At 63.5% G+C, this 374,338-nt stretch carries 335 protein-coding genes, 4 tRNA genes and 8 pseudogenes; 211 read left to right on the top strand and 136 right to left on the bottom strand.

Annotated elements, in window-relative coordinates:
* Positions 1-89: 89 nt before the first annotated feature.
* The 12 genes from PTE31013_RS12110 to PTE31013_RS12165 all read right to left on the bottom strand — a co-directional run bounded on the left by PTE31013_RS12110 (position 90) and on the right by PTE31013_RS12165 (position 6,105).
* Complete coding sequence (locus PTE31013_RS12110; protein ID WP_150613061.1) at positions 90-287, bottom strand: hypothetical protein; 198 nt, start codon at positions 285-287, stop codon at positions 90-92.
* Between the two features lies 1 nt (position 288).
* Positions 289-819: a hypothetical protein gene (locus tag PTE31013_RS12115; RefSeq protein ID WP_150613062.1), complete on the bottom strand. Its 531-nt coding sequence runs from the start codon at positions 817-819 to the stop codon at positions 289-291.
* 57 nt (positions 820-876) lie between these two features.
* On the bottom strand, positions 877-1,584 hold the full coding sequence (locus PTE31013_RS12120; RefSeq protein WP_150613063.1) for a 3'-5' exonuclease family protein: 708 nt from the start codon (positions 1,582-1,584) through the stop codon (positions 877-879).
* 15 nt (positions 1,585-1,599) lie between these two features.
* A complete protein-coding gene (locus tag PTE31013_RS12125; RefSeq protein ID WP_150613064.1) occupies positions 1,600-2,238 on the bottom strand; it encodes a hypothetical protein in 639 nt (212 codons plus the stop codon).
* Between the two features lie 11 nt (positions 2,239-2,249).
* Positions 2,250-2,912 carry an AAA family ATPase gene (locus PTE31013_RS12130; protein ID WP_150613065.1) on the bottom strand — a complete coding sequence of 221 codons (663 nt, stop codon included), beginning with the start codon at positions 2,910-2,912 and terminating at the stop codon, positions 2,250-2,252.
* A gap of 69 nt (positions 2,913-2,981) precedes the next feature.
* Entirely contained in the window at positions 2,982-3,224 is a 243-nt protein-coding gene (locus PTE31013_RS12135) for a hypothetical protein (RefSeq protein WP_150613066.1), read from the bottom strand.
* Positions 3,221-3,472: a hypothetical protein gene (locus tag PTE31013_RS12140; RefSeq protein WP_150613067.1), complete on the bottom strand. Its 252-nt coding sequence runs from the start codon at positions 3,470-3,472 to the stop codon at positions 3,221-3,223. Before PTE31013_RS12140 ends, PTE31013_RS12135 begins: the two co-directional genes overlap by 4 nt.
* Complete coding sequence (locus PTE31013_RS12145; RefSeq protein WP_150613068.1) at positions 3,469-3,843, bottom strand: hypothetical protein; 375 nt, start codon at positions 3,841-3,843, stop codon at positions 3,469-3,471. The genes PTE31013_RS12140 and PTE31013_RS12145 overlap by 4 nt, the downstream gene beginning before the upstream one ends.
* 5 nt (positions 3,844-3,848) lie before the next feature.
* Positions 3,849-4,292 carry an HNH endonuclease gene (locus tag PTE31013_RS12150; protein WP_150613069.1) on the bottom strand — a complete coding sequence of 148 codons (444 nt, stop codon included), beginning with the start codon at positions 4,290-4,292 and terminating at the stop codon, positions 3,849-3,851.
* Entirely contained in the window at positions 4,285-4,563 is a 279-nt protein-coding gene (locus PTE31013_RS12155; protein WP_150613070.1) for a hypothetical protein, read from the bottom strand. Before PTE31013_RS12155 ends, PTE31013_RS12150 begins: the two co-directional genes overlap by 8 nt.
* Positions 4,564-4,766: 203 nt before the next feature.
* The gene (locus tag PTE31013_RS12160; RefSeq protein ID WP_150613071.1) at positions 4,767-5,420 is read right to left on the bottom strand and encodes a hypothetical protein; all 654 of its coding nucleotides are present in this window, start codon (positions 5,418-5,420) and stop codon (positions 4,767-4,769) included.
* 22 nt (positions 5,421-5,442) lie between these two features.
* Positions 5,443-6,105, bottom strand: coding sequence for a S24 family peptidase (locus tag PTE31013_RS12165; RefSeq protein ID WP_217426231.1), 663 nt, complete (start codon positions 6,103-6,105; stop codon positions 5,443-5,445).
* A gap of 97 nt (positions 6,106-6,202) precedes the next feature.
* Here PTE31013_RS12165 and PTE31013_RS25255 point away from each other — a divergent pair, with 97 nt between their 5' ends.
* Positions 6,203-6,457 carry a transcriptional regulator gene (locus PTE31013_RS25255; RefSeq protein WP_150613072.1) on the top strand — a complete coding sequence of 85 codons (255 nt, stop codon included), beginning with the start codon at positions 6,203-6,205 and terminating at the stop codon, positions 6,455-6,457.
* A 15-nt stretch (positions 6,458-6,472) separates the two neighbouring features.
* Here the strand turns inward: PTE31013_RS25255 and PTE31013_RS12175 are convergent, their stop codons facing one another.
* Positions 6,473-6,742: a hypothetical protein gene (locus tag PTE31013_RS12175; protein ID WP_150613073.1), complete on the bottom strand. Its 270-nt coding sequence runs from the start codon at positions 6,740-6,742 to the stop codon at positions 6,473-6,475.
* 115 nt (positions 6,743-6,857) lie between these two features.
* Here PTE31013_RS12175 and PTE31013_RS12180 point away from each other — a divergent pair, with 115 nt between their 5' ends.
* From PTE31013_RS12180 to PTE31013_RS12360, 37 genes are all read left to right on the top strand, one after another.
* Positions 6,858-7,175, top strand: a complete 318-nt coding sequence (locus PTE31013_RS12180; RefSeq protein WP_174978538.1) for a CII family transcriptional regulator — start codon at positions 6,858-6,860, stop codon at positions 7,173-7,175.
* Positions 7,176-7,261: 86 nt separating this feature from the next.
* Positions 7,262-8,299 (top strand): hypothetical protein, encoded by a 1,038-nt coding sequence (locus PTE31013_RS12185; RefSeq protein ID WP_150613074.1) that lies wholly within the window; start codon positions 7,262-7,264, stop codon positions 8,297-8,299.
* A gap of 2 nt (positions 8,300-8,301) precedes the next feature.
* Positions 8,302-9,075: a hypothetical protein gene (locus tag PTE31013_RS12190; RefSeq protein ID WP_150613075.1), complete on the top strand. Its 774-nt coding sequence runs from the start codon at positions 8,302-8,304 to the stop codon at positions 9,073-9,075.
* A 53-nt stretch (positions 9,076-9,128) separates the two neighbouring features.
* Entirely contained in the window at positions 9,129-9,269 is a 141-nt protein-coding gene (locus PTE31013_RS24825; protein WP_174978539.1) for a hypothetical protein, read from the top strand.
* A complete protein-coding gene (locus PTE31013_RS12195) occupies positions 9,266-9,835 on the top strand; it encodes a RuvC family protein (protein ID WP_246174346.1) in 570 nt (189 codons plus the stop codon). The genes PTE31013_RS24825 and PTE31013_RS12195 overlap by 4 nt, the downstream gene beginning before the upstream one ends.
* The gene (locus PTE31013_RS12200) at positions 9,832-10,392 is read left to right on the top strand and encodes a hypothetical protein (RefSeq protein ID WP_150613076.1); all 561 of its coding nucleotides are present in this window, start codon (positions 9,832-9,834) and stop codon (positions 10,390-10,392) included. Before PTE31013_RS12195 ends, PTE31013_RS12200 begins: the two co-directional genes overlap by 4 nt.
* Complete coding sequence (locus tag PTE31013_RS12205) at positions 10,385-10,603, top strand: hypothetical protein (protein WP_150613077.1); 219 nt, start codon at positions 10,385-10,387, stop codon at positions 10,601-10,603. The genes PTE31013_RS12200 and PTE31013_RS12205 overlap by 8 nt, the downstream gene beginning before the upstream one ends.
* Positions 10,604-10,627: 24 nt before the next feature.
* The gene (locus PTE31013_RS12210; RefSeq protein ID WP_150613078.1) at positions 10,628-10,855 is read left to right on the top strand and encodes a hypothetical protein; all 228 of its coding nucleotides are present in this window, start codon (positions 10,628-10,630) and stop codon (positions 10,853-10,855) included.
* Positions 10,852-11,118 (top strand): hypothetical protein, encoded by a 267-nt coding sequence (locus PTE31013_RS12215; RefSeq protein ID WP_150613079.1) that lies wholly within the window; start codon positions 10,852-10,854, stop codon positions 11,116-11,118. The genes PTE31013_RS12210 and PTE31013_RS12215 overlap by 4 nt, the downstream gene beginning before the upstream one ends.
* A 9-nt stretch (positions 11,119-11,127) precedes the next feature.
* On the top strand, positions 11,128-11,484 hold the full coding sequence (locus PTE31013_RS12220) for a hypothetical protein (protein WP_150613080.1): 357 nt from the start codon (positions 11,128-11,130) through the stop codon (positions 11,482-11,484).
* Positions 11,485-11,537: 53 nt separating this feature from the next.
* Entirely contained in the window at positions 11,538-11,972 is a 435-nt protein-coding gene (locus PTE31013_RS12225; protein ID WP_150613081.1) for a hypothetical protein, read from the top strand.
* Between the two features lie 20 nt (positions 11,973-11,992).
* Complete coding sequence (locus PTE31013_RS12230) at positions 11,993-13,495, top strand: PBSX family phage terminase large subunit (RefSeq protein WP_246174348.1); 1,503 nt, start codon at positions 11,993-11,995, stop codon at positions 13,493-13,495.
* Positions 13,496-13,515: 20 nt separating this feature from the next.
* Complete coding sequence (locus PTE31013_RS12235; protein ID WP_150613083.1) at positions 13,516-14,004, top strand: hypothetical protein; 489 nt, start codon at positions 13,516-13,518, stop codon at positions 14,002-14,004.
* Positions 14,005-14,018: 14 nt separating this feature from the next.
* Entirely contained in the window at positions 14,019-15,674 is a 1,656-nt protein-coding gene (locus PTE31013_RS12240) for a DUF1073 domain-containing protein (protein ID WP_150613084.1), read from the top strand.
* Complete coding sequence (locus PTE31013_RS12245; RefSeq protein WP_150613085.1) at positions 15,671-16,459, top strand: phage head morphogenesis protein; 789 nt, start codon at positions 15,671-15,673, stop codon at positions 16,457-16,459. The genes PTE31013_RS12240 and PTE31013_RS12245 overlap by 4 nt, the downstream gene beginning before the upstream one ends.
* 73 nt (positions 16,460-16,532) lie before the next feature.
* Positions 16,533-17,909: a DUF2213 domain-containing protein gene (locus tag PTE31013_RS12250; RefSeq protein ID WP_150613086.1), complete on the top strand. Its 1,377-nt coding sequence runs from the start codon at positions 16,533-16,535 to the stop codon at positions 17,907-17,909.
* Positions 17,910-17,919: 10 nt separating this feature from the next.
* Positions 17,920-18,408: a structural cement protein Gp24 gene (locus PTE31013_RS12255; RefSeq protein ID WP_150613087.1), complete on the top strand. Its 489-nt coding sequence runs from the start codon at positions 17,920-17,922 to the stop codon at positions 18,406-18,408.
* Between the two features lie 3 nt (positions 18,409-18,411).
* Positions 18,412-19,446 (top strand): major capsid family protein, encoded by a 1,035-nt coding sequence (locus PTE31013_RS12260; protein ID WP_150613088.1) that lies wholly within the window; start codon positions 18,412-18,414, stop codon positions 19,444-19,446.
* A gap of 3 nt (positions 19,447-19,449) precedes the next feature.
* The gene (locus tag PTE31013_RS12265) at positions 19,450-19,818 is read left to right on the top strand and encodes a hypothetical protein (protein WP_150613089.1); all 369 of its coding nucleotides are present in this window, start codon (positions 19,450-19,452) and stop codon (positions 19,816-19,818) included.
* A 15-nt stretch (positions 19,819-19,833) separates the two neighbouring features.
* On the top strand, positions 19,834-20,250 hold the full coding sequence (locus tag PTE31013_RS12270; protein ID WP_150613090.1) for a DUF4054 domain-containing protein: 417 nt from the start codon (positions 19,834-19,836) through the stop codon (positions 20,248-20,250).
* On the top strand, positions 20,238-20,699 hold the full coding sequence (locus PTE31013_RS12275) for a hypothetical protein (RefSeq protein WP_150613091.1): 462 nt from the start codon (positions 20,238-20,240) through the stop codon (positions 20,697-20,699). The genes PTE31013_RS12270 and PTE31013_RS12275 overlap by 13 nt, the downstream gene beginning before the upstream one ends.
* Positions 20,696-21,100, top strand: coding sequence for a hypothetical protein (locus PTE31013_RS12280; RefSeq protein WP_150613092.1), 405 nt, complete (start codon positions 20,696-20,698; stop codon positions 21,098-21,100). The genes PTE31013_RS12275 and PTE31013_RS12280 overlap by 4 nt, the downstream gene beginning before the upstream one ends.
* Entirely contained in the window at positions 21,097-21,660 is a 564-nt protein-coding gene (locus tag PTE31013_RS12285; RefSeq protein ID WP_150613093.1) for a phage neck terminator protein, read from the top strand. The genes PTE31013_RS12280 and PTE31013_RS12285 overlap by 4 nt, the downstream gene beginning before the upstream one ends.
* Positions 21,661-21,663: 3 nt before the next feature.
* A complete protein-coding gene (locus PTE31013_RS12290; RefSeq protein ID WP_150613094.1) occupies positions 21,664-23,166 on the top strand; it encodes a DUF3383 domain-containing protein in 1,503 nt (500 codons plus the stop codon).
* Between the two features lie 9 nt (positions 23,167-23,175).
* Positions 23,176-23,607: a phage tail fiber protein gene (locus PTE31013_RS12295; RefSeq protein ID WP_150613095.1), complete on the top strand. Its 432-nt coding sequence runs from the start codon at positions 23,176-23,178 to the stop codon at positions 23,605-23,607.
* Between the two features lie 12 nt (positions 23,608-23,619).
* Positions 23,620-24,039 (top strand): hypothetical protein, encoded by a 420-nt coding sequence (locus tag PTE31013_RS12300; RefSeq protein ID WP_150613096.1) that lies wholly within the window; start codon positions 23,620-23,622, stop codon positions 24,037-24,039.
* A 198-nt stretch (positions 24,040-24,237) separates the two neighbouring features.
* Positions 24,238-26,091 (top strand): phage tail tip lysozyme, encoded by a 1,854-nt coding sequence (locus tag PTE31013_RS12310; protein ID WP_150613097.1) that lies wholly within the window; start codon positions 24,238-24,240, stop codon positions 26,089-26,091.
* Complete coding sequence (locus PTE31013_RS12315) at positions 26,091-26,822, top strand: phage baseplate protein (RefSeq protein WP_150613098.1); 732 nt, start codon at positions 26,091-26,093, stop codon at positions 26,820-26,822. Before PTE31013_RS12310 ends, PTE31013_RS12315 begins: the two co-directional genes overlap by 1 nt.
* A 32-nt stretch (positions 26,823-26,854) precedes the next feature.
* The gene (locus PTE31013_RS12320) at positions 26,855-27,121 is read left to right on the top strand and encodes a phage baseplate plug family protein (RefSeq protein ID WP_246174368.1); all 267 of its coding nucleotides are present in this window, start codon (positions 26,855-26,857) and stop codon (positions 27,119-27,121) included.
* Positions 27,118-27,984, top strand: coding sequence for a baseplate hub protein (locus PTE31013_RS12325; RefSeq protein ID WP_150613100.1), 867 nt, complete (start codon positions 27,118-27,120; stop codon positions 27,982-27,984). The genes PTE31013_RS12320 and PTE31013_RS12325 overlap by 4 nt, the downstream gene beginning before the upstream one ends.
* Positions 27,974-28,711, top strand: coding sequence for an oxidoreductase (locus PTE31013_RS12330; protein WP_150613101.1), 738 nt, complete (start codon positions 27,974-27,976; stop codon positions 28,709-28,711). The genes PTE31013_RS12325 and PTE31013_RS12330 overlap by 11 nt, the downstream gene beginning before the upstream one ends.
* Positions 28,711-29,061 (top strand): hypothetical protein, encoded by a 351-nt coding sequence (locus PTE31013_RS12335; protein ID WP_150613102.1) that lies wholly within the window; start codon positions 28,711-28,713, stop codon positions 29,059-29,061. Before PTE31013_RS12330 ends, PTE31013_RS12335 begins: the two co-directional genes overlap by 1 nt.
* A 9-nt stretch (positions 29,062-29,070) precedes the next feature.
* The gene (locus PTE31013_RS12340; RefSeq protein ID WP_150613103.1) at positions 29,071-30,294 is read left to right on the top strand and encodes a baseplate J/gp47 family protein; all 1,224 of its coding nucleotides are present in this window, start codon (positions 29,071-29,073) and stop codon (positions 30,292-30,294) included.
* Entirely contained in the window at positions 30,291-30,947 is a 657-nt protein-coding gene (locus tag PTE31013_RS12345; protein ID WP_150613104.1) for a DUF2612 domain-containing protein, read from the top strand. The genes PTE31013_RS12340 and PTE31013_RS12345 overlap by 4 nt, the downstream gene beginning before the upstream one ends.
* A gap of 3 nt (positions 30,948-30,950) precedes the next feature.
* The gene (locus PTE31013_RS12350) at positions 30,951-32,459 is read left to right on the top strand and encodes a hypothetical protein (RefSeq protein WP_150613105.1); all 1,509 of its coding nucleotides are present in this window, start codon (positions 30,951-30,953) and stop codon (positions 32,457-32,459) included.
* Between the two features lie 5 nt (positions 32,460-32,464).
* Complete coding sequence (locus PTE31013_RS12355) at positions 32,465-33,295, top strand: glycoside hydrolase family protein (protein ID WP_150613106.1); 831 nt, start codon at positions 32,465-32,467, stop codon at positions 33,293-33,295.
* A 9-nt stretch (positions 33,296-33,304) separates the two neighbouring features.
* Positions 33,305-33,802, top strand: coding sequence for a DUF4376 domain-containing protein (locus tag PTE31013_RS12360; RefSeq protein WP_150613107.1), 498 nt, complete (start codon positions 33,305-33,307; stop codon positions 33,800-33,802).
* 10 nt (positions 33,803-33,812) lie between these two features.
* Here PTE31013_RS12360 and PTE31013_RS12365 read toward each other — a convergent pair whose 3' ends face one another.
* Positions 33,813-34,925, bottom strand: coding sequence for an acyltransferase family protein (locus PTE31013_RS12365; RefSeq protein WP_150613108.1), 1,113 nt, complete (start codon positions 34,923-34,925; stop codon positions 33,813-33,815).
* Positions 34,926-35,178: 253 nt separating this feature from the next.
* Between PTE31013_RS12365 and PTE31013_RS12370 the strand changes: the two genes are divergently transcribed.
* The 4 genes from PTE31013_RS12370 to PTE31013_RS12385 are packed head-to-tail and all read left to right on the top strand — an operon-like array spanning position 35,179 to position 36,723.
* Positions 35,179-35,481, top strand: coding sequence for a hypothetical protein (locus PTE31013_RS12370; RefSeq protein WP_150613109.1), 303 nt, complete (start codon positions 35,179-35,181; stop codon positions 35,479-35,481).
* A 3-nt stretch (positions 35,482-35,484) separates the two neighbouring features.
* On the top strand, positions 35,485-35,760 hold the full coding sequence (locus tag PTE31013_RS12375) for a hypothetical protein (RefSeq protein WP_150613110.1): 276 nt from the start codon (positions 35,485-35,487) through the stop codon (positions 35,758-35,760).
* Positions 35,747-36,235 (top strand): hypothetical protein, encoded by a 489-nt coding sequence (locus PTE31013_RS12380; RefSeq protein WP_150613111.1) that lies wholly within the window; start codon positions 35,747-35,749, stop codon positions 36,233-36,235. The genes PTE31013_RS12375 and PTE31013_RS12380 overlap by 14 nt, the downstream gene beginning before the upstream one ends.
* Positions 36,232-36,723, top strand: coding sequence for a DUF2514 family protein (locus PTE31013_RS12385; RefSeq protein ID WP_174978540.1), 492 nt, complete (start codon positions 36,232-36,234; stop codon positions 36,721-36,723). The genes PTE31013_RS12380 and PTE31013_RS12385 overlap by 4 nt, the downstream gene beginning before the upstream one ends.
* Before the next feature lie 79 nt (positions 36,724-36,802).
* Here the strand turns inward: PTE31013_RS12385 and PTE31013_RS12390 are convergent.
* Positions 36,803-36,879, bottom strand: a tRNA-Pro gene (locus PTE31013_RS12390).
* A 236-nt stretch (positions 36,880-37,115) separates the two neighbouring features.
* On the opposite strand from PTE31013_RS12390, the gene PTE31013_RS12395 reads away from it, so the two are divergent.
* Positions 37,116-38,804, top strand: coding sequence for an AMP-binding protein (locus PTE31013_RS12395; RefSeq protein WP_150613113.1), 1,689 nt, complete (start codon positions 37,116-37,118; stop codon positions 38,802-38,804).
* 54 nt (positions 38,805-38,858) lie between these two features.
* On the opposite strand, the gene PTE31013_RS12400 is transcribed toward PTE31013_RS12395, so the two are convergent.
* The gene (locus PTE31013_RS12400) at positions 38,859-39,632 is read right to left on the bottom strand and encodes a sulfite exporter TauE/SafE family protein (protein ID WP_150613114.1); all 774 of its coding nucleotides are present in this window, start codon (positions 39,630-39,632) and stop codon (positions 38,859-38,861) included.
* 288 nt (positions 39,633-39,920) lie between these two features.
* Here PTE31013_RS12400 and gshA point away from each other — a divergent pair, with 288 nt between their 5' ends.
* Entirely contained in the window at positions 39,921-41,609 is a 1,689-nt protein-coding gene (gene gshA, locus PTE31013_RS12405) for a glutamate--cysteine ligase (protein ID WP_281351810.1), read from the top strand.
* A gap of 84 nt (positions 41,610-41,693) precedes the next feature.
* On the opposite strand, the gene PTE31013_RS12410 is transcribed toward gshA, so the two are convergent.
* The 4 genes from PTE31013_RS12410 to PTE31013_RS12425 all read right to left on the bottom strand — a co-directional run bounded on the left by PTE31013_RS12410 (position 41,694) and on the right by PTE31013_RS12425 (position 46,005).
* On the bottom strand, positions 41,694-42,017 hold the full coding sequence (locus PTE31013_RS12410) for an AzlD domain-containing protein (protein WP_150613115.1): 324 nt from the start codon (positions 42,015-42,017) through the stop codon (positions 41,694-41,696).
* Positions 42,014-42,727, bottom strand: a complete 714-nt coding sequence (locus tag PTE31013_RS12415) for an AzlC family ABC transporter permease (RefSeq protein ID WP_150613116.1) — start codon at positions 42,725-42,727, stop codon at positions 42,014-42,016. Before PTE31013_RS12415 ends, PTE31013_RS12410 begins: the two co-directional genes overlap by 4 nt.
* Positions 42,728-42,930: 203 nt before the next feature.
* Positions 42,931-45,435, bottom strand: a complete 2,505-nt coding sequence (locus PTE31013_RS12420; protein WP_425495561.1) for a penicillin-binding protein 1A — start codon at positions 45,433-45,435, stop codon at positions 42,931-42,933.
* A 267-nt stretch (positions 45,436-45,702) separates the two neighbouring features.
* Positions 45,703-46,005 (bottom strand): hypothetical protein, encoded by a 303-nt coding sequence (locus PTE31013_RS12425; protein WP_150613117.1) that lies wholly within the window; start codon positions 46,003-46,005, stop codon positions 45,703-45,705.
* Positions 46,006-46,347: 342 nt separating this feature from the next.
* Here PTE31013_RS12425 and PTE31013_RS25260 point away from each other — a divergent pair, with 342 nt between their 5' ends.
* Both PTE31013_RS25260 and PTE31013_RS12435 read left to right on the top strand, forming a co-directional pair.
* Positions 46,348-47,970 (top strand): methyl-accepting chemotaxis protein, encoded by a 1,623-nt coding sequence (locus PTE31013_RS25260; protein WP_150613118.1) that lies wholly within the window; start codon positions 46,348-46,350, stop codon positions 47,968-47,970.
* A 122-nt stretch (positions 47,971-48,092) separates the two neighbouring features.
* Complete coding sequence (locus PTE31013_RS12435; protein WP_150613119.1) at positions 48,093-48,500, top strand: hypothetical protein; 408 nt, start codon at positions 48,093-48,095, stop codon at positions 48,498-48,500.
* A gap of 131 nt (positions 48,501-48,631) precedes the next feature.
* Here the strand turns inward: PTE31013_RS12435 and PTE31013_RS12440 are convergent, their stop codons facing one another.
* Positions 48,632-50,356, bottom strand: a complete 1,725-nt coding sequence (locus PTE31013_RS12440) for an NADPH-dependent assimilatory sulfite reductase hemoprotein subunit (RefSeq protein WP_150613120.1) — start codon at positions 50,354-50,356, stop codon at positions 48,632-48,634.
* Positions 50,357-50,437: 81 nt separating this feature from the next.
* On the bottom strand, positions 50,438-52,279 hold the full coding sequence (locus tag PTE31013_RS12445) for an assimilatory sulfite reductase (NADPH) flavoprotein subunit (protein ID WP_150613121.1): 1,842 nt from the start codon (positions 52,277-52,279) through the stop codon (positions 50,438-50,440).
* Positions 52,280-52,682: 403 nt separating this feature from the next.
* Here PTE31013_RS12445 and PTE31013_RS12450 point away from each other — a divergent pair, with 403 nt between their 5' ends.
* The 7 genes from PTE31013_RS12450 (at position 52,683) to PTE31013_RS12480 (ending at position 62,047) form a co-directional block, all read left to right on the top strand.
* Positions 52,683-55,544, top strand: coding sequence for a 2-oxoglutarate dehydrogenase E1 component (locus PTE31013_RS12450; protein ID WP_150613122.1), 2,862 nt, complete (start codon positions 52,683-52,685; stop codon positions 55,542-55,544).
* 89 nt (positions 55,545-55,633) lie between these two features.
* Complete coding sequence (gene odhB, locus PTE31013_RS12455; RefSeq protein WP_150613123.1) at positions 55,634-56,893, top strand: 2-oxoglutarate dehydrogenase complex dihydrolipoyllysine-residue succinyltransferase; 1,260 nt, start codon at positions 55,634-55,636, stop codon at positions 56,891-56,893.
* A gap of 98 nt (positions 56,894-56,991) precedes the next feature.
* Positions 56,992-58,419 carry a dihydrolipoyl dehydrogenase gene (gene lpdA, locus PTE31013_RS12460; protein WP_150613124.1) on the top strand — a complete coding sequence of 476 codons (1,428 nt, stop codon included), beginning with the start codon at positions 56,992-56,994 and terminating at the stop codon, positions 58,417-58,419.
* Between the two features lie 95 nt (positions 58,420-58,514).
* Positions 58,515-59,612 (top strand): cell division protein ZapE, encoded by a 1,098-nt coding sequence (zapE, locus tag PTE31013_RS12465; RefSeq protein ID WP_150613125.1) that lies wholly within the window; start codon positions 58,515-58,517, stop codon positions 59,610-59,612.
* 598 nt (positions 59,613-60,210) lie between these two features.
* Positions 60,211-60,864 (top strand): DUF2939 domain-containing protein, encoded by a 654-nt coding sequence (locus PTE31013_RS12470; protein WP_150613126.1) that lies wholly within the window; start codon positions 60,211-60,213, stop codon positions 60,862-60,864.
* A gap of 92 nt (positions 60,865-60,956) precedes the next feature.
* Positions 60,957-61,376: a DUF2147 domain-containing protein gene (locus PTE31013_RS12475; protein ID WP_246174373.1), complete on the top strand. Its 420-nt coding sequence runs from the start codon at positions 60,957-60,959 to the stop codon at positions 61,374-61,376.
* Between the two features lie 188 nt (positions 61,377-61,564).
* The gene (locus PTE31013_RS12480; protein WP_150613128.1) at positions 61,565-62,047 is read left to right on the top strand and encodes a DUF2147 domain-containing protein; all 483 of its coding nucleotides are present in this window, start codon (positions 61,565-61,567) and stop codon (positions 62,045-62,047) included.
* 253 nt (positions 62,048-62,300) lie between these two features.
* On the opposite strand, the gene PTE31013_RS12485 is transcribed toward PTE31013_RS12480, so the two are convergent.
* From PTE31013_RS12485 to PTE31013_RS12505, 5 genes are all read right to left on the bottom strand, one after another.
* A complete protein-coding gene (locus PTE31013_RS12485; protein ID WP_150613129.1) occupies positions 62,301-63,533 on the bottom strand; it encodes a collagen-like triple helix repeat-containing protein in 1,233 nt (410 codons plus the stop codon).
* Positions 63,534-63,567: 34 nt separating this feature from the next.
* Positions 63,568-64,299: a MarR family winged helix-turn-helix transcriptional regulator gene (locus PTE31013_RS12490; protein WP_150613130.1), complete on the bottom strand. Its 732-nt coding sequence runs from the start codon at positions 64,297-64,299 to the stop codon at positions 63,568-63,570.
* Positions 64,300-64,366: 67 nt separating this feature from the next.
* Positions 64,367-65,530 carry a collagen-like triple helix repeat-containing protein gene (locus PTE31013_RS12495; RefSeq protein WP_150613131.1) on the bottom strand — a complete coding sequence of 388 codons (1,164 nt, stop codon included), beginning with the start codon at positions 65,528-65,530 and terminating at the stop codon, positions 64,367-64,369.
* 39 nt (positions 65,531-65,569) lie between these two features.
* On the bottom strand, positions 65,570-67,087 hold the full coding sequence (locus PTE31013_RS12500) for a collagen-like triple helix repeat-containing protein (RefSeq protein ID WP_150613132.1): 1,518 nt from the start codon (positions 67,085-67,087) through the stop codon (positions 65,570-65,572).
* A gap of 28 nt (positions 67,088-67,115) precedes the next feature.
* Entirely contained in the window at positions 67,116-67,436 is a 321-nt protein-coding gene (locus tag PTE31013_RS12505) for a hypothetical protein (protein WP_150613133.1), read from the bottom strand.
* A 975-nt stretch (positions 67,437-68,411) separates the two neighbouring features.
* Between PTE31013_RS12505 and PTE31013_RS12510 the strand changes: the two genes are divergently transcribed.
* From PTE31013_RS12510 to PTE31013_RS12585, 16 genes are all read left to right on the top strand, one after another.
* Positions 68,412-68,597, top strand: coding sequence for a Flp family type IVb pilin (locus PTE31013_RS12510; protein WP_150613134.1), 186 nt, complete (start codon positions 68,412-68,414; stop codon positions 68,595-68,597).
* A gap of 187 nt (positions 68,598-68,784) precedes the next feature.
* Positions 68,785-68,985, top strand: a complete 201-nt coding sequence (locus PTE31013_RS12515; protein WP_246174392.1) for a Flp family type IVb pilin — start codon at positions 68,785-68,787, stop codon at positions 68,983-68,985.
* Positions 68,986-68,998: 13 nt separating this feature from the next.
* A complete protein-coding gene (locus PTE31013_RS12520; protein ID WP_217426232.1) occupies positions 68,999-69,478 on the top strand; it encodes an A24 family peptidase in 480 nt (159 codons plus the stop codon).
* Positions 69,479-69,694: 216 nt separating this feature from the next.
* Entirely contained in the window at positions 69,695-70,171 is a 477-nt protein-coding gene (locus tag PTE31013_RS12525) for a TadE/TadG family type IV pilus assembly protein (RefSeq protein ID WP_150613136.1), read from the top strand.
* 157 nt (positions 70,172-70,328) lie between these two features.
* Complete coding sequence (cpaB, locus tag PTE31013_RS12530) at positions 70,329-71,339, top strand: Flp pilus assembly protein CpaB (protein ID WP_150613137.1); 1,011 nt, start codon at positions 70,329-70,331, stop codon at positions 71,337-71,339.
* Positions 71,340-71,467: 128 nt separating this feature from the next.
* Positions 71,468-72,802, top strand: a complete 1,335-nt coding sequence (locus tag PTE31013_RS12535) for a type II and III secretion system protein family protein (RefSeq protein ID WP_150613138.1) — start codon at positions 71,468-71,470, stop codon at positions 72,800-72,802.
* 75 nt (positions 72,803-72,877) lie between these two features.
* Positions 72,878-74,221: a CpaE/TadZ family protein gene (locus PTE31013_RS12540; protein ID WP_150613139.1), complete on the top strand. Its 1,344-nt coding sequence runs from the start codon at positions 72,878-72,880 to the stop codon at positions 74,219-74,221.
* 1 nt (position 74,222) lies between these two features.
* The gene (locus PTE31013_RS12545; RefSeq protein WP_150613140.1) at positions 74,223-75,596 is read left to right on the top strand and encodes a TadA family conjugal transfer-associated ATPase; all 1,374 of its coding nucleotides are present in this window, start codon (positions 74,223-74,225) and stop codon (positions 75,594-75,596) included.
* Positions 75,593-76,516, top strand: coding sequence for a type II secretion system F family protein (locus tag PTE31013_RS12550; protein ID WP_150613141.1), 924 nt, complete (start codon positions 75,593-75,595; stop codon positions 76,514-76,516). The genes PTE31013_RS12545 and PTE31013_RS12550 overlap by 4 nt, the downstream gene beginning before the upstream one ends.
* Positions 76,517-76,535: 19 nt before the next feature.
* On the top strand, positions 76,536-77,540 hold the full coding sequence (locus PTE31013_RS12555; protein WP_150613142.1) for a type II secretion system F family protein: 1,005 nt from the start codon (positions 76,536-76,538) through the stop codon (positions 77,538-77,540).
* Positions 77,537-78,493, top strand: a complete 957-nt coding sequence (locus tag PTE31013_RS12560) for a tetratricopeptide repeat protein (RefSeq protein WP_150613143.1) — start codon at positions 77,537-77,539, stop codon at positions 78,491-78,493. Before PTE31013_RS12555 ends, PTE31013_RS12560 begins: the two co-directional genes overlap by 4 nt.
* 19 nt (positions 78,494-78,512) lie before the next feature.
* Positions 78,513-79,121 (top strand): DUF3613 domain-containing protein, encoded by a 609-nt coding sequence (locus PTE31013_RS12565; protein WP_246174401.1) that lies wholly within the window; start codon positions 78,513-78,515, stop codon positions 79,119-79,121.
* Positions 79,122-79,139: 18 nt separating this feature from the next.
* Entirely contained in the window at positions 79,140-81,206 is a 2,067-nt protein-coding gene (locus PTE31013_RS12570; protein WP_174978541.1) for a pilus assembly protein TadG-related protein, read from the top strand.
* 109 nt (positions 81,207-81,315) lie between these two features.
* Entirely contained in the window at positions 81,316-82,725 is a 1,410-nt protein-coding gene (locus PTE31013_RS12575; RefSeq protein WP_150613145.1) for a sigma 54-interacting transcriptional regulator, read from the top strand.
* A gap of 444 nt (positions 82,726-83,169) precedes the next feature.
* Positions 83,170-83,898, top strand: coding sequence for a DUF2968 domain-containing protein (locus PTE31013_RS12580; protein ID WP_174978542.1), 729 nt, complete (start codon positions 83,170-83,172; stop codon positions 83,896-83,898).
* 425 nt (positions 83,899-84,323) lie between these two features.
* Entirely contained in the window at positions 84,324-86,216 is a 1,893-nt protein-coding gene (locus tag PTE31013_RS12585; RefSeq protein ID WP_174978543.1) for a potassium transporter Kup, read from the top strand.
* A 232-nt stretch (positions 86,217-86,448) separates the two neighbouring features.
* On the opposite strand, the gene PTE31013_RS12590 is transcribed toward PTE31013_RS12585, so the two are convergent.
* Positions 86,449-88,791 carry a Tex family protein gene (locus PTE31013_RS12590; protein ID WP_150613147.1) on the bottom strand — a complete coding sequence of 781 codons (2,343 nt, stop codon included), beginning with the start codon at positions 88,789-88,791 and terminating at the stop codon, positions 86,449-86,451.
* Positions 88,792-88,971: 180 nt separating this feature from the next.
* Between PTE31013_RS12590 and PTE31013_RS12595 the strand changes: the two genes are divergently transcribed.
* The 3 genes from PTE31013_RS12595 to yoaA all read left to right on the top strand — a co-directional run bounded on the left by PTE31013_RS12595 (position 88,972) and on the right by yoaA (position 92,475).
* Positions 88,972-89,784: a hypothetical protein gene (locus tag PTE31013_RS12595; RefSeq protein WP_150613148.1), complete on the top strand. Its 813-nt coding sequence runs from the start codon at positions 88,972-88,974 to the stop codon at positions 89,782-89,784.
* Between the two features lie 136 nt (positions 89,785-89,920).
* Positions 89,921-90,124 carry a YdcH family protein gene (locus tag PTE31013_RS12600; protein ID WP_150589082.1) on the top strand — a complete coding sequence of 68 codons (204 nt, stop codon included), beginning with the start codon at positions 89,921-89,923 and terminating at the stop codon, positions 90,122-90,124.
* Positions 90,125-90,246: 122 nt separating this feature from the next.
* The gene (gene yoaA, locus PTE31013_RS12605) at positions 90,247-92,475 is read left to right on the top strand and encodes a DNA repair helicase YoaA (protein ID WP_150613149.1); all 2,229 of its coding nucleotides are present in this window, start codon (positions 90,247-90,249) and stop codon (positions 92,473-92,475) included.
* A gap of 148 nt (positions 92,476-92,623) precedes the next feature.
* Here the strand turns inward: yoaA and PTE31013_RS12610 are convergent, their stop codons facing one another.
* A complete protein-coding gene (locus PTE31013_RS12610) occupies positions 92,624-93,448 on the bottom strand; it encodes an outer membrane protein assembly factor BamD (protein WP_150613150.1) in 825 nt (274 codons plus the stop codon).
* Positions 93,449-93,469: 21 nt separating this feature from the next.
* Between PTE31013_RS12610 and PTE31013_RS12615 the strand changes: the two genes are divergently transcribed.
* Together PTE31013_RS12615 and pgeF are read left to right on the top strand one after the other, a co-directional pair.
* Positions 93,470-94,630, top strand: coding sequence for an RluA family pseudouridine synthase (locus PTE31013_RS12615; RefSeq protein ID WP_174978544.1), 1,161 nt, complete (start codon positions 93,470-93,472; stop codon positions 94,628-94,630).
* Positions 94,611-95,432: a peptidoglycan editing factor PgeF gene (gene pgeF, locus PTE31013_RS12620; RefSeq protein WP_425495562.1), complete on the top strand. Its 822-nt coding sequence runs from the start codon at positions 94,611-94,613 to the stop codon at positions 95,430-95,432. Before PTE31013_RS12615 ends, pgeF begins: the two co-directional genes overlap by 20 nt.
* Before the next feature lie 37 nt (positions 95,433-95,469).
* Here pgeF and PTE31013_RS24830 read toward each other — a convergent pair whose 3' ends face one another.
* A complete protein-coding gene (locus tag PTE31013_RS24830; RefSeq protein WP_174978537.1) occupies positions 95,470-95,724 on the bottom strand; it encodes a hypothetical protein in 255 nt (84 codons plus the stop codon).
* Positions 95,725-95,916: 192 nt separating this feature from the next.
* Between PTE31013_RS24830 and phaC the strand changes: the two genes are divergently transcribed.
* The 8 genes from phaC (at position 95,917) to PTE31013_RS12660 (ending at position 105,875) form a co-directional block, all read left to right on the top strand.
* A complete protein-coding gene (phaC, locus tag PTE31013_RS12625; protein WP_246174411.1) occupies positions 95,917-97,767 on the top strand; it encodes a class I poly(R)-hydroxyalkanoic acid synthase in 1,851 nt (616 codons plus the stop codon).
* Between the two features lie 61 nt (positions 97,768-97,828).
* The gene (locus PTE31013_RS12630) at positions 97,829-99,010 is read left to right on the top strand and encodes an acetyl-CoA C-acetyltransferase (protein WP_150613151.1); all 1,182 of its coding nucleotides are present in this window, start codon (positions 97,829-97,831) and stop codon (positions 99,008-99,010) included.
* Between the two features lie 182 nt (positions 99,011-99,192).
* Entirely contained in the window at positions 99,193-99,933 is a 741-nt protein-coding gene (locus tag PTE31013_RS12635; RefSeq protein WP_150613152.1) for a 3-ketoacyl-ACP reductase, read from the top strand.
* Positions 99,934-100,091: 158 nt separating this feature from the next.
* Positions 100,092-100,676: a polyhydroxyalkanoate synthesis repressor PhaR gene (gene phaR / locus PTE31013_RS12640; RefSeq protein WP_150613153.1), complete on the top strand. Its 585-nt coding sequence runs from the start codon at positions 100,092-100,094 to the stop codon at positions 100,674-100,676.
* 251 nt (positions 100,677-100,927) lie between these two features.
* On the top strand, positions 100,928-102,295 hold the full coding sequence (rimO, locus tag PTE31013_RS12645) for a 30S ribosomal protein S12 methylthiotransferase RimO (protein ID WP_150613154.1): 1,368 nt from the start codon (positions 100,928-100,930) through the stop codon (positions 102,293-102,295).
* Positions 102,295-103,230 carry a sugar kinase gene (locus tag PTE31013_RS12650; RefSeq protein ID WP_150613155.1) on the top strand — a complete coding sequence of 312 codons (936 nt, stop codon included), beginning with the start codon at positions 102,295-102,297 and terminating at the stop codon, positions 103,228-103,230. The genes rimO and PTE31013_RS12650 overlap by 1 nt, the downstream gene beginning before the upstream one ends.
* Positions 103,231-103,423: 193 nt before the next feature.
* Complete coding sequence (gene bktB, locus PTE31013_RS12655) at positions 103,424-104,605, top strand: beta-ketothiolase BktB (protein WP_150613156.1); 1,182 nt, start codon at positions 103,424-103,426, stop codon at positions 104,603-104,605.
* A gap of 52 nt (positions 104,606-104,657) precedes the next feature.
* Positions 104,658-105,875, top strand: a complete 1,218-nt coding sequence (locus tag PTE31013_RS12660; protein ID WP_150613157.1) for a cystathionine beta-lyase — start codon at positions 104,658-104,660, stop codon at positions 105,873-105,875.
* Positions 105,876-105,947: 72 nt separating this feature from the next.
* Here the strand turns inward: PTE31013_RS12660 and serB are convergent, their stop codons facing one another.
* The 8 genes from serB to mfd form a co-directional block, all read right to left on the bottom strand.
* Entirely contained in the window at positions 105,948-106,853 is a 906-nt protein-coding gene (serB, locus tag PTE31013_RS12665; protein ID WP_246174414.1) for a phosphoserine phosphatase SerB, read from the bottom strand.
* Between the two features lie 135 nt (positions 106,854-106,988).
* Positions 106,989-108,005 (bottom strand): GlxA family transcriptional regulator, encoded by a 1,017-nt coding sequence (locus PTE31013_RS12670; RefSeq protein ID WP_150613158.1) that lies wholly within the window; start codon positions 108,003-108,005, stop codon positions 106,989-106,991.
* A 67-nt stretch (positions 108,006-108,072) separates the two neighbouring features.
* Positions 108,073-108,639: a cysteine hydrolase family protein gene (locus PTE31013_RS12675; protein WP_150613159.1), complete on the bottom strand. Its 567-nt coding sequence runs from the start codon at positions 108,637-108,639 to the stop codon at positions 108,073-108,075.
* Positions 108,640-108,796: 157 nt separating this feature from the next.
* Entirely contained in the window at positions 108,797-109,822 is a 1,026-nt protein-coding gene (locus PTE31013_RS12680; RefSeq protein ID WP_150613160.1) for an ornithine cyclodeaminase family protein, read from the bottom strand.
* Positions 109,823-109,930: 108 nt separating this feature from the next.
* Positions 109,931-110,959 carry a threonine/serine dehydratase family protein gene (locus tag PTE31013_RS12685; RefSeq protein ID WP_150613161.1) on the bottom strand — a complete coding sequence of 343 codons (1,029 nt, stop codon included), beginning with the start codon at positions 110,957-110,959 and terminating at the stop codon, positions 109,931-109,933.
* A 99-nt stretch (positions 110,960-111,058) separates the two neighbouring features.
* Entirely contained in the window at positions 111,059-112,345 is a 1,287-nt protein-coding gene (locus tag PTE31013_RS12690; RefSeq protein ID WP_150613162.1) for an MFS transporter, read from the bottom strand.
* A gap of 289 nt (positions 112,346-112,634) precedes the next feature.
* Positions 112,635-113,852, bottom strand: a complete 1,218-nt coding sequence (gene argE / locus PTE31013_RS12695; protein WP_150613163.1) for an acetylornithine deacetylase — start codon at positions 113,850-113,852, stop codon at positions 112,635-112,637.
* Between the two features lie 156 nt (positions 113,853-114,008).
* Positions 114,009-117,473: a transcription-repair coupling factor gene (gene mfd, locus PTE31013_RS12700; protein ID WP_150613164.1), complete on the bottom strand. Its 3,465-nt coding sequence runs from the start codon at positions 117,471-117,473 to the stop codon at positions 114,009-114,011.
* 108 nt (positions 117,474-117,581) lie between these two features.
* Here mfd and ispD point away from each other — a divergent pair, with 108 nt between their 5' ends.
* Positions 117,582-118,301, top strand: coding sequence for a 2-C-methyl-D-erythritol 4-phosphate cytidylyltransferase (gene ispD / locus PTE31013_RS12705; RefSeq protein ID WP_150613165.1), 720 nt, complete (start codon positions 117,582-117,584; stop codon positions 118,299-118,301).
* Positions 118,302-118,367: 66 nt separating this feature from the next.
* Positions 118,368-118,889, top strand: coding sequence for a 2-C-methyl-D-erythritol 2,4-cyclodiphosphate synthase (gene ispF / locus PTE31013_RS12710; RefSeq protein ID WP_150613166.1), 522 nt, complete (start codon positions 118,368-118,370; stop codon positions 118,887-118,889).
* Positions 118,890-119,030: 141 nt separating this feature from the next.
* On the opposite strand, the gene PTE31013_RS12715 is transcribed toward ispF, so the two are convergent.
* The 4 genes from PTE31013_RS12715 to ompR form a co-directional block, all read right to left on the bottom strand.
* The gene (locus PTE31013_RS12715) at positions 119,031-119,558 is read right to left on the bottom strand and encodes a carboxymuconolactone decarboxylase family protein (RefSeq protein WP_150613167.1); all 528 of its coding nucleotides are present in this window, start codon (positions 119,556-119,558) and stop codon (positions 119,031-119,033) included.
* A gap of 59 nt (positions 119,559-119,617) precedes the next feature.
* Entirely contained in the window at positions 119,618-120,166 is a 549-nt protein-coding gene (locus tag PTE31013_RS12720; protein ID WP_150613168.1) for a peroxiredoxin, read from the bottom strand.
* A gap of 230 nt (positions 120,167-120,396) precedes the next feature.
* A complete protein-coding gene (locus PTE31013_RS12725) occupies positions 120,397-121,737 on the bottom strand; it encodes an ATP-binding protein (RefSeq protein ID WP_150613169.1) in 1,341 nt (446 codons plus the stop codon).
* A 192-nt stretch (positions 121,738-121,929) separates the two neighbouring features.
* Positions 121,930-122,655 carry an osmolarity response regulator transcription factor OmpR gene (gene ompR / locus PTE31013_RS12730; RefSeq protein ID WP_150613170.1) on the bottom strand — a complete coding sequence of 242 codons (726 nt, stop codon included), beginning with the start codon at positions 122,653-122,655 and terminating at the stop codon, positions 121,930-121,932.
* A 169-nt stretch (positions 122,656-122,824) separates the two neighbouring features.
* Between ompR and PTE31013_RS12735 the strand changes: the two genes are divergently transcribed.
* From PTE31013_RS12735 to PTE31013_RS12745, 3 genes are all read left to right on the top strand, one after another.
* On the top strand, positions 122,825-123,154 hold the full coding sequence (locus tag PTE31013_RS12735) for a hypothetical protein (protein WP_150613171.1): 330 nt from the start codon (positions 122,825-122,827) through the stop codon (positions 123,152-123,154).
* A gap of 390 nt (positions 123,155-123,544) precedes the next feature.
* A complete protein-coding gene (locus tag PTE31013_RS12740; protein ID WP_174978566.1) occupies positions 123,545-125,092 on the top strand; it encodes a DUF1800 domain-containing protein in 1,548 nt (515 codons plus the stop codon).
* A 92-nt stretch (positions 125,093-125,184) separates the two neighbouring features.
* Positions 125,185-126,411, top strand: coding sequence for a DUF1501 domain-containing protein (locus PTE31013_RS12745; protein ID WP_150613173.1), 1,227 nt, complete (start codon positions 125,185-125,187; stop codon positions 126,409-126,411).
* Between the two features lie 250 nt (positions 126,412-126,661).
* On the opposite strand, the gene PTE31013_RS12750 is transcribed toward PTE31013_RS12745, so the two are convergent.
* Positions 126,662-127,555: a squalene/phytoene synthase family protein gene (locus PTE31013_RS12750; RefSeq protein WP_174978545.1), complete on the bottom strand. Its 894-nt coding sequence runs from the start codon at positions 127,553-127,555 to the stop codon at positions 126,662-126,664.
* A gap of 305 nt (positions 127,556-127,860) precedes the next feature.
* Here PTE31013_RS12750 and PTE31013_RS12755 point away from each other — a divergent pair.
* Together PTE31013_RS12755 and PTE31013_RS12760 are read left to right on the top strand one after the other, a co-directional pair.
* Positions 127,861-127,947 (top strand) — tRNA-Leu (locus PTE31013_RS12755).
* A 533-nt stretch (positions 127,948-128,480) separates the two neighbouring features.
* Entirely contained in the window at positions 128,481-129,140 is a 660-nt protein-coding gene (locus PTE31013_RS12760) for a site-specific integrase (RefSeq protein WP_246174417.1), read from the top strand.
* A gap of 305 nt (positions 129,141-129,445) precedes the next feature.
* On the opposite strand, the pseudogene PTE31013_RS12765 reads toward PTE31013_RS12760, so the two are convergent.
* Positions 129,446-129,616: pseudogene (locus tag PTE31013_RS12765) on the bottom strand (helix-turn-helix domain-containing protein); the annotation flags it as partial.
* 1 nt (position 129,617) lies between these two features.
* Here PTE31013_RS12765 and PTE31013_RS25120 point away from each other — a divergent pair.
* A pseudogene (locus tag PTE31013_RS25120) lies at positions 129,618-129,902 on the top strand (sigma 54-interacting transcriptional regulator); the annotation flags it as partial.
* 402 nt (positions 129,903-130,304) lie between these two features.
* Here the strand turns inward: PTE31013_RS25120 and PTE31013_RS12775 are convergent.
* Together PTE31013_RS12775 and PTE31013_RS12780 are read right to left on the bottom strand one after the other, a co-directional pair.
* Complete coding sequence (locus tag PTE31013_RS12775) at positions 130,305-130,784, bottom strand: nuclear transport factor 2 family protein (RefSeq protein WP_018437280.1); 480 nt, start codon at positions 130,782-130,784, stop codon at positions 130,305-130,307.
* 126 nt (positions 130,785-130,910) lie between these two features.
* Positions 130,911-131,159 carry a hypothetical protein gene (locus tag PTE31013_RS12780; protein ID WP_150613176.1) on the bottom strand — a complete coding sequence of 83 codons (249 nt, stop codon included), beginning with the start codon at positions 131,157-131,159 and terminating at the stop codon, positions 130,911-130,913.
* A 163-nt stretch (positions 131,160-131,322) separates the two neighbouring features.
* On the opposite strand from PTE31013_RS12780, the gene PTE31013_RS12785 reads away from it, so the two are divergent.
* Positions 131,323-131,910 (top strand): TetR/AcrR family transcriptional regulator, encoded by a 588-nt coding sequence (locus tag PTE31013_RS12785; RefSeq protein ID WP_150613177.1) that lies wholly within the window; start codon positions 131,323-131,325, stop codon positions 131,908-131,910.
* A 993-nt stretch (positions 131,911-132,903) separates the two neighbouring features.
* Here PTE31013_RS12785 and PTE31013_RS25305 read toward each other — a convergent pair.
* Positions 132,904-133,013 (bottom strand): annotated as a pseudogene (locus PTE31013_RS25305) (helix-turn-helix domain-containing protein); the annotation flags it as partial.
* A 6-nt stretch (positions 133,014-133,019) separates the two neighbouring features.
* Between PTE31013_RS25305 and PTE31013_RS12795 the strand changes: the two are divergent.
* A pseudogene (locus tag PTE31013_RS12795) lies at positions 133,020-133,292 on the top strand (sigma 54-interacting transcriptional regulator); the annotation flags it as partial.
* A gap of 58 nt (positions 133,293-133,350) precedes the next feature.
* Here PTE31013_RS12795 and cynR read toward each other — a convergent pair.
* Positions 133,351-134,241 (bottom strand): transcriptional regulator CynR, encoded by an 891-nt coding sequence (cynR, locus tag PTE31013_RS12800; RefSeq protein ID WP_150613178.1) that lies wholly within the window; start codon positions 134,239-134,241, stop codon positions 133,351-133,353.
* Positions 134,242-134,393: 152 nt separating this feature from the next.
* Between cynR and PTE31013_RS12805 the strand changes: the two genes are divergently transcribed.
* The 3 genes from PTE31013_RS12805 (at position 134,394) to PTE31013_RS12815 (ending at position 136,212) form a co-directional block, all read left to right on the top strand.
* Positions 134,394-135,053 carry a carbonic anhydrase gene (locus PTE31013_RS12805; RefSeq protein ID WP_150613179.1) on the top strand — a complete coding sequence of 220 codons (660 nt, stop codon included), beginning with the start codon at positions 134,394-134,396 and terminating at the stop codon, positions 135,051-135,053.
* Between the two features lie 63 nt (positions 135,054-135,116).
* Positions 135,117-135,587: a cyanase gene (cynS, locus tag PTE31013_RS12810; protein WP_150613180.1), complete on the top strand. Its 471-nt coding sequence runs from the start codon at positions 135,117-135,119 to the stop codon at positions 135,585-135,587.
* Positions 135,588-135,732: 145 nt separating this feature from the next.
* Positions 135,733-136,212, top strand: a complete 480-nt coding sequence (locus tag PTE31013_RS12815; RefSeq protein WP_010808884.1) for a nuclear transport factor 2 family protein — start codon at positions 135,733-135,735, stop codon at positions 136,210-136,212.
* A 527-nt stretch (positions 136,213-136,739) separates the two neighbouring features.
* Here the strand turns inward: PTE31013_RS12815 and PTE31013_RS12820 are convergent.
* Positions 136,740-137,645 carry an NAD(P)/FAD-dependent oxidoreductase gene (locus tag PTE31013_RS12820; protein WP_150613371.1) on the bottom strand — a complete coding sequence of 302 codons (906 nt, stop codon included), beginning with the start codon at positions 137,643-137,645 and terminating at the stop codon, positions 136,740-136,742.
* Between the two features lie 102 nt (positions 137,646-137,747).
* Between PTE31013_RS12820 and PTE31013_RS12825 the strand changes: the two genes are divergently transcribed.
* Positions 137,748-138,218, top strand: coding sequence for an Rrf2 family transcriptional regulator (locus tag PTE31013_RS12825; protein WP_150613181.1), 471 nt, complete (start codon positions 137,748-137,750; stop codon positions 138,216-138,218).
* 211 nt (positions 138,219-138,429) lie between these two features.
* Here PTE31013_RS12825 and PTE31013_RS12830 read toward each other — a convergent pair whose 3' ends face one another.
* The 4 genes from PTE31013_RS12830 to PTE31013_RS12845 form a co-directional block, all read right to left on the bottom strand.
* Complete coding sequence (locus PTE31013_RS12830; protein WP_246174504.1) at positions 138,430-138,966, bottom strand: tyrosine-type recombinase/integrase; 537 nt, start codon at positions 138,964-138,966, stop codon at positions 138,430-138,432.
* Between the two features lie 107 nt (positions 138,967-139,073).
* Complete coding sequence (locus tag PTE31013_RS12835) at positions 139,074-140,093, bottom strand: aldo/keto reductase (protein ID WP_150613182.1); 1,020 nt, start codon at positions 140,091-140,093, stop codon at positions 139,074-139,076.
* 81 nt (positions 140,094-140,174) lie between these two features.
* Positions 140,175-141,041 (bottom strand): NmrA family NAD(P)-binding protein, encoded by an 867-nt coding sequence (locus tag PTE31013_RS12840; protein WP_150613183.1) that lies wholly within the window; start codon positions 141,039-141,041, stop codon positions 140,175-140,177.
* Positions 141,042-141,104: 63 nt separating this feature from the next.
* Positions 141,105-142,418, bottom strand: a complete 1,314-nt coding sequence (locus PTE31013_RS12845; protein ID WP_150613372.1) for a serine hydrolase domain-containing protein — start codon at positions 142,416-142,418, stop codon at positions 141,105-141,107.
* A gap of 283 nt (positions 142,419-142,701) precedes the next feature.
* Between PTE31013_RS12845 and PTE31013_RS12850 the strand changes: the two genes are divergently transcribed.
* A complete protein-coding gene (locus tag PTE31013_RS12850) occupies positions 142,702-143,616 on the top strand; it encodes a LysR family transcriptional regulator (protein ID WP_150613184.1) in 915 nt (304 codons plus the stop codon).
* Positions 143,617-143,769: 153 nt separating this feature from the next.
* On the opposite strand, the pseudogene PTE31013_RS12855 reads toward PTE31013_RS12850, so the two are convergent.
* Positions 143,770-143,928, bottom strand: a pseudogene (locus tag PTE31013_RS12855) (IS30 family transposase); the annotation flags it as partial.
* On the opposite strand from PTE31013_RS12855, the gene PTE31013_RS12860 reads away from it, so the two are divergent.
* On the top strand, positions 143,917-144,225 hold the full coding sequence (locus PTE31013_RS12860) for a hypothetical protein (protein ID WP_150613185.1): 309 nt from the start codon (positions 143,917-143,919) through the stop codon (positions 144,223-144,225). The pseudogene PTE31013_RS12855 and the gene PTE31013_RS12860 overlap by 12 nt on opposite strands.
* Here PTE31013_RS12860 and PTE31013_RS12865 read toward each other — a convergent pair.
* The 3 genes from PTE31013_RS12865 to PTE31013_RS12875 all read right to left on the bottom strand — a co-directional run bounded on the left by PTE31013_RS12865 (position 144,212) and on the right by PTE31013_RS12875 (position 146,208).
* Positions 144,212-144,514: an addiction module antidote protein gene (locus tag PTE31013_RS12865; RefSeq protein ID WP_150613186.1), complete on the bottom strand. Its 303-nt coding sequence runs from the start codon at positions 144,512-144,514 to the stop codon at positions 144,212-144,214. The genes PTE31013_RS12860 and PTE31013_RS12865 overlap by 14 nt on opposite strands.
* Positions 144,511-144,819, bottom strand: coding sequence for a type II toxin-antitoxin system RelE/ParE family toxin (locus tag PTE31013_RS12870; RefSeq protein WP_150613187.1), 309 nt, complete (start codon positions 144,817-144,819; stop codon positions 144,511-144,513). Before PTE31013_RS12870 ends, PTE31013_RS12865 begins: the two co-directional genes overlap by 4 nt.
* Before the next feature lie 414 nt (positions 144,820-145,233).
* Positions 145,234-146,208 carry an alpha/beta fold hydrolase gene (locus tag PTE31013_RS12875; RefSeq protein WP_150613188.1) on the bottom strand — a complete coding sequence of 325 codons (975 nt, stop codon included), beginning with the start codon at positions 146,206-146,208 and terminating at the stop codon, positions 145,234-145,236.
* A gap of 82 nt (positions 146,209-146,290) precedes the next feature.
* Here PTE31013_RS12875 and PTE31013_RS12880 point away from each other — a divergent pair, with 82 nt between their 5' ends.
* Positions 146,291-146,725, top strand: coding sequence for an Rrf2 family transcriptional regulator (locus PTE31013_RS12880; RefSeq protein ID WP_150613189.1), 435 nt, complete (start codon positions 146,291-146,293; stop codon positions 146,723-146,725).
* Positions 146,726-146,731: 6 nt separating this feature from the next.
* On the opposite strand, the gene PTE31013_RS12885 is transcribed toward PTE31013_RS12880, so the two are convergent.
* The gene (locus tag PTE31013_RS12885; protein ID WP_425495563.1) at positions 146,732-147,376 is read right to left on the bottom strand and encodes a LysR family transcriptional regulator; all 645 of its coding nucleotides are present in this window, start codon (positions 147,374-147,376) and stop codon (positions 146,732-146,734) included.
* A 33-nt stretch (positions 147,377-147,409) separates the two neighbouring features.
* On the opposite strand from PTE31013_RS12885, the pseudogene PTE31013_RS25355 reads away from it, so the two are divergent.
* The 3 genes and pseudogenes from PTE31013_RS25355 to PTE31013_RS25360 form a co-directional block, all read left to right on the top strand.
* Positions 147,410-147,469, top strand: a pseudogene (locus tag PTE31013_RS25355) (integrase core domain-containing protein); the annotation flags it as partial.
* A gap of 117 nt (positions 147,470-147,586) precedes the next feature.
* Positions 147,587-148,294 (top strand): succinate dehydrogenase/fumarate reductase iron-sulfur subunit, encoded by a 708-nt coding sequence (locus PTE31013_RS12895; RefSeq protein WP_150613190.1) that lies wholly within the window; start codon positions 147,587-147,589, stop codon positions 148,292-148,294.
* 29 nt (positions 148,295-148,323) lie between these two features.
* Positions 148,324-148,516: pseudogene (locus tag PTE31013_RS25360) on the top strand (cupin domain-containing protein); the annotation flags it as partial.
* 403 nt (positions 148,517-148,919) lie between these two features.
* Here the strand turns inward: PTE31013_RS25360 and PTE31013_RS25365 are convergent.
* The 8 genes and pseudogenes from PTE31013_RS25365 to PTE31013_RS25370 form a co-directional block, all read right to left on the bottom strand.
* Positions 148,920-149,126, bottom strand: a pseudogene (locus PTE31013_RS25365) (efflux transporter outer membrane subunit); the annotation flags it as partial.
* A gap of 333 nt (positions 149,127-149,459) precedes the next feature.
* Positions 149,460-151,031 (bottom strand): DHA2 family efflux MFS transporter permease subunit, encoded by a 1,572-nt coding sequence (locus tag PTE31013_RS12910; protein ID WP_150613192.1) that lies wholly within the window; start codon positions 151,029-151,031, stop codon positions 149,460-149,462.
* A 17-nt stretch (positions 151,032-151,048) separates the two neighbouring features.
* A complete protein-coding gene (locus PTE31013_RS12915) occupies positions 151,049-152,083 on the bottom strand; it encodes an HlyD family secretion protein (RefSeq protein WP_246174433.1) in 1,035 nt (344 codons plus the stop codon).
* 128 nt (positions 152,084-152,211) lie between these two features.
* Positions 152,212-152,646 carry a MarR family winged helix-turn-helix transcriptional regulator gene (locus tag PTE31013_RS12920; protein WP_150613373.1) on the bottom strand — a complete coding sequence of 145 codons (435 nt, stop codon included), beginning with the start codon at positions 152,644-152,646 and terminating at the stop codon, positions 152,212-152,214.
* 128 nt (positions 152,647-152,774) lie between these two features.
* On the bottom strand, positions 152,775-153,689 hold the full coding sequence (locus PTE31013_RS12925) for a LysR family transcriptional regulator (RefSeq protein ID WP_150613194.1): 915 nt from the start codon (positions 153,687-153,689) through the stop codon (positions 152,775-152,777).
* Positions 153,690-153,788: 99 nt separating this feature from the next.
* On the bottom strand, positions 153,789-154,364 hold the full coding sequence (locus tag PTE31013_RS12930) for a Rossmann-fold NAD(P)-binding domain-containing protein (protein ID WP_343039552.1): 576 nt from the start codon (positions 154,362-154,364) through the stop codon (positions 153,789-153,791).
* Between the two features lie 14 nt (positions 154,365-154,378).
* Positions 154,379-154,585: a Rossmann-fold NAD(P)-binding domain-containing protein gene (locus PTE31013_RS25310; protein WP_343039551.1), complete on the bottom strand. Its 207-nt coding sequence runs from the start codon at positions 154,583-154,585 to the stop codon at positions 154,379-154,381.
* A 25-nt stretch (positions 154,586-154,610) separates the two neighbouring features.
* A complete protein-coding gene (locus PTE31013_RS25370) occupies positions 154,611-154,721 on the bottom strand; it encodes a GNAT family N-acetyltransferase (protein ID WP_174978547.1) in 111 nt (36 codons plus the stop codon).
* Between the two features lie 38 nt (positions 154,722-154,759).
* Between PTE31013_RS25370 and PTE31013_RS12940 the strand changes: the two genes are divergently transcribed.
* The gene (locus PTE31013_RS12940; protein WP_150613195.1) at positions 154,760-155,158 is read left to right on the top strand and encodes a MarR family winged helix-turn-helix transcriptional regulator; all 399 of its coding nucleotides are present in this window, start codon (positions 154,760-154,762) and stop codon (positions 155,156-155,158) included.
* Between the two features lie 198 nt (positions 155,159-155,356).
* Here the strand turns inward: PTE31013_RS12940 and PTE31013_RS12945 are convergent, their stop codons facing one another.
* Together PTE31013_RS12945 and PTE31013_RS12950 are read right to left on the bottom strand one after the other, a co-directional pair.
* Positions 155,357-156,031 carry an RraA family protein gene (locus PTE31013_RS12945; protein ID WP_150613196.1) on the bottom strand — a complete coding sequence of 225 codons (675 nt, stop codon included), beginning with the start codon at positions 156,029-156,031 and terminating at the stop codon, positions 155,357-155,359.
* Positions 156,032-156,047: 16 nt separating this feature from the next.
* The gene (locus tag PTE31013_RS12950) at positions 156,048-156,830 is read right to left on the bottom strand and encodes an SDR family oxidoreductase (protein ID WP_150613197.1); all 783 of its coding nucleotides are present in this window, start codon (positions 156,828-156,830) and stop codon (positions 156,048-156,050) included.
* A 685-nt stretch (positions 156,831-157,515) separates the two neighbouring features.
* Here PTE31013_RS12950 and PTE31013_RS12955 point away from each other — a divergent pair.
* Both PTE31013_RS12955 and PTE31013_RS12960 read left to right on the top strand, forming a co-directional pair.
* Positions 157,516-158,232, top strand: a complete 717-nt coding sequence (locus PTE31013_RS12955; protein WP_150613198.1) for a GntR family transcriptional regulator — start codon at positions 157,516-157,518, stop codon at positions 158,230-158,232.
* Between the two features lie 203 nt (positions 158,233-158,435).
* Positions 158,436-159,662 (top strand): NAD(P)/FAD-dependent oxidoreductase, encoded by a 1,227-nt coding sequence (locus tag PTE31013_RS12960; protein ID WP_150613199.1) that lies wholly within the window; start codon positions 158,436-158,438, stop codon positions 159,660-159,662.
* A 548-nt stretch (positions 159,663-160,210) separates the two neighbouring features.
* Here PTE31013_RS12960 and PTE31013_RS12965 read toward each other — a convergent pair.
* The gene (locus PTE31013_RS12965; protein ID WP_150613200.1) at positions 160,211-161,230 is read right to left on the bottom strand and encodes a LysR substrate-binding domain-containing protein; all 1,020 of its coding nucleotides are present in this window, start codon (positions 161,228-161,230) and stop codon (positions 160,211-160,213) included.
* A 265-nt stretch (positions 161,231-161,495) separates the two neighbouring features.
* Between PTE31013_RS12965 and PTE31013_RS12970 the strand changes: the two genes are divergently transcribed.
* From PTE31013_RS12970 to PTE31013_RS12985, 4 genes are read left to right on the top strand one after another with little or no spacing between them, the layout of a single operon-like run.
* Complete coding sequence (locus PTE31013_RS12970; protein ID WP_150613201.1) at positions 161,496-162,308, top strand: aspartate dehydrogenase; 813 nt, start codon at positions 161,496-161,498, stop codon at positions 162,306-162,308.
* A 13-nt stretch (positions 162,309-162,321) separates the two neighbouring features.
* Positions 162,322-162,597 carry a hypothetical protein gene (locus PTE31013_RS12975; RefSeq protein ID WP_150613202.1) on the top strand — a complete coding sequence of 92 codons (276 nt, stop codon included), beginning with the start codon at positions 162,322-162,324 and terminating at the stop codon, positions 162,595-162,597.
* 9 nt (positions 162,598-162,606) lie between these two features.
* Positions 162,607-163,431 carry a DODA-type extradiol aromatic ring-opening family dioxygenase gene (locus PTE31013_RS12980; protein WP_150613203.1) on the top strand — a complete coding sequence of 275 codons (825 nt, stop codon included), beginning with the start codon at positions 162,607-162,609 and terminating at the stop codon, positions 163,429-163,431.
* A 43-nt stretch (positions 163,432-163,474) separates the two neighbouring features.
* Positions 163,475-164,317: an alpha/beta fold hydrolase gene (locus PTE31013_RS12985; protein WP_150613204.1), complete on the top strand. Its 843-nt coding sequence runs from the start codon at positions 163,475-163,477 to the stop codon at positions 164,315-164,317.
* Between the two features lie 76 nt (positions 164,318-164,393).
* Here PTE31013_RS12985 and PTE31013_RS12990 read toward each other — a convergent pair whose 3' ends face one another.
* Positions 164,394-165,350 carry a VOC family protein gene (locus PTE31013_RS12990; RefSeq protein WP_174978549.1) on the bottom strand — a complete coding sequence of 319 codons (957 nt, stop codon included), beginning with the start codon at positions 165,348-165,350 and terminating at the stop codon, positions 164,394-164,396.
* A gap of 299 nt (positions 165,351-165,649) precedes the next feature.
* Between PTE31013_RS12990 and PTE31013_RS12995 the strand changes: the two genes are divergently transcribed.
* The 14 genes from PTE31013_RS12995 to map all read left to right on the top strand — a co-directional run bounded on the left by PTE31013_RS12995 (position 165,650) and on the right by map (position 179,501).
* Positions 165,650-167,065: an NAD(P)/FAD-dependent oxidoreductase gene (locus PTE31013_RS12995; protein ID WP_150613206.1), complete on the top strand. Its 1,416-nt coding sequence runs from the start codon at positions 165,650-165,652 to the stop codon at positions 167,063-167,065.
* Positions 167,066-167,155: 90 nt separating this feature from the next.
* A complete protein-coding gene (locus tag PTE31013_RS13000; protein ID WP_246174436.1) occupies positions 167,156-168,295 on the top strand; it encodes a porin in 1,140 nt (379 codons plus the stop codon).
* 46 nt (positions 168,296-168,341) lie between these two features.
* The gene (locus tag PTE31013_RS13005; RefSeq protein ID WP_174978550.1) at positions 168,342-169,817 is read left to right on the top strand and encodes an APC family permease; all 1,476 of its coding nucleotides are present in this window, start codon (positions 168,342-168,344) and stop codon (positions 169,815-169,817) included.
* Between the two features lie 60 nt (positions 169,818-169,877).
* On the top strand, positions 169,878-170,972 hold the full coding sequence (locus PTE31013_RS13010; protein ID WP_150613209.1) for a quinone oxidoreductase family protein: 1,095 nt from the start codon (positions 169,878-169,880) through the stop codon (positions 170,970-170,972).
* A complete protein-coding gene (locus PTE31013_RS13015) occupies positions 170,969-172,099 on the top strand; it encodes an NAD(P)/FAD-dependent oxidoreductase (RefSeq protein WP_150613210.1) in 1,131 nt (376 codons plus the stop codon). Before PTE31013_RS13010 ends, PTE31013_RS13015 begins: the two co-directional genes overlap by 4 nt.
* A gap of 67 nt (positions 172,100-172,166) precedes the next feature.
* The gene (locus PTE31013_RS13020) at positions 172,167-172,958 is read left to right on the top strand and encodes an alpha/beta fold hydrolase (protein WP_174978551.1); all 792 of its coding nucleotides are present in this window, start codon (positions 172,167-172,169) and stop codon (positions 172,956-172,958) included.
* 160 nt (positions 172,959-173,118) lie between these two features.
* Positions 173,119-174,198, top strand: a complete 1,080-nt coding sequence (locus PTE31013_RS13025; protein ID WP_150613212.1) for a porin — start codon at positions 173,119-173,121, stop codon at positions 174,196-174,198.
* A 245-nt stretch (positions 174,199-174,443) separates the two neighbouring features.
* Entirely contained in the window at positions 174,444-175,604 is a 1,161-nt protein-coding gene (locus tag PTE31013_RS13030) for a Rieske 2Fe-2S domain-containing protein (RefSeq protein ID WP_150613213.1), read from the top strand.
* A 19-nt stretch (positions 175,605-175,623) separates the two neighbouring features.
* Entirely contained in the window at positions 175,624-175,944 is a 321-nt protein-coding gene (locus PTE31013_RS13035) for a non-heme iron oxygenase ferredoxin subunit (RefSeq protein ID WP_217426233.1), read from the top strand.
* Positions 175,945-175,970: 26 nt separating this feature from the next.
* Positions 175,971-177,245 (top strand): Rieske 2Fe-2S domain-containing protein, encoded by a 1,275-nt coding sequence (locus tag PTE31013_RS13040; protein ID WP_246174439.1) that lies wholly within the window; start codon positions 175,971-175,973, stop codon positions 177,243-177,245.
* Positions 177,246-177,357: 112 nt separating this feature from the next.
* Positions 177,358-178,137, top strand: a complete 780-nt coding sequence (mhpD, locus tag PTE31013_RS13045; RefSeq protein WP_150613214.1) for a 2-keto-4-pentenoate hydratase — start codon at positions 177,358-177,360, stop codon at positions 178,135-178,137.
* 18 nt (positions 178,138-178,155) lie between these two features.
* Complete coding sequence (locus PTE31013_RS13050; protein WP_150613215.1) at positions 178,156-178,389, top strand: hypothetical protein; 234 nt, start codon at positions 178,156-178,158, stop codon at positions 178,387-178,389.
* 27 nt (positions 178,390-178,416) lie between these two features.
* A complete protein-coding gene (locus PTE31013_RS13055) occupies positions 178,417-178,671 on the top strand; it encodes a ParD-like family protein (RefSeq protein ID WP_150613216.1) in 255 nt (84 codons plus the stop codon).
* Positions 178,671-179,501, top strand: coding sequence for a type I methionyl aminopeptidase (gene map, locus PTE31013_RS13060; protein ID WP_174978552.1), 831 nt, complete (start codon positions 178,671-178,673; stop codon positions 179,499-179,501). The genes PTE31013_RS13055 and map overlap by 1 nt, the downstream gene beginning before the upstream one ends.
* 38 nt (positions 179,502-179,539) lie before the next feature.
* On the opposite strand, the gene PTE31013_RS13065 is transcribed toward map, so the two are convergent.
* From PTE31013_RS13065 to PTE31013_RS13095, 7 genes are all read right to left on the bottom strand, one after another.
* Positions 179,540-180,367: a hypothetical protein gene (locus PTE31013_RS13065; protein ID WP_150613217.1), complete on the bottom strand. Its 828-nt coding sequence runs from the start codon at positions 180,365-180,367 to the stop codon at positions 179,540-179,542.
* Between the two features lie 275 nt (positions 180,368-180,642).
* Positions 180,643-181,758 carry an HPP family protein gene (locus PTE31013_RS13070; RefSeq protein ID WP_174978553.1) on the bottom strand — a complete coding sequence of 372 codons (1,116 nt, stop codon included), beginning with the start codon at positions 181,756-181,758 and terminating at the stop codon, positions 180,643-180,645.
* A gap of 374 nt (positions 181,759-182,132) precedes the next feature.
* A complete protein-coding gene (locus PTE31013_RS13075) occupies positions 182,133-182,591 on the bottom strand; it encodes an RcnB family protein (RefSeq protein ID WP_150613219.1) in 459 nt (152 codons plus the stop codon).
* Between the two features lie 412 nt (positions 182,592-183,003).
* The gene (locus PTE31013_RS13080; protein ID WP_150613220.1) at positions 183,004-184,578 is read right to left on the bottom strand and encodes an efflux transporter outer membrane subunit; all 1,575 of its coding nucleotides are present in this window, start codon (positions 184,576-184,578) and stop codon (positions 183,004-183,006) included.
* Positions 184,579-184,590: 12 nt separating this feature from the next.
* Positions 184,591-187,776, bottom strand: coding sequence for an efflux RND transporter permease subunit (locus PTE31013_RS13085; RefSeq protein ID WP_150613221.1), 3,186 nt, complete (start codon positions 187,774-187,776; stop codon positions 184,591-184,593).
* Between the two features lie 64 nt (positions 187,777-187,840).
* A complete protein-coding gene (locus tag PTE31013_RS13090; protein WP_150613222.1) occupies positions 187,841-189,160 on the bottom strand; it encodes an efflux RND transporter periplasmic adaptor subunit in 1,320 nt (439 codons plus the stop codon).
* Between the two features lie 29 nt (positions 189,161-189,189).
* Positions 189,190-190,101, bottom strand: coding sequence for an alpha/beta hydrolase (locus tag PTE31013_RS13095; protein WP_150613223.1), 912 nt, complete (start codon positions 190,099-190,101; stop codon positions 189,190-189,192).
* Positions 190,102-190,340: 239 nt separating this feature from the next.
* Between PTE31013_RS13095 and PTE31013_RS13100 the strand changes: the two genes are divergently transcribed.
* From PTE31013_RS13100 to PTE31013_RS13125, 6 genes are all read left to right on the top strand, one after another.
* Entirely contained in the window at positions 190,341-191,354 is a 1,014-nt protein-coding gene (locus PTE31013_RS13100; protein ID WP_150613224.1) for a LysR family transcriptional regulator, read from the top strand.
* A 501-nt stretch (positions 191,355-191,855) separates the two neighbouring features.
* Entirely contained in the window at positions 191,856-192,773 is a 918-nt protein-coding gene (locus PTE31013_RS13105; RefSeq protein ID WP_217426234.1) for a collagen-like domain-containing protein, read from the top strand.
* A gap of 151 nt (positions 192,774-192,924) precedes the next feature.
* A complete protein-coding gene (locus PTE31013_RS13110; RefSeq protein WP_246174441.1) occupies positions 192,925-194,037 on the top strand; it encodes an adenine nucleotide alpha hydrolase family protein in 1,113 nt (370 codons plus the stop codon).
* 5 nt (positions 194,038-194,042) lie between these two features.
* Positions 194,043-194,600: a DUF6445 family protein gene (locus tag PTE31013_RS13115; RefSeq protein WP_150613226.1), complete on the top strand. Its 558-nt coding sequence runs from the start codon at positions 194,043-194,045 to the stop codon at positions 194,598-194,600.
* Between the two features lie 33 nt (positions 194,601-194,633).
* A complete protein-coding gene (locus PTE31013_RS13120; protein ID WP_150613227.1) occupies positions 194,634-194,996 on the top strand; it encodes a hypothetical protein in 363 nt (120 codons plus the stop codon).
* A gap of 25 nt (positions 194,997-195,021) precedes the next feature.
* Positions 195,022-196,188 (top strand): radical SAM protein, encoded by a 1,167-nt coding sequence (locus PTE31013_RS13125; RefSeq protein ID WP_150613228.1) that lies wholly within the window; start codon positions 195,022-195,024, stop codon positions 196,186-196,188.
* Positions 196,189-196,274: 86 nt separating this feature from the next.
* Here the strand turns inward: PTE31013_RS13125 and cphA (PTE31013_RS13130) are convergent, their stop codons facing one another.
* Entirely contained in the window at positions 196,275-198,851 is a 2,577-nt protein-coding gene (gene cphA, locus PTE31013_RS13130) for a cyanophycin synthetase (protein ID WP_150613229.1), read from the bottom strand.
* A 156-nt stretch (positions 198,852-199,007) separates the two neighbouring features.
* Positions 199,008-201,638, bottom strand: a complete 2,631-nt coding sequence (gene cphA, locus PTE31013_RS13135; RefSeq protein ID WP_150613230.1) for a cyanophycin synthetase — start codon at positions 201,636-201,638, stop codon at positions 199,008-199,010.
* 297 nt (positions 201,639-201,935) lie between these two features.
* Here cphA (PTE31013_RS13135) and PTE31013_RS13140 point away from each other — a divergent pair, with 297 nt between their 5' ends.
* The 3 genes from PTE31013_RS13140 to PTE31013_RS13150 all read left to right on the top strand — a co-directional run bounded on the left by PTE31013_RS13140 (position 201,936) and on the right by PTE31013_RS13150 (position 205,850).
* On the top strand, positions 201,936-204,377 hold the full coding sequence (locus PTE31013_RS13140; protein ID WP_150613231.1) for a cyanophycin metabolism-associated ABC transporter: 2,442 nt from the start codon (positions 201,936-201,938) through the stop codon (positions 204,375-204,377).
* Positions 204,378-204,395: 18 nt separating this feature from the next.
* Positions 204,396-204,863, top strand: coding sequence for a cyanophycin metabolism-associated DUF1854 family protein (locus tag PTE31013_RS13145; RefSeq protein WP_150613232.1), 468 nt, complete (start codon positions 204,396-204,398; stop codon positions 204,861-204,863).
* A gap of 78 nt (positions 204,864-204,941) precedes the next feature.
* The gene (locus PTE31013_RS13150; RefSeq protein ID WP_150613233.1) at positions 204,942-205,850 is read left to right on the top strand and encodes a recombination-associated protein RdgC; all 909 of its coding nucleotides are present in this window, start codon (positions 204,942-204,944) and stop codon (positions 205,848-205,850) included.
* A gap of 88 nt (positions 205,851-205,938) precedes the next feature.
* Here PTE31013_RS13150 and PTE31013_RS13155 read toward each other — a convergent pair whose 3' ends face one another.
* Positions 205,939-206,655, bottom strand: a complete 717-nt coding sequence (locus tag PTE31013_RS13155) for an SDR family oxidoreductase (protein WP_150613234.1) — start codon at positions 206,653-206,655, stop codon at positions 205,939-205,941.
* Positions 206,656-206,861: 206 nt separating this feature from the next.
* Between PTE31013_RS13155 and PTE31013_RS13160 the strand changes: the two genes are divergently transcribed.
* Complete coding sequence (locus tag PTE31013_RS13160) at positions 206,862-207,422, top strand: TetR/AcrR family transcriptional regulator (protein WP_150613235.1); 561 nt, start codon at positions 206,862-206,864, stop codon at positions 207,420-207,422.
* Positions 207,423-207,473: 51 nt separating this feature from the next.
* On the opposite strand, the gene PTE31013_RS13165 is transcribed toward PTE31013_RS13160, so the two are convergent.
* A complete protein-coding gene (locus PTE31013_RS13165; RefSeq protein ID WP_150613236.1) occupies positions 207,474-208,373 on the bottom strand; it encodes a LysR family transcriptional regulator in 900 nt (299 codons plus the stop codon).
* Positions 208,374-208,558: 185 nt separating this feature from the next.
* On the opposite strand from PTE31013_RS13165, the gene PTE31013_RS13170 reads away from it, so the two are divergent.
* Positions 208,559-209,272: an SDR family oxidoreductase gene (locus PTE31013_RS13170; RefSeq protein ID WP_150613237.1), complete on the top strand. Its 714-nt coding sequence runs from the start codon at positions 208,559-208,561 to the stop codon at positions 209,270-209,272.
* Between the two features lie 475 nt (positions 209,273-209,747).
* Here PTE31013_RS13170 and PTE31013_RS13175 read toward each other — a convergent pair whose 3' ends face one another.
* On the bottom strand, positions 209,748-209,936 hold the full coding sequence (locus tag PTE31013_RS13175) for a hypothetical protein (RefSeq protein ID WP_010808105.1): 189 nt from the start codon (positions 209,934-209,936) through the stop codon (positions 209,748-209,750).
* A gap of 352 nt (positions 209,937-210,288) precedes the next feature.
* Between PTE31013_RS13175 and minC the strand changes: the two genes are divergently transcribed.
* From minC to minE, 3 genes are read left to right on the top strand one after another with little or no spacing between them, the layout of a single operon-like run.
* On the top strand, positions 210,289-211,056 hold the full coding sequence (gene minC / locus PTE31013_RS13180; RefSeq protein WP_150613238.1) for a septum site-determining protein MinC: 768 nt from the start codon (positions 210,289-210,291) through the stop codon (positions 211,054-211,056).
* 43 nt (positions 211,057-211,099) lie between these two features.
* Positions 211,100-211,915 carry a septum site-determining protein MinD gene (minD, locus tag PTE31013_RS13185; RefSeq protein WP_150613239.1) on the top strand — a complete coding sequence of 272 codons (816 nt, stop codon included), beginning with the start codon at positions 211,100-211,102 and terminating at the stop codon, positions 211,913-211,915.
* Between the two features lie 13 nt (positions 211,916-211,928).
* Positions 211,929-212,183 carry a cell division topological specificity factor MinE gene (gene minE, locus PTE31013_RS13190; protein ID WP_010808102.1) on the top strand — a complete coding sequence of 85 codons (255 nt, stop codon included), beginning with the start codon at positions 211,929-211,931 and terminating at the stop codon, positions 212,181-212,183.
* Between the two features lie 177 nt (positions 212,184-212,360).
* Here minE and PTE31013_RS13195 read toward each other — a convergent pair whose 3' ends face one another.
* The 7 genes from PTE31013_RS13195 to PTE31013_RS13225 form a co-directional block, all read right to left on the bottom strand.
* On the bottom strand, positions 212,361-213,368 hold the full coding sequence (locus PTE31013_RS13195; RefSeq protein ID WP_150613240.1) for a DUF1571 domain-containing protein: 1,008 nt from the start codon (positions 213,366-213,368) through the stop codon (positions 212,361-212,363).
* Between the two features lie 14 nt (positions 213,369-213,382).
* Positions 213,383-215,098, bottom strand: coding sequence for an AMP-binding protein (locus tag PTE31013_RS13200; RefSeq protein ID WP_150613241.1), 1,716 nt, complete (start codon positions 215,096-215,098; stop codon positions 213,383-213,385).
* Between the two features lie 119 nt (positions 215,099-215,217).
* The gene (locus PTE31013_RS13205) at positions 215,218-216,537 is read right to left on the bottom strand and encodes an acetyl-CoA C-acetyltransferase (protein ID WP_150613242.1); all 1,320 of its coding nucleotides are present in this window, start codon (positions 216,535-216,537) and stop codon (positions 215,218-215,220) included.
* Positions 216,534-217,481 carry a MaoC/PaaZ C-terminal domain-containing protein gene (locus PTE31013_RS13210; protein ID WP_150613243.1) on the bottom strand — a complete coding sequence of 316 codons (948 nt, stop codon included), beginning with the start codon at positions 217,479-217,481 and terminating at the stop codon, positions 216,534-216,536. Before PTE31013_RS13210 ends, PTE31013_RS13205 begins: the two co-directional genes overlap by 4 nt.
* Before the next feature lie 2 nt (positions 217,482-217,483).
* Positions 217,484-218,917, bottom strand: a complete 1,434-nt coding sequence (locus PTE31013_RS13215; RefSeq protein WP_150613244.1) for a 3-oxoacyl-ACP reductase — start codon at positions 218,915-218,917, stop codon at positions 217,484-217,486.
* A 45-nt stretch (positions 218,918-218,962) separates the two neighbouring features.
* Positions 218,963-221,464 carry an acyl-CoA dehydrogenase gene (locus PTE31013_RS13220; RefSeq protein ID WP_150613245.1) on the bottom strand — a complete coding sequence of 834 codons (2,502 nt, stop codon included), beginning with the start codon at positions 221,462-221,464 and terminating at the stop codon, positions 218,963-218,965.
* 179 nt (positions 221,465-221,643) lie between these two features.
* Complete coding sequence (locus PTE31013_RS13225; RefSeq protein WP_150613246.1) at positions 221,644-222,474, bottom strand: TetR/AcrR family transcriptional regulator; 831 nt, start codon at positions 222,472-222,474, stop codon at positions 221,644-221,646.
* A gap of 442 nt (positions 222,475-222,916) precedes the next feature.
* On the opposite strand from PTE31013_RS13225, the gene tig reads away from it, so the two are divergent.
* The 8 genes from tig to PTE31013_RS13265 all read left to right on the top strand — a co-directional run bounded on the left by tig (position 222,917) and on the right by PTE31013_RS13265 (position 231,972).
* A complete protein-coding gene (gene tig, locus PTE31013_RS13230) occupies positions 222,917-224,257 on the top strand; it encodes a trigger factor (RefSeq protein ID WP_150613247.1) in 1,341 nt (446 codons plus the stop codon).
* 124 nt (positions 224,258-224,381) lie between these two features.
* On the top strand, positions 224,382-225,035 hold the full coding sequence (gene clpP, locus PTE31013_RS13235; protein WP_150613378.1) for an ATP-dependent Clp endopeptidase proteolytic subunit ClpP: 654 nt from the start codon (positions 224,382-224,384) through the stop codon (positions 225,033-225,035).
* Between the two features lie 235 nt (positions 225,036-225,270).
* A complete protein-coding gene (gene clpX / locus PTE31013_RS13240) occupies positions 225,271-226,551 on the top strand; it encodes an ATP-dependent Clp protease ATP-binding subunit ClpX (RefSeq protein WP_150613248.1) in 1,281 nt (426 codons plus the stop codon).
* A gap of 196 nt (positions 226,552-226,747) precedes the next feature.
* Positions 226,748-229,168 carry an endopeptidase La gene (gene lon / locus PTE31013_RS13245; protein ID WP_150613249.1) on the top strand — a complete coding sequence of 807 codons (2,421 nt, stop codon included), beginning with the start codon at positions 226,748-226,750 and terminating at the stop codon, positions 229,166-229,168.
* A gap of 303 nt (positions 229,169-229,471) precedes the next feature.
* The gene (locus PTE31013_RS13250) at positions 229,472-229,744 is read left to right on the top strand and encodes an HU family DNA-binding protein (RefSeq protein ID WP_150588956.1); all 273 of its coding nucleotides are present in this window, start codon (positions 229,472-229,474) and stop codon (positions 229,742-229,744) included.
* A 56-nt stretch (positions 229,745-229,800) separates the two neighbouring features.
* Positions 229,801-229,876 (top strand) — tRNA-Val (locus PTE31013_RS13255).
* A gap of 14 nt (positions 229,877-229,890) precedes the next feature.
* A tRNA-Asp gene (locus PTE31013_RS13260) sits at positions 229,891-229,967 on the top strand.
* Between the two features lie 82 nt (positions 229,968-230,049).
* Entirely contained in the window at positions 230,050-231,972 is a 1,923-nt protein-coding gene (locus PTE31013_RS13265; RefSeq protein ID WP_150613250.1) for a SurA N-terminal domain-containing protein, read from the top strand.
* Positions 231,973-232,031: 59 nt separating this feature from the next.
* On the opposite strand, the gene PTE31013_RS13270 is transcribed toward PTE31013_RS13265, so the two are convergent.
* Positions 232,032-232,676, bottom strand: coding sequence for an arylesterase (locus PTE31013_RS13270; RefSeq protein ID WP_174978554.1), 645 nt, complete (start codon positions 232,674-232,676; stop codon positions 232,032-232,034).
* A gap of 52 nt (positions 232,677-232,728) precedes the next feature.
* On the opposite strand from PTE31013_RS13270, the gene PTE31013_RS13275 reads away from it, so the two are divergent.
* Positions 232,729-233,469, top strand: coding sequence for an ABC transporter ATP-binding protein (locus PTE31013_RS13275; RefSeq protein ID WP_150613252.1), 741 nt, complete (start codon positions 232,729-232,731; stop codon positions 233,467-233,469).
* A gap of 23 nt (positions 233,470-233,492) precedes the next feature.
* Here PTE31013_RS13275 and pgi read toward each other — a convergent pair whose 3' ends face one another.
* The 3 genes from pgi to PTE31013_RS13290 form a co-directional block, all read right to left on the bottom strand.
* On the bottom strand, positions 233,493-235,160 hold the full coding sequence (gene pgi, locus PTE31013_RS13280) for a glucose-6-phosphate isomerase (RefSeq protein WP_150613253.1): 1,668 nt from the start codon (positions 235,158-235,160) through the stop codon (positions 233,493-233,495).
* Between the two features lie 125 nt (positions 235,161-235,285).
* Positions 235,286-237,013: an NAD(P)H-hydrate dehydratase gene (locus PTE31013_RS13285; RefSeq protein WP_150613254.1), complete on the bottom strand. Its 1,728-nt coding sequence runs from the start codon at positions 237,011-237,013 to the stop codon at positions 235,286-235,288.
* Positions 237,014-237,156: 143 nt separating this feature from the next.
* Positions 237,157-238,431, bottom strand: a complete 1,275-nt coding sequence (locus tag PTE31013_RS13290) for a D-amino acid dehydrogenase (RefSeq protein ID WP_150613255.1) — start codon at positions 238,429-238,431, stop codon at positions 237,157-237,159.
* A 253-nt stretch (positions 238,432-238,684) separates the two neighbouring features.
* Between PTE31013_RS13290 and purL the strand changes: the two genes are divergently transcribed.
* A complete protein-coding gene (gene purL, locus PTE31013_RS13295; protein WP_150613256.1) occupies positions 238,685-242,716 on the top strand; it encodes a phosphoribosylformylglycinamidine synthase in 4,032 nt (1,343 codons plus the stop codon).
* 130 nt (positions 242,717-242,846) lie between these two features.
* Here the strand turns inward: purL and PTE31013_RS13300 are convergent, their stop codons facing one another.
* From PTE31013_RS13300 to PTE31013_RS13325, 6 genes are all read right to left on the bottom strand, one after another.
* Positions 242,847-243,641: a peptidylprolyl isomerase gene (locus PTE31013_RS13300; RefSeq protein WP_150613257.1), complete on the bottom strand. Its 795-nt coding sequence runs from the start codon at positions 243,639-243,641 to the stop codon at positions 242,847-242,849.
* Positions 243,642-243,703: 62 nt separating this feature from the next.
* Entirely contained in the window at positions 243,704-243,967 is a 264-nt protein-coding gene (locus PTE31013_RS13305; protein WP_150613258.1) for a BolA family protein, read from the bottom strand.
* Positions 243,968-243,989: 22 nt separating this feature from the next.
* The gene (locus tag PTE31013_RS13310) at positions 243,990-244,523 is read right to left on the bottom strand and encodes a septation protein A (protein WP_150613259.1); all 534 of its coding nucleotides are present in this window, start codon (positions 244,521-244,523) and stop codon (positions 243,990-243,992) included.
* A 175-nt stretch (positions 244,524-244,698) separates the two neighbouring features.
* A complete protein-coding gene (locus PTE31013_RS13315) occupies positions 244,699-245,118 on the bottom strand; it encodes a YgiW/YdeI family stress tolerance OB fold protein (RefSeq protein WP_150613260.1) in 420 nt (139 codons plus the stop codon).
* Positions 245,119-245,271: 153 nt separating this feature from the next.
* On the bottom strand, positions 245,272-245,694 hold the full coding sequence (gene msrB, locus PTE31013_RS13320) for a peptide-methionine (R)-S-oxide reductase MsrB (RefSeq protein WP_150613261.1): 423 nt from the start codon (positions 245,692-245,694) through the stop codon (positions 245,272-245,274).
* A 146-nt stretch (positions 245,695-245,840) separates the two neighbouring features.
* Complete coding sequence (locus PTE31013_RS13325; RefSeq protein WP_150613262.1) at positions 245,841-247,358, bottom strand: protein adenylyltransferase SelO; 1,518 nt, start codon at positions 247,356-247,358, stop codon at positions 245,841-245,843.
* A 296-nt stretch (positions 247,359-247,654) separates the two neighbouring features.
* Between PTE31013_RS13325 and PTE31013_RS13330 the strand changes: the two genes are divergently transcribed.
* The 9 genes from PTE31013_RS13330 (at position 247,655) to PTE31013_RS13370 (ending at position 257,898) form a co-directional block, all read left to right on the top strand.
* Positions 247,655-249,283, top strand: coding sequence for a 3-(methylthio)propionyl-CoA ligase (locus tag PTE31013_RS13330; protein WP_150613263.1), 1,629 nt, complete (start codon positions 247,655-247,657; stop codon positions 249,281-249,283).
* A gap of 247 nt (positions 249,284-249,530) precedes the next feature.
* Positions 249,531-250,514, top strand: a complete 984-nt coding sequence (locus PTE31013_RS13335) for a branched-chain amino acid ABC transporter permease (protein WP_150613264.1) — start codon at positions 249,531-249,533, stop codon at positions 250,512-250,514.
* On the top strand, positions 250,514-251,794 hold the full coding sequence (locus tag PTE31013_RS13340) for a branched-chain amino acid ABC transporter permease (RefSeq protein ID WP_150613265.1): 1,281 nt from the start codon (positions 250,514-250,516) through the stop codon (positions 251,792-251,794). Before PTE31013_RS13335 ends, PTE31013_RS13340 begins: the two co-directional genes overlap by 1 nt.
* Positions 251,791-252,609, top strand: a complete 819-nt coding sequence (locus tag PTE31013_RS13345) for an ABC transporter ATP-binding protein (RefSeq protein WP_150613266.1) — start codon at positions 251,791-251,793, stop codon at positions 252,607-252,609. Before PTE31013_RS13340 ends, PTE31013_RS13345 begins: the two co-directional genes overlap by 4 nt.
* The gene (locus PTE31013_RS13350; protein WP_150613267.1) at positions 252,602-253,324 is read left to right on the top strand and encodes an ABC transporter ATP-binding protein; all 723 of its coding nucleotides are present in this window, start codon (positions 252,602-252,604) and stop codon (positions 253,322-253,324) included. The genes PTE31013_RS13345 and PTE31013_RS13350 overlap by 8 nt, the downstream gene beginning before the upstream one ends.
* 113 nt (positions 253,325-253,437) lie before the next feature.
* Positions 253,438-255,534: a 3-hydroxyacyl-CoA dehydrogenase NAD-binding domain-containing protein gene (locus tag PTE31013_RS13355; protein ID WP_150613268.1), complete on the top strand. Its 2,097-nt coding sequence runs from the start codon at positions 253,438-253,440 to the stop codon at positions 255,532-255,534.
* A 61-nt stretch (positions 255,535-255,595) separates the two neighbouring features.
* Positions 255,596-256,201 (top strand): bifunctional nicotinamidase/pyrazinamidase, encoded by a 606-nt coding sequence (gene pncA, locus PTE31013_RS13360; RefSeq protein ID WP_150613269.1) that lies wholly within the window; start codon positions 255,596-255,598, stop codon positions 256,199-256,201.
* Positions 256,202-256,314: 113 nt separating this feature from the next.
* Positions 256,315-256,755 (top strand): PaaI family thioesterase, encoded by a 441-nt coding sequence (locus tag PTE31013_RS13365; protein WP_150613270.1) that lies wholly within the window; start codon positions 256,315-256,317, stop codon positions 256,753-256,755.
* A gap of 147 nt (positions 256,756-256,902) precedes the next feature.
* A complete protein-coding gene (locus PTE31013_RS13370) occupies positions 256,903-257,898 on the top strand; it encodes an NADP-dependent oxidoreductase (protein ID WP_150613271.1) in 996 nt (331 codons plus the stop codon).
* 26 nt (positions 257,899-257,924) lie between these two features.
* Here the strand turns inward: PTE31013_RS13370 and PTE31013_RS13375 are convergent, their stop codons facing one another.
* Genes PTE31013_RS13375 through ygfZ form a run of 3 tightly spaced genes read right to left on the bottom strand, consistent with a single transcriptional unit; the run spans position 257,925 to position 260,202 of the window.
* Complete coding sequence (locus PTE31013_RS13375; RefSeq protein WP_150613272.1) at positions 257,925-258,758, bottom strand: NRDE family protein; 834 nt, start codon at positions 258,756-258,758, stop codon at positions 257,925-257,927.
* Positions 258,749-259,063 carry a DUF4936 family protein gene (locus PTE31013_RS13380; protein ID WP_150613273.1) on the bottom strand — a complete coding sequence of 105 codons (315 nt, stop codon included), beginning with the start codon at positions 259,061-259,063 and terminating at the stop codon, positions 258,749-258,751. The genes PTE31013_RS13375 and PTE31013_RS13380 overlap by 10 nt, the downstream gene beginning before the upstream one ends.
* 23 nt (positions 259,064-259,086) lie before the next feature.
* On the bottom strand, positions 259,087-260,202 hold the full coding sequence (ygfZ, locus tag PTE31013_RS13385) for a CAF17-like 4Fe-4S cluster assembly/insertion protein YgfZ (protein WP_150613274.1): 1,116 nt from the start codon (positions 260,200-260,202) through the stop codon (positions 259,087-259,089).
* A 186-nt stretch (positions 260,203-260,388) separates the two neighbouring features.
* Here ygfZ and mltG point away from each other — a divergent pair, with 186 nt between their 5' ends.
* The 5 genes from mltG (at position 260,389) to PTE31013_RS13410 (ending at position 264,727) form a co-directional block, all read left to right on the top strand.
* Positions 260,389-261,384, top strand: coding sequence for an endolytic transglycosylase MltG (gene mltG, locus PTE31013_RS13390; protein WP_150613275.1), 996 nt, complete (start codon positions 260,389-260,391; stop codon positions 261,382-261,384).
* Positions 261,381-262,052 carry a dTMP kinase gene (gene tmk, locus PTE31013_RS13395; protein WP_150613276.1) on the top strand — a complete coding sequence of 224 codons (672 nt, stop codon included), beginning with the start codon at positions 261,381-261,383 and terminating at the stop codon, positions 262,050-262,052. The genes mltG and tmk overlap by 4 nt, the downstream gene beginning before the upstream one ends.
* Positions 262,053-262,115: 63 nt before the next feature.
* Entirely contained in the window at positions 262,116-263,156 is a 1,041-nt protein-coding gene (gene holB, locus PTE31013_RS13400) for a DNA polymerase III subunit delta' (RefSeq protein WP_150613277.1), read from the top strand.
* 29 nt (positions 263,157-263,185) lie between these two features.
* Entirely contained in the window at positions 263,186-263,968 is a 783-nt protein-coding gene (locus tag PTE31013_RS13405) for a TatD family hydrolase (RefSeq protein ID WP_150613278.1), read from the top strand.
* Positions 263,969-264,052: 84 nt separating this feature from the next.
* Positions 264,053-264,727 (top strand): ankyrin repeat domain-containing protein, encoded by a 675-nt coding sequence (locus PTE31013_RS13410; RefSeq protein WP_150613279.1) that lies wholly within the window; start codon positions 264,053-264,055, stop codon positions 264,725-264,727.
* Positions 264,728-264,816: 89 nt separating this feature from the next.
* Here PTE31013_RS13410 and otsA read toward each other — a convergent pair whose 3' ends face one another.
* Positions 264,817-266,238: an alpha,alpha-trehalose-phosphate synthase (UDP-forming) gene (gene otsA / locus PTE31013_RS13415; RefSeq protein ID WP_150613280.1), complete on the bottom strand. Its 1,422-nt coding sequence runs from the start codon at positions 266,236-266,238 to the stop codon at positions 264,817-264,819.
* The gene (gene otsB / locus PTE31013_RS13420; protein WP_150613281.1) at positions 266,235-267,056 is read right to left on the bottom strand and encodes a trehalose-phosphatase; all 822 of its coding nucleotides are present in this window, start codon (positions 267,054-267,056) and stop codon (positions 266,235-266,237) included. Before otsB ends, otsA begins: the two co-directional genes overlap by 4 nt.
* 356 nt (positions 267,057-267,412) lie before the next feature.
* On the opposite strand from otsB, the gene PTE31013_RS13425 reads away from it, so the two are divergent.
* Both PTE31013_RS13425 and PTE31013_RS13430 read left to right on the top strand, forming a co-directional pair.
* Positions 267,413-270,001, top strand: coding sequence for a PepSY domain-containing protein (locus PTE31013_RS13425; protein WP_174978555.1), 2,589 nt, complete (start codon positions 267,413-267,415; stop codon positions 269,999-270,001).
* Between the two features lie 98 nt (positions 270,002-270,099).
* On the top strand, positions 270,100-270,384 hold the full coding sequence (locus PTE31013_RS13430) for an acylphosphatase (protein WP_150613283.1): 285 nt from the start codon (positions 270,100-270,102) through the stop codon (positions 270,382-270,384).
* 29 nt (positions 270,385-270,413) lie between these two features.
* Here the strand turns inward: PTE31013_RS13430 and PTE31013_RS13435 are convergent, their stop codons facing one another.
* Positions 270,414-272,057 carry a methyl-accepting chemotaxis protein gene (locus tag PTE31013_RS13435; protein WP_150613379.1) on the bottom strand — a complete coding sequence of 548 codons (1,644 nt, stop codon included), beginning with the start codon at positions 272,055-272,057 and terminating at the stop codon, positions 270,414-270,416.
* A 274-nt stretch (positions 272,058-272,331) separates the two neighbouring features.
* Between PTE31013_RS13435 and PTE31013_RS13440 the strand changes: the two genes are divergently transcribed.
* The gene (locus PTE31013_RS13440) at positions 272,332-274,032 is read left to right on the top strand and encodes an ATP-binding response regulator (protein WP_150613284.1); all 1,701 of its coding nucleotides are present in this window, start codon (positions 272,332-272,334) and stop codon (positions 274,030-274,032) included.
* Here the strand turns inward: PTE31013_RS13440 and trhA are convergent.
* From trhA to PTE31013_RS13455, 3 genes are all read right to left on the bottom strand, one after another.
* Positions 274,023-274,664 carry a PAQR family membrane homeostasis protein TrhA gene (gene trhA / locus PTE31013_RS13445; protein ID WP_150613285.1) on the bottom strand — a complete coding sequence of 214 codons (642 nt, stop codon included), beginning with the start codon at positions 274,662-274,664 and terminating at the stop codon, positions 274,023-274,025. The two genes, PTE31013_RS13440 and trhA, sit on opposite strands and share 10 nt — an antisense overlap.
* A gap of 28 nt (positions 274,665-274,692) precedes the next feature.
* The gene (locus PTE31013_RS13450; protein WP_150613286.1) at positions 274,693-275,250 is read right to left on the bottom strand and encodes a peroxiredoxin; all 558 of its coding nucleotides are present in this window, start codon (positions 275,248-275,250) and stop codon (positions 274,693-274,695) included.
* A gap of 229 nt (positions 275,251-275,479) precedes the next feature.
* Positions 275,480-275,986, bottom strand: coding sequence for an Lrp/AsnC family transcriptional regulator (locus tag PTE31013_RS13455; RefSeq protein WP_150613287.1), 507 nt, complete (start codon positions 275,984-275,986; stop codon positions 275,480-275,482).
* A 172-nt stretch (positions 275,987-276,158) separates the two neighbouring features.
* Here PTE31013_RS13455 and ilvB point away from each other — a divergent pair, with 172 nt between their 5' ends.
* The 6 genes from ilvB to astA all read left to right on the top strand — a co-directional run bounded on the left by ilvB (position 276,159) and on the right by astA (position 283,304).
* Positions 276,159-278,003 (top strand): biosynthetic-type acetolactate synthase large subunit, encoded by a 1,845-nt coding sequence (gene ilvB, locus PTE31013_RS13460; protein ID WP_150613288.1) that lies wholly within the window; start codon positions 276,159-276,161, stop codon positions 278,001-278,003.
* Positions 278,004-278,207: 204 nt separating this feature from the next.
* The gene (locus PTE31013_RS13465; RefSeq protein ID WP_150613289.1) at positions 278,208-278,987 is read left to right on the top strand and encodes a basic amino acid ABC transporter substrate-binding protein; all 780 of its coding nucleotides are present in this window, start codon (positions 278,208-278,210) and stop codon (positions 278,985-278,987) included.
* A gap of 150 nt (positions 278,988-279,137) precedes the next feature.
* Positions 279,138-279,890: an amino acid ABC transporter permease gene (locus PTE31013_RS13470; RefSeq protein WP_150613290.1), complete on the top strand. Its 753-nt coding sequence runs from the start codon at positions 279,138-279,140 to the stop codon at positions 279,888-279,890.
* Positions 279,874-280,596, top strand: a complete 723-nt coding sequence (locus PTE31013_RS13475; protein ID WP_150613291.1) for an amino acid ABC transporter ATP-binding protein — start codon at positions 279,874-279,876, stop codon at positions 280,594-280,596. Before PTE31013_RS13470 ends, PTE31013_RS13475 begins: the two co-directional genes overlap by 17 nt.
* 207 nt (positions 280,597-280,803) lie before the next feature.
* Entirely contained in the window at positions 280,804-282,045 is a 1,242-nt protein-coding gene (locus PTE31013_RS13480) for an aspartate aminotransferase family protein (protein ID WP_150613292.1), read from the top strand.
* 176 nt (positions 282,046-282,221) lie between these two features.
* Positions 282,222-283,304: an arginine N-succinyltransferase gene (gene astA, locus PTE31013_RS13485; protein ID WP_425495565.1), complete on the top strand. Its 1,083-nt coding sequence runs from the start codon at positions 282,222-282,224 to the stop codon at positions 283,302-283,304.
* A 32-nt stretch (positions 283,305-283,336) separates the two neighbouring features.
* Here the strand turns inward: astA and PTE31013_RS13490 are convergent, their stop codons facing one another.
* From PTE31013_RS13490 to PTE31013_RS13505, 4 genes are read right to left on the bottom strand one after another with little or no spacing between them, the layout of a single operon-like run.
* A complete protein-coding gene (locus PTE31013_RS13490) occupies positions 283,337-284,314 on the bottom strand; it encodes a Csu type fimbrial protein (RefSeq protein ID WP_150613294.1) in 978 nt (325 codons plus the stop codon).
* On the bottom strand, positions 284,311-286,926 hold the full coding sequence (locus tag PTE31013_RS13495) for a fimbria/pilus outer membrane usher protein (RefSeq protein ID WP_174978556.1): 2,616 nt from the start codon (positions 286,924-286,926) through the stop codon (positions 284,311-284,313). The genes PTE31013_RS13490 and PTE31013_RS13495 overlap by 4 nt, the downstream gene beginning before the upstream one ends.
* Entirely contained in the window at positions 286,913-287,662 is a 750-nt protein-coding gene (locus PTE31013_RS13500; RefSeq protein ID WP_174978557.1) for a fimbrial biogenesis chaperone, read from the bottom strand. Before PTE31013_RS13500 ends, PTE31013_RS13495 begins: the two co-directional genes overlap by 14 nt.
* 33 nt (positions 287,663-287,695) lie before the next feature.
* Positions 287,696-288,223 (bottom strand): Csu type fimbrial protein, encoded by a 528-nt coding sequence (locus tag PTE31013_RS13505; RefSeq protein WP_150613297.1) that lies wholly within the window; start codon positions 288,221-288,223, stop codon positions 287,696-287,698.
* A gap of 725 nt (positions 288,224-288,948) precedes the next feature.
* Between PTE31013_RS13505 and dps the strand changes: the two genes are divergently transcribed.
* The 8 genes from dps (at position 288,949) to PTE31013_RS13545 (ending at position 301,296) form a co-directional block, all read left to right on the top strand.
* Positions 288,949-289,434, top strand: a complete 486-nt coding sequence (dps, locus tag PTE31013_RS13510) for a DNA starvation/stationary phase protection protein Dps (RefSeq protein WP_150613298.1) — start codon at positions 288,949-288,951, stop codon at positions 289,432-289,434.
* Positions 289,435-289,577: 143 nt separating this feature from the next.
* The gene (locus PTE31013_RS13515; protein WP_150613299.1) at positions 289,578-292,283 is read left to right on the top strand and encodes a bifunctional acetate--CoA ligase family protein/GNAT family N-acetyltransferase; all 2,706 of its coding nucleotides are present in this window, start codon (positions 289,578-289,580) and stop codon (positions 292,281-292,283) included.
* Between the two features lie 80 nt (positions 292,284-292,363).
* Positions 292,364-293,341: a magnesium/cobalt transporter CorA gene (gene corA / locus PTE31013_RS13520; protein WP_150613300.1), complete on the top strand. Its 978-nt coding sequence runs from the start codon at positions 292,364-292,366 to the stop codon at positions 293,339-293,341.
* A gap of 248 nt (positions 293,342-293,589) precedes the next feature.
* On the top strand, positions 293,590-294,924 hold the full coding sequence (locus tag PTE31013_RS13525; RefSeq protein ID WP_174978558.1) for a CaiB/BaiF CoA transferase family protein: 1,335 nt from the start codon (positions 293,590-293,592) through the stop codon (positions 294,922-294,924).
* 267 nt (positions 294,925-295,191) lie between these two features.
* Positions 295,192-296,043 (top strand): sulfite exporter TauE/SafE family protein, encoded by an 852-nt coding sequence (locus tag PTE31013_RS13530; protein ID WP_246174445.1) that lies wholly within the window; start codon positions 295,192-295,194, stop codon positions 296,041-296,043.
* A 481-nt stretch (positions 296,044-296,524) separates the two neighbouring features.
* The gene (locus tag PTE31013_RS13535) at positions 296,525-296,998 is read left to right on the top strand and encodes a hypothetical protein (protein WP_150613302.1); all 474 of its coding nucleotides are present in this window, start codon (positions 296,525-296,527) and stop codon (positions 296,996-296,998) included.
* A gap of 210 nt (positions 296,999-297,208) precedes the next feature.
* On the top strand, positions 297,209-297,883 hold the full coding sequence (locus tag PTE31013_RS13540; protein WP_150588904.1) for a response regulator: 675 nt from the start codon (positions 297,209-297,211) through the stop codon (positions 297,881-297,883).
* A gap of 2 nt (positions 297,884-297,885) precedes the next feature.
* Positions 297,886-301,296, top strand: coding sequence for a hybrid sensor histidine kinase/response regulator (locus tag PTE31013_RS13545; protein ID WP_150613303.1), 3,411 nt, complete (start codon positions 297,886-297,888; stop codon positions 301,294-301,296).
* Between the two features lie 22 nt (positions 301,297-301,318).
* Here the strand turns inward: PTE31013_RS13545 and PTE31013_RS13550 are convergent, their stop codons facing one another.
* Complete coding sequence (locus tag PTE31013_RS13550; protein WP_150613304.1) at positions 301,319-302,227, bottom strand: LysR family transcriptional regulator; 909 nt, start codon at positions 302,225-302,227, stop codon at positions 301,319-301,321.
* Positions 302,228-302,340: 113 nt separating this feature from the next.
* Between PTE31013_RS13550 and hmgA the strand changes: the two genes are divergently transcribed.
* Together hmgA and fahA are read left to right on the top strand one after the other, a co-directional pair.
* Positions 302,341-303,660, top strand: a complete 1,320-nt coding sequence (gene hmgA / locus PTE31013_RS13555; protein ID WP_150613305.1) for a homogentisate 1,2-dioxygenase — start codon at positions 302,341-302,343, stop codon at positions 303,658-303,660.
* Positions 303,661-303,761: 101 nt separating this feature from the next.
* Positions 303,762-305,045: a fumarylacetoacetase gene (fahA, locus tag PTE31013_RS13560; RefSeq protein WP_150613306.1), complete on the top strand. Its 1,284-nt coding sequence runs from the start codon at positions 303,762-303,764 to the stop codon at positions 305,043-305,045.
* Between the two features lie 473 nt (positions 305,046-305,518).
* Here the strand turns inward: fahA and ydiK are convergent, their stop codons facing one another.
* The 3 genes from ydiK to astE all read right to left on the bottom strand — a co-directional run bounded on the left by ydiK (position 305,519) and on the right by astE (position 310,004).
* Positions 305,519-306,697, bottom strand: coding sequence for an AI-2E family transporter YdiK (gene ydiK, locus PTE31013_RS13565; RefSeq protein ID WP_150613307.1), 1,179 nt, complete (start codon positions 306,695-306,697; stop codon positions 305,519-305,521).
* A 132-nt stretch (positions 306,698-306,829) separates the two neighbouring features.
* Positions 306,830-308,713 (bottom strand): hypothetical protein, encoded by a 1,884-nt coding sequence (locus PTE31013_RS13570; RefSeq protein ID WP_150613308.1) that lies wholly within the window; start codon positions 308,711-308,713, stop codon positions 306,830-306,832.
* Between the two features lie 238 nt (positions 308,714-308,951).
* Positions 308,952-310,004: a succinylglutamate desuccinylase gene (gene astE / locus PTE31013_RS13575; protein ID WP_150613309.1), complete on the bottom strand. Its 1,053-nt coding sequence runs from the start codon at positions 310,002-310,004 to the stop codon at positions 308,952-308,954.
* 209 nt (positions 310,005-310,213) lie between these two features.
* Between astE and astD the strand changes: the two genes are divergently transcribed.
* The 6 genes from astD to PTE31013_RS13605 all read left to right on the top strand — a co-directional run bounded on the left by astD (position 310,214) and on the right by PTE31013_RS13605 (position 315,011).
* Positions 310,214-311,695 (top strand): succinylglutamate-semialdehyde dehydrogenase, encoded by a 1,482-nt coding sequence (astD, locus tag PTE31013_RS13580; RefSeq protein WP_150613310.1) that lies wholly within the window; start codon positions 310,214-310,216, stop codon positions 311,693-311,695.
* A 42-nt stretch (positions 311,696-311,737) separates the two neighbouring features.
* Positions 311,738-313,099, top strand: coding sequence for an N-succinylarginine dihydrolase (astB, locus tag PTE31013_RS13585; protein ID WP_150613311.1), 1,362 nt, complete (start codon positions 311,738-311,740; stop codon positions 313,097-313,099).
* An 87-nt stretch (positions 313,100-313,186) separates the two neighbouring features.
* Entirely contained in the window at positions 313,187-313,753 is a 567-nt protein-coding gene (locus tag PTE31013_RS13590; protein WP_150613312.1) for an NADPH-dependent FMN reductase, read from the top strand.
* A 200-nt stretch (positions 313,754-313,953) separates the two neighbouring features.
* Complete coding sequence (locus PTE31013_RS13595) at positions 313,954-314,256, top strand: DUF1488 family protein (RefSeq protein WP_150613313.1); 303 nt, start codon at positions 313,954-313,956, stop codon at positions 314,254-314,256.
* A gap of 172 nt (positions 314,257-314,428) precedes the next feature.
* Complete coding sequence (locus tag PTE31013_RS13600) at positions 314,429-314,647, top strand: DUF2964 family protein (RefSeq protein WP_150613314.1); 219 nt, start codon at positions 314,429-314,431, stop codon at positions 314,645-314,647.
* Between the two features lie 172 nt (positions 314,648-314,819).
* Positions 314,820-315,011, top strand: a complete 192-nt coding sequence (locus tag PTE31013_RS13605; protein WP_150613315.1) for a DUF2964 family protein — start codon at positions 314,820-314,822, stop codon at positions 315,009-315,011.
* A 29-nt stretch (positions 315,012-315,040) separates the two neighbouring features.
* Here PTE31013_RS13605 and PTE31013_RS13610 read toward each other — a convergent pair whose 3' ends face one another.
* Positions 315,041-315,793: a class I SAM-dependent methyltransferase gene (locus PTE31013_RS13610; RefSeq protein WP_150613316.1), complete on the bottom strand. Its 753-nt coding sequence runs from the start codon at positions 315,791-315,793 to the stop codon at positions 315,041-315,043.
* Between the two features lie 168 nt (positions 315,794-315,961).
* Here PTE31013_RS13610 and PTE31013_RS13615 point away from each other — a divergent pair, with 168 nt between their 5' ends.
* Positions 315,962-317,251 (top strand): TIGR03862 family flavoprotein, encoded by a 1,290-nt coding sequence (locus tag PTE31013_RS13615; protein WP_425495564.1) that lies wholly within the window; start codon positions 315,962-315,964, stop codon positions 317,249-317,251.
* A gap of 66 nt (positions 317,252-317,317) precedes the next feature.
* On the opposite strand, the gene PTE31013_RS13620 is transcribed toward PTE31013_RS13615, so the two are convergent.
* The 4 genes from PTE31013_RS13620 to PTE31013_RS13635 form a co-directional block, all read right to left on the bottom strand.
* On the bottom strand, positions 317,318-318,481 hold the full coding sequence (locus PTE31013_RS13620; RefSeq protein ID WP_150613318.1) for a methyltransferase: 1,164 nt from the start codon (positions 318,479-318,481) through the stop codon (positions 317,318-317,320).
* A gap of 276 nt (positions 318,482-318,757) precedes the next feature.
* Positions 318,758-320,683 carry an FUSC family protein gene (locus PTE31013_RS13625; RefSeq protein WP_150613319.1) on the bottom strand — a complete coding sequence of 642 codons (1,926 nt, stop codon included), beginning with the start codon at positions 320,681-320,683 and terminating at the stop codon, positions 318,758-318,760.
* Positions 320,684-320,703: 20 nt separating this feature from the next.
* Entirely contained in the window at positions 320,704-321,354 is a 651-nt protein-coding gene (locus tag PTE31013_RS13630) for an HAD-IB family hydrolase (RefSeq protein ID WP_150613320.1), read from the bottom strand.
* A gap of 6 nt (positions 321,355-321,360) precedes the next feature.
* The gene (locus PTE31013_RS13635; protein WP_150613321.1) at positions 321,361-321,645 is read right to left on the bottom strand and encodes a hypothetical protein; all 285 of its coding nucleotides are present in this window, start codon (positions 321,643-321,645) and stop codon (positions 321,361-321,363) included.
* A gap of 355 nt (positions 321,646-322,000) precedes the next feature.
* Between PTE31013_RS13635 and bcsB the strand changes: the two genes are divergently transcribed.
* The 8 genes from bcsB to PTE31013_RS13675 all read left to right on the top strand — a co-directional run bounded on the left by bcsB (position 322,001) and on the right by PTE31013_RS13675 (position 336,940).
* On the top strand, positions 322,001-324,295 hold the full coding sequence (gene bcsB, locus PTE31013_RS13640) for a cellulose biosynthesis cyclic di-GMP-binding regulatory protein BcsB (protein ID WP_174978559.1): 2,295 nt from the start codon (positions 322,001-322,003) through the stop codon (positions 324,293-324,295).
* Positions 324,296-325,519, top strand: a complete 1,224-nt coding sequence (gene bcsZ / locus PTE31013_RS13645; protein WP_150613323.1) for a cellulose synthase complex periplasmic endoglucanase BcsZ — start codon at positions 324,296-324,298, stop codon at positions 325,517-325,519.
* Entirely contained in the window at positions 325,504-329,358 is a 3,855-nt protein-coding gene (locus PTE31013_RS13650) for a cellulose synthase subunit BcsC-related outer membrane protein (RefSeq protein ID WP_174978560.1), read from the top strand. The genes bcsZ and PTE31013_RS13650 overlap by 16 nt, the downstream gene beginning before the upstream one ends.
* 77 nt (positions 329,359-329,435) lie before the next feature.
* Positions 329,436-330,209, top strand: coding sequence for a cellulose synthase operon protein YhjQ/BcsQ (locus tag PTE31013_RS13655; protein WP_150613325.1), 774 nt, complete (start codon positions 329,436-329,438; stop codon positions 330,207-330,209).
* Positions 330,206-332,863, top strand: coding sequence for a UDP-forming cellulose synthase catalytic subunit (bcsA, locus tag PTE31013_RS13660; protein ID WP_150613326.1), 2,658 nt, complete (start codon positions 330,206-330,208; stop codon positions 332,861-332,863). Before PTE31013_RS13655 ends, bcsA begins: the two co-directional genes overlap by 4 nt.
* A 94-nt stretch (positions 332,864-332,957) precedes the next feature.
* Entirely contained in the window at positions 332,958-334,601 is a 1,644-nt protein-coding gene (gene bcsG, locus PTE31013_RS13665) for a cellulose biosynthesis protein BcsG (protein ID WP_150613327.1), read from the top strand.
* 138 nt (positions 334,602-334,739) lie between these two features.
* Positions 334,740-335,738 (top strand): aldo/keto reductase, encoded by a 999-nt coding sequence (locus PTE31013_RS13670; RefSeq protein WP_150613328.1) that lies wholly within the window; start codon positions 334,740-334,742, stop codon positions 335,736-335,738.
* 266 nt (positions 335,739-336,004) lie between these two features.
* Positions 336,005-336,940, top strand: a complete 936-nt coding sequence (locus tag PTE31013_RS13675) for a universal stress protein (RefSeq protein WP_174978561.1) — start codon at positions 336,005-336,007, stop codon at positions 336,938-336,940.
* A 96-nt stretch (positions 336,941-337,036) separates the two neighbouring features.
* Here the strand turns inward: PTE31013_RS13675 and PTE31013_RS13680 are convergent, their stop codons facing one another.
* From PTE31013_RS13680 to PTE31013_RS13700, 5 genes are all read right to left on the bottom strand, one after another.
* Positions 337,037-338,299, bottom strand: coding sequence for an NAD(P)/FAD-dependent oxidoreductase (locus PTE31013_RS13680; protein ID WP_150613330.1), 1,263 nt, complete (start codon positions 338,297-338,299; stop codon positions 337,037-337,039).
* Positions 338,300-338,416: 117 nt separating this feature from the next.
* The gene (locus PTE31013_RS13685; protein ID WP_150613331.1) at positions 338,417-339,070 is read right to left on the bottom strand and encodes a TetR/AcrR family transcriptional regulator; all 654 of its coding nucleotides are present in this window, start codon (positions 339,068-339,070) and stop codon (positions 338,417-338,419) included.
* Positions 339,067-340,557, bottom strand: coding sequence for an efflux transporter outer membrane subunit (locus tag PTE31013_RS13690; RefSeq protein ID WP_425495566.1), 1,491 nt, complete (start codon positions 340,555-340,557; stop codon positions 339,067-339,069). Before PTE31013_RS13690 ends, PTE31013_RS13685 begins: the two co-directional genes overlap by 4 nt.
* Positions 340,557-343,742, bottom strand: a complete 3,186-nt coding sequence (locus tag PTE31013_RS13695) for an efflux RND transporter permease subunit (RefSeq protein WP_246174457.1) — start codon at positions 343,740-343,742, stop codon at positions 340,557-340,559. Before PTE31013_RS13695 ends, PTE31013_RS13690 begins: the two co-directional genes overlap by 1 nt.
* Positions 343,739-344,941, bottom strand: coding sequence for an efflux RND transporter periplasmic adaptor subunit (locus tag PTE31013_RS13700; RefSeq protein WP_150613333.1), 1,203 nt, complete (start codon positions 344,939-344,941; stop codon positions 343,739-343,741). Before PTE31013_RS13700 ends, PTE31013_RS13695 begins: the two co-directional genes overlap by 4 nt.
* 473 nt (positions 344,942-345,414) lie before the next feature.
* Between PTE31013_RS13700 and phbB the strand changes: the two genes are divergently transcribed.
* Positions 345,415-346,158 (top strand): acetoacetyl-CoA reductase, encoded by a 744-nt coding sequence (gene phbB / locus PTE31013_RS13705; RefSeq protein ID WP_150613334.1) that lies wholly within the window; start codon positions 345,415-345,417, stop codon positions 346,156-346,158.
* Between the two features lie 38 nt (positions 346,159-346,196).
* Entirely contained in the window at positions 346,197-346,790 is a 594-nt protein-coding gene (locus PTE31013_RS13710; protein ID WP_150613335.1) for a phasin family protein, read from the top strand.
* Here PTE31013_RS13710 and PTE31013_RS13715 read toward each other — a convergent pair.
* Together PTE31013_RS13715 and PTE31013_RS13720 are read right to left on the bottom strand one after the other, a co-directional pair.
* The gene (locus PTE31013_RS13715) at positions 346,772-348,754 is read right to left on the bottom strand and encodes a PHA/PHB synthase family protein (RefSeq protein ID WP_246174470.1); all 1,983 of its coding nucleotides are present in this window, start codon (positions 348,752-348,754) and stop codon (positions 346,772-346,774) included. The genes PTE31013_RS13710 and PTE31013_RS13715 overlap by 19 nt on opposite strands.
* Before the next feature lie 215 nt (positions 348,755-348,969).
* A complete protein-coding gene (locus PTE31013_RS13720; protein WP_150613336.1) occupies positions 348,970-349,650 on the bottom strand; it encodes a phosphatase PAP2 family protein in 681 nt (226 codons plus the stop codon).
* A 250-nt stretch (positions 349,651-349,900) separates the two neighbouring features.
* Here PTE31013_RS13720 and PTE31013_RS13725 point away from each other — a divergent pair, with 250 nt between their 5' ends.
* The 3 genes from PTE31013_RS13725 (at position 349,901) to PTE31013_RS13735 (ending at position 352,767) form a co-directional block, all read left to right on the top strand.
* Positions 349,901-350,761, top strand: a complete 861-nt coding sequence (locus PTE31013_RS13725; protein WP_150613337.1) for a M23 family metallopeptidase — start codon at positions 349,901-349,903, stop codon at positions 350,759-350,761.
* A gap of 209 nt (positions 350,762-350,970) precedes the next feature.
* Positions 350,971-351,777 (top strand): trans-aconitate 2-methyltransferase, encoded by an 807-nt coding sequence (gene tam / locus PTE31013_RS13730; protein WP_174978562.1) that lies wholly within the window; start codon positions 350,971-350,973, stop codon positions 351,775-351,777.
* A 117-nt stretch (positions 351,778-351,894) separates the two neighbouring features.
* Complete coding sequence (locus PTE31013_RS13735) at positions 351,895-352,767, top strand: helix-turn-helix domain-containing protein (protein ID WP_150613339.1); 873 nt, start codon at positions 351,895-351,897, stop codon at positions 352,765-352,767.
* Between the two features lie 10 nt (positions 352,768-352,777).
* Here the strand turns inward: PTE31013_RS13735 and PTE31013_RS13740 are convergent, their stop codons facing one another.
* Together PTE31013_RS13740 and PTE31013_RS13745 are read right to left on the bottom strand one after the other, a co-directional pair.
* Positions 352,778-354,046 (bottom strand): YbfB/YjiJ family MFS transporter, encoded by a 1,269-nt coding sequence (locus PTE31013_RS13740; RefSeq protein WP_150613340.1) that lies wholly within the window; start codon positions 354,044-354,046, stop codon positions 352,778-352,780.
* 262 nt (positions 354,047-354,308) lie between these two features.
* Positions 354,309-355,235 carry a LysR family transcriptional regulator gene (locus tag PTE31013_RS13745; RefSeq protein ID WP_150613341.1) on the bottom strand — a complete coding sequence of 309 codons (927 nt, stop codon included), beginning with the start codon at positions 355,233-355,235 and terminating at the stop codon, positions 354,309-354,311.
* A gap of 411 nt (positions 355,236-355,646) precedes the next feature.
* On the opposite strand from PTE31013_RS13745, the gene PTE31013_RS13750 reads away from it, so the two are divergent.
* The 3 genes from PTE31013_RS13750 to PTE31013_RS13760 all read left to right on the top strand — a co-directional run bounded on the left by PTE31013_RS13750 (position 355,647) and on the right by PTE31013_RS13760 (position 359,471).
* Positions 355,647-357,308: a methyl-accepting chemotaxis protein gene (locus PTE31013_RS13750; protein WP_150613342.1), complete on the top strand. Its 1,662-nt coding sequence runs from the start codon at positions 355,647-355,649 to the stop codon at positions 357,306-357,308.
* A 385-nt stretch (positions 357,309-357,693) separates the two neighbouring features.
* A complete protein-coding gene (locus PTE31013_RS13755) occupies positions 357,694-357,942 on the top strand; it encodes a hypothetical protein (RefSeq protein WP_150613343.1) in 249 nt (82 codons plus the stop codon).
* 152 nt (positions 357,943-358,094) lie between these two features.
* On the top strand, positions 358,095-359,471 hold the full coding sequence (locus tag PTE31013_RS13760; RefSeq protein ID WP_174978563.1) for a bifunctional diguanylate cyclase/phosphodiesterase: 1,377 nt from the start codon (positions 358,095-358,097) through the stop codon (positions 359,469-359,471).
* A gap of 25 nt (positions 359,472-359,496) precedes the next feature.
* Here the strand turns inward: PTE31013_RS13760 and PTE31013_RS13765 are convergent, their stop codons facing one another.
* The gene (locus tag PTE31013_RS13765) at positions 359,497-360,282 is read right to left on the bottom strand and encodes an FRG domain-containing protein (protein WP_150613345.1); all 786 of its coding nucleotides are present in this window, start codon (positions 360,280-360,282) and stop codon (positions 359,497-359,499) included.
* A gap of 186 nt (positions 360,283-360,468) precedes the next feature.
* The gene (locus PTE31013_RS13770) at positions 360,469-361,386 is read right to left on the bottom strand and encodes a helix-turn-helix transcriptional regulator (protein ID WP_246174472.1); all 918 of its coding nucleotides are present in this window, start codon (positions 361,384-361,386) and stop codon (positions 360,469-360,471) included.
* Positions 361,387-361,609: 223 nt separating this feature from the next.
* On the opposite strand from PTE31013_RS13770, the gene PTE31013_RS13775 reads away from it, so the two are divergent.
* From PTE31013_RS13775 to PTE31013_RS13790, 4 genes are all read left to right on the top strand, one after another.
* On the top strand, positions 361,610-362,368 hold the full coding sequence (locus PTE31013_RS13775; RefSeq protein WP_150613346.1) for a crotonase/enoyl-CoA hydratase family protein: 759 nt from the start codon (positions 361,610-361,612) through the stop codon (positions 362,366-362,368).
* 19 nt (positions 362,369-362,387) lie between these two features.
* Positions 362,388-363,326 (top strand): 3-hydroxyacyl-CoA dehydrogenase NAD-binding domain-containing protein, encoded by a 939-nt coding sequence (locus PTE31013_RS13780; protein ID WP_150613347.1) that lies wholly within the window; start codon positions 362,388-362,390, stop codon positions 363,324-363,326.
* Between the two features lie 101 nt (positions 363,327-363,427).
* A complete protein-coding gene (locus PTE31013_RS13785) occupies positions 363,428-364,348 on the top strand; it encodes a beta-keto acid cleavage family enzyme (protein ID WP_150613348.1) in 921 nt (306 codons plus the stop codon).
* Positions 364,349-364,410: 62 nt separating this feature from the next.
* On the top strand, positions 364,411-366,375 hold the full coding sequence (locus tag PTE31013_RS13790) for a feruloyl-CoA synthase (protein WP_150613349.1): 1,965 nt from the start codon (positions 364,411-364,413) through the stop codon (positions 366,373-366,375).
* Here the strand turns inward: PTE31013_RS13790 and PTE31013_RS13795 are convergent.
* On the bottom strand, positions 366,320-367,378 hold the full coding sequence (locus tag PTE31013_RS13795; protein WP_150613350.1) for an NAD-dependent epimerase/dehydratase family protein: 1,059 nt from the start codon (positions 367,376-367,378) through the stop codon (positions 366,320-366,322). The genes PTE31013_RS13790 and PTE31013_RS13795 overlap by 56 nt on opposite strands.
* Positions 367,379-367,474: 96 nt before the next feature.
* On the opposite strand from PTE31013_RS13795, the gene PTE31013_RS13800 reads away from it, so the two are divergent.
* From PTE31013_RS13800 to PTE31013_RS13815, 4 genes are all read left to right on the top strand, one after another.
* A complete protein-coding gene (locus tag PTE31013_RS13800) occupies positions 367,475-368,365 on the top strand; it encodes a LysR family transcriptional regulator (protein ID WP_150613351.1) in 891 nt (296 codons plus the stop codon).
* 93 nt (positions 368,366-368,458) lie between these two features.
* Positions 368,459-369,169 (top strand): alpha/beta hydrolase, encoded by a 711-nt coding sequence (locus PTE31013_RS13805; protein WP_150613352.1) that lies wholly within the window; start codon positions 368,459-368,461, stop codon positions 369,167-369,169.
* A gap of 61 nt (positions 369,170-369,230) precedes the next feature.
* The gene (locus tag PTE31013_RS13810) at positions 369,231-370,856 is read left to right on the top strand and encodes an AAA family ATPase (protein ID WP_150613353.1); all 1,626 of its coding nucleotides are present in this window, start codon (positions 369,231-369,233) and stop codon (positions 370,854-370,856) included.
* An 86-nt stretch (positions 370,857-370,942) separates the two neighbouring features.
* Positions 370,943-371,833 (top strand): LysR substrate-binding domain-containing protein, encoded by an 891-nt coding sequence (locus PTE31013_RS13815; protein ID WP_150613354.1) that lies wholly within the window; start codon positions 370,943-370,945, stop codon positions 371,831-371,833.
* Between the two features lie 58 nt (positions 371,834-371,891).
* Here the strand turns inward: PTE31013_RS13815 and PTE31013_RS13820 are convergent, their stop codons facing one another.
* The 3 genes from PTE31013_RS13820 to PTE31013_RS13830 form a co-directional block, all read right to left on the bottom strand.
* Positions 371,892-372,731, bottom strand: a complete 840-nt coding sequence (locus PTE31013_RS13820) for a bifunctional allantoicase/(S)-ureidoglycine aminohydrolase (protein WP_150613355.1) — start codon at positions 372,729-372,731, stop codon at positions 371,892-371,894.
* 147 nt (positions 372,732-372,878) lie between these two features.
* The gene (locus PTE31013_RS13825) at positions 372,879-373,397 is read right to left on the bottom strand and encodes an AidA/PixA family protein (RefSeq protein WP_150613356.1); all 519 of its coding nucleotides are present in this window, start codon (positions 373,395-373,397) and stop codon (positions 372,879-372,881) included.
* 79 nt (positions 373,398-373,476) lie between these two features.
* Positions 373,477-373,980, bottom strand: a complete 504-nt coding sequence (locus PTE31013_RS13830; protein ID WP_150613357.1) for an inclusion body family protein — start codon at positions 373,978-373,980, stop codon at positions 373,477-373,479.
* Positions 373,981-374,338: the final 358 nt, after the last annotated feature.

Raw genomic sequence — 374,338 nt, forward strand, 5'->3', positions numbered from 1 at the left:
AGCTGGTCGAGATCGTGAATCCGCTCTCCATTGCCGGAACCTGCTTTGCCAATGCGTAACTGATCGCATCAAACGTCACGGTCTTGAGGTCAGGCATTTGCAGTGCTCCCGAAGTAGGCCGAGTACATCGCATCAAGCGCTTCGACCTGCTCGCTGTCGAGGCGAGTGACTTGGCCGCTGTGCATGACGGCGCTGATCGGTGCGAGCGCCGCACGTTCTTGGTCGGTGAGGTCGCCGGAGATTTCCTCCAGCGATTGCACCATTTGGGTTGTGGTCGGCAGGCGCATGTCAGGCGGCGTCCTCTTCTTCCTGCTCTTCCGTGTCTTCGCCGAACAGTTCACGTACGGTGTTCGGCGGGGGTGCGATCAGCTTGATTACGATATCTTCCTGAATGCGATGGTCGAGAATGCCGCTCTCGCGCTCGTCCGGCGTGCAGTTGATGTTGAAGTCGTAGATGACGATGTCGTTTTCTTCCGGCGTCACCTTGAGCGACTTGACGGCGCACTCGGTCAGTTCGATATCGCTGTCGCCGCCGAGGCCATAGTCGATGGTCGCGGTATATCCCTTACCCTCGAACGCCCATGCGAACGGTGCCATCTTCGAGAAACGGCGCGTGGTAGTCGCGAGCATGTCATCCGGGTTTTCGATCTGCTTGTAAAGCGAGTCGTACAGCCCATGCTCCAGCATGTCGAGCGAGCGTGCCTGCATGACGACTTGCACGCGCATCGTGGCGGCGGGGCGCTTCACTTTCCCGTGCTTCTCGGCACGCGGGTTGTAGTTGACGAGCTTCGCGGTCTGGGCGGCAATGATTTCGAACATGATGGTGAGTCTCCTGATGGGCGGAAAAGAGGGCGCCGTGCTGGCCGCCCAACGGGGTTAGGCTGCTTGCTGGAAAGTCATGCGCTTGTGGATGCCGCGAACGCGCCGAACATCGTCTTCGCAATACGCGACCACCTCATCGAGCCGTCCGGCCCGCACGAAGTCCCACACTTTCGAACCGTCGATGTCGCCCTTCTCGGGCAGGCCAAACGCGCGGCACAGCTTGTCAAGACCGATCGTTCCGCGAGTGCCGGCCCAGCGCGTCATCGTGTCGAACACGCTGTCGTCCCACGGCTTGGCGCTAAACGGGATGATCGATGGCGGCCGGATACCGAGCATTACCGCGCGCTGGAAGATGAAGCGCAGGTCGAACTCGGTGACGTAATGACCGATGAATACTGGGCGGCGATCCGTACTCGGCGTGTACGCGTCTGATAGGCAGTCGAACATGTCTCGCATCACTGCCGCTTCGTTCGCGTGCCACTCGGGTCGCCAGAACGACATGGGCTCAGCGTCATCAAGAGCGATCGATGCACACACGATGTGACCGAGCCCACCGTCGAATGAAGTCTTGCGCCACTTCATCTCGATTTCGAGGTCGATCTCAGCTCGCTTGGCCGCGATGTACTCGGCGATTTTTGTCTCATCCTTATAGTTGGACGGCGCACACACAGTAGCCTTAGCTTGCTCCGCATCATCCTCAAATGCGGCAATCACCGCCGGGTCTTGGCTCGGCACGGTTTCGATGTCGATATAGATATTCATGTCAGGGTCTCCGAATCAGAAGGGGATGTCGTCGTCTTGCTCGAAGCCATTGCCGTTCGTGGCATCGGAATACGAGCGTGAGGTTTGCGATCCGGCAGGGCGCTTACGCATCGGGCGGTCAGCTAGTTGTGCGACGCGGTGGGTAAGCGCTTCGGGAGATTTCTTGCCATCGAGAATTTCCGAAGCCATCAGTTCGGTGTTTGCCTCAAACACGGCGACCAGCTTTGCCGACCATGCCGTATCGTTCGGATCTTTCCGGCTGACTTCTTCCGTTTTCTGAAGCAGGAAGCCAATGCGCTTGTTTGCAAGTTCGGGAAACACCTGGCCATCAGCAACATATTCCTGCTTCGCATCGTTGTCCCATCGCTTCACCTTGGCCGATACCGGCTTGATGTCGCGGAGCTTCAAACAGGTCATGAGGGCCATGACTAGGTCGAAGCCAGTCAGGCGATCGCCGTTGGATTTCTCGGTGTAGATGAATTGCCGAGTCTCGCGGCCATCGTCTGCGCGCAGCGTGAGCACAATGCCGCGCGTGCCGGTGTTGGCAACGATGTCCTCGGCGGTCACGATCGTGCCGATGTACTTGCCGGTTTCCGTGAGCCACTTGCCTACTTGGTCGGCCTTCTTTGCTGAGTTCTTGTCGAGGGTGTACATGCTGGGATCCTTTAGGCTGCTTGCTTGAGGTCGTAATAGGCGGCGATCGCCTCATCCACCATGGCGAGGTCGTTCTCGATCAGGTCGGATTCAAAGAGGCCAAGCGGTGACTTCACCGTGTCTTGCCCGTTGTTCTTGGTGCTGAACATGTATTCGCCGTTACTCACGGCGGTGCGCAGCACGATTGTCACCAGACCCTCCATGACGATCTTCTCGTCGAGAAGCTTCCCGATCGTCTTGATCTTCGTGCGCCCGAAATCGTCGGTGCTGGTATGGCTTAGGATGTAGACGCGCTTGGAGTCGGCGAGCGACGTGGCAGCCATGAGAACGTCCCAGGCGTGACGCGCGATCTCGTTGTATTTGGCGAAAGCGCTGTTCCCGACCTCGTTGTCGGTGACACGGCGCATGAACTCGTTCGCCAGCACGTATTGAAAATCGTCGATGACGATGATTTCCTTGTCAGTACGCTGCATGGCGGTGACGATCCTGGCGCTGTCGTCGGTCACGTAGACCGAACCGCCGTTACCTTTCGCGACCGGCTTCCAGCCCCCCGAGCGGAAAGGCAGCGGCTTCTTGACTGCCTGAATCAGCAGTGTGTTTTCCGGGTTGAGGTTGCGCAGACTGGTGCTCTTGCCCGTTCCGCTTTCCCCGATGATCATGGTTGCAATGCTCATTTGATTGCTCCGTTTCAGATTGAAGTTGTTCCCATTGGCCGACGGTTTGCCACCACTGCGGGTCCATGGTCAGACGCTCCGGAAAACGACAGGCTGCGCGGCGCGCATGGCGTCGTCGAGATCGATGGCGCCGACGATGCTTGCGCCCAGCGAGAGCGCCAGGAGAAAGATCAGCGCGGCGACGCCGGGAAAACGCGTAACGAATCGGTCGATGCGCTGGGTCAGCGTGGGCGCGTGCTGGCGATGCTTGAGCGAGCACTCATCGGAGGTGTGGCCTTGGCGGCCGCAGCGGATGCAGTAGTCGCGGTTCATTTCGCCCCCCGTGCGCGGAGCATGGCGTCGGCCAACGCATAGGCATCAAGTGCTATACCGAAACGCCAATCGTCATGCTGGAATAGCCCAGATCCTTCTCGTGCTTCTTGCAATGCATTTTCGTAAACCGAAGGCAAAACTTTCGCGGCGAAGTAGTCGCGAAAGTCCATGCCGAGATTGATGGTCGGGCAATCGTTCAGATCGCCGCACCACGGAAACGCCGGACCGCCGTTTTTGATCTCGCTCATGCTTCACCTCGTGCTTTAGCGATGACATCTTGAATATCGAAATCAGCGCAGTCGTTTCCGAGAATGCGCATGTCTTCGCTCATCTGCTCAGCAGCGTTATGTGCACCTTCCGGGTACCAATCGGCAACCCGGCGGCTGTGCAGTTCTTGCCGAATGCTGTCAATAAATTCGTGGGCGCGTTCCAGCGTCTCCACCAACTTCTCGTAACTCGGGCGGTCCGGCACGAGGTCAGCCGCAGCAGTCAGGAGCGTGTCAGAAAGTTCGCGCGATTCCCTAACATCGAGAAACTCGAGTTCATGCTTGGCCTGACCGATCTCGATGGTGACAACCTTGTACCCGTTGTACCGGCGGACATCGATAGATGCATTCATGCTTGCTATCCTCGTGCTTTGGCGAGGGCGGCGCGCCGACGCGTGTGATGATGGTTCTCACCGCGAATGACGCGTTCTTTGTGATTGCTGGCCTTTATGGCAGCGGAGTGCTTTTCTCCGCGGGATGTGTGTCCGTGAAGTTCTCGGTCAGCAGCATTCTCTTTGCGAGTACCCCAAGCCAGATTCGTGTAGTGCGCGTTGAGCTTGTTTCCGTCGAGGTGGCGAATCTCATAGCCTGGGGCGGGCTGTGGCCCGATATGTGTACGAGCTACGAGTGAATGAACCGTAACGCGCCGGCGCTTTCCACCGATGACGATGCGAACGCACGGATAGCCACTCTTGTTGAGATCCTGCGCAAGTTCATGCATTTCCTTGCCGCGCCATGTCCCGTTCACAGAGAAAATCCGGCCGTCAGCCATGACTTCGTAGGTCGGCGTGTGCTTATCCATGACGCACCTCGCCCTCAGCAAACACGTTCACCTCGACCTCGAATGCGACTTGCAGGATCTCGCCCGCGCGCTTCGTGTCCTGCTTGATCAGCGCGTCGTTCAGCGCGCAGTAGCCGTCGTAGTCGTGGTCCTGCAGGCGTTGGAGTGCGTTGATGACGTCCGCGCACTCGGCAGCGCGCTCACGGGCGCGGTCCAGCGCTTCTGCCGCGTCCTGCTGGCGCATGTACGCGCCAAGGTCGCGCGTGACGATGCAGGGGATTCGTGCGTTCATGGTGGCCTCGATGTCTGGGTGACGTTGAGGCAAGTTTATTAAATGCTAAACGCATAGTCAAGCAAAAACTAAACATGCGGCGAAGCGAGTGCTTCTATGCTTCTATGACATGGCGCGTTATTCAGATGCCTATGTGCGGCGGTGGAGGGAGAAATTGAAAAAGGCCCCGGTTAGGGGCCTTGGAATGTGTGGGGAAGTTTGGGTTACGCGTCGCCTGGCGCGCAGGGCACCCAAGTTCGATCTGCACTGATATCGCTCCTGTGCCCCCAGCACCACCCTTTGGCGCGAATTTCGGAATAAGTGGCGTCGCGATCAGCGCATGCAGCTTGGGTCGAGGGTTCGTCACCATGGCCGCTGCGGCATTGCCGGTTTAGGTCACCATATTTTTCGGTTAGCACGAGAACATCACTTGGCATATCCAATGCCACTTCGGCGCGGGCAACCGCTGCGGAAGCATCTGCTGCCGCGCGCTCCATGTCCGCCGAGGCCCGTTGCATTGCTTGCTGTATTGTCTGCTGAATGCTCTCTTGCGCAGCAAAAAGGAACGCCCCTTGCTCTGCCTGCCACGCGACGCTTTTCCCGTCGGCGATGATCGAAAGCGGCACTTGATGTTGTTTTCCCCTCAGATCAACGGTGGCGATTCCGGCATATTTGTTGCCGGTTTCGTGAAGCACTTCTACTTTGAGTACCTTCATTTGGTACTCGGCGAGATCGCTAGTTTCTAGCTTCTGCTGAAGCGCGGCCGAAACGGTTTTGGCGATCTGATCCTTACTCAGATGATTGTCGAAGTACCAATACACACCGCTTGCGAGAAACAAGATCGCGAGTGTGATAAGCCATTTGCGTGCGCTTTTCATGGACTACTCGTTGTGCCAGAGATCAGAAATCTTCGCTTCGCCAGACTTTCAGGATTCTTCCGAAGACTTCGAAGTCCATTTTGGGGGTGATGTCCCACGTATCGTAGCTGACGTTTTCAGACTTTGCTCGGATCAGGAGCCCTTGCTCTGTTGGGATGCGCTGCAAACGCTTAATGAATCCTTCGGTGCCCACACGGAAAAAATAAATAGCATCGAACTCTACCGCCTTCACCCCGATGTCAGCGATTAGCGGGTCGCCAGGGTTGAACATCGGCCGCATGGAGTCACCAAAACCGGTAACAACCACGAGATTCTTAACAGCAGTGTAATTCTTCAGGTTTTTCGAAAGCCATTCATTGCTGACTCTAAGCGTCTCAATTACGCCGGGCTGATCGCGCAGCTCAATCCCATGTCCCATCGCCCCACCCGTATCGAAGCGTTGAATTTGAATGACGGGCGGCTGTTCTGGCAGTGACATAGCGAGCGACTCCTCACCTGACTCGACCGGAGAGTCAAGGTATCCGAGATCCATACCATAGTCCCGTTCAAGTCGTCGCGCAGCTCTTTCACCAAAGGATGCGCGTCCGGTCATCAGTTGTGACAGGTAACTTTTCTCAGTTGCCGGAAGGGTGCGGCTCGTGAACCACAAGCGCAGGCGTGCCCGGCGGGTATCTGCAATATCCATGGTTCGAGTCTGATTAGTATCTGCTAAACAAGCAAATGCTTGACCTTAAGTTTAGTATTTATTAAACTTCGTCCAAGTAACCAACCTTGGACTCGGTATGGACCTCAAGACATATCTAGCGTCGCTCGAACGTGGCGGCGTCTCAAAGCTTGCGGAGGAAATCGGGGTATCGGCCTCGTTTCTCTCTCAAATGGCCGCAGGTTCATCTGCGATTAGCCCGGCGCGATGCGTTCTGATTGAAATCGCCACGAAGCAAGCCGTAACGCGTCGCGACCTCCGCCCCGATGATTGGCGCTCTATCTGGCCCGAGCTAGACATCCCCGGCACCCCCACAGAGCAGGTGGCGGCATGACCTCTAAAGCGCGCGTCAGCCTCGTGATTCGTCGCGGCCCATTTGCCCAAGGGCTTCAAGAAACGCATTCGTCTCTAGCAGCAGGACATCGCGCCCGTTGCCAGGTATCGGCACGTCGTCGTGCTCGGCAAGAAACGCGTCGACGCTCAATCGAAATGACTCTGCGACCGCTTTGGGATTTGGATGGGTTGATGCGAGGGCTTCGAGTGCGAACGAATGAACTTGCAGCTTCATGCCGAACTGATTGATCAGGTTTGCAATGACTTCCAGATGTTCGTCTTCCATGGGGTCCTCTCGTGATGAGTTTTGAAGTTGATGGCTTGGCAGCCGATTTCGATTCTCGCATGGTCGAGGACTCCGCCTTTTTTTCAATGAAAACAGTGAGTAACGAGGTGGTTCGATGACCACGGAAACAGTTTCACCCGACGAGACTGAAAGCACACGCATGCAGGCTGCACGCGTCGAGGCAGAGGTATTGCGTGCCGTTGCGCGCGTCACGCAGGCCCGTGCTGCCGCATGCATGGGTGTGTCGGCCAGCACGATCAGCCGCCGGCTCGACGAACTTCCGGACTGGGCGCGAATGTTGGCGACATTCGGACTACAGGTCGTTCCTGTTGACTGCCTAGTCATCGATCAGGAAGAACTCTCCGCGCTCGAGAGCATGGCGTTCAAGTATCTCGAAGCACGCCAGCAGGAACGCCGGGTGCGTGGGAGCTAACCATGACCGCCGAACTCATATCCGCCGTGCCCATCGTCTGCCTCATCGGCGCCACGTGGTTCGCGCTGCGGCGCAGGGGGTGAGCTATGCGCGAAGAACAGAACAAGCCAGCCCGCAACCGATTCCGCAAGATCGAAGTGCGCATGTGGGGCGACGAGAAATTCCGTCGCCTCTCACCATTGCCTGCCTGCGGTCAGGGACTTTGGGTTTTCCTGCTGACCGGCCCTCATACCGGCCCGATCCCCGGCGTCTTTCGTAGCGGTCGTGCCGCGATGGCCGAGGAACTGGATTGGGAAATCGAAGCCTTCGACAAAGCCTTCGGGGAAGCCTTTCGGGAAGGTCTCGTAAAGGCTGACTGGAAAGCCAAAGTTGTGTGGATTCCAAACGCCATTAAGTGCAACAGACCTGAATCGCCAAACGTGGTCAGGTCGTGGGGGGGAGAGTGGGATTTGATCCCAGAATGCGCCCTGAAGTCGGAAGTGTACGAATCCCTGAAAGCCAATATCTGCGGGCTTGGAGAGGCTTTTGAAAGGGCTTTCTTTGAGGCTTTCGGAAAGCCTTCGGGAAAGGCTTCCGTAAAGCCTAGCGGGAAGACATGCCCGAATCAGGAGCAGGAGCAGGAGCAGGAGCAGGAGCAGGAGCAGGAGCAGGAGCAGGAGCAGGAGCATGGAAAGACTCCGTCGACCTACCGGCCGACTGCCGAAGACATCCGCAAAATTTTCGCCTACTGGCAGGATCGGATGAAATCGCCCCGCTCGAAGCTTGACGACAAGCGCAAGGCGTCGATCCGCAAAGGCTTCGATCTTGGCTTCGAGCCGCGGGACCTCTGCTTGGCGATCAAGGGGTGCAGCCTGACACCGCACAACATGGGTCAGAACGACCGACACACGAAGTTCAACGACGTGTCGCTGATCTTCCGCGATGCCGCCCACATCGAGCGCTTCATGGCTGCCGCCACCGACCCGCCGCCACCCACCGCCGGCGCTCCGATGAGCAAGCAGGCGCAAATCCTCGCCGAGTCCGAAGCAAATCTCGCAGCGTTTACGGCCATGGTCAACGGCCACGCGACCACTGCTGATGGCTTTGTAATCGATGACGGCCTTACCGTCGAAATGGAGAGCTGACGATGCAAGCCGCTGATGCTGTCGAATTCGCCCGCGCTCTTGGCGCCGCTCATGTGCTGGTGCGTGTCGCCTTGCCGACGCCTGAGATCACGATGGCATGGTTCGGGAAGCTATCCCGCTGGCCGCTCGTCGACGTGGTTAGAGCACTCGACAAGCACGGCGATATTTCGCGCTATGCGCCGGTACCGGCCGACATCATCGCGCTACTTCCGTCGCTTGAGGCTAAGCGCCTCGCCGCCGATGAGGCATGGCCCATCGCGCTCGCGTCGAACGACGAAGCCGCGACGGTATGGCTCACGGACGAGATTCTGTCGGCCTTCGATGCCGCGCGAGATCTCGTCGCCGACGGTGACGAAATCGCCGGTCGAATGGCGTTCAAAGCCGCGTACACGCGGATCACGGAGGCGAATCGAGCCGCAGGCGCGGCACCGAACGTCATCCGTTCGCCTGGGACTGACCGCACTACGGACGCCGCTGCCGATCAGCGTGCCATCGCACTCGGCTTCATCACGGCCGCGCAGGTGGAGCGCCAATACCCGGCACTCTCCGGGCCGGTGGCCCAAAACGTTGGACTTCTCGCCGCGCCCTCCAAGACCGACAGCGATGGCGCCCGTGCAGCGAAGGAGCAGTTTCGACTCATGGTCGAGCGCATGCGTAGTGTTCCCACCGGTGAGTCAGCCTTCTCGCGTGAGGCCCGCGAGCGACACGAAGCGACCGAGCGTGCGAAGCGTGATCTCGCGCAGCGTGTCGCTGCCTACGAGCGAGGCCAGCAATGAACACGCCAATCGACCGACGCTGCCCAGCGTCCGGCTGCCAGTGGGAAGGAACCTTGAGTCTGAGCGCAATGGGCGGTGGGCCGTGGTTTTGTCGCGCCCATTTCCAGCGGTCCGAAGAGCCGGCACAAGGCTCGATTCTCGGCCCGACCAGCTTCGACGGCAATCTGCCGTACACCGACAAGGATGACCAATGACCATTCTCTTCGACGAAATGCCCGCAGTTTGCGCAAAAACGCAAACCGGAGACGCGCCCGACGAATTCCCGAGCCTCGCGCGCGCGCCCGCGTTTGAGACGCGCCGCTGCATTCTCGCGCTCGACCTCGGCACGAAACTTGGCTGGGCCACGGTCGACCGCAACGGCGTGGTGCGCAGCGGCAGCCTCAAGTGCCATCCTCGTGCGAACGAAGCGATCGGCCAGCGCTGGAGCAAGTTTCGCGTGCTGCTGTGCGACCTCTCGAATGAAGTAGGAGAGTTCGATGCCGTGTACTTCGAGCAGGTGCAACGGCACGCCGGCACGATTGCCGCGCATGTCTACGGAGGGTTCCTCGCACACCTTGAACACTGGTGCGCTGCGCGTAACGCTGAACCGATCGGTGTCGGCGTCGGCGAGGTCAAAAAGGCATGGACTGGCAGCGGCGCGGCGAAGAAGCACCTGATGATCGCAATGGCCGAGCAGCGCGGATTCCGCCCGGCCGATGACAACGAGGCCGATGCCTTGGCCATCCTGTCTCTGGCCATCGCTCGGGAGAACGCCAAATGAAACGCGCCTATCACGTCTGGCCGCCGGCCGAGGACAAAATCCTGTGCGCGATATACGCCTCGCACGAAACGATTGCCTCGCAACTTCACTTGCTTCCCGGCCACGATTTGCAGTCCTGCAAGAACCGCGCTCGAGTGCTCGAGTTGAAAAAGGCAGTGCGCGTCGTCGAAACGTCGAAGCCGGTCATCGTCGCCGCAATGGCCTACTACGGTGTTCGCAGTGCCCCAGACCTCGCCAAGCTGACCAAGACCCATATCGTTACCGTGCGCAGGATCATCAACGACATGGTGAAGGCTGACGAGGCGCACATCGACGGCTACGCGCCGGCGACGCTGAACGGCATGCCTACGCGCCTGTTCAAGCTCGGGCCAGGCAGGAACGCGCCGAAGCCCCGCACCAAAACGCCATCTGAGCGTGTCAAGGCTTGGGAGAAGCGCCAAGACCCCGAGGAACTGCGCGTGCGTCGCACCCGGTACGCCACCCGCCGAAAAGCCAAGTTGGGACGTCTCATCCCGCCGCGTGACCCGCTGACGGCGGCTTTGTTCGGAGGTGCGTGATGACAAGCCGAACGACTGTCACGGCGGGTATCGCGGTTGGCTACGTGCTGCTCGCTGTGGGTATTTGTGGGCGCTTTGCGGGGTGGTGGTGATGAAAGATGATTTCGACGCCATCGGCGCAATCCTGCTTTTCGTCGGCCTCGCGTGCGTCTTCATCGCGGCATGCTCGGCGCTCGGGATTGTGCTCATCGAAACCAGTTTCCGCGCTTAAACCGGCGCCAACGGAGCATGACTTATGGAAAACAAGCACGCCAGGATCATCGGGTATCGCCCCGCTAACCGTGGTGCTAAGGAGAGTGAAATGAAAACTTTCGTTGTCTTCACTGTGGATGACAAGTCTGTGGAGATCGAGGCATCCGAATGGTCAGCGGTTCACGGAGTGTTGATTCTTCACGATGTAGAGAGAAGCCTCGTGGCGCTGTTTGCTGCTGACCGCTGGATTTCGTGCATCGTCAAACAGTGAAGCAGAGCCTCACACGCCTCGCAGGCATCCTCCCGCGCCAGTCAGAGTTCCGGGCGTGGCTCGCCGAGGCCGCCCACCAGCCGATCAGCGCAGACGACGCTGCCGAATTCATCCGCATCGCATGCGGCGTCGACAGCCGCCGGCAGATCGATCAGGACGCCGGCGCGGCAGAACGCTTTCACACCATCGTGCGCCGGCCGTATCTGGCGTGGCGCGATGGAAGAAGCGTGGCGACACAGGAGCGCCAGGACAGATCGAAATAGGGGAATGCGATGGGACGACCACGGCTTGATCACACCTTATCGCCGGAGAACGTGTTTTCCCGGATGGTGCCCGGTAGGGCTTACAAGTCCTACAAGATCGCGGACAAGATGCGAGTTCGCAATGCCGCCATTCTCCCCATCCTGAAGGTTCTGGTCGCAAAGGGATTGATCGAAGAGCGCCAGACCAACACGACGCCGCGATATGTCCGCCCCGACTTCACCGTGAAGCGTCCCGCGGTAGTGACCGGGCCCGGCGCACCCAGCGTCGCTTCCTATCGAATCCCCATCAGTCCGCCTCGTGTCATTACCGACTACGAACGTGAGATACAGCGCCGTCAGGAGCTTTGCATGATGGTGCGGCGATAGCGCAAACACCGAAAGAACGGGATTTTTACGGAAACCATAGGGAACGCACAACCGTGACAGCCAAGAACATCACCACCCGGTTCAGTTCTGACAACCAACCCGCAAAGCGACGCGGCAAGACACCTCGAATGCTTCTGATCGACGCGCTGAAACGTGAAGCCGGGCTCAGCGAGGCGGAGTTTTACCGCTTGGTGGTGAGCCGTGCGGTGAATGAAAAAGACGGAACGCTTACCCGGGAACTGCTCGCTCGATTGCAACCGGTTCCTAAGCCCACATTGCCCGACGTGCGTTTCTCGATCCCGGCATCCGCATCACCCGTGGATAAAGTGGTGGCTATCATCGACGCGGTTGCAGACGGGAAGTGTCCCCCCGATGTTGGCGACATGATGATCGGGATGATCAAGAACATGCTCGATATCTACAACGTGACCGAGTTGGCCGACAAAGTGAAGGCCATCGAAGAACGTCTCGGGGCACTGGGGCAATAACGATGGGGGCGCGCCGTGGCGTGACATTCGCCCAGATTGAGCGGATCGAACGCATCTTCGAGGGCATGGGCTCTGTGGACGAGCCGCCGACGTTCGGCATCTGCGACATGGAGCGCAAGGTGCTGCGCTGCCGGGACGTTCATGGCGAGCTTACCGACGCGCAGCCCACTGTCCTGATCGGCGAGCGTCTGGAACCGTTGTTGTACAAGCGTCGGTTGAAGATCGTGCTCGGCGGCCGTGGTTCCATGAAAACCCGCACCATCGTGTCAGTCCTGATCGGGAAAGCCCAGGCGCAGCGAGAACGCGTGCTATGTCTTCGTGAGATCCAGAACTCGATCGAGGATTCGAGTAAGGCCGAGCTTGACGGCGAGATCGAGCGCCGGGACATCGGAGGCTCGTTCCTGACCCGAAAAAATTCGATCATCGTGCCGGCTTCGCGCAGCCGCTTCACCTTTCGCGGCCTGTATCGCAACGTCCAGTCGATCAAAGGATTCTCGGGCGTCACAACGGCGTGGATCGATGAGGCCGAGAACATTTCCCGCACGTCGCTCGACTATCTGATGCCGACGATTCGCGAACCCGGTTCGGAAGTGATCATTTCGTTCAACCCGAACAAGGAATCCGATCCGGTGTATGCCGACCTCGTGGCGCCATACGCCGAACAACTTGCGGCGAACGATGGCGTGTACGACTCGGGCGATCCTGACGGCGTTCTGATCATCGTCTGCAATCACGAACATAACCCGTGGCTGCCGAAGGAGCTGGCCATCCAGCGCGACCAGATGCGGGCCCGCGACCTCGACCGATACAACTGGATCTGGGAAGGCAAGTTCAACCGCAAGAGCGACGAGTTGATCTTCGCTGGCAAGTTCCGCATCGACACCTTCGAGACGCCCGCCAGTGCCCGGTTCTTCTTCGGTATTGACTGGGGCTTTGCACAAGATCCGACGACGCTCAACCGAATGTACGTCGTGGGCAACACGCTCTACATCGACTATGAAGCCAACAGCCATGCCCAGAACAATGGGAAGGGTGTTGACCTTGACGAACTATGGAAACTATTTGCCGGAAAAGATCGGATGCGCGGCACACAGTCGCTGCAATGGCGCCCCGAAGACGATCTCAAGTTCCCCGGCGTGCCCGGTGCCCGAGTCTGGCCGATCAAGGCAGACAACGCTCGGCCTGAAACGATCAGCCTGGTCAAAAAGCAGGGCTTCAACATCTCGGCCGCCGAGAAATGGGGCGGATCTGTTGAAGACGGCATCACTTTCCTACGCGGCTTCGACGAGATCGTCATTCACAAGCGCTGCGTGAACACGATCAAGGAATTCGAGAACTACTCGTACAAGGTGGACAAGGTGACTGGCGAAGTGCTGCCGATCATCGTCGACAAGTGGAACCACCACATTGACGGCACCCGATACGCCATGGACGGGTACATCCGGGGCCGGAACGGTCTCAACATCAATCCCGATGCCGCCATGGCCGCCGCCCGTGCGTCTATGGCAATTGGGGCGCATTGAATCTCAACAGGAGAAACACCATGGGAAAGTCCAACGATCAGCTTCAGCAAGACGGCGCCGAGGTGGCGCAATCGGGGGAGCCGTCGGACGCACTTGCCGGTGCGACGGAACAGGCATCGTCCGTGACAACCGATACGGCGTCGAGCGGTGCGGGTGCGACATTGGCCGACGTTGGGCTGGCGACTGCATCGAACGCATCCGACGGCGAATCGTCGATGGTGAGCGGCGCGGCCTCTGGTGCTGAAAATGCAAGCATTCAGCCGGGAACACCCGCCAGTCAAGGCGATGCCGTGCTGGCGGCGGCCAGTCTCGCCGTGACCCACTCGGAAGCGACCGAGCGATTCGCTGGTCTGCATGCGCTGGTATCGAAGATCGAAGGCATCGAGGCCGCAACGCTCGAACGTCTACGCGCCGACCTCAACGAACTTGGGACGCTGCTCGGCCTGCATACGACTGCATCTCAGCGTGCGCAGATTTCCGGCGACTACAAGGCATCTGACCTCTCGTGAAAAGGAACGGCGACATGGCCACCACCCAATCCAAGAAAGTAGCGGCCGTGCCGCCTTCGGCGACCCCGGAAAAGAAGACTGGGCTGAACATTCGACCGGATACTGCCCAGAACCTGCTCGCCATCGCGAAAATGCAGATGTCCGCAGATGGAAGCATCGTGAAGCCAGAAGATGCACTCCGATCAAAGTTCACACCATACTTGCCGCCGCCTGGCGTCATCCCTGACGGCGTCATGGCAAGCCATCCGAACCGAAAGGACGGCCCCGCACAGATCGCTATGGATGGCGTATGCAATGGCATGTCATCGGTGATCGGCGCATTCCGCACTTCTCAGGCGGTCAATGGATCAGAGTTCGTCGGATATGGTGTGCTGGCATTGCTTGAGCAACACCCGCTGATTCGTGCCCCGATTGAAGCGCGCGCTGACGAAATGTCGCGGGAGTTCGTTGAACTGTTCTCGACGGAACAGGAGGGGGTTGAGGATGACCCCGACCGCAAGAAGCAGATCACCGACCGGATTAAGCAACTGCAAGAAGAAATGGAGCGTTTGCACGTCAAGAAGCGCTTCCGCGATGCCGAGGCCAAGACGGGTTATGCCGGCGGGTGCGTGCTTTACATCGATCTCGGTGACGATCCAGACGATACCGCCGAGCTTAAAACGCCGCTGGTGATGGAAAAGCAAAAGCTTCAGAAGAACGGCAAGCCCCGTATCAAAGCGCTGAAGCTGATCGAGCCGATCAACGTCTATCCGGCGCCGTACAACGCTGACAATCCGCTCGCCGACAACTTCTATCGCCCAGAAGCGTGGTATGTGATGGGCAAGGAAACTCACGCGACTCGCTTGCTGCACTTCGCCGACAACGTGCCACCGGTGCTTCTCAAGCCCGCGTACAACTTCTTCGGCATTCCCCTCGCACAGATGATGATCGACTACGTTGACAAGTTCGACACCGCTCGGGTTGCCGCTGCCGATCTGGTCGACAAGTTCTCGCAGAACATCATCAAGACGGACATGTCTCAGATCCTGAGTGGGGGGGGAGTCGAATGCGGACAACAGCTTGCAATTCGGGCACTGATGTTCGGCCAGCAGAAGCACAACCGGTCGCTGCTCACGATCGACAACGAGAAGGAAGACTTCGTCCAGGTCAACACGCCGCTATCTGGTGTGGCAGACATCGTGTTTCAAGCGATGCAGTTCCTCGCCGGCGTGGCGCAGACGCCAGTGACGAAGTACTTCGGCTTGTCGCCGACGGGCTTCAATGCCACCGGTGAGTTCGACATGCGGAGTTGGTATGACTTTTGCGGGGGCAAGCAAGAGACGAACTGGCGCGACAACCTGGCCAAGGTAATCGACATCTGCATGATCGGCCTTTGGGGTGAAATCGATCCGGCTATCAAGTTGCGATTCCTGTCCCTGTACAAGCCTGATCCTGAGCAGACTGCCCGCGTCAATAAGCTGAACGCTGAGACTGGTGACATTTTGCTCGCGAACGGAACGATCTCCCGGGAAGAAGAGCGCCAGCGCGTCGCAAGTGATCCGGGGGCCGGATATGACGCCATCGACACTGACGTACTTCCGGATATTCCGACCGAAAGCGAGGATCCGAATACGTCTGGCAATACTGGCACTGGCGAAGCCGAGCAAGATGACAACGCGAGCGCGGAATGAGGAGTCGCAAGCCGAAACTTCGCGGTGTGCGGCCAAACCTAGGTGTCGAGCAGTCGTATCGGGCCAAACTCGATGATCTTGTCCGTGAGATGCAGCGCTCGTATCTCTATTGGCTGCGCGCTCGGTACCGCGAGAACGAGGACCGCATTGCCATGGATGATAGCCCGACGTCCAGCCTCATAGCGGAGCTTGCCGGCCTCTCACGACAGTGGAAGCGCATGTTCGCGAAGCGCGCATCCCAGTTCGCTAAAGAGTTCGTTTCGAGCGTCGACCGACATTCCACCTATGCGCTCAAGAAGGAAGCCGCTCGAGCGACGGGCTTGTCAGTTTCAGTCAAGGACACGTTGTCATCGAACAACGTCATGCAGGCGCTGATCAAGGACAACGTGTCGCTGATCAAATCCATTCAGAGTGAATATCACGCCCAGGTCGAGGGCATTGTGCTCCGGAGCGTGTCAAGTGGGCGCGATCTGAAATCCCTCACTGATTCGTTGCAGGAGCGCTACGGAATCACGCGGCGCCGCGCCAAGCTCATCGCCAACGACCAGAACAACAAGGCGACATCGAATCTGATGCGGGTGCGGCAAGCTGATCTTGGCATCACGCAGGGGCGTTGGATGCATACCGGAGGTGGCAAGGAACCCCGGCCTTCGCATGTCCACGCCGACGGCAAGCTATTCGATCTGAGCAAAGGCATGTACCTCGACGGGAAATGGACAATGCCCGGCGAGGAAATCAACTGCGGCTGCACTTGGGAGCCGATCATCGAGGGAGTGAACGACTGAATTCTGTGTAATAGGGCGTTTTCTGGTGTCTATGATGCTGCTCAACTGCATCAGGCACAGAAGGTAATAGGAGATGCCCATCAAGCCCGAATTGATCGCAATGGATCGGGAGTCGGTACGCACCGTCGACAAAGACGGGCGCCTGCACGTCTCCGAGACGAACATTTCGAAGGCCGGCGTCAATCCCTATTGGGGGCGCGAGATCCCCGGCTATGAAGGACTGGGGCTCGATCCCGACACCATCTATCAAGTATTCCGGCCGCCCGAAGAACTCGAGAAGGCGGCTGCGACATTTAACAACATCCCGCTGCTGGCCAAGCATATCCATGTCTCCTCGGAAAAGCCCGAGAAAGACAAAGTGATCGGCACGGTCGGCAGCAATGCGCGCTTCGACGGCGAATACCTGAAAAACAGCCTAGCCGTTTGGGATCAGGCGTATATCGACCGCATTGACGATGATTCGCAGCGCGAATTGTCGAGCGCATATCACTACACCGCCGTCAAGAAAAAAGGTGTCTACCATGGCCAGCCATACGATCTGGTGATGACGGATCTCCACGGAAATCACGTCTCCACCGTCGTTGAAGGGCGGGCCGGGCCTGACGTGCTGGTTGCCGATTCCCAACTCATCAACCCCGAAAAGGTGGCTAGCGTGAAACTCAACCATGCTCAAAAGAAGGCGCTTTCGGCTCGTCTTACCCAGGCACTTACGGCCCGGAACAAGACGAAAGCCCTGATCGCCAAGGACGGCATGATCGACGCCGAGGCGGTCGAAGATTTGCTCATCAATGCCCTTGCGGAGACGCAGGGCGGTGAAACGGCGCAGGACGATGCTGATCCGGGCAAGAAGGATCCGGACGACACCGACGGTAAGCGCAGCGATCGCGGCACCGCCGCCGACGAGGACGACAAGTTTGCCAAGCTGCTTGCCGGCCTGAAGAAGGTGATCGCCGATTGCGAAGGCGGTGGCGAAGACGAGGACATCGACAACGGCGAAGGCGAAGACGAAGGCGAAGAAAACGGCGAAAAGCCGGACGGCGACAAGCCGGCAAAGGATAACGCATCGACAGCCACACCGGCCGAGATGACCCGCAAAACCGAACCTGCGAAGGGTGCCATGGACGCCAAAACCATCCGCAAGAACGTGACGAAGGAAGTCACTGAAGCGATTCAGGGCCGCTTCCGTGCAGCCTCCGAAGTCAAGCCGCTCACGGGCGACATTGATGCCATGGCGTTCGACTCGGCCGAAGACGTATACGCCTATGCCATCAAGGCGGCCGGCAAGGATCCGGCTCAGTACGACCGAGCTGCCTACAAGGGCATGGCGCATGTGCTGGTCGATGCCGCCAAGACGCCGACGCGCACGCCGATCATTGCCGCTGATGCGGCCAATGCCGAAAAGTCCTTGACCGAGCAATTCCCCGGTCTGGCCAGCATCAAGCAACGATAAGGAGCGCACCATGAGCGGCTTTCAGACTTCCGTCAACCTGCTTCCGCAGATCGGCATTTCGGGTGATCGTTCCACCGACAACCCGGAATCGGTTCTTTCTCGCATCGCCAACACGGTTCTGACTGTTGGCACTTTCGTGTGGCCGCTGGCCGCAGATCCGGTGAACCAAGTCACCCAGAGCGGTACTGGCTCACCGCTGGGCTTCGTCAAGCGTGATCAGCAGGGCCTCATCACGGCGTTCCTCGGTCAGGCTTCGATGCAGATTCCGGCGGGCCAAACGGCTCAAATCTCGGAGGGCGGCGAGTACTTTGTGCTCGCTCCTGCTGCCGCGACGGCCGGCCAGAAGGTGTTTGCCACCCTCGCCGACGGCACGCTGCAATTCGGCGCGAAGGGAGCAACGATCTCCGGCGCCATTGAAACCAAGTTCGTTGTGTCGCGTGGTGGCGCATCGGGCGCGGTCATCGAAATTTCCACTCACAGCCAGTTGGCGGGGGCCTAAGAAATGAGCCAAGCACAAATCAACCTGCTCCGCAGCCAGTACGGCATCAGTTTCGCGCTCGGCGCCGAGTTGCTGACGGATGTGAAGCGCACCGAATTGGCGATCGCCATGGATGCGGTCACACCCGGCCCACTGGTCACGGTGCAGAACAACGGCGTGCCGCAGTGGATGACGAACTACGTCGATCCGCGTGTAGTGCAAATTCTCACATCGCCGATGCGCGCGGAAGAAGTGGCCGGCGGCGCGGTTCAAAAGGGCGATTTTGCGATCGATACATCGACCTTCCTGTCGGTGGAATCGACCGGCGAGACTGCACCCTATGGCGACATGGCCGGCAACGGTCGTTCGGGCCACAACGAGGACTTCCCGCAACGTCAAGTCTATCGCTCGCAGACGATTACGGAGTGGGGCGACAAGCAGATGGAAGTGGCGGCAAAGGCCCGCATCGATTATGCCGCGCAGCAGCAATCCTCCTCGGCGCTGACGTTGCGCAAGAAGGAAAACCTCATCTATTTGTTCGGCGTGGCCGGCCTGCAAAACTACGGTCTGACGAACGACCCGGATCTGCCGACGCCGGTCGCTCCTGGTACCGGTGCCGGTGGCAACACCTGGAAGCTGAAGACGAGCGACGAAATCTTCGCGGACTTCGAGACGGTGTTTAACAACCTCGTCACGGCTGCCAATGGCCTCGTTGATTCGGATTCGAAGATGGTGGCCGTGCTTCCGCCGGGCGTTGAGGCGAACCTGACCAAGCAGAACAGTTTCGGTCAAGTGCTGAAGGATCGACTGAAGTTGTCGTTCCCGAACCTGCGTTTTGTGAAGGTGCCGGAATACGCGACGCTTGCGGGCGGCAACCTGTTCCAACTCATCGCGGAAGACGTCGAAGGTCAGCCGACCGTCGAAGTGGCGTTCAACGAACGTTTGCGCTCGCATGGCGTCGTTCGTCGCCTGTCGAGCTTCGCCGAGAAGAAGTCCAACGGTGCATGGGGTGCGATCTGGTATCGCCCGGTGTATTGCCAATCGATGCTGGGGGTTTAAGACATGGCCGGTGAAACGAAATCCACGACCAAGCTGGTCGTTTTCTGCAAGCTGCCGTCTGGCATTGCTTTCCCACTGTCGAACGGTGAGCAGCTTGTCCTTAAGGGTTGGCATCACCCGGGCGCGATCGGCGCCGCTGACGGTTCTGGTCATGGTGTGACGTATGGCATCGACCCGGATGCATGGGCCGACGTGAAGAAGCGTTATGCATCGCATCCGGTGATCGCCAATGAAGTTGCCTTTGCACAGGATCAAGCAAAGGCAGACGAAGGCGCGGAGAAGGCCCAGGAGCATACCGACAGGGTTGGCCTCGAGCCGATCAACCCGGCGGCCGACGCGTCCAAGGATGACGGTAAGGGCATCGAGGCTTAACAGGGGAACCCGGCGATGACAAACGGTGTTGTGGTGTTCGACTATGCGGAATGGACGGCGATGTATCCGGTTTTCCAATCGGTACCGGAGGCACTCGCCACGTCCTATTTCGGCATGGCCGAACTCTTCCTGAACAACACCGAGTCATCGCCAGTTTGCGACGTTGGTATTCGCAAGACCATGCTCTATCTCATCACCGCGCACATCGCTTTCCTGATGAGCCGAGCGATGGCCGGCGACGGGAGCGGTGCTGCCATCACTGGCCAGATGACCAACGCCACCGAAGGCACCGTCACGGCAGGATTTGCAGCCTCGCAGAGCCAAAACGCCGAATACTGGAATCAGAGCCAGTACGGAAAGATGTACTGGCAAATGATTCTCCAGTGGCGCAGCTTCCGCATGTTTCCCTATGTGCCCGTATGTCGACACTGAAAGTCGTAGGCGGCGCCAAGCTGGATGAAGCGCTCGCCCAGATCCTAGCCAAGCACAAGAAGGGGCTTGCCGTCGGCATCCTCGAAGGATCGACTTACCCCGGTGGTGAGTCGACGGCTACTGTTGCGTTCCTCGACGAGTACGGTTCCGAATCGAGCCCGCCGCGCCCTTTCATGCGCATCACCGCCGACACGAAATCCGACATGTGGACCAAGGCACTGGCCGTCCGCCTGAAGGCCGGCGACGACATGGACAGTGCCCTGCGTAACGTTGGTGAACTCGCTGTGGCGACCATGAAGGGCGTAATAGCCTCGGGTGTTGGGCCGGCGAACGCTGAAAGCACCATCAAACGCAAGGGGCACGGCCAGACGTTGCGTGACACCAAGCACATGATGAATTCGATTGCCTACGAGGTTGTCGATACCGATGAGAAGGGGGCAAAAGCATGAACCTTCATGGCACCGTCTCCGGCGGGATCGGCGCCGTCAATCCATTCGTCGCCGCGACGATTCAGCAATCGACTGGATACGTCACTGCGGGCGATGGCACGCGCACGCCGACTTACGTTGCAGTGCCGGTATCGGTGCAGGTCCAAGCGCTCGACGCTGGCGCATTGCAGCACCTAGCTGAGCAGAATATCTCTGGTGTGCTGCGCCGCGCATATCTGAATGGCGACTTTCGAAGCGTGTTTCGCCCGGGCGCCGGTGGTGGCGACATGTTCGACTTCAAACCGGGCGGCGGCATGCGCGCGGACTTGGCTGATACGCGTTGGCTCGTAGTGCAGGTGTATGAGACGTGGCCGGACTGGTGCTCGCTCGCCATCCAGCTACAAATGGACAAGCCAACATGAGCGCGACCATCTCGCTCACGCAATCCGACGTCATGACCGCAGTGCGGTCGTTTTTGCTTGGCGTCCTGCCTTCCGGCGTCGAGGTGGTGCGGGGCTTCGACAACCGCGTTCCGGCGCCAACCGGCCCGAACTTCGTCCAGTTCTGGATGATTGGAACAGCGCGCCTCTCTACGAACTGGAACGAGTACGTCGGCAATACGCAGCCAGCGCCCGCGCCGCAGGACGGAAAGATGCAAGCGCGCAAAGGTGTCGAGGCGCGTGTGCAGATCGACTTCTACGGGCCCGCTGCCGAGGAGTACGCCGATATGGTGTCGACGCTCTGGCGCGACCCGTACGGATGTGATGCCTTCGCCGCCATCAATCCCGAAATTCAACCGCTGCATGCCGACGATGCGAAGAACATGCCGATCGTCAACGGCGAATCGCAATATGAGCAGCGCTTCATGGTCGAGGCGCTTCTACAGATAAACCCTGTAACAACTGTTCCGCAAGACTTTGCCGAAGAACTCGCCATCGAGGAATTCATCAACGTCGACGCGGCTTACCCTCCCGGAGCCTAAACTATGTCGATCCCGGCAAGCCAAGTAGTCAACATCATTCCCCAAGTGGTGAGCGGGGGCGGTTCCGCGCTGGTCATGAACGGGGTATTCCTCACGAAAAGTTCCGAGATTCCGTTCGGTGTTCTCAACTGGTACGCAGGCCCGACGTCGGTTGGTGCGGCCTGCGGTCTGACGTCGCCCGAATATAACGACGCAGCGACCGTCTATTTCGCCGGGTTCACGAATTCAGACGCACTGCCCGGACAAATGGGCCTCTTCCGCTATGCCGATGTAGCGCTTGCGGCACAACTGCGTGGGGCTTCGCTCGCGGCGATGACGCTCTCGCAGTTGCAGGCGCTGTCCGGCACACTGACGATCACGATCGACGGAACTGCGGTTACGTCGGGCAGCATCAACCTCGCGACGGCTACGAGTTTCTCGAACGCGGCCACGATCATTGCCGCAGCATTTACCGGCGCCAAGATCCCGGCTGTGGCCTTCGATTCGATTCAATCGTGTTTCGTATTTTCGTCGCCGACCACCGGCGCCAGCACGTCGAGCATGAGCTATGCCAGCGGCACACTCGCAGCCGGCCTGCTTCTTGGGCAAACGAACGGCGCGATTCTGAGCGCTGGCGCAGATGCTGATACGCCTGCTACGGCAATGCAGCGCCTCATCAAGCTCTCCATGAACTGGGTAACGTTCACGACGATGTGGGAGCCCGACACGGCGACGAAGCTGGCATTTGCTGCGTGGACGGTTTCACAGAACAAGCAATTCGCCTATATCGCGTGGGATACCGACGCGAGCCCGACGACTTCCAGCGCTGCGACCGCTTCGTTCGGGTATCAGGTTGATGCCGCCAATGATGATGGCGTGTGCCCAATCTGGGTGCCGCCATCTGTGGGCGTGCGCCGCGCCGCTTTCATCATGGGGACAACGGCTTCGATTGGCTTCAATGCCACGAATGGCCGCATTACTTACGCCTTCAAGTCGCAAGCGGGCTTGACGGCCGATGTGACTGATGTGGACATCGCCAACAACCTGAAGGCCAATGGCTACAACTTCATCGGTCAATACGCGACCCGAAACGATGGGTTCATTTGGCTGATGCCCGGATCGGTTGCCGGCCAGTATGACTGGCTTGACGCGTACATCAACCAGATTTGGTTGAACAATCAGTTCCAATTGGCGCTGATGACGCTCCTCGACCAAGTTAAGTCGATCCCGTACAACGCCGACGGCTACAACCTGATCCGCCAATCGTGCATGGATCCGATCACCGCCGCCCTAAACTTCGGCGCGATCCGCAATGACGTGCCGCTGTCGGCGCAGCAGGCCGCGCTCGTGAACAACGCGGCAGGCATGGCCATCGACAAGACGCTCAGCACGCAGGGCTGGTATCTGCAAATCCTGCCGGCATCCGCACAGGTGCGCACAGCACGCGGTACGCCGCCGATGAAATTCTGGTACATGGACGGCGGCAGCGTGCAGCAGATCACCATGAACAGCATCCTTGTCCAATAAGGGGGAACCATGCCTTCGATTACCTCGGCAAACGCGAAGTTTGCTCTATCAGTCAAAAACTTCCTGCCGGTTCCTCAGACGCTGAAGGGCTACGCCACCGACACCGCTTTCACCGGTGATGACGTCACTACGAAGGAAGTGCAGAAGGGCGTGGACGGCATCATTTCCGCTGGCTGGCTGCCTCAACTGCATGTCCAGACAATCGAGTTGCAGGCTGACTCGCCGTCGCTCCTGTTGTTCGAGCAATGGTGGCAGGCAGAGAACTCGCAACAGGAATCGTATTGGGCATCAGGCTCGATTCTCGTTCCGTCGATCGGTCGGCTCTACACGTTGAGCAATGGCGTGCTTTCGCGCATCAAATCGCTGGCCGGAGCGCAAAAGGTGTTGCAACCGTTCGCATACCAGATCACTTGGGGCGATGTCATCGTCGCGCCGGTTTAAAGGGAGCCGAGCATGGCACGCAAAGAAGTTGTGATCACGATCGAGGAAGATGGTCGGGACAAGGGCAAGTCATTCAAGCTGGTCGAGATGGACGCCGTGAGCGCGGAGCGATGGGCCTTGCGCGCGATCTTCGCATTGATGGGCGCGGGCGTTGAGGTGCCTGACGACATCGGCAAGGCGGGCATGTCTGGGCTGTTCGCCATCGGTCTTCAGGCATTAGGCAAACTCCCGTTTCACGTTGCCGAGCCCTTGCTTGAAGAGATGTGGGAATGCGTTCGCATCATTCGCGATCCTCGTCATCCCGAGATGTCGTTTCAGCCTAGCGAAGATGATGTCGAGGAAGTGACGACGCGCCTGAAATTACGCGCGGCGGTTATGAAGCTGCACCTCGATTTTTTTACAGCCGCCGCCCGCTCAGCCTCCCAAGGGTGATTGGGGGTGGCGATCTTGTAGAGACTCTTGCGTGTCCCAATGTCTCTGACGCGATCGATCTGGTTACGCGCTCAAGGTATGCAACATTCGGCGAATTGGCTACGGTCTTGGGCACACAAGACCTATACGATCTGGTAGAAATCATCGTAGTCAACGGCCATAACGATCGCATTATCCAGGCGCGAAGGGAAGCATCGAATGGCCACAACAATCGTTGACGCTCTGGTTGTCACTCTCGGGCTTGATCTGTCCGGCTTCAAGAAGGGGAAACAGGAAGCCGCGAAGGTCACGTCCGAGATGACAAAGGAGCAGATCAAAGCGCTCAAGGCATCCGAGACGGCAGCGAAGAAAGCGGCCAAGGAACAGGAAGAGGCCAACAAGCGCGCCAAAGAATCCTTCACCAAACTTCGCAACGAAGTACTGGCGTTGGCCGCCATTTTCACCGGCGGCATGGGGATCAAAAATTTCATCGAAGAGACGATTGGCAGCGCTGCGAATCTCGGATTCATGTCCAAGAATTTGCAGATGTCGACTACCGATTTGGCCGCCTGGCAGAACGCCGCACGGCGCGCAGGTTCTTCGGCTGAAGGAATCACGGCCGCTCTGTCTGCCTCGCAGCAGGAGGTCGCAAAGTTCAAGATCGGCCAGGTCACGGAGGGGGTGCAGCAGTTCTTCCGATGGGGTGGAAGTGTCAACGATCTGAAGGACGGCAATACCTATCTGTTGGCGCGCGCGCGCATCGTACAGAACATGTACCGCACGGATCCGGGCCGTGCGCGTCTGGTGGCCCAGCAGATGGGGGTCTCCGAAAGCGAGTTCAATTTCATTCGGCAAGGCCCCGCAGCAATTCTTTCGTTGGTCGACGCTCAGAAGAAAAATGCTGCGGTCACGGACGCCATGGCGCAGAAGGCGCAAGAACTCCGCAATAAATGGTTCGACCTCACAGATCGCTTCAAGTACACCGGCACCGTTGTGCTTCTCGATCTGATGCCGGTTCTTGAGCAACTGGCCGACAAACTGATGAAAGCCGCCGAGTACGCGGCAGACCACAAAGAAGACATCGTTGAGTGGGCAAAAGCTGCTGTCACGGCAATTGAAGACCTCGTTCGCTGGGCAGATAAAGCGTCGGAGTCCGTCGGCGGCTGGAAGAACGTTCTCATCGGCCTGGCTGCGCTGAAAGTGCTATCAATGGCCAGTGACCTCATGAAGTTGGCCGCAGGGTTCAAAGCTATCGCCGAAGGTATCGGTCTTGCGAAAACCGCATCGGCTGGTGGTGGGCTCCTGTGGAATCTTCTCTCGAAGATTGGGGTAAAGGGTGCTGGGCTCGGCGCGGCACTGATGCTTTACTCGCCCGATCTCAACGAAGGAGAGGATGAGTACATCGCAAATCGCCGAGAGCCCATCGGTGCGACGGCCTCCGATCGCGGCAAGTACCTCATGCAGGTTCTGCAAAATGAGGGATTTACGCGTGCACAGGCTGCCGGAAGTGTCGGGTCGCTGCTACAGGAAAATGGTCAATTAGACCCAAATGCCAAGAATCCAAATTCGAGCGCTTATGGGATCGGTCAATGGACCAAATCTCGGCAAGGTGATTTCGCGAAATTGTTCAAGAAGCAGATTCAGGATTCTACCTTTGAGGAGCAAGTCAGATTCATGGTGTGGGAGCTGCGAAATAGCGAAAAGGCGGCTGCTGATGCAATTAAGGCAACCAAAACCGTTGATGAGGCGGCCGTAGCCCACAGGAAACGTTATGAGCGCCCCGCAGAAGATGAGGCACATGACGAAAAGCGCATTGCCTATGCGCGGCAACTTTATGAAAGCAGTGCACGGGCAGATGCCGGTTCAATAGGGGCTAATGCCTCGCAAGCCGCCGCTGGCACGGTCAACAACAGCACCCAGACCAGCACGCAGACCAATTCCACACATTTCCACGGGCCGATCAACATCCACACGCAGGCGACGGATGCGGCTGGCATTGCCGGTGCCTTCGGCGGCGAAGTGCGGAAGTATGCGTTCACGATGCCGCAGGCGAACACAGGAGTGACCCCCTAATGGCGCTCGATTTCATCTCCGTCCCGAAATTTCCAAGCGTCCCGGCACTACCTGGCGTTCCTCCTTTGGCGCGCGGTGCAGCCGTCAGCCTGGTGTCCGCGATCAACGACGGGCCGCTGAACATCGTTTCCGGGCTCGGTCTTTCGGCACTCTCTTCGGTGCTGTCTGCGTTCCTTGGGCCGGGGGCTTCGTCACTCGTTTATGGGGTGTTCTCGTCCGACGGCACCTTTCGTCTCGAGCCGGATTCGATTCTCGCGTTCGACTATTCGAACGAGTCCCGTTTGCCCGACTATCCGATCGAGCAGGGCTCCTTCGAGACTTACAACAAAGTCGACACGCCCTATGCGACGCACCTGCGTATGGTCAAGGGCGGTACCAGCTACGAGCGCGCGCAATTTCTGTTGCAACTGGAATACCTGCGCAAATCGACTGAACTTGTGACAGTGCTCACGCCTGAGCGTCCGTATGTGAATGCGAACGTGCTGGCATATCGCTACGGCAGAGACAGCCGACAAGGCGTTGCGTTGGTCATTGCGGACGTGGCCATTCAGGAGGTTCGGCAGGCGCCGGCGGCCAAGTTCACATCGACGGCACAGCCCGCTTCAGAAGATACGTTCAGCTTGGGGCAAGTGCAGTCACAGGCCATCTCTGCGGCGAAATCCGCCTTATTCGGGCCGGTCTCTACGGTTCTTGGCTCCAATGGCCTGCCCAGTGTGAAGGGGCTGCTATGAGAACTGTTCCGCTTCAGGCATTGGCCTCCCAATTGATCACGATCGTGTTGGGTGGCCAGAATTGCCGAATCAAGGTCGACCAGAAACGTACTGGCGTGTTCCTCACGCTGTGGGTGAACAATGTTGCGATCGTGACAGGCGTGCAGGCGCGTGATCGAACATTGCTCGTGCGACAGCCCTATTTGGGATTTATTGGTGATCTGGCATTTTTCGATACGCAGGGAACCGATGATCCAAGTTACGCAGGTCTGGGCTCGCGGTGGTTCCTGAATTACATCGAATCGACGGATCTGCAATGAGCCTGACAAAGAAAAAGATTGATGTGACCATCACGCTCGCCGAAGGGCAGTTCGGGGAGACGGCCAGCAATCAGGTCAAGCTATCCGGGCTGCGCGTTTCGGCCGAGATTCAGGCATACGGTGGGGAGTCGCAGCCACAGGCGCAGTTGCGCGTCTACGGCGTGCCGCTCTCCATCGTGAACCAGCTCACGGCGATCGGCCCCATCAATTCGGCCATCCTCTTCAAAAATTCGGTGCTCGTCGAGGCCGGAGACGATGAAACTGGTGTACGCACCGTGTATCAAGGATCCGTCTGGCAAGCATGGGGGGAATTCGATCAGCAGCCCTTTACTCCGTTGAACATCATCGGCTTGGGCGGCCTCGATTACTCGCTGGCACCGGCGCAACCGACAAGCATCCAAGGGGCTGCCGACGTGGCGGATCTGATGCAAGGTTTCGCCAAGACCATGGGGCTGGCGTTCGAGAATAACGGCGTATCGGTGTTGCTCTCCCATCCTTATCTGCAAGGTTCGGTCATGAATCAGGTCAAGGACTGCGCAGAGGCGGCAGGTATCAACTATGTGATCGACCGAGGCACCTTGGCTATCTGGCCGGCTGAAGGTAATCGCGCAGAGCCATCACCCCCGATCATTTCGGCTGCCACGGGCATGGTCGGATATCCGAAGTTTGCATCGAATGGTCTATATGTCACATCTGCATTCAATCCGAACTTGCAAATCGGCGGCGTCATGACGGTGCAAAGCCAGATTCCTGTGGCTTGCGGTGATTGGCGGATTCTTCAGTTGGGCCATTCACTGGCATCTGAGACGCCCGGCGGCCCTTGGTTTTCGAATGTGATGGGGGTGCCGAACTATGCCGAGTGAAGACATCGGATATCGCGGCATTGGCCGCGCAGAGGATCAAACGCCCGGGTACAACGAAATTCGCTTCGTCGTCATGTCGCTGATGGCGCGCATGTCATTTTGTGCGCCGGTAGAGGTGATGGCAGTGACAAACGCAGGCGGCGTCTCGCCGGTGGGCTTCGTCGATGTAAAGCCGCTCATCAATCAAACGGATGGCCAGGGTAACGCGATCGAGCATGGGACGATTTACAACATCCCGTATATCCGCGTTCAGGGCGGCGACAACGCTGTAATCATCGATCCGCAGGTGGGAGATATTGGGATGTGCTCATTCGCCGATCGGGACATCTCGATTCTGAAGAGTACGAAAACGCGTGCAAACCCTGGATCGAAGCGGAAACTCTCGAAGGCAGACGGTATTTATACCGGGGGCATTCTCAACGGCACGCCATCGCAATACGTGCGCTTCGCAGATGGCATTGTCGAACTCGTCGGTACGAACCAATTGAACGTGAAGGCACCAAATGTCGCCATCGAAGCATCCACGCAGGCAAGCATCACGGCGCCGACGATTGCCCTCAATGGCAATCTGACAATGGCAGGAGAGACCGGAGGTTCTTCGGAGGCTACGCTTACGGGGAATTTCAACATCACCGGAACGATCAAGAACAACGGCAAAAACATCGGGGATACCCACACGCACAACAACGTGCAACCGGGCTCGGGGAACTCTGGGAGCGTGAACTGATGAACACGATGCTTCTCGACCAAGAAATATGGGACGTCTGTCTGGATGCAAACGGCAACTGGGCCATGGCATCGGATCCATATTCGCTCGCACAGGACGTGGCCTGTGAGCTGAAAACATTCTTTGCCGAGTGTTACTACGACACGTCGGTCGGCATTCGCTACAAAGAGGACATTCTCGGCAAGCTTCCCCCGATATCGCTGGTTCGATCACAAATGGAGACGGCAGCCCTGCGAGTCGTCGGCATTCTGACTGCTCAATGCGTGTTCGACGCGTTCAGCAACCGCCAATTGTCAGGGTACGTGCTCTGCTCGACGACGGCGAACCAGACATTCAAAGTCACGTTTTAAGGGAAAATCATGGCGGGCACCTCAAGCGTACCGGGGATAGATTGGCAGCCGACTGGCCCGGTGCTTCCGGCTGAGAGCGACATTCTCTCGGGCGTTCAGCAAGACATGAACGCGGCGTTTGGCGGCAACATGAGTTCGAATCTCAGCGCGCCACAAGGCCAGATTGCGCAGTCCACCACTGCAATTGTCGGAAGCAAGAACGATGACATTATGGCGATGGTCAATGGCATGGATCCTGACCTTGCTGACGGGCGAATGCAGGATGCCATCGGCCGGATTTACTTCATCGATCGAAACCCGGCCGAACCAACGACTGTGGTTGCGACATGCATCGGACTTGCCGGGACACAGATTCCTGTCAATGCGCGGGCCATCGCAACCGACAACAACGTCTATCTCTGTACTCAAGCCGGCGAGATTCCGGCCTCTGGATCGATCGATCTCACATTCCAATGCCAGACAACCGGGCCGATAGCCTGTCCTTCGGGATCGCTCAATCGCATCTATAAGCAGATCCCCGGATGGGACACCATCAACAACGCGTTAGATGGTGCGATCGGGTCAAATGTCGAATCGCGTGCTGACTTCGAATATCGCCGTCGCCAATCCGTCGCGAAGAATTCCGCGGGCATGGTTCCGTCGGTGCGCGGCGCGGTATTGAGCGTATTGAACGTGCTTGATGCCTACGTCACCGACAATGGGAAAGGGACTAGTGTCACAGTTGGCGGGGTAACGCTCATCCCGCATTCGCTTTATGTGTGCGTGGCCGGCGGCGCGGCGCAGGACATTGGCGACGCGATTTGGTCGAAGAAGGCGCCAGGCTGCGATTACAACGGCGCGACGACCGTGGTCGTGTACGACACCGATGGCTATATCGCACCATTCCCGCAGTACACGGTCAGCTATCAAATCGCGGCAAGCCTCCCGATCTTCTTCTCTGTGAACCTCATCGACAACGGGGCACTTCCATCTGACGTCGTTACCCAAGTCAAGACGGCCATCAAGAATGCATTCGCCGGTTCCGATGGTGGTCAACGAGCCAGAATCGGAAGAGATGTGCTGGCCAGCAGGTATTACGGCCCTGTCGAAGCAATCGATAGCAATCTCGAACTCGACTCCATCTACGCTGCCACCTCGGCCAATCCGGTCAGTGGAAACCGTGTCACGGTGGACATCAACCAGATCCCGACAATTTCCGACGCGAACATTGCCGTCAACATCATCACGCCATGAAAGACGTACAGAGCACGATTCTTTCGCAGTACTCAAACGCCCCCACGCTCAATCAGTTGATTCAGAGCATGAACGGTTACATCGATCCTGCGGCGGATCTGGACAAGTTCTATTCGATGATGTGGGACGTGTCTACGGCGGTCGGCAAGGGGCTCGATAACTGGGGAAAAATCGTCGGACTTGAAAATGGCCGGCTGCTGAAAATCCCCGACGGTGAGATCTACTTCGGGTTCGATGAGGCAGGAACGGCGAGCGCTCAACCATTCGATCAGGGCACGTTTTTTAATGGAACCGTCCAGACACAGAATTTCTATCTGTCGGATGATGCGTTCCGCACGCTGATCATGGTCAAGGCGATCGTGAACATCACCGATTGCTCGATTCCAAGCATCAACGCACTTCTGCAAAGTCTCTTCAAGGGACGCGGCCGCTGCTACGTCATCGACGGCAGAAACATGACGATGCGTTTCACATTCGAGTTCTATTTGCAGCCTTTTGAGGTGGCTATCCTTACGCAATCAGGGATTCTGCCGCGTCCGACAGGGGTCGATTTCAGCTATATCCAGGTGCCTATCCCCAACGTCTTCGGCTTTGCGGAAGCTGGAATCGAAAGCGCGGCGCCGTTCGATCAAGGGACGTTCTACGAGGCGTAAGACATGAAAGCAACCGACATTCCGGTAAGCAAACTTCCGCTGGCGTTTGCCGCCAACGGAGCAAAGCAAGTCATCCCGGAGGCAAGTCAGATCGGGATCGTCGATGGCCGCGCCTCCCTTAATGATGGGTTTCCCCCGCTCACGCGAATGCCCATTCCCGCTGGCGGTGTTCCCCCCTTTGGTACCGATGCGAACGGGATCTTGTTCATGATCTCGGCTTGGACGCGGTGGATGAATGCCGGAGGGCAGGTCGCATTTGACGCGGCATTCGCGGCGGACGCCAACGTAAATGGATATCCGCAGGGTGCTGTTCTTGCTCGCGCTGATGGGATGGGCTTCTGGCTGTGTCTCTCCGATAACAACACGTCGAACCCCGATAGTTCTGGGGCGACAGGGTGGGCTCCGCTGGAATCTTACGGTATTGCACAGGTCGGTGGGCTGGCGACTGGCATTGTGACGCTAACCCCGGCCCAGTATGGGCTACCGATCATTACCTTGGCGGGAACATTGACGGGGAATGTTCAGTTGGTTTTCCCCGCGACGAAGAATCAATGGCAGGTCATCAACAACACCACCGGCAACTTCTCGGTCACGGCCAAAACGGCAGGTGGAAGCGGAGTAATCGTTCAACAGGGCGGCGCGGCCAACGTGTACGGCGATGGCGTGAATATCTCGTTGCCGCCTGCACTGCAAGTCGGCACCGCTACACAGCCGCAGCATGCGGCGCAATTGTCGCAGCTTGTGGGCGTGCAGGGAGGTTTCAAGAACCTCAAAATCATTGCCCAAGGCGTTAATAATGCCTCGGCAGTCGTCACCGTCGATGAACTGATGCTGGAAACATCCGCAAACGCCTTCACGACGGTGCGCAGCGTCAACGTGACAATAAACTCGTCGGGCACGGTCGGGCAGCCCAATAGCTTGAGCGCAGGCGCGCTTGCCGCTAGTACGTGGTATTACGTTTGGGTCTGGTATAACGGCACGACGGTCTGCGGTACGGTCGATCCCAGCGCTACTGCACCAACGGCGCCCGCTGGATTCACAGGCGGTTATCGCGCACGCGTCGGCGCCGTGCGCACAGATAGTACGGGTAACAAGTACCTGTTACAGACGTTGCAGTATGGCCGCAAAGCGCAATATATCGCCAACACTACCGCAGGTTCGAATGTACCCTATCTGCCTGCAATGGCGTCATTGGTCACGGGCAACCCGGATGCGCCTACCTACACCCCACTTGCAGTAGGTTCCTTTGTACCACCTACAGCGAGCGAAATCGACCTCGTAATGAAAGCGGGGTCGACGAGCGGGCACTCTATCTGCGCACCCAACGGCTCTTATGGCAGTGCGACGTCGACACTTGGTACGCCGCCAATGGTCATCTGCGTTTCGGGATATGGACCGGCCCCGATTGTGGTGCGAGCACTGATGACGCTTGAGAGCATGAACATATACTACGCGAACAACGATACAACCTATGGCCTGCTGTGCTGTGCCGGATGGGTCGATAATCTTTAAGGCCCATGATGCTCACTAAAACTGCTGCCATCTTCAAGCCGTTCGCCGTCGAAAGTTCGGTAGTGTTCTTCAACAACCGACTCTTGGTTCTGTACATCTCGCGCGTACCACGCCTGTCGTCTACGCTCATCGCTGCGGATTACTTCACCGGCGAAATTTTCGCGTCAATGTCTTCCAACGATTTGACGCTGGGATGCGCGTTGGTCGTTGGTACGCGCCTACACTATTGGGGCACAAAGAACGTCGGCGCAGCAGGGAATAGTGTCTGGCATATGTACACGGATGACCTTGTGACATGGAGCACGCCGGATCAGGCATGGTGTGCTGGCGATCCTCGCCAGAAGATTTTCAACACCTCTGTATGCTTCGACCCCGATAACAATCGCTACATCATGGCCTATGAGACTTCGGAGCCATATTACGGATATGCCGACTTCAATATCCGTTGGCTTGTCTCGACCGATCTCGTCGAATGGGCACCTATCGGCAATGTATTCGGGGCAGATCGATACGTCGCATGCCCGCGCATCGATTACTCGAACGGCTACTACTACATGCATTACCTCGTAGTTGAGTCAGGTGTCTATAAGACCCGTGTAGCCCGTTCAAATGGGCCTAACGGGGCTTGGACAGAATCCACCCAATATGCATTGACGCCCACGCTCCCCGATGAAATGACGAACACGTCCGACATCGATTTTTGCGAATTGGGCGACAACATGTATTTCACATACTCTGCTGGCGATCAGGGGATGGGCGTGGCGAATGCAATGGACTTGAAACAGGCATTCGGCTACGGGACGAAGGCTGGATATCTAGCATCGTTCTTTTCATAAAGGACAACAATGGGCTACGCAATTAACCAATCGAATGGGTTCCGTGCCGTCGACGCTGCATCCGACTGTAATTCGGACGAAGCCTATTATGTCGCGCTGCCAAGTCCTTGGCCTCCGGCACCAACACTGAGCGAAGCGCAGAAGTCGCAAAACGCATTGATCGACTCGACCTACTTGACCGCGACACAGTTGGACGTCACCTACACGACGGGCGCTGGCGTGACCAAAACGTATCAGGCCGACTGTGGTGGAGCGACTGGGTTGGACAGCCAAAGCGTGCTGCTCAAAGCTGTGACAGGATACGGCCTAGCCGGCGCGGTACCGCCAGACTTCATCTGGAAGTCCGCTGATAACACGTTGGTCGCGTTCACGCTCGATGATCTGAAGGGGCTTTATTCGGTCATGCTCGCGCAAGGAAGCGCGGCGTTCGCTAAGAGGGCAACGCTGAAGGCATCCATCGCTGCCGCCAAGACGATCGATGCCGTCGAGAGGATTATCTGGGAATGACGCGCTAAGCCTACTTTCCCAACTCGACTGTGAGTTCGGATGGCTTTCTGGTGCGGCGGGAGAAATAAGGGCGCTCTAGGATGAAATAAGACACGCTCGCGATAGCGACTGCTGCTACAAGTATCTGAATATAACGCATAAGAATGTCGCTAAACGATGTTGCAGGCGGAAGCTCATTGAAAAGGGTGCCGATCACGACTGAGTGAACGAGGTATAGCGAATAGCTGATCTTACCCAACGCACGAATTGGGCCCAAACAAAGAATTTTTCTCGTCATGCTACCCGAGACAAACGACTCCCGAATCAGAACGGAAAAAAGTAGCGACACTGCAATGTAATAGCCCCCGTCCAGCGCGAGAGTGGATATTCTCTGCCATGCATGCAACCAAAGCGACATCATCGTTAGTAAAGCTAGGAAGGCAGCTACAGCGATAGCATTTGACTTTCCGATGCTATGCGTCGGACGGGAAAATTCCGGACGAATCGCTAGGCCGACGCCAATCAGGAACGCTGCGAATCTTCCGAGGTCAATCGGATTTATGCCCGAGATATGGTGGGACACCAGACTGGTTGCTACTGCAAGCAGCGTGGTCACTATAAGAAGTTGGATGCCCTTTGTGTTAAACACTTGGGCGCCGAGAAAAATAAGCACGTAGAAAATCCACTCCCACGCAAGTGACCAAGTTACGTCATTGAGTGTGTGGATACTCTGGATTAGGGGGGCGACAAACGTTATGTTCGATATTAATGTAAGCAAGTCCCATGAATGCGTAACGTAGGCGATATACAGGCACGCCGCCAAGTGCGCCGGCAGCAGGCGTAATATCCGACGTTTTATGAATGTTGTGCGTTGTTGCTTTCCGGATATCGAACGAAAAATCAGATATCCGCTTAGGATGAAAAAGAGATCGACGCCAACGTGCCCGGCGCGAAAGAGTGACACGATGTTGTGTGCCACACCATTCGGTGACAGGAAGTAGTTCGTGCTCGCGTAAATGCCGGTAAAGTGGAACGTGAAAACCACGAGAATTGCCAATCCCCGCAAGCCGTCGAACGCATCGATGTGAGTCGATGATGTGGTTAGCTCTTTCCCCGTAGGCGATCCATCTCGGTTTTTTTTCATGAATTCACTATTTCCGAAGCCGCTAAAACTGTGAATCTTACATCGAATTCCTACATACCCTCCATTGTCCAAGTTCGGCCCATTCGGCCAGAAGAGTTGAGAGGGTAATAATCGCCACAGTCATCTGTGCGTGAATTCGACGAAACGTCCAAGCCACCTTCGGGTGGCTTTTTTGTGTCCGCATCGTGTCTCCGCGCGCGCGTTTTGAGGTGTCTACGATTGCAATGAAATCGGGATACAGCAAGGAATAACGATGGACGATCAGACGACGTTGTTGGTGAAGATTGGGGGGGCCGCAGCGTTCGGAGCCGCCGTCTCACTCAAGTTCATTCCGGGGAATTGGTGGCAGCGCGGGCTCTCCTTTGCGGCGAGCCTAGGTATTGGCTGCCTTGCGGGAGGTGCCGCCGCTGAGTATTACTCGATTCCGCCGGGGAGTGTTACACACATGGCGGCAATCGCGGCAGCGGCAGTCTTCGGATTGTCTGGCGTGAGCGCTGTGATTCAGAAAATCCCTGGGTGGATTGATGCGGCTCGCCAGAAGTTTTTGGGGAGCTAAGCCATGCTTGCCACCGTCAATTTCATGGCCAACGCAGTAATCTGCGCCATTTCATTGTGGACTGTCTTAACACACCGTGTTCCGACTGGTGGCGCTGGCGCCATCGTGCTCATGTTTGTATGCCTCGCGGCAATCGGCAATATGGGATCGCCTGTCGCGTGCCATAGCGCCCCCGAGGTAACGCTCAATGTATCTGTGGCCATCGCCGCACTGTGGGGGTTCTGGCAACTCCAAATTCGACGCAAGTTTTTTCAGGGGCTAGGCCATGACGCCCGCTGATGCTCTGGCCGGCGCAGTCAACCCGGCGTTGGCGCTGCTGCCGCAAGTTATGACCAGCGATAGGGCCAAGGTAGAACTCTTGTCTATTGCACTTCAGGAGTCGAGCCTGACCTACCGGCGGCAGATGCCTACGGGCCCGGCGCGCGGCCTATGGCAGTGTGAGCAGGGCACGCAGGCGTCGCGCGGAGGCATCTGGGGGCTGTATCTGTTCAAAGGAACGAGCGGCTATCTGAGCAACCTGTGCGCCGCGCGCAAGGTCGCACATGATCCAGCGGCTATCTACAGCGCGCTCGAGACAGACGACATCCTGGCCGCCGGCTGCGCTCGCCTGTTGCTTTATACCGATCCGCAACCATTGCCAGATGTGGACGACGTGGTGGGCTCTTGGGCGCTATATCAGCGCGTATGGCGCCCCGGCAAACCCAGACCGGCAGAGTGGGGTGTGAACCACGGCAAAGCAAGGAGTGCGGTATGACGCTGCTCGATCCGCGCCTATGGGGCGCGTTTCTCTTGGCCGTAGTGCTTGCTGCCGGTGGTGGCTACTGGAAGGGGCATCACGATGCCGACCAATCGGCCACAGTCGCGCAACTGAAGTCCGAAAAGGAATCGCTCGGGGGAGCGCTTGAGCTATACCGCAAAACCAATCTGACTCTCAATGGGATCGCCGCCAATGGACGCACCGAACTGGATCAAGCCCAAGCGGCTGCTCGTGCTTCTGACGCTACCTCTATTCGCTTGCAACAGCGCGTCACCTCTCTTGCCGCCGAACTACGCGCCGCCACCGCTGCCGGTAGAAGCGCGCCAACCGTCGGCGGAACAGACGCCCTTGATCTGCTCACAGGGCTGCTCAGTCGGACTGACCAAGCTGCGGGAGAACTCGCTAAATTCGCTGACGCCGCCCACATCGCAGGGCTTGCCTGCGAGCGCAGTTACGACGCGTTGACTGTGATCGAGAAGAACTGATTGGCGCCCCAAGTTAGACACTTGGAATCAAGTTAGACAAAAGGCCCGGCAGGTATAACCCGTCGGGCCTTCTATTTCTTGGTCGGGGCGAGAGGATTTGAACCTCCGACCACCTGCACCCCATGCAGGTACGCTACCAGGCTGCGCTACGCCCCGAGAGAAATGCGTCGTCTAGATGCATTGCTCGAAAGAAGGCGAGTATAGCAGAGCTTTCCACGGGAAAGAAAGAGGGCGCGCGCTTCGTACGCATATTTTTATTTACCGCCGCAGCGCACGGCGCGACGTCTACCGCTGGCAAAACCCCATGATGGTTATCCCGAATGTTGCATTCGGAGGGCCTCACGATAATGGAATTCTGCCTAATCCTGCCCTTTGGGGCTCGGAGACAAGCGATGTCGCAAATCCAGGGATTCGAGGCCGCGCGCGACCTTCTGCTCGCCCAACGCGCCCACTACGACGTGGCGTACCGTGATTTCCGGTGGCCCGTTCTCTCGCGTTTCAACTGGGCGCTGGATTTCTTCGATCCGCAAGCCCAAGGCAACGATCGCTCGGCCCTCTGGGTCGTCGAAGAAGACGGACGTGAGGCGCGTCTGTCATTCGCCGAGTTGTCCCTGCGCTCCAATCGCGTCGCCAATTTCCTGCGCGAGCAGGGCGTGTCGCGCGGTGACCGCGTCCTGCTTATGCTGCCCAACCAGGTCGAACTCTGGGATCTCATGCTCGCCTGCATGAAGCTCGGCGCCGTCATGATTCCCGCGACGACCCTGCTCGCCGCTGGCGACCTCGCCGACCGGCTCGAACGCGGTCGCGTGCGCCATGTGGTCACCACCGCACGCGATGCCGTCAAATTCGCTTCGTTGCCCGGCGACTATCAGCGCATCGTCGTCGGTGACAACCCGCCCGATGGATGGACACCCCTCGCGCCCGCTTACGCCGCGCCGGACGAGTTCACCCCCGACGGCGTCACGCTCGCCACCGATCCGCTGCTGCTCTACTTCACGTCCGGCACCACGTCGCGCCCGAAGCTCGTGCTGCACACGCACCAGAGCTACCCGGTCGGCCATCTCGCCACGATGTACTGGCTCGGCTTGCAACCCGGCGACATCCACTGGAACATCAGTTCGCCAGGATGGGCGAAACACGCGTGGAGCTGCTTCTTCGCGCCGTGGAACGCGGGAGCTACCATCTTCATCTACAACTTCTCGCGCTTCGACGCGCTTGCCGCCCTGGCGACGGCCACGCGTTGCGGTGTCACGACGCTGTGCGCACCGCCGACCGTCTGGCGCATGATGATCCAGGAAGATCTCACGCGCCACGCGGTGAAGTTCCGTGAGCTCATCGGGGCGGGCGAACCGCTCAATCCCGAAGTGATCGACCAGGTCAGACGTGCCTGGCGCATCACGATTCGCGACGGCTACGGCCAGACCGAAACCTGCTGCCAGATCGGCAACTCGCCGGGGCAGCCCGTCAAGGCCGGCTCGATGGGGCGTCCGATGCCGGGTTATCGTGTCGTGCTGCTCGATCACGACGGCGTCGAAGCCGACGAAGGGGAAGTCGCGCTCGTGTTGTCGTCGCGCCCGACCGGTTTGATGCAGGGCTACGAGGACGACAGCGAAAAGACCGCTGACGTCATGCGCGAGGGTTACTACCACACGGGTGACGTGGCGATGCGTGACGAGCACGGCTACTTCACGTACATCGGTCGCGCGGACGATGTCTTCAAGGCGTCGGACTACCGCATCAGCCCGTTCGAGCTGGAAAGCGAACTCATCAAGCATCCGGCCGTGGCCGAGGCCGGCGTGGTGCCAAGTCCCGATCCACTGCGGCTCGCCGTGCCAAAGGCCTTCATCACCTTGCGCGCCGGTTTTCACGCCGACGACAAACTCGCCCTCGACATCCTGCGCTTCTGCCGCGATCACCTCGCGCCCTATAAACGTATCCGGCGCATCGAATTCTGCGATCTGCCGAAGACGATCTCCGGCAAGATTCGCCGCGTCGAACTGCGGCGCATGGAAGTGGAGCGCGGCCTGGAGAGCCGTCGCGAAATGGAGTTCTGGGACGTTGACTTCGCCGATCTCAAGTGACGCACCGGGGCGCCGCCCAGCGTGACGCGGGGTGGGTCGCGCCCGCTGCCGCACTCAACGCAGGTGCTGAATGACCAGTTCGGCGCCGAGCATGGCGAGCCCCACGAAGAAGCAGCGGCGGAAGGCCGTTGCACTGACGCGGCCGCGCACCCACTGCCCGAAGTACATCCCGCCCAGTGCGGGCGCCAATGCCAGTAGCGAGACGCCCATCGCATGGCCGTGGAAGATGCCGTCGCGCGCCAGCCCGGCCGCGAGGGCCACGGTCGACACAGTGAACGACAGACCGAGCGCCTGTACAAGGTCGTCGCGCTCGAGATCGAGCGCCTGGAGAAACGGCACGGCAGGAATGACGAACACCCCGGTCGCCGCCGTGACCAGCCCGGTCGCCACGCCAATGCCGCCGCCAAGCGCGCTCACGTGCGCAGCAGACCAGTGCTTCGGCACATGCAGGCGCACCGCCGCGAGTCCCAGGGCCGCATAGGCGAGAAGGGCGATGCCCAGCGCCATGCCGGCGAGATGGCCGCCGTTGGCCAGCCAGCCGCCGCCCGCCCACGTGCCGACGCAGATGCCCGCGAGCATCGGCCACAGACGTCTCGCCAACGCAGCAAAGCGCGGGCCCGCCAGCAATTGCCAGACATTGGTCACGAGCGACGGCACGATGAGCAGGGCGGCGGCCTGCGCCGTCGGCATCGCCAATCCCAGCAGCCCTACGGCCACCGTCGGCAGGCCCAGCCCGACCACGCCTTTGACGAACCCCGCAAGCATAAAGGTCACGAGTCCCAGGCAGAGCAAGGGGAGAAGGTCGGTCAGGTATTGAGTATTCATCATGGCGCCAGTATCGGCGTGCGGTGCGCGCGCGCCAATGCGGCATTCGCACAGGCGGGCTCAGGCAGGCGCTGAGGCTGCGATGTCGGGACGATGTGGCGTCCGACGCGCTTTGGCGTTTTCAGTTATGCTCAGGCCAAATTCGCGCCGTGCCGCGCATCGAGCGCGTCCCCCGGAGTCTCGGCTCCGGCGGTCGTGCCGCCGTCGTCGGCACCCCGTAGACCCCCGTACGCCGCCGCGCCCACACGGATCATGGCCGTCGTCATGATATGGGCCCCGGCGACGAAAGCCATGCCAAAGCATTGCGCCTGTCCAGAGGGATGGAAGTTGGAAAACCAGAATCGTCAACACGAACATACCGCACGCCCCGCATCGCATGTCGCTCACGAGGCGCTTGACCGGCGCCTGGCGCTCATCATGCAACCCAAACACCGGGCGCTGCTCGGCGAAGGCTTGTCGGGCATCGAACGGGAAACCCTGCGCGTCGAAGGCAGCGGCGCGCTCGCCCTGACGCCGCATCCGCACGCGCTCGGCTCGGCACTGACCAACGAAGAGATCACGACCGATTACTCGGAATCGCTGCTCGAGTTCATCACGCCGCCGCAGCGCGATGCGGCCGACGTCATCGCGCGTCTGGACGAAATCCATCAGTTCGCCTACCGCAAGCTAGGCGCCGAGTTGCTGTGGAGCGACTCGATGCCGCCCGCTCTGCCGCCCGAAGCGGTGATTCCGATTGCCGAGTACGGTACGTCGCACATCGGCAAGCTCAAGCATGTCTATCGCCGCGGCCTTGCGCTGCGCTATGGCAAGCCGATGCAGTGCATCGCAGGCATTCACTACAATTTTTCGTTGGCCGAACCGTTGTGGGCATTGCTGCGCGAGCACGAGGGGGCGACGCAATCCGCACGCGATTACCAGTCGACGCGTTACGTCGCCCTCATTCGCAATTTCCGCCGCTATAGCTGGCTGCTGATGTATCTGTTCGGCGCGTCGCCGGTGCTGCACGCCGAGTTCCTGCGCGGACGCGAGCACGGCCTCGATGCATTCGATGACGGCACGCTCGGCCTGCCGTACGCGACCAGCTTGCGCATGAGCGACCTGGGCTACCAGAACAGCGCGCAGTCCGAAGTCTCGCCATGCTACGACTGCCTGCCCAGCTATATCGACGCGCTCACGCAAGCCGTGAGCCAGCCGCATCCGGCCTACGAGGCGCTCGGCACGCAGCGCGATGGCGAATGGATTCAGCTTTCGACCAACCTGCTGCAGATCGAGAACGAGTTCTACGCGACGATTCGCCCCAAGCGGGTGGCGTATAGCGGCGAGCGCCCGGTGCAGGCGCTCGCGCGTCGCGGGGTGCAGTATGTGGAAGTGCGTTGCATCGACATCGATCCCTTCCAGCCGGTGGGTATCGACGTCGACACGGCGCGCTTCATCGACGCCTTCCTGCTGTTTTGCGCGCTCGAAGACAGCCCGTCGTGTTCGGCGGCGGAGAACCGCGAGAATCGCGACAACTTCGCCCACGTCGTCAAGGAAGGCCGCAAGCCGGGCCGGGTGCTGCATCGCGGTGGTGAAGCGATCACGCTGGCTGATTGGGCGGAGGTGTTGCTCGATCGCATCGATCGTGCGGCGGCGGCATTCGACGCACAGCGTGGTGGAGCACATTACGCGCATACGATGTCGTTGCAACGCGCCAAGGTGCGGGATGTGTCGCTGACGCCGTCCGCTCGTGTGATGGCCGCACTCGAGCCGTTGCGCGGCACGAAGGGCGGCGCGTTCCAGGCATTTGCGCTGGCGCAGAGCCAGCGTCATGCGCAGACGCTGCGCGAGATGCCGCTCGATGCCAGCGTGGTCGAGCACTTCGAGGCGCTGGCACGCAAGTCGCTCGACGCCCAAGCCGAACTCGAACGCACGCAGGCCGGCGATTTCGATGCGTTCGTCGCCGATTACCTGGCGGGCACGCTGGGTGCAGCCACCGCCTGACAGACGGCACGTCGTGATACGAGAAAGCGCCTCATGTGAGGCGCTTTTTTTGATGGCCGAGGCGAGTGACGAGAGCGGCGTTCGTCAGCCCAATACCCCCAACTGCCATGTGAAGAAGACGGCCAGCCCGGCGCCGATGGTGAGCAACTGGTGACGCGTCGCGGCGCACACCGCGATGGCCACGAGGGCCGCGATCAATTGCGGATTACGCCACGTCAGCTCGAGACCGTCGCCGTGGGGTGCCAGCGTCATCGGCACGATGATGGCCGTAAGCACCGTCACCGGGACGAACGACAGCGCCTCGCGCAGCCACTCGGGAAAGCGCACGCGGTCGCCAAGCACGAAGATGCCCGCCTTGACGGCGAACGTCACCGCCGCCATGCCGAAAATCGCCAATACGTAATTCATTTCGCATCTCCTCGACGCTTCGCATGCAGCGACGCCATGCCCGCCGCGATGCCGAGCGCCACGGCCACGAGCAAGCCGAGCTTGTACGGCAGGCCGCGACACAGATAGGCCGCCGTGCCGGCGACGATCGTCGCGACGGCCCACGGCAGGCGCGCCATCTGCGGCACGATGATCGCGATGAACGTGGCGACCATCGCGAAGTCGAGGCCCAGCGTCTGCAAACGCGGGAACGCGGCGCCGAACAGCAGGCCGGCAAGCGTCCACACTTGCCAGTTCATGTACATCGACAGGCCCGAGCCCAGGAAATACCAGTGGCCCATCGGGTCGCCGGGGTGACGATGAAAATGGCTGCTGGTCACCGCGAACGTCTCGTCCGTCAGCAGGAACCCCAGCAAGGCACGCCACCGCACGTTCAGATGTCCCACATGCGGTAGCAAGTTGGCGGCGTACAGCATATGACGCAGATTGACGATCAGCGTCGTTGCCCACAGCACGAGATAGCCCACGCCGGTGGCGAACAGGCCGGCGGCGATGAACTGACTGGAGCCGGCGAAGACGGTGAGCGACATGAGCTGGCCATGCCACGTTGCCAGCGGCGTGGTTGCCACCAACGCACCAAAGATCAGGCCGAATGGGGCCGCGCCGATGATCATCGGCAGGGTGTCACGGGCACCTGCGGCAAAACTTGCCGCACGAGTCGGAGCCAGCATGGAGGCACTTTCCTGAAGGTAAGGGGAGACGAAAGGGGGACGGCGTGAGCATAGCCGTTACGCCGGGCCGTACGCTTGTACGTTCTTGCGCTCGCGACCGGAAAGCCGTTCGGCGGTAAAAAACGGCCACCCGCTGGGTGGCCGTACCTTGTCACAGGGCTGACGCGCGTCGCCGCTTGCGCGGGCTGACGTTGCGCCGAGCGCTACGGATGCTTGAACATATCGAGGATGCGCGCTTTCTCGCTGGCGTCGACCCCCGGCGACGGGGGCTGACCCGCCGAGGGCGGCGGAGCGGCGGGCGATGGCGAATTGCTGCCGAAGAACGGCAGCGAGAAACCGCCGCTGTTGTCGTCGATCCCGATGCTCGCGACAAACCCGTTGCCCGGCAATTTATCGGCCTCGTAAAGCTCGCCGTTCACGACACTGACCCCCGCGGGCATCGCCATCTGCTGCTCCGGCACGCCATTGAGCGCCACGCCCATGTACTTGGTCCACACCGGCAGCGCCAACTGCGCGCCGAATTCGCGGCTGCCGAGCGTCTTGGGCTGGTCGAAGCCGAGCCACGCCACGGCAACGAGCGAGTGCTGGTAGCCAGCGAACCAGCCATCGAGTGCGTCGTTGGTCGTGCCGGTCTTGCCGGCCAGATCGGTGCGCTTGAGGACATTCGTGCCCGCGCCGGTGCCGCGTTGTGCCACCGATTGCAGCAGGCTGTTCATGATGTACGCGTTCGGCGCGGAAATCGCGCGGGCGGCGTTCACCCCGGCGACCACCGGCGTAGCCTTGTTGAGCACGTTGCCGCGCGCGTCGCGAATCTCGCTGATCAGGTATGGGGCCACGCGATAACCGCCGTTGGCGAACACCGCGTAAGCACCGGCCAGTTGCAGCGGCGTGGTCTGCCCGGCACCAAGGGCCATCGGCAGATAGGGCGGCACCTTGTCGGCGTCGAAGCCGAAGCGCGTGGCGTAATCCTGCGTGTATTGCGTGCCGGCAAATTGCAGCAGACGGATCGCCACGAGGTTCTTCGAGCGCTGCAGTCCTTCGCGCACAGTCATCGGGCCGCTGAAGGCGTCGTCGTCATGCGGGTCCCACGCCTGGCCGCCGGTCTGGGCGGGGGGGAGGTTGAGCGGGCCGTCCATGACCATCGTCGCCGGGCTCACGCCTTTCTCGATGGCCGCCGAGTACACCACCGGCTTGAAGGTCGAGCCCGGCTGCCGCCATGCCTGCGTCGCCCGGTTGAACTTGCTCTGATTGAAGTCGAAGCCACCGACCAGTGCGCGGATGGCGCCGTCGTCCGGCGAGAGCGAGACGAGCGAGCCCTGCACTTCCGGCAACTGCGTGATGCGCCACTTGCCGCGAGCGTCTTTCATCACGCGGATGATCGCGCCCGGACGAATACGGACCTTTGCGCTGGCCTTCGCCGAGAGCGCTGACGCGGCAAAGCCAATGCCGTCGCCGCTCACGACCACGGCGTCGCCCGAGAGCGGCACGGCCGTGACCTGCGACGTGCTTGCGGCCACCACGACAGCCGCGACAAGATCGCCGTTGTCGGGATGCTCGAGCAGCGTGTCTTCGATGACCTGCTGACGATCGGGCATCGCGGCGGGCAGTTCCACAAAACCCTCGGGGCCGCGATAGGCATGGCGGCGCTCGTAGTCGAGCACGCCCATGCGGACCGCTTCGTATGCGGCCTGCTGCTTCTTCGAGTCGAGCGTCGTGATGACGGTCAGGCCGCGCGTGTAGGTGTCGTCCTTGTATTCGTCGTACACCGCCTGGCGCACCATTTCGGCCACGTACTCGGCATGCACGTTGTACTCATTGCCCGACGTGCGCGTGCGGATCGGCTCGCGCAGGGCGTCCTCGTATTGATTGCGCGAAATGTAGCCCAGGTCGAGCATGCGCTTGAGGATGTATTCCTGGCGAATCTTCGCGCGCTTCGGGTTGACGATGGGGTTATAGGCCGACGGTGCCTTGGGCAGGCCGGCCAGCATCGCCGCCTCGCCGAGCGTGATGTCCTTCAGGTCCTTGCCGAAATAGATGCGCGCGGCACTCGCGAAGCCGTAGGCGCGCTGCCCCAGATAGATCTGGTTCATGTACAGCTCGAGGATCTTGTCCTTGGACAGGGCCGACTCGATCTTGTACGCCAGCAGCATTTCGTAGATCTTGCGCGTGGCCGTCTTCTCGCGCGAGAGGAAGAAGTTGCGCGCAACCTGCATCGTGATCGTACTGGCGCCCTGTGTGGCACCGCCATGCAGTACGTCTGTCACGCCGGCGCGCAGAATGCCGATGAAGTCGACGCCGCCGTGATCGTAGAAGCGATAGTCCTCGATCGCGAGCACGGCCTTCTTCATGACGTCCGGAATCTGGTCAATGGTGACCAGGCTGCGGCGCTCCTCGCCGAATTCGCCAATCAGCACGTTATCGGACGTGTAGACCCGCAGCGGTACCTTGGGCCGGTAATCGGTGATGACGTCCAGCGGCGGCAGGTTCGGGCGCATGACGATCAACGCATAGCCGACGAGCAGCGCGCCCACGATCGCCAGACCTACCAACGTGGCAAAGATGGCGGCAAGGGTGCCGAAACCGCGTTGACGACCGGGGGCGAGCTGCGAGGCGGAGTGTGCAGACGACGCCTGGCGCGTAACGACGGGGGACTTGGGAGGCGCCGGATGAGACGGCGCACGAGGCGGCAAACAATGCTTCAAGGACATACCCAACGAAAATTGCAGGATGGGAACAGGCCAGCCGGCCTAGCGCTGCGTGGATCCCCGCCGCGCGGCGAAATCGGAGCAGTATGCCACGCTCGGCGCGAACACGCGCGTTTCGGGGCGCTTTCGCGCTTGCCAACGCCGCCGCGGCACGCCTTGGTGACTCTGCGCGGGGCCTGCACACCCAGCATGCCGCTCACCCGCCAGGCGCACCATACCACGCTAACCCGTGACTCGCCCGATGCGTGACATCGGGGCGGCCATGTAACGTCAACCCAGGCGTTTGAGGAAGACAGTCATTTCCTTTTCGGCCTGACGGTCGCCGTGCGCCTGTGCGGCGGCGATCCCTCGGGTCCACGCGTCGCGGGCGCCGTCGCGGTCGCCCGCGCCGTTCCGCGCTTTGCCCAACAACTTCCACGCGGCCGTGTAGGCCGGGTCGAACGCGACGCAATGGGTCAGGTGATCGGCCGCGACCAGGAAGTTCTGTGCATCCAGATAGGCCTTGCCGAGCCCGAATCGCAAGAGTGCGTTGTCTTTGCCGGCCGCCAAAAGCTTTTCGAGTCCATCGATCATAATTCGAATATATCGTATGAATATATAAAAAATGTCATAAGATCATGTCCGCTTCCCCTGGCATCGGCGGTGCGTTGCCGGACCCTGTTTCGGTCGGCTGTTTCGTTCAGCAAGACAAGCGGCGCGTCGAATATCGCGCATCGGTCGCTCGCGGGGCATCTGCCCGACGTCGCCGATATCGCGCTCCGAAGGCGCCCGATAGACGCGCAACACATACCTAACGGGCACGTATACCCGCAGCACGCTCAAGTCTGGTGTGCGCCACGCCGATGACACAAATAATACCGGCCCAACAGAGGCCGTACAGGGATCCGACCCACCAAGTAAGACGGAGACAACAGCATGTTGCGTAGCTTTTCCATCAAGGCGCGCCTCGGCATCACGATGGCGCTGCTGGCGGCACTATTGATTCTGTTGGGCGCGCTCGGCATTGCCGGCATGACACGCACTGGCAACGCGCTTCGCGAGACGTATGCCAATCACCTCGCCGCCACGGTGGCGCTCGGCAAGGACAACGCCACCCTCGCGCGCACCCGTGCCATTCTCGATCGCGTGGTGCTCCATCCCGAATCGCCCGATGGCGACAAGATTGCCAAACGTGCACGCGGCATGATCAAGGATGCGAATGCGGCCTGGGCGGCCTATCAGGCGTTGCCGCGCGGCGCCGAGGAACAGCGGATGGCCGACGAGGTCGCCGCCCGGCGCGCCACCTTCTTCGAGCAGGGCATGAATCCGATGCTCGCGGCCATCGATGCGCGCGATCGCACGGCCATGGACGAGATCACAATGAACGTGCTGCCCAAGCGCTACGCCGCGCTCACGGCCGCCAGCGACGCGCTGGCCGCGTACAAGCTGAAGCTCGGGCATGACACGTACGAAGCGTCGATGACCGAGCTGGTGGCTTTCCGCTGGCTGAGCATCGGCGCAACGGCGCTGGGCGTGCTCATGGCGATCGCCTGCTACTTCTCGCTGCGCAGTGCGATCATGCGGCCGCTCGGCGAAGCGCTGGCGCACTTCGAGCACATTTCGGCGGGCCAGCTCGATAACCCGGTGCACGCGCGGGGCAAGGACGAGATGTCGATGCTCATGCGCGGACTCGAAGCGATGCAGTCGCGTCTCGCGGACACGATTCGCGGCGTGCGCCGCAGTTGCGAGACGATGGCGACGGCCACGGCCGAAATCTCGGCGGGAAATACCGACCTGTCGGCGCGCACCGAGGAGCAGGCCGCTTCGCTGGAGGAGACGGCGTCGTCGATGGAGCAGCTGACCGCCACGGTCAAGCAGAACGCCGACAACGCGCGTCAGGCGAGCCAACTGGCCGTCAACGCGTCGGATATCGCCTCGCGCGGCGGTCAGGTCGTTGCCCGTGTGGTTGACACGATGCAGGGCATCTCGACCAGTTCGTCGCAGGTGGTGGACATCATCGGCGTGATTGACGGGATTGCCTTCCAGACCAATATCCTCGCGCTCAACGCCGCCGTGGAAGCGGCACGCGCAGGCGAGCAGGGACGTGGATTTGCCGTGGTGGCGGGCGAAGTGCGTACGCTGGCGCAGCGCAGTGCGACCGCCGCACGCGAGATCAAGGGGCTCATCGAGACCTCGGCGCAGAAGGTGGCGGACGGCTCGACGCTGGTGGCGGAAGCCGGGCGCACGATGAACGACATCCTGCAAGCCGTGCAGCGCGTGACCGACATCATGGGCGAGATCTCGGCGGCGTCCGACGAGCAGAGCGGTGGCATCGAGCAGGTAAATCGGGCCGTCACGCAGATGGACGCCGTCACGCAACAGAACGCGGCGCTTGTGGAGCAAGCCGCCGCGGCTGCCGCGTCGCTGGAGGACCAGACGCATGCGCTTCGCGAGGAAATGGCGCGATTCCGACTGGGCGACGAAAGTCAGGCGAGCGGCTCGGCAAGACGTCCGGCTTTGCACGCCGTGGCGACGCCCCCCCTTTCCGTGGCGGCTTGAGCCGCGCGTCGCAATGCACCGCAAGGCGGCGTGGTAGGGGCGTGGAATGGGCGTGTTCATGGCGGCAGCGCGCCGAACCGGGTAACATTGCCCATCTTTTGCTCAGTTGAGGGTGGCGAAGTATGAAGCGAGTGGCGCTGATGGCGGCGGTGGCCGTTCTGGCTGGCGTAGTGGCAGGGTGTGGCCCGGTGAACCAGATGAGCCGGCCCGATCCGGCGGCGGGGCGACTGCTCGACCAGGGGACCGGAGCCGATCGCTTCATGGTGCTCAACTGCATCTATCACGGCTGGAGCGAACTGACGCCGAACGTCGAATCGACGTCGTACGCGCGTCCGGGAGCCGACCGCGTGCGGGTCTATCGCGGTCAGGGCGCCGACGGCAAAGCCATGTACAACCCCTATGTGGACGTCATGCAAGGCGGCTTCGGCGCGCGATTGCAATATTTCGAAATTCCCGGCAGCCACCTGCCGCGTGACTACGAACAGACGGTCAAGCGCTGCATGGTGCCGTACTCGGGCAGCAACGACTGAGGTCCGGCAGCCGTACGTCGAGCGCCCAGCCGCGCTCGACAATGAAACGCCACGGGAGACCGTGGCGTTTTTCGTTGGCGCGCCCGCAAGGCGCCTGTCCCGTACCTGCTATGCCTCGGCGACGCCGCCGCTCAGCCGTGAAAATCCTCGCGGGCTTCGACCACCGCCTTGACCACGCCTTGGCGCACGAGGAAATCGCCGAATTTCTCACCGACATCGCGTGTCTTGGCATAGTGCGCGAAGAGCGGCGTGAGTTCGGCGACGATCTGGTCTTCGCTGAGCGATTCCTTGTACAGCTTGTTCAGGCGCTGGCCGTGGAAGCCCGCGCCGAGGTACAGGTTGTACTTGCCGGCTGACTTGCCGACCAGGCCGATCTCGGCGATGTACGGACGGGCGCAGCCGTTTGGGCAGCCAGTGGCGCGCAGGGTGATCGGCACGCCCGCGAGCCCCGCGTCGTCGAGTACTTTCTCCAGTCGCGTGACCAGGCCGGGCAGGGCGCGCTCGCTCTCGGCCAGCGCCAGGCCGCACGTCGGGAAACCGACGCAGGCCATCGCGTTGATGCGCAGCGCGCCTTGATGTTTGCCGTCGAGCAGGCCGAACTGCTTGACGAGGGCGTCGATCTGCGGCCGCTTCGCGTCGCTTACGCGAGCGACGATGAGGTTCTGATTGCCCGTGATGCGGATGTCGCCATCATGCACTTTCGCGATCTCGCGCAATCCGGTCATCAGGCGGTAGTCGTCCCAATCCTTCACGCGCCCGTTCTGGATGAAGAGCGTGAGATGCCAGAGATCGTCCGCGCCCTTGAGCCAGCCGTACTGATCGCCGTTGGTCGTGAAGGCGAACGCGCGCTCGGGCGCCAGATCCCAGCCGAGATACTGGTTGAGGGTTTCCTTGAACCACGCCACGCCATGGTCGTCGATGGTGTATTTCAGGCGTGCGTGTTTGCGGTTGCCTCGGTCGCCGAAGTCGCGCTGCACGAGCAGCACTTTCTCGGCAACGTCGACAATGCGATCGGCCGGGGTATAGCCGATGACGGTCGCCGTGCGCGGGTACGTCGCGGCGTCGCCGTGCGTCATGCCCATGCCGCCGCCGACCGTGACATTGAAGCCCTCGAGCTTGCCGTCGTTGCCCACGATGGCGATAAAGCCCAGGTCGTTGGCGTAGAGGTCGACGTCGTTGTTCGGCGGAATGGCGATGGCGATCTTGAACTTGCGCGGCAGGTAGTGCTTGCCGTAGATCGGCTCGTGATCCTCCTTGCCCGCGCCCAGGCGCTTGTCGCCCAGCCAGATTTCGCGATACGCCGTGGTATGCGGCAACAGGTGCCGATCGATCTTCAGGCACCAGTCGAGCGCCTCGGCGTGGGCGGGCGATTGATGCGGATTGTTCGAGACGAGCGTGTTGCGATTGACGTCGCCGCAGGCGGCAATGCTTGTCATCGCAACCTCGTCGATCCCTCTGATGAGCGGACGCAGTTGGTGCTTGAGCACGTTATGGTACTGCACCGTCTGGCGCGTGGTCAGGCGAATCGTGTTGCCGCCGTACTTCTGCGCGAGCTCATCGAGCTTGAGCCATTGCCCGGGTGTGCACACGCCGCCCGGCATGCGTAGCCGGATCATGAACTGGTACGCCGGTTCGAGTTTCTGCTTCTGCCGTTCGCTGCGCAGGTCGCGGTCGTCCTGCATGTAGGAGCCGTGGAACTTGAGCAGTTGGGCGTCCTTCTCGAAGATCGCGCCCGTGAGCGGGTCGGCCAGCCCTTCGGCAATGGTGCCGCGCAGGTAGTGGCTGGCGTCCTTGATCTTCTCGACTTCGGAGCGCGGCGCCGTCGAGGCGTCGCCGGCTTGCGTGGGTTGCGTCATGTGAGCGGCTCTATCGGTCAGCGCGGGGGGCCGCGCGGGGTCTTGTCGGGGTGGACGTTGAAACGTGTGGCGGATCCGCGATCAATACACGTCGCGCTGATAACGTTTTTCGCGTTGCAACGTCTTCACATACTCGGCGGCGGCGTCCGGCGCCAGCCCCCCGTGTTCCGTCACGATGTCGATGAGCGCGGTGTTCACGTCGCGCGCCATCTGGTCGGCATCGCCACACACGTACAGGTGGGCACCTTCCTGCAGCCACGCGTACAGTGCCTTGCCTTGCTCGCGCATGCGGTGTTGCACGTAGACCTTGTCGTCAGTGTCACGCGAGAACGCGAGGTCGATCTTCGTGAGCGCACCGTCCTTGACGTAGCGTTGCCATTCTCGCTGATAAAGGAAGTCGGTGCGGAAGTTCCGGTCGCCAAAGAAGAGCCAGTTCTTGCCCGGCGCGTCGAGCGCCTGGCGTTCCTCGACAAACGCCCGGAACGGCGCGATGCCGGTGCCCGGGCCAATCATGATGACCGGGACGTGGCTATCCTGTGGCAGCTTGAAGTTCCGGTTCGCTTCGATATAGACGGGCACCACCTGGCCTTCGCGGGCGATGTCGGCGAGGTAGGTCGACGCCACGCCGCGGCGGGCGCGGCCGTGGCTGTCGTAGCGTACTGCGCCCACGGTGATGTGCACGGCGCCCGGATTGGCGGCCAGACTCGAAGCAATCGAGTACAGGCGCGGCTGGAGCGTGCGCAGCGTGCCGACGAACTCGGCCGCCTTGACCTTGCGGGCGGGGAACTGGCGCACGACGTCGATCACGTCGCGGCCATGGAGATAGTCGCGCAAGGCCGTTTCATTGCCGGCGCCGAGCAACGCCTTCAGCTCGCTGGATTGCGCCAGCGCGGCATATTTTTCGAGGAACGCGCGTGAGAGTGTCGTGATGTCGTACGCGCGCAGGAAAGCATCGCGCAGCGACAGCGTACTGTCCTGCGTTGTCGTCGTGGCTTGCGGGTCGAGGGCCAGCGTGTCGATCAACGTGTCGACGAGCGCCGCGTCGTTCTGCACGACGACGCCCAGCGCATCGCCTGGCTCGTATGTGAGGCCCGAGCCCTCGAGCGAGAGTTCGATGTGATGGACTTCCTTGGACGAGCCACGGCCCGAGAGCTTGACGGTTTCGATCACGGTGGCGTCGAACGGCTGCTTGCGGCTGTATTGACTCGATGCCGCCGCCGGTGCGATGCCACTCGCGAGCGCAGCGAGGCTGAAACCGTCGCTCACACCAGTGCTCTTGCCGGGGGCGGCCGGCGCCGCCACGCGCGCCAGCGCCTCGACCGTATCGTCGATCCAGCGCTCAGCCGGTGCATCGTAGTCGACGTCGCTGTCGACGCGGGGGACGAGCCGCTGTGCGCCCAGCGCGGCCAGCCGTGCGTCGAAGTCCTTGCCGGCCTGGCAAAACTTCTCATAGCTGGAATCGCCCAGGCCGAGCACAGCGAAGCGGGTGCCGTCGAGCTGGGGCGCCTTCGCGCCGTGCAGGAAATCATAGAAGTCGCGCGCATCGTCGGGCGGCTCGCCTTCGCCTTGCGTCGACACGGCAACGAGCAGCAGCTTGTCGTTCTTCAGGCGCGAGGCCTTGTAATCCCCCATCGCGAAGAGGTCGACCTTGAAGCCCGCGGCGACGGCGCGCGCCTTGGCGTGCTCGGCCACTTCCTGTGCGTGCCCCGTCTGCGAGCCATACAGGATCGTCAACTGCGGCGCGGCGGGCGCGGCGCTTGCCGCAACGCTTGCCGGCGCACCGGCTTGTCGCACCGAGTGATTGATGCCGGCAAGAAAACCTCGCACCCAGGCGAGCTGCTCGCCGGAAAGGCCGTCGACCAGTTGGCTGAGCATCTGGGCTTGCTGGGCGGAAAGTGGTGTCGTCTCTTGCATGTCGTTCATGACTCCAGGGGCCGGACCCGGACGGAAGCCCGGCGGGGCATCCCCGTCAAGCCACCCCCAGAGGCACCGGCAAGGGGATACGCAACACGATATCGGCTGGCTCTTAGAAATTAAAATAATAAAATTTAATTTTTATATATCCAATTTACATATAGAGATAAGACGCAGGCGGGGCGGCGTCGCGTGAGCCCGCGACGCATGCGGCGGGTACGCCGGAAGTCCCCGTGTGACGGCTTTCCGGGGCGGTGGGTGCTGGGAAAACGTGCTATGCTCCTCGCCGTGATTGATCAGGTCCTTCCAAGCACCACTTGATTCACGCAATCCGCTAATCGGTCAGGCCGTGTCGCGGAAGGTTTCGTAACCCGCTATTTCTCGAGACACTCGTAGAAAAGGTGAGCGCAAAATGAGTTTGATGGAACAGTTCCAAGCGAACTCGTACCTCTTCGGCGGCAATGCCCCCTATGTCGAAGAACTGTACGAGTCGTATCTAGATAATCCGGCTTCCGTGCCGGACAACTGGCGCCAGTATTTCGACGCGCTGCAGAACGTTCCCGCTGTTGATGGTTCCAACGCCAACGACGTGGCTCACGCCCCGATCGTGGAGTCGTTCGCCCAGCGCGCCAAGGCCAATGCCTTCGTGCCGCGTGCCGGTGCTTCCGACCTGGCCGTGGCCCGCAAGCAGGTGCACGTGCAGTCGCTGGTCGCCGCCTACCGTTTCCTGGGGGCTCGCTGGGCCAACCTGGACCCGCTCAAGCGTCAGGAACGTCCGGCCATTCCGGAACTGGAACCCGCGTTCTACGACCTGACCGAAGCCGACATGGACAGCGTGTACTCGGCCGAGAACACGTACTTCGGTTTCGAGCAGGCCAGCCTGCGCGACCTGCTCAAGTCGCTGCGCGACACATACTGCGGCTCGATCGGTGCCGAGTACATGTACATCAGCGACCCGGTGCAAAAGCGCTGGTGGCAAGAGCGCCTGGAGAAGGTGCGTGCCACGCCCAACTTCAGCGCCGAGAAGAAAAAGCACATCCTCGAACGCCTGACTGCTGCTGAAGGCCTCGAGCGTTACCTGCACACGAAGTTCGTCGGCCAGAAGCGCTTCTCGCTCGAAGGCGGCGAATCGTTCATCGTGGCGATGGACGAGCTCGTCCACCACGCCGGTGGCAAGGGCGTGCAGGAAATCGTGATCGGCATGGCCCACCGCGGCCGTCTGAACGTGCTGGTCAATACGCTCGGCAAGATGCCGTCGGATCTGTTCGCTGAATTTGAAGGCAAGCACGTCGACGACCTGCCGGCCGGTGACGTGAAATACCACAAGGGCTTCTCGAGCGACGTCTCGACGAGCGGTGGTCCGGTCCACCTGTCGCTCGCGTTCAACCCGTCGCACCTGGAAATCGTGAACCCGGTGGTCGAAGGTTCGGCCAAGGCCCGTATGGACCGTCGCGGCGAAGCCGACGCGGCCAGCGTGCTGCCGGTGCAAGTGCACGGTGATGCTGCGTTCGCAGGCCAGGGCGTCGTGATGGAAACGCTGAACCTCGCCCAGACGCGTGGTTACGGTACGCATGGCACGGTGCACATTGTCATCAACAACCAGATCGGTTTCACCACGTCGGATCCGCGTGACGCCCGTTCGACGACGTACTGCTCGGACGTGGTCAAGATGATCGAAGCGCCGGTGCTGCACGTGAACGGCGATGATCCCGAAGCGGTCGTGCTGGCCATGCAACTGGCCCTGGACTTCCGTCAGGAGTTCAAGAAAGACGCCGTCGTGGACATCGTTTGCTACCGCAAGCTGGGCCACAACGAGCAGGACACGCCGGCGGTCACGCAGCCGCTGATGTACAAGAAGATTGCCCAACATCCGGGCACGCGCGCGCTGTACGTCGAGAAACTGGCCACGCAAGGCGTGATCACGGCCGAAGAAGGCAATGGCTTCGTCGCCGCCTACCGCAAGGCCATGGACGACGGTCACCACACGGTCGACCCGGTGCTCTCGAACTACAAGAGCAAGTACGCGGTCGACTGGGTGCCGTTCCTGAACAAGAAGTGGACCGATGCCGGCGACACGGCCGTGCCGCTGAACGAACTCAAGCGTTTGGCCGAGCGCATCACGACGATTCCGGCGAACTTCAAGGTGCACTCGCTCGTCGAGAAGGTCATCAACGACCGTCGCAAGATGGGCGCGGGCGAGCAACCGCTCGACTGGGGCATGGGTGAGCATCTGGCCTTCGCGTCGCTGGTCTCGTCGGGCTTTGCTGTGCGCCTGACCGGCCAGGATTCGGGGCGTGGCACGTTCACGCACCGCCACTCGGTGCTGCATGACCAGAACCGCGAGCGTTGGAACGACGGCACCTATGTGCCGCTGCAACACGTCGCCGACGGTCAGGCCAGCTTCACGGTGATTGACTCGGTGCTGTCCGAAGAAGCCGTGCTGGGCTTCGAATACGGTTACTCGACCGCCGAGCCGAACACGATGGTGCTGTGGGAAGGCCAGTTCGGCGACTTCGCCAACGGTGCGCAGGTCGTGATCGACCAGTTCATCTCGAGCGGTGAAGTGAAGTGGGGCCGTGTGTCGGGCCTGACCATGCTGCTGCCGCACGGCTATGAAGGCCAGGGTCCGGAGCACTCGTCGGCACGTATCGAGCGCTACCTGCAATTGTGCGCCGACACGAACATGCAAGTGGTCCAGCCGACCACGCCGGCACAGATCTTCCACCTGCTGCGTCGTCAGATGATCCGTCAGCTGCGCAAGCCGCTGATCGTGTTCACGCCGAAGTCGCTGCTGCGCCACAAGGAAGCCGTGAGCGATCTGTCGGAACTCGCCAAGGGCGGCTTCCAGACGGTCATCGGCGAAACCGATGCATCGATCGACGCCAAGAAGGTCAAGCGCGTTGTCGCCTGCTCGGGCCGCCTGTACTACGACCTGATGGCGCGTCGTCGCGAAGACAAGTCGACCGACGTCGCGATCGTCCGTGTGGAACAGCTCTACCCGTTCCCGCACAAGGCGTTCGAGAGCGAGCTGAAGAAATACGAAAACCTCACCGAAGTGGTGTGGGCCCAGGACGAGCCGCAAAACCAAGGTCCGTGGTTCTACATCGAACACCACCTGATCGAAAGCATGAGCGCCGGTCAGAAGCTGGCTTACGCGGGACGCGCGGCGTCTGCCTCGCCTGCCGTGGGCTACTACGCCAAGCATTACGAACAGCTCAAGCAGTTGCTCGATACGGCTTTCGGCCGCCTCAAGGGCGCGACCGTGGTGCAGTAACCGGTTAGGTCTTACAGCGGTCGTCCTCCCCCAGGGACGGCCGCTGCCGTATTTCCGAATTGAACGTTTATCGAATCCAGGATCCAGAAATGGCCATTGTTGAAGTCAAAGTCCCCCAGTTCTCCGAGTCGGTTTCCGAAGGCACGCTGCTCGACTGGAAGAAGAAAGTCGGCGAAGCCATCGCCCAAGATGAAACCGTGATCGAAGTCGAAACCGACAAGGTCGTGCTGGAAGTGCCGGCGCCCGCCGCGGGCGTGATCGTCGAAGTCACCGCCGCCGCTGGCGACACCGTGACGTCCGAGCAAATCATCGCCAAGATCGACACGGAAGCCAAGGCAGGCGCCGCCGCGCCGGTCGCCGCCAAGCCGGCGGAAGCCGCTGCACCGGCCGCCGCCTCGGCCGCTGCGCCGGCCGCCGGTGGGGCGTCGGGTGGCATCGCCAGCCCGGCCGCTGCCAAGGTGCTGGCCGAGAAGAACCTGTCGGCTGCGGACGTGTCCGGCTCGGGCCGCGACGGTCGCGTGACCAAGGGCGACGCCCTGGCCGCTGGCGCCAAGCCGGCTGCCGCCGCGTCCTCGATCCCGGCACCGGCCCAACGCGCCACGCTGCCGTCGGTGTCCGCTTCGGTGGGCCGCGACACGTCGCTCGAAGGCCGTCCGGAGCAGCGCGTGCCGATGTCGCGTCTGCGTGCCCGTATCGCCGAGCGCCTGCTGCAATCGCAACAGACCAACGCCATTCTGACCACGTTCAACGAGGTCAACATGAAGCCGGTGATGGATCTGCGCAACAAGTACAAGGACAAGTTCGAGAAGGAACACGGCGTGAAGCTGGGCTTCATGTCGTTCTTCGTCAAGGCCGCGGTCCACGCGCTCAAGAAGTACCCGGCCGTGAATGCTTCGATCGACGGTAACGACATCGTCTACCACGGCTACTTCGACATCGGTATCGCGGTCGGTTCGCCGCGTGGCCTGGTGGTGCCGATCCTGCGCAATGCCGACCAGATGAGCCTGGCCGACATCGAGAAGAAGATCGCCGAGTACGGCAAGAAGGCAGCCGACGGCAAGCTGTCGATCGAAGAAATGACCGGCGGTACGTTCTCGATCTCGAACGGCGGTGTGTTCGGCTCGATGCTGTCGACCCCGATCATCAACCCGCCGCAGTCGGCCATTCTGGGCGTGCACGCCACGAAGGACCGCGCTGTCGTGGAGAACGGCGAGATCGTCATCCGCCCGATGAACTATCTGGCCATGAGCTACGACCACCGTATCATCGACGGTCGCGAAGCCGTGCTGAGCCTCGTCGCCATGAAGGAAGCGCTGGAAGATCCGGCCCGCCTGCTGCTCGACCTGTAAGCGTTAGCGCGCGCCGCGCGGTGGCGCCTGGCCATGAGTTGCATGGTCGGCGCGCCGCGCCTCCCCCTGCCGTCTACCTTCAGTGAGTCACAATCAAAATGGCAAAAGAATTTGATGTAGTCATTATCGGCGCCGGCCCCGGCGGTTATATTGCCGCCATCCGCGCCGCCCAACTCGGTTTCTCGGTCGCCTGCATCGAGAAGTGGACCAACCCGGCCGGCAAGATGGTGCTTGGCGGGACCTGCCTGAACGTCGGTTGCATTCCGTCGAAGGCGCTGCTCGCCTCGTCGGAAGAGTTCGAAAAGATCGGCCATCACCTGGCCGATCACGGTATCACCACGTCGGATGTCAAGATCGACATCGCGAAGATGCTCGCGCGCAAGCAGGGTATTGTCGACAAGATGACGGGCGGTATCGAATACCTGTTCAAGAAGAACAAGATCACGTGGCTCAAGGGTCACGGCACGATCATTGCCAAGAACGACGGCGGCTATCAGATCGATGTGAAGGGTGCCGAGGCCGAGTCGGTCACGGCCAGGAACATCATCATCGCCACGGGTTCGAAGGCTCGCCATCTGCCGGGCATGCCGGTCGACAACAAGCTCATCTCGGATAACGAAGGTGCGCTCTCGTTCGACACCGTGCCGAAGACGCTTGGTGTGATCGGCGCCGGCGTGATCGGTCTGGAACTGGGTTCGGTGTGGCGCCGTCTGGGTGCCGACGTCACCGTGCTCGAAGCCATGCCGGAATTCCTGGCCGCCGCCGATGTGGGCGTTGCCAAGGAAGCGGCCAAGCAGTTCAAGAAGCAGGGTCTGGACATCAACGTCGGCGTGAAGGTCGGCGAAGTCAAGACCGGCAAGGATAGCGTCACGATCAGCTACACGGACAAGGACGGCAATGGCAAGACGCTCGAGGTCGACCGTCTGATCGTGTCGGTCGGCCGCGTGCCGAACACTGACGACCTGGGCCTGGGCAACATCGGTCTGGCGACCGACGAGCGCGGCTTCATTCCGGTGGACGACCACTGCCGGACCAAGCTGCCGAACGTGTACGCGATCGGTGACGTGGTGCGTGGCCCGATGCTCGCGCACAAGGCCGAAGACGAAGGCGTGCTGGTGGCGGAAGTCATCGCGGGCCAGAAGCCGCACATCGACTACAACTGCATTCCGTGGGTGATCTACACCTCGCCGGAAATCGCCTGGGTCGGCAAGACCGAGCAGCAGCTGAAGGCCGAAGGCCGTGAGTTCAAGCCGGGTCAGTTCCCGTTCGCGGCCAACGGCCGTGCGCTGGGCATGGGCGCGTCGGACGGTTTCGTGAAGGTGCTGGCCGATGCCAAGACCGACGAAATCCTCGGCGTGCACGTGATCGGCCTGAACGCGTCGGATCTGATCGCCGAAGCCGTGGTGGCGATGGAGTTCAAGGCGGCGTCGGAAGACATCGGCCGTATCTGTCATCCGCACCCGTCGCTGTCGGAAGTGATGCGTGAAGCCGCCCTCGATGTCGAGAAGCGCGCGCTGAACAAGTAAGTCGCTTTACGCTGACGAGTACGAGCAAAGGCGAGGCAACTCGCCTTTGCTTTTTCCCCGATTTCCTTCGCCCCCCCGGCCGGTCGCCGCACCGCATGAACGTTCGCGAATACTATCAACAGGAACTGGCCGCGCGCGGCTACGAGCCCGATGAGGCGCAGGAGCGCGCCGTCGAGCGTCTGCAACAGTGCTACGACGAATGGGCGGCATACAAGGCCAGGCGTTCGAACACCGTCAAGAAGTGGCTCGTACGTCCCGATCTGCCCAAGGGCGTGTACCTCTGGGGCGGGGTAGGCCGTGGCAAAAGCTTCCTCATGGACAGCTTTTACTCCGTGGTGCCGCTGCAGCGCAAAACGCGTCTGCACTTCCATGAGTTCATGCGCGAGGTGCATCACCAGTTGCAGGCGCTCAAGGGACAGCCCGATCCGCTCGATGAACTGGCCAAGCGCATTGCCAAGCGTTATCGGCTGATCTGCTTCGACGAATTTCACGTATCCGACGTGGCCGACGCCATGATCCTGCACCGCTTGCTTGCCGAGCTGTTCAAGAACGGCGTGCAGTTCGTGATGACGTCGAACTACCGTCCCGACATGCTGTACCCGGATGGCCTGCATCGCGACCGTGTGCTGCCTGCGATCCGGCTGCTCGAAGAGAAGCTCGACGTGCTCAACGTGGACGCGGGTGTCGACTATCGGCGCCGCACGCTGGCCCAGGTGAAGGTGTATCACTATCCCCTCGGCAATGAGGCAAATCGCGCGCTGCGCGCGGCGTTCGCCGAGATCGCCGGGGTGCCGGATGAAAGCCCGCTGCTGCACATCGAACAGCGTGAGTTGAAGGCGCTGCGTCGCGCAGGCGGCGTGGTGTGGTTCGATTTCCATATGCTGTGCGGTGGCCCGCGTTCGCAGAACGACTATCTCGAACTGGCCAATCGATTCCATACTGTCGTGCTGTCTGACGTGCCACAGATGACGCCGCGCATGGCCTCGGAAGCACGCCGCTTCACGTGGCTCGTCGACGTCTTCTACGACCACAAGGTCAAGCTGCTGATCTCGGCGGAAGTGCCGCCCGAGGCGTTGTACCAGGAGGGCACGCTGGCCAACGAATTTACGCGCACGGTATCGCGACTCGTGGAGATGCAGTCGCTGGAGTATCTCGAAGCGCCCCGTCGCGTGGTGGATACGTCGCTCACGTGAGCGTTGCGCGCGCGGCGCGTGGACCTCGTCAACGCATGCATGCTGCGTGAGGCTCAGCGCGAGCGAGCGCCCCGATCTCCGCGGTTGCGTTGACGCGGATCGGCCGCGGGCGAAGTCGGGGGCGGTTGCCGCTGTTCGCGCAGATGGTTGTAGATATCGCCGCGCAAGTCGCCCTGCGGCCGGACGGTGGGCGGGGGCGGCCGTGAGGGGCCGGGCCGCGCGCCGCCGCGCTTGTCGCCACGCCCGTCTGGGCGCTCCGCACCTTGTGCGAACCAACTTTGAAAAAAGCGGCGGTACGACGGCGGCTGGGCCGTTGCGCTCAGGGTGGCGAGGGCCAGCATGACGCCACACGTCATCCGGACAAGTCGGGCGTGACGCATGATGCCACCTCCTTGTCGGTTGAACTGCCGCGAACCTTGCACGTGCGTTGCCCGTCGAATGAACGGGCGCCGGGACATATCGCGCAATTGCGGCTACGCTTCCAGAGTAAAAGGGCACGGGGCCGCGTGTTGTAAAGATTTGTAAAGCAATGTAAGCCGGCAGGCGAGGGCGGCGATACGTCGCCTACCATGCGCAGTTTGATCGATGGAGTTTTGCAATGCGTAAGCTGTCAACGATCCCGATTTCCCTCGGGGCCTTGGTTGTCGTGCTGGGCCTGCTCTTTGGCTCGCCGTACTACACGTTGTGGCGCGCGCGCGACGCGGCCGATGCCCGCGATGCCGCTGCGCTCTCCTCGTACGTCGACTATCCGGCCGTGCGCGAGAGCCTGAAAACGAGTTTCCACGATGAACTCTCGCGCCAGATGGACAAGCAGCGCGGCAACGCCTTCGGCACGCTTGCCCTCGCGCTGGGTGGCTGGGTGTCGGATCGCGTGGTCGAAGCCTTGTTGACGCCCGAAGCCGTGGCGGCCATGCTGCGTGGCGACAGTACTGGATTGCCGCCGGCACCTGGAGCGCCAGCGCCGCGCGATGCGGTACCCCGCGCGCCGCAAGCACAGGCTGCCCCGCCGGCGTCAGCCGACCCCTACGCCCCCGTTGCCCCGAACGCCCCTGATGCTCACTCGGGTAACGCGTCGCCCGCTGCGGGCGATACGCCACCGCGCACGATCACGCGGACCGAATTTCAGGACTTCAATCACTTCCTCATACGTGTCTCGCGCAGCGACCGTCCGACGCGCGTCGTGACGTTCACACTGACGCGGCGCAATCTCGTGCAATGGCGCCTGACCGCCATTGCCTTGCCGCCGCTGTAATCGTCGGCATCATGCGCAGACCGGGGGCGAAAGCCAATGGGAAAGCGATGCCGAACGCCGCGTCGTGGGGGCGTTGGTGTGCCGCTGCGCTTTTGTCGGGCAGCGCCATCGTCGCGCTGGCGGCCAACGACGTGCCGACGCCCGTTGGCGTATGGCAAATCGTCGACGACACTGGTGATCCCAAGGCACTCATCACCGTCACCGAAAAAGCCGGCGAATATGTCGGATCGCTAACGAAAAGCCTCGGCAGGCACGACGCACTCGAGCGTCGCTGCACCGAATGCACCGATTGGCGCAAAGACATGAAGCTCCAGGGGCTGCAAATCATTCGCGGCCTGCGTCGCGACGCGCAGCGCGACGAATACATCGGCGGGAAGATTCTTGATCCCGACAGCGGCCACGAATACGACTGCAAAATGAAAGTCGTGGATGACGGCAGGAAGCTCGAAGTGCGAGGTTACTTCGGCATCTCGTGGCTCGGGCGCACTCAGACCTGGATACGGGAACCGTAACGCGATCCGCAGGTGTTCGGATCGACGCCAGCGACCGTCCGCGTGCGGATGCCGGCTAGAGGACTTCCTCAGCACGGCGTCACGCCTTTGGCGTAATCTGCAAAGCGACTCGCGCGCATGGCCGTGCGGTAATCGCGGCTATCGCGAGTCCTACGACAATCAATTCCGTATCTGGGAGGATGACAATCATGAAACCGATTTTGAACGCGCCATCGTGGCGACGTCTGGGTGCGCACGCGCTCGTCGCAGTGGCCTTGCTGGGCGGTGTTGCCAAGGCGGCAATGGCGGCCAACGACATGTCGCCGGTTGGGGTATGGAAGACCATCGACGACAATACCGGCAAGCCCAAGGCGCTCGTCACGATCACGGAGAAGGACGGCGAGTTTGTCGGGGTCGTCACCAAGGGGCTTGGCGAGAACGACGATCCGGAGCGCATCTGCACGGCCTGCACGGACGCGCGAAAGGGGCAGAAGATGCTGGGCATGCAGATCATTAGCGGCATTCGCAAGGACGGCGACGTATATGACGGCGGCAAGATCCTCGATCCGGAAAACGGCATGGAGTACAGTTGCAAGATCACGGTGGTCGACGGCGGCAAGAAGCTCGACGTTCGCGGCTTCCTCGGGATTTCTCTGCTAGGCCGCACGCAGACCTGGATCCGCGACCAGTAACGCCGCTTCGGCGCCGCTGCGTCACCTCGGGGGCGCGTCTGCGAGAGACGCATCAGCGGGCGGCCGGCCACGGAAAAAAGACTCGGATGAATGCTCGTCCGAGTCTTTTTTTGTTCGCGTGACCGATGACGCGATGGCAGACACGACAAAGCCCGGCCAGTGTCGCTTCACTGCCCGGGTTTGCCGTCGTCATCGGGCCTGCACCCCGCTGGCGTTCCCCTCTCGCGATCCTGCGACGTCTGGCGATGTCGCTTTATTTGCCCAGTCCGCCCAGCAGTCCGGTCACCGGCGCGAGCAGACTGCTGGTGCCGCCTGAGCTGCCGGTGGTGGTACCCGACCCGACGCTGGCGAGCGTCGTGAGAGGCGCCGTGACGGCGCTCAGCAGCGTCGTGAGGGGGGCAAGCGCGCTGCCTGCACCGCCGGTACCGGCGGAACTTGTCGCGCCGCCCAACAGGCCAGTCACGGGGCCCAGCGGATTGCTGCCAGACGACGCCGTCGCACCCGTGAGCCCACCGAGCAGTCCGGTGAGGGCACCCAGCGGATTGCTGCCGCTCGCCGTGGTGGTCGCCACTGTGGTGTTCCCCAGGCTGGCGAGCACGTTGCCGAGCGCGTTCGGCTGCGTTGGGCTGGTGGAGCCCGAGAGCAGGCCGCCCGCACTCGCGACGGTGTTGCCTAGCGCCATCGGCGCATTGCCAAGACTTCCCACGACGACGTTCGGCGCAGCCGCCTTGACCTGCCCGCCGGTCGAATTCAACACGCCGCCCAGGGTGCCCAGCAGACCGGCCAGCGGCGCGCCCAGACCGGTGGCGTTGCCGACCGTTTGCGTTGTCGTCACGACCGTATTCGTGATCGGTGTAATGGCCGACGAGAGGGCCGTCGTCGCCTGGACGACGGGGGCGCTCGTCAATGCCTGTGTGAGTGCCGAGCCGCCTTGCACGCCGCCTTGGCCGACGCTCGCGACGACGGTGCCCAGCACGCCGGTGAGCGTGTCGACCGGCGTGTTTGCCAGCGGGCCGCTCTTGCCGATGCCGGCAATGCGGCTCCCGAGCGATACCCCGGCATTACCGAGATCCGACACCACACCACCCGTGCTCGCGAGCGTGGTGCCGACCGGGTTGGTGCCGGACGTGCCGAGCTGTCCCAGTCCGGTGCTCACGCCCGTGCCCAGATCCGTGACGGCATTGCCTGTTTGCGTGAGCGCGCCGCCGAAGCCTTGCGTGGCTTGCGTCGACACGCCCGGCACCGTCGTGCTGGCGACCTGGCTGCCCAGCGCGCTCACCACCGAGCCGACCGCACTGACAACACCGGTGCTGCTCGTGGTCGGATTCGTCGGGTTGGTTGGCGTGACGGGATTCGTCGGATCCGACGGGTTCGTCGGCGTATTCGCCGTGGCGCCGCTGCCGCCCCCCGAACTGGAACAACCGGTGACGCTGACAATGCCCGCCATCAGCACGGCGAGCATCGTAGGACGCAGAGTCGTCGACATGACGTTTCTCCTTGTTGGGGCCGTCGAGCGTCGCTCAGACCTTGGTCGACGCATTTCGGCTGTGGGAGACCAGGCCGGCGATGTCTTGATCGGCCTCGAAGCGAAGACGGAACGTTTCGCTCTTCAGAGTGCGGATGCTCTGCACCAGGAAATCGTGGATCGCAGCGAGTTCGCTTTGGTCGTACGCAGCACTGACCGCCGTGAGTTCGCGCGAGACTGACGACAGGCACTGTTCGATCTGCGCGCAACGGGCTTCGATGGGGTGGATCATGACCATGCGCCGGTCGTGCGGATTTTTCTCCCGCTCGACGAAGCCCGCTCGCTCGAGCCGGTCGATGACCGTGGTAATGCCACCTGAGCTGACTCCCATGAGTTCCGCAAGCTGGCCGGCGGTGATCGATTCGAGTTCGAGAATGAGATCAAGGGCGTTCAGGTCGGTGACGTTCAGGCCGAGCTGTTCGGCGAGTGCCGCGTGATAGAGCGCGGTGTACACGGCGAGCCGGCGTCCGAGCGAGCGGACGATGCCGGCGACGAGATCGTTACGGTTCGTGTGTCGGTCGCTCATGGTGCCGTGCGATGCGTTGAGCGGGGAGGTAGGCGGCGTCGCCCCGGAGGCGGCACCGGACTCGGCGCCGTGCGTGTTGTGGCGGTGGTCGGCAGCGAAACCGTTGCCGGTGTCGCGCATTGCCATGGGCTCAGAAAGTCGCAGGGCGCTATCGCCATGACCGCGCATCAGAACGCTGGTGTCGGGAATGAAGCGGGCCATGGCATCTCCTTATCGGTGAATCACGTGGTGCGCGCGCCATGGGCGCGACGCACCGCTGGACTGGCGATTACTTGCCGACGCTCGCGACACTGCCGAGCAGGCCGGTGACCGGCGCGAGCAATCCCGTAAGACCGCCCGTCGCGCCGCCGGAGCTGCCGCCGGCCGTACTCGTCACACCGGAGAGCAGGCTCGTGACCGGGGCGAGCGGGCTGCTGCTACCCGATGTGGTCCCGCTCACCCCGCTGAGCAATCCCGTCACGGGGGCGAGCGGGCTGCTGCTGCTCGATCCCCCAAGTCCGCCCAGCAAGCCGGTGACCGAGCCGAGCGGGTTCGATGATCCGCCGGCCGTCGTCGTGCCCAGATTGCCCAGCAGCGAACCGAACGGGTTCGACGAGCCCGTGGAGGTGCTGCCGTTCAGGAACGTGCCCAAGCCGCCGACAGTGTTGCCGGTGGCGATCACCGTGTTGCCGAGTGCGGTCACGACCGGGTTCGACGACGTCCCCTGCATCGTTGTGCCGACCGTGGAGACGGCGCCGCCCACCGTCTGCAGCAGCCCCTGTACCGGGCTGCCCGCGCCCGTGGTCGTCCCCACCGTGCGAGTCGTATCGGACACGACGTTGGTGATCGGCGTGATGGCCGATGAGAGCGCCGTCGTGGCCTGCACGACCGGGCCGCCCGTGAAGGCCTGCTTCAGGATCGCGCCGCCCGCAATGCCGCCCTGGCCGACGGTAGCGACCACGTTGCCAAGCGCTCCAGTCAGCGTATCGACCGGGGTGCCCGCCAGCGGGCCGCTCTTGCCGACGCCTGCGACGCCGCTGCCCAGCGACACGCCCGCCTGACCAAGGTCGGTCACGACATTGCCGGTGCTCGCGAGGGTGGTGCCGACTGGATCCGACGAGGCGCCCACTTGGCCCAAACCGCTGCTTACCCCGTTACCAAGGTCGGTGACGGCGTTACCGGTCTGCACGAGCGCGCCGCCGAAGCCCTGCGACGCTTGCGTGGACACGAGTGGCAGTTGGGTGCTGGCCACCTGCTCGCCCAGCGCGCTGACGACGTTGCCGGCAGAACTCACGATACCGCCAGCGCCGGAGGCCGTCGTGCCGACGGCATTCGGGGAGGTCGAGTCGCCAGCCGAAGCGCCGCTGCCGCCGCCGCCGCTGGAGCAGCCGGTCAGGGCGATGAGGCCAATGGCGGCCGAAGCCAGGAGGGTACGTTGAAGTGCGAGGTTCATGATGTCTATCTCCCTTGAGCGTTCTGAATGGTTGTCGGGTTACTTTTTGGCGCCGAGCAAGCCGCCGAGCAAACTGGTGACCGGCGCGAGCGGGCCGCTGCTGCTGCTACCCGTGCCGGTTGCGCCACCGACCGCACCCGTCACGGAACTGAGCAGCGTCGTCACCGGTGACAGGGCACTGCCCGCTGCTGTGCCGCCCGTCCCCGTCGAAGCCCCGCCAGTGGCGCTGCCGAGTGCGCCGGTCAGACCGGAGACAAGGCTCGTGACCGGCGCGAGCGGGTTGCTGCCCGAGGCGCCGCCAGTGGCGCCGCCGAGTGCGCCGGTCAGGCCGGAGACAAGGCTCGTAACAGGCGCGAGCGGGTTGCCGCCCGAGGCGCCGCCAGTGGCACCGCCGAGCGTGCCGGTCAGACCGGAGACAAGGTTCGTAACAGGCGCGAGCGGGTTGCTGCCCGAGGCGCCGCCAGTGGCACCGCCGAGCGTGCCAGTCAGGCCGGAGACGAGGTTCGTGAGCGGGGCGAGCGGACCCGTGCCCGCGCCACCACCGAGGCCACCTGTCAGCCCGCCAAGGGCCGAGGTGAGCGGGTTGGCGCTCGTCGGTGTGCCTTGGGTCACGCCGCCAAGGCTGGCTACGGTATTGCCGACACCCGCGACGATGCCGCCGACGTCGGTGGCCAACGGATTGTTGATCTGACCGGCGATTTGGGTGCCGACACCGGCCAGGCCGCCGCCGATTTGCGCGAGCAATCCGGAAACCGGCGTGCCGAGGCCCGTCGTGTTGCCCACCGTTTGCGTCGTATTGGTCACGACGCTCGTGATCGGCGTGATGGCTGACGAAAGTGACGTCGTCAGTTGTTGCACGGGGCCGCTCGTGATGGTTTGGGTCAGGCCGTTGCCGAGGCTCTGGCCTGCCATGCCCACCGATGTCACGACGCCGCCGAGCAGCGACGTCACCCCATTGACCGGCGTGTTGGCGAGCGGGCCGGTCTGCCCGAGGCCGGCAACGGCGCTACCCAACTGGGTACCGGCCGTGCCGAGGTCGGTGACCGCGCCGCCCACGCTGGCAAGGGTCGGATTGAGCGGATCGCTCACCGAGCCCAGCTTGCCGAGTCCGTTCGTGAGGCCAGTGCCGAGCGTCTGCACGGCGTCGCCAGTCGAGACGACCGCACCGGCCAGGCCGCTTTGCGTTTGTGCGCTGACCAGCGGCAGTTGCGTGCCGGCAAGCGTGGTGCCCAGATCGCTGACGGTCTTGCCGACTTGCGTGACGACACCCGTGCTGGCGGTGGCGGTCACGGTGCCGATCGGGTTGGTCGCGGCGCCGGTGCCGGTGCCGCCGTCCCCGCTGCCATTTCCATTGCTGCCGCTCCCGTTGCCGCCGATGCCGGAACCGTCGGTCACCGTGCCGGCGCCCGTGCCGCCCCCGCTGCCGGCGCCCGCGCTGGTGCCGCTGTCGCCAAGCGAGCCGCTGGTGCCACCCGAGCCCGAACTCGCGCACCCGGTCATCGTGACGATAGCGAGCAGGCAAGCGGAAGCGAGAAGATGGCGTTGAATGTTTTTCATGATGTTGTCCTCTGGTCTGTATTGGTGGTTAGGCGAGCGTCTCTTGCGCCGCCATTCGGCTGTTCATGCGTTGTGCGATGAGTGCGAACAGGAGCGCATTGACGACTGCGCTATCGGGGCCCGTCATCGCTTGGGCCGAATGCGTGTGGCTCGCGCGAGTGGCGCAGGCCGAATCGGTCGGTGTGGCGGTGGCGCGTACGCCACCGCCTTCTGCACCGCCCCTCCCTGGGCTTGCGCCTCTACGATCGTTGTCGGCAGCAGCACTGCGCTGCGTTGCCGCGATGCGTTGCTGCCCGGCCGAGAGGGCGACGGGGCGCGACATCGTTTGTTTTGTATTGCCAATGATCATGGTGTCTCCCGGTGATCTTCAGCGTTGCGATGCAGGGGTATGTGCAAGAGCTGTGCCAGTCGCCAAAGCCGGGTTCGAATAATTTTTCTAATTTTTCCGGGAATGGGCTGAAAAGCCTGTATTTGCTTGCGTTTCGGAACACAAGAATCTTTGAAATCGAGAGATCGCCTGTCGTCAAAGAATGGATGAGTCAGGGTTAACGCCATCGAAAAATGACGAATCTCAACCGAAATTCCGTTCCTGTTACGAGGGTGTTACGGGGAATGTTACGTAACGCCCACGGCGAGACAGGCGACGTGTCGTGTAGAAATACGAAGTAAATGAGCGGGCCATGGACGGTGCGACCCTGGGGCGGAGGGGGCGGAGGGGGCGGGGAAGGGGAAGGGGAAGGGGAAGGGGAAGGGGAAGCGGGGACGTCGGGGTGGCGTTGTCTCGCGGCGCTGGCGAGCTGAAGCGGATCGTTGAGTGAGGCGTGAGGGGCGAAGCTCGGGAAATGGACCCGGATAGTGAAGCGCGCCTTCCGTCGATGACGAGGGCGTCGGACGCCATCGTTGAATTCGTTGAAGTGCTATTAAAACTCGGGCCGCAGCGATTGCGCGGGTGTGCATGGCAAGACACCCGTCATGGTTTTCCCTCGCGGGCGTTGTATTGCCTGGTTTTAGAGTATTGTTTGATCCAACGATGTAACGCTTTCTTACATTCTCCAGGGCGATTGGTAGTAAGACTCTAGTTTTTGTTGGTGCGTTTAAATTAGCATCGGGAAAAATCGTACGCCGCTAGAATCGATGGATCAACAAGCTTGAAAGTATTGGCGTACAAGGTAAAAGAGGTTCGCAAGCCTGACGGCGCAACGAACCCGGGGCCGAATCCAAGAATTGATAAGCGATATGGCGCACGTGCGTCGGCGCCCGAATGGCCGCTGATGTTCCGTTGTGTCCGAATGGGCGCGTGGCGCCTTTTTTGAGGGAGCGTGATATGAAACTCGGCAATCGCATTCGACTGTTTGCTCGCGACGAGCGTGGCGTCACGGCACTGGAGTACGGCATTCTCGCTGCGATCGTGGCGGTGCTGATCGGCGGCGCTGTCTACACGAACCTGTCCGGCGTGTTCACTTCCGTCTTTGCGAAGATCACGTCGGTCATCACGTCTGTCGGTACCTGAGGCACCTGCAACGCGGAGCGCTTTAACGCCAGCCGGCGATCCGTCGCCCTGGCGTCAAGGCGACAAACCCCTGCGTGAGACTTGAGCGGTCGAAGTCGGGGTTAGGGCTGGCAGTATTGGGAAGGACACCGTAATATCGTGGCGTCCTTCGGGTGCGCGGGTGGCGGTATTCGCGAGGATGCGAATCATGCGGGCAATGCGAGCAGCAGGGAGTGGGCGGCAGCACCGGCTGTCTCGCCAGAAAGGTGTGACAGCGCTCGAGTACGGCATCCTGGCTGCCGTCGTCGTCATCTTGATCGGCGCGATCGTCTTCACCAATTTGACGACGGTGCTCACCAATGTGTTCAGCAATGTCACGTCGGCCGCAACGACTGCCATTAGCCACTGAGGCGAGACACACCGTGCTCATTTTGCTGTGGCTGTTGTGCGTGCCGATCGTGATTACCGACTTGGTCGCGCGTCGCATCCCGAATGCCTGGCTGCTGTGTGTGGGCGGCACGGCCACGATCTGGGTTGGGTGGCAGGCCTGGCATGGTGAGCCTCGAGTGTTGTGGGTTCACGGACTTGGCGCGCTGCTCGGATTGATCGCATTGCTACCTTTCTGGTGGCGAAATGTGATGGCGGCGGGCGACGTCAAGCTCTTCGCGCTGATCGGGCTGGTGGCAGGTTACTCGGCGCTATTGCCGGTCTGGTGCCTGGCGAGTGTGGCGGCAGGCGTGCATGCGCTTGTGCTGTTGACGGCGCGGCTCAAGTGGCTCTCACGATGGTGCGAGGACCTGAGCGCTTCCACAGCCTGGCAAAGCATCTTGCAGTGGCGCGCCGGTCGCGTCGGACTGCCTTACGGGGCGTATCTGGCAGCGGCGGCACTCGTAGTGCGGTAATCGGCGCAGGGGTTGCTGGGATCGCGGAGGTTGCAGTGCGTGCGGTAGCGGCACGTCGTGTGAGTGTCCACGACGTACGCGAAGACAGGCGGTGACGAGTGCTGCGGCAAGCAGCACCGAAATAACGAGAGGCGCGGGCGACGCCGCGCAAGTGCGTAGGAACAATGCGTCGCCAAACACGGCCACACAGTGCCGTGCGCGACGGGGAGCATCGTCATGAAGGCGTTTGGGGCACAGGCGGGATCAGGGTTGCGATGCGCGCGTTCGCGCGGCGTCGCGGCGCTGGAATTCATGTTGATCCTGATGATCCTGCTGCCCGCGTTTTATGTCGCCGTCGCTTTCTCCATCACCATTCTTGCCCGTCAGATGCTGACGCAGGCCGCTTCCGAGGCCGGCCGTGCCATGTTGCGCGCCGGCACCATGGCACAACGCCAAGGGTATGCCACACAGGCGATCAATACCACGCTGACCTGGCCATCGGCGTCGGCGGTGAGCGCCGGCTTCACGCCCGATGCGACCTATCCTTGCCCGGCGTCGGGCACCAGTGCCAGTTCGCAATGCATCGTTCACGTGACGTTGACGCTGACGCAGCCCATGACTGTCAATTGGCCGGGCCTGGGCGCGCTCGTGCCCCAGAACGTGGTCGGAACCGCTGCCATCACGCTGGACACGTCCACGCTGGGTGGCAGTTAAATGAAGGGGGCGTGGTCGGATCGGTGGGCATCGGGCCGATGCCGAGGACATCCGCCCCGGGAGCAAAGAAAGAGATGTGCGGTTATGCCAAGTTGTCATGCCGCCGGTTCGCCGGCGTCCCGCAAGTTGTGACTGAACGGCCGACAGGCCCCAAGCCATGAACAAAGCCACCAAGATTCTTGCCGCTGTGCTGGTCGTCGCCGGTGTGTTGCTCGCGCTCGTCGCGTTGCGTCTCGGCACGTCCAACGCGCCGGCGCCGGCCGCCACGCCTTCGCCGGTGACCCAGACGCTCACGCAGCGATACCCGGCCGTGGTGGCGGCCAAGACCCTCGCGCCGGGCCAACCCATCGATGCAGACGGCGTGAAGCTCGTGACCTTCGATAGTCAGTCCGTCGGGGGCTTTACCAATCCGGCCGACGTCGTGGGTCGCGTGCCGCTCATCGCCCTCGCGGCCGGCGTGCCGGTCACGAAGGACTCGCTTGCGCGCGGCCTCGCCATGCAACTCGCGCCGGGCGAGCGCGCCGTCGCCATTCCTGTGTCAGAGACCGTCGGCGTGAGCAACCGCATTCGTCCGGGGGATTACGTCGATGTCTTCTTCACGATGAAAACCAATCGTCCGGCAGGACCGGCCGTCGGCTTGGTCGATGACACGCAGGCGCGTCTGCTGGCGTCGCGCGTGCGGGTGCTGAGCTACGGTAACGCCTCGCTCGACGACGTGTCGCCGCCGCCAGCGACGCCGAGCGTGGCCTCGAGCGTGCACGCCGCCACGACGACGGCCCCGGCGCCCGCGCAACCGGCCGTCAATGTCCAACCGCCCATGCCGGCAACGGCCGCCGTCGTGGCCGTGCCGGTGGCCGATGTCAACCGTGTGGTGCTGGGCACGCAACAGGGAAAAATCACGCTGGCGTTACGCAACCCGGCCGACGACGCCAAACCCGACACGACGTTGTTCCCGTCGCCGCCGCCGGTGCTCGCGGGCAAGGCCGGACTCAAGGGCGAAGAGAAGGCGGCGCTCGACTCGCCCGAGAATCAGGCCTATGCCGGGATTGCCGCGACGGGGCTTGCCGGGGCGCCGGTGCGCGCGCCGCGTCAGCCGGGCGCCAGGGGGAGCGGCGGCGCCACGATCGAGGTCGTGCGCGGTGCGCAGCGAAGCTCCGCCGCGTACTGACATCGCCGATACCTCGACGTTCGACCCGAAACGCGATAACACTTAACCGACATAGTGACCGATACAGCCACGCCATGATCAGAAGCCAGGTTCGCACTGCCAGACGACAGACCCGACGCGCGACGGGCATGCTGTTGTGCCTTGCCGCGCTGCTCGCGTGCGCTGCCACGGTATCGGTGCGTTTGGCCGATGCCGCCGACGCTGCCACGCGTGCCGGATCGCGATCGCTGACGTTGGGCGTTCACGAGCAACGCGAGCTGCAAGTGCCGGGCTCGCTCGAGCGTGTCGCGGTGGCGGATCCGGCGATCGCGGACGTCGTCGTGCTCAAGGGCTCGGGCAGACGACGTGGCGCGGTGCTGGTCGTCGGCAAGACGGCGGGCACCACGCAGATCGCCGCGTGGCCGCGCGGTGGCGAGCCGGTGCGCTGGGAAGTGCATGTGAAGGGCAGTCTGCAAAGCGCCCTGGGCGACACCGGGACGGCCAGTGTCGACGCGCGCGGTAACGCGGCCCTGATCAAGGGCCACGCGAATACCGTCATCGAACATAGTGCACTGCAATCGGCCGCACTCGACGCGGCGGGCAAGGGCGGCGTTGTCGTCGATCGCTCGACGGTCGGGGATACCGGTGTCGTGCAGGTCGACGTGAAAATCGTCGAGATCAATCGCAATATTCTCAATCAGTTGGGCGCGAGTTTCGGTGCGTCGAAGAAGACCGGTTCGGGCACCTTCGGCGTAAGTTCGGCGCTCAACTCAGCCTTTGGCGGTGGCAGCGGAACGAGCACCGTGCCTAACTTTGGCTCGTTCTTCGGCTCGGTTACCCGTGGCGCATTCAGCATGGCGGCGGAGATCGACCTGCTGCAATCGAACGGCCTCGGCCGGGTGCTGGCGGCACCGACGCTGGTGGCGCTCTCGGGCCAGAGCGCGAGTTTCCTCGCGGGCGGCGAGATTCCGGTGCCGCAGTCAGGGGGCCTCGGCACGACCACCATCGTCTACAAACCGTTTGGGGTGGGGCTCACGGTCACGCCGACGATTCTTGCGCGAAACCGCATTGCGCTGAAAGTGGCGCCCGAGGCGTCGGACATCGACTATACGAACGCCATTGTGACCGAATCGACGCAGATTCCCGCGATTACGACGCGCCGCGCGGATACGACCGTCGAGTTGGGCGACGGCGAGAGCTTCGTCATCGGCGGCCTGATCTCGCGCACGACGACCGCCGCCGTTGACAAGGTGCCGCTACTCGGCGATCTGCCGCTCATCGGCGCCTTTTTCCGCAATTTGAAGTACAACAGCGCCGAGAAGGAACTGGTGATCATCGTCACGCCGCATCTGGTCAAGCCGGTGGCGAAGGGCGTGGCGATGCCATTGCCGGGAGATACGCGAGAGCGTCGCCCGGGGCCGGTGTGGGGCGACTACTTGATGGGTGTGGCAAGCGACAGCGAACTGCCCGGTTTTTCGAAGTAACGCCGAGCCGTGCACGACGGCGGTATCGATGGGCACCAAGGCGAAAGCCGGGGTAGGGAAGTCAGGAGTGCAAAAATGAACGCACCGACGCGAATACTGGACACCATGACGGAGTTGCATCGCTTCCTCTTTTGCAGCGCGAACGCGGGCCACGCCCAGTGGCTCTCGGCGGCGTTGTGCGACGAGGGTGTGGTGCTGCAGGAGGCCGGTCGTCCGGCGCAATTGCAGCAGCGCATCGGCGATCTCGATCCGCAGGTCGTCCTGCTCGATTTTTCCGGCGACCCGGGCGGCCGTATCGACGACGACAGCGCCGACGGCGGCTTCGTCGGTGCCATCGAGCTCGCGCAGATGCTCAAGCGCGTGGCGCCCAAGCTGCCGTTGGTGGCGGTGGGTTCGATGGTGCGCGCCGATGGCATGAAGGCGGCCATCCGCGCGGGGGTCCACGACTTCATCGACATGCATTCGACGCACGAGGAGGCACTCGATGTCATCCGCCGGGTGATCGATCAAACGCCGCCGCCCAGCGCCGTTTCGCCGCAGCGCCATGGACGCTTCGTGGTGCTGCTGGGCGCCCGAATCGGTGTCGGATGCAGCACGCTCGCCGCCCATCTGTCGCAGCTCGGGCAAGAGATGGTCTTGGGGGTGCATCCCGACAAGGCGGCCCGGGCCGCGAAGGCGCCGGCGAACAAGGACGACAAGTTCGATGCCTCGCGGGTCGGCCACGTGGCGCTGCTCGATCTCGGCCTGCCGTCCGGCGACGGCCTGCTGTATCTCAACACGCAAAGTCAATTCAGCTTTGCCGAAGCGGTCCAGAACCTGCGGCGTTTCGACGAGACGCTCGTGCACACGGCGGTCTCGCATACGCCAAGCGGCTTGGCAGTGCTGCCGCTGCCGCTCGATCTCGGCGACATGCGCAGCGTTGCGGCGGCCGATGCGCTGGCACTCACGGACCGTCTGCGGACATTCTTCGATCTGGTCGTGGCCGATCTCGGTGGGTTCTCGAATCCCGCGTTCGTCGCGAGCCTCGTGCGTGCGGCCGACGAGGTCTGGCTCGTGGTCGACCAAAGCGTCGGCGCGATCGTCTCGCTCGCGTCGATGCTGCGCGATCTCGAAGCCAAGGGGGTGGAGCGCCATCACCTCCAGCTCGTGCTCAACCGTTACGATCCGCGTTACGGCATGGCGGCCGACCAGATCGCCAAGCGTTTCGAGATTTCGCTGCTCGCTACACTGCCCGACCGCCCATTGGCGATGCTCTCGGCGACCAATCAGGGCAAGCTGATTCTCGATACCGCGCGCAGCGATCCGTACGTGCGCGCTTTGCAACCACTCGTCGAACGACTGCTCAGTGCACAACACGCGGGGGCCGCGGCACAACGTCATTCGTCGGGCTGGCTGGGCCGATTCATGGGAAAGCACTGATATGACCGACTCCATCGAATTCGCCGACGACAAGCGTGCGTTTGCCAATTCACAGCAGTTTCAGGACATCAAGACCGCGGCGCACGAACATCTGCTCGCACGAATCGAGGAACTCGGTGCAGAGTTCGGGCGCTGGAGCCGCAGCGCGATCCAGCAGTTCGTCGATCTCGAGATGGACGGCTTCGTGCGTCTGCGCCGCATCCCGATCAACGAAGCTGAGCTGCGCCAGATTTCCGATGCCCTTACGAAAGAGCTCGCCGGCTTCGGCCCCATCGAGGATCTGCTCGCGGATCCGGCGGTGGAAGACATCCTGATCAACGGATACAACGACGTGTATGTCTCGCGTCAGGGGGTGCTCGCGCGCGAAGCGTTACGCTTCTCGGATAATCAGCATCTGCTGCGCATCGTGCGACGCATTCTCGCCCCCATCGGCCGTCGTCTCGACGAGTCGAATCCGATGGTCGACGCGCGCCTGCCCGACGGCGGGCGCCTGAACGTCGTGATCGAGCCGCTGGCCGTCGACGGGCCGGTGGTCTCGATTCGCAAGTTTCGCAAGGACCCGCTCAAACCGTCGGACCTGCTCGCGCTCGGCAGCTTCAACGAAGAGATTTATGCGTTGCTCGACGCGGCGGTGCGCTCGCGCTGCAACATCCTTGTCTCCGGCGGAACCAGCTCGGGCAAGACGTCGCTGCTCAATGCGCTGGCCAGTTTCATCCCGGCGACGGAGCGCGTGGTGACGGTCGAGGATACGGCTGAACTCTCGCTGAACCACCCTCACGTGGTGCGGCTCGAATCGCGTCAGGGCGGCTTCGACGGAGCGGGCGAGGTGTCGATTCGCGACCTGATTCGCAACAGCCTGCGCATGCGTCCCGATCGCATCATCGTGGGCGAAGTGCGAGGCTCCGAAGTGCTGGAAATGATGCAGGCGATGAACACCGGTCACGAAGGCTCGATGGCGACGATCCACGCCAACTCGCCGCGCGAGTGTCTCTACCGCCTGGAGATGCTCGCGGGCTTTGCCGGGTTTCAGGGCAGCGAGAGCAGCCTGCGCCGGCAGATCACGAGCGCGCTCGATTTCATCGTGCAGATCGGTCGTCTGTCGAGCGGGCGCCGGCGTATCCTGTCGATCACTGAAGTGACCGGGGTGTCGGATACGGTGATCTCGACGCAGGAGCTGTTCCGTCACGAATCAGTCGTGGGGCCCGACGGCGAAGAGAAGGATCGCTGGATTTCGCTCGGCCTTCAGCCGCACTCGCCGAAGTTGCAGCGGTTCAAGGAACTGACGCGCCATGCGGCCGCGGCGGCCGCACAAGCGCAGAGCAACACGCCGCCGGATTCTGGCGGTGGTGGCGGCTTCTTCGGGCGCCGTCGATGAATGCCATCGTGCTGTGGGTCATTGGCATCGCCCTGCTGCTCATCGCCGCAGGGCTGGAGCTATGGCGCCGCACACACCTGCGCGCAAGGGCGCAGGCGACGAGCGCGTTTCTCGAGCGGCAGCTTGCCCAGAATGCGCCGCGGTTCGCGGCGAGCGAGGCGGCCACCGCAGGCACGCCGCGCCGCAAGTCATTGCCGTGGGAGTTTTTCTTCGAGCGCGCGGGCGTGCAAACCGATCCGATGTTCTACACGATGCTGATCGCGCCCGGCCTGCTGCTGGTGTTCCTGTTCTGGGCGTGGCACGGGCCGCTCTCGGCCATTGTCGTGCTGTTGCTGTATGCGGTCGGCACGGTGCTGCGCTACTGGTTCAAGGCGGCGCGCCGGCACCGCAAGATCGTGCGTCAATTGCCAATCTTTCTCGACGGCATGGTGCGGATGCTGACCGTCGGCAATAGTCTGCCGGCGGCGTTCCAGAGCGCCGCAGGCAATGCCGACATGCCGCTGCGCGAGTTGTTGGACCGCGCCGTGCGACAGGTGCAGGCGGGCGTGGATCTCGACGTTGCGCTCAAACAGATCGCGCGCGTGTATCACGTGGAAGAGATCTATCTGTTCGCGTCGGTGGTCGACCTGTCCACCCGATTCGGGGGGCGTGCCGACCAGATTCTGGCGCGCATGGCTGGCTTCATGCGGGATCGCGAGCAGGCGCAGGCGGAGCTTTACGCGCTGTCTTCCGAGACACGAATGTCGGCATGGGTGTTGGCCGCGCTGCCAATCATCGTCAGTGCAGTCTTGATGTTGCTGAATCCGAAATTCTTCGAACCGATGTTTCAGGAGGCGTCCGGTCAACGGCTGCTCGCGATCGGCCTGGGTCTGGAAGTCTTCGGCGGCTTCCTGTTGTACCGGCTTGCCAAGTCGCTGTGAGCGAGAGGGACCGACCAACATGAACCTCGCCAACTCGCACCTGTGGATGATGCTGGGCCTGTTGATGGTCGCGGCCGGGCTGCTGCTCGCAGCGTCGGCCCTGCTGTTGCGTGCGGTGCGTCAGGGGCGCAGCGAACGGATGATTGATCAGGTGCTGGCCAGCCGTCAGCAGCAGGCACTGGCGGCACTGCGTGCGGCGAGTTCGCCGCACGGGGCACAGGCAACGCTTGATGACGGCATGCGGGAAACCCACGGCTGGCGCGCGCTGTTCGACCGCGCGGCGGCGCTGGGCAAGCAGTGGTCGGAGACGCGCCTTGGGCAGCATCTGATTGCCGCAGAAGATCGGCTGCTTCTCGCGCAATGCGGCTACGACAGCGTGCGGGCCAAGTCGCTGTTCCTGTTCACGCGGGTGGCGCTTGCGGCGGTGCTGCCGTTGCTGATTTGGTTGTGGTTCCCGGGCGGTGGGGGCGTCGGCACGATGCTGCGCCTGATCGGCGCGGCCGGGGCGGGGCTGCTCTTGCCGAAGTTCTACGTCCAGCGCAAGGCGACCCAGCGCCGTCGCGAGCTGGTCGAGGAGTTGCCGTTGCTCATCGACTTGCTGCGGCTTCTGCAAGGCGTGGGCCTGTCGATGGACCAGAGCCTGTATGTGCTGGTGTCCGATTTTCGCGAAGTGCTGCCGATCCTGTCCAGGGAGTTCGAGAGCGCCAATCGTCAGTACGCTTCCGGGCGCGGACGCGAGGCGTCGATGGGCCGCCTGCGCGAGGTGTACGACAACGACGACCTGCGCGCGCTGGTGCGGCTCATCGTGCAGGTCGAGCAGCATGGCGGCGCGGTGCAGGAGCCGTTGCAACAGTTCAGCGATCGCTTGCGCGAGCAACGTCGGCAGACGATGAAAGAGCGTATCGGCAAGCTCACGGTGAAGATGACGCTGGCGATGATGCTGACGCTCCTGCCTGCGCTGATGCTGGTCGTTGCAGGGCCGGCCATCCTGTCGCTGACGAAATCGATGGAGGCTATGCAGTGACCCGACACTTTCAGACACGACGCCTCGCGGCAACGTGCGTTGCACGGCAACCGCGCGCCGGCCGCGTGATGGCGGGCCCGCTGATGGCCGTGCTGTGCGCGGCCGCGCTGGCCGGATGCGGCGGGCCGCGCATCGGCGGTTACGGTGCGCCGTCGGCCGCGGCGCTCATGCAGGCCGAGCAGAACGACGAAGCGATGGCCAAGCAGGCCAAGCCCGATACGCGCGAACTGTATCTGTCGACGATTCGACAGATACAGGAGCAGGGCGCTTACTTCGCGTCGCTCGCCCATATCGATCAGTTCCGGATGCAGTACGGCGCGGCGCCGGATATCGACATTCTCCGGGCCGACGCCTTGCGCGAGACGGGGCAGCCCGACGCCGCCGAGCACGCGTATCGCGCGTTGCTGAGCGGAAGTGAAGCGGCGGCGGCCTGGCACGGCATGGGGCTGGTGGCGGCGCAACGCAAGGATTACGCGGGCGCGGCGCAGGCGCTGCGCGAGGCGGTGAAGCGCGCGCCCACGCAAGCGTTCTATCTGAGCGATCTCGGCTTCGCGCTGTTGCGCAACGGCGATATGGGCGCTGCCCGTGTGCCGCTCGCCCAGGCCGCGGAGCTGCGGCCCGACAGCCGTAAGGTGTTGAGCAATCTGGCGGTGTATCTCGTGGTGACGGGCGAGCGCTCGCGGGCCGACGAGGTGATGACGCGCGCGGACATGCCGCAGGCCACGCGCGAGGCCATCGATAAACTCGCCGCCGATATCACCGCCCAGGGGCAAGCACGCCGGGCGGCAGCCGACGCGGCAGCCGCCCGCGCCGCCGCGCAGGCGGCGACATCGATTCCGGCGCCGCTGACGCAGGCGAGGCTAGCGCGTGTCGCGGTGGCGGCCGATGCCACCAATGCCACCCGCAGCGATATGCCCACGTCGTTGCTCGACCGTTTCAGCCACTCGCAGTGATGCGGCGGCTTTCCCCTTCATGTACGACGCAGCACGCAAGACAAGAATCACGCAACATCAGGGAGACGTGATGATGGCAGGCCAGAAACTCGACGGAACATCGGACTCCCGGCCGCGGCTGGCGGCACGGCTCATTGCAGCGGCACTCGCGTGTTGGGCTGGCGCGGCTGCGGCGCAAATCAGCGCGCCGATCACCGGATCGATGGGCGGTGCCAACGCACGCGGCGTCGCCGCACCGGCACAGGTGGCGCCGGCGGTCACGCCAACGCCCACGGCCGCAGACGCCGCGCAAACGGCAGCAGCGCCCGCGGCACACGCTGGGCGCGTGCCGCGCAACGTGGTTCGGCGCAATACGGCGCTGCGTGTCGGTGAGCACGCCCGCGACGGCATGCTCGGCGACGAAACCGAAGCACTGCTTGCGCTCCAGGCGAGTGGCCTGGCCGCCGGGCCGGGGCTGCCGATGCTCGGCTCGACCGCGTCGCGCGCCTACAAGCGCTATCTGGATAGCTTCACGTACCCGATTCCCCAGTTCTATCCGGCAATCGTCCAAGGCGATACGGGCACCGGCAACAATGGTGGCGGTGCGGGCGCTCCACCTGCCGTAGCGGGGGCTGGCGCGAGCCAGTAACCTGTGATGACTGTGCGCGTGCGCCAACAGCATCGTGTCGCCTCGCTTCGCGGGCGCCAGCGGGGATCGATTCCGATCCTCGCCTTCGCCTTTGTGATCGTGGCGCTGATTCTCGCGTTCGCCATCGATGCGGGCTATGCGTTCATGCAACGGCGCGACCTGCAGCGCGCGGCCGACATGGCCGCGCTCGCCGGCGCGCAGACGCTGCCGGGATGCGCCAATGCCACGTCATATGCCGCCGTTGTGCAGGCGAACGTCACATCGAACATGGGCAGCAACGTCACCGGCTTGCAGGTGACCTCGTCGTGCGGCATCTGGACGTCCCCGTCGGCATCGGCAACCGGCCCCGGCACGTTCGTCGCGACCAACGCGGGCAACGCGGCGAGTGGCAATGCAGTGTCGGTGAAGCTGTCGCTGGCCGTGCCGTCCTTCTTCCAGCTCGCCGGTACGCGCACGATCAACGCCATCGCCATCGCCCGCAAGGCGCCTGCGGTCGTGACGTTCACGGTCGATTCGGGACTGCTGACGCTTAACGCGAGCAACTCGGTCCTCGCGCCGGTGCTTCAGTCGATCGGCATCTCGCCGACGCTCTATGTCGCCGCGGCGCAGCAACTCGTCGGCGTCAACATCACCCCACACGGGTTGTTGCAGGCGCTCGGGGTTCCGGTGACAGGCGACGTCAGCGTGGCCTCGCTGTCGGGCGTGGCCGCGGTGAAGAACCTGACCGTCGGGCAGTTGCTGAGTGCAACGAACACCGCACTGGCGACGCAGAATGGCGCGCTCTCGGTATCGGTCACCGCGATGAACAATCTCATCAATGTGTTTGCCGGCAGCCCGGTGCTGAATCTGCCCATCAACTTGCTGGGCACGGCAACGACGCCCGGCATCATCGCCAATATCGACGCAGCGGGCGTGAGCGCCGCGAATGCGCTCACCGCCAATATCGGCGTGGCCGACCTGATCTCGGCGGCCGTCGTTGGCGCTAACGGCAGCAACGCCGTGGCGATTCCGTCGCTTGCGATTCTTGGCGGCACGGTGTCGGTCGTGGCGCGGATCATTTCACCGCCTCAGGTTGGCGTGGGTGGTGTTGGGGCGACAGCGACGACCGCGCAGTTGCGGCTGTTCCTCACCGTGAACTCGTCAGCCGGTACGTTGGGCGGGCTGCTCAGCGGGCTGGGCACGCAGTTGAATTTGCCGCTCGTACTTGAGGCGGCGCAGTCGACGGCGACCGTGACGGCCCTGCAATGCGGTGCGACCCCTTCGGCGACACTGCAAGTCAATTCGGGACTGGTGAATGCCTGTGTGGGGGGCACGGCCAGCGGCGTCAACGTCGCGACCGACACGGCAAGCTGTACCACGCTCATGACGCAACGCACGAACATCGCGACCTTGCTGGGGTTGATTAACGTGGGCGGAAACGTCAACCTTTCGCTCGTGACGAATTCGCCGGCACCGATCACGTTTACCGGGCCGTTCCCGCAAACAGTCGGGCCGGTCGGCTCGAGCGTGAATCTGAGCCAGATCGTCAGTGCGTTGCTCACGGGTCTGTCGCTCGATGTGAGTGCGTCGGGGACGTCGACGTCGGGCACGATTGGTACCGGACTCGTTGGCAGTGTGCCAACGGCGGCCGCGGGCGTCACGATCTCGACGGTCAACACGTTTCTCAGCGCTGCCGCCGCAGGACTCACGACGACGACCAACGCACTCGGCACGACGTTGGGTGGGGTTGCCACCCTCAACCTGCCCCAGGTGGTGGGGGGCCTGGGCGGCCTCGTCTCCGGGCTGGTCGATACGCTTGGCGGTGTCGTGAACGGTCTGCTGGGCGGTGTCTCGGATCTGGTGTGCGATCTGTCGGGCAGCGGGGCGAATCAATGCCGCATCAACGCCGTGTCGGGGCCGATCAGTACCAGCGTTATCTCGCCCGTGCTCGGCAGCGTGCTCTATACCTTGCTCAATCCGCTGCTTACGCCCCTGAGCACGTTGATCAACACGTTGCTCGCGTCGCTGGGGATATCACTGGGCACCACCACCGTGACCGTCGACAACATCAACTGCCAGAACGGACTCGTGCAACTGGTGTATTAGCGCAGCGGAACGGGAGTGGGCCCGCGAGACCGCCAATGCGGGAGACGGACACCAGCACTGAAATTCACCATGACGGACGCCCGGCGCATCCGTCAACGAGCGGACCAGCATGAAAAGCAAGCCAGTACGTGATGATCTCGACGTGTACGTGTGGGAAGGCAAGTCGGACATTGCCGATCGCGTCGCGCAATGCCTCGCGAGCTTCGACATGGAAGTCATTCGTGCCGATGGCATCGATCTTTCGCGCGAGCGCACCAAGGCGCGCCCGTCCATCGCCGTCGTCAGCGTGTCGGTAATCGAAGGCGCATCGACCAATGCCCAGGAGTGGCAGTTGGGCCACGGCATGCCGGTCATCTGGGTGGCGACGACGCCGCGCGAGAACGATCCGCGTGTCTACCCGCCCGAGTACAGCAACATCCTCACGCTTGACTTCTCCGGCGCTGAATTGCGCACGCTCATCTTCAAGCTCTCGGGCGCCATCGCGGAAGCCGATCGCGCCCCGGCACCGGTCGACCCGCTCGTCGCGCAGTCGAGCGCGATGCTGGGCCTGCTCGCCGAGGTCGACGCTTTCGCCGATTGCGATTCGAACGTGCTCATCCACGGCGAGACCGGAGTGGGCAAAGAGCGCATCGCGCGTCTGCTGCACGACAAGCAGAGTCATTACGGGCAAGGGCCGTTCGTGGCCGTGAACTGCGGCGCGATTCCCGACGGGCTGTTCGAATCGCATTTCTTCGGCCATGCCAAAGGGGCATTTACCGGTGCGCTCTATTCGCATAAGGGCTATTTCGAGCAGGCCAACGATGGCACGCTCTTCCTCGACGAGATCGGCGATCTGCCGCTGTACCAGCAGGTCAAGCTGCTTCGTGTGCTGGAGGACAGCGCGGTGACGCGTCTGGGCTCGGCGCAGTCGGTGAAGCTCGACTTCCGGCTTGTGGCGGCGACCAACAAGCACCTCAAGACGATGGTGCGCGATGAGCTGTTCCGTGCCGACCTGTTCTACCGTCTCGCTGTCATCGAGCTGCATATCCCGAGTCTCGAGGAGCGCGGCGCGGTCGACAAACTGGCTGTCTTCAGGACCTATCTGGGCAAGGTCGTCGGCGACAGTGAGGTGGGCGCGCAAGTGCCCCCGTGGCTGCGCGAGCTGGTCGAAGGCGGGGTGTTTCCCGGCAACGTGCGCGAGATGCGCAACATCGCCGAGCGCGTCGGCATCATCTATCGGCAACTGGGAGGCTGGGACGAGCGGCGCATCCGCCCCATCTTCGACGCGCTGTCCGTGGGCACCGCCGCCCGTGGCGAGGATGGAGCGCGCGGTGCCGCGCTGAGCGATCGGGCCCGTTGGGATGCCACCGAGCGTGCGCGCATCGTCGCGGCGCTCGACGCCAACGGCTGGCGACGTCAGGACACCGCCAACGCCCTGGGCATCAGCCGCAAGGTGTTGTGGGAAAAAATGCGCAAGTACCAGATCGTCGGCAACGATTCGGAACTGGCCAGCGAGTTCGACGGGGGCACCGGTAACTAGCGATCACGATTCTGCGACCCCGCCGCATACGTCTCGCCTGGTTGGCAAACCGAAGGAAACGGCGCAAAAGCCCATGGCGGCCCAAGCGAGGGCCACTGGCGGTTGCCATGGGATCGCGGCCCGATTACGCCGCTTGCTGCGTGGGCAATGCCTTGATTTTCGCCTGAATGACGGGATTTGTCTGACATCCAGGTTCCGCTCATGCGAACTCGCCTGGCCCCCGTAGTTGCGCGGTATCAACAGATGAATCGAGGCGGGCACAATAACGCATTCGACGCTTGGAAGCGGGCGCGTCAATGGATAGAATTGTCGGCTATTGCAGGCATGCGGTTATCATTCCACAGATACGCGGGTATCCGAACCCCGGAGCGGCGTCCGGGGGCGAACGAATGCGGCGAACAAGGATCGGGAAACGGTCCGGTCGATAACAGGAAAACAGATCAGATGAAAATCAGTGATTGCCGGGGGCGGTTTTGGTTGGGCGTGGGGGTGGCATGCCTGGCAGCCTGGGGAACGTCGGCGGGGGCGGCGGACGCAGTGAAGGACGTGACGGGCGCAACGCCTGCGCAACTCGTGGCGCCGGCAGTGGTTGCGCCGACGGCCAATGCGCCGACGGCTGCGTCGGGCGCGATCCAGGAGCTGCGCGATCGCATTCAGAGCAAGGAAGTCTCCGAACTTCGCACGACCTACAACGGCCGCTATGGCGCGAGCCTGTTGTTCTATCCGCAGACGATGGGGTACTACGTCGCGCTGTTCCATGAGGGCCAGTTCTGGCGCGTCGTGAAGCTCAGCAACGACAAGAAGGCGGAGGCGCTCTACGCCGACTTCGTGCGCCAGACGCAGGTGCTGGCTGACGTCGAAATCCGTCGCATCAAGCTCGAAGCGCAAAAGGCGCTGATGGAGCGCCAGCTCGCCGACAGCGAAGCGCGCCTGAACGCGGTCCAGAACGATCTGGCGATCCAGCGTCAGCAGGAACAGGCGCTGGCCGAGAACCAGCAGGCGGTGCGTGAGCAGGCCTCGGCGCTGGAAACCGAACGTACCGCGGCGCGAATTCGCCTGAACGATCTGCAAGGCCAGATCCGCTCGCTCGAAGCCGAGCAGAGCAGTGCTGATTCGAGCCTCGTGCGCTCGGCCAAGAGCACTGGCCATCGCAAGGCGCCGCGTCGTCGTTGAGCCGAGGCGTCGATGGCGCGTCGGCCGCGGTCCGGTCGGCGTTGCCTCAAGCGTTGAAGGAAGCCGCCTGTATTCAGGCGGCTTTTTTATGCGCGCTCGCGCTAGAACTGCCGTGGGCGGTCTGTGATATGCACCGCCGCTACACGCAATTGGCAGGGATGTCGACACGTGAATGCGCATGACAGGCATATGTCGCGCATTTGCAACTCGAAAAGCGGTGCCGCACCCGCCATCCCGTGCCGATCCGGGTCGGCAAATCCCTTGTCGCGCCGCACTGGTCACGGCGCACGGCTCGAACTATCCTAGCGTAGCCTGCCATGTCAGACGTCCGGCACTCGGCATCTCTCCGGACTGGCGAGGGAACCGGCACCCAGTTAGAATAATGCCCATTTTGTGCAGCGCAATAAAGCGATTACCCAAACCATATGACCCAAAACATACGACACGGGCAACGCCCTCAGGCTTTGCCCGCGCTCATGGTGGCGGCCATCGGCGTGGTCTTCGGCGATATCGGCACCAGTCCGCTCTATGCGCTCAAGGAATGTTTCGATCCGCAACATGGCATTCCGTTTAACCAGCAAGCTGTGTTCGGTATCATCTCGCTGCTGTTCTGGGCCCTGGTGATTGTCGTCTCCCTGAAGTACGTGTCGTTCGTGATGCGCGCGGATAACCGCGGCGAGGGGGGCGTACTCGCGCTCATGGCGCTGAGCCTGCGCAGCGTGCGAGCCGGCAGCCGATGGGCGTCGGTGCTGATGATGCTCGGCATGTTCGGCGCCTGCATGTTTTATGGCGATGCGGTCATTACACCGGCCATCTCGGTGATGTCGGCGGTCGAGGGGCTGGAGATTGCCGCGCCGTCGCTCTCAGGCTACGTGTTGCCGATTACGATCGTCATCCTGATCATCCTGTTCTCGATGCAGAAGTCGGGCACGGCGAAGGTCGGGCGCCTTTTCGGGCCGGTCATGGTGACGTGGTTCGTGATTCTCGGCGTACTTGGGGTGTACCACATTGTCGCGGCACCCGAGATCATCAAGGCGATCAACCCGTATTACGGCATCCACTTCATCCATACGCACGCCCTGCAGGCCTATATCGTGCTCGGCTCGGTATTCCTGGTGCTGACCGGTGCCGAGGCGCTGTACGCCGATATGGGGCATTTTGGCATTCGGCCAATCCGATTTGCGTGGTCGTTCCTCGTGTTCCCCGCGTTGACGCTGAACTACTTTGGCCAGGGCGCGTTGCTGCTGAAGACGCCAAAGGCCATCGAGAATCCGTTCTTCCTGATGGCCCCTGAATGGGCGCTGGTGCCGTTGGTGCTGGTGGCGACCGCGGCCACCGTGATCGCCTCGCAGGCGGTGATCTCCGGCGCGTTCTCGCTGACCAGTCAGGCCATTCAGCTCGGCTATGTCCCGCGTATGAAGATCCTGCATACGTCGGATCGTGAAATCGGCCAGATCTACATGCCGATGATCAACTGGGCGCTGCTGCTGGTGATTGTCTGGCTCGTGCTGGCGTTCAAGTCGTCGAGCAATCTCGCGGCCGCATACGGCATTGCCGTGACGACGACGATGGTCATCACCACGATTCTGGCGTGCGTGGTCATGGTCAAGGTCTGGAACTGGAACAAGTTCCTGGTCGCGCTGATCATCACCGGCTTCCTGGTGGTCGACTTCGCCTTCTTTGGCGCCAACCTGATCAAGGTGGAAGAGGGCGGCTGGTTGCCGTTGGCGCTGGGTGCGTTCCTGTTCTTCATGCTGATGACCTGGCACAAGGGTCGCCAATTGTTGCGCGAGCGCACGGCCGCCGACGGGATTCCGCTCGCACCGTTCTTGCAGGGGCTGCTCGCGCATCCACCCCATCGCGTGGCGGGCACCGCCATCTACCTGACCGGCGGCAATACGCAGGTGCCCGTGAGCTTGCTGCACAATCTCAAGCACAACCGCATCCTGCACGAGCGCACGATTTTCCTCACCTTTCGCACGGTCGACGTGCCCTATGTCGAGGACCTGAGCCGCATCGAAGTCAAGGATCATTCCGGCGGGCTGTACAGCGTGGTTGCCACGTTCGGTTTCAACGAGACGCCTGACGTCAAGGAAACGCTGAATCTGCTCGAGGCGAAGACGGACATGCACTTCGAGTTGATGGATACGTCGTTCTTCCTGGCGCGCGAGACCGTGGTGCCGACCAAGCTGCCGGGAATGTCGATCTGGCGCGAACGTCTGTTCGCATGGATGCACCAGAACGCGGCCAAGCCGACAGACTTCTTCAGCATTCCCGCGAACCGCGTCGTCGAGCTGGGGACCAAGATCGAGATCTGACGGATATGCCGCGCGTCGGCTGGATGAGGATAGGGCGCGCCGTCTGAAAATAGCGGCGCGTGAACCCGATGCAACGAACCCCCAAGGGTTGGCGATTCCGCCAGCCCTTGGGGGTTTGGTGTTTTGGCGAACTGAAAAAAGGCCCGCGCTCCGAAGAAGGCGGGCCTGTCTCAACGGGACTGGACGCGGCGCGACGTGACGCCTGCGCGTCGCGCGTCAGTCTCGCAAGGGCTTAGCGCTTAAGCTTGGCGAAAGCGGCCGCCATGGCGTTCACCGTCTCCGGTTCGCGCTGACGTTGAGCGCCACCGCCACGGTGGCCGCCGCCATTGCCGCTGCGTGCACCGCCACCGCCGCTGCTCGGACGATCGCTGGCGCCCGCCACCGGCAAGTCGTCGTTCAGGCGCATGGTGAGCGAGATACGCTGGCGGCGCGCATCGACTTCGAGCACCTTCACCTTCACGATGTCACCGGCCTTCACGACTTCGTGCGGATCCTTGATGAACTTTGTCGACATGGCCGAGACGTGCACCAGACCATCCTGATGCACCCCGATGTCGATGAACGCGCCGAAGGCGGCCACGTTCGTCACCACGCCTTCGAGCTGCATGCCCGGCTTGAGGTCGGTGAGCTTTTCGACCCCCTCCTGGAAGGTCGCCGTCTTGAACTCCGGACGCGGATCGCGGCCCGGTTTCTCGAGTTCGGTCAGGATGTCCTTGACGGTCGGCAGCCCGAAACGCTCGTCGACGAATTCGTTTGCCGAGACGCCGCGCACGACCGAGCCGTTGCCCATTACCTCGCCAATGCTCTTCTTGATCTTCGCCAGAATGCGCTCGACGACCGGATAGGCTTCCGGGTGGACCGACGACCGGTCGAGCGGATTGTCGCCACCGGTCACGCGAAGGAAGCCGGCGGCCTGCTCGAAGGTCTTGTCGCCCAGGCGCGGCACCTTCTTGAGCGCGTCTCGATTCGGGAACGGGCCGTTGCTGTCGCGGAAGTCCACGATGTTCTTCGCCAGCGTGCTGTTCAGACCCGATACGCGCGCAAGCAGCGGTGCCGAGGCGGTATTGACGTCGACACCCACGGCATTCACGCAGTCCTCGATCACGGCGTCGAGCATGCGTGCCAGCTCACGCTGGTTCACGTCGTGCTGGTACTGGCCCACGCCAATGGCCTTCGGCTCGATCTTGACGAGTTCGGCCAGCGGATCCTGCAAGCGGCGCGCGATCGACACCGCGCCGCGCAGCGACACGTCGAGTTCGGGGAATTCCTTCGCGGCGAATTCGGACGCCGAGTACACCGAGGCCCCCGCTTCCGAGACCACGATCTTCTGGAGCTTGAGTTCGGGATGGCGCTTGATCAGCTCCAGCGCGAGCTTGTCCGTCTCGCGGGACGCGGTGCCGTTGCCGATACTCACGAGTTCCGCGCCGGTGGCGGCGGCGATCTTGGAGAGTCGCGAGAGCGAGCCGTCCCAATCGCGGCGCGGTTCGTGCGGGTAGATCGTGTCGGTGCCGAGCAGCTTGCCGGTGCGATCGACCACGGCCACCTTCACGCCGGTACGCAGGCCCGGGTCCAGACCGATCACGCCCTTCTGGCCGGCCGGGGCGGCGAGCAGCAGTGCCTTGAGGTTGCGCGCGAACACGCGAATGGCCTCACTCTCGGCACTTTCACGAATTTGCGTGAGCAGTTCCGACTCGAGGTGCGGCTGAACCTTCACGCGCCAGCACCAGCGGCAGACGTCTCCGAGCCACTTGTCGGCGGCACGGCTCTGTTGGCGAATGCCGAAGTGCCCGGCGATCACGCCTTCGCACGGGTGCGGTATCTGTGTGTCGAGTTCTTCGCCCAGGCCCAGCTTGACCATCAGGATGCCGAGGTTACGGCCGCGGAAGAGGGCGAGCGCGCGATGCGACGGCACGGCGGCGATCGGTTCGGCGTAGTCGTAGTAGTCGCGGAATTTCTCGCCTTCGTCGCCTTCCTTGCCTTCAACGACTTTCGACGACACGACGCCCTGATGCCACAGGTAGTCGCGCAGTTTGCCAAGCAACTCGGCCGTCTCGCCGAATTGTTCCGACAGGATGTCGCGGGCGCCATCGAGCGCGGCCTTGACGTCGGCCACGCCTTTGTCGGCGTCGACGAACTTGGCGGCCTCGGTTTGCGGATCGAGCGTCGGGTCGGCGAGCAAGGCCTGCGCGAGCGGCTCGAGACCGGCTTCGCGGGCGATTTGCGCGCGAGTGCGACGCTTCTGCTTGTACGGGAGATAAAGGTCTTCGAGCGTCTGCTTCGTGTCGGCCGCCTCGATGGCGGTGCGCAACGCGTCGGTCAGCTTGCCTTGCTCGTCAATGTTCGCGAGGATCGACGCACGGCGTTCTTCGAGCTCGCGAAGATACAGCAGGCGTTCTTCGAGCGTGCGCAACTGCGTGTCATCGAGGTTGTCGGTGACTTCCTTGCGGTAGCGGGCGATGAAGGGCACGGTGGCGCCTTCGTCGAGCAGTTGCACGGCGGCGGCCACCTGACGCGGCTGCACGTTGAGTTCGTCGGCGATGCGTTGAACGATCTGAAGGGCTACGTTTTGCGTCATGAGTGTTGCGAGTTACCCAAGTGCCAGGAGCGGGGCATTTTGCCATAAACCGCGGGCGCGTCTGGGCAGGCAATGCTAAAATTTGGCATCACTCTGCTCAACTTCATGATTTCCTTCGAAAAATTGTTTTCGCGCCCGTCTTTGTGCCGTCATGCCGCTGTGGGCGCGTTCGGCATCGCGATGGCGGTTGCCATCGTGCCCGACGCGACGTTCGCGCAGGGGCTCTCGGCGATCGAGGCCGCCGGGCGCACGACCGAACAGCTTCGCGTGCCGCACGTTCCGTTCGATGCCACGGCTGATCGCACGCCGTCGCCGGCCAGTGCCGCCAGTGCCGCCAGCGCCACCATCGCCGAGGACGACAAGCCGATCGCCTACGACGACTCCCTCGATTTGCACCCTGCCGACGACGATTTCGCCGGCCGTCGCGCTGTGCTCGATCGTCAGCGTGCCTGGATCGACTATCGCTTCGAGCAGGCGAAGTACGAGTGTGCATCGAAGTTCTTCGTGAATTACTGTATCGACAATGCGCGTGATGACCAGCGTGCTGACCTCAAGGCCGTTCGCAGCCAGCGGCTGGTACTTGAGGACCAGGAGCGCAAGGCGCGCGCGCAGGAACGTGACGAGCGGCTGGCGGAAAAGCGTGCACAAACGGCGGCCGAAGCGTCGCAGCGGGCTGCGGAACGTGCGCAGAACGTATCGGACTATCAAGCCAAGCAGGCGGAGTATCAGCAGCGCGTGACCGAGCGTACGGGTCAGGCGCCGCAGCGGGCGGCCAACGCCGAGCAGTACAGTGCCAAGCAGGCTGGGCAGCAGCAGAAGCTCGACGACGCGAAGGCGACTGCGGCGCGCAAGGCGGCGGAGCGCGAAGACAACGTGCGCAAGTTCAACCAGAAGCAGCAGGACGCCGTCGAGCGCCAGAAGAAGTCGGATGCGCGCCGCAAGGAGTCTGAGTCGGGCAACGCACCGGCGCACAAGCCGTTGCCGGGGCCGTGAGCGATGTCCCGACCCGACCCGTGCCGTGGCGTTGCGAGGCGATCCGTCATGACGCGTCGTTGTCTGGTACGCCGTCGGGGAAGGACTACGCGCGCCGGCCCTGGAATCTTTCGAGTGTCGCAGGAGAGTGACCACGATGCAGCATGATCTTCACTCCGTCGGGCGCCGCATCATCGAGTTGCAGATCGAACACCGCGATCTCGACTTCCTGATCGACAAATTGCTGATGGAACCGGCGTACGACGAACTTCAGGTCACGCGACTCAAGAAGCGCCGTCTGAAAATCAAGGACACGATCACCCTGCTGCAAGTGCAGCAAATGCCGGACCAGCCCGCGTGAGCGCGGGCACCGTGCAACGTTTGCGACGCGCGTCCGATAGTCGGCGCGATTGCTTTTCTTCATTGACGGTGTTGCGAATCCTGTAGGTGTGATTCGCGACACCTTTGAGTTTTCTTGCCGTTTTGACCGATTCCGCCGCCGCATCCAGCGATTTTCCCGACATCTCCCAAAACCCTGCCGAGACGCCCACTTTCCATGGACTCAAGCCGCTTGCCACCAAGCGCGAGCGTGAGTTGCAGGAGATCTTCGGCGACGGCGGGATGCTGGCGCGCGCGATCGACGGCTATCGCTCTCGCGAGCCGCAGACCGAGATGGCGCGCGCCGTCGCCGCCGCGATGGACACGCACGACACGCTGATCGCCGAGGCCGGAACTGGCACGGGCAAGACCTACGCGTATCTCGTGCCCGCCATGCTGTGGGGCGGCAAGACGATCATCTCGACCGGCACCAAGCACTTGCAGGATCAGATTTTCGCGCGCGACATCCCAACGGTACGCAAAGCACTCGCGGTGCCGGTGACGGTGGCCATGCTCAAGGGGCGCGCGAATTACCTCTGTCACTACTATCTGGAACGTGCCCAGCAGGAAGGGCGTTTCGCGTCGCGGCATGAAGCGGCCCAGTTGCGCGAGATCGTGACGTTTGCGCAAATCACACACAGCGGCGACAAGGCGGAACTGGCGTCGGTGCCGGAGAATGCACCGATCTGGGCGCAAGTCACGTCCACTCGTGACAACTGCCTCGGTCAGGATTGCCCGCGCTACAAGGATTGCTTCGTGATGCAGGCGCGCAAGGAAGCGCAGCAGGCGGATCTCGTGGTCGTCAATCATCACCTCTTCTTTGCAGACGTAATGTTGCGCGACACGGGCATGGCCGAGTTGCTGCCGAGCGCGAACACGGTGATCTTCGACGAGGCGCATCAGTTGCCCGAGACCGCCACGCTGTTCTTTGGCGAGACCGTCTCGACGGGGCAGATGCTCGAACTGGCACGCGATTGCGTGGCCGAAGGACTGATTCATGCCCGCGATGCGGCCGACTGGGTCAAGCTCGGGGCGAACCTCGAACGGGCGACGCGCGATGTGCGTCTGACCTTCGGGCAGGACAATACGCGGATGTCGGTCGCACAGTTGGCCGACGATCACGAATTGTTCGGCGCACTCGACAGCGTCGATGTCGCGTTGCAGGACATGATCGAGACGCTCCAACACCAGGCCGAGCGGGCCGAGGCGCTGGGCACTTGCCTGCGTCGCGCACTGGAACTGCATCAGCAACTCGAACGTTGGCGGACGGGGGCGACGCCGCCCGCGCCCGGCGAGTCGCCGTTGCCGTTGCTCGATCCGGACGCGCCGCGTGTCACTGACGGCAAGCGCGAAAAAGCCGCCAAGGCGCGCGAGGCGGAAGCCGCGCGGTTGGCCGCTGAAGCGAAGCCGGCGTCGGGGACTTCGACGGGCGACGGGGCGACGGAAAAAACCTACACGCCGCCGGAGACGGTGCGATGGATCGAGGTGTTCTCGCAGGCGGTGCAGTTGCATCAGACGCCGCTCTCGATTGCGCCGATCTTCTCGAAGCAGCGCGCCGGTGCGCCAAGGGCTTGGATCTTCACGTCGGCCACGTTGTCGGTGAAGGGTAATTTCATGCACTACGCGGCGCAGTTGGGCCTCGACGCTGGCAAGTCGCTCACACTCGCCAGCCCGTTCGATTATCCGAATCAGAGTCTGCTATACGTGCCGCGCGGATTGCCGCAGCCGTCGGCGCCGGGCTTCACCGACGCCGTGCTCGACGCCGCCTTGCCGGTGCTCGAGGTGAGCGGTGGTCGCGCCTTCGTCCTGTGCACAACGTTGCGTGCGGTGAACCGGGCGGCGGAGCGCCTGCGTGAGGAGTTCGACCGCCGTGGCTGGCCGTATCCGCTGCTCGTGCAGGGCGAGGCGAGCCGGACCGAATTGCTCGATCGCTTTCGCGCCCTCGGCAACGCCGTGCTCGTTGGCAGCCAGAGTTTCTGGGAAGGGGTGGATGTGCGTGGCGAGGCGCTCTCGCTCGTCATCATCGACAAACTGCCGTTTGCACCGCCGGACGACCCTGTGCTGGCCGCACGGCTCGATGCGCTCACGAAGAAGGGACTCAGCCCGTTTGCTGTGCACCAGTTGCCGCAGGCGGTTATCACGCTCAAACAAGGGGCGGGGCGGTTGATTCGTTCCGAGCTAGATCGTGGCGTGCTGATGATTTGCGATCCGCGGCTGGTCGACAAGCCCTACGGGCGCCGGATCTGGCAGAGCCTGCCGCCGTTCAAGCGCACGCGTGAGCTGCCGATCGTGCGCGGCTTCTTCGACGAGATCGCCGCCGAGGCCGGCGACTGACGTGCTGGCGCGTAGTTGACAAGGCGGGGCAGGTGAACGTTGATCCACCGATCCGTCGATCGAATTCAGTGCCGATGCCATCGCCTGCAGCAACAAAAAAGCCCTCGTGCGAACGAGGGCTTTTCAATGGGGCGGGCCGCGGCGACGTTTAACGCCAGAGTTGCCACCAGGACTTCTTGTCGCCGTCGGTGTTGATGCGATGGCCGACGGTCAGATAGCCACTTTTCGGATAGGTCTTTTCCATCACGCGTCGGGCATCGTCACGCAGCTCGGTCATGCCGAGTTTGTCGTACGACTTGATCATGATGCCCAGTGCGTCTTCCAGCGCCGGTGCCTGATCGTAGTCCTTCAGCGCGGTTTGTGCGCGGTTCACCGCAGCGAGGTATGCGCCGCGACGATAGTAGTATTCGGCGGCATGCACGTCGTGGGCGGCCATGGCGTTGACGGCGTAGCGCATGCGCAGCGCGGCGTCATTCGCGTACTTGCTGCTCGGATAGTGCTCGACCAGATACTTGAAGCTGTCGTAAGCCGCGCGCAGCGCCTTCGGGTCGCGCTCGCTGAGGTCCTGACCCGAGAAGCGGCCGAACAGGCCCAGGTCGTCATTGAAGTTGATCAGGCCCTTGAGGTAATAGGCGTAATCGATCGACGGGCTGTCCGGGTGCAGGCGAATGAAGCGGTCGATGGCGGTGAGCGCCTGCGCCGGCTCGTTGTCCTTGTAGTAGGAATAGGCCGTGTTGATTTGCGCTTGCTGCGCGTGCGGGCCGAACGGGTCGCGCCCTTCGAGCAACTCGTAGTACTTGGCGGCCTTCGTATAGTCGCCGCTATCGAAGCTGTCCTTGGCTTCCGAGTATAATTTGTTCGTCGACCAGCCGGCCGTTTCGTCGACCTTCTCCGGCAGAATGCCGCAGGCGGCAAGGCTGCCGACCACGACTGCGGCCAGCGTCAGATGTTTGACAAGTTTCAGGGCTTGCATGCTCGTTAGCTTCACTTCTCGATGACCCATTCAATTCTGCCGGATTATAGCGTAACCGCCTCATTTGCCACGGAAAATGCGGAGGATTCGTCTGATGACGACCTCAATTCGCTTCCTGAGGCTTTCCCAAGCGCGGCCGATGGCCCCCGTCCCGGGGCTTCCGTGTCCGGTGACGCCCTGTCGGGTGGGCCTGGCACCCACGCGCCGCTCAGCGCCACCCTGCCCGAGTCTCTGGCCGGGGAACGACTCGACAAGGCGCTCGCACAATGTTTTCCCGAATACTCCCGTAGCCGTTTGCAGGCGTGGGTCGAAGACGGTCGCGTCACACTCGACGGCGAGGCCGCCAAGGTTCGCCAGAAGGTGGCCGGCGGCGAGGCAGTGCTTATCACGCCGGCGGCGCTGCCCGAGCAGCTCGCGTTCGCCCCCGAGCCTGTGCCGCTCGATGTCGTCTACGAGGACGCGACACTGGCCGTCCTCAACAAACCGGCGGGTCTCGTCGTGCATCCGGCGGCGGGGAACTGGTCGGGGACATTGCTCAACGGCCTGTTGTATCGCTACGGACAAGCAGCTGCCGATTTGCCGCGCGCTGGCATCGTTCACCGGCTCGACAAGGACACGTCCGGCCTGATGGTCGTGGCGCGCACGCTCGTGGCGCAAACCGATCTGGTGCGCCAGTTGCAGGCCCGTACCGTCAAGCGTCATTATGCGGCGCTGGTGTGGGGGCGCCCGCCGCAACGCACCGTCGTGGACGCCCCCATCGGTCGGGACCCGCGCGAGCGCACTCGCATGGCGGTCGTGCCGGGACAGGGGGGCAAACCGGCGCGCACGCGTGTCGTGACCGTGGCCAGCGCAGAATGGGAAGGCGCCCCGGTGTCGCTCGTGCTCTGCTCGCTGGATACGGGCCGTACGCACCAGATTCGCGTGCATCTGACGCACCTCGGCCATTCGCTGCTGGGCGATCCGCTCTACAAGCCGCGTCATCAACGTCCGGCGCTGCCGGGCGGTTTCGTGCGCCAGGCGCTGCATGCCTGGCGACTGGGGCTGATTCACCCCGATGATGGCCATCTAGCGCACTGGCAGGCGCCGTTGCCCGACGACTTGCGCCAGCTCATGAGCGCGCTTGGACTCGAATTCGATTTTTCAACGCTTCCCGATTCGCTCGATGACTTCTTCCCTGCCTGAGCAAGACCTGATGCCTGCGGACTGGATCGTCCCCGACTGGCCCGCCCCGGCGAATGTTCGCGCCGTCTTCACGACGCGCGCGGGCGGCGTGAGTCAAGGTCCGCAAGCCACGTTCAATCTGGGATACAAGGCGGACGACGATCCCGCTGCCGTGCGCATCAATCGTGCATTGCTCGCGGCGCGCACCGGTGTGCCGTCGGCATGGGTGGCGCAGATCCACGGACCGCGTGTGGTCGATGCGCAAGCGGCGCTCGAGGCGGTGGATGCTGGCGCCCCCTTGCAGGCGGATGCGAGCGCCACGAATGCAACCGGCGTGGCAAGTACTGTCATGGTGGCAGACTGCCTGCCGGTGCTGCTGTGCGATGGGCAAGGGCGCGCGGTGGCCGCCGCGCATGCCGGCTGGCGCGGACTTTGCGCCGGCGTGATCGAGCAGACGGTACAGGCGTTGCGAGCGCGCTTGCCGAAGGGCGATGCCGATGCGCCAGTTCTCGCGTGGCTCGGCCCCTGCATTGGCCCGCAAGCGTTCGAGGTTGGCCGCGAGGTGGGGGAGGCGTTTCTCGCTGCGGCGACACCGGACGAGCGTGAAGCGACGCAGTCCGCGTTCGTCCCGCACGGTGATCCCGACGCGGGAAAATCGTTGGCGGATTTGTGTGCGCTCGCGCGGTTGCGACTGGCCCGCGAAGGCGTGACGCAGGTCTCGGGGGGGCAGTGGTGTACGGTCAGCGATTCGGCACGCTTCTATTCCTACCGGCGCGACCGGACGACGGGGCGCATGGCGGCACTCGTGTGGCGCACCGCCTGACGCGGCGCACGGCATAGCGTGTCCGTCCAGGGACAGGTCAATGTGACGCCGTAGGTGGCTTAGGTGGCGAGGGCTGTCTGGCGTCGCTATCCGGCGACAAGGCGGCTTGCGCGACTACGTCATCGGGTCGCAGCCGGCGGGCACGCCGTATGCGGCTGCCGGCGATGTACAGCCAGAGCACTGCCGGGGCGAGGCCGCCGCCAAGAAAGATGACGATACCCAGCGCGACGGTCGGCGCCGTGATGGCCACCATCGCAATGACATAGAGCCAGCCGAGAATGACGATCAGCATGGGGACAAACGCGCATTCAAAATAGGTGAGGCGACAAAAAATGCATGCAGGACGTATGTTGCAAGCATTGACACGCTTGCCTGCGCACGCAAGAATGCTTCGCAGGTGGGGCGTATCGCTGAGTCAGCGCTGCGTGCCCCCGCGTTTCGGGCGCCGGCCCGTGAGCGCAACGAACGTGACACTCAGGCTACCATGAATCGCGCCAGTGCCAACTTCGATCCGGCCTCGTTTGCCGCCTCGTTTGCCAAGCAGTTTCCCTCCGCTTCGCTCTCCGCTCAGGACATGTCGCAGTGGTTCAAGGCCGCTCAACAATTGTTCGGGGCGTTGCCGGGCGCTGCCGGCCCGTCATTGTCGGCTGCCCCTGGGGCGCCATCTGCCGCGAATCCGTTCGCGGGGCTTTTTGATTTCCTGGGCAAGGCGGGCAGCCTGCCGCCGCCGGCATCGCTGCACGTCGATCCGGCCCGCCTGAATGCGCTTCAGACGGAATATGCCCGCGAATTTTCCGAACTTGTGGCCAGCTTCTCGCAACCTGGACTGGACACGGCGCCCGCCTTGGGCGACCGGCGCTTCGCGGGGGACGGCTGGCGCAATCCGTTCTACGCGTTGCCTGCGGCGCTGTATCTGCTCAATGGGCGCTTCCTGCTGCGCATGGCCGAGTGGGTCGATGCCGACGCCAAGACGCGCGAACGGATTCGTTTTGCCATCGAGCAATGGGTGGCGGCGAGTTCGCCGGCCAACTTCATCGCGACCAATCCCGATGCTCAGCAACGCCTCGTGCAGACGAACGGCGACAGTCTGCTCAACGGCATGCAGCACCTGCTTGCCGACTTGGGCAAGGGCAAGGTATCGCAAACGGATGAGACGGCTTTCGAAGTCGGCCGCAACGTAGCGACGACCGAAGGCGCCGTAGTCTTCGAGAACGACCTGATCCAACTCATCCAGTACAAGCCGCTCACGCCGACGGTGCATCAGCGAGCGCTGCTCGTCGTGCCGCCGTGCATCAACAAGTACTACATCCTCGATCTGCAACCCGAGAACTCGTTGATCCGCTACGCAGTGGAGCAGGGCAACACGGTGTTCGTCGTGTCGTGGCGCAATCCCGACGTGTCGCTTGCGCACAAGACGTGGGACGACTATGTGGGCGAAGGGCCGATCGCGGCAATTGACGTCGTGCGCGAGATCAGCGGGCAGCCGCAGATCAATGCGCTTGGCTTCTGCGTCGGCGGGACGTTGCTCGCCGCCGCGTTGGCGGTGCTGGCCGCGAAGGGCCAGAAAGGGGCCAAGTCGCCGGTCGCGAGCGTGACCCTGCTGACGACGTTGCTGGACTTCTCCGATACCGGCGTGCTCGATGTCTTCATCGACGAGCCGCATGTGCAATTCCGCGAGCAGACGATCGGTGGTGTTGCCGGGCGAGCGCCTGGCCTCATGCGCGGCGTGGAGCTGGCGAATACGTTCTCGTTCCTGCGTCCGAACGATCTCGTCTGGAATTATGTGGTCGACAGCTATCTGAAGGGCAATGCGCCCCAGCCGTTCGACCTGCTGTACTGGAACGGTGACGGTACCAATCTGCCGGGGCCGATGTTCTGTTGGTATCTGCGTCACCTTTACTTGCAGAACGAATTGAAGCAGCCGGGTGCCGTGCAGACTTGCGGTGTGCCGCTGGACCTGCGCAGCATCGATGCTCCGGCGTACGTATTTGGTTCCCGTGAGGATCACATCGTGCCGTGGACGTCGGCGTTCCGCTCGCTGCCGTTGCTCGGCGGCGAGCGACGTTTCGTGCTTGGCGCGTCCGGTCACATCGCGGGCGTGGTCAATCCGCCGGCCAAGAAAAAGCGCAGCTACTGGCGCAACGACAACGTGGGTACCGATGCCGGCGATTGGCTGGCCGGCGCGACGGAGCACCCTGGCAGTTGGTGGAGCGACTGGAGCGATTGGCTGGCCGGCTACGCGGGAAGACGCGTCAAGGCGCCAAAGGCGTATGGTAATGTTGTTTATGCCCCCATTGAACCGGCGCCCGGCCGCTACGTGAAGGCCAAGGCCTGAACGGGTGGCCCCTATGGGCATCCCCCGCAGGTTCGACTCATTTGAAAACGAGGAAAGAGACATGACGGATATCGTGATTGTGTCGGCTGCGCGCACCGCAGTCGGTAAATTTGGCGGCTCGCTCGCCAAGGTGGCGGCGCCGGATCTGGGCGCCATCGTGATCGACGAAGTGCTCAAGCGCGCGAAGCTCAAGGGCGAGGACGTGAGCGAGGTCATCCTGGGCCAGGTGCTCACCGCTGGCTCGGGCCAGAATGTGGCGCGACAGGCTTCGATCAAGGCGGGACTGCCCGCCATGGTGCCGGCCATGACCATCAACAAGGTGTGCGGCTCTGGCCTGAAGGCTGTGATGCTCGCCGCCAACGCGATCACTGCGGGCGACGCCGACATCGTCGTGGCCGGCGGTCAGGAGAACATGAGCGCCTCGCCGCATGTGTTGCCGGGCTCGCGCGACGGCTTCCGCATGGGTGACGCCAAGCTGATCGACACGATGATCGTCGATGGCCTGTGGGACGTGTACAACCAGTTCCACATGGGCGTTACCGCGGAGAACGTCGCCAAGGAATACGGCATCACCCGCGAAATGCAGGACGCGTTCGCCGCCGCCTCGCAGAACAAGGCCGAGGCCGCGCAAAAGGCGGGACGTTTCGACGCCGAAATCGTGCCGGTCTCGATCCCGCAGCGCAAGGGCGATCCGCTGGTGTTCAATACCGACGAATTCGTGCGCCATGGCGTGACGGCCGAGTCGCTCGCGGGCCTGAAGCCTGCGTTTGCGAAAGACGGCACGGTGACGGCGGCCAATGCCTCGGGGATCAACGACGGCGCGGCGGCGGTGGTCGTGATGTCGGCCAAGCGCGCCGAGCAATTGGGCCTTACGCCGCTCGCGCGCATCGTGGCGTACGCGAATGCGGGCGTCGATCCGAAGGTGATGGGCATCGGCCCGGTGCCGGCATCGCAGCGCTGCCTCGCGCGCGCAGGCTGGAAGGCCAGCGATCTCGACCTGATGGAAATCAACGAAGCCTTTGCGGCGCAGGCACTGGCCGTGAACCAGCAGATGGGCTGGGACACCTCGAAGATCAACGTGAACGGCGGCGCCATCGCCATCGGGCATCCGATCGGGGCATCGGGCTGCCGTATCCTGGTGACGTTGCTGCACGAAATGGTCCGCCGCGATGCCCGTCGCGGTCTGGCGTCGCTGTGTATCGGCGGCGGCATGGGCGTCGCGTTGGCGGTCGAGCGCGTCTGACGCGTATCGGCACATCGTCCGACAAAAATCGAATCGGTATCGCCCGTGGGTTCATCGCGCACGGGCGCACGCTGAAGTAGTCAGGAGACGAAAGGCGCGCGTGGGAACGCGTGGCTTGTGCGTCGGTCAATTGGCAGTCGCAACAGGCGGCAGAAATGCCGTCATTTTGGGGGAAGCTTTCCATGACTCAACGCATTGCATATGTGACAGGCGGGATGGGCGGTATCGGTACATCCATCTGCCAGCGGCTGTACAAGGATGGCTTCAAGGTCGTGGCGGGCTGCGGGCCGAATTCGCCGCGCCGCGTGAAGTGGCTGGAAGACCAGAAGGCGTTGGGGTTCGACTTCATTGCGTCCGAAGGTAACGTCGGCGACTGGGAATCGACCCGGGCCGCGTTCGAAAAGGTCAAGGCCGAGGTCGGCGCCGTCGACGTGCTGGTGAACAATGCGGGCATCACGCGCGATGTCGTCTTCCGCAAGATGACCCGCGAAGACTGGGATGCCGTCATCGATACCAACCTCACGAGCCTGTTCAACGTGACCAAGCAGGTCATCGAGGGCATGTGCGAGCGTGGCTGGGGCCGCATCATCAACATCTCGTCGGTCAATGGGCAAAAGGGGCAGTTCGGTCAGACGAACTATTCGACGGCCAAGGCCGGCATCCACGGGTTCACGATGTCGCTCGCGCAGGAAGTGGCGACCAAGGGCGTGACGGTCAACACCGTCTCGCCGGGGTATATCGGCACGGACATGGTGCGCTCCATTCGTCAGGACGTGCTCGACAAGATCGTGGCGACGATTCCCGTCAAGCGCCTGGGCGAGCCGGGTGAGATTGGGTCCATCGTGGCATGGCTGGCGTCGGAAGACTCCGGCTTCTCGACGGGGGCGGACTTCTCGCTCAACGGCGGCCTGCATATGGGCTGAGCGGGCACGGGGCGTGGGTGCGGGCCAGCCGTGCCCGACGTGCCCCGTTGCGGGTTAGGGCTTTGCCGCATAGCAGCAAACGTCCTAGAATCGATAATATGTGACTAACCCCGACCGCCGGTCGGGGAAGTCCTTCATAAATGCAGGAAACCCACCGCATGGCCGCGAGCAAGAAGACTGACGAACGCCTGATCAAAAAGTATCCGAACCGGCGTCTGTACGATACGCAGACCAGCACGTACATCACCCTTGCCGATGTGAAGCAATTGGTGCTCGAGACCGAGGAATTCAAGGTCGTGGACGCCAAGTCGGGCGAGGATCTGACACGCAGTATTCTTCTGCAGATCATCCTGGAAGAAGAGACCGGTGGCGTCCCGATGTTCTCGAGCGCCATGCTGTCCCAGATCATCCGCTTCTACGGGCATGCGCTGCAGGGCATGATGGGGACGTATCTCGAGAAGAATATCCAGACGTTCATCGAAATTCAGAACAAGCTGGCCGATCAGTCGAAGGGCATCTACGAAGGCGCGACGTTCAACCCCGATGTCTGGGCGCAATTCATGAACATGCAGGCGCCGATGATGCAGGGCATGATGACCAACTACATCGAGCAATCGAAGAATCTGTTCGTGCAGATGCAGGAGCAGATGCAGAGCCAGGCGAAGAGCATGTTCAGCACGTTCCCGTTCCCGGGAACGCCGGGCGCTCCCGGGGCACCGGGCGACCCGAACAAGAAGCCATGAGCGGGTTGCCGGCGTTGCGATGCGGCTCGGGGCGCCCAGGATAACGATCGGCAACATAGTTGGAACGCCCCGCGGGCGAACAGGGTAAAATACGCGGTTGTTCGCCGCGGGATGTTTCTTGCGGCGTTTTCGGTGACTGGCAGGCGCTGCGTGCGATACCGTGCCATTGCCGGTGCCGTGCGAGGCATGGCTCAGGCCACGGCTTCGCCGGTCAGACGTTACCCGTATTTACTCGATCAGGATTTCGCCCCATGTCCCGCCCATCGCCCGCTGGCACCCCCAAGGTCGGCTTCGTTTCGCTCGGCTGCCCCAAGGCGCTGGTCGACTCAGAGCAGATCCTGACACAACTTCGCGCCGAAGGTTACGACATCGCCGGTACCTATGACGGTGCCGATCTCGTGGTGGTCAACACTTGCGGCTTCATCGACGACGCCGTTCAGGAAAGTCTCGACGCCATCGGCGAAGCGCTTGCCGAGAATGGCAAAGTGATCGTCACCGGTTGCCTGGGCGCCAAGAAGGACGCCGCCGGTCAGGACATCGTCAGCGCCGTGCACCCGAAAGTGCTGGCTGTCACCGGCCCCCACGCCCTGGGTGAAGTGATGAGCGCGGTGCACACGCATCTGCCGAAGCCACACGATCCCTTCTCCGATCTGGTGCCGCCCGCCGGCATCAAGCTCACGCCGCGTCATTACGCGTATCTGAAGATCTCCGAAGGCTGCAATCACCGCTGCACGTTCTGCATCATCCCGTCGATGCGCGGCGATCTCGATTCGCGCCCGGTGGCCGAAGTGATGCTCGAGGCCGAGAACCTGTTCAAGGCCGGCGTGAAGGAGTTGCTGGTGATCTCGCAGGACACCAGCGCATACGGTGTCGATGTGAAGTACCGCACCGGCTTCTGGGCAGGGCGTCCGCTCAAGACCCGCATGACCGAACTGGTCACGGCGCTGGGCGAACTGGCCAAGGCATATGGTGCATGGGTACGTTTGCACTACGTCTACCCGTACCCACACGTTGACGAGATCATTCCGCTGATGGCCGAGGGCCACATCCTCCCGTACCTCGATGTGCCGCTGCAACACGCCCATCCGGACGTGCTCAAGCGCATGAAGCGCCCGGCCTCGGGTGAGAAGAATCTCGAGCGCATTCAGACGTGGCGCAAGCTGTGCCCGGATCTGACGATTCGCAGCACGTTCATCGCGGGTTTCCCGGGGGAGACCGAAGCCGAGTTCGCCTATCTGCTGGACTTCCTGCGCGAGGCCGAACTGGACCGCGTGGGGTGCTTCGCCTATTCGCCGGTCGAAGGGGCCAAGGCCAACGAATTGCCGGGCGCATTGCCCGATGAGGTGCGCGAGGAGCGCCGCGCGCGCTTCATGGAAGTGGCCGAAGAGATCTCGGCGCAGCGCCAGCAGCGCAAGGTCGGCACGACGATCCAGGTCATTGTCGACGAGATCAACCAGGATGGCGGCGTGGCCCGCTCGGCAGCGGACGCGCCGGAAATCGACGGCCTCGTGTATATCGAGCCTACACCCAAGGCGGCCAAGCGCCTGAAGGTCGGCGAGTTCGTGAACGTGAGCGTGACGGGTGCCGACGGCCACGATCTGTGGGGCGAGGTGGTCTGATGGCGCTCACGCAGACGTCGATTCCGCAAGTGCTGGCGATGGGCGAAGCCATGGTCGAGTTCAACCAGTCGCCCGGCGACCCCCGCCAGTATTTGCAGGGCTTCGGCGGGGACACGTCCAACTTCGTCATCGCGGCGCGTCGCCAGGGCGTAAGCACGGGCTTCGTGAGCGCGGTCGGCGATGACCGCTTCGGCCGTATGTTGCTCGATCTGTGGCGTGAGGAAGCCGTGGATACGCGCTGGGTTCGCGTCGATGCACAGGCCCCGACCGGCGTTTATTTTGTGTCGCACGACGAGAGCGGACACCATTTCGACTACCTGCGCACCGGGTCCGCTGCGAGCCGTTATTGTCAGCAGGATCTGCCGCACGACGCGTTGGCCGGGGCAGCGTTCCTGCATCTGTCGGGGATCAGCCTGGCGATCAGCGCGAGCGCCTGCGATGCCGCATTCGAGGCGATGTCGACGATCCGCGCCGCTGGCGGCAAGGTGTCGTTCGATACAAATCTGCGCCTGAAGCTGTGGCCGCTGGCGCGTGCCCGCGCCACGATGCGCGAAGCATTCCGCCTGACCGACGTCTGCCTGCCGAGCTGGGACGACGTGACGGCGCTCACCGGGCTGGACGATCGCGATGCCATCCTCGACGCACTGCTGTCCTGCGGCGTGAAGGTCGTGGCGCTCAAGCTGGGTCGCGAGGGCTGTTACGTCGCCACTCCGGACGAGCGTCGGATTGTCGCGCCGTATGCGGTGAATGCCGTTGACGCCACCGGGGCCGGCGATTGTTTTGGTGGCGCGTTCGTGGCCCGTCTGGCCTTGGGTGACGATCCGTTTGCGGCCGCGCGCTATGCCAACGTTTGTGCCGCGTTGTCGACGACCGGTTACGGCGCGGTCGCGCCGGTGCCGCGCGCCGAGCGGGTGCTCCACACACTCGCGGGCTGACCCGCAGCCACGCATGACCCCACGGGGCGCGTCGGCGCCCCGGCTTCCCCACTGCATTGCAACAGGTGGCACCCGACATGGCGGCCGCCCCGGCAAGCTCGCTCCTTGAAGTTTCCCTCCACTGCGCCTGCCATCGCGGGAACCCCTGCGGCGCTATACTCGTTGCAAATTGATATTCACCCGGAGAAGAGACATGCAACGAGAGGTCGTGATCGTCAGCGGTGTGCGCACCGCGATTGGAGATTTTGGCGGAAGCCTGAAGGATTTCGCACCGACGCAGCTCGGTGCCATCGTTGCCCGCGAGGCCATGGCGCGCGCCAATGTTGGCGGCGACGACATCGGACACGTGGCGTTCGGCAACGTCATTCATACCGAACCCAAGGACATGTACCTGGCCCGCGTGGCGTCCATCGAGGCCGGCGTGAGCCAGCATGCGCCCGCGATGACCGTCAATCGCCTGTGCGGCTCCGGCCTGCAGGCGGTCGTCAGCGTCGCGCAATCGATCCTGTTGGGCGACACCGATGTCGCGATGGCGGGCGGTGCGGAGAGCATGAGCCGCGCGCCGTACGTGATGCCGGGCGCCCGCTGGGGCACGCGCATGGGGGAGTCGCGTCTGGTCGACATGATGCTCGGCGCGCTGCATGACCCCTTCGCCAACATTCACATGGGCGTGACGGCAGAGAACATCGCGAAGAAGTGGGGCATTACGCGAGACGATCAGGACCGTCTCGCGGTCGACTCGCATCAACGCGCCGCGCGCGCCATGGCGGCAGGCTATTTCAACGACCAGATCGTCCCCATCGCGATCAAGACGAAGAAGGGCGAGGTCTCGTTCACGACCGATGAACACGTGCGCGCGGACGTGACCCTGGCCGACATGGCGAAGCTGCGCCCCGTGTTCGAGAAGGATGGCACTGTCACCGCCGGGAACGCGTCGGGGCTGAACGACGCGGCCGCCGCCCTGATCCTGATGGAGCGTGCCGAGGCCGAGCGTCGCGGCGCCAAGCCACTCGCGCGCCTGGTCAGCTACGCCCATGCCGGTGTCGATCCGAACTACATGGGCATCGGTCCGGTACCGGCGTCGCGCAAGGCGTTGGAGCGCGCCGGTCTCAAGGTCGGCGACATCGATGTCGTTGAAGCCAATGAAGCATTCGCGGCCCAGGCGTGCGCGGTCACGCGCGATCTCGGCTTCGATCCGGCCAAGGTGAATCCGAACGGTTCCGGCATTTCGCTGGGACACCCGATCGGTGCAACCGGCGCGCTGATCACGGTCAAGGCCTTGCATGAGTTGCAGCGCATCGGCGGACGCTATGCGCTGGTGACGATGTGCATTGGCGGTGGCCAGGGCATTGCCGCCGTGTTCGAGCGCGTGTAAGTTACTCCCGGGGGCCGGTGTCGTTGCCGGCCCGAGTTTTTCCGGAGCCGCAATGACGCAAGACAACCGTAAGCCCCTCGACACACCGGAAGCCAACGGCTGGCACTGGCAAACCAATATCCTGCATCCCGACGCGCAAGTGCCGGCCGGTTTTGCCGCGATGCCGGTGCCCGTCGCCCGCGCGTCGACGGTGATTTTCCCCGATCTGGCCGCCATGCGCTCACTCGACTGGAGGAACGACAGTCAGTGGCGCTACGGTTTGCACGCGACGCCCACATCGATGGAGTTGATGCGGCGTCTGGCTGCGCTCGAAGGCGGCAAGCACTGTCTGCTGTTCCCCTCGGGGCTGGCTGCGATCTCCAATGTGTACTTCGGCCTCGTCAAGAGCGGTGACGACGTCCTCATTCCGGACAATGCCTACGGCCCGAACCGAGAGCATGGTGACTGGCTCGCCGAGTCGTTCGGTATCACGGTGCGCTATTACGATCCGATGATCGGTGACGGGATCGGTGCGCTGATTCAGCCCAACACCCGGGTGATCTGGATCGAGGCGCCCGGCTCGGTGACGATGGAGGTGCCCGACGTGCCGGCCATCGCGCGGGTTGCGCGCGAGCGCGGGGTGCTTACCGCTATCGACAACACGTATTCCGCTGGCCTGGCGTTCCGCCCGTTCGATCACGGCGTGGACATCTCGGTCCAGGCCCTGACCAAGTATCAATCGGGCGGCAGCGACGTGTTGATGGGTGCGGCCGTGACCGTCGACGACGATGTGCACCACCGTCTGAAGCAGGCGCGCATGCGCATGGGCGTGGGGGTGTCGGTCGACGATTGCAGCCTGGTGCTACGCAGCCTGCCAAACATGCAACTGCGTTTCGAGGCACACGATCGTGCCGCGATGACGCTGGCAACGTGGCTGGGCACGCGCCACGAAATCGCGGCGGTGCTGCATCCGGCATTCGAGGATTGCCCGGGGCATGCGCATTTCCGTCGCGATTTCACGGGCGCGGGGGGCCTGTTCTCCGTGGTGTTCGACGAGCGCTACACGCCCGCGCAGATCGACGCGTTCATCGAAGGGCTGCGCTTGTTCAAGATCGGTTTCAGTTGGGGCGGCGCGCACAGTCTGGTCGTGCCGTATCGCGTGCCGTCCATGCGCACTGCAACGCCGTGGCCACATCAGGGCGCGCTGGTGCGCTTCTACGTCGGTCTCGAAGACGTGCGCGATTTGCAGGCCGATATCGAAGCCAGTCTGACGGCGCACCTTGGCGCCTGAAGGGATGGGGCGGGTGCCTGCCCCGGAAGCTAGGGACGGAGGACCATTGCCGGCGCATCGCGCCGGCAATGGTCAGTCCTGGCGGAACAGTGACAGTAGCGCGTCCAGTCCGGCGTAGTTGAACGCGACGGAGGCCTTCTCCCGCACCACCGGTTTCGCGCGGAACGCGACCGACAGCCCGGCGATGGCCATCATCTGCAGATCGTTCGAGCCATCGCCCATGACGATCGCCTGATCGAGGCTGGCGCCGAGCTGCGCCGCCACTTCGGTCACGGTGCGTGCCTTGACCTCGGCGTTGACGATCTCGCCGAGCACACGGCCCGTGAGCTTGCCGTCGACAATCTCCAGCGTATTCGCGCGGGTGACGTCCAGGTTCAGACGCGTCTTCAATCGTTCCGTGAAGAACGTGAAGCCACCGGACACCAGCAGCGTGCGAATGCCAAGTGCCTGAACCCCGCGCAGCATGGTTTCGGCGCCGGGCGAGAGTTGCAGACGCTCGTTGAAGACCTTCTCCAACGCACTTGCGTCGAGCCCCTTGAGCAGCGCCACACGCCGCGTGAGGCTCTCGTTGAAGTCCTTGATCTCGCCGCGCATGGCGGCTTCGGTGATGGCGGAGACTTCTGCCTTCAGCCCACAGAAATCGGCAATTTCGTCGACACACTCGATGGTGATCAGCGTCGAGTCCATGTCCATGGCCACCAACTTGAAGTCCGTGAGGCGGCGGTGGCTGTCGACAAGCACCGCGTCGACCTCGTGCTGTTGGGCAAACGCATCCATCGCCGCGCGCAGGGCGGGCGTGTCGACGACATCGGCAATGCGCGCCGCGCCCGGGGTGAACGTGACGCTCGCGCCAGGCGCGAAGGCACCAACAGCCGCTTGCAGGTGGGGCGGGAATGCCGTAGCAGGCGCGGTGGAAGCGGTGGGCGTGGTGGGCGAAGCGGACGGGGTGCCGCCCAGAATGACGAGGTCGTGGGCCATCTTGAAGTCGAGAGTCGTGCGTTTTGCGTGCGATCGCCATTCTACCGGGTTGCGGCGAGTCGGCGCTGGTTTCGCGAGGTATCCCTCGGGAGGGGCTCGCGGCCGTCAAACGTTCCCCGGACGCCTCAACCGGCCTCAACCGTCGTGCGCGATGCGGCGTGCGCGGCTTGGCGGGAGCGCATCGAACTTATGCCAGACGCGTCGGAGATGCCGGCTCGACCCGAAGCCGGTGCGCTCCGCAATGCGTTCCAGGTCGAGCTGGCTGTTGCCGAGCATCTCGCGCGCGAGCGCGATGCGCAGCCGATGCAGGTAATCGATGGGCGCGATGCCGGCATGCTCGCGAAAGAGTCGCGTCACGTGCCGTTCGCTCGCGCACGCGATGTCCGCCATCGAGGCGAGCGTCCAGTCGTGCGCGGGATCGGCGGCGATGGCGTCCTGCACGCGATGCAGTGCCGGGTGTAGATGGTTGCGGCCATCGAGCCACGGGGACAACTGCGGGTCGGCGCCCGCGCGCCGGGCGTAGACGACCATCTGTCGAGCGATGGCCGCCGCGCACAGCGGTCCGGTGGCATTGGCGATGAGCGTGAGCATCAGGTCGAGGCCCGTCGTCACGCCCGCACTCGTCCACACATTTCCGTCATGCACGTAAAGCCGGTTGTCGGCGACCCGGGCGCTCGGCGCCAACGTGCGCAGGGCGTCGCAACTGCCGTGATGCGTGGTACAGGCGCGGGCGTCGAGCAGTCCCGCGCGCGCGGCCAGCAGTGCACCCGTGCAGATGCAGGCCAGTTGATGCGTGGGGCGCACAACCCGCCGAAGCCAGTCGATGGCAAGGGCTTCGGCATCTTCCGTGGACGCCGCCGAATGGCGCGGTGTGACGCCGCTGTCCGCCGCCTGAACCGGCAGCGGCTTCTCGACGGTTCCGGTAACGACCAGCCAGGCGTCGTCGGGTATATCGCCGGGCAATACCGCGAGCGGCGAGACGGACAGACCGATGGAGGTTGCCACCGAGCGCTGCGTGCCGACGTAATGCAACACGAAACGCACCGCGTCCTGCTGATGATTGGCGATGCGCAAGGCTTCGGCGGGCGCTGCCACGTCGAGTAGCAACGCATCGGGCATGACCAGCAGGTAGACGGGTTGCAGTCGCGGCATCTCAGCGGGCGTTCAGGTCAGATTCGGACAGCGTGGCCGGTGCGGCCAGGGCAGGTTGCATCCGACATTACACCGCGGCGAGCGCTTCCTCAACCGTGACGATGCGCGCGAAGCGATCGACGAGCACGGTTTCCGTACGCTCCTTCAACTCCGCGACCGACAGCTCGCGCCCGGTACGCGGGTGCTGCATCGGGAACGTGAGGGTGGCTTCGGTGACGAAATCGACCGCGTAACCGGCGTCGGACGCAGCGCGCGTGGTCGTCTCGCAGCACTGCTCGGTGCGGATGCCGGAGACGATCAGGCGCGTGATGCCGTGCTCGACGAGCCACGCGCCGAGCGTGGAACCGGCCAGGGCGCTGTGCTTGACCTTGTCCACGGTGAATGCGGGCGTGATGCGCAGCGCTTCGAGCGTGCGAACGAAGCCGGAATCACGTGAGAACGCGCCCGAGCCAATGTGGAAGACCTGCACGACGGGTACGCCACGCGCCACGGCGCCGTCGACGAGGGCCTGCTGGCGGTCGAAATACGTGGCGAGATCGTCTTCGCGCCAGTACGGGCGTTGGCGAAACGATTCCTGGGCGTCGATGACGAGCAGGGCGGTACGGGAGGGTTGGGCGGATAGGTTCTGCGACATGAGCGACTCCATGAGGTTGGGGGACGGTGACGCCATCTTAAGGCGTGCCCTCATGCCCCGACAGGCCGCCCGCAGACCGGAACCGGACGGATTCAGACATCGCAATGGATGCCCCGTCGAACCCGCAGGCCGCGCGCGCTACCGGCACGTCGGACGTTCAGATCGCGACGCTTGTGCCAATGCCGGCGGCTTGCGCGCGCTGATACAGCGCGGCGGCAAGGGCAACGTCCTGTGCGCCCATGCCGAGCGATTTGAAGAGCGTGACGGCTTGGGCATCGGTGCGCCCGGGATGCTTGCCAATGACCAGCTCCCCCAGTTCCGCGAGCAGGTCGTCCGGTCCGATGCCGCCCTCGGCGGCGGCGGCGAGATAGTCGCCGGATTCGTTGATCGTTGACTCGCGCCGGTCGACGAACAATTGCGCGCGCGCCATGAGCGCCGTGTCGGCTTCGCGGTGACGCGGCGTGCTGCTGCCCACCAGGTTGACGTGCGTGCCGGGCGCGATCCAGCCAGCTTGCAGCACTGGGTCCGTGGCGTTGGTCACCGTGACCACGATGTCGGCGTCGCGCACGGCCGCTTCGACGCTCTGCGCGGCTTCGAGGCGAAAGCCGTAGTTCGGTTGCTCCGTGTCGACGAACGCCTGTGCGCTCGCGAGCGAGCGGCTCGCGACCTGCACCTGATGCAGCTCGCGCGTCGCGGCGAGCGCGGCGAGGTGCCAGTGCGCCTGATGACCGGCGCCGATCAGTGCGAGACGGGTGGCGTCGTGGCGGGCGAGTCGCCGTGTCGCGAGACCTGTCACGGCGGCGGTGCGAATACCGGTGATCTCGGCCGCGTTCATGACCGCGAGCAATTCCCCCGTCAGTCCACTCATCAACAGGACACAGCCTTGATGGGGGTCTTTGCCCTGGGCGCTGTTGCCGGGAAAGAACGTGCCGACCTTCGCGCCATAGACCGGCATGCCGGACGACATGCCGCCCAGGAAGGCGGGCATCATACCGAGCATACCCTTCGCGCCTAACGCTTCCGGCGGACGGACGATCTGACGCAAGGGCAGGTGAATCTGTTCGCGGGCCAGCGCGCCGAACATTTCGGACATGACGGGAATCGCGTCGGCCACGGGCATGAGAGCGGCGATTTGCGAGGCATCGAGCAGCAGTACGGGCGGCGTGGGCGAGGTAGCGGACATGCGGGATCCTGGTGAAGGTGCGGAATGTACCGGATGCGGCTGGCGGTCAAGCGACGACGCGACCCTTGGGTCGCGTCGGGGAACGGCATCACGGCAGTATGAAGCCGTTCAGTCGTTCGCTTCGGCCGCGAGGGCGGCTTCGATGTGCCGGTTGAACGTTGCCGTATCGGTGTTGGTGCCGCACAGGAGGACCCCCACGCGCTGACCCATGAGTTTCTCGCGCAGCGGGCCCATCAACGCGGCCGTGGCCGCCGCACATGCCGGTTCCACGGCCAGCTTCAACTGACGGAACAGCGTGAGCATGCCCGCGCGCATCTGGTCGTCGGTGATGGTGACGAGTTCGTCGACATGACGGCGACACAGCGTATAGCTGTAAAGCTCGGTGTGCGGCGCCATCAGGCTGTCGGCGATGCCGCTCATCGGCCCCATCTTGACGGGCCCACCCGTGGCGAAGCTTTGCGCCATGGCATCGGCGCCGGCCGGCTCCACACCGTACACCTTCACATGCGGGGCGAACAGCTTGAACGCTGTCGCCACACCGGCAATCAGCCCGCCGCCGCCGATGGGCACGATGACGGCGTCGAGATCGGGCGCTTGCTGCGCCCACTCGTAGCCGAGCGTCGCGGTGCCCAGCACGGTGCGGTAACCGTTGAATGGATGCACGAAATAGCGGCCTTCCTCCTGTTCGACGCGCTTGACCACGTCGAACGCCTCATGGACGTTGTCCGCCAAAACCAGTTCCGCGCCGTATTCGCGGCACAGCGAGGAGCGTGCCGGGCTGGCGGTCTTGAGCATGACCGTCTTGGCCGCGACGCCCATCGCTTGCGCGGCGTAGGCGACTGCCACGGCATGGTTGCCGGCGGACACACACGTCACGCCCGCCTTGCGCTGCGCGTCATCGAGCGAGAGCAGGTTCGAGAACGCACCGCGCGCCTTGAACGTGCCCGAGGCCTGCAACAACTCGTACTTGAACGTCACCTGGGTGTCGCCCAACGTCGGAAAGTCGTTGCGTGTGAACACCGGTGTCGTTCGCACATACGGGCGCAGCTTTTCGTGCAATGCAGCGATGGCGTCTCGCGTCGGAACGGGTTGCGCGTCGATCGTCTCGGCGTGCGGGGCAGGGGTCGGTTGCGTCACTTGGACAGGGTCTCCGTCGTGTTGGAAAACCGGGACGGGGCGCACACCGGTCAACGGGTGGGCGCCCCGGCGCCCGGGGCCTCCTGGCCTTCGCCGGGATCAGCGCAGCCCGAGCTTACGGGTGCGCAGCAGCGCGGTAATGCTGATGAGGGCGGCGAAAATCAGGTAGAAGCTCGGCGCGAGCTTGTTGCCCGTTGCGCCGATGAGCCAGGTGATGATAAACGGGGCGAAGCCGCCGAATACCGTTGCTGCGATGTTATACCCGAGCGAGAGGCCGGTGGTGCGCACCTGTACCGGGAACAGTTCCGTGAGCAGGGCCGGCAGAGCACCGAAGTAGGTCGTCATCAGCAGGCCGAGCACGATCTGGAACGCCATTAGCGCACCGAACGTCGGGTTCGCGTCGAGCCAGTGGAACATCGGGTAGACGAGCACCAGCAGCGCCACGGCGGCCGTCAGCATCGGCTTGATCCGGCCGTGGGTATCCGACCAGTGACCGATGATGGGGGCGACGATCAGTTGCACGACCCCCGTGAGCAGCACCGCGGAGAACGCGGCCGACGACGGCAGCCCCAATTGCTTGACGGCGTACGTCGGCATGTAGAGCACCAGGTAGGTCGCCACGGTGGCCATCACGACCACGCCGATGGCGAGCAGCAGACGCTCCTTCTGGCTTGTGAACGTGTCGCGCAGTGGGCTCTGCGTGGGCTCGATGTCGAGGAATTCAGGCGTTTCGTCCAGACGGCGGCGAATGTAATACGCGATCGGGCCGATCAGCAGGCCAAAGAAAAACGGCACGCGCCAGCCCCACGACATCATGGCTTCCGGTGACAGATTGCCGGTCAGCAGTGCGCCGAAGCCTGCGGCGAGCAGCGTGGTGAGGCCCTGCGAGGCGACTTGCCAGCTCGAGAAGAACCCGCGGCGTTGCGGCGCGTGCTCGGCGAGAAACGCGGTGGCGCTGCCGAACTCGCCGCCCGCCGAGAAGCCCTGCACCATGCGCGCGGCGACGATCCCGACCGGTGCCAGCACGCCGATAGTCGCATACGTTGGCATGAGCGCGATGAGCAGCGTGCCGACCATCATCATCAGAATCGACAGGGTAAGGGCTGCCTTGCGGCCAGCGCGGTCGGCATAGGCGCCGATCACGATGGCACCCAGCGGGCGCATGAAGAACGACACGCCGAACGTGCCGAGGGTGAGCAGCAGCGACACGGTGTCGTTGCCCGTCGGGAAGAACAATTTGGCGATGGTCACGGCGAAAAAGCCGTACACCACGAGATCGAACCACTCTAGGGCGTTACCGATCGAGGCCGATACGATCACACGCCACGCGTGCGGGGAAGTGCGGCCGGCGGAAGCCGTCGCGTTGGGGGCTGCGCTTGCGCTCATGGGCGAGATCTCCAATACCTGTCGTGCGTACGTGATTGTTATCTTGCAGAGGGATGTCCTGTGCGCCTTTGCGATAGGCGTCTGGTACTGCGTACTGCGTACTGCGTACTACGTGCTACGTACTGCTAATGGCAAGTTACGGACGTGCAAACGGTGTGCGTACTATGTAAGGCATGCGAATTGGCGACCTTGGCGAACGCCGGGCCGCCTCCGGCAGTCGGAATACTGTCGGAAGCCGGCCCGGTGAAATGGTCGTCGATCGGTCGGGCTGAGCGAGTCAGGCGTCGCGTCAGGCACCGACGGTGTTGCTGCGAATCAGCTTGCGCAGGAACGACTCGCACTGCGCGATCTGTTCAAGCGACACGAACTCGTTGGGCTTGTGCGCTTGTTCGATGTTGCCCGGACCGCACACGATCGACGGCACGCCTGCCCGCTGGAATTGACCGGCTTCGGTGCCGTAGGCGACCTTGCGCTTGTCGGTATCCTTGGTCAGCGCGCGCACGAGTTGCGTGATGGCATCCTGCTCCGAGGCGTCAAGTGCCGGGGCCGCGGCAATCCGCTTGAACTCGATGCCGGCATTCGGGTGCTCTTTCTGCATCTTCGGAATCAGTTCGTCCGTGGCGTATTGCTGAATGCGCTGGAAGATGCCTTCGGCGTCCACGCCTGGCAGGTTGCGGTATTCGAAGACGAACTCGCACAGCGCAGGAATCGTGTTGAGGGCGATACCGCCCGAGATCGTGCCGGTCTGCGCCGTGGTGAACGGCACGTCGAACAACTCGTCGAACGGGCCGTTCTGCTTGAAGTGATCGGCCAGATCGCGGATGTAGCAGATCAGGCGTGCGGCGTATTCGATCGCGTTCGAGCCCTTCGGTGTGAGCGACGAGTGCGCCGCGTGACCGCGTACACAGCACTGGTAGGCGTTGATGCCCTTGTGGGCGACGATCACGCGCATACTCGTCGGCTCGCCGACGATGCAGCCGTCGGGGCGGATGCCGCGCTCACGCAATTCGGCGAGCATGACCGGTGCGCCGACGCAACCGATTTCCTCGTCGTAGGAGAACGCGAAATGGAACGGCGTCTTGAGCTTGGCGTCGCGCATTTCAGGCAGCAGCGTCATGACCGAGCCGATGAAGCCTTTCATGTCGCACGTGCCGCGACCGTACAGATTGCCGTCGCGCACGACCGGTTTGAACGGGTCGGTGTCCCACGGCTGGCCGTCGACCGGCACCACGTCGGTGTGGCCCGAGAGCACGATGCCGCCCTGGGTGTTGCCGTCGGCAGCGGGCAGCGTCACGAACAGATTCGCCTTGCGCTGCGTGGCGTCGTAAGAGAGCCACGGCTCGACGCCGGCGTGCTTTAGGCTGTCGCGCACCGTCTCGATCAGGCCGAGGTTCGATTCGCGGCTGGTGGTGTCGATGCTGACCAGCTTCGTGATCCAGTCGAGCGATGCCGGCTGGGCCTCGCTGGCGGCCTGCGGGGCAATGGCCTGGGGGGAAGCGCTTGTCATTCGAATCTCCGGGAATCTCCAGTCATACGTCACTACGTACCGATACTGGGGAAATATTACTCAATAATAATTTAGACGTAAAAGGTTGAGTGAACAACCATTCTCGCCCCACGGGAAAGCACGCGCCGGGCTCGGGTTGGCCCGGGCGTGCGAGTCTCAGGCGGCCTTGGCGCTGGGCGAGCCGAGCGCGCGCAGTGTCTCCTTGATCGCGCGCACGCGGTCGGTCAGTTGCGCATGCTTCACTTCGATGCGCAGCTTGTCCTGTCCGGCGAGCTTGATATGGCGATGCGTCTGCACCAGGGCGATGATGCGCATCGGGTCGACCGGTGGCGTCGGCTCGAATTGCAGCGCAACGGCCTCCTCGCTCGCGTCGATCTTGACGATGCCCAGCGGCTTGGCCAGCAGTCGCAGGCGGTGGGTCTCGATCAGCGCCTGCGCCTGTTGCGGCAGCTTGCCGAAGCGATCGACGAGTTCTTCCTGGATCGTGTCGATGGCATCCGCCTGCGTGCCGTTGGCGAGGCGCTTGTAGAGCGACAGACGCTCCTGCACGTCGCCACAGTAATCGCTCGGCAGGATGGCCGGGACATGCAGATTGATCTCGGTGGTTGCCGAGAGCGGCGCGGTGAGATCCGGTTCCCGCCCGGCTTTCAATGCGCTCACGGCGTCGGCCAGCATGTCGGTATAGAGCTGGAAGCCGATCTCGTGGATTTCACCCGATTGCTTGTCGCCCAGCACTTCGCCGGCGCCGCGAATTTCCAGATCGTGCATCGCGAGATAGAAGCCTGAGCCGAGTTCTTCCATCTGCTGGATCGCTTCGAGACGCCGTTGCGCCTGCTTAGTCAACGCCTTCGGATCGTGCACGAGCAGATAGGCGTAGGCCTGGTGGTGCGAGCGTCCCACGCGGCCGCGTAACTGATGCAGCTGGGCCAGCCCGAACTTGTCGGCCCGATGCATCAGGATCGTGTTGGCGGTCGGCACGTCGATGCCGGTCTCGATGATGGTGGTGCACAGCAGCACATTGGCGCGTTGCGAGACGAAGTCACGCATCACGCGCTCCAGATCGCGTTCGTGCATTTGTCCGTGGGCCACGACGATGCGCGCTTCGGGCACCAGCACTTCCAACTGTGCCTTGCGGTTCTCGATGGTCTCGACTTCGTTGTGCAGGAAGTAGACCTGCCCGCCGCGCTTGAGCTCGCGCAGCATGGCTTCGCGGATGACGCTGTCCTCCTCGCGGCGCACGAAGGTCTTGATCGCCAGACGCTTCTGCGGTGCGGTCGCGATGACCGAGAAGTCGCGCAGGCCTTCCAGGGACATGCCCAGCGTGCGGGGGATCGGGGTCGCGGTCAGCGTGAGCACGTCGACCTCGGCGCGCAGCGCCTTGAGGGCTTCCTTCTGCCGCACGCCGAAGCGATGTTCCTCGTCGATGATGACAAGGCCCAGGCGCTGGAACTGAATGTCGTTCGAGAGCAGCTTGTGTGTGCCGATCACAATATCGACCCGCCCCTCGTTGATGGCCTTCACGCTTGCGTTCACTTCCTTGGCCGTCTTGAAGCGCGAGAGTTCGGCGATGCGCACCGGCCAATCGGCAAAGCGATCGGAGAAGGTTTGCGCGTGCTGCTCGGCGAGCAGCGTGGTCGGAGCCAGCAGCGCGACCTGCTTGCCGTCGAGCACGGCAATGAAGGCGGCGCGCAAGGCCACTTCAGTCTTGCCGAAGCCGACGTCGCCGCACACCAGGCGGTCCATGGGGCGTCCGCTCGTCATGTCGCTCATCACCGCGGCAATGGCGGCCGCCTGGTCCGGTGTTTCCTCGAAGCCGAAGCTGTCGGCAAACTTCTCGTAGTCGCGCGGCGACAGTTCGAAGGCGTAGCCGGAACGCGCCGCGCGGCGGGCGTACAGGTTGAGCAGTTCGGCCGCGGTATCACGAATCTGCTGCGCCGCCTTGCGCTTCGCCTTCTCCCATTGGCCCGAGCCGAGCGAGTGCAGCGGTGCGGTATCGGGATCGGCGCCGCTGTAGCGCGAGATCAGGTGCAACTGCGAGACCGGCACGTACAGCTTGCTGTCGCCCGAGTATTCGAGATGCAGGAATTCGGTCTCGCCTTCACCGAGATCCATGCTGACCAGGCCCTGGTAGCGGCCGATGCCGTGCTGGCTGTGAACGACTGGGTCGCCGACCTTGAGTTCCGCCAGGTCGCGCACCATCGAGTCGACCGACGTCGCCTGTTCCTGGCGGCGCTTGCCGGCGCGGCGTGCGAGACCTTCGTACAGCTCGTTCTCGGTGATGAAAGCGAGATCTTCCGTCGGCAGCAGGAAGCCTGCGGCCAGTGGGGCAATGCCGATGGCAAAGCGGACGTCGGACGTCAGGAAGTCTTCGAACGACTCGACGGACGACGGCCGCAGGTCGTGGTCATGCAGCAACTGCAGCAGCGTTTCGCGACGACCGGCCGAGTCGGCGCACAGCAGCACGCGGGCCGGCGTTCGGGCGAGGTAGGCGCGCAGGGCGGCGAGCGGGTCGTCGGCGCGGCGGTTGATGGCCAGCGGCGGTAACGGGATCGCCCAACTGCCGTCGCCCGGCGTGGGCAGCGTCAGGCGGGCGAACGGCTTGGCGAGTGTGAAGAAGTCCTGATCGAGCAGGAACAGTTGCTCGGGCGGCAGCACCGGGCGCTCGCGATCGTGCGACAGGAAGTTGTAGCGCTGGCGCGTGTCGTTCCAGAAACGGTGGATGGCCGCGTCGAGATCGCCCACGAACACCAGTTGGGCGTCGGCGGGCAGATAGTGGAACAGGGTGGCCGTCTCGTCGAAGAACAGCGGCAGGTAGTACTCGATACCCGCCGACGGCACACCGCTGCCAATGTCCTTGTAGATCGGGCTGCGGCTCGGATCGCCTTCGAACACTTCGCGCCAGCGGCCGCGAAAGGCGGTGCGGGCGGCATCGTCGAACGGGAATTCGCGCCCAGGCAGCAGGCGAACTTCCTTGACGGGATAGAGGCTGCGCTGCGTATCGGGGTCGAACGCGCGAATGCTGTCGATAGTGTCGTCAAACAGATCGAGACGATAGGGCAGGGCCGAGCCCATCGGATACAGATCGATCAGGCCACCGCGCACACAATATTCGCCGGGGCGCATCACCTGGCTCACGTGCTCGTAGCCTGCGAGCGTGAATTGCGACTTCAGGCGGGCTTCGTCGAGACGCTCGCCCTGCGTGAAGAAGAACGTATAGGCCGCCATGAAGCTCGCCGGGGCCATGCGGTAGAGCGCGGTGGTGGCGGGCACCAGGACGATGTCACAGCGCTTCTCGCCGAGATCGTGCAGCGTGGCGAGTCGTTCGGAGACCAGGTCCTGGTGCGGCGAGAACGTATCGTAGGGCAACGTTTCCCAGTCGGGCAGCAGCCGAACACGCGCTTCGGGCGCGCACCACTTGAGTTCCTGCTGCAGGCGCAGGGCATCGGCGGCCTGCGCGCACACGACGGCAAGCAATGGCAGGTGCTCGCGATTGTCGTTGAAGTAGCGGGCAATGAGCAACGCGTCGCTCGAGGCGTGCGAGCCGGAAAAGGCGTAACGCTGCCCCGCTTTCACGAGCGGCACAGGCGCGGTATTACGGGATAGGGCGTTGGCGGCGGACATATAGGAACGTTGCAGAAATGGCAAAGCACGGGGCTCCGTTCGCATGGGGCCCCGTGACAGTCAGCGTCTATTATAAAATCCCTGCTTTCCCCTTACCTGCGTTTTATTGTGAGCGACCGACTTTTTGCCGTCATCCCGTGCGCCGGGGCCGGTGTGCGCGCCGGGGCCGACGTGCCCAAGCAATACCGAAGCGTGGGCGGACGCGCCATGCTGCACTATGCACTCGCCGCATTCGACGCCTGTTCCGAGTTCGCGCAGACCGTGCTGGTGCTGGCCCCGGACGATAATCATTTCGACGGCAGGCGCTTCGGCACGCTGCGCTTTGCGGTGCGCCGCTGCGGCGGGCCGTCGCGGCATGCGTCGGTGCTCGGCGGGCTGCAGGCGCTCACCGAGTTCGGGGCGCAGGACAGCGACTGGGTGCTCGTGCACGATGCGGCGCGTCCCGGTATCACGCCGGCGCTGATTCGCGCGCTGGTCGAGGCGCTGCGCGACGACCCGGTCGGCGGCATCCTTGCGTTGCCTGTGGCCGACACGCTCAAGCGCGAGCAGGCGCCGGCGGCGGGCGGATTGGCCGCCGTGCAGGCGACCGAGTCGCGCGAAGGCCTGTGGCAGGCACAGACACCGCAGATGTTCCGCCTTGGCATGCTGCGTCAGGCGCTGGAAGATGCGCTCGCCTCCGGTGCCGAGGTCACCGATGAAGCCAGTGCCATCGAACGCATTGGCCATGCGCCGAAGCTCGTGCGCGGCAGCCTGCGCAACTTCAAGGTGACATATCCCGAGGATTTCGCGCTTGCCGAGGCCTTTCTCGGCGCGGCCAAGCCCGTTTGACGGCTTGGCGAGCGCTGGCTGCACCGAACCGACGCACCGCATTCTTTTTGCATTTGGCGACTTCCCATGACTGAACAAGCTGCTTCTCATTCCCCGCTCGCGACGTTGCCCAAGCTGCGTATCGGACAGGGCTACGACGTGCATGCCCTCGTGCCGGGCCGTCCGCTCGTGATGGGTGGCGTGACCATCCCGTTCGATCGCGGCCTGCTCGGCCATTCCGACGCCGATGTGCTCCTGCACGCCATCACCGACGCCGTGCTCGGTGCTGCGGCGCTCGGTGACATTGGGCGTCATTTCCCCGACACCGATCCCACGTTCAAGGGCGCGAACAGCGTGGTCTTGCTGAAGGAAGCCATGCGGCGCGTGCGTGAGCATGGCTATGAGATCGTCAACGTCGACTGCACGGTGATTGCGCAGGCCCCGAAGCTTGCACCGCATGTCACGGCCATGACGCAGTCGATCGCCGAGGCGCTGGGCGTCACCGTCGGCCAGGTGAACGTGAAGGCGAAGACGAACGAGAAGCTGGGCTACCTCGGTCGTCAGGAAGGGATTGAAGCGCAGGCGGCGGCACTCCTCGTCGCGCGTTGAGGCGATGACGGTGCGACGCGTGGCTTCGTGACGCGCGAGCGGGTCAATCCATAAGGCACAACGGCGCTACCGGACGAACCCGGTAGCGCCGTTGTGGTTTTTGCGGCGTACGCCAGCGGCGGGGCTTGAGCGCCTGGTCGCTCAGGCCGTCTCGGCGGCGATGACCTGCGCGGCGGCGTTGATGACGGCCGCGATGCGTCCGACGTCGCGCAGTTGCGCGGTGCTCATGCCGTGCTCGGCGGCGAGCAGGTGAGCGTGCGACTTCACGCAGAAGTGGCACTTGCCGATGATGGACGCGGCGAGGGCATACATCTCGAAACGGCGCTGATCGACGCCCCCTCGCGTGGCATAGCCGTTCATGCGAAGCTGGGCCTTCTCGTTCTTCAGATCGGCGTTGTCAGCCATCTCGAGATACGGATACCACGTGTTGTTCATGCCCATGAGCGCGGCAGCGGTCAACGCGCCTTCAAGCTCTTCCGGGGCGAGTACGCCGGCTTCGCGGATTGCCTTGACGATCGGTTGGCTCTTGGCCGCAAAGGCGGCGGCGAGGGCCACGCCCACGGCGTCGTTGCCTTCCAGCGAGGAGCGGGCGATGGTGCCGTCGAGGTTCAGGCGGATGTCCTTGGCATAGTCAGGGATATACGCCTTAATCGCGGTGATGAATTCCATAAATTTCTCCTATTGCTTTGGGCTGAAAAAGCCCGCTTGCGCGGGCTTCGAGACGACGCTTACAGCGTTGCGCCGCCAACGGCGCGGTTGCACGGGCAGAGTTCGTCCGTTTGCAGGCCGTCGAGAATACGCAGCACTTCTTCCGGGTTACGGCCGACGTTCAGGTTGTTGACCGAAACGTGCTGGATGACGTTGTCCGGGTCGACGATGAACGTCGCACGCAGGGCCACGCCGGCAGCCTTGTCACGCACGCCGAGTTGGTCGATCAGGGCACCGGTCGTGTCGCCGAACGAGTAGTGGTTCAGCTTGCTCAGGTCCTTGTGTTCGCGACGCCATGCCAGCTTCACGAATTCGTTGTCGCCCGAACCGCCGAGCAGGACAGCGTCACGTTCTGCGAAGTCGTTGGCCAGCTTGCCGAACTCAACGATTTCGGTCGGGCACACGAAGGTGAAGTCCTTCGGGTAGAAGTAAATGATCTTCCACTTGCCCGGGAACGAGGCTTCGGTGATCGTTTCGAAAGCCGAGACGCCGTTTTCTTCGTGGTTGTTGAAGCCAGGCTTGGCAGCTTCTACCGAGAATGCTTCGAGTTTGTCGCCGACAGTCTTCATCGATTGACTCCTAAATTAGTGCGGTTTATGTCGAGATGTCGCTGAGACATCGCAACCAGCAACTGACCGGGATCGTACGATCCCGGTCAACCCATACATCATACGCTATCAAGTAATTGATAGCAATAGTTAATATTTATTCAGAGGATAGTTAAAACAAATCCCATCGATAGGCGCTTGCTCGACGCCGGGAGGGCAAGCCTTGAGCATAGCCAAGATTTCGCAAGACGTTATTTAGCAAGCGGAAATGACACGATGATTTCAAGGCCGGGGCCCGGACGCACATTGTGCAACGAAGCGTGCCCCTTGTAGCGTGTGGCGATACGCTGCACGATCGCCATGCCGAGGCCGGTGCCGTCTGCCTTCGTGCGGGCCGTGTCCACCCGATAGAATGGACGGAAAACCAGGCCGAGTTGTTCCTCGGGAATGCCTGCGCCGGTGTCGCGCACGCGTAGCTCGACGCGTTCACCGAGCACTCGTGTCGTGACGTGGACGTTGGCGACATCGGTCTTGGCGTCGCGGCCATACTTGCGTGCGTTCTCGATCAGGTTCGTGAGCAGACGCTTGAGGTCGGTACGCTCGGCGAGTACGGGGGCGGCGTCGGCGAGTTCGGTGCTGAGGTTCAGGTCTTCGCGGCCCTCGAAGGCGGCCGTCGAGTCGCGAACAATGTCCGACAGGTCGAGCGACTGCATCGTACGCGATGCCGGACGGGCGTAATCGAGGAAGCGGCCGATGATCTCATCCATCTGCTCGATGTCGCTGATCATGTCGCGTTTGACCGATTCGTCGGACGGACTCATCTCAGTCTCGAGCCGCAGCCGGGCCAGCGGGGTGCGCAGGTCATGAGAGATGCCTGCGAGCATCAGCGCCCGGTCGGCTTCGAGGCGATCGAGTTCTTCCACCATCTGGTTGAAGCTGCGGTTGGCTTCGGCGGCCTCGCCCATGCCGCGCTCGGGCAGCGGGTCGGGGTGTTGTCCTTCGCCAATGGCCCGAGCTGCGTGGGCGAGCCGGGCGAACGGACGGTTCACGAGCGCGGTGATAAAGGCGGCGCCGATGAGCGAGAGTGCCAGGGCGAACGTTCCCCAACTAAAGAGTTGAAGGCCGGTTGCCGTGTCGATCCGGTCCTGCTCGATGGCGACCCAATAGTCGTCTTCATCGATCTTGAAGCTGATCCACATCGCAGGAATCGCGTTGACCGAGACGGCAATGACCGTGTCGGTGCCCAGGCGCCGCTGCACGTCGCGCACAATCAGATCCTGCACCGCGCCACCCGGTTGTTTCTCGATCTTGTCGGCGGGCTCGCGCGGGTACACGCGAATCCCTTCGTTGCTCTCGAGATCCTGCAGCAGGGCGCGCCGCAGATCGGGCTCGGAGTAGAGCAGGGCGGTGCGCGTGAGCTTGACGATCGACACGAGTTGTTGCGCGACGCGCTGTGCGCGCGGCTCGCGCTCGATCACGCGAAAGCTCTGGTACCAGGCGGCCAGGCTGACGCCGATCAGCAGTGCGATAAGGAAAAAGGTACGCCAGAACAGACCGCCGAACAGCCCGCGTACCATCCGGATCGGACGCATGGGGTTGCTCCGTCTAAAGCGTGATTGGCGCGTGTCGACAGGCCCGACGTGCTGGGTGGCAGGTGCAGGGACGCGAAGCGCGGTGCGCCGTCGGACGCGACGTCGGATGCGACGTGAAACACGGCGCAACGCCGGTGTGCGAGCGTGTCGCAACCGGCGTCGTTTTGCTGCGTGAAGCGCGAAGGTGGACGATCACGCGCCGCCGTCCGGGATGAACACGTAGCCGAGGCCCCACACGGTCTGGATGAAACGCGGGCTGCCCGGATCCGGCTCGATCAGCTTGCGCAGCCGCGAGATCTGTACGTCGAGGCTGCGATCGAACACTTCGTATTCGCGCCCGCGTGCCAGTTCCATCAGCTTTTCACGCGACAGCGGCTGACGCGGATGACGCGCGAATACCTTGAGCACCGAGAACTCGCCCGTCGTGAGCGCGATCTCCTGGCCGTTCTTCGTGAGCGTGCGTGTGGCGAGGTTCAGGGAGAAGTCGCCGAACTCGAACGATTCCATGGTTTCGCTGGGCGCACCGGGGAGTTCGGGCGGGGCCTGACGGCGCAGCACGGCGTGAATGCGCGCGACGAGTTCGCGCGGATTGAAGGGCTTGGGCAGGTAATCGTCCGCGCCCATCTCGAGGCCGACGATACGGTCGACATCCTCGCCTTTGGCCGTTAACATGATGATCGGCGTACGGTCGTTGGCGCCACGCAGACGGCGACAAATCGAGAGACCGTCTTCACCGGGGAGCATCAGATCCAGCACGAGCAGATCGAAACGCTCGCGCACCCAAAGCTTGTTCATGGCGGTTGCATTTTCCGCCACGAAGACATTGAAACCCTGTTCCCCGAGGTAACGACGAAGCAGGTCGCGCAGTCGCGGATCGTCGTCGACAACCAGAACTTTGGGAGAGTTTTTGTTTTCCATGCCACGTATCTTAGCCCGAAATGTTACGAACTGAAGGGGCCGCCAAAGCGGGTTACAAAGGGTTACACAATTTACCCTACAGCTTGCGCGCTGACCATAGGCTGTGGGTACACTTGCACCCCTGCCGGGGCGAAAACCTGCTGCACGGCATGAAGGACATACGCACAAGATGAGATGGGCTGCTGAGTGGACGCTATTGTTCGGGGGGATCATGCTCTGGGGACACCTGGGCATGACGTACGCCCGTCCCGTCGCGCATTTCAGTGCGCAGTCGCATGGGGCGAGTGCGCCGCGCTTCCAGCACGCCGGGCCTGCACCGTCTCCGCGCAATTCGCCGAAGCGAGAGCCATCGCAGAACGATCCCGGTGCCGCGCGCCACAATGAAGAACTTCCGCCGCCGCCGCCGGGCCGTCGCCCCAATGGTCATATGTCGCCGGAAGACCGGCGGCTGCTGCGGCAACATATCCAGGATGCCGTGCGCGAGTTGTACACTCACTAACGATTAAGACGCGCGCCTTCATGGCTCATGGTTCATGAATCGAGAGGGCACCACAGTGTCGCCAAACGCTTCCCCAAAACGCCAGTGATGTCACGATGACGCGAGCGTCGCATGAAGCCCAACCCAAACCTGCCAGCCTGCGCCGACGCCGGCTTTTTTTGCGCCCGTCGAAAGTGCATTGATGTGGCGTACGTCGTCAGGGCGACGGCGGCCGCGCTGCGTCGCCTGCCGGCTTCGATGTCGTGGGTGCCTCGGCGGCTGACGGCTGGCCCGCTTGCCTACACACTGCGTCGCCTGCCACCCTCAGTGCCGCGGATGCCTCGGCGGCTGAGTTCCGGCCTGCTTGCCGTCGTGTGGTTCGCGTCGCCGCTCGCCGGTCACGCGTCGCCGATGCGGCATGCAGGCGCGGCGCATGCGGCGAGTTCTACGACGCCCCGCGCACCCGGGGTACCCGGTGCTGCCGATGCCGTCGTCGATCGCGCGACGCAGCCCCTCACCGCCGACGACGCGCGCTATTTGCTCACGCGCACCGGTTACTCGCCGGACGCGCGCGAACTCACCCCGTTCGTTGGACGCACGCATGCACAGGCTGTCGACCTTCTGTTGTCGCGGGCGCGTCGCCTGGCCGTGACGCCGCCGCCCACCTGGGTCGAGGACCCGCCGCTGTATGGTGCGCCGGTCAAGTCGATGACAGTCGAGCAGCGTCGCGCGCTTAACGAGCGGCGCAACCGTATGGCGGCGTCGCTGACAGCATGGTGGGCGCAGGAGATGGCAACGACGCCGTCACCGCTCACGGAGCGCATGACGATGTTCTGGCACAACCACTTCGTGTCGAGCGACGACAAGGTGCGCGAGCCCGTCATGCTGTACCGGCAGAACGTCTTGCTGCGCGCGAACGCGCTCGGCAACTTCGGGACGCTGCTGCACGCCGTGTCGAAGGATCCGGCCATGCTGGTTTATCTCGATGGCGCGGGTAGCCGGAAGGGACGTCCCAATGAAAACTTCGCGCGTGAAGTCATGGAGCTGTTCACGCTGGGCGAAGGGCATTACACCGAGCAGGACGTGCGCGAGGCGGCGCGCGCCTACACGGGATGGGGCATCGATCGGACGACGATGACATACGTCTGGCGTCCCAATCTTCATGATGCGGGCACAAAGACGGTGCTGAACCAGACCGGCGACTTCGACGGCGACCAGATGCTCGACATTCTGCTGGCGCGTCCGGAAACCGCGACGTTCATCACCGGCAAGTTGTGGCGCGAATTCGTGTCGCCGACCCCGGATCCGGTGCAGGTCGAGCGCGTCGCGAGTCGTTTTCGTGCCAGTGGTTACGACATCCGGGTGGCGATGCGTGCCTTGCTGTTGACCCCCGCGTTCTGGGATGTCCGAACGCGTGGGACGTTGGTCAAGTCGCCAGCGGAGTTCGTGACCGATACGGTGCGCGCGTTCGACATTGGCTACGACGATCCACGACTGCTTGCCCGGCAAATGCGCGTCCTCGGGCAGGACCTCTTCCGTCCACCCAATGTGAAGGGATGGCCGGGGGGCGATGCGTGGATCGACAGCACGACGCTGCTCGCACGCAAACAGTTTGTCGAGCGCATGTTCCGTGCGACGGAGAGTGCGAATGCGGGTGGGGCGTCGATGATGACGCCGCCCTTGTCGATGTCGACACGCCCCGGCGTGCGGCGTACGGCACTGGGGGCGGGGCCGTTGATGCCATCGATGCCAAGAACGGTGGCGGGCGTGCGCTTCGATTTGTCGCGCTGGCTGCAACGCTACTCGCTGGGGCCGGTCGACGTTCCGGATGCGGCGTCGCGCGAGGCGTTGCAGCGGGCCGTGCTGCCGCTCAAGCCTGCGGCGCCGCAAACCGCTGGCGTGAACAGCGCGGCCTACTTGCAGGGCTTGTTGATGGACCCCGTATATCAGTTGAAGTGATGAGGGAGCGCCGGGCAGCACGGCGCGGATGACATTGGGCGATGGCTTCGCAGGCTTGCGAAGCTGGCCGAGCGAGGTGAGAGATGCGTGAGATGCGTAGACGTGATTTTCTGACGTTCGCGGGTGGGCTTGGCGCAGCGTGGCTGGTGCCGATGCCGGTGTTCGGGGCGGCACGCGATCTTGCGGGGATGCGGCTGGGCGCGGGCGGCAACTACGGCAATCTTCTGATCCTCATCGAACTCAAGGGCGGGAATGATGGATTGAACACGGTCATTCCTTATGCCGATCCGCTGTATGCGAGTCTGCGCCCCGGCATTGGCATTGCGCGGGATCAGGTGGTGCAACTCGATGAGCGCAGCGGCCTGCATCCGGCGATGGGGGCGGTGTTGCCGATGTGGCAGGCGAACGAGTTGGCGATCGTGCAGGGGGTGGGGTATCCGCAGCCGAACCTGTCGCACTTCCGGTCGATCGAGATATGGAATACGGCGTCGCGTTCGGACGAATACTTGCGCGACGGTTGGTTGTCGCGGGCGTTTGCGCAGCGGGCCGTGCCACCCGGGTTCGACGCCGATGGCGTGATCGTGGGCAGTGCGGAGCTGGGGCCGTTGGGCGGCGGCGCTCGCGCTGTGACGCTGACCAATCCGGCGCAATTCCTGCGCGAAGCCGGCCTTGCATCCGCGCATGCGGCGCAGGTGAGCAATCCGGCGCTGGCGCATGTGTTGCGTGTGGAGAACGACATCGTGAAGGCGGCGGACGGATTGCGTCCACGCCAGGGGCAATATGTGTTGCGCACGCCGATGCCGGCGGGGGCGTTCGGCAACGGCGTGAAGACGGCGCTGCAGGTGGTGGCCGCGGCCGATTCGCCGGCGGGCGTGCCGCAGCCGGGGCGCGGGGTTGCGGTATTGCGTCTGACGCTCAACGGGTTCGATACGCACCAGAATCAGCCGGGGCAGCAGGCCAATTTGCTGCGTCAACTGGCACAGGGGATGATGGCATTGCGGGCGGGGCTGACGGAATTGAACCGCTGGAAGTCGACGATGATCGTCACGTATGCGGAGTTTGGCCGGCGGGCGCGCGAGAACCAGAGCCATGGGACGGATCATGGCACGGTGGCGCCGCATTTCATTGCCGGCGGTCGCGTTCGGGGTGGGCTTTATGGCGACGTGCCACGTCTGGACCGGCTCGACGGCAACGGCAATCTGCCGTTCGCCGTCGATTTTCGCGATGTTTACGCGACAGTGTTGCAGCGCTGGTGGAGGCTTGATCCACAACGGGTGTTGGGCGGCGCGTTCAAGCCGTTGGACGTGTTGCGGGCATGATGGGCTGAGGTTCGGGGAACGTATCGGTCATGACTCGCCGAGCAATGGGCTGATGGTGTTGGCGTGTCGAGCGCCCGCCCCCATGGCTGTGATGGACGTGAGTGCTGGCGATCCGTGTGGCGACGTGGCGGCGTGGCGACGTAGTGAGGTGGCGACCTGAAGGTGTGGCGAGGTGACAACGTGACGCTGTGACAACGTCGCGACGTGGCAATGTCGGGAAGTCGCCCCGCGAATCCGGGGCGGGGGCGCGTCAGCGTGCGCGCCAGGCGCGCCAGAATTTCCGCAGTGGTGTGAGATCGATGCGTTGATGAAGGACTTGATAGTCGCTGTCGGCGACCTCATCCATCAGCGCCAATTGCAGGGCGGCGAGGGCGAGCAGAGGCTTTTGCTTGCGACGGTCTGGCCTGGGGATGGCGGCGGCTGCGTCGGTGATGGCCTGGCGAGCGCGCGCGTGCTGGAACGTCATGAGCGCGACGAATGCGGGCGAGTACTTGCCGTTTTGCAGATCGGCGGCGGTGACGCCGAAGCGTTGCAGCTCGTCGATGGGGAAATAGACGTAACCGGCGCGCGCATCGACACCTGCGTCGGTCACGCGTCGACCGAGTGTGATGGCGTGACCGAGGGTGTGCGCGAGGGCGGGGGTGTTTGCGTCATCGAAACCATAGACGTGAGCGGCGAGTTCGGCGGGCGCACCGCCTGCGGCGTCGCAATAATGCGAGAGGCCGGCGAAGTCGAGATAGCGCATCTGGGCGAGATCCATCTCTGCGCCATGCAGGACGGCGTCGAACGTGGCGCGGGCGAGTCCGCGCTGTTGGACGACGGGGGCAAGGGCGCGGGAGACGGGGTGGGCCGGGGCGCCGGAGAAGAGTCGCGTGAGTTCCTGGCGCCACCAGTCGAGCTTTGCGTGGGCGACGCCGGGGTCATGGACGGCGGCATGGATATCGGCGATTTCCTGGCAGAAGGCGTGGGCGGCGTAAGCGGCGTCGCGCCGGGACGGTGGCAACTGGAGGAGTGCGTAGTAGAGCGCGGAGCCGGGAGGGCCGGCTTTCTGGCGGCAGTAGTCGTTGGCCTGCGTGGGGCTGGCGGGGGTGCCGGGGTTGTCGACGTTGCCGGAAGTATTGTCGGCGGATTCGTGGGGTTGCATGCGAAAGGGGGTATCGGTTGGGTCAGGTGCCCGGACGCCGGTGTGCGGGCGCGCCCTTGGGCAAATGCCATGAATTGGGGCGAATTCTAGCACTGAGGGCTTGGCGGCGGCGCGGGAGGGGTAGGGGGCGGCGTTGGGAGTGATGAGATTGCCGGTGAATATCACTTCGTGTAGAATTCTCGCCTGCTTTGACGCATGCGAGCGGGGCGGCAACGAGTCGCCCCTTTTCATGTCCGACAGGACGCATGCCGTCGACCCGATGCTGGGGTGTCGTGCCTGACCAAGGTGACCGACGCCCACGGGCTGCGAGGATGGCGAAATTGGTAGACGCACCAGGTTTAGGTCCTGACGCCCGCAAGGGTGTAGGGGTTCGAGTCCCCTTCCTCGCACCAACTCCCCGTTTTGGCATCGGTTACGTAGGTCTCACTTCTTCCCGGAAAATCTCGCAAACGCTCGCTGAATAAGGCGGGGCGGGGTTTTTGCGTGAATTCTGATTGTTTCCCACTTGCTCAAAATCTCACCTCTTCGCGCCTAAAATCGTGGCGGGCCCCCCATTTTTTACCCGAGGTTTCCCCACGAAATGGCATCGATTCAGAAGGTGGCAAAGGGTTGGCGCGTGCAAGTGATGGTTGATGGGCAGCGCGATAGCCGGACGTTCGACACGAGAGCGGCGGCGTAGGCATGGAGTGCGCAGCGGGAGACTGAGTTGCGGTCGATTGCTAGCGGGGCAGGGAGTAAGACGCTGACGGTTGGCGATGTGCTCAAGGAGTATGAACTGAAGGTGAGTCCCACGAAGCGCGGGGCCAGATGGGAGAAGCTGAGGCTTCCGCTGATTGGGAGTCGCATGATCAATGGGCGGAAGTTTGCCGAGATCCGGCTGGCGGATCTCCGGCCTAGTCATATTGCCGCTTGGCGAGACGCTCGGATGCGTGAAGTTTCGGGGGCGTCGACGTCGCGGGAAATGTCGCTGATGTCGCATGCGTTTCTGGTGGCTCGGAAGGAGTGGGGCTGGCTGGTGACCAATCCAATGGCAGAGATGCGACGGCCGCCAGAGCCGCCTGGTCGCGAACGGCTGATTTCGCAAGAGGAAATCGAGTCGCTACTTGCGAGCATGGGCTACGAAGACGGGCTGCCTGTAGAAACGCCGATGCAACGTGTGGCCGTCGCATTCCTCTTGGCGATAGAGACGGCGATGCGTTCAAGTGAAATCCTGACACTCACTGCATCGTCAGTGAACTACAACGGCAAGTTCGCCCGCTTGCCGATGACCAAAAATGGGACTGCGCGAAATGTGCCGCTGTCGTCACGCGCGATCGAGCTATTGAAGATGCTTCCGGCGGTAACGAAAGGGAAACCGCTGTTCGCGCTGTCGACGTCAAGCCGCGACACCCTCTTCCGAAAGGCACGAGACAGGTCACAGATTCCTGACGTGACGTTTCACGACACCCGCCACGAAGCCATCACCCGTTTGGCGAAGAAGTTGCAGCCGTTGGACCTGGCCAGGATGACGGGACACAGAAACATCTCGGAACTAACGACCTACTACAACGCTACTGCGACAGATATCGCGGGGAGACTTGGCTAATCGAGAAGGGGGCGTTCCAGTGAGGATATTGAAGTGGCAGGTGGAGCATCAATCGAACTCGCGATCAGAAAAAATACCCGTCGATCAAAAGATTGGTGGGCATTTTATTCCTCAGAGCTTCGGCCTTGATGGGCCGGATTCGACCCAACTGAGACGTTCGCAACGACTGTGATGCGGTGACCGGTCTTGGGCGATCACCGGTCATTCGGATTCCAGACGACGCGACAAAGTTGCTGGACCGATATAAACGTTATCAGGATTGAGCCCCATAAATCACGATGATTTGTTTGCGGCTGCTGCTAAGTTTATCTAAATGAGTTCGTGTTGACTCCGAGTAGCGACTGAAAAAGCCGGGCACGATGTGAATGCCCAGACAGCGGATTCTGACGCAGCTTGTGATACAGCGTCTTTTTCGAGATGCCGAGCGCATGGCTCGCCTCGGCGACGTTACCGTTGTGGCGCCGCAGCATGTCTTGGGAACGCACGCTGGAACAGCTCGGCGCGAACGAGTCGATTCCCGTCGATTGCCGCATGATCGCGGCATCGAAGGCCGATCTCGTGGCGCTGGCCGCCGAAGGCGGTTTTCGCGCGGATCTGCTGTATCGGCTGTACGTTGCACAGATCGGGCTGCCGCCGTTGAGCGAGCGCCGCGAAGACGTGCCGCTGCTGCTCGAGCACTTCGTGTGGCGGCGGCACGTCGCTTCGCAACAACCCACGCCGGTGGTGTCGGCATCGCAGGTGTCGGAGTTAACGGAGCGCGCGTTGCGTGTTGATCTCTTCGCTTTGCGCGTAACGCGTCCTTGCGTTGCAGCAGCACAGCCGTGCGTGCCTGCAGCGGTGGGTCGAGCAGCACAACCTTCCCACCAAGGTTCTCCGATGCCATTGCAAACAGGATGCCGTTCAGTCCGTGCGTTAGCCACACGAGGACACCAAGTGGATTCCAGAAGCAAGGGCTGCAAGGCTTGCTGCCCACATAGGAGTGGGCAGCCTTCGCTTGAGGGCGGACTAGGTGAGAAAGGACAGCGTGGCGCCCTGGAACTCCCAAGCTGGGTGGGGTTGCTTCTTCATACCAAGCGTCGGGAGCCCGTCGTCGCAGAGACTGCCTCACCTTGGCCTTTGTTTCCCCGCGTGCTTCCAATCGAAGCGCTACGATCAACCTAGCTATTAGAGGCCGAGATCCGACAAGCCGGGATGATCATCCGGACGACGGCCGAGCGGCCAATGGAATTTCCGCTCTTCTTCCTTGATTGGCAAATCGTTGATGCAAGCGTAGCGATTCACCATCAGACCGTCCTCGCGGAACTCCCAGTTCTCGTTGCCATAGGACCGGAACCAGTTACCAGAGTCGTCACGCCATTCGTAGGCGTAACGCACGGCGATCCTGTTACCAGTGAACGCCCACAGCTCCTTGATGAGACGATACTCGTGCTCCTTCGACCATTTGCGCTCAAGGAACCCTCGGGCTTCATTGCGGCCGTTTGCGAATTCAGCACGGTTGCGCCAGCGAGTATCCAGGCTATATGCGAGGGACACTTTGGCAGCGTCGCGGGTGTTCCAGCCATCCTCGGCCAGGCGCACTTTCTCGACGGCGGATTCGCGTGTGAAAGGAGGGAGCGGCGGACGGATTTCAGTATTAGTCGACATGGTATTACCTCAGTGGTTGGTGGATGAAGACCCGATACCGGGCCGAAGAGTGGATAAGAGCAGTGCTGCGTGTTCTTGATCGCTTAGTCTGGCGATTAGCGCGTGTGCATGGCGGACTTCGCTCGCTTACGCCGCGAACGTGATGTAACCGCCGGAGTGCGTCATGATGTGCGCCCAACGCACGGCCGCGTACAGGCCCTCGGCGCAAGCAAAGTCGCTGCCGTCAATCGCGACGACCCACTGGTCTTCGTTGAGGCGAAGCGCGAGTCGTTGGCTGTTGACCAGATCGCTGTACCAGCGCCATGTGGCCGGATTCGACTTATCCGCCTGCAGAGCTTGATGAAGGGCAGTGACTTCGAAATCTGAGGGGCACATGACAGTCTCCTTGACGTACCGACCTTGATTGATTCAGACAGGTCTGTATCAATATTCGTATAGACAGGTCTGTCTGTCAAGAAATTTCCGCGCGTCCTTGTACCTTTGCAGAGACAGGTCTGTCTGCGATAATGGAGGTTCGATTTGGTAAAAAGGGGCCGAAATGTCACAACCGTCCGCACGCGACCGGATATTGGAAACTGCGGCGCGCCTGTTCTATCAGGACGGGTTCCGTGCCACAGGCATCGACAAGATCATTGCCGAGTCAGGCGTCGCAAAAATGTCGCTTTACCGCCATTTCGCCTCCAAGAACGAACTTATTGCGGCGTTTCTGGACCGTCGTCATGAGTTCTGGATGCGCTGGTTTGTCGAAGAGGTGGAGGCTCGTTTTGCTCAGCGTGCCCAGTTGTCCGTCATCGCAGAAGCCTTGGGCGAATGGTTCGCGCAGGAAGACTTCCGTGGTTGCGCGTTTATCAATGTGGTCGCCGAAGCAGGATCGACGGGAGACCCTGGGCACCTTCAGCAGGCCGTATCCCATAAGCACTCGTTGGAGCAGTACATCTCTGAACTCGCTGGTCGCCTCGGGCTGCAGTCACCTGCTACCGTCGCCGCAGATGCGATGATCTGCGTAGAAGGCATGATTGTGCGCTACCAGATGACACATGATTCCACGGTGATTGATTCGGGCAAGCGCGTACTGGCGAGAATCGAGGACGGCGCCTCAACAAGGCGCAGGTCCAAAGCTGCCTGACGGGGTCATTTTTGCGTGGACATCAACACACTGGAACAGTAGCGCGAACTTTCGCTCCACCTCATCGGTTAGCGCACACCAGTCATAGCTGGACTGCTGCCAGTGATGCGGCAACAACGCGGCAATGTCGGTGGCGCGGCTTTGTAGGAGGGCTGCGTCTGGACGATTCAAGAACTCTGGGCGCAATCTACGGCTGCTTAACACGCGCACGTGGATGCGATTCTCGCTGCGGTCCGATGGGAGACGCGATTGCCCGGATTCGATTCGTTCGCCAGGCAAACTAGCGAGCGAATCGTTACGACTGAAATGTGGAGAGAATGAAGCACGCGGACGCGCCAGGACCTGCGCGACGCTTCAAATCGCGTGGTGTCTAGTATCCGCAGTGCCGTTGGACCATTATTGGCCGAAATAGATTGGCTGCATGCCGTCGTTGTCGAGGTGACGGGCGGTCTTGGGAACACCCGCTGACGACGCGCCTGCCGTGGCGACACCGCCATAGCTCGCATCTCCGCGTTGCGCTGCCAGGCGTGCTTCGGCCGCCTGTATCTCGGCGAGGTAGTTGGCGTCTTCTCCACGAGACTGGTCGTAGCCCGCAGCGCGCAGTTGCGCGAGTCAATCCGGACGTGTCAGTGCCTGCGAAAACGGGGCTGGTGACAGATGTAGCGATAACGAGTGCGGCAAGGAAGCGGGATTTCATGATTCTCTCCAAAGAAACAGTGACTATGGAGCAAGAATGCATCAATTCGGCTATAGGGGATAAGGCAGATATCCTATGTTTTCTATAGGCTGAAATGATAGTGATGGTGATGGTTGAAACGCGCGCTTTCTGACGAGACTTCAGACTTCTCGGAATGCGCCGTTGCAAGCTTCCCTCCCGCGATTGCCGCATCTAGGCCCGGGTGCTCGAGTTGCTTAGCGTCGACCCTGGCCGTCTTCAACGCCGCGTCAATCTTATTCAGTTCCTGGCCGAAGTCGCGCCCACTCCTCACCGTCTCACCGTACGGTCATGCTCTTCAGCTGACGCAGCTTGTGATACAGCGTTTTTTCGACATGCCGAGCGCATCGCTCGCCTCGGCGACGTTACCGTTGTGACGCCTCAGCATGACTTGGAACGCACGCTGGAACGGCTCGGCGCGAACGAGTCGATTACCGCCGATTGTCGCGTGATCGCGGCATCGAAGGCCGATCTCGCGGCGCTGGCCGCCGAAGGCGGTTTTCGCGCGGATCTGCTGTATCGGCTGTACGTTGCACAGATCGGGCTGCCGCCGTTGCGCGAGCGCCGCGAAGACGTGCCGCTGCTGCTCGAGCACTTCGTGTGGCGGCGGCACGTCACTTCGCAACAACCCACGCCGGTGGTGTCGGCATCGCAGGTGTCGAAGTTAACGGAGTGCGCGTTGCGTGTTGATCTCTTCGCTTTGCGCGTCACGTACGCGATCTCGATCAGCGTCGGAACTTCTTCGCCAATTCCGTCAACACCTGGACGAAGGCCTTGCTCGCCGCCGTCCGATACGCGCCCTTGCGTTGCAGCAGCACAGCCGTGCGCGCCTGCAGCGGTGGGTCGAGCAACACGGGGTGCAGCTCGGTATGCGCGCGCGCGATGCCATCGGGCAGTACGGTTGCGAGCTGCCCACGCCGCACGATCTCGACGATCGCACTGATCGAACTTACCTCGATGGCAACCTGCGGGCGGATCCGGTTCTGCGCGCAATATTCGTCGATGTAACGCCGCGTCGCGAACGCTTTGTTCAGCAGCACCAGCCGTTCGTTGGCGAAGTCCTGCGCGGACAGTGGCTTGCGGCGCGTCGCGCGCGCATGGCCTCCGCCGACGACGAGGCTCAGCGTCTCGCGAAACAACGGCTCGCTTTCGATTTCCGCAGTGTGGACGGGCTCGAACGCGATGCCCGCGTCGAGCCTGTCATCGGCGAGCTGCGCTTCGATTTGATCCTGCGTGATTTCCTGAATGTCGATCGCGATGCCGGGATGCAGGCCATAAAAACGATCGATCACGGGCCCCACGAGATAAGCCGTGAAGGTCGGCGTCAAGGCAAGGCGCAAACTGCCGCGGCTCAGTTCGCCGACGTCATGTATCGCCCGCACGCCCGCATCCAGATCCTGTAGCGCGAGCTTCGCATAACGCATCCACGCCGCGCCGGCATCCGTGAGTTGCACGTTCCGCCCCGAACGGTCTAGGAGCTGCGTGCGCAGCGTGTCTTCCAGTTGCCGTATCTGCTGTGACAGCGTGGGCTGTGAAACGTGCAGCGCCTCGGCGGCGCGTGTGAAATTGCGGTGTTCCGCGACGGCCAGGAAGTAACGGATATGACGCAACAGCATGGCGAATCTCCTCGTCCTCGATAACTATTGGTGTTTTCTATGGTTATCATCATAAACCCGTCTTGGACGCTATGATGGAAAAGATCCATTCTCTGTCCAACGCACCGCACTGACCGACACGGCAACGAACGCCAGATTGAATGGAGCTGACCATGCAAGAGATCATCGACGGTTTTCTGAAGTTTCAGCGGGACATCATGCCCGCGCGCAAGGATTTGTTCCGCAAGCTGGCCACCAGTCAGACGCCGCGCACACTGTTTATTTCCTGTTCCGATAGTCGCATGGTCCCCGAACTGGTTACGCAGCGCGAACCGGGCGATCTGTTCGTGATCCGCAACGCCGGCAACATCGTGCCTTCGTTCGGCCCTGAGCCCGGCGGTGTGTCGGCAACGGTCGAATATGCGGTGGCCGCGCTCGGCGTGACGGATGTGGTGATATGCGGCCACTCGGACTGCGGCGCGATGACGGCCGTCGCGACGTGCAAGTGCCTCGACCATATGCCCGCTGTCGCGAACTGGCTGCGCTACGCCGACTCGGCGAGGCTCGTCAACCAGGCGCGTGAACATGCGGGCGAGCGCGAGCGCGTCGACTCGATGGTGCGCGAGAACGTCATCGCCCAGCTCGACAACCTCAAGACCCACCCCTCAGTTGCACTGGGACTCGCGCAAGGCCGCCTAAATTTGCACGGATGGGTCTACGACATCGAATCCGGCTCGATCGACGCGCTCGACGCCGCGACCCGCCAGTTCGTGCCGCTCGCTGCGCATCCCGATGTCACCGCGACGCCCGCAGAGTGCGTGGCTGCGCTCTGATTCCCGGCTTGTCACACCGACTGTCGATCTCACCAGGTTGATTTTTACCCAAGGAGCAACATCATGACACAATCGCAAGTCACACCGAACGCACGCGAAGCATTGACGGAAGCGATCGTCGACGCGAAGGTGCGCAAGAACCTCACCTTCGAAGCCATCAACGAAGGCACGGGCTTGAGCCTCGCATACACGACAGCCGCGCTACTCGGTCAGCATGCGCTGCCGGAGAATGCGGCGAAGCTCGTCGCCGAACGCCTCGGGCTCGACGCCGCCGCCGTTCGCCTGCTGCAAACCATTCCCGTGCGCGGCAGCATTCCGGGTGGTGTGCCGACCGATCCCACCGTCTACCGCTTCTACGAAATGGTGCAGGTGTACGGCTCTACGTTGAAGGCGCTGGTTCACGAGAAATTCGGCGACGGCATCATCAGCGCGATCAACTTCAAACTCGATATCCAGAAGGTGCCGGACCCGGAAGGCGGCGAGCGTGCCGTCATCACGCTCAACGGCAAGTATCTGCCGACCAAGCCGTTCTGAACCCATGATGCAAAGACGAAAATTCTTACTGAGCACCGGAGCCGCGCTTGCTTCGGGCGGCCTTGCCCTCTCGGGTTGCACGATGACGAGGCCTCGCTCCACGTAGAGCACCAGCAACGCGCTGTACCCCACAAGGAGATCCGAAATGACTTCACCCGCAGCAATTCGCCCGCCGCTTCCCCCGTTCACGCTGGAGACGGCCATCGAGAAAGTCCGTCTCGCGGAAGACGGTTGGAATTCGCGCGACGCCGCCAAGGTCGCGCTCGCCTATTCGCTCGACACGAAATGGCGCAATCGCGCAGAGTTCGCGAACAATCGTGCGGAAGCGCAGGCGTTCCTCGAGCGCAAATGGAAGAAGGAACACGAGTATCGTCTGATCAAGGAACTGTGGGCGTTCGGCGGCAATCGCATTGCCGTGCGCTACGCCTACGAATGGCACGACGACTCGGGCAACTGGTTCCGCTCCTATGGCAACGAGAACTGGGAGTTCGGTGAGGATGGTCTCATGCAACGTCGCTATGCGTGCATCAACGACATGCCGATCAAGGAGTCGGAGCGCAAGTATCACTGGCCCTTGGGCCGTCGGCCAGACGATCATCCGGGACTGAGCGAGTTGGGACTTTGAAGCCCGGATCGTTACAGCCGCGATGAGCGATTAGCGCCCAACAATCCAGTGGCGACGAATGACCGATTGTTGGGCGTGCGCCGGCGCGCCGTCGGGATGTAGCGACTTAAATGTCGTTGAATTATTCGCGACTTTTCGTTTGCTCCTCTTGGGTGAAAGTATGATCGGTGTCCGGTGTCCGGTGTCCGGTGTCAGGTCTGAGCTACAAAGCAGTCTGTCAAATCGCCAGTCTGCGGAATCGACGGTCGGCCGAAGTTGGCCGTTTGCAGCCGTTTTTGGATGGCTGCCTTCGACCCTTCTGAGTCGCTCGACACATACGTGGTTATATGGCTATTTCCGACGTGAAGCAGCCGTTCGGCTTCTCGCCTCAATGGCCTTTGCCTGGTCGTAAGAAGAACCAGCGGCGCCGCAGTGATCGATCGGGCCGCCCCGTGACTACGCCGAACGAATGCGAGCCGCACGGTTGCCGTTTGGTGCACTCGACACGTTTAGGCCCACCGTCGGGGCACGACCACTTCCACCATCGCTTACAAACCAAAAATGAGCGAGCGATGCGCTGCAACGCCCGCTGCGACACCGGCCGCCGCGGCGAACGTCGCGTTGGACCATACGCTGGCGGCATCACCAGCGGCGAACACGCCAGGAACGCTAGTCTGCTTCCAGTCGTCGACGCGGATGACGGCGCCCATCGGACCTTCGTCGAACTCGCATCCGAGTTGGTTCGCCAGCGGACTTGCCATCTCGGCGCGCGGCCCCACGAACAGTGCATCGATTTCGATAATGCGGCCATCGGCGAGACGCAAACCCGTCATGTTGGGTGCGTCGCCAAGCACGTCCACGACTGGCACCCGTTCGATCTGCACATTGCGAGCTTTGAGCCGCTCAGTGTCTTCGGGCGATGGCTCAATGATGCCTTGGGTAAACCACGTCGTCGGTCCCCAGTCAGGAACCAACATCGCCTGATGAATCGACAGTGAGTGCGTTGCCAGGACGCCGAGCCGTTTGCCTGCGACTTCGTAACCGTGACAATACGGACAATGTAGCGCGCTTATACCCCAGCGCTTATCCAGGCCGGGGAGAGCGGGCAGTTCGTCTCGAACACCCGTCGCGAGGATCAATCGATCTGCGCTTGAGGCACTCCCACTGCTTTGCGTAACAATGAAGCGATCATCGACGCGCGCCGCGCTGTGTGCTTCGCCTGCCGCGACGTGCGCGGACGGATACGCCAAGAGTTGCGCCGTCGCCTCATCGATGATTTCGCCGGGCGTCTTGCCATCCTGTCCGAGAAAACCATGAACGTGTGATGCGAATCGATTGCGTGGCGTTCTACTGTCGAGAACGAGCACATGCCGTCTCGCCCGCGCCAACTGCATTGCGGCTGAAAGTCCGGCGAAGCTTCCGCCGATCACAATGACATCGTAGTGCTGGCCCATATGTTCTCTCCCAAAACTATCACGTAACATCGATTGTTGCATGATAACGGTATGTTAAACTTTTATGCAACTTGAAAAGTTTCTTGATATGGGGCGCCCACGATGAAGACCGATAGCCGCATGTCACGCGTCTTGCACGCGTTGATTCATATGAAGCATGCGGATGGCCCGCTCACCTCCGAAGCACTCGGTGAAATGCTGTGTACGAACGCGGTCGTCGTGAGGCGTTTGTTCAGCGGCCTACGCGATATTGGATACGTCACCTCGGAGAAAGGACACGGAGGTGGTTGGGTGCTGGCCGAGTCCCTCGAAAACATCACGCTACTGGACGTCTACCGCGCGGTCGGCGAGCCTTCGCTTTTCTCGCATCTTGTTTCAGCGGATCATCCGGAATGTCTCGTCGAACAAGCTGTGAATGCCCACCTTGCGGCGACACTTCTGGAAGCCGAAAGCGTTCTGCTGAAAGAATTCGAGAAAGTCACCATTGCGATGCTTGCAGGGGAAGTCGGAACTTCGGCGTTACGGTCGAAATCGGCTCGCGTAGCGAATAGATCGCGGTCAAGTGCCAACTGAGATTGATGCTGGCGTAGCGAGGCACCGAGCGGCCGTCCGGCTTCGAAGATCGTTTTCTCCAGCGCCGAATACCCGGCCCGTTTGACCCGATGCAGTCGCCAGGACGATTGGCCGCTGCGAGAGCCTAAGCGGCCATTTCTGGAACCTTCGCTTGAATCACTCGGATGACTGCCGATGGCCGGCAAGCGACCGCTCGCTGGCCGCCATGCGATCAAACCTCGGTCTGCTCCGCCATCTCGAGGGCATCGTCGACCTCGATTCCCAGGTAGCGAACCGTGCTTTCCAACTTTGTGTGTCCGAGCAGCAACTGCACCGCTCGAAGGTTCTTCGTCCACCGGTAGATCAGCGAAGCTTTCGTGCGGCGACTCTTGTGGGTACCGTATGCGACGTCGTCGAGGCCAATCGATGCGACCCAGCGGTGTTCCAGGCGAGCATATTGCCGCGTCGACAGGTGCGGGGACGTATGAATCCGGCTCGGGAACAGAAAATCCGCCGCCTTCGGTCCCCGGGCTTCGATCCACGCTTCAAGGCTCTCCCGGGTCTGTTCCGTGATCTCAAATTGCACTGGCCGCTGTGTCTTCTGCTGCATGATTGTTGCCCTCGACGCCACTTGGCTTCCGCGACGGACATCCCGGACCCACAACCGCGTGCGGTCGCACGCCCGCAGCTTGCTATCAATCGCGAGATTGAACATCGCGAGCTCACGAACGTTCGACGCCATCTGAAGTCTCGTCCGAATCGCCCAGATCTCCCGAAGCTTTAACGGCGGCTATTCGAGGATGAGCTGCTGCACATGGCCGCAGACTTTCCCCATTCAACCGCCTCGCGCAGGCAAGACTCTGGACGCCCCGCCACTCACCCCAAGACGCGATCCCGGTCATGGAAGCGTTGCATCCAGTAGGGGAACGGCGCTAATGGTTCAGATACTTTATCGAGCCGCGCGCACTGTTCGGAGGTTAATGCGAAATTCTGTGCATCGAGATTAGCTGCGAGTTGCTCACACGTGCGGGCTCCGATGATGACAGAAGTGATCTGCTCGCGCGCAAGCAACCAGGCGAATGCGACTTGAGCCGGCGTAGCCCCTAGTTCGTCGGCGACTTCACGCAATACTGCAAGGATCGGCTCTGCCCTGACGGTATCAATCGGCGGAAAGTCGAGCTTCGCACGCCGCCCTGCGGCTTCGCCATTCTGCGAGTACTTGCCGCTCAGGTAGCCACCTGCGAGCGGACTCCAGACCAAAAGGCCGATTCTATTTGTCGCTGCAACCGGCATGAGTTCGTGCTCGATATCGCGGCTCGTCAGCGAATAGTGCACCTGATTGCTGACGACATGAGCTCGATCGCTATGGGACGTTATGCCGACGGCCCGCTCGATATCGCCTGCACTGAAATTGCACACACCAATATGGCGGACCTTGCCTTGGGTGACGAGATCGTCGAGCACACGAAGCGTCTCGTCGAGCGGAACGAGCGCGTCACGGTCATGCAACTGGAAAAGGTCGATGTGATCGCGACCGAGTCTCTTCAGGCTTGTCTCGACCGAGCGCATAATGTGTGAACGTCCCAATCCAACTTCGTTCTCGCCACGGCCGGTGCGTAGCCGAACCTTGGTCGCGACGAGAATACGATCTTCGTCCAGCCCCAACGCTTTCACGACATGGCCCACGACCTCTTCTGAGCGACCCTGCGAGTAGGCGTCCGCCGTGTCGATCAGGTTGACGCCTCGTTCCACGGCCATTGCGACGAGCCGGGCGGCCTGATCGTTGTTCAAGCCGGCAATACTGCCCCAGATGCCCGAGCCAGCTCCGAAAGTCATTGCGCCCAGGCTCAGCCGTGAAACCCGTAGACCAGTTCTGCCAAGCGTGCTGTATTCCATCGTGTATTCCTGGTTTGAACGAAATCCTGATGTATCGGTAAAGTAAGACCCTGAGTCCACGCATCGCGATATCGGCTCTCGTCAGGCGCGACGCGACATAAGCTCGCCCAGAAGGGTCTCCAGTTCGACGTGGCCGCGCAAGACTTCGTCAGAACTGCTTTCGAAATCGATCCAGCCTTCGTTGAAGCCGTCCAGCATGCGCATGCGGGGCATAGGATGTTTCATGCCCTGCGTGCGAAACAGCGCTTCCCACGTCTGCCTCTCGATGACTTCCGCACGTACCGGACGATTCAGCACACGGGCGAAAGCCGCTGCGAGATCGTTAGGACTCGTCCGGCGTGGCCCCTCAAGCTCGACGACGCGCACACCGCGCCACGTCTGCTGAAGCAGTTCGGCAGCAACGCGGCCCACGTCCGCGGTGGCGACCATCGGCACCGGCTTGTCGAGCGGCTGCAGGTAACTGTCAATGACGCCATCGGCGCTTGCAGACTCAACATCCCACGCGGCGTTCTCCATGAACCAGCCAGGCCGCAGGAACGTCACGGACATCGGCATCTCGCGCAGCGCCTGCTCCATCAGCGTGCGTTGAGTGAGCAGGTTGACCTCGTCGGCCTGTGCGCCGATCGTCGAGAGGCAAACGACTTTGTCGGGCCGCGCCTTCAGAAGTGCTGCGGACACAGCCTCTATCACTGTGCGTGCTTCAGGAAACCCGGGCTCCGGATCGAACTCCGAAGGCGGGAGGATGAAAACGCCCGTCGCGCCTTCGAACGCGGCAGCGAGCGACGAAGGGTCTTCCATGAAAGCCGTCGCGATCTCGCAACCTCGCTCTGCCCATGCCTCTGCCCGCGTCGTATCGCGCACGACTGCGCGCACCGGCTGACCAGCAGCCAGCAGTTCGCGGGCCACTGCGCCGCCCACCTTGCCGGTGATTCCTGTGATTGCATACATTGCGCGTTCTCCATGTGTGGATATATCGGTTGACGCAGGGTGAATGTGCCGATGGTCAATCGCTCAGGCGCGACGCAAACCGTCGTAAAACGCCTTCTCGAACTGTCCGTAGAGGTTCACCACGCGCGCATCGTAGAAGGGCAGCATCTGCGTAAAGAGCGATCCGGCGACCCGCTTGACCGGATCCACCCAGAAGTAGGTGTTCAACAACCCAGCCCAGCTCACACTGCCTGCGCTTCGTCCGTGGGGTCCTTGCTCTGTATTGATGTCAAACGACAGCCCCCACTTGTGCGCGGTGCCCGGAAACTGATCGAAGCTGTTCGACCACGACGGCTGCGCCGTCCTCATTTCCGCGACCTGCAGATCGCCAATGTGATTTCGGAACATTGTCGCGACGGTTTCGGCGCGTAGCACGCGTTCGCCGCGATACGTGCCGCCGGTCAACAGCATCTGCAGGAACGCCATGTAGTCGCGCGGCGTGCTGAAGAGTCCGCCCCCGCCCATGAAGAATTCGGGGCGCTGGTTGGTTTCGAACGGCTCAGGCGCGAGTGAGCCGTCCGCCTGGCGCCTGTGCATGGTGGCGACGCGCTGCTTCTGCTTGCTACCGATGAGAAATCCCGTGTTGTGCATGCTCAGCGGATCGAAGATGTGCTCACGGAAGTAGACTTCCAGCGACTGATCGGTGACGGCCTCGACCAGTTTGCCGACCCAGTCCATGCTGATGCCGCACTCCCAGCGCTCGCCCGGCTCAAACTCGAGTGGCGCCGCGAATGCACCGTTCATCGAATAGCCGATGTCCGGCATGCCCGTCACCGTCTCGTACCGGCTGAGCTTGTCACTCCAGATGCTGTATGTAAATCCGGAGGTATGCGTGAGGAGATGGCGCACCGTGATCGCATTGCGCGCAGGGCGCAGCTTGGGGTGCCCCGAGACGTCGAATCCGTCGAGGATTTGAGGCGATTTCAATTGCGGCAGGATTTCGCCCGCAGGTTGATCCAGCCGCAGCCTGCCCTGCTCGATGCGTTGCATGCACGCGGTTGCGGTAATCGCCTTTGTCATCGACAGGAGCCAGAAGACTGTGTCGGAACTGATGGCCTCGCCAGTGCGGGCGTTCGCCCGGCCACATGCTCCCTCGTAAACCAGTCCGCGCTCGGTTGCGCCCATAGCGACAACACCGGCAACCGTGCCGTCGTCCACTGCCCTCTGCAGGCATTGATTGATTGAACTGTAGGACGGGTGATCGGCCAGCGCGGCGTCGCCACTCGCGCGTGGCGATACTGCCCGCGCGTCGCGGCTTGCGACGCCACCAAGTGTCGCAAGAGCCAGCAGGCTCGACGCACCCTTCAGAAGACGACGACGATCTGTTTGAACTGCCATTTTCCGTTTCTTCCCGAATGAATGAATCGCGGCATTACAGTGCTTCAGTGATGGGCGAAAAACGCGCGCCGCGAGCGGTTTCCCGTTGAAGCGTCCAGCGGATGCTTCGATGAGACGTATTCTGGCCAGGCACTGGACGAAACAAAATGACATGGATGTCATCAGATAAGTGACAAAGCGTCATCTATTTGGCATGATCAACGGACACGTCCACTGCTTCGCGGCGCAGCGTTCGCTTTCACGCGATCGATCGCGCTCCGCCACCGTATTAACGCGAGCAACCATGAGATCCAGTAGCGAGAAGCTTTCCGGCAGCATTAGCGTGTTCGCCGCCGTAGTGGATGCGGGAACGTTTGTGGCCGCGTCGGAGGTGATAGGAATGACGCCGCCGGGCGTCAGTCGGGCAATTGCGCGGCTGGAAAAAAAGTTGAACATCCGGCTCTTCAGCCGGACAACGCGCTCCGTCTCCCTGACTGAAGAGGGCCGCCGCTTTTACGAGCAGGTCATGCCCCATCTCGCCGGACTTGAGGAAGCGGCGGCCGCTGCGGCAGGCGGCGCGTCCGCTGTGCGTGGAAAGCTGAGAATCAATCTGGATCCTGTCGTCTACCGGACCATTCTCGGGCAACAACTCGATGCGTTCATGGACGCACACCCCGAACTCGAAATTGAGTTCATCGCTCGCGACAGTCTTGGCGACCTCGTCATGGACGGTTTCGACCTCGCCGTGCGATTCGGCGAACCCAAAGCGTCTACCCTGATCGCGAGAAAGCTGCTCGACACCCGCATCGTGACGGTCGCAGCGCCCTCGTACGTTGCTCGCTGGGGACGGCCGGCAAAACCCGAGGACCTGCAAGCTCGAAGCCACAGATGCCTTGAATTTCGCAACCCGGAGACAGGCAAGCCGTTCCAGTGGGAATTTCATCGCAAGCGAAAACGCATTGTGGTCGACACTCAGGGACGACTCACGGTCAACGATCCGGGTGCCTTGCTCAACGCATGTCTCGCCGGTTCCGGGATTGCGCAGATGTTGCTGTTCGGTGCCGAGCCCCTGATTGCCGACGGCCGGTTGATCACTCTCTTTCCCGAATGGGTAGACGAACGGTATCCGTTATACGTCTACTACGCATCCCGGCACCACGTGCCGGCAAAGACCCGTGCTTTTCTTGACTTCGTGGTGGAACTGACAGGCAATCACTAGCACGCCGGCACGCGCCAGTGCTGTTTCGGCGGACCGGTGAGGCAATATCGAATGGCCGGTTAAGTATGGGGTGCGGTCTGCGATGATCCGATTCCGAACGTCCAGTTCTGGCCGTTTGCTGTCGCTCGCCAACGGCCGATGACGACTGCGGATTCAACCGGTCAATGCAACAGAGTGAAGAAATCGTTGTGCCGGTGTCTCGTAGTCTAGTGTCTTCCTAGGGCGCTCGTTCAAACGTCGGGCCACGGCATTGAGTTTGGCTTGTGAGTACACGGACAGATCAATGCCCTTCGGCAAATATTGGCGCAGCAGTTCGAGGTGCATCCGAACCAGATCACGGAATGGAAGCGGCAGTTGCAGGAGCGCGCGGCCGACGTGTTCGGATCGGCTGGCACCGTGTCGAACGAGCCGCTGGTAGGCGACGTGCTCAAAGAGTATGAACTGAAGTTGAGTTCGACCAAGCGCGGGGCAAGATGGGAAAAATCGCGTCTGCCCTTGATAGGTAGCAAAGAAATCGACGGTCGGAAGTTTGCCGATCTTTCGTTGTGGCGAACGGGAGTCGGCAAGATGTCGCGAGAGATTTTCGGCGCTTGCGTCAAGCGTGAATAGCTCGATCCGGGGTTGTCGACAGCTTGATGCCCAAGGCATGCATGACGCGCAGTATCGTGGAGAAACGAGGCTGTGCGTTTGGAGCTAGCGCCTTGTAAAGACTCTCTCTGCCAAGCCCTGCGGCGGTTGCGACTTGCGTCATGCCTTTCGCTTTGGCAACGTCCGCAATCGCGGACAGAAAGATCGCAGGGTCATTCTCTTCGAGCGCGGCGTTGAGGTACTCGGCGATCATTTCGTCGCTGTCCAAATACTCGGAGGCATCAAAGCGTGTGATGTCGGTTTTACTCATTTCGATCGCTCCTTCGTGATGGATTCCCACAGTGCCCTGGCTCGCGTGATATCGCCTTGCTGCGTCGACTTATTCCCTCCGCACAAAAGCAGGTAAGTGATCTCACCAGCTTGTCCGTAATACACGCGGTAACCCGGACCAAAGTCGATTCGCATTTCCCAAAGTCCAGCCCCGAGCGATTTCGAATCACCAAAGTTGCCGCGCTCGGCGCGCTTGACGCGCATAAGAATCTTTGCCCTGGCTGCTGTATCTCTGAGCTTGCTGAGCCAAGACCGGAACTGTTCACTCTGGTTGATGATGTACATTTTCATTGTATCCGATTGGATACGGAAAATCAATGATTGCCCCGATTTGCATTCTTATGTGCTGACCTAGTGGTTTCCAGTCGGCGAGGCGCAAATCCGATGGGATGAGCGATATGGAGCCGGAGTCCGTAGCCGTTTGAAGTTGCTCCGCCTCCTGGACACGTGAGAATCGGTCCCTTGGCGCTCAAGTCAGCGCCAAGAATGTAGTGTTAACACGCCGCTTGGTCGAGGGCGTCCGCTATGTCCGTACTGAGTCAGTCGGGGAGACAGGTGCACTAACGCTGAACCGAAGGTGTCCCCGTATCGAAAAATCGGTGGTTCGCGACGCTCCGTGCTGCTCGGTTAAACGGGGGGAGGTCACGGTATTTGGACACTCGCACGTGTTCCGGTTCGAGTCCGGGGGAGGTCACTACGTTAAAGATTGCGGAGAAACTCAATCAATGCGGAGTTGACGAAATCCGGCGCCTCCTGTTGCAGCCAATGCCCTGCTCGCGGAACGACTCGAGAAGCCGACAGTTTTGGCACAATTCGGGGCATGGCGCCGATAATTTCGCGCATGCCCGGCATTGCCAGACCTGTGTCTCGCTCGCCCACAAGGTACAGGGCGGGAACCTCGACGAGCAGGCCCTCCAAAGCCGCTTGCACATCCCAATTGCGATCGAGGTTGCGGTAGTAATTCAATCCGCCGCGAAAGCCAGAAATGCTGAATGCTTGCACAAACGCGTCGAGGTCGGTGGGCGCTAGCCATGCGGGCAACAAAGGAGGATCAATCAGAGAATCAAGGAGTCCACCACTGCGCGGCACAAGTCCGAATGGATTGGGCGTATTCGCGTCGCGGGCTCCGACGTCGCCCGATGCGGAAAAATAGATCTTGCGCAACGTTGTGGCAACGTCACGCTCAAGTTCGATTTCGGCCACCCCAGGGTCGGAGAAGTAATGCGTATAGAACCTCGCCTGGTCGGTCTGCGCAAAAAGCCGGCTCGGTGCCATCGGCGCGCGGCCCATCATGGGCACCCCGAGCGCAGCGACAGCGCGAAAACGGTCAGGCCGAAGCAACGCCGCCTGCCAGGCAATGGTCGCGCCCCAATCGTTTCCCACAACAACTGCGTCGTGCTCTCCAAGAATGTCGACGAGCGCAACCAGGTCACCGACAACGTCTAATGTTGTGTACTGTCCGATTGCCGCTGGACATTCGCTTGATCCGTAGCCACGCAGATCCGGTGCTATTGCGTGGAAGCCGGCGTGCGCAAGCGCCGCCAGTTGATGGCGCCAGGCATGCGAGGTCTCGGGAAAACCGTGACAAAGCAGCACCAGTGGGCCGTCGCCCTGTTCAGCGACATGCAGGCGAATGCCGTTTGCTTCAATAAAGGTTTGACGGTATGCGTTCATGATGGCTCTGCCAGGGCTGGTTGCACACAAGAATTCCCAGATAGCGTAACATCAAAGGTTGCGCATTACCAAGTTTCCGATTATGCAACGCGATACCCGACTGGCTCGACTTCTGCACATCCTCATCCACATGCAGCTGCGCGGAGGCGCGACCACTTCAAAGACGATTGCGCTGATGCTGCACACGAACCCCGTCGTTGTTCGCCGAACGATGGCTGCGTTACGTGAATCGGGGTATGTAAAGTCGACCGGTGGTCCTGGCGGAGGCTGGGCGCTCGCCTGTGACCTTAACGATCTTACGGTGAGAGATGTCTACCAGGCGATCGGACATACCGCGCCGTTTGCTATCGGCCCAGCCACCGACAATCGCGCTTGTCCGGTGGAGGCGGCGGTAAATCGTCACATCAACGAAGCGTTGAGTTCAGCAGAAAATACGTTGCTTCAATTGATTGGCGAAAAGCGACTCTCCGAGATCGCGCGCGACGTGACGTCGTCAAAAGTCGTGCAGAATGACTAAGTAATCTCATGGAGCACTGGAGTGGGTAGCATCGCCCGCAGTGCTCTCAAGACGCCATTCGTCTGGCGCGTAATCGACTGTCCCGAGCAGAACGCATTGGTGGCCGATGAGGTCTTCCGGACACATCGGCGCGGGCTGGGCCGCCAGATACACGGGTGACGCTGCGAGGATGCAATGGCTGGTGCCGATGTTCTGGCTCACGTACGCGGAGTCGGGCAGCGTTCGCGTAATAACGATACCGACGTCGAGTTGTTCTTCGAGCAGATTTGGCATGCGCTGGGACAGCAGGAGATCGACTGAGACATCAGGATACGATTTTCGGTACGCGATAACGGCGCGTGTTACCAGATTGCGCCCGAGTCCGGGAACTGAGTGAACGCGCAACGTGCCACGTGGCTCAAGCAGAGCGTCACGGGCCTCGGCCTCCGCATGCTCCACGTCGGTCAGGATGGCCACGCACGGGTCGTAGAATCGCCGTCCCGCATCAGTGATGACGAGGCGGTGCGTCGAGCGCTGCAGGAGCCTCGTGTCCAGCGACTCCTCAAGCACCGAAACCGCTCGAGAGATGTTTCCAACGGTCGTGTCGAGGTGGTTCGCTACGGCGGTGAAACTGCCCATCTCGACGACTCGTGAAAAAACTTGAACGTGCACTGGTTCTTGTCATTGGACGATGCGTGAGAGAAGATCGAACACTGGCGACGGGATTACGACGATTTCAGACCGCATAGCTCGCTAGGCGCTCTGACCCCGTGCGAGTTTCGACGCGCACACCTTAACGCCGGAAATCTCCACCCCAAGGTGTTCGGTGCATCGGGGGAGGGCACGCCGGATACGCGAGTCGTTCCACAAAGGAGGAACATCGTGAGCGAAACAAGAACGTTTGAAGTATTCCGCTACGATCCAGACCGGGATGCCAGGCCGTACATGCAAACGTACGAGATCGAGGTGCGCTCGAGTGACAGGATGTTGCTGGATGTCCTTGGCCGGCTCAAGGCACAAGACGAGACGCTGAGCTTCCGGCGTTCATGTCGCGAGGGCGTGTGCGGCTCGGATGCGATGAACATCAACCGCAAAAACGGTCTCGCCTGCATCACCAACCTCAACGACCTTCCCCGCCATACGGTCCTGCGTCCGCTGCCCGGGTTGCCGGTCGTTCGCGACCTGATCGTGGACATGACCGCGTTCTTCAAGCAGTACCACTCGATCAAGCCCTACCTGATTAACGACACGCCCCCGCCGGAGCGGGAAAGGTACCAGACGCCCGAGGAACGCGATCAGCTGGACGGTCTGTACGAGTGCATCTTGTGCGCGTGCTGTTCCAGCGCATGTCCCTCGTACTGGTGGAATCCCGATAAGTATGTCGGTCCGGCCGGGCTCCTGCAGGCCTATCGCTTTCTGGTCGATTCCCGCGACGAGGGTACGGGTGAGCGGCTGGACAATCTTGACGATCCGTATCGTCTCTTCCGGTGTCGGACGATACTGAATTGCACGGACGTCTGCCCCAAAGGCCTGAATCCGGCCAAGGCGATCGGGGAGATCCGCACCATGCTCGCGTGCCGGGCGAGCTGAGTGACGCAACCTGACACTGGGAGGCTGGTATGGCAATGCCACGGGCGACACCGGGGGGAATTGATCGACGTTCGAACACTCGGTAATGCGTTGCAGGATGCGAAATCGACCACCCTCATGCGGTCGGACCACCTGGAGGCTATGCGGCTCGTGCTTCCAGCGGGCAGACACATCCCCGAGCACTGGGCCCCCGGAGAAATAACCGTGCAATGTCTGGAAGGGGGGGCGTAGTCATGCGGGGTTCCTCGTGCTGACCGTTTGAATCCCGCCACCCGCTGCACATAGCAGGGGTGGGCGGGCATTGGACTGGGTTAGCAGACCGCAGTGAACATGGCTTCACGGCACACCCGAAGGCGTCCCAATCCAAGCCCACCCGTAGTGGATGTACGTTGGATGCTGCACACGAAGGCCGCAGTACTGCGCGGCCGTGTGCCCATGGATATCGCTGTCGGGCTGCTAAACCCGGTTACGTTTGGGGCGTGACGAGGGAAAGCTTATGAGAACTTGGCGAGTGCGTTTGACCATACCCGTCAACGATCGCCTGTCAGCACCCCAATGATATAAACCCAGGCCTCCACTTTCTTCTCCCCCGAGATAACCAAGGTGCGAAGTGCCGGCTTGCATGTTACTGAGATGCAAGGCCAGGAATCTTGTGGACGGCGACTGTGTCGTTCTCGCTCCAACCCCCGCCCAGCGACCGGTAGAGAGCAATCGCCGCTAACGCCTTGTCCCGACTGGCAAGATTGAGCGCATCCGAATCACGCAAAAATACTTCCTGCGCGGACAGCACGTCGAGGAAGTCCGTTGCGCCACCTTTGTATAGCTCATTGGCAACCTGTGCGGTCGCGTCGAGTTCGGGCAGCAACACCGAGTGCTTTTGTATCGTGAGCGACTGAGCCTGCTTGACCCGTTCAGCCGCGGCCTTGAGGTCCAGGTTGTCGCTCAGGACCGTGTCTATCAAGTTGTCGAGCGTTGCGTCGTTGAACTGATGCCACCACACCTTCGCATCGGTGCCGCTAGAGGGCACGTTCACCGACCACGTAGCCGGAGCAACCGCGGAAACTGAGTCCTTCAGTTCCGGATGCGTTGCCGGCTGCACCGCACATCCCGCCATCACCAGGCTTGCCGCAGATGCCATTAAAAGAGTATTCATGTCCAACCTCAATTAGTGTGCATCCGGCGGAGGCGCGGAAGTCGAAAACGGATTCGAGAAGAGAACGCTCACCACGGCAACGACGAAACACAGGGACAACACGTAGAAGGTGTCCGAGAACGTCAAGGTGAGTGCTTCACGAAGAATCAGGTGGTGCAACGACGCAAGGCCGGATTGCGCTGCATTAACCGTATCGCCCGCAGTCATCGTCCAGCGTTGAACTTGTTGATTCAAGGCGCCCACGACTTCCGGTTGACCTGCGGTCACGCTCTCGTTCAGACGAAGATAGTGGAAGTTCAGGCGGTCATTGAGCATCGTTGCGCTGACGGCGATTCCGATCGCACCGCCGAGGTTACGCATAAGGTTAAACAGACCACTCGCCGATTTGAGACGCGACGCAGGCAGCGACCCCAAAGCCATGGTTACAATCGGAGCGATCGAAAATTGTTGACCGATACCACGAAGCGCCTGCGGGAGGAGCAATTGCTGCCAGCCCCAATCGTGGTTCAACGGCACGTACAAGTAACAGCCGATCCCGAAGAGAACAAGTCCAAACGTCATCAAGATGCGAAGGCTGATATACCGGGTGGCCAATGAGTAGGCGACGAGGCCCACAAGCTGGAAGCCGCCAACCGAAAGCAGTGCGATACCGATTTGCAAGGAGTTGAAGCCTCGAACTTGCGCCAGGAATAGCGGCGTAAGGAAAACGGATACAAAGATGCCGATGCCGATGATGAATGACAGCAGGCTTCCGATACCGAAGTTGCGAACAAGAAGCGCACGGATGTCGACAATGGCGTCCTTGGCGGTGAGCGCGTGGACAAGAAACAAGAACCCGCAGATGGCTGATATCCAGGTACACGTGATAATCAGGTTGTCGCCGAACCAGTTTTTCCGCGGCCCCTCTTCAAGCACATACTGAAGGCAACCGAGGAAACCTGACATCAGGAGAATGCCAAGGTAGTCACCGGACTTCAGCAGTTTCAGGTCGGGTTTGTCGATATTGACGTACTTCGGAACCATGACCGCTACGAGAACGCCCGGGATGAGATTCAGATAGAAGAGCCAGTGCCATGACCACTGGTCCGTAATCCAGCCGCCGATGACTGGGCCAATCGCCGGAGCGAGCGACGCCAATGCCCCAATGGTGGTCGATGCCACGATGCGTTGCTTACCAGGAAACAGGACGAAGGCAGTCGTGAAGACGGTCGGAATCATCGCGGCGCCCAACGCGCCTTGCAGGCCGCGGAAGATAATCATCGAGTCGATGTCCCACGCAATGCCACACAGCATGCTCGTGACAGTGAACCCAACCGCAGATGCAACAAAAAGCCACCGCGTTGAAAATACTTTCGACAACCAGCCAGACATTGGAATCACCAGGATTTCAGCGATGAGGTAAGCCGTCTGAACCCAGGACAATTGGTCCTGGCTTGCCGACAGACCGCCGCCAATGTCTCGCAGGGATGAGGCAACAATCTGGATGTCCAGCGTCGCCATGAAGAATCCCAAACACATCAGAGCGAAAGCAAAAACGCGTTGCTTTAACGGCTGTAGTGCAGGATCACCGATTTGCGTGGTCATAATGGGCTCCGGACGACTCAACTGCCGCGCTTCTTGTCACCGGCAGCCGTGTGAACCGTCACGACCGACGAGAGACCGGGACGCAGCATTGCTGCCATACCCGCCGGGGTGTCCAAATGTATGCGCACGGGCACACGTTGGACAATCTTCGTGAAGTTGCCGGTTGCGTTCTCCGCGGGAAGCAGGCTGAACGTCGCGCCAGTTGCCGGGGCGAGGCTTTGCACCCGCCCATGAATCACGATGCTCGATGCATCGAGTTGCACATCCGCGGTGTCCCCGACCTGCATTTTCCTGAGTTGGTCTTCCTTGAAGTTGGCATCAACCCAAAGTCCTTCCGCCGGCACGACAGACAAAATTGAAACGCCAACATTGGCAAGCGCTCCGACTCGGGCAGTGCGATTACCGATATAACCGTCGACGGGGGCCCGAATTACGGTGTATTCGACATTGAGCTGTGCGACTTGCTGGGCGGCGAGCGCTGTATTGACGCGAGCGCTTGCATCGTTGAGTTGTGCCGCCAGGACGTCCAGTTCGCCCGTTGCGGCAACGACCGCAGCATTGCTCTTTTGAACTGCTGCCTGCGCTTTCGAGAAGTCGGCGTTGGCACGCTCCACAATCTGGTTCGACACAGCATCGTCTTTCACCAGTTCGCGGTAGCGAAGCTGGTCCGAGTGCGAACGCGTGAGTTCGGCCTTTGACGCCGCCATCTCGGCTACGTGCTGCTTGATAATGGCTTGCTGAAGTACCTGCTTCGCCTTCAGCTCGTCAACAGCCGACCGAGCGCTCTGGACTTCCGCGCTCGCTTGCGCAAGCTTCGCATCGTAATCACGTGAGTCAAGGCGCACTAACACCTGGCCGGCTTTTACGTGTTGGTTGTCGTCAACACGAATCTGGTCAATGAACCCGCTCACCTTAGGGGCCATCACGGTAACGTTGCCCCCCACATACGCATCATCTGTTGTTTGCTGGAAACGCAGCACGAAGTACCAATAGCCCGTGGCTGCGGCGAGAACGACGATGACCATCAGGACAGCGAGCTTCATCCACGGCAAAGGCCGGGCTGTCGCAACTGCGACAGGGGGCGCGGCCGAGTTTGATACATGAGTTTCTGGGGAATTAATTAGTACACCTATTTAAACGATGTGGAATTTCAGGAAATTTATAACCAAGAGCCCTCGGCTTACGCTTGCGACGACAACATTGTGCCGATGCGAAACAACTCTTCTCGCAGTCGAACCGCCGCCAGCGCGCCAAACCTATGCTCAAACTCCAGTTTTGCCGACTGCCAAAACTGCGCTGCTTCTTCTTGCTTCGTCTTCCCTTTTTCAGTCAGGGCTAGCAGCAGGCGCCTTCCACCGTCTTCCGCAATGCTGCTAACGTAGCCGTTTCTAAGCAAAGGCTTCAAGGCGCGGATGACCGTCGTACGTTCCATCACCAACGTCGCGGACAGGCATTGCATGCTCTGCCCCCGTTTCAATCCAAGCGCCGTCAAAACGATGAATTGCGTTGGGGTGACCCTGGCTGCCGATAAGTGACGTTCATACAGGTGGGACACCTGCCTTGCCGCTTGCCTGACAGCGAAACAGTCATCGTTCTGGAGAGTTGGGGTGTGCATGTGCACAATGTACGGCGCCAGCGGGGCGACATCAACGCGACCCACTGCATTTGATTCATACAGTTTTGACAAGAATCGGTCGCCACGTGCGCGGCGCGCATCCGTTGTTCCGAAGCGGGACGAGACACTCAGTCTTTCGCAGAGGCCGCAAACGGCTCGTAGAAAGCAGCGGCATGCTCGATGAACACGCGCACTTTCGCCGGCATCAAGGACCGGGTGTTGTAGGCGAGACGAATTTCGATGGCACCGTCGACGAGGGGAAAGTCCTGCAGGACCGGCAACAATTTCCCTGTATCCAGTTCGAGCTGTACCACTGCCTGTGGGATCACGCCAAGCCCAAAGCCCTCAAGCACCATCGTTCGGTTGAACATCGGGCTGTTTGACGACACTTCTCCTTTCAGCGGCACAGTGACTTCTTCAGTGCCGGCTTGAAAGGTCAGTTCCTGTCGTCGGATACTGGGCGACATGGTGACAAAGGTATGGCCGGCGAGGTCCGCCGGTTGCCGGGGCAAAGGGTGTTGTTCCAGATAACGAGGTGAGGCAACGAGAATTTGAGGAATCCGTTCTAGGAGTCGCGTGACGGTCAACTCACTGGACAGCATATGGGGGACGACTATCCCCAGGTCGTAGCCATCGGCGACCAAGTCAACTGGCCGTTCGGAAAGTGTGACATCCAGAATCACTTTAGGATGTGCGCGCTTGAAGCTGGCAATGAGTGGCACGAGGCGATTGACAGTCGCTGTCGTATGGGCGACGAGTCTCAGTATCCCGGTCGCCTCAACCGTGTGATTGACGGCGTCGGCCTCCATTGCGTCAATTTCCTCGAGGACGCGAATCGCACGCTCGTAGAGCCTTTCGGCGGCCTCGGTCGCTGACATCTGGCGCGTCGTTCTATGGAACAGACGATTCCCCAACTTTCCTTCAAGGCCGGCGATGGCCCGAGACACGACTGGGGTTGTGACAGTCAGCATATCCGCAGCCTTGGTGAAGCTGCCGGCTTCCATGACGGCTCGGAAGTGTCGCAGGCTTTCAATGTAGTCCATGGCAGTGAATTCCAGTTGTTGAAGGCTGCGGTGGACAATCGCGCACCGCCGAACGCGTATCGTTGGAACGTGTGGCTGCGCTCGTAGGTAACTTGCAGCCTAGTCGGCGAACGCCGCCGCATGTTTTCGGATGAACGTTTCGACGGTCATCGGTGGCTCGCCGGTGATATCGGCGACGACGTTGTTCGTCCCCGCGAAAACACCATTCTGGTAGTCCAGAGCGACGGATAAAAGATGCTGCGCGAACGTATCGCTGAACTTGCTATCGCTATCGAGACGCTTTTTGAAAAGCTCAAGGTCGATTGGCTCATATCTCACATCGCGGCCTAGCGCGCGTGCCATCTCCGCAGCGATTTCGTGGTGGTTCATTTCGACCGGTCCATATAACGGGTAAATTTTTCCCGCATGGGGTTCGGGTTCACGGAGAATCGCCGCGATGACCCGCCCCTGATCTTCAGCCGCAATAGGCGCATGACGGCCCTCGCCAAACGGGAGTCGAATCACGCCATCTTTCTTTATGTTGGCAACTTGTCCTGGATATGTCAGCCATTGCGCAAAGAAGGTTGGGCGGATATGCGTCACCGGAGTCTTGAAGCCGTCAAGCACGCGCTCCGAAATCCAATGGTCGCGCGCGGCACGGCTTTTTGCAGTTCGCCGCGCGGAGATTTGCGACATGTTCACGATGGCGCTCAGGCCGGCCTCTTCGGCAGCCTGCGCAAATAGGCGCTGGCCTGTATACCGCCCGCCTCGATGGGAAATACAAAGTATGCAGAGAAGATTCCCTGTAGCGCTCTCGCCACATCGTCGAGGTCGGCGAGGTTACCGACGATGACATCGACGCCTCGCGACTCGAGCCGCTCGCTTCTTTCGCTCTCTTTGCGCACCAGGGTTCGCACTTTTTCTCCGGCGCGTAAGAGTGCGTCAGTCGTTAGATGAGGGTGCACGCGTCATGACGGTCACATGGAAGTTGCGGGCACGCCGGAAGCCTAGCTGCCGATAAACGCGAATCGCCGGTTCGTTTGTGGAGAACACATGAAGGAACGGAATCTGTCGGCGCGCTACGCAAGGCTATGCGCCGGCTATCTCAGTTGTACGACGCGACGCTCGCACCGTGCGGCCTGAGTTCGGCACAAAGGTCCCTCCTCGTGCACATTGAAAGAGCCGGGAGCCCTTCAATGACCGAACTGGCGCATGCCATGGTGCTGGACCGGTCGGCCCTGGCCCGCAACATCAAGCCGCTCGAGAGAGATGGGTTTCTGGTGCAGCGGCCCGATTGCGATGACGGACGAAGCCGTCGGGTAGAACTCACAAGCGCCGGTCGAGCAAAGCTCACGGAAGCCAATCGTTTGTGGCGGAAAGCGCAGAGTCAGTTCGAACAAGTGTATGGCGAGGAACGCGCCGCGGCCCTGCGCGTTGCGCTCTCCGAAATCTATTCCGACGAATTCATCGAAGCATTCGGTCAACCCTGAGTTCAAGCGAAATGCTGCAACCCTGGTCCTCGATCAGGGCTACATCCATATGGACGCGTGTCGCTCTGTCCGCGTAGCTGAGTCTGTTTTGCGCCAGTGAGTCGAGCAGCTTCAACGCGAACGCCGGGGCGTTCCCCCTCAGAGCAAAGCCATCACCCCGGAGCTACAGCGTATCCAGGCGGCATCCCGCCGGCGGGATTAGACGTGCCCGTATTTGTCCAGTGCGGCTTGAAGGCTGAGCCCTGTCTCCAGATCGGAGCGGATAGCTTTCTCTTTCTCCGTCAAACGCTCGGCCTCAACGAGAACTCTCTCTACAACCTTTGCTGGAATGACGATCGCACCGTCTTCGTCGGCCAGTACAAAATCCCCGGGATTCACCCGGACCAGTTTCGTTGTCGCTCCGCGCAGGAATACCGGAACCTGCGCTGCATTCACTTTCCATCGAGCAATTGACTGCACCGGTGTGCGATACCGGGCGTAGACGGGAAAGTCCTGCTTCCCTATCCAGCTTACGTCCCGGATTCCGCCATCCACGAGAGCGCCTGCGCAACCGCGCTCCTTCATTCCTATCGCTATGAGCTCGCCAAAATAGCAGATGCCTTCGCCATCACCGCTCCATACGCTGATGTCACCCGGCTGCAGTTGTTGGCACGCCCGCATTTTTTCTGCGTCTCCCCCCAGCTCGTAGGGAGACATCTGCCCGCGGATGGTATAGGCCCAGCCCGCGAGGCGTCCAGCCGTCGCCGGATAAGGCGAAAACTCCGGGGCAAGTCCTTGATCAAGGTAACCCAGTTCGTCCAGCGCATCGCCCACGTTGGATGTATCGACTTCCAGATAGCGTCGGCGCACGTCTGCCTTGTCTTCAATATTCATTTTCTCTCCATGGTTATCAGATATTCGGGATGTACCCACCATCGACGCGCACGATCGATCCGGTGATGTACGACGCACGCTCGCTTGCCAGGAATGTTGCGACCGCACCGTATTCATCCGGCTTTCCGTATCGTCCCACTGGAATTGTTGAGACGCTGTCGGCAATGACCGCTTCCACCGGCCGTCCTTCTCGTTTGGCCCGTGCTTGGTCCAGTTGCCTGATCCGTGCGGTGGCTATGCGACCTGGAACTATGATGTTCGACGTAATGCCAAATTGACCTAGTTCGGATGCAAGTGTCTTGGACCAGCCTACCAGCGCCGATCGCAGCGTATTCGATATACCAAGATTCGGTATGGGCGCAATCACACCGGAAGACGCGCTGGTGATAATGCGTCCCCACCCGCGCTCTTTCATTCCGGGGATGACGGCATCTGCCATCGAAATCAGCGAGAGCACCATGGAGTCAAAGTGCGAGGCCCAGAGGACTCGGTCGACAGCATGAGCTTTGCTCGGGGGAGGACCACCGGAATTGTTGACGAGAATGTCGACCGTACCGAGCTTTGCGACAACGTCGTCAAGCTTGCGAAGGCTATTCCTGTCGGCTAGATCCCACACCAATGTCATGTGTTCGCTCCCGGTTTGCGCGAGGAGTCGATCCGCGTGCTCGAGAGCCTCCTCGCTGATATCACACACGACAACCTTCACCCCCTCTTCGGCCAAAGCTAGCGCAATTGCGGAGCCCAGCCCTCCACCTGCGCCATGAACGATGGCAACGCGTCCTTCAATTCCAAGTTTCATTTAGTAATCCTAAAATTTCATGTGGACCACTCCGCACTGGATCGCATGGTACGGGCGGCAGTCGAATTCAACGACGAGACCAATCATTCTGGATGGCCCAGCACATTTTCCGACTGTCCCGCTGAGACTTTCAGGGATAACGTACATTCACCAACCCGCACAGGAATTTCGCATCCTTGAATGGAGTCATCCGCGCGACAATTCACGTACTGGCAAGAAGGAAACTACGTTGCCATCAGGCATCCCAACGATGGCCAATGACAGAACTCAAACGGAGTGTTATACGCGTAGCTATTGCGATGGAACGTCAACGTCTAATGGCAGGTCGTTGACGGACGATCCAATTTTGCGACCGGTTCGCGCGACGTACAACACAAAAGAACTGATGTATGCGCCCTCATGCGCTCATGCATGCGGGCGCAGCCACTCGAAGAGCTCCTTCAGGGTGAGGCGCGTCAGGTATTTGACAGGGATGCTTCGACGTGTAGGCTTCGCGATGGACAAAAGGATCAGACGAACCTCTACCTGCAAACCGGTAGCAGCGACGGGCACGCATGAGTACAAATGATGCATGCCCGCTGACTTTAGCGATCGCTGCTGAAAAATTGCGCGGTATACTGGCTGAGAAGCTACGCTCATCGATGACAAAGCCCGTCCGTCTCTTCTCTCCCTGGTAATTTCTGGTATGAATAGCCCTCGACGCGTTGTGCAAAGCGATCGTCTTCGTGATCAAGTCTATCGAATGCTTCGAGAAGATCTGCGCAACGGCAGCTTCTATACTGGCCAGCGGCTGGTGGAACTCGAACTCGCTGCACACTACGGCGTTTCGCGCACGCCGGTACGTGAGGCGCTCTTCCAGCTTGCACGGGAAGGGCTCATCACGGATTCAGACCGCGGCTACAGTTTGCCGATAGACACACACGACGATTTCCTCGACCGGCTCGCCGTTCGCCGAGGCCTTGATCCACTTCTTGCCGCACATGCAGCGCAGCGCGCAACGCCTGCCCAGGTGCGCGAACTGGAACTTCTCCTTGAGAGGATGCGGGCGGCACATGAAGCCGGCGATTTTAAGGAGTTTTCCAATCACGCCCATCTCTTCCGCCTCACGCTGATCGAGGCGGCACACAATGTGGCACTGGATCGCGTATGCCGGGTGCTGGAGGATCAGTTCCTGATCATGCGAAACAAGCAATACCATGACGTGAGCAATCGGGCACTGGCCGTACAGTTTGAGGCGAAGCTGTGCCAAGCCATCAAGCAATCCGACCCCGATAAAGCTGCGCAGGTTGCCCGCGAGTACATGGAGGCCGTGATCCGTATCTTTGGGGAGTCCGTCGAAGACACTTCACGGCCCTGGATCGCTCCTCGGCAGCGGCATAGTGATGGCACAGTTGTCGGCTGAGACGGATCGCACACATCCGCGTTTGACCGCCGACCGAAAAGGCGCTCGGTTAAGCGAGGGAGGTCAATCTGCATCGGTGGGTGCCAAACTGGATGCATGACTGATGCTCATGGACATGCGCTCCAAAAATGATTTGAAGGGGCCGACAGTTACCCGGTACGCTGCTATCAATCTGAATTTGATACGGTAGAGGATACGGAATAATGGATCGCCCGATTGTCATCATAGGTGGAGGCGTGGCCGGTGTTTCAGCGGCGGAATCGCTCCGGGACGGGAAATACGCAGGGCGGATCATGCTGCTTAGCAACGAAGCCGCACGCCCTTATGATCGCCCACCCCTCTCCAAGGAGGTGCTGCGCGCCGACGAACTTCCCGCGAACATCTGGTTGCGCGATGAAGACTTCTATCGCGGGAGGGGGATCGAACTGATGCTCGGAGTCCAGGCGGTTTCGATCGACGCGGAGGGCCATTCCGTTGCGTTGTCCGACGGCCGTTGCCTTGACTACGAGAAGTTGCTACTGGCGACGGGCTCGCGAGCCCGGGTATTTGATGCATTACCACCTGGCGCTCCTCACGTGCATTATCTGCGCACGCTGGAAGATGCAAGGGCGCTCAGGCAGGAGATGACTGAGTTTGACGGTCGGCGCCACCTACTGGTGATTGGTGCGGGCATCATCGGTCTGGAGGTTTCCGCGGTAGCGCGGACGTTCGGGCTTGAGGTCACGGTGATCGAACCCGGCACACGGCCGCTTGGGCGCTCTGCAAGTCCCATTCTCTCCGCTTTTCTGGCGAAAGCACATGCGGGCAAGGGCGTCGATATTCGCTGCGGAATCGGGTTGTCGACGGTTGAGCCTCTTGGCGAGGGGTATCGTGTGACTCTGTCAGATGGTTCTACGCTGGACGTGGCCCTCGTGCTGGTCGGCATTGGCGCTGTGCCGAACCTGGAGCTTGCCCGGGACGCGGGCATCGAAACACAGCCAGAGGGGATTGTTGTCGATGGCCTGGGGCACACCAGCGCGCCGGATGTCTACGCAGCAGGCGAGGTGGCCTTCCATTTCAATCAGCGGTTCGGCGGGCATCGCCGCGAAGAGACCTGGCAGCATGCCGCGGATCATGGTGTGCACGTCGCCCAATGCATGATTGGCGCGTGCGAACACGCGTACACCGCCACGATGTCGTACTGGACTGACCAGTACGACTGCAGCGTGCAGGTCTTTGGCAATCCGCATGGTACGAGCGAAGTTATCCGCGGGGATTGTGCCTCAGGTTCATTCTCGATTTTTCATCTCGACCAGTCGTCAATCTGTGGTGTCACCACGGTCAATGCGTCGCGCGAAATGAGAAAAAGCAGGCCGCTGGTGTTGAGGGGAGCCGTGATACCAGGCGAGGTGATTGCGGATCCGGCGGGGGATCCCTGGCAATACAGCTGACGCCCGCCGGTCGTTTCCAGGTGAGCTTGTGTCGTCTCTGTCATTCAGGCATCAGGAGATTGTTCCGATGCGCCCGGTCACCGTAATGGGGCCAGAATTTTGACGCGCAGAGCGTATAAGCAACTGAATGACGCGCTCTGAACGCATGCGACATCTGACAATGGGCTCCTCGATGACCGAATCGGCGTACTGAGCAAATAAGGCATGGAATCTTGTGCCCGATTCTGCCCACTCGTCCCGCGTGCTTGCATGCAACGGAGAATGCCCATTCATCGGATGGAGCGCTCGCTTGAGCATTGCGATCTGTGTGGGAGGGCTACGTTCAGAATCTCCTGCCGAAGCGATTCGTGGACCTTGCGTAAAAGCGCTGGTGCTGGTTGTGTCTCGATGGTCTTTCTGAGGCGGCCGTTAACACTTCCAGCCAGTGCATTGCACCTTGAGCCCAACCTTTTTCCGACTCCACAGCGCCATACAACCTATTCGAATGCGGCGAAACCCCGGACCATCCAACGACAGCCGAGGTATCGCCTGCGCTGAACGATGCGGACCTAGACGGCCTGCACAATGCGCATGACTTGGGGTAACCGGGTAAGCGGCGCAGGCTCGATGGCCTTTTCATCCTCATGCAGATGCTGCCCCGCCTCTTCAAGCAGCCAGTCGCGCATCGCGATGACGGCGGGATCGTGCTGGCTTGTTTCGCGCATCAGCAGACAGTACTCGCCGGCGCTTGGAACGCGGGTCTGGATCGGGCAACACAGATCACCTTTGTCCTCCAGGCCTGCGCAGATGACACTGGGCAGCAGTGCAATGCCTTTGCCCTCCTTGGCCGCTTCCAGGGCCATGAAGAAATGGCCGTAGTCGACCATCTCAAGCGGGGGAAGTGGACCGATGCCGTGACAGGCAAACCAATCGTGCCAGGCGTTCTTGCGCGTGGCATTGTTGATCAGTCTGAATTTAAGCAGGTCTCGAGGCTCGACCACCGGGCCTATCTGGGCCGCGAGGCGGCGCGACATGACTGGGACCAGCGTGTCGTCGAATAGCGGCCAAATGTCCAGGCCCCGCCAATGATCCGTCATGACCAGATCGATTCGCGGGCGGGAAGGACTGTACCGTTTTCCGGGTAACCGGCCCACGCGGATGGCGATGTCGATTTCCTTATTCTGCAGGTTGGCCGGTTCGATCGATGAGACAAGCCGGACCTCGATGTCCGGATGCTGTTCAGTGAAACGGGCAAGCCTTGGCATGAGCCAGTATGAGGCCAGTGTGGGCAGCACATCGATTGTCAGGACCCGGTGTTTGTCACGCAGACATCGTCGTGTCGCGTCCTCGATCACGTTGAGCGCGAGCTGCACTGACTCCAGATAGTCGCGACCAGCGTCGGTTAGTTCAATGCGCCGTGTGAGCCGGACGAACAGTTTCTGGCGCAGAAAATCCTCTAGCTGATGCACCTGTCGGGAGATGGCACCCTGGGTCAGGTGCAGCTCTTCTGCTGCCAGAGTGAACGACAGCAGGCGACCGGCGGCTTCAAAAGCGCGTAGCGCCAGCAGTGGTGGAAGACGTTGGGCCATCGTGAACCTCTTTCAACGTATGGTGTAGGTATGCATGCGCAATCGTGCTGCCATGAACTTCAATGTATACAGCACACAAGGAAAGGAAAAGCAGAAAAGTATTCGTGGCATCGGTTTAGGGGAAAGTCCTGATGCGATCCATGAGTGAAAGGAATGCGTACCGGCCAAAAAATGGTTTGTGGTCCAGCTTTCACACTCCTAACATCACCTCACGACTTCTCTGGCGACATAAGGGAATGGAAATTCTTTTGAATGCGGGAAAAATATGCAAAAGCAGGTGGTGAAGGTCGGGATTGCGGTGTTGGGTACGGTGGGCAAGAAGGTTGCCGCTGCGATCGATCAGGGCGTGTCCGGCGTGAGGCTCGCGGGCGTGGCCGCACGCGACAAGGACGCGGCCACGGAGTGGCTTGGTCAGTTGAGCAGCAAGCCAGGCATCCTATCGTTCGAGGAGATGGCGCAGGAGTGCGACGTGATTGTGGAATGTGCGCCGTCCGCCTTGCTGCCGGATATTGTCGAACCTGCGTTGCGAGCGGGGAAGACTGTCGTAGTCCTGAGTTGCGGCGCCCTGCTGGCTCGCCCGGACTTGGTCGAGCTGGCTCGGGAGACGGGGGGGCGTATCCACGTGCCGACCGGTGCGCTACTTGGTCTCGACGCCGTGGCGGCGGCGGCCGAGGGCAAGATTTCTTCGGTGCGGATGATTACGCGCAAGCCCGTAAAGGGCCTGGTCGGAGCGCCGTTCCTGGAAGAAAACAGGATCGACATCAGCGCAATCCAAGCGCCGATGCAGGTTTTCTCCGGCACGGCACGCGAGGCGGCGGTGGGCTTTCCGGCCAACCTGAATGTCGCGGTGGCATTGTCGCTGGCTGGCATTGGACCAGATGCCACCCAGCTCGAGATATGGGCCGATCCGGCCTTGACCCGCAACACTCATACGATCGTGGTCGATTCCGATTCGGCGCGATTCGAAATGACGATCGAGAACATTCCTACGGAGAACCCGAAGACTGGCCGAATCACGGCACAGAGCGTGGTGGCGGCACTTCGCAAGATGGGCGCACCGCTTCAGGTTGGCACGTGAGGGGACCACTTCCATGCGACCACCTGTCGAACTTCACCGCCTGATCTCTGCGGCGATGCGCAGCAGTGACCTGGCGGCGCAGCTCCGTTCGAATCCGGATGAAGTGTATGTGACCTGGCAGGTGCCCGAGTGGCAGCGGGAGCTGCTTAGCGGGGATCTGTGGTCAGCCATGGAGCAGATCGGGGTTCATCCGAACCTGCGCTTCAAGTTTCTCGCGCTACGAGGACAGCTTCAACTGAAGTCCGTCTCGGTCGCGCCTTTTCTCGATTCGCTGAAAGCGCGTCACTGAAGGAAAACCATGGGACGAATCGTCAGTGCAGCAGCTACCTCCCATACGTTCGGCGCATCGGAGGGAGCCGAAAAGGCGGTGGAGCGTGTGCGCGCCGGTATGGCCGAGATCGGCAGGGCGATAGCCGACAGCCGTCCGGATGTCCTCGTGATTGCGTCAAGTGATCACCTGAACAATTTCACGCTCGATGCCCAGATTGCGCTTGCCGTTGGAATTGCGGACGAATACGTGCCGCTCGGCGACATGGGGGTACCGCGCAGACCTTTCCGAGGCAATCGTGAATTCGGTGCGGGTTTTGCAGCGTTTTGCGCAGAGGTCGGCTTCGATCTGACACCTCTGGAGATTATCCAGCCCGACCACGGCATCGGATTCCCGAATGCGTTCAGCAACCCGGACGGGCAGGCTGCGTTGGTGCCGCTTTACCTGAACACCGTGATGTCACCGACGCCCTCCTGCGCGCGGGGATTTGCGTTGGGCCAGGCACTGAGGAGCTTCGTGAAAACGTGCCGTCCGGAGGGTGAGCGGGTGGCGATCATCGGTAGCGGTGGGCTGTCGCACTGGGTCTGCCATCCCCGTTCCGGTGAAGTGAATGAGAAGTGGGATCTGCGCGTGATCGACTGTCTGGTCTCAGGTCAGGGCGCTGAGCTTACAAAACTCACGCGGTCCGAAATCCTGGATGAGGGCGGGAACGGCGGCCTGGAAATAGCGGCCTGGGCGTTCGTGGCCGGCGTGGCTGGTGCGGCGACCGGCCGCAGAATCTATTATGAGCCGCTCACCTCGTGGTGGACCGGCATGGGCGGTGTATTGATGAGCATCGCCGACGAAGCCGCCTGACGGGCGGATACCGGCGAAAGACTTTCTGGGGAACACGAGTACGATGGACGAACTGAAATTGCCCGTTTGGGCCGCGAACGCTTCGCGGACTGTCACCGTGGACGGCATCGAGACGCATTACTTCGAACTTGGCAATGGGCCGGCGCTAATCCTCGTCCACGGCGGAGGGCCGGGTGCGGACAGTTGGGGCAACTGGCACACCTGCCTGCAGGAGTACGCGAAGAACTTCCGGGTCATTGCGTACGACATGCCCGGCTTTGGTCGGTCGTCCAAACCATCGCCGGAGACCTATCCCTACGACCAGGCAAGCCGGAATCGGCATCTGATCGGTCTCATCGAAGCACTGAAGCTCGCACCGGTCAGCCTGATCGGCAATTCGATGGGCGGGGCCACTTCGCTGGGGGGGTGCCTTGAGCGTCCCGATCTCGTTGACAAGCTGGTTCTGATGGGCAGTGCGGGACTCGCGGTCAACAACCCGGACCCCGGTGCCAAGGAGACGCTGAAGCGCTACGACTATACGCTGGGCTCGATGCGTGCCGTCATGGAAACGTTGACGGGGCCTGGCTTCAAGGTTGAGGAGCAGATCCTGCAATATCGCCATGCACTGATGCAGGACCCGGCCGCCCAGGCTGCGATCGTCAGGATCGTGCGCTCCGACCTGACCTATCCGGAAGGGCGCATCGCGAGCGTCAAGACGCCCACACTCGTGGTAGGCGGGAAAAGAGACAAGATCGCGGTGCCAGCACGCAACTTCCGTTATCTCGAGTTAATCGAAAACTCGTGGGGCTTCTTTATCCCGCACGCGGGGCACTGGGTGATGCTCGAAGCGCCAAAGGTGTTCGTCGACGTGACGACGAAGTTCCTGCTTGGCGACTTGGACGAATAAACGGTTCAGTCAGCAGGTGACGCTGTTACTCGGCGCCGTCACCCCGTGATGGGATGACGGCGCTTTTGCGTGTGCGTCAGAGCAGGAACGGTAAATCCTCGCTGCTCGCGGTAGCGATGGTCTTGGGTGTCCAGTCCCTGTTGACGTACAACTGCATCACAAGCCCGTCGGTATCCTGGACGCAGACGGCGTGACGGGACGCGTGATCGACTTCGCGGACGATTTTGCCGCCGAAATCGCCAACACCCTTCGCGGCTGCGCGGAGATCGTCTTCCGACCAGACTTCTACGCCCACGTGGTGCATTCCGGGCGTGAACCGTTCGTCTCGAGTCAGCGCGATGTCACCAGTACTCGCTGTACCCGCCAGCAGTACCGAGGTGCCATCCTGGCTGCTGAAAAATGGGCGCAGGCCTGCCACTTCTGTATAGAACCGGTACATGGACGAGAAGTCTCGAGTGACCAGTGCCATATGGGTGACGCGCTTGCCGCGAACCAGCGTATCTGGCAGCTGTTTCAGATTCGGGTTCGGGTTGTACAGATGCCGGGTGTCGGGCACGTTTGTCTCGCCGGGGATCCACCTCGGCTTCTGCTTGACGATGATGCCTCTGCGGGTCGCCTCCCAGTCCTCCACCACATCCGCATAGAACTCAATTTCGTTACCGTCCGGGTCCTTCAAGTAGATCGAGCGGGCCACGTCGTGGTCGGCAGGGCCAATGAACTGGATGCCGGCTGTGAGTGCAGCCTTGTATGCATTGACCAGATCCGCCTCCGAGTCAACCTCGAAAGCTAGATGGTTCAGGCCGGGCCGCTGGCCCGCCTTCGCATACTTGCTTCTGATGTCAACGAGTGCAAAGTCATGATACGTATTGCCGTTGCTCAGGAAGCTGGCGAGGTTATCAGGCTGCCGATAAGCCTCGGCAAATCCGAATACGTTGCGATAAAAGTCGCTCGCCTTGACATAGTCGGAGACGAACATATTCGCGTGTGCGAGACGGCGCGACAAAAACAGTTTCTGTGAGACGTTGCTATCCATAGAGAATACCCGTAGATGAGTGGGAAAGCAGACGGCCGGATCGGCATCTGCCTGCTCTCCCAACCCTAATCGTTCTGACTCTGGGCGCACAAACGATTTATACGCGCAATGTGCATGAGCGAAGCTCAAGTATCGATTTAAAAAATGGATTCTCGCTCGGCGCAGAGTTGAACGACGCATCGATTTTGATGCATGACTCAACGTCATCCATGGTGACACTTTAATTCCGTTGTCCATCAATTTCGGCGAGTCTAGATTGCGTCCATCCCCACGACATAAATTCACTAAATTTCATCCCAATGCCGGAATACTCCAACTCCTTCTCTGACTCGAGTGACTTTCGCGTAATCGTCGTGGGTGCCGGCGTGACCGGTCTGTCTGCCGCGATTGAGCTTGCGGAAGCAGGCGTACCAGTCCTGCTGTTGGAAAAGGGCGATGTCGGCGGCGAACAGAGTAACTATGCGCTGGGATGGGTGCGCACAACCGGTCGACAGCCAGCGGAAATTCCCGTCAGCTTGCTTAACCGTGCCCGCTTTGATGCCCTGATGCCGGACGCCGCGCGGCTTGCTTACGGTGTGTTGTTCTGCGCCAAGGACGAGGCCCAACGTACACGGCTCGAGCAATGGGCGGACGTTGCGGCTCAGTACGGCGTGAAGACGCGCCTGCTGGACGCTGCTGGGACTGCCGCACGCCTTCCTGGTTGTACCGTCGGAACGGCGGGTGCTCTTCTCACCGAGGTGGACACATCGATTGATCCGCGACGCCTCGTGCAGGCGCTCGTCGCACGTGCGACCGCTCTGGGCGTGGAAATTCTCACCCGCCGCGCGGTACGCGCGCTCGACATGACAGCCGGGGCGGTGCGCGGCGTTGTGACAGAAACGGGAATCGAGCGGGGCGCCGCTGTCGTTCTTGCCACCGGAGCATGGACGCGTTTGGTGCTGCAGGGCGCAGGGTACACATTGCCATCAGTGAAGGTACGTTCGTCTCTCGTGCGCATTCGCACTGCTGCACGCTTGCCGCCTGGATTCATCGGTTGCGCCGGTGTGGCGGGTGTTGGCTATCGCGCTGATCCGGATGGCACCGTGGTCGTCGGACTTGAGAGCGGAAATCGACTGGAGGTGACGCCGGACGCATTGCGTTTCGCGCCGCGATATTTGCCGATGTGGTGGGCGCACCGTGGCGAGATCAGCCCCTCGCTTGGGCGAACGTTCTTTGATGAATTGTGTGTTGGCCGCGGGTCCTATCAGGGGCGGACTTCTGCCTACGAGCAAAAACGTACCTTGCGCCCCGAGCCTCGGCGGGCGTTGACCCAACTGACGATAAGCCGTTTTGCGGAACTGTTCCCATTGCTAGGCGATATCGAGCCGGTTGAAAGCTGGGCAGGCTATCTCGACATGACGCCGGACGGCTTGCCGGTGATTTCGGCAGTAGAGCGGACGCCGGGGCTGTTCGTGGCCACCGGACTGAACGGTAGCGGGCTCGGCACGGGGCTCGCCGTGGGCAGTCTCGTAGCCTCGCTCGTGATGGGGCGCACACCGGAGACAGACGTCTCCCCGTTTCGACTCGATCGCTGGTCCCGTCTTGCTCAGCCGGCGGGAGGCAACCCGGAGAAGCACGCAGCGCAATCAACGCAAGCAACGACCGGATTACCGGGTGTCGCGGGACCATCCGCCCCGACACAGGCGAGCTCATGCACTGAAAACGCACCACAGTAGACAGCAGCAGATGACTTCGTTTCCTTACCCCTAACCATTGAAACCATGCAAATAAAACATATACGGCGACACACGCGCATCAAATGTGCGATGGCGAGAACTGGCGTTGCGGCGGCTGCGGTCCTGGGATGCTTGCCAGCCGCACATGCACAGAGCAGTGTCGATCTCTATGGCATTGTCATGAGCGGCGTGATCTGGACGAACAACGTAGCCGGTGGCAAGAGCACGGGCATGGCAGAGGGGCCAAGTCGCTGGGGCCTGCGGGGTCAGGAAGACCTGGGGGGGGGGATGAAGACCGTGTTTCGCCTGGAAAGCGGCTTCGCGCCCAGTACGGGCCAGTCGTTTCAGGGCGGGCGCCTGTTCGGGCGCCAGGCTTATGTCGGATTGAGCGACGGCTCGTGGGGCACGATAACCTTGGGCCGGCAATACGACTTCGCCGCCGACTGGCTCGCGCAGACGAGCGCGCCGTATCGCTGGAACGGCTACTTCGCGCACCCCGGCGACAATGACAACTTCAACTACCAGTTCCGCGTGAACAATTCGGCAAAATACGTGAGCTCGAACCTGCAGGGACTGCAGCTCGGAGCGATGTATAGCCTTGGTGGTGTGGCGGGCAGCTTCGGTAACCAGAGCGCAATGAGCTTCGGCGCGAAGTATGAGAACGGGCCCGTGAAGGTCCAGGCGGCGTACTTTCACATGAATCATCCGGCGCTTGCTGCCGCTGAGGGCAACTGGAGCACGATACTGTTCCCGCAGGTATCAGCGACCTCGCCGCTCCACAACAATGGACTGAACCCGTCGAGCATGGACGTCTACGGCATCGGGGGGACATATCAGTTCGACAAGACGACTCTCGGCCTTCTCTGGAGTCACAGCGACTACAGGAAACTTGGCGATGCCGCGGACAGGCTCTCCGAGGCAAACGTGCGCTTCGACAACATCGAAGCCAACGTCGCGTACAGCGTCACGCCTCAGATACAGCTCGTCGGCGCTTACACGTACACCGTCGGCAAGGTAAGCCAGACGGGCTTCGCACCCCAATATCACCAGATTAATGCGGGGGTGAACTACTTCCTCTCGAAGCGCACGATTTTATATCTCGCCGGCATTTATCAACGCGCCGCTGGTGACGCTACCAACGCCAACATCGAATGTGCGGGCTCATCATGCGAGGCGAGCAGCTCAAAGAACCAAGTTTCAGTGCTCAGCGGAATCTTCCATGCTTTCTGAGTCCGGTCGGCGCACGCGCCACATTCAATCTGTCAAAGGAAACGATATGTCTTCCACTGCGTTTGAGCATGTCGAAGCGACGGGCTCGTTGAAGAAAACATTCAGCTCGATGTCGCTCTTCACATTGTCGTTCGGGGTGATGGTCGGTTCCGCCTGGATCGTCATCATCGGTGACTGGTTTGCGAAGGCCGGTCCACTCGGTGCGATTATTGGACTTTCTGCCGCGGCGCTGATGATGTGCATCGTGTGTCTCGTCTACGCGGAACTCGCTGCGCGCATCCCGGCCTCGGGTGGAGAGATCGTCTACACATTCGAGGCGTTCGGCCCATCGAGCGCGTTCTGGGTCTCGTGGATCTACACGATGCCGATTCTTACGGTCACCGCGTTCGAGGGCATTGCGCTCACTTGGATGGTCAACACGCTCATGCCGCAGTTTGGCAGCGCCGCGCTCTATCATGTGCTCGGCCATGATGTGTCTGTGATGCAGGTGGGCCTGGGCGCAGCCATTACCATCTTCATGATGGTGCAGAACTACTTTGGTGCGAGATTTGCTGCGGGTTCACAGAAGCTGCTCACCGTCTCGTTCCTGCTGATCGCGCTTGGTGCCGTCTTCGTTGCCCTCTCGAAGGGCAGCACTGCGAATCTAGCCCCCCTCTTTTACTCGGCTAACCCGGATGCGCATTGGTGGACAGGGGCGCTTGCGATTTTCTCGTCGGGTCTCATCTGGTTCTCGGGGTTTCAGTCGATCCCGCCTGTGATCGAAGAGCGTAACGAAAATGTGTCGTTCGCTCAGGTCGCACGGGTAATGGTGATCTCGATCCTGTTCGCTGCGGTGTTCTATGCACTTGTGATCGTGGCGGTCGGCAGGGCGCATCCGTGGACCGGCATGCTCAAGACTGACATGCTTACGGCGGCCGCCTTCGGCAGCCTGACGCCGGGCGGCTGGTTGGCGAAGGCTGTGCTGGTGGCGGGAACGATCTCGATTCTCAAGGTATGGAACGGTGCGTTCGTGTGGGCGACGCGTGTGATTCTCGTGCAATCGCGCGCGCGATTCCTTCCTTCCCCGCTGAGCAGGGTACATCCGAAGTACGGAACGCCGACGCGCGCTGTGTGGCTCGTCGGCATCGTGAACTTCGCGGGCATCTCGCTCGGACCGGGCGCAATCCTGCCGATCCTCGATGCGGCCGCCGTGTGTGTGGGCATCGTTATCGCGAGCGCACCAATCGCACTGCTGGTGCTGCGCATGCGCGAAAAGCGCGCCTTGGGCACCAATGTTCCCGCCTGGACTGTGCCAGGTGGTACGCCAACCATCGTGATCGCACTCGTGAGTACGCTTTCGCTTTCGCTTGTGGCTTGCGTGCAGCCATTTCTGCTTTCGAATGGCGGTATCCCGCTATCGTGGCAGATTCTTGCAGTGTGGGGCGTGATCGGAGTGGTGCGCTGGGTTGCGATACATCGCTCGTTTAGCGACAGCGGCGTTGCGCGGCGCGCTCTGCTAGGTGCCGTCGAAGCGACACACTGAGAGGGCGAGGAGTGCTCCCCGTGTCTTCCGTACGCTGTCGCGTCGTGGTCGAGCTCGTATATGACCATGACGCGTACGGCCTTCACTGAACTGCGATATCTGGATTTGGTTAACATGAAATACAACGAAGCTCTGCCCGCAATGATGCGCGCCGTGCGTCTCGATGAAGTCGGTCCGCCCGAGAATTTGCGCGTCGTCGAATGTCCTGTTCCTGCTGTCGGGCCGCATGACGTGCTGATTCGCACCACGCTTGCCGGCATGATTTACGCGGATGCCGAAGCCAGGAGGGGTACCTATTTTAACAGTACGCCCCTACCTTGGTTTCCAGGCCGCGAGGTTGCCGGTATCGTCGTGGCGTGCGGTGAGGAGGTCGAAGGGTACGCGCCGGGTGACCGCGTGATGGCACTGGTGCTCGCTGGTGGTTGCTATGCGGAATATGTGCTCGCATCGCCACATGAGCACGTGTCCGACAATGGCGTGAGCGCGCCTGGCGCGGATATCGTGAAGCTGCCGGACAATGTCGCGTTTGAACAGGGGCTCGTTTATCTCGTCAACTTCCGTCTTGCCCATCTTGTCGTGCACGCGCTCGCAAAAGTACCGTCGGGTGCCAGCATTGCAATTCACGGCGCGGCAGGTGGCATGGGCGCGATGGTCACGCAGATTGCGGCATCCCTCGGTTGCAGGGTCGTTGCGCTGTGCCGTGGCGCCGAGGAGGTCGCGTTCTGTCTTGGGAACGGCGCGACGTTTGCTATCGACACACTGCGCTGCGACTATGTCGAAGCGGTGCACGAGGCAACCGATGGCGAGGGTGTCGATTTTTCCTTCAATGGTGTGGGAGGGGCAACAATCAACCGCGATCCACTGATCATCAAGCCGTTCGGCGAAATGATCCTTTACGGGTACGTGGCGGGCAAAACTCCCCTCGAACCGTTTGACGTCGACAAAACATGGGTGCTGAAGCTCTTTTCCGCAACAGACTATCTGACCACGCCTCATTTCTCGGCCGCGACCGACGCGATGCTCGAATGGCTAGCTACGCACCCACTACTGGCGGTGGGTGAAGTATTTCCGATGTCGCGCGTTGCAGATGCACATCGGGCACTTGAGGCGGGAAGGCTGCTGTGCAAGCTCGGCCTGCGTCCAGACGCGCTATGAGTGCGACAGCGTCATTCAATCATGTCGACGACGCAAAGACGGTCACGGTGGTCGGCGCGGGTGTCATCGGCATATCGATCGCGCTACACCTCGCTCAACGCGGTGCGCGTGTCACGGTGCTTGACCGGAGAGATGGTATTCCGCCGTGTACGGACGGTGCCTTTGCGATGCTGATTGCCACGCAGCCGGACGGCCCTTCCGAATTCAATGCGCTGTACGGCCACGCGATCGATGCCTGGCACCACTTCGATGCCGAATTCGATGGCGCACTTGGCGTACGTTGGGAAGGTGCGCTCATGTGGGCCGCGGGCGGGGATCTCGCCGCGCATTTGGACGAACAGTATGCGCGGCTTTCGGAATGGGGCAGTGCGGTCGAGCGCATCGATGCTCGCAATTTCGTGTCGTTTTGCGATGGTGTGGAAACCGGACCGATTGCCGCGGGCTACCGTTCAACACGCCACGGCGTAGTGGACCCGGCGTACGTATGGAAGACGATGCGTGCGCGTTGCGTCGCGCTCGGTGTAACGTTCCTGACCCGCGCGCCGTTAGCGCGTATCAACACGCTCGCGACGCTCAACGGTTTGCCACATGCTTACGTGGAGGGTTTGCCGCCTCCGGACGTCGTCGTGCTCGCGGCCGGGGAAGGTACGGCGGCGCTTGCTGCAAGTCTGGGGAGCGACGTCGCCTACACGATCGCCTCAGGCAGTTTGGCTCACAGCAAGCCTGTGCCGTGGCGCGCGCTGCCCGCGCTTGTCGGTCCCAAACTGTCGGTGAAGCAGAACGCAGACGGTCGCATCGTTGCCGGCCTGGATTATGCGCCGGGGGCAGCTTGCGACGACACGAGCGATGCCTACGGTGAGACTCTGCTTGCCGAGGCGCGCGAATTGTTGCCCGGCTTGCCGAGACTCGAGCTCGAGCGCGTTACGCATGGTCGTGTGCCGATTCCTCGGGACAAACAGCCGATTGCAGGCTTTCTGGACGGCGTCGCCAATTGCTATGTGGCTGTCATGATGAGTGGCATTACGATGGCGCCTCTGATGGGGCGACTGATCGCTGATGAAATCGTCCATGGACGCCGCGATGCGCTTCTCATTCCCTATACGCCGTCACGTTTCAAACCGGAATGATTCACCATCTGCGCGGGGCGCCCATAAGCGGACCGCGCGTACCAGCATCACGCGCGAAGGAGCCGCCATGCCATATTTTCAGACAGGTGCCAGTCACATTTATTACGAAACCCACGGCAGAGGCCTGCCGGTTGTCATGCTGCACGGCGTCGGTGGTAACCATGCCAGTTGGTTCTACCAGTTGACGGGATGGGCACAGCGTTTCCAGTTGATTACCTTTGATGCTCGTGGTTTTGGCAAGTCGACGGACGCGGAGTCGCTCGGCCGTAGTGCGTTTACTGAGGATCTGACGCGACTGCTTGACCATCTCGGAATCCAGCGTGCAGCGCTCGTTGCCCAATCAATGGGAGGTGGAACTGCCGTCGACTTCACATGCCGGTTCCCGGAGCGTGTATGTGCGTTGGTGCTGGCCGACACGCTCGTGTGGCTTGACCCGCCACCGGAGATGGCGGCGGATTTCTTGGCTGTGCAGGTGCAAACGCAGAATCTGAACCAACTGGAGCGTGTGCTTGGCGAGACTTTCAGGGGGGCACAGCCAGAGCTCAGCGAACTGTACCTTCAGATAGCAAGCTTCAACCACTATACGGTCAAGACGCTGACTGGCACACAGACGCGTTATCGTCCACAGGCGTTGGCGCTAACGGGGGTGCCGGCACTGTTCGTCGTCGGTGAGGAAGACGTGCTTTTCCCCCCGAGTCTGATTCGCAAGGCTTGGCGTGAAGTGCCCGGGGCGGATTGGATAACCCTTGAAAAGGCCGGTCATTCTGCCTATTTCGAGGCCGCGGAGTCCTTCAATCGGCTTGTTGGTCACTGGCTGGAAGCGTGCGTGGGCAAGTTCGACCCGGTCACGCATACATAAATTTCCCGCTGGGTGCCGTTACGAATCTCTCGCTTTTACACGGGATTTCGGGCACTTGCCGCGGCGGCACTCAGCGCGTGATAAAGCGTAAACCGATGTTAAGAGCGTTAGTTTTCTATTTAAATAATTAGTTTAACTAAATATAAAATTGAGAAGGGTTATGAAGAATAGGATAATTTTGGCAATTTTTATGCTCTGTGCGTCGGTTTCTGCTGCGGCGCAGTCCAGTGTCACACTGTATGGCGTACTGGACGAGGCCCTCGTCTACTCCAACAATGCCGGCGGCGCGTCCGTCGTTCAAATGCTCGATTCCTACCACTGGAACACGATGTGGGGTCTCAAAGGAACCGAGGATCTGGGCGGTGGCCTAAAGGCCAACTTCGAGTTGACCAACTACTTCAACATCTCGAACGGATCCCTTTATCTCAATAACAGCACACTTTTCTATGGCGCGGCATGGGCGGGTCTCTCAGACGAAAAGTGGGGCGCAGTAACGCTCGGCCGTCATTACGACTATTCAATCCTGCTGCTGAGCAAAATGCCCGGTGTCAATGCGACGTTCGCGCAAACGCCGGGTAATCTGGATCATACCGGCGGCGGGTATCTGGATAATGCGATTTCGTATACTTCGCCAAGCTATGACGGCTTCTCGGTCGCTGGTATGTATGCGCTACCGGGCGGCACCTCTGACGCTCTCTACTCAGGTAGAGCATTCAGTCTCTCAGCGACTTACTACGGCGCGCGTCTGAGTGTGGCGGCGGTCGTCACCAAAATCAATGGCGCGCTGATCACGCCGACCCTCGCGGGGATGAATACGTTGTTGGGTCAGGGGGTGACACCTTTCGCGCGCTACCGGGTGGACTCACAAAACATCTACGGCATCAGCGCGCAGTATCGTTTCACGGACAAGATTGTGGGGCAGGCGAGTTTTACCGATGTGGCGCTCGTCGGCTTTGGCGAGTCCGAATCGGTGCGTACCGCGAGCGTCAGTGGTGTCTACACGATCGCACCGGACTTGAAGCTCACCGCAGGCTACCAGCATTCCGGCCTCGGCAGCGGCGGCCTGAACCTCTACAGCCTGTTTCTCGACAAGTTCCTGTCCAAGCGTACTGATATCTATGTCGCAGCCCACTTTGCTCAGGCGGGCGGGGCATCGCAATCCGCGGTGCTATTCACACTGGCCCCTTCCAGTACCAACCGGCAGTTGGCAGTTGCCACAGGCGTCCGGCACTCCTTCTGAGCATCTTGGGGGGGGCGGAATGCACAAAGCGGACGGAGGCTCCGATCTGCCTTGTTTGAGCGTTTGAAATGGGGCGGGCGCAATGCATGAGTTTCATGCATTCATAACCCTAAAAAAAATCGGTTGTGGCGTCTTTTTCGGCTGCTTAATTTTGAGGCTGATGTCTGTAGGCGAGCTTCGCGAGATTTTATTGCATACAGTACACAATAGATTGAAAGTCAGACCTTAATCCCCCAGGAATGGACATGGAAACTCAAAATAGTTTCGTTGATGAGGCCTTGCTGAAGCGTGTGCCGAGGTGGAGTAAGTACCTGGAAGCCAAGCTGGGTTTTCGCAATCATTGGTATCCCGCACTGTTGTCGCATGACATTGCGGAGGCGCAGATCGTGCCGGCGACCGTCTGCGGTGAGGAAATCCTCCTTAAGCGCGTGAACGGGGAGGTCAAGGCCATCCGTGATCGCTGTCTGCACCGAGGAGTGAAATTTTCGGAAAAGGTTGAGTGCTACACCGAGAACACCATCACCTGTTGGTATCACGGCTTCACCTACAAGTGGGACGACGGAAAGCTATGCGACATCCTCGCCGCTCCGGACAGCAAGGCAATCGGGCGTCGCGGGGTCAAGTCGTATCCGGTGCAGGAGGCGAAGGGGCTGGTCTTCGTCTTCGTGGGTGATGACGAGACGACGGTTCCGCCCTTGTCCGAAGATGTGCCACCGACTTTCCTCGACGAGGACATGAGCATTCACGGTGCAATCTACGATGTCGCCTCCAACTGGCGCGTCGGCGCCGAGAATGGGTTCGATGGCCTGCACGTCTACATCCATCGCACGGCGGAGCTGGTATCCAACACGCAGCGTTCATTGCCCATTGGCCACCTGTCGGACTCGGCCAAAGTGGAGATCATCGACGGCGACGGTGGCCCTAAGGGTGTGTACGACCTGTTCGCCAATCACGTGAGCGTGTGGGAAGGCAAGGTGGAGGGTAAAACCGTGATCACGGGTACCAAACGCGTGTCCGACAAGCCGACGCGTACCACTGCGGCATCTATCTGGCTGCCGTGTGTGCTGCGCGTGGACAACTTCCCCGATCAGGAAATCACACAATACGAGTGGTATGTGCCCGTATCTGCGGACAAGCATCTCTATGTGATGACCATCGGTAAGCGCGTGTCGACGGAGGAGGAGCGCGCAGCCTTCGAGCATGAATTTCAGTCCCGGTGGAAACCTATTGGTTTTGAGGGCTTTAACGCCCAGGACATTACGGCTCGGATCGCGCTCCAGAAGTATTACAAGAACGACAGCTCGTGGCTGGACGAGATGCTGATCGAGGGCGATGCACCGATCATCAAATGGCGCGAGCTGTGTCAGCAGCATGCGCGCGGCGTGCAGAAGCCCGATAACCTCTGATGCCTGAGGAGCATGCGTTATGGCTGAGAAGATTTTTCTGTGTCGCAGTGCAGACATGAGCAACGGAACAATGCGCCAGGTGTGCCCGCGTGGCGTGGATGTCGAACTTGCTCTCTACAAGGTCGACGGGAAGTTCTACGTTACGGACGACCTGTGCACGCACGGGATGGTTGCCCTGACAGGCGGTGATATCGAGGGGACCACCGTGTATTGCCCGCTACACGGCGGTGCATTTGACGTCTGCACGGGCAAGGCCATCGAAAAGCCCTGTACGACGCCGCTGAAGACATACGAAGTCGTGGTGGAGAGCGACGACGTCTACTGTCTGTATGACGAATAAGAGAACCGGGGTCCCTGGAGTACACCATGTTTACGAGAGAAGAGAATGAACGTTTGTGCCGAGTCGGTCCCGGCACGCAGATGGGAGATGCCTTTCGTCGCTTCTGGATACCGTTCCTGCTGCCCGAGGAACTTGCTTCGGACGGTGCGCCGCTACGCGTTCGTCTGCTCGGCGAGGACCTGATCGCATTCCGTGACACGCAGGGCAAGCTCGGCCTGCTCGACCGGTACTGTCCTCATCGGCGCGTCGACCTGTTCTTCGGTCGCAACGAGCAATGCGGACTACGCTGTCCTTATCACGGCTGGAAATTCGATACCGAAGGCAAGGTCGTCGAAATGCCGGCCGAGCCCGCGAACTCCCCGATGTTGCAGGATGCACGGATCAAAAGCTATCCCGTCATTGAGTGGGGTGGTGCGATCTGGGCGTACATGGGGGATCCTGCACATCAACCGGAGACGCCCCCACTGATGGAATGGGCGACTGTGCCGTCGGCGCACCGCTACGTGACCAAACGCCTGCAGCGCACAAGCTATGCGCAGGGTGTGGAGGGTGGGGTTGACTCGAGTCACGTCGGTATCTTGCACAGTCTGCTCGACCCGGAAAAGGCACATCTTCCGTTCCGGCAGAAGCAGGTCTCGCCGCTGTCGACGGTCCCCTATCTCGCAATGGACACGGCGCCGAAATTCTTCGTGCGCCCGACCAATCACGGCATGACCATCGGTGCGCGGCGCAATGCGTCGGAGAGCGAGTATTACTGGCGCATTACACAGTTCCTGCTGCCGTTTTACACCATGATCGCGCCGAACAGGAGCGACGGTACGACCATGGGGCACTCATGGACGCCGATCGACGACCATAACTGCTGGGTATTCACCATGACGTGGAACGGTCAGCGCCCGCTGTTGCCGGAAGAGCTGGACTACGGCGCGGTGCATTCGGATACCAAAGACGATGGCAGCTACGAGCCGCTTGTGAACGCGGCCAACGACTATGGCATTGATCGCGAGGTTCAGCGTCTGCGCAGCACGACCGGCATCGAGGGGATCGGGATGCAGGACACCGCGGTGCAGGAAAGCATGGGATCAATCGTCGATCGCTCGCTCGAGAACCTCGGATCGGGGGATGCGGCGATCGTGCGCTTCCGGCGCCTGCTGCTCGGCATCGCAGATGAACTGAAAACGACCGGGGAAGTCGCGGCTGCGAAACACGCAGAGTGGTACAAGGTGCGGTCTGCCGGTGTCGTGCTGCCTCACGGCGTGGATTTCCTGGAGGGCTCGGCGCAGTACACCGAGGTGAAATAAGGATGTGGACGGGTCTTCGGGCCTGACGGTGTTTCATGTTTGACAATCGGGTGTGCCAGCCGGCTCGCACCGCGGCCATCCACCCGATGCTTCCTCATGAGGAAACCCATTGATGCAAGACGTCATCCAGCAACTTGCCGCGCGGCTTCTGCTGGCGCAGCAAACGCGCGAGCCGGTCGACCCGGTGCGCGGCGATATCGCACCCGAAGATGTGGCGATGGCCTATGCTGTGCAGCAGGCCAATGTCGACAGGCGGGTGGCCGCTGGTGAGCGCATCGTCGGGCGCAAGATTGGCCTGACTTCGCTTGCCGTACAACAGCAGCTCGGTGTAGACCAGCCCGATTTCGGTACGCTGTTCGCCAGCATGGCATATGGAGACGACCAGCCAATGGCGCTCGCGAACCTGATCCAGCCGAAGGTCGAGGCCGAGATCGCGCTCGTGCTCGAACGCGATCTGACGCATGAAAAGCATACCTTTGCCGACCTAATCAATGCGACGGCGTATGCTCTGGCCGCCATCGAAGTGGTGGACTGCCGGGTGCACAAGTGGGATATCCGGTTCGTCGATACGGTGGCCGACAACGCCTCAAGCGCTCTGTTCGTGCTCGGCAGTCGTCCTGTTCCGCTTTCTGAGGTGGATCTCCCGAATGTGGTCATGACGCTTGAGCGCGAGGGCGAAGTGTTGTCACGTGGCAGCGGTGCCGCGTGTCTTGGCAATCCGCTCAACGCGGCCGTCTGGCTCGCCGATCGCATGGCCCACCTGGGTACGCCCTTGCGCGCGGGCGACGTGGTGCTCACAGGCGCACTCGGTCCGATGGTCACCGTAACCCAACCCTCCGCTTACACGGCGCAGATCGAGGGTCTTGGCAGTGTGCGTGCGAGTTTCGCGTGAGAGCCGCCGCTGCACAAAATGGTTACCCTTCAAGGAAATGAAACGTCTTCCGCAAAACTGACGGCCGCAATTGTTGGTTCGCGCAATATCGGAGCCGACCTGATGATCAAGGTGATGCGCAACGGCAGGTATCCGGAAATGGGCGCGATGGCCGGGCAGGTCAGTTGCCGCCAACGTTCAGCGGTGCCGTCTGCAAATGACTTGGATTGGACGCGGCAACATGGCATGGATCTGGTAATATACGTTTCGTAGCTATTTCGTATATAAGAGGTCCGCAACATGGGTATCGTCAAGATTTCGGAGCAGATGCACGCGGCGTTGCGCAACACCAGCGGCGCGCTCAGCCGTTCGATCAATGCACAAGCCGAGCATTGGCTGCGCGTCGGCATGCTTGCCGAACTCAATCCCACGCTGAGCTACGGTGACATCTGCCGCAGGCTCATCGAATCCGAAGGCATCCAGGCCGGCGAGGCCCAGGTCGTCACTTCTCCAGCAACCGGTGCACCCGTCACCGCATTCAATAAGGTGGCGTAATGGTGCGCGAACGCGTTGTCATCCGATCCAAAGAAGAAATCACCCTGTCGCGTCGCGCAGGGGAATTGGCCGCGCAGGTGCTCGCGATGATTGGCGAACACGTCAAGCCCGGCGTCACGACCGATGCGCTCGACCGCCTGTGCCATGACTTCATCGTCGACGAACTGAAGGCGATCCCCGCCAATATCGGCTATCACGGCTATCCGAAGACCGTATGTGCATCGGTGAATCACGTCGTCTGTCACGGCATTCCCGGCGAGAAGGTGCTGCACGACGGCGACATCGTGAACATCGACGTCGCCCTCATCAAGGACGGCTGGTTTGGCGACACGAGCCGCATGTATTACGCGGGCAAGCCAAGCATTCTTGCCAAGCGCCTCGTCGATACGACCTACGAGGCGACGCTCGCAGGCATTCGTGCGGTGCGCCCGGGCGCGACGCTGGGCGATGTCGGCTACGCCATCCAGACCGTGGCGCATCGTGAAGGCTTCAGCATCGTGCGCGACTACTGTGGGCACGGCATCGGTACGACCTATCACGATGATCCCCAGGTGCTGCATTACGGGCGTCCGGGCACGGGCCTCACGCTGCGTCCCGGGATGATCTTCACCATCGAGCCGATGGTCAATGCAGGCAAGCCTGACACGAAGCAACTGGCGGATGGCTGGACAGTCGTGACGCGCGACCGTTCGTTATCCGCCCAGTGGGAGCACATGGTCGCCGTGACGGAGACGGGCTTCGAGGTTCTCACGCAATGGCCGGACGGCCTCGGCGAGTATGTCCGCTTCGGCACGTTCGAAGGCAGCGCGGCAACCGCCAACGCTGCCTGACCGAGCAGTGACAATGTCTGGGGCGCGCGGTGCGCGCCTCAGACGTCATCCGGTGCGCCGTCGAGCGTCAGCAGTTGGTTGGCGAAACGGCGGTAAAGCCACGCGGAAGCGCCCGTCGAGACGGCGATCCCTATCACGGACAGCACCGTTTGAAGCGCAAGCATGCCGAGCGCTACCGTCTTGGCGGCAGGCATGGCGCGCAGCAACGCCACGAACATCGACGTCACGACAACGCCCACGACAATCAACGGCAGCACGGTCCCGACGGTGGTGCCCAGCATCGTCCAGAAGTGACCGCGCGAGTCCTGCCAGGCGGCGCGCCAGCGCTTGCTGCGTCCCGCGCCAATCTGCGCAAAGATCAGCGATACGCGTATCAGCACGTAGAGCAACGCACATAGCAATAGCACGCAAAACGTGGCGAGGCCGGCATACGAATTGCTGTGTCCGGTCGCCCGCATTGCCAGCGCCGCACCCAGGGCGATGACCAGCCACGCCGCAGCGATGCCGACGAAGACCTGGGTCGACGTCCAGAGATAGCGCCAGAGATCGCGTCCGTACCAACGGCCCTGCCGGGTGGCGTCCGGGCCGAGAATCGTGTAGCGAAAGACATGAATGACGAGCACGGCGTACGCCACGATGTTCGCGAAAAAGACGCCGAACGACATGAGCGCGATACGCAGCCGGTACATGGCCGGTTCGCCGGTTTGCGAGGCGGTGCGCGCGAGCTGATCGAGCGAAACGCTAAGCCCAGACGTCGCGAGGAAGACGACGGCAATCGCCAGGCATAGCCATGGCCGTTGGCGCAATGCGTTGAAGCCGTCGCGCCAGGCGCCCTTGAAACACTGTTTGAACGTGATCGGTTCCATGCTCTCCCTTGCGCGAAATTCGCTTCGCTAAACGAAGCGTTACGGCGCCAGTGCGCCGCGCCGCCATTCTTGCAGATCGGCTTGGGACTGACAATTGCACGCAGGGACAGGAGGCGTCAGATGTTGACTGCAACACGACGAGCGCTAAGGGCGTCGGATGAGGTGGCGGCGGGGACATGAGCCTGCGATGCTGGGCGTACATCGCAGGCGCCGGGGACTCGGCGTTAAGCGTTTGGCGCTTAACGCGAAACGCTTAACGCGTGGCGTTTAGCATTTCACGCGGCCATGACCTTGCGAAGCACTTCGGCGTGCGTGACAACGCCCACCAGCCGGGCGGCTTCGTCGAGAACGGGGAGGGTGCCGTGACGCTGCGTCATGAGCAGTGGTACCAATTCCGAGAGGGGCATGCCGGCCGTGGCCGATTTCGGCTGCGCCTGCATGACGTCGCGGACCGCCGGGCGCTGCCCCGTGCCGATCGACATGCCGAAGCGCGGCCACCGCTGACGACGCGCCCGGCGCGTGTGAAGGTCGTGACGCGTCACCAGACCGATGACGCGCGCGTCGCCATCGACGACCGGCAGGGCGTCCAGGCCGTGGCGCTGCAACAAACGCCACGCCGCGGGCGCTTCGTCGTGTGCCTGAACCTTCGCCACCGGCGGCGTCATGACGTCGGCACAGGTCAATTCGCGGGCGCGTCGCGCATAGGCTTCACGCTGGGTGTCGCGGAGCAGACTGGCCAAATCGTCAGCGGAAATGTCAAGCAGTTCGCTGCGGCGGGCGAGGGCCTTCTCGGCGTCAGCCGTCGTGACGGGGATGGCCGAGGCGTTGACCGGACGCACCGCTGCCTGCGCACGCATGGCATGCGGATAGCGATGGCCGGTGAGCGCGTGATAACCGATGGCCGCCCCGAGCAGCGCCACCGACTGCACGGCAATCGGCTCGAGGACGAAGCCGTACCCGAGGGCATGGACGGCCGGTCCGCCGAGCACGGCCGTCAGTGCAACGGCACCTGACGGTGGGTGGACGCAGCGCAGCGTGAACATCAACGCAATGGAGACGCCGACCGCCGTGGCCGCTGCCGCGATTGGCGACGGAATGTACATGGCACAGGTCACCCCAACGATCGCGGCGACCAGATTGCCGCCGAGTATCGACCATGGCTGGGCGAGAGGGCTGGCCGGCACCCCGAAGAGCAGCACGGCGGACGCCCCCATCGGCGCAACCAGCCAGGGAATGTAGGTCGCGGGGCCGAGCATCCAGAGCATCAGGCCGCCGGTCAGTGCAATCCCGCACAGCGCGCCAAAGCCGGCGCGAAGTCGCTCGCGCCAGTGCACGGCCACCACGGCAGGCAGAAAACCTGCCAGCCAATCCCTCACGTCGCGTCGTGTCATTACCATGTCGTCCCGATCCACCATCTGCACCCGTTTAGGGCGCCGTGTTGATATTTTGTGCATGATATATCGTATATCGATGGATTGGGAGGGGATGAGGGCGTGATTTTAATGCTGCGCCGCAGCGAAATTACGGATATCGTCGACCTGACGTCGAAGCGGTGCACCAAAATAAGGAAAACGAGACGTATAAGGCGCGAACCTTGCCCGAGGGACAGCGGGAAATCTGATTGGGCAGGAAGGTCAGGAACGGTGGCGGAATCGGGCGGACTGAGGCAGGGTGACGTGGGGGGGCAAGCGGCAGTGCATTTTGCACTGCCGCAAGGTTGGCGGCGTCAGCGGTAACTGGCGGTGCTCATGGGCAGAGGCGGGCGTCAGTGTCCGCCGCCGAGCACGATCTGCGCGATCACGCCGGTGCCGGTGACGACCAGCAGGAAGTCTCCGCCGACGCCAACCCAATGATGGCCACGCGGCGGTGGACTCAGGTGGTACTCGCGATAGTCGTCGACCACGTACTGGCGGTCACGATACTGTTGCGGCACGCGATCGCCCTTTCGCCAGTTTGGGTGCTGCCAGGCGTCTTCACTCGGCCCGGGGCCGGGTTGACCCCTTAGCGGGGGGCCGCCGCGGTGGGCTTTCGGCGCGCTATGCCGAGGCCCATACCCTTGGGGGCCGCCATGCGGGCCCGCCGGCCGTTGACCTTGATGCCAGCCCGGACCACCGGGAGTACCGCCAGGGCCACCCGGCGGCGGGCCGCCTTGGGCGAGGGCAAGGCTGGAGGACACCGCCAGACCGGCGGCGAAGCAAAGCGACAGCGTCTTGCGCATCTTCATGATTTGCACTCCTTATCGTAGGGTCCAGGAACCGAACGCGGGGAAGCTTTCCAGATGATCTGCCAGCGACGGCCATCGTATTCGCTCGAATCGCATCGTGTGCGAGGACCGGCGGACGCGAAAACCGTGCGTTCATCCTACCATCGCAGCAAAAAAAAGCCCGGACATGCCGAACGTCGTTTGACTTCGGGCATGCACCGGGCAAGCAGGGACGCAGGGAAGAAACTTTTCCGAAACTGACGGATTGTGCGCGGGCGCATCGAAACCGGCGGCACGCCTGGCGCGCGTCGGGGGCGGGTCGGCACGCCACTCGTCTTGGGGGGGCGAGCGCGGCCGCCGGTTCGATGCGTCAGATCCCGGCGTGGCGGCCCATCGCTTCGGGCCGCCACGCCGACGTTATGTGCAATTCACGCTACCGTGCCGCAACGGTGGCGTTGGATGCTTGATCCACCGCCGGCGCGCTCGGCGTGGAATGCGTCGGGGATGTCGACGCCGATTCGGTTGGCTTGGCCACCGCAACGTCGCCCCAGCCGCCGCCGAGGGCGCGGATCAGGTTGACGGTCGATACGGCCTGCGCCCCGGCGAGCTGAACCGCACCACGCTGCGTTTGCAGCACCGTGCGTTCGGCATCGATGACGTCGAGATACGCAATCGAGCCTTCCTGATACTGCATGCGCGAGAGCTGTGCGGCCCGATTCGACGCCGTCACCGCGTCGTTCTGCGCCCGCGTTTGCGCGCCGAGCAGGCGCAGGTTGGACAGGTTGTCCTCCACTTCCTGGAACGCCACGAGCACTTGCTGGCGGTAGTTCGCGACGTCTTCCTCGTAGCGCGCTCGCGCACGCGAGAGATTGCCGCTGCGCGCGCCGCCATCGAAGATCGGCATCGAGAGCAGCCCGCCAACCACGGGGCCGAGCAGGAAGGTACGGCTCGACCAGTTGAACAGGTCGCCCAGCGTGGCCGCTTCGAAGCCACCCGCGCCGGTCAGCGACAGCGACGGGAAGAACGCGGCTTTCGCGACCCCGATGCGTGCATTGGCGGCCGCCATGGAGCGCTCGGCCGCCGCAATGTCCGGACGCCGTTCGAGCAGCGCCGACGGCAGGCCTGCCGGGATGTGCACGGCGACCGGCACCAGCGGAGACGGTGCAAACGTGAATTCCGCAGGCGTCTTGCCAAGCAGAATCGCCAGGCTGTGTTCGGACGCCGCACGCAGGCGGGCAACCGCCAGCGCGTCGGATTGTGCCGTGGCCAGTTCGGCCTTGGCGCGCGCCACGTCCAGCTCGCCGATATCGCCTTCGGCGAAGCGTCGTTGCACCAGCTTGAGCGCCGCGTCGCGCAGCGTCACCGTTTGCGTGTACAGCGCTTGTTCGGCATCGAGTTCGCGCAGGCTGAAGTAGTTCTGCGCGACATCGGCTTGCAGCGCGAGCTGCACCGACCGATACAGCGCTTCGCTCTGCTCGGCGTCCGCCCGGGCCGCGGCAACGCTGTCCGACACACGCCCGAACAAATCGACTTCATAGCCCACGCTCGCCTGCGCACGCCACAGCGTGTACGGCGCGATGTTCGTGCCGTCGGGCTGCATTTGCGACGCCGGCGAGAGCTTCTGCCGTGTTGGGCCGAACCCGGCGTCGAGCGTCGGGAACAGCGCCGCACGGGCCTGACGCTGCACCCCTCGCGCTTCCTGCACGCGGGCGGCGGCGGCCTTCAGGTTCTGGTTGGCGGATAGCGCATCGTCCTCGAACTTGTCGAGCGTGGTGTCGCCGAATACCTTCCACCATTGACCGCGCGCCATTGCCTCGGCGGGCTCGGCCGGCTTCCACGTCCCGGCTTCACCGGCCGGAAGTGACGCTTCCTTGAATGCCGTCGGCATCCCCTTGCCGGTCACCGTCGGCACTTCATACGTGGGGGCCATCGAGCAGCCCGCCACCACCAGCAGAGCGCCGAGCAAGCTCGAGACACCCAGACTGCGTTTGATCCATTGCGATTGCATGATTGGCATCCTTCAGACTTCAGCCTTGACGTTGGCGGGCAGGGTCGACGCGTGCGCACTGTGCAGCGGCTTCTTGCCGGCCAGCGTGCGCAGCAGCACGTAGAACACCGGGGTCATCATCAGACCGAAGCCGGTCACGCCGATCATGCCGAAGAACACTGCCACCCCCATCGCGTGACGCATTTCCGAACCGGCGCCGGTCGATGTCACCAGCGGCACCACGCCCATGATGAACGCGATGGACGTCATCAGAATCGGCCGCAGACGCAGGCGACTTGCCTCGATCGCGGCGGCCACGGGACTGCGACCCTGCATTTCCAGCTCTCGGGCGAACTCCACGATCAGGATCGCGTTTTTCGCGGACAGCCCCACCAGCACCATCAGGCCGATCTGCGTGAAGATGTTGTTGTCGCCCCCAGTCAGCCACACGCCGAACAGCGCGGACAGAATGCTCATCGGCACGATCATGATGACGGCGAGCGGCAGCGTCAGGCTTTCGTACTGCGCCGCAAGCACCAGGAACACCAGCAGCACCGAGATCGGGAACACCCACAACGCCGAGTTGCCCGCGAGAATCTGTTGATACGTCAGGTCCGTCCATTCGAACTTCACCCCACGCGGCAGCGTCTCGGCGGCAATGCGCTCCACGGCGGCCTGCGCCTGACCCGACGAATACCCCGGGGCCGGGCCGCCGTTCACATCGGCGGCGGTGTAGCCGTTGTAGCGCACCACCATTTCCGGACCGAACGTCGGCGACACTTTGACCAGCGACGAGAGCGGCACCATCTCGCCATTGCTGTTGCGCGTCTTGAGCAGCCCGATGTCGTCGGCATGGGCACGGAACGGCGCATCGGCCTGTACACGCACCTGGTACACGCGCCCGAACTTGTTGAAGTCGTTCACGTACAGCGAGCCGAGGTAGATCTGCATGGTGTCGAACACGTCGGTGATCGGCACGCCAAGCTGCTTCGCCTTCACGCGGTCGAGATCCACGTTCAGTTGCGGCACGTTGATCTGGTACGACGAGAACGTCGGACCCAGTTCCTTCGTCTGCGACGCCTTCTTGATAAACGCTTGCGTGGCGTCGTTCAAGGCGGCATAGCCGAGCGCACCGCGATCCTCGATTTGCAGCTTGAAGCCGCCGAGCGTTCCCAGGCCCAGCACCGGCGGCGGCGGGAATACGGCGATGAACGAGTCCTTCATCTTCGAATACGCGCCGTTGAGCCGTCCGGCGATGGCCGCCGCCGAGAGCGTCTTGTCGTGACGCTCGGCGAACGGCTTGAGCGTGACGAACACGATGCCGGCCGACGACGAGTTGGTGAACCCGTTGACCGACAACCCCGGGAAGGCCACGGCGCTCTGCACGCCGGGCGTCTTCAGGGCGACGTCGGTCATGTCGCGGATCACCTTCTCGGTGCGGTCGAGCGACGCGCCGTTCGGCAACTGGGCGAACGCCACCAGATACTCCTTGTCCTGCGCGGGCACGAAGCCGCCGGGCACGACCTTGCCCAGCAAGACGGTGGCGCCAAGCAGCACCGCGAAGATCGCCATCATGAGCGCCTTGCGGCCGATCACACGGGTAACGCCCTGACTGTATTTTTCCGACCCGCGATGGAACACACGGTTGAACGCGTTGAAGAAGCCGCCCAGGTATCGGTTCATCTGCCGCGTGAGCCAGTCGGGCTTGGCGCGATGGTCCTTGAGCAGCAGCGCGGCCATGGCCGGCGACAGCGTGAGCGAGTTGACGGCCGAGATCACCGTCGAGATGGCGATGGTCATCGCGAACTGCTTGTAGAACTGCCCCGTGAGGCCCGACATGAAGGCGAGCGGCACGAACACGGCGACCAGCGTGAGGGCAATCGCGATGATCGGGCCGCTCACTTCGCGCATGGCCTGATAGGTCGCTTCCTTCGGCGAGAGACCGGCCGCGATGTTGCGCTCCACGTTCTCGACCACCACGATGGCGTCGTCGACCACGATACCGATGGCGAGCACCATCCCGAACAGCGACAACGCGTTGATCGAGTAGCCGAAGCCCAGCAGCAGGGCAAACGTCCCCACGATTGATACCGGCACGGCAAGCAGCGGAATGATCGACGCGCGCCACGTTTGCAGGAACACGATCACCACCAGCACCACGAGGGCGATGGCTTCGAGCAGGGTGTGCACCACGGCCTTGATCGACGAACGCACGAACTGCGTCGGGTCATAGACGATGCGGTACTCGACGCCCGGAGGCATGTCCTTTTGCAGCTCCGCCATCGCTTCGCGAACCTGATCGGAGATCTGCAGCGAGTTCGCGCCCGGCGCCTGGTTGATGGCCAGCGCCACGGCGGGCTGGTTGTCGAGCAACGAGCGCAGGCTGTACTGCGAGGCGTCGAGCTGCACGCGGGCCACGTCGCCCAGGTGCGTGACAGCACCGTCCGGGGACGTCTTCAGGATGATGTCGCGGAACTCGTCTTCCGTGTTCAGCCGGCCACGCGCGTTGACGTTGAGTTGCAGCGGCGTGTTCGGGCCGGCCGGCGACGCGCCGATGACCCCGGCGGCGACCTGCACGTTCTGTTCGCGAATGGCCTTCACCACATCCGAGGCGGTCAGGCCACGCTGCGCAACCTTCGCCGGATCGAGCCAGACACGCATCGAGTAGTCACCCGCGCCCCACAACTGCACCTCACCCACGCCCTGGATGCGCGAGAGGCGATCCTTGACGTTGATGAGCGCGTAGTTGCGCAGGTAAGTCATGTCGTAGCGCTGGTTCGGCGAGAGCAGGTGGACCACCATGGTGAGCGTGGGCGACGACTTGATCGTCGTCACCCCCAGACGCTGCACATCGTCCGGCAGGCGCGGCAGCGCTTGCGAGACACGGTTCTGCACGAGCTGTTGCGCCTTGTCCGGGTCGGTACCCAGGCGGAACGTCACGGTCGTGGTGAGGTTGCCGTCGCTGTTGGCCTGCGACTGCATGTACAGCATGTTCTCCACGCCGTTGATTTGCTCTTCGAGCGGCGCGGCAACGGTCTCGGCGATCACCTTGGGGTTGGCGCCGGGGTATTGGGCGTGCACGACGACCGACGGCGGGACCACTTCCGGGTACTCCGAAATCGGCAACTGGAACACGGCGATCAGGCCCGCCAGCAGCGTGATGACCGACAGCACCCCTGCGAAGATGGGCCGGTCGATAAAGAATTTTGAGATGTTCATGACGAGACTCTTTGGGGTCGTTCAGGGCGCGGTTCGTGTGTGCGCAGGTGTGCCGTGGCGCATTTCACGAACGCGTCGCCGAGGTGGCCGCCGCGACCGACCGGGCCGTGGCCGGCTTGGCGCTCGCGCCGTCCTGGCGGACGTTCCGAGGCGGCTGGCTTGCGGTGCTGGCGTCGGTGTCGACGGCGTGCTTGGCCATGGCCGGCGCGACGATGTCGTGCGCGTCGCCCGTGTCACCGGCCATCTTCACGGCCTTCGGCGTGACCGGGTCACCCGGACGCACGCGCTGCAGACCGTTGACGACGATGCGCTCGCCCTCCTTCAGGCCGCCGGCAATCTCGATGAGGCCGCCGTGGCGCTCACCCAGTTGCACTTCGCGGTACTGCACCTTGTTCTGCGCGTCGACCACGAGCACGAACTTCTTGCTCTGGTCGGTGCCGATGGCCGCTTCATCGACGAGCAGCGCCGGGTGCGGTTCGCCGCCGCCCACACGAATGCGGGCATACAGCCCCGGCAAGAGGGCGCCGTTGGCGTTATCGAAGCGCGCGCGCACACGGATCGTGCCCGACGTCGTATCGAAGCGGTTGTCGACCGAATACACGGTGCCCTTGCGTGAGTAACCGGACTCGTTGGCCAGGCCGAGGTCGACAGGAACGCCATTCGTGTTCCCGGTATCGCGTGCGAGATAGCGCAGATAGGTCTGCTCGTCGACGTCGAACGCGGCGTAGATCGGCGAGACCGATACGACCGTCGTCAGCGCCGGCGATTGCGCGCCGGCCGATACCGTATTGCCGACGGTGATTTCCGCGCGCGAGACGCGTCCCGCAATCGGCGCCACGATCCGTGTGTAGCCGAGGTTGATACGTGCGGTTTCCAATGCGGCACGCGCGGCCTTCACGTTGGCGGCCGCTTCGCGCGCAGCGTTTTCCTTCTGGTCGAAGTCCTTCTTCGCGATGGCGTTATCCGCGATCAGGCGTTGCGCGCGTGCGAGGTCGGTGCTGGTGAAGACGTCGCGCGCCTGCGCGGACGCCAGTTGGGCCGCCGCGCGATCGACTTCGGCGGCATACGGCCGCGGGTCGATCGTGAAGAGCGCATCGCCCTTCTTCACGAGCTGTCCGTCCTTGAAATGCACGGCGGTGATGGTGCCCGACACGAGCGGCTTGATGTCGACGCGATCCACGGCGTCGAGCCGGCCGGAGTAACTTTGCCAGTCGGTCACGGTGCGCGAGATCACGTTGGCCACATCGACTTCCACGGTCGGCATGACCTGGGCGGCGGGGGGCGTGCTGGCATCGACGCGCACGACCGTGAGCGTGCCTAGGGCCACGAGCGCTATCGTAGCGGCGGCGGCAATGAGGACGGGTTTGCGAGCGAGGGTGGTCATTTTTTTGAAATCTCCGGAATCGGATGGACTCACTGGGGGGCACCGGTGGCGGGTGGCGCCAGCCGGCGTGTCAGGAACGCGGCCACTTCCCGCAGTGCGGCGGGCAGGGCGGCCAGGCCGTGATGGGATGCGCTGCGATGGCGTGTGACCTGCGTCGGCACGCCGGCCGCAATGAGCTCGGCCGCGTATTTTTCGGCTTCGACGTGCAGCAGGTCGTGTTCGGCAGACGCGATCAACGTGGGCGGCAGGCCCGCGAGACGCCTCGATTCGAGCGGCGCAGCATATGGATGCAGACGCTGTGTTGCATGCGGCAGGTAGGCGCGATAGCAGCGCGCGCACTCGCTGGCTTCGATATCGCTCGGTGTGCGGCCATCGGCCAGGCGCGTCATGCTGGGGTCGAGCAGCGGGGCCAGCAGAACCTGTGCCGAGATGGCGACTTCACTGCGATCGCGCGCCATCATCGTCAGCGCTGCGGCAATGTTGCCGCCGGCGTCGTGACCGGCCACGGCGAGACGTCGCGCACTGGCGCCGTAGCGGCGGGCGTGGCGTTGCAGCCAGCGCGCGGCGCACCACGCATCTTCCGGCGCGGCAGGGAACGGATGTGCCGGGGCGAGCGAATACCCGACCGAGACCACCAGCGCCGGCACATGCGAGGCGAGATAGCGGGCCGCAGCGTCGCCGTCGTCGAGCGAGCCGTGGCAAAAGCCGCCGCCGTGAAAGTACAACACGGTGGGCAAATGCGCTTCGAGCGGCACCACCACGCCAGGCGCCCCGGCATGCGCAAGGGCCGGACCCGAGACGTCGGGCCCGGCCGGCCGATACAGGCGCAACGTGACCGGACCGGCATGACCGGCGATGCTCACTTCGTCGATGCGTAGTCCGTCGTCGGAGCGGCGCGGGCGGCCCGGGCGTCCCGAAGGCGACTTGGCGTTGGCTGACATATGAAGTTAGGCTCGCGGGCGCGATACCCCTCGGGTGATATTCGATGGAACGAAGTTTAGAGGCGACGCACATCGGGATAAACGCCTATAATTTGGCAACACTGTTCGGTCAATTCGACTAATCGACGTCACCCTTGCCGATGTTGGCGTATGCCACCGACCAATCGGCTTGGGCGTGCGCGAGGGGCGGAAAAGGGGGGATCGACGGGTGCAACCACGTTTTCGAATGGGGAAATGTCATGGATCGCTTGCAAGCGATGCAGGTATTCACGCGAGTCGTCGAGGCCAACAGCTTTTCTCGCGCGGCCGACAACCTCGGTTTGCCGCGTACCTCGGTGACCACGATTATTCAAAACCTTGAGTCGCATCTGGGCACGCGGCTATTGCAGCGTACGACCCGGCGACTCAATCTGACGCCCGACGGGGCCGCGTACTACGAGCGATGCCTGCGCATCCTCGCGGATATCGAGGAGACCGAATCGTCATTCCGGGAGAGCAGCCAGCGCGTGCGCGGAAAGTTGCGCATCGATATGCCCGGCTCGCTCGGCAAGTTGGTGGTGCTGCCGGCGCTATGCGAATTCCACGACCGGTATCCGGAAGTCGAACTCATGGTCGGCATGGGCGATAAGCCGGTCGATCTGATTCAGGAAGGCGTCGATTGCGTGTTGCGCGTCGGCACGCTTCAGGATTCGAGCCTCGTCGCACGGCGCGTGGGGCTGTTTCAAAGCGTGACGTGCGCGTCGCCGGCTTACCTGGAGCGCATGGGCATGCCGCATTCGCTCGACGATCTGCAACGGCACACGGCGGTGCATTACTTTTCGAGCCGCACGGGACGCGTCGTCGACGAGCAGTTCCTCGTGGACGGCAAGGAGGTCGAGATTCATATGCCGGGGGCAGTCGCCGTCAATGATGCCGAGGCGTATCTGCAACTGGGACTCGCGGGGTTCGGGACGGTGCAGCTCGCGCGCTTCATGGCGCTGCCGTATCTGCAATCGGGCCAATTGGTCGAGATACTGCACCAATGGAAGCCACCGCCCATGCCGATTTCGGCCGTGTATCCGCATAACCGGCACTTGTCACCCAAGGTGCGTGTGTTTGTCGACTTCGTCGCCGAACTCTTTGAACGTTGCCCGTTGCTGCAAGGACTGGATGAGACCGCCGGCGCGTGCAAGCCGACGGTGGCGGCCGATGACGCGGACGGTCGCTGGGCCTCGTACGGCACGGAAATGGCGCCGCAGGACGTCGTGGTTTGACCGCTCGGCCGGCCGTGCCGGACCACCACGCAACGCCGGAAGTCGCGCCCGCACTGCCGCTCATCGAGCGCCGCGCGGGCGCTTTTTTTATCCTTGCCGACGCGAGGGGGGGGCCGCCGATGGTGACAGGATGCCGCTGTCTGCACGTTTCACAAAGCGGGTTTCGCTGGCTTGACGTTCTGCTCTGTCGCCACATTCGTGGCGACGCAAAGCGCACCGCGCTTGGGAATACTCTTAATAAATAAAGCCCAAACGTGACGCGGCCGGAAGGATGGTCTGCTGAGTTTGCGGTGCGCCGTCGCGCGTCGGGAGGCGATATGACGCCAGCACTGACGCGGCCGTACGCCGGGATCTCGTGCTTCTCGTGGGTTGCTTTCTTGAACTGAATCGATGGTGCTCGCGGCGCGTTTGCGCAACGACATGCCAATTGGGCTTGCCGGACTTTATCAAAATTGTTTTCGCAGGCGTCCGAAGTTTAATTCATTCAAGGAGCGAAGCACCATGAACGAGAACGATCTGGAACTGCAACTCAACGAAGACCAAATCCGACACATTCAAGCGATCACCGGGCAGCGCATTGGCGCTATCCGTGTCGTGTCGAGCTTCCCCGAACTTCGCGGCGTCTATGGCGGGCAAGGGGCGGGGGTGCAAGGGCATCTGAACGGTCAGGGTTTTCAAGGCGTACAGGGCGTGCAAGGGCCTCAAGGGTATCTGCACGCGCAAGGCTTGCAGGGTGTGCAAGGCGTCCAGGGTATGCAAGGTCCGCAGGGGGTACAAGGCGCCCACGGCATGCAGGGCCCGCAGGGTGTGCAAGGTATTCAGGGCATGCAGGGCCCGCAAGGTATGCAAGGCGTCCACGGCATGCAGGGCCCGCAGGGTATGCAAGGCGTCCAGGGCATGCAGGGCCCGCAGGGTGTGCAAGGTGTCCAGGGCATGCAGGGCCCGCAGGGTGTGCAAGGTGTCCAGGGCATGCAGGGCCCGCAGGGTATGCAAGGCGTCCAGGGCATGCAAGGCCCACAAGGTATGCAAGGCGTTCAGGGCATGCAGGGGCCGCAGGGTATGCAAGGCGTCCAGGGCATGCAGGGGCCGCAGGGTATGCAAGGCGTCCAGGGCATGCAGGATCTGCAAGGTGTGCAAGGCGTGCAGGGCCCGCAGGGTATGCAAGGCGCCCAGGGCATGCAAGGTCCGCAAGGTATGCAGGGTCCGCAGGGATATCAGTACGGCCAAGGCCTGCAGGGTGTTCAGGGACCGCAAGGCGTACAAGGCATGCAGGGTCCGCAAGGCATGCACGGTGCTCACGGAGTGCAAGGTCCGCAGGGTTACCAGCACGCGCAAGGCATGCAGGGCGCCCAGGGCGTTCAAGGACCTCAAGGCATGCAAGGCGCCCAAGGGGTTCAAGGTCCGCAAGGACTGCACTGATTCGGCGTGACACCTTCGTCGGACACGGGCGCGAAACGGTAGTCGTTACCGCTGGCTTGTGTCTATGTGGTCTGATGCGGCTCGAACCAGCCCTTCATCGAGCCGCGAATTCCGGGTGCCCTGAACGGCACCCGGCATGGGAGCCGCGGTCATGACGTCAACTCTCTTACCTCTGTCGGCGGAACAGCGCGCGCAGTTGTTCAACGCGACCGGCGCGCCGTTGCGCAGGCTCCGTGTGGAGTCTTCCACGGGCATCGGCGTTGCCGTCGATCGTTACTGTGCCCGATGCCTGCTCACCGAAGACTTGCCTGGCGTGCACATCGAAGCCGACGGCATTTGCCAGGCGTGTCACGCGTTCGCCGCGCAAGCTGCGCGTGGCGACTACACGCAGCGCCGACTGCTGGACGTTGTGCAGTCCTGTCGCGGTGAAGGCACGCCGGATGCCGTAGTCGCGTATTCCGGTGGCAAGGACAGTGCGCTCACGCTGCTTCTCGCCGTGAAGGAATTGAATTTGCGCCCCATTGCCGTGCTCGTCGACAACGGCTTCATTCCCGATGAGGTCAAGGACAACGCGAAGGCCTTCTGCGCGCGCTTTGACGTCGAACTGGTGATCGAGACGATCGATATTCGTCAGGTCGCTCGGGAATCGCTCGCGTCCGACGCCGGCAAGATTCCGTGCACCTCTTGCATCGGCGGGGTGTTTGCGGCAATGGCGAAGACGTGCAGAACCTATGGTGTGCGACTCATTCTCAGCGGGCACCGATTTCCGCCGTTGGCGTATCCGGTGAGCGGATTCACCCGGCGTGAAGCCGACAACGGCTTCTTCTGTGCCTCGCCCCTGCTCGCGCGCGGACTGAGCGAGGCCGAGCAAATGCAGTGGATCCGCGACGCCGGCTGGCAACCCACCGCCATCGCCGGCAACACGTCGAACTGCAAGCTGATCGGTGTGGTTGAGCAGCATCTCTATGACGTGCAAGGATTCAATCCCCACATCTACGAGGTGTCGAAGGAGATCCGGGCCGGTTTCTACGATCGCCGCATGGGATTCGGCAAGGTCGATCGCCCGGAGATTTCCCCCGAGCACCTGCAATGGGTGCGCGAGCGACTGTCGCCGGATGTGCCGGATATGCCGGATGTGCCGGATGTGTCGGATGTGTCGGATGTGTCGGATGTGCCCGAGGTGTCGTCGCCCCACGACGACAGTGGGGCGGGCGACGCTGTCGCGCGTGAGCGGCAGCGTAACGAATCGGTCAACGCAAAGTGAGCGCCATGCATGACTCCATTATCGTGACCGACAATTTCTATCATGATCCGGCCGACGTGCGCGACTTCGCATTGAAGCAGACCTTCGCGGTGAAAGGAAACTATCCCGGCGCGCGTACCCAGGCGTTTCTTCATGACGGTGTCACGTCGGCGATCCAGGACATCGTGAAGGCCCCGATCACCTATTGGCCGACCGACACCTATAACGGCGCGTTTCAATACAGCGTGCAGCACGATATCACGTGGGTGCATGCCGACCATACGACAGTGTGGTCGGGCGTCGTCTATCTCACGCCCGACGCACCTGCCACGGCCGGAACCGCCTTCTTCCAGCATCGCGAAACCGGCTTCGATCTCTATCCGGAAGACGACGGCCAGCGGCAACGTTGCGATGCCGACGCGGCCACATGGGAGCGCTGGGAGATGACCGACCGCATCGCGAACCGGTTCAATCGCCTCATCCTGTTCCGCGGCAGACGGTTCCACGCGAGCCAGGGGCATTTCGGCAACTGCAAGGAAAACGGGCGCCTGTTCCAGACGTTTTTTTTCAACACCCAATATTGACGTTCAACCTTCCTTTCGGACGGAGGTACTTTCATGGCGGCTTCTGAACTCTTTTTCCCGGTGGGCTCGCTCGACCTGAGCGACGCACAATCGGCAGAGATCAAATCGGCATTTGGGCATGACATGGCGGCCGTGCCGCTCTATCGGGTGGTGCCGGTGTCGTCCGGCGACCGGTACGTCCCGTTGCAGGGGGTGCCGGGTTTGCCGGGGATCCTGGTGCATTACCAGGACGAAGACCCCGTGCAAGGCGGGAAGATCATTGCGTCGGTCATGGCGGAAATGGCGCGCGGACCCGACGACTCGTCTGTCTTTGCGGCACACACGAAACTGATGGCGCCGCGTGCCGGGAGCGACGCCGGCAAAAATGGTCCTCCGGCGTCGGGAAAGCGCAAGTGAGCGGCGCCGCGCGTCGTCCCGCCCCATGCTGACGTCGCCCGGCGCGATGGCGCGCGGCAACGCCGGCGGCGACCTGCTCGTGATGGTCAAGGTCGCCGAGCGATGCAACATCGACTGCAGCTATTGCTACATGTACCACGGCGTCGATCAGGGGTGGCGAGAGCGCCCGAAACGGCTGCACGCGTCCCACCTCGAGGCGCTGGCAACGCGTCTGGCGGAACATCGCAGCGCCTATCCGTCGGCGCGCATGACGCTGGAGATCCACGGCGGCGAGCCGTTGCTGCTTGGCAAAGCCCGTACCGAGCGCTTCTTCTCGGACTTGCGAAGGCGCTTGCCGGCGTCCGACCTTAGCATCATCACGCAGAGCAACGGCGTGTTGATCGATGACGACTGGCTGGATCTTTACGTACGGTACGACGCGAGCCTGGGCATCAGCTGCGATGGGCCGCCCGATATGCATGACCGGCATCGGTACGACTTCGCGCGACAGGGGACGGGCAAGCGCGTCGAGCAGGCGATTCGGCGCTGTCTATCGCATCCGGCATCGCAACGGGTATTCAACGGTGTACTGGCCGTGATCGACCCGAATCATGACCCGGTGCGCATGCTCGATTACTTTCGGTCGCTCGGGCTGACGGCCATCGACTTCCTGCTCCCGGATGCCAATTTCGCCGCGCCGCCCCGGCACGTCCAGGCCTACACGCACGCCAGGCTGCTCAGTTTCCTGTGCCGAGGCTTCGATGCCTGGCTGGCCATCGACGATCCGGACTTCAGCGTACGGATCTTCGAGACGTTCATTCGCGGTGTGCTTGGCCGTCGCTCGGAACTCGATGCCTTTGGCGGAGCGCTCGCGCCAATCGTCGTCGTGGAGAGCGATGGCAGTTATCGCTTGCTCGACGTGCTCGCCATCTGCGAGGCGGGCGCAACCCACACCGGGTTCGACCTCGCGTCGGCCCCGCTGCAGGCGTGCAGTGATTACGCGCGCACTCGCTACCCCGAGCCCCATGAGGCTTGCCTGCGGTGCGAGGCATTTGCGGCGTGCGGCGGGGGATATGTCGCGCATCGATTCGACGGACACAGTTACGACAATCCCAGCTTCTATTGCGACGCACTACTGGGCTTTTATCGCCACGTCAGGGCGCGGGTGCAGGGGGGGATGCCCCGAATGCCAGCGATGCCTGCGCGCCAATGACGGGGGGCGGCAGCGCCAGCAAAAAGGGCTGAGTCTCGTGCACTACCGGACTCAGCCCTGACGCGTTCAACGGTCCGAAAGCGCGTTCAGGAACTCGCCTTCGCCACGCGTTGTGAGAGATGCGCGAGGGCGTCGTCGACCTGATCGATGAGAATCAGGCACAGATCGCCCGGCTGCAGACGCGCTAGCGCCGTGTCGATGGCCATGAACTCGCCGTGAATCTCGTCGATATGGCTGACGCGTCGCGCGCCGACCAGGCCTTCACGCAACAGGCCGAGCACTTCGCCGTCTTCGCGGCCGCGCTGGCACTGGTCCTGATAGAGCAGTACGTCGTCGAACGCGTCGCCGAGGATCTGCGTCTGACGGCGGATATCGTCGTCACGACGGTCGCCCGCGCCCGAAATGACGACCGAACGGCGGCGCGCGGGCATCGTCTCGATGGCTTGTGCGAGGGCGGCAATGGCGTCCGGATTGTGACCATAGTCGGCAATCACGGTCGCCCCCCGGTAGTCGAACACGTTGAAGCGCCCCGGCGCGGTGCCCGCGTCGTTCACGAAGGTGGCCAGCCCGGCCCGGATCGTGGCCGGATCGAGGTTCAGTGCCCAGGCCGCGCCGATGGCCGCCATCGCGTTCTCGACCTGGAAGCCGATGGCGCCGCCACGGGTGAGCGGAATTGCCGCCATCGCGTAGCGGGTCTCGATGCCGCCCTGACACGTTACGATACTGCCGCCGTCGACATACACCACACGCTTGCCCTTGGCACGATGCGTGGCGAGGGCCGGATGCGTGGCGTCCATGGCGAAGTAGGTGACCTCTCCCGGGCAGGCGTCGGCCATGCGTGCGACCATCGGATCGGCGGCATTGAGCACGGCCATGCCATGCGGCGCCACGTTGCGCACGATCACGCTCTTGAGCACGGCAAGATCTTCCACCGTGTTGATGTACGACAGGCCCAAGTGGTCGCCCATGCCGATGTTGGTCACCACGGCCACATCGCAGCGGTCGTAGGCCAGCCCTTCACGCAGCAAGCCACCGCGCGCGGTTTCGAACACGGCGGCGTCCACGTCGGGGTGCATCAGCACGTTGCGCGCGCTGCGCGGGCCGCTGCAATCGCCGGTGTCGATACGCTGACCGCTGATATAGATGCCGTCGGTGCCGGTCATGCCCACGCGCAGCCCTTGCTGGGCGATGAGGTGGGCAATCAGGCGCACCGTGGTCGTCTTGCCGTTCGTGCCGGAGACAGCCACGAGCGGAATGCGGCCATCGTCACCGTCCGCGAACATCGTCGAGACGATGGCTTCGCCGACCGCACGGCCTTTGCCGTACGACGGCTGCAAGTGCATGCGCAGGCCCGGCGCCGCGTTGACTTCCACGATGCCGCCGGCCTGATCTTCGAACGGCTTGATGACGGTCTCGCACACGGCATCGACGCCGGCGATGTCCAGCCCCACCTGCTGCGCGGCGGCGATGGCGCGCGCGGCGATTTCCGGGTGGACGTCGTCGGTCACATCGGTGGCCGTGCCGCCGGTCGACAGGTTGGCGTTGTTGCGCAGCACGACGCGCGCGCCAGCGGCCGGCACGGAGTCGGCGTTCAACCCCTGCTTGGCGAGCGTGGCGAGTGCGATGTCGTCGAAACGAATTTTGGTGAGCGAGGTCGCGTGACCTTCGCCCCGGCGGGGGTCGGCATTGACCGTCTCGACCAACTGGCGCACGGTGTGCACGCCGTCGCCGGTCACTTGCGGCGGATCGCGGCGCGCGGCCGCAACCAGCTTGTTGCCGATCACGAGCAGACGGAAATCGTGACCCGGAATGTAGCGCTCGATGATGACGTCGCGGCTGATGTCCTGTGCGGCCTCGAACGCTTTTTCGATCTCCTCGCGCGTACGCAGGCGTACGGCCACACCTTTGCCCTGATTGCCGTCGCGCGGTTTGACGACGACCGGCGCGTCGATGTCCTGCACCAGCTTCCATGCGGCTTCGATATCGCGCACGGTGCCCCCCAGTGGCACCGGCACGCCGGCGGCATGCAGCAATGTCTTGGTCAGGTCCTTGTCCTGCGCGATCGACTCGGCCACGGCCGACGTGCGGTCGGTCTCCGCTGCCTGAATCCGGCGTTGCTTGCTGCCCCAGCCGAACTGCACCATCGAGCCTTCCGTCAGGCGGCGATACGGAATGCCGCGTACGACGGCGGCATCCACGATCGAGCCGGTCGATGGACCGAGACGCACATCTTCATCGAGATCGCGCAAGCGATACAGCGCATCGGCCAGATCGAACGGGCCGTCGTCGAGCGCGGCGTGGATCAGTTGCTGCGCCAACTCGAAGGCGAGACGCCCGACCGGCTCTTCGCTGTACTGCACCACGACCTGGAACGTGCCCGGCTCGATGGTCTGTATCGTTTGGCTGAACGTTACCGGGCAGCCTGCGGCGGCTTGCAGATGCAGCGCCGTGGTCGCGAGGGCGTCGGCCAGCGACACCGGACGCTCTTCGGCGTCGGGCGTGAGCGCGGGCAGCCCGGAAAAGCGCGCACGCAGGCGAGACTCGAATCCGGCCAGATTGCCGATCGAGTATTCCAGATCGGTGCATGTCACGATCGCCTCGATGGCGGTGTGACGGCTCCAGAGGTTGGGACCGCGCAACGCGCGGATACGGGAGACTTCCATAAATTGCAATCCCTGTCTGTCCACTTCGCGCCTCTGTATGGCGGTTGGTTGGCGAGAAAAACGACGGTGGCTTGGGTATCTGTTATCGGCCGGACAAGCGAGGGCGGCGGCTCAGGAGCTGCGCGCCGCCACTCGCGGCTGCCTTGCGCTCAGGCATCAGGCCGCCAGTGCGCGCATCGGCTGACCCATCCACTGATGCACCAGGTCGAGCATCGCGGCAGCCCCGCCTTCGTCAGCCTGCAACACGAGCAGATCGCCGCTCGCGAGCTGGGCCAGCGCCGCTTCGGCGGCCGAGCGTCGCTCACCGGCGTCGATCACCTGTACGCTGCGCTCGGCATCAATGCCCATGCGCAGTTGGGCGCGCGACTCGGCCAGCGGGCGCTTGCGCGCGACGCTCAGGTCATCGCACAGCACCACGCGCTCGAACGCCTGCGCCAGCAGCTTGCCCTCGGCTTGCAGGTCGTCGTCCATCCGGTCGACGCCGGGACCGTACACCACGATGCGCCGCTCGGCGGGCAGGGTGGCCAGTGCCGCGGCCAGCGCGGTGAGCGCCGGCGCGTTATGGGCGTCGTCGACGATGACCGTCGCACCTTGCTTTTCGAACAGCGTGAAGCGGCCCGGGGCATCCACTTGGCCGACGTCGAAGGTGCTCACGCCCGCGCGCAGGACGTCGAGTGTCACGCCCATCGACCAGGCGGCCGCAACGGCGGCGAGCACGTTCTCGATCTGGAAGCCGACGCGACCGGCATACGTCAGCGGCATATTGGCCGTCGCACCGAGCGTGATTTCCTCCGCGCCGGTGGCCAGCAGCACGTCGCCATTGCGCACGAACACCGTACGCTTGCCCGCCGCGCGATGCGCAACGATGGCGGGCAATTGCTCATCCAGCCCGAAGAAGATCACGTCGCCGTCGCACAGCTCGGCCATTTCCACGACGAGCGGATCGCGTGCGTTGAGCACGGCCACGCCGTCGGGCAGAACGACGTCGATTTGCGTGCGCAATACGCTGAACATGCGGTCGACGTCTTCGACGAAATACTGGCCCAGATGATCCGGATGATCGATGTTGGTCACGATGCCGACCTGGCAGCGGTCGTACGCGAGGCCCTCGGAGAGGATGGCGGTGTTGTCGTTCTCGAAGACGGCTGCCGTCACGCTGGCGTTCATCAGCACACGGTGCGCGGCGTCCCAGTTGGCCTGGTCGCCCGCTTGCACCCGGCGCTTGTCGAGGAACAGGCCGTCGCTGCAGGCGAGGCCGGTGCGCTCGCCCGCGAGTTGCAGCAGGTGCGTGAGCAGGCGCGCGGTCACGGTCTTGCCGTTCGTGCCGGTAATGCCGACGATCGGAATGCGCCCGGCATCGCTGTCGGGGAACAGATGGTCGACGATGGCGCGGCCGACCGGGCGCGGTGCGCCATCGGCCGGCTTCAGATGCATGAGCAGGCCCGGGCCGGCGTTGACTTCGACAATGGCGCCACGCTGTTCGACCAGCGGGCGCGAAATATCTTCCGCCACCAGATCGACACCGGCGATGTCCAGGCCCACGATGCGGGCGGCCAGCGACGCATGCGCCGCCACGCTTGGATGAATGCGGTCGGTGACATCGAACGCGACGTTGCCGTTGCGCTGGATCAGCACGCGCTTGCCCTCGGGCGGCACCGCATCGGCGTCGAAGCCCTGGCGCTTGAGTTCAAGGCGGGCCGACGAGTCAATGCGCACGCGGTTGAGCGGTTGATCTTCGGCGCTGCCCCGACGCGGGTCGCTGTTGATCTGCCGCTCGATGAGTTCCGAGACAGTGTGTTTGCCGTCGCCGACGATCGAGGCCGTCTCGCCCATCGCGGCGGCCACGACACGTCCGCCCACGACCAGCAGTCGGTGCTCCAGACCCGGCACGAAGCGCTCGACGATCACGCCGTTGCCTTCTTCGAGGGCGACCTCGAATGCCGTGGTGACTTCGTCGCGCGTGGTGAGATTGATGAACACGCCACGGCCGTGGTTGCCGTCGTAAGGCTTCACGACGACTGGCAGACCGATGTCTTCGGCGGCTTCCCACGCGTCGTCGGCGCTCTCGACCAGGCGGCCTTCCGGCACGGGCACTCCGCACGATTCGAGCAGTTGCTTGGTCAGGTCCTTGTCGCGCGAGATGCTCTCGGCGATAGCGGGGGTGCGGTCCGTCTCGGCGGTCCAGATACGGCGCGCGGCGGCGCCGTAACCCAGTTGCACCAGGTTGCCGTCGGACAGTCGGATGTGCGGGATGTCGCGGTCGTCGGCGGCATCGACGATGCACGCGGTGCTTGGGCCAAGGCAGTGCTTGTCGATCAGGCCGCGCAGGGTTTCCACGGCGGCGTCGACGTCGTACGGGCGGTCTTCGATGGCGGCCATGACCAGATCGCGGGCGGCGAACAGCGCGGCGCGGGTCACGTCTTCGTGCCAGGCCCGCACGATCACTTTATAGACGCCGGAGATCGGCGTTTCACGCGCCTTGCCGAAGCCGCCGGGCATGCCGGCGAGGTTCTGCAGTTCCAGCGTGACGTGCTCAAGGATATGGCCGGGCCAGGTGCCTTCGTGCAGGCGCTGAAGAAAGCCGCCGCGCTCGCCGATGCTGCAACGGTGCTCGACGAGGCTGGGCAGCCATGCCGACAGCCGCTCCGGGAATCCGGGGATCTTGTTGGACGGGAACTCCTCGAGTTCGCCGATATCGACCCATGCCTCAAGCACCGGCCGATATGTCCACATATTCGGGCCGCGCAGCGACAGGACATCGAAGATCTCAATGTCTTTCTTTTTCATACTCAAGGCAAATTCACGCGTCAAGGCTGGGTTCGGTGGCGCGGGCGGGGCCGCTTTCAGGCGGCGCGACCGCTCGCGCTCGTACAGTTAACTGGTTACTTAACGTAAGAATCCGTAAACGGTTGACCGTCGCAACAATATTTCCATGCTGCACTGTGTCATCGCGGAACTCCGCGCCGCAAAAAGCGTCGCTGTGGTTATACTTGCGGCAATTTCGCGGACTGACAGGGAAAGTCCGCCTCGATTTTTCCTCGTTTGCCTCGATGTCCGCCCCTTGAGGACACGTCTGCCGCAGCAATGACTGACACCCCCACTCCGACGGCACCGTCCGCCGCCCCGGCCGCCTCTTCCGAGAGCGGCTCCTGCGGCGCGTCCGGCGCTGCGTCTGCGTTATCCGCGGCCGGCCGACAGGCGGCCGCCGAGCCCTGGTACCCCGATGTCGCCGCGCAACTGGCGGACGGCGAGACCGTACTGGCCTGGCTGACGGTCGATCTCGACGCACAACTGCACTTCGCACGCGGCGTGGTCGTTGCGACCGAACACCGGATCCTCTCGCGCGAGGCGCAGCGCGATGCGCATGGGCAAACAGGCGCCGGGTCGCACTGGCGGTCGTGGCCGTATCGCGCCGACCTGTCGCTCACGCATACCGATCATGCGGGCGTGGGGGCGCTGGAGTTGTGCGACGCCCACGCGAAGCTGGCGAACTGGCGCTATACGCTGGGCCACAATCCGGCGGCGCTGACGCTGTTGGACACCGTCGTGCGCCAGCGCGACGCACGCGTGGCAGGCGACGCCGCGAGCCAGGTACCGGACGAGGTGGGCACCTGCCCGATCTGTCAGGCGGAACTGCCGCCCGGCGCCGACGAGTGTCCGCAATGCAACCCGGAAGTCGAAGCCCCACCGTCGACATGGGCATTGCTGCGCCTGTGGCGATTCGCGCGGCCGTATCGCTTCGAGTTGCTGGCTGGCTTCCTGCTCACGCTTTGTGGCACGGGCGCCACGTTGATCCCGCCGTATCTGACGATGCCGCTCATGGACAACGTGCTGATCCCGTTCCAGAACGGCAAGCCGATCGATTACCACCTGGTGGGAATTTACTTGTCGGGCCTGCTGGGCGCCGGCGTGGTGGCCTGGATTCTGGGTTGGGCGCGTACGTATCTGCTGGCCAAGGTGTCGGAGCGCATCGGTGCCGACCTGCGCACCGCAACATACTCGCATCTGCTGCGCCTCTCGCTGGAGTATTTCGGTGGCAAGCGCACGGGCGACCTGATGGCGCGCATCGGCTCGGAGAGCGACCGCATCTGCGTGTTCCTCTCGCTGCACCTGCTCGACTTCGCCACGGATGTGCTGATGATCGTCATGACGTCGGTGATCCTGGTGTCGATCAATCCGTGGCTGGCCGCGGTGACGCTGTTGCCTCTGCCGTTCATTGCCTGGCTGATCCATCTCGTGCGCGACCGGTTGCGCCATGGCTTCGAGAAGGTCGACCGGATCTGGTCGGAAATCACCAACGTGCTGGCCGATACCATTCCGGGCATTCGCGTGGTCAAGGCGTTTGCGCAGGAGAACCGCGAGGTCGCGCGCTTCAAGGAAGCCAACCGTCACAACCTCGTGGTCAACGACCGCGTGAACAAGGTCTGGTCGCTGTTCTCGCCGACGGTCACGTTCCTCACCGAGGTGGGGCTGCTGGTCGTGTGGATCTTCGGGATCTGGCAGGTCTCGAAGCATGAAATCACCGTCGGTGTGCTCACCGCGTTCCTCACCTACATCAGCCGCTTCTACACACGCCTCGATTCGATGAGCCGTATCGTGTCGGTCACGCAGAAGGCGGCGGCGGGCGCGAAGCGCATCTTCGACATCCTCGATCACGTCTCGAACGTTCCCGAGCCGGTCAACCCGGTGCATCTGAAGGAAGTGAAGGGCGCCATCGACTTGCGCGCCATCGGCTTTCGTTATGGCAACCGAGCGGTGATCCGAGGCATGGATCTGCGCATCGCGCCGGGCGAGATGATCGGTCTGGTGGGTCACAGCGGTTCCGGCAAGAGCACGCTGGTCAACCTGATCTGCCGCTTCTATGACGTGGCCGAAGGCTCGATCCAGATCGACGGGGTGGACATTCGTGCGTTGCCGGTCTCGGACTTCCGCCGCAACGTCGGTCTGGTGTTGCAGGAGCCGTTCCTGTTCTTCGGCACGATCGCCGAGAACATCGCCTACGGCAAGCCGAATGCGACGCGCGCCGAGATCGTGGCTGCGGCACGCGCGGCGCATGCACACGAGTTCATCCTGCGTCTGCCGCACGGCTACGATTCGCTCGTCGGCGAACGCGGGCAGGCGCTCTCGGGCGGCGAGCGCCAACGTATCTCTATCGCGCGCGCGCTGTTGATCGACCCGCGCATTCTGATTCTCGACGAGGCGACGTCGTCGGTCGACACCGCAACCGAGAAGGAAATCCAGAAGGCGCTCGACAACCTCGTCAAGGGCCGCACGACGATCGCCATTGCGCACCGCCTGTCGACGCTGCGCAAGGCTGACCGGTTGGTGGTGCTCGATCGCGGCAAGATCGTCGAAGTGGGCAACCACGACGCGCTGATGGCCCGCGAAGGCGCCTACTACAAGCTGTACCAGGCCCAGCAGCGCAATGTCGATACGGATCTCGACGCGGCGCTCGAGACGGCCGAGGCCGCCGCCGCAGTGGCGGCCGTGAGCGCGGCACCGGCGCAGCCGCTATCCGTCAACTGAACGTTCGCGAAGACACTCATGCAGATTGATTTCACCTTGTCGCGTAACGCGTTCGGTCGTCTGGTGCTGACCGACGCGGCGGGCATCGCCCATGAAGGCGTGGTGCCCGTGCGCGCGTTTCCGATTGCGGCGCCAGATGAGGGCCTTGCGCTCGTGAGCACCGAGGGGCGCGAGCTGGTCTGGCTCGACTCGCTCGACGTGCTGCCCGTCGCAATGCGTGCAGTATTACAGGAGGAACTCGCCACGCGTGAGTTCATGCCTGAGGTGCGGCGCATCAAGCGCGTTTCGACATATGCGACGCCCAGCACCTGGACCGTCGAGACGAACCGCGGCGAGGCCGCGTTCGTGCTGCGTGGCGAAGAGGACATTCGGCGACTGGGCGGCTCGACGTTGCTCATCACCGACAGTCACGGCATTCACTTCCTGATCCGCGACACAGGTGCGCTCGACAAGCCGAGCCGGAAGATTCTCGATCGCTTCCTCTGACACGATTCCCATGGCCAAATTTCGCCGTGCCGTCCGGCACTGGTAACATTGCGGCTTTTGCTTTTTGCGGTGATGCCAATGTGGTTCAAGAATCTTCAGTTGCACCGAATTCCTGCCGGTTGGTCCATGAGCGTCGCGCAGATGGAAGCGGCGTTGGAAAAGCACGCCTTCCGCGAAGGCGGCAGTCTCGAGATGCAAGTGCAAGGCTGGGCGCCGCCGCGTGAGGGTGGCGAACTGGTGCACAGCATCAACCGCCAGTTCCTGCTCGCCTATCGTGCCGAGAAGAAGCTGCTGCCGTCCACCGTCGTGAATCAGGTCACGCGCGCCAAAGCAGCCGAGCTGGAGGAGCAGCAAGGCTTCAAGCCGGGTCGCAAGCAGATGCGCGAACTCAAGGAGCAGGTCACCGACGAACTGCTGCCGCGTGCGTTTGGGATTCGTCGCGACACGCGCGTGTGGATCGACCCGGCCAATCGCTGGCTCGTGATCGACGCCGCATCGCCCGCGAAGGCCGACGAAGTGCGCAGCCTGGTGCTCAAGACGCTCGATATCACGCTCGAGAACGTGGAACTCAACGAGGCGCCCGTCGCGGTGATGACGTCGTGGCTCGCGGGCAACGAGGCGCCGGGCGGCTTCAGCGTCGATCAGGACGTGGAACTGCGCTCGAATACCGACGAGAAGGCGGCGGTGCGCTATGTGCGTCACCCGCTCGACGGGGCCGATGTCCGTCAGCACATCGAGGCCGGCAAGCGCTGCACCAAGCTGGCGATGACGTGGAACGACCGTATCTCCTTCGTGCTGACCGATGCGTTCGTCATCAAGCGTGTCACGCCGCTCGACATCATCAAGGATGCCGCCGACCCGACCGCTGAAGGTGAAGCCGAGAAGTTCGACGCCGACGTCGCGCTCATGACCGGCGAACTCGCCCGCATGCTCGACGATCTTATCGAGGCGGTAGGCGGGGAGCGTCAGATGGACAAGGCGGCCTGACGCACATTTGTCTGTCGTCGCGGCAACGCGAACGCCGCGATGGCCCGAAAGGGCGTCGCGGCGTTTTTTCGTTGAGCGCGCTAACCGGTTACGGCAGCGTCGGTGCCGCCGGCTCCTGCAGGTAGACACCCAGCGACAGCGCTTGCTTGACCTGGCGCGTGCCTTCGTCAACGCAGACCTCTTGTTCGCCTGCCTCGATGGCGTCGTACGCCTGACGCACCACATCGGACGGGGCGATCTTGTCGGTGTCGAATCCGCGCGTGAGGTCGGTATCGATATAGCCCGCGTGCAAACCGACGACTTGGGTATTCTGGGCCTGCAGTGCCTTGCGCAAGCCGTTGGTCAGGGACCAGGCCGCGGACTTCGTGATCGAGTATTCGGGGAGCACGTCCGAGCTGATCCAGCTCACGATCGACAGAACGTTGAGCAGCGCGCCGCCGCCATTGCGCCCCAAGGCAGGGGCGAACGCCTGCGTCATGCCGAGCACGCCGAACAGGTTCGTCTCAAGCGTCTCGCGCAGCATTCCGACAGCGCCGGGCGCGGTCAGCCCTTCGGTGAGGCGTGCAATCCCGGCATTGTTGATGAGCAGCGTGACGTCGCCCGCCAGGTTCGCCGCAGCCGCCACGTCGTCCGGGTTGTTGACGTCGAGCTTGACCGGGATGACGCCCGGCAGCGTAACTTTCGACGGATCGCGTGAACCGGCGTAGACCTTCTTCGCGCCGCGTTCAAGCGCGTGTTGCGCAAACGCCAGTCCCAGGCCACGGTTGGCACCCGTTACGAATACGACAGCATCTTTGAGCTTCATTTCAGTACTCCAGTCAGGAAATCGGACCACGCCAGTCATGTGAACGGCGCGAAGGTTGGGCTATACTGCATGACAATGGTGATTGCAATCGTCATGATGAGGCATTGTGCCGGCGGTGGCGTCGATATGTCAATGGTGATCGTAATTGTCTTTTTCGATCGCTGCGATAGGGCGATGTGACGAACAAGCGTTGGAGGGAGCACGGAATGGGCATTTCAAGAGAGCAGGCTGCGGAAAACCGCGAGGCGATTATCGGGGCCGCCGAGCGGCTATTTCGTGAGCACGGTGTGGATGCCGTGGGACTGACGGCGCTGATGAAGGAGGCGGGATTCACTCAGGGGGGGTTCTACAACCACTTCAAGTCGAAAGACGCCCTGGTGGCGGCCGTGATGTCGCGTGCGGTGGCGGCCGGTGAGGGCATGCTGACGGATGCCGAAGCGTATCTGTCGGCGGCACACCGGGACGACGTCGCATGCGGCTGTCCGATGGCCGGATTTGCGGGAGATGCGCCGCGCATCGGCGACCAGGCGCAGGCGTGCTACGCGAAGGGGCTGGCAGCGATGATCGGCCGGATGACGACAGCCGGCATCGAGCGGGGGTTGAGTCCGGCCCAGGCGAGCCGGACCGCGATGGCACGTTTTGCCCAGATGGTGGGCACGCTCGTGCTGTCGCGTGCGGTGGTGACGGCGGATCCGGTGCTCTCCGAGGCGTTGCTGGCCGCTGGACGCGAAGCGCTCGGCGCGCGCAATACTGACAGCGACGGCTGAACGCGGCGCGCGGAGCGTCCTGTCAGACGGGAGGCGCGATACGCCTCAGCGCTACGACCAGCGCCATGTGGCGCGCAACCGATCGCGCAGGAAGTCGACGAAGGCTCGCGTGCGCGGTGCGAGATGCCGGCTGTGCGGATAGACGGCATGCAGCGGCGACGCAGGAATTTGCAGCCAGGGCAATACACGCTCGAGACGCCCCGCCTTGATATCGTCACCCACGTCCCAGATGGATTTCTGTGTGATGCCCGCGCCATGCAGCGCCAATTCATGGGCGGTATCCCCGTCGTCGACGACATAGGTATCACGGACCTGGATACGCAACATTTCGGATTGCCACACGAATCGCCAGTCGCCGTGCGGGGCATTGCCGAACAGGATGCAGTCGTGCTGTTGCAAGTCGCCGGCATCCTGCGGCGTGCCGCGCCGCGCCAGATAGTCCGGCGACGCGACCAGCACGCGGTAATTCGGGGCCAGTTCCTGCGCGACGAGACTGGAGTCGGGCAGGGTGCCGACGCGGATGGCCACGTCGATGCCATGCGCGACCAGATCGACCCATAGGTCGCTCAGCTCGAGATGCACCCTCAGGTCCGGATGCCGTTCGCGAAACGCCACGAGCAGCGGAGCAAGGTGACGACGGCCGAAGGCGCGTGGCGCGGTGATGCGAAGCACGCCACCGACGGTGCCCGCCTGTCGCGTCATCAGCCGCTCGGTCTCGGCAATCTCCGCGAGGATTCGCTGGCAGCACACGTGAAAGATTTGTCCTTCGTCCGTGAGCGCCTGTTTGCGGGTGGTGCGGTTGAGCAGGCGAACACCAAGGCGCTGCTCGAGCAGCCCGAGTCGCTTGCTCACGACGGCAAGCGACAACCCCATCTCGCGAGCGGCGGCCGACATGCTGCCCGTGGCAACGACCCGGTCGAATAAGGTGAGATCCAGCGTCTGGTCGATCATCCCAGGGATATTCTCAATAAATTGGAGAGAGTCATTCAGTTTTTCATGGGATTATCGTTTCGTGCGATGAGTATCACAATAGCCTCGTGACGTTGAGTGCCCGGTGTTGGATGTGCCGTCAGCGGCCGGCCATCGGCGGGTCTCACGTTTGCTCCCTCGTTCCGATCGCTTTCAGGAGTCTCATCATGTTCAATTTCGAAGGTCAGCGTGTATTGGTCATCGGCGGCAGCTCAGGCATCGGCCGTGCCGCAGCCCAGGCGTTTGCCAAGGCCGGCGCGGCCGTAACCATTGCTTCGCGCAATCAGGCGAAGCTCGACGACGCGCTCGCCTCGCTCGGCACGACCGCCCGCGCCCTGGTGCTCGACACCGGTGACGCTGCCGCCGTCGAACGGTGCTTCGCCAATCACGCCCCGTGGCAGCACGTGGTTGTCTCGGCTGCGCAAACCCCGACCGGGCAAGTGCGCAAACTCTCGCTGGAAGACGCGCATGCCGCCGTTGACAGTAAGTTCTGGGGCACCTACCACGTGGCGCGGTATGCGCGCATTGAAGACGGGGGCTCGCTCACGCTGACATCGGGCTATTTGAGCGTGCGGCCGAATACGGCGTCGGTGGTGCAGGGGGCAATCAACGCGGCCATCGAGGCGCTGGGGCGCGGGCTGGCGCTGGAGCTGTCGCCGGTGCGTGTGAATACGGTGTCGCCGGGGCTGACGGTCACGCCGCTGTGGGACAAGCTGGCCGAGGCCGATCGCGAGGCGATGTATCGCAACGCGGCGGAGCGTTTGCCGGCGCGCCGCGTGGTCGCTGCCGAGGACGTGGCCAACACGATTCTTTATCTGGCAGGCACACCAAGTGCAACGGGCTCGACCGTGTTGATCGACGCGGGCGGTGCGATCGCCTGACGCCGCGCATCCTTGCGACACATCTCCTATCTCTGCCTTTAGAGATATTGGGGTCGAGTCGTGGGTGGGATGCTGCATCGCAGCAACCTCCCGGTCCAACGACGTCGAAGTCTTTGATGTAACGCAAACGCGGTATACCCGGATCACTTTCGGGTACCTATTTCGATAGGGATTGCCTAGAATGAAGGCGTGCCATCCCGCCATGTCGAAGTTAGGAGGCCGCTATGTTGACAGGGAGTTTGATTGCAATGTTGGTGATCGTGCTGGTCGTCGGCGCGGCTGTCGCCTGGCTTGTCGATCGCAACTGGTGTCGTGAGCATCCGGGGGCGCGGCCTACTGGGCGGCGCCACACGCGGGACGTCCGACACGGCTGATTCGTGCTGGTATCGCGGGGGGACACCTCCCCGCACAATGAAAAGCCCGCCTTCCGGCGGGCTTTTGCGTACTACGGACACCTCAACAGCAGGCTGGGCGCTCAGGCAACGGCCTGAAGGACATACTTGCCCTGGACGGTCAGTCGCGGGGACTTCTCACCCGACGCCAACTCTTCCCATTCGATCAATTTGCTTTCAAGCAACGATTCGAGGTCCGGGCGATTATGCTCCACTTGCTCAGGAGCGTCCTTGACCAGCATCAGGGTGGCAAATTCATGATGACTCAGCATCGTCGTCTCCCGGTTTGCGGTTCCACAGGGGGGGTCCCTCGTCAGGGACTTTAAGGATAGGTCACGAATATGGCACTTGCGCGACAAAATTCGCACTTTCGATGCTGCTTCGCAGCACGTCCCTGACGGGACTTTTCCACTGGCACTATAGGCTTTCTCCATGACATTGGAATGTCAGTCGCGACGCGTGCGGCGCAGTCGAAAAGGTCTGTCAACGAGGTGAGTTGCTGCGATGCAATAATGATGCGAATCCGGTAAATCATGGGCATCATCCATTCTTTTGCGGTTTGCGGGGCACCAAGGGACGGTAGAATGGCCCAATTTGCCAGCAATTCGCGCTCAAGAACCTGACATGCCGCAAAAGAAAACGCCGTACTTCGAGTTACGCAGCGGTGCTGTTGACACCCTGCATTTCGTTGTCAAGACACCGCAACTGGACACGCTGCGCACCGAACTGGCGCAGCGTTTCGAAGCGACCCCGGAGTTTTTTGCCGGCGATACGGTCGCCATCGACGTAAGGCGTCTGGCCGGTGACGAGCGAGTTGCCGTGCCCGCCTTGGCCGAAATGCTGTCCGAATTTCGCATGAAGCCAATCGGTGTGGTCGCCAACACGGAGCAAACCGACTGGGCGGTGGTGGACGGTCTGCCGCGGTTGGACAGCCATGAGCGGCGCATGTCGCGCGCGCCCCGGGACAGCGAGGCGCCGGCCGAGGGCGCCGAGGCGGTTGCCGCGCCGGGTCAGGCCGCAACGGTATCGGCGCCGGTGGTGCCTGAGGCCGCTGCCGTCCCCTCGACCATCATCGACAAGCCCTTGCGTTCGGGCCAGCAGGTCTACGCGAAGGGCGATCTGATCATCCTCGATCTGGTCAGTTACGGGGCCGAGGTGATCGCGGAAGGTAATATCCACATTTATGCACCGCTGCGGGGGCGGGCGCTGGCAGGCGTGAAGGGCAAGCTCGATGCGCGCATCTTCTGTACCTGCCTGGAGCCCGAGCTGATTTCCATCGCCGGTATTTATCGGACCGGCGAATATGCACTGCCGCCTGATGTGCAGGGGCGTTCGGTGCAGGTGCGGCTGGTAGACGACAAACTGATTTTCGAGCCCCTCGGGCTCAAATGATTCGTAGCTAAATTCATCCTCAAGTTTGGGAAGGCATCGACAGATGGCAAAAGTGATTGTGGTGACCTCTGGCAAGGGTGGCGTCGGCAAGACGACGACCAGCGCCAGCTTTTCCGCCGGCCTCGCCTTGCAGGGGCACAAGACGGCAGTCATCGATTTCGACGTCGGCCTGCGCAATCTCGACCTCATCATGGGTTGCGAGCGCCGCGTCGTGTACGACCTGATCAACGTGATCCAGGGCGAAGCGAACCTCAATCAGGCGCTCATCAAGGACAAGTCCTGCGAGAACCTGTTCATCCTTCCGGCGTCGCAGACGCGCGACAAGGATGCCCTCACGCAAGCCGGCGTCGAGAAGGTCATCAAGGACCTGGCCGGTATGGGTTTCGAATACATCGTGTGCGATTCGCCGGCGGGTATCGAATCGGGCGCGCTGCTCGCCATGCACTTCGCCGACGAGGCGCTGGTGGTGACGAACCCCGAGGTGTCGTCGGTGCGCGATTCGGACCGCATTCTGGGCATTCTCTCGTCGAAGACGAAACGCGCCATCGAAGGCAGCGAACCGATCAAGGAGCACCTGCTCATCACGCGTTACAACCCGAAGCGCGTCAACGACGGCCAGATGCTGTCGCTCGAGGACATTCAGGAAATCCTGCGAATCAAGCTCATCGGCGTGATTCCGGAATCGGAGTCGGTGTTGCACGCCTCGAACCAGGGCACGCCGGCGATTCATCTCGACGGCACCGACGTGGCTAGCGCGTATCGCGACGTGGTGAGCCGTTTCAAGGGCGAAGACAAGCCAATGCGCTTTACCGACTATCAAAAGCCGGGGCTGTTGCAGCGCATTTTCGGCTCGAAGTAAGGAGCGCCCGCCCATGTCCTTCCTGTCTTTCCTCCTGGGGGAGAAGAAAAAGACCGCCGCCGTTGCCAAAGAGCGCCTGCAGATCATTCTGGCGCACGAACGCGCGGGCTCGTCGCCGCCGGCGGATTACCTGCCGGCATTGCAACGCGAGTTGGTCGCCGTCATCTCCAAGTACGTCAAGATCGCACAAGACGACATCAAGGTCAGTGTCGAGCATCAGGACAACCTGGAAGTGCTCGAAGTGAAGATCGAACTGCCGCAGACCTGAACGGTCCTGGCAGGCCGGCGTCATCGCGCCATTGTGGATGCCGGCACATGATGTGCCCATGGGCGCAAGCCCGCCGCCTCACTTACGGGGTGGCGGGCTTGCGCCGTTCAATTGTCGTGCCACCGTCAGCAGCGGGCGACTCGCCGGTGCCGGTCGTCGCCGACGTCGGTAGCGCCATCAAAACTTGTAATCGGGATTCTTCGGGTCGAACGTCATGTCGGTCCACGATGCCTTGCGCACCTTCTCAAAGCGCATTTCCTCGACTTTTTCTCCCGCCGCGTCCCACGCTTCGATGCCGCGCGGCCGTCCGGTCGTCAAGTCGAGCAGCACGCGCGACTTGTACGCGTAATGCTGCGGCGGGCCGGCGGGGGCATCCCACTCCAGTGCGAGCACGCGCACGCCATTCCATTCGGATACCGAAATTCTTGCGGGTGTCTCGGGAAGTCCGGCTGCTCGGAAGCTGCGCCCGTCGTGCGCGATCTGCTCCGCAATGAACGCGAAGCCGAGATCGCGCACGGTGTGGTTGGATTGTGAACGCGCGAGCGTGCCGTCGATGCGGCTCCAGATCGATGCGAAGCCGAAAATGCCGCCGAGATGGCCATACATCTCCTTGGGCCTTTTCGTCTCGTCGTAGAGGATTTCCTGCCCCGCGTGGGCGCCGTCGGGCAGCCATTTCGCATAGATCTGGAGTGGCGTCTCGCGAATCTTCACGAGCATGCGGTCGGGCGTGGTCTGCCACTGGTCGTTGATGCGCTCGTGGCGCGTCAACTGGTACTGGTATTCGGGCAACGCGGCCGACTCGGCTTTCAGGAACCGGACGAGCGCGTCGGCCTGAATCACCCGCATGCGGGCGACGATGCGCTCGTCGCTCAGCTTCGCCAACTCGCCGCTCTTGATCGTGCGCGACAACCACTGGGCTTGTGCGGCGGCCGGCATCGCCGCCAGGTTTACGACCTCGGCATCCGTTGAAGTGGCGTCTCCCGTCGCATGGCCCGCGGCCGGCACGACAGGGGCGGCGGATGTGGCCGACGCGGCTTGCGCGCTCGCCGCAGGGCGGGGTTGGGCGAGCGCATTCGATGCACGCTGCGCGTTGGCAACGTGCGTCATGGGCAGCAGGGCGAGCGCGAGGGCAACGGCGCTGACGCGACTGGCCGGGGTGGCACGAAAGGCGTGGTGCTTGGACATGTGATTCGTCTCCCTCACTCGTTACCCTGGGGTTCGCGCAGCTCACGCCGCAGGATCTTGCCGACGGTGGTCTTGGGCAGTTCACCCTGACGGAACTCGACGATGCGCGGCACCTTGTAGGCGGTCAGGTGTTCGCGGCAATGCGCGAGCAGGGTGTCCGTGTTCAACTGCGAATCCTTTGCGACGACCACGAGCTTCACGCGCTCGCCGGCAACCGGGTCCGGCACGCCGACCACGGCCGCCTCCCGAACGCCCGGGTGGAGCATCACGACGTCCTCGATCTCGTTCGGGTAGACGTTGAAGCCCGACACGAGAATCATGTCCTTCTTGCGGTCGATGAGCCGCACGTAACCGCGCGCGTCCATCACCCCGACGTCGCCGGTCATCAACCAGCCGTCGGCGTCGAACGTCTTGGCGGTGTCGTCCGGGCGCTGCCAATAGCCGCGCATGACCTGTGGCCCACGCACGCACAGCTCTCCCGGCTCGCCGAGGTCAGCCCACGTGCCGTCCTCGCGCTTGAAGCGCACGTCCGTCGATGGGGCGGGCAGGCCGATGGAGCCGGTGAAATCGACGTCGTCCATGTGCGCGAGATCGACCGGGTTCATCGTGACGATCGGCGAGCATTCGGTGAGGCCGTAGCCCTCGATGATCGGCTTGCCGGTGACCTGCTTCCACCGCTCGGCAATGGCGCGTTGTGTGGCCATCCCGCCGGCAAGCGAGAGTTTCAGCCGGGAAAAGTCGCGGGCACGGAAGTCCTCGTTCTCAAGCAGGCCGTTGAACAACGTGTTCACCCCCGTGACGCCGGTGAATGTCTCGTTGCGGATGATGTAGACGACCTTCTTCACATCACGCGGGTTGGCGATCAGGATGTTGCGCCCGCCCAGGCTCATGAACACCAGGCAGTTCACCGTGAGCGAAAGAACGTGATACATCGGCAGCAGCGACAGGTTCACCTCGATGTCGCCGTCGAGTTGTCCCGCGGCCCAGGCCTCGGTCTGCAACAGGTTGGCCAGCACGTTCCCGTGCGAGAGCATGGCCCCCTTGGCCACGCCGGTCGTCCCGCCCGTGTACTGAAGGAAGGCGAGGTCGTCGCGCGTGAGCGGCACGGGTGCGCGCGTGCGCCTTGCGCCTTCGGCGAGCGCCCGGCGCAGCGGGATCGCCTGCGGCAGATCGTAGGGCGGCACCTGCTTCGCGATCCGTCGCATGAGGAGGTTGACGAGGCGTCCCTTGACGTTCGCGCCACTGCCGAGCAAGTCGCCGATCTGGGTAACGAGCACATCGCGCACATCGGTGCCCGGGATCGCGTCCTGCACGGTTTTCGCAAAGTTCTCGAACGCGACGATCGTGCGCGCGCCGCTGTCCTGCAATTGATGTTTCAACTCCCGAACGGTATAGAGCGGATTGACGTTGACGACCACGGCCCCGGTAATGAGCGTGCCGAACAGGCAGATCGGGTACTGGAAGCAATTGGGCATCATGAGCGCGACGCGGTCGCCTTTGCGCACGCCGTGCGCCTGCAGCCACGCGGCGAAGGCCTGCGCGTGACGGGCGACCTCGGCATACGTGATTTCGCTTCCCAGGCTCACGAACGCGATGCGTTCCCGGTACTTGCCGATCCATTCGTCGAACGCCTGCACGAGCGATGTGTAGCGTGTGACGTCGATGTCGGCGGGAACGCCGGGGGGATAGGCGTCGAGCCACACGCGTTCGTGCTGAACCGCTGGGTCCATGGTTGTCTCCCTTGATATCGTTGTGCACGGACACCCGAGGTCGAGCGGTTCCTCTTTGGAAACAACTCGCCTTCTGCGGTGGGGCCGTGCGTGTGACTGCCCCTGTAACGTCTGCTGCGTTATCGTTCCAGCATGGCGACCACGCCTTGTCCGCCGGCCGCGCAAATCGAGATGAGGCCGCGTCCGCCGCCACGCTCGGCGAGCTGTTTGGCGAGGGTGGCAAGAAGGCGGGCGCCAGTCGCCGCGAATGGGTGCCCGCAAGCCAGCGAACTGCCGTTCATGTTCAACCGCTGCCGGTCGATGCTGCCCAGCGGCGTGGCGCGTCCCAGCCTGTCGCGGCAGTACTGCGAGTCTTCCCACGCCTTCAATGTGCAAAGCACCTGCGCGGCGAACGCCTCGTGGATTTCGTAGAAATCGAAGTCCTGCAGCGAGAGGCCAGCCTGGGCGAGCAGGCGCGGCACGGCATAGGCGGGCGCCATGAGCAGGCCTTCGCGCCGGGTCTCGTCGGGATGGAAGAAGTCGACCGCCGCCGTTTGCGAGTACGTCAGATAGGCGAGTACCGGGATGTCGTGTGCGCGTGCCCAGTCCTCGCTCGCAAGCAGTACGCACGAGGCGCCGTCCGTCAGTGGGGTGGAATTGCCCGCCGTTAGCGTGCCGGTTGCGGTGCGGTCGAACACTGGCTTCAGGCCGCTCAATGCCTCCAGCGTGACGTCGGGGCGCAGGTTGTTGTCGCGGTGCAGCCCACGAAACGGCGTCATCAGATCGAGAAAGAAACCGCGGTCGTACGCTGCAGCCAGGTGTCGATGGCTCGCGAGCGTGAGTTCATCCTGTGCGGCGCGCTCGATTTGCCAGCGCTTGGCCATCTGCTCGCAATGTTCCCCCATCGACAGGCCGGTGCGCGGTTCGCCGATACGCGGCAACGCCGGTTTGAACAACATGCCGGGACGCGCTTTCGCGAGCGCACCGAGCTTGCCGCCCGGGCTGCGCTGGCGGTTGGCCTCCAGCAGAATCTTGCGCAGTGTCTCGTTCACGGCGATGGGGGCGTCCGACGCCGTGTCGACCCCGCCGGCGATCGCCACATCGATCTGGCCGAGTGCGATCTTGTTGCCGGTCAGGATCGCCGCCTCCAGGCCCGTGCCGCACGCTTGCTGGACATCGTAGGCCGGCGTTTGCGGGGCAAGCGTTGTCGACAGGACGGATTCGCGCGTCAGATTGAAGTCGCGCGCGTGTTTGAGAACGGCCCCGGCGGCGACTTCCCCCAGGCACTGGTCGTGCAGCGCGAACCGGTCGACGAGGCCTTGGATCGCTGCGGTGAGCATGTCCTGATTCGACGCCGTGGCATACGCCGTGTTCGAGCGCGCAAACGGGATGCGGTTGCCACCAAGGATCGCAACGCGGCGCAGGGCGGGGGCGGGTGCGGTAGGTTTGAAGGCGCTCATGACAGGTCCGGATCCAGGCAAGAAGGCGGCGCCGTCGGGGCGCACTGCCAGCGCCCGCGCAGATGCGGTACCGTCCCCGCTGCGTCGCGCAGTTCGAAGGCGCCGCTGCGAGGCTCGCGCCAGAGAGTGACCTCGCCCGGCAGCGGCAGGGGCCTTTTGAACTCGACGCGCAGATCGAGCGACGGCACGTCGGCGGGCAATACCGCGGCAAGGCTCCGGGCGAAGCTCCACATGCCGTGGATGATGGGGCGAGGGAAGCCGAACAGCCTGGCCGTGATCGGCCAGAGATGGATCGGGTTGTAATCGCCGGATACGCGCGCGTACTGACGGCCGAGGTCGCCCGGCACGTGCCATGCCGCGCTCTTGGCCAGCGACGGATCGGCGCTCAGCGCGGCCCGATACGGCGCGCCGAGCGGGGCACGCACACCGGTGCGCAGGTAACCACTCTCCCCCGTCCACACAACCACCCCGTTGCGTCGCGCCGTGGTGAGCACCGTGAACACTTGCCCCTTGTCGTGCGCGAACAGCGGGCCGCAGCGGACGTCGAGGTCGAGCCGCTCGCCGGGCGCGAGCGCCGCGTGCTGGCGAATGCGATTGTCCAGATGCACCATGCCGAGCATGGCGAACGGGAAGGTCCGGTCGGTCATGAGCAGCATGTGCAGCGGGAAGGCGAGCAGATGCGGCCACGTCGGCGGCACACCCTGTGACGCAGTGAAGCCGCACAGGCGCGCATAGCGGGCGATGTCACCCGCATCGAGCAAGACGTTGCGTCGCGCGAATGCCAGCGATGGGAGCGGCTCTGCCCGCGCCGGTTTGCGCGACGACAGCAGTGCCCGCACAAAGAGCGGGAGCGGGGAGGGCAGGCGTGTAACGTCGCGCGGGGCGGGCTCGGCGGCCGGCGGCGACGCCTTGCCGGACGGATTGCGAGGGCGGTCGTTGGGCATGGTCATGCGCCGAGCAGGCTCTGGCCGCACACGCGCACGACCTGTCCGGTCAATGCGCCGGACGCCGGGTGCGCCAGCCACGCAATGGCCTGCGCCACGTCGACCGGTTGGCCGCCCTGGCCGAGCGAGTTCATCCGGCGGCCCGCTTCGCGAATGGCGAACGGCACGGTGGCGGTCATCTGCGTTTCGATGAATCCCGGCGCGACGGCGTTGATACTGATGTGGCGCTCGGCAAGCACCGGCGACCAGGCGTCAACCATGCCGATCACCGCAGCCTTCGATGTGGCGTAGTTCGTCTGCCCCCGATTGCCCGCGATGCCGCTGATCGACGCCACACCGACGATCCGGCTGTTGGCGCGCAGCACTCTGGCGTCGAGCAGTGCCTGGTTGAGACGTTGTGGCGCACCGACGTTGATGTCGAGCACGCTCTGCCATTGGGCTTCACTCATGCGCATGAGTGTCTTGTCGCGCGTGATGCCGGCGTTGTGGACGAGGATGTCAAGGCCGCGCGGGGCCTGCGTGGCCAGATGGGCGAGCAGCGTCGCCCCGGCCTCGGGGGCGGCAATGTCGCACGTGAGCGCGCTGCCGCCGAGACGGGTTGCCACGGCGTCGAGCGGGCCCTGCGCGCCCGCGATGTCGACGCACACGACGTGCGCACCGTCGTGTGCCAGCGCCGTGGCAATGGCTTCGCCGATGCCGCGTGCCGCGCCCGTCACGACCGCAACCTGTCCGGTCAGTGGACGCCGGTCCTGTATCGGCGGTGTTTCGAACACTGGCGCGCGCAGGGTGATGGCCTGGCCGCTCACGTAGGCGGCGCGCGGTGAGAGAAAGAAGCGCAGCGTGGAATGCAGGGAATCCCGGGCGCGTGGCGAGACATACAGTAACTGCGCCGTGGCGCCGCGCTTGAGTTCCTTGGCGAGCGAGCGCACGAAGCCCTCCAGCGCGCGCTGCGCGACGCTCGCCTGTGGCGTCGAGGCCATCGCGGGCGGCAAGCCCAGCACGAGCACGCGTGCGCATTGGTCGAGGCACGCGAGCGTGTCGTGGAAGAACGTGTAGAGCGCGCCCAGGTCATCGGTGCTGGCGATGGCGCTCGCGTCGAACAGCAACGCCTTGAGGCGTATGCCTTCGTTCCGATCGAATCGTCCGCTCATCGTCCCGGCCTGGTTGGCGTGCGAGATCCAGTCGAGCCGCGCGGCATGGGCAAGGCTTGATATGCCGAGCCGATGCAGTTCATGCGCGAGGTTCGGCAACAGCGGGGCGTCGCCCGCTCCGCCCACGACCGCGAGCGGGGCGGACGTTGCGCGTGCGTCTGCCTTGGTGTCGTCGACGGACGGCATCCGCTCGAGCGGCACGGGGCGCGGCAGCCCCAGCGCATTGGCCAGGCGGCCGCCCACGGCGGAGTTGGCGAAAGCCAGATATCGGTCGGACGTCGTCACGGCGCGGAATTCCTCAGAATGATGGGCGTTGGCAGGCAGGCGGGCTCATGGCGTGAGCGCTTCATCGACCACTTCGGCTTGCTGGGCGCGCTGCATGTCGGCCAGGCGACCGAAATCGGGCGGGAAGTCGTCGACGGCCACGGCCCGCGCTGCATAGTCGGCGTACTGCACCAGCACCTGGCGCTCGCCGTCGCTCACGAGATGCAGGGTCGCGGCGTGCGCCACCCACTCGGCGAACTCGGGCAGGCTTTGCGGCATCGTCGGCAACCGGCCTTCCTTGACCGACAAGCGCAGACGCTGCTCGATGGCGGTGACCTGTGGTGTCATCTGGAAAGCCATTTCCCCGTAGGCAAGCCCATCGATCTCGGGGCGCGGCGAGTAGCTGCCGGCGATCAGGCGCTCGCGGGCGCCCCCTGGGGTCTGCATCAACTCGGCGACCTGGGTCGCCAACGCGTCGGACGGTTTGGCGTAAGGCAGGCCCAGTGGCGTGAGTTTCCAGCGCATCCACCACGCGGCCACGCGCGACGGATAATTCGCGAGCACGCCTTCGAACGCTTCGCGCGCCTGCCAGAGCGCGTCTTGCGCGGCCCAGTGGACCAGCGGCAGATCTGCGGCGGGACGGCCTTCGTCCTCGTAACGCTTGAGGGTGGCCGTCAGCAGAAACAGTTGCGAGAGCATGTCGCCCAGCCGGCCCGTGAGGCGCTCGCGGCGCTTGAGCGAGCCGCCGAGCACCGCCATCGAGACGTCGGCCGCAATGGCGAGGAGCGTCGACAGCCGATTTGCTGCGCGGTAGTACGCGTGCAGTTCGGGGGCGGCGTTCGGCGGCACCGCCGAGAAGCGGGCATGCGTGACGCCGTGCAACGCGCCGCGCACGATGTTGCTCGTCACGAAGCTCAGGTGGCCGAAAAGGGCATCGTCGAACGCGCGCACGGCGGTCGCTCGATCCGCCGATTGCGCGGCGGCGAGCTCCTTGAGCACGTAGGGATGACAGCGGATCGCGCCCTGGCCGAAGATCATCAGACAGCGTGTCATGATGTTGGCGCCCTCCACCGTGATCGATACCGGGATCTGCTGATAGGCACGCGCAAGGAAGTTGTTCGGGCCCATGCAGATGCCCTTGCCCGCCACGACATCCATGCCGTCGTTCACCACTTTGCGGGCGCGTTCGGTCACGTGGTATTTCGCGATGGCAGAGATCACCGAGGGCTTCTCGCCGAGATCGACGGCAAGGGCTGCCATGCGGCGTGCGGCGTCCATTGCGTACAGATTGCCCGCCATTCGCGCCAGCGCCTCCTGCACCCCTTCGAACTTCCCGATGGGCGTGCGGAATTGACGCCGCACCGCTGCGTAAGCGCCCGTGGCACGCACGGCGATCTTTGAGTAGCCGACGTTTGACGACGGCAGCGAGATCGCGCGGCCAGCCGCGAGACATTCCATCAACATGCGCCAGCCTTTGCCCACCTGGACCCGCCCGCCGATCACCCAGTCGAGCGGAATGAAGACGTTCGTGCCGGCGTTCGGGCCATTCTGGAAGACGGCGTTCAGCGGCCAGTGGCGACGCCCGATCACCACGCCCGGATGATTCGTCGGGATCAACGCGCAGGTAATGCCGGGCGCGTCGTCGTCACCGAGCAGGTGGTCGGGGTCGAGGGCGCGAAAGGCGAGGCCGAGCACGGTCGCGATAGGGCCGAGGGTGATGTAGCGCTTGCGCCATGTGACACGGAAGCCCAGCGTTTCGCGGCCGTCGTGGACGCCACGGCAGACGATGCCGATGTCGGGAATGGCCGCGGCGTCAGACCCTGCGTATGGGCTCGTGAGCGCGAAGCAGGGGATCTCGTCCCCCTTCGCGAGACGCGGCAGATAGTAGTTCTTCTGCGCTTCGGTGCCATAGTGAAGCAGCAGTTCGGCCGGGCCGAGCGAGTTCGGCACCATGACCGACACGGCGGCCGCCGAGCAACGCGAGGCCAGCTTCATCACGACTTGGGAGTGCGCATACGCGGAGAATTCGCGGCCACCATAGCGCTTGGGGATGATCATCCCCAGGAAGCCGGCATCCTTCGCGTATTGCCATGCGGTTGGCGGCAGGTCCTGCCAGACCTGAGTGCTTTCCCAGTCGTTGGACAGGTCGCACAGATGTTCGACCTCGGTGTCCAGGAAGGCCTGTTCTTCCGAGGACAAGACGGGCGCGGGCAGCGCCATGAATTTCCGCCAGTCGGGACGGCCTGAAAACAGGTCGGCCTCCCACCAGACGGTGCCGGCTTCGATGGCGTCCTTTTCCGTCTCGGACATCTCCGGCATGATCGTGCGGAATTTGGCGAGCATCGGCGCCGTAATCCACGCGCGACGCAGCGGGCCGAGGCTCAGGACCAGTGCGGGCAAGACGAAGACGATGGCGAGTACGATCGTCGCGACGGGACCCGTCAGCCCGCTCGCCACGCCCGCGCCCACCCACACCACGGTCGCCGTTAGCCACTGCCAGGCGTGCGCGCGATAAAAGAGCAGGGCGCTCACGCCTGCGACCCAGGCAAGAATCCATAGAGCCGTCATTTTGTCCTCCCTTACGGTGCGTCTTCCCGGCCAGGGCTGTCGTAGCAGCGGTCGGAGACGCCTCAGCGCTGAACTGGCCTCTCCTCCCGGCGGGCTTGCTGCCGCCCTGTCGGGGCTGGGCCTCGTGTTGGATCGTCCTGGCGCAGCGTGGGCCGTCTCAGTCCCTCCGTGATCTTTGCTCAGGCATTCGCGAGCGAGCGGTCGTCGGCACCGGGCATTCGGCTCGCGCCGTCCGCTTCTGGCGTTGCGATGAGCGGTTCGCCGGCCGGCCCGGCTTCGCGCGGGGGCGTAATGTCCGCGTCCTTCGCCAGCGCGAAGACGGCCGCGAAGCTCGCCAGTTGTTCCTCTCCCGGCATCGGCGCCCGGAGCGCGGCGACCATGAGCGCCGTGAGCCTTGCCACGACCTGCAGGTCGCCCATCGCCTGGCCTTGCGCGAACGTGTCGATCAGGCGAGACGTGTCGCTGCTTGCGAGCACACCGGACAGCGCCTGCAGCGCGAAGTGCAGGCGCCAGCCGAGTTCCTGGCGGGGTAGCGCGGGCAGCGCGCGGGCGAACGCGTCGAAGAAGCGCTCGAAAACGGGGGCGTAATGCTGCTGCAAATAGTCGCGGATGAATGGTGATGGATCGGCGTATACGCGGCCGAGCAGACGCAGGAACGCAGGGCCGCCGATATCGCGATGATGCGAAATGGCCAGGGCGGGGATGAACATTGCCCCCAGCACGTGTTCGCACGTGAGGTGCGGCGCAGGCCACGCGGCTTCGGCGCGCGTGAGCAGCGCCAGCCGCTCGTCGTTGAGCCGGTCGAGCCGACGCGAAAGCATGGCCTGGAGCAACGTCTCCTTGCTGCCGAAGTGATAGTTGACGGCGGCCAGGTTGACCTCGGCTCGCGACGTGATCTGACGCAAGGACATGGCTTCGTACCCGTACTCGATGAACAGGTCCTCGGCGGCATCGAGGATGCGCAGCTTGGTATCGCCGGCTTGCCGGCCGACGGAAAGGCGTGAGCTCACGAAGCACCTCCGGTGGGATGCGGCGCAACGCTGCGCCAACGTAATGAACCGATGTTTCATTCGAACGTTTGATTGAATCCTATGATGGATGGCGGGGGTGTCCAAGCTCTTTTTCTGGGTGCGGCGCTCTAAATCGGTATTCCGGTCGGGGTTGGCCCATCGGGGTGTGCTTGACGGGGCGGTGTCGCCAGGAAGGCGCGTGAAGGCAAAATGGTCCGATTTCCCTGATTTCCGGCCGGAAAGTCTGGAGGCGGGACAATAGTTTGCTAAAATGTCCCGCTTTGTGTTCAAAACCGTTTTGGCGCTACCCCGAATGTCGGGGGCGGAGGGAAGCCGGCGTCGCAACGTCGGTTCCGGCCCAAGGTTGATTAACTGACAGGGTCCGCTTGTGGCATTCCCTCGCCGCAACACAGAACGACCCTCTGGAAGGACGAATATCCTCATGACTATCGCTGTTGAAAACCTCGGCAAGCTCGAGCGTCGCTTTACCATCGCCCTGCCCAAGCAGGAAGTCGAAAAAGAAGTTGCGGCACGCATTCAGAAGCTGTCGAAGACGGTGCGTATGCCGGGCTTCCGCCCGGGCAAGGTGCCGCTGAAGATGGTCACCCAGCAGTACGGTGGCCAGGTCGAAGCCGAAGTCGTGAGCGACAAGGTCGGCCAGCAATTCTTCGATATCAGCAAGGAACAGGATCTGCGCGTGGCCGGTCAGCCGCGCTTCGCGCCCAAGGTCGACGCTGGCGAGGCCGAGTATGCCTTCGACGCCACGTTCGAGATCTACCCGGAAGTCAAGATCGGCGACCTGGCCACGGCCGAGGTGAGCCGCACCACGACGGACGTCTCGGAAGCCGAGATTGACCGCACCATCGATATTCTGCGCAAGCAGCGCGTGCACTACCACGTGCGCGGCGAAGCCGGTGCTCACGGTGATGGCGGCCCGGTCGAAGCCAAGGACGGCGACCGCGTGACGGTCGACTTCGTCGGCAAGATCGACGGTGAAGCATTTGCCGGCGGCAGCGCCGAAGACTTTGTGTTCGTGCTGGGCGAAGGCCGCATGCTGCCCGAGTTCGAGACGGCTACGACGGGCCTGAAGGTGGGCGAGTCGAAGGATTTCGAACTCAAGTTCCCGGACGAGTACCACGGCAAGGAAGTGGCCGGCAAGACCGCCACGTTCACCGTGACGCTCAAGAAGGTTGAGTGGGCGCATCTGCCGGAAGTCGACGCTGAATTCGCCAAGTCGCTCGGTATCGCCGACGGCAGCATGGAAAAGATGCGCGCCGACATCAAGGAAAACCTGTCGCGCGAAGTGAAGCGTCGCACGCAGGCCTTGCTCAAGGATCAGGTGATGAATGCGCTGATCTCGGTGTCGGAACTCGACGTGCCGAACGCATTGGTCGCACAGGACCAGGAGCGCCTGGTGGCGATGGCTCGTCAGGACCTGACGCAACGCGGCGTGCCGAACGCCGGCAACGTGCCGATCCCGGCGGAAATGTTCAAGGAACAAGCCGAGCGTCGCGTGAAGCTGGGGCTGATCCTGGCCGAGCTGGTCAAGCAAAATGACCTGCAAGCCAAGCCGGAGCAGATCAAGGCCGAAGTCGAAGAGTTCGCGAAGAGCTACGAAGACCCGCAAGAAGTCGTCCGCTGGTACTATGGCGATCAGCAGCGCATGGCGGAAATGGAAGGTTTCGTCGTCGAGAACAACGTGGTCGAATTCGTCCTGGGTAAGGCCAAGGTGACCGACAAGCAGGTCAGCTTCGAAGAACTGGCCGGCAACTCGCAAGCCTGATCGAGCGACACGACTGATTGAACCGCCGCGGCCGCAAGACCGTGGCGGTTCTTTTCCAAATGGCCCTCGGGCCTCCTCCCTGCGGCGCGCAAAACCATCTCGATAGAAGGGTCGAACCGATATGATTACCCGTTCCGAATTGCTCGCCCAACTCGCCTCCCCGACGCACAACTCCGCTCTCGAGACGCAAGGCCTCGGCCTCGTGCCGATGGTCGTCGAGCAAAGTGGTCGTGGCGAGCGCGCTTACGATATCTACTCGCGACTCCTCAAGGAGCGCATCATTTTCCTGGTGGGCGAGGTCAACGACCAGAGCGCCAACCTCGTCGTCGCCCAGTTGCTGTTCCTCGAGAGCGAAAATCCAGACAAGGAAATTTCGATGTACATCAACTCGCCGGGCGGTTCCGTGTCGGCGGGCCTGGCGATTTACGACACGATGAAGTTCGTGAAGCCGGCGGTCTCGACGCTGTGCCTGGGCATGGCGGCGAGCATGGGCGCATTTCTGCTGGCAGCCGGTGAGAGGGGTAAGCGTTTCGCGCTGCCGAACGCACGCATCATGATTCACCAACCGCTGGGCGGCGCCCGCGGCCAGGCATCGGACATCGAGATCCACGCCAGGGAAATCCTGCTGCTCAAGGATCGATTGAATCGACTGCTGGCGGATAACACCGGCCAGTCGCTCGAAGTCATCGCGCGCGACACCGATCGGGACAACTTCAAGTCGGCGGCCGATGCCGTCGAGTACGGGTTGATCGATCGCGTGCTCGAAAAGCGTCCCTGATTCGGTCTCGAATTCAGGGTGCCCGACGACAGACGGTTGGCGCGACACTGGGCGATGTCGTCATCGAAGGCCCGGATGTTCGCGCCAAGTCTTTGTCGTAAAAGGGAATTCGTTGCCGTTGCGGGTGGGTTACACGCTCGCGCGGCATGGCGTTACAATGCCATCACGTATGCCGCGTTTGCCGCCCCCGGCGGGGGACGACCGGGGCGCAAATTGCTAGCAGGCTGACACAGATATGGTGGATAAAAAAAGCACTTCCAACGGCGAAAAGCTGCTCTACTGCTCGTTCTGCGGAAAGAGTCAGCACGAGGTCAAGAAGCTCATTGCAGGGCCGTCGGTCTTCATCTGCGACGAGTGCATCGATCTGTGCAATGAGATTATCCGTGACGAGGCCGCTGCGGCCGAGGACGAGAGCGGCAGCGGTGGCAAGTCCGATCTGCCGTCGCCGCAGGAAATCCGCGAGAGTCTCGATCAATACGTGATCGGTCAGGACCGTGCCAAGAAGATCCTGGCCGTTGCGGTCTACAACCACTACAAGCGATTGAAGCACCTCGGCGACAAGCGCGACGAGGTCGAACTCTCCAAGAGCAACATCCTGCTCATCGGGCCGACCGGCTCGGGCAAGACGCTGCTCGCGCAGACGCTTGCCCGCCTGCTAAACGTGCCCTTCGTGATCGCCGACGCCACCACGCTGACCGAAGCCGGTTACGTGGGGGAAGACGTTGAGAACATCATCCAGAAGCTGCTGCAGAACTGCAACTACGAGATCGAGCAGGCGCAGAAGGGCATCGTCTATATTGATGAAATCGACAAGATCAGCCGCAAGTCGGACAATCCGTCGATTACTCGCGACGTGTCGGGCGAGGGCGTGCAGCAGGCGCTGCTCAAGCTGGTCGAAGGCACGATGGCGTCGGTGCCACCGCAAGGTGGCCGCAAGCACCCGAACCAGGACTTCATCCAGGTCGACACGACGAACATCCTGTTCATCTGCGGTGGCGCGTTCGATGGTCTCGAGAAGATCATCATGAACCGTACCGAGAAGACCGGGATCGGCTTTGGCGCTACCGTGAAGACGGGCGAAGAGCGTGACGCGGGCGAGTTGCTGCTTGAGGTCGAGCCGGAAGACCTGATCAAGTTCGGTCTGATTCCCGAGCTGATCGGCCGTCTGCCCGTGGTTGCCACGCTGGGTAAGCTTGATGAAGACGCGCTGGTAACGATCCTCGTCGAGCCGAAAAATGCGCTGGTCAAGCAATATCAGCGCCTGTTCGCGATGGAGGGCGTGGAGCTGGAGATCCGTCCGGCCGCGATGCACGCCGTCGCGCGCAAGGCCATCAAGCGCAAGACCGGCGCGCGCGGCTTGCGCTCGATCATCGAGCAGGCCTTGCTCGAAGTGATGTATGAACTACCGTCGCTCAAGGGGGTCGCCAAGGTGATCCTGGACGAAAACGCGATCAGCGGCGACGGGAAGCCGCTTTTGATTTACCAGGAGTCGCCCAAGGTTGCCGGCTCCAATTGAACGGTCAACTCAGCGCTACCCGAAGCCGTTCATGGAAACATGGACGGCTTTTTTTCCTTCATACTAGTGCCACGGGCAATGAAACCCCGAGTGGTGCAACTTTCCGGCGGAAGGGCTGTTCTACCGCCCCTTGTAATTCCCGTCGGCGGCCTCAATTAGCTGGAACACAACAGTATCGTTACATATGGGGAACGAGATGTCAGGCACCCAAATCCTCCCGCCCGAAGCGATTCAACTGCCCCTGTTGCCTTTGCGCGACGTGGTCGTGTTTCCGCACATGGTGATTCCCCTTTTCGTGGGGCGTCCAAAATCGATTAAAGCGCTTGAAACCGCCATGGAAGGCGGCAAGCACATCATGCTCGTCGCCCAGAAAGCGGCGGCCAAGGATGAGCCCACGTCCAAGGATCTCTATGAGATCGGCTGCGTGGCGAACATCCTGCAAATGCTCAAATTGCCCGATGGCACCGTCAAGGTGCTGGTCGAAGGGATCCAGCGCGCCCGCACCCTGAGTGTGGACGAAGAGGAAACCCAGTTCACGTCGGAAGTGATGCCGCTCGAACCGGACGACGGCAACTCTCCGGAATCGGAGGCGCTGCGTCGCGCGATCGTCGCCCAGTTCGATCAGTACGTGAAGCTCAACAAGAAGATTCCGCCGGAGATCCTGACGTCGTTGTCGGGTATCGACGAGGCGGGTCGTCTGGCGGATACCATCGCCGCGCATCTGCCGCTCAAGCTGGAACAGAAGCAGAAGATCCTGGAGATGTTCCCGGTCATCGAGCGCCTGGAGCACCTGCTCGCGCAGCTCGAGAGCGAGATCGACATTCTTCAGGTCGAAAAGCGTATCCGTGGCCGCGTGAAGCGCCAGATGGAGAAGAGCCAGCGCGAGTATTACCTGAACGAACAGGTCAAGGCGATCCAGAAGGAACTGGGCGAAGGCGAAGAAGGCGCGGATCTCGAAGAACTCGAGAAGCGAATCAAGGCCGCGCATCTGCCGAAGGAAGCCAAGAAGAAGGCTGACGCCGAGCTCAAGAAGCTCAAGCTGATGTCGCCGATGTCGGCCGAAGCGACTGTCGTGCGCAACTACATCGACACGCTGGTCGGTCTGCCGTGGCGCAAGAAGAGCAAAGTCAACAACGACCTGTCGAACGCCGAGAAGGTGCTCGACGAGGATCACTTTGGCCTTGAGAAGGTCAAGGAACGCATCCTTGAGTATCTTGCCGTGCAACAGCGCGTCGAGAAGGTCAAGGCGCCGATCCTGTGCCTGGTGGGGCCCCCCGGTGTGGGCAAGACCTCGCTCGGTCAGTCGATCGCGCGTGCGACGAACCGCAAGTTCGTGCGCATGGCGTTGGGCGGCGTGCGTGACGAGGCTGAGATTCGCGGTCACCGTCGCACGTACATCGGGTCGATGCCGGGCAAGATCCTGCAGAGTCTGTCGAAGGTCGCCGTGCGCAATCCGCTGTTCCTGCTCGACGAAGTGGACAAGATGGGCATGGACTTCCGTGGCGATCCGAGTTCGGCGCTGCTCGAAGTGCTCGATCCCGAGCAGAACCATACGTTCTCGGATCACTACGTCGAAGTCGACTTCGATCTGTCGGACGTGATGTTCGTGGCCACCTCGAACTCGCTGAACATTCCGGCGCCGCTGCTCGACCGTATGGAAGTGATTCGCCTGTCGGGCTATACGGAAGACGAGAAGGTCAACATTGCCCAGCGTTATCTGCTGCCGAAGCAGAAGAAGAACAATGGGTTGAAGGAAGGCGAGATCGATCTGGCCGAAACCGCGATTCGCGACATCATCCGCTATTACACGCGCGAAGCCGGTGTGCGTTCGCTCGAGCGCGAGATCTCGAAGATCTGCCGCAAGGTCGTGAAGATGCTGTTGCTCAAGAAGGTCGATGGCACATCGATCAAGGTCGATGCGGGCAATCTCGACAACTTCCTGGGGGTGCGCAAGTTCGACTTCGGTCTGGCCATGAAGGAAAACCAGATCGGTCAGGTCACGGGTCTGGCGTGGACGGAAGTGGGCGGCGATCTGCTGACCATTGAAGCAGCGCTGATGCCGGGCAAGGGCAACATCATTCGCACGGGTTCGCTCGGCGATGTGATGAAGGAGTCGGTCGAGGCCGCGCGCTCGGTGGTGCGTTCGCGTGCGCGTCGCCTCGGGGTGACCGATGAGCAATTCGAGAAGAAGGACATCCACATCCACGTGCCGGAAGGCGCGACGCCGAAGGATGGTCCGTCTGCCGGCATCGCCATGACGACGGCGCTGGTCTCGGTGCTCACGGGTATTCCGGTGCGGGCGGATGTGGCGATGACCGGCGAGATCACGCTGCGCGGCGAAGTGTTGCCGATCGGTGGCCTCAAGGAGAAGTTGCTGGCGGCGCACCGTGGCGGTATCAAGCTCGTGTTGATTCCGGAAGAGAACGTGAAGGACCTTGCGGAGATTCCCGACACGGTCAAGAACGCGCTGGAGATCATGCCGGTGCGCTGGATCGACAAGGTGCTCGAGTTGGCGCTGGAACATGCACCCACGCCGCTGCCTGAAGAGGAAGCCAAGGCCGCGCCTGTCACGCCGAATGCGGACGCAAGCGGCAAGCAGGAAGTGATCAAGCACTGACGGTCATTTTTCGTGGGGTAGTCAACGGGCGGCTTTGCCGCTGCCTGCCTCACGGGAAAGGGCGTAAAAAGCTCGGGGTTTTCCCCGGGCTTTTTTTTGTTCACGCAAAGTGCTCGAAAATGACGCTGGGGAAGTGCGGATTCAGGAGTACTTCCTATGCCGCCGAAAGGGCGCAAAACGGCTTGACATCAGGGTTTGCGGCTTGTCTAATGGCAAAGCCGACGGACCTAGCGGATCAAAGTCAAGGCGCGTGAAGAGCGCCTCCGCGGCTCAATCGCCTACTATCCTTGCAAGGGGGTTACAGTGAACAAGACGGAACTGATCGATCATATCGCGGGTGAAGCAGACATCTCGAAAGCGGCTGCCGGTCGGGCACTTGATGCATTGGTGGGTGCGGTAAAGAAAGCGCTGAAGAAGGGGGACGACGTGACGCTGGTCGGCTTCGGCACGTTCCACGTGGCCAAGCGCGCAGCGCGCACGGGGCGGAATCCGCGCACGGGTGACTCGATCAAGATCAAGGCAGCGAAGGTTCCGAAATTTCGCCCTGGCAAAGGTCTGAAAGATACGTTAAACTAACCAGCTTCCCTGTTTCGGCAGGGAGCAGCAGCAAGAACAACACTTGAATCGGGAACGGGTGCTTAGCTCAGCTGGTAGAGCGGCGCCCTTACAAGGCGTAGGTCGGGGGTTCGAACCCCTCAGCACCCACCAGTTCCAGATCTTGGGGAGCGGTAGTTCAGTTGGTTAGAATACCGGCCTGTCACGCCGGGGGTCGCGGGTTCGAGCCCCGTCCGCTCCGCCAAATTGTGAAAAGGCGAACTTCGGTTCGCCTTTTTTGCCATATGGCGTCTTAAGACGCATCCAGACGACTTTTCCGATTTCGTATGTTCGACTTCATCCGCCGTCATCAACGATTGGTTCTCATCTTCCTGACGGTGTTGATCGTGCCGTCGTTTGTGGTGTTCGGCGTTCATGGCTGGCAAGAATATGCCGCGGACGCGGGCACGATCGCCAAGGTTGGCGACCAGACCGTGACACGCCAGGAATACGACAGTGTGCTTCGTGCGCAGACCGAGCGTATGCAGCAGATGTTCGGCGGCGCCGTCGATGCCAGCCAGATCAACACGCCCGAGATGCGCAGCGCGGTGCTGGATAACCTGATTCAGCAAAAGCTCCTGACGCAGGAAACGCTCAAGAAGCAACTGTCGGCGCCCGACGCCCAGGTGCGGGAGGCGCTGCTCGCCATTCCGGCGATTGCGCAGTTGCGCCGCCCCGATGGCTCCATCGACGAAGCGAAGTATGCGCAACTGCTGTCCGCGCAGAACCTGACGCCGCAGCGACTCGAAGCGCAAATCCGTTTCGAGCTGGCATCGAACCAATTGCCGTCGAGCGTGCAGGCGAGTGCCATGCTGCCGAAGACGGTGCTTGAGCGCTTCGCGCAACTGCGTGCCCAGCAGCGCGACGTCTCGGTGCTGAGCTTCCCGGTCACGGACTACGCTGGCAAGATCGTGCCGACGCAGCCGCAGATCCAGGCGTACTACGACGCACACAAGGTGGCCTTCCAAACGCCCGAATCGGCCGAGATCCAGTATGTCGTTCTCGATCCGAAGGCGATGCCGGCTTCGGCGCAGACGCCCCCGAGCGACGACGTGCTGCGCAAGATGTACCAGGACAACCTGAAGCAATACACGACGCAGGAACAGCGCCGCGCGTCGCACATCCTGATCGCGTCGCCGGCCGACGCGTCGCCTGCCGATCACGCCAAGGCGAAGGCCAAGGCCGACGCGTTGCTCGCGCAGATCAGGCAGCACCCGGACGACTTTGCCAAGCTCGCCAGTGCGAACTCGGAAGACCCGGGCTCGAAGGGCAACGGCGGCGATCTGGGTTTCTTCACGCGTGACGCGATGGTCAAGCCGTTTGCCGATGCTACGTTTGCGCTCAAGCACGAGGGTGACGTGAGCGATGTCGTGAAGAGCGATTTCGGCTATCACATCATCAAGCTGACCGGTATCAAGCCGGAGCAGACCAAGTCGTTCGATGAAGTGAAGGCCCAGCTTGCCGATCAGTATCGTCAGCAGGAGTCCGCGAAGGCATATGCGAAGCTCGCCGACCAGTTCACCAACGCGGTGTACGAGCAACCGGACAGCGTGCAGCCGGCAGCCGACAGGCTCAACCTGAAGGTGCAGACGGCCACGGTCACGCGTACGCCCGATCCGGCACAGGCGAAGCGCCCGATCGGCAACGAGAAGCTGCTCAAGGCCGTGTTTGGCGATGAGGCGCTCAAGAACAAACGTAATACCGAGGCGGTGGACGTCGGTCAGGGTGTGCTGGTGTCGGCGCACGTGGTGAATTACCACCCGGCCGCGACGCCGCCGCTGGCCCAGATCGAGGCGCAAGTCAAAGAGAAGGTGGTGGCGGATCTGGCCGAGCAGCAAGCGGTGAAGGCCGGCGAGGCCAAGCTCGAAGCGCTCAAGAAGGGGGGCGACGCCGCATTCGGTGCCGCGCAAACCGTTTCGCGAGACAACCCGGGCAAGCTGCCACCATCGGCATTGAGCGCGATCTTCAGCGCCGATACGACCCATTTGCCGGCGTATGTCGGCGTGGCCTTGGGCGAAGGTCAGGGCTATGCGGTGTATCGCATCGGCAAGGTCACGCAGCCGGCGCAGCAGGACGCGCAGCGTCTCGCCGCCGAGGCACAGCAACTCAATCAACTGGCAGCTCAGGCCGAGTGGAACGCCTGGTTGGGCGACCTGCGCGCGCGCTCGAAGGTGAAGATCGTCAACGATGTCACCAAGTCGGGGGCCTGATCCGGTAACCGATGCCATCGGTGGATGAGCTAAAGAACGCGGCCAACCGGCCGCGTTTTTTATGTGCCGGACTTCGGCGCTCGTGCGTGCGCCGGACTCGCGGGGGATTTGCCGGCGGGCTTGAGCAGCGGTTTCACCGTCGGCCAGACGTTCTGCAGGATGTGCGGATGCGCCTTGGCAAGCGGATGAATCTGATCGTGCTGGAACCAGTCGGGGTGTTCGATCACGCCGGCCAGCAGAAACGGCACATAGCCGGTCTTTTCCTGCTTGGCCAAGACGGAAAACATCGTGAAGAACTGCTCGCTGTAGTCGAGTCCGTAATTCGGTGGAATGCGCATGCCGACAACGACCACGCGGCTGCCCGCCTTGCGCGCCGCGGCGATCATCTCGCGCAGATTGCTGCGCGTGAGGTCGAGGGAAATGCCGCGCAAGGCATCGTTACCGCCGAGTTCCAGGATCGTGACGGCGGGGTGGTACCGGTCGAGCAGCGGTGCGAGACGCGCGCGTCCACCGCTCGTCGTGTCGCCACTGATACTCGCGTTCACGACGTTATAATCGAAGCCGCTTTGCGTGATCGTCTGCTGCATGAGATTGACCCACCCGGCGCCGCGCGCGATGCCATATTCCGCCGAAAGGCTGTCGCCGACGACCAAAATCGTTGGTGCCCCCGAACTTGCCGCGTTCGCTGGGGTCCCTGACAGCATGCACCCGCCTACGAGGGCTGAGGCGGCCAATTTCAAGAACTCTCTTCTTGCCATGTCGTTTTCCGAAAACGTGATCGAGGTGCGGGGGCTGGGCAAACGGTTGCATGACGCGACCGGCGATCTGGTCATTTTGCAGGATATCGATGTCAGCGTCGCCAAAGGCGAGAGCGTCGCCATCGTCGGGGCATCGGGGTCCGGGAAGTCTACGCTGCTGGGCCTGATGGCCGGGCTCGACACAGCGACCGATGGCAGCATCACGCTGCTGGGCAAGTCGCTCGGCGATCTGGACGAGGAAGGCCGGGCCGCGCTGCGGCGCGGTGCCGTCGGTTTCGTCTTCCAGTCATTTCAGCTGATGCCGCATCTGACCGCGCTCGAGAACGTGATGCTGCCGCTCGAGCTGCTGGGTGAGACACGCCACGTGGCCGATCGTGCCATCAAATTGCTTGAACAAGTGGGGCTGGGGTCGCGCCTGGCGCATTACCCCAAGCAGCTCTCCGGTGGAGAGCAGCAGCGCGTGGCGTTGGCGCGCGCCTTCGTCACCGAGCCCGCCGTGCTGTTTGCCGACGAACCGACGGGCAGTCTGGACACGGCGACGGGAGAACGGATCATCGACCTGATGTTCTCGCTCAACAAAGCGAGTGGTGCGACGCTGGTGCTCGTCACGCATGATCTGGCGATTGCGCAACGTTGCGACACGACGGTGCAGCTCGCCGGTGGACGACGGGTCGACGGCGTGTCAGCGGTGTCAGACGCGTCAGAGGCGCGAGGCGAAGGGACGAAAACGCCGCACTGACTCCGCTGCGGCGGTCGTGCGCGTCAGGGTTTCCCTTTCAGGGCGTTACCCGCCAGTCGAATCAACGAGGTGGTCGAGGCATCGTGTGCACCGGGCTTGAGTGAATCCGGATCGGCCAGTTCGGGCTCGATTGCGCGGCTCAATGTCTTGCCCAATTCAACGCCCCATTGGTCGAATGGATTGATGTTCCAGATGGCGGCCTGCACGAACACCTTGTGCTCATAGAGCGCGATCAGTGCCCCCAGGCGCTCAGGCGACAACTGGTCGATCACGAGCGTGTTGCTGGGACGATTGCCGTCAAAGCGACGTTGCGCGCCGAGCGGTCCACCGGCCTGTTCCGCCGTGGCCATCGAGCCGCCTTGCAGCAACGCTTCGCTTTGCGCGAAGCAGTTGGCGAGCAGCTTGCGGTGGTGATCGAGATAGATCGGTGCATCGTATTGCGGATTCAGGACTGCGATGAAATCCACCGGTACCAGCGTGGTGCCCTGGTGCAGCATCTGGAAGTAGGCATGCTGGCCATTGGTGCCCGGCTCGCCCCAGAGAATCGGTGCTGTTTGCCACGCGACGGGCGTCCCGTCGAGCTGCACCGACTTGCCGTTGCTTTCCATGTCCAGTTGCTGCAGATACGGTGGCAGCTTTTGCAGCGCATCGGTGTATGGCGCGATGGAAAGCGTCTGCGCGTCGAAGAAATTCCGGTACCAGATGCCGATCAGGCCAAGCAGCACGGGCATGTTGGATTCTAGCGGCGCGCAGTGGAAGTGCTCATCCATCGCGTGCGCACCGGCGAGCAGCGCGTCGAAATGCCGTGCGCCGAGATAGAGCATGATAATGAGCCCGATCGACGACCATAGCGAATACCGTCCACCCACCCATTCGCCAAACTCGAACACGTTCTCGCGGCGAATGCCGAAGCGCATCGCTTCCTCGGCGTTCGTCGATACCGCCACGAAGTGCTTGCCGAGATCGCCTTCCGGAATGCCACGCGAGACGAACCAGGCGCGAATCGTTCGCGCGTTGGTCATGGTCTCGAGCGTCGTGAAGGTCTTCGAGCACACCACCACCAGTGTGGTTTCCGGGTCGAGCGAGGGGAGCGTGCGTGCCAGTTCGGTGGGATCGATGTTGGCGATGAAGTGCGCGCTCAGCTCGCGCCGTCCATAGGCGGCAAGTGCGTCGCACACCATGCGTGGGCCGAGATCCGATCCACCGATACCGACGTTGATGAGATGGCGAATCGGCTTGCCGGTGGCGCCGACCCAACGCCCGTCGCGCACGCGTTCACTGAACGCGCGCATGCGTGCGAGGGTCTCGCGCACCCCGCGGCTGATGTCGCCGGCCGCGTCATGAAAGGTCATGTCGTGCGGCGCGCGCAGCGCAACGTGCAACGCTGCGCGGTTTTCCGTGACGTTCACCGCTTCGCCGGCCCACATCGCTTCGCGCTTGGCCGGCAGGTCGCACTCGCGGGCGAGTTGCGTCAGCAGCGCGCGTGTTTTGTCGGTAATGCGGTTCTTCGAGTAATCGAGGTACAGGCCGGCCGCACGTAGTGAGAATTGTTCGACGCGTGCATGGGCACTGGCGCCCGAGAACCAGTCGCGCATGTGCTGAGCGGCGATGTCGTCGCGGTGCGCGAGCAGGGTACGCCAGGCAGGCAGTTGATCCAGGCGGGTGGATGGCGCGGAAGGCTTGTACGGCATGTGCGATAAAGACATTTCGATAAAGCGGACTTAAAGCGGAGTATAACGGGTGTGGCCGTGAAATCGCGTTGAAATGCGCGGATGGACGGCGTTGAAGCCAGCGAATATCCCAGTCTCGCGCGATGTCAGGGCGCACCGGCCGGCGTCGTGCGAGGCGCTCGAATGCCTCGCGCCGCGCGCGCGGCTTCGTTGAGCCAGTCAGCCAGTTCGACGCGCATGGCGGGCAACAGTTCGGAAGCGGTCAGTCCAGCAGGGCCGGCGCCTGCGTCGACGCAGCGTTCGGCGGCCCGGCCGTGCAGCCAGACGGCGGCCAGCGCGGCTTGCGTTGCAGGCATGCCCTGCGCCAGCAGCGCACCCACCGCGCCGGTGAGCACGTCGCCCGTGCCCGCAGTGGCCAGCCCGGCATTGCCAGTAGTATTGATCCAGGCGCGCGTTCCATCGTCGATGATGCTGCCTGAGCCCTTGAGCACGACCGTTGCGCCGAAATGTTGCGCGAGCGCCCGTGCGCTTGCCAGCCGATCCGACTGAATGCCTGCGACGTCGCAACCGGCCAGGCGTGCCGCTTCGAGCGGATGCGGTGTCAGGACCGTGGGTCCGGCACGACGACGCACGCGCTCCGCAAGCGCGGGCTCGGCGGCCAGCAGATTGAGCGCGTCGGCATCGATGACCAGGGGCGTCTCGTCCAGCGCGAGCGCGCGCGACAGGCACGCGCTTGAGGCGGCAGAGGTTCCGAGCCCGGGGCCGACGGACACGGCCTGCATCGTCGAGAGGTCGAGGTTCTCCGCATGACGCAGCATCAGTTCGGGGTGCTGGGGATCCCAGGCGGGCGCATCGTGCGCGACAAAGCCGACATAGACGCGTCCCGCGCCGGTCATCAGTCCGGCACGCGCGCAGAGCAGCGGCGCACCGATCATGCCTTCATGGCCGCCGAGCACCGCCAGCGACCCATAGCTTCCCTTGTGAGTCGCGTGACGTCGCTGCGGCAAATGCGCGAGGAACGCCGCAGGCGCGCTTGTCGCGATGGCCTTGCCTTCCGGCAAACCAGCTCGCGTAGCGGCCAGCACCTCGTCCGTCCCTAACGTGGCAACCAGCACTTCGCCCGCAACGTCGCGCCCCATCGCGGTGAACAGCCCGGGACTGGCGCCCAGCATTGCCATCGTGACGTCGGCGTGAATGACGGGGCCTTCGACGACACCGGTGGCTGCCGCCAGCCCGCTGGGAATATCGATGGCGAGCACCGGCGTGCCTTGTGCATGGGCGTCGACGATGGTGTCGACGAGCGCTGCGGCGGCGCCTTCGAGCGGACGCGTCAGGCCGATGCCGAAGAGGCCGTCGACGACCCACGCGTAAGCGAAGGGCTGCGGCCAGAGGGCGGCGACAGGCCGAACGGATACGCCGGAGGCGAGGGCCTCGGCGTGCGCCCAGCGCGCGTCATCGGTCGATGGCGGCCCGAGTTGCCAGACGTCGACGAGCACCCCGCGACGATGCAATTCGCGTGCCGCGACGTAAGCGTCGCCTCCATTGTTGCCTGGCCCGGCGAGCAGCAATACCGCCTGACGGCCCGCGCTCGCGAGGGCTGGCAGGCGAGCGAAGAGCCACTCGGCCACGGCGGCCCCGGCGTGTGCCATGAGCGCATGTGCAGGGAGTTTGGCGGCGGCCGCCCGTTCGACCTCGCGCAGCGTGTCGGGACGCCACAAGTCGAGCGTGTCGCGCGCGCAGGTGGTGCTCGATGACGTCGCGCAAACGCTTGGCGACCCTGTGGCGTGCGTCAGGGGATCCACGCTGACAGGCGCAATGGAACCCGCTGGAAGGGCAGGGGCGGCAGGGACGTCGACACGCAATGAATCGGACATGACAGGCAAAGCTCCCGGTATCGAGGCGCGGAGAACGTTGCACATTGCCGCACGCCGGCATCGACGGCTGGGGCATGGCGTGTTCTGCGTGCCGATCCCGAGATTATGCCCTCAACGTACCGTCCTGGTTCAGTCTTCGCCGCTCAGTGCGCGTACCGTTCGAGTGTCAGGCCGTTCAGATCGATTTCCGGCGTTTGTCCGGAGAGGACGTCGGCGAGCACGCGGCCGGAGCCGCAGGCCATCGCCCAGCCGGTCGAGCCGTGGCCGACGTTCAGGAAGATGCCGGGCAGTGGCGTCGCGCCGAGCAGGGGCGGGCCGTCGGGGAGCATCGGACGTGCGCCGACCCAGGCGCGCGCCTCGCGGTACTTGCCCGCGCCCGGGAACCAGTCCGTCGCCACTTTGTAGAGCGTGGCGATGGCGCGTTCGCGCAGCACGAGTTCGGTATCGCCCAACTCGGCCGTCCCGGCAATGCGCAGACGGTTGCCTTGCGGGGTGATGGCGGTCTTGTACGACTCGTCCATGACGGCGATACGAGGGCTGAACAGTTCGGTCTTGACCGGCACTGTGATCGAGTACCCCTTGATCGGCCAGAGCGGCAGGTCGATGCCCAGCGGGCGCAGCAGCGCCGTACTCGCCACGCCCGCCGCGATCACGACTGCGTCAGCCTCGAGTGTCGTGCGCTGGGCAAGCTGCGCGGTGCTGGCGGTCTCGACGGTGACCCCCGAGCGCCCCACGTTCGGGCGCACCGACAGCACAGTCGTCTCGGTGGCGAGCGTCACACCCATTTCGCGGGCGATCTGGGCGAGTCGCTTGGTAAAGAGCGGGCAGTTGCCGGTTTCGTCGCGTGGCAGATGCAGGCCGCCCGCCAGTTGGGCATCGGTCGAGATCGCCGGTTCGAGCTTGCGGCACTCCTCGGCCGTGAGCAAACGGTGCGGCACTTCGTTCTCGGCGAGCATGGCGCGCGCCGGTTCGTTCATCTTGATTTCGCGATCGGTGCGAAACAGTTGCAGATAGCCTTGCGTATGTTCGTATTCGAAGACATGGGTCTCGCGCAGCGCATGCAGGCAGCGCTGGCTGTAGAAGGCAAGGCGCTGCATCCGCTCGCGATTGGCGCGGTAGCGTTCGAGTTTGCATTCACGCAGCCAGCGGGCCGCCCAGCGCCAGGTGCCAATCGACAGGCCAGGCCGGAAAATGAGCGGGCTGGCCGAACTGAACAGGTAGCCGAACAGCTTGCGCGGCATGCCGGGCGCCGCCCATGGCGTGACGTAGCCGGGCGCAATGACCCCCGCATTGCCGAAGCTGCTCTCCTGGGCCACCGTGCTGTTGCGCTCGACCAGCGTGACCGTGTGCCCCGCGGCGGCCAGATAGTAGGCGGTACAAGTGCCGATGACCCCGCCGCCGATAACGATGACCTTCATTCCCAACCGTCTGGTGTGTGGCGAACGCCCGTACGTTCGCTTGTTAGTGTAGTTGTGTACCGTGCCGCACCCGGATGCCGGTTTCGCGGCCCGTGTTCATGACGGGGCGCATAGGTTACCAGAGAGACGCCCTCACAGGGCAGGAGGCTCCCCATTATGCGTGTGGCGCACTCGGGTATAACCCGGGGTAAGCAGGGTATAATCTCGCTTTGCCGTTCCCCCGCGTTTTGAACGCCTCGCCTTCCGTCCTTCCATGACTCACATTGCCTGCTTCGCCGGCGCCTTGGCGCTCTCCGAATTCCGCCAGCAACGTCTTCTGCAGACCCTGCAAGCCATCGACAGTTCGATTGTGCGTGTCGACGCCCGCTACGTGCATCTCGTGGCCAGCGCCGAACCGCTTTCGAGCGACGACATGGCCCGCGTCGCCGGTCTGCTCACCTATGGTGAGCCGGTGCGTGAAGAGCCGGTGGGCGACCAGTTGCTGGTGATCCCGCGTCTGGGCACGATTTCCCCCTGGGCGAGCAAGGCGACGGACATCGCCCGCAACTGCGGCATCGATCACGTGCGCCGTATCGAGCGCGCCGTCGAGTACACGATTGGCGTGAAGTCCGGTTTGCTGGGCGGCAAGAAGGCGCTGCCGGCCGATGCGCTCGCGCGCATCGCCGCAGTGCTGCACGACCGCATGACCGAGACGGTCGTGGCCACGCGCCATGACGCCGAGGCGCTTTTCGTCGAGCTGCCGGCCAAGCCGCTGCAGACGATCGACATCATCGGTGTCGGTCGCAGCGCCCTCGAAGCCGCCAACCGGGAGCTGGGTCTCGCACTGGCCGACGATGAAATCGACTATCTGGTCGACGCCTTCACGCGCCTGAAGCGCAACCCGACCGACGTCGAACTGATGATGTTCGCGCAGGCCAACAGTGAGCATTGCCGCCACAAGATCTTCAATGCGCAATGGACCATCGACGGTCAGGCGCAGGACAAGTCGCTGTTCCAGATGATCAAGAACACGCACCAACTGCACCCGCAGGGGACGGTAGTGGCGTATTCGGACAACGCTTCGGTGATGGAAGGCGCTGAAGTCGAGCGGTGGTATCCGCGCGGCGCCGACGGGCAGTACGGCCGCAGTGTCGAACTGACGCACACGCTGATGAAGGTCGAGACGCACAACCATCCGACGGCGATTTCGCCGTTCCCGGGGGCGTCGACGGGCGCGGGCGGCGAGATCCGCGACGAGGGCGCGACCGGCCGCGGCTCCACGCCGAAGTCGGGCCTGACCGGCTTCACCGTGTCGAATCTGGCCCTGCCGGACGCGCGGGAGTCGTGGGAGAACGACCGTGACGTCGCCGTGCCGCCGTCGCTGCGCAAGCCCGACGACACCGGCGCCGACTACGGCCGGCCGGACCGCATTGCATCGCCGCTGCAGATCATGGTGGACGGCCCGTTGGGCGGCGCGGCGTTCAACAACGAATTCGGCCGTCCGATCCTCGGCGGCTATTTCCGTACGTACGAGCAGAACGTGGCCGGCCGCGTGCGCGGCTATCACAAGCCGATCATGATCGCGGGCGGGCTGGGCAACATCGCCGCACAACACACGCACAAGCACAATCTGCCGGCTGGCACGCTGCTCATTCAGATCGGCGGCCCGGGCATGCGCATCGGCATGGGCGGCGGTGCCGCCAGCTCGATGGCCACCGGCACGAATACGGCCGAACTCGACTTCGACTCGGTGCAGCGCGGCAACCCGGAAATCGAGCGTCGTGCGCAGGAAGTCATCAACGCGTGCTGGCGTCAGGGCGAGGCCAACCCGATCCTGTCGATTCACGACGTGGGCGCAGGCGGTCTGTCGAATGCGTTTCCGGAACTGGTCGACGGCGCCGACAAGGGCGCGCGCTTCGACCTGCGTCAGGTCCAGCTCGAAGAGTCGGGCATGTCCCCGGCCGAAATCTGGAGTAACGAAGCACAGGAGCGTTACGTACTGGCCATCGCGCCGGACAGCTTCCCGGCCTTCCAGGCCATTTGCCAACGCGAGCGTTGCCCGGTCGCCGTGGTCGGTATCGCCACTGACGAGCGTCAACTGAAGCTGGTCGATGCGATGCATCCGGAGTCGCCGGACCCGGTCGACATGCCGATGAATGTGCTGCTCGGCAAGCCGCCGCGCATGCACCGCGACGTGAAGCGCGTGCACGCGGAGCTGCCGCCGGTGGACGTGACGGGCCTGTCGCTCGACGACGTGGCACGCGCCGTGTTGCGCCACCCGACGGTCGCCAGCAAGTCGTTCCTCATCACGATCGGCGACCGTACCGTGGGCGGCCTGACGGCACGCGACCAGATGGTCGGTCCGTGGCAGGTGCCGGTGGCTGACTGCGCCATTTCGCTGATGGATTACACGGACTATCGTGGCGAAGCCATGACGATGGGCGAGCGCACCCCGCTGGCCGTGATCGACGCCCCGGCATCGGGCCGCATGGCGGTCGGCGAAGCCATCACCAACATTGCGGCGGCGCCGATTGCGTCGCTCGACCAGATCAAGCTGTCGGCCAACTGGATGGCCGCGTGCGGCACCGAGGGCGAAGACGCCGCGCTGTTCGACACGGTCAGGGCAGTCGGCATGGAACTGTGCCCGGCGCTGGGCCTGTCGATTCCCGTCGGCAAGGATTCATTGTCGATGCGCACCAAGTGGGAAGATGCCGGTCGCAGCAAGGACGTGGTCGCGCCGGTTTCGCTGATCGTGTCGGCCTTCGCGCCAGTCGAGGATGTTCGCGGTCATCTTACGCCGCAACTGCGCTCGGTCGCGCAAGCGGGCGAGACGGTGCTGATCGCCATCGATCTGGGACGCAACAAGCATCGACTGGGTGGCAGTATCCTTGCGCAGGTCACGCAGCAGATTGGTGACGTGGCTCCGGACCTGGACGATCCGGCCGATCTCCAGCGCTTCTTCGATGCGATCCAGACATTGAACCGCGACGGCAAGCTCCTCGCCTATCACGATCGTTCGGACGGCGGCCTGTTCGCCACCGTGGCGGAAATGGCATTTGCCGGCCACGTCGGCGTGTCGCTCAACGTCGACATGCTCACGCTTGACGACGGCTTCGAATCGGATTACGGCGACGCCAAGGATTGGGCCAAGCAGACAGTGGGCCGTCGCGAGGACAAGACGCTGCGTGCGCTCTTCTCGGAAGAACTTGGCGGTGTGATCCAGGTGCGCGCCTCGGAGCGCGACGCCGTGTTGCAGACGCTGCGTGAAGCCGGCCTGTCCGCCTGCGCGCACGTGATTGGCAAGCCGAACGCGAACGATGTCATCGAGATCTATCGCGATGCCAAGAAGGTCTTCGGCGCGCCGCGCGCGGCGCTCCAACGCGAGTGGTCGGAAGTGAGCTGGCGTATTGCGCGTCTGCGCGACAACCCGGCGGCGGCCGATGCCGAATACGACGCGCTGAACGACACGAGCGATCCGGGTCTCTCGCCGAAGTTGACGTTCGATGCCAATGAAGACGTCGCTGCGCCGTTCATTGCGACGGGCGTGCGTCCGAAAATGGCCATCCTGCGTGAGCAGGGCGTGAACTCGCACCTGGAAATGGCCTACGTGCTGGACAAGGCCGGCTTCGACACCTACGACGTGCACATGAGCGACCTGCTCGCAGGGCGTCACTCGCTGGAGGCGTTCAAGGGCTTTATCGCCTGCGGCGGCTTCTCGTACGGCGACACCCTCGGTGCGGGGGAGGGCTGGGCCAAGACGATTCTGTTCCATCCGGCGCTGGCCGAACAGTTCGCGGGCTTCTTCAACCGTGCCGATACGTTCGCCCTGGGCGTGTGCAATGGTTGCCAGATGATGAGCAACCTGTCGAACCTGATTCCGGGGGCGGCCGCCTGGCCAAAGTTCACGTACAACCAATCGAAGTACGAGGCGCGCCTCACGCAGGTGGAAGTGCTCGATTCGCCGTCGCTGTTTTTCAAGGACATGGCCGGCTCGCAACTGCCGATCGTGATCGCGCACGGCGAGGGCTATGCCAACTTCGGTCAGCAAGGCAATATCGATCAGGCGCTGGCCGCCATGCGTTTCGTTGACCATCGAGGGCAGCCGACCGAGCAGTATCCGTTCAACCCGAACGGTTCGCCGCGTGGCCTGACCGCGGTGACCACCGGCGACGGCCGCTTCACGGTGATGATGCCGCACCCAGAGCGCGTGTTCCGCACGGTGCAGATGAGCTGGGCGCCCGAGCAGTGGGGCGAAGACAGCCCGTGGATGCGCATGTTCCGCAACGCGCGCCGCTGGGTGGCTTAAGCGACGCAGGCGACGATGGCGCGAGGTTCCGCACGTTGGCGCGTGCCGAACCTTGCACCGGAAACAAAAAATCCCGCCTTCATTCAGGCGGGATTTTTTGTTTCAAAGCCGAACCGGTAGACGGTAACGCTTACTGGATCTTGGCCTTCTTCTCAAGGCCGTCGATGAAGCCTTGCAGCTTCTCTTCATGCATTTGCTGCACGAGCTGCGGCTTGACGTCGTTCAGCGCGGGGATCTGCGCATCGCGCACGTCGTCGAGTTCGATCACGTGGTAGCCGAACTGCGTCTTGACCGGCGTTTGCGAGTACTGGCCCTTTTGCAGCTTTTGCAGGGCGTCGGAGAACTCGGGCACATACGCATTGGCTGGCGACCAGTCGAGATCACCGCCGTTCTGCGCCGAGCCCGGATCCTTCGAATACTGCTTGGCGAGGTCGGCGAACTTCGCGCCGCCGTTGAGCTTCGCGATGATGTCCTTGGCCGTGTCTTCGCTCGGCACCAGAATGTGACGGGCGTGATATTCCTTGTCGCCGAACTGCTTCTTGAGCTGGTCGTAACGTGCCTGGACTTCGGCGTCGGTGACCGGCGAAGTCTTCTGGAAGTCGGCGATCAGGGCGCGGATGAGCACGCCTTGTTCGGCCAGCTTGAGCTGCGCCTTGACGTCCGGCTGAGTGGCCAGTCCCTTGCTGACGGCCGCCTGGGCGAGAATTTCGCGCTTGACCAGCTCTTCGCGCACCTGCTGTTGCAGTTGCGGCGAATTCGGCTGACCCTGGCGGACCATTTCGCGCACCATCGCGTCGGCGCGGGCCACGGGCACCGGCGTGCCGTTCACGACGGCGACGTTCTGAGCGAGAGCGGGGAGGGAGACGGCGGTCAGCGACACGGCGGCGCCGAGCGCCAGTGCCGTGCGGGCGAGTTTCAATGCCATGCTGTTTTTCCTAACGAATGACGAAGGCAAGGTTAATCGACGGGGGATGCGTCGCATGCGAGTTACGCTTCGCCGGGGGCGAGCGCAACGATGGCGAGGGCGTGAATGCCGTTTTGCATCAAATCGGCTAGCGCATCATACACCAGGCGGTGACGCGCCACGCGGTTACGTCCGGCAAACGCGGCGGAGACGATTCGGACATTGTAATGACCGCCTGACGCGGCACCCGCATGGCCGGCATGACGGGCGCTGTCGTTTTCGAGGGTGAATTCGAGCGGAGCGAGCGCAGCCGTGAGGCGCGCTTCGATTTGCTGTTCCATGGTCATGGCAGTGACTTCCTGACGGACGTTATTCGTCCTGTTTGATGTACTTTGCGAGCCACAGGCTCTGCACGACGATGAACACGACCATCAGGCCCATGCCGCCGAAGAGCTTGAAGTCGACCCACGTGTCGGTCGAGAAATGGTAGGCGATGACCAGGTTCAGCGCGCCCATCGCGAGAAAGAACAGCGCCCAACTGAAATTCACCGCCCGCCACAGGGGATCGGGCAACGCCATCTGCTTTTCCATCATGGCGCGAATGAGGTTCTTGTCGAAGATGAGTTCGGCGACGAACAGCGTGATCGAGAAGAGCCAGTACAGCGCCGTGGGCTTCCATTTGATGAAAGTCTCGTCGTGCAGCAGCATGGTCGCGCCGCCGAACACCACGATGATCGCCAGGCTCACCCACTGCATGGGCTCGACCTTGCGGTGACGCAGCCACATCCAGATGACTTGCGCAATCGTCGTCGCGATGGCGATGCCGGTCGCGACATAGATGCCGGCAAACTTGAAGGCAACGAAAAACAAGATGACCGGTAACAGGTCGAAAAAGAATTTCATGAAGTCTCGACTTGGGGGCTTCGGGGGGAATCGCCGCCGAGCGTCAGGTGCCAGGCGGCAAACCCGCATTATATTTCAAAGCCCCGTTGCGGGAGGCGGCGAATATCCGCAAGCGCGTCGCGTCGGCGTAGCACCACACTGCATGCCGTCCTCACGCGGGTGCCGGTTGGGCGCCTTATTGCAGGATTTCGATACGCTTGACGTCAATATCGTTGGCACGAAGGTGATGGCGGTCGACTTCGCCGGTGATGCGCACCCGCGTCTTGTCGTTGATCTGGTGGCCGGGCGGCAGGTATTTGTCGTCGAGTTCAATGACGATGGTTCTGCCCGTGTCGTCGCGGAACGTGTAGTGCTCGTGCCTGAGCCGGTTGACGATATAACCCTCGATGACGGCCATGGCGTCGTCAGGGGCGTTCAGTGCCTGTCCGATCGTCGCGATATGCGGCATGGCCGACGGTACGACCACGCTGCCGGTCATCGCGGTACCTGCCGACGGCCCGACGTACTGCGCGATAGCCGGTGACGCACCCAAGGCGCCGACCAATGCCATCGCCGAGAAGATCAGGGGTGCGAAGCGAATATTTCGACGAGTCATGAGCGGCGTTTCCTGTGTTCCGTTGAGGGAGCGCCAGCTTACCAGACGGGCGAACCGCCTCGGGACGCCCACCGGTGAGGGATGTCCCAAAGCGCTCGCTCTCCGCTGCGAATGGATCGAATTCACCGGCGAGGCGCCGGCGTGCTCACGCGCTCAGTCGTCGACCGGCTTGTCGGACTGGCCGCCCTTGCCCTCGAAGTCGAGTGATGCCGAATTGATGCAATAGCGCAGTCCGGTCGGCTGCGGGCCGTCTTCGAACACGTGTCCGAGGTGGGCGTCGCAGTTGTGGCAACGCACCTCCACGCGAACCATGCCATGGCTGTAATCCATCACCTCGTCGATGCCGGACTTCTCGATGGGCTTCGCATAGCTCGGCCAGCCACAACCCGCGTCGAACTTCTCCGTCGATTCGAACAGCGGCGCGCCGCAACAGACACAGCGGTAGGTACCGTCTTGCCAATGATCCCAGTAACGGCCGGTGAAGGCGCGTTCGGTGGCGGCATGACGCGTGACCTCGTACTCGACGTCGTCGAGTTGGGCCCGCCAGTCGGCGTCGCTTTTTTCCACTTTGCTCATGAATGAAGTCTCCTGATGGGCGGCGGCCCCGAGGGTGCCGCCGCACGTCGTCTATCGTCAGACCTGGCCCAGATGGGGGCGCCGAGCCGTTTTTTCAATGCGTGACGGCCCGCTGCCGCCCCGTCGCTGCCGGTCCGTGCGGTCGATCAAGACGAGCAACTGACCTCGATCTGCCCGGCCCAGTCGGGCGGCAACTCGGCGTAACGCGCATATTCGGGCTGTTCATCGTAGGGGTGCGAGAGCACCTTGAGCAACGTGTCGACTTCCGAAAAGTCCTTTTCGCGTGCACGCCGGATCGCGACTTCGGCCAGATGATTGCGCAGGATGTACTTCGGATTGACAAGCCGCATCGCGACCGCACGTTTGGTATCGGTGCTCGCCTCGTGGCGCAGTCGCGCACGATAATCCACGGCCCAGGCGTCGAAGCCGGCGCGATCGATGAACATGTCGCGCAGCGGCGCGTCGCCGGCGGGGCGCTCCAGTTCAAGCGTGGCCAACGTGCGGAAAAGGTGCGTGAAGTCGACGCGTCCCTCGTGCATCAATTTGAACAGCCGGTTGATAAGCGCTTCGTCGTCGGCATGCGATTCGCGCAATCCAAGCTTCGCGCGCATGCGCAAATCGATTTCCTCGGCAAATCGGGTCTTGAACACGGGCAGCACCGACTGCGCCTGCTCGATCGCCGCCTCGCCCTCGCCGAACAGCGGCAGCAGGGCCTGGGCGAGACAGAAGAGGTTCCAGTACGCCACGTTCGGCTGTGCCTGATAGGCGTAGCGTCCCTGCGAATCGGAGTGGTTGCAGATGTGATGCGCGTTGAAGCTGTCGAGAAAGCCGAACGGGCCGTAATCGATGGTCAGGCCGAGAATCGACATGTTGTCGGTGTTCATCACGCCGTGACAGAAGCCCACCGCCTGCCAGTGCGCAACCAGCTCGGCCGTCGCATCGCAAACGGCGCCGAGCAGGGCGAGGTAGGGGTTGGCCTCGTCGCGACAGTGCGGGTAGTGATGATCGATCGTGAAGTCTGCGAGCTGGCGCAGCGCGCCGTGCCGATCACCTGCCCAGAAATGCTCGAAATGTCCGAAGCGAATGAAGCTCGGGGAAAGGCGCGTGACCACGGCCGCCGTCTCGACGGTTTCGCGGCGCACGGGGGCATCGGAGCCGATCACGCACAGGGCGCGCGTGGTCGGCACGCCCAGATGGAACATCGCTTCCGAGCCAAGGAACTCCCGAATCGACGAGCGCAGCACGGCGCGTCCGTCGCCCATGCGCGAATAGGGCGTGAGTCCGCCGCCTTTGATCTGGATTTCCCAGCGCCCGCCGGGGCCGTCCGACTCACCGAGCAGCAGCGCCCGGCCGTCCCCCAGTTGGCCGGCCCACACGCCGAACTGGTGGCCCGAATAGACGCTGGCGAGCGGATCGCCGCCGGGCAACGGGATATTACCGGCGAACGTGGCCACGAATTCCGGGTCGTGTGCTGCCTCGGGCGACCAGCCAAGCAGGCGCGCCGCGTCGGTGGAAAAGCCAACAAGGTACGGTGCGGGTAACGCTTGCGGCGCGAGGCGCGTGTAGAAGTCGGGGCCGAGCGCCGCAAAACGGTTTGCCAACGGCAGCGGTCCGAAGGGCTTGAGTGACGCGGAAACAGCGGCGGAGCGGTCGGATGCCGGCATTGGGGATGTTCCTGAAGGTGAATAAACATTCTACTTGAGGTGCCCGTCGCGTGCTGCCGGCGTGCGGGCGCGGGCGTTCTTGCCCATCTGCTGCGCCGCACAAGCGATGGGCGTTGACCCGGCGCGCGCGCGCGTCAAGAATGATTCAGCGCGATTCGGTGACGTGGCGACGTGCACGAGCCGGCACGCGGCTGCCACCTCAATCGACGAAGCACGACAGCCCGACGGCGAGTCACCCGTAACGTCCCGTCATTCCGGCTTTCCCGATTTCCCCGACTTTCCTGGAGATTCGACGCATGGCAACACCGCTCCTCGGCCAGATGATGGCTGCGCCGCTCCTGATTCCCTCGTTGCTCACCCATGCCGCCCGTCACCACGGCGACACCGAGATCGTGTCACGTCGCGTCGAGGGCGACATCCACCGCTATACCTGGCGTGACGCCGAGCACCGTTCCCGCCAACTCGCGCAGGCCTTGCGCCGCCTGGGCGTGGGCGACGGCGAGCGCGTGGCCACGCTGGCGTGGAATGGCTACCGTCACCTCGAGCTGTACTACGCCATCTCCGGCATGGGCAGCGTGGTGCATACAGTGAACCCTCGCCTGTTTCCGGAGCAGATCGCCTACATCGTCAATCACGCCGAAGACCGCTATGTGGCCTTCGATATCAACTTCCTTGGGCTGATCGAGACCATCGCACCGCAGTGCCCGTCGGTGCAGGGCTGGATTGCGATGACCGATCGTGCGCATCTGCCGGCCTCGCGCCTGCCGCTGCTGTGCTACGAGGATCTCATCGGCGTTGAAGACGGCAACTTCCCGTGGCCGTCGATGGACGAGAACACGGCCTCCGGCCTTTGCTATACGTCGGGCACGACGGGCCACCCGAAAGGGGTGCTCTACAGTCATCGCTCGACGGTGCTGCATGCGTTTGGTGCGGCGCTTCCCGACGCCATGGACATGTCGGCGCGCGACGCCGTGTTGCCTGTGGTGCCGATGTTTCATGTCAACGCGTGGGGCCTGCCGTATTCGAGCGCGCTGGTGGGCGCGAAGCTGGTCTTCCCCGGCAAGGACCTGGACGGCAAGTCGCTGTACGAACTTTTCGAAGCGGAGGGCGTGACGTTCTCCGCCGGGGTGCCGACTGTCTGGCTTGGGCTGCTCACCTATGTGAAATCGATCGGCGCGCGCTTCTCGACGCTGGAGCGCACGGTGATCGGCGGCTCGGCCTGTCCGCCGGCCATGCTGCGAACGTTCGAGGTGGACTACGGGGTGCGCGTCATCCACGCGTGGGGCATGAGCGAGATGTCGCCGCTGGGTACGCTGTGCCATCTGCGCAAGCATCATCGCGACCTGCCGGCCGAGGCGCAGCAGCATATTCTCGAGAAGCAGGGGACGGCGATCTACGGCGTCGACCTGAAAATCGTAGGCCCCGACGGCGAGGAACTGCCGTGGGACGGCAAGGCGTTTGGTGATCTGTACGCGCGCGGACCATGGGTGCTGGATCGCTACTTCCGCGCCGATACCTCGCCGCTGGTCGACGGCTGGTTCCCGACGGGCGACGTGGCGACGATCGACCCCGAGGGCTACGTGCAGATCACGGATCGCAGCAAGGACGTCATCAAGTCGGGGGGCGAATGGATCAGCTCCATCGATGTCGAGAACGTCGCGATGGCGCATCCTGAGATCCACGAGGCGGCGTGCATCGCCATTCGCCACCCGAAATGGGAGGAGCGGCCGCTGCTGGTGGTCGTTCGCAAGCCTGGCTCCACGCTCACGCGCGAGGCCGTGCTGGCGTTCTACCAAGGGCGCGTCGTGAAATGGTGGATCCCCGACGACGTGGTCTTCGTCGACGAGATTCCGCATACGGCGACGGGCAAGATGCTCAAGCTCAAACTGCGAGAAGCGTTCCGCGATTATCAGGCGGCGCCGTAGGATCTCGGCCATCGCATCCGGGGCGACGGCGTTGACGGCGTCCGGGATGCGATGGCATTCGCCGCGAAGGCGCTCGGAACCGTCTGATCCAAAATGCGGAGGGTGCCCGAAATCCAGCAGTGACGCCATTTTTCGGGCCATCCCGTACGGCCCGGGGCGCCCATCCCCTCTATAATGTCAGCCTGAATTTTCCCTGGATGCGGCAGTCTCTGCCGCGCCGTTCGTTGGTCTTGCCGAAGGAGACGCCGTGCATCTGCTGAGTGCCACCACCGGCCTCGTGCTTGTGAACGGTGTGAGCTATGGCTTGTTGCTGTTCATGCTGTCGAGCGGGCTCACGCTGATTTTCAGCATGCTGGGCGTGCTGAATTTCGCGCATGCGAGTTTCTACATGCTCGGCGCGTACTTTGCCTACACGTTCTCGGCCACCGTCGGGTTCTGGCCGGCGCTGGTCGCTGCACCGCTGATCGTGGGGGCGATCGGGGCCGCGTTCGAGCGCGGCGTGTTGCGGCGCTTGCGTGCGCGCGGTGCGCTGGCGGAACTGCTGGCGACGTTCGGGCTCGCCTACATCGTGGTGGAGTTGGTCCAGCTCGCCTGGGGACGCGGCCCGGTCGATTATGGCGTGCCGCCGGCCTTCGAAGGCGTGCTCGTCCATGTGGGGGGCATCGCCGTGCCCGCGTACCGGCTGTTTCTGATGGGGCTGTCGTGCTCGATTGCCTTGATCGTGTGGGGGGTGTTTCGCGCGACGCGGGCCGGGTGGATATTGCAGGCCGCACTCTCGCAGCCTGCGATGACGCAGGCCCTTGGTTACGACGTGCCTGCGCTCTACACGGGCGTGTTCGCCGGTGGCGCGGCGCTGGCGGCGCTGGCTGGGGCGGCGGGAGGCAATGTGCTGGTGACGGAACCGGGCATGGCGGCAACGGTCGGCAGCGTGGTATTCGTCGTGGTCGTCGTCGGCGGGCTGGGCTCGCTGGGTGGGGCGTTCGCGGCATCGCTGCTGATTGGCCTGCTCCAGACATGGGCCGTGACTAGCGATGCCAGTCTCGCGCAGTGGTGGCCGCAGCGCCTGGGGGGAACTGACGGCGGTGCGGGCGCTGTGGAAGCGATCCGAGCGGCGGTCGCGCCGATGTTGCACCTGAGCGTAGCGCAACTCGCGCCGGCGGTGCCCTATCTGCTGATGGTGGCGGTGCTGCTATGGCGTTCGCGCGGGCTGTTCGGCGTGCGGGAGGGGTGATGGACAACGTGATCGCCGGGGCGCCAGCGACTGCGCCCATGTCGTGGCGACGCCGGGTGGGCGTGTGGTTGGCCTTTGCGGCCGTCCTTGGTCTGGCACCGTGGTGTTTTCCTTCCGATGCCGCACTGACCTTGATGACGCAGATGGGGACCGCCGCCATTCTCGCGCTGTCTTTCAATCTGCTGCTCGGTTCAACGGGCCTGTTGAGCTTCTGTCACGCGACGTATGCGGGCATTGGGGCGTACGCGGGCGTGTGGTGCATGAATCGTATCGGCGCACAGGGGCTGCCGCTGTCGATGGCCGTCGTGCCGCTCGCCGGCGCGCTGGCGGCCGGGGTGGCGGGCGCGACGCTCGGTTTCGTCACGACACGTCGTGCCGGAATGACCTTCGCGATGATCACGCTGGGCATGGCGGAGCTTGTCTGGGTCCTGGCCGCGATGTTGCCCGAATGGTTTGGCGGCGAGCGAGGCATTCCGACCGACCGTACGCTTGGCGCTGCGTGGTTCGGGGTGACGTTCGCGACGCAGCGCGACATCTACGGGCTTGTCGCCGTGTGGTTGTTCGTCTGCATGGCCTTGATGTACGGCATTACGCGGACGCCGCTGGGGTTCCTGGCGCGCGCCGTGCGCGACAACGCGGTGCGGGTTGCCTTTCTTGGTCCGTCGCCGTCGGCGGTGCGCTACCGCATGCAGATACTGGCGGCCGCGTTCGCGGGGGTGGCGGGTGCGCTGGGGGCATTGAATTTCGAACTGGTCAGTGCCGATGCCTTCAGTCTGGAGCGCTCCGGTGTCGTGCTCGTGTTCACGGTGCTGGGCGGCACAACATACTTTGCGGGGCCGATCGTGGGCGCTGTCGTCGGCGTGTTTGCGACGGTGATGCTGGCGACACTGACGCGCGCCTGGCAGCTCTATCTCGGGTTGGGCTTCCTTGCCGTTGTGCTGTTCGCGCCGGGCGGTATCGCCGGATTGATCGCGGGGCATGGGCGCGCCTGGCGCACTGGCATGGTGCGAACGCTGTGGAGGCCCTATGCGGCGGTGTGCGCTGGCCTGGCGACGTGCGTCGGCGGCTTGATTGCCATTATCGAAATGACTTACGGTGCACGTCTCGCGAGCGACGTCGGGCTGACGGCGGCGGGCGGCTTGAGTGCGCACGCGGGACCCGGTACGTGGGGGATGGCGACAGTGGCGGTCATGGCGGGGTGGGTCATCGTCAGGCACGCCGGGCGTGAGTTGCGACGCAGGGTGGCGGACGCGCTACGCTCGACGGAGGACGGGCGATGAGGCCCGCAGCCATCCCTACCGATTCGTCGGGTCCGGCACTGAGCGTGCGAGGCGTGCGCCAATCGTTCGGGCCAACGCGGGTGCTGTGCGGCGTCGATCTGACGCTCATGCGCGGCGAGCGGCTTGCCATCATTGGTCCCAACGGCGCAGGCAAGAGCACGCTGTTCGACGTCATCACGGGCAGGACCCGACCCGACGGCGGACGTGTCCTGATGAATGCGCGGGATGTCACCGGCCGGGCGCCGCACGTCATCAGCCGGCTCGGTCTGTCGCGCAGTTTCCAGACGTCGCAGTTGTTCGGGCACATGAGCGTGATCGACCATCTGCGGTGCGCCGGACTCTGGCCGGGCGGCCATCGCTACACATTCTGGCGGCGAATGCGCGGGCTGGATGACGTGACGCAGCGTAGCGAGCAGTGGTTGACGCGTCTTGGCCTGTCGGCGCGGCGCGACGTGCCGGCGGGGGCCCTGAGCTACGCGGAGCAACGCGTGCTGGAAATCGGGCTGTGCGCGGCGTCGGCGGGCAGCGTCATGTTGCTCGACGAGCCGACGGCGGGGATGAGCCAGTCCGAGTCCGCGCGGATGGTGGCGCTGATCGCCGACCTCAGTCGGGGTCGCTCGCTGTTGATGATCGAGCACGACATGCAGGTGGTCTTTTCGCTGGCAGACCGAATCGCGGTGCTGGCGCGTGGCGCGATCATCGCGTGCGACACGCCCGCGCGCATTCGTGCGCATCCCGATGTGCGTACGGCGTATCTCGGGGAATATGCGGATGACATCGACGAGGCCCCTGCCGGGGAGGTACGCGATGCTTGAGTTGATCGGCGTGAGCGCCGGATATGGTGGCAGCCGGGTGTTGCACGGGGTGACGATGCACGTTGCACCGGGCGAGATCGTGGCCGTGCTTGGGCGCAATGGGGCAGGGCGCTCCACGCTCGCCCGCGCGATCATGGGGCAGTTGCCGCGCGAGGGGGACATTCGCTGGCAGGGGCAATCGCTCACGTCGCTGGCGCCGCATCAGATCGCCCGGCTGGGCATTGGCTATGTGCCGGAGACGCGTGACGTCTTCGGGCCGCTGAGCGTCATGCAGAATCTCTGGCTCGGGCAGCGGGCGGGCAAGGCGCGTGCGGTGCGGCGACCGTCCGCCGCAGATCGCGCGCTCACGCTTGCCCAGGCATTCGAGCGCTTCGAGGAACTGGCGCCGCGTCGCGATGCGCCGGCGGCATCGCTGTCCGGTGGCGAGCAGCAACTGCTTTCCCTGTGCCGGGCGATGATGACCGGCCCCGATCTGCTGATCGTCGACGAGCCGACCGAGGGCCTCGCACCGCGTGTGGTCGCGCGCATTGGCCGGATCCTGACCGATTTGCGTGCGAGCGGCGTCGCCATCCTGCTCATCGAACAGAAGCTGTCGCTCACGCTTAGTTGCGCGCAGCGCGTCGCGGTGATGGGACGGGGCACCCTCGTCTTCGAGGGCACGCCCGATGCGCTGGCCGGCGCGTCTGGGATTCGCCGTGAATGGCTCGAGGTGTAGCGCTGCGCTAGAATCGAGCGATCGTCTTGCCGCTGCCAGCGGGCCTGCAGCGCCCCGAATGACGCACGGCATCAATGCACACAGCCCCCAAGACTATAAGGAACGAGACAAGCATGAGCACGGTTTATGAGGTTCGTGACGGCGTGGCCGTCATCACGCTGGAAAATCCGCCGGTGAACGGCTTGGGACACGCCACGCGCGCAGGCATCGCCGAGGGGCTTGCGAAAGCCCAGGCCGATGACCAGGTGCGCGCCGTGGTGCTGATCGGCGGTGGCAAGGCGTTCTCCGGCGGGGCCGACATCCGCGAATTCAATACGCCAAAGGCAACGCAAAGCCCGCTGCTGGTCGATGTGATCGCCGCGCTCGACGCCTGCGCCAAACCCGTCGTCGCGGCCGTCCACGCAGTCGCCATGGGGGGCGGGCTCGAATTGGCGCTCGCCTGTCACTATCGAGTGGGGTTGCCCGGCGCGCAGATCGCGTTGCCTGAGGTCAAGCTGGGCCTGTTGCCGGGCGCGGGAGGTACGCAGCGTCTGCCGCGTGCCATCGGTGTCGCGCGTGCGCTCGACATGGTGGTCACGGGCCGTGTCGTGAAGTCGGAGACGCTCGTGGGCACACTCTTCTCGACGCTGTTCGAAGGCAGCCATGACGACCTCCTTGCGGGGGCCATCGCCTTTGCCGGCGACGTCGCCTCGCAGGGCGGCATACTGCCGCGGTTGCGCGACGCGGCCATCGACGACGCCGACGGGGCGGCACAGGCCGCGATCGATGCCGCGCGTGAGAAGGTGCAGCGCGAACAACCCCATTTCCCCGCGCCGCAAAAATGCGTGGCTGCCGTCGAGGCCGCACTGCAACGCCCGTTCGACGACGGCGTGAAGTTCGAACGCGAGTGCTTCGTGACGTTGGTCAGTTCGCCGGAGTCGAAGGCGCTGCGTCATGCCTTTCTCGGCGAGCGCGCGGCTGCCAAGATCGCGGACGTGCCGGACGATACGCCGGTGCGCACCATTGAGCGCGTCGCTGTCATCGGGGCCGGGACGATGGGCAGCGGTATTGCCATGACCTTTGCCAACGCCGGGATGCCGGTGACGTTGGTGGACACGACCGAGGCGGCGCTTGCCCGTGGCATCGAAGGGATGCGGGGCAACTACGCTCGCGCGGTGACGCGCGGAAAACTCTCGGCGGATGAGGCGCAGAAGCGGTTGGCGCGCATTCACGGCAGTACCGATTTTGCGTCGGTGGCCGACGCCGACCTGATCGTCGAAGCCGTGTTCGAGGAAATGGCCATCAAGCAGGTCGTGTTCCGAGAGCTCGACAAGGTGGCCAAGCCAGGGGCGATCCTGGCGTCGAACACATCGACGCTCGATCTCGATGCCCTGGCCGCGACCACGTCGCGGACGCAGGACGTCATCGGCATGCATTTCTTCAGCCCGGCCAACGTCATGCGCCTGCTTGAGGTGGTGCGCGGCGCACAGACGGGCAAGGACGTGCTGGCAACGGTCATGAAGCTGGCCAAGCGCATCGGCAAGCTCGCCGTGGTGGCGCGCGTCTGTGACGGGTTTATTGGTAACCGCATGCTGGAGCCGTATTTCAAGCAGTCCCAATGGATGGTTGAGCAGGGCGCGACGCCCGCGCAGGTCGACGGCGCCATCGAACGCTTCGGCTTCGCGATGGGCCCGTTCCGCACGAGCGATCTGGCCGGGAACGACGTCAGTTGGGCGATTCGCAAGCGCCGGCACGCCGAACATCCCGGCATCGTCTATCCCAAGATTGCCGACGTTCTGTGCGAAGCCGGGCGCTACGGCCAGAAGACGCACGCCGGTTGGTACGACTACGCCGAGGGGGATCGCGCGCCGCATGCGTCGGCCAAGGTCGGGCAGATGATCGACGACTATCGCAAGGCGAACGCTATCGTGCCGCGCACCTTCTCGGACGACGAGATCGTCGATCGGCTCGTCTACGCGCTGGTCAACGAAGGCGCCAAGGTGCTGGCCGACGGCACGGCGGCCCGCGCGTCGGACATCGACATGGTGTATCTGAACGGCTACGGCTTTCCGTTGTGGCGCGGCGGGCCCATGCACTATGCCGACACGGTGGGGCTCGACAAGGTACTCGCGCGAGTGCGCGAGTTTGCGCAAGACGCGCACGGCGAGGACTGGACGCCGGCCGCGCGGCTCGTCGAGCTGGCCGACGCCGGCAAGCGTTTCAACGCATAGGCGAGGCAAGCGCGACCGGGACGCGATGTGCCGGTCGCTGCGCTGAATGAGGGGCAAGTGAATGAAACCGATGGACGAAGTGCTGCTCGTGATCGACGTGCAGAACGATTTCATGCCCGGCGGCGCGTTGGCCGTTCCCCTCGGCGACGAGGTGGTCCCCGCGATCAACGCCTTGGCGGGCAAGTTTGCCCAGGTGGTGTTGACGCAGGACTGGCATCCCGCGGGGCACGTGTCGTTTGCCAATAATCACGCGGGACGCCAGCCGTTCGAGACGGTTGCCCTGCCATACGGCGAACAGGTGCTGTGGCCGACACACTGCGTGCAGGAGACGCCTGGTGCCGCATTGCATGCCGGACTGCATATTCCGCATGCGCAGGCGGTGGTGCGCAAGGGGTATCACGGGGATGTCGATAGTTATTCGGCGTTTCTTGAGGCGGATCGCAAGACGCCGACCGGCCTGGCGGGGTATTTGCGCGATAAAGGGGTGAGACGTGTGCATTGCGTAGGGTTGGCGACGGATTTTTGCGTGGCATGGAGCGCGCTCGACGCCAAGGCGGCGGGCTTCGATGTCTGCGTGATCGAGCATGCCTGTCGTGCCATCGATCTCAACGGCTCGCTCGCCAATGCGTGGGCGTCGCTGAGTGCGGCCGGTGTGTCGCGCGAGTGAGTCGCGGACGACGGATTGAATACCAGACGCGGCACGTGATGCGCTGCGTCGCAAGTTGATGGAATGGCGATGGACAAGCTTTACCGTATTGGCCAGTGCGGCCGGGGTACCCGATGAGTGCGCTATCGATTCGATCCGGGTTTATCGATCATCTCGGCATTGAACTGCTGCGTGCCGAGGGGGGCGAGTCGGAACTGCGGCTCCCGCTGGCGCCAGAGCATCTCAACAGTTGGGAGGTCATGCATGGCGGTGTGACGATGGCGCTGCTCGATGTCGCGTTGAGCACCGCCTGCCGGAGCGTGGCGCCGGAAGGCACGGGCGTGGTGACGATCGAGATGAAGACGAGCTTCATGCAGCCCGGTGCTGGCGAGATGCGGGCGTTCGGCCGCCTGCTGCACCGCTCGACGACAATGGCCTACTGCGAGGGCGAGGTGCGTGACGCCGACGACAAGCTCGTGGCCAAGGCGATGGGCACCTTCAAGTATTTGCGCCGGCTTGCGGTCGGACGCGACGTTCGCCAGCAGCGACGCCCGGGCGAAGCGCGCGGCGACTGACGGATAGCAATGCCTTCGGCCACCGTGTGTCGCTATCCATCACTGTCCCTCACGGCCCATGACGGTCAGTCGACCCATCAATGATGTTACCGCGGGGCAATGCGACGTCGAGAAGTCGCAGCGTCTCGCCAATGCGGAGAGAATGCCATGACGATCAACCGTCAGATTCTGCTGGTGTCGCGCCCCAAGGGCGAAGCCACGCTCGAGAACTTTCACCTGGCCGCGCCGGAATTGCCGGAAATCGGCGACGGGCAGGTGCTGGTCCGCAATTTCTATCTTTCCCTCGATCCGTACATGCGCGGGCGGATGAACGACACCAAGTCGTACGCGCCGCCGCAACCGCTCGACACGGTGATGATCGGGGCGACCGTGGGCGAAGTGATCGAATCGCGCCATCCGGACTGGCACCCGGGTGACCACGTTGCCGCCATGTTCGGCTGGCAGGAATACGGCGTTTCGGACGGCAGCAACCTGCGCCGTATCGACGACGCGCGCATTCCGATGAGCGCCTACCTGGGCGCGGCGGGAATGCCGGGCGTGACAGCCTGGTACGGCCTGAACCGGATCATCGCCCCGAAGGCGGGGGAGACGGTCGCCGTCAGCGCGGCGTCGGGGGCCGTGGGCAGTGTGGTCGGTCAATTGGCCAAGGGCGCCGGTTGTCGCGTGATCGGGATCGCGGGAGGCGCGCAGAAGTGTGCCTATGTCGTGGAGACACTGGGATTCGATGCGTGCATCGATTACAAGGCTGGGAACCTTGACGAGGCGCTGCGTGCCGCGGCACCGGACGGTATCGATGGTTATTTCGAGAACGTTGGTGGCCAGGTGTTCGATGCGGTCATGCGCAATCTCAATGCCCATGCGCGCATCGCGCTGTGCGGCATGATCTCCGGCTATAACGGCGAGCCCATTCCGCTGAAGTATCCGGCGCTGCTGTTGACAAACCGGGTGCGGCTCGAGGGCTTCATCGTGACCGAGCACATGGACGTCTGGCCGCAGGCACTGAAGGAACTGGCCGACGCCATCGCCGCGGGCGAGCTGCGTTATCGCGAGACGATGGCGCAAGGTATTGAGAATGCGCCTGCCGCGTTTCTCGGCCTGCTCAAGGGCGAGAACTTCGGCAAGCAGATCGTGAGACTGGTTTGACGGGGGACCAGCGCCGACGGCGGGCGCTATCGAGCGAGTGCGCGATGGGTGGCGAAGGTGAAATTGCGGCGGCCGGACAAGATCTCAGGCGCCTGGCCTGGTGTCACGGTGACTTCGGTCATGTCGACCGTGCCGTCACGATGGTAGCGAAGCAAGGTCGTGCATCGGGTTCCATAGGCGGCCGACGCGATGAACGCCGCCGATAGCGAGCGTTCCCAGGTGCGTGAGACGCCCGTCTCGGGCAAGGCGCTGTCGGGGGCTTCGGCGGCGTCGCGCATGATCCGCAGCAGGCTGGCGTCGTCGGCATCATGAGTGAGCGCGTGGATGAATGCCTCGCGACGGCTGACCAGCTTCGGCCACGGCGTGTCGAGCACGGCGTTGGACAGGCCGTGGACGCCGGGCGCGATGGCCTGGGCGAGCGGCATGGCGAACGGGGCGGGCGCGGTGCCACCGACATGATGGGCGCGATTGCCGAGCCAGAACAACTTGCCCGCCGGCAGGTCGCCCGCGAGAAGATTGAACCCGGCGTACTCGTGCGCATGCCGTTCGATGCGGATCAGATCGTCGTCGAACGATGTCGCGTCCAGCATGGCCGAGACCAGCAGGCCGCGTGACGGCGCGTCTTTCGGTGCCATCGGTGCGCGGCCGTCGCGGAAGTTTGTGAGTGCACTGAAGCGTCCTGCGCGATTGATGCCCATCCACGTACCGCCGCCGCGTAAATCGCGGCCGGCGAGGACGTCCGGGCGGTCTCGCCACCAGTGCAGCGGCTCGGCAGGACGCTCGAAGAATTCATCGCGATTGGCCAGCAGGACCAGCGGCGTGGCGGCGTCAGGCTGCCAGGAGAAGACGATCAGGCACATGCCGGCGGGGCGTCGACAACGTCCACAAAGCACTCGGCGTGCCGCTCGCCATCAATGAGCGCCGTCAAGCCGGACTCGACGGCCAACGGGGTCAGCGCCGCGACGAACGCATGGCCAACACCATCGTAGCGCTCCATCCAGGTCGTGGTGCCGGCGGCGGTGTCGCGGGCGGAAGCGTTGTCGCGCCATTGCAGACGCCCGCTGACGCCGAAGCGCGTCGCCGTCAACGCGAAGAGCCGTGCGACGGCGAGGCGGGCGGCGCCAGCGTTGTGCGACGAGACGCGATAGTAGACGTAACAGTCCATCGTCCGTTGCGGGGGCGGCCGAATCAGGACGCCACCGCAGACGACGCGGGCGGTTCCGTCGGGTCGACGATCTCGTACGGCAGTTCAGCGAAGACCAGTGCGGGGCCATCGGCGGTGCCCAGCCGCACGTCGTCGGCTTCGCGCGCGGCGAGCTTCACTTCGATGAGTACGTCGTAGCCGCCATTCGGTGCCGGCGCGGCTTGCACGACCATGCCGCACGGCTGCCCAGGGTCGCTCGCCTCGATGAGTTCCTGACCCGGTGCGGGTTGCGCGCCGTTCACATGGGCCAGATGCAGGCGCCGTTTGATGGTGCCGCGATATTGACTGCGCGCGACGACTTCCTGTCCTGGATAGCATCCTTTGCGGAAATTCACGCCGCCAACGACTTCCCAGTTCACCATCTGCGGAACGAACTGTTCCTGCGTCGCGGTCGTAACACGCGCCACGCCGCTGTGCACATCCAGCCACGCCGCCAGGGCCGGGTCGACGGCCACCAGCCCGGGGGCTTGCGTCAGCAAGGCCCAGATCTCGGCGGCGTTCGCCGCAGGTACGCTCCACAGGAAGCGCGAGAGCGAGCGCGCCGTGCCGGCGGCGGGCAGACGGATCACGCTGGTCGAGGCGTCGCCGAGCGTGGCGTGGGCAACGGCGAGCGGCGCGACGGGCAGCACGCCGAACGTGTTCGCGAGAACGGCCTCCGCCGCCGGGCCACCAGCCTGCAGCAGCACGTGCGTGGCCGCCGCGTCCGTCAGCTTGGCCTTGGCCCGCAGGACGAACATTGACAGACGTTTCTGCACGGCAGCCTGAACAGCGGCATCGCACGCTAGATAGATCGTGGCGTCGGCAGACGCGTCGCGCCACATCAGGAAGGTGGCGAGCAGGCGCCCCTTGGCCGAGCAGTAGCCTGCCAGGCGAGCCTGTGCGGGAGCGAGACGCTCGACGTCGTTGGTCAGTTGGCCGTGCAGGAAGGCGGCCGCGTCGGCGCCGCTCACGGCGATCAGGCCCGTGTCGCTCGCGAGCGAGACGAAGCTGCCGGTTTGCAGGGCGTGGAACTGCGCGGCGCGTGCGCTCGCGTCGGACGAAACATCGGGGGAAGCCACGGCTGCCGCTTGCGGCAGGAGATCACGCCATTGGGAGGTCATAAATAGGGGTGCCTGTCAATCTGTGAGGGTTCGGCAAGTCAAAGTATTATATTGGGTCTTCCGCCAGAACGTGCGAGCCGGGTTCGACGCGCAAAACGCGCCTCTCGACGCCGTCGTCGCCACGCCAGTCCGGCTGACCGAGTCCCCCGAACCCGCTGCCGTGATCCGACGGCTTACCTGCAATTCATGTCTGTCATCAAACGCCTGTTCGTACTGTTGCTTGTCGCTGCGCTCGTGGCGGGCGGCGCCTTCTATTACTGGGCGCAAGCCCCCTTGCAGTTGAGCAAGCCAACGCTCGACGTCACGATCAAGCCCTACAGCTCGGTGCGCAGCGTGGCCGCGCAATTACGCACGGGCGGGGTGCCGGTGCACCCGCTGCTGTTCAATCTGCTTGCCCGCGTCATGGACGTGGGGACCAAGCTCAAATCGGGCAACTACGAGTTTGCGACTGGCATCACGGCGTTCGAGGTGATGGAAAAGCTCGCGCGCGGTGACGTCAACCAGTATGTGGTGACCATCATCGAAGGCTGGACCTTCAAGAAGATGCGTGCCGAACTGGACGCGAACCCAGCGTTGCGGCATGACACCGCCGGGCTTCCCGATGCGGACCTGATGCAGCTCGTGGGCGCCGATCGTGCGCAGGCCGAGGGGATGTTCTTCCCCGACACCTACCTGTTTCCGAAAGGCACCAGCGACATCGACATTTACAAGCGGGCCTATCGGCTGATGCAGAAGCGCCTGGATGAAGCGTGGGCCGCGCGTGCCCCAGGATTGCCTTACACGACGCCGTACGAGGCGCTTATCATGGCATCGCTCGTCGAGAAGGAAACGGGGCAGGCGGTCGAGCGTGGCCAGGTCGCGGCCGTGTTCGTCAATCGGTTGCGCAAGCGCATGCTGCTGCAGACCGATCCCACGGTGATCTACGGCATGGGGGACCTGTATGCGGGGCGCTTGCGCAAGCGCGACTTGCAAACGGATACGCCCTACAACACCTATACCCGCGCCGGACTGCCGCCGACGCCGATCGCCCTGCCGGGCGTGGCGTCGCTTGCCGCGGCGCTGAATCCCGCGCCGACGGACGCACTGTACTTCGTGGCGCGTGGCGACGGCACAAGCCATTTCTCGACGAACCTCCAGGAGCACAATCGCGCCGTGGACAAATATCAGCGAGGTGAGCAATGACGCATTCCCCCGAGGCGCCGGCCGCGGTGCCGGGTAAGTTCGTGACGTTCGAGGGCATCGACGGCGCTGGCAAGAGCACGCACGTCAACGCTTTTGTCGACACGCTGCGTCAAGGCCTTGCCACCGTGGGGCGCAGTGTCGTCGCCACACGCGAGCCGGGCGGTACGCCGTTGGGCGAGGCGCTGCGCAAGCTTGTGCTCGATGCGCCGATGGACCTCGAGACCGAGGCGCTGCTGATGTTTGCCGGGCGCCGGGAGCATCTGGCGAAGGTGATCGAACCTGCGCTCGCGCGCGGCGACTGGGTCGTCTCCGATCGCTTCACCGATGCGACGTTTGCCTATCAGGGCGGCGGCCGGGGGCTGTCGCGCGAGAAGTTGACGATTCTGGAGCAGTGGGTACAGGGCACGCGTCAACCCGACCTCACGATTCTGTTCGATCTTGATCCGGCGATTGCCGCTGCGCGGCTGGCGGGCGCCCGGGCGCCGGACAAGTTCGAGCGCGAATCGACGGCGTTTTTCACGCGCGTGCGAGACGAGTACCTGCGTCGCGCCAAGGCTGCGGCCGGGCGATTCGTCGTGATCGACGCCGCGCAAAGCATCGACGCCATTGCCGGAGAACTCGCGGGCGTGTTCGCCCGTCTGGGTGTGCCCGGGCACGGACCGCGCTGACGCGCGATAATCCCTCGATAATCCGCTGGTTCGACCGACGCATCTACCGGCCAAGGAGCCCACATGCTGTATCCCTGGCAGTCACAGGACTGGAAACGCCTTAACGACCTGCGCGCCCAGATGCCGCACGCGCTGCTGTTGCAGGCCGTGCCCGGCATCGGCGAGCTGGCGCTTGCCCGCACGTTCGCGCAGGGGCTGCTATGCGAATCGCTGCGCGACGATTATCTGCCATGCGGCACGTGCGGTGCGTGCCAGTGGTTCGCCAGCGGCAACCACCCCGATTTCCGCGCAATCTGCCCGGAGGCATTGGCCGACAGTCTGCCCGGCGCCGAGGCGCGTGCGGAAGCCGATGGCGACAAGAAGACCAAGACGCCGAGCAAGGAAATCAAGATCGAGCAGGTGCGCGAGGTGATCGACTTCGCGAGCCTGGGGTCGCACCGTCAGGGGCGACGCGTGGTGCTGCTCTATCCGGCCGAGACACTCAACGTGCATGCGGCGAACGCTCTGCTCAAGACGCTCGAAGAGCCGCCCGAGGGCGTGATTTTCCTGCTGGTGACGACACAGCCGGATCGTCTGCTGCCGACGATTCTGTCGCGTTGCCGTCGTGTGGTGCTGACCCGGCCGGACCACGCGCAGGCGACGCAGTGGTTGATGAGCGATGCGGGACTCGACGCTGCCACCGCCGCTGCGGTACTGGCCGAAACGGGCGGGGCGCCGCTGGCCGCCCGCGCGCTGGCCGAGCCGGGCGAGCGTACTTGGCGCGACTGGCTGCTCGGACAGTTGGCGCAGGGGGCGGTCATTGATGCCTTCGCCTGTGCCGAGCAACTGCACAAGGGCAATCTGCCCGGCATTCTTGAAACGCTGCAACGCTGGTGCTTCGATGTGCTCGCCGAGCGCATGGCCGGCACCGTGCGTTTTTTCCCGGCGCACGAGCAGGCGCTTCGCCGTTGCGGTGACGCGACGGACGACGTGCGCCTGCTCGGCTTCCTGCGTGAGCTGGCGCAGCAGCGCCAGGTGCAGAATCACCCGCTCAATACCCGCGTGCTGCTCGAGGCGCTTTTCCTGCAATACCAACAGTTGTTCGGTGGGCCGGCGTCGCTTTGATGCAGGGCACCGGCTACCGATCGCACATCATGTTCATCGATTCGCACTGTCATATCAATTTCCCGGAGTTGGCCGAGCAGATGCCCGACTTGCTCGCCCGCATGCGTGAGAACCAGGTGAGTCACGCGCTGTGTGTCTCGGTCGACCTGCCCACGCTGCCGCAAGTGCTGGACATCGCGGCAAAGTACGATAACGTGTACGCCTCGGTGGGGGTCCATCCCGATTACGAGGACACACCGGAGCCGAGCGTCGACGATCTCGTGCATCTGGCCGCTCACCCGAAAGTGGTGGCGATCGGCGAAACCGGCCTCGACTACTATCGGCTCGAAGGCCGCAGCATCGAGGACATGGCGTGGCAGCGCGAGCGCTTTCGCACGCATATTCGTGCCGCGCGCGCCACGGGCAAGCCGCTCATCATTCACACGCGCGCGGCCGCCGAGGATACGCTGCGCCTCATGCGCGAAGAGCACGCGGGCGAGCCCGCCGGCGTGATGCACTGCTTCACCGAAAGCTGGGACGTCGCACAGGGGGCGCTCGATCAGAACTTCTATATCTCGTTTTCCGGCATCGTCACGTTCAAGAGCGCCCGGGATTTGCAGGACGTGGCGCGGCGCGTGCCGCTCGAGCGCATGCTGATCGAGACGGATTCGCCGTACCTCGCCCCCGTGCCGTATCGCGGCAAGCTCAATCAGCCAGGCTATGTGCGCCATGTGGCCGAATTTATCGCAGACCTGCGCGGCGAGCCGCTGCAGAAGATTGCCGAGGCGACGACGGAAAACTTCTTCCGCCTGTTTGCCACGGCAAAGCCCTGATCCGTGCGCCTCGTTCGACGCCGAACGCCCCGATTGACCCAACTGCCTTTTCGTTATTCACCGGACTACCGACAGGAGCCCCCGATGCGCAAATTTTCGATGATCCGAGCCTGGATGCTGCTTAGCGTGCTTTGTCTGACGGCGTGCGCCACGGCGGCCACGTCCAACAGCGCCCTGGTCAAGGCGGTCGTCTTCAACGACACGAAGGCCATTGCCCAAGCGCTCAAGGCGGGCGTCGACCCGAATTCGACGGACGAGAAGGGCAATCCGCTGCTGGTGATCGCCATGCGCGAAAAGTCGGTGGACGTTGCGCGCCTGCTCATCGACGACAAGCGTACGGATCTGGATGCGACCAACGCGGCGGGAGAGAACGCGATGATGATCGCGTCGCTGCAAGGTCTCACGCCGATGGTCAAGCTGCTGATCGACAAGGAGGCCGAAGTCAACAAGAAGGGCTGGGCGCCGCTGCATTACGCCGCGACCAACGGGCATGACGACATCGTGCAGATCCTGCTGGACGCGTCGGCCTACGTCGACGCCGAGTCGCCCAACGGGACCACGCCGCTCATGATGGCCGCGCGCGGCGGTCACATCACCACGTGCAAGGTGCTGCTCGATGGCGGCGCGGATGTCCGGCTGAAGAACCAGATCGGCATGACGGCCATCGACTTCGCCAGGCAGGCCAACCAGAAGGAAATCGCGGACGGTCTGCAAAAGCGTCTGGCGCAGGTGCAGCAATCGCGTCCGGCCGGCAAGTAACCCGGCCTGCTGCGCGTCGCGGCAGGCGCCCGGCCGGTCGCGCCGGCGCGTCGTGCGGCGCGCCGACGCCTTCCGGCCCGCTCATCCACTCAGGCGGCTGCCGGTTGCGTACACAGCAACGCATCGGGTTCGACAGCGCTCGCTGGGGCGCACAGGTCGGCGATGAAGCGGTTGCGCCACGTCGACAGATTGTGCTCGCGCAGCGTTGCCATCATGCTGGCATGGCGCGCCTGGCGCTCGGACGGTGACATGTTCAGCGCCGTGCGCAGCGCGTCGGCCATGCTGTCGATGTCGTAGGGGTTTACGATCAGCGCGCCGTCCAGTTCCTGAGCGGCGCCCGCAAAGCACGACAGCACCAACACGCCCGGATCCTCCGGGTCCTGCGACGCCACATACTCCTTCGCCACGAGATTCATGCCGTCGCGCAGCGGCGTGACATAGCCTACCTGCGATGCCCGGAAGAACGACATCAACACTTCGTGATCATAGCGCTTGTTGATATAGCGAAGCGGCGTCCAGGCCAGATCCGAGAAGCGGCCGTTGATATGACCCGCCTCGGCTTCCAACTGGCGGCGAATTTCCCCGTAGCCCGCGACGTCCGAGCGGCTGGGCGGCGCCACCTGGACGAAACTCACGGTCCCTTGCTGATTCGGCCATAGTTCGAGCAAACGCTCGAAGCCGCGAAAGCGTTCGAGCATCCCCTTCGAATAGTCCAGACGATCGACGCTCATGATGAGCTTGCGCTCCTGCAGCCCCTGCTTCAGGTCGAGGATGTGCTTGACCGTCGCACGCGCGGTAGCCTGCTGCGCAATCTCGTCGGGATAGACGCCAATCGGGTAGACGCCGGTGCGCAGGGTGCGGCCGAAGGCCGTGACGGTGCCGTCGTCGTGCAGCGTGGCCCCGGCGTGCCGCACGAGGTAGTCGGTGAAGGCCGTGCGGTCGGTCTCCGTCTGAAAGCCGACGAGATCGTACTCGCACATCGCGCGTACCAGGGCTTCGTGCGGTGGCACAGTCATGAGCACCTGCGGCGAGGGGAACGGAATATGCAGGAAGAAGCCGAGTCGCTGCTGCACGCCGATCTGCCGGCAGGCCTGCGCGAACGGCAGCAGATGGTAGTCGTGCACCCAGACGAGGTCGTCGTGCTCGAGCAACGGCGCGAGCAGCGCGGCAAAGCGCGCATTGACGTGGCGGTAGCCATTGTAATCGTCGCGCTGGTACCGCGTGAGGTCGTCGCGATAGTGGAACGTCGGCCACAGGGTCGCGTTCGAAAAGCCACGGTAGTAGGTGTTGTAGTCGCGGCGCGTAAGCGGCACGGTCGCGAACGTGACGTTGTTGCGATGAGCGATCTCGGGCGAAGTGGCCGGCGTGGCATCGATTTCACCGTTCCAGCCGAACCACAGGCCCCCGGTGTCCTTGAGCGCTTCGTACACGCCGATCGCCAGTCCGCCAGCGGTCGGCTTGCCCTCGGTAATGGGAGCGACCCGATTCGATACGATGACCAAGCGACTCATGCGCCATTCTCCTTTGAGGACTGCGGCGGGCGGGCGTCGTGCAACGTCAGCAGCCACGCCGTGAGGGCCTCCGGCGAGGGCAGCCGGTGGCGGGCACACGTCTGGCCGTCGCCGATCTTGATCGTGATGCCGCCCAGTGCGTTGACGTCGGCAAACCCGGCCTCATCGGTGAGGTCATCGCCCGCAAAGAGTGGCGTTCGTCCGGCGAACGGGGCCTCACTGAGCAGGGTGGTGATGGCGCGGCCTTTGCTGACGTGGCGAGGGCGTAGCTCGAAGACCAGCTTGCCGGGTTGCAGCACGAAGCGCTCGGCATGCAATTCGGCCAGGGTGCACATGGTGTCGCGGGCAACGCTCGCCAGTTCGGGCGCGCCACGGTAGTGCAGGGCGAGCGCGCTGCCCTTGTTCTCCAATAATAGGCCAGGGTGCTGGGCAACGAGCGCGTGCAGCGGCGCGATCATCGCCGCAATGCGTTCCGTGTCGGCGGCGTGGCCCTCGGTGCGCACGAGTTCGCCGTCGGCGTGCCGGATCTCGGCGCCGTGCAGGCCGGCGGCGGGAACGCGCAATGGGGCGAGCAGGCCGTCGATATCGTCGATGGCGCGTCCGGAGACGACCGCGATCGCGCCACATGTTCGCTGGAACAGGCTGGCGAGCACGCTGGCCGTGTCGCCCGGCAGCCTGACGGCATCGGGACGCGCCGCGATCGGCGCCAGCGTGCCATCGAGGTCGAAAAAGAAGGCGACCGTGGCGACATCAACGTCGCAAGTGTCGGCCGGTGTCGTGTTCCGTGGGGCGGGCGGGGAAGGCGCTAGGGGTTGCATGACACTCCGTCGCTATCGTGCCGCAGGTCGATAAGTCATAACCGGGGCCGAGCGGCGGGCGCTGGGGGGAGGGTAGACGAGAGGTGACTTGCGGCGGTTCAGTGGGCGGGAACGCGGACATCTGCGCGGATACCTACATCGTAACCGCTCAAAAAGCGACAGGGAGTCGTCCTTTCTATGAAATGTCTGTCGGACGACGCCTACAAGGCTTCGAAAGTAAAGTTGATTTTGAATATGAGAATCGTTTGCAATAACATTCAACAATTGCCGTAAAGTGCGCCATCGGCGATGGCGGCACGGCATCCCTGCCGCGCACGCGCCAGTCCCGGCGAACCGATGTGCGCCGGATGATAACGATGATGAAAAGACTCTGGTTTCAGTTGCATTGGGCCTTCGGCATTAGCGCCGGGCTGGTGCTGGCGGTCGTCGGCCTGACCGGCGCGATGCTTTCCTATGATGACGCGCTCACACGGGCCTTCAGCCGGGGCGTGATGACCGTGGCTGTGCGCGACACGCCGCCGCTGCCCATTCCCGAGTTGCTCGCGCGGGTCCATGAGGCGGCACCCGACCGGCGCGTCCTGCTCATGACGGTGACACACACGCCGCAAGACGCCGTCGGTGTGCGCCTGTCCGTGGGCGACGGGCCGCGCGGCGAGACCTATTTCGTCGATCCCTACAGCGGGCGGATGCTTGGCCGCTCGCAGGCTGACGCCGTCTTCCGGTTCATCATGGACGTTCACCGTTTCCTGACGGTCGACGGCGTCGGCAAGCAGATCACGGCGGCGGCCACGTTGCTGCTGTTCGTGCTGGCACTCAGCGGCCTGTACCTGCGTTGGCCGCGCCGGATCGGCAACTGGCGCGCGTGGTTTCATATCGATCTCAAGAAGCGGGGGCGGCCGTTCCTGTGGAACCTGCACGCGGTGATCGGCACGGTAGTGCTGGTGCCGTATCTGCTTTCGGCGACCACGGGCCTTTACTGGTCGTACGACTGGTGGCGCGGCATGCTGTTTTCGATCGCGGGCGTAGCGCAGCCAGTGCGCAATAAGCCGGCCACGTTGCCGACGCGGGGTATGCAGGGGGCGGGCAAGCGAGCCGCGCTGCCGGATCTGGCCGCGACGACGGCAAACGAGATGGCCACCGCCTGGCGCAGCTTCACCGAGCAAGTGCCGGACTACACGAAGGTGTATTGGCGTCCGGCGCAGAAGCCCGGTGGGCCGCTGCAGGTGACGTGGCTCGATACATCGGCGCCGCACGAGCGGGCATTCAGCCGCATGGAGGTCGATGCGGCATCCGGCGCGATTCGCAACGAAGACCGGTATGCCCGCAAGACGACGGGGGGGCAACTGATGACGAGCATCTACGCGTTGCATCGCGGCAGCTTCTTCGGGCAGGCCGGCGTCGTCGTCATGATGCTCTCGAGCCTGATGATGCCGGTGTTCTTCGTCACGGGCTGGATGCTTTATCTCGACCGTCGCAAGAAGAAACGTTCGCTGGCGGCGTCGCGCCCGATCGGCGCTAGGCATGGCCCGCCGGCGGATGCGCGGGATGCGTGCGCGCAGGACGGGGTGCTGATCGGCTACGCGAGCCAAAGTGGCGTGGCCGAAGGCCTCGCATGGCAGACGGCCGGCATGCTCGAGGGCGCGGGCGTCCCGGCGCAGATCCAGCCGCTGGCGTGCATCGGCCAGGGGCAACTCGGCGCGGCCAGGCGAGCGCTGTTCATTGTCAGCACGTTCGGTGATGGCGAGCCCCCCGACAGCGCACGCCGTTTTGCGCAGCAATTGATGAATCAGGCGATGGCCTTGCCAGCATTGCGTTTCGCCATGCTCTCGTTGGGGGACAGTCATTACGACCGATTCTGCGGATTCGGCCGCAAGCTCGATGGATGGCTGCGCGCGCAGGGGGGCGTGGCCGCGTTCGATCCCATCGAAGTCGACCGCGGCGATCCGGGCGCTTGGGCATGCTGGCAAGAACGGCTGGGGGAATGGCTCGGCCATCCGCTGACGGTGACGAAGCCCCAGGATGGCCCCCATTTCCAATCATGGACGCTCGTGGAACGCGACCTGCTCAATCCCGGCAGCATCGGTTTGCCTGCCTATCACCTGGCATTCAGGCCGCCGCCGGGTGCCCGATGGGTGGCGGGCGATCTGGTCGAGGTACGGCCACGCCACACGGCCGCGCGCGTTGGGACTTTCCTTTCGGGAAGCGTCTGGGCGTGCAATGTGGCGGTGCGCGTTGGCGAGCGCGAGACGACGCTGGGCGACGCGTTGCGCGATCGCGTCTTACCCAGTGCCGCGCCGCGGGCGGGGGTCGATCTGCGGGATTGGCTGGCGCGTCTGGCGCCGTTGCCTGTGCGTGAGTATTCGATCGCCTCGGCCGGCGACGAGGGGCAACTGATGTTGTTGGTGCGCCAGATCCGCCATCACGATGGCACGCTGGGCCTGGGGTCCGGCTGGCTTACCGAGGGCGCGGCGTTGGGCGAACGCGTGGTGATGCGTGTGCGTGCGAATCCCGGTTTCCACGGTCCGGCAACGGCGCGCGGCATGATCCTGATCGGCAACGGTACGGGGTTGGCCGGACTGCGCGCGCACCTTGCCGAGCGCGTGGCACAGGGGCAGCAGCGCAACTGGCTGATCTTCGGTGAGCGCCAGGCGGCGCACGACAGCTTTTACGACGCGACGTTGCGCGCGTGGCAAGCGCAGGGCGGCATGGTGCGCCTCGACCGTGTGTATTCGCGCGACCAGACGCCGGGCCGCTATGTGCAGGATCGGGTGCGCGAAGCGGCGCGGGACATCGCGGCCTGGGTGGCGCGGGGGGCGTCGATCTATGTGTGCGGCAGCCTCTCCGGCATGGCGCCTGCGGTGGATGCCGCGCTGGCCGAGGCGATCGGGACGGACGCCCTGCTTGACCTGTCGGCGCAGGGTCGTTACCGGCGCGACGTCTATTAGCGGTGCCCCGGTGGTGTGCTAACGTAGTGACAGGGCTCGATCTCGATCGGGCCCGCTCTCCGCTGGCTTGCAAATCGTCCACCACCGTAGGAGGGGTCATGACGGCAACCTGGCAGATCGTAGTGCATGGGCTGGTGCAGGGCGTCGGCTATCGCGCCGCGTGCGTGGACGAGGCGCGCCGCATCGGGCTCCGCGGTTGGGTGCGCAACCGGCGCGACGGCACGGTCGAGGCCATCGCACAGGGGGAAGCCGATCAGTTGCTCGCGTTGTGCGAATGGATGCGCGAGGGGCCGCCGGACGCGCAGGTCTTGTCTTGCGACGTCGACAAGGCCTGGGTTGCAGATTCGCCGATCAAAGGCTTCGAGCAGCGCGCGAGCATTTGATCCGCCGGCTTGATTGTCCGTCCCCGGCCTCAGGCGGCGAGCGCCAGCCTGCCGGAAGGGGTGTCGAGCGGCGTGTCGTCCTCGCGCATCGCGGTCGAGCGATTGGCTTCGCGGGCCGACAGGTGGAACAGCGCGACCGCTTCGCGCAGGCGCACGGCCTGCGCTTCGAGCGCCGCAGCGGCGGCGGAGGCTTCTTCCACGAGCGCGGCGTTCTGCTGCGTCATTTCGTCCATTTGCGTGACCGCCCGGTTGACCTGCTCGATACCGTTCGACTGCTCGACGCTGGCCGCCGAGATTTCCCCCATGATGTCGGTCACGCGTTTGACTGACTGCACGACATCCACCATCGTCTCGCCCGCGCGCTCGACCAGACGGGTGCCGGTCTCGACCCGGTTGCCCGAGACCTCGATCAATCCCTTGATTTCCTTGGCCGCCGCTGCGCTGCGCTGCGCCAGCGTGCGGACTTCGCCTGCCACCACGGCAAAGCCGCGCCCCTGCTCGCCGGCGCGGGCCGCTTCGACGGCGGCGTTCAGCGCCAGGATGTTCGTTTGGAAGGCGATGCCGTCGATGACCGTCAGGATATCGGTGACCTTTTGCGACGCTTCGGCGATGTCGCGCATGGTCGTCACGACCTCCTGCACGACGTCGCCACCGCGCGATGCGGTCTCCGAGGCCGTGACGGCAAGTTGGCTGGCCGCCCGGGCGTTCTCGGCATTTTGCTTGACGACGGCCGTCAGCTCTTCCATGCTCGCCGCCGTTTGCTCCAGCGACGACGCCTGGGCTTCGGTGCGCTGAGACAGATTGGCGTTGCCCTCGGCAATCTCGTGGGCGTTCGCGTGAATCGCTTCCGTGCTCTCGCGCACGGTGCCGACCGTGCTGGCGAGGCCGTCGCGCATCCGGCCGAGGGCGCCGAACAGTTGGCCCATCTCGTTACGCGTGCGTTGCTCGACGCGCTGGCTCAGATCGCCGGCGGCCATCCGCTCGAAATGCGAGATGACGTCGCGGATCGGACGCAGTACGGCGCGCGCGAGCATGGCGCGGCCCCACAGCGCGAGGAGCAGCGCGACGGCCAGGGTTGCCCCCAGGGCGATGCGCATGACGTTGTAGCGGTGCTGCGCCGCGTCGAAGCGGGCTGTTTGCCGCGCGATTTGAATCTCCTGCAACTCGCGCATGGCCGCATCGAGCGCGGCATAGGCCGGTGGCGCAACGCGTGCCTGAATCTGGTGGAAGCCTGCCACGTCGCCTTGCTTCAGGGCGTTGAGCGCAGGCGTGACGACCTGATCGAAAAAGGCGCGGCGCTTGGTGTCGGCCGACTTGGCCAACTCCGCTTCGTGCGCATCTTCCTTGGGACGTTTCAGATAATCGCTCCACAGCGCGTCGGACGCAGCGATGTATTGGATGCCTCGCTTGAGGACTTTTTCCGATTCGTCCGGGGCGACGCCCAGCATCCCATACGACGCATAAGTCGCCATGGACAGGCGGGTCCGCAGAATCTGTTCCCCGGTTCCCTTGAGTTCGGCCAGGGCGGGGGTGTCTTGCGTGGCCATCAGGCTTAGGGAGGTATTGCTGGACCCGAGCGCCTGGAGGCCCAGAACGCTGACGAGGACGAGCAGTGCGCCAAGCAAACCGAGGACCAGCGTCAGGCTGGCCCGAATCGTCATGTTCTTGTACATAGGGATCGAGAGTTTGAATGCCCGGGCCGCAGCGTCAACGCGCGCGCGGCCTTGCTGCCCGTCGGGGTCTCCAGAACGTGGCATTGAGATTATCGGCAAATGAGAGGCAGAACTTGAGCCGTTTGGCTCTGGCGATTCCGAAAGTGCGGCGTCCGCACAATAAGATCGGAATTTGCGCAGTCGCAAACGCCTTGCAAACGGCCAGACTTGAAGACTCCTACGGCTTCTTCAGTACGCCAAACCGCGCGAATCGTGATGCGGCGTCAACGACGCGATGAATCTCGACAAATTCAATTTCCCGCGCGGCGGCCGCGATGTCGGAGGGTACGCCTCTGACGGGTCGCACGCGGCAACGCCAAGCGGGCCGGAGGGATGGGGCCGCGACGGCCCATGGGCCGCCAGTACCTTTCGATTGGCATTGGTGCACGAGTTGCGGGCCCCTTTGCAGGTGCTGCAAGGGCATCTCGATGCACTGTGGGGCGTGCAGGGCAGCCTCGGCGATGTGGGCGACATGGGGAGGGACGCAGGCGACCTGGGTGGCGAGTCGGGGGCGATGGCGCCACGGGAACGACTCGGCGCCATGCGCAACATGCTGGGCGTGGTCGCCAGTGCCGTGGACGACGTGCTGCAACTGGGGCAGAACGACGTCACGGAACTCCCGCTTCGAGAGACCGTCTTCGAGGTGCGCGCCTGCCTGGATGCGGAGGTTGACGCGTTCGCCGGGGCGGCACAGGTCAAAGGGCTGGTGCTGGAATGCCAGGTCCCGGCGGATGTGCCCGTCATGATCTGGGGGGACGCCGCTCGCTTGCGCCAGATCCTGCGAACGCTGCTGGACAACGCGCTGAAATATACCGTCTGCGGCGGTGTGGCGGTCAAGGCGTCGTGGAGCGCCACCTCGGCGTGTGCCGCAGCGAAGGGCGGGCCGTCTGTGCCGGGGCCGCGGCGCGAAGTCGTTGCGGGGCAACTGACGCTTCACGTCAGCGACACCGGGCCGGGCATCCCGGCGGGCATGGAAAACGCGGTGTTCGCGGCGTTTGCCCGCGCAGACCGCTCGGTACCCGGCACAGGACTGGGGCTGTGGATCGCCCAGCAATGGGCGCGGCGCATGGGCGGGTCGCTCGCCGTGGAGCCAGCGACGACGGGGGCGCGCTTTCGGTTATCGGTGCCTTTCGCGAGGCCCGGCGCCGCACCGTCGTCCGGCGTGGCCGGCGCTGCGTCGCCGGGGGCGCCCGGGGCGCTTGCCTCGGCGGCGTCTTCGCCGCCCGCATCGCTGCCGGCGGTGCCGGTCGTACACGTCGACGTGCGTCCCGGGTTGCATGCGCTGGTGGTGGACGACCATGTCATGAATCGCGCGATCCTCGCCGATCAGTTGACCGCGCTCGGGTGCATCGTCGAGCATGCGGGCGATCTGACCGGCGCGTTACTGCGATGGGCGTCGCACGAAGTCGATGTCGTGCTCACGGATGTGCAGCTTGGCGGGGCATGCGGCCTGACGCTGGCGAAGACGCTTCGCGCGCTGGCACCGGTGCTCGGCCGCCCGGCGCCCGTGGTGTTCGCGGTGACAGGGTCGGTGGTCGGCGCGCGGGCCGCTAGCGAGGCCGGTATTGATGGCGTGCTGACGAAGCCGGTGTCGCGCCAGCGCCTGGCCCAGACGCTGGCCGTGCGGTGGCCTTGCGCAGGGAGCGAACGCGATGCGCCGTCCGTTGCGGGGAAGCCGCCGAAGGCGGCACGGCCGCCGCTGCAGGACGATCCTTACGCGCGGCGTGTCATGCGCGAGGAAATGGCCAAGGATCTTGCGCGCTTTCGGCGCCTGATGGCCTCACGTCGCGCGGAGGATATCGAAGCGGCACAGGCCTTGCTGCATCGCATGCGCGGCGCGTGCCGGATGTTCGGCGATCCGGCGTTGACGTCGCGATGCGACCGGCTCGCCGAGACGCTGGCGGCCAGCCGGATCGCGCCGGACGATCAGACGTAGCAGACGGCGAGAAAGTGACAGGCCGTGCCGCCAATGGCGAACAGATGCCAGACCAGATGACCGAACTTGATATGGCCGTCGAGCGAGTAGAAGAGGGCCCCGACCGTGTAGGCGACGCCGCCCGCATACAGCCAGTCTGCGCCAGGGCCCGGGATGGCGGCGAGCACCGGGCCGGCGACCAGTACGGCAACCCAGCCGAGTCCAACGTAGAGCAGGGTAGAGACGATCGGCCGGTCGAGCAGGCCGAGTCCCTTCGCGATCAGCCCCGCAATGGCCATCGCCCACACACCGGTGAGCAGCGGCCAGCCCCACGGGTCATGAAGGATCCTGACGGTAAAGGGCGTGTATGTCCCGGCAATGAAGAGAAAGATAGCGCAATGATCGACGCGCATGAACAGCCGTTTCGCGCGGCCGTCGGGCAAGCCGTGATACAGCGCGGATGCCAGGTAGACGACCACCATCGTGATGGCGAATACGCCAATGCCGATCTCCTGCACCGTGGTGGCCAATGGTGGGCGAGCCACCGTGAACAGGGCCGGCGTCGCGGCGAGAGCCGCCATGCAGGCAATGCCATGGCTGGCGCTATTGGCAAGTTCTTCGCCGCGCGTCTGGGCACGTCCGGTCGCTTTCATGGCGCCTCCTGTTGTGATGACGCCTCGATCACGACGGATGCGCGTCACGCCACTTGCGAACGGCTTCCATCGTGTTGGTAACGTGCTTGTCCGGATCGAGGCTCACGTAGCTGTAGATCACCTTGCCGTCGGGCGCAATGACGTAGGAGACGCGATTGGCATAGTCGGGTTTGAGCGTGAGCACGGCGTCGTAGGCGCGCATGATGCGCTGGTCGGTATCGGCCGCCACGGCAAATTTGCTGCGGCACTCGGACACGGAGAACTTGTTGAGCGTGTCGATGTTGTCGTGCGAGACGCCGATGACCGTCGCGCCCATCGCCTTGAACTTGTCGGTGGCTTCCGCGAAGTCGTGCGCTTCGATCGTGCAACCCTCGGTGAACGCCGCCGGGTAGAAGTACAGCACGACGGGGCCCTTGCGGAGCGCGTCGGCCAGCGAGAACGTGAAGACCTTGCCGCCAAGCGAGGCTTGGGCAGAAAAATTGGGGGCAGGGGTGCCGTTCTTCAGTGCGGCGTGTGCGGGGATGAAGCACCAGGCCGTCACGCCGACAATAGCGGCAGTAGCAGCGATTCCGAACCAACGTTTCATGCAGGACTCCTGGAGTGAATGCTTAAGCATAGAGGCTCGCGAAGGCAGTGTCCAACGTGGCGGATATCCTTCGCCTGTGCCGTCAAGGCCGCAGCCCCATGGGCAAGGCAGACGGCCGTCTACCGCGGAATTCGTGACACGATTCGGTCACCATAGTGTCATGAAGCGTTCGAGGCCGAGCAGGCGGGCTCGCGCGGACGACCGCTGCCTTGCCGTTCCCTACAGGGCATTACCGCTCCTGAGCGCTCCTTGCCGTTACTGATCGTTCCTGATCGTTCCCGATAGGCAGGACGGTCGTCGACTTGATCTGCGAGAGGGCAATCATCGAGTTGACCTCCTGCACCATCGGCAATTGCGAGAGTCGCTCGAAGAAGAAACGCTCATAGGCCTCGACATCGCGGGTGACGATGCGCAGCAGAAAGTCGACATTGCCCATGAGCACGTGGCATTCGAGCACTTCCGGAAATTCCTGAATCGCCTTTGAGAACTCGGGCAGCGCGTTGCGGTTGTGTCCGGCCAGTTTCACGTGGGCGAACAGCATCACGTTCAGTCCGACCTTCTTGCGATCGACGAGCGCAACGCGTCGCTCGATCACCCCGTCGGCGTCGAGCCGGTCGATGCGGCGCCAGCACTGCGACTGTGACAGGCCGATGCGCTCACCGATTTGGGCGGCCGAGAGCGAGGCGTCCTCCTGGAGTAGTGCGAGGATTCTCTCGTCGAATTCGTCAAGTTGCATGATTTATTCTCTTGTATGTCTGAATATGAATGAATCATGTGAAATCGATGGGGTTTTGTCAACGATACGCGAAGCATTTACCGGCCGATCCCCGTAAGCTTGGTTCTCATTAGGCCAATTGGCCGCCACAACCCGTCCTGATTCACTGGACCCGGCAGGAATCTACGTAACCATGAAACTCGACCTGACTCTCTCCGCCGCCGAAACCGCGACCGGTGCCGTCGCCCAGCCTGTTGCTCCGTTGTCGGCCAAGGGCGCAGACCTCATTGCGCGCACCTTGGTCGAGATTGGCGTGGACACGGTGTTCTGCTATCCAGGCGGCGCGAACCTCGAAATGCTCGACGCGCTTTCGCGCGTGGCGATCACACTGGTACGGACCGAGCACGAGCAGGGGGCGGTCTTCGGGGCGCAGGGCTATGCCCGCGCCACCGGCAAGCTGGGCGTTTGCCTGGCGACGTCAGGCCCCGGCGCGACGAATCTCGTCACGGGCATTGCCGATGCCGCAAGCGATTCCGTGCCGGTGCTCGCCATCACCGGCAACGTCGCCACGCATTGGCTTGGCAAGAACGCCTTCCAGGAAGTGGATATCGTCGCCATCACCAAGCCGGTCACGAAGCTCGCCCGACAGGTTCGCGAGGCGAGAGACATTCCCGCCGCGTTGCGCGAAGCGGCTGCATGCGCACTGGCGGGGCGACCGGGTCCCGTCTTGCTCGATTTCCCGAAGGACATTCAGCAGGCGCGACCCGATCAGCCGACCGACAAGCGCTTCACGGCGCCGGCGCCGGCCGGCATGAGCGACGAAACGGCCCAGCGAATCGCCGCCTTGTTGGCCCGAAGCGAGCGTCCGGTGATCTACGCCGGGGGTGGCGTCATCGCTTCGGGGACCGGCGCGCAACTCGTGGCACTCGCCGAAGCGCTCGATTGCCCGGTGGCGCTTACGATGATGGGCCTGGGCGCCATGCCGGACGAGCATCCGTTGTTGCTCGGCCCGCTCGGGATGCATGGCGCTTACGCGGCCAACGTCGCGGTCAACGAGGCCGACCTCGTGCTGGCGCTCGGCGTGCGATTCGACGACCGGGTGATCGGCGATCCGGCCTCGTTCGCGCGGCATGCCACGATCGTCCATATCGATGTTGACGCCGCCGAAATCGGCAAGAACAAACCCGTCGCGCTCGGCGTGCATGCGGACCTGCGAGACGCCTTCGCCGGTTTGCTGGCGCACGCGTCGCGTCGCGACGTGCCGGATTGGCACGCTTACCTGTGCGAGCGGCGTGAGGAACATCCGCTGCGTGCGCCTCGGCAGGCCGACGCGCACGCCGATGGTGCCACCGATGCCGGCGGCGCGCACGCGCTCACGGGTGTCGATGTCATCACGGCGCTCGCCGCGCTGCTGCCGCCACGAGCGGTGGTGACCACGGGCGTTGGGCAGCATCAGATGTGGGCGATGCAGCACCTGCGACTTCGCGAGCCGCGCACGTTCCTGTCCAGCGCGGGGTTCGGCACGATGGGCTTCGGCCTGCCCGCGGCCATCGGCGCCAAAGTGGCGTTGCCGGACGTCCCGGTCGTCGACATCGACGGCGACGGCAGTCTGAACATGTCGGTGAATGAACTGTCGACGTGCCGCCGCTACGGGCTGGGCGTGAAGGTACTGGTTATCAACAACCAGTGGCTGGGCATGGTCCGGCAATGGCAAGACATGATCTATGCGCGTAATCGCGTCGCGTCATCGCTGGTCGACCCGAACGCGCCGAATGGCGGCAACGACGGGCGTCCGTATCCCGACTTCGTCACGATTGCGGCGGGGTATGGCGTGGCCGGCGCACGCGTGACCCGGGCGGACGAATTACCCGCCGCGCTTGCGCGCATGCTCGAAGACCCGAGCGAGCCGTATCTGCTGGACGTCCTCGTCGCCCGCGAGGACGACGTGTATCCGATGATTCCCGCAGGCAAGTCGTATCGCGACATGGTCTTTGGTCCTGGCCAGACGGCCAGCCCCATCGCGGCGGGCGCGTTCTGACGCGCGAGACAAGTAAGCGAGACCCGTCAGAGGGGGCGGCAACGGGCACCCCCTCGCGTTGCGCTGTCATTCTCATGGAGTGGGAATGACGCTGCGCGTCGCGAGATCGCAACGACCCGGGCGGAGGCGGCGGCTTTTTTTCGTTTCGGAGACAGCGAGGAGTATCATTGCGCTCTTTCAAGAATTCTCGCCAAGGAAATCAACATGTTGACGAAGCGCCTCGTGCTGGCCGCCGCCTGTTTTCTGACGACCTTCGCCGCGTTGCCGGCCGCACAGGCCGCCGACCCCACCTACACCGTGGGCGCGGGCGGTACGTACCGTCCGTTCGAGTTCGAAACGCCGCAGAAGGAACTGGTCGGCTTCGACGTCGACATCATCAAGGCGATTGGCAAGGCAAGCGGATTCAACGTGAAGCTGGTCAGCACGCCGTGGGAAGGCATCTTCGCCACGCTCGACCAAGGCGATCGCGACATCATCATTTCCGGCATCACCATTACCGACAAACGACGTGAAATGGTCGACTTCTCGGCCCCGTACTTCCCTGCCGACCAGGTCATCATCACCGCGCCGGGCGCCAAGATCGCCGGGTTGGCCGATCTGAAGAAGCTTCAGGTCGGTGTGGTCAACGCCAGCACCGGTGACATCTCCGTGTCCGAAGAACTGGGCCGCGCGAGCACCGCGATCCGCCGCTTCGACAACACGCCGCTGATGCTCGAAGAGCTGTATCGCGGGGGCGTGGACGCCGCCGTCGGCGATGTGGGCGTCATCAAGTTCTACATCAAGAGCCATCCGGAAAAGCCGTTCAAGCTGGTCTACGACAACAAGTTCAAGCGCCAGTACTTCGGCATCGCCGTGAAGAAGGGCAACAAGGTCGCGCTCGACAAGATCAACACCGGCCTGAAGAAGATCGTGGCCGACGGCACCTACGCCAAGATCTACAAGCAGTGGTTCGACACCGACGTGCCGTCGCTGCCGCAACAGTAAGCAACGCGTGTAAGATTCGCGCCACGCGCGCCAGATATCTGGCCACTCGCGGCCCGTGAGCTGATCGTCGAGTCTCGACGTCAACCCCCGGGCCGCGAGCGTTTTTCCGCCGGCCCGCCGGTTCGTTTCATTTTGTGAGAAAGGTGCTTCATGGGTGGGTTCCAGTGGAACATCATCAGCGAATACATGCCCCTGTTCGTCGAGGGCACGCTGATGACGCTCAAGTGCACGGTGATCTGCGTGATCGCCGGCACGTTACTTGGGCTCGTGCTCGGCGTCGGCCGTCTGGCCGAAGCGCGTCACGGCTTCTACAAGTATTTCCTGCGCTACGGGGTGCAATACCCGGTGCGCTTCTACGTCAGCTTTTTCCGCGGCACGCCGCTGTTCGTCCAGATCCTGCTGATTCACTTCGCGCTGATGCCGGTGTTGATCAACCCGTCGGATGGGTGGATCGTGAGTGGCGAGCTCGCGCGGGAGATCCGCTCGCAATACGGCGCCTTCATGTCGGCCGTGCTGGCCATTTCGCTGAACGCGGGGGCCTACGTGTCCGAAATTTTCCGCGCGGGAATCCAGTCGATCGATCGCGGCCAGGCCGAGGCGGCGCGCTCGCTGGGCATGACCTACATGCAGACGCTGCGCAAGGTCGTGCTGCCGCAGGCATTCCGGCGTATGCTGCCGCCGCTGGGCAACAACGCCATTGCGATCGTGAAGGATTCGTCGCTGGCGTCGGCGATCGGTTTGGCGGAACTGGCGTATGCCGCGCGCACCGTGTCGGGGGCGTACGCTCGCTACTGGGAGCCGTATCTGACGATTTCGCTTATCTATTGGGCGATCACGCTGGTGCTGTCGGCATTTGTTCAACATCTGGAATCGAGGTACGGCAAAGGTGATCGTCGTCAATAACCTGCAGAAGCAGTACGGCGAGGCGCACGTACTGCGCGGCATTTCGTGCCGCATCGAAGAGAGCGAAGTGGTATGCGTGATCGGGCCGTCGGGCTCGGGCAAGAGCACCTTTCTGCGCTGTCTGAATGGCCTGGAAGACGTGAGTGGCGGGCAAGTGCTCGTCAACGGCTTCCATGTAGAGGACCCGAAGACGGACATGAATGCCATGCGCGCGAGCGTGGGCATGGTGTTCCAGCGCTTTAACCTGTTTCCCCACATGACGGTGCTCGAGAACCTGGTTCTCGCGCCGATGCAGGTCAACGGCATCAAGCGTGGCGCGGCCGTGACCATTGCCGAGCAACTGCTGCGCAAGGTGGGCCTGATCGACAAGATCGACGCCTTTCCGAACCAGCTCTCGGGCGGACAGCAGCAGCGCGTGGCGATTGCCCGCGCGCTCGCGATGCAGCCAAAGGTCATGCTGTTCGACGAGCCGACCTCGGCGCTCGATCCGGAACTGGTGGGCGAAGTGCTCGAGGTCATGAAGTCGCTCGCGGACGAAGGCATGACGATGGTCGTCGTGACCCACGAGATGGGGTTTGCCCGTGAAGTCTCCGACCGCGTCCTGTTCATCGATCAGGGCGTGATCATGGAAGAGGGCAAGCCGGAACAGATCTTCTCGGCCCCGAAGCACGAACGCACGCGCGAATTCTTGCGCAAAGTCCTGTAATTCTCTGCATGGCGATGCTCGCGGAGGTGTATCCGCGGGCCGCATCTGATTACAATGCGAGGGTACGCGTGCCAAGAGCCAGTGTCGTCCGGCTTCGGTGCGCCGCCGGCCCCCTGAGCCCCCAGCCAGGTTTTTTTCACAGGGCAGTGACCTTTGTCCAGGCCTGCCCCGCAATCGACGATTGCACTCCGATTTCACGAGGTAGTCATGAGCCAGCCAATCGCTGTGACCCGCCAGACGTTCGACGACGTGATGGTGCCCAATTACGCTCCCGCCCAGATGGTGCCCGTGCGCGGCGAAGGCTCGCGCATGTGGGACCAGCAGGGCCGTGAGTATGTTGACTTTACCGGCGGTATCGCGGTCAACGCGCTCGGTCACGCCAACCCGGAATTGGTGAAGGTCATCGAGGCGCAGGCCCGCAAGGTCTGGCACATCGGCAACGGCTACACCAACGAACCGGTGCTGCGTCTGGCCAAGGCGCTGACCGATGCCACGTTTGCCGACAAGGCGTTCTTCTGCAATTCGGGCCTCGAAGCCAACGAAGCGGCGCTCAAGCTCGCACGCCGCTACGCCTACGATCATGCGGCCGAGCGCGGCGGCAAGGAAAAGAGCGAGATCATTTCGTTCTACAACTCGTTCCACGGCCGTTCGCTCTTCACCGTGAGCGTTGGCGGTCAGGCGAAATACACCGAAGGGTTCGGCCCGATTCCGGCCGGCATCATGCACCTGCCGTACAACGACCTGGCGACCGTCGAGGCGACCATTTCGGACGCCACGGCGGCGGTCATCGTCGAACCGGTGCAGGGCGAGGGCGGTGTGCTGCCCGCCGATCCGGAATTCCTGAAGGGTCTGCGCGCCCTGTGCGACAAGCATGACACCTTGCTGATTTTCGACGAAGTGCAGACCGGGGTCGGACGCACCGGCACGCTATACGCGTATGAGCAATATGGCGTGACGCCGGACATCCTGACCACCGCCAAGGCGCTGGGCAACGGGTATCCGATTGGCGGCATGCTCACCACGAGCAAGATCGCCGCGAGTTTCTCGCCGGGCACGCATGGTTGCACGTACGGCGGTAATCCGCTTGCCACGGCCATTGCCGGGCGCGTGCTGGAACTGATCAACACGGCCGAGACGCTCAACGGTGTGAAGGCGCGTCACGATCATTTCATCAAGGGCATCGACGCGATCAATGCGCGTCATGGCGTGTTCGACCAGGTGCGCGGCATGGGGCTGCTGATCGGTGCGGTGCTCAAGCCGGGATTCACCGGCCGTGCGAAGGACATCGTGGCGGAATCCGAAAAGCACGGTCTGATGGTGCTCGTGGCGGGTGGCGACGTGGTGCGCTTCGCGCCGTCGCTGAACATTCCGTTCGCCGATATCGATGCCGGTCTCGCCTCGCTCGAGAAGGCGGTCGCGGCGGTGGCGGCAACGGCGAAGGCGGCCTGATCGCGCCGGCCGACATCAGGACCTGACCGTGTGCAGGACTTCGGGCCGGACCGACGGATGACGTCGCTCCGGCCCTTGTTTCACCCACTTCGCCGGATGTGCCCATGACCCGTCAATCGAAAATGGCGACGCCCGCGCGCGCGGCTGCAGACACAGATGTGGCGGACTTGCCCGACATGGCGCCGTCGACGTCGCTGCGCGTCGTGCGGCTGGCGCGTCGCAGCGATCTGCCCGCGCTGTTGAAGTTGGCGGGGCTGGCTGGCCCCGGCATGACGTCGTTCAAACCCGATCGGGCGGCGCTCGATGCGCGTCTGGCCCGGGTGGCAGCCACGGTGGAGGGGCACGCCCCCACGGCAGAACAAGGGTACCTGTTCGTGATGGAAGATGTTGCCACCGGCGAGATTGCGGGCGTGTGCGGGCTGGAAGCCGCGGTCGGGCTGGAGCAACCGTTTTATACGTATCGCAAGGATACGATCGTGCATGCGAGCCGCGAGTTGAACGTCTGGTCGCGGATGTTGACGCTTTCGCTCTCGAACGACCTCACCGGCTATAGCGAACTATGCTCGCTGCTGCTGGATCCGGCGTGGCGCGGGCATGGCAACGGCGCATTGCTCTCGAAGGCACGTTTCCTGTTCATGGCGCAGTTCCCGGAGCGTTTCGGTCCGCACGTGTGCGCCGAGTTGCGCGGCTTTTTCGACGACAGCGGGCAGAGCCCGTTCTGGCAGTCGCTCGGACAGCACTTCTTCAAGATCGATTTCGACCAGGCGGATTACCTGACCTCCATAGGCAAGAAGTCATTCGTGGCCGAACTGATGCCGAAGTACCCCATCTATGTCGACTTTCTCTCCGCGCAAGCGCAGGCCGCCATCGGCGTGACGCATCGCGATACGCTTCCGGCCCGCCGTTTGCTGGAACAGGAGGGCATGCGCTCCGGCGCGCATGTCGACATCTTCGATAGCGGACCGGTGCTCGAGGCGCGCGTCGCTGACTTGCGTGCTGCGCGCGACAGTCGTTATCTCAGCGTGAACATCGCTGCAACGCCGGACGAGGACGGCAGCCCGGCGCCCGCCGTCGCCAACGCGGAGCCCTATCTCGTGGCGTGTCTTGGGCTGGAAGGCTTTCGCGCCACGCTCGTCACGGGCCGTCCAGAGCGACGTGCGTTCGCCGTCAGTCAGGGCGTGGCGCAGGCGCTTGGCGTCAAACAGGGCGACCGCATCCAGGTGCTGCCGCTCAAGCCGCCGCGTGCCGAAGCGATCTGAGCGTTGGCCGAACGCGCTACGACGCGACAGCATTAGAACTGGATCGTCGCCGTCACCGTGTCCGTGTACACGCCGGGGGGCGGTGTCGACTGCGATGGCACGCGCGCATAGATCGGAATGAACTGGACAAGCCCAGTGCCGATACCGGTCAGCGGCGACGTGCCCGATGATCCATCTCCCCAGATTGTGGCGTAGCCACTGTCCAGATACAGTTGATAGCCGATGTTGGACGCGCTCTGGCTGGTCATGTAGCGGGAGGTGACCGTGCCCAGTTGTCCACCGGACAAGCTGATGCGATATGCGTCGTTCTGCGTGCATTGCACGGTAAGCTGGCCCGCACCGGTCACCGGACGGTCCAGCGCCGATTGCGTGGCGAACGTGATGTTCGTGGCGGCGATCGTGCAGTTGTTGATGACGCTCACATTCGTGGAGAACGGGATGCCCGGCACGGCGGTCATCGCACTGCCGCAGTCTGGGGCGGGCGACAGGGCGGCGTACGGGGCGTATTGCAGACGCGTGTCCGCCGATGTAAACGCGCGTGTGTACACGGTGTTGCTGCTGCCGGATGTCGGCACCGTCGTCTGCCCTGCGGCGATTCTTCCGTAGAAATTGACGTTCTGCGTGACCGTCCCGCCCACGATGTTGCGGGTCATCGAGACAGCGATCACCTGACTCGGGCCGCTTCCCCACGCGTTGGCGAACGACGGGTCGATGAAGAGTCCGAAATTGATGGCGTTTCCGGCATGCGTGAGTGTGAGCGGCTGGCTCGCGTTCAGCGCGAGGCACACCTTGACGTTGGGACTGCCGCCGAGCAGGGGCCATGTGCATGAGACCGGGATTGTGCCCGTCGCCGACAGGGCGGCGCCGGAGATCGGGCTGAAGGCGGTGAACGCGAGCGTCGGTGCGCCGACGGAACATGTCTGCGCCTGCGCGCTCCCACACAATAGCGCGAGTGCAGCGGCGCCCGCAGGGTGCCATCCCGTCGACGGCGCCCGCCGGACGCGTGTCATGACGGATCCTCCTGTGCCCAAGGGGCGGGGGACGGCGATGGCAAGGGCGCGACGGCATCGGGGCGCTCGCCGGCGAGGGTGCCGAATGCGACGCACGTCAACGGACCGACGCGGGCAATGCGGCCTTCGACGGACGCGGCCCAGTCGAACGAGACGCGGCAGCGCTGGCCGGCGTCGCGTGACTCGAGCGTATTGCTCGGCCCAAGGGCATCGACAAAGACCTCCCCGTCATAGCCGACCAGGGTCATGACGCCGCTCTGCACATGCCGCACCGTCGTCCCTGCGCGAAGCGGCTTCCCAGCGGCGTCCACAAGGGTGACGAGTGCCGCACGGTAGCGCCGCACGGGGAAATGCACCAATACGCCACTGCCCGCCTGGGGCGCAATGCGGCGCTCGGTCCACAGAATTTCCATGTCGACCGGAAGCTGCATGGGATCGATGCCGATGCGCGAGGCTTCGAAGCCATTCAGATCCGGCACGAGATAGTAGCCGCGCGCATCGGTGCGGCCGATCGGCACCGACTCGCGCAGCACCGGCACGTCAGCCTGCCGGTCGGCGCTCACGAGGGCGAAGGCGTCGTACGCGCGCCGAGTGGCATGCACGCTGTTGTCCATGAAGATCAGTGCGCCGGTCATACCGAGGGCTGTTCCTGTCCGACGCCCCACCTGTTGCACCAGGGCCGAGATCTGCCCATGTCGCCCGAGATACTGCAGTTCGCCTTGCACGGTGCGTTGTGAGAAGGCACGTCCGCCAAGGACTTGCCAGCCCCAACCGCCGCTGTAGTCCGGGGCGCGGCTGGCGCCGACCCATGCCTGCGTCTGCCCGTCCTGCTGGTTGAACGACGCACTGCCCAGCGCGCCGCCGCCCAGCAATACGCTCAGCATGGCGAACACCCCATGAGCGCGCTGACGTGCGAAGTCGCGAAAGCCGCCGACGGACAGCATGCCGCGCGCGCCCGCCGGCAGTGAGACGCTGGCCGACAATACGCGCGTGGCCGGCTGGCGCGGCACGCGCTGCGAAAACCAGGCCAGCGAGGCCGTGCGACTGCGTCCGAGCGGTACGGAGACACTCGCGCGGTCACTCGCCCGCGGCGCGGGCACGCCGTCGAGCGAGGCGATGTCGCGATACCGTCCCGTCGTCCGAATCATCTGCACATCGATACCCATCCGTCGCGACAGGTATTGGTATCCCGCGCTCCACTGCGTGCCGGTGCCCCGGCCGCCCGAGATGGCGGCTGACGCGCTGACGACACCGGTCTGGCCGAGTGCCATCAGGGCGCCCGCGCCACCGAGTGCGAGTCGGCGTCCCGCTTGCGCCTGCGCTTCCACCGTGACAGCGTCGGTCGCACCGTAGCGCGCGGTCACCGACGCCACGGGGTGGCGTTGATACGAGAATGAGCGAACCCCGTAATCGTCGCGCGGCAGGCCGGCTTCCACCGAGAAACTCGACAGGCCGCGCGCCAGCCGTCGAGGGTCGATATAAAGCGGGACGGTGGAGACCTGCTCGCGCCCGAGTGCGTCGCGCGTCACGACACTCGCCTGCAGATCGCCGGTGAGACCGGGGGCCTCCTGAATGACGAACGGCCCGGGCGGCACACGCGCGCTCATGCGATGCACGCCGTCAAGGTACACATCGACCGACGAAGGCACCACGGCGCTGCCGCGCAACGTCGGTATCGGGAACGTCACCAGGTCCGGGCGCAAGCTGAAGTTGCGGCGCCATTGCAAGCCGGCAATGCGCAGCGAGCGCGTCCACGCGAGGGAGCCGGTAATGAGATCGCCTGCCACCCACGTCGTCAGTCGAGCCGGGTCGTCGTGTTGCCACCACGTGTCGTAGCGACGATACCCGCGCCGCCAGGCGGAGTGCTCCACGAGCCCCGTCTGGCGCAACGTGCCGCCCGGCCAGAAGCCGCGGATTTCGCTCCAGACGGACGCCCGCGTGAACGGGTCGCGTTGCACGTAGCCGTCGTAGTTGATCAGCACGCCGGTGCCTGACGTCGCGGCCACGACGGCGGGCGGCGGACTGCCGAGCGCGTAAGGTGTCAGCCACGCATCGCCGACCTGCAAGGCGAGTGTCTGGTGCGCGGCGTCGTACGTCGCACGCACAGCGTCGAGCGCGTCGAGGGCGACCTCGGTCGCGTCGCGCTGCGGCAGTTGGCGCGAGGTCAGGCCGAGCGAGCGCAGATCGCCGGCACGCACGAACCATCGGCCTTTCCTGCGCACGAAAGGCGCGATCTGGCCGGTCGACTTGCCGTTGACGACGACTTCCAGCACATAAGGACCGTCAAGCCGGGAAACGCCACCCGTGCGTGGCGGGGAGGGCGCGGCCGAGCCGGGCAGTGCGGTGTTGTCGAACCGAGGGGCGCCTGGCGCGTCCCGCGTTGGCGCTGCGATGTGTCCATCCTCCGTCACCGTCGCGACAGAGGACGCGTAGGCGTCGTTTGCCTTGCCGAACGCGGCCGCACCAAGCGCCATCGACGTGGCGAGCGCGGTCGCCACCGCCCCGGACGTGGCGCCTACCCAACCCTGCGTTGCGGACGTTGGTGCGTGGCGAGGCCGAGCAGCGGCCAAGACGGCGGCGCGGCGCAGGCGGGCACGGCTAGCGTTCGCCATCCGACGCTGCATCGGCGACAAAGCGCATCGGTACCGCGTCGACGCGTGACTCGACAGTGAACGGCGTGACGGGCGGGACGCCGGCGGGCCAGCGTACGGCAAACTTGCGCGTCTGCCCGGCGAGGACGTAGCCGAGCAGTCCGCGCGTCAACTGGACGCTGCGCCCGGAGGCGTCCAGCACGCGCGTGGCACCAAGTTGCGCATGCCGCTCGCCGTCGTTGCGCACTTCCAGGATCCCCTTCGCGATTTGCACGTCGAAATGCAGCGACGGTGCGCGCGCGTGGCTCGCCTGCACGAACACCGGCAGGGAGTACCGCAGGCGGATCGAGATGCCCTCGGCCGGCGCGGCACCGTCCGAGGGCAGTTCGTCGACGAGCAGCCGATAGCTTTGCTCGTGCGGCGCCGGTGCCTGTGCCACACGCACTAGCCGCACAATCTGCCGCTCACCCGGTTCGATGCGCAGGATCGGCGGGCTGGCGACGAGTGCCTCGGTCGGCGTGAGCACGTTGTCACCGTCGCGTTGCGTCCAGGCGAACAGGCGCAACTGGCCGTGAATCGGCACGTCACCGGAGTTGCCCAGCGTGAGCGTGGTAGCGGGCTGCGTGGGCAGGAGGTTGACGATGACCGGCGAGACTTGCAGCGTGGCACCGTTGCCGTCGGTCACACAAAGCGTCAACAGCGCAACGAACGCACCGCCGCAGGCGTAGGCCGTGGGACGATGAACGACGGTGCACATGGGGCTTCTTGGGCGCATGATCGATCCCGAGACTCAGAAGTACACGGTGGCGGTGACCGTCGACGAATAGACGTCCGGTGCCGGCATGGTGGCCGAGAGCATGGCTTGTCCGTAGACGGTATGCACCTTGACCGCACCGGTGCCCGAGTCGCTCAGGGTGTTGGCGCCCTGCGTGTTGCCCCACGGCGTGGCGTAGCCGGCGTCCTGGTAGAGCCCAAACGGAATCGTGGCGGTATTGCCGGAGAGGGCCCCGGCGAGCAGACGATCCGTCTCTGTCGAGTTCGGCACGGTGCCGGCGTTCAGGCCAATGTTGTACCCCGTCGTCGCCGTGCAGGACACGGTCAGCGACGACGTACTCGCCATCGGACCGGTCGCCGATCCCTGCACCGCGTTGAACGTCATTGGCGTGGCGGCAATGGTGCACCCGGGAAGTATCGTCAACTGCACCCGCATTTGCGCCGTCGCCGACCCGTTGGTATAGACGGCGGCGCGTGCCGGTGCGCCATGCGCCAGCAGGTAGACGATCCCGGTAAAGGCCAGAGACACTAGCGATCGATTCATCGTTCTTCTCCTTTGGAGTCCTACGTGAGGTTGCGGGAGTGAGACTCTGGGACTACGTAAGTCGCGCAGGCGCTAACGTCTTTCGTAGCCGCTTTTTACGTAGTCTATGAAAGCATTTGCCTGAAATGGACCTGGGCTAGGTGCTTTCAGAATCATCCCATCGTCGATGGCGGGGTGCCGCCCGTTGGGTTTCGTTCGAGTACGCGCAAAGCGCATGTCTTGATGTGACGCAGTGCGCATGGCGGCATCGTCAGGGGAACCCCATCGCGGAAGTCTCCTCCCATGAATGACCGGATGCTGCAAGGTTGACGAGGCCAAATTCCCTCGGGGCGCGTGAGAAAGCGACGCGAAAATTGCGGCGCAATGATGTCAATCAAAGCGTGTGTGGATGGCGCGCGTAGACGCGCATATTTCACTTGATCTCGAAACGAAGCAGTCTCTAGAATGACTTGGTGCCAGGCATCGCCCCCCGCCACGCAGACGGTGTGATATATGCCATCGGGTCGTGGGTCATCCTCCGGGTGTGCGGGCGGGTGATGGCGGGTTTCCCGCTGCGCGGCGTCATGCCGGCGCGTCGCAATCCCTCTCGGGACCTCAGTGGTGGTGCTTTCGCTGCGGTTCCGGGTCTTGCGCGGTTCTCTTCGTCCGCATGGGGTGGTCTGCGACACCCCGATGCCGACGCTTTTCCCGGCAGCCCCCGGGCTGCCAGACGTCAGGAGTGTGAAATGGCTCTGAATCATACGCGTAACACCCTCGGTGAGAAGATTCGTATCGAGTCGGTCAACCAGCTAAGTCGCGGACTGGTCAACGGCATCGACATGCAGCGTCAGGCCAAGCAGGCGCACTGGAACGTGCATGGCCCGGGCTTCATCGAGCTGCATTTGCTGTTCGACGATGTGTACAACGCTTCCATCGAATGGGCCGACCTTTGCGCGGAGCGCCTGGTGGCCCTCGGCGGTGTGGCCGACGGCCGTGCGCAGACCGTCGCCGAGAAGACCGAACTGCCCGTCTACAAGAACGAGTTCAAACGTGGTCTCGATCACGCGGCCGCACTGGCCGAAGCGCTGGCTGCCTACGGCGAGATCATTCGCGACCTGATCAACGCTTCCGCCGAGATCGGAGATCCCACGACGTCGGATGTCTTCACGGAAATCTCGCGTGGCGTTGACGACCACCTCTGGAAGGTCGAAGCGCACTTGCGCGGCGATTGAGGTTGATGCTGGCGGGCGCCCGTCCCGGGGGCTCGCTGGCGGTGCCGCGAGTCCGACTGCCTGCGAAATGACGACGAGCGCTCGCCCCGGCGATGCCCGGGGTGCGTGTTCGCGTGCCTGCCTTCCGATCCCCTGGAGTCTCCATGACCACCCGTAATCTGAGTCAGATGTTTGCGCCGACGTCGGTCGCCGTGATCGGCGCGTCCCTGCGTGAGCGGCGCGTGGGCACGACGGTCCTGCAAAACCTTATCGAGGGCGGCTTCAAGGGCGACATCTACCCGGTCAATCCGAAGTACTCGACGCTCGCGCATCTGAAATGCTATCGCGCGGTCGGCGATTTGCCGCAGACCCCCGATCTGGCCGTGATCTGCACGCCGCCAGCGACGGTGCCCGATCTGATCCGCGAACTCGGCGATCGTGGCACGCGTGCCGTCGTGGTGCTCACGTCGGGGCTCGCCCACGAACGCGATCGCCACGGCGTGACGCTGCAGGAGCGCATGCTCAAGAACGCAAAGCCGCACGTGCTGCGCATCCTTGGGCCGAATTGCATCGGACTGCTCAGTCCGGGGATCGGACTCAACGCCAGCTTCGCCCACATGGGCGCGCGCGCCGGCAAGCTTGCCTTCGTGTCGCAATCGGGCGCGCTCACCACGGCCGTGCTCGACTGGGCCGATGCGCGCGAGATTGGTTTCTCGCACTTCGTCTCGCTGGGTGACAGTGCGGACGTGGATTTCGGCGACATGCTCGACTACCTCGCGAGCGATCCCGGCACGGACGCCATCCTGATGTACATGGAATCGGTTCAGCACGCGCGCAAGTTCATGTCCGCCGCGCGTGCTGCGGCCCGTAACAAGCCGGTGGTCGTCATCAAGTCGGGGCGCGTGCCGGAGGGGGCGCAGGCGGCGGCCTCGCACACGGGCGCCCTGGCGGGCTCCGACGATGTGTACGACGCGGCGATCCGTCGTGCGGGCATGTTGCGCGTGGACACGACCGACGATCTGTTTGCCGCAGTGGAGACGCTGGCACGCCTGCGTCCGTTCTACGGCGACAAGCTGTCGATCATGACCAACGGTGGTGGCGCCGGCGTGATGGCGACGGATTCACTCGTGCTCAATGGCGGCAAGCTCGCGCACCTGACCGACAAGACGCGTGCCGCCCTCGACGCCGTGCTGCCGGCAACGCTTGGCCGCGTCAATCCGGTGGACATCGGCGGCGACGCCGATCTGGCACGCTATACGGCCACCCTCGAAGCCTTGTGCGAAGACCCCGACACGGCGGCCGTGCTGTTTATCCAGGCGCCCACGGCGGTCATGCCGAGCCTGGAGGTGGCGAACGGCCTTGCCGCGCTGCCGAAGCCGTCGAAGAATGTGTTTACGTGCTGGCTGGGCGGCGATACCGCCGAGCGGGCGCGTCGTATTTGCCGTGAGGCCGGATGGCCGACCTACGATACACCGGAGAATGCCGCCCGCGCGTTTCTCGAAGCCGTCAACTATCGCCGCAACCAATCGCTGCTGATGGAAACGCCGCCATCGATCCCGCCTGGCTTTGCACCCGACGTGGCCCGCGTGCGCGCGATTGTCGAGCGCGCCATGGGCGAGGGCCGGGTGTTGCTCTCCGAGCCCGAATCGAAGGGCGTGTTGGCGGCGTACGGCATTCCGGTGGTGGAGACGCTTGTTGCCGAGACCCCGGAGCAGGCGGGCGAAATCGCGCAGGGGATCGGCTTCCCGGTCGCCGTCAAACTGATTTCACCGGATATCACGCACAAGTCGGACGTTGGCGGCGTGGTGCTCAATATCGAGACGGCCGAGCAGGCACGCGAGGCGGCGTGCCAGATTCGCAGGCGCGCGCTCGCCGCCCAGCCGCAGGCGCGCGTGACGGGCTATTCCGTGCAACGCATGGTCAATGGGGCCGAAGCGTTCGAGTTGATCGTCGGCGTGGCGACGGACAACGTGTTCGGACCCGTGCTGCTGTTCGGGCAGGGCGGTACGGCGGTCGAAGTGATCGCCGATCGCACGATAGGCCTGCCGCCGCTGAATCTCAATCTCGCGCGCGACATGGTGGCGCGCGCGCGCGTGTCGAAGCTGCTTGCCGGCTATCGCAACCGGCCTCCCGCCGATCACGAAGCCATCTATCTCACGCTCGTGAAACTCTCGCAACTCGTGTGCGACGTGCCCGAGATCGCCGAGCTCGACATCAATCCGTTGTTCGCCGATGCGCACGGCGTGCTCGCGCTCGACGCCCGTATCGTGGCGCGCCCGCCCGCGTTGCCGGGGCAAGGGCGTCTGGCGATCCGCCCGTATCCGCAAGAACTGGAGAGCACCGTCGATGCAGGGGGCAAGCCGGTGCGGGTGCGTCCGATCCGGCCGGAGGACGAGCCTGCCTACAAGGCCTTCTTCCACACGCTCACGCCACAGGACGTGCAGTTCCGCTACTTCGGCCTGATCAAGGAACTGTCGCACTCCCAGATGGCGCGTGTCACCCAGATCGACTACGACCGTGCGATGACGTTCGTCGTCACGGAAAAGGACGAAGCGGGCAACACGCGCCTGCTCGGCGTGGTGCAGGCGCTGGCCGATCCGGACAACACGGTCGCCGAGTTCTCCGTGACGGTAAGCCCGCAGGCCCAAGGGCGCGGACTCGGGCGCGCGCTCATGGAGCACATCGTCGAGTACAGCCGCAAGCGCGGCACCGGAGAGCTGATTGGCTATGTGCTCACGGCAAATGCGCGTATGCTGACTCTCGCCCGTCATCTCGGCTTTGTCGAGGACAAGGAGATGGAGGCGGGCGTCCTTCATATCCGGCTGCCGCTGCAACACACGGCGCAGGCGCAGGACACCCGCGGGGCGTGACGCTCGAGGCCCGCCCGCCCGCAGTGTCCGAGGCGCGCGCCCTGGAGGGGGCAGGGCAGTCGCCTTGACCAGGAAGACGAATGCTAGTGAATTGCGTGGCCTACGAGGATGGCCGCAAGATTGCCGATCTGCATCCTGATGAAATATCGGACTACCTCCAGCGCCCGCGCTGCTTTGTCTGGGTCGCCCTCAAGGACCCCGGTCCCGGCGAACTGGCGCATATGCAGCACGAGTTCGGATTGCACGACCTCGCCGTCGAAGACGCGCAGCACGGTCACCAGCGTCCGAAGATCGAGCAGTACGGTGACTCGCTGTTCGCCGTGCTGCACGCGCTGAACAAAGACGCCGACGGCGATTATTCGATTGGCGAAGTGGCGATCTTCGCCGGGCACAACTACGTGCTTTCGGTGCGCTCGAACGCCACGCAGGGGCTCGGCGCCGTGCGGGCCCGCGCGGAGAAGGAGCCGAATCTGTTGCGTCAGGGTTCCATCTTTGTGCTCTACGCGCTCATGGACGCCATCGTCGATAGCTACTTCCCGATGCTCAACGATCTCGAGGCGCAACTCGAAGCGATCGAGGAGCAGATATTCACGCCGAATGCCCCCGCGAAGGGTCGCGCAATTATCGAAGACCTGTATCAGCTCAAGCGCCGGCTCATTACGCTGCAACACGCATGCGTGCCGCTGATGGAGGCCGTCAGCAAGTTGTTCGGGGCGATGGCGCCCAAGCTATGCGGTGGCATGCAGGAGTATTTCCGCGACGTTTTCGACCATCTTCAGCGCATCACGAAGAACATCGATCTGTTGCGCGAAATGGTCACGACCGCGCTGTCGGTCAATCTCGGCATGATCTCGCTCTCCGAGAATGAGACGACCAAGCGTCTGGGCTCATTCGCGGCGCTCTTTGCCGTGCCGACGATGATCGCCGGAATCTACGGCATGAACTTCTCCGATATCCCCGAGCTGAAGTTCCAGTACGGCTATCCGTTGTGCATCGCCGTGATGATCGGCATCGATGTGCTGCTGTTCGTCAGATTCCGGAAGGCCGGCTGGCTGTGAATGACGGGGCGGCGAGCGGTCGGTGAGAAGGCGGTTCCGGCCCGCCACGCCACACGGCGTCCATGTCAGGCGCGTGTCGCGATGCGCCCTTCGGCAGCCCTGTTGCCGGGCGACAACGGGGCTTACCCGAGGCCGCTTATCTGCCGTGCCGGGTATCGAGTAATTGCTCTAGAATGCGTGAACACCGCACCAGACGGTTGCCAAGGGTTGAGAACTACAAGAAACACCAGGCAAATAGGGGTCAGATATTGAATGCACCACTCTCGGGGATCCGCGTCATCGAATTCAGTCGAGGCGCGGCGGCTGCCTACTGCGGCTTGTTGTTGGCCGACATGGGCGCGGACGTCATCTTGATCGACGATCCGGTCGACGACATTTCCAACGATAGCCCGCGTCCGCTCAGTGCGATGGCGCACGCGGGCCTGCGGCGCAACAAGCGCTCCGTCACGCTCGACTTGCTCACGCTGGAAGGTCGCAGCCTCGCCCATACGCTGGTGCGTGGGGCGGACGTTGTCATCGAATGTTTGCCGTCGGGTGCGCTAGCGCGTGCCGGGCTCGGATACGACGCGTTGTCGGCCGTACAACCGCACTTGGTCTATGCGTCGATTTCGGCATTCGGCCAGGACGGCCCGCGGGCGGCGTCACAGCCCGGCGTGCCGGCGCTCGACGCGTTGCGGGGCATGCTTGGGGCGTCGCCCGGCGGGCTGGAGCCGCCACGCGACTTGCCGGTGGCCGATCTGGCCGCAGGGCTCTATGCGGCATTCTCCGTCTCGTCGGCGTTGGTCGCCGCCAAACAGCAAGGGCGCGGTGTTCATATCGACGTGCCGATGCTCGGGGCGACGCTTGCCATCGCTGCGTTGCACGCTGGCGATGCAGGCGCGCAAGCCGCGCATCGCGCCGGGCTGGTGCCTGGCGCGATGTCTCACGAAGTGACGGGCAGCGTGTCGGCGGCCACCTTGGACGCTGCCGGTGCGGGACCGTACCGGCACGGCGCAATGGCGTCCACGGCGCACAGCAAATCGTTGTCGTTATCAGAGGCCCAGAGCAACGCGAATGATGGCGACGATGCGGCGCGCTTTGGCGGGCCGTCGGCGCCATGGCCGACGTTTCGGGCCAGAGACGGTTATTTCGGCATGGATCTCGATGGACAAGCGCATTGGCGAGCGATCTGCGCGCTGATGCATCGCGTTGACCTGCTCGACGACTCTCGATTCGCCAGTGCGCGTGAGCGAGCGCGTCATCAAGCCGCGCTGCGCGACGTGCTGGAGGCGGTTTTCGTGCTCGAGGATCGCAGCGTCTGGCTTGCCCGGCTAGTGGCCGTGGGGGTGCCATGCACGGCGATCAGCACCTATTCGCGTGTCCTGGCGGACCCACAAGTGGCGCATATGGGGTGGGTGCGTTCGATGGTGTTGCCCAGTGGCGAGACGACACACACCATCGTTTCGCCTGTCCGAATCAATGGACAACGCCCGGTCACGCACCAGGATCCGCCTGCGCCCGGCGCGCATACGGGCGATATCCTTGCCGAACTCGAGGCCGCGGATGGGCCGGTTGCCCAGCGTGCTACACCACGGCAAGGTTGATACCCTTCCTACCGTGCCTGCGACTTGCTACCACATGGTGCGGCGACGTCTGAAGGGCGTCGCCCGCCTTGTCCGGCAAGGCTGACGCCAAAGACTGGGGCGCTCAGCGCCCGTGTCTTCGCAACGCCTTCTTGCGTGCCTGGGCCCCTCGGTTCCCCACCGGTTGGGACTATTCTGTTGCTGGCGGAATCTATATAATCCACAGTCATAAGCATATGACTAATAGTGATTTGCGCTGCCAAGTCGCTTCTTGCCGGATTTCCGTCCATGTTCCCAGAACTCTCGAGTGTTTCGCCGATGGCTGCTTTGCTGGGGGCTGCGGTCGGCCTCGTGCTGGGTTTGACCGGTGCGGGCGGTGGGATCTTTGCGGTGCCCGCGCTGGTGTTCGGGCTTGGATGGGGCGTGCCGCAAGCGGGGCCGGTGGCGCTGCTCGCCGTCGGGGCGAGCGCTGCGGTCGGCAGTGTGCATGGCTTGCGCGCCGGCCTGGTGCGCTACCGCGCGGCGATGTTGATGGCCGGGATCGGGGTCGCCGTGGCACCGCTCGGCACGTGGATGGCGCACCGTCTGCCGGAGCGCTGGCTGGTCGGACTCTTCGCCATCGCCATGATGGTCGTGGCGGCACGCATGTATCGCGCATCGCGTGGTGGCGCTGTCAACACTGGCAAAGCTGCCGGTGACACGACATTGACCGGCGACGCGCCGAGTCCACCATGTCGTCTGGATCCGGCGACGGGGCGGTTGCACTGGACGCGGCGCGTCGCAGGCACGCTCGGCGTCATCGGCGCGGTGTCGGGGTTTGCGTCGGGACTGCTGGGGGTCGGCGGCGGGTTCGTGATCGTCCCTGCGTTGCGGCGCTTCACCGATATCACGGTGCACGGTGTCGTGGCCACGTCGCTCTTCGTTATCGCGCTGATCTCCGCCGGCACGGTCGCCAACGCATGGTGGAACGGCATGCATCCGGGAGCCCAGGGGTGGATGTTTGTGGCGGGCGGCATCGTCGGCATGTTGCTCGGACGCATACTCACGCCGCACATCGAGGCGTCAAGGCTGCAGCAAATCTTCTCCGCGTTGATGGCTGCCGTCGCGCTGGGCATGTTCGCCAAGGCCTTCGGGGCCTGACATACGCCAATCGTGCGCGGGCCCTCTGGCCGCCCGCGCAGATCTCTCAAAATTCGCTACGCTTTGCGAGTGACTCGCGACGTCACTTGCGTCCTCGTACCACGCCGCGAACCGACTGTGGTTGGCGTGTCGGTCGTGCGCCGAATGAATTTTTCCGGCACCGGGTTGTCCATTGGGACGTGGCATCTGCGTGAGGGGTACGTAATCCGAGCCATCCCCGCATCGAAGTTCCGCAAATCGCGTGTGCCGCGTGCACCGCAGTCAGTCATCCACCTAATTTGGACTAGGATATTTCCTATAAGCAGCGCCAAAGCGGTCGGATTTTGTAGATTTATCCTATATTTCTGCTGGTCGCCAAACGACGCGTGACGTTGAAGTGTCACGCGGCGGGTCGATTGGCTTTGCATCGATGACCACGACACACGTTAACGCTCCGGCATCCCCCTCACTTCGCTGTTGGTTTGGGTTTGCCAGGCACGCCATGGGGCACCTGAACATCGCCACGCTGGCACGACTGGGCGGCACGCTTGTGATGGTGTGGCTCGCGGGATGCAGTGAATACCCGGCATCGACAGCGAGCGCGTTGGGTGCGGTGCAGGCGCAACCGGTTGCGGTGTCGCGTGAGGTCGAAGCGCGTATGCGGCCGGTGGCCGCCGCCGTGGCGATGAGTGGCACGCCACAAGTGGGCCGGGTTGTGAGCGGGACGTATCGGTGGATGGCGGATTGGCCTGAAACCCAGAGCGTCCATCAGTGGGAAGCGGCGTCCGGGCCGACGCGCATTCGCGTTGTCGCTCGGGCGCGCGAGATGATGCCGTCGACGGGCTTGCGTGGCGTGCGCCTTCGGTACTGTGTCAAGCCCGTCATCGGCGCCGGCACGGCGCGCCTGGCGGGCCACAAGACGTGCTCTGCCTGGACGACGGTCGAGGGCGCGGGCGCGGCTGGCGTGGCCGGATAGCGATGACGTTGGCGGCACGCCGAACCAAAGAGGGCGACGCGCCGTCCGGTTGGGGCCTGCCAATGTCGCCAGTAGTAAAGCGGTCACGCCTTCGTGACCAACGAGTGTGTCGGCTCGACCCACATTCCTCTTTTGGGAAGCCATGACGCGTAGACACGGCGAAGGATCGCGTGCGCCCACGGCTGACTTCTTTTAAAAGGATTTTGCAAGATGATGGTAAAAATTCTGATCGCCGATGATCATCCGATCATCGCCTCGACGCTGCGTGAAATGCTGTCCCCGGATCCCGGGTTTCACGTGCTGCCGCCCGTGACTAACTCGACAGAGCTCTTCAAGGCACTTGAGACGAATTCGGTCGACGTGCTGATCACCGACTATTGCATGCCCGGCGGCACCTTTGGTGACGGGCTTGTCATGATCAACCGCGTGCGTCGCAAGTATCCGGACGTCAAGATCATCGTGTTCACCTCGATCGAACAACCGGCCATCATCCACGCGCTTGATAGCTGCGGGGTGCTGGGCGTGATGACCAAGTCCGACGATCTGCGCGAAATCACGGTATGCGTGGAGCGCTGCCGGCGTGGCATGAGCTATCGCGGCGGGCGCGCCGAACAGATTCTCGAGGAGCAGATGCGCCGCAAGCCGACCGCGCGCCGTCCGCTCTCGCCGAAGGAAATGGAAGTGCTTCGCATGTACCTGGACGGGCTGAACGTGTCGCAGATTGCCGATGCCCTCAAGCGCTCGGCCAAGACGATCAACAACCAGAAGCGCATGGCGATGAGCAAGCTGGGCTGCCGCACCGACATGGAACTGTTCAAGCTCCACGTCTCGAGTCCGGTGCAGTTCTCGCGTGACGGCGAAGTCGAAACGCCGAGCGCCGTCTGAGTTTGTCCCGACCTACGACATTGGCGTCCAAGCCCGACGCAACGATAACGCGTGACATCGCGATTGCGGGCCGCCTGCTTCGTGTCGGTGGCCTGCTGGCCCTGCTGTTTGGGTTGTCGGTGTGGGGCGCGGCGGTGTCCTATGCGTTATTCGGCATGGTTTGGCAGGGGGGGCAGAAAACGGCCGCGTTTTTCGCGACCGTCGGCCATGAGATTCGCGACGTCGAGATCTTCGACGAGCAGGCCAATGCGATGGCGCAAGCGACGCTGGCGAGCGATGTTCGCTCGGGCGGCGTCACGCAGTTGCTGACCGATCGGATCCTCACGCCGCTGCTCACCATGCCGGTCGGCACGGCGAGGCGTATTGCCGGCGTCGGATGGGAGGGCGACTTCCAGATTATCAAGCTGGCGGACATACCGCCCGAGCGCGCACGGGTTTTGGCGCGACTCACCCTGCGCTTGATGATTCTCGACGCCAACTTCTGGAGTGCGCTGGGCGGACAGGACGAGACCTTCATCATCTCGGCCGACGGGGCGTTTGCCGCTCGCCGGACGAGCGTCGACATGGCGTCGGCCAGTGCCACCGATCTGACGCGCGACGCGCATGCGATGCTCGCGGAAATCAACAAGGTCGAGCGGTACAGCGCGCGTCGTTCGGCCAATAACGAGGGTCCGTTCTGGACCTACCCCTACAGCAATTCCCTCACCGGTTTGACGGCGGTCTCGAGCTTCGTGCCGATCCGCGATCTCAACGGTCACCTGATGGTCTACGTCGGCACCAGCATGGCACCCGACCTGATTGTGCCGCCGCGCCTGCGAACGTTGGAGCACACGGGCGAAGCGCTCCAATTGGTGTCGGCGGACGGGTTCGTCGTGGCGAGCGCCGGCGCGCCGCTCGGGTTGTTGGGGCATCTGCGTACGCTTGCCACGTTGCCGCTCTTTGGAGACGCGCAAATGGTGGTGCGTTACGATGGCGAACATCTGGTCTTCGAGCGTCATATGGCGTCGTCGCCGTGGTTCGTCCGGTACGCCGTTCGGCCAGTCGATATGCTGCAGCAAAGCGCCACGACGTTGATCAGCGCCACGTTGCTGCTATGTCTTTATGCTGCCGCCGTGTACGCCGGGATGCGCTACATGCGTCAGCGCATGATCGAACCGGCACGTCGGCGCACGACAGCGCTTCTCGAACGAGACGCCTTCACGCAAACGCTGATCGAAACAGCCCCCGTCGGCATGGCGATCATCGATCCCTTCGAACCGAGTGTGGTGATGAGCAATCCGGCGTACGCGGGCACCGTCGACTTGCTGCGACATCTCGGCGACGGCGAGTTGACGCGTATGTATCGCCAGGTGCATAGCGGTGTGGTGGCGCGTCCGGTGCGCCGCTTGCTCAGCGCGCTCGACGATGCCGGCGAGCGCCACTACGCCGTGAGCTTCGTCGATACCGTCTTTCGTGAGCAGTCGGTGCTTATCGCCACGCTGTCCGACGTCACGGAGCAGCGCCGCTTCGAGCTCGAGCAGCGCAAGGCGCGGCTTGCCGCCGAGAGTGCCAATCGCGCCAAGGACGTTTTCCTGACGACCGTCAGCCACGAAATGCGCACACCGCTGTATGGCACGCTCGCGTCGCTCGAACTACTGAGCGCACAACATCTCGGTAACGATCATCGCTATTACGTCGACGTCATGGAGAGTTCGACGCGCAATCTCCTCGATCTCATCAACGATCTGCTCGATTACTCACGGATCCAGGTCGGTCGCTTCGAGCTGAATCTCCGCGATGGGTCACTGCTCAAGGAACTCGAAGCCATCGGGTTGTCGTTTACGGGGCGTGCGCGGTTGCAGGGGCTTACGCTCGACTGGATGATCGATCCGCAGCTCTCGCGGGCGGTACACACCGATGCCCTGCGACTTGGACAGGTCGTGACGAATCTCGTCGGCAACGCCATCAAGTTCACCGAGAAAGGGCACGTCGCCTTCAGCGCGAGGGTGACGCACGCCGACCCGCAAGGCTGCGACGTGACCTTCACGGTGAGTGACAGCGGCGTTGGCATCGCGGCTGGCGATCTGGCGGACTTGTTCCGGCCGTTCGGCAAGAGCACGTCGGAGCCTGGCATGCAGCACGGCACCGGACTCGGGCTGGCGATTTCACATCAGTTCGTCGGTATGCTCGGCGGCGAGTTGCAGGTCGACAGTCAGGAGAGGGCGGGCACCACGATGCGCTTCACGCTTCGTCTGCCCTGGGCGTCGGACAGCGAGGGGCTGCCCGTCATCGGCACGGGCGAGACGTTCGCGTACGTGAGCGGGCTCGTTCGTCGCCATGCCTATCTCGACGCGTTGATTCGCCGGGCGGGTTTCACGCCGGTTCGGTATGACGACGCGGTAACGTGGTCTTCGGGCAATGGGCGTGTCCAGGATGCGGGCCTGCTCATGTTTGCCGACGAATGGCCGGTCCGCGGCATGGCAGGCGCTGAGGTCTATCTGCTGCGCTCGGCGCCTGTCGATCGCCCGGCTGGCAGCGCCCCCGCGTGGCCACGTGACGTCTCGCTGTTCCAGCAGGCGGAGCTTTGGGATGCGCTTGACCTGACGTCGCCGCCGCGACTTGCCGCAAGCGGTGACATGCCGGGCTCGGCCGGCCCGCAGGCGCGCGTCAAGCCGTTGGGGGGATGGTACGTGCTTGTCGCAGACGATCATCCGATCAGTGGCATGTTGCTGTCTCGGCAGTTGGAAGGGCTGGGCGCGATGGTCGATTGCTATCACGACCCGCGCGAGGCGCTCGATGCGTTCGACGCGGAATCGCACATGCTGGTGATCACCGACGCGAACATGCCGCACCTCTCCGGACACGCGTTGGCCACGCAGATCAAGGCGCGTGCGCCCCATGTGCCGGTGATCGTGGCAACGGCAGACGTCACGATGCGCAGCGACGACGAGGAGACATCGCCGTACGACGCCATCGTCTACAAGCCCGTGGATGCCCGGTCGTTGTTGCGCGTCATTGAACTTGTCCGGTCGCGGTATCCGTCGCTTTGCGTGGACATTGCGCCGCTGCCGACGTCGCCCGAACTGATCGACAGCGCGCCGAAGCCGACGCCCGACACGACTTCGGCGAAGGACTGGCGGCTGCCGCTATCGGACATGCTCGACACGTTCGTCAAGATTGCGGACCAGGACATCGCGAACTGCCGGGCGGCGCTGGCCGACCCGTCGCGCGACACGCTTCGTCACTCCGCGCATCGTCTGCGGGGCGGATTCATGGCGTTCGGGCTCAGTTCGCTGGCGTCGCTCGCGGCGCAGGTGGAACATCTGGCGCCCCAGGCGTCCGTGGGGCAGATGCAAGCCGCGTTCGACGTGCTCGACATGGCGTGGAACGACTGGCTGCGTGCCCAAGGACATGCCATCACCAGCGACGCCTGACACACGCGTCAGGCGCTCGCCGTCAGGACTCGGCGAAGTGCTCCGAGATCAACTGGCGTAGCCACTGATTTCCGCCGTCCTGGTGGTAGCGGCGATGCCAGAACACATTCGTTTGCAGCGCGGGAAGCCGCAGCGGCGGCTTGACGAACCGCAGGCCGAACGGCGCGGCGGCACGTTCGGCAAATTTCTGCGGCACGGTGACCACGAGATCGTTGACGCTCACCACATAGGGCACGGCGATGAAGTGAGGGACCCACACGTTGGCGTCGGCACCGAAGCCGGCTTGTGTCAGAAGTTGATTGACGCGCGCATAGGGATTGTCGCCGGTGGCGACGAACAGGTGGCGTGCCGCCTGGAATTCCGCCAGGCCGGCACGGGGGGTGTCGAGCGCGTGGCCGATGCGAAACAGGCTCACATACTGTTGGCGAAACAACCGGCGCTGGAAGAACGGTCCGGTCAGGTCGTCGAACGCCCCCACCGCGAGATCGATGCGCCCCGACGCCATGGCTTCCTTCAGATCGGGCAGCGTCGCCCGGACGGTGCGCAGGTGCACACCGGGAGCGAGCCGCGTGCACAGGTCGACGAGCGCCGGCATGAAGTACACCTCCCCCACATCCGTCATCGCCAACGTAAATTCCCGCTGACTGGTCGCCGGATCGAACGCCTCACGGTGATTGATGGCACGCGCGAGGCCGTCCAGGGCCGCCGAGACCGGCTCCGCGAGCGCCTGCGCGAACGGCGTGGGTTGCATGCCCGTGCCGGTGCGCGTGAAGAGTTCGTCTTCAAACGTCTGCCGCAGGCGGGCCAAGCCGTTGCTGACTGCGGGTTGAGACAAGCCCAACTCGCGTGCCGCCTGAGAGATGCTCCGATGCGTGAGGACCGCATGGAAGACGACCAACAGGTTCAAGTCGACGTCACGTAAGGAAATCATGGGGCGGCGATATTATTCGCGTTATGAATAGAGCAGATTCGTCTATTTATATCGCAAAATTGAATCGCTTGTCGGACAATGTTTCCATTCGATATCAGGAGACGAGGCCACTCATGCGTCAAGCAGACCAAATTCAGGGGGACCTGGGCTATCTGTCCGGGTTTGCCAACGAGTTCGCGACCGAAGCGTTGCCCGGTGCGCTGCCTATCTGGCAGAACTCGCCGCAGCGTGCGCCGTACGGTCTCTATGCGGAGCAACTCTCGGGCACGGCGTTCACGGCGCCGCGCGGACATAACCGTCGCTCGTGGGTGTATCGCATTCGTCCTGCCGCGATGCACAAGCCGTTCACCGCCATCGCATCGTCGCGCTGGCTGAGCCGATTTGACGACGTGCCGACGCCCCCCGACCAGATGCGCTGGGATCCGCTGCCGATGCCTGACGTGCCGACCGATTTCATTGACGGCATGGTGACGATGGCCGGCAACGGCGGCCCGGACGCCGGGCGCGGCTGTGGCATTCACCTGTATGCGGCGAGCAAGTCGATGGACGGCCGATTCTTCTACAACGCCGACGGTGAGCTGCTCGTCGTGCCGCAGGAAGGGCGTTTGCGGATCGCGACAGAATTCGGTGTGCTCGACGTGGCGCCCTATGAAATCGCCGTACTGCCACGTGGCGTGCGTTTCCGTGTGACGCTGCCCGATGGCCGTGCACGCGGCTATGTGTGCGAGAACTACGGTGCGTTGTTCCGTCTGCCGGATCTCGGTCCGATCGGCTCGAACGGCCTGGCAAATCCGCGGGACTTTCTCACGCCTGTTGCCGCCTATGAGGATATCGAAGGCGACTTCGAGCTCGTGGCGAAGTTTGGCGGCGCGTTGTGGCGTGCCGACATCGGGCATTCCCCGCTCGATGTGGTGGCCTGGCATGGCAACTACGCGCCTTACAAGTACGATCTGCGCCGCTTCAACACGATCGGTTCGATCAGCTTCGACCATCCGGACCCGTCGATCTTCCTGGTGCTGCAATCGCAAAGCAACGCCCCGGGGGTGGACGACATCGACTTCGTGATTTTCCCGCCGCGCTGGCTGGCGATGGAAAATTCGTTCCGTCCGCCATGGTTCCATCGCAATATCGCCAGTGAGTTCATGGGACTCATCCAGGGTGTCTACGACGCCAAGGCCGAGGGCTTCGTCCCGGGTGGCGCCAGCCTGCACAACTGCATGTCGGGCCACGGCCCCGATGCGGACACGTTCGAGAAGGCCTCGGCGGCCGATACGAGCCAGCCGCACAAGGTCGACGCGACGATGGCCTTCATGTTCGAGACGCCGACGGTCATTCGTCCCACGCGCTTCGCGCTGGAGACCAAGCAGCGGCAAGACAACTACTACACCTGCTGGCAAGGCCTGAAGAAACATTTCACTCCGAACCAGAAATAAGTGGCGTCGCGCCCGCAACGGCGCGAACCACTGAAGCGGCCGTCCGCGCATACGAATGGCGCAGGGGCGGCCGACGTGCTACCTCGAACAAGGAACTCCACATGTCCGCACTCCCGCAAAGCTGGGTCGCGTCCGCCAACACTGGCGTGACGGACTTCCCACTGCAAAACCTGCCGTATGGCGTGTTCAGCACCGCATCACAACCGACACCGCGTGTTGGCGTTGCCATTGGCGATCAGGTACTGGATCTGGCGGCGCTCGAAGCCGCCGGCGTGCTCAAGGTCCTCGAGGCCGGTGGCACGACGGTTTTCTCGCAGCCCGTCATCAACGCGTTCGTGTCACTGGGCAGCGCTGCCTGGCGGGCCACGCGTGCCCGCCTGACGTCGCTGCTCGCCGTGGACGGCGATGCTGCCCTGCGTGAAAACGCCTCGCTGCGGGCGCAGGCGCTCGTACCACTTGCACAGGTCACGCTGCATCTGCCGGTGCAAGTACCCGGCTACACCGACTTCTACTCGTCGAGAGAGCACGCGACCAACGTGGGCAGCATGTTCCGCGATCCGGCCAATGCGCTGATGCCGAACTGGCTGGAAATTCCGATCGGCTACAATGGTCGCGCCAGTTCCGTGGTGGTGAGTGGCACGCCGATTCATCGCCCGAACGGGCAGATCAAGCTGCCCGATGCGCCGCGTCCGATTTTCGATGCCTGCCGCAAGCTCGACTTCGAACTCGAAACCGGCTTCATCGTCGGACGCGACACGTCGCTGGGCGACAGCCTGAGCGTGGAAGCGGCCGAAGCGGCCATCTTCGGGATGGTGTTGCTCAATGACTGGTCGGCACGTGACCTGCAGCAATGGGAATACGTGCCGCTCGGACCGTTCAACGCAAAGTCGTTCGGCACGTCAATCTCGCCGTGGGTGGTGACGATGGAAGCGCTCGAACCGTTCCGCGTGGCCGGCCCCGAGCAGGATCCGCAGCCGGTCTCGTACCTGCAGCAGCAGGGCAAGCATGCCTTCGACATCGCGCTGGAAGTGCATCTGCACGCCGACGGCGACGCACAGGCGACGTCCATCTGCCGCACCAACTTCCGTCACATGTACTGGAGCATGGCACAACAGTTCGCCCACCATACGGTCTCGGGCTGCAACGTGCGCGTCGGCGACCTGATGGGCTCGGGCACGATCAGTGGCCCGACGCCAGACGCATTCGGCAGCCTGCTCGAACTGACATGGAACGGCAAGAACCCGATCACGCTTGCCAGCGGTGCGAAACGCACGTTCATTGAAGACGGCGATACGGTTGTGATGGCAGGCTGGTGCCAGGGGGACGGTTACCGCGTCGGCTTCGGCGAGGTCTCGGGCAAGATCCTGCCTGCGAAGGCGAGATAGGCGAGATAGGCGCGATCGGCGTGACGTGCCGACGTATGCCCGCAGGCTTGCCGGGCATGCGGACGGATGCGCCCTCAACGCGCCGCGCCGCGTCTGTCGTTTATGGCCCCGGTGATACCGCGTACACGTGAGTGCGACTGAGACGTGCCGGCGACAGGCGCTGCCACCATGGATTGACACGGCTAACGATCATGCCCGCGCTCACGCGGCATCGCGTGGGCGTATAGGCGAGTTCGTTGCCGACCCGACGTAACAGCGGCGGATCGCCGAGACGGGCGCGGCGGGGCACGCGCAGCGAGCGCCGCGCACGCGGAACCGGTGGTGGGGAAGCGGTAGCGTGTGACATTGGATATTTCCCTGAATCAAGCGAATACGGGAAGTATTTAGCCACGTCGCGGCGAGCGGCGACAGGTGAAGCAATCCGAAAAATGTGTTCGATGGGCATGACAGCCCACCGTCGCAAGTCACCAGGCTCATTGGTGTTTGTCGTCAGGCGTGGCCGGAGGATTGGCCACCGCCGCGGCAGGTGACGACGCCTCCGACGTGGGCGCGGCTGGCGATGACGCCGTCGGCGTCCCATTCGGCGACATCGGCGCACGGTTCAGTCCGTCATTGATCCACGCGTTGAGCAGCGTATAGGTCACCGCGAGAATCACCGGCCCCACGAACAGGCCCACGATCCCGAACGTCAGCATTCCCCCGAGCACGCCCGCGAGAATCAACGTCATCGGCAGATCAGCCCCCCGGCGGATCAACATCGGACGCATGATGTTGTCGAGCATGCCGATGAAGACCGAGAGCACCAACAGCAGTGTGGCGAGCGTCGGGCTGTCCTGCCAGTAGAGCCACGCCACGCTCGAGAGCAGCACGGGGAACGGGCCGATCTGGGCGACGCACAGCACCAGCATGAGCGCCGTCAGGAAGCCCGACAGCGGCACCCCCGTCAACCACAGGCCAAGACCGCCGAGCAGCGACTGCGTCACGGCGGTGACCACGATCCCGAGTGCCACCGCGCGAATCGACATGCCGGCGAGCCGGACCGATTCCTCGCCGCGATCGCCGCCGAGGCGCCGCGCCATGCGAATCAGCGCTCGCGCCGCACGCTCTCCCCGCATGAAGAGAATGCCGGAGATGATCAGCGTGAGGCCAAGGTGAACCACGAGCAGGCCGATCGACCCCAGCTTGGAGAATCCCCACGTCGCTGCCTTGACGGCATAGGGCTGAATCCTCGCGACGAGACCGCCGGGGCCGGCGGCCGCAAGCGCCTGCCACTCTTCGCTGGCGCGTTGGCCCACCACGGGAATGCGGATCAGCCAGTCGGGCGGCATCGGCAGGCCGCGCTGCCCGATGGTGTGCACTTGTGCGCTGATGTCGGAGGCGTGCCCGATCAGCGTGCCGATCGCGGCGGACAGCGGTGCGACAACGATCACGAGCATGCCGATGATCATGACGGTGGTGGCGAGCCATCGTTTGCCCCACAGGCGGCGTTGCAGGCCGACGAGTACAGGCCAGGTGGACGCGACGATGGTCACCGCCCAGATGAATGCCGGTAGAAACGGGAGCAGGATCCATAACGTGCCGATCATCAGCAGGCTGAGCACGAGAATGACCAGCAGGTTACGGGCGAGCTCGCTCGGGGGGGTGGAAAGCATGAAGGCTCCGGCTGGCAGGGGGGGGCGAACGCGTATCAGCACGCGTCTGGACGCACAGGTCGCACACGGTGCGCACATGAGGCGCACGATGCCATGCCCGCGCGGGCGCGGCAAGTGCGCCGTGCCTGTGCTTCACAAGGCGGTCGTTTCCGGGGACTCGCCGTCGGAGTCGTCCGACGCGTTGGATGCGGCGCTGGGCCACCGCGGGTGGCGATGTGGCGGGCTCAAGGCGCCTGGCAACGTCGTCGTGCCGTGTCGCCGTGCCCCCGCCGGTCGACGGCTCGCGCCCCCGTCATCGACATGACGACCGCCTGCGGCGGGCGATGCGGCGATGGCGAGCGTCGGACTGGCGAGCCAGTTGTTGTTCAATTCACCGGTGCCGACGCCATTCGGGCTGATTGGGCGCATTGACATGGAGCTTGCCGACGATACCCCCGAGTCGGCCATCGTGATCACCGTAATGGTGCTGATCTTCGGCCGCGGCGCGCGACGTTCGTGCGCAGTGCGAATGTCCTCGCGCTGTGCGGCGCTATGGCCGATCGAGAAGACGAGACCGATAAGACCGTAGAGCACGTCGAGTACCGCGAAGACATGCGCATCTTCCACCAGGCTTGGGGCGTCGCTGCCGGGCGCGGACTGCGTTGCATTGAGGGCAGTAGTGCTGTCGTTCGACAGCAAGGCGTTCTCGCGGCCGTGGCCGTGCGCCGACCCGTCGCCCATCCACGCAAGGTAGTAGAAGGTGGCCGTGAGCGCGAACCAGATGAGACGGGGCGGCGCAGAGCGAAGCATGGCGCCGACATCGTGGACGAACTCGTGCAGGCAGTCGTGCCACTCACGCGGCACGGACTCACGTCGTGCGGTATCGATCAGTAACTCGGCGAGGTTGTCTTGCGCGAGGATTTGCAGGCTGGCGTTGTGCCGGGTCGTTCCCAACTGGTGGATGATCGGCAGCAGCGTCATGCCTGGGATGGGCGCCAGCGGAATTTCCAGCGCTGCGTGCAGGGTATCGCCGAAGCGCCGCGTGAAGATTCCAGGAAACCAGTGGGATACGCCGCGTTCGATGCCGTATCGGGCGCCGTTGCGCAGTACGCCGTAGCAAAACACGAAACCGAGCACTTGCGCAAATGCCGCCCGATAAGGCGTGGAAAGGATCGCGCTCAATCCCTCCAGGCCGGGCGCCGGGGTTGTGCGCGCGATCCGGTTACGGTACTGCCGTTGGGTCACGTTGAAACTGGCCATGCCGAGCAGGTTGATCAGCACGATCGCGAGCGCGGCCAACGGTGGCCAAAGCGGGGCTTGGGATCGGGTGGGATCGGTCGCCTCGGCCAGCAGCGAGGCGAACGTGGAACCGGTGGCGAACGGCAACGCATCGCGAAGTGTGCCGATGCAGAACGCGCGCCACGAAAACACAGGTCTCTGCTCGCACAACAGGGCTTCGAGACGTTCGCTCACGTCCGCGACGTCGAAGCCGTGCAGAGCAAGTGTTCGGGCCTGCCGATGCAGATGCGTTTGCAAGGTCTCGTGCCACGGTTGCGTCGTCATGCCGCCGGGCACCTGCGGGGTGTTGAATCCAGGGCGCGCAAGCGGCGTCAGCGGGGTGCGCCATCCGTTTTCTGCGTTGGGTGGTCCCAACGCATCCAGCGCCGGCAGGGCGATCTCCTGCCACAGGGCATCGAAGATGCGGAGTGCGCGGCTTGCGCCCGGACCTGCATATGTGTCGATCGTGAAGGTGGGCGCGTCGACTGTCGACGGCCGGGACGGAGCGGCGGGTGCGGACGACGCGCGCGTGACGGGCAGTGGCGCAAGCGCCGCGAGTCCCCTGGGCGACCCCGCGCCTGGGCTTGGACACGCATGCGTCATCATCATCAGAACGGGCGGCGACTCGGCCGTGAGGCCGGTGTGTGCTGCGGCTTGCTGGGCGCGGGCGAAATCCTCCGCCAGTGGCGTGACGGGCTCGCGTCGTTCGGCGTCGTTCAACCCCGAGGTGGCGAGAGTGGTATCGGACGCGTGAAGCATTGGCGGAAGACAGGAGAAGCAATTGCGGAGCATGGCGTCAATGGCAGGACTCGGCCAGCGGCGAGGTGCCGGGCCTCAGGCATGAAGAGTCGAAATGAAGCGGGCGATGCTACGCCCGTCCGCCCCTGGCGGCCACGCCTGGACAGTCGTTTGAAGTCGTTCATTCGCGATGTTGCGTAGCGGCGTCAGGTCGACTGGCGACGCGTGATCCGGGATTGACCGTCTTGTGCGTCACGCGTCATGCATCGGGCACGACCATGACCCCGGCGCGCAAACCGTTTGCGACATCGGGGTTGGGAAAGACGATCCGCTCCTCAGGATGCGACACGGTGTAGGTGTTTTCGCCGTCGCGCGCCAGCACGGTGCCAGCGGTGTAGGGCGTGAAGTTCGGCGTGTCGGCCGGGACGTCGAGGACGAAGGCGTCCGTGCGGCGCACGATTTCGGCGGCGACGCGAAAGCGCCTGGCGCACAGGACCTTGCCGTCGTCGCGCGTCCCCATCTCGCCGCCCGACAACCAGCGGCGCAGGGCGGCGTCGATGCCGGCAAAGTCCTCGAGACGGTTTTGCCCGAACGGCGCGACCTTTCCCAGCTCCAGCGTGCAGCTCTCGGCTTTGAAGCGCGCACACGTGTAATACGAAAACGTCACGGACGGTTGTTCGGTGAGCATCACCGCCTCGATATCCGCTGCGGCAAGCGTGTCGAGCCAGTCATCGCCCGGCGGGCACTGCGGCGGACTCGGCACGACCGCGAAGCGGGGGAAGAGCGACGCCCGGATTGCCGTGTGCATATCGACGTGCCGGCGCAGGCGACGCACACCGCGCGGCTGGGCAAAGAACTGCCCCACGATCACTTCGAGTTCTCGTGCGCGCTGCACGGCGGGTGACTCCGCGCGCTTGGCGTGAGCGCCCTGGAACAGGCGGTTCAGGTCGTACTCGAGATAACGCTTGCCGGCACGCACGGCGTCCGGGTTGCCGAGCACGACGAGCACGCGTTCACGCAATGTCAGATGGCCGTCGGCAATGTCACGCAGAATGCCGTCGACGATTTCGATCGGGGCGGTTTCGTCGCCGTGAATGCCGCAAGAGAGGATCGCGTCGAAGCGCGGACGACTGGGCTTGAGGCGTGTGCCGGACATTTGGCCGGTGTCGTCGGGGGCCAGTTCCAGCACCCCTTCCGCATGCCGTTGCCAGTGTACGCCACAGGGATCGATGCCCTCGCTGCGCTCACTGTTGTGCGATTCGCGCACGTCGCTTAGCCAGTGACGCAGGGCCGAACGATTGGCGTGGGTCATGATGAGGGATCTCCAGACATGCAGGCCCCTATTCTAGGCGCGTCGTCGGCATGTCTGGCATGCGACCTCGCGTATGCCGGGAGACGGCCTGTCCACGCGGTGCTACCGGTACGTTCGGCGCGCGCGCATTGTTGCGGCGGTCGAATCCGTGTCATCATGATCCGCATCGCACGCCGTTCCATCGGGCGTAGCCTCAGGGATTGCCGTTCATGACCGAACTGTACGTCGAAGGTGTCTGGCGCACTGCCAACGGAGCAGCATTTTGCACGTGCGATCCCATGTCGGGCGATGTCGTGTGGCAGGGCCACGCAGCCGATGCGGGCGATGTCGACGCCGCCGTTCAGGCCGCGCGTCGTGCGCAGCGCGATTGGGCGCGACGCAGTGTCGACGAGCGACTGGCCGTGTTGCATCGCTTCGCGGCCATTGTGAGCGCACAAGCTGAAACGCTCGCGGACGCGATGGGTCGAGAGACCGGCAAGCCGCTGTGGGAAGCACGCACCGAAGTGGCGACGATGGCCGCAAAGGTCACGCATTCGGCGAAAGCGTACGAGGCGCGTACGGGCGAACGGCGCAGCACGGTGGCGGACGCTCAGAGTGTCGTGCGGCACCGGGCGCATGGTGTGATGGCGGTGTTTGGACCATACAATTTTCCCGGGCATCTGCCCAACGGACATATCGTCCCGGCGCTGCTCGCGGGCAACACCGTCGTGTTCAAGCCCAGCGAACTGGCCCCCGGCGTGGCTGAGCAAACCTTGCGATGCTGGATCGAAGCGGGCCTGCCGCCGGGGGTACTGAATCTGGTGCAGGGCGGGCGCGATACCGGGGCGGCCCTCGCCGCGCATGATGGTATCGACGGCCTGTGCTTCACCGGTAGCTCGGCCACGGGCCGCGCGCTGCATCAGCAGTTCGCCGGACGGCCCGGCACGATCCTCGCGCTGGAGATGGGCGGCAACAATCCGCTGGTCGTCGATGCGCCTGCCGATATCGACGCGGCCGTCCATGTGAGCATTCAGTCCGCGTTCCTCTCCGCGGGGCAGCGCTGCACCTGTGCCCGGCGCCTGCTCGTGCCACGGGGGCCGCAGGGCGACGCGTTCATCGACCGGTTGACGTGCGTGACACAACGCATCGTCGTCGGGCGTTACGACGCCGAGCCGCAGCCGTTCATGGGGGCCGTGGTGTCGTTGCCGGCGGCGCGTCGCATGATCGTGGCCCAGGCCAACCTGATGGCGCTCGGCGCCCGCGCGATCCTGCCGCTTGCCCAGCCGGACGGTCGTTCGGCATTGCTCACGCCGGGACTGATCGATGTGACGCCGGTGGCCGCGCGCGATGCGTTGCCCGACGAAGAGTATTTCGGCCCGTTGCTGCAAGTGCTGCGCTATGACACGTTCGACGAAGCCATCGCGCTGGCGAATCGCACGCGCTACGGGTTGGCGGCGAGTCTGCTGTCCGACGATCCCGCGCGTTACGAACACTTTCTCGCCGAGATCCGCGCGGGCATCGTCAACTGGAATCGACCGACGACGGGCGCGGCAGGCGCGGCGCCGTTCGGGGGCATTGGCGAGTCCGGCAACCACCGTCCCAGCGCGTGGTACGCGGCCGATTATTGCGCATATCCGATGGCGTCGATGGAGGCCGAGCACGTGTCCCTGCCCGAGCACCTCAGTCCCGGTCTGGACTTTGCCTCGTGCTGATTGTCGTTTATCGACTTGTTTTCCGCTTTCTCAGGAATGGATATGACGCGTTTTGCCCGCGAAGCCAACTTCGACGGATTGGTCGGTCCCACCCACAACTACGCGGGGTTGTCGTTCGGCAACGTCGCCTCGGCAAACAATGCCAATCGCGTATCGAATCCGCGTGAGGCTGCGTTGCAGGGGCTTGCCAAGATGAAGGCGTTGGCGGATCTGGGCTACGCCCAGGGCATATTGCCGCCGCAAGAGCGTCCGTCGGTTGCCTTGCTGCGTACGCTCGGCTTCACCGGCGACGACCGGACGGTCATTCGCGAGGCGGCGCGCACCGCCCCCGAACTGCTCGGCGCGGCGTGTTCGGCCGCGAGCATGTGGACGGCCAATGCCGCAACCGTCAGCCCTTCGGCGGACACGGCAGACGGCCGGGTGCATTTCACGGCGGCCAACCTGTGCAGCAAACTGCACCGCGCCTTCGAGCACGACACGACGTCACGCGTGCTGCGTACCGCATTCCCGGATGAAGCGCGTTTCGCCCACCACGATGCCTTGCCGGGCTGGCCGTCCTTGGGGGATGAGGGGGCGGCGAACCATACGCGGCTGTGCGGAGCCTACGGCGAGCGCGGGGTCGAGTTCTTCGTGTACGGTCGGGACGATCTGGCGAGCGCGCCGGCACCGCACCGATTTCCGGCGCGTCAGACGCTGCAGGCGAGTCAGGCGATTGCACGTCTGCATGGTCTGGCGCACGACGACGTGGTGTTTGCGCAGCAGCATCCCGACGCCATCGATGCCGGCGTCTTCCATAACGACGTGATCGCGGTAGGCAATGGCAACGTGCTGTTCTGTCACGCGCAGGCGTTTGTCGATCAGGCGGCGGTGCTGGCGACGCTTCGCGAGCGGATGGCGGCGCGAGGCACGGCGCTGGCGGTGGTGGAGGTCGGGGCCGACGACGTCTCGATCGAGGACGCTGTCGGCAGTTACCTCTTCAACAGTCAGTTGCTCGCGCGAGCCCCTGCGTCGGGCGGAGGGATGTCGTTGGTGGTGCCGCAGGAGTGCCAGGAGCGTCCGGCCGTGTGGCGCTATCTCGAATCGCTGGTGGCCAGTGGTGGACCGATTCGCGCGTTGCATGTGTTCGATTTGCGCGAGAGCATGCGCAACGGCGGTGGGCCGGCGTGCCTACGTCTGCGCGTGGTATTGACCGATGACGAGCGCAAGGCCACCCATCCGCAGCTTTGGATCGACGATGTGCGGTACGCGGCGCTCACTGAATGGGTGCAGCGCCACTATCGTGACCAACTTGCGGTGGGAGACCTTGCCGACCCGGCGTTGCTCGACGAATGCCGTAGCGCGCTCGACGAACTCACGCAGTTGCTCGATCTGGGCAGCCTGTATGCATTTCAGCGTGCCGCGTGAGCGCGGTTGTCGCGGTTGTGTGACGGGCGGCTGGCAAGGGGGCCGCGCCGCCGTCACTTCTCATTTTTCAGGAAAGGAGTCGATGCGATGACGACGATCATTGGTTTGTCAGGCAGCCTGCGCAAGGGTTCGTACAACACGGCATTGCTGGCAGCGGCGAAGGCAGTCGCCCCCGCCGGCGTCACGTTCGACATCCGCACGTTGCACGGCATCCCGCTGTACGACGGGGACCTCGAATCCAGCGAGGGGATTCCGTCCGCCGTCGCCACGTTGAAGGACGCCATTGCACAAGCCGACGGCTTGTTGCTCGCCACGCCGGAGTACAACAACGGCATGCCGGGCGTGTTCAAGAACGCGCTCGACTGGCTATCGCGACCACCCGCCGATAGTGCGCGGGTGTTCCGCGACAAGCCGGTGGCGATCATGGGTGCGTCGCCGGGCGGCTTCGGCACGATCCTTAGCCAGAACGCGTGGATGCCGGTGTTGCGTACATTGCAGACCACGCCCTGGTGGCAGGGCCGATTGATGGTGTCGCACGCGAACAAGGTCATCGATGCGGACGGGAATCTCCAGGACGACGCCGTTCGCCAGCAACTCGCGGCGTTCGTCGCGGGGTTCGTCGAATTTCTCGAACGACGCGGTAGTAATGGTTGATTTATAGTCAATATAAATCAATGAGTTGAGAATATTTATTAATGTAATTTATGCGATAACGAGGCGGCCAGAGTCCCTCAATCGATGAAGACGAACCGATCAGTGAAGCGGCCCACGGATTGTCCGGCGATGCACTATGCTGGAGGCAGCGTATCGGCCGATACGTCGAACGCGTCCTTTCGTCAACCGGGGGTGCTGCCATGCAAATCGAGTTTCCGGATCACCGTCCCGTGTTTAACTATGAAGATCTGACGATCGAATTCGCGGTTGTCGTCAATGGCCGGTCGATTGATTGCGCGGTCTCGGCCGAAGCCCTGGAGGATCACTTCGGCGCCTACTCGGCCGGCGCAGACGATCTATTGCACGCCTTCGAACACGGGCGAACGGATATTCATGCGCTCACGCGCGAATACCTGACGATGGGGCTTTCGGGCCCCGTGTTGTTGCGCAGCGGGCACTTCCGCTGGGTGCGTGAAGCCAGACGGCAAGCCGCGCGGCGCTGATCGACAACCTCTCGCCGGGAACGGCTGTTCCTGGCGACCTTGATTCGCATCAATACCAGGAATGATTCGTCATACGACGCAATAGGCGAGCCGCAAGGATCGGCGTAGACTGGTGTTGCCGCTCGTAAGGTTACGTCAGTGGCCCCCTTGTCGATCACGATCAGGAGTCACTATGGGTTCGGAATTCCGCGTGGTCATCGCCTCGATTGCGGCCTTCATGACGTTGGCCGGGGCGTTCGCCACCATCCACGGCTTGCTGTACGACCAGACGCACGTCATGAAAGGCGGAGTGGTGACGGTACTGTTCGGCATTCTGTTCATCGTGGCGATGCTCACGCCTTGGCCGAGCGACGACGAGGGCGATCGCCAGGACACCCACACCAAGCCCTGAGTCCGCCGAGTCGGGGTAACCGTTTGGTTTGCTGCGTTCTACACTACTAAGTGAGGGACGCCGTCGAAGTGACCCGAAAGTCGAGCAGCGCCAACCGGGCAAGCCCGGGATCTGGTCGATTTCCCCGCATGAACCGCTTCGCAACGAGCGTGGTCTCATTGCGAGGTGACGTATGTGTTCCGATACCCGCGTCGTCATTGCCTCCATTGCCGCCTTCGTGACGCTGGGAGGCATTTTCGCCACCATTCATGGCCTGCTGTTCAACCTGCCGGAGGTGTCGCGCTATGGCGTGGCGACCGTCCTGGCCGGGGCGACGTGCACGGCGACGATGCTCATCCCGTGGGGTTCGCACGACGAGTCGTGACCCGACACCGGACGCCTCGCACCCGCGTTTCAGCCCTGCGGTCGGGCCAAGCGTGCCCGCAGGCACAGGAAGGCGGGCGCCTGTGATAGTTCACGGTAAAGCCGGGGATCGACGCAGGCCATCTCCGGCAACGGCAGCGGCTCGACCATGCGTTCGAGCTGCCAGCCCGCGTCTGCGGCGGCATTCAGAATGTCCGCGAGCGGTCGCCGGTAGGATTCCACATAGGGTTTCGGTTCGCCGAAACCGCTCCAGTACATGCCAAAGCGTGTGACGTCGAAGTAGGTGCGGTTGCGCCGGGTGCGCGCGTCGAGCCAGTCGCGCATCGGATGTCCCATCGACCAGACGAGCGTTGCGCCGGGCTTGGCGACCCGCGCGAACTCGCGAAACGTCGGTTCGAGGTTTTCCACGTAATCGAGCGCGAGCGCGCTGACGATGGCGTCGAAGCGGTGCTCGGCCAGCGTGGCGAACGGCGGCGCGCTCAGGTCTTGCACGTCGAACGTCGCTGCCAGCCCGTCGCAGCGCTGGCGGGCCAGTGCGATCATCTCGGGCGTGACGTCGATGCCGTGCACGGTCGCTCCTTGTTCGGCGAGCCACGCACTGTTGATGCCCGGGCCGCAACCGGCATCAAGGACTTGCCGGCCGTTGACGTTGCCGAGCAGGTGACGCGTGGCAGGGCGCTCGTACAGGGCGTTATGCGGTTTGGTGACGGCAATCTCGGCGTAGCGCTCGGCGAAACCTGCGTAAGCGGTGCGTCCGATCGACGTGGGATCGGCTGACGACATGCGCAACTCCAGGGGGAAAGCAACGATGGGGCAGCGATTGTAACGCCAAAGAAAGGACGCTCTGACGGTGCTGTGGGACAATAGCAGCCTTCGCCGCCGCGTCTGTCCGCATTCCGCGACCGTCCGGCGTTGTGCGACAGCCATTATTCCGCGACATCATTCCCAGGCATGCTCCCATCCAGCGCTTCTCACCCGCCGTCTGACGATTCGACTCTTGCGCCTGTCGACGCAGTCGATGTGGCCGTGATCGGCGCGGGTCCCGCGGGTTTGATGGTGGCCGAAGTCCTGTCGGTGGCCGGGTGGCGCGTCGATGTGTACGACGCCATGCCATCGGTCGGACGCAAATTTCTCATGGCCGGCAAGGGCGGGATGAACCTGACGCACAGTGAGCCTGCGGCGCCGTTCGTGGCCCGTTACGGCAAACGTGCGGTCGCGGTGGCGCAGTGGCTGCGCCGTTTCAGCGCGGACGATGTGCGTTCATGGGCGCATCGGCTGGGTATCGATACGTTTGTCGGCACCTCCGGACGGGTTTTTCCCGTCGACATGAAGGCGGCACCGCTACTGCGCGCATGGCTTACCCGGTTGCGCGCGGCGGGGGTTCGGCTGCATGTGCGGCATCGTTGGCTGGGTTGGGAGGCTCGGGCGGCGGCCGGGCCGGACGATTTGCGTTTTGCCACCCCCGGCGGCGAGCGCCGGGTGCGGGCGAGGGCGGTGGTCCTGGCGCTCGGCGGCGCGAGCTGGCCTCAGCTCGGATCGGACGCCGCCTGGGTGCCGTGGCTACGCGATCACGGCGTGGACGTCGCACCGTTGTTGCCGGCCAACGCAGGCTTTGAGACGGACTGGACGCCCCACATGCGCGAGCGGTTTGCGGGTCATCCGGTGAAGTCGGTCACGATGACGCTGCCGGACGGCACGACGCGGCAAGGGGAGTTCGTGATTTCAACCCATGGCATCGAAGGCAGTCTCGTGTATGCGTTGTGCGCCCCGATTCGCGACGCCATTCGCACACGCGGCAGCGCGCAGGTCTATCTGGATCTGTTGCCGGACTGGCGCGCCGAGCGCGTCACCGAAGCGGTGGGCCGGCCGCGTGGCTCTCGCTCGATGGCGAGTCATCTGCAAAGCCGCTTGGGCATTGCGGGCGTGAAGGGCGCGCTGCTGCGCGAGTGCCTGCCGCGTGAGACGTTCAACGATCCGGTGGCGCTGGCCGCCGGCATCAAGCGTTTGCCGTTGACGCTGTTGCGCACGCGTCCGATGGCCGAGGTTATCAGCAGCGCCGGCGGTGTCGCACTCGAAGCGCTGGATGCGCAGTTGATGGTAAAGGCACTGCCCGGTGTGTTCTGCGCCGGGGAGATGCTCGATTGGGAAGCCCCCACCGGTGGCTATCTGCTCACCGCGTGCTTTGCGAGCGCGTGCGTGGCGGGCGATGGCGCCGCCGCCTATCTTCAGGCGCGGCGCTGATATCGCCCGTCCGCGGTGACCGAGTGGCCGCCGGGCAGGGTCTGCGTCAACCGAACGCGCTGCCCCTCAAGCTGGACGAACGCCGAGACGCCACAGCGAGGTGACTTCGGCGTTTCGCGCCGCATGCAGCGGATCGTTGGTGTCGCCTGCCTTCGGATGATGCGGGCGTACGTCATGACGCGCGAGCACCACCAGACCGGCGCCGTGAATCCATGAGAGCAAGGTCTCGCGCGTGCGCAAGCCCAGATGCTCCGCGAGATCGGACAGAATGAGCCAGCCTTCGCCGCCGGGACTCAGATGGGCGGCGAGGCCGTTCAGGAAGCCCTTGAGCATCTGGCTGTCCGGATCGTAGATCGCGTGTTCGATGGGCGCGTTTGCCTTGGCCGGCACCCACGGCGGGTTGCAGACGATCAGGGGTGCCTTGCCCTCGGGAAACAGGTCGGCATCGACGATCTTCACGGCGCGATCGTAACCAAGCCGCGACATGTTTTCGCGCGAACATGCCAGGGCGCGTGCATCGCGATCGGTACCGACCACTTGCTGTACGCCGCGGCGGGCAAGCAACGCGGCAATCACGCCCGTGCCTGTCCCAATGTCGAACGCCAGCGTCTTGGCCGGCAGCGGCGCCTGGTCGATCAATTGGAGATACTCGCCGCGCACCGGGGAATACACGCCGTACCACGGATGAATCGACGCGCCCAAGGCGGCGACCTGCACACCTTTCTTGCGCCATTCGTGCGCGCCGATCAAGCCGAGAATCTCTCGCAGCGATGCCGCCGATGGCATGTCGTCGGGCGCGCCCCACGCTTCGGTACACGCGTCGCGTACCTCCGGCGCACGGCGCAACGGAATGCCATAGTCGGCATCGATCGGAATCAGCACCATGCCAAGAATGCGCGCGCGCTGCGCTTGCGCCATCCGATGCTTGTGGAAGGCGTCGGCCGCGCTCGCCACCGCTGCCGCCTCCTTGGTGGCCGGCTTGCGACGCGGACGATGCGGCGGACGATCCACCCGCCTCGCCATCGCTTGCATCAATTGACGCGCGTTCTGATAGTCGCCGCGGTACAGCAGCGCCGTCCCGCCACAGGCGAGATGATAGGCCTCGTCAGCCGTCACGGTGTCGTCGACGACTTCCACACGGCGCGGGGGCATTACGCCAGCTTCGGAACGCCAGCGAGCAGTGACGGGGCGACCGTCTTCGGTCCAGGCTAGCGTCGGGGTCATGTTCATGCGATGTCTTCTGAATAGCGTAGCGGCACGTGGAAGTTTCCGTGGGGAAGCCGCTTTTGGCAGGGGGCCTGCGCTTTGCGGGCAGCCTGCCCCAGACGGAGTGGAGCCCCGTTCCGCCGCTCAGGCATCAACCCAACTCGCTGCGGAACGGGGCTCCGGTCTGTCTTCTTCGCTTCCCTCAGGATGCGCCGGAAGCCCGCATTATGCCTGCGTTGTTCCCCCTCCGGCCGGAATTGGTGCTGCCCCGTTACCACGACGCTGCCGCACAAGCGCCGCTCAGGTCGGTCTTTCTGCGCTGCCGAACAACGCACCGATGACGCCACGTAACGCTTCCGCCAACCGGGGATCGATGCCCGGTGTCGATGCCGCCGGCATCGCCGGCACCGGACCACCGTGCCGCAGTGCCGCCGCCATGCGCGTGAGCACCGCCGCGCCCGGATGCATCCCGGCGTCGTGAGCCTCCGCCTGAGGGACTGTGTCGGTGATCGCATTGGCCACCCGCTCCAATCCCGCCAGCGCCGGCCACCACCGCGCCGCACAGCGACTGACCAACGGCGGCTCCGACAACGCCCGCTGCAACGCAATGCGCGCATCGTCAAGCGCCTTGTAGGCCGCCCGTCGCGCGCCGAACGCCGCATCGCCGTCACGAGTGTCGGCCAGCGCCGCATAGCGACCCAGCGCCTCGAGCGCCGTGGCAACGCGTTCGTTCAGTTGACGCCGCTCCCACTTGGCCCACGGCAAATAGCCCACGAGCAACACGATCGCGCACGCGGCCACGGCGTCAACGAATCGCGCAAGGGCAATGCCCTGACTGCCAGGCTGCAAGGCGCCCATCACCAACATCAGAATCGGCAACAGCAAGGCGCTGAACAACCCGTAGTTGCGACGCAATGCCCACGGCAGGGACGCTGCAAGCGGGACAAGCACCGCAAGACTCACCCAGCCGTTACGATCGATGGCGACGACGGCCGCCGAGACAGCGACGCCAATAATGCTGCCTATGCCACTCTGCAACGCGCGGGCGAACACGGAGCCATAGTTCGGCTTGAAGATGATCACGACGATGAGCGGTACCCAATACGACCGCGGCAGTGCCGTGAGGGCAATGAAGATTTGCGCGACCAGCACGCACACGCCAATACGCAGCAGGTACCGCCATACGTCAGGCCAAGGCCACTTCGGGATCCATTGCGGCACGGCGGTGACGCGTGCCCGATGACGCGCCAAGGCAACCAGGGGCGCTTCGGCCGCATGCACGATCCCGGTCAGCAACGGCTCGGCGCGGTGCAACGCCGCGGCGAGCGCGGGCGCCCGGTGGTCTTTCGCCACTAACACGGCCGCCTCGACGTCGACAGGCCGGTCTCGTGCAATATGCCGGGCGATACCGTACAGCGCGCGCCCGAGTGGCGCGGGAAGCGGCTGGCCGCCTTGTATGAGGGCGATGACGGCCGAGGTGATCGGCTCCGCCGCGAGGACCTGGGCTGCGCGGCGTTCGAGGACTTCCCACCCGCCAGCCGTGCTCGCACGCGCCGTCAAGAGGGTATCGTAGGCGGCGGCAATGGCGTTCTCGAGCGAGCGGCGCGCGAGCCTTACGCGCGGCGTGCCGCTCGCATCGAGCACGTTGGCGAGCTGTTGGTAGATCGCGGCGACGGCGTCGCGCTCGGCCGCGCCCGGGTGCCGCAACCAGTGAACCGCCATGAGCAGCACGCCGAAGACGCCGCCCGCCGCGAGCAGCAGCGGCGCTCGCCATTCGGGCGGTGGAAGGGCAAGGCCCCAGCCGACGATGAGGTAGACGGCGCCCTGCAGGGTCGCGGCAGACGCGACGTTGCCGAATGTGCCGATGAAACTGAGCAGCAGTATGGCCACTTGCAGAAGCCCATGCGCGGCCCACGGGTGCGACACGCCGATGTCGTGGATGAGCATGCCGGCGTAAAAGCCTGCGACGCCGGTGGCGACGGTGAGCAGGATGGAGCGTGCCCGCGCGCGATACGGGCCGGTTCGGTCGCCGGTGATGGCGGGCAGTGCACCGAGTGCAATGAGCGATGCGTCGGCACCCTGTCCAATGGCCGCACCGATGGCGGTGGGCACGGCAACACAGAGCGCCGCGTGTACGGCGTCCCAGCGCGAGAACGCCACGGGTTCGAGTCGCACCAGCCGCGACATCCACGCGACGCGGCGACCAGGATCTGGCGGGGAGGGCATGCGCGGACGATCGGCTGCGGTCAGGACGCGCGCTGCGATGCAGCGGCATCCGGCAGTGGCATCAGCTTGCCCTGACCGCGAATCCAGGCGTAATCGGCGCGCTCGGCCATCTCCTTGTCGCCCCGGCTGTCGCCGTACACGAACAGCACGCGCGGCGGCGACGCCGCCCACCAGGCTTCGAGACGCCGCATTTTCTCCGGTCCCCAGCAATTGGGCTCGGCGAACTGGCCAACGAACCGGCCGACTTCGTCATAGGCCAACTCGGTGCTGAGCACGGCATCGAATCCGACCGAGGCGGCCCATAGGCGCAGGTACAAGCCGGGCGAGGCGCTGACCAGCACGACGCGGTGACCCATCGCACGGTGCTGCCGCAATCGCGCAAGCATCTCGGGACGAAGCAGGCTGGGCAGACGCTGCGCGATGAACCGTTGTGCGTCGTACTCGAGCTGCGCGCGTGTGCGTGCGCCCAGCGACGCGCGCAGGAACGCGGCCTTGGCGGTGCCCCGGTCAACGACGCGCAACGCCGCGCCGATCAGCCACGGCGAAGCGAGCAGAGCGCCGGCCAGGAAGCGCGGTGTGCCGACCGTGGCGCGCACGAAGACGCGCAGCGTGTCGGTGGTGGAAATCGTGCCGTCGAAATCGAAGGCGGCGACGATGGAGGTGTCTCGCATGCGCGTTCAGTTCGCGTTCGATGGCGGCGCGGCATCGAGCACCGCCGACGCCGCACAGCGTGAGTCAGCGAAGGCGACCAGGTGCGGCCAGCGCTCGCAGGCCTGTCGATTGGCAACGATCGCTTGTTCGTCGAGATATCCGGGCAGCGCATCGGCCCCGACGACTTCGCGCAACCGATCGATATCCGACGGATAACGACGCTCGATCATTGCGTCGGCCGCTTGCAGATTGGGCGTGACGGGTGTCATGGGTAATGTGGCCGTGGCAGATGCGGGTTCGGTCTGTCTCATGCGAGGCATTGTATAGGGGCCTTGGGGCCAGGGCAATTTCGCTGTCGGCCGGTCAGCCGGTGCACCAGGTGAGTGGTGGCGCATGACCAACGTTCGCTTGATCACGCAGGCGGGGCAGGCTAGCATGGGGCATGCACCGCTTTCAGACGGATGCGCAGCGCTGTCCCGCCGGACCTGGGCAATCTTAGGATTGCCCGACAACGACGTGGTGAGACGTCGGGCCTTTCGGGCAAGCCTTGTGTGAGAGCGGCAACAATGCAGCACAAGAACAGATGAGGCATTGCATATGCAGCTTCGAGCGTCTTGGTCGCGTTACAAGAAAATTTCCGCCATCTGTCTGATAGCCGCCGCAGCGATGGACCTCGCAGGTCCCCGGCTTGCGGCGGCGGCGCCCGCGCCAGGCCGGGCAAGTCGAGCGCCGGCGTCCCAGGGCACGGCTGTCGCGGCGGGCGCCGCGCCAGGCGCAAGCGCATCGCAGGACCCGTCGGGCAACCCCGCAGCGCTCGTGCCGACACCGCCCGGTTCCCGTCAGCGCACGGTCACGTTTGCCCAGTTGGGACAGACTGAAGGATTACGATTGCGCGGCACTGAAGGGTCGGGCGACGTCAACTTCGGAATCCGACTCGATCGGACCGTCGCCTCGGCGTTGTTGCGGCTGCGCTACACCTATTCGCCGGCACTGATCCCCGATCTCTCGCAGCTCAAGATATTCCTGAATGAAGAGTTGATCGCCACGTTGCCGTTCAACAAGCAGGACGGCGGCAAGCCGCTCGTGCGCGACATCGCGCTGGACCCGCGCTTGCTCTCGGGCTTCAACCGCGTGCGGCTGGTGCTGATCGGGCACTACACGATGGAGTGCGAGGATCCGATGCATTCCAGCCTGTGGGCGGACATCAGTCCGCAGAGCGAGATCGTCACTAGCACGCAGCCGCTTACGCTGCGCAACGATCTGGCCACGCTGCCCGCTCCGTTCTTCGACCGCCACGATAACCGCGACCAGTCGATTCCGTTCGTCTTCGGTGCACCACCATCGCTCGCCGTGGTGCATGCCGCCGGTGTCGTGGCCACGTGGGCAGGCGCGATCGGCGACTATCGCCGTACACGCTTCCCGGTTAGCGTGAAGACACTGCCGTCGAAGCACGCCATCGTGTTCGTCACGAACGACACGATGTTGCCCGGGCTTGATTTGCCGAAGGTCGACGCCCCGACGCTGCGGATGATGTCCAACCCGGACGATCCGTCGCTCAAGTTGCTCGTCGTTCAGGGGCGCGACGCGAAGGACCTGGAGACGGCCGCGCTTGCGCTCGTCTCGGGACGCGCCGCGCTGTCGGGCGATGCCATGCGTATCGATGCACTCACTCCGATGCCGCCGCGCGCAGCCTACGACGCACCCCGATGGGTTCGCACGGACCGGCCCGTGAAGTTCGGCGAACTGGTCGACAATCCGGGCGACCTGCAAGCGAGCGGTTATACGCCGTGGCCGATCCGCCTTCGGCTCAACCTGCCCGCCGATCTGCTCACGTGGCAGAACACGGGCGTGCCGATGGACCTGAAGTATCGCTACACGCCGCCGGTCAAGCCTGACGATTCGTCGATGAGCGTGTCGATCAACGATCAGTTCGTGCGTGCCTATCGTCTGCGTGCGTCGGGCACAAGTACCGACACGAGCCACATGCTGGTGGAGTTGCTCTCCGACGGCACCATGGCCGATCGCAAGGAGGTGCGTATCCCCGCCTTCCAGGTGGCGTCGCGCAACGCGCTGTCGTTCCAGTTCGCGATGGAGCCGCACAAGGAAGGGATGTGCAGCCAGACGATCACTCACGCGGCACGCTCTGCGATCGACGCCGATTCGACCATCGATTTCAGCGGCCTGCCGCACTATGCCGAGATGCCGAACCTGAGCTTCTTCGTCGGCAGCGGATTCCCATTCACGAAGTACGCCGATCTTGCGCAGACGGCCGTCGTGATGTCGAAGACGCCGGACACGTCGGAACTCGAAACCGTCTTCGCGACGCTCGGCCAGTTTGGCCGTTCGACCGGCGTCTATGCCGATCGCTTCGACGTGCTCGACACGACGCAGACCGATCGTTTCAAAGATCGTGACCTGCTGATGGTCGGCGGCAAGGACGTGGCGGACCTGCTGGTCAAGTGGGGCAAGAATCTGCCGCTGATCATCGACCAGACGCGCCGCGTGATGACCGCCCAGCCGCAGGCCTCGCGGGAGGATGGTGCGATCGGTTCGGCGCTTGCGGCAAGTCCCGTTGGCCCGGCCCGCATGGAGGCATTGTCCAAGGGACCGCTCGCGGCACTCGTCGGATTCGAGTCGCCGGTGAGCCGCTCGCGGTCGGTGGTGGCGATCAATGCGTCGAGCGACGACGCGTTGCTCAGCGTGGTCGATGCCATCGACGACAACGCCCGACGGGCGGAGATCCATGGCGATCTGGCCGTGTTCAGCGGCGATCGCGCCGAATCGTTCCGGCTTGGTCAACGCTACTTCGTGGGCGATGTGAGCTGGTGGACCCGCATTCGGTACCATCTTTCGAGTCATCCGATTCTGGTGGGGCTGGTCGCGTTGCTGGCGGCATTCGCGATTGCGCTCAAGGGCTTCGGCTGGTTGCAGCGCCGTGCCGCGCGACGTCTGGAGCAGTGAATGACACGTGCGGATGGTACGGGCCGGCGCCGTCGTGACGTGTTGCGTGCGCTCGCCGCATGCAGTGCGTTGCCGATGCTCGGTGGTCTGGCGCGCGATGCGCACGGCGCGCCGGCGATGGCTGCGTCCGCGCCCACGACGGCCGGGGGGACGTGCGCCCCAGTCAACTGGCCGGACTGGGCACGTTTCAAGGCAAGTTTCCTGAGCGACGACGGGCGTGTGATCGATCGCAGCATGGGCGATCAGCGCACGGTGTCGGAGGGCCAGGCCTATGCTTTGACCTTCGCGCTGATCGCCAACGATCGCGCCACATTCGACACGGTGCTCGACTGGACCGCCAACAACCTCGCGCAGGGCGATCTGACCGCCCAGTTGCCCGCGTGGCTCTGGGGCAAGCAGGACGATGGGCAGTGGGGCGTGCTCGACCGTAACCCGGCGAGCGACGCCGACATGTGGATCGCCTACGCGCTGGGCGAGGCGGGACGGTTGTGGAACGTGCGGCGCTATACGGCGCTGGGTGCTCTCGTCGCGCGTCGTATCGCGGCGCAGGCGACCGACTTTATCCCGGGCCTTGGGCGCACGCTGCTACCGGCGCCGGTCGGCTTTCATCCTGCAATAGACCTGTGGCGGCTCAATCCCAGCTATGTGCCGATGCAGGTGGTGCGATATCTGGCGGGGCGTTTTCCCGAGAGTGGCTGGGCGCAACTGATCTCGTCGTCACGTAAGCAAATCTCGTTGACGGCGCCGCCGCTGGGGTTCGTCCCGGAATGGGCAATGTACCGCGCGGGCCGCGGATTCGAGATCGATCCGGACACGAAGGGTGAGGGCAGCTACAACGCGATTCGCGTGTATCTGTGGGCCGGCATGCTCGCGCCGGACAGCGATGACCTTCACGCGTTGATGCACACGTTCGGCGGCATGCTGCGGTATGTCGCGGCCCACGGCGCCCCGCCCGAGCGGGTCAATACGCGCGATGGCACCGCCAATCAGGTCGGTGGCGCCGGCTTTTCCGCGGCCCTGGTGCCGTTGCTTCATGCGGTGGGCGATACTGCGCACGCGCAGGTGCAAGTCGCGCGCGCGCGGGGGCTCGAAGCGCAATCGGCGCCGGGCTACTACAGTTCGGTGCTCTCGTTGTTCGGTCTCGGCTGGTACGACGGACGCTTCCGTTTTGCCGCCGACGGCACGTTGCGGGTGCCATGGGAGGCGACTTGCGCAACACGCTGATTCGCTCCGCGTGTCTGACCTGTGTGCTGATGGCAGCGGGCGGCGCTCCCGCGCGTGCCGCGTCGGGCCCGGGCGTGAGCCGCCAAGCGGATGCCGTGGCCATGAATCGTGATGTGAGCCGCCTGCTCGCAAGCGCTTCGCTCTGGCATGCCCGCCATCGCAACGATCTTGCTCGCGCTGCGCTGGAAAAGGCATTGCTCGTGCAACCGGAGCAGCCTGACGTGTTGTCGCTGCTAGGTCAGATTGAGATTGAAGAGAACCATCCGCAGCAGGCGAACAAGGCGTTGCAGACGTTGCGCGCACGGTATCCGAACGCCCCCGCCACGAGCGCGCTGGCCGATGTGATCCGAGTGAACACCGTCGACAAGTCCCGCATGGCGCGCGCGCGTTTGCTGCAGCGCAGTGGACAGGCCGATGCGGCCTTCGCGCAATACCAGGCGCTGTTTCCCGACGGCCCGCCCAGTGGCGATCTCGGCGTCGAGTACTTCCGCGCTCAGGCCAACGCCACCCACGGTTGGCCGGCGGCGCAACGAGGACTGGCGGCGCTTGCGAAGGACTCGCCCAGCGATTCGCGTGCGTCGCAGTCGTTGGCCGAGTTGATGATCGACCGCCCGGCGAGCCGCCTGGCGGGCACGCGCATGGTGGCGGAACTGGCCGCGCGGCCGGATGCTGATCTGAACACCTTGCTGCCGCTCTGGCAGAAGGGCCTGTCCCGGGCTGACGGCGATCTGGCCTGGCTGCCGCTCTATCAGCGCTATCTTGCGCTCTCGCCCAACGACACCGACATTCGCGCCGCGTACGACAAACTCAACGCGCAGGAGGCGGCGCGCATGCGGATGCGCAACGACCCGGCATATCAAGCGCGGCAGGCGGGCATCAAAGCGCTCGACCAGGGGCGGCTGAGCGATGCCCAGAGGTCACTCGATGCCGCCCGCGCCAAACGTCCCGACGACGGCGAACTGCTCGGATCGCTGGGGCTGGTCAAGATGCGTCAAGGCGATCACAAAGCGGCGCAGGCACTGTTTTCACAGGCGCTGCACAAGGATCCGGCGAACGCGCACAAGTGGCGCTCGCTGCTCCAGACGTCGCGATTCTGGGGGGCGCTGGCCGACGCGCGCAGCGCCCGCGACGCCGGTCACCTCGCCGAGGCCGATCGGCTTGTGCGCAGCGCCCTGGCCAGCGATCCGCGCAATCCCGATGGCCTGGCGTTGCTGGGCGACATTGCGCTCGACGACAAGCGCGACGATGACGCCGAGCGGCTCTTCCAGCAGGCGCTCGAGATCGAGCCGGATAACGACGTGGCATTGCGCGGTCTGATCACGTTGTATTCGCGTCAGCAGCGCCGCGCCGAGTTGGCCCGCTTGCTCGGCGATTTGCGGCACCGGTTCCCGCACGACAAGGCGCGCTTCGACAAGGCCGAGGCCGCGGCCCTGTCCGATGACGCCGAGCGCGAGACGGCCCAAGGCCACAACGGCCCGGCGCTCGCGGCGTTGGAGCGCGCCGTCACGCTCGACCCGGGCAATGCCTGGACACGCTACTCGCTCGCCAGCCTCTACCGGAAGCTGCGTTTGCCGCAGATCGGTCGCGACGTGATGGCCGAAGGCTTGCGCCAGCCGCTCCCGCCCGACGACCGTGCGCAGATGTTGTATGCGCAGGCCCTCTATCTGAATGTCATCGACGACGAGGCCGGGGCCCGCGCCGCGCTCGCGCAAATTCCGGCCGCGAACGTCACACCGTCGATCCGGCGCCTGCGGACGACACTCGCCATTCGCGACACGGCGCGTCTGGCCCGAGAAGCGCATGCTGCGGGCGACGATGCCCAGAGCGAGCGCCGCTATGCCGAGGCCTTGGCGATGGCCGGCGATGACCCGGAGCTGATCGGTGAAGTCGCGCGCGCACATGTGGCGGCGGGGCAGCCCGAGACGGGGCTGGCGCTCATGCGCGACTGGCTCGCGGCGCACGCCGACAAGCCACCGCCAGAGGCGCAATTGCGCTACGCCGAATTGCTCGATACGGCGGAACGCGATACGGCACTCGGCACGTTCCTGGCGGGCATCGATCCTGCCACGCTCGGCGCGGATCAACGCGCCGAATGGCAGGATTTGCAGGATCGTCTCGCCCTGCGCGAGGCTGATCGCGCACGGGCGTTGGGCGACTTCACGAAGGCGCGCGACAAGCTCGATCCGTTGCTCTCGCGGCAACCGCCCGATAAACGTGCGCAGTCGATGCTGGGCGACCTCTATTTCGACGAGCGCCGCTTCGACGACGCGCGCAAGATCGCGCAAGCGCAACTCCGGCAGGACCCGAACGATCAGGACGCGCGCCTCTCGCTTGTCCGCGTGCTCTACGAGATGCAGGACGACGCGGCAGCCAACCGAGAACTCGATCGCGCACTGGCCGAGGCCTCGCCCGACGACGTCTGGACGCAACTCGCCGCGGTGCGGCGGCTCACGGCGATGCAACGGTTCGACGAAGCCATTGCGCTCACCGACAAGCTGCGCGCGCAATTCCCGGATACGCCGGCCGTGACCGTGCAGCGCGGACGCATCGCGCAGTCGCAGCGTCATTACCCGGCGGCGAAGGGATGGTACGACCAGGCGCGCAAGGAGGAAATCGTGCAGGGCGCGCTGCCGGGCTATGACGGCATGACGTCGGCCGAGTCGGCCATCGACTCGCTCGAAGCGCGCCGTAACAGCTATGTCGCGGCGGGTTACGAAATCGACGAGAAGAAGGGCGACGGCGGCATCTCGATGTTCAACGCCCGCGCCGTGCCGGTGTACGGCCAGTACGCGGTCGGTTACGACGGCCATGTGTTTGCCCAGACCGACTACGTCAGCGCGGACGCCGGCGACTTGCCGCTCAACGGCACGTCGGAGTTCGGCACGTTGCCACTGCTTGATGTGCCCGCATTCCGGGCCGCCAATCCCGGTGTGCAGAGCGACTACGGCACGAAGCGCCAGAAGGCTCACGGGCAGGCACTCATGCTCGGCTATGAGAACGACTGGATCCGGGCTGACATCGGTCATACGCCAGTGGGCTTTCCCATTTCCTACGTGACCGGCGGTGTACGTCTGTTCGGCAACGTCGACCGCTATCAATATTGGGTCGACGTGTCGCGTCGGCCGATGACAGGCAGCATGGTGTCGTACGCCGGGTCGTCCCTGCCGCTGCCGGAGATCTTCGGCGACGGCAAATGGGGCGGTGTACGGCGGGATGCACTCACGTTCCACGCGTCGCGCGACTTCCTGAAGTGGGGCATTTTCGGCGAAGCGAGCGTGGCACGGCTGACCGGCGAGAATGTGCTCAACAACTCGGAGGTGTCGGCGCGCGCGGGTGTCGACCTGCCACTCATCTACAAGCGCGACATGCGCATGAACACAGGCGTCACGGTGTTCTTCGACAGCTTTGCGCAGAACGAGCGGTTTTACACCTACGGCCACGGCGGGTATTACAGCCCCCAAACCTATGTGTCACTGACGCTGCCGCTGGAATGGTACGGCCGCATGCAACGCTGGTCGTACTATCTGCGCGGGTCGGTGTCGGTCTCGCAGAGTCAGGAGAAGGCGATGCCGTACTTTCCGACCAACGGGGCCCTTCAAGCGGCCAGTGGCGATTTGACGTACGGCTCGGGAGGCGGCTTCGGTGTGGGCTTTTCGCTACTCGGGCGCGCCGAGTATTGGGTCAACCGCCATTGGGTGATCGGCGCGCAGGCGCAGTTCGAGCGCTCGGACTATTACGCGCCGAATCGCTTCCTCGTCTACCTGCGTTATCACTTTGACGCGCGTCGCGGTGAGGTACCGATGCCGCCTTCGCCGGTACGCCCGATCTGGAGTTATTGACCCATGAGCGCTCGCCTCGATTCCGTTCTGATCATCGCCGTTTCACGCGCGTCCGAGGACGCGGCCGGGGAGGGCACATGCTGACGCTCATCGCCGTTGTTTCCAGTGCCGGTGGCGCTGGCCGCAGCACCGTCACGGCCCATTTAGCCGCGCAACTTGCGTACGCCTCGCATCCGGTTGTGGTGCTTGAACTCGACGCCCAGAACAGCATCGGCTCGGTGCTCGGGCTGCGCGAGGCGTGTGGCAAAGGCGTGCTGTCGCCGGGCGTTGCACCGGACTGTTGGCACAGCGTGTTGTGCGATACACCCGCCGGCGTGCCGTTGCTGCCCGCGGGGCGTACCGACCCGACCACGCTCGCCGCGCTCGTCCAGTGGCTGCAACAAGATACCGGAGGTTTGCGACGCCAGCTTGATGCGCTCGGGTTGGCGCCGGGCACGCGGGTGCTCATCGACACGCAACGCTTGCCCGACATGGCGGCGCAAGCGGCGGTGGCGGCCGCCGATCTGATACTGGGTATCGTGCCCGTGACAACCACGGGCTATGTCACACAACCGGATCTGATGGCGGCTTGTGCGGGCCGCGTGCAGATGGTACCGAATCTGGCCGCGGCCAATTCCTCGTTCAACAACGATCTTCTGCACCTGATGCAGGCGCGCGCGGGGGAGGCCGTCGTGCCGCTGCGCATTCATCGCGACGAGGCGATCAGCACGATGGCGGCGAACGGTAAGACACTGGCGAACGCCGGGTTCGGCTCGCAGGCGGCTCTCGATTTCGCGCGTTTGGCTGCGTGGCTGATGCGCGCCACCACCCCGGACGAGGTGCTGGACCGGTCGGGAAGGGGCGAGAAATGATCCGCGACGCGTTGCGCTCACTTCACCGATTGGGTCGCGAGATGCTGGTCGTGCGTTTCGGCGTGTCGCCTAGACCGGGCAGGCGCTCCCCAAGCGCGCTGCAGTGGGTACTCGCCGCAACGTTGCGTTCGCCGCAGCATCGACTGTGGATCTCGCGAACTGGCGACCATGCCGTGGCGTTGTTGGCAGCGCGGCTCGACGTCCGTCAACTCGACCAATGGCGCGACTGGTGGCTACGCCTTGTGTTTCAACCTGCGCGCCCAGGACGGCCCGACTATCCGGGACGTGTGCTGGCGTGGATCAACGAACGCGTTACGTATCGGATCGACGCCCCGTCAGATGCGAGTTTCGGGCAGATCGTGAGTGCGCTGGCATGGCGTCGGGCCGAGCGTCGCCCGGCGTTCCCGCCTTACACGGCATGGCTGGCGTTTCGGAAGTACTACGACCTTGTGCGGTCGCGGGTGGTGCTGACAATCTTTGGTATCCCGCCCGGCACATCCGGACAGCTCGCCCACCGATTCGATACGTACCTTGAACACGCGGTGCAGTGGCGTGTGACATCGGCGATCGTCGCGCTGCTCGGGCTGATCGGCGTGTTCTGGATCGCGACGACACCGTTTGATCCCTTCGAGCAATTGCTGTTCTCGATTTGCACGCTCACGTTGGCGCTGGTGTTCCGGCGCCTCGAGAGTCAATATTCCGTGCTCGTGCTGATCGGCTTGTCGCTCATTTCAACGATTCGTTATGTGTGGTGGCGTCTCACTCAGTCGCTGGGATTTGACAGCGTGGCCGAAGCGACGGCCGGTTATACGCTTGTCGCGGCCGAAGTCTACACATGGCTGATTCTGCTGCTCGGGTATGTTCAGACGGTTTGGCCGTTGCGTCGTCCCATCACGCCGCTGCCGCCGGATACGAGCCAATGGCCGACCGTCGATATCTATATTCCGACATTCAATGAGGCGCTTGACGTGGTGCGGCCATCCGTCTACGCCGCTAGCGGAATCGACTGGCCATCCGAGAAACTCAACATTTACTTGCTCGACGACGGGCGTCGCGACTTCATGCGCGACTTTGCCGAGCAAGCGGGGGTGCACTACATGACCCGCCCCGACAACCGGCATGCCAAGGCGGGCAACATCAACCATGCGTTGAGCAAGACTCAGGGCGAGTTCATTGCCATTTTCGACTGCGATCACATCCCTGTGCGCTCGTTTCTGCAAACGACAATGGGAGCATTCCTCAAGGACGAGCGCTGCTCGCTCGTGCAAACGCCGCATCACTTCTTTTCCGACGATCCGTTCGAACGCAACCTTGCCACGCGTGGGGCAGTACCGAATGAAGGGCGCCTGTTCTACGGAATCGTGCAGGACGGCAATGACCTGTGGAACGCCGCATTTTTTTGCGGATCGTGTGCGGTGCTGCGTCGCACGGCGCTAGAGGAAGTCGGCGGCGTCGCAATCGAAACGGTGACGGAAGACGCGCACACTGCGCTGAAGATGCACCGCCGAGGTTGGAACAGCGTGTACCTGAAAGTGGTGCAGGCGGCCGGCCTGGCCACTGAATCGCTCTCCGGGCACGTGGGGCAACGCATTCGCTGGGCACGCGGTATGACCCAGATATTCCGTGTCGACAATCCGATCTTTGGCCCCGGTCTGCGCCTCGGTCAGCGCCTCTGCTACGTCAGCGCCATGCTTCACTTTCTCTACGGTATTCCGCGCATTATTTTCCTGCTCGCGCCGATGTGCTATCTCTTCTTCGGGTTGCACATCGTGCATGCGGCCGCACTCAGTATTTGCGCTTACGTGTTGCCGCATATCGCGCATGCGAACATCGCCAACTCACGTATCCAGGGAAAATACCGGCATTCGTTCTGGTCGGATGTGTATGAGGCCGTGCTCGCGTGGTATGTGGCGCTACCTACGACGCTGGCGTTCATCAACCCGCGTTACGGCAAGTTCAATGTGACGACCAAGGGGGGCCTGATTGAGCAAAGCTTTTTCGACTGGAGCATCTCGAAGCCTTATCTCGTATTGCTCAGCGTCAATTTGCTGGGGTTCGTGGCGGGCATATTGCGCTATTTTTATGGCCCGGCCCACGTGACGGGCGCGTTGATCTTCAATTTGGGATGGACGACGTTCAACCTTGCGGTTCTGGGGGCTGCCGTGGCCGTGGCGACCGAAGTGAAGCAGGTACGCCGCACTCACCGGGTGTTGATGCGCGTGCCCGCCACGCTATACCTGCCGGACGGACGCACGATGGCGTGCCACACGCGCGACTTCTCGGGCGGCGGCCTGGCGCTGCGAATGCCCGTGCCGATCGATCTGACCGTGGGTACCGAGGCGCAAGTGGCACTGGCGCGTGGCGTGAATGAATACGGCTTTCCGGTGAGCGTGGTCGGCGGGCGAGGACAGGACCTGTTTCTCTCGTTCCTGCCGCTCACCGAAGAGCAGGACAAACATCTTGTGCAATTCACGTTCGGTCGCGCCGACGCGTGGCGCGACTGGGATGCCGAGCGCACACGGGACGAGCCGATCAAGGCGCTCTTCGAAATGCTGGCGATGGGCCTGCGTGGCTATCAGGTGCTGGCGAACTACCTGCTCAATAAGCTCGTGACGCGTTGGCAGAATCGTCTGCGGGGTGTGCGTCAGACGTAAGGCGGCTCGGACGACATGCAGCAACGCAGGAAAACAGTTACTCGGAAGCGGACGAAACGTGAGCCGGACGAAACCGGCGCCAAGGAACCATACGATGGGTATCTGGAACCTCTATTTCATCCTGAAGCTGTTGCTGCTGTGGGCGGGCATCATCGGCTTTCACGTGCTGCCGAACTTCGTCTTCGCGCTGTTGCTCACGATTCGGCTGCGTCCACTCTGGGCGCGCATCGCGCGGCAGTTGATCGCCGTCCCGGCGGGGGCGGCATTGCTCTACTACGATTCGAACCTGCCGCCCTTCGCCCGCTTCATCGAGCAGTTGCCCGAACTGCTGCAATTCCGTCTCTCATACATCGCCGAACTGCTGGGACGCTTTGTCCCGGCGAGCGACTGGTTGCTGCTGGCGATCATGATGCTCGCGTACTGGATCGTGAACCGTTGGGTGCGCGTGACGACTTTCGTGCTGCTCGCGCTCCTGATCGTGCCGGGCGTATTGCGTGTCGGGACATTGGTGTCGGTTTCCCCGGTGGTAGCCGCACAGGGCGATAAGACGGCCGTCATGGCGGGTGCAGCATCTGGCGCCGCCGGTGGCGGAAGTGCGGCAGCGGGTGCTGGAGCATTCGTGGCGGGTAACGCAGAGGTGCCGCTGGGCGCAAATCCGGATGCGGCACTCAACAGCTTCTACGCGCGCGAACTGACGCGCGCCGTCTCGCTACCGGCACAAGCCGGGGCCGGCCCGGACTTCGACATCATCTTTCTGCACATCTGCTCGCTCTCGCAGGATGACCTCGATGTCGACGATCTCGCCAACCAGCCGTTGCTCGCCCGCTTCGATTTCGTCTTCAAGAATTTCAACTCGGCGGCGAGCTACAGCGGCCCGGCGGCCATTCGCGTGCTGCGCGCCGACTGCGGTCAGCCGACGCACAAGGCGCTGTACGATCCTGCCGATCCGCAGTGCTATGTCATGAGCAACCTGAAGACGCTTGGCTTCACGCCGACGCTCGCGATGAACCACGACGGGCACTTCGACAACTTCATGCGGGAAGTGCAGCAGAACTTCAACGTTCAGGGCATTACGCCGTTTGACAATACACACGCGCGTGTCGTCATGCGCTCATTCGACGAAACCCCGATCCGCTCGGACGGCGACGTGCTGCAATCGTGGTGGAAGCAGCGCACCACCTTGCCGGACAAACGCGTGGCGCTCTACTACAACACGATCTCGCTGCACGATGGCAACCGTCTCGAAGGCTCGACGCTCACCAGCGAGCAAAGCTATCCGATACGAGCCAAAGCGATGTTCGACGACTTCAGCCAGTTCATCGACACCATTGCGAAGTCGGGCCGCAAGGCCGTCGTAGTGTTCGTGCCGGAACATGGGGCCGCGCTGCGTGGCAGCAAGCTGCAAGTCTCCGGTATGCGCGAGATTCCGCTGCCTGGGATCACGAACGTGCCGGTCGCGGTCAAGCTCGTGGGCTTCGGCAACGGTGCGACGGCGGGTCACGGCACGCCCGTCACCATTTCCACGCCCACGAGCTATCTGGCGCTGATGACGCTCGTCTCGCATCTGATCGCGAACAACCCCTTCGCGGGAGCGCCCGATCTGGCGCGGTATGCGACCGATCTGCCGCAGACGGCCTTCGTGTCGGCCAACGAGCAGACCACCGTCATGAAGTATGGCGGCAAGACGCTCATTCGCGGTACCGACGGCGTCTGGGTGGATCTGAAATCGATGGAGTAGCGCGCCGACGCCGCCCGCAGGCCCGCGCACGCGTTTTCGCCGAATCGCGCATACTGTGCGCTCTTGCCTGCGATCGCCGGCAGCGCAGCCCGCGATCGTCGTCCGAGATCGCCTGAACCGAAACTTCCGGGAGTTACCGTGCAATACACGAAATTCGGCCGCACCGGCCTGAGCGTTTCCCGCTTGTGCCTGGGTACCATGACGTTCGGCCTGCAAACCGACGAGGCCGCCAGCCATGCGATTCTTGAGCGCACCGCCGACGCGGGCGTCAACTTCATCGATATTGCCGATGTCTACCCGCTCGGCGCCGACACCTCGCTGTCCGGGCGCACCGAGGAGATTGTCGGCCGCTGGCTCAAGGGGCGTCGTGACCAGTTCATCGTTGCGACCAAGGCGTGCGGCCAGATGGGCCCGTCACCGTGGGACAAGGGGGCGTCGCGCAAGCATTTGCTGGATGCCATCGATGCGTCGCTGCGCCGTCTGGGGACCGATTACGTCGACCTGTATCAATTGCACTCCGACGACACCGACACACCGATCGACGAAACGCTCGAGGCGCTCGACACCATTGTGAAGTCGGGCAAGGCGCGCTACATCGGCGTGTCGAACTACCTCGCCTATCGTCTCGCACGGGCACTGGGCCGCGCCGACGTGCTGCGCGTGGCGCGCTTCGTGTCGGTGCAGCCGCGCTACAACCTGCTGTTCCGCCAGATCGAGCGCGAACTGTTGCCGCTGGCCAGCGAAGAAGGTCTGGCCGTCATCCCTTACAACCCGCTTGCCGGCGGTTTGCTGACCGGCAAGTACCGTCACGACGCCGCGCCCAGCGAAGGACGCTTCACCACGGCGACGGTCGGCAAGGCGGGCGCCATGTACCAGCAGCGCTACTGGCACGAGCGCGAGTTCGAGACCATCGAGACGCTCAAAGGCATCGCCAAGGACGCCGGGGAGTCGCTGACGCGTCTGTCGCTCGCGTGGGTGCTGGCGAATCCGGTCGTCACGTCGGCGATCATCGGCGCGAGCCGCGTTGAACAATTGACCGAGACGCTCGGCACCGTCGACTACACGCTCGACGCCGACCTCAAGGCGAAACTCGACGAAGCGTCGCACGCCTATCGCTGGGGCGACGCCGCCCGATAAGCGCGACGTTTTTCGCCGCTTGCCGATGGGATCAACGTAAACAGGCCCGATGCGTCGGGCCTGTGGCGTTTTTGCGTTGCGTCAAGCGATGGCGTATTGAGGCGAACGGTCGCCCTGGCGAGGCTAGTCGTCGGCCCTGATCGAGCGGTATAGTAAGCGCGTCGCGTCATGGTTCGACAGTCAAAACGGTTTGGGCGATGGCACGATGCCGGACGCGCCGCGTGTGCGCGCGCGGCCTTCCTGTGACGCTTCCTGCGAGGCTGCTCATGACAAAACGTATTCTGCTGGCGACCGACGGTAGCGAATCGTCGCGCCGGGCCCTGCGCGAGGCGGCCGCCTTTGCGCGCAACGGCGATATGATCCGGGTCATTCACACAGTGGAAGATCCTGTCACGCTCGTGACGTCGACCTTCGGCAAGCTCATCGATTTGGAACAAGTGCGCCGCGAGATGCAGCGTGAAGGCGAGGAACACCTGGCGCGTGCGGTGCTGTATCTGCGGGAAGAAGGATTGGATCCGCAGGCGCACCTGCTCGATCTGCGCACGACTGGCGAGACCGTGCCCGAGGCCACGACCCGCGAGGCTAGCGAGTGGGGCGCCGACATCATCATTGTTGGCACGCATGGCCGCAGCGGTGTTCGGCGCGCCATGCTGGGCAGCGTCGCCGAACAGATCCTGCGAAGTGCGGAGGTGCCAGTGATGCTGGTGGCGGGCGAGGCTCGGCCGCATTTGCCGTTGCGCTCCGGCGGGCATTACGAACGCATACTCGTCGCGCTGGATGACAGCGAGACGTCGCACCGCGCCTTCGAATATGCGCTTTCACTCGCCCGCACGCATGGGGCGACGTTGCGCGTCGTCCATGTGCTGGATATGCCGGGGCCGTTCCTCGAAGGCTTCGATCCGGCCCCGTTGCTTGGCGCGGTGCGCGCCGTGGGCGAGCAGGCGTTGAAGTGGGCAACGCAGCGTCTGCATGATGCGGAGGTGCCCGGAGACGTCGAGATGCGGGAGATTGCGCCGATCGGCGAGGGTGTGGCCGATCAGATCATCGCCGCGGGCAAAGCGGCCGACGCCGATGTCATTGTGCTCGGCACACACGGGCGGCGGGGTTTCCGGCGCTTCACGCTGGGCAGCGTCGCCGAGGACACAGCCCGTCATGCGGGCCGACCGGTGTTGCTGCTGCCGGCGCAAGCGCCGGCGGAGTGATACGCGCGCCAGCCAGCGGCGTGTCGATCGTCGAGACGCCTGGCGTACCGGGCTTGCGCGCCCGGGATTCGTCGCGTCGGCCAAATGCCGCAGGCCTCAGGCAGCGGCCGGGCCGAGTTCCGCGAGCAGCGTCTTGAGGGGCGTGGCGGCATCGGCCAGGCGCACCGGGTCGACCACCGCACGGCGGCCGACCAGCTCACGTGCCGCCAGGAACTCCTGCGCGCGGTTGACGCTCGCGGCAGCCACGACGGCGCCCTCGCGCAGATAGAAACGCATGAACACAGCGGCGCCCTGCACATCCGGCAAGCGGCGCTCGACCACGGCATCATGGCCGTCGGTCAGACCGACCATTTGCAACTTCGCGTTGAACTGGTCCGACCAGAACCACGGCGCGGTCGCGACGGCCTTGGGTGCATCGCCATGCACGACACTCGCCGCCACCTTGGCCATTTCACTGGCACTCGGCACCGATTCCAGCCGGATGCGACGCCCAAGCGCAGGATGTTCATGGTGCGCGCAGTCACCCACCGCCAAGATCGCCGGATCATTCGTGCGGGCAAACTCGTCGACGACAATGCCGTTCTCGACCGTGAGTCCTGCGGCCTGCGCCAGTTCCGTGTTGGGCACGAGGCCGATGCCCACGACCACGACGTCGGCCGGCAGACGCTTGTCACCGGCCACGACCGCCACGACCTGACCGGCCGCATCCTGCTCCAGCGCCGTCACGCCGACGCCCACCTGGACATCGACGCCGTTCGCGCGATGCAGGGCCGCGAAGAATTCAGCCAGATCGGCTTCCGCCACGCGGGCCAGCAGGCGCGGGGCCGCTTCGAGCACCGTCACGGCGGTGCCGGCCTTGACGGCGCTTGCCGCCACTTCCAGTCCGATGTAGCCGCCGCCAACCACGACGACACGCTTGCCGGGCGTGAGTGCTTCGCGCAGACGCGTCGCGTCCGCGATGTTGCGCAGGTAGTAGACGTTAGGGGCGTCGCCGCCCGGGATCGGCAGATGGCGCACGCGGCCGCCGAGTGCCAGCACCAGATGGTCGTAGCCCAGCGACTGGCCGTCGTTGAACGTGACAGTGCGTGCTGCGCGGTCGATGGCGGTGGCGGTCACCCCCAGACGCACGTCGATCTCGGCCTTCTCCCAAGCGTCGGCGGGGCGAATGAGCAGGCTGGCTTCATCGGCCTGGCCGGCCAGGAAGGCCTTCGAGAGTGGCGGACGGCGATACGGCAGGTGGGTTTCGCTGCCGGCGAGCACGATGCGCCCGGGGTAACCGAGTTGACGCAGCGCGAGGGCGGTTTCGCCGCCGGCTTGACCGGCGCCGAGAATGACGGTGGTGGAGGTAGCTTCGGACATGGGGATGAGAGGAAAAGAAGGCGGTCGCCAGTGTAATGCATCGTCGTGGCTATCGCGTCCCGGATACCGCCAAGATGGCGTTCGTCACATTGCCACGCCACCTGCCGCCGATACCCCTCAACCCTTTGGGGCGTTCGGGTCGGCGAAGAACAGCCATTCGACCTGCTTGACGAGGGCCGGCCCGAACGCGTCGCCACCGACCTGCGGCGCGATCAACTGCATCAGCACCGGCGAGCCGGGCGGCGGGTGCAGCGCGTGGACGAGCACGCAGAAGTACATGGCCGGATGCTCGGCACGCACGACACCCGCTTGCATGCCCTGCACGATGAGGGGCGCCATGGCCTCGTAGACGGGCATCACCAGTTGGCGGTGCAGAATCGCGCCGCGATCGCCGGTCTCCGACGCTTGTTGCGCGATGAACCGTTTGTGCTCGGGATGGTTGACGGCGTGGGCCGCGATGATGGCGATGGCTTCCTTGAGGCGTTCGGTCACCGGGCGCGCGGTGTCGAGCGAGAGCGAACGCAGGTGCTCGCCCGGCGCCGCGAGCGCGGCTTCGAGCGCATCCACGCACGCGCGCCACAACTGCTCCTTCGAGCCAAAGTGCACGCGCACGAGGCTGGCATCGACCTTTGCCCCCCGAGCGATGCCGCGCAGGTTGGCGCCGTCGTAGCCCAGTTGCGAAAAGGCATCGATGGCGGCGGCAAGCAGCGCGGCGCGGCCATCGGGCAGGTGTTTGGGGCGTCGGCCTCGTGGGGTTGGTGTGGCGGTCATCGTTGGACAGCGTCGTGCATGGGGCGTGCGGGCTCGGCGGCATCGGTCGCCGGCGGTACCCCCATCGCGTAGAAGAGGAGCGCAGTATCTGACAAACGCGCGCCGGTTGCACGCACTGTCGTCAGGTAGGTGTTCCAGTACTGTTGCTCGCGCCCACGGGCGGCCGACATCGGCAGGGCGCCCAGGCGCACGCGGGCGGCTGTGTCGCGGTAGATCTGCTCGGCCGCCGCGCCGGCAAGGTCGGCGTGCCGCAGCGACGTATTGTCCGCCTCGAGCGACGCCAACGTATCGGCCACGTTCTTGAACGCGGCGAGCACTGTCTGCCTGTATTGGTCGACGGCCGCCTCATACGTGGCGATCGCCGCGCGACGCTGCGCCAGCAACGCGCCGCCGTGGAATATCGGCTGCGTGATCGACGCGGCTACGCTCCACAACGATCCGGCGCCGGATAGCACGGTTGGCCAATGGAAACCGCCTTTGCCCATTGACGCGCTGAGCGTCAGGCTCGGGAACAGCTGCGCCGTGGCCACGCCGACTTCGGCCGAGGCGGCCTTGAGCGCCATCTCGGCCGCCTGGATGTCGGGTCGCGATTGCAGCAACGTCGACGGCACGACGACCGGTACTCGCTGCGGGACGCGCAGCTCCCCCAGTGCCAGGTCGTCGGGGGCACGATCGGGCGTGCGGCCCAGCAACACGGCCAAGGCGTGACGCGTGGACTGCCACTGCGCGCGTAAGCCTGGCAGCGACGCCGCGAGCGTCTCGGCGCTCTGCGCGGACGCCAGCGCGTCGGCGCGGGAGACGGCGCCGAGCGCCTCGCGTCGCGCCATCTCCGTAGCGTCGGTCTGCGCCAGCGCCACGAGCCGGTCGGTCGCCTTGACCTGGGCACCAAGCACCGACGCCCCGATGGCGCCGGAGACGATGTTTGCCGCAAGCGCCTGCCGCGCCGCTTCGAGCTGGAACGCCTGCTGATCGACTTGGGCCGCCAGCGACGCATTGGCAAAGCGCGAGGCGCCAAAGAAGTCGAACGTATAGCGCGCCTGCACCTGTCCCACGAACATGTTGTACAGGGCGGTCGGCGGCCCGAGCGTCGGGATGCCGAGCGCGCGCTCGCGCGCCACGTCGCCGCCAAGATCGATCGACGGGAAGAGCGACCCACCGACCTGCGCCTTCAACTGCTCGCGTGCGCCCTGCAAGGCATGTTCCGCAGAGGACAGGGTAGGGCTGTTGCGCAGCCCTTCGTCGACGAGGGCGTCGAGCGTGGGCGAGCGGTAGCGATGCCACCACGCGCTCACGGGCGCCGCGCCCACGTCGAACTGTTGCGCTGTCCCTTGCGCCACGTCGGTGCGTGCCGGTAGCGTGCCGACGCCATATTGCGCGGGCGATGGCATGGCGGGCGGCGCGTCACCCGGGGTGAACGAGCAGGCACCCAGCCACAACGCAAGGACGGGGACGAGCGGGGCGCATCCGCGCCGGGTGAGACGCGGCATCATGAGCGGTCTCCTTGCGAGTCGGCGGCGTGTGTGGGGTGGGCGGGGGAGGCACGTTCGCTGTGACGTACGCGGAATGCCGTGGCGTACAGCGCTGGCAGGAAGAACACGGTAAGGACCGTGGCGCTGGTAATGCCGCCCATCAACGCCGTCGCCATCGGTCCGAAGAAGTTGCTGCGCAGTAGCGGAATCAGCGCAAGCACGGCGGCCGCGGCCGTCAGCGTGATCGGCCGAAAGCGCCGGACGGTGGCGCTCACGATGGCGTCGAAGCGCGGGTGTCCGGCGGCGATGTCCTGCTCGATCTGGTCGACCAGGATCACCGAGTTGCGCATGATGATGCCGAACATCGCGATCACGCCGAGCATTGCCACGAAACCGAACGGCTTGCCGAACAGCAGCAGCGTGGCAACCACGCCGATCATGCCGAGTGGGGCCGTGAGCACGACGAGCAGGGTGCGCGCGAAGCTCTGGAGCTGGATCATCAGGAGCGTGAGCACCGCGATGATCATGATCGGCATTTGCGCCATGATCGACGACTGCCCCTTGGCGGATTCTTCGACCGACCCGCCGATTGCGATGCGATACCCCACGGGAAGGGCCTTGCGAATGTCGCCGAGCGAGCGGTAGACGGCTTCGGTCACATCGATGCCTTGCTTGCCCGCGCGCACATCCGAGCGCACGGTGAGGGTCGGCTGCCGGTCGCGCTCCCAGATCACACCGTATTCCAGATCATTGACCATGTGGCCGAGCGTGGCCAGCGGCACCGGGCCGTTCGGCGTGGGCATGGCGAGCGTGGCGAGTTTCGCGGGATCCACTCGCTCAGCCTTGGGGGCGCGCAGCGTGATCGAGATCAGCTTGTCGCGCTCGCGGTATTGGCTGATGTCGTAGCCTGTGAGCGTCATGGCGATGAAGTTCGAGATATCCGTCGAGCTCACTCCCAGCGCGCGAGCCTTCTGCTGATCGACCTCAAAGCGCACCGAACGTTGCGACGGCTCGTCCCAGTCGAACTGGACGTCGGTCGTATCGCCGTTCTTGCGCATGACCTCGGCCACCTGTTCGGCGATCGTGCGCACCTTGCCGATGTCGTCGCCGCTCACGCGAAACTGCACCGGAAAGCCGACCGGGGGGCCGTTTTCCAGCCGCGACAAGCGAGTGCGCACCCCGGGCATGGCCTCGCGCAGCGTCGGCTCGAGCCATTGGGCGAGCGCCTCACGGTCTTCGACGGACTTGGCGGTAATCACCAGTTGCGCGAAATTCGGCGTGGGCAATTGCTGGTCGAGCGGCAGATAGAAGCGCGGCGCGCCGGTGCCGACAAAGCTGACCGTGTGATCGATCTCCTTGCGGCCTTTGAGCAACGCCTCCAGACGTTGCGTCTCGCGCAGCGTCGCTGGATACGACGCGCCTTCCGGCAACCGGAGATCGACCATCAGTTCGGGCCGGTCGGAACTCGGGAAGAACTGCTGGGGGATGAGCGAGAAGCCAGCCATCGAGATCAGGAACAGCACGACGGTGATGGCAAGCACGACGAACCGGCGCTCGATGCACCAGGTCAGCCAGCCGCGCAGGCGGTTGTAGAACCGGGTGTCATAGACCTCGTGTTCGTGATCGTCGCCGTGATGCGCCTCGCGCGCCCGCTCGGGCAACAGTTTGTAGCCCAGCAGCGGAATGAGCACGACGGCGGCCAGCCACGACGCGAGCAGTGCAATGGCCGAGACCTCGAAGATCGAGCGCGTGTATTCGCCGGTGCTCGACTTCGCCAAGGCGATCGGGAGAAAGCCGGACACCGTCACGAGCGTGCCGGTCAGCATGGGAAATGCCGTGCTGGTGTAGGCGAAGGCGGCCGCGCGCTTGCGATTCCAGCCTTGGGAAAGCTTCACGGCCATCATCTCGACCGCGATGATGGCGTCGTCCACCAGCAGGCCGAGCGCGAGGATCAACGTGCCGAGCGACACCTTGTGCAACCCGATGTCGAAGAGGTACATGAACAACGACGTCACCGCGAGGACGACCGGAATCGAAATCGCCACCACCATGCCGGTACGGAATCCGAGCGAGACGAGGCTCACCACCAGCACAATGGCGACGGCTTCGGCCACCGCTTCGAGGAAGTCGTCTACCGAATGCGACACCGACTGCGACATGCTCGCGACTTCGGTGAGCTTGAGACCGGCGGGCAACTGGGCGCGCAGTTCGCCCATCGTGCCGGCCAGCGCCTTGCCCAGGTGAATGACGTCCTGCCCCTTTTGCATGGTGATGCCGATGCCGAGCACGGGCTTGCCACCGAAGCGCATCTCCGAGACAGGCGGGTCGACATAACCACGCTTGATCGTGGCGATGTCACCCAGGCGGAAGGTACGGTTGTTCACGCGGATCAGCGTGTCGGCGAGCGCATCCGCGTTGCGGAACTGGCCGCTCGGACGCACGACCAGCCGGTCGTTGGGTGTGTCGATGGTGCCGGCCGGCGAGACCGCGTTCTGCGCGCCCACGGCCTGTGCGATCTGGTTCGGCGAGATGCCAAGGCGCGTCAACTGCGTATTGTTGATCTCGACGTAGACGCGCTGTTCCTGGTCGCCGAAGTAGTCGACCTTCGCCACGCCCGGCACCCGTAACAGCACGGTGCGCAGCGAGTCGGCATAGTCGCGCAACTGGGCGGGGCCGAAGCCGTCGCCTTCGAGCGTGAAGATATGTGTATAGACGTCACCGAATTCGTCATTGAAGAACGGCCCTTGCACGCCCTGCGGCAACGTGTACGCGATGTCGCCGACCTTCTTGCGGACCTGGTACCACTCTTCCTGCACGTCGCTCGCGGGCGCCGAATCTTTCATCGAGAAGAACAGCAGCGACTCGCCGGGGCGCGAGTAGCTGCGCTGGAAGTCGATGGCCGGCATCTCCTGAAGCTTGCGCGCGATCCGGTCGGTGACCTGCTCCTGCACCTGTTTGGCGCTCGCCCCCGGCCAGTACGTGCGGATGACCATCACGCGGAACGTGAACGGCGGATCTTCCGATTGCGCGAGGCGTGAGTAAGCCAGAATGCCGAAGATCGTGGACATCGCGATCAGGAAGACGACGAGTGAGCGATGCCGCAGTGCCCATGCGGAGAGGTTGAAGCGGCCCTCTTCGTGACGATCGTCGTTCCGTGGGGATGACGGCGCGGGCACGGGCGGCTTCCCGTCCGGTGCGCTCATGACGCGAAGTCCTCGGGGTGCAGCGGCGCGATCACACGGACCTTCTCGCCAGCCGTGACGGTGTGCGCGCCTTGCCAGACGACGCGCTCACCGGGTTGAATGCCACCCGCGACCGTGACGGTGCGCTCGCCGTAGCGCGCGATCTTCACGCGTCGCAGCACCAGTGTGTCGTCGGACTTGACGACCCACACGGCGGGTTGATTGCCTTTGTGAAAAAGGGCGGTCGACGGCAGCGTGATCGGCGGGCCATCCACGAGCGTGACGCTGGCGCCGGACGCCGCGGTGGCCGGCGTGGCCGACAGGGAGGATGGCGTCACGGGCGCGGTAAAGGGCTGCGCGAACGCGACGTTGGCCGTCATGCCGAGGCGGACGTCGGGGCCGGGCGAGAGCAGCGAGAGCTTGGCCCGGTACGTGCGGCTCAAGGGGTCGGCGGCGGGCGCGATTTCACGCACGCGCGCTTGCCACGTCCTGCCCGGCACGGCGGGCAGCGAGACCGTCGTCGTCTGTCCGACGCGCAGTGCGCCGAGTGCGGCCTCGGGCACGTCGGTAATCACGTCGACGTCGCCCGTCCATGCCAACTGGTACACCGGCTGGCCGGCGCTGACGTTCTGTCCCGTGTCGGCCTGCTCGGCGGTAATCACACCCTCGCGATCAGCCTTGAGACTGCCATAGTTCAACTGATCGCCAGCCAGCGCGGCCTGCTGGCTCGCCTGATTGCGCTGCGCGAGCGCGCTGGCATAGGCGTTCTCGGATTGCTCCAGTTGTGCCGGTGCGATGAGGTTTTCGCGGGCTTGCGCGCGGTCGCGAGTCACGGTTTGCGTCGCGTATTCCAGTTGGTGCTGCGCGGCGTCGAATTGGGCACGCGCACTCGCGGCGTTCTTCGAGAGGTCCGCCGGGTCCAGCCGGGCGACGATCTGGCCCGCCTTGACGGCGTCGCCGAGTCGTACGTCGCGCTCGACGATCTTGCCCGCGACACGGAACGACAGCGGCGTGGTGTAGCGCGCCTCGATCTGCGCGGGCAGCGAGACGACTGGCGTGTGCTCGGCGACCTTGGCGGCCATCGCCACGACCGGGCGCGGAGGTATCTCTCGCGGGGCCTCGCGCGAACACGCACTCAATGTGGCGGCAGCGATGGCCGTGGTGGCGACGGCCAGGGAAAGCCGGCGGCGGCGTAGTACGGTGTCAGGTAGAAGGGGCATCGTGCGCTCGCAACTCACAAAGTGAGATATCCGGAATAAATCTACGGGCGATGATATATGGATTGCCGGCGTGCCGCAACGGGGGGCGGGCCACGTTTCATCTCCCTATGACTATCGATAGCGGCCGTGTCATTGGATTGTTGTCGACGTTCCGGGAAACGCTAACCGCCGAATTAATTTGGAGTACGATGCCTATTTGGTGGTCCCGGAACATGACCGAAGTCTGCGTCATTTGTGTTGCGTCATGGCTGGCTCCCGATGCTCAGACGCAGTCGATGCGGTGCGCGCCGCGACAACAGCGCACGGTGGCGAGCCTTCCATTCGCGCGAGCGATGCGACATCGGCGTCCAAGTTTGACCCATGTCAACCCAAGGGCGTGCTCGGCGGCCGGGCGCGACGGCAAGACGGGGGTTCGCGGCTATGCTGTAGAGATCTGACGTTTCGCGATCGACGTTCACCGGAGACGGATAACCATGACAACACGCATTGCTTTGGTCACAGGCGGCATGGGCGGTTTGGGTGAGGCAATCAGCCTGCGCCTGGCCGATGCCGGATATCGGGTTGCGGTGACCTGCTCGCCGCATAACCATGACTGCGAAGGCTGGGTCGAACGCATGCGCGACACCGGCCGGGCGTTTGCGGCGTATCGTGTCGACGTTGCCGACTTCACGTCATGCGAGGCCTGTGCGAAAGCCGTCGAATCCGACACCGGCCCAGTGGACATCCTGATCAATAACGCGGGCATTACGCGAGACGCCACCCTGCGCAAGATGACGTCCGAAGATTGGCAGTTGGTATTGCGCACGAACCTCGATAGCGTATTCAACATGACCCGGCCGATCTTTGGCGGCATGGTCGCGCGCGGCTGGGGCCGCATTATCAACATCTCGTCGGTCAATGGCAGTCGTGGTGCGTTTGGACAAGCGAACTACGCCGCGGCGAAGGCCGGCATGCACGGGTTCACCAAGTCGCTGGCGCTGGAAGTCGCCAAGGCGGGGGTCACCGTCAACACGATCTCGCCAGGCTATCTTGCCACGAAGATGGTCACGGCCGTCCCCCAGGACGTGCTCGAATCGCGCATCCTTCCGCAGATTCCGGTCGGCCGGTTGGGGCGCCCCGAAGAGGTGGCCGCCCTCGTGGCCTTTCTCGTATCGGACGACGCCGGTTTCGTCACCGGCAGCAACCTTGCCATCAACGGTGGCATGCACATGGAGTGACTCGCAGCGATGCTGCCAACCACTTACTCAGGAGAGTCATGATGTCAAAGGAAACGAATCCGGCACTGACGCTGGTCAAACTCGGCACCGCAAGCGCGTTGGGCGCCTACGGCATTCTGCTGGAATCCGCGCAACACATGCACCAGTTGCAGGCAGCGCGCGATACCGAGTTGCTCAAGGCGCACGCGGACGCGGCCAAGTCGCTCGGCGGCGCGAAGGACTTCAATGCGTTGCTGACGGCGCACCTGCAGTTGCTCAATGGCCAACTCGCGCAACAGAACGAGTTCTGGCGCGAGTGGCTTGCGCTTTGCGCGAACAACCAACTGCTCTGGACCGAGCATTTGCGCAAGACGGGCGAAGAACTGCAGCACGGGATGGCCGGTGCGATGACGATGCCCGATCTGATCGGTGCGGGAACGATGTCCGGCGATACCGCCAAGGTGGCCGAAGCGCCGTTGCAGAAGTGGTTCCAGGCATTCAACGATGCCACGCTGGGCACGATGGATGCCTGGCGGCGCATGTCGACGCAGGCCGCACAGGCGACCGAGGCAGCCGTCGCGCATCAGTCGCCGCTCAACGGCCGCGTACCGCCCAAGCGCGGCAACGCGCCGGCTCAGCGCTCAAGCACGTAAGCGCCGGGCGCATCGCACAGCGAGTTCGCTGGCGGCCAGTCAGTGGCGATCGATCTGCCGCTGCCCTGTGCCAGCAGCCACGCCTGCCATGCCGGCCACCAGGAGCTTGGTCTGGCCGGCGTGGCGGTGAACCATTCGTCAGCATCGCGATACGCCGCGCCTGCCGCGCGCGTGGCGACCCGATGGTGACTGGTCGGATGCCCTGGCTCACAGACGACCCCCACGTTGTGCCCGCCTGAGACGAGCGCAAACGTCAGATCGCCGTTGTAGAGCAGATGCATCTTGTAGACGGAGCGCCACGGGGAGATGTGGTCGCGTTCGGTCGCCACCACGAACATCGGTACGCGAATATCCGCCAGCGCGACCGGTAGCCCGCCGACCTTGAGCGTGCCCGTCGCCAACGCATTGTTCAGATACAACTCGCGCAGACACTCGCTGTGCAGCCGCGCGGGTATCCGCGTGGTGTCGGCATTCCACACCGTGAAGTCGGTGGTCTGCGCCGGTTTGCCGAGCAGGTAGTCGTGCATGAGCCGCGACCAGATCAGATCGCGCGAATTGAGCAACTGGAAGGTGCCCGCGAGCTGCTCGCCACTGATGAAGCCCTGGCGCCACATCATCGCTTCAAGATAGGCCACCTGACTGGCGTCGATAAACAGTCCCAATTCGCCCGGCTCGCTGAAGTCGGATTGGGCGGCCAGCAGGGTCACGCTGGCGAGCATGTCGCGCTCGGCCCGACGTCCGTTCCCGCCCCCGCTGGCGTCCCCGCTCCCGGGCGCACTGCCTTCCGGGGTCTCGCGTGCAAGCGCCGCCGCCGCGATGGCGAGCAGTGTGCCACCGAGGCAATAACCGCAGGCGTGCACGGGTGCGTTGTCCGTCAGGCGACGCACCTCCCGCAGGGCGGTCAGCAGGCCGGCGTTCAGGTAGTCGTCCAGCCCTCGGCCTCGGGCCGTCGGCCCGGCGTTGTGCCACGACATCATGAAGACGTTATGGCCCTGCGCCACCAGATAGCGCACGAGCGAATGCTGCGCTTCCAGGTCGAGGATGTAGTACTTCAGCAGCCACGACGGCACGATGAGAATCGGCTCGCGCCACGTCTGCGTCTGCGTCTGCGTCTGCGGCGGGGCATATTGCAGCAATTCGAAGTACGCGTTGCGATAGACGACCTTGCCGGGCGTGGCGGCGATGTCGTGGCCGACGCAAAATGCCTTGCACGCCTCCGGCCCCGCCCCCGGCGCGTTGCCAGCCGCCATGTCGTGCAGATCAGACCACCAGCGTTGCGCACCGTTGACGAGATTTTGTCCCTGGGTGTCACGAACGGCGCTGATGACTTCCGGATTCAGGTACCAGAAGTTGCTTGGCGAGAACATGTCGAGCCATTGCCTCGCCATGAATCGCACCACGTCTCGGTGATGCCGATCGACGCCTGGGATCTCGCCGGTCATCGTGTCGACGAAATCCTCCGTTCGCAGGAAACGTTCGCGCCACCACGCGAACGGGAGTTGATCCCACAGTGGATCGCGAAAACGCCGGTCGGCGACGGGCGGGCCGCCGGCCTTTGCCCGATGGCTGGACGTCGGCTTGTCGATGGCCGCGAAGGCTTTGAAGACGTTGAGCTGATGCCCAGGCGCCGTCGCGGCGTGCATGGCCCAGTCGGCCCACGCGAGCGCTACCGCAGCGGGCGAGACATTGCCGGTAAAGCGTGCGGTCGCGGCCATCGCGACCCGATCCAGGCTGTCGGTAAACGAGGTCGCGGACGACGGGAGTGCAACCTCGGGTGTCTTGGCGGACGCAGGTGTGCTGCTGACCGTGGGAGGCGCATGGCGCGCGATGGCGGCCGGCATCGGACCGGGCGGCGTGGCACGGCGCGTCGGCGGATCGGCAGTCTTGGGCGCGCCGCGCGAGCGCGAAGCCGATGCAGATGGGGACGATTGCGATGCGGACGTCTTGGCGCTGCGAGCCGGCATGGTGGACTCCGTTCTGGCTTGCCACGGTCGTGCGAGCGTGCGCCGTGGACAAAAAAATGAGCAGCAAAACGGGACGGTGGCCATGGGCAACGCCCCCGCGTGCCGTGACATCGATACGTCATCGGGCCTTTCGGCAAATATAACGCAGACGTCATACCCGGACCGTGATCTGCGACAAATTGCGCGCGGACGTTACGACGGCCCGCGCATGCGGATCATCGTGCCGGGACTGGCGTCGAAGCGCCGGGCAGGGGAGCGGGAGTCACCGACACGGGAGCCGGCTTTCGCGCATGCCAGCTGATGCGACGGAACGGGTGCTCGCGTCCGGATAGCGTGAGCGCGATGTGGGTGATCCAGCGTTGCGTCGGTACGCGCTCACCATGCAGCCACATCACGAGGACGAACAGACTCGCCGCCATCGGCAGGGTCTTGAGGTTGGGCGTGGCGTCGCGACGCGTACGCCAGGCAAAGGCGGCGCAGACGGCGAAGCCCACGACACAGCCGGCCACCGTCTCAGAAACCGAGTGCGCCGAGAGGGCGACGCGCGACGCTCCCACCGCCACGCTACCCGCGGCGGCGGCGATCATGCCGAGCACGCGCCACGGCCACGCAAGGTGGCGCAGAAGCAACCACGCGATGACCGGGTACACGGTGGCGGCGAGCATGGTATGGCCGCTCACGCCGGTGAAATCGAGTTCGCGCACCCCGAGGCCCCAGCCAAGGAACATGACCTTGGAGGCCGCCACGACAAGCGCACCGACTGTAAACAGGGCGACCCAGGTGAACGCCATGCGCCACGCACGGGCCGAGAGTAACCAGAGGGTGAGGGCGGCAGCGGCGGGCACCGTCACGGCGGCACCGCCGAAATTGGTAATCGTAATCCAGAGGCTAGACATGACGGGTGAAGTACGGCCCGCGGGCAGAGGGCTTCGGGCGAAAGCGCTATCTTACGCGCGCCTCGATGGGGTGAACACAGGGCGGCGTCGTTTGGCTCAGGCACACGACGTCGGATGAAGGTGCCGCGCCGGGCAAACGCCCAAATGACGTCGTTTTGCGTGGGGTTGGTGGGATTTTTGCGAGGTTTCCCGTCAATTATTGCAATGATGCCCCGTAGACTGCGTCGTTTTCGAACAGATTTCTCGAGCGATGTCTTTCTCTTCTCCCTCCTCCAAGCGCAAGTGCGCCGCGTTGGGCGGCGGCGCGCAAGACCTGCGGGGGCAGGGCGAAGGTCGCCGATCCCGCTGGCTCGCGGCGTGGGTCTGGCTGTGCGTGGCTGCGCCGCTGACTGCGATGGCCGACGCCGGCGGCATGGCCGACACGCTGCGTCTGCACCCGCGTCTGACACCGTCATTTACCTTCTCGTCCGCGCCGCCGCGCCCGTTGGCCGACGCGTCATCCCCTCAGGCCGTCGTGGCGTTGCGCCACGCCGTCTGTGGCAAGGCAACGTCGCTTGATGCCATGCCCATGACGGTGCGCTCGGCAAAGCCCCTCGTCATGCCAGTGAGCTATTCACGGATTTCATCGGATTTCGGCACGCGCTACCACCCGGTGCGACGCGTCAAGCATCGGCACACCGGCATCGATCTCGTCGCGCCGACCGGCACACCGGTGCGCGCGGTGGCAAAAGGGGTTGTGAAGACCATCGGCTACGAGCGCCGGGGCTTCGGGCGTTATATCGTGATCGCGCACCGACACGATAGCGAGACGATCTACGCTCATTTGTCCGCCACGGCGCGCGGGCTACGCGTTGGCGAGACGGTGACGGCGGGCCATGTCATCGGTGCGGTCGGCAAAACGGGAATGGTTACGGGCCCGCATCTGCATTTTGAACTGCGCCGGCAGGGTATCCCGGCCGATCCGCGCCCATTGCTGCGCCGCACGGCCAGGATGAGCGAATCGTCCGTTGCCACCGCCAACGCGTGCCTGGGTGTGCTCAATGGCGTGAAGTCGTGGCATCTGCACGGCGGGGTCGGGGCGGCGGCTCGATGGCAATACTCGCCGCTCTGAGGCACACGTCGACGCGAATCTTCCGGGAATAAAATGACATCGGCACGCATATGACGGACAACGGCGTTCCCGAAGCTCGTCGTGTTCACTCATATCGGACTGGACGATCACCGGCGCCGAGCCGTCGCATCTGCGCGTGTTCGTGCAGGCATGGCTGGCGGCGACCTGATATCGTATTGCGTTAGGCCGGTCCCCTTATGGAGAGCTCCATGCCGCAAGCGCCCTCGTTGCATGCCCCGGTGAATCCTGCGTGGCAGGCCGAACAATACGTCAAGTTCGAAGACGAGCGCACGCGTCCCGTGCGCGATCTCGTGGCCGCCATTCCGCCCCTGGCCGATCGCGGTGTCGCGCGCGTGGTCGACATCGGCTGCGGCCCCGGCAATTCGACGGGAGTGCTTGCCACTCGTTTTGCGCAGGCCGAGGTGCTCGGGCTGGACAGTTCGCAGGACATGGTCGACGCGGCGCGCGCGCGACTACCGCAATGCCGGTTTGTCCTGGCCGACATCGCGACGTGGACGGATGGCCCGTTCGACGTGATTCTCGCCAATGCCGCCTTGCAATGGTTGCCGGATCACGAGACGCTCTACCCGCGTCTGGTGAGTTGTCTCGCGCCCGGCGGTTCGCTGGCTGTGCAGACCCCCGACAATCTTGACGAACCGGCGCACCGGCTGATGCGCGAAGTCGCGGCCGATGCGCGTTGGGCCGCGGCGCTCAAAGGCGTGGAGCGTACGGCGCGTCATGGGGCGACGTTCTACTATCCGCTGCTGCGAGCGCTATGCTCGCGCGTCGATATCTGGCGTACCACGTACTATCACCCGCTCGCGGGCGGAGCGCAGGCGGTCGTAGAGTGGTTCAAGGGCAGCGCGTTGCGGCCGTTCCTCGCGAAGCTCGACCCCGCGTCGCAAGCGGCTTTCCTCTCGCGTTACACGGACGAGATCGCCCAGGCATATCCGGCGCTGGCCGACGGCACGGTATTGTTGCCGTTCCCTCGACTCTTCGTCGTTGCGACTCGCTGAAGCGGTCGATCGGCCGCCGGGATCACGTTCGCAGGGGATTCCGCGCTGACGAAGGGCGCGCGTGAGCGGTGTCCAGTGGGCGGCGAACCGTCCGACGCCCGGTGTAAAGTAGCGGGCATGACCGTCCCGCCCTCGCCGATTCAGCCGTTTCGCAACGCTCCCCAGTACTGGCGCTCGTCGCTCGTCCCCGGTGGTGACATGCTCACGGCCGAATACAACGACCACGCCTTCGCGCCGCATTGGCACGACGCGTACACGTTCGCGTGCATTGTGGAGGGGGCCGAACGCTACGCCTACCGGGGCGGCGAGCACGTGGCGGATGCCGGTTCCGTGGCCGTCATCCACCCGGGCGAAGTGCATACCGGGGCGCGCGAAACGGATTTCGGGTGGCGCTATCGCGTGTTCTACTTGCCTGTCGGCTTTGTTCAGGGTGTGCAGCATCAGGTGACGCACGCGTCGGGTGGGCTGACGATGCCAGGCGGTGCCCAGCCATGGTTCGGCGAGCACGTCATTCGCGACACCGAGGCGGCGCAGCGGTTGACGGCGGCGCATCGTCTGCTACAGACCGGCGCCGACCCGTTGCTGGCCGAAAGCGTACTGATCGAGGCGGTGTCGATCATGCTGGTGCGTTACGCGCAGGCGCGGGCGCCAGCGATGCCGCCGCTTCGCGATACGGTGCGCGTCGAGACCATGAAGGCGCGGCTCTCGGACGATCTCACCGAGTCGTTGTCGTTGACGGCCCTGGCCGAGGCCGTCGATCTGTCGCCATTTCACGCGGCACGGTTATTCTCGCGCGAGACTGGCCTCGCCCCGCATGCCTGGCGCAATCAGTTGCGTCTGGTGCGCGCCTTGCCCGCGTTGCGCGCGGGGGCATCGGCGACTGACGTTGCGGTGGCGCAAGGCTTTAACGATCTGTCTCACTTCACCCGCTACTTCCGGCGCGCGTTCGGCGTGTCGCCCGGGAAGTGGCGCGCGGGGCCGAGGTCATGACCGCGCCGGCCTATCGACGCGACGCATGTGGCGCCACCGTAGCGTTCGACGCAGCATGGCATTGAGTGCGACGCGCACGCGCGAGGCGAGCGCTGCTCACGTTGACCAGCAACCCGATCGCCATTGCCGCGCCGCCCACGAGGAACAGCAGCGAATAGTTGCCCGACGTGGCCGCGAACAGGAATGACAGTCCATAGGCGGCACCGGCCTGCAACGTGGCAAAGCTGGTCGTCGCAGTGCTCCAGGCCGCCTTCTGCGAGGCAGGATGGTGGGCGAGCAGCTCGTTCGCGCGCCCGAGCACGAGCGGCACGATTCCCGGTGTGAACGCCCCCATGACGATGCTCGAGACGATCAGGGCGGGCAGGCCGAGGCCAAGTGCTGGAAGCACGACGGCGCACATCTGTGCGACATATGCGACGCGCAGGGCCCGTGCAAAACCGATCCTGTCGGCGAGATGCCCGGTGAAAACCGGCCCGACGATCGCCCCCAGTCCGTACAGCACCCAATAGTTGGCGCCCGCGTCGAGGCCCTTGCCCAGGCCACGTGCAACGTAGTCGACGAGGAAAATCATGTGCGGCACCAACGCAACGGCATTCAGTGCGTACTCGACATAGAGCGAGCGCAGCGCGAGTGGGCTGTCCGGCCGGTGTTCCGGGTGAACCGTGGTTCCCGGACTCGCGGCAACTGCGGGGTTGGCGGGCCAGCCGCGCCACGCGATCGCCGTCAGCACGAGCGAAAGCATGCCTAGACCGATCCACGTCTGCGCGAGGCCTTGCCGCAGCAACAGTGGCACGAGCGTACCCGACGCGGCGATGCCCAGGCCGACGCCCGCGAAGATCGCGCCGCTGACGATACCGCGTCGCGAGGCGCTCACGTGCGCGAGGACCGACGGCGCAGCCGTGACCATCAGCACGCCGCCGGCAAAGCCGGACGCAAAGCGCCAGCCGAAGAACCAGGCGAACGAGATGGGCCACGCACACGCGAAGAAGGCAGCGACCGCGAGCAGCATCATGGCGCGCAGGATCGTGACGTTCGCGGCACGGCGGGCGAGTACCCGCGCGCCCAATGCGCCGGCCAGATATCCGCCGAGGTTGGCCGCGCCGAGGTAAGCCGCTGTGGCAGGCGCGAACCAATGCGCACCGATGATCGCGGGCAGCAGCGCGGTATAGGCGAAACGGGCAAAGCCGATGCCGATGAGGCTGGCGCAGGCGGCCGAAAGCGTGGCCCGCCACGCGTTGAAGGCGGCCACTGTCAGGCCGCCGGGAACTGCATTGGACATGATGACTCCGGGAGCGCTGCGCTGACCCCGGCTTAAGCCGGCGCGTTTCAGACGAGCGATGGCGGTAGTGTAGGTCGCTGCGGCCTGCCGGAGAACGCCCATGTCCCGGAGATCATTCTTCCGCGCGGCGTAACAATGACTGTGGGAATCGCGGGGCGATCGATGCGTCGATCGCGCTGGCAATAGGGCTGGCAATAAGGCTGGCAATCGCCGCAGGGCGCGCTTCGCGGCGAGGTGGCAAGCGCTCCGCGTGGTGTCGGCGTCAAGCCTGGCTCGCCAGCTTGTGCACGCGCGCGAAATGTTTGCGCAGACGCGGCACCGCGAAATCGACAAAGGCGCGCACTTTGGGCACCGCCAGCCGTCCTTGCGGCGTGATGACGTGAACCGGCATGGGCGGGTGTTCATAGTCCTGCAAAACGATGCGCAGCGTGCCGCGCTCCATGTCGTCGACGACGTGATACGTCAACATGCGCGCCACGCCGTGTCCCGCGACGACCGAGGCAATGGCGGCCCGAATCGAATTGACGATCAACCGCGGTGTGAATTGTACGACCTGAGGCACGGAACTGCGTCCCGTGGCCGGGAATCGCCACGAATCGATGCCGAAGTACGTCATGGAGACGATCTGGTGTTTCGCGAGATCGGCGGGCGTCTCGATGGGACCATGGGCCGCCAGATAGGCCGGAGAGGCAGCAACAATGCGCCGAACCTGGCCGACGTGTGTGGCCACAAGCGAAGAGTCGGGTAGATGGGCGACGCGCATCGCGATGTCGACGCCCTCGTCGATCAGGCTCACGGGCAGGTCGCTCAAGTGCACGCGTACGACGACGTCGGGATAGCGTTCGATAAAGGCGTCCACGATCTCGCGCAGGAACGTCTCTCCGGCGGCAAACGGTGCGGAGACGGTAAGCAGCCCACGCGGGGCGGAGCGTTCTCCGGCGGCGATCACGTCGGCTTCATCCAGATCGAGCAGGATGCGACGGCACGCAGCAGCGTAGCGCTCGCCTGCAACGCTCAGCTTGACAGCACGCGTCGTTCGGTGAAGCAGCGCCGTGCCGGTATGCGCTTCGAGATAGCCGATGGCGCGGCTTACGGCGGCGGCCGAGCGCCCGAGGCGTCGGGCCGCACCGGCAAGGCTTCCTTCGTCGACGATGGCGACGAAGACTTTCATGGCGTCGATTCGGTCCATGACAGAGGAGGGAAAGGGCAGAGGGCGCAGTGCGGCCCCCGGGATGCGCCGGTGCACAAGATTACCCTTAAACACAGCAGCGTGGCGACCATGGCGGGCGGATTTCCCGCTGGCTTCAGACATCATCGCGTGATGCCTGTCAACGCACCCTGGGGGGCGGTGAGCCATGAACATTGCCGGGCTGACGTGCGTTAGCTGCGCCGTTTTGGTGCATGCATGCGCCGGTGGGCGCTTGTCTGAACGGCGCAAGCTGACGATTATGCAATTTCGTCGCGTGGCGGCTCAAGTTTTGTCGAAAAGACTCGTTAAATCTCCTCAGAGGTACTGAGAGAGACACTGGCCTGCCAGGCTTGCCGGCAGCGGGCTGGGACGACGACACCGCAGGACGAATCGCTTAATGCGCGCAAGGCAATGTTCAAGAACCTGAGTATCAGCAAACGGCTCGCCGCCGCCTTTTCCGTCAATGTGATCATGCTGTTGGTCGTGGCCGTGGTGGCCGTGACGAAGATGGCGACGATGGATACCAATACCCAACTCATCGTTTCCGACCTGAACAGCAAGATTCTTGAATTTCACGGCTTGAAGGACCGGGCGGCGCACGTTGCCGTGCTCCTGCGCGATATCGTGATGTCCGAAGACAACTCGCAGCTCGATGCCCGTCTGGCCAAGATCGACGAACTGCGCCAAGCCAACAACAAGAGCATCGCCGGTATGGCGACGATCTTCTACACCGAAAAGGGCAAGGCGCTTTACCGCACGTTGGCCGACACGAACGCAGACTATGGAAAGCGGCTCGATGCCGTCGTGGCACTCGTTCGCGCCGGTGACTACGCGCAAGCCAAGACGGAACTGGTTGGGCCGCTGCAAAAGGCCCAGGTAGCGTACTTCACCCCGCTCGACAGCCTGATGGAGGTCGGCAAGGTGGTTAGCGCGAAGGAGGCCGATGATGCGAACGCCGCGTACGCGTCGGCGCGACTCTGGTTGCTGGCGACGATGCTGGCGTCGGTCGGGCTTTCCGTAGTGTCGGCAGTGACGATTACGCGCTCGGTCACGCGTCCCGTGCGCGCCGCCGTGGAGGGCGCGTCGGCGCTCGCACGCGGCGATCTGACGCATCGCGTGAATGCCGAGCGCGCCGACGAGATGGGCCAGATGGCGAGTGCGCTCGACATGGCCGTCGAACAACTCGGCCATCTCGTGCGCAACATTCAGGGTGCGTCGGGCGCCATCGACAACGCCGCACGCGAAATTGCGCAGGGCAATACCGACCTGTCGCAACGCACCGAAGAGCAGGCCGCATCGCTCGAAGAAACCGCGGCATCGATGGAAGAGCTGACCTCGACCGTGCGTCAGAACGTCGAACATGCGATGGAGGCGCGACGCCTCTCGCATGAGGCGACCGATGTGGCGGATGCGGGGGCGCAGAGCGTGCGGGCCGTCGTCGAGACGATGCAGGCGATGGCCAGCGCGTCGGCGCGCATGAGCGACATGATCAAGGCCATCGAAGGCATTGCGTTCCAGACCAATATTCTCGCGCTCAACGCGGCTGTGGAAGCGGCGCGCGCGGGCGAGCAGGGCCGCGGCTTCGCGGTGGTGGCCGGGGAAGTGCGCACGCTCGCCCAGCGCTCGGCGGGTACCGCCAAGGACATTCGCGAACTGATCGCGGCGTCGGTGCAGCAGGTCGAGGACGGTACCTCGCGCGTGGAAGTCGCCGGTCGCACCATGGATCAGATCGTCGTATCGGTGCGGCGTGTGAGCGAGCTGATCGCCGAGATCGCCGCGGCGAGCGACGACCAGGCGCGCGGCATCGAGCAGGTGGGGCAGGCCGTCACGCAAATGGATCAGGTGACGCAGCAAAACGCCGCGCTCGTTGAGCAGGCCGCAGCCGCGGCGGACCACCTGCGTCAGCAGGCGGCTGAACTGGTCAACGAAACCGCGAAGTTCCGCGTGGAACGCGACGGCAGCGCGCACCCCGGCATGACGCCGAGTGCGCCGAGGGTTGTGTTGGCGGGGCGTGTGCTGTCCCGCGGCGATAGCGACATGACGATGCCACGCGGACATCGCGCGGCCGCCTGAGCCCGGGCAGCGCATCAGGCGCCTCCCGGCGCTTGATGGCCGCCGCGCGCATTGCGGCGTCACCAGCGTTAGCGTTGGGCCCGTGCGGCACGGAATGTCGCGCGGCACGAGCGGCACGCGCGAACGATCCGCCAGCGCCTGGGTTCGGTATCCGCGCGCAGCGATTTAAAAGAATTCATTAATTCGATATCCAATACATTCAATCGTGAATTAACGTTTTTCGCTCGTCGGATCGCCTTGAATGCTACGTGGTGTGAGCGCCACGAGGCATACTGTCGAGGTTGCCAATTTGAATCCATCAAGTGACAATCGCTCTCATACCCCGGAAATACAAAATACATTACGGGCACACTGGGGCGGGGAACACTGAACATACTGGAGCAAGATGGCGGCCAAAGTCGTGAAATATGCGCGTGACGGGGTGACGTATTACGAAATCCGGGGTGCCCTGCCCGACGGCACGAGATATGAGGACCGGGTGGGATTCAGCGAACGCGAGTTGACATTCCGGCGTCTCGTCGTGGCGAGAATCAAGCTGCTTCGCAGTGAATACGACATGGCGTGCCAGAAGGTTCGGGCGGAATGTGCGGCGAACATCGCGACACCTGGGTGGGTTAGGCAACTGATTTTTTGAGTGATGCAGGGCCGTAGTTGATTGTGCGGCGGGAAGCGATCGCAAGTGTTGCGTCGTCAAGGTGATGAAATATTCACATATTGAGATTGCCTTATACTGCGCGGAGGCTTCGTGTCCGTCCGAAATACATGGAATTCGTAACAAAAGATGTCTTGGCAAGTTGTATGGCGTTGCTGCTCGACGCCGTGTTTCTCGTCGACAAGGCCGGCGCTCTCGTCTATGTGAGTCCGGCCTGTGAGTCCATTCTCGGCTACTCGCCACAGGAATTGCTGGGGCGCTCGATGATCGACTTCGTGGCGAAAGAAGACCGCGAGCGTACGATAGAAGAGTCGAAGTTCGTGATGGCGGGACTGCCGCGGATCGGTTTCGAGAATCGTTATATTCACAAGGACGGCCATTACGTCCACATCATGTGGTCTGCCCGTTGGTCGGAGGACCATGGACTGCGCATTGGCGTGGCACGCGATGTGTCGGCCAAGAAGCAGGCCGAAGCGTTGCAGCGCGCCACATACTCGATTTCCGAAGCGGCCCACGATGCCGCCGATGTTCGCTCCCTCTGCAAGGCGGTCCACGACACGCTGTCCACGCTGTTCCCGATCGATGCCATTGTTGTGGCCACCTGCGATGCCGAGTTGGCGGCGTGGGAGAAGGCATACCAGTACCGCGACAGCGGCGACGTCCCCGTGCTCGACTGGCGGCAGGCCCAGCACCTCTCGACGCAGGCCACGCAAGCGAAAAGACCCTTTTGGCACCGGATCGAAGCCGTCCCCGTCGATGGGGCGGGCCAATCGGTCCCGCACGTGCGCGCCGAGCCGTTGGTGCCAGGTGCTCCTGTGGAGACCGGCACGCAGGTGTTGGCGGTTCTGCCGATGCATACGGCGCGGCGTGCGGTGGGCACGCTCATGCTCTATGGCCCGGCCAGCGCGTTGCGGGCCGAGGCCGCACAACGGCTGCTGGCGTTCGTCTGCGACCAGACTGCGTTGGCCATCGAGCGAAAGCAACTGATCGACGATCTCTACCAGGCGGCGCGATTCGATGAATTAACCGGACTGCCGAACCGCCGCACGTTTGGCGAGTTCGCGAGGGAGGCCGTGCGCCGCGCACAGCGCACCAATGGGAAACTGGCGTTCCTATTCGCCGATATCGACGGCTTCAAGGGGGTGAACGACAGCCTGGGGCATGCGGTCGGCGACTTGCTGCTCAAGGAGATCGGCCAGCGCATGAAGACCGGGGTCACGGGATGCGGCTTCGTGGCCCGTCACTCGGGCGACGAGTTCGTCGCGATTGTTCAGGATGCGGAGGTCGTGGAGCGGATCGACGTTGCGGTCACGCGCCTGCGCGCCGAGATCGAGCAGGTCATCTCCGTCAACGATGCGAGCCTGAGCGTACGCGTGAGTGTTGGCGTGGCGGTGTTCCCCGACGATGGCGAATCGATGAGCGAACTCATCCGCGTGGCCGACCGGCGCATGTACGCGAACAAGTCCGAGCGTAAATCCGGCGGGGCGAGCTTCTTGCAGCGTCTGATCTGACGCGCGCGTGGCGAACCCGCGCCACTCATCCCAGCGTCTGCGTCGGCCAGACCATTTCGATTTCGACGGCAATCGAGCGGGCGAGCCCGTCCAGATCGGGGAACAGTGATGCGTTCGTGATGTTCATCCGATACAGCCATTTCATCGCGTCCGCGCGCAGCGCCAGTGGCAGGACGATCTTGCGCAGCAGCGGTTCGTCGCTCTCATAGCCATCGAGGATGCGATGCATCGGACGGTCGATCACGCCCGGCACCACGAATGTGCCGGACTGGGCGATCAGGCGGCCGTCCATTTCTTCCGGCTCGCCGAACCAGACCACCTCGTTGTCGTTGCCGAGAAAGTACTTCGCCATGTTCCCCTTGACGCGTGGATCGATCGTGTCACGGGTGAGCCAGGGCGCGTGGCGAGGACGCGCGCGGTCGTCGTACAGCGCGGGGGTGTTGAGCGCGAAAATGGCCGAATCGGTCGTCGCGCGCTCCAGTGCGAAGAACGCGGCGACGAACGGTGATTTCGTGAAATCCAGCAGCCGGGTGGGGGCACCATGGTGCTGCATCAGTCCGAGGCAGCGCAGGTCATCGTGCAGCAGGTCGGGCCAGGGCACATGGTTGTGCGCCTTGCGCCGGAAGATGCGGATCGCGCGTGCCTCACGGCTGCGCCACTGATCCTTGTCCGCCACATAGGCGTGCAGATACCGCGAGAGCGAACTCTGCAGATGCCAGCGCGCGTCCGGCTGCCCGCGAAAGGCCCAGCCTTCGAAGCGGGAGGACAATTCCATGAAATCCTTCCAGCTCTCGACGACGGTGGTGTCCATGGTGGGCGAAATCCTTGATTGGGCGGGCAACGCCACAATGCCGTTGGGTGAGGGGGCCATGGCACCGCGAGCGATGCCATGGCGTCGGCCACTATAGTACGTCGTGTGTGACAGCTCAAGCGCGCGTGCGGGGAATGCGTCTACCGCCCGTCAACGCGCGCTCCGCAATGCGACCTGCCGGGGCATTCACGCGGCGCGCGCGGGAGACAGATCGTGCGTGAGTGCCGCGAGCGCGGCGTCGGGCGTGATGTCGGAGGTATCGAGCGTGATGTCGGCCAGTCGGTAGAGCGACTCGCGTGCATCGAGCATGCGATGGATGTGGTCAAGCGCCTCATTGCGCAGCGCCTCGGTGGCGATGCGCGCGTCGTTTTGCTGCATCACGCGCTGGAAGTGAACCTCGGGGCGAGCGCGCAGCCACACCGTGCGAAACGCGCGGAGCACGCGCTCGTACGTGGGCGCTTCCGAGACGATCCCGCCGCCGGTGGCGAGCACGACATGATCGTGCGTCGCGATGATCCGCTCGATGCACTTGCGCTCGATTCGGCGCATGGCGGCTTGTCCGTAGAGCGTGATGACTTCGCCGATGGCGATGCCCGCCTCGCGCTCGACTTCCTTGTCCAGCTCGATGAAGGGTGCACCGATGGCCTGTGCCAGCGCCGGGCCGAGGGTCGACTTGCCCGCGCCGCGCAAACCGATGAGGGCAATGCGCTGCCCGGTGCGGCGCACGTCGGCCGCACCCGGCGCGACGAGTTGACGGCGCAGGCGAGCGAGGACGTCTGGCGGTTGTTGACGAAGGTATTCGACAAGGATGAGTAGATCGCCTTCGCAAGCATTGCGCTCGGTCACGAGCGCCTCCACGCCGACGTTCAGTGCGCCGGCAAGCTTGTGCAGGACGGCCAGCGAGACGTTGCCGGCGCCGGCTTCTACCCGGGCAAGATAGGGCAGCGACACACTTGATTGCACGGCGAGCTGCTTGCGCGTCATGCCGCGCTGCGCGCGCAGCGTGCGCACCTGCCGCGCCAACGACGCGAGGTGCGACGAGGCACCGGCCTCGGCGTCCTCGGCCGGATCGCGGGCGTGGATGTCGGCAGGCGGTTTCGTCATCTTTCGAATAAGGAATGTAGGGGGCGTTTCTCGTAAATATACTATGAGATATCTCGGGCGTGAATCAGGTTCTGCGCCGCTTCGGCGATATTCCACGAGTATATGCACTAAACTGCGCGATAAAGGAATGTATCCCTGTTAACCCTGAACTGCATTGCACAATGTGCGCAAGTTGAAAAATATCTTATAAGATACTTTCTACCTTTTGGAGCCAATGCAGACGATGACTTATCCCCACTTGTGTGTGCGCGTCGAAGACGGCATCGCTTTCGTGACCCTGGACCGCGCTGACAAGCGTAACGCACTCTGCGATGCCGCCATCGACTCGCTCGAGGCCGCATTTCGCGATTTCGACGACAGCGTACGCGCCGTCGTCCTGAGCGGCGCGGGCGAGCACTTCTGCGCCGGGCTGGATCTGTCCGAGAACAGCACGCGCGATCCCATCGACGTGCTGCGTGTCTCCCAGCGCTGGCACAAGGCGTTCCACGAGATCCAGTTCAGCGGCCGCCCCGTGGTTGCCGTGCTCCACGGCGCCGTGATTGGCGGTGGGTTGGAACTGGCGCTCGCCGCCCATGTGCGTGTCATCGAGCGCAGCGCATTCTTTCAGTTGCCAGAAGGCAAGCGTGGCATCTTCGTGGGTGGCGGGGCGTCGGTGCGTGTCGCGCGCATTCTCGGGCCGGATCGCATGACGGAGATGATGCTCACGGGCCGTCGCTATGACGCGCTCGACGGTGAGCGTCTTGGCCTTGGGCACTATTTGACGGAAGCGGGCGAGGGGCTGGCGCTCGCCACGCGGCTGGCCCGCGAGACGGCGGCCAATAGCCCGCTGTCGAACTGGGCGACGATTCACGCGCTTTCGCGCATTCATGATATGTCGATGGCCGACGGACTGTTTACCGAGTCGGTCACGAGCGCGTTGATGCTTGCGACACCCGAAGCGCGCGAGCGCATGGAACGCTTTTTGGGGCGGGCGGCACGTTAGCCCCTCCGCCCCCATCCCTATGGAGACGAATGTGAAATACGACAACATCGAGCAGATCGCCGTCATCGGCACGGGCGTCATCGGCGCCAGTTGGGCGGCTTACTTCCTGGCGCGTGGTCTGCGCGTGAGCGCCTGGGATCCGGCGCCGGGCGCGCGCGAGCGCTTGCACGAGGCGATCGAAGCGCACTGGCCGACGCTGATCCGGATCGGTCTGACGGCGGGTGCCTCGCGCGACGCGCTGACGTTTCACGACACGCTCGACGCCGCGTTGGCCGGCGCGGACTTCGTGCAGGAGAGCGGTCCCGAGCGCGAGGACCTCAAGCAGGACCTCTTTCGCAAGATGGACGCCGCCTTGCCAGCGTCCGTCGTGATCGCATCGAGCTCGTCGGGACTGCTGATGAGTCGCGTGCAGTCGGTGTGCACCCATCCGGAGCGTGTGGTGCTTGGACATCCGTTCAATCCGCCGCATTTGATCCCGCTCGTCGAGGTCATCGGCGGCGAGCGATCGTCGCAGGCCGCCATCGACACGGCGATGCAGTTCTACCGAGACATTGGCAAACGGGCGATCCATGTGAAGAAGGAGGTCAAGGGGCACATCGCGAACCGGCTGCAGGCGGCGCTTTGGCGTGAGGCGATTCATCTGGTCGACACCGGCGTGGCCTCGGTAGCCGACGTCGACGACGCGATCGCCTACGGTCCGGGCTTGCGCTGGGCGGCACTCGGGCCGTTCCTGAACCTGCATCTGTCGGGCGGCGCAGGCGGTATCGCCCATCTGCTGGAGCATCTCGGCCCGCCCATTGAATCGTGGTGGGCCGATCTCGGCGAACCGGTGTTGACGGACGATCTCAAGGCGCGCATCACCGCCGGTGTCGACGCCGAACTGGCCGGACGAGGCAACGCGCAGCTTGAAGCCCAGCGCGACGCCGTCATCCTCGCGATTCTCGCGGACAAGGCTTAGTCCTCGCGGGCGCGGGCGTCGTTGCAAGCGCGCCCGCGCCTGGCATCCAACCATCCATTGACTCGACGCCCCGCATGCCGGGACGCCGGGAGGAGATCGGCATGAACAAACCGAAAGTCATCGTGACCATCGCGCCGACGGGCGGTATGGCGCACAAATCGCAGAACCCTCATCTGCCCACCCAGCCCGACGAGATCGCGCGCGACGTCTACGACTGCTACAACGCGGGCGCGAGCGTCGTGGCGGTTCATGCGCGTCGCCCCGGCGACGACGGTGCCACCTGCGACCCGGCGATCTATCGCGACATCAACCGCCGCATTCGCGACAAATGCGACATCGTGATCAACAACTCGACGGGCGGCGGCGTGCACGGCGACATGATCGGCCAGGCCGACAACGGCTACTGGGAAATCCTCTGGGAAGAGCGGCTCAAGGGCATGGATGCCGGTGCCGAGATGTGCACGCTCGATGCCACCACGATCATCGCGAGCTTCGGGGGCCGCGAACTGCTCATGCATACGTCGCCGGAGCGCTCGAAACATCTCGCCATCGAGATGAAAAAGCGCGGCATCAAGCCAGAGTGGGAGGTTTTCAGCCCGACCCACATCGTACAGGACCTCGCCACGCTCACCGCCGCGGGCTTCGACGACGAGCCGTTCTTCGTCAACCTCGTGCTCGGCGTGCATCGGGGCTTTCAGAACGCCATGCCATACACGCCGCGAGTGTTGCAGTCGATGGTCGATCTCCTGCCCAAGGGAAGCATTTTCTGCGTGAGCGGTATCGGCCCAGCACAACTGCCGTCGGCCATGAATTCGTTGCTGCTGGGCGGGCACGTCCGCGTCGGCCTCGAAGACAACCTGTATTACGCGCAGGGCGTGCCGGCAACGAACCAGCAACTGACGGAGCGCGTGGTGCGGCTCGTGCGCGAGATGGGCTACGAGCCGGCGACGCCGGCCGAGGCCCGCGACATCATGGGCTTGCCCCGCAATCGCGAAGTGTTGCCGGAGTTCGCGGTGCGTTGATCCTGGCGTGTGTATTGCAAGCGATATCGCCCCAACAACGAAAAGACAAGGAGACACGTCACATGGCGGCAAAGCGTTTGGCTCACCGTTCCGCGTTCCCGTGTGCTGCGGCCGGTGCGCGCCGGCTGGCCAAACCGGACATCTCGCGCGAGATCCGTGCCGACGGCAGTTTCGTGATTCGCTCGCGTGCCCCGCTGGGCGCGTTCGCGCGCAGTCCGGCCGATTGGCTCGTGCAATGGGCCGAGCGCACGCCCGATGCGGTGTTCGTCGCGCAACGGCATCCCCCCGGGGCGGGCGCGTTCGCGGGCGATCTCTGGCGTCGGGTGACATATCGGGACGCCCTGAGCGCGACGCGTGGCATCGGTCAGGCACTGCTCGACCTCGACGTGCCCCGGGATCGGCCGGTGGTGATCCTGTCGGACAACAGCGTCAACCACGCGCTGCTGGTGCTCGGCGCGATGATGGCGGGGCGTCAGACTGCCACGGTGTCGTCGGCCTATTCGCGCGTGGCGAAGGACATGGGAAAACTGCACGGCATTCTGGCGCGTCTCGACCCGGCGCTCGTGTACGTGGAAGATGGCGAGGCGTATGAACGCGCGCTGGCGGGGGCGCCCATCCGGTGTCCGATTGTCGCGACGCACAACGTCGGGCCCGGCCAGTTGCCGTTCGAAGCGCTCACCGCCACGGCGGCATCGCCTGCGCTGGACGCGGCGTTTGCCAGCGTGCGTCCGGAAGACACGGCGAAGCTGCTGCTGACGTCCGGGTCGACGGGAAAGCCGAAGATTGTCGTCAACACGCACGGGATGCTCGCCGCGAACCAGCAGATGATTGCACAATGCTGGCATTTCATCGACGAGGCGGCCCCGGTGATCGTCGATTGGCTGCCGTGGAGCCACACGTTCGGCGCCAATCACAACTTCCATATGGCACTGCGCAACGGCGGTGCGTTCTACGTCGACGATGGCCGACCGGTGCCCGAGTTGATCGGGCGCTCGGTCGAGAATCTTCGCGACGTGTCACCCACGCTGCACTTCAACGTGCCCAAGGGATTCGAGGCGCTCGCGCCGTTCCTTGAAGCGGACGACGCGTTTGCTGCGCGCTTCTTCGACCGTCTTCAAGTGTTGTTCTATGCGGCGGCGAGTCTGCCGCCCGCCGTGTGGCAGCGATTCGAACGACTGGCGTCGCGGCATGGCGACACGATGCCGTTTTTCACGTCAGCCTGGGGGACAACGGAGACGTCGCCCCTGATCACCAGTGTGCATTTTCCGATTCCTGGCGCTGGCAATGTTGGCGTGCCGGCGCCGGGCAACGAACTGAAGTTCGTGCCCAGTGGCGACAAGCTGGAGATGCGCGTGCGTGGCCCGTCGGTGTTTCGGCGCTACGCCGGCGACCCGGAGGCGACGGCTGCCGCGTTCGACGAGGAGGGGTTCTACCGCACCGGCGATGCGGGCCGATTGTGCGATCCGGACAATCCGGGCGCGGGCGTGATGTTCGACGGTCGCGTCTCGGAAGATTTCAAGCTGACGAGCGGGACATGGGTGTCGGTTGGGGCGTTGCGTTTGCGGGCCGTGAGCGCGCTGGCCCCGTACGCGTCGGATGTCGTGATCGCGGGGCACGACCGCGGCGAGATCGGGTTGTTGATCTTCCCGAGCCCGGCGATGTGTGCCAAGGCGGCACCGGTCGACGCGGCGCACATGGGAACGGCGATGGCGCTGCACGACGAAATTCGCGCGTTCGTAACCCAGGCGCTCGTGCAAATGGCGCAGGACGCGGGCACGTCGCAACGGGCCGGGCGCGCCGTGATCCTGGCGTCGCCGCCGTCGCTCGAGCAAGGGGAGATCACCGACAAGGGGTACATCAATCAGCGCGCCGTGCTGACCTTGCGCGCCGACGACGTGGCTCGCCTCTATTCGGACTGCGCGTCGGTCATCCATTTGCCAGCGCATCCGAATTCGCAAACGGCGGCGGCGCTCACTGACGCTGCCCGGCGCATCTCACGCCTGCTCGGTCGCGGTCGCGCTGACTGATCTGTCCCGCGGGTGGCCCACCCGGCAAGCAACCGAGCCCATCGAGCGTGGCACCTATTGCGACATCCAGCGGCGTGTGAGGCTCCAGCCCCAGGGTCGCGACGAGTGCCGTGTTATCCATGCGCACCGGTTGCTTCCACAGGTAACGCATTTCACGCAGCTCGCGCAGCGTCGTGACGAAGGGCGATGCCGCCCACACGAGCCACCACGGGAATCGCCGCGTCTTGACGTCGACGCCGTGTCGCGCCATGACGCGCGTGATCGCGGCGGCCATTCCGGTGCCGTCGGCGTCCCAATGGCCGGCCATGTGGAAGTTGGCGAACGCGTCGAGGGAGCGACGGCGCTCGATAAGCATGACCATCGCGCGGCCGACGTCGGGCAGATAGGACCATTGATGGCCCACGCCGCGCGCGTTGGGCACCCGGACGACACGCGTCGTCCTACCCGGCTTCACCAACCCCTGCGCGAACCAGCTATTGCGCGTCTGCGGGCCGAAGAAGTCGCCCGCGCGCACGATGATCGTGCGCACGCCATTGCGGCTAGCGTCGTGCAGACGGGCTTCCATCGTCGCGCGGATGCGTCCCTTGCGTGTGCGCGGCCGTTGCGGTGCGTCATCCCGCAGGACGGGGAAGGTCTCGGGACCGTAGTTGTACACCGTGCCAGGCAGGACAATGGTGGCACCATACATCGTGGCGGCCGTCAGGGTGTTCTCGAGCATCGGTAGCACTTGCGTATCCCAGTGGCGATATCCGGGCGGATTGACGGCGTGCACGATCACCTCGCAGTCGCGCGCCGCCGCGAGCACGTCGCTCGTCTGCATGGCGTCGCCGTCGAGCCATTCGATGTCGACGTGCGACGCGACGGCATGCGGGGCACCGCCGCGACGCATGGCGCGCACGTGCCAGCCGGCGGCGAGCAGTTGACGTGCGACTTCGCCGCCGATGCCGCCGGTCGCGCCGAGTACCAGCGCGCGAGACACGTTGTGTGGGGACCCGTGGGCCATGATGCTGCTCCTTGAATGTTGTCGGTCAGGTCATTCTCCACGCGAAGTACTTCAAATAAAATTACCTGAAACCTTCTATCGGCTATACATATTTGTATGATGACAACGCTGAACTGGGATCTCTGCCGGACGTTTCTTGCCGTGCTCACCGAGGGGTCGCTCTCGGGCGCCGCGCGTGCGCTGGGCATCACGCAACCGACGGTGGGCCGCCATATCGCGGCGCTGGAAGCGGTGCTGGGGCAAACACTCTTTACCCGTTCGCAGACCGGCTTGCTGCCCACCGACGCGGCAGCATCGTTGCGTGCCCACGCGCAGGCGATGCTGCACACGGCGCAGGCATTCGAGCGAGCAGCGGCTAGCCAGGGGGAGGGGGTAAGCGGGGTCGTGCGCCTCTCGGCGAGCGAGGTCGTCGGCGTGGAGGTACTGCCACCGATCCTGAGTGCGCTGCGCCGCGCGCACCCGCAACTGACCATCGAACTGGTTCCCACGAACCGCATTCAGGATCTGCTGCATCGCGAAGTCGACATTGCCGTGCGAATGGCGCCTCCGCAACAGGGCGCGCTGATAGCGCGTCGCGTGGGAAACATCGACGTCGGCCTGCATGCGCGCGCCGATTATCTGGCGCGCCACGGCGCGCCGTCGTCGCTGGCCGACCTTGTGCATCATACGATGATTGGCTTCGATCAAATGACGCCGTTCATCCGCGAAGCCATCCGTGGCGTACCCGACTGGTCACGCGAGCGTTTTGCGTTTCGCGCCGATAGCGACCTGGCGCAACTGGCCATGATCCGGGCGGGCTACGGCATCGGCGCGTGTCAGGTGCCACTGGCGCGGCAAGATGCCCGGCTCTTGCGCGTGCTGCCGAACGCCTTTCGCTTCAAACTGCAGACGTGGGTCACAATGCACGAAGACCTGCGCCAGAGTCCACGCTGCAAAGTCACGTTCGACGCACTCGTGGCTGGATTGGCTGCCTATATGGCAGGATAAGGCGGCGGAACGCCGAGGCCGGATCTGGGGCGCGATCCTTATTGATATACAATATATCAATAATATCAACGATCACGAGACAATCCTCGCGCCATGTTCGATCTTTCGTTGTTCGGACGGATGTCACCGGACGTCCTAGCCGCCACCTCTGGTACGCCGGCATCGCCGTCGGCGGTCCTACCCTCTGCCTTGCCGTCTGGACGTCACTCGCTTGGGTTGAGCGAGCAGCGCGACGCCGTGCTTTACGTGCCGCCGGATCTGCCTGCGGACACTGCGGTCCCGCTATTGGTGATGTTTCATGGCGCGGGCGGCTTTCCGGAAAAGGTGCTCCCGTTCATCGAGCCGCATGCGCAGCGCCACCGGTTTCTCGTGCTTGCACCGCATTCGACCTTCGCGACGTGGGACATCGTGATCGGCGGCAACGGCCCCGATCTGGCGCGTCTGCAACAGGCGTTGCGCGAGGTTGCCGGCCGGTACCGCATCGATACGGGACGTGTGGCATTCGCGGGCTTTTCCGACGGGGCGAGTTATGCCTTGTCCATTGGCGTGACGAACGGTGACATCGCTAGCCACGTCATCGCATTCTCTGGCGGTTTCATGTCCATCTTCGTTCAGGAAGGGCAGCCACGCATCTTCATCGCCCACGGACAGCGCGACGAACAACTACCCATCGCGACAAGCGGTCGTCAGAACGCCGGCAAGCTCACTGCGGCGGGCTACGACGTGCAGTACGTCGAGTTCGACGGGCTGCACATCATCGATCCGGGCGTCGTGGCGCGTGCCATCGACTTCTTCCTCGCCTGACGAGCGTCCTGCCAACGGGCAACGCACGTATGGGTCACACGCCTTAAGGGGAGTGTCGTTCATGGATTTTGAAATTCCAGAGTCACTGATTCATCCGCTGCTGCAACTCATCGGCTCCGACTCAACATTGGGCAAGCAGTTGACGGCTTATGGGGTATGCCGGGGCAACCTGCGGGTATCGAGCGAATGGTTCGACGCGAAGTCGCTCAACACCCTCTATGTGTTGAGCAAGACACAGAACGAACGTGCGCTGATGTTCCAGATGCTGGCGCTCGACAACGTCTACCATGCGCCGCAGGCGCGGGTCATCCCGAGTCTGGACAAGCTGGTGCCGGGTCTTGTCGCCTATCTCGCCCGCGACGTCATCGACGGTTGGGTATATCAACGTCACCGCGACGGTGCGCTGTTGCCGTGGCTTGTGCGTCGCTTGCGTTACGTGGAGCCGGAGCAGGGATCGCCCTATGTCGTCATGGACATGCTGGCGAACACCATGCAGTCGGCCAATTCGAACCTGACCGAGCATCGTCTGCGCCGCTCGGGCATGACCACGTCGCTGGTGTTCACGCGCGACGACATCGCCAACCGCACCATTCCCGAGTTGCTTGCCGAATTTGGCTTCTACAAGGAGTGCGCCGAGTTCAAGCGCGAATATGAACAGCATGCGCAGCGGTTCCTGCACGTGCAGCGTGCCTTCGGGGCGCAATTCGTGCTGTGTCGCGCGGCGTTCTCGGTTGATGCGAAGGGAACCACCGAGTTGATTCGCGTGGTGGACGGCTCGGCGGCGAAGTGCGTGAACGACGAAGAACGTCTCGAGCGCAATTTCGAGATGGCGTGCGATGCGGACTTCTGGCGCAACGCCGACATCACGCAGGGGTTCGAGACGATTCCGCTGCATTGCTATGTGCACGTGTTTCACCTGGATTGGCACCGCAATCTCTGGGTGCACGTGCAGAACATGACCGAATACGCGTATCAGCCAGGGTTGCGCGACAAGCTCGTGCTGCCAGGGCATCATCACGACCTGATCGACATCCTGACATCGCACATGGACGTGATGATGCCGGACTTTGTCCCGGGCAAATCGGGCGGTTCGACGATTCTCTGCCAAGGCGCGCCGGGACTGGGCAAGACACTCACGGCAGAGGTCTACGCCGAAGTCGTTGGCAAGCCGCTCTACCGTGTGCATTCCGGCCAATTAGGGACGACGGCGGCGTCGGTGGGCGCCACGCTCATGAGCATTCTGCGACGGGCCATGCGCTGGAATGCCATCTTGCTGCTCGATGAGGCTGACGTGTACATCCGGCGGCGCGATAACGACCTGGAGCACAACGCCATCGTCGCGGAATTCCTGCGCTCGCTCGAGTACTTCCACGGCCTGCTGTTCATGACGACCAACCGCAGCGGCGACGTCGACGATGCGATCCTGTCGCGCTGCATCGCCACCATTCACTATGAGACACCGTCGCCATCGGACGCACGCCGGCTCTGGCGCATGCAGGCCGAACAGGTGGGCGCGCCACTCGACGACACCCTGATCGACACGCTCGCGCGCCGATACCCGAACGCGAGCGGGCGCGACATCAAGGAATTGATGAAGCTCGCCAGCCGCTATTGCAAGGTCAAGGGCATGCCGTTCACCGAAGACGTGTTCCGGCTCTGCGGTCTGTTCCGTGGTTATGAAGGGTGAGGCGACGGCCGGGCACTGGGGCTTTGACGGTCGTTCGTCGTGCGTGATACAAGTGCTGCCATCCATCGACTATTTGAATAGCTAACATGGCTGGCAGTGCGAAATCGAATCGCCCGCTCTTCGATCTGGATCTGCTGCGCTCGATCCTCATGGTGGCCGATTGCGGCAGCTTCACGACGGCGGCAACGCGTCTGCATTCGACGCAATCCACCGTGAGCCAGAAGGTGCGGCGTCTCGAGGACCTGGTTGGGCACAAGTTGCTCGAGCGCGGCCATCGTGACATCCATGCGACCGACGCGGGCGAGCGGTTGCTCGGCCACGCGCGTCAGATGCTCGCACTCAACGACCAGATGTTCGAGGCGCTCTCTGGGGCCGTGGTGGTCGTGACGGTGCGCCTGGGTGTGCCGGAGGATTTCGCGACGGGCGCCACGACGCAGGTGCTCGCGCGTTTCAATCGGCAGTATCCGCAGGTCAAGCTTGAAGTCACGAGTGGCCTGAGCCGCGATCTGCTTGCCAGCTATGATCGCGGCGAACTCGATCTGGTACTGGTCAAGCAGCGTCGCCATAGTCGCGAGTCGGTGGCGAGCCGCCCCGAGAGACTGGCGTGGATCGACAGCGCGGAGCATCCGTCGTTCGGCTGCGATCCGGTGCCGCTGGTGACGTTTCCTGCGCGCGGGCTGTATCGCGACGACATGGTTCAAGCCCTCGAGACGATGGGACGCGACTGGCGCATCGCCTTCACCAGTTCCAGCTTGAGCGGCATTCAGGGCGCGGTGGCCGATGGGATGGGAATCAGTCTGGTGCCGCCGCGCGCCGTGCTGCCGCGGCATGTGGTGCTTGGCCGGGCGCAGGGCCTGCCGGTCGTCGACGCCTTCGAGCTGGCGATCTTTCACCGGCCGACGGCAGACGCCATGGTGAGTGCGCTCGCCAAAGTGCTCGTGGGAATGCTGGCGACGAAGCCGCGCGCGCCGAAATGAGCGACGCGCGCCGGGATGCGCGCCAACGGGCGCGCAACAGTGATGCTGGCTGCGGCGCTTACTTGGGCTGTGCGCCGAGCGTCAGGTTCATGTGACGGTTGACGTCTTTGTACAGCAGGTAGCGGAACGGACCGGGACCACCGGCGTAGCAGGCCTGCGGGCAGAAGGCGCGCAGCCACATGAAGTCACCGGCTTCGACTTCCACCCAATCCTGATTCAGGCGATAGACAGCCTTGCCTTCGAGTACATACAAGCCGTGCTCCATCACGTGGGTTTCCGCGAATGGAATCACGCCGCCGGGCTGGAACGTCACAATGTTCACATGCATGTCGTGGCGCATGTCCTGGATGTCGACAAAGCGCGTCGTGACCCAGCGGCCGTCGGTGCCCGGCATCGGAATCGGTTCGACGTCCTGCTCGTTCTTCACGAACGGCTCGGGGGCCGGCAACCCCGCCACGGCTTGGTAGTGCTTGCGAATCCAGTGGAAGCGCGCGGGGCGCTGGCCGGCGTTGCGCACTTGCCAGTCGGTCGCGGGCGGCAGGAACGCATAGCCGCCCGGCGTCAACCGGTTCGCCTTGCCCTGGATCGTCACCGTGATTTCCCCTTCGACGACGAACAGCACGCCCTCGGCCGTCTCGTCCTGCTCGGGCTTATCGCTGCCACCTCCCGCGCCGACTTCCATGATGTATTGCGCGAACGTCTCGGCGAAGCCCGAGAGCGGACGGGCCAGCACCCACAGACGCGTGTTGTCCCAGAACGGCAAATGGCTCGTGACGATGTCGCGCATCACCCCCTTGGGAATGACGGCGTACGCCTCGGTGAACATGGCACGGTCGGTGAGCAGTTCGGTTTGGCCTGGATGCCCGCCTTGTGGCGCGTAATACGTGGTGTTCGACATGATTGATGGCTCCTGTGTCGTTCTGGTCGGGGAGTTTCGTGGGGGCGAAACCATCGGGAAAGATGCACAAGATAGCGAACCGGCCATCCATCGACAAATTAAATATAAAAATGCACATCATTCGTTTTCTGAATGCAATGCAGGCGCTCAGGGTACGACGATGCGCATGGGCCAGCGGAAGCGTCCGAGCACGTTGGCATCGCGGTCCGTGACAATGGCCTCGATTGTCAGCGCGGCCGTGCCGCTGCCCACGACATCGGCTTGCCAGAAGGCATCCGGGGCTTCTCGCGCCACCGGCGTCTCGAATGAACCCGACTGGGGCGCATAGCGCGTCGCGTGCTCATGCACGTGCAACTGCAAACCGCTCAGCGTTCTCTCGTCATCGAGAGAAAGTTCAAGGAGCACGGCGTGTTCGCCACGTATGGCGAGCGGCGTCCAGCGCAGCCGCAAACGGTCGCCGGCGTGGGCGTCGACACGCCATTGCGCCGCGTTGACGCCATCGAGTGCAGCGCTATCCGGGGCGAGCCCATAGCAGCGGTCGGCGTCGACGCTCACGGGCGCGTCGGTTGCCTGGGGGTGCCGGTCGAGCAGCGTTGCGGAATCGATGACCAGCAGGACGTCGGCGATCGCACGGCGTTCGCCGTCGGAGGAGTGTGCGTCGGACATGGGGGTTCCTTGCCGTGGGCCGGGGTGGCCGCGATCGGGCGCCCGTGCTGGCGCGTCACGTGTCGCGGCCCGGCGTTCGTCAATGATTGCGAATGGTGATGAACGGATCCCACTGGTAGCAGCCGCACAGGTTGCCGCTGCGATCGAGGATCATGAATTGGAAGTGATAGGTGACGCGTCCGGTCTTGAGCGTCTCGCATGACCAGAAGTAGTTCGCGCACGTTTGCTTCTTAGGATGGGTCGGATCGGGCGGATTCGGCACGGGAATCGTGACCTCGGCTTCCCGTGGCGAGGGTGGGGTGATCAGGTCGTTGCCCTGGTTGCCGATGAATTTGTAGAAGATGCACGATTGCTCGAAGCCGAGCGAGAGGGAGGATTCGCGCCAGCGGATGACGTCGCCGACCGTCGCCGCGACGTCCAGCTCGCCGCCGGCCTGTCCACTTACCACATTGCCCTGCGCCACGATCATGAAGACGTGCTTGAAGTCGATGATCGGCGGATTCGCCATGCTGGAGTTCTTGCCATACCGGTCGACGATCGTCTTGGTATCGATGCTGACCAGCACATCGGTGATTTGGGACATGTGTTTCTCCACGAAAGGCTGAGTTGAATGCCGTCCATCGGGCGATGGCGGTCTCGGAGCCAGCGGCCTGCGGGCCGCGCGTGAAACGCGGGAGCGCGCTTCACCGATGGAGCCTAGAAACGGCGAGGGCAATGGTCAACCTCGCGCGGCCTGCACTTTATGAGTGACGTTTGTGCGCCAGGCGTCGCTGCGACGGGCGTCGTTCGGGCGGGCACGGGGGCACCAATCAGGGAATTGGAGCGAAACAACCAGAAAAGCCCATGCGTATTGACAGCATCGGGGCTTCGTTGATGGAGTGTCGAGCCGCGCCGAGGCGGGGCGCGGGGGGGGTGCCCCTATGTGTTTCGTCAAGCGCTAG

It is taken from the genome of Pandoraea terrigena, from assembly GCF_902459705.1.
Taxonomy (GTDB): Bacteria; Pseudomonadota; Gammaproteobacteria; order Burkholderiales; family Burkholderiaceae; genus Pandoraea; species Pandoraea terrigena.

Coding starts and splice junctions, on each gene's coding strand:
- PTE31013_RS12110 (WP_150613061.1), bottom strand. CDS start 287: ATGCGCCTGCCGACCACAACCCAAATGGTGCAATCGCTGGAGGAAATC.
- PTE31013_RS12115 (WP_150613062.1), bottom strand. CDS start 819: ATGTTCGAAATCATTGCCGCCCAGACCGCGAAGCTCGTCAACTACAAC.
- PTE31013_RS12120 (WP_150613063.1), bottom strand. CDS start 1,584: ATGAATATCTATATCGACATCGAAACCGTGCCGAGCCAAGACCCGGCG.
- PTE31013_RS12125 (WP_150613064.1), bottom strand. CDS start 2,238: ATGTACACCCTCGACAAGAACTCAGCAAAGAAGGCCGACCAAGTAGGC.
- PTE31013_RS12130 (WP_150613065.1), bottom strand. CDS start 2,912: ATGAGCATTGCAACCATGATCATCGGGGAAAGCGGAACGGGCAAGAGC.
- PTE31013_RS12135 (WP_150613066.1), bottom strand. CDS start 3,224: ATGAACCGCGACTACTGCATCCGCTGCGGCCGCCAAGGCCACACCTCC.
- PTE31013_RS12140 (WP_150613067.1), bottom strand. CDS start 3,472: ATGAGCGAGATCAAAAACGGCGGTCCGGCGTTTCCGTGGTGCGGCGAT.
- PTE31013_RS12145 (WP_150613068.1), bottom strand. CDS start 3,843: ATGAATGCATCTATCGATGTCCGCCGGTACAACGGGTACAAGGTTGTC.
- PTE31013_RS12150 (WP_150613069.1), bottom strand. CDS start 4,292: ATGGATAAGCACACGCCGACCTACGAAGTCATGGCTGACGGCCGGATT.
- PTE31013_RS12155 (WP_150613070.1), bottom strand. CDS start 4,563: ATGAACGCACGAATCCCCTGCATCGTCACGCGCGACCTTGGCGCGTAC.
- PTE31013_RS12160 (WP_150613071.1), bottom strand. CDS start 5,420: ATGAAAAGCGCACGCAAATGGCTTATCACACTCGCGATCTTGTTTCTC.
- PTE31013_RS12165 (WP_217426231.1), bottom strand. CDS start 6,105: ATGGATATTGCAGATACCCGCCGGGCACGCCTGCGCTTGTGGTTCACG.
- PTE31013_RS25255 (WP_150613072.1), top strand. CDS start 6,203: ATGGACCTCAAGACATATCTAGCGTCGCTCGAACGTGGCGGCGTCTCA.
- PTE31013_RS12175 (WP_150613073.1), bottom strand. CDS start 6,742: ATGGAAGACGAACATCTGGAAGTCATTGCAAACCTGATCAATCAGTTC.
- PTE31013_RS12180 (WP_174978538.1), top strand. CDS start 6,858: ATGACCACGGAAACAGTTTCACCCGACGAGACTGAAAGCACACGCATG.
- PTE31013_RS12185 (WP_150613074.1), top strand. CDS start 7,262: ATGCGCGAAGAACAGAACAAGCCAGCCCGCAACCGATTCCGCAAGATC.
- PTE31013_RS12190 (WP_150613075.1), top strand. CDS start 8,302: ATGCAAGCCGCTGATGCTGTCGAATTCGCCCGCGCTCTTGGCGCCGCT.
- PTE31013_RS12195 (WP_246174346.1), top strand. CDS start 9,266: ATGACCATTCTCTTCGACGAAATGCCCGCAGTTTGCGCAAAAACGCAA.
- PTE31013_RS12200 (WP_150613076.1), top strand. CDS start 9,832: ATGAAACGCGCCTATCACGTCTGGCCGCCGGCCGAGGACAAAATCCTG.
- PTE31013_RS12210 (WP_150613078.1), top strand. CDS start 10,628: ATGGAAAACAAGCACGCCAGGATCATCGGGTATCGCCCCGCTAACCGT.
- PTE31013_RS12220 (WP_150613080.1), top strand. CDS start 11,128: ATGGGACGACCACGGCTTGATCACACCTTATCGCCGGAGAACGTGTTT.
- PTE31013_RS12235 (WP_150613083.1), top strand. CDS start 13,516: ATGGGAAAGTCCAACGATCAGCTTCAGCAAGACGGCGCCGAGGTGGCG.
- PTE31013_RS12240 (WP_150613084.1), top strand. CDS start 14,019: ATGGCCACCACCCAATCCAAGAAAGTAGCGGCCGTGCCGCCTTCGGCG.
- PTE31013_RS12245 (WP_150613085.1), top strand. CDS start 15,671: ATGAGGAGTCGCAAGCCGAAACTTCGCGGTGTGCGGCCAAACCTAGGT.
- PTE31013_RS12250 (WP_150613086.1), top strand. CDS start 16,533: ATGCCCATCAAGCCCGAATTGATCGCAATGGATCGGGAGTCGGTACGC.
- PTE31013_RS12255 (WP_150613087.1), top strand. CDS start 17,920: ATGAGCGGCTTTCAGACTTCCGTCAACCTGCTTCCGCAGATCGGCATT.
- PTE31013_RS12260 (WP_150613088.1), top strand. CDS start 18,412: ATGAGCCAAGCACAAATCAACCTGCTCCGCAGCCAGTACGGCATCAGT.
- PTE31013_RS12265 (WP_150613089.1), top strand. CDS start 19,450: ATGGCCGGTGAAACGAAATCCACGACCAAGCTGGTCGTTTTCTGCAAG.
- PTE31013_RS12270 (WP_150613090.1), top strand. CDS start 19,834: ATGACAAACGGTGTTGTGGTGTTCGACTATGCGGAATGGACGGCGATG.
- PTE31013_RS12275 (WP_150613091.1), top strand. CDS start 20,238: ATGTCGACACTGAAAGTCGTAGGCGGCGCCAAGCTGGATGAAGCGCTC.
- PTE31013_RS12280 (WP_150613092.1), top strand. CDS start 20,696: ATGAACCTTCATGGCACCGTCTCCGGCGGGATCGGCGCCGTCAATCCA.
- PTE31013_RS12285 (WP_150613093.1), top strand. CDS start 21,097: ATGAGCGCGACCATCTCGCTCACGCAATCCGACGTCATGACCGCAGTG.
- PTE31013_RS12290 (WP_150613094.1), top strand. CDS start 21,664: ATGTCGATCCCGGCAAGCCAAGTAGTCAACATCATTCCCCAAGTGGTG.
- PTE31013_RS12295 (WP_150613095.1), top strand. CDS start 23,176: ATGCCTTCGATTACCTCGGCAAACGCGAAGTTTGCTCTATCAGTCAAA.
- PTE31013_RS12300 (WP_150613096.1), top strand. CDS start 23,620: ATGGCACGCAAAGAAGTTGTGATCACGATCGAGGAAGATGGTCGGGAC.
- PTE31013_RS12310 (WP_150613097.1), top strand. CDS start 24,238: ATGGCCACAACAATCGTTGACGCTCTGGTTGTCACTCTCGGGCTTGAT.
- PTE31013_RS12315 (WP_150613098.1), top strand. CDS start 26,091: ATGGCGCTCGATTTCATCTCCGTCCCGAAATTTCCAAGCGTCCCGGCA.
- PTE31013_RS12325 (WP_150613100.1), top strand. CDS start 27,118: ATGAGCCTGACAAAGAAAAAGATTGATGTGACCATCACGCTCGCCGAA.
- PTE31013_RS12330 (WP_150613101.1), top strand. CDS start 27,974: ATGCCGAGTGAAGACATCGGATATCGCGGCATTGGCCGCGCAGAGGAT.
- PTE31013_RS12335 (WP_150613102.1), top strand. CDS start 28,711: ATGAACACGATGCTTCTCGACCAAGAAATATGGGACGTCTGTCTGGAT.
- PTE31013_RS12340 (WP_150613103.1), top strand. CDS start 29,071: ATGGCGGGCACCTCAAGCGTACCGGGGATAGATTGGCAGCCGACTGGC.
- PTE31013_RS12345 (WP_150613104.1), top strand. CDS start 30,291: ATGAAAGACGTACAGAGCACGATTCTTTCGCAGTACTCAAACGCCCCC.
- PTE31013_RS12350 (WP_150613105.1), top strand. CDS start 30,951: ATGAAAGCAACCGACATTCCGGTAAGCAAACTTCCGCTGGCGTTTGCC.
- PTE31013_RS12355 (WP_150613106.1), top strand. CDS start 32,465: ATGATGCTCACTAAAACTGCTGCCATCTTCAAGCCGTTCGCCGTCGAA.
- PTE31013_RS12360 (WP_150613107.1), top strand. CDS start 33,305: ATGGGCTACGCAATTAACCAATCGAATGGGTTCCGTGCCGTCGACGCT.
- PTE31013_RS12365 (WP_150613108.1), bottom strand. CDS start 34,925: ATGAAAAAAAACCGAGATGGATCGCCTACGGGGAAAGAGCTAACCACA.
- PTE31013_RS12370 (WP_150613109.1), top strand. CDS start 35,179: ATGGACGATCAGACGACGTTGTTGGTGAAGATTGGGGGGGCCGCAGCG.
- PTE31013_RS12375 (WP_150613110.1), top strand. CDS start 35,485: ATGCTTGCCACCGTCAATTTCATGGCCAACGCAGTAATCTGCGCCATT.
- PTE31013_RS12380 (WP_150613111.1), top strand. CDS start 35,747: ATGACGCCCGCTGATGCTCTGGCCGGCGCAGTCAACCCGGCGTTGGCG.
- PTE31013_RS12385 (WP_174978540.1), top strand. CDS start 36,232: ATGACGCTGCTCGATCCGCGCCTATGGGGCGCGTTTCTCTTGGCCGTA.
- PTE31013_RS12395 (WP_150613113.1), top strand. CDS start 37,116: ATGTCGCAAATCCAGGGATTCGAGGCCGCGCGCGACCTTCTGCTCGCC.
- PTE31013_RS12400 (WP_150613114.1), bottom strand. CDS start 39,632: ATGATGAATACTCAATACCTGACCGACCTTCTCCCCTTGCTCTGCCTG.
- gshA (WP_281351810.1), top strand. CDS start 39,921: ATGCCAAAGCATTGCGCCTGTCCAGAGGGATGGAAGTTGGAAAACCAG.
- PTE31013_RS12410 (WP_150613115.1), bottom strand. CDS start 42,017: ATGAATTACGTATTGGCGATTTTCGGCATGGCGGCGGTGACGTTCGCC.
- PTE31013_RS12415 (WP_150613116.1), bottom strand. CDS start 42,727: ATGCTGGCTCCGACTCGTGCGGCAAGTTTTGCCGCAGGTGCCCGTGAC.
- PTE31013_RS12420 (WP_425495561.1), bottom strand. CDS start 45,435: ATGTCCTTGAAGCATTGTTTGCCGCCTCGTGCGCCGTCTCATCCGGCG.
- PTE31013_RS12425 (WP_150613117.1), bottom strand. CDS start 46,005: ATGATCGATGGACTCGAAAAGCTTTTGGCGGCCGGCAAAGACAACGCA.
- PTE31013_RS25260 (WP_150613118.1), top strand. CDS start 46,348: ATGTTGCGTAGCTTTTCCATCAAGGCGCGCCTCGGCATCACGATGGCG.
- PTE31013_RS12435 (WP_150613119.1), top strand. CDS start 48,093: ATGAAGCGAGTGGCGCTGATGGCGGCGGTGGCCGTTCTGGCTGGCGTA.
- PTE31013_RS12440 (WP_150613120.1), bottom strand. CDS start 50,356: ATGACGCAACCCACGCAAGCCGGCGACGCCTCGACGGCGCCGCGCTCC.
- PTE31013_RS12445 (WP_150613121.1), bottom strand. CDS start 52,279: ATGAACGACATGCAAGAGACGACACCACTTTCCGCCCAGCAAGCCCAG.
- PTE31013_RS12450 (WP_150613122.1), top strand. CDS start 52,683: ATGAGTTTGATGGAACAGTTCCAAGCGAACTCGTACCTCTTCGGCGGC.
- odhB (WP_150613123.1), top strand. CDS start 55,634: ATGGCCATTGTTGAAGTCAAAGTCCCCCAGTTCTCCGAGTCGGTTTCC.
- lpdA (WP_150613124.1), top strand. CDS start 56,992: ATGGCAAAAGAATTTGATGTAGTCATTATCGGCGCCGGCCCCGGCGGT.
- zapE (WP_150613125.1), top strand. CDS start 58,515: ATGAACGTTCGCGAATACTATCAACAGGAACTGGCCGCGCGCGGCTAC.
- PTE31013_RS12470 (WP_150613126.1), top strand. CDS start 60,211: ATGCGTAAGCTGTCAACGATCCCGATTTCCCTCGGGGCCTTGGTTGTC.
- PTE31013_RS12480 (WP_150613128.1), top strand. CDS start 61,565: ATGAAACCGATTTTGAACGCGCCATCGTGGCGACGTCTGGGTGCGCAC.
- PTE31013_RS12485 (WP_150613129.1), bottom strand. CDS start 63,533: ATGTCGACGACTCTGCGTCCTACGATGCTCGCCGTGCTGATGGCGGGC.
- PTE31013_RS12490 (WP_150613130.1), bottom strand. CDS start 64,299: ATGGCCCGCTTCATTCCCGACACCAGCGTTCTGATGCGCGGTCATGGC.
- PTE31013_RS12495 (WP_150613131.1), bottom strand. CDS start 65,530: ATGAACCTCGCACTTCAACGTACCCTCCTGGCTTCGGCCGCCATTGGC.
- PTE31013_RS12500 (WP_150613132.1), bottom strand. CDS start 67,087: ATGAAAAACATTCAACGCCATCTTCTCGCTTCCGCTTGCCTGCTCGCT.
- PTE31013_RS12505 (WP_150613133.1), bottom strand. CDS start 67,436: ATGATCATTGGCAATACAAAACAAACGATGTCGCGCCCCGTCGCCCTC.
- PTE31013_RS12510 (WP_150613134.1), top strand. CDS start 68,412: ATGAAACTCGGCAATCGCATTCGACTGTTTGCTCGCGACGAGCGTGGC.
- PTE31013_RS12515 (WP_246174392.1), top strand. CDS start 68,785: ATGCGGGCAATGCGAGCAGCAGGGAGTGGGCGGCAGCACCGGCTGTCT.
- PTE31013_RS12525 (WP_150613136.1), top strand. CDS start 69,695: ATGAAGGCGTTTGGGGCACAGGCGGGATCAGGGTTGCGATGCGCGCGT.
- cpaB (WP_150613137.1), top strand. CDS start 70,329: ATGAACAAAGCCACCAAGATTCTTGCCGCTGTGCTGGTCGTCGCCGGT.
- PTE31013_RS12535 (WP_150613138.1), top strand. CDS start 71,468: ATGCTGTTGTGCCTTGCCGCGCTGCTCGCGTGCGCTGCCACGGTATCG.
- PTE31013_RS12540 (WP_150613139.1), top strand. CDS start 72,878: ATGAACGCACCGACGCGAATACTGGACACCATGACGGAGTTGCATCGC.
- PTE31013_RS12545 (WP_150613140.1), top strand. CDS start 74,223: ATGACCGACTCCATCGAATTCGCCGACGACAAGCGTGCGTTTGCCAAT.
- PTE31013_RS12550 (WP_150613141.1), top strand. CDS start 75,593: ATGAATGCCATCGTGCTGTGGGTCATTGGCATCGCCCTGCTGCTCATC.
- PTE31013_RS12555 (WP_150613142.1), top strand. CDS start 76,536: ATGAACCTCGCCAACTCGCACCTGTGGATGATGCTGGGCCTGTTGATG.
- PTE31013_RS12565 (WP_246174401.1), top strand. CDS start 78,513: ATGTACGACGCAGCACGCAAGACAAGAATCACGCAACATCAGGGAGAC.
- PTE31013_RS12575 (WP_150613145.1), top strand. CDS start 81,316: ATGAAAAGCAAGCCAGTACGTGATGATCTCGACGTGTACGTGTGGGAA.
- PTE31013_RS12580 (WP_174978542.1), top strand. CDS start 83,170: ATGAAAATCAGTGATTGCCGGGGGCGGTTTTGGTTGGGCGTGGGGGTG.
- PTE31013_RS12585 (WP_174978543.1), top strand. CDS start 84,324: ATGACCCAAAACATACGACACGGGCAACGCCCTCAGGCTTTGCCCGCG.
- PTE31013_RS12590 (WP_150613147.1), bottom strand. CDS start 88,791: ATGACGCAAAACGTAGCCCTTCAGATCGTTCAACGCATCGCCGACGAA.
- PTE31013_RS12595 (WP_150613148.1), top strand. CDS start 88,972: ATGGCGGTTGCCATCGTGCCCGACGCGACGTTCGCGCAGGGGCTCTCG.
- PTE31013_RS12600 (WP_150589082.1), top strand. CDS start 89,921: ATGCAGCATGATCTTCACTCCGTCGGGCGCCGCATCATCGAGTTGCAG.
- PTE31013_RS12610 (WP_150613150.1), bottom strand. CDS start 93,448: ATGCAAGCCCTGAAACTTGTCAAACATCTGACGCTGGCCGCAGTCGTG.
- PTE31013_RS12615 (WP_174978544.1), top strand. CDS start 93,470: ATGACCCATTCAATTCTGCCGGATTATAGCGTAACCGCCTCATTTGCC.
- pgeF (WP_425495562.1), top strand. CDS start 94,611: ATGACTTCTTCCCTGCCTGAGCAAGACCTGATGCCTGCGGACTGGATC.
- PTE31013_RS24830 (WP_174978537.1), bottom strand. CDS start 95,724: ATGCTGATCGTCATTCTCGGCTGGCTCTATGTCATTGCGATGGTGGCC.
- phaC (WP_246174411.1), top strand. CDS start 95,917: ATGAATCGCGCCAGTGCCAACTTCGATCCGGCCTCGTTTGCCGCCTCG.
- PTE31013_RS12630 (WP_150613151.1), top strand. CDS start 97,829: ATGACGGATATCGTGATTGTGTCGGCTGCGCGCACCGCAGTCGGTAAA.
- PTE31013_RS12635 (WP_150613152.1), top strand. CDS start 99,193: ATGACTCAACGCATTGCATATGTGACAGGCGGGATGGGCGGTATCGGT.
- phaR (WP_150613153.1), top strand. CDS start 100,092: ATGGCCGCGAGCAAGAAGACTGACGAACGCCTGATCAAAAAGTATCCG.
- rimO (WP_150613154.1), top strand. CDS start 100,928: ATGTCCCGCCCATCGCCCGCTGGCACCCCCAAGGTCGGCTTCGTTTCG.
- PTE31013_RS12650 (WP_150613155.1), top strand. CDS start 102,295: ATGGCGCTCACGCAGACGTCGATTCCGCAAGTGCTGGCGATGGGCGAA.
- bktB (WP_150613156.1), top strand. CDS start 103,424: ATGCAACGAGAGGTCGTGATCGTCAGCGGTGTGCGCACCGCGATTGGA.
- PTE31013_RS12660 (WP_150613157.1), top strand. CDS start 104,658: ATGACGCAAGACAACCGTAAGCCCCTCGACACACCGGAAGCCAACGGC.
- serB (WP_246174414.1), bottom strand. CDS start 106,853: ATGGCCCACGACCTCGTCATTCTGGGCGGCACCCCGTCCGCTTCGCCC.
- PTE31013_RS12670 (WP_150613158.1), bottom strand. CDS start 108,005: ATGCCGCGACTGCAACCCGTCTACCTGCTGGTCATGCCCGATGCGTTG.
- PTE31013_RS12675 (WP_150613159.1), bottom strand. CDS start 108,639: ATGTCGCAGAACCTATCCGCCCAACCCTCCCGTACCGCCCTGCTCGTC.
- PTE31013_RS12680 (WP_150613160.1), bottom strand. CDS start 109,822: ATGTCCGCTACCTCGCCCACGCCGCCCGTACTGCTGCTCGATGCCTCG.
- PTE31013_RS12690 (WP_150613162.1), bottom strand. CDS start 112,345: ATGAGCGCAAGCGCAGCCCCCAACGCGACGGCTTCCGCCGGCCGCACT.
- argE (WP_150613163.1), bottom strand. CDS start 113,852: ATGACAAGCGCTTCCCCCCAGGCCATTGCCCCGCAGGCCGCCAGCGAG.
- mfd (WP_150613164.1), bottom strand. CDS start 117,473: ATGTCCGCCGCCAACGCCCTATCCCGTAATACCGCGCCTGTGCCGCTC.
- ispF (WP_150613166.1), top strand. CDS start 118,368: ATGACTGAACAAGCTGCTTCTCATTCCCCGCTCGCGACGTTGCCCAAG.
- PTE31013_RS12715 (WP_150613167.1), bottom strand. CDS start 119,558: ATGGAATTCATCACCGCGATTAAGGCGTATATCCCTGACTATGCCAAG.
- PTE31013_RS12720 (WP_150613168.1), bottom strand. CDS start 120,166: ATGAAGACTGTCGGCGACAAACTCGAAGCATTCTCGGTAGAAGCTGCC.
- PTE31013_RS12725 (WP_150613169.1), bottom strand. CDS start 121,737: ATGCGTCCGATCCGGATGGTACGCGGGCTGTTCGGCGGTCTGTTCTGG.
- ompR (WP_150613170.1), bottom strand. CDS start 122,655: ATGGAAAACAAAAACTCTCCCAAAGTTCTGGTTGTCGACGACGATCCG.
- PTE31013_RS12735 (WP_150613171.1), top strand. CDS start 122,825: ATGAGATGGGCTGCTGAGTGGACGCTATTGTTCGGGGGGATCATGCTC.
- PTE31013_RS12740 (WP_174978566.1), top strand. CDS start 123,545: ATGCGGCATGCAGGCGCGGCGCATGCGGCGAGTTCTACGACGCCCCGC.
- PTE31013_RS12745 (WP_150613173.1), top strand. CDS start 125,185: ATGCGTAGACGTGATTTTCTGACGTTCGCGGGTGGGCTTGGCGCAGCG.
- PTE31013_RS12750 (WP_174978545.1), bottom strand. CDS start 127,555: ATGCAACCCCACGAATCCGCCGACAATACTTCCGGCAACGTCGACAAC.
- PTE31013_RS12760 (WP_246174417.1), top strand. CDS start 128,481: ATGCGTGAAGTTTCGGGGGCGTCGACGTCGCGGGAAATGTCGCTGATG.
- PTE31013_RS12775 (WP_018437280.1), bottom strand. CDS start 130,784: ATGTCGACTAATACTGAAATCCGTCCGCCGCTCCCTCCTTTCACACGC.
- PTE31013_RS12780 (WP_150613176.1), bottom strand. CDS start 131,159: ATGTGCCCCTCAGATTTCGAAGTCACTGCCCTTCATCAAGCTCTGCAG.
- PTE31013_RS12785 (WP_150613177.1), top strand. CDS start 131,323: ATGTCACAACCGTCCGCACGCGACCGGATATTGGAAACTGCGGCGCGC.
- cynR (WP_150613178.1), bottom strand. CDS start 134,241: ATGCTGTTGCGTCATATCCGTTACTTCCTGGCCGTCGCGGAACACCGC.
- PTE31013_RS12805 (WP_150613179.1), top strand. CDS start 134,394: ATGCAAGAGATCATCGACGGTTTTCTGAAGTTTCAGCGGGACATCATG.
- cynS (WP_150613180.1), top strand. CDS start 135,117: ATGACACAATCGCAAGTCACACCGAACGCACGCGAAGCATTGACGGAA.
- PTE31013_RS12815 (WP_010808884.1), top strand. CDS start 135,733: ATGACTTCACCCGCAGCAATTCGCCCGCCGCTTCCCCCGTTCACGCTG.
- PTE31013_RS12820 (WP_150613371.1), bottom strand. CDS start 137,645: ATGGGCCAGCACTACGATGTCATTGTGATCGGCGGAAGCTTCGCCGGA.
- PTE31013_RS12825 (WP_150613181.1), top strand. CDS start 137,748: ATGAAGACCGATAGCCGCATGTCACGCGTCTTGCACGCGTTGATTCAT.
- PTE31013_RS12835 (WP_150613182.1), bottom strand. CDS start 140,093: ATGGAATACAGCACGCTTGGCAGAACTGGTCTACGGGTTTCACGGCTG.
- PTE31013_RS12840 (WP_150613183.1), bottom strand. CDS start 141,041: ATGTATGCAATCACAGGAATCACCGGCAAGGTGGGCGGCGCAGTGGCC.
- PTE31013_RS12845 (WP_150613372.1), bottom strand. CDS start 142,418: ATGGCAGTTCAAACAGATCGTCGTCGTCTTCTGAAGGGTGCGTCGAGC.
- PTE31013_RS12850 (WP_150613184.1), top strand. CDS start 142,702: ATGAGATCCAGTAGCGAGAAGCTTTCCGGCAGCATTAGCGTGTTCGCC.
- PTE31013_RS12865 (WP_150613186.1), bottom strand. CDS start 144,514: ATGAGTAAAACCGACATCACACGCTTTGATGCCTCCGAGTATTTGGAC.
- PTE31013_RS12870 (WP_150613187.1), bottom strand. CDS start 144,819: ATGTACATCATCAACCAGAGTGAACAGTTCCGGTCTTGGCTCAGCAAG.
- PTE31013_RS12875 (WP_150613188.1), bottom strand. CDS start 146,208: ATGAACGCATACCGTCAAACCTTTATTGAAGCAAACGGCATTCGCCTG.
- PTE31013_RS12880 (WP_150613189.1), top strand. CDS start 146,291: ATGCAACGCGATACCCGACTGGCTCGACTTCTGCACATCCTCATCCAC.
- PTE31013_RS12910 (WP_150613192.1), bottom strand. CDS start 151,031: ATGACCACGCAAATCGGTGATCCTGCACTACAGCCGTTAAAGCAACGC.
- PTE31013_RS12920 (WP_150613373.1), bottom strand. CDS start 152,646: ATGCACACCCCAACTCTCCAGAACGATGACTGTTTCGCTGTCAGGCAA.
- PTE31013_RS12925 (WP_150613194.1), bottom strand. CDS start 153,689: ATGGACTACATTGAAAGCCTGCGACACTTCCGAGCCGTCATGGAAGCC.
- PTE31013_RS12930 (WP_343039552.1), bottom strand. CDS start 154,364: ATGTCGCAAATCTCCGCGCGGCGAACTGCAAAAAGCCGTGCCGCGCGC.
- PTE31013_RS12940 (WP_150613195.1), top strand. CDS start 154,760: ATGCGCCGGCTATCTCAGTTGTACGACGCGACGCTCGCACCGTGCGGC.
- PTE31013_RS12945 (WP_150613196.1), bottom strand. CDS start 156,031: ATGAATATTGAAGACAAGGCAGACGTGCGCCGACGCTATCTGGAAGTC.
- PTE31013_RS12950 (WP_150613197.1), bottom strand. CDS start 156,830: ATGAAACTTGGAATTGAAGGACGCGTTGCCATCGTTCATGGCGCAGGT.
- PTE31013_RS12955 (WP_150613198.1), top strand. CDS start 157,516: ATGAATAGCCCTCGACGCGTTGTGCAAAGCGATCGTCTTCGTGATCAA.
- PTE31013_RS12960 (WP_150613199.1), top strand. CDS start 158,436: ATGGATCGCCCGATTGTCATCATAGGTGGAGGCGTGGCCGGTGTTTCA.
- PTE31013_RS12965 (WP_150613200.1), bottom strand. CDS start 161,230: ATGGCCCAACGTCTTCCACCACTGCTGGCGCTACGCGCTTTTGAAGCC.
- PTE31013_RS12970 (WP_150613201.1), top strand. CDS start 161,496: ATGCAAAAGCAGGTGGTGAAGGTCGGGATTGCGGTGTTGGGTACGGTG.
- PTE31013_RS12975 (WP_150613202.1), top strand. CDS start 162,322: ATGCGACCACCTGTCGAACTTCACCGCCTGATCTCTGCGGCGATGCGC.
- PTE31013_RS12980 (WP_150613203.1), top strand. CDS start 162,607: ATGGGACGAATCGTCAGTGCAGCAGCTACCTCCCATACGTTCGGCGCA.
- PTE31013_RS12985 (WP_150613204.1), top strand. CDS start 163,475: ATGGACGAACTGAAATTGCCCGTTTGGGCCGCGAACGCTTCGCGGACT.
- PTE31013_RS12990 (WP_174978549.1), bottom strand. CDS start 165,350: ATGGATAGCAACGTCTCACAGAAACTGTTTTTGTCGCGCCGTCTCGCA.
- PTE31013_RS12995 (WP_150613206.1), top strand. CDS start 165,650: ATGCCGGAATACTCCAACTCCTTCTCTGACTCGAGTGACTTTCGCGTA.
- PTE31013_RS13000 (WP_246174436.1), top strand. CDS start 167,156: ATGGCGAGAACTGGCGTTGCGGCGGCTGCGGTCCTGGGATGCTTGCCA.
- PTE31013_RS13005 (WP_174978550.1), top strand. CDS start 168,342: ATGTCTTCCACTGCGTTTGAGCATGTCGAAGCGACGGGCTCGTTGAAG.
- PTE31013_RS13010 (WP_150613209.1), top strand. CDS start 169,878: ATGACCATGACGCGTACGGCCTTCACTGAACTGCGATATCTGGATTTG.
- PTE31013_RS13015 (WP_150613210.1), top strand. CDS start 170,969: ATGAGTGCGACAGCGTCATTCAATCATGTCGACGACGCAAAGACGGTC.
- PTE31013_RS13020 (WP_174978551.1), top strand. CDS start 172,167: ATGCCATATTTTCAGACAGGTGCCAGTCACATTTATTACGAAACCCAC.
- PTE31013_RS13025 (WP_150613212.1), top strand. CDS start 173,119: ATGAAGAATAGGATAATTTTGGCAATTTTTATGCTCTGTGCGTCGGTT.
- PTE31013_RS13030 (WP_150613213.1), top strand. CDS start 174,444: ATGGAAACTCAAAATAGTTTCGTTGATGAGGCCTTGCTGAAGCGTGTG.
- PTE31013_RS13035 (WP_217426233.1), top strand. CDS start 175,624: ATGGCTGAGAAGATTTTTCTGTGTCGCAGTGCAGACATGAGCAACGGA.
- PTE31013_RS13040 (WP_246174439.1), top strand. CDS start 175,971: ATGTTTACGAGAGAAGAGAATGAACGTTTGTGCCGAGTCGGTCCCGGC.
- mhpD (WP_150613214.1), top strand. CDS start 177,358: ATGCAAGACGTCATCCAGCAACTTGCCGCGCGGCTTCTGCTGGCGCAG.
- PTE31013_RS13050 (WP_150613215.1), top strand. CDS start 178,156: ATGGTTACCCTTCAAGGAAATGAAACGTCTTCCGCAAAACTGACGGCC.
- PTE31013_RS13055 (WP_150613216.1), top strand. CDS start 178,417: ATGGGTATCGTCAAGATTTCGGAGCAGATGCACGCGGCGTTGCGCAAC.
- map (WP_174978552.1), top strand. CDS start 178,671: ATGGTGCGCGAACGCGTTGTCATCCGATCCAAAGAAGAAATCACCCTG.
- PTE31013_RS13065 (WP_150613217.1), bottom strand. CDS start 180,367: ATGGAACCGATCACGTTCAAACAGTGTTTCAAGGGCGCCTGGCGCGAC.
- PTE31013_RS13070 (WP_174978553.1), bottom strand. CDS start 181,758: ATGACACGACGCGACGTGAGGGATTGGCTGGCAGGTTTTCTGCCTGCC.
- PTE31013_RS13075 (WP_150613219.1), bottom strand. CDS start 182,591: ATGAAGATGCGCAAGACGCTGTCGCTTTGCTTCGCCGCCGGTCTGGCG.
- PTE31013_RS13080 (WP_150613220.1), bottom strand. CDS start 184,578: ATGCAATCGCAATGGATCAAACGCAGTCTGGGTGTCTCGAGCTTGCTC.
- PTE31013_RS13085 (WP_150613221.1), bottom strand. CDS start 187,776: ATGAACATCTCAAAATTCTTTATCGACCGGCCCATCTTCGCAGGGGTG.
- PTE31013_RS13090 (WP_150613222.1), bottom strand. CDS start 189,160: ATGACCACCCTCGCTCGCAAACCCGTCCTCATTGCCGCCGCCGCTACG.
- PTE31013_RS13095 (WP_150613223.1), bottom strand. CDS start 190,101: ATGTCAGCCAACGCCAAGTCGCCTTCGGGACGCCCGGGCCGCCCGCGC.
- PTE31013_RS13100 (WP_150613224.1), top strand. CDS start 190,341: ATGGATCGCTTGCAAGCGATGCAGGTATTCACGCGAGTCGTCGAGGCC.
- PTE31013_RS13105 (WP_217426234.1), top strand. CDS start 191,856: ATGAACGAGAACGATCTGGAACTGCAACTCAACGAAGACCAAATCCGA.
- PTE31013_RS13110 (WP_246174441.1), top strand. CDS start 192,925: ATGACGTCAACTCTCTTACCTCTGTCGGCGGAACAGCGCGCGCAGTTG.
- PTE31013_RS13115 (WP_150613226.1), top strand. CDS start 194,043: ATGCATGACTCCATTATCGTGACCGACAATTTCTATCATGATCCGGCC.
- PTE31013_RS13120 (WP_150613227.1), top strand. CDS start 194,634: ATGGCGGCTTCTGAACTCTTTTTCCCGGTGGGCTCGCTCGACCTGAGC.
- PTE31013_RS13125 (WP_150613228.1), top strand. CDS start 195,022: ATGCTGACGTCGCCCGGCGCGATGGCGCGCGGCAACGCCGGCGGCGAC.
- cphA (WP_150613229.1), bottom strand. CDS start 198,851: ATGGAAGTCTCCCGTATCCGCGCGTTGCGCGGTCCCAACCTCTGGAGC.
- cphA (WP_150613230.1), bottom strand. CDS start 201,638: ATGAAAAAGAAAGACATTGAGATCTTCGATGTCCTGTCGCTGCGCGGC.
- PTE31013_RS13140 (WP_150613231.1), top strand. CDS start 201,936: ATGACTGACACCCCCACTCCGACGGCACCGTCCGCCGCCCCGGCCGCC.
- PTE31013_RS13145 (WP_150613232.1), top strand. CDS start 204,396: ATGCAGATTGATTTCACCTTGTCGCGTAACGCGTTCGGTCGTCTGGTG.
- PTE31013_RS13150 (WP_150613233.1), top strand. CDS start 204,942: ATGTGGTTCAAGAATCTTCAGTTGCACCGAATTCCTGCCGGTTGGTCC.
- PTE31013_RS13155 (WP_150613234.1), bottom strand. CDS start 206,655: ATGAAGCTCAAAGATGCTGTCGTATTCGTAACGGGTGCCAACCGTGGC.
- PTE31013_RS13160 (WP_150613235.1), top strand. CDS start 206,862: ATGGGCATTTCAAGAGAGCAGGCTGCGGAAAACCGCGAGGCGATTATC.
- PTE31013_RS13165 (WP_150613236.1), bottom strand. CDS start 208,373: ATGATCGACCAGACGCTGGATCTCACCTTATTCGACCGGGTCGTTGCC.
- PTE31013_RS13170 (WP_150613237.1), top strand. CDS start 208,559: ATGTTCAATTTCGAAGGTCAGCGTGTATTGGTCATCGGCGGCAGCTCA.
- PTE31013_RS13175 (WP_010808105.1), bottom strand. CDS start 209,936: ATGCTGAGTCATCATGAATTTGCCACCCTGATGCTGGTCAAGGACGCT.
- minC (WP_150613238.1), top strand. CDS start 210,289: ATGCCGCAAAAGAAAACGCCGTACTTCGAGTTACGCAGCGGTGCTGTT.
- minD (WP_150613239.1), top strand. CDS start 211,100: ATGGCAAAAGTGATTGTGGTGACCTCTGGCAAGGGTGGCGTCGGCAAG.
- minE (WP_010808102.1), top strand. CDS start 211,929: ATGTCCTTCCTGTCTTTCCTCCTGGGGGAGAAGAAAAAGACCGCCGCC.
- PTE31013_RS13195 (WP_150613240.1), bottom strand. CDS start 213,368: ATGTCCAAGCACCACGCCTTTCGTGCCACCCCGGCCAGTCGCGTCAGC.
- PTE31013_RS13200 (WP_150613241.1), bottom strand. CDS start 215,098: ATGGACCCAGCGGTTCAGCACGAACGCGTGTGGCTCGACGCCTATCCC.
- PTE31013_RS13205 (WP_150613242.1), bottom strand. CDS start 216,537: ATGAGCGCCTTCAAACCTACCGCACCCGCCCCCGCCCTGCGCCGCGTT.
- PTE31013_RS13210 (WP_150613243.1), bottom strand. CDS start 217,481: ATGCCCAACGACCGCCCTCGCAATCCGTCCGGCAAGGCGTCGCCGCCG.
- PTE31013_RS13220 (WP_150613245.1), bottom strand. CDS start 221,464: ATGACGGCTCTATGGATTCTTGCCTGGGTCGCAGGCGTGAGCGCCCTG.
- tig (WP_150613247.1), top strand. CDS start 222,917: ATGACTATCGCTGTTGAAAACCTCGGCAAGCTCGAGCGTCGCTTTACC.
- clpX (WP_150613248.1), top strand. CDS start 225,271: ATGGTGGATAAAAAAAGCACTTCCAACGGCGAAAAGCTGCTCTACTGC.
- lon (WP_150613249.1), top strand. CDS start 226,748: ATGTCAGGCACCCAAATCCTCCCGCCCGAAGCGATTCAACTGCCCCTG.
- PTE31013_RS13265 (WP_150613250.1), top strand. CDS start 230,050: ATGTTCGACTTCATCCGCCGTCATCAACGATTGGTTCTCATCTTCCTG.
- PTE31013_RS13270 (WP_174978554.1), bottom strand. CDS start 232,676: ATGCTGTCAGGGACCCCAGCGAACGCGGCAAGTTCGGGGGCACCAACG.
- PTE31013_RS13275 (WP_150613252.1), top strand. CDS start 232,729: ATGTCGTTTTCCGAAAACGTGATCGAGGTGCGGGGGCTGGGCAAACGG.
- pgi (WP_150613253.1), bottom strand. CDS start 235,160: ATGCCGTACAAGCCTTCCGCGCCATCCACCCGCCTGGATCAACTGCCT.
- PTE31013_RS13285 (WP_150613254.1), bottom strand. CDS start 237,013: ATGTCCGATTCATTGCGTGTCGACGTCCCTGCCGCCCCTGCCCTTCCA.
- PTE31013_RS13290 (WP_150613255.1), bottom strand. CDS start 238,431: ATGAAGGTCATCGTTATCGGCGGCGGGGTCATCGGCACTTGTACCGCC.
- purL (WP_150613256.1), top strand. CDS start 238,685: ATGACTCACATTGCCTGCTTCGCCGGCGCCTTGGCGCTCTCCGAATTC.
- PTE31013_RS13300 (WP_150613257.1), bottom strand. CDS start 243,641: ATGGCATTGAAACTCGCCCGCACGGCACTGGCGCTCGGCGCCGCCGTG.
- PTE31013_RS13305 (WP_150613258.1), bottom strand. CDS start 243,967: ATGACCATGGAACAGCAAATCGAAGCGCGCCTCACGGCTGCGCTCGCT.
- PTE31013_RS13310 (WP_150613259.1), bottom strand. CDS start 244,523: ATGAAATTCTTTTTCGACCTGTTACCGGTCATCTTGTTTTTCGTTGCC.
- PTE31013_RS13315 (WP_150613260.1), bottom strand. CDS start 245,118: ATGACTCGTCGAAATATTCGCTTCGCACCCCTGATCTTCTCGGCGATG.
- msrB (WP_150613261.1), bottom strand. CDS start 245,694: ATGAGCAAAGTGGAAAAAAGCGACGCCGACTGGCGGGCCCAACTCGAC.
- PTE31013_RS13325 (WP_150613262.1), bottom strand. CDS start 247,358: ATGCCGGCATCCGACCGCTCCGCCGCTGTTTCCGCGTCACTCAAGCCC.
- PTE31013_RS13330 (WP_150613263.1), top strand. CDS start 247,655: ATGGCAACACCGCTCCTCGGCCAGATGATGGCTGCGCCGCTCCTGATT.
- PTE31013_RS13340 (WP_150613265.1), top strand. CDS start 250,514: ATGGACAACGTGATCGCCGGGGCGCCAGCGACTGCGCCCATGTCGTGG.
- PTE31013_RS13345 (WP_150613266.1), top strand. CDS start 251,791: ATGAGGCCCGCAGCCATCCCTACCGATTCGTCGGGTCCGGCACTGAGC.
- PTE31013_RS13350 (WP_150613267.1), top strand. CDS start 252,602: ATGCTTGAGTTGATCGGCGTGAGCGCCGGATATGGTGGCAGCCGGGTG.
- PTE31013_RS13355 (WP_150613268.1), top strand. CDS start 253,438: ATGAGCACGGTTTATGAGGTTCGTGACGGCGTGGCCGTCATCACGCTG.
- pncA (WP_150613269.1), top strand. CDS start 255,596: ATGAAACCGATGGACGAAGTGCTGCTCGTGATCGACGTGCAGAACGAT.
- PTE31013_RS13365 (WP_150613270.1), top strand. CDS start 256,315: ATGAGTGCGCTATCGATTCGATCCGGGTTTATCGATCATCTCGGCATT.
- PTE31013_RS13370 (WP_150613271.1), top strand. CDS start 256,903: ATGACGATCAACCGTCAGATTCTGCTGGTGTCGCGCCCCAAGGGCGAA.
- PTE31013_RS13375 (WP_150613272.1), bottom strand. CDS start 258,758: ATGTGCCTGATCGTCTTCTCCTGGCAGCCTGACGCCGCCACGCCGCTG.
- PTE31013_RS13380 (WP_150613273.1), bottom strand. CDS start 259,063: ATGGACTGTTACGTCTACTATCGCGTCTCGTCGCACAACGCTGGCGCC.
- ygfZ (WP_150613274.1), bottom strand. CDS start 260,202: ATGACCTCCCAATGGCGTGATCTCCTGCCGCAAGCGGCAGCCGTGGCT.
- mltG (WP_150613275.1), top strand. CDS start 260,389: ATGTCTGTCATCAAACGCCTGTTCGTACTGTTGCTTGTCGCTGCGCTC.
- tmk (WP_150613276.1), top strand. CDS start 261,381: ATGACGCATTCCCCCGAGGCGCCGGCCGCGGTGCCGGGTAAGTTCGTG.
- holB (WP_150613277.1), top strand. CDS start 262,116: ATGCTGTATCCCTGGCAGTCACAGGACTGGAAACGCCTTAACGACCTG.
- PTE31013_RS13405 (WP_150613278.1), top strand. CDS start 263,186: ATGTTCATCGATTCGCACTGTCATATCAATTTCCCGGAGTTGGCCGAG.
- PTE31013_RS13410 (WP_150613279.1), top strand. CDS start 264,053: ATGCGCAAATTTTCGATGATCCGAGCCTGGATGCTGCTTAGCGTGCTT.
- otsA (WP_150613280.1), bottom strand. CDS start 266,238: ATGAGTCGCTTGGTCATCGTATCGAATCGGGTCGCTCCCATTACCGAG.
- otsB (WP_150613281.1), bottom strand. CDS start 267,056: ATGCAACCCCTAGCGCCTTCCCCGCCCGCCCCACGGAACACGACACCG.
- PTE31013_RS13425 (WP_174978555.1), top strand. CDS start 267,413: ATGATGAAAAGACTCTGGTTTCAGTTGCATTGGGCCTTCGGCATTAGC.
- PTE31013_RS13430 (WP_150613283.1), top strand. CDS start 270,100: ATGACGGCAACCTGGCAGATCGTAGTGCATGGGCTGGTGCAGGGCGTC.
- PTE31013_RS13435 (WP_150613379.1), bottom strand. CDS start 272,057: ATGTACAAGAACATGACGATTCGGGCCAGCCTGACGCTGGTCCTCGGT.
- PTE31013_RS13440 (WP_150613284.1), top strand. CDS start 272,332: ATGAATCTCGACAAATTCAATTTCCCGCGCGGCGGCCGCGATGTCGGA.
- trhA (WP_150613285.1), bottom strand. CDS start 274,664: ATGAAAGCGACCGGACGTGCCCAGACGCGCGGCGAAGAACTTGCCAAT.
- PTE31013_RS13450 (WP_150613286.1), bottom strand. CDS start 275,250: ATGAAACGTTGGTTCGGAATCGCTGCTACTGCCGCTATTGTCGGCGTG.
- PTE31013_RS13455 (WP_150613287.1), bottom strand. CDS start 275,986: ATGCAACTTGACGAATTCGACGAGAGAATCCTCGCACTACTCCAGGAG.
- ilvB (WP_150613288.1), top strand. CDS start 276,159: ATGAAACTCGACCTGACTCTCTCCGCCGCCGAAACCGCGACCGGTGCC.
- PTE31013_RS13465 (WP_150613289.1), top strand. CDS start 278,208: ATGTTGACGAAGCGCCTCGTGCTGGCCGCCGCCTGTTTTCTGACGACC.
- PTE31013_RS13470 (WP_150613290.1), top strand. CDS start 279,138: ATGGGTGGGTTCCAGTGGAACATCATCAGCGAATACATGCCCCTGTTC.
- PTE31013_RS13480 (WP_150613292.1), top strand. CDS start 280,804: ATGAGCCAGCCAATCGCTGTGACCCGCCAGACGTTCGACGACGTGATG.
- astA (WP_425495565.1), top strand. CDS start 282,222: ATGGCGCCGTCGACGTCGCTGCGCGTCGTGCGGCTGGCGCGTCGCAGC.
- PTE31013_RS13490 (WP_150613294.1), bottom strand. CDS start 284,314: ATGACACGCGTCCGGCGGGCGCCGTCGACGGGATGGCACCCTGCGGGC.
- PTE31013_RS13495 (WP_174978556.1), bottom strand. CDS start 286,926: ATGGCGAACGCTAGCCGTGCCCGCCTGCGCCGCGCCGCCGTCTTGGCC.
- PTE31013_RS13500 (WP_174978557.1), bottom strand. CDS start 287,662: ATGTGCACCGTCGTTCATCGTCCCACGGCCTACGCCTGCGGCGGTGCG.
- PTE31013_RS13505 (WP_150613297.1), bottom strand. CDS start 288,223: ATGAATCGATCGCTAGTGTCTCTGGCCTTTACCGGGATCGTCTACCTG.
- dps (WP_150613298.1), top strand. CDS start 288,949: ATGGCTCTGAATCATACGCGTAACACCCTCGGTGAGAAGATTCGTATC.
- PTE31013_RS13515 (WP_150613299.1), top strand. CDS start 289,578: ATGACCACCCGTAATCTGAGTCAGATGTTTGCGCCGACGTCGGTCGCC.
- corA (WP_150613300.1), top strand. CDS start 292,364: ATGCTAGTGAATTGCGTGGCCTACGAGGATGGCCGCAAGATTGCCGAT.
- PTE31013_RS13530 (WP_246174445.1), top strand. CDS start 295,192: ATGTTCCCAGAACTCTCGAGTGTTTCGCCGATGGCTGCTTTGCTGGGG.
- PTE31013_RS13535 (WP_150613302.1), top strand. CDS start 296,525: ATGGGGCACCTGAACATCGCCACGCTGGCACGACTGGGCGGCACGCTT.
- PTE31013_RS13540 (WP_150588904.1), top strand. CDS start 297,209: ATGATGGTAAAAATTCTGATCGCCGATGATCATCCGATCATCGCCTCG.
- PTE31013_RS13550 (WP_150613304.1), bottom strand. CDS start 302,227: ATGATTTCCTTACGTGACGTCGACTTGAACCTGTTGGTCGTCTTCCAT.
- hmgA (WP_150613305.1), top strand. CDS start 302,341: ATGCGTCAAGCAGACCAAATTCAGGGGGACCTGGGCTATCTGTCCGGG.
- fahA (WP_150613306.1), top strand. CDS start 303,762: ATGTCCGCACTCCCGCAAAGCTGGGTCGCGTCCGCCAACACTGGCGTG.
- ydiK (WP_150613307.1), bottom strand. CDS start 306,697: ATGCTTTCCACCCCCCCGAGCGAGCTCGCCCGTAACCTGCTGGTCATT.
- PTE31013_RS13570 (WP_150613308.1), bottom strand. CDS start 308,713: ATGCTTCACGCGTCCGATACCACTCTCGCCACCTCGGGGTTGAACGAC.
- astE (WP_150613309.1), bottom strand. CDS start 310,004: ATGACCCACGCCAATCGTTCGGCCCTGCGTCACTGGCTAAGCGACGTG.
- astD (WP_150613310.1), top strand. CDS start 310,214: ATGACCGAACTGTACGTCGAAGGTGTCTGGCGCACTGCCAACGGAGCA.
- astB (WP_150613311.1), top strand. CDS start 311,738: ATGACGCGTTTTGCCCGCGAAGCCAACTTCGACGGATTGGTCGGTCCC.
- PTE31013_RS13590 (WP_150613312.1), top strand. CDS start 313,187: ATGACGACGATCATTGGTTTGTCAGGCAGCCTGCGCAAGGGTTCGTAC.
- PTE31013_RS13595 (WP_150613313.1), top strand. CDS start 313,954: ATGCAAATCGAGTTTCCGGATCACCGTCCCGTGTTTAACTATGAAGAT.
- PTE31013_RS13600 (WP_150613314.1), top strand. CDS start 314,429: ATGGGTTCGGAATTCCGCGTGGTCATCGCCTCGATTGCGGCCTTCATG.
- PTE31013_RS13605 (WP_150613315.1), top strand. CDS start 314,820: ATGTGTTCCGATACCCGCGTCGTCATTGCCTCCATTGCCGCCTTCGTG.
- PTE31013_RS13610 (WP_150613316.1), bottom strand. CDS start 315,793: ATGTCGTCAGCCGATCCCACGTCGATCGGACGCACCGCTTACGCAGGT.
- PTE31013_RS13615 (WP_425495564.1), top strand. CDS start 315,962: ATGCTCCCATCCAGCGCTTCTCACCCGCCGTCTGACGATTCGACTCTT.
- PTE31013_RS13620 (WP_150613318.1), bottom strand. CDS start 318,481: ATGAACATGACCCCGACGCTAGCCTGGACCGAAGACGGTCGCCCCGTC.
- PTE31013_RS13625 (WP_150613319.1), bottom strand. CDS start 320,683: ATGCCCTCCCCGCCAGATCCTGGTCGCCGCGTCGCGTGGATGTCGCGG.
- PTE31013_RS13630 (WP_150613320.1), bottom strand. CDS start 321,354: ATGCGAGACACCTCCATCGTCGCCGCCTTCGATTTCGACGGCACGATT.
- PTE31013_RS13635 (WP_150613321.1), bottom strand. CDS start 321,645: ATGAGACAGACCGAACCCGCATCTGCCACGGCCACATTACCCATGACA.
- bcsB (WP_174978559.1), top strand. CDS start 322,001: ATGGACCTCGCAGGTCCCCGGCTTGCGGCGGCGGCGCCCGCGCCAGGC.
- bcsZ (WP_150613323.1), top strand. CDS start 324,296: ATGACACGTGCGGATGGTACGGGCCGGCGCCGTCGTGACGTGTTGCGT.
- PTE31013_RS13655 (WP_150613325.1), top strand. CDS start 329,436: ATGCTGACGCTCATCGCCGTTGTTTCCAGTGCCGGTGGCGCTGGCCGC.
- bcsA (WP_150613326.1), top strand. CDS start 330,206: ATGATCCGCGACGCGTTGCGCTCACTTCACCGATTGGGTCGCGAGATG.
- bcsG (WP_150613327.1), top strand. CDS start 332,958: ATGGGTATCTGGAACCTCTATTTCATCCTGAAGCTGTTGCTGCTGTGG.
- PTE31013_RS13675 (WP_174978561.1), top strand. CDS start 336,005: ATGACAAAACGTATTCTGCTGGCGACCGACGGTAGCGAATCGTCGCGC.
- PTE31013_RS13680 (WP_150613330.1), bottom strand. CDS start 338,299: ATGTCCGAAGCTACCTCCACCACCGTCATTCTCGGCGCCGGTCAAGCC.
- PTE31013_RS13685 (WP_150613331.1), bottom strand. CDS start 339,070: ATGACCGCCACACCAACCCCACGAGGCCGACGCCCCAAACACCTGCCC.
- PTE31013_RS13690 (WP_425495566.1), bottom strand. CDS start 340,557: ATGCCGCGTCTCACCCGGCGCGGATGCGCCCCGCTCGTCCCCGTCCTT.
- PTE31013_RS13695 (WP_246174457.1), bottom strand. CDS start 343,742: ATGAGCGCACCGGACGGGAAGCCGCCCGTGCCCGCGCCGTCATCCCCA.
- PTE31013_RS13700 (WP_150613333.1), bottom strand. CDS start 344,941: ATGCCCCTTCTACCTGACACCGTACTACGCCGCCGCCGGCTTTCCCTG.
- phbB (WP_150613334.1), top strand. CDS start 345,415: ATGACAACACGCATTGCTTTGGTCACAGGCGGCATGGGCGGTTTGGGT.
- PTE31013_RS13710 (WP_150613335.1), top strand. CDS start 346,197: ATGATGTCAAAGGAAACGAATCCGGCACTGACGCTGGTCAAACTCGGC.
- PTE31013_RS13715 (WP_246174470.1), bottom strand. CDS start 348,754: ATGCCGGCTCGCAGCGCCAAGACGTCCGCATCGCAATCGTCCCCATCT.
- PTE31013_RS13720 (WP_150613336.1), bottom strand. CDS start 349,650: ATGTCTAGCCTCTGGATTACGATTACCAATTTCGGCGGTGCCGCCGTG.
- PTE31013_RS13725 (WP_150613337.1), top strand. CDS start 349,901: ATGTCTTTCTCTTCTCCCTCCTCCAAGCGCAAGTGCGCCGCGTTGGGC.
- tam (WP_174978562.1), top strand. CDS start 350,971: ATGCCGCAAGCGCCCTCGTTGCATGCCCCGGTGAATCCTGCGTGGCAG.
- PTE31013_RS13735 (WP_150613339.1), top strand. CDS start 351,895: ATGACCGTCCCGCCCTCGCCGATTCAGCCGTTTCGCAACGCTCCCCAG.
- PTE31013_RS13740 (WP_150613340.1), bottom strand. CDS start 354,046: ATGTCCAATGCAGTTCCCGGCGGCCTGACAGTGGCCGCCTTCAACGCG.
- PTE31013_RS13745 (WP_150613341.1), bottom strand. CDS start 355,235: ATGGACCGAATCGACGCCATGAAAGTCTTCGTCGCCATCGTCGACGAA.
- PTE31013_RS13750 (WP_150613342.1), top strand. CDS start 355,647: ATGTTCAAGAACCTGAGTATCAGCAAACGGCTCGCCGCCGCCTTTTCC.
- PTE31013_RS13755 (WP_150613343.1), top strand. CDS start 357,694: ATGGCGGCCAAAGTCGTGAAATATGCGCGTGACGGGGTGACGTATTAC.
- PTE31013_RS13765 (WP_150613345.1), bottom strand. CDS start 360,282: ATGGACACCACCGTCGTCGAGAGCTGGAAGGATTTCATGGAATTGTCC.
- PTE31013_RS13770 (WP_246174472.1), bottom strand. CDS start 361,386: ATGACGAAACCGCCTGCCGACATCCACGCCCGCGATCCGGCCGAGGAC.
- PTE31013_RS13775 (WP_150613346.1), top strand. CDS start 361,610: ATGACTTATCCCCACTTGTGTGTGCGCGTCGAAGACGGCATCGCTTTC.
- PTE31013_RS13780 (WP_150613347.1), top strand. CDS start 362,388: ATGGAGACGAATGTGAAATACGACAACATCGAGCAGATCGCCGTCATC.
- PTE31013_RS13785 (WP_150613348.1), top strand. CDS start 363,428: ATGAACAAACCGAAAGTCATCGTGACCATCGCGCCGACGGGCGGTATG.
- PTE31013_RS13790 (WP_150613349.1), top strand. CDS start 364,411: ATGGCGGCAAAGCGTTTGGCTCACCGTTCCGCGTTCCCGTGTGCTGCG.
- PTE31013_RS13795 (WP_150613350.1), bottom strand. CDS start 367,378: ATGGCCCACGGGTCCCCACACAACGTGTCTCGCGCGCTGGTACTCGGC.
- PTE31013_RS13800 (WP_150613351.1), top strand. CDS start 367,475: ATGATGACAACGCTGAACTGGGATCTCTGCCGGACGTTTCTTGCCGTG.
- PTE31013_RS13805 (WP_150613352.1), top strand. CDS start 368,459: ATGTTCGATCTTTCGTTGTTCGGACGGATGTCACCGGACGTCCTAGCC.
- PTE31013_RS13810 (WP_150613353.1), top strand. CDS start 369,231: ATGGATTTTGAAATTCCAGAGTCACTGATTCATCCGCTGCTGCAACTC.
- PTE31013_RS13815 (WP_150613354.1), top strand. CDS start 370,943: ATGGCTGGCAGTGCGAAATCGAATCGCCCGCTCTTCGATCTGGATCTG.
- PTE31013_RS13820 (WP_150613355.1), bottom strand. CDS start 372,731: ATGTCGAACACCACGTATTACGCGCCACAAGGCGGGCATCCAGGCCAA.
- PTE31013_RS13825 (WP_150613356.1), bottom strand. CDS start 373,397: ATGTCCGACGCACACTCCTCCGACGGCGAACGCCGTGCGATCGCCGAC.
- PTE31013_RS13830 (WP_150613357.1), bottom strand. CDS start 373,980: ATGTCCCAAATCACCGATGTGCTGGTCAGCATCGATACCAAGACGATC.